This window comes from Salmonella sp. SA15303 (assembly GCF_029962125.1).
GTDB classification, from domain to species: domain Bacteria; phylum Pseudomonadota; class Gammaproteobacteria; order Enterobacterales; family Enterobacteriaceae; genus Salmonella; species Salmonella enterica.
Genome location: NZ_CP123924.1, coordinates 2,647,017 through 3,108,389, shown reverse-complemented (window position 1 = coordinate 3,108,389; position 461,373 = coordinate 2,647,017). Strand labels below are relative to the sequence as shown.

The window sequence follows — 461,373 nt, the reverse complement described above, 5'->3', positions numbered from 1 at the left end:
CAGCATAACGGCGACGCAGACGGTCAAAAAGCGTGCGACTTTTAGCGCCGAGGAGAGCCAGCCGTTAAGCCGCTTTTGTAATTCCGGGTAATTGCGCTGCGTATGGGGCGACAGGGTGATGGTTTTCGCTATCCAGCGGGTAAACATGCCGGAGATAAACGCCGCGATGCCAATAATCGCCAGACTGCGCACGGTCGCGCCCATCATAAACTTCAGACTATTGCCTGGGTCGAATAACGAGAAGAAAAACAGCACGATAAAGTAGGCGCTGGCCAGCCAGTGCCACACCAGCGCAAAGGCGCGGATAAACAGGCTAAAAAAGGCTAATGATCGTTCCGCCAGACTTAATAAATGTTGCGTAATCTCCGCTTTGTTTTTAAAGATCAGGTACAGCGCCCAGGTGGTGATGCAGAGCATGATCGCCACATTAGCCATCGCGCCAACCTGAACATTCACCTGGTTGGAAATAATCGGAACGGCAACAATTAGCCCGTAGCCAATCAAACTGCTAAGGGAACTCATACGGCGATTCCAGTAACGCGCTGTCGCATCCTGAATCGCGAATGGGCGTAATTCCGGTACATTAGGGCAAAAAATAAGCCGCAGAATCGCTTTAAAGAACTCTATCAGCGCGAAGGCATTCAGGAACAGGCTTTGCTGAAAAGCGATAGTTCGACTTCCCGCATGGAAATTATCACTGAGCATCTGACCGATAAATAAGGTGAGCGCCAGTAGCAGCAGGTCGATAATAAACGCGCCGGCGATCATCGCCGGGAGCTGTAACCAGTTGCTGCGTTCACGGTTTTTCTTGCGCGCCCACAGGCCCATTTTTCGATATAACGGCAGGGCGCAAAGCCGTATCACGCTATAAAAACCAAATACCGCGGCGGCCAGAAATAAAAAGTGGGTTAACGCGTTGGTGAAGGTTTGCGAGTTAAACGGTTTGTGCGGCGCATCGGTGATGTTGCGATAAAGCTGGGCGAAACGGGTAGCGAAAGCATCGCCGTACTGACGGGTAACGGTGGTGACGTTCTCCAGTACCGTTTTCTCATCTTTGGCCGCAGGAGGCGCAAGCGCTGGCGCCGGCTCGGTCGGCGGCGTGGTTGAGGCTTCGCGGAGTTGCGCTATCAATTCGTTACGTGAAGCCTCGTTCTCCAGTACGTCAGCCAGGGCCGCATAGGCCGCTTTTTTTTGTTCAGGACTGGGCTCTGGCGCTGCTTGCTGGCTGGTTGATGTCCCCGTGGTCACGCCGGGTATGGCGACCGCATGGGCAGGCGCGCCCAGTAGACAAAAAAGGATGAACAGGGTCCACCGCATGACTCCTCCAGTGAGAAAAGAGACGCAAAACACTAAGTATAGATGGCGCAGGGGAGGGAAAATGAAATGGGACTATTCCATGATGCCCTCCCTGCCGCAGGGCAGGAAGGGCGATATCTCAGGAGACGTGCTGTAAAAATTCCTGTAAACGTGGGCTTGGCGGGTTTTCGATCAACGCCTGCGGACTGCCATCTTCGGCAATACGGCCTTTATCGATAAAAATCAGCCGTGAGGCGACTTTTTCGGCAAAGCCGATTTCGTGAGTGACAATGACCATGGTCATGCCTTCTTCCGCCAGATCCTGCATGACTTTCAGCACTTCATGGCGCAGTTCAGGGTCCAGAGCGGAGGTTGGCTCGTCAAAGAGCATCATTTTCGGCTTCACTGCCAGCGCTCGGGCAATGGCGACGCGCTGTTGTTGACCGCCGGAAAGCTCGGAGGGGTAGTGGTGCGCCCGTTCCGCCAGTCCAACTTTCGCTAATAGTGCTTTCGCCTGTTTTTCCGCTTCTTCTTTCTTTACGCCGCGCACGCGCAGAGGACCGAACATCACGTTTTCGAGCGCGGTCAGATGCGGGAACAGATAAAACTGTTGAAACACCATGCCGGCTTCCTGGCGAATCAGCCGTTCGTCTACTTTAGGATCGTTGACTTTCAGACCATCGACAATCAGATCGCCGGAGGTGATCTCTTCCAGTTTATTGATACAGCGTAATAACGTGGATTTACCCGAACCGGAAGGGCCGATAATCACAACCACTTCGCCCTGACGGATGTTTAAATCAATGTTATGTAGCACTTGGGTGGGGCCAAAGTGCTTGGAGACGTTTTTAAATTCAATCACAGGATTTTCATCCTTCTTTCAAGACGACGCAAAATAAAGCTCAGCACCAGCGTAATGATCAAATAGAAGACGGCCACGGCGCTCCAGATTTCCAGGGCGCGAAAGTTACCGGCAATAATTTCCTGGCCCTGACGGGTCAGCTCGGCTACGCCGATAACAATAAACAACGAGGTGTCTTTGATGCTAATGATCCACTGGTTGCCCAGCGGCGGCAGCATACGGCGCAGAGCAAGCGGTAAAATAACATGGCGGATGGTTTCCCGGCGAGAAAGGCCCAGCGCCAGACCCGCTTCGCGAAAACCTTTGTGAATGGATAGTACTGCGCCGCGAGTAATTTCCGCGATATAAGCGCCGGAGTTAATCATAATTGTCACGACCGCTGCGCTGAACGGATCAATACGCAAATCATTAAATGCCATCGGCAGGGCAAAGTAGATAAACATGACCTGGACAACGATGGGCGTGCCGCGAATAATTTCAATGAAAACCAGGGCGATGTGGTTAGCGAACCAGCCGCCAAACGTACGGGCAAAACCTGCCGCCAGTCCAATAACCAGGCCGCCAGCCAGACCGAGGACCGAGATCCACAGGGTCATTTTAGCGCCCTCAAGCAAAAGCGGAATGGCGGGCCAGATGGCGCTCCAGTCAAACTGCATATGTCGTTCCTGTTACCGTGGTGTAAATAGTCAAATGCTCTATCCGGCGCGGAAATGGCGGAAAGTGTCTTATCCGTCACGGAAAGAGCTGTAGGCCCGGTGAGCGTCCTCACTACCGGGCCACAAGCCAACATCAGGTCGTTTTATTTAGGTTCTGTACCGAACCATTTTTTGTAGATTTCGTTATAGGTGCCATTCTCACGCAGCGTTTTCAGCGCGCCGTTGACTTTCTCGCGCAGTTCATCGCTGCCTTTCGGGAAGGCAACTCCGTATTGCTGTGCTTCCAGCGATTCACCTACCGCCTTGAACTGGCCGTTGCCTGCGGTTTTGATAAAGTACAGGATGTTCGGCGTATCGTGCAGAACGGCGTCTGCGCGGTTGGTGCCTAATTCCATGTACGCGTTATCAATGTTCGGGAACTGACGCAGGTCTTTGGTTTTGATATTCGCTTTCGCGTAATCCACCGACCCGGTTCCGCTCTTCACGGCAACGACTTTGCCATCGAGGTCTTTAACGCTTTTAATATCGTTATTGTTGGCTTTCACCATCACGAGCAGACCGCTTTTGTAATAGCCATCGGAAAAGTCGATCGCTTTTTTACGCTCGTCCGTAATCGTAATACCCGCCAGCGCCAGATCGATATTTTTGGTTTGTAATGCCGGAATAATGCCGCTGAAATCCATCGGTTTCAGGGTGTAGTCCAGCTTCAGTTCTTTCGCGATAGCGTCCCACAGATCAACATCAAAACCGACGTATTTGTCGCCCTGTTTAAATTCAAACGGAACGAACGCCGTATCGGTTGCCACCACGAGTTTCTTATCCGCAGCGTGCGAAGACACCGCAAAAGCCAGGGTAAGTGCAGCCAGTGAAACTTTTAATAGAGACTTCATAGCATTTCCTTTTCTATCCACGGGGCGATCCCCTGCGAGAACATGTAGCGTAATGAAAAAATCATGCCAATTATGTAACTCATTGTTTTAACAGAAGCGTCAATCATTCCTGTGCACAATAAGTCGGGCAAAACCAGTATGCCGCACCGTTTTGGGGCACTGATTTAGTGCATGAATAACAAAGTAGAGATACAGGGTCTATTTAGCGTAAAAATTGTTGTTAAAACAATCTTTAATTAACGATTGTGTGATGTAATTATTACAAATAATTCACTTTTATCGGAGGGGAGTACAAGACGTGTGCACTATTTAAGTGCAAAACCCCTGTGCCAGGCAGGGGTATAGGGATGACTTATATACCTGTGTACATCAAGTTGCAGGTGCGTTCGCTTCAGTGACCGACGGAAGTCAGGCTCCTGCGGATTCGCTGCGTTTGTACCTTCCTGCAACTCGAAGTATTCAGGGTAGAGATAGATTTATTCGATGTTGGATTCGATAAACCACAGGAATTTATCGAGGTCGCGTGATGCGGCGGTAAAGATATCGGCAGTGTCTTCATCTTTGGCTTCACCAATAGCTTTGCGAACATCATTAGCGACAACAGCGTAGCGATCGGCCAGTTCTTTTAAGTGATCCTGCACGTTATGGATGTCGAGCGGATAGCTTTTCAGTGGAGTTTTGCTGTTGATAACTTGCGTGGTGCCTAACGCCACACCGCCAAGCTGTACGGCACGCTCGGCCATAGTATCCAGATGATCGGTCAGTGCGGTACGGAAGCCATCCAGCATCTCATGAACGGCAATAAAGTTAGCACCGCGCATGTTCCAGTGGGCCTGTTTCGTGATCAGCGACAGGTCAATGAACTGGATCACCTGACGATTAAGCAACTCAACCGTCGCTTTTTTATCGCTCTCTGATACATCGTTACGGGTATAAAGCAGATTAGACGCTTTTGTTTTTACCAGTTTAGCGGTACTCATAATCTCATATCCTCTTGATGTTTGTGTCCCAGGTAATTAACGAAAATAAGTATAGCACCGGTTTTTAACTTTGCTTTTTTGAATTTACCTATCACTTTAATAGTACAGACAAGATTTAATATTTATTTTGATTAAAAATCAATTGGTTATACGAGTTTGCTGTTTGGTGGGTAATAATTCTCATTTTAATGTAAAAAATGAGAAAAATATGACAAAAAATGACGAAGTAATAGCGCAATAATAAAAGGTGAATAACGAGGTGATATTCTGCATGATTATGCACATCATGCAGAATAAGAAACTATTTTACGTCAACTTGTTTAATTTGCGGTTCGCGTCGAATCGTTAGGGTAGAACCCATTGAGGCGGCAATGATGGCGCACAGGGCCAGGATTTGTATGCCCGTAAGCGTTTCGCCCAGAAAAATCATCCCGGAAACGGCGGCCAGCGCGGGTTCCATGCTCATCAGCGTACCGAAGGTGCGGGTTGGCAGGCGCGTCAGCGCAATCATTTCCAGTGAATAAGGCAGCGCCGTAGAAAGCACAGCGACCGCTAACCCTAAGGGAAGAATCGACCAGTGCCATAGCGCGTCGCCAGCCTGAACTGCGCCAATCGGCACGAAAATGATGGCGGCAATCAGCGAGCCTACCGCCACCGTGGCCGGACCATGTTCCGCGCCTGCTCGCTGGCCGGTAAGAATATAGACAGCCCAACAGGCGCCAGCGCCGAGCGCCAACGCGGCCCCGGTAAGATCGACGTGAGACATATCTTGTCCTAATGGCAGCAGGAACCAGAGCCCAAGCACAGCCAGTACGACCCAAATAAAATCTACCGGCCGCCGGGATGAAAACAGCGCGACCGCCAGAGGACCAGTAAATTCCAGCGCGACCGCAATACCCAACGGCACCGTCTGAATCGACAGATAGAATAGATAGTTCATCCCGCCCAGCGACAGACCATAAAACAATAAAGGCAGCCGCTGCTCTTTGGCAAAACGCAAACGCCAGGGTTTGAAAAAGGCGATAAGGATAAGCGTTCCCAACGCCAGACGAAGCGCCGTTACGCCCGGCGCGCCGACAAGAGGAAATAACGATTTCGCCAGTGAAGCGCCACTCTGAATAGAGGACATGGCAATGAGCAAAACCAAAATGGGCAACCAGACTGGTAGTTTACGTGTTGACCCCGGCATCCTTTCTCCTGTCAAAAAATGTCAGTACGAGTAAAGGTGGCAGTGTAATGGAAATTCCCCGCGGCGGTTGAGGATTCGTTGAAAAAAAATTTCCAGGATTCCATAAAATGAACTTAAATTGATGGATAAATAGACTGTTAGTTTAGGAATAATCTGGATGAATGTATCGCGCCGCACGCGCATTATTGGTGCAATCAGCCGGAAAAGTGATGTTAATTGAATAAGATAGCGCGATATGGAAACGTTCTGTTACATGAAAGGCGCCCTTAGACACCGTGAATCGCAAAGAGTTTCCCATTAATTTTTGATATATTTAAAACTTAGGACTTACTTGAAGCACATTTGAGGTGGTTATGAAAAAAATTGCATGTCTTTCAGCACTGGCCGCTGTTCTGGCTTTTTCCGCAGGTACTGCAGTAGCTGCTACTTCTACCGTTACCGGTGGTTACGCTCAGAGCGACGCGCAGGGCGTAGCGAATAAAATGAGCGGTTTCAACCTGAAGTATCGTTACGAGCAGGACGACAACCCGCTGGGCGTAATCGGTTCCTTCACCTACACCGAAAAAGATCGTACTAACGGTGCGGGCGATTACAACAAAGGTCAGTACTACGGCATCACTGCCGGCCCGGCTTACCGTCTGAACGATTGGGCGAGCATCTACGGTGTAGTCGGTGTGGGTTACGGTAAATTCCAGACGACCGATTACCCAACCTACAAACATGACACCAGCGATTATGGCTTCTCCTATGGCGCTGGTCTGCAATTCAACCCGATGGAAAATGTTGCTCTGGACTTCTCTTACGAGCAGAGCCGTATTCGTAGCGTTGACGTTGGCACCTGGATTGCTGGCGTAGGTTACCGCTTCTAATCACGTCGGTGAAAATGAAAAATCCGCCTTTCGGGGCGGATTTTTTTTGCCTGAAACGTGCATTATTTTAGTGAAAAAATATCGCTGCCCAGATGGTTATAGTCCACTTTCTGTAATTTGAAATTGGTGATATAAACGGGCCCGGCTTTCTGTTCCGAAATAAATCGATAGCGATTTTTGATCTCTTTAGCGCTAATTCCTGTCCATTGCGAGAAAAAACTCAGGAAATCGTTCGCGGAACGGCGAGCTTTAATGATCCGATGCGCTTTACTGTCGCTGGATAGCACCATAAACGGCACCTGGAAGTTTTGCTGGAATTTGTCGTCATGCGCCAGGTACTGTACCGCTTTGCCGCGTTCTTTAAACGCCAGCCCGTGATCGGAGAAATAGACGAGCGAAAAACTGTCGCCGCTATGACGAAGCTGAGTATAGAGCTGACGGAGCAAATCGTCGGTTTGCGTCATGGTGTATAAATAACAAGACGTCTCTTTCGACTGGACAAACGTCGCGTATTTTCCCTGAGTACGGTCGCAGGCCTGGGGATGCGACCCCATTAAATGCAACACAATCAACTGCGGTTGCGTGCGTTCTGTCGCCAATACCTGCGCCGTCATGGTTAACAGCGCTTCGTCGCGAGTATTTTTATCCGCTTCAAAATCGCCGTTTTTCAGGAAATGCGCTTCATCGGCGCGTTTGGCGATACTGGCGATGGCCGTGTCGTATTCGCCGATTTGCCCCTGATTGGAAAACCACCATGTCTGAAAACCGGCGCGGTTAGCCAGCGTGACGAAATTATCCTGATACTGCGGTTTGTTATCCACCACGCGATTGAGCGTTAAACCGAGCGATTTTTGCGTTGAGCCGCTGGCGGCGATGTAATCCATAAAGAAGTCGCCATTCACATGGCTGGCGAAGGGGGTATTATCCCAGTGGCCGCCGAAAGCGCCCATGGCATCCCGTCGCGCGCTTTCACCAATCACCACGACATAGATGTGATATCTGGGTTTCACCGCAGTAACCGTCCAGCTATCTTTTATGCCGGATAGCTGCGCCATACGGTGCTGCTCTTCAATGACTTCGTTGTTATTGACGATAACGTCTTTGGCGAAGCGAAAAACCGGATAGCCGGTATCAATAACCTTAAAAACGCCGCCCCAGGCCAGATTTTGTACCGGCGCGACGAAAAATGCCGCGACGCTGATCAGCAGGCACAGGCTGTCGAGGCTATTCCAGCGCGGCCTGACCTCTTCTTTTCGGCGGCGAAGCGCAATAATACCCAGCGCAAAAATAAAAAGTCCGGTCAGGTAGCTATACCACGGGAAGATGGTCAGGATTTCGCTCGACTCTTCCATATTGGTGGAGTGCAGCGCCAGCAGCGTATTAAAGTTCGGCGCGCCGTAAGCCTGGCCAAAGGGAAAATAGCAAGCGGCTACCAGCGAACAGATGCCGAGCAGCGCTTTTTGTCCGCGGGGCAGGTAGCGCCAGAGCAACAGCAACAGGCAGGTAAACGCCGCGGTATAAAGCAGGCTAAAGGGGTAGCCGAGCGCGAGGTTAATCAGCAGCGACTGTAAAAAGTAGAGGCCCGCCCACGGGCTTACAGCCCGACGACGGGCGAGAAGTGAATCGATAAGGGTTGAATTCATATGCCACTATTGCAAAAACGCCATGTGCTAACCCTGGCGCGAAGGGTCATTACCTGCCTGATTATGCGTAAAAAAGGTATTGGGTTCGCAACGGCGAGTCGCAAAATATTCAGGGCTGCCAGAAGATAGAGCGTGCGGGTAAGAAGGTCAACCGCCGGAAAGAAAATGTTTTGCGAAGAGAATAGCAAAACCACAAAAAAACAGGGGAAATGGGCGCCATTTCCGTTGAGGATGCAAAATAAAGCGGCGTACCGCACCGCCGCGTTATTTCGTGGAAGGGTTATCCTGCTCCGGTTTGCCGTTGATCATATCGCACAACATAGAGAGCAGCATTAACCGGACTTTAAAGGGAGAGTGACTGAACACGCGTATACACCTCTTAAATTCGTTCATATAAACCTCCTGATGTTTCTATCCCATCGATCCGTGAGGGATGTCTGCATTACATACAGATATAGCACAGGCTATGTTTTATAGCTATTGCTAAAACGTTAATTTTTTGTGCCCGGACAACTCTGGTTTACAATGAGCGCTCTGTCAGCTGACGCGTTAACGCGTCACAGAAACGAGGAAGCAAAATGGGTCGTCGCGCAGGTACGCCAACAACAAAAAAAGTGACGCAATTGGTGAACGTAGAAGAACACGTTGAAGGATTTCGTCAGGTCAGAGAGGCGCATCGCCGTGAGTTGATAGACGACTACGTTGAGCTGATTTCCGATTTAATTATTGAGGTAGGGGAAGCGCGTCAGGTGGATATGGCGGCGCGGCTCGGCGTCTCCCAGCCGACTGTGGCCAAAATGCTTAAGCGCCTGGCATCGTTAGGATTTATTCAAATGATCCCCTGGCGCGGCGTTTTTCTGACGCCGGAAGGGGAGAAGCTGGCGCAGGAAAGCCGCGAGCGGCACCAAATTGTCGAAAATTTTTTACTGGTGTTAGGCGTAAGTCCGGAGATCGCGCGTCGTGATGCGGAAGGGATGGAACACCATGTCAGCCAGGAGACATTGGATGCCTTTTTGGCCTTCACGCAACAGCATGGAACATCTGCAGAATGAGTCTGGCCTTTTTACGGGCGCTGCGGCGTGACCGTTTTTTTCAGTTGTTGATCATTGTGGGGATGGCGTTAAGCCTGTTTGTTCCTTTTGCGCCCCGCGCCTGGCCTGGCGCGATTGACTGGCACACCATTATTACCCTCAGTGGGTTAATGTTGCTCACTAAAGGCGTTGAGCTGAGCGGCTATTTTGATGTGCTGGGACGCAAGATGACGCGCCGATTTCATACCGAGCGGCAACTGGCGATGTTCCTGGTGCTGGCTGCGGCGGCGCTGTCGACCTTTCTGACAAACGATGTCGCGCTGTTTATCGTTGTGCCGCTGACGATAACGTTAAAAAAACTGTGCGCGATTCCGGTCAACCGATTGATTATTTTTGAAGCGTTGGCGGTGAACGCCGGTTCGCTGCTGACGCCTATCGGTAATCCGCAAAATATTCTGTTGTGGGGACGCTCCGGCTTAACCTTTGCTGAATTTAGCGGGCAAATGGCGCCGCTTGCCGTCATGATGATGCTGACGTTACTGCTCCTGTGCTGGTTTTGTTTTCCGGGTAGGGCGTTACAGTATCATACCGGTACGCGTTCGCCGCAGTGGCAGCCCCGTCTGGTGTGGAGTTGCCTGGCATTATATGTCGTTTTTCTTACCGCGCTGGAGCTCAGGCAAGAGTTATGGGGACTGGTGTTGGTGGCGGCTGGGTTTATTGTGCTGGCGCGCAGGGTGATAGTCAGCGTGGACTGGACGCTGCTGCTGGTATTTATGGCGATGTTTATTGATGTCCATCTGCTAACGCAATTGCCGGCGTTGCAGGGCGTTTTCAACCAGGTTGGCGCACTGTCTCACCTGAGGCTTTGGCTAACCGCTATCGGCCTGTCGCAGGTTATCAGTAATGTGCCCAGTACCATTCTCCTGCTGAACTATGTACCAGCCTCGACGTTGCTGGCGTGGGCGGTGAATATCGGCGGGTTTGGTCTGCTGCCGGGGTCGCTGGCAAATCTTATTGCTTTACGGATGGCGAACGATCGCCGAATCTGGTGGCGATTTCATTTCTATTCGCTGCCGATGCTGGCATGGGCGGCGCTGGTGGGATATGGATTATTGCAACTGATGCCGTAAGAGAAGCCCGATAGTGTCTATCGGGCTTCGCAGGCAGAGTCTGTCAGTTCAGACGAACCGGCATCCCGGAACGATCCTGAACTGCCTGTTGTACGACGGTCTGATCAACGTCAGGCTCGTTGGTGACGGCCAGGATACTCTTATTAAGCGTGATCGGCACCGCTTCCTTACCTTCAAACTGCGCTTCCGTCGTTGACAGCGGGTTATGCACCTCAATGTAACGGCTACCGTCCGGCTCGGTGGTGGCTTTTACCGGTTCATCGATAAACTGCACGCGGGTACCGACCGGCACATTTTCAAACAGGAATTTGATATCGTCGTTGCGCAGACGTACGCAGCCGTGGCTCACGCGAAGCCCGATGCCGAAGTTGGCGTTGGTGCCGTGAATAGCATACAGGCGACCGATGTACAGCGCGTACAGGCCCATCGGGTTATCCGGGCCCGCAGGCACGACCGCAGGCAGCGGCTCGCCGGCGGCGCGATATTCAGCGTGCATTTTTGCCGTAGGCGTCCAGGTCGGACCGGCTTTTTTACGTTCAACTTTGGTCGTCCAGTTGATAGGCGTGTCTTTACCTAACTGACCGATCCCAATCGGCAGGACGATAACGGTGTTTGTGCCTTTCGGGTAGTAATAGAGGCGCATTTCCGCGCTATTGATGATAATGCCTTCGTGTACGGTATCCGGCAGGATCAGCTGCTGCGGAATATTCAGCACGGTACCGCCCTTCGGCAGGAAGGTATCCACGCCCGGGTTGGCTTCCAGCATGTTGGACAGCCCCATCTGATACTCCGCGGCAAAATACTCCAGCGGCTGGGTATTGCCCTCAGGAACGGTGATGACCTGATTTTGCCCAATTAAACGGCTACCATCGGTAGGCAGCGGGTAAGTGACTGCTGAGGCTGTTTTACAAAAACCAACTACAGCGAAAGCCGCCGCGAAAAGCGTTGTTAATTTCATATTCATGTTATGCGAGATTCTGTGCCAAGCAGGCTAGTAGGTTGAGAATTCTGTCATGTTGGGAGCGCATTATAGGTGCATTCCAGTAAACAGGGAATTCAGATGTGTACGAAATCACGTTTTTTTCCCTTACGGTTCAGTGTAGCCCTTTGTACAGGGCGCGATCTTATTTCAGACTTGTGGCATAATAAGCGGTTTGTCACATCTTTTTTCAGGATAAGCCTGTGTTAGTTTCCAGCAACGTTACCATGCAGTTCGGCAGTAAGCCGCTGTTCGAAAACATTTCCGTCAAATTTGGCGGCGGCAACCGTTACGGCCTGATCGGCGCCAACGGTAGCGGAAAGTCCACTTTTATGAAAATCCTCGGCGGCGACCTGGAGCCGACGCTGGGCAATGTTTCCCTCGATCCGAATGAGCGCATCGGTAAGCTGCGTCAGGACCAGTTCGCTTTTGAAACATTCACCGTACTTGATACTGTCATTATGGGGCATGGCGAACTGTGGGAGGTCAAGCAGGAGCGCGACCGTATCTACGCCTTGCCGGAAATGAGCGAAGAAGACGGCTATAAAGTCGCCGATCTGGAAGTAAAATACGGCGAGATGGACGGTTATTCCGCTGAGGCGCGCGCGGGCGAACTGCTGTTGGGGGTGGGCATCCCGCTGGAGCAGCATTACGGTCTGATGAGTGAAGTCGCGCCAGGCTGGAAATTACGTGTGCTGCTGGCGCAGGCGTTATTCTCTAATCCGGACATTCTGTTGCTCGACGAACCGACCAACAACCTGGATATTGATACTATCCGTTGGCTGGAGCAGGTGCTGAACGAGCGCGACAGCACGATGATCATCATTTCGCACGACCGTCACTTCCTGAACATGGTTTGTACGCATATGGCGGATCTGGATTACGGCGACTTGCGCGTCTATCCGGGTAACTATGATGAGTATATGACGGCGGCGACCCAGGCGCGTGAACGTCTGTTGGCCGATAATGCGAAGAAAAAAGCGCAAATTGCCGAGCTGCAATCTTTTGTTAGCCGTTTTAGCGCCAATGCCTCTAAATCGCGTCAGGCAACGTCGCGCGCGCGGCAGATTGATAAAATCAAGCTGGAAGAGGTGAAAGCCTCCAGCCGTCAGAACCCGTTCATCCGTTTTGAGCAGGATAAAAAACTGTTCCGTAACGCTCTGGAAGTGGAGGCGCTGACGAAAGGTTTTGATAACGGTCCGCTGTTTAAAAATGTCAATTTGCTGCTCGAAGTCGGGGAGAAGCTGGCGGTACTCGGCACCAATGGCGTGGGTAAATCTACGCTGCTGAAGACGCTGGTTGGCGATCTGGACGCCGATCACGGCACCGTTAAATGGTCGGAAAACGCGCGTATTGGTTACTACGCGCAGGACCACGAATATGAATTCGAAAATGACCTGACGGTGTTTGAATGGATGAGTCAGTGGAAGCAGGAAGGCGACGACGAGCAGGCAGTGCGCAGTATTCTGGGCCGCCTGTTATTTAGCCAGGATGATATCAAAAAGCCTGCGAAAGTCCTCTCCGGTGGCGAGAAGGGCCGTATGCTGTTCGGCAAACTGATGATGCAAAAGCCGAATATCCTGATCATGGACGAACCGACTAACCACCTGGATATGGAGTCGATCGAATCGCTGAATATGGCGCTGGAGCTGTATCAGGGCACGCTGATCTTTGTTTCGCACGACCGTGAGTTCGTCAGCTCGCTGGCAACCCGCGTCATTGAAATTACGCCGGAGCGCGTGGTGGACTTCAGCGGCAACTACGACGATTATTTGCGTAGTAAAGGGATCGAGTAAGTTATTGTCTGTAACCCCGATAGCGTCGGGGTTACAGAATGTTAACAAGGTAATTTTTATTTTTTCCGAATGCAATGTGAAAATTATATATACTCTTAGAGCCTATCCCATTAGGGCTATTTTACTTGCCATTTTGGACCTGGGCAGTGCTCGCCAAAACGCGTTAGCGTTTTGAACGCCGCTAGCGGCGGCCCGAAGGGCGAGCGTAGCGAGTCAAACCTCACGTACTACGTGTACGCTCCGGTTTTTGCGCGCTGTCCGTGTCCAAACTGGCTGCGCCAATAACGCCTGGTGGGATAGGCTCTTAATATTCTATTTTAAAATTAAATGAAAGAAGAGGATCTATCATAAAAATTGCGAATATATTTTGTGGTAAACATATTGTAATGTTATTTTCTTTATAAGAATTCAAGTGCTATTTTATATTCCTTTATTGTTCAACAAAAGGAATAAATATGAGCATTTTGGAACGCTTTTTTGGCCGTAAAGAAAAAAACTCATCTAATATACAAGGTGTTTTAGTAGCGAATGCTGAAATTGATAACCCACTAAGTTTAGTTGTTGTATTTGATACTCTCCCGGAAAATAATTCAAAAGAACTCACCCGCTTGTTGCGTAATTATCATTCCAGTATGAAACAGGCAACGTGTGAACTTGTCCCTGAACTGGATTTTTTTGGTTTAGCAGGATGGGGTAAGCATGTAATATCGATGGTTGGATTTAAAACGCCTTACCCTCAGGAATCAATCGAACAATGCGTCGCGCCAGCTCATTATCCCCAGGAAGTAAAAGAGCAAGTACGGGCAACCAGTGCAAATATTATTTTATATTATAAGGGGTATGATACTTCACCTTTAGAGCAATATGTTGCGTTGGCTGTGGTTGCAGGTGCATTAAGTAGCATGGGGGCTGTCGCTGTATTAAATGAATCGGCTCACACTTCATTACCTGCGGGGGTATTTAAGTCTCAGGAGTTGGGTAAGCATAGTCTGGAAATATTGCGTGAAGGTTTCCCGCTGACCTCTCTATTTTGTGGATTTGTGAAATATGAAGTTGAGGATATCGAAGGCGTATGGATGCGTACCTATGGTGCTGATTGCTTTGGGCTACCAGATTTCGCAGCACACGCACAAGGTCATCACGAAGGGCAAAAATATTCTGATATTTTCAATAATGTTCTGCGTTACCTGCTTGAAAGTGGAGCAGAAATGGCTGCCGGGCATACCATGCAAGTCGGTAAAACGACATTTATGAAACTGCGCGATCCCCTTGACGATGAATATTACTTACAGGGGCCTGGAACCACATTAGTGGTTGAACTGATTGAAGAAGATGAGTGTAATGCTCATTGAGAAATCGGGGCAATTGCCCCGACTCTCGTTAAAGTGTAAACGGCACTTTATTTTCCAGCACAGCCTGAATCACATTCAGTGCGCCTTCATGATTATTATTATCGGTAGCGTAACGGGCGATTTATTTAATGTTTTCTGCGGCATTGTCCATCGCAAAGGAATAACGCGCCATTTTAAGCATCTCTGCGTCATTGCCGCTGTCGCCAATGGCGACGACATTCTGTGGCGACAGATCCCAGCGTTTCAGTAACCGCGAAATACCGTTTGCTTTATGCAGGCCGGGAATAATCAGATCGATAAAGTCAAAACCACTTGTGGCGGGCTTCATAATGCCATCGAGCGTAACGTGTAGTTTGTCGATCACTAACGGGATTTGTTCATCCGGTAGGTTGAGTGAAAACTTGAACTGTACGTCATCAATCTCCTGATAATCTTTTACAGGTTTCAGGCGATGGTAGTGTTTTGCCATCAGGGTAACGAATGCTTCTGGCGCATTTTCGCTGACATATGCACTTTGCAGACCGCAGGCGACAAAATTAAGTTGCTTATCTTTCAGCAACTCGCCAATCACAATACGCGATTCATGCCGGGTCAGTTCGCCGTGGAACAGTTGCTTGCCATGTTCGTAAACCAGTGCGCCGTTTTCCGCGACAAAAGAGATCTCATCCTTTAGCTCAGGAAAGAACGAAATAAGCTGGTAATACTGATTACCGCTGGCGACAACGAACTCAATGCCGCGCTTTTTCAGTTCCTGAAATTACGCCGGAGCGCGTGGTGGACTTCAGCGGCAACTACGACGATTATTTGCGTAGTAAAGGGATTGAAAGCTAAACACTGACGCCCGGTGGCGCTGTGCTTACCGGGCCTACGTATCCTGGCGCGTAGGTTCGGTAAGACGGGTGCGCCCAGGCAAAGGGCACACCGCAGGTGAGCGGGAAGGGCGGTACGACCGTCAAACGTCCATACCTAATGCCCGCTTGCCGTGAATATTCAGATCGCGCAGCGTGAAACGCCCTTCCCAGGTGGTTTCATAGTCCTCGCGCGGGAAATCGCCCGGTGATGCGCCTGTCTCCAGCGCCGCTTTCACCTTACGCGCATAGGCCAGATTCTTCTCACACATTGGCGCGGCAGGAATGTACATCACATTGCCCCAGCCCTGCTGATTTTCGACGGGGGCGACGGAGTGGATGACATCGCAATGCCACCACACGGAATCCCCGGCTTCCAGCGGCGGAATGCTGGTTAACGCCGCCATCAGTAAAGGATGCCACTGTTCAGAAACCGGCAGCACCCTGCCCGGCGCGACGCCGCATAATTCATCTTCCGGGACATCATCCAGCAGCGGGCGCAGCAGAATATACGCCATCGCCTCCGGGATAGGGACGACATGAAGCAACCCCTGGCCGGGCAGCATATCGGAGAGCGCGGTCCAGCCCTGGAAGGTGCGAAATACCGAGCATTTGGTGGTATTATCCACCGTATACTCTTCAACTTCGGTACGGTGCGCCGCATTCCACGGATCGTACTGCTCGACGTTGCCGTTAAACACGCTGGCGAATACCTGCTGATAGGCTGGTAGCAGCCAGCGCTCCAGCGCGCCGGAGTCGGTATGCGCTCCCAGTCCTTTGGATGTGGTGCCCGGCGGGCGGCGACGGATGCGATCCGGGTAAATGATGCTGATATCCGGATTAAACCATCGCTTGCCGTCGCGCTCTACCTGCCATAGACGGTTGAGGAACGACTGCGCCAGCGCCATCTCTTCACTTTGGCGGGCCTGCATTTGCGCCTGCGACCAGTAGACAGGATAGATTTCAGGTCGGGAGGCGCTCAGCGTACCGAAAAAATTATCCCCCGGTCCTTTATACACCTCGTCAAAATGGTTCTTGTCCAGATAGTCGAGCATCGACTGGTCCCATGCCAGCGCCTGTTCGCGTGGAAAATGACCTTTAATCACCGCGCACCCGCGGCGCTTAACCTCGGCGCGGGTGGCATCGCTAATGTTGCCCATCGCCAGTTCGCTAAAAGGGATAATTGGCCATACCGGTTGTCCCTGCGCCTTCAGATCGTTAATTTCCGCCACCCGGGCTGCTATGGTGGCGCTCAAACGGTCGAACACCGCCTGTACGTCGCCGATTTGCGCGCGTAGCGCCTGCTTCATCTGACGAATGGCCGCTTTTGGGTCGGCGGGTAGCGTTTCGTGGGTAAAAGGAGTTGTCATATCAACCTCACCATCTTTCGTTCGAAAGTAAAATTAGTTACATCTGATACTTTAAGTTAAAATAAGGTTAATGCAAGTTTAAAATATTGCAGGAGCGCACAAAGAGGGAAGCGAGAGGAAAACGTAAGGTGGCCAGGACGCCTTAATGTCTTATGCGGCTATTCCTTTCGTTCAGCCACTTTTCATTCGAAATAAATTTGTGGTTCTGCTCACATTGTTATTAAAATGTTTCTGGTCGCAGTTACAGCCAGGAGCTTAAGTATGACCGTTAACGTTGTCGTTACAGATATGGACGGCACTTTTCTCGACGATGCCAAGCAGTACGATCGTGTACGCTTCATGGCGCAATACCAGGAACTGAAAAAACGTAATATCGAATTTGTGGTCGCCAGCGGTAATCAGTACTACCAGTTGATCTCCTTCTTCCCCGAGCTGAAAGACGAAATTTCCTTTGTCGCAGAAAATGGCGCGCTGGTGTATGAACATGGCAAGCAGTTGTTTCACGGGGAGCTAACCCGGCATGAATCGCGGATTGTGATTGGCGAACTGCTGAAGGATAAGCAGCTTAACTTCGTCGCCTGCGGTCTGAAAAGCGCTTATGTCAGCAAAAACGCTCCCGAGACTTTCGTGGCGCTGATGGCCAAACATTATCACCGCCTGCAGCCGGTAAACGATTATCACGACATTGACGATATCCTGTTTAAGTTCTCCCTGAATTTGCCCGATGAACAAATTCCGCTGGTTATCGACAAACTGCACGTATCTTTGGATGGCATCATGAAGCCCGTCACCAGTGGCTTCGGTTTTATCGACCTGATTATCCCGGGACTGCATAAAGCGAATGGCATCAGTCGTCTGTTAAAGCGCTGGAACAGGTCGCCACAGAATGTCGTCGCCATTGGCGACAGCGGTAATGATGCGGAAATGTTGAAAATGGCGCATTACTCTTTTGCCATGGGCAATGCCGCAGACAATATCAAAGCGCTTTCACGTTATCACACTGATGATAATAACCATCAAGGCGCGCTCAACGTCATTCAGGCCGTGCTTGACGGCACCGATCCCTTCTGATTAACAGGCCTGCGCAGGCCTGTTAAACGTAGCGCCATCAGGCAGTTCGGACATATTGCCGATGGCGCCTGGGCAAATTACAGCATATGTTCGGTACGGGCGATGATATCGTCCTGCGCATCCGGCGACAGCGCGGTGAAGAAGGCGGAGTAGCCTGCCACACGCACGACCAGATCGCGGTACTGGTCCGGATGTTTTTTCGCATCCAGCAGCGTTTCGCGTGACACGATGTTGTACTGGATATGCCAGCCTTTATGCACCTCAAAGAACGTCCGTAGCAGAACCATCAGTTTCTGTTTGTCGGATTCGTTTTCCAGCGTCGTTGGGTTCAGTTTCTGGTTGAGCAGCACGCCGCCGAGAATGGAACCGGTAGGTAATTTGCCTACGGAACCAATCACCGCCGTCGGGCCGAGATGATCCGTACCCGATGCAGGGCTTGCGCCTTCCGCCAGCGGTGTATGCGCTTTGCGACCATCCGGGGTAGCCATAGTCGCGGCGCCAAACGGCACGTTTGCTGAGATAGAGGACGTACCGGCGTAATAGTTGCCGCCGACAGGGCCACGACCGTAGCGCGGGTTATGATATTGCTTCAGCTCATCAATATAGGTCTGATAAGCGCGCGCCAGCAGGGTATCGACACTGTCATCGTCGTTACCGTACTTCGGCGCGCCGTTAATCAGACGCTGGCGCAGCTGCTCATGGGTCAGCCCGTCAAAGTCATCGGCCAGCGCGGCGGCAAGCTGCTGTTGACCGATAACGCCCTGTTCGAAGACCAGTTTTTTCACGGCGGCGAGGCTGTTGCCCAGGTTGGCGATACCGACCTGAAGACCGGATACCCAGTCATATTTAGCGCCGCCTTGCTTGATACTCTTCGCGCGTTCAATACAGTCGTCTACCAGCGCTGAGCACAGAATATCGTGGACGTTCTCTTCCAACATGGTGTCGACCACATACTCAATTTCGATCGATTTGCGCGTGTAGTAGCGAATTTGGGTATCCCAGGCGGCCATCACTTCGTCAAAATTGTTAAAGTTGCCTGCGGAGAGCGCCTTTTCCTGCGGCAGAAATACCTTGCCGCTGGTGGCGTCGCGACCGCCTTCCAGCGCCGCCAGCATGACGCGGGCGAAGTTAATAAAGCTCATGCCGGTGCAGCGATAACCCCATTTCCCGCCGACGGCGGTTTCGATACAGCCGATCGCCGCGTAATCGTAAGCGTCCTGTGGTTCGATCCCCAACTTGATAAATTCCGGGATGACGATTTCATCATTGTTAAACGCCGGCATCCCAAAGCCGCAGCGGATGACCTGGACGCAGGCGTCAAGGAAATCGTTACTCATTCCGGCGTGATAACGCACACTGAGGTTGGGCTGGGTAGAACGCAAACGTCCGCAGGACTCCAGAATGGCGTAAGACAGCGGATTCACTGCGTCCACTGGCTGACCGTTGATGAGATTCTGACCGCCAATGGTGACGTTTTGATACAGCGGGCTGCCCGCGGAAGCTTTAGAGTGCGAACCGGAGCGGATCTTGTTTACTTCCAGCAGTTTCAGCCAGCAGCTGTGCAGCAGTTCAATGGCGTGCTCAAGATCCAGCGTCTGGTTTAGTTCGACATCGCGACGATAATAGGGGTAAAGATACTGGTCCATACGACCAAATGACACCGAGTGACCGTTAGACTCAATTTGTAGAATCAGTTGGATGAAGTAGCACAATTGCAGTGCTTGCCAGAAGGTCTGCGGCGGTTGGTGGGCGATCACCTCGCAGTTTTCGGCGATGGTAAGTAGCTCTTTACGACGGCTTTCACGGGACTCTTCGCCCGCCATCTGGCGCGCCAGCGCGGCAAAGCGCGTGATGTGCTGGCTTACCGCGTCCAGCACAATATCAATCGCCTTCAGGAACTGCTCGCCATGCAGATCTTCCAGCACGGTCAGGTTGATGCGTGAGCGGCGCTCGGCGACTTTATCGCGCAGGCCATCAAGCCCTTTTTCCAGCAGCAGCGGGAAGTTCACCGCCAGGTGCGCATCGCCGGAAGTCATATTGCCTTCGGCTTTGATAATGCCAGTCGCCAGAAGCCCTTTTTGTTCATCGGTAAACATGCCGTAGCAGCGATCCTGGACGGTTTGACCGCGCCACCATGGACAGACGTCGTGCAGAATACGTTTGTTTTCTTCACTTACGGAAAAACCTGCGCCGGGCCGGTCTGCCAGGTCGTCGATCTCTTTTTCAATCCACGAGACGGTATATTCCGGGAAAATCGGCGCGGCGCGGACTTCACTTGCCTGGTTGCCGACGATCAGTTCATCGTGTTTTATCCAGATAGTGCGTTCCGCCAGGTGATGGGCCAGCGCCAGCGCGCGGCGTACCGGAATCGGTTTATCCAGATGCTGCTGATACATTTCGGTATAATGCTGCGCGCGTTCGGTACAGACCGGCGGTTTCACGATATGTACCAGCGCGGTTTTGTGCGCCTTAATGCGGTCACTGAGCGTGTCCAGTTTCAGTTGGGTCATGATAATTATCCTCGTAGGGTCGCGGTTAAACCTTTTTGGCAGGCGTACTTCTGGGCAAAATCAAGTAACGCCGGCGCATCCAGTGGTTTATCCGGGGCATGATAGGGCTGACTGAGTAAGTGGTATTTATTAATGCCCAGCGTGTGGTAGGGCAGAAAATGAATTTCCCCGACGTGCAGTTCGTCGGCGGCAAAGTCGGTAATGGCTTTAATGGCCTCCTCATCGGCATTAAATCCCTGAATCAGCGGGACGCGAATCACCATTTTTTTGCCCGCGGCGGCGAGTTTCCTGAGATTTTCCAACACCCGCGAGGCGCTGCCATCGGTCCACCGCTTAAACGGCCCGTCGGCGACATGCTTCAAATCAGCCAGAAACAGATCGATATAAGGCAGTGAGGGCGCAATGTATTTCCATGGAACATGCAGACAGGTCTCAACCGCTGTATGAATACCGGCGTCATGGCTGGCTTTAAACAGCTCTGCCGCCAGCTCCGGCTGCATAAACGGTTCGCCGCCGGAAAGTGTAAGACCGCCGCCGCTGCGATCGTAAAAAGGTTTATCGCGCAGTACCGTCGCCATGATCTCATCCACGCTTTTTATTTCGCCGCACACGGTTAACGCCTGTGTGGGGCAGCAATGCGCCAGGATGGAAAAATGGGCGTCGGTCAGTTTCTCGCGATGGATGAGCAGGCCGTTTAGCGCGCGCTCAATGACGTCCGGCGCGGCTTGCGCGCACAGGTCGCATCCTTCGAGACACAGCCGCGCGTCGTATAACAGATCCTGAGCGCGGGCGCGGCTTTCCGGGTTCTGGCACCAGCGACAGCCCAACGAACAGCCTTTGAGAAATACTACGGTACGGATACCGGGGCCATCGTGGGTAGAATAGCGCTGAATATTGAAGATCATAAACGGCCTCTCTTATTTCATATAAAGATTAAATTACTTTCGAATGAAAGTTATCTTGATGTGCGTCAACGAATGGAGAGGTTCTGACAAAGAGGCGTTAAATGAGGTACAACATCACGGTTTGAGGCTGTGATATGGCGTTTAAGATGATGCCGCGCTGCTTGAGCCGATCGTCAGTCGGAGCTTGGGTAAGCTGGCTTTTCGTCTGATGGCAGTAATTATCTGTTGATACAGCACGGCCATAAACCGTGCTTTGGTATGTTTATCCGTAAAGTGGCTACTGTCCGCAGACTTCACAGCCGGGGTTGCGCATTAACTTCATTTCGCGGAACTGACAGGTCATCGCATCGTACATGACGATTTTTCCGCTAGCGGGCTGACCGTAATGCGCCAGCAGCTTAATGGCCTCCATTGCCTGTAGCGAACCGATCACGCCAATCAGCGGCGCCATCACCCCTGCCTCTACGCAGGTCAGAGCGTTTTCGCCAAACAGACGGCTCAGGCAGCGGTAACAGGGTTCGTTTTCCCGATACGTAAAGACGGTAACTTGTCCTTCCATACGAATGGCCGCGCCGGAGATTAGCGGCACTTTCGCGGTATAGCACCCGGCGTTAAGTTGATTACGTACGCTAACGTTATCGGTACAGTCCAGCACCAGCGAATGCCCGGCAATCAGGCTGGTCATAGCGTCGTCGTCCAGCCGCGCGTTAACGGGCGTAATGGTAATATGTGGGTTGATACGCGCCAGCGCGTCGCGGGCGGACTCTACCTTCGGCTGCCCGACCGTGGCGTCGCTGTGCAAGGTTTGACGCTGGAGATTGGAAACGGAAACGGTATCAAAATCGAGTAGCGTCAGTTGCCCGACGCCAGCGCCAGCCAGATACTGCGTTGCCGCGCAGCCGAGCCCGCCCAGCCCGACCACTAATACCCGCGCATCTTTTAACGCTTCCTGCCCTTCAAAATCGAAGCCGCGCAGAATAATTTGTCGGTTATAGCGCAGCATCTCCTGGTCGCTAAGTTCCGCCATTACAGGCCTCCGAACAGAGCATTAAACGGCTCGACTTCCACCCATTCTCCCGGCTCAACATTGCCGCGTTCACGCTCCAGCACAATAAAGCAGTTGCCCAGACTAAACGAGCTGAAAATATGTGAACCCTGGTGTCCGGTGGTCGTGACCTCCAGTTCGCCGTTGGCGCTACGTTGCAGAATGCCGCGCTGGAAATCGAGACGCCCCGGCGTTTTCTTCAGGCGAGATGCTGTGCGTACACGCTGGCGCGGCGGCACTGCGCTTGCCGTGTTGCCGCCAAGCTTCGCCAGTAAGGGCTGAACCAGTTGATAAAACGTGAGCGCCGCAGAGACTGGATTCCCCGGCAGGCCACAGAACCAGCTATTACTGAGCTTGCCGAAGGCAAACGGTTTGCCTGGCTTGATAGCCAGCTTCCAGAAGGCGATTTCGCCCAGCTCCTCAAGGATGGTTTTGGTATAGTCCGCTTCACCAACCGAGACGCCGCCGGAGCTTATCACTACATCGGCCTGGCTGTCGGCGTCGATAAACGCGGCGCGAAGCTTACCGGGATCGTCAGGAATAATGCCTAAATTGATCACTTCGCAGCCAAGCTGTTGCAGCATCAAATGTATAGTTAGACGGTTAGTGTCATAAATTTGTCCCGCCTCCAGCGGCTGGCCCGGAAGCTGGAGCTCGTCGCCGGTCGAGAACAGCGCTACGCGCACTTTACGTACAACCTGCGCATCGGCAATTCCCAGCGACGCCAGCACTGGCAGTTCGGCAGTAGTCAGGCGCGTACCGGCCGGAAAGACCACCGCATCCTGGCGAATATCCTCGCCGCGGCGGCGGATGTTTTGTCCGCAACGAACATCGGCGGTAAAACGCACGCCGTCATCGGTTTGTTCCGTCTGCTCTTGCATGACTACCGCCTCGCAACCTGCCGGTACCGGGGCGCCGGTCATAATGCGAATGCAGGTTCCCGCAGGCCACTCTCCCTGGTAGGGCTGACCGGCAAATGCTTTGCCGGCGACGGGCAGCGGCTTATCGGCGGACAAATCCGCCACACGTACCGCATAACCATCCATAGCTGAATTATCAAAGCCGGGGACATCAAGGGGAGATACGATATCGGTCGCCAGGATGCGGCCAAAGCAGTTCACCAGCGGCAACGTTTCTACGGCGGTGAGAGGGGTAATACGTGAAAGCATCTGGGTCAGCGCCGTTTCAAGCGGCATCAATCCGGCGGAAAATTCCATGAACATACTCCTGCGAGGCAAAATCGAATCCGGCTATTATGTCAGAAAACAGTGGCGGGCAGTATGCTACCTCGGTCTTAGAGACGGCCTTGCGCCTTTACATACCTTACGCATCTTTCTATATTCAAAAATCGAATGAATAACTCACAACAATTCTGATAGTTATAGTAAAAGTTGTGTGCCACCGTAATGGACCCTAAAAATGAATAAAGCAGTGATTGCGATTCACGGCGGCGCAGGCGCGATTGCTCGCGCGCAAATGAGCCATGAGCAGGAGCTACGCTATATCCAGGCGTTGTCAGAGATTGTTGAAAGCGGGCAAAAGATGCTGGAAGCGGGTGACAGCGCGCTTGATGTAGTGACGGAAGCGGTGCGCCTGCTGGAAGCGTGTCCGCTCTTCAATGCGGGTATCGGCGCGGTCTATACCCGAGACGGGACTCATGAACTGGATGCCTGCGTGATGGACGGCAATACCCTGAAAGCCGGAGCCGTCGCGGGCGTGAGTCATGTTCGCCATCCTGTGCTCGCTGCCAGGCTGGTGATGGAGCGCAGCCCGCATGTACTCATGGTGGGGGAAGGGGCGGAAAACTTTGCCTTTTCACAGGGGATGGCGCGCGTTTCGCCGGATATCTTTTCCACCCCGGCGCGTTACGAGCAATTGCTGGCGGCGCGTGCGGCGGGTGAAATGGCGCTCGATCACAGCGGCGCGCCGCTGGACGAAACGAAAAAAATGGGTACAGTCGGCGCGGTGGCGCGGGATAAATTCGGCAATCTGGCGGCGGCAACGTCTACCGGCGGGATGACCAATAAATTGCCCGGGCGCGTCGGCGACAGCCCGCTGGTCGGCGCCGGGTGTTATGCCAACAACGCCAGCGTCGCCGTTTCCTGTACCGGAACGGGAGAGGTCTTTATTCGCACGCTCGCGGCTTACGATATCGCCGCATTGATGGAATATGGCGGACTCAGCCTTGCCGACGCCTGTGAGCGCGTGGTGATGGAAAAATTACCGGCGCTGGGCGGCAGCGGTGGATTAATCGCCGTTGATCACGAAGGTAATGTCGCGTTGCCGTTTAACAGCGAAGGGATGTATCGCGCCTGGGGATATGCCGGGGATACGCCGACCACAGGAATTTACCGGGAATAAGGAGCCGCAGGTGCCGCACAGCGATGAACTGGATAGCCGCGATGTTCTGTCCGTCAGTGGCCTGAATATCGCGTTTCACCACGAAGGGCAACAGGTAGACGCCGTGCGTAATGTGTCATTACGCCTGAAGCGTGGAGAGACTCTGGCGATTGTCGGCGAGTCGGGATCGGGAAAATCGGTGACGGCGCTGGCGTTAATGCGGCTGATTGAGCAGTCGGGCGCGAACGTGCGCTGCGGCGAAATGCTGTTGCGTCGGCGTAATCGTCAGGTGATTGAGCTGTCTGAGCAGAGTGACGCGCAGATGCGGCGTGTGCGCGGCGCGGATATCGCCATGATTTTCCAGGAGCCAATGACCTCGCTCAACCCGGTATTTACCGTTGGCGAGCAAATTGCCGAATCTATTCGTTTGCATCAGGGGGCCAGCCACGAAGAGGCGCTGGCGGAAGCGAAACGTATGCTCGATCAGGTACGGATCCCGGAGTCGCAGGCGATTTTATCGCGTTATCCGCATCAGCTTTCCGGCGGGATGCGCCAGCGAGTCATGATCGCGATGGCGCTATCCTGCCGTCCGGCGGTATTGATTGCCGATGAACCCACCACGGCGCTGGATGTCACTATCCAGGCGCAAATTCTGCAACTTATCAAAGTGTTGCAGCAAGAGATGTCGATGGGCGTGATTTTTATCACCCACGACATGGGCGTCGTGGCGGATATCGCCGATCGCGTGCTGGTGATGTATCAGGGCGAGGCCGTGGAAACCGGCAGCGTAGAGCAGATTTTCCATGCGCCGACGCATCCTTATACCCAAACGTTACTGGCCGCCGTCCCTCAGCTTGGCGCGATGCGAGGCCACTCGCTGCCACGCCGTTTCCCGTTGATTTCCGCTGACGAACCGGCCCTTTATGAATCGCAGATTGAGCAAGACACGGTGGTGGAAGGCGAACCTATTCTCCAGGTTCGGGGGCTGGTGACGCGATTCCCGCTGCGTAGCGGTCTCTTTAACCGCGTTACGCGTGAAGTTCATGCCGTTGAGAATATCAGTTTCGATCTCTGGCCCGGCGAAACGTTATCGCTGGTGGGCGAGTCCGGTAGCGGAAAATCGACGACCGGACGCGCGCTGCTGCGGTTGGTTGAATCCCGGCAGGGGGAGATTATCTTTAACGGCCAGCGCATTGACACGCTGTCTGCGGGTAAACTCCAGCCGTTGCGCCGCGATATTCAGTGTATTTTCCAGGACCCTTACGCCTCGCTCGACCCGCGCCAGACCGTGGGGTATTCCATTATGGAACCTTTACGGATTCATGGCCTGGGGCAGGGGGACGCTGCGGCAAAGCGCGTGGCCTGGTTGCTTGAGCGTGTCGGATTACGTCCTGAACATGCCTGGCGTTATCCGCACGAGTTTTCCGGCGGTCAACGTCAGCGCATCTGCATAGCTCGCGCGCTGGCATTGAATCCTAAAGTGATTATTGCCGATGAGGCGGTCTCCGCGCTGGATGTTTCCGTTCGCGGGCAGATCATTAATTTACTGCTCGATTTACAACGGGAAATGGGGATCGCCTACCTGTTTATTTCGCATGATATGGCGGTCGTGGAGCGAATTAGCCATCGCGTGGCGGTGATGTATCTTGGTCAAATTGTTGAGATGGGGCCGCGGCGCGCCGTTTTTGAAAATCCGCAGCATCCTTATACGCGTAAATTGATGGCGGCGGTGCCGGTTGCCGATCCCTCCAGACACCGGCCGCGGCGCGTTCTGCTATCAGATGATATACCCAGCAATATTCATAAACGTGGCGAAGAGACGCCCGCCGTTTCATTACAGTTGGTCGGGCCGGGACATTATGTTGCGCGGCCGCTGCAGGATAATGCGCTCTCGCGCTTATAACATTCAGACAGGCAGGGTTTCAGGAGAACAACATGACGCAATTTATTACGCATAAATGGCTGGCGGCGCTGGGACTGGCCTCATCCATTGCGGCTTTTCCGGCCCTGGCGGCCAAAGATGTGGTGGTGGCGGTAGGGTCTAATTTCACCACGCTCGATCCGTATGACGCCAACGATACACTCTCGCAGGCGGTGGCGAAGTCATTTTATCAGGGGCTGTTTGGCCTGGATAAAGACATGAAGGTAAAAAACGTCCTGGCGGAAGGCTATACCGTTTCTGATGACGGTCTGACCTACACCATTACCCTACGGCAGGGGGTGAAATTTCAGGACGGCGCGGATTTTAATGCGGCGGCGGTAAAAGCGAATCTCGATCGCGCCAGCAATCCGGATAACCACCTCAAGCGTTATAACCTGTATAAAAATATCGCAAAAACGGAGGTTGTCGATCCGGCAACGGTAAAAATTACCCTGAAACAGCCGTTCTCCGCTTTCATTAATATTCTGGCGCACCCGGCGACGGCGATGATCTCGCCGCAAGCGCTGGAAAAATATGGCAAGGATATTGGTTTTCATCCGGTCGGTACCGGTCCATACCAGCTTGAAACCTGGAATCAGACCGACTTTGTCAAAGTGAAAAAGTTCGCCGGTTACTGGCAGCAGGGCTTACCCAAGCTGGATTCTATTACCTGGCGTCCGGTTACTGACAACAATACCCGCGCGGCGATGCTGCAAACCGGCGAAGCGCAATTTGCTTTTCCTATCCCTTATGAGCAGGCCGCGTTACTGGCGAAAAATAAAAACCTCGAACTGGTCGCCAGCCCGTCCATTATGCAGCGTTATATCAGTATGAATGTGACGCAGAAGCCGTTTGATAATCCTAAGGTGCGTGAGGCGTTGAATTACGCTATCAATCGTCAGGCGCTGGTTAAAGTGGCGTTTGCCGGATACGCCACGCCGGCGACGGGCGTGGTGCCGCCGTCGATAGCCTATGCGCAAAGCTATCAGCCGTGGCCCTATGATCCGGCTAAAGCGCGCGAACTGTTGAAAGAGGCGGGGTATCCAGACGGTTTCAGTACCACGCTGTGGTCATCGCACAACCATAGCACCGCGCAAAAAGTGTTGCAGTTTACCCAACAGCAACTGGCGCAGATTGGCGTTAAAGCCCGGATAACCGCGATGGACGCCGGCCAGCGCGCCGCGGAAGTCGAGGGCAAAGGGCAAAAAGAGAGCGGCGTGCGAATGTTCTATACAGGCTGGTCGGCGTCGACGGGCGAAGCTGACTGGGCGTTATCGCCGCTCTTCGCATCACAAAACTGGCCGCCGACGCAGTTTAATACCGCTTTTTACAGCAACAAGCAGGTCGACAGCGATTTGGCGGCGGCCTTAAAGACCAACGATCCGCAGGAGAAAACACGATTGTACAAAGAGGCGCAGGATATTATCTGGAAAGAGTCGCCCTGGATACCGTTGGTGGTGGAGAAATTGGTTTCTGCGCACAGTAAAAATTTGACCGGTTTCTGGATTATGCCGGATACCGGTTTCAGCTTTGACGATGCGGATTTGAAGTAAGTAATGCGATGGGGCTGGATGGCGCGCGCGTTGTCCGCCATCCGGTAAAAGGTTCGTGTGATGCTTAACTATGTTCTCAAGCGCCTGCTGGGATTAATTCCTACGCTGTTGATTGTGGCAGTGCTGGTGTTTTTATTTGTTCATTTGTTGCCCGGCGACCCGGCGCGGCTGATAGCCGGACCGGAAGCCGACGCGCAGGTGATCGCGCTGGTTCGTCAGCAGCTGGGGCTTGATCAGCCGCTTCATGTCCAGTTTTGGCATTACATCACCCATGTTTTACAAGGCGATTTCGGGACGTCAATGGTTTCCCGCCGCCCGGTTTCTGAGGAGATCGCCAGCCGCTTTTTGCCGACGCTGTGGCTGACGATAACCAGTATGATATGGGCGGTGCTGTTTGGCATGGCGATCGGCATCGCCGCCGCCGTGTGGCGTAATCGCTGGCCTGACCGGTTAGGAATGACGCTTGCCGTGACCGGCATTTCTTTTCCGGCTTTTGCGCTGGGAATGTTGTTAATGCAGATTTTTTCCGTGGATCTGGGCTGGCTACCGACCGTGGGGGCGGATAGCTGGCAACATTATATTTTACCCTCCCTGACGCTTGGCGCGGCGGTGGCATCCGTCATGGCGCGTTTTACGCGCTCCTCGTTTGTCGATGTCCTGAGCGAGGATTACATGAGGACCGCGCGGGCGAAAGGCGTCAGTGAAACGTGGGTGGTGTTAAAACATGGCCTGCGCAATGCAATGATCCCGGTCGTCACCATGATGGGACTGCAATTTGGCTTTTTGCTTGGCGGCTCGATCGTCGTTGAAAAAGTGTTTAACTGGCCGGGGCTTGGGCGATTACTGGTCGACTCCGTCGACATGCGCGACTACCCCGTGATTCAGGCAGAAGTGCTGCTGTTTTCTCTGGAATTTATTCTTATCAACTTAGTGGTGGATGTTCTCTATGCCGCCATTAATCCGGCTATCAGGTATAAGTAAGGATGCGATTATTTAACTGGCGCCGTCAGGCGATTTTACATGCTATGCCGGTGGTAAAACCCGACCAGATACGCACGCCGTGGCGGGAGTTCTGGCGTCGTTTTCGCCGCCAGCATGTCGCGTTGGTCGCCGGGGGATTCGTACTGGCGTTAATTCTGGTGGCGATTTTTGCCCGTTGGCTGACGCCCTACGATGCGGAAAACTATTTTGACTACGATAGCCTGAACAATGGCCCCTCTTTGCAGCACTGGTTTGGCGTTGACTCGCTGGGAAGAGACATCTTTAGCCGGGTTCTCGTTGGGGCGCAGATCTCACTGGCGGCGGGCGTGTTCGCGGTATTTATCGGCGCGATAATCGGTACGGTGTTGGGATTGCTGGCGGGATATTATGAAGGCTGGTGGGATCGTTTTATTATGCGCATTTGCGATGTGCTGTTCGCCTTCCCCGGCATTTTGCTGGCGATTGCCGTTGTGGCGGTGTTAGGCAGCGGTATTGCTAATGTGATCGTTGCGGTGGCGATTTTCTCTATTCCGGCGTTTGCTCGTCTGGTGCGCGGAAATACCCTGGTCTTAAAACAGCAGACGTTTATTGAGTCTGCCCGCAGTATCGGCGCCAGCGACACGACGATTTTGTTTAGCCATATATTGCCGGGAACGGTCTCGTCAATTGTGGTTTTCTTTACGATGCGTATCGGTACGTCAATTATTTCCGCGGCAAGCCTGTCATTTCTCGGATTAGGCGCGCAGCCGCCAACGCCGGAGTGGGGAGCGATGCTCAATGAAGCGCGGGCGGATATGGTCATCGCGCCGCACGTAGCGCTCTTCCCGGCGGTGGCGATTTTCCTGACTGTGCTGGCGTTTAACCTGTTAGGCGACGGGTTGCGCGATGCGCTGGACCCGAAGATTAAGGGGTAAGCCAGCCCGGTGGCGTTGACGCCTGGCGGGCCTGGAACGGGCTCGTCAGGCGGGATAACACATCCGGCACCCGCGCCGGGGGAGGTGGCGTTAAACCCGACTGCCCCACAAATCATATTCGTCGGCGTTTTCCACTTTCACGCGCACGATATCGCCCGGCTTGACGTTGGTTTCGCCGTTCAAATAGACCGCGCCGTCAATTTCCGGCGCATCCGCCATGCTACGCCCGATAGCGCCTTCTTCGTCAACCTCATCAACGATCACCAGAATTTCGCGGCCCACTTTTTCCTGCAAGCGCTCAGCGGAGATTTGCTGTTGCAGTTGCATAAAGCGGTTCCAGCGCTCTTCTTTCACCTCTTCCGGCACCTGATCCGGCAGCTCATTCGCGCCTGCGCCTTCCACCGGGCTGTACTTGAAGCAGCCTACACGATCGAGGCGCGCCTCTTTCAGGAAGTCGAGCAGCATCTGGAAGTCTTCTTCCGTTTCGCCGGGGAAGCCGACAATAAAGGTGGAGCGTAGGGTCAGTTCCGGGCAGATTTCGCGCCACTGCTTAATGCGCGCCAGCTGGCGGTCAACGGAACCGGGACGTTTCATCAGTTTAAGAATCCGCGGGCTGGCATGTTGCAGCGGAATGTCCAGATAAGGCAGGATTTTGCCTTCCGCCATTAGCGGAATCACATCATCAACGTGTGGGTAGGGGTAGACGTAGTGCAGACGTGTCCAGACGCCCAGTTTTGATAACTGTTCGCACAGGCTCACCATACTGGTTTTCACCGGTTCGCCATTATGGAATCCGGTGCGGTGCTTCACATCTACGCCGTAGGCGGAGGTATCTTGCGAAATCACCAGAATCTCTTTGACCCCGGCATCAACCAGACGTTTCGCTTCGCTTAATACGTCGCCAATCGGGCGGCTGACCAGATCCCCGCGCATCGACGGGATGATGCAGAACGTGCAGCGGTGATTACAGCCTTCAGAAATTTTCAGATACGCATAATGGCGCGGCGTCAGTTTTACACCCTGTTCCGGTACGAGGCTTAAAAATGGATTGTGCTTCGGCTTCGGTACGTAATGATGTACGTGCTGCAGAACTTGCTCATAGCTATGCGGCCCGGTGATTTCCAGTACTTTCGGATGCACTTCGCGGATCTGATCTTCTTTTGCGCCCAGGCAGCCGGTGACGATTACCTTACCGTTTTCGTTCAGCGCTTCGCCAATGGCTTCCAGTGACTCTTGTACCGCGCTGTCAATAAAGCCACAGGTATTAACGATAACCATATCCGCATCGTCATAGCGTGGCACAACGTCATAGCCTTCGGTACGCAGCTCAGTCAGGATGCGTTCCGAATCAACGAGGTTTTTCGGACAGCCCAGGGAAACGAAGCCGATCTTTGGCTGGTGGGTTACATTACTCATAGCTTAAAAAGTGTTCATTTATTGGAATGGTCAGGGCAGGGATTCTACAGATATCCGAACAAAAATTGTATCGCAATCTCATCAGGAGCGGCGGCATCAACCGTTGTGGTTATCAGCAAAAGGTGAAAAAGGGCAATTCTAAGAAAATTCTTGATCTCTGACACCCCTTTGTCTAAAAAACGACCATACTATTAAGTTGAACCCTGGTAGAAAAGAGGAGGAAAAAAGGTATGGTCGTTGACAGACTGAGAACCGATCTTCTCAACAAGCTGATAAACGCGCGTATCGATCTTGCCGCTTATCTGCAATTGCGAAAAGCGAAGGGGTATATGTCAGTCAGCGAAAGTGACACTCTGCGTGACAATTTTTTTGAACTGAATCGCGAGCTCCACGATCACGCTTTACGGCAGGGACTGCATCTCGATCAGGAAGAGTGGAACGCGCTGCGCCGTGCCGAAGGCGCGCTTGCAGCCGCCGCCGTTTGTTTAATGAGCGGACACCATGATTGTCCGACCTTTATTGCCGTCAACGCAGATAAACTTGAAAACTGTCTGACAACTTTGACGCTGAGTATTCAGAGTCTGAAAGCACATTCACCGCTTACACAGGTCTGAACAAGGGGAGGCGACTCCTGAGGAATCCCCAGCAAACCAAGACAGGCATAGTGTTATGTGATCTAATTGATTGCGCTAACACTTTCAAGGAAATCATCACTATGCCTGCTCGTTCATTATGCCAAAAATCCTTTAAAAATATACTGGAGCCTTTGCACCTTTACCGCCGTCAATCTCTGATTGAGGCTACCAGTGTAGTGATTAACGGTGCATCTCTTACACTTATTCAGTATTGGGCGTGATTTGTCAGGAGTAGCATCGGTCAGGCACAAGATAAAACGTATCGATCGACTTCGGGGAAAGTCTCACTTGCAGAATGAAGTTTCAGATACTTTTTCAGCGTGTTACTAAAAAATCACGGAGGGAATGACCCGGGTTGTCATGCTCTCCTATATGCCAGCCTGTTTTCCGCCAAAGGTGACTAAATTCGGTTCACCAGACAATCGTTGATGTTCTTAGGGAACGGTATAGTCGAATTCACTCCTGAAACAGGTACGGAATGTCGGCCGTTTACTATTCTGAAACGTTATTTATATCAAATAATTAAATTTTATTTTTATCTTTGTTATTGTAACAATAAATTACATGTTTCTTTCTGTTATCAGCGAACCTGAACCAATTTTAATGGGGGGTTAGATAAAAGCTAATTCAGAAAATTATTTTTTTAAGATATATTGAATTATCAGATGCTCCATTCAAATGAGAGACGAGAATGCAAACGTTAGAACGGTTTTTTCTTTTCGTTACGGGGGACCAACCTGAACGATTTGAAAAAGCAAATAGCAGTTGTGCTGATAGCGTAATCCTTGATTTAGAAAATGCGGTGTCATCTGAGAAAAAAATAATTGCCAGAGAAAATGCTCTGAATTTCATGAGTAATGATGAAAAAGTACTGATTGCTGTACGTGCAAAAATTGTAATAACTTCACGCCTGGCTGGATCATATCCTTCTGTTGACGGTATCACAACTGAATTTATGAAAAACGAGTTGACAATACAAAATGCTATTCACTCCTGTAAAATGGGGTTCAGTGGCAAGGTATGTATTCACCCTCCACAAATTTCACATGTAAACAGAGCATTCAGCTATTTAAAACAAGAAATCGAGTGGGTTCCCCAGATTATGCGACTGGCTCAATATCCCCATGGAGCGTTCAGTCATGAAGGGCAAATGGTGGATAAACCGTTACTGGAAAAAGCAAAAAGGATTTTGGCTCATAGCATTTAGTAAATATATGAAGGAGTCACCAATGAAAGCTTTAGTTTGTGTAAAACAAGTTGTCGATCATAACGTTAGAATTAGAATAAAGCGAGATCATTCTGATGTTGATATTTCTGATTCAAAACTCAGTATCAATCCATTTGATGAAATTGCAGTTGAAGAAGCAGTACGTTTAAAAGAACGGGGATTAATCAGTGAGGTTGTTGTAGTGTCTATAGGAAACACAGGTGTAGGGGATGTATTGCGTACAGCACTGGCAGCAGGGGCAGACAGGGCAATACACATATTAACAAAAAACTCTCTTACACCACTAATTGTGGCCAAAACTATCACCGCTATTACCCGGAATGAAAAACCCGATATTATATTATTAGGCAAGCAAGCTATTGACGATGATTGTAATCAGGTAGGCCAAATGCTGGCAGCATTACTCGATCTTCCCCAAGCCACTAATGTTAGTGAAATTACTATTTCTGATAATTCATTAACTGCTGTTCGTGAGGTTGATGGAGGATTAGAAACGTTAAATTTATCCCTGCCTGCAGTACTCACTACAGATCTACGTCTGAATACACCGAGGAATATCAGCTTGCCGAATGTTATTAAAGCCAAAAAGAAACCTGTTAAGGAGATAGATTTCGATTCACTTGGTATTAACCCGTCATCCAGATTGACTATTATTAAAGTTGATGAGCCAGCAAGAAGGAAAGCAGGCATAATCGTTCCAGATATTAACACGCTGCTAGATAAATTAAAAAACGAAGAAAAAGTAATTTAAGGAGGAAAATATGGCTTCTTTAGTTATTGCTGAACATAACGGCAATACTCTTTTACCTTCAACACTCAGTACTATCACTGCGGCAAAAGCCATTAATAGTGATATAGATATACTTATGTTAGGATATGGTATAGAAAGTATTGCAGTTAAAGCCAGTCATATTCAGGGGATATCCACTGTATTTGTTGCTGACAGCCCACTATTCGAACACCTTCTGGCAGAGAATGTGGAAAAACAGATCAGCTATTTTTTGAATAGTGGGAAAAATCATTATCAGTCCATTCTTTTTCCTGCAAGCTCTTTTGGAAAAAACTGTGCGCCACGCTTAGCAGCAAAACTTGATGTATCTCAGATTAGTGATATTACGCGTGTCATTGATCAACATACCTTTGAACGTCCAATCTATGCGGGTAACGCTATTGCCACAGTACACAGTGATGATGAATATAAAGTGATAACTGTTCGTCCTACCTCATTTGCGGCTGCGGTTGCGGAAGATGAGGGAAAAGCCCCCATTGAATTTACAGAGGTTGTTCTTGGTTCAGATCAGGTAAAATTTATTAGCCAACATGTTAATAAAAGTAACCGTCCAGACTTACAATCCGCCAGAGTTGTAGTATCAGGTGGACGAGGAGTAGGAAGTGCACAGGCATTCAAAGAACTTGTTGATAACCTGGCAGATAAATTAGGCGCTGCCGTGGGGGCAAGCCGGGCTGCTGTAGATGCTGGTTATGCACCAAATGATTATCAGATTGGCCAGACCGGAAAAATCGTTGCGCCTCAACTTTATATTGCTCTGGGAATTTCTGGCGCCATACAACATCTTGCCGGGATGAAAGAGTCAGGCGTCATTGTCGCTATTAATAAGGATCCTGACGCTCCTATCTTTTCTATTGCGGATTATGGTTTGGTAGCTGATATTTTCAAAGCTGTACCTGAACTTATCGATAAATTATAAATCATATTTTTTCCTCCTTAAAGGTAACTTTTATGCAATATACTGATATTCAAATTTGGCAGCCTGGCATTCTGCGCAACACCGATTATCTTAACCCCGGTCCCGCTAAGCTGCTGGCCGCCACTCTGGATAAAGACATCAAAATCTTTAAAGAGGGGGGGCGTTCTGCCAGAATTATGGCACTGGCTCTATTTTCTTCCTGTCGACCGCCAGTCAGATCTATCTGCTGATGGTCATCCGATAAAAGGTCATTTTCTACCCCCTGTTGGCGCTGGTTTATTGAGGAAAAAATTATGAAAAGTATTGAAAAGGATAAATATCAGGATATTCGTGATGCGGTTCGTTCATTATGTAGTGAATTTGATGATAAATATCACCGTAAGATAGATGAAGCAAAAGCCTATCCTGAAGAGTTTGTTAATAAACTAACCAAAGCTGGTTGGCTGGCTGCGCTCATCCCGGAGGAATTTGGAGGGTCAGGGCTTGGTTTAACTGAAGCATCTATTATCATGGAAGAGATCAATAGATCGGGTGGAAACTCTGGAGCCTGCCATGGTCAGATGTATAACATGAATACGTTGTTACGTCATGGATCCGATAAACAGAAAGAATTCTGGCTGCCACGGATAGCTACTGGTGAATGGCGCCTGCAGTCGATGGGCGTCACAGAACCCACAGCAGGTACAGATACCACCAGAATTAAAACTACAGCTGTAAAAAGAGAAGACCGGTATGTGATAAACGGACAAAAAGTCTGGATTTCACGTGTTCAACATTCAGACTGGATGATTCTTCTGGTTCGAACTACTCCGCTTGCAAATGTAAAACGTAAATCCGAAGGGATGTCTATTTTCATGGTTGATATTAAAGAAGCTATGAAAAATGGAATGACAGTACGACCTATTCCCAATATGGTCAATCATGAAACCAACGAGCTCTTTTTTGACAACCTGGAAATTCCCGAAGAAAATCTTATTGGTGAAGAGGGTATGGGTTTTCATTACATACTTGATGGTTTAAATGCAGAGCGTACCTTGATTGCGGCAGAATGTATAGGCGATGGATATTGGTTTATGGATCGTGTTACCCGCTATACCTGCGAGCGTGAGGTTTTTGGTCGTCCCATTGGTCAGAACCAGGGGGTGCAGTTTCCTATTGCAGAAGCATTTATTGCAGTGGAAGCGGCTAATCTGATGCGTTTTAAAGCGTGCGAGCTTTTTGATCAGCATCTTGATTGTGGAGCACAGGCTAATATGGCGAAATACCTTGCTGCGAAAGCCAGCTGGGAAGCAGCCAATGCCTGCCTGCAATTTCATGGTGGATATGGTTTTGCCTGTGAGTATGATATCGAACGAAAGTTTAGAGAAACACGTTTATATCAGGTTGCTCCCATATCTACCAACCTGATCCTGAGCTATATCGCTGAGCATGTGCTGGAGATGCCACGTTCATTCTGATGTCAAATCAATTGGAAAAATATTATGAAACAGTTACCTCTGTCCGGAGTCATTATAGTCTCGATTGAACATGTCATTGCCACTCCCTTCTGTACCCGACAGTTGGCTGATTATTTCTCGCGGGTAACTATAATAGAATGCCAAGAAAACAGGGACTTTTCCTGCAATTATGATGAACGGCTTAAAAATGATTTGTGTATATTCTTTTTCATCTGAGGGAGAAAGCTAAATATAAATGTTATGGAATGCTTCATCATCATCGACATTTTTTTAATAGTTGATAACTGGCTATATAGTCTTATAGGCACCTTTTTCTAAGGTTGAACATTCCTATACCATTTCATCTGTTTTATCACTATGATATTTATTTCATTGGTTACAATATGAATGCAATTTTATTTACATAATATAGCTGTTCCTACGGTGCTGAAAAATTAAGGAGTTAATAATGAACGATACACTTTCTAATACCCAGCAATCACGTGAGACAATAGAATGTGATGTTCTTATTGTGGGAGCAGGACCCGCCGGATTATCTGCAGCTCTTAAACTTAAATTACAGGCAAATGACGCAGGAAAAGAACTGTCCATTATCGTCCTTGATAAAGGAGCTGAGCCTGGTTCTCATATTCTCAGTGGGGCAGTCATGGATCCCCGAGCGCTGAATGAACTAATTCCTGATTGGCAGGAAAGAGGCGCACCCATTAAACAGCCTGTTACTCAGGATAAATTACTGTTACTGACGAATGAAAAATGTATTAATTTGCCGGATGCATTGATTCCTGATAATTTTCGCAACCATGGAAACTTTATCGTAAGCCTCGGTAATCTCATTAAATGGCTCGCCGGTCAGGCAGAAACGTCAGGCGTGGATATTTATGCAGGCTTTTCGGCAACTGAGATACTGTATGATCAGGATACTAACATTATCGGTGTAGTAACTGGTGATATGGGACGTCATCGGGATGGCAGCAAGAAAGAGGGGTTCCAGAGTGGAATAGAAATTCTGGCAAAATATACAATTTTTGCCGAAGGGGCCCGCGGTAGTCTGGCTAAAGAACTGATCAAAAAATTTCATCTTGATACAGGCAAAGCACCCCAGAGTTTTAGCATAGGCATAAAAGAGTTGTGGGAGGTTCCATCAGACCAGTCCCATCCGGGGCTTGTAATTCACACCACAGGTTGGCCTCTGGATAAAGAGTCGTTCGGGGGTGGGTTTCTCTATCATCTTAATGATAATAAAATTGCACTAGGTTTGGTTGTGGGACTTGATTATTCAAATCCCTGGTTAAGCCCTTTTCAGGAAATGCAGCGCCTGAAAACACACCCTTCTATACGCAAATACATTGACCGGGGTAAGCGTATTGGTTATGGCGCAAGAGCAATCAACAACGGCGGGATTGCGTCTATGCCTGATCCCTGTTTACCTGGTGGTCTGCTGATTGGTTGTAATGCCGGTACGCTCAATGCAAGTAGAATCAAGGGCATCCATACAGCTATCAAAAGTGGTATGATAGCGGCTGACGCTATATTTAATGCTTTGCTGGACAACAGGAAAAACGACATACTGACAGAATATCAAACATTACTGCGACAGAGCTGGCTTTGGCAGGAACTGGAAAATGGTAGTAATTTCAAACCCTGGTTTAAAAAAGGGCGTGTGATAGGTTTTATCATGACTGGCATTGAGCATTGGCTGCTTCCCCGAATGGGTATAAAAAAAATCCCCTGGCGTGTAAAAAATAACCGACCGGACAATATCACTCTGCAACCGGCCAACAAAAGCCAGAAAAAACTGTACGACAAACCTGACGGTAAACTGACGTTTGATATTTTGTCATCCGTCTATCTCAGTAACACCTGGCATGATGACGACCAGCCAGTACATTTGAAAATCAGTGATCAGAATATCCCTATATCCATTAATCTGGATATTTATGGTGGCCCCGAAGAACGATATTGCCCTGCCGGAGTATATGAATTTTTACAGGATAGTGAAACACAAAACATGCGTCTGCAAATAAATTCACAGAACTGTATTCACTGTAAAGTTTGTGACATTAAAGATCCTAAACAAAATATAACCTGGACTACGCCTGAAGGTGGCAACGGACCAAATTATACAGGGATGTAACGCTATCACTCAGTCTGAGCTGTGAGCATAGTAACCAGTTTTTGTGTGAAACCGGGTAATTTGTCAAAGCTTCTGGCGCAGATTTGTAATTTTCTTAATGACCAAAATTCATCAAGATCAATAATCGAAAATTCATGCAACTGACGCAAACGGGATGCAGCAGAGTGAGGCATTATACCAATGCCCACTTTTGCTTCAACCATACGGCAAAATGTTTCAAAGTTGCCGACCTGTATTCTAATTTTCAGTTTAGATGGTACTAGTTCTGCCTTTTTTCGGATAAATTCAAACATTCCTGTCCCTTCAGGCAGGCTGATTTGTTCATATTGAATTAATTCATGAAAGGTCACGCTTTTTCTGTCAGCAAAGGGATGGTCTGTCGCGGTGATAAGCACTAGCCTATCAGTACGGAACGGCAGTATTTCAAGATTATCTGTTGTAATATTACCAGCAACAATTCCGAGATCAGTTTTCCCCTCAATAACAGAACGTACAATTTCCGGACTTGGATACTCCCTGAGATCAATATTCACATCGTTATATAGTGTAAGGAAATGGCTCAACAATGGGGGGAGATACTCTGCAATAGCAGTTATACTGGAAAATATTCTGACATGTCCTTTGATGCCTTTAACATGCTCCTGCATATCGCTACGTAACATTTCCATCTGATTCACAATAAGGCTGGCGTGGTGTTTAAATGTTTCACCAGCAGAGGATAACGTTATCCCCTTGCTACTACGATACAGCAATCTCAGATTGATACTCTGTTCAAGATTACGTATACGCACGCTACCAGATGCGGCAGACATGTAAGTTTTTTCCGCTCCACGTGTTAAGCTCCCTTCTTCACTGATAGCAAGGAATAATTTTAAATCTTTTATATCAAAGTGCATCGTTGTGGCTCATAATTAACGTATAATACAGTGTGCTGCTTTTTTATAGACTCAGTCAGACTGAGTATTTCGGCCTATCCGAATTCCTGTCACGTCGAGATAACTACAAAATGTAGGCTGACGGTGTCACCGCCCTACCATGATCCGGGGCGGATCTGGTAGGACGCTGGTGACCGCTGACAGGGGGTCAGGTCAGACATATTGTCGGAACCGTTGTAACGTAGATGCTAATACCTGCTCCCCGTGGTCATCAGGTTAACCCGTTTACAGCGGTTTTTTCAGCCCCGGCAGATTTATCATAAACTGATCACCGTAAATATGTGGAATCAGCCAAGTAAAGAACAGATTGGCAAACGCCACCACAAACAATGATACGCCTCCATAGGTCAATAAAGCGCATACAAGAATAATCATCGGCATGGCTTTGTTCTGGCCCACCATACAGGTCACAGCACTGACAATTGAGTAGTAAAAACCAGCAAATTCAATCAGCTTGCCAAATACTGCACCCAGCAGAAAGACAGGAAAATAAAGTTTTACAAAACCGATCAACTTATCCATAAATATATCACTGAAAACCGGGGCGACCGTCACTGGACGGGTGAACAGAACTGCGCCAAGTGCTACCAGCGGAGCAAAAAGGATCACACTGTAACCACGATAAGCGACCAGCATCAGTAATGAATACATTCATTGTCTTATCTCGCTTGCATGACTACCCATTTTATCCATGTTATGCAACAGCTTGTGTCATATTTTTCTGATCTCCATTTTAGATCAGACAGGCTATTACTCAGGGATTCCGGCGCGAAGAATGGAACATACTCTAAAAAGTACTTGGCGGATTCAAGTCGGTATCACTCCGTTAATAATCTTTATTCTCGACCCGCTGCATGTTGATTTTACGGTTAAACGCCGTTCTCTTATTCATCGCAGGAGTAAACCATCATGACATGCAGTGAAATCCCCAGAAAACGATCATGTATTCAATCGGTGATTATCGTTTCGAATACCGACTTTTATCGCAGGATTTATGATGGCTAAAGTCGATGTGAAATGCCCGTTTTGCGCGCAAACGGCATCCGTTAAAAAGTATGGTCCGGGGAGTGCAGGGCACCAGCATTACCGCTGTCAGGCATGTTGCCGCAGCTTTCAGGTCGACTATGAATACCGCGCCTGTCAGCCCGGCATGAAAGAGCAGGTTGTTGATCTTGCCATGTACAATGCCGGTATTCGTAATCCGCAGGGACTGGCAGTCAATCCCTGGAGCGGCGCGCTATGGCTGCATGAACACGGTCTGCGCGGTGGCGATGAAATTAACATACCGAAAAAAGGCAAAAATTATGGCTGGCCGCTGGCCACATGGGGCGTCAACTATAGTGGTCTGAAAGTGCCGGAAACCAAAGGTGAAATTGTCGAAGGAACGGAGCAGTCGGTTTACTACTGGAAGGATTCTCCGGCAATTAGCGGGATGGCCTTTATATCAGCGACGTTTTTGTGCCGTGACGGCATAAACTGTTTATCGGCGCGCTAAAAGATAAAGAGGTTATTGTGATGCGCGTCAATGGCAATACGGTGACGGAAGAAGACTGTATTTTTAGTGACAGAAAGCAACGTATCTACGATGTGCGTGTCGGACCTGACGGCTACTTATATGTGTTAACCGATGAGTCCGACGGGCAGTTACTCAAGGTAAGTCCTTCACTTGAGGCCGCGGCTACGCGTTAGGTGACTGGGATCATCACCACTTTGCGAAAAGCTGGGCGCTCGGTAAGCTGCTGATACCAGCGCTCCAGATTCGGGCGCGGCGTCCATTTCAGACCCACGTTCAGCAGGTTATAGACGAAAGGCGCAATAGCGATATCGCCGGTGCCAAAGTTATCCCCTGAGAACCACGGCTGGTGGGCCAGAGCGTCATCAAGAAGCGCAAACAGGCTATCACACTTTTCGATACCGGCTTCAATTGCCGCCTGGTCGCGTTTTTCCGGCGGGGTTCTGACCAGTCCCATCAGGATCACACGGTGCGCCGGGCTTAACGTTTGATTCGCCCAGTCCATCCATTTTTCGCCCTCCGCACGCCGCGCCGGATTATCAACCCATATCCGGTTCTGGCCGTATTGCGCCGCCAGATAGCGGACAATGGCATTGGATTCCCACAATAACAGGTCGGTTTCATCATCTTTAAGCAGCGGCACCAGCCCATTAGGATTCATCGCCAGATAGTCGGCATCCTGGTTAACGCCGAATTTTCCGCCTGCCAGAATTTGATCGTATGGCAGTTCCAGCTCTTCAAGCGTCCACAACACTTTTTTAACATTAGTCGAGTTGTTCCGGCCCCACAGCGTAATCATATTAACCCCTTCCGTTTTATCAGGATGATGACAGTAATCGGCCTACCGTGAGATAAACCTAACATTTACACAATGGTCTGTAAAAAAATCGTTATGAAGGAAGCGTAACGGGATGTTATTGCATAAACTTTAAAAACTTTACCAAGTTACGGTTTCTTTAACGTCGTGAGTGCGTTATTACTCACCGCACTTCTTACACGGTGGTGTGACGTGTGTTTTTGGAATGGATACTCGGGTGGTACTATGACGCAATACGCTTCTTCCCTTCGTAGCCTCGCGGCAGGTTCGGTTCTCTTATTCCTTTTCGCTTCGCCTGTAAAGGCAGAGGAACAAACGATCGCGCCGCCGGGCGTTGATGCGCGAGCCTGGATCTTAATGGATTACGCCAGCGGTAAAGTACTGGCGGAAGGCAACGCCGATGAGAAACTCGACCCTGCCAGTTTGACAAAAATTATGACCAGCTACGTGGTGGGCCAGGCGCTGAAGGCAGGGAAAATCAAGCTAACCGATATGGTAACGGTGGGCAAAGATGCCTGGGCGACGGGGAACCCGGCGCTACGTGGGTCGTCGGTGATGTTTCTGAAGCCAGGCGATCAGGTGTCGGTTGCGGATCTTAATAAAGGCATCATCATTCAGTCAGGTAATGATGCCTGTATCGCGCTTGCCGACTACGTCGCCGGAAGCCAGGAGTCCTTTATCGGCCTGATGAACGCCTATGCGAAACGACTGGGGTTAACCAATACAACCTTCCAGACGGTACACGGTCTTGATGCGCCAGGGCAGTTCAGTACCGCTCGCGATATGGCGCTGCTCGGCAAGGCCCTGATTCACGATGTGCCTGACGAATACGCCATTCATAAAGAGAAAGAATTTACTTTTAATAATATTCGTCAGCCAAACCGCAACCGCCTGTTGTGGAGTACCAATCTGCATGTCGACGGCATGAAAACGGGGACAACGGCTGGCGCTGGGTATAACCTTGTCGCCTCCGCCACTCAGGGCGATATGCGCCTGATCTCTGTCGTGCTGGGGGCGAAAACGGACCGTATTCGTTTTAATGAGTCAGAAAAACTGCTGACCTGGGGTTTCCGCTTCTTTGAAACGGTCACGCCGATTAAACCTGACGCGACATTCGTGACGCAGCGGGTCTGGTTTGGCGATAAGCGTGAGGTCAATTTGGGGGCGGGCGATGCGGGGTCTGTGACGATTCCGCGTGGGCAGCTTAAAAACCTGAAGGCCAGCTTTACGTTGAACGAACCACAGCTCACGGCGCCGTTGAAGAAAGGGCAGGTTGTCGGCACCATCGATTTCCAGCTTAACGGAAAATCCATTGAGCAACGCCCGTTAATGGTGATGGAAAACGTCGAGGAGGGGGGATTTTTCAGCCGGATGTGGGATTTTGTGCTGATGAAACTCCATCAGTGGTTTGGCAGTTGGTTCTCGTAAAATAACTCCGTTGCCGGGTGCGCGTCGCATCCGGCAAACCTGCGGTTAATACATCAGAGTAATTTGTTGCGCTTTAGCGTAGGCCACAAAGGCCTCATCGGGACGGCGGTCGCTGATAATCGTATCAAAGCGTGATAATTCCCCCATCCGCGCCGGACGTACCTTGCCGAATTTACTGTGATCCACCACCAGTACATGGCTCTGTGCCATTGTCATGGCCCAATGTTTTACCGGCAGCTCTTCCAGATTAAAGCAGGTAGCGCCTTTACTGGTATGAACGCCGGCGGCGGAATAAAACGCGATATCCGGACAAATATTGTTTAACGTTTCATGGAAATCAAGCGGTTTGAAAATGGCGTTGCTGGCGTGAAACTCCCCGCCGCTGAGGATAGCGCGGCAATGGGGTTTGTCCTGCAGCGCCAGAAAGGTATTAAGTGAATAGCACACCGCCGTAAAGGGAAGGTCATTATCAATGGCTTCAATGATCCACGGCGTGGTGGTGCCGCAGTCAATAAATACCGTCTGATGCGCTTGTACCAGGCCCGCAGCCAACTGAGCGGCTCGGCGTTTTTCTTCCACCAGACGAGATTTTTGATCGCTTAACAGATAATGACTGGCGCTGCGGGGCTCCAGTACGATATAGCCGCCCAGCAACACGACAGGCGCGCTTTTATGGTTCAGGTCGCGACGAATGGTCATTTCAGAGACGCCCAACAGGGTCGCGGCTTCTTTTAGATGAAGTTTATCGCTGCGTTTTAAGGCCTGCAGCAATTGACCAATACGCTCGTCGCGTCGCGTTTCCATAGTTCCCCTGGAGAGTTAAATAAGCGCTCCGCACCATACAGAGCGCTTAATATTACTCTTTTTTTCGCTGGTTAGTCACGTACCCAGCCTTTTCGAATGGGCAATGCGAAACAGAAACGGTAACAACGTTGCAGCGCCTGGTAGAGCGGCGCGCCGTACCATTGCCAGATCAGCTGTGCGCTCAGGCAGCCAAGCATCGCTACCAGCAGCGCGCCAATCATATCTAACGGCCAGTGTACGCCGAGATAGACGCGCGACCAGGCGATGGTCATGGCTATCGCCATCATCACGATGCCTGACCAGAGGCGGTGCCAGAACAAAAACGCCAGCGCAAAGGTAAAAATCACCGTACCGTGATCGCTGGGGAACGAGTCATCGGCGGCATGATGCAGGAAGTTATAGCCGATATGATCGACAAACGGACGGTCGTGCGGGAAAAGGTGTCCCATTGTCCAGGAGACCGCCAGACTGATAATCAGCGCGATGCCGATTTTAACGATCAGCTGGCGCTGGGCGCAGACCCGATCGCGGGGTCCCCACAGCCAGAGTACAACGGCTAAGAGCGGGACGATGTTGATGACATCTTTGGCGATAAAGATAGCGAGCGAAATTATCCACTGCGCGGAATCAGGCGTGGCGTTAATAAAATAAAACAGCGAGTTGTTAAGGTTTTCCAGCATAACATCCAGGCTCGGAGCAATGAAATCAAAAGGGATAGCCAGCTCATCCCCGTGCAAACTGAGCATAAATGCAGCGTAACAGGGAGGAAAAGCAGTATTGTCTTATTTGGCGGCAACATGAAGAGATTTAAGACAATGGCATAAAATAACGTTGATGATAACGGCGCAAACTTAAATTAACCTTAAAGTACGCAAGCGCTAAGCGGCTTTCTGTAAAAATGTGCGCTATTTCCCTTGCAGCCTCATAATTCGCTATCTCAGTTCCCCGACTTTCATTACACTCTGCGCGGTTTTTATTGGCGAAGAGATGGTATGCAGAATCGTTTACAATCAGGCGGCAGGCTGGGACGTCAGGCGCTGCTTTTTCCTCTCTGTCTGGTGCTGTACGAGTTTTCTACTTATATTGGCAACGACATGATCCAGCCGGGTATGCTGGCGGTGGTTGAGCAGTATCAGGCGGGCCTGGACTGGGTTCCGACGTCCATGACCGCTTATCTGGCGGGCGGTATGTTCTTACAGTGGCTGCTTGGCCCGTTGTCTGACCGGATTGGCCGTCGTCCCGTGATGCTGGCGGGCGTCGTGTGGTTTATTGTCACCTGCCTGGCGACGTTACTGGCGAAAAACATCGAACAATTTACCTTCCTGCGTTTTTTGCAAGGGATTAGCCTGTGTTTTATCGGCGCTGTAGGGTATGCCGCGATTCAGGAATCCTTTGAGGAAGCGGTGTGTATAAAAATTACCGCGCTGATGGCGAACGTGGCGTTAATCGCGCCGCTACTGGGACCACTGGTTGGGGCGGCATGGGTGCATGTTCTGCCGTGGGAGGGGATGTTTATTTTATTTGCCGCACTGGCCGCTATCGCCTTTTTCGGGCTACAGCGCGCAATGCCGGAGACCGCCACGCGGCGGGGCGAAACGCTGTCATTTAAGGCGCTGGGCCGGGATTATCGACTGGTGATAAAAAACCGGCGGTTCGTCGCAGGGGCGTTAGCGCTGGGATTTGTCAGCCTGCCGCTGTTGGCCTGGATTGCGCAGTCGCCGATTATCATCATTAGCGGCGAACAGCTCAGCAGCTATGAATATGGTCTGCTGCAGGTGCCCGTTTTTGGCGCGCTCATTGCCGGTAATCTGGTGTTGGCGCGTTTAACCTCCCGACGTACGGTTCGCTCGCTGATCGTGATGGGCGGCTGGCCTATCGTCGCGGGGCTGATCATCGCCGCGGCGGCGACGGTGGTTTCATCCCATGCTTATTTATGGATGACGGCGGGATTAAGCGTATACGCTTTTGGCATTGGGCTGGCGAATGCCGGACTGGTGCGTCTGACGCTCTTTTCCAGCGATATGAGTAAAGGAACGGTCTCGGCGGCGATGGGAATGCTACAAATGCTGATTTTTACCGTTGGCATTGAAGTCAGTAAACACGCCTGGTTAAGCGGCGGCAATGGGCTATTTAGCCTGTTTAATCTGGCAAACGGTATTCTTTGGCTACTGCTGATGCTGGTCTTCTTAAAAGATAAGCGGACGGGGAATTTGCAAACAGTCTGAGAGAGCGGCTACGCCTGATAAGCTTTCTGTTATCAGGCATAGAGAGGCATCCGCTAGACGTTGAACGGCGGCTCGTTGTTTAATACGCTGTCGATAATATCCAGCACGCCTTCCTGGTTGTTCGATCCGGCGCGGTATTTCGCCGCCGCCGCGACTGCTTCGCTGGCGTGCGACATGGCAAAACTAAACCCGGCCTGACGCAGCATCTCAATATCGTTGCCGCCGTCGCCGAATACCACCACTTCACTATCATGAATGCCCCAGCGCTGCTGTAACAGACGCAGGCCGTTGGCTTTATGCACGCCGGGAATAATTAAATCAATACTGCCATAGCCGGTATGAACGGGAACCATGATATCGCCAATGGCGTCGTGCAGCGCCGCCTGTACTTCCGGTATCCGTTCATCGGTAATATTAAGGCCGAATTTGAAAAAGACATCGTTGATATTATTAAAATTATCCACAAACTCCAGACGATGATAATACATTGCCGCAACGGCTTTTAACGCATCGTCGTAGCGTTTCAGCGTGTAGGCGCTGTTTTTTCCACAGGCGATGATCTCCACATCGGCGCGTGTGAGCAGGTGTTCGACAACCGCCTGGAAGTCGGCTTTTGTCAGCTCGCCGTTAAAAATATCCTCGCCTTCGCTGACCACCCAGCCGCCGTTTTCCGCGACAAAAGCGATTTCGTGCGCAATTTCCGGAAAGAACGAGATTAACTGGTAATACTGGTTGCCGCTGGCCACGACAAAGCGAATGCCTTGCCGCTTCATTTGTTGGTACTGCGCCATAAACCGGTCACGGTTATAGGTTTTTTGATCGCTCAGAAAAGTGCCGTCCATGTCGACGGCGATTAATTTGATACTCATGCGTTATGCTCCATCACCGGTTGCGGAGTCGATACAGGTTTGGCGACGGCCTTCGCCACCAGCGCCGCCAGAATAACCAGCGCCAGCACAACCATCATGGCGCTGCGTAATCCATAATGCTCTCCCAGATAGCCCAACAGCGGCGGCCCGACCAAAAACGCCAGATAGCCGGTCGTGGCGACAACGCTCACGCGCGTCGGCGCGTCGGGACCGGTATCGCTGGCGGCGGAAATGGTCAGCGGGAAGCCGAGCGAAGCGCCTAAGCCCCAAAGAATGACCGAGACGCCGGCGACCCAGTCGCTATCGACAAAAATAATCAGGCCAATGCCCAGCGCTCCCATCAACGCGCTGGCGCGAACAACCGTCACCCGGCTATAGCGGTCAATAAACCAGCCGCCGGTAAAGCGGCCAACGGTCATACCAAGCGTGAAACCGGCGTAGATCAGAGAGCCGGAGGTTGGGCTAAAACCGTGTCCGTCTACCATCAGTAGCGGTAGCCAGTCATTCGCAGATCCTTCGGCGAATGCCATTGCCAGCACCACCACGCCAATAAGCAAAAGCTGGATGTCCCGATAAAAAGGTAATCCTTTTGCCTGAAGGTGAGAATCTTCCGATGCGTTTTTACCCGTACCGTCAGGGATCGCCCGAATGGCGATGAAAATGGGCGCGATCGCCACGGCAGCCGCGAGGATGATATGGATGTTAGCCGGGACGCTTAATGCGGTTAACGCCATGCCGACACCAGCGCCCGCCAGCGTGCCGAAACTGTAGAAACCATGCATCATCGGCAGAACGGTTTTATTCAGCTCGCGTTCGACCGCCGCGCCTTCGACATTAATCGCCACTTCGGCGGCGCCAAAACTGGCGCCGAAAACGGCTAATCCAAGGGCAAAAATCAGCGGCGAGGCGCACCACAGCGCGACGCTAAGAATAACCATCCCGGTTACTGCACAGGTCATCGTCGTGCGAATAACCTTCCGGGTGCCAAATCGTTTCACCAGCCAGGCGGAACAAAGAATACCGCTCATTGAACCGATAGAAAGCCCGAATAAGACCGCCCCCATTTCCGCGGTAGAGACGGAAAGAATATCCCGAATAGCAGGCGTTCGGGTTGCCCAGGAGGCCATCAGCAGTCCGGGTAAAAAGAAGAACATAAACAGCGCCCAGGTACGGCGTTTTAAGGCGTTACGTGAGGAGAGGACGGTCATAGCGTCAGGCCAGAAAATAGAAGCGAGAGGTAAACATTAGCAAGCTTGTGTACATTTGTACATATCATCGTCATACTTCATTGTGCAGACAGTTTTTACTGTCTGTTTTTTCAGCGTAAGCGGCAGGCTACTATCGCCTGCATCCTGAATGAGATGTGGAACTCATCATGAAAGAAAATGCCGTAAGACGCGCCAATGATCCTAAGCGACGGGAAAAAATAATTCAGGCCACACTGGAAGCGGTAAAGACCTATGGCGTTCATGCCGTGACGCACCGGAAAATCGCCGCTATCGCTCAGGTGCCGCTTGGCTCGATGACCTACTATTTTGCCGGTATGGATGCGTTATTGAGTGAAGCTTTTACACTTTTCACCGAGAACATGTCGCGTCAATACCAGGACTTTTTTGCGCAGGTGACGGATGCGGAGGGGGCGTGCCAGGCGATAACGGAAATGATTTACGGCTCGCAGGTTACGACGCCGGATAATATGGCGTTAATGTATCAGTTATATGCCTATGCCAGCGATAAGCCGGCGTTAAAAATAGTCATGCAAAACTGGATGCAGCGTAGCCAGAATACGCTGGCGCAGTGGTTTGACGCACAGACCGCCCGAGCGCTGGATGCGTTTATCGAGGGGATGACGCTGCATTTTGTAACGGATCGAACGCCGCTGGCGCGTGAAGCGATTTTACAGATGGTAAAGCGAATCGCCGGAGTGTCAATGTCGTGTCACTCTGCGTTGGGCAACAAAAAACCCACCAACCTTGAACCGAAATGGCGGGGTTGATGGGCTCCACAAAATGGGGACATCAAAGAAAAGCAGTGGCAATAGGTATGACTGATGCTTTAACGAAAAGTTCGACCTATTGGCAAAATTTTTTCACTTAAAGGCAAACTTCAGTTTTATCCTAACCCCGGCCAGATGATGACAATAAGCGTCCCCGCCAGCGTTAGCAGAACGTTGGCGATGGCGTAAGTCCCCGCATAACCCAGCGCTGGAATATTACTGCGCGCCGTATCGCTAATGATTTCCATCGCCGGGGCGCAGGTACGCGCGCCCATCATGGCACCGAACAGCAGCGCCCGGTTCATGCGCAGCACATAAGCGCCAAACAAGAAGCAGATCACCACCGGTACCAGGCTGACGACAAGCCCGGCGATCAGCATTTGTCCGCCGACCGCGCCCAGACCGTTGCTGATACCGCTGCCGGCGCTTAAACCAACGCCTGCCATAAACACCATCAAGCCGAATTCTTTCACCATATTAAGCGCGCCCTGCGGAATATAACCAAAGGTAGGATGGTTAGCGCGCAGGAAACCGAGCATGATCCCGGCGAACAGCAATCCGGCCGCGTTGCCGATACCGAAACTAAAATTGCTGAACTGGAAGGTAATCATCCCGATCATTAACCCGATGATAAAAAAAGCGCAGAAGGCAAGCAGGTCCGTCACCTGACTATGAATCGAAATAAAACCAATGCGATCGGCGATGGTTTTTACGCGTCTGGCGTCGCCGCTCACCTGTAACACGTCGCCTTTATTCAGCACGACGTTATCGTCGATAGGCATTTCGATCTGGCTGCGGATGACGCGGTTAAGGAAGCAGCCATGATCGGTCAGCTTGAGCTGAGCGAGGCGGCGACCGACCGCATTGTGGTTTTTCACCACAATTTCTTCCGTCACGATGCGCATATCAAGCAGATCGCGATCAAATACTTCCTTACCATTACGGAAGCTGGGATCGAGCCTGGCGTGCGAGTCCGGATAGCCGACCAGCGCAATCTCATCGCCCATTTGCAGCACCGCATCGCCATCCGGGTTCGCCAGAATACCGTTACGGCGAATACGTTCGATATAGCAGCCTGTCTGGCGGTAAATACCCAGCTCGCGCAGGTTTTTACCGTCAGTCCAGGCCACCAGTTCCGGGCCAACCCGATAGGCGCGGATAACCGGCAAATAAACCTTGCGATTAGCATCGGTATCCAGACCGCGCTCGCGAGCAATTTGCTGGGCGCTGGTTTGCAAATCCTGATGCTGTAGTTTAGGCAAGTAGCGCGCGCCCACGATCAGACTGACCAACCCAATCAGATAGGTCAGGGCATAGCCCAGGCTCAGATTATCAAGAGCGGAGGAGAGTTGGGTGCTGGCGATGCCGGAATGTCGCAGGGTATCGCCTGCGCCAACCAGCACGGGCGTGGAGGTCATTGAGCCGGCCAGCATACCGGCCGTCAGGCCGATATCCCAGCCGAATAGCTTACCAAGGCCTAAGGCGATTAGCAGAGCGCTACCGACCATGACCAGGGCAAGCATCAGATAATTTTTACCGTCGCGAAAAAAAATCGAAAAAAAGTTGGGGCCAGCCTCGACGCCGACACAAAAAATAAACAGCATAAATCCCAGATTTAGCGCGTCGGTGTTAATACTGAAGTGTTGCTGCCCTAATAATAGAGAGACCACTAAAACGCCAATGGAATTACCAAGTTGGACTGAACCCAGACGTAACTTGCCAAGACACAGGCCAAGAGCCAGGACCACAAATAATAACAGGATGTAATTCCCATTTAACAAATCTGCGACGTTTATATTCACGGAGACTAACTTCTTGTTTACGAGTAAGCTGTTGAAAGAAATGGTAATTTACGCTACTGTTTTTATCATGAATTAAGGGTGCAATCGTATTGCATACAGCATCCAAATAAAAACAACACAACAATATATCCTGCTAGTTTAATCTTATTGCGTACTAACGGCTATAAGAATCGTGCAGGTGTGTTTTTGGCATGGAATGCCACATGACTTTATCTGACTGGATGCCTCACGGCGGAAAGCGTGTTCGATAGAGAGTGTCAGGAGGAACGATTGAAACATAAACACGGGTGGGCAAGCGTTGTCTGCTGCTTTGTACTCTTTATTGTGGTGTGTCTTTCATTAACTATGCATGTACAAGGCGCTTTTCGCGCGGCAGGGCATCCTGAGATTGGACTGTTATTTTTTACGTTGCCTGGTGCGGTGGCCAGCTTTTGTTCTCACCGGCGCGAGGTGATCCGACCGCTGATCGGGGCGATGCTGGCGGCGCCGTTTTGCCTGGTGTTAATGCGCGTGGTATTTATGCCTACCCGATCGTTTTGGCAAGAACTCGCGTGGTTATTTAGCGCCGTATTCTGGTGTGCGTTAGGCGCGCTCTGTTATTTGTTTATTAGCAGCCTGTTTAGCCACCGGCGAAAAAAACGCCGATAGCGCCCTCCGTCAGAGGGCGTTGCCAGAGCAATCAGGCGAAAAGATTCAGATTTTCTTTTGCCCATGCTTCAAAATCCGTACAGCCGCCGATATGTTTTTGATCGACAAAAATCTGCGGTACGGTTTCTACAGGTTTACCTACGGTTTTTTCCAAATCCGCTTTAGTAATGCCTTCAGCATGGATATCAATATAGCGGTAGTTGAAATCGTCGCGTTCTTTGCTCAGTTTTTCCGCCAACTCTTTTGCACGCACGCAATAAGGGCACCCTGGACGGCCAAAAATAACAGTAAACATATCTCTCCTCGAACATAAAGCCAGACGGCGAACAGGTGTTATCATGCCGCGATTTACGGCAGATGAAAAGCAGGTTACGCCTGTTCCTTTGATAACCCAGGGCTATATCTGTTAAGCACGCCGGACCAGAACGTTCTACACTGTGCGTCAGTTAACCGGGAGGCTTGATATGCGCACGATTGGCGTGTTACCCAAAAGCGTACTGATACTGGAATACCTCGGTATGATTTTGCTGGCGCTTGCTCTGCTATCGCTTAATCATTACCTTACGCTGCCCGCGCCGTTCAATACGCCGCTGGCTGGCGTATTGATGGTTTTCCTCGGCGTCGTGTTGATCCTCCCCGCCGCGGTGGCGATGATGTGGCGTATTGCGCAGTTACTGGCGCCGCAGTTGATGAAACGTCCACCCGACATTTCTTCCCGTTCAGATAGAGAAAAGCATAATGAGTCCGACCATTGAACTTCTTTGTGGCCATCGTTCTATTCGCCATTTCACCGATGAACCCGTGACTGACGCGCAGCGAGAGGCCATTATTGCCGCCGCGCGCAGCACGTCCAGTTCCAGTTTTTTACAGTGCAGCTCTATTATCCGTATTACCGATCGGGCGCTGCGTGAGGCGTTAGTGCCCCTGACGGGCGGGCAAAAGCATGTGGCGCAGGCCGCTGAGTTCTGGGTATTTTGCGCCGATTTTAATCGTCATTTGCAGATCTGTCCTGACGCGCAGCTGGGGCTTGCCGAACAACTGTTGCTCGGTGTCGTCGATACGGCGATGATGGGGCAAAACGCGCTGACGGCGGCGGAATCACTGGGGTTAGGCGGCGTGTATATCGGCGGCATCCGTAACAATATTGAGTCTGTTACCGAACTATTAAAATTGCCGAAGCATGTATTGCCGCTCTTTGGCCTGTGTTTGGGATGGCCTGCGGATAATCCGGATCTGAAACCGCGCCTGCCTGCCGAGCTTGTGGTTCATGAGAACCAGTATCAACCGCTTGATGAAAAGCTGCTGGCGCGCTATGACGAGCAGTTGGCTGAGTATTATCTGACCCGCGGCAGTAATACGCGACGCGATACCTGGAGCGATCATATCCGTCGCACCCTGATTAAAGAAAATCGCCCATTTATCCTTGAATATTTGCATAAACAGGGCTGGGCGACGCGCTAAAACCTGCGGGCCAGTGTATGATACGCGGGCTTTTCAGGGTTTTCAGCGAGGTGCAGGGTGAAAATTGCCATATTGTCCAGGGATGGAACGCTCTATTCTTGCAAACGTCTGCGCGAAGCGGCGATGCGGCGCGGCCATCTGGTCGAGATACTCGATCCTCTTTCCTGCTATATGAATATTAATCCGGCAGCGTCGTCGATCCATTACAAGGGGCGTCGTCTGCCCCATTTTGACGCCGTTATTCCCCGTATTGGTTCGGCCATTACCTTTTATGGTACCGCTGCGCTACGTCAGTTTGAGCTATTGGGTAGCTATCCGCTGAATGAATCCGTCGCCATTACCCGCGCGCGCGATAAGCTGCGATCGCTACAACTTCTGGCGCGCCAGGGGATCGATCTTCCCATTACCGGGATCGCCCATTCGCCGGATGATACCAGCGATCTTATTAAGATGGTTGGCGGGGCGCCGCTGGTCGTGAAGCTGGTAGAAGGCACGCAAGGGATCGGCGTGGTATTGGCGGAGACGCGTCAGGCTGCTGAAAGCGTTATTGATGCGTTTCGGGGGCTCAATGCCCATATCCTGGTTCAGGAATACATTGCCGAAGCTAAAGGATGCGATATTCGTTGTCTGGTCGTCGGCAATGAGGTTGTGGCGGCGATTGAGCGGTGCGCGAAAGCCGGTGATTTTCGCTCCAATCTTCATCGTGGCGGGGTGGCCAGCATCGCGACGATCACGCCCCGTGAACGGGATATCGCCATCAAAGCCGCACAGACGCTGGGGCTGGATGTGGCGGGTGTCGATATTTTACGCGCCGCGCGCGGGCCGCTGGTGATGGAGGTGAATGCCTCGCCGGGACTGGAAGGTATCGAAAAGACTACGGGCGTGGATATCGCGGGGCGAATGATTCAGTGGATAGAACGTCACGCTACGCCTGAATTTTGCCTTAAAATCGGCGGCTAATCGCAATCGTGGATTCCGCCGTAGTACGAAGCACGCTTTTTGCGTAAGCTGTGCCGGTAATTTTTTCATCGTCATCGTAAGAGGTAGCACTTTATTATGATATCACTGGTCGTTCCCACTCTGGATACGTTGCGTCAATGGCTCGACGACCTGGGCATGAATTTCTTCGAATGTGATACCTGCCAGGCGCTGCATTTGCCGCATATGCAGAATTTTGACGGCGTCTACGATGCTAAAATCGATTTGGTGGACAACACCGTTCTTTTTTCCGCGATGGCGGAGGTCAGGCCTTCCGCGTTGCTGCCGCTGGCGGCCGATCTCTCTGCTATTAACGCCAGTTCGTTGACGGTAAAAGCCTTTCTCGATATGCAGGATGATAATCTGCCAAAACTGGTTGTGTGCCAGTCTTTATCCGTTATGCAAGGCGTCACCTACGAACAGTTCGAATGGTTTGTTCGCCAAAGTGAAGAGCAGATTTCTATGGTGATCCTTGAGGCCGGGGCGCATCAGCTTCTGTTTAACGCGGAAGAAGACGCGCAAAAAACCAGCGCAGTTGACCATTTTCTTCACTAATCCCTTCCGATAATCAGGCAGTCGCTGCCAGCGCGGCTGCTGTTTACACTTTTTTATGCTGCTATTAACCTTTATTTAAAGAATTATTCACCTCCTTTCTGACCATTTCGCTTTATCACATAGACAAAACCTGCATAAAAAATTGATAAAAGGCGTTTTTTAATCTGGGCTATAGCCTCAAACCTTAGCTAAAGTTATTCTTGCGAAGCTTCTATAGCGAGCTTGATGGCAGGGAGGGCGACCTCTCTTCTTCATTTGTATCAAATGAAAAGGTATGCACATTTCAGGCATGTTTTAAACCACGCCTAATGGGTTCATTTGTTAACGGATTTCAGAAGGAAAGCGATGATGACCGCCTTAAAGAAAAAATGGCTATCGGGTCTGGTTGCGGGTGCTCTGATGGTCGTCTCTGTCGGCACGCTCGCTGCCGAACAAAAAACGCTGCACATTTATAACTGGTCAGATTATATCGCGCCGGACACGGTGGCGAACTTTGAAAAAGAGACCGGGATTAACGTTATCTATGATGTCTTTGACTCTAACGAAGTGCTGGAAGGCAAGTTAATGGCAGGCAGCACCGGGTTCGATCTGGTGGTGCCATCGGCCAGTTTTCTTGAGCGCCAGCTCACCGCGGGCGTTTTTCAGCCGCTGGATAAAAGCAAACTTCCCGGCTGGAAAAACCTCGATCCTGAACTGCTGAAACTGGTAGCGAAGCACGATCCTGACAACAAATACGCCATGCCCTATATGTGGGCCACGACGGGCATTGGCTATAACGTTGATAAAGTGAAAGCGGTGCTGGGGGATGATGCGCCAGTGAATAGCTGGGATTTAGTCCTCAAGCCGGAAAATCTGGAGAAGCTAAAAAGCTGCGGCGTCTCTTTCCTTGATGCGCCTGAAGAAATTTTTGCCACTGTGCTGAACTATCTGGGTAAAGATCCGAATAGCAGCAAAGCGGATGACTACACCGGCCCGGCAACCGATCTGTTGTTGAAGCTACGGCCAAACATTCGCTATTTCCACTCCTCGCAATACATTAACGATCTGGCTAATGGCGATACCTGTGTGGCCATCGGCTGGGCGGGCGATGTCTGGCAGGCCGCTAACCGAGCGAAAGAGGCGAAAAATGGCGTCAATATCTCTTTCTCGATCCCCAAAGAGGGGGCAATGGCGTTTTTTGATGTGTTTGCCATGCCGGCTGACGCCAAAAATAAAGACGAGGCCTACCAGTTCCTTAATTATCTGCTGCGCCCTGATGTGATTGCCCATATTTCCGATCACGTTTTCTACGCCAATGCGAATAAAGAGGCGACGGCGCTGGTCAGCCAGCAGGTGCGCGATAACCCGGGAATTTATCCGCCGGCGGATGTGCGGGCCAAGTTGTTTACCCTGAAAGTGCAGGAGCCGAAGATTGATCGCGTCCGCACCCGCGCATGGACGAAGGTGAAAAGCGGTAAGTAATTTATTAACGGTATGGCCTGATAAGCGTGCGCTATCGGGCATTCCACCGTTTGTATCGTTTGATTGTGTTATGCCGGAGAGCGCCTTGTGAATGATGTCCCCCACCGCCCGCAGGTGAAAACCCGTAAAGCGCTGACGCCGCTTCTGGAAATTCGCAACCTGACGAAGTCATTCGACGGGCAACATGCTGTCGATGATGTCAGTCTGACTATCTATAAAGGCGAGATTTTTGCCCTGCTGGGCGCGTCAGGTTGTGGAAAATCGACTCTGCTACGGATGCTGGCAGGTTTTGAACCGCCGAGCAGCGGGCAAATTATGCTCGACGGCGTCGATCTGGCGCATGTTCCGCCGTATCAGCGTCCGATTAATATGATGTTTCAGTCCTATGCGTTGTTTCCGCATATGACGGTAGAGCAGAACATCGCTTTTGGTCTGAAGCAGGACAAACTGCCGAAGGCGGAGATTACCAGCCGCGTCAATGAGATGCTGGGTCTGGTGCACATGCAGGAGTTTGCGAAACGTAAGCCGCATCAGCTTTCCGGCGGTCAGCGTCAGCGCGTGGCCCTGGCGCGCAGCCTGGCGAAACGTCCTAAGCTGCTCTTGTTGGATGAACCGATGGGCGCGCTGGATAAAAAATTACGCGACCGGATGCAGCTGGAAGTGGTGGATATCCTTGAGCGCGTCGGCGTGACCTGCGTCATGGTGACGCACGATCAGGAAGAAGCCATGACGATGGCGGGGCGCATTGCCATCATGAACCGTGGAAAATTTGTGCAAATTGGCGAACCGGAGGAGATTTACGAGCATCCGACGACCCGCTACAGCGCCGAATTTATCGGATCGGTAAATGTTTTTGAGGGCTTACTGAAAGCGCGTGAGGAGGACGGTCTGGTCATTGACGCGCCCGGTTTGGTTCATCCGTTAAAAGTCGATGCAGATGCCTCTGTCGTTGATAATGTGCCGGTATATGTGGCGCTACGTCCGGAAAAAATCATGCTGTGTGAGTCGCCGCCTGCCGATGGCTATAATTTCGCCGTCGGCGAAGTGGCGCATATTGCGTATCTCGGCGATCTGTCTATTTATCATGTGCGGCTAAAAAGCGGGCAGATGATCAGCGCTCAACTGCAGAATGCGCACCGTTACCGGAAAGGGTTACCGACCTGGGGCGATGAAGTGCGTTTGTGCTGGGAAGCGGATAGCTGCGTGGTCCTGACGGTATAAGGGGGAAACATGAGCACACTTGAACCTCCGGCACGCATCAGTAAACCTGGCGGCGCGGCGCTATGGTTGGCGCGAATGCAAATGAAACATGGGCGTAAGCTGGTTATTGCTTTGCCTTATATCTGGCTCATTCTGCTGTTTTTATTGCCGTTTCTTATCGTCTTTAAGATAAGCCTGGCGGAAATGGCGCGGGCGATCCCGCCGTATACCGATCTGCTGGAATGGGCTGACGGTCAGTTGTCGATTACGCTCAATCTCGGTAATTTTTTGCAACTGACCGACGATCCGCTTTATTTCGAAGCCTATCTGCAATCGTTACAAATTGCCGGTATTTCCACAATCTGCTGCCTGCTGCTGGGCTACCCGCTGGCGTGGGCGGTGGCGCACAGCAAGCCCTCCACGCGCAATATCCTGCTGCTGTTGGTGATTCTGCCCTCGTGGACGTCTTTTTTAATACGCGTCTATGCCTGGATGGGCATTTTGAAAAACAACGGTGCGCTGAACAATGTGTTGCTGTGGCTAGGGGTTATCGATCAGCCGCTGACGATCCTGCACACTAACCTGGCCGTCTATATCGGCATTGTTTATGCTTATCTGCCGTTTATGGTACTGCCCATTTATACCGCATTGACGCGCATTGATTATTCGCTGGTGGAAGCGTCGCTGGATCTCGGCGCCCGACCGCTGAAAACATTTTTTAGCATCATTGTCCCGCTCACCAAAGGCGGAATCATCGCCGGCTCGATGCTGGTTTTTATCCCGGCGGTGGGTGAGTTCGTGATCCCGGAACTGCTTGGCGGGCCGGACAGTATCATGATTGGTCGCGTCCTGTGGCAGGAGTTTTTCAATAACCGCGACTGGCCGGTTGCTTCTGCGGTCGCCATTATTATGTTGCTGCTGCTGATAGTACCGATCATGTGGTTCCATAAACATCAGCAAAAAAGTGTGGGGGAGCACGGATGAATAACTTACCGGTCGTTCGCTCGCCCTGGCGCATTCTGATTCTGGTGCTGGGGTTTACTTTTCTCTATGCGCCGATGTTAATGTTGGTGATTTACTCGTTTAACAGTTCGAAGCTGGTGACGGTGTGGGCGGGATGGTCGACGCGCTGGTATGGCGAGCTCTTTCGGGATACCGCCATGATGAGCGCAGTGGGACTAAGCCTGACAATTGCCGCCTGTGCGGCGACGATGGCGGTGGTGCTCGGTACCATTGCTGCGGTGGTGATGGTGCGATTTGGACGGTTTCGCGGCGCAAACGGCTTTGCGTTTATGATCACCGCGCCGCTGGTGATGCCGGATGTGATTACCGGGCTGTCGCTGCTGCTGCTGTTTGTCGCGCTCGGTCATGCTATCGGCTGGCCCTCCGATCGCGGGATGCTGACCATCTGGTTGGCGCACGTCACTTTCTGTACTGCCTACGTGGCAGTGGTGATCGCTTCGCGATTACGCGAACTGGATCGTTCGATTGAAGAGGCGGCGATGGATCTTGGCGCGGCGCCGTTAAAGGTCTTTTTTGTCATTACGTTACCGATGATCATGCCAGCGGTGATCTCGGGCTGGCTGTTGGCCTTTACGCTTTCCCTTGACGATCTGGTGATTGCCAGCTTCGTTTCCGGTCCCGGCGCCACCACGCTACCGATGCTGGTTTTCTCCAGCGTGCGCATGGGCGTGAACCCGGAAATCAACGCGCTGGCGACGTTAATCCTCGGCGTGGTAGGAATCGTCGGATTTATTGCCTGGTACCTGATGGCGCGAGCGGAAAAACAGCGGATTCGCGATATCCAGCGTGCAAGACGCGGCTGAAGCCACTAAAATCTTCCACTATGGTAATGCGTTGCCGCGCGGGTCGCGGCATCATTTTCAGGGAAGACATTCATTGGGATTTATAAAGCAATCAACCTCATCACATGCCCGTTTAAATGTGCCTACGCTGGTGCAGGTTGCGGCTATGGCGATTATTTTGATTCGCGGTCTCGATGTGCTGATGATTATGAATACCCTCGGCATACGCGGGATGGGCGAGTTTATTCATCGCAGCGTGCAGACGTGGAGCTTAACCCTGGTCTTTCTGGCCAGCTTAGTGCTGGTCTTTGTTGAAATTTATTGTGCGTTTTCGCTGGTGAAAGGCCGTAGCTGGGCGCGCTGGGTGTACCTGGCGACACAAATTATTGTGAGCGGATATCTGTGGGCGGCGTCGTTAGGCTACGGGTATCCTGAGTTGTTTAGCATCGCGGGAGAATCGAAGCGTGATATCCTGCATTCCCTGGTCATGCAAAAACTCCCCGATCTTTTAATTCTGTTTCTGCTGTTTATTCCCGCTCCCAGCCGTCGGTTCTTCCGGCTGCAATAATGTGTATAATCGTCGCCCCGGATAATATGAAGGTTTTTTGGTATGCAGTGCGCACTCTATGACGCGGGTCGCTGCCGTTCCTGTCAATGGATTACGCAGTCGGTTAACGAACAACTTTCCGCAAAAACAGCCGATTTACATCGTTTGCTCGCCGGGCTGCCTGTTGAACAGTGGTGCGCGCCGATTGGCGGCCCGGAACAGCATTTCCGCAACAAAGCGAAAATGGTCGTGAGCGGTAGTGTAGAAAAACCGCTCTTCGGGATGCTGCATCGCGACGGTACGCCGGTCGATCTTTGCGGCTGCCCGCTGTATCCCGCCTCCTTTGACCCCGTATTCAGCGCGCTAAAACCTTTTATTGCCCGGGCCGGACTCACGCCTTATAACGTGGCGCGAAAACGTGGCGAACTGAAATACCTGTTGCTGACGGAAAGTCAGTTCGATGGCGGCATGATGCTACGCTTCGTGTTGCGTTCAGAAACCAAACTTACGCAACTGCGCGCGGCGTTACCGTGGCTGCGTGCGCAACTGCCGCAGCTCAGAGTGATCACCGCAAATATCCAGCCGGTACATATGGCGATTATGGAAGGGGAGACGGAAATCTACCTGACGGATCAGCAGGCGCTGGCGGAACGTTTTAACGATGTGCCGCTGTGGATTCGTCCGCAAAGTTTCTTTCAGACCAACCCTACGGTCGCCAGCCGATTATATGCAACGGCGCGCGATTGGGTAGGGCAACTGCCGGTACGCCATATGTGGGATCTTTTTTGCGGAGTGGGCGGATTCGGCCTGCACTGCGCGACGCCGCAGATGCAATTAACCGGTATTGAGATCGCGCCGGAGGCGATTGCCTGCGCGAAGCAATCCGCTGCCGAGCTGGGATTGACCCGCCTTCATTTCCAGGCGTTGGATTCCACCCAATTCGCCACCGCACAAGGCGAAACGCCCGATCTGGTGTTGGTAAATCCTCCCCGCCGCGGCATTGGCAAGCCGTTGTGCGATTACCTTGCACAAATGGCGCCGCGTTTTATCATTTATTCGAGCTGTAACGCGCAGACGATGGCGCAGGATATTCGTCATCTGCCGAACTACCGTATTCAACGTGTTCAGCTTTTCGATATGTTCCCGCATACCGCGCATTATGAGGTTTTAGCGTTACTGCGCAGGTCAATATAATCTATTCACAATATTTATTTTTATCCCTTAACTATTTCATAAAAATAATAAATACAATCAATTGATTATTTAATTCAATTGGTTGTATTTATATATTACCCTATTTTTGCAAATCAAATCACAAATAATCACTTTAAATCTTTTAATGACTACTTTTGATTATTACAGTGCGTGTAAGGCAAAATTAGACAAGGTGGTTTATCGGGTAACTTTCAATAGCATCAGCGAAGCAATACGTAACGTCAGTAAAGGGGTCAATCATGACAACGAATAGGCACGCTTATGGAGGGCGTTCAGACGATGTTTGCCAAATTTATAGATGTTATTCAAACGTTTTTAACTGAACCGGCAATATTAATTGGGATATTAGTCGGTGTTGGCTATGCGCTGGATAAAAAGACGCCTATAAAAATTATCACCGGTATGATCAGCGCGATGGTCGGTTTGATGATGGTGTTATTTGGCGGCTTTCAATTTTCAGCCACTTTTAAACCGGTTGCAGAGGCAGTCAGCAAAGCTTATGGCGTGCATGGATACTTAATGGATTCATACGCCATGAAAGCCGCGACGCAAATAGCGCTGGGCGATAATTTCGGCTATGTAGGATACGTTTTTGTACTGGCGTTTTTTACTAACCTGTTATTAGTTTTATTTGGCCGTTATACCGGCGCAAAAGGTATATTTCTTACCGGTAATACCGGGGTCTCTCATTCACAGGCAGTACTGTGGTTAATCGTCTTCTGGCTGGGGTTCGGTTGGGTACAATCCATTGTAATTGCCGGGGTATTGACCGGGGTCTTTTGGGCGTTTTCAACTACGCTTATTGTTAAACCCATCGCCAAAGTGACCAATAACGCCGGTTTTACCATTGCGCATAACCAGATGCTGGGACTGTGGTTTTTCTCGAAATTCGCGCATAAATTCGGCGATCCGGAAAAGCATGACGCCGAAAACCTGAAACTTCCCGGTTGGTTAGCCATTTTTAACCACAACGTGACGGCAATCGCCATTGTGATGACACTCTTCGTTGGCGGTTTTCTATTGGCGACAGGGATCGATAACGTACAGTTAATGGCGAAAGGCAAACCCTGGTATATCTATATCATCAATCTGGGCCTGCAATTCTCTATGTATATGGTCATCTTGCTGCAGGGCGTGCGGATGATGGTTGGTGAAATTAACGGTTCGTTTAAAGGATGGCAGGATCGCTTTATTCCTAACGCTATACCGGCTGTGGATGTTGCTGCTTTATTACCTTTTTCGCCTAACGCGGCCACGCTGGGATTCGTCTTTTGTACTTTCGGCACGATTTTTTCCATGGGCATCCTGCTGCTCATCCATAGCCCTATTATGGTATTGCCTGGTTTTGTTCCGCTCTTCTTTTCCGGCGGTCCCATCGGCGTATTAGCCAACCGAATGGGGGGATATCGTTCCGTTATTATTTGTACTTTCCTGTTAGGGATTATTCAGACTTTCGGTACGGTATGGGCCATTCCTTTAACCGGGCTGGCAAAAGAAGGTGTGGGCTGGACGGGAATATTTGACTGGGCGACTCTGTGGCCTGCAATTTGTGAATTACTGAAATTTATTGCTTCAACGTTCCATCTTGGTCCTTATTCCATTTAATTGATTCGGTTTATATAAAGGATTTTATTATGAAAGATTCTGTAAATATTTTATTCGTATGCGGTTATGGTGTAGGCAGTAGCGTAATGTTACAGACTGTTGTTAAAAAAGCGTTAGCAAAATATGACTTCTCTTTTGATATGGAGCATACGGCAGCGGGAGAGGTCGGTGGATTTACCGACTGGGCAGATATTTATGCGATTTCGAAAAAATTGCTTGATGTTGTTAGCCTCGATCCTAAACACGGACAATATCTCATTCCCATTGAAAATATCATGGATGGCGAATCAATAGGTAAACAGATTTACGATGTGGTAGAGAAAAATTTTCCGCACCTGCTCAACAAATGAGGGTGAGTCATGAAAGCGATTATTCTGCTGTTTGACAGTCTGAATAAAAACTATTTGCCGCCCTATGGTGATTTGCTAACGAAAGCGCCTAACTTTCAACGCCTGGCGGCACATGCCGCCACCTTTGACAATAGTTATGTCGGCAGTATGCCCTGTATGCCAGCCCGTCGGGAACTGCACACCGGGCGCTATAATTTCCTGCATCGTGAGTGGGGCCCGCTGGAACCCTTTGATGATTCCATGCCGGAATTATTGAAAAAAGCGGGGATCTACACCCATCTTATCAGCGATCATCTGCATTACTGGGAAGACGGCGGCGGTAACTACCATAACCGCTATAGCTCCTGGGACGTAGTACGCGGTCAGGAGGGCGATCACTGGAAGGCGAGCGTTGGCGAGCCGCCCATTCCGGAAGTACTGCGCGTTCCACAAAAACAAACCGGAGGCGGCGTTTCCGGGCTATGGCGTCATGACTGGGCGAACCGCGAATACATCCAGCAGGAAGCCGATTTTCCCCAGACGAAAGTTTTTGACGCCGGGTGCGATTTTATCCATAAAAATCATGCCGAAGATAACTGGTTATTGCAGGTTGAGACGTTCGATCCGCATGAGCCGTTTTATACCACCGAGGAATATTTATCGCTCTATGACGATGAGTGGCAAGGCCCGCATTATGACTGGCCGCGCGGCAAAGTCAGTGAAAGCGAGGAGGCGATAGCGCATATTCGCTGTCGTTATCGGGCCCTGGTTTCCATGTGCGACCGCAATCTGGGACGTATCCTTGATCTGATGGATGAACACGATCTCTGGCGCGATACGATGCTGATTGTCGGTACCGATCACGGCTTCTTGCTGGGGGAGCACGGTTGGTGGGCTAAAAATCAAATGCCCTATTATAACGAGGTGGCGAATAACCCGCTGTTTATCTGGGACCCGCGCAGCGCGGTATGCGGAGCGCGACGGCAGTCGCTGGTGCAGATGATTGACTGGGCGCCAACGCTACTGGATTATTTTCAGCAACCTATTCCCGCAGATATGCAGGGCCAACCGCTGGCGAAAATCATTGCCAGTGATGAACCCGTCAGGGAAGGCGCGCTGTTTGGCGTGTTTAGCGGACATGTTAATGTTACCGACGGACGCTATGTTTATATGCGGGCCGCGCAGCCGGGGCGTGAGCATGACATTGCGAACTACACGTTAATGCCGATCAAGATGAATGCGCGTTATGACGTGGATGAACTGGGAAAATTATCTCTGGCGCCTCCGTTTAACTTTACTAAAGGGCTTCAGGTATTACGTATTCCGGCCAGGGAAAAATATAAAGGTGTGAATAGCTTTGGTCATCTCTTGTTTGATCTCAGAGACGATCCGCAGCAGCAACATCCTATTCATGATGAGGCCATCGAAGCAAGGATGATCAACTTACTTATCCGTTTGATGAAAGAAAATGATGCTCCGGCGGAGCAGTATCGCCGTCTGGGTCTGGATGTTGTCTAAAAACGTAACAATGTTGTAAGCCGGGTGCGCGTTAGCGTCACCCGGCAAGTATTAGTCCGAATCGCCTGTTGATGCAGGCGTTTGAGACTGATGACAAACTGTAGAATGCTCAATGGCGCTGCGCTTATCAGGCCAGGATAGTTTCCGATGGCGGCCCGTGGGCTGAATAAGGTATTTATACTGCCATTTCGCAACACGGTGGGCTAATCACATACGTCTTACTGCGGGAACCACTGATCGCTGATTTTCTGATAAGTGCCGTCCGCTTTAATGGCGGCCAGCGCATTATTCAGTTTTTCCAGCAACGCCTTATTGTCCGGGCGCACCGCGATGCCAAGTCCGGTACCGAAGTATTGCGGATCGGTCACTTTCTCTGTTGCCGGACCCAGTTGCGGATTCGTTTTCAGCCACTCATTGACCACTGCGGTATCGCCAAAGACACCGTCAATACGGCCATTTTTCAGGTCGATAATCGCATTCTGGTAGCTGTCGTAGGCCACGGTTTTGACCTCCGGATGTTTATCCTGGAGATATTTTTGATGCGTGGTGCCATTTTCCATACCGATACGCTTACCTTTTAGATCGGTAAAGGTTTTATAGGTGTCTTTTTTGGCAATCACCAGCGCGGAGTTCGCATAATAGGGATTGCTAAAGGCGACCTGCTTACTGCGCTCCGGGGTAATGTCCATTCCGGAAATGACGGCATCATATTTTCTGAATTTCAGCGCCGGGATAAGACTATCGAAAGCATGATTGGTAAAAGTACATTCTGCCTGCATTTGCTTGCATAATGCGGTTGCCAGATCGATATCGAAGCCCACAATTTTATTACTCGCATCCAGGGATTCAAACGGGGGATAGGTGGCGGAAACCCCGAAATTGATTTTTTCAGCGGCGATGCTGCCAGTGGCGAAAGAGGCGAGTAATGCAGCCAGAACTAACTTTTTCATGATGTCACTCCCGTAATCTTATGATTATGCGCCGTGTCTGCGGCATAGATTTACAATGCCATCAATTGAATTTGTATGCAATAAAAATGATTAAATATTTTAAAATGGATAAAAAAAGACGGACAGGTTAACCACTTGTCCGTCGGATTTATTCAATATTATGCATCGTAGGTTTGATAAGCGCAGCGCCATCTGACCATTGTCGAACGGCGGCGAGAATGCCTTATCCTGCCTGGTTAATTGCGCCGCTCAAACGCCAGAGCTTTACGCTCAATCAAACGCATCATCAGCGTCAATAGACCGTTGACGACCAGGTAAATTACGCCTGCCGCGCCAAATACCACCACATCGTAGGTACGACCATAGAGCAACTGACTGTACCCCATGACTTCCATCAAGGTGATGGTATAGGCCAGCGAGGTACTTTTGAAGACCAGTACCACCTCATTAGAATAGGAGGAGAGGGCGCGTTTAAACGCATAGGGCAACAAAATCGCCAGCGTATCTTTCTTACTCATCCCCAGCGCGCTACAGGACTGCCACTGACCTTCCGGAATCGCGCGAATCGCGCCATAAAATAGCTGCGTGGTGTAAGCGGCGCTGTTTAGCGACAACGCGATCAGTGCGCACAGCCACGGTTCAGACAGTAGATGCCAGAGTAGTGGATACTCTTGCAGCGTCGGGAATTGACCGGGTCCGTAGTAGATCAGGAAAATTTGCACCAACAACGGCGTACCGGTAAACAGCGTGATATAGCCGCGCACCAGCCACACCACGAACGGTGTTTTTAGCGTCAGGATGATGGTAAAAACTAACGCCAGCACCAAAGCGACGGCAATAGAAGCCACGGTCAGCGTCAGGCTGGTGTGTAGCCCTTTTAGCAGTTCAGGTAAATACTCAAGCATTAGTCCGGCCTCCGCTCAAAACGTGTCGCGCGCAGGTCTATGCGTTTGAGAATGTACTGACTGATCAGCGTAATGACCAGGTAAATAGCCGCCGCAATAATGTACCAGTTAAACGGTTCCTGGGTGCGTGTGGCAATACTTTTGGTCTGCAACATCAGATCGTTAACGCTGATAAGGCTGACCAGAGCCGTATCTTTTAGCAACACCAGCCACTGATTACCCAGCCCTGGCAGGGCGTGACGCCACATCTGCGGCATCACCAGACGGAAAAAAATCGCCGTCTTTGATAATCCCAGTGCCTGACCCGACTCCCACTGACCAGACGGAACGGCTTTCAGCGCGCCACGTAGCGTCTGCGACGCATAGGCCGCATACAGCAGGGACAACGCAATCACGCCGCACAGGAACGGACTGACGTCAAAGTTCTCAATCTCCATTTGCACCGGGATCTGCGTAAAGCCGAGATGGAGGGTAAACCCGTCAGACAGCATAAGCAGGAGTTGCGAGGAGCCGAAATAGATAAACAGCACCACCAGAATTTCCGGCAGGCCGCGCAAAATAGTGACCAGCGCGGAGCCTATCCAGGCAATCGGGCGCCATTTTACGGACTCCCAGACGGCAAAGAACATGGCTAACGCGAGGCCAATGATCAGCGCACAGACGGCAAGGCCGACGGTCATCCCGGCGGCGCTTGCTAAAGGAAAAAATTCGTTCATCAAAGATTACTTCTGGAACCATTTGTTATAGATGGTCTCGTAAGTCCCATCTTTCTTCACTTTTTCCAGCGCAGTATTGAATTTCTGCTGCAGCTCGGTGTTGCCCTGGCGTACCGCGATACCCAGGCCGGTGCCGAAATAATCTTTATCGGTGACTTTATCGCCGACCGGCGCCAGCTTAGGATTGGCTTTCAGCCATTCGGTCACGACCGCCGTGTCGCCGAAAACAGCGTCGATACGGCCATTTTGTAGATCCAGCTTCGCGTTCTGATAGCTGTCATACGGTACGGTGGTGATTTCCGGATGCTTATCCATGATGAATTTCTGGTGCGTCGTACCGTTCTGTACGCCGACTTTCTTGCCTTTCAGTTGATCAACGCTGGTGTATTTGCCCTGCTGACCCACGAACAGCGCGGAGTTGTCGTAATATGGCGTGGTAAACAGCACCTGCTTTTCACGTTCCGGCGTGATATCCATTCCCGCCATTACAGCGTCGAAGCGGCGGAATTTCAGGCTGGGGATCAGGCTGTCGAACGCCTGATTGGTAAAGGTACAGGAGGCGTCGATCTCTTTACATAGCGCGTTGGCCAGGTCGACGTCAAAGCCGACAATCTTGTTATTAGCATCCATCGATTCGAACGGCGGATAGGACGCTTCGGTCGCAAAACGAATGGTCTGGGCTGCTGTAGCGGAAAGGCTAAAGCCTGCAATTAGCGCGGCAATCAGAACTTTTTTCATTGTCATTGTCCCGAATCTTAGTGAGAGAGATAGTTTTTGAACGCTTCGGTCTGAGGGTGGGCAAAGCAACCCGCATCACCGTGCTCGACGATGTGACCATTTTCCATATAAATCACACGACTGGCGGTCTTACGCGCCACTTCGACTTCATGCGTAACGATCACCTGAGTAATGTTCGTTTCCGCCAGCTCATGAATAATGCTGACGATTTGAGCGGTAATTTCCGGGTCCAGCGCGGCGGTCGGTTCATCAAACAGCAGCACCTGCGGCTCCATCATCAGCGCGCGGGCAATCGCGACGCGCTGCTGCTGACCGCCGGAAAGATGCAACGGATAACGATCGCTATAGGGCTTCAGACGTAAACGCTCCAGCAGCTTTTCTGCGCGCGCCAGCGCCTGATCTTTTGTCAGACCCAGTACGCGGCAGGGCGCTTCAATCAGATTCTGCACAACGGTGAGATGCGGCCAAAGATTATATTGCTGAAAGACCATTCCGACATTTTGACGTAGCTCACGAATCGCCTTATCGGACGGCGTTTTCGTAAAGTCAAAATGGTTCCCGGCGATAGTCAGAGTGCCGGAGCGCGGCATCTCAAGCAGATTGAGTACACGCAGCAGCGAACTTTTACCCGCCCCGCTTGGGCCAAGCAACACCAGCGTTTCGCCTTCGGGGCAATCCAGCGTGATATCGAACAGCGCCTGATGCGCGCCGTAAAAGCAATTAATGCCGTTTAATTGAATACTCATTGACACTCGTATACAGGCAGTCTGATAGCTATTGAAGCCGCAGATAGTACCTTTCGCAGAATAGTTATGCAATATTTATGCGTTAAAAGTTAAATATATCCCACATTCTTTCCTAAACATAGCACAAAATAGCAGGAGGAATAGTAGGTAAGAAGAATTGTCGGCATCCCGGGCAGAATGCCAGACAATTTACGGGGTTATGGGTGCAAAAGCGGGGGAATACTGTCTGTTAACGGTTTTCTATCGACTGGCGCAGCGTACCGGCAGGGGCATGGACATCTCCGCCCAGATAGCGAACGTCGTCAATCACCCAGCATGAGCCTTCGTGAATCATAAGCACTTCATCCTGCCAGCTTTGATCGCCCTGTTTTAACGCTACCCGCAGAGGAATGTTGCGCGCATCTCGGTTCGGAATGGTTGATGCGCTGGCGACGTTGGCGCTATCCGGCAGCGTAGCGCGGCTGGAGAACAGATCGCCGCTCATCAACTGGCGGTGCTCCGTATCGCGGCTGGCGTCGGTTAACAATTTCGCCAGGTTATCACTCAAGTAGGGGCGAAGCGCGGCGATATCATTGCTGTGGTGTTGAATACGGTAGTCGTAAAATTGTTGAGCCACGCTGTCCGGGCCGCCTTCCACACACGCGCCGATACGCGGGCCATTATCTTTGTAGGCGGGAGTGACGGTCGTACAGGCGCTAAGCAGAAGCGCGCACGGGATGAGCAAAGAGAGTTTAGAATAGCGCATGATGATTTCCTTATAGGCGATCGAGCAAAAACCGATCTACGATAATCAATTATATCCTTTCAATGATAGCGTATCAGCTTGATAATGCGTTTGAGATCGTGTGCTTAGCTAACCCGGGAGATTCACTATGCAGTTTTCAACAACCCCAACGCTGGAAGGACAAAGCATCGTGGAGTATTGCGGTGTGGTAACGGGCGAAGCCATTTTAGGCGCCAATATTTTCCGCGATTTTTTCGCCGGCATTCGGGATATCGTCGGCGGACGTTCCGGCGCGTATGAGAAAGAGCTGCGTAAAGCGCGTGAAATCGCTTTTCAGGAACTTGGCGAGCAGGCTAAAGCGTTGGGTGCCGATGCGGTGGTAGGCATCGATATTGATTACGAAACTGTCGGCAAGGATGGCAGTATGCTAATGGTCAGCGTCAGCGGAACGGCGGTGAAAACGCGCCGATGAAAGCGCTACTGTGGCTGGTGGGTCTCGCGTTGCTGTTAACAGGCTGCGCGAGCGAAAAAGGAATTATCGATAAAGAGGGATATCAGCTTGATACCCGACATCGGGCGCAGGCGGCCTATCCGCGCATTAAAGTCCTGGTGATTCACTATACGGCGGAAAACTTTGACGTTTCGCTGGCGACGTTAACGGGTCGCAACGTCAGTTCGCATTACCTGATTCCCGCAACCCCGCCATTATATGGCGGTAAACCGCGCATCTGGCAACTGGTGCCGGAACAGGATCAGGCCTGGCATGCGGGCGTCAGTTTCTGGCGAGGCGCCACGCGTCTCAATGATACGTCTATTGGCATTGAGCTGGAAAATCGTGGTTGGCGAATGTCCGGCGGGGTGAAATCTTTCGCGCCGTTTGAATCCGCGCAAATTCAGGCATTGATTCCGTTAGCGAAGGATATTATCGCGCGCTATAACATCAAACCGCAGAATGTGGTGGCCCATGCGGATATCGCGCCGCAGCGTAAAGACGATCCCGGCCCGCGCTTCCCGTGGCGCGAGCTGGCGGCGCAGGGGATTGGCGCCTGGCCTGACGCCCAGCGTGTGGCGTTTTATCTGGCTGGACGCGCGCCGTATACGCCAGTCGATACCGCAACGGTGCTTGCGTTACTCTCGCGCTATGGCTATGAAGTCAAAGCCGATATGACGGCACGCGAGCAGCAGCGGGTGATTATGGCGTTCCAGATGCACTTCCGTCCGGCGCAATGGAACGGTATCGCAGATGCCGAAACGCAGGCGATTGCCGAAGCATTACTGGAGAAGTACGGCCAGGATTAACGCGGTAAATTTCCGTGATCGCGCAGCCAGGCGGCGGTGCGCTCAATGCCTTCGTCCAGCGTGACGATGGGCTGGTAGCCCAGCTCGTCCTGCGCGCGAGTCGTATCGAGCGTAAAATCAAAATTCAGTTTTGACACGCCGTAATGCGTTAGCGGGGGCTCTTTGGCGGATTTTTTGCCGAAGCGCTCCATACTGCGGGCGATCATATCCAGCATCGGGTAAGGCACAGAGCGAATGCGGCAGTCGATAGTCAGTTCATCAATTAACTTTTGTACGATGCTGCGTAAGGTACGGTTTTCGCCGTTAGTGATGTTATAAGCGCGGCCAGAAGGCAGATGATCGCAGCCCGGCTGGCTGGCCAGCCACATGGCGTGGATCGCATTTTCATAGTAGGTCATATCGACCAGCGCGCTGCCCCCGTGCGGTAATAAGACGCTACCGTAATGGTGCATCATATGCGCCAGACGTGGGATAAATACTTTATCGTGCGGGCCAAACAGGCTTTGCGGACGTAACACCGTAAAACGTGTTTGCGGATTGGCCTGCGCCAACAGATTAATCACCTCTTCGCCGGCGGCTTTACTGCGGGCGAACTCATTGGCAAACCGATGCGGGCGGAAATCTTCTTTGATATCACGGTGATGGTGGTAATCAAAATAGAGCGAGGGAGAGGAGATATGAATAAAATTGCGCACGCCCCAGGCGACCGCCCATTCTCCCAGACGGCGGGTGGCGCGAACATTCGCTAGATCGAAAGCCTGTTGGGTTCCCCAGGGCGAGGTAAAGCTGGAGCAGTGCCACAACGTGTCGATCCCGGCAAGCATCACTTTAGCCTGCGAGGAGACCAGTTCGGTTAAATCCGCATGGACGAATTCCGCGCCCATTTTTTCAAGCAGCTTGCCCATCGCTTCATTGCGACCCGTCGCTCTGACGCTGATGCCTTTATTGCGCAAAAATTCAACCGCGTTTCGACCTAAGCCGCTGGTGGCGCCGGTAACCAGTACCTTCATATCAATCCACTGTGTTTAATAAACCGTCGTGCGCATTCTTCCGTGAATTACGTCGGTATGCAATGGGAAACACGAAAGAATACAGCAACTTTTTCTCATTTTTCTGTGATTTGTTCTGCAAGTCGGGCAATACGCCTTGCCATTCCCCGGAAAATAAACAGGTGCGCCGGGATCATCAGTAGCCAGTAAATCAGGCCCGGCATTCCGTGTGGATGCCACCAGGCGCGCACGTCAATTTCGCGGTAGCGGCCTTTATCGTGCAGCGTGAAGCTAAGCCGCCCCAGACCCGGCGCTTTCATGCCAAACAAGAGCGTGAGCTGTTTTTCTGGTTCGACAATGATCACTTTCCAGCTATCTACCGTATCGCCAGGCTTGAGCAAGGTATGCGACGGGCGGCCTTTCGCCAGTTTATGCCCCACCAGACGGTCCATCGCGGCGCGCGTCTGCCACAAAATATTGCCGAAAAAATAGCCCTCTTTGCCACCCAGCCGATTTACGACCTGCCATAGCGCCGATAGGCTGGCCGGGGTCTGCGCGGTAAAGCCCGCCTGCTTTGGAAAATAGCCGTATTCGGGACGCCAGCGGGCGAAGGCCAGCGCGTCGTAGCCCCAGTCGCTGGAGTTCACCAGTTTTTCTTCTTCTTTCAGCGTGCGGCGAACGGCGTCATCAAAGGTGATAAGCGTTTGGGGGATCAACTTTTTTAACGCGGCGTCATCGGCCAGCAAATCGTGCCTTAATCCCTGGATTAACGCTTTTGCGGTAGTTGGCGGCACGGAGGTAATGACGTTTAAAAACCAGACCGAAATCCAGCGGGTCGGAAAAGGCACCGGGATCAGCGGACGCCGTTTACCGCTGACGGCCATAAAACGTTCAAACTGCTGCTGATAACTTAATACCTGCGGCCCGGCGGCTTCCAGAATACGATGCTCGCGAGCAGGGTGGTCCAGTAAGCCGACCAGGTAGTAGAGTAAATTTTCCAGAGCGATGGGCGTGGTGCGCGAACGCACCCAGCGCGGCGGCGTGAGTATTGGCAGGTTGTAAACCATGTCGCGCATGACTTCGAAGGCGGCGGAGCCTGCGCCGACGATGATCCCGGCGCGTAATTCCGTCACCGGTACGCCTGCGTCGCGCAGCGTGTCAGCCGTAAGCTGGCGGGCGCGCAGGTGATCGGATTGCTCATGCGCCGGTGCCTGCAGTGAACTGAGGAAAATAAGTTGTTTAACCGGCGTCTGGCGCAGCGCGTCGCGCACGTTGAGCGCCGCCTGACGCTCATGGGCGATAAAATCGCCGCCTTCGCCCATGCCGTGTACCAGATAGTAAACGGTATCAATGTCGCGAAGCAGCGCGGGTAAATTTTCCGGCCAGTGCAGATCGACCTTATGACAACTGACGTTGGCGAGGCGCTGTTTTTCCAGACGTTCGATGCGTCGCGCCGCCGCTCGCACCTGATGCCCTTGCTGACTTAGCGCAAAGACCAGGTGCTGGCCGATATAGCCGCTGGCGCCGAGAACCAGAATGCGTTGCGCCACGTTGCTCTCCTTAGCGGGCTAAAAAGGCGCGCCAGTGGGCGACGACGTCGGTAAGCTGTTCGCGAGAGACATCCAGATGCGTCACCAGACGCACAATCGGCGCGGCGTTAATCAGGATATTCCGTTCCCGCAAATAGTCGCCAAGCGCGGCGGCCTGTGCTTCGCCAACGCGAACAAACAGCATATTCGTTTCGTGGCGTATGACCTCCGCGCCCGCTTCCCGAAGCTGCTGCGCCAGCCAGGCGGCGTTATCATGATCCTCTTGCAGACGCGCCACGTTATGCTTCAGCGCATACAGTCCGGCCGCTGCCAGAATCCCGGCCTGACGCATTCCGCCGCCGACCATTTTACGCCAGCGCGTCGCGCGTTTAATGTAATCGCGGTTGCCGACCAGCAGTGAACCGACCGGCGTTCCGAGACCTTTTGACAGGCAGATGGTAAAAGAGTCGCAATACTGCGTAATCTCTTTTAACTCACAGCCGTAGGCAACCACCGCGTTAAAAATTCGGGCGCCGTCAACGTGCAGCGCCAGTCCACGTTCGCGGGTAAATGTCCAGGCGTCTTTCAGATACGCGCGCGGCAGCACTTTCCCGTTATGCGTATTTTCCAGACTGAGCAAGCGCGTGCGCGCGAAGTGGATGTCATCCGCTTTAATCTTCGCCGCCACGTTCTCCAGCGGCAGCGTACCGTCCGCGGCGGCGTCGATGGGCTGCGGCTGAATGCTGCCGAGCACCGCCGCGCCGCCAGCTTCATAGAGATAATTATGCGCGCCCTGACCGACGATATACTCTTCGCCGCGTTCACAATGGCTAAGCAGCGCGACCAGATTGGCCTGGGTGCCGGTGGGTAAAAAAAGCGCCGCTTCTTTACCGGAAAGGTCGGCGGCGTAGCGCTGAAGGGCGTTAACAGTAGGGTCATCGCCGTATACGTCGTCCCCGACCGGGGCGGTCATCATCGCCTCGAGCATGGCGCGGCCCGGTCGGGTAACGGTATCACTGCGTAAATCAATCATGGCACATCCCTGGATTTTAAAAGGTGATGTGCACTGTTTTACCTTAGCCAGTTCGTTTTCGCCAGTTCGATCACTTCATCGCCGCGGCCGCTAATAATGGCGCGTAGCATGTACAGGCTAAAGCCTTTCGCTTGTTCCAGTTTGATCTGCGGCGGGATCGCCAGCTCTTCTTTTGCCACGACCACGTCAACCAGTACCGGGCCGTCAATGGAAAACGCGCGCTGTAGCGCACCGTCCACGTCTGCGGCTTTTTCCACGCGAATACCGGTAATGCCGCAGGCTTCGGCGATACGCGCGAAATTGGTGTCGTGCAGTTCGGTACCGTCGGTAAGGTAGCCGCCGGCTTTCATTTCCATCGCCACAAAGCCCAGCACGCTGTTATTAAAGACGACGATTTTTATCGGCAGCTTCATCTGTACCACCGAGAGAAAATCGCCCATCAGCATACTGAAGCCGCCATCACCGCACATCGCGATAACCTGACGACCCGGCGCGGTAGCCTGAGCGCCGAGCGCCTGCGGCATAGCGTTGGCCATTGACCCGTGGTTAAACGAGCCCAGCAGGCGGCGCTTGCCGTTCATTTTTAGATAGCGGGCCGCCCAGACGGTCGGCGTGCCGACATCGCAGGTAAAAATAGCGTCGTCAGCGGCGAAATGACTAATTTGTTGCGCCAGATATTGTGGGTGGATGGCTTTATCGCTGAGTTTGGCTAAGTCATCAAGTCCCTTACGGGCGTCCCGATAGTGCTCCAGAGCTTTATCGAGGAATTTACGATTGCTTTTTTCTTCCACCAGCGGCAGCAGGGCGCGAAGCGTGGCTTTAATATCGCCCACCAGCGCCATGTCGACTTTGCTGTGCGCGCCAATACTGCCCGGGTTGATGTCAATCTGAATGATTTTGGCATCGCTCGGATAAAAGGCGCGATAGGGGAACTGGGTGCCGAGCAGGATCAGCGTATCGGCGTTCATCATGGTGTGGAAGCCAGAAGAGAAGCCAATCAGGCCGGTCATTCCCACATCATAAGGGTTATCGTACTCAACGTGCTCTTTGCCGCGCAGGGCATGAACGATTGGCGCTTTTAGTTTTGCCGCCAACGCGACCAACTCCTCATGCGCGCCCGCGCAGCCGCTACCGCACATCAATGCGATATTGCTGGAGTAGCGCAGCAGTTGCGCCAGTTTTTTCAGCTCTTCCTCCGCCGGCGTGACGACGGGGAGCGGGGCATGGTACCAATGGGTGACGGCGTTTTCAGGCGCGGGTTTCAGCGCCACGTCACCCGGCAGTACGACCACGGAGACGCCGCGATTTAACACCGCTTTGCGCATAGCGATGGCGAGTACCTGCGGGATCTGCTCCGGGCTGGAAACCAACTCGCAATAGTGGCTGCATTCACGGAACAACTCCTGCGGGTGGGTCTCCTGGAAATAACCGCTGCCGATTTCACTGGACGGAATATGGGCGGCGATCGCCAGAACAGGGACGTGGTTACGGTGGCAATCAAACAGGCCATTGATCAGGTGCAGGTTGCCCGGTCCACATGAACCGGCGCACACTGCCAGCTCGCCGGTAAGCTGCGCTTGTGCGCCGGCGGCGAAAGCGGCGACCTCTTCGTGGCGGGTTGGCATCCATTCAATGGTTCCCATACGATTAAGACTATCGCTCAGGCCGTTCAGGGAGTCGCCAGTGACGCCCCAGATTTGTTTTACGCCAGCCTGTTCCAGCGTTTTGGCGATAAAAGCAGCAACGGTTTGTTTCATGGTTCTCCATCTCCTTAAATGTGATAACGGTTACAAGTTTAGTTGAAGATGACGATGACGTTTTTCTTTGGCGGAGAGAGGGGCGAAAGGATGAAGCGAGTGGTAAATCGCCCGGTGGCGCTGACGCTTACCGGGCCTACGATGGAACGTTTACCGATTATGCGAGAACAAGATCGCCCTGCGGATGGCAGGAGCAGGCCAGTACGTAACCTTCGGCAATCTCCGCCTCGCTCAGCGTCATGGTGCTACTCACCGTATAGTCGCCGGAAACGACTTTGGTTTTACAGCAGCCGCAAACACCTGCCCGACAGGCAGCGGCAACCGGTACTTTATTACTCTCCAGCGCCTCCAACAGCGTCGTACCGATCGGGGCATAAAATTCCTGCGCTGGCTGTAGCTTGGTGAATTTCAGGCCGCTGGTTGCCGTTTCCGCCACCGGCGTGAAGAACTTCTCTTTAAAGAAGCGCGTTACGCCAAGCGCTTTCACTCCCTGTTCGACGAAATCCATATAGGGCGCCGGGCCGCAGGTCATCACGGTGCGCGATGCCAAATCCGGTACGCTCTGTAACAATTCCGTGGTCAGACGGCCCGCGATAAAACCTTCCGTGGCATGATTTTCCGCCACTAGCGTGACCGGATACTGTCGCCACTCGTCGGCAAAAATCACATCATCCGGCGAACGGACGTTAAAGATGACCTGCACGTCGGCCTGCGGGCGGTATTTCGCCAGCCAGCGACGCATCGACATGATTGGCGTTACGCCACAACCGGCGGCGAGCAGCAGAAACTTATCTTCTGTTTTATCGTCACAGGTAAAATCGCCCATTGCATCAGACAGCCAGATGTAATCGCCGCGCTTGATGTCATGGGTCAACCACTGCGAACCCGTGCCATCGTCAATCCGACGAACGGTCAGCGTAATATATTCACTGACGCCCGGCGTAGACGAAAGGGTGTAGGCGCGCAGCGTTTCCGCTGAATTGCGCACGCTCACCAGCGCATACTGCCCGGCGCGGTAAGGGTAGTAGTCATGGCATAATAGCGCAATTGTCCATACATCCGGCGTCTCCTGACGGATGTGATGCACCTGCATTCGCCAGGGACACTGTGAGGTTGGCATCGTCATCATTGACCTCCTTACGCGCTCAGCAATTGCTTCATGTCTTCTTCAACGGTGGTCACGGAACGCAGACCGAACTTCTCGTTGAGGATAGCCAGCAGATCCGGCGTGAAGAAGCCCGGCGCGGTCGGCCCGGTGACAATATTTTTCACGCCTAATGACAGCAGCGTCAGCAGAATCACGATCGCTTTCTGCTCAAACCAGGAGAGCACCAGCGATAGCGGCAGATCGTTGACGCCGCAGCCCAGTTTTTCCGCCAGCGTCACCGCCAGGATAATTGCGGAGTAAGCATCGTTACACTGACCGGCATCGACCAGACGCGGCAGCCCTTCGATGTCGCCGAACTCCAGTTTGTTGAAACGGTATTTACCGCACGCCAGGGTCAGGATCAGGCAGTCATCCGGCACGCTGGTGGCGAAATCGGTAAAGTAGTTACGCTCGCCGCGCGCGCCGTCACAGCCGCCGACTAGGAAGATGTGACGCAGTTTTTCACGGCTGACCAGATCGATGAGCGTATCGGCAGCGCCGAGCAGGGTCTGACGGCCAAAACCGACGGTGATGAGATGCGGAATTTCGCTATACGGGAAGCCCGCCATTTGCTGCGCCTGGGCAATGACCGGCCCGAAGTCATCGCCTTCAAGATGGCTAACGCCCGGCCAGCCGACGATGCTACGGGTCCAGATACGGTCGTCATAGCTGCCCACGGTCGGGTCGATAATGCAGTTAGAAGTCATCACGATTGGGCCAGGGAAGCGGGCGAATTCGACCTGCTGATTCTGCCAGCCGCTGCCGTAGTTACCGACCAGATGCTTGAATTTACGCAGTTCCGGATAGCCGTGTGCGGGCAGCATTTCACCGTGAGTGTAGACGTTAACGCCGGTGCCTTCGGTCTGCTCCAGCAGGTTGTAGAGATCTTTCAGATCGTGACCGGAGATCAGAATGCACTTGCCTTCAGTCGCTTTGACGTTGACCTGAGTCGGCGTAGGGTGACCGTATTTGGTGGTTTCACCGGCGTCCAGAATGCTCATCACTTTGAAGTTCATCTGGCCGATTTCCATTGCGCACTCCAGCAGCGCGTTCATGTCAGCAGGCCAGGTGCCCAGCCAGGCCATGATTTTGTGGTACTGCGCGTAAATGTCGTTGTCGTATTGACCGAGAACGTGCGCGTGCTCCATATACGCCGCCGCGCCTTTCAGACCGTACAGGCACAGCAGACGCAGGCCGAGGATGTTCTCGCCAATGGCGGCTTTGTCTTTATTCGGGGTAAATTCCGCCGCCTGACGTTGCAGGTCGCCCAGATCGTCGCTGACCAGTTGCAGATCGGCCATCGGATTGTCGCAATGCGCATTGGCATCCACGCTCAGGCACTGCGCTTTCAACGCTTCACGCAAGGCAATCGCTTCACGGGCGTAGCCGACGATACGCGGAGAGTCGAAGTTAACGTTGGTCAGCGTGGAGAAAAACGCGCGCGGCGCAAAGTTATCAACGTCGTGATTAATGATGCCATATTCACGGGCCTTCACCGCCCAGGCAGACAAACCTTGCAAAGCCGCAATCAGCAGATCCTGCAGATCGGACGTTTCAGCTGTTTTACCGCACATTCCCTGCGCGTAGGAGCAGCCGTTTCCGGCTGGTGTACGGATGGTTTGTTCACATTGCACACAAAACATGGTCACACCTTTTAAAGTTATATTTAATATACATGTTTAAGGTTATGCCTGTGAACAAAGGGATAAAAGGGATTTCTGCCATAATGTGCAGGGAGATTGATTTAGCGCAATTTTGGCGGCAGATGCCTACCGCCAAAGAGGTATCAGGCCGAGAAGAACGCCATTAAGAGGGGGACCAGCAGGCTGAGGATAAAGCCATGTACGATAGCCGCCGGAACAATCTCTACGCCGCCGGAGCGCTGTAATACCGGCAACGTAAAGTCCATTGAAGTCGCTCCGCACAGGCCCAACGCCGTTGAACGGCTGCGGCGAACCAGACCGGGAATAAGCATAATGGCTAAGAGCTCGCGGGCCAGATCGTTAAAAAATGCCGCGCTGCCGATAACCGGTCCAAACGACTCCGTCAGCAAAATACCGGAAAGAGAGTACCAGCCGAAACCTGACGCCATCGCCAGGGCGGTTTTTAGCGGTAAGTCCAGGATAAACGCATTAATCACGCCGCCCAGTAATGAGCTTGCCACGACAACGACCGCGACCATCATTCCCCGGCGGTTAAGCACAATTTGCTTTAAGGTCATGCCGCTATTTCGTAGCTGAATCCCCACCAGGAACAATAAAAAGATCAGCGTATATTCACTGGCTTCGGTGGCGTGCTGTAAAACAGAGAGTCCGCTCAGGCCGATGACAAACCCCAATACCACTACGCCGCACAGTTGCAGCGACTCCAGCGCCATGGCAATACGTGAAGGCAGTTTTTCCTGCTGATGATGGTGACGCCACGGGAGGATACGTTCCAGCCACAATAAGGCGGCGATATTACACAATAAAATAATCGTAATACTGACGGCGGAATAATGAAAAATCGCCACCAGATTACTGGCGAGGTTATCCAAAAACGCCAGGCTTATTCCCATAAAAAAGAGAATAAGGTACACGATCCAGCTCAGTAGCCGGTTAATAAGTTGTAATGCGGCTTTATGTCGCAGTGGAATGAGATAGCCCACAATCAGTGGAACCAGAATGATTAAAAGTCCTGAAAACATGAACAGCCGGGCCCTTTTTTATTGTTTGAATAGCGTACATGACACTACCGAATTCCAGACTATCAGTAAAGCGACACCGTCAGCCGTACATTTATCAGACATTTGCCCCAGGCAAAGGGGGGGAATATCACGCCAGGCGGACGCATTTGCCGTTATACTGCGGTGAATTTTATGGAGTGATGACGTTTTTCTGGAGGAAGCATGATTCTCGAACGCGTTGAAATAGTAGGATTTCGCGGTATCAACCGACTGTCGTTGATGCTGGAGCAAAACAACGTGCTGATTGGGGAAAACGCCTGGGGCAAATCCAGCCTGCTGGATGCGCTGACTCTGTTATTGTCGCCAGAACTCGATCTCTACCATTTTGTCCGTGAGGATTTCTGGTTTCCGCCTGGCGACATAAAAGGACGCGAGCATCACCTGCATATTATTCTGACTTTTCGCGAAACGCAGCCAGGGCGGCATCGGGTACGTCGTTATAGAGCGCTGGAAGCATGCTGGTCGCTTTGCGAGGATGATTTTCACCGTATTTTTTATCGGCTAGAGGGCGAATGCGGCGCCGATGGCAGCGTGATGACGCTGCGCAGTTTTCTCAATAGCGATGGGCAGCCATTACTGGTGGAAAATATTAACGATCAGGTGCGCCACCTGGTTCGTCTGATGCCAGTGCTACGTTTGCGCGATGCGCGCTTTATGCGACGTATTCGCAACGGTACGGTGCCCAATGTGCCGGATGTTGAAGTCACGGCCCGACAGCTGGATTTTCTGGCGCGTGAGCTGGCGACCCGGCCGCAAAATTTAACCGACGGGCAGATTCGTCAGGGACTGTCCGCGATGGTGCAACTGCTTGAACACTATTTCTCAGAGCAGGGCGCAGGACAGGCGCGTCACCGACTCATGCGCCGGCGTTCGCAAAATGAGCAGCGTAGCTGGCGCTATCTGGATATTATTAATCGGATGATCGACAAACCGGGCAGCCGGTCGCATCGGGTGATCCTGCTGGGGCTTTTCTCCACGCTGTTACAGGCGAAAGGGACGCTGCGGTTACATAAAGACGCACGACCATTACTGCTGGTGGAAGATCCGGAAACCCGTTTACATCCCATTATGCTTTCAGTCGCCTGGCAATTGCTCAATCTGTTACCGCTACAGCGGATAGCGACAACCAACTCAGGCGAACTGCTTTCGCTAACGCCGGTGGAACATGTCGTACGGCTGGTGCGCGAATCTTCCCGCGTCGCCGCCTGGCGTCTGGGCCCGGGCGGGTTAAGCGCGGAAGATGGACGGCGCATCGCCTTTCATATCCGCTTTAATCGCGCGTCGTCGCTGTTTGCGCGTTGCTGGCTACTGGTGGAAGGCGAGACGGAAACCTGGGTTATTAATGAGCTGGCGCGTCAGTGTGGACATCATTTTGATGCGGAGGGCATTAAAGTCATTGAGTTTGCTCAGTCTGGCCTGAAACCGCTGGTGAAGTTCGCCCGCCGTATGGGAATCGAGTGGCATGTCCTGGTGGATGGCGACGAAGCGGGGAAAAAATATGCCGCGACGGTCCGCAGTCTGCTTAATAACGATCGGGAAGAAGAACGCGAACATCTCACGGCGTTGCCTGCGCTGGATATGGAACATTTTATGTATCGTCAGGGCTTTGCCGATGTTTTTCACCGGGTTGCGCAACTTCCGCCTAATGTGCCGATGAATACCCGGAAAATTATCACTAAAGCTATCCACCGCTCGTCAAAGCCGGATTTGGCGATTGAAGTCGCGATGGAAGCCGGGCGGCGCGGAATTGACGCCGTGCCGCCGCTGTTCAGAAAGATGTTCTCGCGCGTGGTTTGGCTGGCGCGGGGCCGGGCGGATTAGCGTTTGAATGTGGCCGGAACCTGTTCGACGACGCTATCGAGTAATGCATAGCGGCGGCGATACTCGGCCCGTTTTTTACTGGCGATCTCCGCTTCGCTTTTTCGGGCGATCGCCAGCGGCAGCGTATAGTAATTCCCTTTAATTCTTTCACCGCCTAACGATTCCCAAAACGCGTCATAGTCGGCATGCATTTGCGTCTTTTTATCCATGTATCGCCAGCTACGATAAACGTGCGCATCGTTACTCACGGCTATAATCTTTTCTGCCTGAAAGACTTGCGCAAACTGACAGAGAGCCTCCATCACGATGCGTTTGGGAAAAAGACCATGGCAGGCTTTGGTCGCCTGCTGGATAATTTCGTGAGGGACGTCGTTTGCCGCGCCCTGTAATCCGCCGATAAATAGTGTGCGTTGTTGGTTAAAGCGACACAGGGTAAATGTGATCTCTGCCAGAATACGTAACTGTGCGTCGCGAACAACAATAGTGCTTTCACCTTCTTTATCCAGTGAGACCAGACTGACTAAATCAAGTTGAAACAACTCGCCGGTTTTAGTTTCAAATTTAGCAAGATTCAGGCCATACTGACTTAAATAGCTAACTTGTTGTTCCCGCGATAAAAGTTGGCGCATCTGTTGATAATGAAAACACAGCGCATCTAAGGCGAAATCGCGTTTAATATTTACAGCCATATAAGGACGATGTAGCCGAATAGGCAAACGCGGCTGACGAGCAAGTAACGTATTTAACTCCGGCCATTGGGTGAGATTGGTCAGTAATTGGCTGGTCGCACGCGGCATGACTAATGAGCGGATTAAAAACTTGCGACGAAAGCTGGCTTTACGCCAGAATTTTCCTGGCTGTAATTGCCCGCGCGTCAGACGAATAAATAATTGTAAAGGAGAGATGTAATCTGAAGTGTACCAGGTATTATCTGTAAGCTGTGTCATGATCGTAATCCGCGACATAAGATTGTCGAGATTGAACCACAGGAAACATTAACCAATCGTCAATACAGCCGGCGCTATCTTTATTGCGTCAGGTTTGTTTAGATACGGTTTACTTTCTGGTTAAAATTTTGCCGTCAGGGTTTCTATGCGTGCTAAGGGAAAGAAATTTAAAAAGCGTTATCTGGTCATTATTTTAATTCTTTTAGTGGGGGGGATGGCTGGCTGGCGAATGATAAATGCCCCGCTGCCAACTTATCAGACATTAATCGTGCGGCCAGGCGATCTTGAACAGAGTGTACTGGCGACTGGAAAACTGGACGCGTTGCGTAAAGTGGATGTCGGCGCGCAGGTGAGCGGCCAGTTGAAAACGCTGCTGGTCTCCATTGGCGATAACGTTAAAAAAGATCAGCTACTCGGCGTGATTGACCCAGATCAGGCGGAGAACCAGATAAAAGAGGTCGAGGCCACCCTGATGGAGCTGAACGCGGAGCGTCAGCAGGCAGCCGCTGAGTTAAAGCTGGCGCGGGTTACGCTGGCGCGCCAGCAGCAGTTAGCTAAGACTCAGGCGGTATCGCAACAGGATCTGGATACCGCGGCGACGGAGATGGCGGTTAAACAGGCGCGTATTGGCACCATAGATGCCCAGATCAAACGTAATCGGGCCTCGTTGGACACCGCGAAAACCAACCTGGAATATACCCGTATTGTCGCCCCCATGGCGGGGGAAGTGACGCAAATCACTACCCTGCAAGGACAAACGGTGATTGCAGCTCAGCAGGCGCCCAATATTCTGACGCTGGCGGATATGAGCACCATGCTGGTAAAAGCGCAGGTCTCGGAAGCGGACGTGATCCATCTTCGGGCGGGGCAGAAAGCATGGTTCACCATTGCAGGCGATCCGCAAACGCGCTATGAAGGCGTTTTAAAAGATATTCTGCCGACGCCGGAAAAGATCAACGACGCTATTTTTTATTACGCCCGGTTTGAAGTGCCGAATCCCAAAAGAATCTTGCGTCTTGATATGACCGCACAGGTTTATATTCAACTCATGGATGTCAAAAATGTGCTGATTATTCCTCTCGCCGCGCTTGGCGAACCGGTGGGCGGCAATCGTTATAAAGTGGCGCTGTTGCGTAACGGCGAAAAACGTGAGCGCGAAGTGGTCATTGGCGAGCGTAACGATACAGACGTGGAAGTGGTTAAAGGTCTGGAAGCGGGCGATGAGGTGATCATCGGCGAAAGCAGGCCAGGAGCGACGCCATGACGGCATTGCTTGAACTGTGCAATGTGAGTCGTAGCTACCCCTCCGGAGAAGAGCAGGTGGCGGTGTTGAAAGATATCTCCCTGCAAATCCACGCCGGGGAGATGGTGGCGATCGTCGGCGTTTCCGGTTCTGGAAAATCAACGCTGATGAATATCCTCGGGTGCCTGGATAAACCGACCAGCGGCACTTATCGGGTGGCGGGGCGGGACGTCTCGACGCTGGACCCGGACGCGCTGGCGCAGCTGCGGCGTGAGCATTTTGGCTTTATCTTTCAGCGCTACCATCTGTTGTCGCATTTAACGGCAGCGCAAAATGTTGAAATCCCCGCCGTCTACGCCGGCATTGAACGCAAAAAACGCCAGGCGCGCGCCAGAGAGTTGCTTTTGCGGCTGGGATTAAGCGATCGCGTCGATTACCCGCCTTCACAGCTTTCTGGCGGACAGCAGCAGCGTGTCAGTATTGCCCGCGCTCTGATGAACGGCGGACAGGTGATTCTGGCAGATGAGCCGACCGGCGCGCTGGATAGCCATTCCGGCGAAGAGGTGATGGCGATTTTGCGCCAACTGCGCGATCGCGGACATACGGTGATCATTGTGACGCACGATCCGCTGATTGCCGCCCAGGCGGAGCGGATTATTGAAATTCACGATGGCAAGATTGTCCATAATCCGCCCGCGCAGGAAAAGAAACGCGAACAGGGCGTTGACGCTGCCGTAGTTAATACGGCTCCCGGCTGGCGGCAATTTGCCAGCAGCTTTCGCGAAGCGCTGTCAATGGCGTGGTTAGCGATGGCCGCTAACAAAATGCGTACTTTACTGACCATGCTGGGAATTATTATCGGTATTGCGTCGGTGGTGTCGATTGTGGTGGTCGGCGACGCCGCAAAACAGATGGTACTGGCGGATATCCGCGCTATGGGCACTAACACGATTGATATTCATCCAGGCAAAGATTTTGGCGACGACAACCCGCAGTATCGACAGGCGCTGAAATATGACGATCTGGTGGCTATTCAGAAACAGCCGTGGGTTAACTCTGCGACGCCCAGCGTTTCAAAGAGCTTACGTCTTCGCTATGGCAATATTGATATTGCCGTAAATGCTAATGGCGTCAGTGGCGATTATTTTAACGTTTACGGCATGTCCTTTAGGGAGGGGAACACCTTCAATGCTGTACAGCAACAGGATCGCGCGCAGGTGGTGGTGCTGGATGCCAACACGCGACGCCAGCTATTTCCAAATAAAGCGAATGTCGTAGGGGAAGTGGTGCTGGCGGGTAATATGCCGGTTATTGTTATTGGCGTGGCGGAAGAGAAACCGTCCATGTACGGCAATAGCAATCTGTTGCAAGTTTGGTTGCCCTATAGCACGATGTCAGATCGCATAATGGGTCAGTCATGGCTTAACTCGATCACCGTTCGTGTGAAAGATGGCGTTGATAGCGATCAGGCTGAACAGCAGCTTACTCGCCTGCTCACCTTACGCCACGGTAAAAAAGACTTCTTCACCTGGAATATGGACAGCGTCCTGAAAACGGCTGAAAAAACCACCTATACTCTTCAGTTATTTCTGACGCTGGTGGCTGTCATTTCGCTGGTTGTCGGCGGCATCGGCGTTATGAATATTATGCTGGTTTCCGTCACCGAGCGAACGCGTGAAATCGGCATCCGTATGGCGGTAGGCGCGCGCGCCAGCGATGTGCTACAGCAGTTTCTTATTGAAGCGGTGCTGGTTTGCCTGGTTGGTGGAGCGCTGGGGATTAGCTTGTCGATGTTCATCGCATTTATGCTACAGCTTTTCCTGCCCGGCTGGGAGATCGGTTTTTCACTGACTGCGCTGGCGAGCGCGTTTTTATGTTCGACGTTTACCGGGATACTGTTTGGCTGGCTACCGGCGAGAAACGCGGCGCGACTGGACCCGGTGGATGCGCTGGCAAGGGAGTAATCTTGCTGACGTCATTTGTCGGCCTGATAAGATGCAACAGTGTCGCCACCAGGCACTGGCGTTAAATAAAAATGCCAGCCGATCGGGCTGGCATTTTGCCTCCTGGATGTACACAATGAGACAGAGGAGCTATGCAACGGCCTCTGCTTCGATGGGCACGATGACGCTGGCGTGATTGCCTTTTGGCCCCTGGTGGACATCAAACCGGACAGACTGTCCGGCTTTAAGCGTTCTGTAACCATCCATTTGAATGGTGGAATAATGGGCGAAAATATCCTCGCCGCCGCCTTCAGGGCAGATGAAACCAAACCCTTTGGCATTGTTGAACCACTTTACAGTACCCGTTTCCATGCTTCGACATCCTTCGTAAATCTTATATAAGTAAGATGGAATGAACCGGTGACGGAGTGGGGGCTGTTCAAAACCTCACCAACTCTCGACATTACAATTTAGAGAAATCAGGCGAGGCGTCAAGCATCAGGCAGGGGGGATCGGGTAAAAATGAATCAAAAATTTGAAGCAGTTAACGCTATTGCCGGGAATGTGACAGATGTCGCGGATGGTACTGATAGATGTTAGTTATCTATCAATTGAGGTAGATTGATTGTGTGCATAGACTCTGGTCAGCGGCAGATTTTCCTGCCGACAACTGTAACCGATAATGACGACTGACAATGGGTAAGACGAACGATTGGCTGGATTTTGACCAGTTGGTGGAAGATAGCGTGCGCGACGCGCTAAAACCGCCATCTATGTATAAAGTGATATTAGTCAATGATGACTACACTCCGATGGAGTTTGTTATTGACGTGTTACAAAAATTCTTTTCTTATGATGTAGAACGTGCAACGCAATTGATGCTTGCAGTTCACTATCAAGGCAAAGCCATCTGCGGCGTGTTTACCGCCGAGGTGGCGGAAACCAAAGTGGCGATGGTGAACAAGTATGCAAGGGAGAACGAGCATCCGTTGCTGTGTACGCTGGAAAAAGCCTGAATGCAGGTATAAAAATTGGGGGAGGTGCCTATGCTCAATCAAGAACTGGAACTCAGTTTAAACATGGCTTTCGCCAGAGCGCGCGAGCACCGTCATGAGTTTATGACCGTCGAGCATCTGTTGCTGGCGCTGCTCAGCAACCCATCGGCTCGCGAAGCGCTGGAAGCATGCTCCGTGGATCTGGTGGCGCTCCGTCAGGAACTCGAAGCCTTCATTGAACAAACCACACCCGTACTGCCTGCCAGTGAAGAAGAGCGTGATACGCAGCCGACGTTAAGTTTCCAGCGTGTCCTGCAACGTGCCGTCTTCCACGTTCAGTCTTCCGGGCGTAGTGAAGTGACTGGCGCGAATGTGCTGGTGGCTATCTTTAGCGAACAGGAATCACAGGCGGCTTATCTGCTGCGCAAGCATGAAGTGAGCCGTCTGGATATCGTGAACTTTATTTCTCACGGGACGCGAAAAGACGAACCGAGCCAATCTTCCGATCTCGGCAATCAGCCAACTGGCGACGAACAAGCTGGCGGGGAGGAACGTATGGAAAACTTCACGACGAATCTTAACCAACTTGCTCGCGTGGGCGGCATCGATCCGCTGATTGGTCGTGAAAAAGAACTGGAACGCGCGATCCAGGTCTTGTGTCGTCGCCGTAAAAATAACCCGTTGCTGGTAGGGGAATCCGGCGTCGGCAAAACGGCGATTGCCGAAGGGCTGGCCTGGCGTATCGTGCAGGGCGATGTGCCGGAAGTGATGGCCGATTGCACCATTTACTCGCTGGATATCGGTTCGCTGCTGGCGGGCACCAAATACCGCGGCGATTTTGAAAAACGGTTTAAGGCGTTGCTGAAACAGCTTGAGCAGGATACCAACAGCATCCTGTTTATCGATGAAATCCATACCATTATCGGCGCTGGCGCGGCGTCGGGCGGACAGGTGGATGCGGCAAATCTGATTAAACCGCTGCTTTCCAGCGGTAAGATCCGGGTGATCGGCTCAACGACCTATCAGGAATTCAGCAATATTTTTGAGAAAGACCGGGCATTAGCGCGCCGTTTCCAGAAAATTGATATTACCGAGCCTTCGGTGGAAGAGACGGTGCAAATTATCAACGGCTTGAAACCTAAGTACGAAGCGCACCACGACGTGCGTTATACCGCGAAAGCGGTGCGTGCGGCGGTCGAGCTGGCGGTAAAATATATCAATGACCGCCATCTGCCGGATAAAGCCATTGACGTGATTGACGAAGCGGGCGCTCGGGCGCGTCTGATGCCGGTGAGCAAACGTAAGAAAACGGTCAACGTGGCGGATATTGAGTCCGTAGTGGCGCGAATTGCGCGAATTCCTGAAAAGAGCGTCTCGCAGAGCGATCGCGATACGCTGAAGAACCTGGGCGATCGTCTGAAAATGCTGGTCTTCGGCCAGGATAACGCGATTGAGGCGCTGACCGAAGCTATTAAGATGAGTCGTGCGGGTCTGGGCCATGAGCATAAACCTGTCGGCTCATTCTTGTTCGCCGGGCCAACTGGCGTAGGGAAAACTGAAGTTACGGTACAGCTTTCAAAAGCGCTGGGTATTGAGCTGTTGCGCTTCGATATGTCTGAATATATGGAGCGTCATACGGTGAGCCGTTTGATCGGCGCACCTCCGGGATACGTCGGTTTCGACCAGGGCGGGCTGCTGACGGATGCGGTGATTAAGCATCCTCATGCGGTGCTGTTGCTGGATGAGATCGAAAAAGCGCACCCGGATGTCTTTAACCTGCTGCTGCAGGTGATGGATAACGGTACGCTGACCGATAACAACGGCCGCAAGGCGGATTTCCGCAACGTGGTGCTGGTGATGACCACCAACGCTGGCGTGCGAGAAACCGAACGTAAATCTATTGGTCTTATTCATCAGGACAACAGTACCGATGCGATGGGCGAGATCAAGAAAGTGTTTACGCCGGAGTTCCGTAACCGTCTCGACAACATTATTTGGTTCGATCATCTGTCTGGCGAGGTGATTCATCAGGTTGTCGATAAGTTTATCGTCGAGTTGCAGGCTCAGTTGGATCAGAAAGGCGTCTCTCTGGAAGTCAGTCAGGAAGCGCGCGACTGGCTGGCGGAAAAGGGCTATGACCGGGCGATGGGCGCACGACCAATGGCGCGTGTGATTCAGGATAACCTGAAAAAACCGCTGGCCAATGAGTTGTTGTTTGGATCGCTGGTTGACGGCGGACAGGTCACCGTCGCGCTGGATAAAGAGAAAAATGCGTTGACGTATGACTTCCAGAGTGCGCAAAAGCACAAGCCGGAAGCCGCGCACTAATCTTCGTTTCACTGTCGTACAAACCGGGCCTTAGCGCCCGGTTTTTTTACGCCGGATAATAGTTAGCCTGATAGCGTTGTGCTCGCGGTAGGCGGATAAGGCGCTTGTAAATTGCGTCATCATCCGGTAATCGACGGGTCAAATGCGAAAAAAAGTCCGTACTTTCGTACGAACTCTTTCTTGAATATGGCGGTGAGGGGGGATTGACTCGCTGCGCTCGCCCTTCGGGCAGTCTCCTCGCAGGCTCGTCGTTTGTCCAACTGGCTGCGCCGCTACTCAGCCCATCCCTGGGCCTCGCCCCTTCGGGGCCAGAGCAAGCTCTGTTCAAAAACGCTCCCGGCGTTTTTGTGTCGAACCCCGGTCGGGTGTTCTCATCCCCCCTGTAGGGTGGCTTTATTGACTAGTCCTGATATAGGTTGACAGTTTTTTGTCTGTAAAACGCCTGATGAACATCATCGGGCGTTTTGTATTTCAGGGCCAGGTGTGGCCGTTCATGGTTATAAATTGCCACGGACTCTTTTACTATTTCCCGCGCTTGCTCCAGGTCTGCAGGACGCGAGAGTAAAAACTCATTTTTCAGTATCCCGTTTATTCTCTCAGCCAGCGCATTCTGGTAGCAGTCGTAACCATCGGTCATTGAACAGGTTATTCCGTTTCGCTCATGAACTGACTGATAAAGTACCGAACAGTATTGCAGTCCTCTGTCAGAGTGATGTACCAGCGGACCTGTCGTTTTTCTCCGCCTCAGAGCCTGCCTGAACGCCTTTACCACATTTTCTGTCTGCAGGTTTTCCCCGACATGGTAACCCACGATTTTTCTGGAGCAGGCATCGGTGACCAGACTCAGACAGGCCGTGCCGCTGCGTAGTGGAAGGTAAGTAATATCGGCGACCCAGACCTGCTCTGGCTCAAGGGCGGTAACCTGTTCAGGGCCGGGTTTCAGCAGATTAGGATGCCGGTAAAAGCGATGATGGCTGTTGGTGGTTTTGTGATATGCCCGTTTCACGGGTACCAGGAGCCGGTATTCACCCAGCAGATTAAACAGACGGTCCCGTCCGATATTCAGCGTTTTATCGGCCTGCATGTTCAGCAGATAGTGCAGTTTACGCGTACCGATTCGCGGCTGGCGGCACCGGGTACGGGCAACAAAATCAAGAACCTGAGCATGATGCTCCTGCCGTTTATTACATCTTGTATTGTACTGGTACCACGCCTGTCTGCTGTGCCCCAGGAACTGACATGCACGCGTAACTGTTATTTTGGGGGCCTGACTTTGCGTGAGGACTTGCCGGGCCGCTTTTTTACAACACTTACCCCGTAATCATTTTTCAGGACGTTGATAACGGACTCAAAAAACTCAGCTTTCTGGTTTGCCAGCTCAAGCTGTTCTTCAAGTTCCCTGATTCTTTGCTCGGGTGTCAGCGGGATAGTTGTCTGAGCCACAGGCAGTTTCCTCTTCACCAGGTCAGGAAGTCCGGGTCTCCAGTCAAGCCGGCCATATTTACGCAGCCAGACAAGTACGGTGGAGCGCCCCTGAATGCCATATCGCTGCTGGGCCTGTTTATAGGTCATCTCGCCTTTTTCGACCTGCTCAACGACGGCTATTTTAAAGGATAGAGGATAATCGCGTTGGGTGCGTTTGAACTCAGTCATCATCACGTTCTCCGGATTTAAGTCTGGAACGTGTCAACGCTATTCAGGACGGGTCATATGTGAAAAAAAAGCCCGTACTTTCGTACGAGCTCTTTCTTGAATATGGCGGTGAGGGGGGGATTCGAACCCCCGATACGTTGCCGTATACACACTTTCCAGGCGTGCTCCTTCAGCCACTCGGACACCTCACCATATTGTATTGCTGCCTGACCACTTGGGGGGCAACGGGGCGCTACTATAGGGAGTTGCGCTAAAACGGTCAAGCAGAATTTACATATTCACTGTCGTTTGCTCATGCAATAGACATAATCCCCGCCCAAACTGGCGCGGGGAGGCAAATTAACGCTGTGAATCCAACATTTCGTTGTTTTTCACCACATCCTGCGCTTTGCTGTAGCTTTCTATCAGCAGTTGATAGGCCGGGAATACCTGAGTATAAACGTCGGCCCACGCGGCGGCGTCTTCACGGTTCCAGGTGCCTTGCAGCTCAGAGGCGACTGCGGCAGTATCCATCGGTACGACGCCAGCCTGTACGATACGCGCCAGGGTGATCTCCTGCGCCATCTTACTGTAGGTACCGGATGCGTCGATCACGGCAAATACCTTATAACCTTCCGCTACCGCGCTAATGGCCGGGAATGCCATGCACACGCTGGTAATCGTCCCGGCAATGATCAGCGTCTTACGACCCGTCGCTTTTACCGCCTTAACGAAATCTTCGTTATCCCAGGCGTTAATTTCACCTTTGCGCGCAATGTACTGCGCATGTGGCGCATTAGCGTGGATCTCCGGGATCAGAGGGCCGTTCGGACCTTGCGGTACGGATGCCGTGGTAATGACCGGCATTTTCGCTAACGTCGCCATCTTCGCCAACGCCGCGGCGCGAGCGCGTAATTCCGGCATTGGCATATCGCCTACGGTCTGGAAAAGACCGCTTTGATGATCGATTAAAAGCATCACGGAATCGTTAACATCAATTACCGGGCGCAAACCATTAAAATTAGCAGGACTTGACATCGTATTCTCCTTCATGTTTTCAGATTTGGCCAAAACGGCCGGAGTTGAAATCGCGAACTGCTTCTGCGATCTCTTGTTTCGTGTTCATAACAAATGGGCCGTAACCCACAATCGGTTCATTCAGTGGCTCGCCTGATAACAGCAATACGCTGGCGTCGCTGCTGGCCTCAAGGTGCAGCGTTTTCCCTTGCTGGCTCAACACCACCAGTTGCGCTTCGTTGACCGGCGTCGTGCCGTTCACCGTGATATTGCCTTTCAGTACCACCAGCGCGGTGCTCCATCCTTCCGGCTGTGCCAATGTAAGCTGGCGATTGCGTTGCAGGCGCATATCCCAGACATTGAGCGGCGAGAAAGTGTGCGCCGGGCCTTTTGTCTCTTCATAACGCCCTGCGATGACCCGCACGACTCCGGCGTTATCCGGCAACGTAACGGTCGGGATAACATCGTGGGTAATGCTTTGATAACCCGGGGTGGTCATTTTGTCCTTCATGGGAAGGTTAACCCACAACTGCACCATTTCCAGTTCGCCGCCCCGACGGGTAAACGCGTCGGAATGGAACTCTTCATGCAAAATGCCTGCGCCTGCGGTCATCCACTGAACGTCGCCCGGGCCGATAACGCCGCCGCGACCGGTAGAGTCCCGATGCTCGACTTCGCCACTATAAACAATCGTCACGGTCTCGAAACCGCGGTGTGGATGCTCCCCAACGCCGCGTTTTTCATTACCCGGCGTAAAGGTGTGCGGCCCGGCATAATCCAGCAGCAGGAAGGGACTCAACTGCTGCGCATGTGACTGATAAGAAAAGAGTGAACGAACCGGAAATCCATCGCCAACCCAGTGCGGGCGAGGTGCGGTATAGACGCCTGTAATCTGTTTCATGGTGTTCTCCTCAGTGGCGTTGTCTTGATGTGAATAAGCTTATATTCATGACAAAAGGTTCGGTAGTGGCTAAAATGGCTCATACCGTTCCATTAATAGGACAATGTAATGATAAAAACGGATCTCAATGATTTTGCGTGGTTTGTGCATGTGGTCGAAGAGGGTGGGTTTGCCGCGGCGGGGCGTGCGCTTGATGAACCAAAATCAAAACTGAGCCGGCGTATTGCGCAACTGGAGGAACGGCTGGGCGTGCGATTGATTCAGCGAACCACCCGGCAGTTTAACGTTACCGAAGTGGGGCAAACATTCTATGAGCACTGTAAAGCGATGCTGGTGGAAGCTCAGGCGGCGCAGGATGCCATTGCCGCATTGCAGGTAGAGCCTCGCGGTATCGTGAAGCTGACCTGCCCGGTGACGCTGCTGCATGTACACATCGGCCCAATGCTGGCGAAATTTATGGCGCGTTATCCTGATGTTTCGCTACAGCTTGAAGCAACCAATCGTCGGGTGGACGTCGTAGGGGAGGGGGTGGATGTGGCGATTCGCGTCAGGCCACGCCCGTTTGAGGATAGCGACCTGGTGATGCGCGTCCTGGCTGACAGAGGGCATCGCTTGTTTGCCAGCCCGGATCTTATCGCACGGATGGGAATCCCTTCCGCGCCGGCGGAGTTGAGCCATTGGCCTGGGCTAAGTCTTGCATCCGGCAAGCATATCCACCGCTGGGAACTTTACGGCCCGCAGGGCGCGCGTGCGGAAGTCCATTTTACCCCGCGTATGATTACCACCGACATGTTGGCGCTACGCGAGGCGGCGATGGCGGGCGTGGGGCTTGTGCAGCTACCTGTCTTAATGGTGAAAGAACAACTGGCCGCCGGTGAACTGGTCGCGGTGCTGGAAGAGTGGGAGCCCCGGCGGGAGGTTATTCATGCTGTGTTCCCATCCCGGCGAGGATTATTACCTTCCGTACGTGCGTTGGTCGATTTTTTGACGGAAGAGTATGCGCGAATGGTGGAAGAGTAACCTGCTCGTCATTCATCAACTTAATGGACGCAAAAAAGGCCGGTTAAACCGACCTTTTATCCAGCCGCCCTTCAGGGCGTGAGGAGACAATTAGCGACTACGGAAGACAATGCGGCCTTTGCTCAGGTCGTACGGGGTCAGCTCAACGGTCACTTTGTCGCCCGTCAGGATGCGGATGTAGTTCTTACGCATTTTACCGGAGATGTGTGCAGTAACCACGTGACCGTTTTCTAACTCTACGCGGAACATGGTATTAGGTAACGTTTCGAGAACGGTACCTTGCATTTCAATATTGTCTTCTTTGGCCATCTAATCCTCTGGGGTATCACTACCATAATTTGAACCGGCAAGATAATGCCGAACTTCTTTTGATAAGTAAAGATTTGTGCGTTTAAAACACAGCAAACCAGGTTTAGCACATGATTCCGCGACACACGACAACGCCGCGTTATACACCTTTTCCCTGATACTACCGCCTGATGTATCGACATAAGCGCAACATATAAGGGAACGGTGAAATAAACGATGGGCGTTACCTGACAACGGGCTGCGGGATAATGAGCTAAACCAATTCTGCGGCAGCAATTATAACACCCCAATAAAAAATGTGCCGAAAACATTCACTTCCGGGGCAAAAATAATGTCCGCGGCACCCAAAAACGGGAGGCCAGCGGCTGTTGGCGTAAGGCCGCGAGGTGATCGAGGTAGTCACGACGTGGAATTTCAATGGCGCCGAGCGAGGCGGTATGACTATTAAGTACCTGACAATCAATAAGTTTACCGCCGTGACGGGTAAATTCAGCGCAAAAAACCAGCAGTGCGGTTTTAGAGGCATTCTCCTGGCGGCTAAACATCGATTCGCCGCAAAACAGCGCCCCCTGCGAGACGCCATACATCCCGCCGACCAGTTCCCGATCGCGCCACACTTCAATGGAGTGCGCGTGGCCCAATTCATGTAATCGGCGATAGGCTTCCTCAATACCACGCGTTATCCAGGTGCCTTCGTCACGGTGATTGGCGCATCCATCAATGACCCGATCGAAAGCGTAATTGAGCGTCACGCGGTAAGGGGATGCGTTGTGAAAGCGCTTCATACTGCGACTGAGGTGAAACTTTTCAGGCCACAGCACGGCGCGAGGATCGGGCGACCACCACAGAATCGGGTCGCCCGGCGAAAACCACGGAAAAATCCCGTGCTGGTAGGCCATTAACAACCGGGCAGGGCTGAGATCGCCGCCCAGCGCCAGTAAACCGTTAGGCTCGCGTAAAGCGCCTTCCGGCGAAGGGAAGGCGATAGAATGTCGGGAAAGCTGAACCAGACGCATGACGGCGAAACTCCAGTACGCAAGTCGGATCGTTCAATAATAGCTTACAGACGTTGTTTAAACTGATAATAGCGCCCTTGTCCGGCTAACAATTCTGCATGAGTGCCTCGCTCAATGATGTGCCCGTCGTCCATTACGATGATTTGATCAAAACGGGCCAGGCCGCGCAAACGGTGAGTCACCATCAGGACGGTTTTCTCGCGCATCACATCGGCAAGTAATTCCAGCATTTCGCTCTCGGTGGTCGCATCCAGCCCCTCAGTAGGCTCATCCAACAGCATCAACGGGGCATCGTGCAACAGCGCGCGGGCGATGGCCAGACGACGAAGTTCGCCGCCGGATAGCAGACGACCGCCTTCGCCGAGCCAGCTATTAAGCCCACTATCTTCGAGCAGATTTTCGAGGCCGACGCGACGCAGCATGTCGGAAAGGGCTTCGTCGCTGGCATTGGGCGCCGCCAGTAATAAATTATCACGCAGCGTGGCGCTGAACAGGTGGACACGCTGCGGCACCACGCTGATAGTCCGGCGTAAGGCGGATTCGCTCAGCGAGGATAGCGGAAGATCGTTGAGCAGAATTTCGCCTTGTTGCGGGTCCCAGGCGCGGGTGAGTAGCTGCAACAGCGTTGATTTTCCGCAGCCGGTACGCCCCAGAATAGCGACATGCTCGCCAGGATTAGCCTGTAATGAGAGGGCATTGAGCGCATTAATCGGCTGGTCGGGATAACGAAACGAAACGTCCCGCAGGGTGAGTGTGACCTTTTCCGGCGCGGGAGTTTCTGCTTGCGGAAAGGTCACCTCCGGTTTTTGCTCCGTTAATTCAGTGATACGAAGCGCAGAGGCGATAACCTGCCCCAGATGCTGGAATGCGCCGGTAACGGGCGCAAGCGCCTCGAAAGCCGCCAGCGCGCAGAAGACAAACAGCGCGATGAGCGCGCCGGGCTGCGTATTGCCGCCAACGCCGCCGGAGGCCATCCACAACATTAACATCACCGCCAGCGCACCAATCAGCAGCATTAACGCCTGCGATAAGGCGGTGAGTTCAGACTGTCGGCGTTGGGCCTCATGCCATTGTAATTCGGTGGCTTCCATTTGCGCCCGATAGCGTTTGCTGGCGCCAAAAATGGTGAGTTCCGCCTGGCCCTGTAACCATGACGTGAGCTGCTGGCGATACTGACCGCGTAGATGCGTCAGATTTTGGCCGGTATTTTTGCCGGCGCGATAAAACACCGGCGGCATAATAAACAGCGTCAACAGCATAATGCCGCCCAGCGTGATCGCCAGCGTCACGTCGAGAACGCTAAGCCCCAGGGTGACAATCATAATCACTACAAAAGCGCCGACCAGCGGGGAGATGACGCGCAAATAGAGATGGTCCAGCGTGTCGACGTCGGCAACGATGCGGTTCAGCAGTTCACCTTGCTGATAACGCGCCAGACTCGCGGGGGAGAGTGGTAGAAGTTTGCTAAAGGTATAAATACGCAGATGTTGCAGTACGCGGAACGTGGCGTCATGACTTACCAGACGTTCAAAATAACGACCAGCGGTACGGGTAATGGCCGCGCCGCGCACGCCGGCTGCCGGGAGCATATAGTTAAAACTGTAAATTCCCGCGAAGCCTGCGATAGCGGACGCGGACAGGAACCAGCCGGAAAGCGTCAGCAGCCCGATACTGGCAAGCAGTGTCAGGATTGCCAGCGCAATTCCCAGCGTTAGCATCCATTTATGGCGTTTATAAAGCGTCAGATAAGGGAGTAGCGCGCGCATTTAAATATCCTCCTGACGGTGAGCCAATAACGTCGCAAAAGCGCCGTTGGCGGCGCTGAGTTCAGCATAACTGCCTTGTTCGACAATCGCGCCATCTTGCATAACCCAGATAGCGTCCCAGTCGGCGAGATCTTCCAACTGATGCGTCACCATTAATGTGGTCTGGCGTTTTGACGCCGCTTTTAACGCCTGCATGACGCGTTGCTCGCTGTGAGCGTCCAGGCTTGCCGCCGGTTCATCCAGCAGTAGCAGTTGACAGGGATTAAGTAGCGCACGGGCGACCGCTACACGCTGTGCCTGGCCGACGGAAAGTCTGCTGGCATGATTGCCGAGCGGGGTGTCTACTCCCTGCGGCAGCAGCGGTAAAAACTCGCTTACCCATGCGGCGTCAAGCGCGGCATAAAGTTCCTGCTCGCTGGCGTCCGGGCGCGCCAGTAATACATTTTCGCGTAGCGTCGCTGCAGGTAATTGCGGGTTTTGCCCAACCCAGGAGAGATGCTGGCGCCAGGATTCCGGCGAGAGATCGCGAAGCTCGACACCGTTAATACGCAAAGATCCCTGATAGGAGAGAAAACCGGATAATACATTCAACAGAGAGCTTTTACCGGAACCGCTGCGTCCTACCAGGACGGCGCGTTCTCCTGCCGCTAATGAGAAATTCAGCGGCCCGGCAAGCGTTTTGCCTTCTGGCGAGGTGATAATAAGATTGACTGCGTCAATGGTTACAGGTTCGTTTTCCGCCAGCTCAACTTCGCCGCGCGCCGGGTGGGCAAGGGGTGTTTCCAGAAACGTCTTCAGACTATCCGCCGCGCCAACCGCCTGCGCCTTAGCATGGTAAAACGTGCCGAGGTCGCGTAACGGCTGGAAAAACTCCGGCGCGAGGATCAAGGCGAGGAACCCGGCGGCGAGCGTCACGCCGGTACCGTAATGACCAAAGTTCAGTTCGCCCAGGTAAGAGAAGCCAAAATAAACGGCGACCAGCGCAATAGAAAGCGAGGTGAAAAATTCCAGCACGCCGGAAGATAAAAAGGCGAGGCGCAGTACTTCCATCGTGCGCTGACGAAAATCCTGCGATGCTGCGCGAATGCTTTCGGTTTCCGCTTCTCCACGACCGAAAATTCGCAGCGTTTCCATCCCGCGCAGACGGTCAAGAAAATGGCCGCTTAGCCGGGCAAGCGCCAGGAAATTGCGGCGGTTGGCGTCAGCCGCGCCCATCCCCACCATTGCCATAAATAGGGGAATGAGCGGGGCGGTGCCCAGCAGAATCAGCGCCGCCGCCCAATTTGACGGGAAAATCGCCGCCACGATTAAGAGCGGTACGCAAACGGCAAGCGCCATTTGCGGCAGATAGCGCGCATAATAGTCATGCATATCGTCAATCTGTTCCAATACCAGCGTCGCCCAGCTACCGGCGGGCTTGCCCTGAATCCAGGCTGGGCCGGCTTGCTGCAGACGATCCAACACCTGACGGCGGATCTCAAAGCGAATATGTTGTCCGGCATGAAAACCGACGCGCTCGCGCAACCACACCACCCAGGCGCGGAGGACAAAGACCAGTATCAGCAGGATAAAAGGGAGCAACAGCGCTTCCCGTGGAATGTTCTCCATGATCATATGTTGCAGGATACGCGCCATGATCCAGGCCTGAGCGACAATTAATACGCCACTCATGAACCCCAACAGGCGGGAAATATTCAACCACCGTTGGGAGATTACGCTTTGCTGTTTTAACCAGCGGGTCAGCTCTTTTTGACGGGTTTTATTCATTGCACGCTTAGCAGGTGAGTTATTGGAATTTCAGGCAGGGCAATGTTACAACGACGCAAAAATAAAGGCGACTTATAGTCGCCTTTTTTACTTTTGTTACTGATTTGTAAAAACTATTTGCTCGCGTCGGCCAGACCATCGAGATAGCGTTCAGCATCCAGCGCCGCCATACAGCCCGTACCTGCAGAGGTGATCGCCTGACGGTAAATATGATCCATGACGTCACCCGCCGCGAATACGCCAGGGATGCTGGTTTGTGTGGCGTTGCCATGGGTGCCGGACTGAACTTTGATATAACCATTTTCCAGCTCAAGCTGGCCTTCGAAGAGCGCCGTGTTTGGGCTATGACCGATGGCTACGAAAAGTCCGGCGATGTCCAGCGTCTCGATATTATCGCTCTGCTGCGTGTCGCGAAGACGCAGACCGGTGACGCCCATCTGATCGCCGGTCACTTCTTCCAGCGTCCGGTTGGTGTGCAGAATGATATTGCCATTTTCGACTTTATCCATCAGGCGCTTAATGAGGATTTTTTCAGCGCGGAAACCGTCACGGCGATGGATAAGGTGCACTTCCGAAGCGATGTTGGACAGATAAAGCGCTTCTTCAACCGCGGTGTTGCCGCCGCCGATCACCGCTACTTTCTGATTGCGGTAGAAGAAACCGTCGCAGGTTGCGCAGGCGGAAACGCCGCGCCCTTTAAAGGCTTCTTCCGATGGCAGCCCCAGATAGCGCGCGGAAGCGCCGGTCGCAATGATCAACGCATCACAAGTGTACTCTGCGCTGTCACCTGTCAGACGGAACGGACGATTTTGCAGATCCACGTTGTTGATGTGATCAAAAATTATCTCGGTTTCAAATTTTGCCGCATGTTCATGCATGCGTTCCATCAGCAGCGGGCCGGTCAAATCGTTTGGATCGCCGGGCCAGTTTTCCACTTCCGTCGTGGTAGTCAGTTGACCGCCTTTTTCCATACCGGTAATAAGTACCGGCTGTAAATTTGCGCGCGCGGCATACACCGCCGCGGTATATCCCGCCGGTCCTGAGCCCAGAATAAGCAGCTTACTGTGTTTGGTCGTGCCCATGAGATCCCCATAGTTGTTGGCAGACAATGAGCAGAATTGTAGGGAATTTACAGACGTAAAAAAAGAGCATAACGATTTTGTTAACAATATGTGTAATAGCATGAACCGATGAACGGCCGCGACAGCGACGTTATCATCACAAACTTTAATTAAAATCGGTAACTTATAAGGTGACGAAATGACAGTTTACCGCCCTCTCTAATGAATAACTGGCATGTTGTACTAAAAATCGATGTTTTGCTTTGACAATCACCTGCTGTTTTGCGAAAACATTCGAGGAAGAAAAAACTGTGTTATGTATGTGCTGCATAATCATGCATGTAAATACCATGTTTACCGGGCTAGTGAAATCTACGCATGGCGTGGACAGACGCCATTCGTGATGTCGATAGCTGCCGCGAGGCAACGGTCTTCTCACCATAGACCAGGCATTGCGCGCCGTTAATCCCTCTGGGTTTCGGTCTATCGTGATGGGCAGCGACTCTGAACAGTGATGTGAGTAGAGTCAGGCAGGAGTAGGGAAGGAATACAGAGAGACAATAATAATGGTAGATAGCAAGAAGCGCCCTGGCAAAGATCTCGACCGTATCGATCGTAACATTCTTAATGAACTGCAAAAGGATGGGCGTATTTCCAACGTCGAGCTTTCTAAACGAGTAGGACTTTCGCCGACACCTTGCCTTGAGCGTGTGCGTCGGCTGGAGCGACAGGGGTTTATCCAGGGCTATACGGCGCTGTTGAACCCGCATTATCTGGATGCGTCACTTCTGGTATTCGTTGAGATTACCTTAAATCGCGGCGCGCCGGATGTGTTTGAACAGTTTAATGCCGCCGTGCAAAAGCTTGAAGAGATTCAGGAGTGTCATTTGGTTTCCGGCGATTTCGACTACCTGTTGAAAACCCGTGTACCGGATATGTCAGCGTATCGAAAACTATTGGGAGAGACGTTGCTGCGCTTGCCAGGTGTGAACGACACCCGAACTTACGTAGTGATGGAAGAGGTAAAACAGAGTAATCGTCTGGTTATTAAGACACGCTAACACGGAACAGGTGCAAAATCGCTGTAGTTTGATTACACTCCTGTTAATCCATACAGCAACAGTGCCGGGGCAACCCGGTGCTGTTGTCCGTTTTAGCATCGGGCGGGAAAAGCCTGGAACCTGGAGAGCCTTTTTTGAGCCAGGAATATACTGAAGACAAAGACGTCACATTGACGAAGTTAAGCAGCGGGCGCCGACTTTTGGAAGCGTTGTTGATACTTATTGCCCTTTTTGCCGTCTGGTTGATGGCGGCCTTGTTGAGCTTTAACCCTTCGGACCCCAGTTGGTCGCAAACCGCCTGGCATGAACCCATCCATAATTTAGGCGGCGCGCCGGGCGCGTGGCTGGCCGATACACTGTTCTTTATTTTTGGCGTAATGGCCTACACCATCCCTGTCATTATTGTCGGCGGGTGTTGGTTTGCGTGGCGTCATCAGTCTACGGATGATTACATCGACTATTTTGCTGTGTCGCTACGCCTTATCGGCGTGCTGGCGCTGATTCTCACTTCCTGCGGTCTGGCGGCCATTAATGCCGACGATATCTGGTATTTCGCCTCCGGCGGCGTAATTGGCAGCCTGTTAAGCACCACGCTGCAGCCGTTGTTGCATAGTAGCGGCGGAACGATAATGCTTCTCTGTATTTGGGCTGCCGGGCTGACGCTCTTTACCGGCTGGTCCTGGGTCAGTATCGCCGAAAAATTAGGCGGCTGGCTGCTTAATATACTGACCTTCGCCAGCAACCGTACCCGGCGTGATGATACGTGGGTTGACGACGAAGAGTATGATGACGAATACGATGAAGAAACCGACGGCGTGCAGCGTGAATCTCGCCGGGCGCGTATTTTGCGCGGCGCGTTGGCGCGTCGTAAGCGACTGGCTGAAAAATTCAGCAATCCACGGGGCCGTCAGACCGATGCCGCGCTCTTTTCCGGCAAACGGATGGATGATGACGAGGACATTCAGTATAGCGCGCGCGGCGTCGCTGCCGATCCCGACGACGTTCTGTTTTCGGGCAACCGTGCGACGCAGCCGGAATATGATGAATATGATCCGCTGTTAAACGGCCATTCTGTCACCGAACCGGTCGCCGCCGCTGCGGCTGCAACTGCCGTCACCCAGACGTGGGCAGCGTCCGCCGATCCCATAATGCAAACGCCGCCCATGCCTGGGGCTGAGCCGGTTGTCGCGCAACCGACCGTGGAGTGGCAGCCCGTACCGGGGCCGCAAACCGGCGAACCGGTTATCGCGCCTGCGCCGGAGGGGTATCAGCCGCATCCGCAATATGCTCAACCGCAGGAGGCGCAAAGTGCGCCGTGGCAGCAACCTGTGCCTGTCGCTTCCGCGCCGCAATACGCCGCGACGCCAGCGACCGCAGCAGAATATGACTCTCTTGCGCCGCAGGAAACACAGCCGCAATGGCAGCCGGAGCCGACCCATCAGCCGACGCCGGTTTATCAGCCGGAGCCGATAGCGGCTGAACCTTCTCACATGCCGCCGCCGGTTATCGAACAGCCGGTTGCCACCGAGCCTGAACCTGACACAGAAGAGACCAGACCTGCCCGTCCTCCGCTTTACTATTTTGAAGAGGTGGAAGAGAAACGCGCCCGTGAGCGCGAACAACTGGCGGCATGGTATCAACCGATTCCGGAGCCGGTAAAAGAGAACGTGCCGGTCAAACCTACGGTATCTGTCGCGCCGTCCATACCGCCAGTGGAAGCGGTAGCCGCCGCCGCGTCGCTTGACGCAGGTATTAAGAGTGGCGCCCTGGCAGCAGGCGCCGCGGCCGCTGCGCCTGCATTTAGTCTGGCTACCGGCGGCGCGCCGCGTCCGCAGGTGAAAGAGGGGATTGGTCCGCAACTGCCGCGTCCGAACCGCGTTCGCGTGCCGACCCGACGGGAACTGGCATCGTACGGTATTAAGCTGCCGTCACAGAGGATTGCAGAAGAAAAAGCCCGCGAGGCGGAGCGCAATCAGTACGAGACGGGCGCGCAGCTAACCGATGAAGAAATAGATGCAATGCATCAGGACGAGTTAGCCCGTCAGTTTGCGCAGTCGCAGCAGCATCGTTATGGTGAGACGTATCAGCATGATACGCAACAGGCAGAAGATGACGATACCGCTGCGGAAGCTGAATTAGCCCGCCAGTTTGCCGCTTCGCAACAGCAGCGCTATTCCGGCGAGCAACCCGCTGGCGCGCAGCCGTTCTCACTGGACGATCTGGATTTCTCGCCAATGAAAGTATTGGTTGATGAAGGTCCGCACGAACCGCTGTTCACGCCGGGTGTCATGCCCGAGTCAACGCCTGTTCAGCAACCGGTAGCGCCGCAGCCTCAGCCACAGTACCAGCAGCCGCAACAGCCGGTAGCGCCGCAACCGCAGTATCAGCAGCCGCAGCAGCCGGTAGCGCCGCAGCCGCAGTATCAGCAGCCGCAACAGCCGGTAGCGCCTCAGCCGCAGTATCAGCAGCCGCAACAGCCGGTAGCGCCGCAGCCGCAGTATCAGCAGCCGCAACAGCCGGTAGCGCCGCAGCCGCAGTATCAGCAGCCGCAGCAGCCGGTAGCGCCGCAGCCACAGTATCAGCAGCCGCAGCAGCCGGTAGCGCCGCAGCCACAGTATCAGCAGCCGCAACAGCCGACAGCGCCGCAAGACAGCTTGATCCACCCGCTGTTGATGCGTAACGGCGACAGCCGTCCATTACAGCGTCCGACGACGCCGCTGCCTTCGTTAGATCTTCTGACACCGCCGCCGAGCGAAGTTGAACCGGTAGATACCTTTGCGCTGGAACAAATGGCGCGTCTGGTTGAAGCGCGTCTGGCGGATTTCCGCATTAAAGCTGATGTGGTGAACTATTCGCCAGGCCCGGTCATTACTCGTTTTGAACTGAATCTGGCCCCGGGCGTTAAAGCAGCGCGTATCTCCAACCTTTCCCGGGATCTGGCGCGCTCATTGTCAACGGTAGCCGTACGCGTTGTGGAAGTCATTCCAGGCAAACCTTACGTAGGGTTGGAATTGCCGAACAAGAAACGGCAAACCGTTTATCTGCGCGAAGTGTTGGATAACGCCAAATTCCGCGAGAATCCGTCGCCGCTTACCGTGGTGTTAGGTAAGGATATCGCGGGCGATCCGGTAGTGGCGGATCTGGCGAAAATGCCTCACCTGCTGGTGGCCGGTACGACCGGTTCCGGTAAGTCGGTCGGGGTTAACGCCATGATCCTCAGTATGCTGTATAAAGCGCAGCCGGAAGACGTTCGCTTTATCATGATCGACCCGAAAATGTTAGAACTCTCGGTCTATGAAGGTATACCGCATCTGCTGACGGAAGTTGTTACCGACATGAAAGACGCGGCTAACGCGTTACGCTGGAGCGTCAATGAGATGGAGCGTCGCTATAAGCTGATGTCCGCGCTCGGCGTGCGTAATCTGGCTGGTTATAACGAGAAAATCGCCGAAGCGGCCCGCATGGGACGTCCGATTCCGGACCCGTACTGGAAGCCGGGCGACAGTATGGATGTTCAGCATCCGGTTCTGGAAAAACTGCCGTATATCGTGGTACTGGTTGATGAATTTGCCGACCTGATGATGACCGTTGGTAAAAAAGTTGAAGAGCTGATCGCGCGTCTGGCGCAGAAAGCGCGCGCCGCGGGGATTCACCTGGTACTGGCGACGCAGCGTCCGTCGGTCGATGTGATTACTGGTTTAATTAAAGCCAACATTCCAACCCGTATCGCTTTTACCGTATCCAGCAAGATCGACTCCCGCACCATTCTTGATCAGGGTGGCGCTGAGTCGCTGCTAGGTATGGGGGACATGCTCTACTCCGGACCAAACTCCACCATGCCGGTACGTGTCCATGGGGCGTTTGTGCGTGACCAGGAAGTCCATGCGGTGGTTCAGGACTGGAAAGCGCGCGGTCGTCCGCAATATGTGGATGGCATTACCTCCGACAGCGAAAGCGAAGGTGGCGGTGGCGGTTTTGACGGCGGCGAAGAATTAGATGCGCTATTCGATCAGGCCGTTAATTTCGTCACTCAGAAGCGAAAAGCGTCCATTTCCGGCGTTCAGCGTCAGTTCCGCATCGGCTATAACCGTGCGGCGCGTATTATCGAACAGATGGAAGCGCAGGGTATTGTCAGCGCTCAGGGGCATAACGGTAATCGTGAAGTGCTGGCTCCGCCGCCTTTTGAGTAAACCTGTAAGCCGGATGGCGCTGTGCAGGCTGCCATCCGGCAACAAAATTCAGTATTTTCTTCTTTCCTCATGCTGATTTTTGGCCTGGAATAGAAAGCAAAAGGAGCTCCTGGTCGGGAGTGTCGAAACCTGAGGAATAATGATGAAAAAAATGGCAATCGCCTGTGCATTACTTTCAAGCGTTGTAGCCAGCAGCGTATGGGCTGACGCCGCCAGCTCTCTGAAAAGCCGTCTGGATAAAGTGAGCAGCTTTCATGCCACCTTTACTCAAAAAGTCACCGATGGCAGCGGTGCCGCGGTGCAGGAGGGACAGGGTGATTTATGGGTTAAGCGGCCAAATCTATTCAACTGGCATATGACGCAACCTGACGAGAGTATTCTGGTTTCTGACGGCAAAACGTTATGGTTCTATAACCCGTTTGTAGAACAGGCTACCGCCACGTGGTTGAAAGATGCCACTGGAAATACACCGTTTATGCTGATTGCCCGCAACCAGGCCAGCGACTGGCAGCAGTATAATATTAAGCAGGACGGCGATAATTTTGTGCTGACGCCGAAAGCCAGCAACGGCAATCTGAAACAGTTCACCATCAATGTGGGACGCGACGGGACTATCCACCAGTTTAGCGCCGTAGAACAAGACGATCAGCGTAGCGCCTATCAGCTAAAATCCCAGCAAAACGGCGCGGTTGATCCGTCAAAATTTACGTTTACTCCGCCGCAAGGGGTAACGATAGACGACCAACGTAAGTAGAGGCGATGAGTGAGCAATCTGTCGCTCGATTTTTCTGATAATACGTTTCAACCGCTGGCCGCGCGAATGCGGCCGGAAAATTTAGCGCAGTATATCGGCCAGCAGCATTTGCTGGCCGCAGGTAAGCCGTTGCCTCGCGCTATTGAGGCCGGGCATCTGCACTCCATGATTTTATGGGGGCCGCCAGGGACGGGGAAAACCACGCTCGCTGAAGTGATCGCCCGCTACGCCAGCGCCGATGTCGAGCGTATTTCCGCCGTCACTTCTGGGGTAAAAGAGATTCGCGAAGCTATCGAGCGCGCCCGCCAGAATCGTAATGCCGGTCGCCGTACCATCCTGTTTGTCGATGAAGTGCATCGCTTTAACAAAAGCCAGCAGGACGCCTTTTTACCGCATATCGAAGATGGCACTATCACCTTTATCGGCGCGACCACGGAAAATCCCTCTTTTGAGCTGAACTCAGCGCTCTTGTCGCGAGCGCGGGTCTATCTGCTGAAATCGTTGACCACTGACGATATTGAGCAAGTACTGGACCAGGCGATGCAGGACAAAACGCGTGGTTACGGCGATCAGGATATCGTGTTACCGGATGAGACACGGCGAGCGATTGCTGAGCTGGTCAATGGCGACGCGCGGCGCGCCTTAAATACGCTGGAAATGATGGCTGATATGGCGGAGGCGGATGACAGCGGCAAACGCGTTTTATTGCCCGCCTTGTTGACCGAGATCGCCGGCGAGCGCAGCGCGCGTTTTGATAACAAAGGCGATCGCTTCTACGATCTTATTTCCGCCTTACATAAATCAGTGCGCGGCAGCGCGCCGGATGCCGCCCTCTATTGGTATGCCCGTATCATTACTGCGGGAGGCGATCCGCTGTACGTGGCGCGTCGCTGCCTGGCGATTGCCTCGGAAGATGTGGGTAATGCCGATCCGCGCGCGATGCAGGTCGCCATTGCCGCGTGGGATTGTTTCACCCGCGTTGGCCCGGCTGAAGGCGAAAGGGCGATCGCGCAGGCTATCGTTTATCTCGCCTGCGCACCGAAGAGCAACGCCGTCTATACCGCCTTTAAGGCTGCGCTGGCCGACGCGCGCGAACGTCCTGATTATGACGTTCCTGTCCATCTGCGTAATGCGCCAACCAAACTGATGAAAGAGATGGGCTATGGCCAGGAGTACCGCTATGCCCACGATGAGCCCAATGCCTATGCTGCGGGTGAAGTGTACTTCCCGCCGGAAATCGCGCAAACGCGCTATTATCATCCGACAAATCGTGGTCTGGAAGGCAAGATTGGCGAAAAGCTCGCCTGGCTGGCTGAACAGGATCAAAATAGCCCCACAAAACGCTACCGCTAGTGTAAACGTTGCGGTAAGGTTATCTCTAAATATGATGCTCCAGGTATCATGGCGTTGATGATGAATCTCGTTATGCCTGATAGCACGTTGCTTATGAGGTCCGCGGGTATAGCGCAATGGATGCGTTGTTGCTGTCGTCGGTCTGGTAAGGCGAAAACGTCGCTATTACGTAAACGCGGTTTACGTTCATCAATACAATCAGAGGCGATCATCAATTGATCGCGTTTCCTTTTATTATTCGATAAGCACAGGATAAGCATGCTCGATCCCAATCTGCTGCGTAATGAGCCAGACGCAGTCGCTGAAAAACTGGCACGCCGGGGCTTTAAGCTGGATGTAGATAAGCTGCGCGCTCTTGAAGAGCGTCGTAAAGTTTTGCAGGTCAACACGGAAAACCTGCAGGCGGAGCGTAATTCTCGATCGAAATCCATCGGCCAGGCGAAAGCGCGCGGGGAAGATATCGAGCCTTTACGCCTGGAAGTGAATAAACTGGGCGAAGAGCTGGATGCGGCGAAAGCCGAGCTGGATACCTTGCTGGCGGAGATCCGCGATATCGCACTGACCATCCCAAACCTGCCTGCGGATGAAGTGCCGGTAGGTAAAGATGAAAACGACAACGTTGAAGTCAGCCGCTGGGGTACCCCGCGTGAGTTTGATTTTGAAATCCGCGATCACGTCACCTTAGGGGAAATGCACTCCGGCCTCGACTTTGCCGCCGCGGTTAAGCTGACCGGCTCCCGTTTTGTGGTGATGAAAGGACAGATTGCGCGTATGCATCGCGCATTGTCGCAGTTCATGTTGGATCTGCATACGGAACAGCACGGCTATAGCGAAAACTACGTGCCGTATCTGGTTAACCACGACACGCTGTATGGCACCGGTCAATTGCCGAAATTCGCAGGCGACTTGTTCCATACCCGTCCGCTGGAAGAAGAAGCAGACAGCAGCAACTATGCTTTGATCCCGACGGCGGAGGTTCCGCTGACCAATCTGGTACGCGATGAAATCATCGACGAAGATCAGCTGCCGATTAAAATGACGGCGCATACGCCTTGTTTCCGTTCTGAAGCAGGTTCTTATGGTCGTGATACCCGTGGCCTGATTCGTATGCATCAGTTTGACAAAGTTGAGATGGTGCAGATCGTTCGCCCGGAAGATTCTATGGCTGCGTTGGAAGAGATGACCGGCCACGCGGAAAAAGTGCTCCAGCTACTGGGACTGCCGTACCGTAAAATCATTCTGTGCACTGGCGATATGGGCTTCGGCGCCTGCAAAACCTATGACCTCGAAGTCTGGGTTCCGGCGCAGAATACCTACCGCGAGATCTCTTCCTGCTCTAACGTCTGGGACTTCCAGGCGCGTCGTATGCAGGCACGTTGTCGCAGCAAGTCCGACAAAAAGACCCGTCTGGTCCATACCCTGAATGGTTCTGGTCTGGCGGTAGGTCGTACCCTGGTGGCTGTGATGGAAAACTATCAGCAGGCTGATGGCCGCATTGAAGTGCCGGAAGTATTACGTCCGTACATGAACGGACTGGAATATATCGGCTAATCCTCGCTTTCTCCTCTTCTAAAAAGCGCCTTCGGGCGCTTTTTTTATGCCAGTTTGATACCGGACAATAATCCCTACCCTATTAGGGGTAATACTGATTTCGAATGAAGGTCAGTTTTTAACACTATTTTTCTACTTTTTCGATATATATCAGACTTTATAGCGATGCTATCGCTATATAAAATTCTATACATCGTTTTATTGTTTTTTTATTGTGAGCAGCAGAGTGAGCCCTTATGAAAACTAAGATCCCTGATGCCGTGCTGGCAGCCGAGGTGAGCCGTCGTGGTTTAGTCAAAACCACCGCGATAGGCGGCCTGGCGATGGCCAGTAGCGCATTTACCCTGCCATTTACCCGCATCGCTAACGCCGCAGAGGCAATAAGCCCGGCGAAAACCGGCGAGAAAGTCGTCTGGAGCGCCTGTACGGTAAACTGTGGCAGCCGTTGTCCGCTACGTATGCATGTTGTGGATGGCGAAATCAAATATGTAGAAACGGATAATACCGGAAACGATGATTACGATGGCCTGCACCAGGTTCGCGCCTGCCTGCGCGGTCGTTCTATGCGCCGTCGCGTCTATAACCCGGATCGGCTCAAGTATCCGATGAAGCGCGTCGGCGCGCGCGGCGAAGGTAAATTTGAGCGTATTAGCTGGGACGAAGCCTACGATATCATTGCCACCAATATGCAGCGTCTTATCAAAGAGTATGGCAACGAGTCCATTTATCTGAACTATGGCACGGGAACGCTGGGCGGCACTTTGACACGTTCATGGCCGCCAGGAAAAACGCTGGTCGCTCGTCTGATGAACTGCTGCGGCGGTTATCTTAATCACTACGGTGATTACTCTTCCGCGCAAATCGCAGCGGGTCTGAACTACACCTATGGCGGCTGGGCGGATGGCAATAGTCCGTCCGACATTGAAAACAGTAAGCTGGTGGTATTGTTTGGCAATAACCCTGGCGAAACCCGCATGAGCGGGGGCGGTGTAACGTATTATCTTGAACAGGCGCGGCAGAAATCAAACGCGCGGATGATCATTATCGACCCTCGTTACACCGACACTGGCGCTGGTCGCGAAGATGAGTGGATTCCGATTCGTCCAGGTACCGATGCGGCGCTGGTCAATGGTCTGGCATATGTCTTAATCACCGAGAACATGGTCGATCAGCCGTTCCTGGATAAATATTGCGTTGGTTATGACGAAAAAACCTTGCCTGCCAGCGCGCCGAAAAACGGTCACTACAAAGCCTATATTCTGGGCCAGGGTAAAGACGGTATCGCGAAGACGCCGGAGTGGGCGGCGCAAATTACCGGTATCCCGGCGGATCGCATTATTAAGCTGGCGCGAGAAATCGGCAGCGCTAAACCCGCCTATATTTGCCAGGGATGGGGACCACAACGTCATGCTAATGGAGAAATCGCCACGCGCGCCATCTCGATGCTGGCGATCCTGACGGGTAATGTTGGGATTAACGGAGGTAATAGCGGCGCGCGCGAAGGGTCTTATGCCCTGCCATTTGAACGTATGCCCACGTTAGAAAACCCGGTTGAAACCAGCATCTCCATGTTTATGTGGACCGATGCCATTGAACGCGGCCCGGAAATGACGGCGCTGCGTGATGGCGTGCGGGGGAAAGATAAGCTGGACGTGCCGATCAAAATGATCTGGAACTATGCTGGCAACTGTTTGATTAACCAGCACTCTGAGATTAACCGCACCCACGAAATCCTGCAGGATGACAAGAAATGCGAAATGATCGTCGTTATCGACTGTCATATGACCTCGTCGGCAAAATACGCCGATATTCTGTTGCCTGATTGCACTGCTTCTGAGCAGATGGACTTTGCGCTGGATGCCTCCTGCGGGAACATGTCTTACGTTATCTTCACTGACCAGGCGATTAAACCGCGCTTCGAGTGTAAGACGATTTATGAGATGACCAGCGAACTGGCGAAACGTCTTGGCGTGGAACAACAGTTTACCGAAGGACGGACGCAAGAAGAGTGGATGCGTCATCTGTACGAACAGTCGCGTAAATCCATTCCGAATCTGCCCACCTTTGAGGAGTTCCGTAAGCAAGGCATCTTCAAACAGCGTGACCCCGAAGGCCACCATGTCGCCTATAAAGACTTCCGCGAAGATCCGCAAGCGAATCCACTTACAACGCCATCGGGCAAGATTGAAATCTATTCACAGGCGTTGGCGGATATCGCCGCCACCTGGGAGCTGCCGGAAGGCGACGTGATCGATCCATTACCGATCTACACGCCAGGTTTTGAAAACTATAACGATCCGCTAACGGATAAATTCCCGCTGCAGTTGACGGGTTTCCACTATAAAGCGCGTGTGCATTCCACTTATGGCAACGTAGACGTACTGAAAGCCGCCTGTCGCCAGGAAATGTGGATTAACCCAATGGATGCGCAGAAACGCGGTATCAACAATGGCGACAAAGTCCGCATCTTCAACGATCGCGGCGAAGTACATATCGAGGCTAAAGTGACGCCGCGCATGATGCCGGGCGTGGTCGCCCTGGGAGAAGGCGCATGGTATGACCCGGATGCAAAACGCGTGGATCAGGGCGGATGTATTAACGTACTGACGACCCAACGTCCTTCTCCGCTGGCGAAGGGGAACCCGTCACATACGAACCTCGTTCAGGTTGAAAAGGCGTAAGGAGTAACCGATGACAACCCAGTATGGATTTTTTATTGATTCCAGCCGTTGCACCGGTTGCAAAACCTGCGAACTGGCCTGCAAGGACTACAAAGATTTGACCCCGGATGTCAGCTTCCGCCGCATTTATGAGTATGCGGGCGGCGACTGGCAGGAAGATAACGGCGTCTGGCACCAGAACGTCTTTGCCTACTATCTCTCCATCTCCTGTAACCACTGCGAAGACCCGGCCTGCACCAAAGTCTGCCCGAGCGGCGCGATGCACAAGCGCGATGACGGTTTTGTGGTGGTGAACGAAGAGGTCTGTATCGGTTGCCGCTACTGCCACATGGCCTGCCCGTACGGCGCGCCGCAGTACAACGCGGCCAAAGGTCATATGACCAAGTGCGATGGCTGTTATGACCGGGTGGCGGAAGGTAAGAAACCGATTTGCGTCGAATCCTGCCCGCTGCGGGCGCTGGACTTTGGTCCTATCGATGAACTGCGCAAAAAACACGGTGAGCTGGCTGCCGTCGCGCCGTTGCCGCGCGCGCATTTCACGAAGCCGAATATTGTGATTAAACCCAACGCCAACAGCCGCCCGACCGGGGACACCACCGGTTATCTGGCCAATCCGAAGGAGGTATAAGATGGGAAGTGGATGGCATGAATGGCCGTTGATGATCTTCACGGTCTTTGGTCAGTGCGTGGCCGGTGGTTTTATTGTTCTGGCTCTGGCGCTGATGAAGGGCGACCTGCGCGCGGAAACGCAGCAGCGGGTGATCGCCTGTATGTTTGGTCTGTGGGTGCTGATGGGGATTGGCTTTATCGCCTCGATGCTGCATCTGGGCTCGCCGATGCGCGCGTTTAACTCGCTTAACCGCGTGGGTGCTTCCGCACTGAGCAATGAAATTGCCAGCGGCTCGGTGTTTTTTGCGGTCGGCGGGATCGGCTGGCTGCTGGCGGTACTGAAAAAGCTGCCGCCGGCACTGCGCACACTCTGGCTGATTATCACGATGGTACTGGGCGTCGTCTTCGTCTGGATGATGGTACGCGTCTATAACAGCATCGATACAGTACCGACCTGGTATAGCGTCTGGACGCCGCTGGGCTTCTTCCTGACGCTCTTTATGGGTGGCCCGCTACTGGGTTATCTGCTGCTGCGCATCGCGGGCGTGAACGGTTGGGCGATGCGTTTGTTGCCTGCGGTTTCGGTGCTGGCGCTGGTGGTTATTGCCATTATGGTGGCCATGCAGGGCGCGGAACTGGCGACGATTCACAGTTCCATTCAGCAGGCGTCTGCTCTGGTGCCGGATTATGGTTCGCTGATGGCCTGGCGTATGGTGCTGCTTGCGGCGGCGTTGTGCTGCTGGATTGTGCCACAGTTAAAAGGGTATCAACCTGCGGTACCGTTGCTCTCTGTCGCCTTCATTCTGATGCTGGCGGGGGAATTGATTGGCCGCGGCGTATTCTATGGGCTGCATATGACCGTGGGCATGGCGGTAGCCAGTTAACGCGTTGACGCGCATTCGGCCTGCAGAACGTGCAGGCCGAATTCGCCTTTAGCCGCCATCAATCTAAGGAATATAACCGGGGCGGAGAAGGCGCATATAAATCCATAGAGAAGAAAACGAAGCTAAAGGAACCATGAAATTTTTCGACTGAACAAAACGCCGATTTTGCGGGTTAGATTAATAAAAACAAGAGGATGAATTTTTAGCCTTTCAATATATTCACGCGCAGAATAAGTAAATCAAATCGATAGTCTCAAAACTTGCGGATCGCCCATGCGGAGCCGATTGACAATGTTTTTGGCGATGGCATGATGCGCATGAAATTTGAACTTCCTCACGGTTTTTATTCATGTCCACCTATACCCGTCCCGTCATGCTTTTGCTGTGCGGGCTACTTTTGTTGACTCTGGCCATTGCGGTACTGAATACGCTTGTGCCGCTGTGGCTTGCTCAGGCAAACCTTCCGACCTGGCAGGTGGGGATGGTCAGCTCGTCTTATTTTACCGGCAATCTGGTCGGGACGTTATTTACCGGGTATTTAATTAAACGCATTGGGTTTAACCGTAGCTATTATCTTGCCTCGCTGATCTTCGCCGCGGGTTGTGTCGGATTGGGGGTGATGGTGGGGTTCTGGAGCTGGATGAGCTGGCGTTTTATTGCCGGTATCGGCTGCGCCATGATTTGGGTGGTTGTCGAGAGCGCGTTGATGTGCAGCGGAACCTCGCATAATCGCGGGCGCCTGCTGGCTGCCTATATGATGGTCTATTATATGGGGACCTTCCTTGGACAATTATTGGTCAGTAAAGTATCTGGTGAATTGCTGCACGTTCTTCCCTGGGTGACCGGAATGATTCTGGCGGGAATTCTGCCGCTACTCTTTACCCGAATTGTAAATCAGCAAACGCAGGCACGTCATTCCTCTTCTATTAGCGCCATGCTGAAGCTACGCCAGGCGCGTCTTGGCGTGAATGGTTGTATTATTTCCGGCATTGTTCTTGGTTCATTATATGGCCTGATGCCGTTATATCTGAAGCATCAGGGGATGGCTAACGCCAGCATCGGTTTCTGGATGGCGGTGCTGGTGAGTGCCGGTATTTTGGGGCAATGGCCAATGGGACGTCTGGCGGACAAATTTGGTCGCTTGCTGGTGTTACGCGTACAGGTATTCGTTGTCATACTCGGCAGTATTGCCATGTTAACCCAGGCGGCGATGGCGCCAGCTCTGTTTATTCTGGGGGCGGCGGGTTTTACGCTTTATCCCGTTGCAATGGCCTGGGCCTGTGAAAAAGTCGAACACCACCAGCTTGTGGCAATGAACCAGGCGCTGTTGTTAAGTTATACGGTAGGGAGCCTGTTGGGGCCGTCTTTTGCTGCGATGTTAATGCAGAATTATTCAGATAATCTGCTGTTTATTATGATCGCCAGCGTATCGTTTATTTATCTGCTGATGCTGTTACGTAACGCCGGCCAGACGCCTAATCCTGTCGCCCACATCTGACTGTTCTCTGAATCGTATGCAGGACGTGAGTCTTGCATACTCTTTGTTTATGTTTTACGTGAAATAATTGACCTGCATAATTTTCTTGCTTTACTGAAAAATAAAATGTGCCGAAGGTTATAATTTTGCGCTCCTCTATTTTCTCTCTTCGTCTTTACCGCGCATAATTCCCCGCTTCATTTATAGTAATAGCATTGTGTTCACGAAGGATCGCGTTATGCCGAATGTGCAGGAAAAACAGTTGCGATGGTACAACATCGCCTTGATGTCGTTTATTACCGTTTGGGGATTCGGCAATGTTGTCAATAACTATGCTAACCAGGGGTTAGTGGTTGTCTTCTCCTGGGTGTTTATTTTTGCGCTCTATTTTATTCCTTATGCCTTAATCGTGGGGCAACTGGGCTCAACCTTCAAAGAGGGAAAAGGGGGCGTCAGTACCTGGATTAAGCATACGATGGGGCCGGGGTTGGCTTACCTTGCGGCATGGACTTATTGGGTCGTGCATATTCCCTACCTGGCGCAAAAGCCGCAGGCGATACTCATTGCATTGGGATGGGCTTTAAAAGGCGACGGCTCGTTGATAAAAGAATATACCGTCGTTGCCTTGCAGGGGCTGACGCTGGCATTGTTTGTTTTCTTTATGTGGGTTGCTTCCCGGGGGATGAAATCGCTAAAGGTTGTTGGGTCTGTGGCCGGAATTGCCATGTTTATCATGTCAATTTTATATGTTGTGATGGCAGTGACCGCGCCAGCAATTACAAACGTTGAAATTGCGACCACTAACATCACCTGGCAGTCATTTATTCCTCATATCGATTTTACCTATATCACCACCATCTCTATGTTGGTCTTTGCGGTTGGTGGGGCAGAGAAGATCTCGCCTTATGTCAACCAGACGCGGAATCCAGGAAAAGAATTTCCGAAGGGGATGCTCTTTTTAGCCGTCATGGTTGCGGTCTGCGCTATCCTCGGTTCGTTGGCGATGGGAATGATGTTTGATTCCCGGCATATACCTGACGATTTAATGACCAATGGGCAATATTATGCATTCCAGAAATTGGGTGAGTATTACCATATGGGTAATTCATTAATGGTTATTTATGCCATTGCCAATACTCTGGGGCAAATCGCCGCGCTGGTGTTTTCTATTGATGCGCCACTGAAAGTTTTACTGGGTGATGCAGACACTAAATATATCCCGCAGCGCTTATGTCGTACTAACGCTTCAGGTACGCCTGTTAACGGTTATTTGCTGACATTAGTGTTGGTCGCTATCTTGATTATGTTGCCAACGCTTGGCATCGGCGATATGAACAACCTGTACAAATGGCTGCTTAATCTCAATTCAGTCGTTATGCCGCTGCGCTATCTGTGGGTATTTGTCGCCTTTATTGCCGTCATTCGACTGGCGCAAAAGTACAAACCCGAATATGTGTTTATTCGCAACCGGGCGTTGGCGTTAACTGTGGGAATATGGTGTTTTGCCTTCACCGCGTTTGCCTGCCTTACCGGTATTTTCCCCAAAATGGAGGCGTTCACGCCGGAGTGGACATTCCAGCTGACGTTGAACATCGTGACGCCTTTTGTCCTGGTCGGGTTGGGATTAATTTTCCCACTGCTGGCGCGTAGAAACACATAACGACGCTCTTTTCCACGGCGCTCCTGTCAGGCGAGCGCCTTTTAAGGTTACAGGTGCCTGGGTTCCAGGCGGAGACCACGGTATTAACAGGCGCCGGGGGCAGCAATAGTTGTCAGACCTTCAACCCAGCAGCAGATAAGCGACTCTGTATTTAATACCTGGTTAGCGCAATATTGTTAACCATGCCTGTCTGATGGCGGGGTCGGGTATTTTAGCGGTAAGAGCGTTATCCAGACAGCAAAACGGCTACCGTCATGGGTAGCCGTTTAAAAGCGGGTAAGATAGCAGGCGATTAATACATCACTTTATGACCATACTGCTCAAGAATACCCTTTACACGCTCCATGGTCTCTTTTTTAGGCGGCTTCACGCCATCCAGTTTATATTCTTCGCCCATTGCCACCCATTTATGTTTGCCCAGCTCATGATAGGGCAACAGTTCGATTTTTTCGACATTACCCATATCGCGGGTAAACTCGCCCAGGCGATGCGCGGAATCATCGTCGTCAGACCAGCCGGGAACGACAACGTAACGGATCCAGACCTTCACATTTTTCTTTGATAAATACTGCGCGAATTCCAGCGTCCGGTGATTAGAGACACCGACCAGATTCTGGTGGATCTCATCATTCATCTGCTTGAGATCGAGCATCACCAGATCGGTAACGTCCAACAGTTCATCAATCACCGGGTCATAACGGCGCACAAAGCCGTTGGTGTCGAGACAGGTGTGGATACCTTCTTTTTTACAGGCGCGAAACCAGTCGCGTACAAATTCTGCCTGCAAAATGGCCTCGCCGCCGGATGCCGTCACGCCGCCGCCAGAAGCATTCATAAAATGCCGATAGGTCACCACCTCTTTCATTAAGTCTTCAACGGTGATTTCTTTACCGCCATGCGTATCCCATGTGTCGCGGTTATGGCAATACAGGCAGCGCATCAGGCAGCCTTGAAAAAAGGTAATAAAGCGGATGCCTGGGCCATCAACGGTGCCACAGGACTCAAAGGAGTGAATGCGACCAATAACCGGCTTTTTATCAGCAGTTACTGCAACACTTTCATTTGTAATACAATTGGTTAAGTTACTCATATCGCTTCGGCTAGCTCTAAATAACATGGGGTTTATGGACACATTCCGGGCATGTTGAGCACCCTGGTAAGGGGGTTGCATCCTGTAAAAAAGCGGTACTGCGAGCGTAAATTTTGGACTACAGAATGTGTGGCTGTTCCAGAATGTGCTGCAATGGAGCTATTTTACCTCTATTCAGTATAAAATATACGGCAAATCTATGCTGCATAACTCGCACCGCCAGAAATTCTGGCTCATTCATCAGCTCGTAACGCCTCAACCGCAATACATACTGCAAGTGTATCATCCATAGCGCCCTGGTTTTACTGTTTATGATCCGCCTCTTTTTTCGAATGGTTGGCGCCGTTTTGTTGTGGTCAGAACGAAAATAATTCTCAACATAATTCAGATGTGTCCAAAGAACGTTATGCGCTGTCCAGCGCCTGGCGTCGCATTCAACGCGCAATCAGGTGTAAATCTGATGTCATTTCTAAACCCAGGCTGATTCAATCTCTTAAATAGAGTGTGGTTTTAATCAAAAAATGAGAGCAACGGATTGGATCTTGCTTTCGCGGTAAATAATCAAGGGAGTTATTATGCCAGTTACGTTAAGTTTTGGTAATCGTCATAACTATGAAATTAATCATTCACGGCTAGCCCGTTTGATGAGTCCTGATAAAGAAGAAGCGCTATACATGGGGGTATGGGATAGATTTAAGGACTGCTTCAGAACACACAAAAAACAAGAGGTGCTGGAGGTATTATATACACTCATCCATGGATGTGAACGTGAAAATCAAGCTGAACTTAATGTTGATATAACCGGCATGGAGAAGATACATGCCTTTACACAATTAAAAGAATATGCTAATCCATCTCAACAAGACCGCTTTGTTATGCGTTTTGATATGAATCAGACACAAGTTTTATTTGAGATTGATGGCAAGGTTATTGATAAATGTAATTTGCATCGTCTCCTCAATGTTTCAGAAAACTGTATTTTTAAAGTGATGGAAGAAGATGAAGAAGAGTTGTTTCTTAAAATATGTATTAAGTATGGAGAAAAAATTTCTCGCTATCCAGAATTATTAGAAGGATTTGCTAATAAACTTAAAGATGCAGTTAATGAGGATGATGACGTTAAGGATGAAGTTTATAAGCTTATGCGATCTGGAGAAGATCGAAAAATGGAATGTGTTGAATGGAATGGTACTCTTACTGAAGAGGAGAAGAATAAACTACGCTGTCTTCAAATGGGGTCTTTTAATATTACTACCCAATTTTTTAAAATAGGTTACTGGGAATTAGAGGGGGAAGTCCTGTTTGATATGGTTCATCCAACACTTAGCTATCTGCTACAAGCATATAAACCGTCATTGTCATCTGATTTAATAGAAACTAACACCATGCTGTTTTCTGATGTATTAAATAAGGATTATGATGATTATCAAAATAATAAAAGAGAAATTGATGCTATTCTAAGAAGAATATATAGATCACATAATAACACTTTATTTATAAGTGAAAAGTCGAGTTGTCGCAATATGCTTATATAAAAAGTCATTAAAAAGGCCCCACTGATATGGAGCCTTTTTTGTACGCTTTTTATGGCGTAATTTCAGTCAAACCCATTACATGGTCTGCGTGAAGGTACGAGTAATAACGTCCTGCTGCTGTTCTTTCGTCAGGGAGTTAAAACGTACTGCGTAACCAGATACACGGATGGTCAGCTGCGGATATTTTTCCGGATGTTCCATCGCGTCCAGCAGCATTTCACGGTTCATGACGTTGACGTTCAGGTGCTGACCGCCTTCGATGGACGCTTCGTGGTGGAAGTAACCATCCATCAGACCTGCCAGGTTAGTCTTACGAACTTCGTCGTCTTTACCCAGTGCGTTCGGAACGATAGAGAAGGTATAAGAAATACCATCTTTCGCGTAAGCAAATGGCAGTTTAGCAACGGAGGTCAGAGAAGCGACAGCGCCTTTCTGGTCACGACCGTGCATCGGGTTAGCACCTGGTCCGAACGGCGCGCCAGCGCGACGACCATCCGGGGTGTTACCGGTTTTCTTACCATACACAACGTTAGAAGTAATGGTCAGAACAGACTGTGTCGGGATAGCGCCACGGTAGGTGGTCAGTTTCTGAATTTTCTTCATGAAACGTTCTACCAGGTCAACCGCCATGTCATCTACACGAGCGTCGTTGTTACCAAACTGCGGGTATTCGCCTTCGATTTCGAAGTCGATAGCCAGACCATCTTCGTCACGAATCGGTTTAACTTTCGCATATTTGATGGCAGACAGGGAGTCAGCAGCAACGGACAGACCTGCGATACCACACGCCATGGTGCGGATAACGTCACGGTCGTGCAGCGCCATCAGAGAGGCTTCGTAGCTGTACTTGTCGTGCATGTAGTGGATAACGTTCAGCGCGGTGACATACTGTTTAGCCAGCCAGTCCATGAAGTGATCCATGCGGTCCATCACTTCGTCGAAGTTCAGAACATCGCCTTTGATCGGTTCGGATTTCGGACCAACCTGCATTTTCAGTTTTTCATCAACGCCGCCGTTGATAGCGTACAGCATGGTTTTCGCCAGGTTTGCACGCGCGCCGAAGAACTGCATTTGTTTACCAACGATCATCGGGCTTACGCAGCATGCGATAGCGTAGTCATCGTTGTTGAAGTCCGGACGCATCAGGTCATCGTTCTCGTACTGCAGAGAAGAAGTGTCGATGGAGACTTTAGCGGCGAATTTCTTGAAGTTCAGCGGCAGTTTTTCAGACCACAGAACGGTGATGTTCGGCTCCGGAGACGGCCCCATGGTGTACAGGGTGTTCAGGAAACGGAAGCTGTTTTTGGTGACCAGAGTACGGCCATCAACGCCCATACCGCCGATAGATTCGGTTGCCCAAATCGGGTCGCCGGAGAACAGTTCATCATATTCAGGAGTACGCAGGAAGCGAACCATACGCAGTTTCATGACCAGGTGGTCAATCATTTCCTGTGCGTCTTGCTCGGTGATTTTGCCTGCTTTCAGGTCACGTTCGATGTACGCATCCAGGAAGGTGGATACACGACCGAAGGACATTGCTGCGCCGTTCTGAGATTTAACCGCAGCCAGGTAACCGAAGTAAGTCCACTGGATTGCTTCCTGAGCGTTAGTCGCCGGACCAGAGATATCGCAGCCGTATTTAGCTGCCATTTCTTTGATCTGACCCAGAGCGCGGTGCTGTTCAGCGATTTCTTCACGCAGACGGATAGTCGCTTCCAGATTTACGCCGTTTTCCAGATCGGATTGCAGAGACGTAAACTGTGCGAATTTGTCTTTCATCAGGTAGTCGATACCGTACAGCGCTACGCGACGGTAGTCACCGATGATACGGCCACGGCCATACGCATCCGGCAGACCGGTCAGAACGCCGGATTTACGGCAACGCAGGATGTCCGGAGTATAAACGTCGAACACGCCCTGGTTGTGAGTCTTACGGTATTCGGTGAAGATTTTTTTGATCATTGGGTCCAGCTCGCGATTGTACGCTTTGCAGGAACCTTCAACCATTTTGATGCCGCCGAACGGGATAATCGCACGCTTCAGCGGAGCTTCAGTCTGCAGACCAACAATTTTCTCAAGCGCTTTGTTGATGTAGCCAGCGTCGTGAGAAGTGATGGTGGAAGCAACGGAGGTGTCAAAGTCAACAGGCGCGTGAGTGCGGTTTTCCTGTTTAACGCCTTCCATTACGCTGTCCCACAGCTTGGTGGTCGCGTCAGTAGCGCCAGCCAGGAAGGACTCGTCACCCTCATACGGAGTGTAGTTTTTCTGAATGAAGTCACGGACGTTTACTTCATTCTGCCAGTCACCTTTGGTAAAACCTTCCCAGGCTGTGGCTAACTTTTCATTAAGCTCGGACATGTAACACCTACCTTCTTAAGTGGATTTTTTATTTACTGCGTGTAATGGGCATCAACAGATTAATGATGCTCGTTACCACGCAGGTAAATGACCCAGTATGTCAACCCGACCAACAAACCGCCGCCGATAATATTACCGATCGTGACCGGAATCAGGTTATCAGTGATGAAGCTCATCACGGTCAGGTGAGAAAAACTTTCCGGAGACGAACCAACCGCGGTCCAAAACTCCGGTGTAGCAAAATCGCGTATTACAATACCCATAGGAATCATAAACATGTTTGCGATACTGTGCTCAAAACCGCTGGCGACAAACATGGCGACGGGCAGTACCATGATGAACGCTTTGTCCATCAGGCTACGACCTGAGTAGCTCATCCACACGGCCAGACAAACCATCAGGTTCGCCAGAATACCGAGGCAGACAGCTTCAATAAAAGTGTGGTGCATTTTGTGGTCGGCGGTTTGCAGGACGTTAAGTCCCCATTGACCGTTGGCAGTCATATACTCGCCGGAAAGCCACATCAGTAACACGAAAAGCAGAGCGCCAATCAGGTTACCAAAATAGACGTTTAACCAGTTTTTAGCCAGTTGCCCCCAGGTGATGCGACCGCTAGCTTTAGCTACAACGATCAGAACAGTAGAGGTGAAGAGATCAGCGCCGCAAATAACACAGAGAATCAGTCCCAAAGAGAAACAGATACCCCCGATAAGTTTCGCCATGCCATAAGGCATCGCGCCAGTACCGGTTGTCGCAGTAATATAAAAAACAAAGGCAATTGAAATGAATACGCCGGCGGTAATCGCCAGATAGAAAGTCTTAAGCGGATGTTTCGTTGCTTTATAGACGCCTGCTTCTTCAGCCACTTTGGCCATTGCTGCAGGGAGTAAAAGGTCAAAAGGGTTGTCAGCTTTCACACTAACTCTCTCTTTATTAAGTCGGCGACGAGATACTAACAAAGCATTATAGATGAGAATTTGATATAGATCATATCTCGCCTGGCTTATAGGCCCGTAAGTCGCATGGCTTTTATGCAATTACGGTGTAACTTTTTGATTATCCTAATAAAAATAAATTTTAAAAATTATAAATAGAGTTGAATTTTTTCCTGACTCCTCCTGCTGCACGGTTAATTAATATGGAGTAATCAACAAATAAAGTAACATCACTATGTCAATTAATTTAATATCAACAACCAATATTTAACCTTGTTATTACATTTTTCGCCGTTTAGCGAAAATAAATAAAACGGGGCCGCAAAGGCGCCCCGTAATATAACGCAGCCGAGAGGGTAAACCTACCCTAAGTCACTCATATGGCCTTATTTTGACCAGTATGCCGCTTTCGCGCGCTGTAATTTATCATACGCTTTTAACAAGGACTGATGCGCCGGGAACGCTTGTAGATCGTGGTCGACAGCCGGTAGTCCATAAAAAGCCGCTTCACCGCTAAGCGCGGCGCTGGCGGCCTCTACAGCCTCTGCGCCATACATTTTTATAAAAGCATTGAGATATTGCAGTGGCTGACGCGCATCTTCTTGCGACAGGAGCAGCAGAGTTTGCAGGCAACGGTAATAGTTTGCGCGTGTCGGACTAAAGACCGACGAATTGAACTCCATCGTCCATTCTGTCCAGATTAGCGCCTGCTCCAAATCGCCGCCCGCTAACGCTAACATTGCTTTTAATTCGCCGACGCGCAGTGTATACCAACCATTGTCCGCTCCGGTCGCCAGACCCAACAGTTCACGCACGCGGGTGAAATCGTCAAAACCTTCTTCATCCAATTGTTCAATCAGATTGAGATAATCTTCTTTATTCCAGGCGCTACCGGGCAGCGAAAGCAGAGTCTCACGAAGATGGCTACCCATATTGTTGTTGGCCAGCCACAGATCTTCGGCAGGATAAATATCAGACATTCCCGGTACGATAATACGACAGGCGTATACGCCGAGATGCTCGTAATCGGCAATGTAAACTTCTTTATCTTCAGCAGCAAAGATGGCCATCAGCGTGGCGAATTCTTCTTCGGTAGTGCCGGAAAAACTCCAGTCCGTGAACGGATAATCGGCGTCCTGTTTGAACAGATCCCAGGAAATCAGGCCGCTAGAGTCGATGAAGTGGGTCTCCAGATTAGTGTGCTCCGCGACTTCTTCATCATCGAACGTTGGTGGCGTGAAGACATCAAGATCTTTCAGACCGCGTCCCTGGAGTAGCTCGGTCACTGTACGCTCCAGCGCAACGCCAAAGTCAGGATGGGCGCCAAAAGAAGCAAAGCAGGTACCGTTAGCCGGGTTGAACAGCACGACGCAGATAACCGGATACTTACCGCCCAGCGAGCCGTCATAGGCGAAAATCGGGAAACCCTCGGCTTCCAGCGTGGCGATTGACTCCATTACCGCCGGATAACGCGCCATCACCTCTGCGGGAATCTCCGGCAGACTGATACTTTCCGCAATGATGCGATTTTTCACATAACGCTCGAAGACTTCCGACAGTCCCTGAACGCGGGCTTCATTACGCGTATTGCCGGCGGACATTCCGTTAGAGACGTACAGGTTGCCGATGATATTCATCGGAATATACACGGTCTGGTTATCGGACTGACGGGTAAATGGCAGGCCGCAGACGCCGCGAGCTTCATTGCCGGACTGAAGATCAATTAACTGGCTTCCGGTGAGTTCATTTTCCGGATCGTAAAACGCGCGCAGACGGGCATCAAGCAAGCCTTCCGGTACGTCGTCATTTTCAGTCAGCGGGAACCACTTTTCGTTCGGGTAATGCACGAATGGCCCATTGGCGACCGTTTCGCCAAGCCAGAAATCAGCAAAGAAGTAGTTGGTTGACAGACGCTCGAAGTATTCGCCCAGCGCCGAGGCCAGCGCCGCTTTTTTGGTCGCGCCTTTTCCGTTGGTAAAGCATAACGCGCACTCTTTATCGCGAATATGCACTGACCAGACGTTTGGCACCGGGTTCAGCCAGGAGGCCTCTTCGATGTGAAAGCCGAGGTCGAGTAACTTTTGCTGGAAGCGGGCGATGGAGTCTTCCAGCGCGGCGTCTTTGCCGGGAATAAATGTTTGCGTCATGAAAATCACTTTTGTCGTACGGAAAGCGCGCAATGATACGGGTTTTATGTGACGGGCGCTATCTCGCCGGGACATCGGCGGAAATAAAAGTATTGGCTATGCTTTTACACTGGCATTCACAGGAAGAGCATAAAAAATGAAAGCATTTGATTTGCAACGAATGGCGCTGGATAACGTGCCGGTAGCGTTTTTGGGGGAAGTGGCGCTGCGTAGCTTTTACACCTTTGTTCTGGTGTTTCTTTTCTTAAAGGTGACAGGACGACGCGGCGTACGGCAAATGTCGCTTTTTGAAGTGCTGATCATTTTGACATTGGGGTCGGCGGCAGGCGACGTCGCGTTTTATGATGACGTTCCGATGCTCCCTGTTCTGGTGGTATTCATCACCCTGGCGCTGCTCTATCGCCTGGTTATGTGGCTGATGGCGCATAGTGAAAAGTTGGAAGATCTGCTGGAAGGCAAGTCGGTGGTCATTGTTGAAGACGGCGAACTGGCGTGGGAAAAACTGCAGCGCTCGAACATGACGGAGTTTGAGTTTTTTATGGAGCTTCGCTTGAATGGCGTTGAGCAACTGGGGCAGGTCAGACTGGCCATCCTGGAGACAAACGGACAAATCAGCGTCTATTTCTTTGAAAATAAAGACGTTAAGCCGGGGTTAAGCATTCTTCCTGAGCACTGTACGCCACGCTTTATCGTGGCGCCGGAGGCTGGCGACTATGCCTGCGTACGTTGCAGTGAAGTGATACGCATGAACGCCGGGGAAAAGCAATTATGTCCGCGCTGCGCAAATCCAGAATGGACGAAGGCAAGCCGGGCTAAACGCGTTGTTTAACAGCGAAAATATCGGATTTATACGGTTAATCCGGAAGATTCTGTTGTGTGACGCATGCCGCATTTTCTCCTCGCATTGTTTTACCCATTGCGGCGCGTGTCACTGAATGATAAAACCGATATTCACATGAATAACGTTTGCCTGATGTCTGTCAGGCAGGAAACAATGCAGCGTGGTGAGGGGAAATGGCTCAGGTCTTTAATTTTAGTTCAGGTCCGGCGATGCTACCGGCGGAAGTACTTAAACTGGCGCAACAGGAACTGTGTGACTGGCACGGTCTTGGTACGTCGGTAATGGAAATTAGCCATCGAGGCAAAGAGTTTATCCAGGTCGCTGAAGAGGCGGAGCAGGATTTTCGCGATCTCCTTAATATCCCCTCCAACTATAAAGTTTTATTTTGTCACGGCGGCGGTCGCGGGCAGTTTGCTGGCGTGCCGCTCAATCTGCTGGGCGATAAAACCACGGCGGATTATGTCGATGCCGGTTACTGGGCGGCGAGCGCCATCAAAGAAGCCAAAAAATACTGTGCGCCGCAGATTATCGACGCCAAAATCACCGTGGACGGCAAACGTGCCGTAAAACCGATGCGCGAGTGGCAGCTTTCCGATAATGCCGCTTATTTGCACTATTGCCCGAATGAGACCATTGACGGCATCGCCATCGATGAAACGCCGGATTTTGGCCCGGAGGTGGTCGTCACGGCGGACTTTTCTTCTACCATCCTGTCTGCGCCGCTGGACGTCTCTCGCTATGGCGTAATTTATGCTGGCGCGCAGAAGAATATCGGTCCGGCAGGACTGACGCTGGTTATCGTCCGGGAGGATCTGTTAGGCAAGGCGCATGAGAGCTGCCCGTCCATCCTCGACTACACCGTCCTGAATGATAACGACTCGATGTTTAATACGCCGCCGACTTTCGCCTGGTATCTTTCCGGTCTGGTGTTCAAATGGTTGAAAGCGCAGGGCGGCGTGGCGGCGATGCACAAAATCAATCAGCAAAAAGCGGAGTTGCTGTACGGTGTGATTGATAACAGCGATTTCTACCGTAACGATGTCGCACAGGCCAACCGTTCGCGGATGAATGTTCCGTTCCAGTTAGCGGACAATACGCTGGACAAGGTCTTTCTGGAAGAGTCTTTCGCCGCCGGTCTGCACGCCTTAAAAGGGCACCGTGTTGTTGGCGGTATGCGCGCCTCTATCTATAACGCCATGCCGATTGAAGGGGTAAAAGCGCTGACCGATTTCATGATCGATTTTGAGCGTCGCCACGGCTAATACGTTTCTTTTTTCATCCCCACGGCCAGTCTGTGGGGTTTTTATTTCTGTTTTTTGAGAGTTGAGTTTCATGGAATCCCTGACGTTACAACCCATCGCGCGGGTCGATGGCGCCATTAATTTACCTGGCTCCAAAAGTGTTTCAAACCGTGCTTTGCTCCTGGCGGCTTTAGCTTGTGGTAAAACCGCTCTGACGAATCTGCTGGATAGCGATGACGTCCGCCATATGCTCAATGCCCTGAGCGCGTTGGGGATCAATTACACCCTTTCTGCCGATCGCACCCGCTGTGATATCACGGGTAATGGCGGCGCATTACGTGCGCCAGGCGCTCTGGAACTGTTTCTCGGTAATGCCGGAACCGCGATGCGTCCGTTAGCGGCAGCGCTATGTCTGGGGCAAAATGAGATAGTGTTAACCGGCGAACCGCGTATGAAAGAGCGTCCGATAGGCCATCTGGTCGATTCGCTGCGTCAGGGCGGGGCGAATATTGATTACCTGGAGCAGGAAAACTATCCGCCCCTGCGTCTGCGCGGCGGTTTTACCGGCGGCGACATTGAGGTTGATGGTAGCGTTTCCAGCCAGTTCCTGACCGCTCTGCTGATGACGGCGCCGCTGGCCCCTAAAGACACAATTATTCGCGTTAAAGGCGAACTGGTATCAAAACCTTACATCGATATCACGCTAAATTTAATGAAAACCTTTGGCGTGGAGATAGCGAACCACCACTACCAACAATTTGTCGTGAAGGGAGGTCAACAGTATCACTCTCCAGGTCGCTATCTGGTCGAGGGCGATGCCTCGTCAGCGTCCTATTTTCTCGCCGCTGGGGCGATAAAAGGCGGCACGGTAAAAGTGACCGGAATTGGCCGCAAAAGTATGCAGGGCGATATTCGTTTTGCCGATGTGCTGGAGAAAATGGGCGCGACCATTACCTGGGGCGATGATTTTATTGCCTGCACGCGCGGTGAATTGCACGCCATAGATATGGATATGAACCATATTCCGGATGCGGCGATGACGATTGCCACCACGGCGCTGTTTGCGAAAGGAACCACGACGTTGCGCAATATTTATAACTGGCGAGTGAAAGAAACCGATCGCCTGTTCGCGATGGCGACCGAGCTACGTAAAGTGGGCGCTGAAGTCGAAGAAGGGCACGACTATATTCGTATCACGCCGCCGGCGAAGCTCCAACACGCGGATATTGGCACGTACAACGACCACCGTATGGCGATGTGCTTCTCACTGGTCGCACTGTCCGATACGCCAGTTACGATCCTGGACCCTAAATGTACCGCAAAAACGTTCCCTGATTATTTCGAACAACTGGCGCGAATGAGTACGCCTGCCTAAGTCTTCTGTTGCGCCAGTCGACGGGCTGGCGCGCCGAGTCCGTATTCGCACTATTTTTATAATTATGACTAATGCTAATTTGTTGATGATTTAACACATTGATTTATGTGTTTTTTATAATAGTTATCAACGGAAGATTAGTATGAAAAATAAATCATTACTACTGGCGGTGGCGATTTCCGCCACGCTACTGGCAGGATGTAAAAATGGCGTGAATGGCAATTTAATCGCCAGTTCAGGCATGTCAACCTACAAAGCCGCCACACTGTCCGATGCGGATGTTAAGGCATTATCTAATAATGCCTGTAAACAAATGGACAGCGAGAATCAACTGGCAGGTTCGAAAAGCAAATACACCAAACGTCTGAGCAAAATCGCCAAAGCGCTGGGTAACAACATTGACGGTACGCCGGTTAGCTATAAAGTCTATATGACCAGCGATATCAACGCATGGGCGATGGCGAACGGTTGCGTTCGCGTATACTCCGGCCTGATGGATCTGATGACCGATAATGAAATTGAAGGCGTACTGGGCCATGAACTGGGCCATGTCTCTTTAGGGCACTCTCGCAAGGCAATGCAGACCGCTTATGCCACGCTGGCGGCTCGCGATGCGATTTCCGCCACCAGCGGCGTCGCAGCGCAGCTTTCCCAGTCTCAATTGGGCGATCTGGCGGAAGGCGTCATCAATTCGGCGTTTTCTCGCAGTCAGGAGTCGGATGCGGATGACTTCTCTTACGATCTGCTGAAAAAACGCGGGATTAACACCCAGGGCTTAGTCACGGCATTCGATAAATTCGCCACAATGGACGCAGGTCATGCAAAATCATTGATGGACTCCCACCCGGCTTCAGCCGATCGCGCGCAGCATATGCGCGACAGAATTGCCGAAGATAAAAAGTAAATCATTGTCATCTTTCGGGCTGGTTTCTCGCCGGCCCGCTATAATTGCGCAATTATTCCGCATCTGATTACAGACAAAACTGGTTTTTGCACGCAACGTTAACGGTCGCGAGCGTTGGCGCGTATAATGCGCGGCGTTTACGTTAACGGTACGCCTGTTTAAGGAGATAAAGATGACGGCAATTGCCCCGGTAATAACCATTGATGGCCCAAGCGGTGCAGGTAAAGGCACCTTGTGCAAAGCAATGGCGGAAGCATTGCAATGGCATCTGCTGGATTCCGGCGCGATATACCGCGTACTGGCGCTGGCGGCATTGCATCACCATGTCGATCTCGCCTCTGAAGATGCGCTGGTGCCGCTGGCGTCCCATCTGGACGTGCGTTTCGTCTCAACGGACGGCAACCTGGAAGTTATCCTGGAAGGCGAGGACGTTAGCGGCGAAATCCGTACGCAGGAAGTCGCGAACGCGGCATCCCAGGTGGCGGCATTCCCACGCGTGCGTGAAGCGCTTCTTCGCCGCCAACGCGCATTCCGCGAAGCGCCTGGTTTAATCGCCGATGGACGCGATATGGGGACCGTGGTCTTCCCGGATGCGCCGGTAAAAATTTTCCTTGACGCCTCCTCGGAGGAACGTGCGCATCGACGTATGCTACAGTTGCAGGAGAATGGCTTTAGTGTTAACTTTGAACGCCTTTTGGCCGAGATCAAGGAACGCGACGATCGCGATCGTCATCGTGCCGTTGCGCCGTTAGTTCCTGCTGCTGATGCATTAGTTTTGGATTCTACCCGATTAAGCATTGAGCAAGTGATTGAAAAAGCGTTACAATATGCGCGCCAAAAATTGGCTCTCGCTTAAATGCGACCGAATTTGTAGTACCCCCGTTGCAAAGGATTGACAGCGGGTATGTTAAACAACCCCATCCGGCACGGAGCCAGGTGGACGTTAAATATGAAACCTGAAGATTAAACATGACTGAATCTTTTGCTCAACTCTTTGAAGAATCCTTAAAAGAAATCGAAACCCGCCCGGGTTCCATCGTTCGTGGTGTTGTTGTTGCTATCGACAAAGACGTAGTACTGGTTGACGCCGGTCTGAAATCTGAGTCTGCCATTCCGGCTGAGCAGTTCAAAAACGCCCAGGGCGAACTGGAAATCCAGGTTGGTGACGAAGTTGACGTTGCTCTGGATGCAGTAGAAGACGGCTTCGGTGAAACTCTGCTCTCTCGTGAGAAAGCTAAACGTCACGAAGCATGGATCACGCTGGAAAAAGCTTACGAAGATGCTGAAACTGTTACCGGTGTTATCAACGGCAAAGTTAAGGGTGGCTTCACTGTTGAGCTGAACGGTATTCGCGCGTTCCTGCCAGGTTCTCTGGTAGACGTTCGTCCGGTGCGTGATACTCTGCACCTGGAAGGCAAAGAGCTTGAATTCAAAGTAATCAAGCTGGACCAGAAACGTAACAACGTTGTGGTTTCTCGTCGTGCCGTTATCGAATCCGAAAACAGCGCAGAACGCGATCAGCTGCTGGAAAACCTGCAGGAAGGCATGGAAGTTAAAGGTATCGTTAAGAACCTCACTGACTACGGTGCATTCGTTGATCTGGGCGGCGTTGACGGCCTGCTGCACATCACTGATATGGCCTGGAAACGCGTTAAGCATCCGAGCGAAATCGTGAACGTTGGCGACGAAATCAATGTGAAAGTGCTGAAATTCGACCGCGAGCGTACCCGTGTATCCCTGGGCCTGAAACAGCTGGGCGAAGATCCGTGGGTTGCTATCGCTAAACGTTATCCGGAAGGTACCAAACTGACCGGTCGCGTGACCAACCTGACCGATTACGGCTGCTTCGTTGAAATCGAAGAAGGCGTTGAAGGCCTGGTTCACGTTTCCGAAATGGACTGGACCAACAAAAACATCCACCCGTCCAAAGTGGTTAACGTTGGCGACGTAGTGGAAGTGATGGTTCTGGATATCGACGAAGAACGTCGTCGTATCTCCCTGGGTCTGAAGCAGTGCAAATCTAACCCGTGGCAGCAGTTCGCAGAAACCCACAACAAGGGCGACCGCGTTGAAGGTAAAATCAAGTCTATCACTGACTTCGGTATCTTCATCGGCCTGGACGGCGGCATCGACGGCCTGGTTCACCTGTCTGACATCTCCTGGAACGTTGCAGGCGAAGAAGCAGTTCGTGAATACAAAAAAGGCGACGAAATCGCTGCAGTTGTTCTGCAGGTTGACGCAGAACGTGAACGTATCTCCCTGGGCGTTAAACAGCTCGCAGAAGATCCGTTCAACAACTGGGTTGCTCTGAACAAGAAAGGCGCTATCGTAACCGGTAAAGTCACTGCAGTTGACGCTAAAGGCGCAACCGTAGAACTGGCCGACGGCGTTGAAGGTTACCTGCGTGCTTCTGAAGCATCCCGTGACCGCGTTGAAGATGCGACTCTGGTTCTGAGCGTTGGCGACGACGTTGAAGCTAAATTCACCGGCGTTGATCGTAAAAACCGCGCAATCAGCCTGTCTGTTCGTGCGAAAGACGAAGCTGACGAGAAAGATGCCATCGCAACTGTTAACAAACAGGAAGATGCAAACTTCTCTAACAACGCAATGGCTGAAGCATTCAAAGCAGCTAAAGGCGAGTAATCCTCTGAAACTTCGGGTCTTTTAGTCCGAAGTATAACGAGATTACTTGACAGATTGCAGGTTTCGGCCTGTAATCAAGCACTAAGGGCGGCTACGGCCGCCCTTAATCAATCTCACGGCTGCAGCCAATTTGCCTTTAAGGAACCGGAGGAATCATGACCAAGTCAGAATTGATTGAAAGACTTGCAACCCAGCAATCTCACATTCCCGCTAAGGCGGTTGAAGACGCGGTAAAAGAGATGCTGGAGCATATGGCCTCGACTCTTGCGCAGGGCGAGCGTATTGAAATCCGCGGTTTCGGCAGTTTTTCTTTGCATTACCGCGCGCCTCGTACCGGACGTAACCCCAAGACCGGCGATAAAGTGGAACTGGAAGGAAAATACGTTCCTCACTTTAAACCGGGTAAAGAACTGCGCGATCGCGCCAATATTTACGGTTAAGTTTTAACGCAAAACTTGAACCCGAAAAAAGCACCGTCAGGGTGCTTTTTTCATTTATACGCCGTCAGGCGCAAACGCTATTCGACCGAAAACTGGAAAACGTTTCGCATTTTTTGCTGCGTCTTACATTTATCAGGTAAAAAACCTGGAATCCGCGCCGTATAGCACAAAATCCCCTCCAGACAATGGCGTCCTGAACCTGCACACTTTCCCGCACAGGGAGGTGTCTATGAAGATAACGACGGTCAGCGTATGCGTAGTATGCGGCATACTTCCACTCATGATATTGCCAGTATTACCTGATACGTGGATTCTCGCGGTGCTGTTTTGTCTGGCATGTTTGCTTTGCCTCATACCCCATCACTATGCGCGCTACGCGGCATTAACTTTGCTCTTTTTCATGTGGGGGATATTTGCCGCCAGGCAGGCCATCTGGGCGGGAAACGTCCTGCCCGCCGCGACGCAGGAGGCGACAGTCGTCATTACTGCCACCGATCATATGACCACTCATTATGGGCGAATCACCCATTTGCGCGGAAAGCCGCTCTTTCCTGCTGTAGGGATTGTCCTGCATGGCCAGTACTTACCCACGGAAGTGTGTGCCGGGCAACAGTGGGCGATGACGCTGAAGGTCAGAGCGGTACACGGACAGCTTAACGAAGGCGGTTTTGATAGCCAGCGTTACGCGCTAGCGCAGCACCAACCGTTGACCGGGCGTTTCCTACAGGCTAAAGCGATTAACCCTGAGTGTAGCTTGCGTGGGCGCTATCTTGCTTCGCTTCGCGCTACGCTTGCGCCTTATCCGTGGCAGCAGGTTATTCTGGCGTTGGGAATGGGGGAGCGGGGAGCGGTGTCGCAGGAGGTGAAGGCCGTTATGCGCGATACGGGGACTGCCCATTTGATGGCGATTTCCGGCCTGCATATCGCTTTTGCTGCGTTATTGGCTGCCGGATTAATCCGTGGCGGACAATTCTTTTTGCCGGTCAGATGGATTCGTTGGCAGACGCCATTGCTGGGCGGCATTCTTTGCGCGATATGTTATGCCTGGCTTACCGGCTTACAACCGCCTGCGCTGCGCACGGTGGCGGCGCTGAGCGTCTGGGGAGGATTAAAATTAAGCGGACGACAGTGGAGCGGCTGGCAAGTCTGGTGCTGCTGTCTGGCCGCGATTATTTTCGCCGATCCTGTGGCGGTTATATCACAAAGTCTTTGGCTGTCAGCATTTGCGGTTGCCGGCCTGTTATTCTGGTATCAGTGGTTTCCTGCGCCAAACGGAAATTTTCCACGAGGCTTACGCTGGTTGCTTAACCTGCTTCACCTACAGGCAGGCATTACACTTCTGCTTTTGCCTCTCCAGGTGGCGCTTTTTCATGGCATAAGCGTTACCGCAATGCTGGCGAATCTTTTTGCCGTACCCTGGGTCACATTTGTGACGGTTCCACTCATCCTGGCGGGAATGATTCTGCATTTAATCGGGCCGTTTTTTCTTGAAGAGTGGGTATGGTACCTGACCGATCGCGCGTTAGCCGCGCTATTTTACCTGTTGAATGCTTTACCGCAGGGCTGGGTCAATATTGATAACCGTTGGCAGTGGCTGACGCTTTTACCCTGGTTAACGCTTATCGCGTGGCGATTAAACGTCTGGCGTACCTGGCCGGCGGTTTGTTTATGCGGGTTATTGTTGATGAGCTGGCCACTCTGGCGGCCGATAAACGCCAGCGGATGGCAGGTGCATATGCTGGATGTCGGTCAGGGGCTGGCGATAGCGATCGTCAGGGGCGATAAAGTAATACTCTACGATACCGGTCGGGCATGGCCGGAGGGCGACAGCGGGCAACAGGTTATTATTCCCTGGTTGCGCTGGCATAATCTGACGCCGGAGGGCGTTATTTTGAGTCATGAGCATCTGGATCATCGGGGCGGGCTGCGTTCGCTACAGCAGGTCTGGCCGTCAATGTGGATTCGCAGCCCGTTAGGCTGGCAGGGACATTTGCCCTGTTTTCGTGGCGAGCAGTGGCAATGGCAGGGGCTAACGTTTCAGGCGCACTGGCCGTTACGCGAAAGTGCCGATCGAGGAAATAACCGTTCTTGTGTGGTCAAAGTGGATGACGGTGTACATAGCATCCTGCTCACGGGCGATATCGAAGCGGGCGCTGAACAAAAAATGCTAAGTCGTTACTGGCGACATCTTGCGGCGACGTTTATCCAGGTGCCGCATCATGGTAGTAATACGTCGTCGTCGCTACCATTTATTCAGCGCGTACATGGTGAAGCGGCGCTGGCGTCCGCATCGCGCTATAACGCATGGCGGCTGCCGTCCCGCAAGGTAAAACAGCGCTACCGACAGCAGGCGTATCAGTGGTTTGATACACCCCACCAGGGGCAAATTTCGCTGCGGTTTTCTCCGCAGGGCTGGCGCATACAAGGCTTACGGGATCAAATTTTACCTCGCTGGTATCATCAGTGGTTTGGCGTGTCCGAGGATAACGGGTAGAATATGCGGCTATTTCAACAAATGCTGGTTTTTTGAATGCATAACGATAAAGATCTCTCTACGTGGCAGACCTTCCGCCGACTGTGGCCAACCATAGCGCCTTTTAAAGCAGGTCTGATCGTGGCGGGCATAGCGTTAATTCTCAACGCAGCCAGCGATACCTTCATGCTATCGCTCCTCAAGCCATTACTGGATGATGGTTTCGGTAAAACGGATCGCTCAGTGTTGCTGTGGATGCCGCTGGTGGTTATTGGGCTGATGATATTACGAGGCATCACTAGCTATATCTCCAGCTACTGTATTTCATGGGTGTCAGGCAAGGTGGTAATGACCATGCGCCGTCGCCTGTTTGGCCATATGATGGGAATGCCCGTCGCCTTCTTTGATAAACAGTCTACCGGTACGCTGCTGTCGCGTATTACATACGATTCAGAACAGGTTGCCTCTTCTTCATCTGGCGCGCTGATTACCGTGGTGCGTGAAGGGGCATCGATCATCGGATTGTTTATCATGATGTTCTATTACAGCTGGCAGTTGTCGATCATCCTGGTTGTTTTAGCGCCGATTGTGTCGATTGCGATTCGCGTTGTCTCAAAGCGGTTCCGCAGCATCAGTAAAAATATGCAGAACACGATGGGACAAGTGACTACCAGCGCTGAACAAATGCTGAAAGGACACAAAGAGGTACTGATTTTTGGCGGTCAGGAAGTCGAAACTAAACGCTTTGATAAAGTCAGCAATAAGATGCGACTGCAAGGCATGAAAATGGTCTCTGCCTCGTCAATTTCCGATCCTATCATTCAGCTCATTGCCTCGCTGGCGCTGGCGTTTGTCCTCTATGCTGCGAGCTTCCCAAGCGTAATGGATAGCCTGACGGCAGGGACCATCACCGTGGTGTTCTCCTCCATGATCGCGCTGATGCGTCCATTAAAATCGCTGACAAACGTTAACGCGCAGTTCCAGCGTGGGATGGCGGCTTGTCAAACGTTGTTTGCGATTCTGGATAGCGAACAGGAGAAAGATGAAGGTAAACGTGTCATTGACCGCGCGACCGGCGATCTCGAATTCCGCAATGTGACGTTTACTTACCCGGGCCGTGAAGTGCCGGCATTGCGTAACATCAATTTGAAAATTCCTGCCGGGAAAACCGTGGCGCTGGTGGGGCGTTCCGGATCGGGTAAATCAACTATCGCCAGTCTGATCACCCGTTTCTACGATATTGATGAAGGGCACATCCTGATGGATGGTCACGATCTACGCGAATACACTCTGGCCTCTCTACGTAATCAGGTGGCGCTGGTTTCGCAAAACGTGCATCTGTTTAACGACACGGTCGCCAATAACATTGCTTATGCCCGGACGGAAGAATACAGCCGCGAGCAGATTGAAGAGGCGGCGCGCATGGCCTATGCCATGGACTTTATCAATAAGATGGATAATGGCCTGGATACCATCATCGGCGAAAACGGCGTACTGCTTTCCGGCGGTCAGCGCCAGCGTATCGCGATCGCCCGCGCCTTACTGCGCGACAGCCCGATTCTGATCCTTGATGAAGCTACGTCCGCGCTGGATACCGAATCTGAACGTGCGATTCAGGCAGCGTTGGATGAGCTGCAGAAAAACCGTACCTCTCTGGTGATTGCGCACCGTCTCTCCACCATCGAACAGGCGGATGAGATCGTTGTAGTCGAAGACGGTATTATCGTTGAGCGCGGCACTCATAGCGAGCTGCTGGCGCAACACGGCGTTTACGCCCAGCTACATAAGATGCAATTTGGCCAATGATTGCGCGTATCTGGTCGGGTGAATCCCCGCTATGGCGGTTACTGCTGCCGCTCTCCTGGCTGTATGGCCTGGTGAGCGGGGCGATTCGTCTGAGCTATAAGCTTGGTTTTAAACGCGCCTGGCGAGCGCCGGTACCGGTGGTTGTGGTAGGGAATCTTACGGCTGGCGGTAACGGTAAAACCCCCGTAGTCATTTGGCTGGTGGAAAAGCTGCAACAGCGTGGCGTGCGCGTGGGGGTCGTTTCCCGCGGCTACGGCGGGAAAGCTGCCGCTTATCCGCTGCTCCTGACGCCGGAGACGACAACCGCAGAAGCGGGAGATGAACCGGTATTGATTTATCAACGGACCGGCGCGCCTGTCGCGGTAGCGCCTGAACGCGCCGCGGCGGTGAAAGCGATTCTGGCAGCGCATAATGTGCAGATTATTATCACCGACGATGGGTTGCAGCATTACCGACTCGCGCGAGATATTGAAATTGTGGTGATTGACGGCGTGCGCCGTTTTGGCAACGGCTGGTGGCTTCCTGCCGGTCCTATGCGCGAACGCGCCAGTCGCCTGAAAACCGTAGACGCCGCTATCGTGAATGGCGGCGTCGCCCGGGCGGGCGAAATCCCCATGCAGCTAGCGCCTGGACTGGCGGTGAACTTACGTACGGGAGCGCGTTGCGATGTGGCGCAACTGAGCAATATTGTGGCGATGGCGGGCATCGGTCATCCGCCGCGCTTTTTCGCCACGCTGGAAGCCTGTGGCGCGCATCCGCAAAAGTGCGTCCCGCTGGCCGATCATCAAACGCTCGCCCCTGCTGACGTTCAGGCGTTGGTCGGTGAAGGGCAGACCCTGGTAATGACGGAAAAAGACGCGGTGAAATGCCGTGCTTTTGCCGAAGATAACTGGTGGTTCTTACCGGTTGATGCGCGTTTGTCCGGTGAGCAGCCTGATAAGTTGCTTCAACATATCACCTCGCTGGTTCGCTAGCGTCCCCCAATGCAGCGGCAGTGATGAATTTATGGAGTCATGAATGTCATTGCCGTACCTTTCTCTTTCCCAGGCCCGTTGTCTTCACCTTGCTGCGCAGGGGCTATTGAAAAAGCCGCGCCGTAACGCGCTGCCTGGCGATGTTCTTGCCGCCATCTCACGCATGGCGTTGCTGCAAATTGATACCATCAATGTTGTCGCACGTAGCCCCTATCTGGTGCTGTTTAGCCGTCTCGGCTCGTACCCGCAGGCCTGGCTGGATGAGGCGCTGCGACGCGGCGAGTTAATGGAATACTGGGCGCATGAGGCCTGTTTCTTACCACGCCGTGACTTTAAACTTATCCGCCATCGTATGCTGTCGCCGGAAAAGATGGGCTGGAAATATCACGCGGCATGGATGCATGAGCACGCGGAAGAAATAGAACAGCTGGTGCGGCATATTCAGGAGCACGGTCCGGTGCGTTCTGCCGATTTTGAACATGCGCAGAAAGGTGCCAGCGGCTGGTGGGAATGGAAACCACATAAACGCCACCTTGAGGGTTTATTTACCGCCGGAAAAGTCATGGTTGTTGAGCGGCGTAATTTTCAACGTGTATATGATTTAACGCCCCGTGTGATGCCGCACTGGGATGATGAACGCGATGGACTGTCACAGTCGCAGGCGGAAAACCTGATGCTGGATAATAGCGCGCGCAGTCTGGGGATTTTCCGTGAACAGTGGCTGGCGGATTACTACCGCCTGAAACGTCCTGACCTGAAGGGATGGCGGGAGAGCCGGGCGGAACAGCAGCAGATTATTCCGGTCGAGGTGGAAACGTTGGGGCGGATGTGGCTTCATGCCGATCTTCTTTCGCAGCTGGAACCGGCGCTGAATAACGCCTTAAAGGCGACCCATAGCGCAGTACTGTCGCCTTTCGATCCTGTGGTATGGGATCGCAAGCGGGCAACGCAGCTTTTCGGATTTAACTATCGGCTGGAATGTTATACGCCTGCGGCGAAGCGCCAGTACGGTTATTTTGTGCTGCCGCTATTATACCTGGGCCGTTTAGTCGGGCGAATGGATGCCAAAATGCACCGTAAAACGGGGGTGCTTGAGGTTATCTCGCTGTATCTGGAGGACGATATTCGCCCTGGCGTTAGTCTGCAAAAAGGAATCTGGCAGGCGATTAGCGCGTTTGCTGCCTGGCAACGGGCATCGCGCGTGACGCTGGGACAATGTCCGCCAGGCCTGTTTAGCACCATGCGTCATGGCTGGGAAATAGACCCTGCACCCTAACCGATTATGTTAATATTGAAGGATTCACAATCCGGTCCATCTGGAGGAACTATGGATCATCGTCTGCTTGAAATCATCGCCTGCCCGGTATGTAACGGCAAACTCTGGTATAACCAGGAACAGCAAGAATTAATTTGCAAACTGGACAATCTCGCTTTCCCGTTACGCGACGGCATTCCTGTATTGCTGGAAAATGAAGCTCGCGCCCTGACATCTGATGAGAGTAAATCATGAGTTTCGTCGTCATCATTCCGGCCCGTTTTTCATCTACCCGACTGCCAGGCAAACCATTAGTGGATATTAATGGTAAGCCCATGATTGTTCATGTCCTGGAGCGGGCGCGCGAATCTGGCGCGGAACGCATTATTGTCGCGACCGATCATGAAGACGTGGCTCGTGCGGTAGAAGCGGCTGGCGGCGAAGTGTGCATGACGCGCGCCGATCACCAGTCCGGCACCGAACGGTTGGCGGAAGTGGTAGAGAAGTGCGGATTCAGCGACGATACCGTTATTGTGAACGTTCAGGGCGATGAGCCGATGATCCCGGCGGTTATTATTCGCCAGGTCGCGGAAAATCTGGCACAGCGCCAGGTTGGCATGGCGACGCTGGCGGTGCCGATTCACAGCGCCGAAGAAGCGTTTAACCCGAATGCGGTAAAAGTCGTGCTGGATGCTGAAGGCTATGCGCTCTACTTTTCCCGAGCGACGATTCCCTGGGATCGCGACCGCTTTGCAAAAAGTCTGGAAACGGTAGGGGATACTTGCCTGCGTCACCTGGGCATTTATGGCTATCGCGCGGGTTTTATCCGCCGTTACGTGAGCTGGCAACCCAGCCCGCTGGAACATATTGAAATGCTGGAGCAACTCCGTGTGCTGTGGTACGGCGAAAAAATTCATGTCGCCGTCGCCAAAGCGGTGCCCGGTACGGGCGTAGACACCGCCGACGACCTGGAGCGCGTACGCGCTGAAATGCGTTAACATGATCCTGTTCATGATCGTCTTAGACGGTCATGAACAGCGCGGTATGGTAGCGCAAAGATGAATACTCACGTCTGCTCATCAGTGGCGGCTTTCTCGTACCGTTACGATTTTCCTCATTTTTCTTTTCTTCCCTTGATCTGATACGGGTGACATCTGTCCATACGACGCTCATTATTAAAGCAGTAGCACTAATGGGGGTAATCTGGAATGGAACAGTTGCGGGCCGAACTCAGTCATTTGTTGGGTGAAAAACTTAGCCGTATAGAGTGCGTGAATGAGAAAGCGGATTCCGCATTGTGGTCATTATATGACAGCCAGGGAATTCCGATGCCGCTGATGGCACGAAGTTTTACCACTCCCGGCGTTGCGCAGCAACTGGCATGGAAAACCTCAATGCTGGCGCGTAGCGGTACGGTGAGGATGCCGGTAATCTATGGCGTATTGACGCATGAAGAGCATCCTGGTCCGGATGTGCTGTTGCTGGAACGGCTGCGCGGTGTGCCGGTCGAGGCGCCGGCGCGCACTCCGGAACGCTGGGAACAGCTAAAAGATCAGATTGTCGAAGGATTGTTAGCCTGGCATCGGCAGGATAGCCGCGGTTGCGTTGGCGCCGTAGACCATACTCAGGAGAATATCTGGCCTTCCTGGTATCGTCAGCGGGTGGAGGTGCTGTGGACGACGCTAAATCAGTTCAGCAATACCGGCCTGACGATGCAGGACAGACGCATTCTGTTTCGTACCAGAGAATGTCTTCCTTCGTTATTTGAAGGGTTTAACGATAACTGCGTACTGGTGCATGGCAACTTCTGCCTGCGCAGTATGCTTAAAGACGCCCGTAGCGATCAGCTTCTGGCGATGGTCGGCCCCGGGCTGATGCTGTGGGCGCCGAGAGAGTTCGAACTGTTTCGCCTGATGGATAATCCATTGGCGGAGGGATTGCTTTGGCATTATCTGCAACGCGCGCCAGTGGCGGAGTCCTTCATCTGGCGGCGTTGGCTCTATGTGCTGTGGGACGAGGTTGCGCAATTGGTCAATACCGGACGTTTTAACCGTACCAATTTTGATCTGGCGGCGAAATCATTACTCCCCTGGCTTGCCTGATATGCCTTTCAGCCATTGCCAAAGTCGCCCTAATGTTTCATACCCAGCGCGATCGCTGTGCATCAGCCAGACCGGGGACGGAATTGCCCGCTCCCAGGGATTGAGCGGCGAATCGATCGCCAACTGATTCGCCGGCGCGGGAAGCGGATTCAGCCCGGCATGCTGAAAGAAAATCATCGCACGCGGCAAATGCGAGGCGGAGGTTACCAACAGGAAAGGGGCGTCGCCGATGGCCTGCTTAACGGCGGCGGCTTCTTCTTCCGTATCTTTTGGTTTATCCAGCGTAATAATATCGCTACGCGGTACGCCCAGCGACTGCGCCACCCGCGCACCGACCTCCGCCGTGCTTACCGTATTGGTTTTTGCTACGCCGCCGGTAAAAATCAGCCTGGCTCCCGGATTCGCGCGCCACAGCCGAATGCCTTCCGCCAGCCGCGGCAAGCTGTTGTTAATTAAATTAGAGCTCGGCGCCCACTGCGGGTTCCAGGTATAGCCGCCGCCGAGAACCACAATATATTCCACCTTTTGCGGACCCTGCCAGGTAGGGTAGCGGTTTTCTATCGGACGCAGCAGATGGTCAGAGACGGGTTGCAGGCTTAATAGCAATAGCGCCAGCCAACCTACGCTGATAAATACTTTTCCGGTCTTCTGAAAGCGGCTAAACCAGAGCAGCGCCAGGCCGACGCCAATGATTAGCAACATCAGCGGAAGCGGCAATAACATACCGCCAATCACTTTCTTTAGCGTAAAAAGCATCCTTTTTGGTTCCTTTTTTAACCATATAGCGGAGGATTAACGGTGATATTACACCAGACAGGTTCATTCTGGCCGCGGCTGTGACAAAATAGCGGTTTTATCAGATAACGCCTGAGCCAGCCTGTGGAGAGTCCGATGCAGGATCGCAATTTTGATGACATTGCTGAAAAGTTTTCCCGTAACATTTACGGCACGACCAAAGGACAACTGCGGCAAGCCATTCTGTGGCAAGACCTGGATCGCGTGCTGGAGGAGATTGGCGGGCGGAAACTGCGGGTGCTGGATGCCGGCGGCGGCGAAGGGCAAACGGCGATTAAGATGGCGGAACGCGGCCATCAGGTGACGTTATGCGATCTGTCTGGCGAAATGATCGCCCGCGCGCGGCAGGCGGCCGAGGCAAAAGGTGTGAGCAAAGACATGCATTTTATACAATGCCCGGCTCAGGACGTCGCTTCGCATTTGGAAAGCCCGGTTGATCTGATATTGTTTCATGCTGTGCTGGAGTGGGTAGCCGATCCTGTCGGCGTATTAGAAACGCTCTGGTCAGTATTGCGCCCTGGCGGCGCGCTGTCGTTGATGTTCTATAACGCTAACGGTTTGCTGATGCACAATATGGTGGCGGGTAATTTTGACTACGTGCAGGCGGGGATGCCTAAACGCAAGAAGCGCACGCTGTCGCCTGACTACCCGCGCGACCCCGCGCAGGTGTACCAGTGGCTGGAGGCGATTGGCTGGCAGATTACCGGTAAAACCGGCGTGCGTGTGTTTCATGATTATCTGCGTGAAAAACACCAGCAGCGTGACTGTTATGAGACCCTGGTCGAACTGGAAACGCGTTATTGCCGCCAGGAGCCGTATATTAGCCTTGGGCGCTACATTCATGTCACCGCGATTAAAAGCCCGGCGCTAGCCGCAGATGCAAGGATAACCTATGAGTGAATTTTCCCAGACAGTCCCCGAACTGGTTGCCTGGGCCAGAAAAAACGACTTTTCCATCTCGCTGCCGGTAGACAGACTTTCCTTTCTGCTGGCGGTCGCCACGTTGAACGGCGAACGCCTTGACGGCGAGATGAGTGAAGGCGAGCTGGTGGATGCATTCCGCCATGTGAGTGATGCGTTTGAGCAAACCAGCGAAACCATCGGCGTGCGCGCGAACAACGCGATTAACGATATGGTGCGTCAACGTCTGCTGAACCGCTTTACCAGCGAGCAGGCGGAAGGCAATGCGATTTACCGATTAACCCCGCTCGGGATTGGCATCACCGATTACTACATTCGTCAACGCGAATTCTCTACGCTGCGTCTTTCTATGCAGTTGTCGATTGTGGCCGGCGAATTGAAGCGCGCGGCGGATGCGGCAGCGGAGGGTGGCGATGAGTTCCACTGGCATCGCAATGTTTACGCGCCATTGAAATATTCGGTGGCGGAGATTTTCGACAGTATCGATCTCACCCAGCGCATCATGGATGAACAGCAGCAGCAGGTGAAAGACGATATCGCACAACTGCTGAATAAAGACTGGCGGGCGGCGATTTCCAGCTGTGAACTGCTGCTTTCCGAAACGTCCGGTACGCTGCGCGAGTTGCAGGATACGCTGGAGGCGGCGGGCGATAAGCTGCAGGCTAACCTGCTGCGCATTCAGGATGCCACGATGACGCACGACGATCTGCATTTTGTCGACAGGCTGGTGTTTGACTTACAAAGTAAACTCGACCGCATTATCAGTTGGGGTCAGCAGTCTATTGATTTATGGATCGGCTACGATCGTCACGTGCATAAATTTATCCGTACCGCGATCGATATGGATAAAAACCGTGTCTTCGCCCAGCGGTTGCGCCAGTCCGTGCAGACTTATTTTGACGATCCCTGGGCGCTAACCTACGCGAATGCCGATCGTCTGCTGGATATGCGCGATGAAGAGATGGCGTTGCGTGACGATGAAGTCACCGGGGAGTTGCCGCCGGATCTGGAATATGAAGAGTTTAACGAGATCCGCGAGCAGTTAGCGGCCATCATTGAAGAACAGCTGGCTATCTACAAAACCAGACAAACGCCACTGGATCTTGGGCTGGTGGTGCGCGAGTATCTGGCGCAATACCCGCGCGCGCGTCATTTCGACGTGGCGCGTATTGTTATCGATCAAGCGGTACGTCTTGGCGTAGCGCAAGCAGATTTCACCGGACTGCCAGCCAAATGGCAGCCGATTAATGATTACGGAGCCAAGGTACAGGCGCATGTCATTGACAAATATTGAACAAGTGATGCCGGTTAAGCTGGCGCAGGCGCTGGCGAATCCGTTATTTCCGGCGCTGGATAGCGCATTACGTTCGGGCCGCCACATCGGGCTGGACGAACTGGATAATCATGCCTTTCTGATGGATTTTCAGGAATACCTGGAAGAGTTTTACGCGCGTTATAACGTGGAGTTGATTCGCGCGCCGGAGGGGTTCTTCTACCTGCGTCCGCGTTCTACCACGCTTATTCCGCGCTCGGTGTTATCCGAACTGGATATGATGGTCGGTAAAATTCTCTGCTACCTCTATCTTAGCCCGGAGCGTCTGGCCAACGAAGGGATCTTTACTCAGCAGGAGTTGTACGACGAGCTGCTTACCCTTGCGGACGAAGCCAAACTGCTAAAGCTGGTGAATAACCGCTCGACGGGATCTGACGTTGATCGTCAGAAACTGCAGGAAAAGGTGCGTTCTTCTTTAAACCGCCTGCGTCGTTTGGGCATGGTATGGTTTATGGGCCACGACAGCAGCAAATTCCGCATTACCGAATCGGTCTTCCGCTTTGGCGCGGATGTCCGTGCCGGCGACGATCCTCGCGAGGCGCAGCGTCGTCTCATCCGCGACGGGGAAGCGATGCCCATTGAAAACCATCTGCAACTTAATGATGAGACCGAAGAGAGTCAGCCGGACAGTGGAGAGGAAGAATAATGATTGAACGCGGTAAATTTCGCTCGCTAACGCTGATTAACTGGAACGGTTTTTTTGCCCGCACTTTTGACCTGGATGAACTGGTCACGACGTTATCCGGGGGCAACGGCGCCGGGAAATCCACGACGATGGCGGCGTTCGTCACGGCGCTGATCCCGGATCTCACATTACTGCACTTTCGTAACACCACGGAAGCCGGCGCCACCAGCGGTTCGCGCGATAAAGGTCTGCACGGTAAGCTGAAGGCGGGTGTCTGTTACTCCATGCTCGACACCATTAATTCCCGTCATCAGCGGGTGGTGGTCGGCGTGCGTCTGCAGCAGGTCGCTGGGCGCGATCGCAAAGTGGACATCAAACCGTTCGCTATTCAGGGGCTGCCGATGTCGGTACAGCCGACACAACTGGTGACGGAGACATTAAACGAACGTCAGGCGCGCGTACTGTCGCTTGCTGAGCTGAAAGACAAGCTTGACGAGATGGAAGGCGTGCAGTTTAAGCAGTTTAACTCCATCACCGATTATCATTCGCTGATGTTTGACTTAGGGATTATCGCCCGTCGTCTGCGCTCCGCTTCCGATCGTAGTAAATTCTATCGTTTGATAGAGGCCTCGCTGTACGGCGGGATCTCCAGCGCCATTACCCGATCGCTACGCGATTATTTATTGCCGGAAAACAGCGGCGTGCGCAAGGCATTCCAGGATATGGAAGCGGCGCTGCGCGAGAACCGACTCACGCTGGAAGCGATTCGTGTTACCCAATCCGATCGCGATCTGTTTAAGCATTTGATCAGCGAAGCCACCGATTATGTGGCGGCAGATTATATGCGCCACGCCAATGAGCGTCGGGTTCACCTTGATCAGGCGTTGGCGTTTCGACGCGAACTGTACACATCGCGCAAGCAGCTGGCGGCGGAGCAGTACAAGCACGTCGATATGGCCCGTGAGTTGGGCGAACATAACGGTGCCGAAGGTTCTCTTGAGGCGGATTACCAGGCGGCGAGCGATCACCTGAATCTGGTGCAAACCGCGCTGCGTCAGCAGGAAAAAATTGAACGCTATGAAGCGGATCTTGAAGAGCTGCAGATTCGACTCGAAGAGCAAAACGAAGTGGTGGCGGAAGCCGCCGAAATGCAGGACGAAAATGAAGCGCGTGCCGAAGCCGCCGAGCTGGAAGTCGATGAACTCAAAAGCCAGCTTGCGGATTACCAGCAGGCGCTGGATGTACAGCAAACGCGCGCGATTCAGTATAACCAGGCGATATCAGCGCTTTCCCGCGCTAAAGAACTTTGCCATCTACCGGATCTAACGCCGGAAAGCGCCGCCGAATGGCTGGATACTTTCCAGGCAAAAGAACAGGAAGCTACGGAAAAACTGCTGTCGTTGGAACAAAAAATGAGCGTGGCGCAAACCGCGCACAGTCAGTTTGAGCAGGCTTATCAGCTGGTAGCGGCGATCAACGGCCCGCTGGCGCGTAGCGAAGCCTGGGACGTGGCGCGCGAGCTGTTACGGGACGGCGTGAACCAGCGTCATCTGGCGGAACAGGTACAGCCGCTGCGGATGCGCCTGAGCGAACTGGAACAGCGGCTGCGCGAGCAGCAAGAGGCGGAACGTCTGCTGGCGGAGTTCTGTAAGCGACAGGGCAAAAATTTTGATATTGACGAACTGGAAGCGCTGCATCAGGAGCTGGAAGCCCGCATCGCGTCCTTGTCTGATAGCGTGTCGTCAGCCAGCGAACAGCGTATGGCCTTGCGTCAGGAACAGGAACAGCTTCAGTCGCGTATTCAACATCTGATGCGGCGTGCGCCCGTCTGGCTGGCGGCGCAGAATAGCCTGAACCAGCTTAGCGAACAGTGCGGCGAGGAGTTTACGTCCAGCCAGGAAGTGACCGAATACCTGCAACAGCTGCTGGAGCGTGAGCGCGAAGCCATTGTCGAACGCGACGAAGTGGGCGCGCGTAAAAATGCGGTTGATGAAGAGATCGAACGTTTAAGCCAGCCGGGCGGCGCGGAAGATCAGCGTTTGAATGCGCTGGCGGAGCGTTTTGGCGGGGTACTGCTGTCGGAAATCTACGATGATGTCAGTCTTGAAGATGCGCCGTACTTTTCCGCACTGTATGGCCCGTCGCGCCATGCGATCGTCGTACCGGATTTATCGCAAATAGCCGAACAGCTTGAAGGTCTGACCGACTGCCCGGAAGATCTGTACTTGATCGAAGGCGATCCGCAGTCTTTTGATGACAGCGTATTCAGCGTTGACGAGCTGGAAAAGGCGGTGGTCGTGAAAATTGCCGACCGTCAGTGGCGTTATTCGCGTTTCCCGTCGCTGCCTATTTTTGGCCGCGCGGCGCGTGAGAACCGTATTGAGAGTCTCCATGCGGAACGGGAAGTGCTTTCCGAGCGCTTTGCCACGCTCTCGTTTGACGTGCAGAAAACCCAGCGTTTGCACCAGGCGTTCAGCCGTTTTATCGGCAGCCACCTTTCCGTTGCCTTTGAGGATGATCCGGAAGCGGAAATTCGCCGACTGAACGGGCGTCGCGTCGAGCTGGAACGCGCGTTGGCGACGCATGAAAGCGACAACCAGCAGCAGCGCCTTCAGTTTGAGCAGGCGAAAGAGGGCGTTTCCGCGCTTAACCGTTTGCTGCCGCGGCTGAATTTATTGGCCGATGAAACGCTGGCCGATCGGGTCGATGAAATTCAGGAACGGTTGGATGAGGCGCAGGAAGCGGCGCGATTTGTGCAGCAATATGGCAACCAGTTAGCCAAACTGGAGCCGGTGGTTTCCGTTCTGCAAAGCGATCCGGAACAGTTTGAGCAGTTAAAAGAAGACTATGCCTGGTCGCAGCAAATGCAGCGTGACGCGCGCCAGCAGGCTTTTGCGCTGGCTGAAGTCGTCGAACGTCGGGCGCATTTCAGCTATTCCGACTCGGCGGAAATGCTGAGCGGCAACAGCGATCTCAATGAAAAGCTGCGCCAGCGGCTGGAGCAGGCGGAAGCCGAGCGTACCCGCGCCCGCGAAGCGCTGCGCAGCCATGCCGCGCAGTTAAGTCAGTACAGCCAGGTCCTGGCCTCGCTAAAAAGCTCTTACGACACGAAAAAAGAGCTGCTTAACGATTTGCAGCGCGAATTACAGGATATTGGCGTTCGCGCCGACAGCGGGGCGGAAGAGCGCGCCCGCCAGCGTCGCGATGAACTGCACGCTCAGTTGAGCAATAACCGTTCGCGTCGCAATCAGCTTGAGAAAGCGCTCACCTTCTGCGAAGCGGAGATGGAGAACCTGACCCGTAAGCTGCGCAAGCTGGAGCGCGATTATCATGAAATGCGCGAGCAGGTCGTGACCGCGAAAGCCGGCTGGTGCGCAGTCATGCGGATGGTGAAAGACAATGGCGTGGAGCGCCGTCTGCACCGTCGTGAGTTGGCTTATCTGTCGGCGGATGAACTGCGCTCCATGTCGGATAAGGCGTTGGGCGCGCTGCGCCTCGCCGTTGCGGATAACGAACATCTGCGCGACGTATTGCGTCTGTCGGAAGATCCGAAACGCCCGGAACGTAAAATCCAGTTCTTTGTGGCCGTTTACCAGCATCTGCGCGAACGTATTCGTCAGGATATTATTCGTACCGACGATCCGGTTGAAGCCATTGAACAAATGGAGATTGAGCTGAGCCGTCTGACGGAAGAGCTGACATCGCGTGAGCAAAAGCTGGCGATCAGTTCCCGCAGCGTGGCAAACATTATCCGCAAGACAATCCAGCGTGAGCAGAACCGTATCCGTATGCTGAACCAGGGTTTGCAAAGCGTCTCGTTTGGCCAGGTGAATAGCGTGCGGTTAAACGTCAACGTGCGTGAAACGCATGCCACCTTGCTGGATGTGCTTTCAGAACAGCAGGAGCAGCATCAGGATCTGTTTAACAGCAATCGTCTGACCTTCTCCGAAGCGCTGGCGAAACTGTACCAGCGCCTGAATCCGCAGATCGATATGGGGCAACGCACGCCGCAGACCATCGGCGAGGAGCTGCTGGACTACCGTAACTATCTGGAAATGGAAGTTGAAGTTAACCGTGGGTCCGACGGCTGGCTGCGTGCGGAATCCGGCGCGCTATCAACGGGGGAAGCTATCGGGACCGGGATGTCAATTCTGGTGATGGTGGTGCAAAGCTGGGAAGACGAAGCGCGCAGACTGCGCGGGAAAGATATTTCGCCATGTCGCCTGCTGTTCCTCGATGAAGCGGCGCGTCTGGATGCGCGCTCTATCGCCACGCTGTTTGAACTATGCGAACGTTTGCAGATGCAGCTCATCATCGCCGCGCCGGAAAACATCAGTCCGGAGAAGGGCACGACCTATAAACTGGTGCGTAAAGTGTTTCAGAATACTGAGCATGTTCATGTTGTCGGGCTGCGTGGCTTTGCGCCGCAGCTTCCGGAAACGCTTCCCGGTACGCAAACGGAAGATACGCCTTCAGAAGCGAGTTAAATACGGCAGAAACGATGACGTGCCTGATGGCGCCTCGTTTATCAGGCAAGGCCGGATAAGTCGGTTACGCCGCCATCCGGCACAACAAGTTCTGCTTTATCATTAGCCTGGGGCGGCGAAAGCCGCCTTTTTCTTTATCTGAAAAATCTCTCCGGGTAGTGCATTTTCTTTAAACTTCTTTACATTAGGTTAGGCAAAAACGTAACGAACTTTATATACTGGAGTTAAGCCTGACGAGTGAGCAGGCTGACTCGTCATACTAAACAAAAGCATTGGTTGCGGTTGACCCGCGCTGCGGGCAGCACAGTCATGCGGAGTATGATAACGAAAACAGGGGGCAAGGGATGTTGCTTAACAAGATGTGTGGTCGTTGTCTGTCGGCAATCAGTTTATGCCTGGCCGTAACATTCGCTCCACTGTTCAATGCGCAGGCCGATGAGCCTGAAATGATACCTGGCGATAGCGCCGTTGCCGCGCCGGATCTGGCTGGGCCGCAGAAGCAATCAGCCGCGACGGCGATTATGGCCGGGATTCAGCCGCTGCCGGAGGGCGTTTCAGCCGAGAAAGTCCGGGCTGATTTACAGTCGCAGCTTCCTTCCGGCTATACGCCGGTCTATATGAGCCAGCTGACATTGCTGTATGCCGCGCGCGACATGAAGCCCATGTGGGATAATCGCGATGCGGTGAAAGTCTTCCAGCAACAGTTGGCGGAGGTGGCGATTGCCGGATTCCAGCCGCAGTTTACCGCCTGGGTGGCATTGTTGACCGATCCCGCCGTAAACGGTATGGCGCGCGATGTTGTGTTGTCAGACGCCATGATGGGCTATCTCCATTTCATTGCGAATATCCCCGTCAAAGGCCAGCGCTGGTTATATAGCAACAAACCTTACGCATTGACGACGCCGCCAGTCTCGGTGATTAACCAGTGGCAAATCGCGCTGGAAGAGGGCCAGTTGCCGATGTTTGTCGCCAGCCTGGCGCCGCAGCACCCACAGTATGCGCCCATGCATGATGCGCTGCTGAAGCTGGTGGCGGACTCTCGCCCGTGGCCGCAGTTGACCAATACCGCGACGCTGCGCCCGGGACAATGGAGTAACGATGTGCCTGCGCTGCGCGAAATATTACAGCGTACGGGGATGCTGGATGGCGGTCCAAAGATAGCCTTACCCGGCGATAACACTGCTGATAGCGCCGTCGTCAGCCCCTCCGCCGTGGTCGACGAAACATCGGTGGCGCACGACGAACCAACGGCCCGCCGTAGTAAGCCGGCTCCGGCGGTACGCGCCGCCTACGATAATGAACTGGTCGAGGCGGTAAAGCGTTTTCAGGCATGGCAAGGGCTGGGGGCGGATGGCGTTATTGGCCCGGCGACGCGTAACTGGCTTAATATGACCCCCGCGCAACGCGCAGGCGTACTGGCACTGAATATCCAACGTTTACGCCTGCTGCCAGCGGAACTCTCTACCGGTATTATGGTAAACATTCCCGCTTATTCGCTGGTCTACTATCAGAATGGCAACCAGGTGCTGGCTTCGAGGGTGATCGTCGGGCGTCCCGATCGTAAAACGCCGATGATGAGCAGCGCGCTGAATAATGTGGTGGTGAACCCGCCGTGGAACGTTCCGCCCACGCTTGCGCGTAAAGACATTTTACCGAAGGTGTGGAATGACCCAGGCTATCTGGAGCGCCATGGCTACACCGTGATGCGCGGCTGGAACAGCAAAGAAGCGATCGATCCGTGGCAGGTTGACTGGGCCACCATTACGCCATCGAATCTTCCGTTCCGTTTCCAGCAGGCGCCAGGCGCGCACAATTCGCTGGGGCGTTATAAATTTAATATGCCGAGCTCAGATGCGATCTATCTGCACGATACGCCTAACCATACTCTCTTTCAGCGTGACGCCAGGGCGTTAAGTTCCGGCTGCGTGCGGGTCAATAAGGCCTCTGAACTGGCGAATATGCTCTTGCAGGATGCTGGCTGGAACGATGCGCGGATCTCAGGCGCCCTGAAGCAAGGCGACACGCGGTATGTCAATATCCGGCAGAACATTCCAGTAAATCTTTACTATCTGACCGCGTTTGTCGGCGCAGATGGACGTATGCAATATCGTACAGATATTTACAATTACGATCTCACAGCGCGATCCAGCGCACAAATTGTGCCAAAGGTTGAACAATTAATCAGGTAAATGAAGAAGTTCTGGTAAATATGTTGTCCTAATGTTTGGCTTCAACGGGGCGTTTCGCTGTAGACCCCCGTTGTGGCTGGGGGAGGGCCATCTTGACGCGGGCTTTATCGGAAGTTAAGGTGCCTTTCGTGCGCCAGAAGTGCATATACAACAACCTTTAAGTCGACCGGGCCGTTCAGAAGTCTGTGCCAGCCGGTATCATGTCTGCTTAAAGGTAGAAGTGTATTAACGATAACATTGACCTGTAGACCTGATTATCATGGACAAATTTGACGCTAATCGCCGCAAGCTGCTGGCGCTTGGTGGTGTCGCTCTCGGCGCCGCCATCCTGCCCGCGCCAGCGTTTGCCACACTCTCGACCCCACGCCCGCGCATTTTGACGTTAAACAATCTCCATACCGGAGAGTCAATCAAGGCGGAGTTTTTCGATGGAAGAGCCTACATTCAGGATGAATTAGCAAAGTTAAACCATTTTTTCCGTGACTATCGCGCGAATAAAGTCCGATCAATCGATCCCCGCCTGTTTGACCAACTTTACCGACTTCAGGGGCTGTTAGGGACGCGTAAACCTGTGCAGCTCATCTCAGGCTACCGTTCTCTTGATACCAATAATGAATTACGCGCCCGTAGCAGCGGCGTAGCGAAAAAAAGCTACCATACAAAAGGGCAGGCGATGGATTTTCATATTGAAGGCGTGGCGCTGAGCAATATTCGCAAAGCGGCGTTATCTATGCGCGCAGGTGGTGTAGGATATTACCCACGTAGTAACTTTGTGCATATTGATACCGGGCCGGCGCGGCACTGGTAATCAGCGAGGCTTAATCAAAGGAGCAGTATGAACTATCGTATTATTCCGGTCACCGCGTTCTCCCAGAACTGTTCATTAATCTGGTGCGAACAAACCCGGCTGGCGGCGCTGGTCGATCCGGGCGGCGACGCGGAAAAAATTAAACAGGAAGTGGACGCCAGCGGCGTGACGTTGATGCAAATTTTACTCACGCATGGGCATCTCGATCATGTCGGCGCGGCGAGTGAACTGGCGCAGCATTACGGCGTTCCTGTTATCGGTCCGGAAAAAGAAGATGAGTTCTGGCTGCAAGGACTGCCGGCGCAAAGTCGCATGTTTGGTCTGGATGAGTGTCAGCCGCTGACGCCTGATCGCTGGCTGAACGACGGCGATCGCGTCAGCGTAGGGAATGTGACGTTACAGGTGTTACATTGTCCGGGACACACGCCGGGACACGTGGTTTTCTTTGATGAACAGTCGCAACTGCTGATCTCCGGCGATGTGATTTTCAAAGGTGGCGTCGGGCGCAGCGATTTTCCTCGCGGCGATCACACCCAGTTGATTGACGCCATTAAGCGTAAATTATTGCCGCTTGGCGATGATGTGACCTTTATTCCTGGCCACGGCCCGCTCTCTACGCTCGGGTACGAGCGTCTGCATAATCCCTTCTTGCAAGATGAGATGCCGGTCTGGTAAGCAGAATGAAAAAGCCTGCACATTGCAGGCTTTTTTATCGGTCACGCCAGTCGGCAGCTTTTTACAGTACCGCGACAATGGCTTCGCACAGCGGCGCCATATTATCCGGGGTCATGCCCGCCACGTTCACGCGACCAGAAGCCACGGCATAAACGCCGAACTCTTCACGCAGACGCAGCACCTGATCTTTGGTCAGACCGCTGAATGAGAACATCCCGTTCTGCTTGATAATAAAGCTGAAGTCACGGTTCGCGCCTTTTTCCTGCAAGGTATTCACGAACAGTTGACGCATACGCTGAATACGCTGGCGCATGTCCGTCAGTTCCTGTTCCCAGATAGCGCGCAGGGCGTCATTACTCAGGATAGTCGCGACGATGGACGCGCCGTGCGCTGGCGGGTTGGAGTAGTTAGCGCGAATGGCGGATTTCATCTGGCTAAAAGCGCGATCCACGGTTTCCGCATCGGCGGCAACGAGGGTGCAGGCGCCGACGCGCTCATTATATAAGCCGAAGTTTTTGGAGTAGGAGCTGGCGACAATAAGCTCTTTATGCAGCGCGGCAAAGGCGCGCAGACCTTCCGCATCTTCTTCCAGGCCGCGGGCAAAGCCCTGGTAAGCGAAATCGAATAGCGGCAGCCACCCTTTTTCAACGGAAAGCTCAGCCAGAACCTGCCACTGTTCCAGAGTAGGGTCAATGCCGGTTGGGTTATGACAGCAACCGTGGAACAGAACCACATCGCCGGCCTGTGCTTCGCTCAGGCTGGCTTGTAGCGCTTCAAAATCCAGCGTGTGATTTTCCGCATCGTAGTAAGCGTACTCCCGAACTTCCAGGCCGGCAGCGTTAAACACGCTTTTGTGGTTCGGCCAGCTGGGGTTGCTCACCCACACCCGTTTTACCGGAGTATTTTTTGCCAAAAAGTCGGCGGCAATGCGTAACGCGCCGGTACCGCCCGGCGTTTGCGCCGTGCGTGCGCGCTTATCGTTAATCAGCGCGCTGCCTTTGCCGAACAGCAGTTCCTGAGTGCAGCGAGCAAATTCCGGAATCCCGTCAATGCCGAGATAGTTTTTCGTCGTTTCATTTTCCAGTAAATACTGCTCGGCTTTTTTAACGCTGGTGAGCACCGGTGTTTTGCCGGTTTCATCTTTATATACGCCAATGCCAAGGTTAATTTTCCCTGGACGGTCATCGGCGCGAAACAGATCGGCCAGGCCCAAAATCGGGTCGGCAGGAGCGGCGGTTATGTTCTCAAACATGACGAGGTTCCATTATAGTTACAGAAGGGAAATCCGCTATCAGGTTAACGGCAGATTTACAAAATGCCAACCGTTAGCGCTAAAAAGCCCGCCTGTTTTTGAAAGACGCACATTTTCTCTAAGAGAGATAAAAAAACAGGACCGAAGTCCTGTTTTTGAGGCATAAAACAAAGGGGTCTGCTGATCAGAACTGGTAAGTAATACCGACAGCCGCCTGATCGTCGGTGCCAACGTAGCTGGAGCTGTAGTCGTTTTCGTCCAGCAGGTTGAAACGGTAGTCAACCCATACGTTCATGTTTTTGTTGAAGTAGTAAGTCGCGCCCGCCTGAATATATTTCGCCAGATCGGCCGAGCCGCCGGCGCCGTTCAACTGCTTACCTTTACTCTGCACATACGAGATTGCCGGACGCAGGCCGAAGTCAAACTGGTACTGAGCGACCACTTCCAGGTTCTGCGTTTTGTTTGCCATTTCCACGGTATCGGTAACCGTATTTTCAACAATGCTCATATTGCGGGTTTCAGCATATACGGCAGCCAGGTAGACGTTGTTTGCATCATATTTCGCGCCAACGGCCCACGATTCTGCGCGATCGCCATTACCATCGCGATCCTGCTGATCGTTAGTACGCTTGCTGTTGCTGTACGCTGCGGTGACGCCAAAGCCGTCGAACTCATATGCCATGGTGTAACCTACGCCATCGCCATTCTGAGAGTTAATGCTGTGGTTGTCCTGATTTTTACCCTGATACTGGATACCGAAAGAGAGACCGTCCACCAGACCAAAGAAGTCAGAGTTACGGTAGGTCAACAAACCGCCAGCACGGCTGGTCATGTAGTTATCAGTATAGGCGCCGCCCCAGGTTTCGCCGGAGAAGTAGGGGGCCATATCGGTATAGGATTCAACATCATAAACGATACCGTAGTTACGACCATAATCGATTGAACCCACTTCCGCGTATTTCAAACCCGCGAAAGCCAGACGGACCAGATTCGAGTTCTGCTGTTCGCCTTCAGCGCGGTCTGCTTTAGTACGGTATTCCCACTGACCGAAACCGGTCAGATCGGTGTTAATCTGCGTTTCCCCTTTAAAACCAATCTGGGCATAAGTCTGGTCGGCATTTTTACTATCGCCGGTCGTTGTCCATACGTGACGACCCACGGCTTTACCGTACAGATCCAGCTTATTACCATCTTTATTATAAATTTCTGCTGCGTTTGCGGTTGCAGCAGCCAGCAGGGCAGGGATCACCGCTGCCAGGATTTTGCGCTTCATCATTATTTATTACCCTCATTGGTTTTTTTATATGACACCTGCCACTGCCGTCAATAAATTCCGTCAATAAAACTTTACAGAAATATTGATGAGAGTTTGGTGTCTTTATGTGTCTGACAGGCATCTTTCCATTCAAACTAACGTTTCGCTACCGTGAAAGTGCTACAAAGATAAAGATTTGGTTTCAAAAGGAAATAATATGTAAACAAATGTTATTTTTACGGAACTTTGTGAACAACGTCAAACTTCCCCTGAGTTATCGTTTTGATTTGATCGTTTTTCTTTTATATCCATGATTTTATTGAATTTATTTGTTCGCGACACCGTTGTGCCTGAAAAAGCAGCTGACGAGCTATTTCATAAAAATAGCCATTTAGAAGTCTGGATGTCTGAAATTGTGGTGAAAAATTGTGCTATTAGAGCAGAAAAATCTAATCCGCAATAAAATTAAGGATTAATTTTTATGTGTAAATATTTTCGTGAAATATACAGTAACAAGATGTGGTAATTCAGAGGGTTGTAATTAATTTTATTTACTTATTGATAATAAAACTGACATTCAGGCGAAAAAAAAGGCCAGCATAGCTGGCCTTGAGTGTGACGTAAAAATCAGAAGCTGGCGTTGCGTGGGGTCCGTGGGAACGGAATAACATCGCGCACGTTTTGCACACCAGTGACGTAAGCGATAAGGCGTTCAAAGCCCAGGCCAAAGCCGGAATGCGGTACAGTACCGTAGCGACGCAAGTCGCGATACCACCAGTAATCCTCTTTATTCAGCCCCATTTCGGCCATACGGGCATCCAGCACATCCAGACGCTCTTCACGCTGGGAACCACCGATGATTTCGCCGATTCCCGGCGCCAGCACATCCATGGCCGCCACGGTTTTGCCATCTTCGTTAAGGCGCATGTAAAACGCTTTAATTTCTTTCGGATAGTTTTTCACCACTACCGGCGCTTTGAAATGCTCTTCCGCCAGATAACGTTCGTGTTCGGAAGAGAGGTCGACGCCCCAGAACACCGGGTTTTCAAATGTCTTACCACAGCGTTCCAGAATGGCGACCGCATCGGTGTAATCCACCTGAGCGAAGTCGGTAGAGACAAAACGCTCCAGACGAGCGATAGCGTCTTTATCCACGCGTTCGGCAAAGAACTTCATGTCATCCGCACGCTCTTCCAGAACCGCGTTGAAGACATATTTCAGCATGGCTTCCGCCAGACGGGCGTTGTCTTCCAGATCGGCGAATGCCACTTCCGGCTCCAGCATCCAGAACTCCGCCAGGTGGCGGCTGGTGTTGGAATTTTCCGCGCGGAAGGTCGGCCCAAAAGTATAGATTTTGGACAGCGCGCAGGCATAGGTTTCACCGTTGAGCTGGCCGGAGACGGTCAGGAATGATTCTTTGCCAAAAAAGTCTTTGTCAAAATCTACTCTGCCCTGGTCGTTACGCGGCAGGTTTTCCAGATCCAACGTTGAGACGCGGAACATTTCGCCAGCGCCTTCGGTATCGGAAGCGGTAATCAGCGGGGTAGAGACCCAAAAGAAACCCTGCTCATCGAAGAAGCGATGCAGCGCCTGCGCCAGAGTATGGCGGACGCGCGCTACCGCGCCAATCAGGTTGGTGCGCGGGCGCAGATGCGCGACTTCACGCAGATACTCAATGCTATGGCGTTTTGCCGCCATCGGGTAGGTATCCGGATCTTCCACCCAGCCTGCGACTTCTACTTTCGTGGCCTGGATTTCGAAACTTTGCCCCTGTCCCGGCGACGCGACAACCTTACCTGTTACTACCACGGAGCAGCCTGTCGTCAGGTGTAATACTTCTTCATTATAATTGGGCAGAGAATTATTAATGACAGCCTGTACAGGATCAAAGCAGGAGCCGTCATAAACGGCGAGGAAGGAGATGCCAGCTTTTGAATCTCGGCGGGTACGCACCCATCCGCGCACGGTGACTTCTTGGTCAACGGCTACGCGGCCCTGGAGTACGTCGGCTACAGGCACAACGCTCATAATATTCTCTCTAGTTAATAGTCGGAAAAAATAAACACTTGTCCACCCGAAATGGGGGTATTCCTATGTTACCTGGCATCTGCAATCAGACAAGCAGAAATCGCATCTGGAAGCAGGTTTTCAGAAAGAAACCTGTAAAAAGTTCGCACCTGCTCGCGAACCATTGAGAATTTAGGCTGGTTTTGCAAGCTTTGCGCACGTTACTCGATCAGGACGCGCATCTCTTGCTTGGCGTTTTGCATCACGACAATCGTTTTAAAAGACTTTATATTGCCTGAGGAAAAGAAAAGCTCACGGGTAAGCGCTTCATATTCCGCCATGTCACGAACATTGAGCACCAGTAAAAAGTCGAAATCGCCCGTTACGTAGTAGACCTGCTGCACCTGCGGGCAACTGACAAACCGTTGACGAGCCTCTTCCAGTAAATTGAATCGCTCGTTTTCGATCACCACCTGCACCACAATCGTGACCGGGCGTCCCACTTTGCCAGCATCAATAAGGCTGACATTGCCTTTAATTATGCCCGCCTCCTCCAGTGCCGCGATACGACGATTCACTGCCGAAGGTGAAAGATTGACCTGTTCGGCGATTTCCCGCTGAGAAAGACGATTATCGCGCTGCAATAATGTCAGAATGTTTTTATCCCAGGCGTCAAGCTTCATATCGCAAATAACCTCTTTAATGTGATGACTATCACTGTGCGCAATTTTGCCGCGTCCAGGCCGTTAAAAAAAGGTGAAAATTGCACGACGATGGGCATTTTCGCGCCATTTAACAGCAATAAGCATAGTACTATCATAATCAGCGGAATAAAGAAAAGGACGTAATAGATATTGTGCGACTCTTTTATCAGTACGTTTATTAAAGTGAGGATAACCACTACTACAGCCACAAAACGCGAGTTCTTTGCTTGTTTCTACTCAATAATTGACAAAAATATATTATTTCAATAAATAAACTTTAACAAAAGGTATCATTATGCATGAGCTTATTAAATATCAGTTTAATACACGTCGGAAAAAATATGGTACAGGAGCGGCCTTAAGTTTGCTTAACGGAAATGTTGGGCATGAGGTGTTAGCATTTCATAAAAAATTACCCAATTATGCCGTCACGCCGTTACATAATCTGGCGCATCTAAGCCAGCGGCTTGGACTAGGGTCCATCCATATTAAAGATGAGTCCTGGCGTTTTGGCCTGAATGCTTTTAAAGGTCTGGGCGGCTCTTATGCTGTAGGAAAATATCTCGCTGATAAATTGCAATGTGATATTAACTCGTTAAGTTTTGCTGCCCTTAATACTCCTGAGATTAAAGAAAAAATTAAAGATTGTGTTTTTGTTACCGCGACGGATGGCAATCATGGCCGTGGTGTGGCGTGGGCGGCAGAGCAATTAGGTCTAAAAGCCGTCGTTTATATGCCTAAAGGATCATCGTTAATCCGGGCAGAGAATATTCGCCATCATGGAGCTGAATGCACCATCACCGATCTGAACTACGATGATGCAGTGCGACTGGCCCATAGAATGGCGCAAACAAAAGGCTGGGTGCTTTTGCAGGATACAGCCTGGACAGGGTATGAAGAGATCCCAACATGGATTATGCAAGGCTATATGACACTAGCGGTTGAAGCTTATGAGCAGCTCGCAGAAACAAACAGTCCGTTGCCAACCCATCTTATTTTACAAGCGGGGGTGGGATCGTTTGCTGGCAGTGTTATGGGTTATTTTGTTGAAAAAATGCAGGAAAATATCCCTAATATTATTGTGGTTGAGCCGCATCAGGCCAACTGTCTTTATCAATCCGCAGTTATGGATGATGGTCAACCTCACTGCGTCACTGGCGATATGGCGACGATAATGGCCGGGCTTGCGTGTGGGGAGCCGAATATTATCAGTTGGCCTATTATTCGGGACAACACCAGTTGTTTTATTTCCGCTGATGACTGTCTGGCGGCTAAGGGTATGCGTATTTCTGCCGCGCCGCGTCCAGGTACGGATACGCCTTTTATTTCCGGCGAGTCCGGAGCTATTGGCGTAGGGTTACTTTATGAGTTGATGAACAATATGCATTATCAGGATCTTGCTAATCGCTTACAGCTTGATGCCAGTGCTCATGTTCTGCTTATTAGCACCGAAGGCGATACGTCCCCAGATATTTATGAAGATATAGTCTGGAACGGACGCAGTGCTTAAACATTACGACTAAAAAATTAGATAATAAAGGTAGCATGTAAAAATGCGTTTTTTATACGCATAATAAACCTAATGCAGGAAGCAAGACTTTATAACAATATACCATTAAAACGGCATTTAGTGAGTAAGGGATGCTCCTACCCGCTGACTTTCCAGTTTAGTGTTGTTGGCAAAATTCAGGATTACGCTGAACTGGAAAGATTATTTCTGAGACTGAACGAATTAATTTAAATCCGAGGTCATTATGTTAGAGCAACTTTCACAACTCTTTGAATTTCTATGGGGTGGCCCATTATTTTTGTGTGTCATCGGCATTGGTTTTTATTTTACAGTACGCCTCAATTTTTTCCAGATTATTAATTTAAAAGACATTTACCGTAATACAATTGGTACACTTGCCGGAAAAAATAAACAAAACACTACTGGCGAGGTAGCGTCTAAAAAATCCTTAAAATCAATAGAGGTGGCTGCCACTGTGCTATCCGGCTCATTAGGCGCGGGAACGATCGCAGGTGTTGCTGCGGCTATTGCGGTTGGCGGGCCTGGAGCAATTTTCTGGATGTGGATCATTGCGGTCGTGGGTATGATGACCAAAATGGTTGAAGTGACGCTGGCGGTGAAATACCGAAGTAAAGGTGAGAATGGCGAATATTATGGCGGCCCAATGCATTATATTAAGAAAGGGCTCAATAAAAAATGGCATCCCCTGGCAGGATTATATGCGTTTGCATTAATGATTCTGGTTATTACGGATGCCTGTTTTGTGCAAACTAATACGATGGCGGCGGTCATTCACTATACGTTTGACATCCCAACAAGCGTCATCGGAGGATTTATTGTCATCGTAGGCGCGTTGGTTATTTTAAAAGGACTCTCCAGTCTTGGTAAATTCTGTACGATTGCACTTCCACCGATCACCATTGCCTATTTCATTGGTGCCGCTGGTGTAGTGGTATTGAATATCGAGGCTATCCCACAGGTTATAAAAAGTATTTTCTATTATGCCTTTGCCCCTGCGCCAGCAGCCGGTGGCTTTGTCGGGTCAACCATCATGATGGCCATCAGTAAAGGAGCCAGTCGCGGAATATTCACTAACGAAGCCGGCATGGGTACCTCGGCCACAGTACATGCTACTGCCAACGTGGATTATGCTTTCCGTCAGGGAATGTGGGGGGCAGTGGAAGTATTTTTTGTCTCAATGATTACCTGTAACTTTACCGCATTTGCTGTACTTGCTTCTGGTATGTGGACAGACGCCAGTTATCAAGGTATTCAGATTATCTTTGCCGCCTTAAAAGAAACATGGCATCCGATTATTGTTCAGGTTCTCTGTCTCGGTGTGGCGTTGATTCTGTTTACTTCTTATCTTGGTTCATATATTAAATTTCGCACTTCGATAAACTATATCTTTGGCGATAAGCTAGAACGCATCATTAAATGGCTATATTTTTTGCCGCCACTGATTGCCGTTAATATGGAAATCCCGGTAATCTGGTTAATGGCTGATATTGCTGTCGGTTTTCTGGTTATCCCCAACGTAATTGCTCTGTTCTTGCTGCGTAAAGAATTTATTAGCGAATTCAATTTATTCAGAACGCGTACACAGCGGGACACTAATTCTGAAAAAACAACGCAAATTACGCACGTAAATATGTCGAAGAGTGAAGGGAAAGAGGAGTAACCATCGCGGCCAGAACAGGTAAGATGGTCAGAAGAGTAACAAAGCGCCCACTTTCCGGGCGCTTCGCACAGGCATGGTTAACTTGCTTTACGCACCTGCGGGAGATCGAACGCTTTACGCAGCGCGCGCACAAACGCTTTATCATGACAGATCGTTTTACCGGGGCTGTCGGAAAGTTTAGCCACCGGCTTTCCGTTACATTCCACGAGCTTAATCACGATATTGAGCGGTTTTACCTGAGGGATATCGCAGGTCAGGCGGGTACCGATGCCGAAGCTTAACTGCACGCGAGAGGCGAAATGGCGATAGAGCTCGACCGCCTTTGGCAGATCAAGGTTATCTGAAAAGACCAGCGTTTTTGTCAGCGGATCAATCCCCAGCTTTTCATAATGGGCAATCGCCTTTTCGCCCCATGCGACAGGGTCTCCTGAGTCGTGGCGTAACCCCTGATAACGGCTGGCGAATTCAATGCCGAAATCGCGTAAAAACGCATCCATTGTAATGCAATCTGTCAAGGCGATACCAAGCTGGTCCGGATATTCGTTAAGCCAGGCGGCCAACGCGGCACGCTGGCTGGTCGCCAGGTCCGGACTGATTTGTTGATGCGCCTGGAACCATTCGTGCGCCTGAGTGCCCATCGGCGTCAGCGCCAGGCGACGCGCGAGATCATAGTTGCTGGTGCCGACGAACCATGACTCCTGCTGGAGACGTTTAACTATCGCCTGCTGCACTTCACGAGAGAAACGGCGGCGGGTGCCGAAGTCCATCAGGTGGAAGCGGGACATATCGAGATTGGCGGTTAACGCAGTGAAATCAACCAGCTTACTTTCCAGCGCGTCGAGCGCCTGATCAACACCCGCGTTTGGCGAGCGGTAGTGATGAACCAGCTCACTGATCACGGCCAGCAGCGGCACTTCCCACATAATGACTTCACGCCACGGGCCGGTTAAGCGAATATTCAGCTTGCCGTTATCGTTGGTGACACAGACTTGAGCTGGGTTATAGCGAAACTCGCGTAACCAGTTCAGATAATCCGGTTTAAAAAAGGGCAGGCCGGAGAGCCACTGGAACTCGTCCTCCAGGAGGCGCAGGTGCTGCATCGCGTCCACCTGCTCGCGAATAGCATCGGCATAAATACCCAGCAGGTCGTCGCCACGGCAACGAAACTCAGCCGCTACCTGCACATCATAGTAGTGGTGAAAAACGGCTTGCTGCATATGCAACTTATAAGCATCTGTATCCAGCAACGAGTGCAGAACAGGAGAAGCGAATTGTGTCATAGGTGCGCTGTTGCGTCCTCTCACGGGAGCGTTTAGTACAATAAACAACTAAGAAAACCGCTGGAGTATACCTTGTTTAGCGATTTATTGAACCCCGATCACACCATAAGCTGTCTTTAGGGTCGAGCGCATTTCGTGCCCCATGTTATAAAAATGTAGCGATGCGACTGCTAACCCCTTGAATTTAAGGATTTCTACTGCGCTGCTACCATGCTTTGGGGCAGTGATGGGGCATAGCGGAAAAGTGCCTGGTTGAGCAGAGAAACCTGTTCTGCGCTCTTCTCTGACATCCACTTTCCATACACCTTGTAAACCATCTGTGCATCGGTATGCCCCATCTGCGTTGCTATAAAGTTTGGGTTAGCACCAGCTGATAATGACCAGCATGCATAGGTATGTCGTGACTGATACGCGTTACGGTAACGAATGCCGGCACGCTTGATTATCGGGGCCCAAATTTTATTAATGGAATTAACCGCGTAGTGATATCCTGTGCGAGGTCCACGTTTGACGCATTGAGGGCTGAATACGAACGTGCAGGGCTGAATGACAGATTGTCCATATTCCCGCAACTTCACTTCAACCTCAAACTGCCGGCCAAGGCGTGTCAACTGGGCCTGATTCCTCAGGGCATCAATAGCTGGTTGAATGAGATATATCACCCTGTCAGTACCTGCGTCGGTTTTTGGCAGGGTGAACTCATCCGTCTGGGTAAGGTTGCGCTTCACAATGATCGTCCCGGCATGCAGATCGATATCTTCCCAGGCCAGACCGCACAACTCCCCATGCCTCATTCCGGTATAGACTGCCAGTGACCAGAGATTTCTCATCTGCTGGTGTCCGCATGCCTGGATAAACCTGATGAACTCGTCTGTCGTGAGTGGATCTGGTTCCCCTTTCGCTTTCTTGAGACGGTTAATTCCGCTAAACGGGTTTTCCTTTGCATAGCCGTTATCTGTTCCAAACTGGAAGATCTCGGCCATCAGCATCATGTAATTATTCACTGTGGACGATTTCCGGCCTTTAACCTGAGTCCGGTGATCCTTCTTCATTACCTGAAAGCCCGTCAGCAACTCCTTCCTGACATACAGCAAATCCTCAGTAGTCACCGCAGAAACCATTTTGTTTTCGCCGATGAGTGGAAGCATGTTTTTTATGATAGATTCGTACCTACTCATGGTATTAGAGCTGATCTCCATTCTCTTCAGCTCGGACCATCTTTCGGTAAGCTCCAGCACAGTAATTTCCTTTCTATCCTGACCGAACCGGGCAAGGTTCGGTGAGTTTGGGAATTTTTCCACATAGTTAAAATTCCCCATCCTTATCGCAAAACAAACCGAAGAACGCAGTTCGCCAGCTATCTTGCGATTTTTTGCAGTGTCAGGGATACCAAGGTTTTCCCTGACACGTTTACCTTTATACAGAAACCAGATGCGGAGCGAACCGCCGTGGTTTTCGACGCCTGTCGGGTATGATGCATTAGCCATTAATCCCTCCTGACGTCCAGGAGCATTGACGAGTGTACAGCTTTTCATGTTGTCTTCGCACCTGGTTGATTTTTTTTCTGCGCCTCGATCCACTGATCAACGGCTTCTCTGTTGTATATGCATTCGCTCGAAGGCTTCGGATTTCCGTCTGGTGAAATGTGCAGGTACTCGCGGCCCAGCATCCAGGATTCTTTTCTGGCGCGGGTAATGGTTCCGGGCTTAAGCCCGGTAACCGCAATCAGAACTTTTTCGCTAACCCACTTGTTTGGCGTCAGTTGGATAATGTTGCTCATCGTTTTCTCCAGTGGCCCCGCAGCGGGCCATCGCTAATATTCAGTTTGCCTGTGCTGGCAGATTTCTAAGTTTCCGGACGCCGATCATTGCGGTGGCTACGTAGCTGGTGGCCCGGTTAACTACTTCAACAGGCACCTTTACGCCATCCACTACAACGGTGTAATTGGTAACGTGCTTTTGTCTGCCGTAATCGCCGAACTTTTCATGATGCGCCGCCAGTGCAACATCACATGCGCGACGGCCCAATGGCGATTGCTTACTGCGATTTATAAGGCGCATAAAACCTCCTCAGGCGGGAGGGCGTAACCCCTCCCGATGCAATTAGCCGATGTATTCCGGTTTCATATCGTCCAGGGTGACGCGGTACTTATCGTGCAGTTCGTCGCCAAGATGGCGTTTAGCAGCGCCAAGCGTGCTTTCAGCTTTAGCAAACATCTCTGCGGCTTCCGGTTCGCCAGGGTTTGGAATTGAGTTGATCACTGCCTCGACTTTGTTCTGTGCATCGACCTGGTAATAGCGCTTCACTGCTTTGTTTTTTAATTCGGTGAACAGCGCAGTACCCAGCAACGCTTTCTGTGATTCGATATCCGCACGGATTGCTTTTGCCTGATCAACGGAACTTGCTGTATCAATGCGTTCGCGAAGATCGTCGGCAACAGCATCAACGTTAGCTGCCGACTCCTGCGCGCTGGTCCTGGTGCTAACCTCGCTGGTGATTTCCTGTACGCTCATGCGCTGGACTGGAGCAGGGTTAATCTCGCGTTCTTCTCGTTGCTCAACCTCATCAGGGCTGTACACGCCGAGGATCACTTCCGGGCAGTACAGGCGAGCCCAATATTTAACGCCCAGATAGGCAATTTGCTGTTTAGGGTTTGAAACCCATAGCGGAGAATTGCGGGTAACAACGCCGGAGAGGTAAAGAGGTTCTCCCCAGGTGATTTCAGATTCACCTCGCAGAATGGCACCAACCTGAACGAACAGGCCGATCTCGTCCTCATCTGTCCAGCCACGAACGCGCTCAGTGACGGTGTACTTCCCATTTTTACCGTTTTTATCGCGTGTGATTTCCTGTGTCCTGGTGCAGCGCTCCCAGTCACCCCCATAGCGGTAATGAAAACGGCCATGAATGGCACTGGAGCTTGCGATTACTGCGTTGACCAGTTGTGCCTCGTAACCAAGAACACCGTTAACCAGGTGTGTTTTCTGAGCCACAGCGTAAGGGTTCATGCCCCATTGCATAGCCTGCATGACGATAGCCATACAGTCGGCTGGTTTCCCTGCAAGGTGTGCCGGTACCGTCACCTGTGAGTCTGCCATCAGGTTAGCGAAAGCTGTTAACTGACCCAGTGCCTGAACGTTAAAAATTGCGTTACTGGCAGAAATGGTGTTTGGTGCCTGCTGCTCAGTGGTAACAATATTTGTGTTTTCCATGATTTTCCCCTTATGCCTGTACGCGCAACGCTTCAAGGCGGCGCACATCAAAATCGTTCAGTTCGTCGGTGTAGTCTTCTGTGATAGGCGCTGACCATTCACCAGTGTCGAAGCCGTTTGCTATCTCTCGCATTGTTTTGCGGTATTCCAGCATGCCAAGTTCCAGCAACTCGGTAGACGCCTCAATGATGGCGACCCAGTGGTAGTTCTCGTCTTTGTTGACGAAAATCCAGAAAAACTGGTCCAGCGCCGCAGTTTCGCAGTACATGGCCGCGCTCAGGTGATAGTCCCGATCGATGATTTCCCGGTGCAACTTCGCACGCAGGCCTTCCTGCTTGATGTTCCACATGCTGATAGTTTTCAGGTCGGCGCCAATGCGCAGGCCGCCCATATCGAGCTCAAGGTCAGGGCGTACCCGAACTTCCAACCCGGTTTCCTCATCAATCCCAAAATAGCTAACCTCGACAGCGCGGCTTGGGTGAGTCAGCAATTTGCCGGCGGTCGGGTGCTCCAGCAGGGCTTTCTGAATGTTCAGCGCGGTGCTGAGCTGTTGGCGGGTGACCAGCACTTTCCCTTCGGTGTTCTCCCGCCACGCATCCAGCAATTCGTCGGCGAATACCACTGCCGGGTTGACTGATTTCACGGCCTGAATCAGATCGGCCTTCGTGCCAGAGACTTTCAACGGCGACGATTTTTGCGCTTCCTGAGCGACCAGGTCAGGGTTGATTATTGCCAGTTGCTCCAGCAGCGCGTCACGGCTGCCGCTGGTTTTAACCGGCGCGGGCAGGGTGACGTTGTACTCTTTGATGCAGGCTTTCATCGCCGTGGCTGTATGTTTGGTGCCGTTTTCAATGCGCTGGAATTCTTCGGGAAGCTGCTCATACGATGCATAGGTTTCATCTACCGAAGCTCCAAGCGGCATCTGCGACGGCAGGGTGGCGTTGTACTCTTCCAGCAGCGCTTTGATATCGTCAGCACTCAGCAGCGCTGGCAGGCTGGCGTTGTGCGCGTCGATGAACTCGCGCAGGGTGGCGGTGGTGGTGAAAGCACCCTCAGGGATCTCCGGCTCTACGCTGAACTCCGCTTCGAGGTTTTCCGGCTGTAGAGCCAGAGCATGTACCAGGTTGCCCATATCAAGCACTGGAGAGCGCTCTTTGACGATAGTTTTCTCTACGTGACGCGCGTTAAAGTACATCAGCGACACGCGAGCATCTTTCACCTGAGTTGAGCTGATCCCATTGGCGGCGTGGTAAACTTCGTTTGGTACACCTTCATAGCGGCCCGGCTCGAAGTATTCCGGCCAGGCTGCTTCTGGCTCTTCTTGTTGCGATTCCGGTACGTTTTGTTGCGCCTCAGCCTGATTCTGGTTCTCTACGGTAACTGCTTCTTTACCAGTACCCAGATCGTCTTCGCCTGCCTGCACCGCATCACCAGCCTGTTTTTCATCACTGTCAGCTTTTTGAACCTGCACATTGCTGGTGGTCTCCGGATTCGTTTCTGTGCCATGAGTTGATGAGTTCTGCATTAAAGCGGACACGTCGAAAATACCGTTGCCAACATTTTTAACCAGTTCAGGTTCGGTGGTCGGCTGGCTTGTCCCGGTTTTCACCCATTTTGGGTCGTTCGGGTCGCTGATGCCTTCCACATATTCACCGCGCGCGGCGGCAAGCTGTCGGTTGGCTTCTTCTACCGCGTCTTTTTCCGGAGTGTGTCGGGCAGCCGTGAGAGCTTCCTCGGTGGGGTTCTCGTGATCAGTCTCCGTTAAGTTGGCGTTGATATACCCCTGAAGGCGTCCGGGGTAGTGATAAAACTCAGGGTGTGCGCTTCGGATCAGCGCGAAAATAGCGGCGCGGGAATAATCCAGGATACCGGGCGTTGCGCGAAGTGCTGCGGACCATTCTTTGAACGGACTTTCCTTTTTCTTTACGATTTCTTTTGCGCGACGGTAAACGCTGCCAGGTAGCTCATAGATATTAAAGTCCATAGGCAAAGTGGCCATTGCAATCTCTACGTCCAGAGTATCGAGAGTGTGTTCGTAATCAGGGTTACGGTCAGTCTTATTGCCACCGCCAGCGTTGGCGCCGCTTTCAGTGCGTTGAATAGCCGATACACGGTTGCCTTTCGCCCACTCCTTAACGAGCAAACCGCGATCGATATGCTCCGTCTCGAACCATGTTTTAAGGAACTGGATAACAGTCGCCAGTTCAGGAGTTTTTCCATCGACAGGGAATACTTTTTTAACGGCATTCACTATTTTGTGAATGTCATGTTCAATGGCTTTCTTGAACGCTTCAACATTCTCGGCGGCAAGCAGCAGGTTCTGGACATATGAATTATCGGTGTCCATTTCGAGACGCAGAATTTCTTTTTTCTGGGAGGCGTCGACGTGATAAAGATACTCACCTTCACCTATGTACTGAGCAAGAACGCGGTGACGGAGAGGCATAGTTGCGACAACAGTCAGCTCGGGGGCTGGGGCTGTTGCCTGGGCAGGGCTGTTGCTTTCGTTACCAAAATTTTCGGTGTGGTCTTCCAGCACTTCGCCTGTTTCGGTATCAACACCATCGACGATATGCTGGCGCGCCGCGGCGGCGGCTTCAGATGATGGCAGGGTGACGCCGGGGATTTGCGTCCAGGTCATATTGTCTTTAGCGAGTTGATAGTAATCGCAGAAAGTGAGGCTCAGTTCGCCTTCCGGCGGCAGCTCGTTAACGACAGGGAAATTAGTAGCGACAGCTTTGAAATAATCTTTCAGCTTCGCACCGGATTTAATCAGAAGATAATCCAGTGTTGCATTTGCCGCTTCAAAATCATCACTGCACCAGAGTACAGCGTCTTTCTGGCCTGATGATTTCTTTGCTTTGCGGACTAAAAATACAGGATTAGTTCCACTCATTGTTTTGTCCTCAATTCGTGTAGAATGGAGGTGCCTTAACAGCACCCCGATATATCTGGTTGTTAGGTCCGGTTCGCTTTGGTCGGTTGGACCGGACAGGGCACGCCCGCTTCGGTGGGCGTTTTCTTAATGGATGGTCTGATAAAATTTTTCTGAGTAATCAAGCTTGTAACTTCGGTAATTACCAAACCCTGCTTGTTCTCCATCACTTACCTTGACTGTGAGCAGCGAAATGGCTTTTACAGCACAATGAGGACTGTCGAACTTTCCGAGTACATATCCACCGTCGAGATTTTCGCAATTGAATAAAGCAATGCTCTTATTAACTGCTTTCAGGTTCATTTCGATTTTTACGATTTCCATAATTTCTCCAGTCTTAAATTCAGGGTGTATGAAGCCACGCCAAATTAATGGCGAATTTTTCATTTCATATTTCGGATCTACTATTTAACTTTCGTGCGCCATCTGGTCGTATTCAGCACACTGCCTGGAACAATATTCCTTTTCTTTGCTCGCCAGTTGCGAGCCGTTGCGATAGAGAAGTGTGTTTTTTACTTCTTTGCCTTCATCAATGGATTTGCGGCAGTAACCGCATTGTTTAAGCATCCGGATCTCCTTTCTGCGCCAGCAGGTAGCAGAGGCGGCGGATTAAAACCTCAATCCGGTTGAGCGGGACAGCCTGCTGTCGAGCTGGTCTACGTGCGAAATCAATCATTCTCACCCTCGTTTGCCTTATCGCCGGCCAGCGGAACGTTTTACACCTGACAACGATGCGCTTGTTGTCGATGAAACTAACGATAAAACCAAAGGTTCGATTTGTAAAGCAAAAAGTGCAACTAAAAGTTCTATTTTGGAGCATAAAAATAGCACCTAAAGAGGTGCTACCTGTATGGATGAGTTCTTTGGTTCTATTTTTTGAGGTCGTTAATTAGATCAAAAACGTTGTTCTTCAGCAGATCCATCTCTTGGAGGACTGCTTTTGTATGGAGGATAACACGCAGTTTCTCTGCTTCCGGGAGTTGATTGAAAAGAGAAAGCAATGTTTCTTCTTTTTCATCAAGGACTCTGGGTTTAGGTTCAGCCCTTTCGCCTTCACTTTCATCCCCTGGCTCCATGAAGAACCAATATTCAGGCCTTCCGGTCACCGCCGATAACCTTTTCAAGCGCTCTCCGCTGGCTACAGACGTGCCAGAGGCCCACTTTCTCACAGATGTGTGAGAAAGCATTACGCGCCGTGAGAGGTCAGCCATAGACCAGCCGTTCTCATCCAGAACTTGCTGGATACGCTTGGCGAAAATGGGATGAAGATTTTTGTTCATATTCACATTTTACAACCTTCAGTTTCTTTATTCATTGGAACTATTAGATTGATTTTTGTTGGAACCTAAAGTTTTACGTGATAATCTCCAGCTACCAACTCGTAGAACTGGAGAGCCAAATGGACAACCAATTAAAAATCAAAATCAGTAACCACATGACTCAAATGAGCATCGGCGAACATTTTGGTATCTCGTCTCAAGCTGTAGGCAAGTGGCTGAGAAAAGGAGTAATTCCTCCCCGTCGCATCCTGCCGTTATGTGAAATTCTTGAATGGAAAGTCACTCCTCACGAGATTGACCCAGCAGCATACCCAAACCCAACCGATGGCTTACCAAGCCAAGAGGCATCAGCCAAATAACCATAGAGGATATTTACCCATGGAGAACGCAATTGCACGAAAGTTAGACCCACCAGAAATCAACCCGATTGAGATAGAGAGCGTCCTGCTCAACCGGCTTGCATCAGTAGGGCAGAAATCATACGCCGAGCATATGGGCATCAGCGAGTCGACAGTCAGCAGGCGTAAAGCTGAGGGATATTTCTGCAACATGGCGAAAGAGCTGGCTTTTCTTGGGATTCAGGCCGCGCCACCGGAAGCGGTACTGGTATCCAGAAACTATCTCACAGCAGTAGAGATTCTCGCTGATGCCGGGCTAAAGGCTGAACGAGCCAGGCCGGATGCGCTGGGGTGGGACTGAAAATGGCAGCAACTAAAAAGGCGAAAGCCGCGGTGAGGGGGCACCAACGGCTTTCTGGTGCAAAAACGGTAGGTAATTGCGGAGATGAGTATGTCAAATACCGCTGAAATATACAAATTCCCTGCGCCGATACCGACGCAACAGGAGTGCCGTATGGCTGATCTGGAAAATGGCTATTTACGTTTAGCTAATCAGATCCAGGACGCCTTGTGTATCGTTGAACTATCGGGGCGTGAGTTCCGTGTTTTGAATGCGATTATCCGGCTGACTTATGGCTGGTCGAAAAAATCAGATCGTATTGCCAACAGCCTCATTGCAGATAAGACAACACTGAAGGTAAAGCATGTATCCGAAGCGGTGCTGAGTCTTGCCTATCGTAACATCATTATCCTGCGCCGTATTGGTCAAACAAGATACATAGGGATTAATACAAACCTGGATAAATGGGCTTATTCCAAGCCACATTGCTCAAAATGTCCGGTGTCTTTTCCTGATGATGAAATTGCCACATGGATTATTTCTGTACCTGAAACCAGGGATAGTTATCCCCGAAAAGGGGGAAGGGCATCCCCGAAAACGGGGATAGTTATCCCTGAAAACAGGGATAGCGTTTTACCCCATTCAGCCATCCCTGAAAACGGGGATAGTTATCCCCGAAAAGAGGGAAGGGCATCCCCGAAAACAGGGAACACCAAAGACATTATTCCAAAGACAAATATAAAAGATCTAACCCCCTTTAATCCCCCTAAGGGAAAAGTGAAGTTTGATCCGTTGAGTATTCCTGTTCCCGAATGGCTGAATGCTGCGTCGTGGAACGAATGGGTCACATACCGCCAGCAATCCGGAAAGCCCATAAAAACCGAACTGACGGTAACAAAAGCTTTCAGGCTTCTGAAGGAGTGCCTGGATGAAGGCCACGATCCGGTAAACGTCATCAACACAAGCATTGCCAACGGCTACCAGGGACTATTCAAACCGAAGTTCGCTCTCAACGACCGAAGAGCTGGCAGAGATGTGAACCACATTTCTGCGCCAGACAAAACCATTCCTACCGGATTCAGGGGGTAACGATGAAAAACGTAATCGGTACTGGCAGTGCGCTTGATCGCCTGAAAAGAATTATCCCAGCCAGTGTGCAGCCGAAATTCTCGACTGCTGATGAGTGGCGGGCATGGCAGGAAGCCGAAGGGCGTAAACGCAGTGAAGAGCTTGACAGGATGAATCAGAAATCCCGCACCGAGAAGATTTTCGGGCGATCTGGCATTCAGGATCTCCATCGTAGCTGTACGTTTGCTAACTACGAAGTAAGCGGGGAGGGGCAGCGAAAAGCGTACACGATGGCAAAAAGTTATGCCCAGAACTTCGGTAGTGGATTTGCGAGCTTTGTGTTCAGCGGTGGTCCGGGAACCGGGAAAAACCATCTTGCGGCGGCAATCGGAAATCATCTGCTGGCCGGCGGTCATAGCGTTCTGGTGGTAACTATTCCTGACCTGATGCTCAGGGTTCGTGAGTGCTACGACGGTGGGCAATCAGAAGCGTCCCTGCTTGATGACCTTTGTAAAGTTGACCTGCTGGTACTGGATGAAGTCGGTATTCAGCGCGGAAGCAGTGGTGAGAAGGTCATTCTCAATCAGGTTATCGATCGCCGTCTCTCATCGATGCGACCTGTTGGCGTTCTGACGAATCTTAACCACGAGGGGCTGTTGGATTCACTGGGCGCGAGGGTTATCGATCGCCTCCAGATGGACGGAGGGATGTGGGTGAATTTTGACTGGGAAAGCTACCGGAAAAACGTTAGCCACCTCCGGATTGTGAAATAAGGGGTTAAAAATGGCCCGACCTAAAACACAAAGCGAACGGATGATTATTCTTGAGCGGATTATCGGTCTGGTGAAAGAGCAGGGGCGCATCACGACGAACGACGTCGTTGCGATTTTTGGCGTGCACCGAACCACGGCGGAGAAATATCTGCGTATCGCGCTGGAGCGAGGCGGCTTCATTCGTCATGGCCGCTGCGGCATTTTCCGAGACCAGCGTGCGGTGATTGATTATGACCTCAGGCGATACAGCAGTAGTCAGGTAACGGGATTTTCAGCGCTGCCGGTGCTGGAGAAAAGCCCGGTAATGCAGGTTTATGGAGCATCCAAAATGAGCATCAACAAGGGGGGAGCCCAATGAGCAACATCGACAAACGGGCGCTTCGTGAAGTGGCTGAGAGGGCTACGCCGGGGAATTGGCGCCGCACCTCATCACTGTTCAATGGCATCACGGTAACGCCATTTTCTCTTTGCGGTGAAGAAGTGACGTTGGCCCATACTGTTGAGAAACGTGACGCGGAATTTATTGCCGCCGCTAACCCCGCCACCGTGCTGGCGCTGCTTGACGTGCTCTATGAGTTTGGAGAGGATGAGGTGGCCATCTCTGAATACGTCACAAATCTTGAAGATGCTTTGCGAGTTGCGGCAGCACCTCAGCAGGAGGAATGATAGCTGGTTAAATCCACAGCAGAAAGCAAAAGCATTATTAGGTACAATCACACTAACTTTTTGTTGTTAATTATTTGATGAATTACGAGGATAAGCTCATGTATCAGCGAATGATTTTTGAAGAAGGAAAAGAGCCAAGGTTGTATTCAAGCCAACATGACTCCAAGTTTATCCCAATAAGTAATAACAATGGAAAAGTTCAAAAGGTTCCTGTTATGGAGTTCAAGGATACCAGAGGAGATGTTTTTTATGCTTACAACTATGCTTATTCTGGTAAAAAACCATCAAATGACGAAATCTATAAGGCTATTGATGAGCTAAAGCCAATCGGTGAAAAATTCGAAATGTCTAAGACTATAAGCGATTAGATAAATCTGTTTTCAACATTGCAGCAAAATCACAGGAAGATCGAGACAAAGTTAGCATGGCGATATATGGAAATGTCGGAGCAGAACACCAAGAAGTAAGCGTAATTTGAATGAATGTGAACCCGCCGAGTACGGGTTTTCTTTTATCTGAACCCGCTGCGGCGGGTTTTTTGCCTAAAATGTGATATGAAACAACACACTAGCCTTTGCAAAAAGTGCTATTCACCCCTTGAATATTCTTTCTAACAGGTATACTGTGTTTATATACAGTTATTGAATGTAGAGGGAATTATGAGAATTGAACTTGTTATCAGCCGGGCAAAACAGCTTCCGGAAGGTGCCGTTCCTGCGCTTGAAAAAGAATTAATTACCCGTCTCCAGAATCAGTATGAAAACTGCAACTTAACCATCCGTCGAGGCAGTCAGGATGGTCTGAGTATCGTCGGTGCTGCTGATGGCGATAAAAAACGTATACAGAGCATTCTGCAGGAAACGTGGGAAAGCGCTGACGACTGGTTTTATTAACATTGCGCTTAATGCTGGCGCGCATTTTTCAGAATATCGCAATTTGCGTATCCCTTTGATGCTGCTGCCGACAATTTTTAACCGCGTCCGTGTGTCGCTCAGGGGGGTTACGTGGCAGAGGGAGTCCTATCAGATCTTGCTGATAATTTGCGGGTGACTATAACTGATGCTAAGGGAATAGAACTTTTGTCTTTTAGACTTGCATCAGGTGATCGCTATATCCTATCAACCCAAAACGGTTCTGTAACAAACCGAAAGCTATCAAGAGATGATTTGTACTGGTCTAAGGATACCATTATGGAAGTTGTCAGAGAGATGGGCTCTAATAATTGACTTAACAATAAGCACGCAATCATAATTATCGCACTGGCCTGAACAACCAGTAACCTGACAATTATGCGCCACGGAGAATACCATGGCGCACGAATTACAACTCATCAAGCAGTCATCTGGAATTCTGATCCCCGCTACGCCGGAGACCAGCGAAATTCTGCAGTCAAAAATTAAACTCGGTGCCGTGCTGGTGGCTGAGTTCCGTCAGGTTAGGAATCCTGCATTCCATCGCCGCTTTTTCGCGTTGCTTAATCTTGGGTTTGAATACTGGGAACCCACCGGCGGCACCATTTCTGCCAATGAACGCAAACTGGTAAACGGTTATGCAAAGTTTCTCGCTGCATATGGCGGGAATGAGAGCGCATTACTGGATGCGGCTGAACAGTATCTGGAACAGATTGCAAACCGCCGGGTAACAAACGGAATTAGCCTCTGTAAATCTTTCGATGCATACCGCGCATGGGTGACGGTTGAGGCTGGCCACTATGACGCCATCCAGTTACCGGACGGCACCCTTCGCAAACATCCCCGCAGCATCGCTTTTTCCAGCATGGATGAGGTCGAATTTCAGCAGTTGTATAAATCCGCGCTTGATGTGCTCTGGCGGTGGATTTTATCACGTACATTTCGTACTCAGCGCGAGGCGGAGAACGCCGCCGCCCAGCTAATGAGCTTTGCGGGGTGATGGCGATGAAATACTCCTGGTTCCATCATCACGACTGCACAACCGAGCAGGCCGACACGCTGATATCGGATTATCAGAAGCGGGGCGTAAGGACAGAAAAGAGCCTGAACCCTGACTTCATTACCTGGACTGTCAGCGCGAAATTACCTGAATATGCACACCGGGTGCGGACGCCAAAATCCTTACGCCAAAAGGTCTGGGGGTGAACATGGCTAAATTACCGCGCCGTAAGTGCGCAAACAAAGAATGCCGCCAGTGGTTTCACCCGATACGCGAGGGGCAGATCGTTTGCTCGTACCAGTGCGCCAGCGCCGTCGGCAAAGAACAGACCAGAAAAGCTCGCGAAGCCGCGCAACGTAAGGCGCAATCCCTTCAGCGCGCCGCTGAGAAAAAAGAACGCGCCGCCTGGCGCCAGCGGAAAGCCGCGGTTAAGCCGCTGAAACACTGGATTGACTTGACGCAGCGCGCCGTAAATGACATTTGCCGCGAAACCGAACTGGCAGAAGGACTCGGTTGCATCTCCTGTGGAACGAAGACGGCATTCGCATGGCATGCAGGCCATTACAGGAGTACGGCCGCCGCCGGGCATCTGCGCTTCACTCGCTTCAACATCCATCTTCAGTGTGATGTCTACAACGTCTACAAATCAGGGAACATCGAAGCATATCGTGCCGCGCTGGTTGAGCGTTACGGGGAGGCGGCGGTGCTGGCACTCGAGAACAATAACACCCCGCACCGCTGGACGGTCGAGGAGCTGAAGGAAATCAGGCTCGCGGCACTGGCGGATCTGCGTGCGCTAAAAAAGCTGGAGGCCGCATGAAACCAGAACTGATCGAGATACTCCGCATGCGCTGGTTGCGTCTCCGAATTTATCGATACCGGGGATCTTTTCCTGTGGCATATCGCATTCTTCGTAATTACGTCCGCATTGAAGCAAAACGGGAGCATCGAAATGAATCTTGAGTCCTTACCGAAATATTTTTCACCTAAATCCATGATGCCCGGCGCAGTACCATGCGGAATAATGTCTGATACGCTGACTATTACTGACGTAATGGCATCTCTCGGGCTACTTACTGCAAAAGCCGCAGTGGGTATTGAATTGTATCTGGCAAAAGCCGGGGTTTTATCTTCTGAAAATATCATCGCCTACATCAGGCAATTAGCAGAGCAGCGTGCAGAACGGCATGGGGCATTACGGAAAATGGAAAAGGGTAAGCGCTCAAAATTTCTCGACACTATGGCGCGTTATGTATTTCGCGATTATTCCCTCAGTGCGGCCAGCTTGGTGACGTGCAGTAGCTGTCATGGTGCTAAATTAATTGATGCTGAGGTTTTCACGAACAAGGTTACTTACCCGGATGGTAAGCCACCAAAATGGGTAAAAGATACGAAAGGTATTTCTCCGTCCGACTGGGAGGTGTGGAAATCAGTTCGTGAGCAGGTGCGCGTAGTGTGTAAGGCGTGTGATGGCAAAGGCCATGTGAAAAATGAATGTCGTTGCCGGGGACGCGGAGAAATTCTCGATAAGAAAAAATCTGAGTTGCAGGGCGTGCCGGTTTATAAAAAATGCCCAAGATGCAAGGGAAGAGGCTACCCACGTCTCAAAGATACCGAGATTTTTAAAGCACTAGGAGTAACGGAAATGGTATGGCGGTACAACTATAAACTGTTTTTCGATCGGCTGGTGGAGCATTGCCATATTGAGGAATCGTATGCAGAAAAGGTTCTGGGAAACGTGACTCGATGACCAAAATAATTTAGCTATTGCAAAATTAACGGAAAATGGCTAATCTGATTCCAACGATGGGTTATTATGCCTGTGACGTTACAAGAATTAAGAACCTCGCCTCGGCGGGGTTTTTGTTTTTTTTGGTGGTATATTCCCTTGGTGTCAAATCACAGGGGGGGCGATATGGGGTTCTATTACGTTTTTCAATACAAGCCGAAAGGGATGTCGTCGGGTAAGCATTTAAATGTTTCCGAGGAGTTTTCGGACCGGAATGAGGCAAAGAGAGCGAAGTCCAGGCACATGATTAATGATCCAGATTGTGTCTTCTCGGGAATCGTGCAGGCTGATTCGCCGGCAGCGGTACTTCAAGAAGTACAGGCTGAATCTCTTAATAGGCTTTAACGGATTTAACTTGGCAGTATCCACATTACCAATTTCATTAGGTCGCTTCGGCGGCCTTTTTCTTTTTCAGGCACCGGGCATCATCCGCTACGTGCTTGGTTGATAAATCCAGCCCGTGAAGCCTGCCCCTTTCATCACACACTGCGCCATCCGAGCTATCGGAGGTGAGGCTTATGAAAATGCACAACGATCCCCATTCAATGGACTCACAATCTATTTTTGCTGGCTCACAATTACTGCCAATGGAAAAAACTTCTCATTTGGCTCTGAGCGTCGGATTTCGCTCTCACTTAGCGTGAGTCCACGTCCGATTTCAGTTGCAGTTATTGTGAGCCAAAATTTGCGCTGATTGCGAGTCTGACTTTTTTCGATTGTGAGTCGTTACAGATAGCCGCCGGGCCAGACACCACAACGGTACCAGGTGGCGTTATGTGCTAGAAACCGAAATTCTTGAACATCTCATTACTACTCATATCGTTGGCTGGCGCACGGTTCATCGACTCCATCTGCTTAATCAACCCTATGCTAGCACCAACAGGCCCCCCGACGCTGAAACCGACGCTGCTGGAGCGGGTTTTGCTGGTGCTACTGCTGTGGGTTTGACTACGGGTGTTACAGTTGCTTTGGTGTGTCCGTGTGAGACCATTTTCGTTGAGCTGGCTATCTTCACTTTGGGTGCAGTTTCCCTGTGACTGGCTGTGACTGTCTCCTGTGGTGTGGTTGCGGCTATCCGTGTGCCACTCGCTATAGCCTCCCGCCGGCGCAATGATTCCGACCGATGTACCGTGGGTGGCATAGGGAGGCATGACCATGCCACTACAGCCACCGAGCAGTAACGCGGTGCCGACGATAAAAATGAACTTACCCAGAGCGGTGTTTTTCATTAGTTCCTACCTATTTCTTCTCGTTGGTTATTTCTATGCCCTGCCTTGGCAGGGCTCGCTATTATTCATTCTTCAACTGTGAGATCAAGTTATTTTAATTAAATCGGTATTATTCTTAATTGTGTTCTTTATGAATAAATATCCTCCGGCTATGCCGGAGGATATTTATTATTTCCTCTCATAACTGAGAGGCCCCACACAACCAGAGGGGGATGAATGTCCGAATCGATTTCTGGTACTGGGTTAGCAGGTGGCATCCTGACAGGAGCCAGTGTCTATGGACTGCTGACCTGTATTAGCTCAGACCTGAACTGGTTACTGTGTTGTAGCATCGTGGGATTTTGCATTTTTTGATGAGTGTCAATTACTAAATTCGTAGGCGATTCTTGGTGGTGATGTGTGACCCATCTCTTTTAAAATGATATTGGTATACTCGACTACCGGGCCTCTTGGATTACTGTCTTCTTTGTCCTGAAGGTGAGTCAACGCGTGTACAACTTCATGAATAAATGAGCGTGTTGTATCAAATTGTTGTGGGCCATCATTACTTTCATAGTACTCTGGTATTGAATCATCGTCTGTATCATCCAGGTTGAGGGCAATCACTTTTCTGCCTTCTGAACTCTCCAGGTCCTCATCAGTTACGGTAGTACCAAAGTTTTCTCCGGCTCCCAGCAACCAGCGTTGTTCTACATCATGCAATTCCTGGTCGTAGGCATAATTCATCAGTCTGCGGAATGTCCCGCTTTGAGTGTATGCATCTTCAAGTATGCGTGATAGCACCTCACGGCATTCATCATAGGTATCATCATCAATTTCGATATCAGGATCCATTCCTCCTGGTCCAGAGATAAGGTATTCAGCAAGACACATTGGTTCCAGCCTGGCTTTATCATCGGTAGCAAGACCATCATGTTGGAGGCGTAATTGCGAAGGATTATCTTGGTGTTCTGGAAGGTCTGGAAATACCTTGCTGTCATGAGGATGGGATAATCCATATGTTGACATCATATTATTGATAAATATTGGTTTAATTCCCGTTGGCATGATGAGTTACACATCCTTTTTATTACATGGAATTAACATTCTATAAATAGCATGTTTTTGTCAAACAGAATTCACTCAGCACGCAATCAATTAAACTAAAAGCTAAATTTGCAGTATTTGTGCCTCACCTCCATTAAAATTGTACTCTGCGTGATTTTACTTTCAGATTCTGCAACCACAGGCAATCCTGTTTTACAAGATATTAAACCCTGCAACCCAACCATTTCACTCACTCTAGTTACCATCCGAAATCATCGGAGGTGAGGCTTATGAAAATGAATGACAAGACTCCTGAATTCTGGGCTGCGGTTTTGACCGGACTCAAAAATGCGTGGCCCCAGATACTTGGGGCGTTAATGGCCGGACTCATTGCCTACGGCCGACTGATATACGACGGCGCCACCCGTAAAAATAAATGGCTTGAGGGCGTCCTGTGTGGCGCTCTTTCCTTATGTGTCACCAGTGCGCTTGATGTGGTAGGCCTGCCGGTTTCCATTTCGCCTTTCGTTGGCGGAATTATTGGCTTTGTCGGTGTGGACAAGCTGCGCGAAATCGCAATTAGCGCACTCAAAAAACGTGCAGGGGTTAATGATGAGAATCAGTGAAAAAGGCATTACCCTAATCAAAGAGTTTGAAGGTTGTAGCCTGACAGCTTATCCGGACCCGGGAACGGGGGGAGATCCCTGGACGATTGGTTATGGCTGGACCCACTCTGTTGACGGTAAGCCAGTTAAGCCCGGAATGATGATTGACGAGGCTACTGCCGAGCGCTTGCTTAACACTGGTTTAGTCGGTTATGAAAATGATGTGTCCAGACTGGTTAAGGTCAAGTTGACGCAAGGCCAGTTTGATGCGCTGGTGTCGTTCGCGTACAACCTCGGCGCCCGGACATTATCCTCATCAACTCTGCTGCGGAAGCTAAACTCTGGTGATTACGCTGGCGCCGCTGATGAGTTCCTGCGCTGGAATAAGGCTGGTGGCAAAGTACTGAACGGGCTTACCCGTCGGCGTGAGGCGGAGCGTGCTCTGTTCCTGTCATGATGTTCAACTGGAAAACGATGTTTGTTGGCCTGTTGCTTGTCTCGCTAATTGTTGCCGGTCGGCTGGCAAATCACTACCGAAATAACGCCATCACCTACAAAGAGCAGCGCGATACCGTTACTCATAGGCTGACGCTGGCGAACGCGACAATTACCGACATGACTAAGCGCCAGCGTGACGTTGCCGCCCTCGATGAAAAATACACGAAGGAATTAGCCGATGCGAAAGCTGAGAATGATGCTTTGCGCGATGATGTTGCCGCTGGCCGCCGTCGCCTGTACGTCAACGCAACATGCCCCGCAGTGCCGACAGGTAAATCCACCTCCACCGCCCGCATGGATAATGCAGCCAGCCCCAGACTGGCAGACTCCGCTCAACGGGATTATTTCGCCCTCAAAGAGCGAGTGAAGACGATGCAAAAGCAACTGGAAGGGGCGCAGGCGTACATTCGCACCCAATGCCACGGTAATGCAGGAAAAACTAGTAACCAATGGTGACTGTATTAAAAAGGTACTCCCGGGCAGGGGGCGCCACGGGTGGCTTCGGGCTCGCGGGAATCGGCTGATTTTTGATTTTTTAGTCTCTGTCAGCACTGAAAAATAACCTTAAAAATCAATACATTTACTGTTTTCAGTGTCGAAGTGGTACGTTTTTTGTTCGACACTGAACGCCATTTTCACCGTATACAGGAAAAGAGCACGACTGTGGATCAGGAAATTAAAAGCCTCGAATTAAACATCACACAGCTTTCGGCCATCACTGGTGCACACCGACAGACCATCGCCAGCAGGCTGAAGGGCGTAAAAACCTCAGGTGGGAACGGTAGTAACCTGAAAATCTACCGGCTGGTGGATATTCTGACCGCCATGATGACGATGCCGGCTGTTACCGGGGAGAATGACCCCAATAAGATGAAACCCTCAGATCGACGGGCATGGTTTCAGTCGGAAATGACGCGTATTGAGCTGGAAAAGGAGATGAGAACTCTGATCCCGGCCAGCGAGGTGCTGAGCGTTTATGCTGTCATGGCAAAAACGGTCGTCAAGACACTGGAGATACTGCCGGACTTACTGGAAAGGGATGCGGCATTGCCGCCTGATGCGCTGGAAATGACGCAAAAAATTATTGATCAACTCAGGGAAGATCTGGCCAGCATGACATACCAGGCCTGCGCGGATGCTATAAACGGAGATGATGATGACAACGGTGACGAAGGGCAAGAGGAAGAGCAGGAATAGTTTAGCCTCTGCCGTTGTTGCCGGATGTGATATCTCATCGATGTTCAGGCCGCCGCGCAGGATGAAAATATCGGATGCGGTCAGAAAATATATGCGCGTACCACGCGATGCGGGAAATTCTGTGGCATGGGAATCCACCCTGACCCCCTATGTGGTGGAAGCCATGAACTGCCTGTCATCACGCAGCTACGATGCCGTGGTATTTGTCGCCCCGGCAAGAACCGGTAAGACGCTGGGGCTGATTGACGGCTGGATTTCCTACAATATTGTCTGCGATCCGTCTGACATGCTGGTGGTTCAGATGACTCAGGACAAGGCGCAGGAGCACTCAAAGCGGCGTCTGGCAAAGATGTTTCGCCACAGTCCGGCGATAGCAAGAAGACTCAGCCCTCACCGTAACGATAATAATGTGCATGATAAAACGTTTCGTGATGGCTCGTTTCTGAAAATTGGCTGGCCATCAATCAATGTTTTTTCGTCTTCGGATTTTAAATGTGTGGCGCTGACTGACTACGATCGGTTCCCCGAAGATGTTGATGGTGAGGGGGATGCATTCTCGCTGGCGTCGAAGCGTACCACAACGTTTATGTCGCTGGGTATGACACTGGTGGAGAGCTCGCCGGGGCGGGAAATTACCGATACCAGATGGAAACCGTCATCACCGCACGAAGCACCGCCGACCACAGGAATACTTTCCCTGTACAACCGTGGCGATCGTCGTCGCTGGTACTGGCCGTGTCCGCATTGTGGCGAATATTGTCAGCCATCAATGGCGAATATGACCGGCTATCGCCATATTGCCGACCCTATGGAGGCCAGTGAAGCAGCGCGGATTCAGTGCCCACACTGCCATAAGTTGACTGAACCACAGCAGAAGCGTGAGCTGAATAATCGTGGCGTCTGGTTGCGGGAAGGTCAGCACATTGACCGCGACGGCAATATTACCGGCGAAGCCCGCCGCTCACGTATCGCCAGTTTCTGGATGGAGGGACCGGCGGCGGCTTATCAGACCTGGGCGCAACTGGTTTACAAGCTGCTGACCGCCGAAGAGGAATACGAACGAACCGGCAGCGAGGAAACCCTGAAAGCCGTCATCAATACGGACTGGGGATTACCCTATCAGTCCCGTCGCTCGCTGGAGGCACGCAGCGGTGACGCGCTGATGGCACGCGCTGAGGACGTATCAAAACGTACCGTTCCTGACGGGGTGCGTTTTATTGTGGCAACCGTTGACGTACAGGGCGGTAAAAAGCGGCGCTTTGTGGTCCAGGTAGTGGGCTATGGCGCATATGGTGAACGCTGGATCATTGACCGCTACAACATCCGTTATTCCCTGAGAGTGAATGAGGATGGCGAAAGCCAGCCTGTCAATCCGGCTGCAAGACCGGAAGACTGGGATTTGCTGAGAACGGATGTGCTGGAAAAGACGTATCCGCTGGCGGCAGATCCTGAACAGTTTATGCCGGTACTGGCAATGGCGGTGGACTCAGGTGGTGAAGACGGTGTTACCGATAATGCCTACGCGTTCTGGCGAAGGTGTAAGCGAAAAGGCGTTGCCGGGCGCGTTTATCTGTTCAAGGGAGACAGTACCCGACGCGAGAAGCTGATCACCAAAACCTATCCCGATAACACCGAACGCTCAGAACGTCGGGCAAAAGCCAGGGGGGATGTGCCGTTGTATCTGTTACAGACCAATGCCCTGAAAGACAGGGTAGCTGCCGCACTGGAGCGTGAGGAGCCGGGGGCGAATTACATTCATTTTCCTGACTGGCTGGGGCCGTGGTTCTACGAGGAACTGACCTATGAAGAGCGCAGCGCAGACGGAAAGTGGAAAAAACCGGGACGCGGTAATAACGAGGCGCTCGATCTGATGTGTTACGCCCACGCGCTGGCTATTCTCCGTGGCTATGAGCGAATCAACTGGGAAAAACCACCAGGATGGGCTCGCTTACCGGAAAAAGACGCCGCAAAAACCACGCAGCCTGTTGAGGTTCGCCAGCAGGAGCAACACGAAGGAGGAGAGAAAGCCGTGAAAGCCAGGAAGAAAAAAATTTTACCCGCCTGGGGCGGTGGTTCCGGAGGAGGGTGGTTATGACCAGGGCAGGGCTACAGGAGTTGTACAACGCCTATCTGGAGGCCGAGCTTGCTGTACTGAAAGGCAAGTCCATCATGCTTAACGGTCAGTCAATGACAATGGAAAGCCTGGAGGAAATCAGGAAGGGGCGCCGCGAGATTGAAGACAGGTTACAGCGGTTAAATAATCCGCGACGGCTTTTCACCCGGGCGAGGTTGTCATGAATTTTATCGATAAAGCTATCAGCATGATGTCGCCGGGATGGGCTGTATCAAGACTCCGATCGCGGGCAGTAATAAAAGCTTACGAGGCTGCAATACCCACCCGGACACATAAAATTAAGCGTGAAAACCGCAACGCCAATCAACTAAACCAGATTGCCGGAAAGTCCCTGCGGGAGCAGGCCCGCTGGTTCGATAACAATCACGATCTGGTGGTGGGGGCGCTCGATAAGATGGAAGAGCGCGTTATCGGGGCTAAGGGGATCATCGTTGAGCCACAACCACTGACGGTGGCCGGAACGCTGAATAACGCGCTGGCGGAACAAATCCACGCCAGATGGGCAGAGTGGTCCGTGTCGCCGGACGTGACCGGACAATATACGCGCCCGGTACTGGAGCGCCTTTTGTTACGCACATGGTTGCGGGACGGGGAGGTGTTCTCCCAGATGGTGGCGGGAAAAATGCCGGGGCTTGAGCCGGTGGCGGGCGTACCGTTCTGGCTTGAGGCGATGGAACCGGATTATGTCCCGATGGAACAGACGGACAGTACAAATAATCTGATTCAGGGGATCTATTTTAACGACTGGCAAAGGCCAAAAAGTTACATCGTCTGTAAATCCTGGCCGGGATTTGCCACCGCTATGGTGGCCACCAAGCTTATCGATGCAGAAAATATGCTGCATCTTAAATTCACCCGTCGCCTGAATCAGGCGCGGGGCGTCACGCTGCTGGCGCCGGTTATTATCCGGCTGCTGGATCTGAAGGAGTATGAGGACAGTGAAAGGCTGGCCGCGCGTATTTCGGCGGCTTTTGCCATGTTTATCCGGCGCAGTGACGCAATGGTACAGGATGGTGACGCGCCAGATTATGCGGATAAAGACCGCGATCTGGATATTGAACCCGGCACCATTCTGAAAGACCTGTTGCCGGGAGAGGATATCGGCACCATCAAATCTGACAGGCCAAATGCCAACCTGGAGTCTTTCCGTATGGGGCAACTGCGAGCGGTTGCCGCAGGTGTACGCGGAAGTTTTTCTTCTATTGCCAGAAACTACGACGGCACCTACAGCGCCCAGCGTCAGGAGCTGGTGGAGGCTCAGGAGGGATACGCCATTCTACAGGATAATTTTATTGCTGCCGTCAGTCGCCCGGTTTACCGGCGATGGCTGGCGACGGCGATTACGGCGGGTGTGATAGATGTGCCGACGGACACGGACATGGGGACCCTGTTTAATGCCGTGTATTCCGGTCCGGTTATGCCGTGGATAGATCCGCTGAAAGAGGCGAATGCCTGGCGGGTGCTGATACGCGGCGGGGCGGCAACAGAGAGTGACTGGGTGCGTGCCCGTGGCGGCGCACCTGCTGAAGTGAAACGCCGCCGTAAGGCGGAAATTGACGAAAACCGTAAGCTGGGACTGGTATTTGATACTGACCCGGCACATGACCCGGGGGAACAGGATAATGCCGGAAGTGAAGACAACAGTGGCGGCGATAAAAATGCCGCCGGTGATGACCACAGGGAACGAACGCGGGGAGGGAAGCAGTAATAGCTGGTATTCCATCAGGGCTGCAGTCAATAACACGGCGGAGGTCCGCATTTATGACGAGATTGGTGGATGGGGAATTTCGGCTCGCTGGTTTGCAGAAGAACTGGCTGCACTGGGACAGATTAACCGGATAAATCTGCATATTCATTCACCTGGCGGAGCAGTACTGGACGGAATAGCCATTTATAACCTGCTGAAAAATCATCCGGCGCAAAAAACGGTGTATATCGATGGAATGGCCTGCTCAATGGCATCCGCTATTGCGATGGTAGGTAATCCCATCATTATGCCGGAAAACGCCATGATGATGATTCATAAGCCGCGCGGAGTGGCGGGGGGTGAGGCGGAGGATATCCGGGAATATGCTGACCTGCTTGACAAGATCGAAAGCGTCATTATCCCCATCTATACCGAAAAAACTGGAAAAACGCCTGAAGATATTGCTGCCATGCTGGCAAAGGAGACCTGGATGAGCGGCGCGGAGTGCGTCAGTGAAGGGTTTGCCGACAAACTGATACAGCCTGTAAAAGCAATGGCCTGTATTCATTCAAAACGTGTTGAGGAGTTTGAGCATATGCCACAGAGCATTAAAGGTATGATTATCGCCCCGCAGGGCAATGCAGGCGCGCAACCGCAGCCACAGGCAAAAGCCCCTGAGTCACAGATTCAGTCGCAGGCTCAGTCGCCGGCTGTAGATGAAAATGCCATTCGCGCACGCCTGCAGGAAGAACAGCGTAACCGTATCACCGGCATTCAGAATGTGTTTTCACTTTCCGGCGATCGTTATGCCTCGCTGATGGCAGAGTGCATTGCTGATGTGGATTGCTCTCTGGAAATGGCGAAGGACAGACTGTTGGCCGAGATGGCGAAAGGTATTACGCCGACTAACCAGCTGAATGGTCCGCAGAATCGCGCAGAGTTTCATGCCGGGATGTATACCGGAAACGGTAATATTACCGGCGACGCCGTTCGCGTTGCCGTGATGGCCCGCGCAGGCTATGAAGAAGCGCAGAAGGATAACCCGTACAACTGTATGACCCTGCGTGAACTGGCGCGAATTTCGCTGGTGGCGAGGGGTACAGGCGTGTCCAGCATGAATCCCATGCAGATGATCGGCATGGCATTTACGCACAGCACCTCCGATTTCGGTAACATTCTGCTGGATGTTGCAAACAAGTCCATTCTGCAGGGCTGGCAGGAAGCGCCGGAAACCTTCGATGCCTGGACCAAAAAAGGACAGTTGTCTGATTTCAGGATTGCGCACCGTGTGGGTATGGGGGGATTCAGTTCACTGCGTCAGGTTCGTGAAGGAGCGGAATACAAATACGTCACCACAGGGGATAAACAGGCGACCATTGCGCTCGCCACCTATGGGGAGCTGTTCAGCATTACCCGCCAGGCCATCATCAATGATGATATGAATATGCTGACGGATGTCCCGATGAAGCTGGGACGTGCGGCAAAAGCCACCATTGCCGATCTGGTTTATGACGTTCTCATCAGTAACCAGAAACTGTCCAGTGATAATGTGGCGCTGTTTGACAAGACGAAACACGCAAACGTCCTTGAAAAAGCCGTTATGGATGTGGCGTCCCTGGATAAAGCGCGCCAGCTAATGCGGATGCAGAAAGAGGGCGATCGCCACCTCAATATCCGTCCGGCATTTGTACTGGTGCCGACGGCGCTGGAGTCTGTGTCAAATCAGGTGATTAAATCTGTCAGTGTCAAGGGGGCGGATATTAACGCCGGGATCATTAACCCGGTGAAAGATTTCGCCACGGTGATCGCGGAGCCTCGTCTTGATGACGCCAGTCAGTCCACTTTCTATCTTACTGCAGTAAAAGGCAGCGATACCGTTGAGGTGGCTTACCTTAACGGCGTGGATGAGCCGTATATCGACCAGCAGGAAGGATTCACGGTGGATGGCGTAACCACGAAAGTTCGTATTGATGCGGGCGTTGCGCCGGTGGATTATCGCGGTATGGTGAAATGCACCGTATAACCCACTAAAAGCAGACATTAAGCGATACGGCCCTGACGGGCTTTTTTTATACCTGAAATCCGGCACGGCGTGCCGGAAAGGAGAATAACCGTGGCTAAGAATTACGTGGAAGACGGCAAAACGATTGAAATTGTGGCGACCACGTCACTAAAGAGCGGAGATCTGGTACAGGTCGGCGATATGTTCGCTGTGGCTGTTACCGATATTGCCGCCGGGAGCGCCGGAACCGGCATCGCAGAAGGGGTATTCAGCATACCAAAACTGACAACAGAGGATATTGCCGTCGGGAAAAAAGTGTATCTGAAGGATAACGTGGTTCAGACGGATGCAACCGGCAGCCTGCCGTATGTCGGGGTGGTATGGGCGCCAGCGGCAAACGGTGATGAAACCGTTCCGGTAAAAATTAATGGCTGACCTTTTTGACGGGATGAAAAGGCGCATGGATGCACTTATCGCAGAACGCTTCGGCATGAAGGTCAACATCAACGGGACTGACTGCATAGTGGTGGAGTCTGATTTTCTGGCTGAACTGGGGCCTGTTGAAGGAAACGGAAAAAACGTAGTGGTGTTTTCAGGCAACGTTATCCCGCGCCGGGGAGACAGGGTGGTACTGCGGGGCAGTGAGTTTACCGTGACCCGTATCCGGCGTTTTAACGGTAAGCCACAACTGACTCTGGAGGAGAACAATGGAGGTAAAGGGGCTTAAAGAGGCCATTTCAGTACTTAAAGAAATTGATCGTGGATATGTGACCCGGGCAAAAATTCGGGCCATTAACCGGGTGGCAAAACGGGTGGTCAGCGTGTCAGTTCGCAGTGCTGCTGCTTTGGTGGTGGCCGGAGACAACCGACGGCAGGGTATTCCCGTCAGAACGGTAAGACGTCGCGCCAGAGTCAGGCTGGCCAGAGCGGACAAGCCTTTTGCCAACATTTATGTGAACTGTGATCCGCTGACTGCCATCAGGTTACTGAGTTCGCCACCATCAACCCCGATGAGGGGGAGAAAAGGTAAGCCGCTACGTATAGGAAAATACCGTTTTGACCGGGGGTTTATTGCGCAGGCTCCGAACGGATGGTGGCAGGTATTTGAGCGTTCCGGTGCCGGAAGATACCCACTTAATGTGGTGAAAATCCCGGTTGCTGATGCATTGCGCCATGCGTTCAACACGCAGGTTGTTTTACAGATGAAAACGGAGATGCCCAAAGAGCTGAAGCATGAAATCAGTTATGAACTGAGGAGATTCACTAAAAAATGACCCGACACAGTGCAGTACGGCAGGCCATTATTGCCGCATTAAAAAAGACCGATGATGGCTCCACCACGTTTTTTGACGGTCGTCCGGTCGTGGTGGAGGAGGATGAGTTACCTGCGGTGGCGGTGTACCTGAGTGATGCTCAGTATACCGGTACTGAGGTGGACGGTGATATCTGGAGCGCGGTGCTACATGTGGAAGTATTTCTGAAAGCCACTGCACCGGACAGCGCCCTGGATGAACAGATGGAGAACAGGGTGTATCCGGCACTGGGGAGCGTGGCGGGACTGGGTGACATCATCCGGACAATGTCGGCGCAGGGGTATAACTATCAGCGAGACGATGAAATGGCGATGTGGGGGTCAGCCGATCTGAGTTACGACATCACCTATTCCATGTAGAGGAAAAGAGAATGACAGACACGACAATTCCTAATCCACTTGCGCCGGTAAAAGGCGCAAATACCACATTCTGGATGTACAACAGCGAGGGTGATCCGTTCGCCAGCCCGCTAAGTGATAATAACTGGCTGAGGCTGGCAAACGTAAAAGACCTGCAGCCGGGAGAACTGACGGCAGATGCAGAAGATAATAACTATCTTGATGACGAGAACGCTGACTGGAAAAGTACCACACAGGGACAGAAGTCTGCCGGGGATACTTCTGTGACGCTGGCGTGGAAGCCAGGTGAGGACGTACAGAAAAAGCTTATTCAACTGTTCACGACCGGGCAGAAGCGCGGATTCCGGATCAAGTATCCGAACGGCACTGTTGATGTGTTCAGAGGCTGGGTGAGCTCGCTGGGGAAAACGGTGCAGAGTAAGGATGAGATCGCCCGTACAGTAAAAATTACCAGTGTGGGCCGTCCGTACATGGCTGAAGAGGATGCACCGGAAGTGGTTAGTGTTACCGGACTGACAGTGGAACCGACAAATGCCACCGTGAAGGTCGGCGCCACAACAGCGGTTACGTTCACGGTGAAACCGGATAACGTGACAGATAAATCACTGCGTATCGCAACGTCAGATCCGACTACAGCCACCGTCACGCAGGCGGAAAATATTGCCACTGTAAAAGGTGTTAAGGCAGGTACAGTGAAAATTATTGGCATGACAACAGACGGTAATTTTACCGCTATTGCGGATATTACTGTTCAGGCATAACCCACCTCTCGTCCTGTTTTGGGGCATTTTTTTCAGGAATAAATCATGTTTTTAAAGAAAGAGACGTTTACCCGGGGGGATGCGTCGGTGGCATTGTTCGAGTTATCCGGCCTGCAACGTATTGAGTACCTGGAGTTCATCCAGAAACGTACTGCGAAATATGACACGGATATGGATGGTGCGACGGAAGCGGATAAGCGCGTGGCTTATATGCAAATGGCACTGGAAATTAATGCCTGGCTGGTATCCCGCTCGCTTCTGAATGGTGATTCTTCTCAGGATGCAGACACGCTTTATCAGTCAGTACAGGCGAAGTGGTCGTATGAGGCGCTGGACGCAGGCGCAGAAAGTGTTCTGATGCTCAGCGGGCTGTCTGCGGATAAGAAAGATAACGCCAGTGATTCAGGTAATGAATCAGAGGACATGACGCCGGAAAAGTCCTGAATAATGAGCTTCATTTTGTCCGGCAACTGGCCCGGGAGTTCCGGCGGCCTGACTGGCGCCGGATGCTGGACGAAATGAGTTCAACTGAACTTAGTGAGTGGGCTGATTTCTTTCGGGAAAACAGTTTCAGTGATGCCCTGCTGGATGCGGAGTTTTCCACGCTGAAAGCGCAGGTGTTCATGCTGGTGACGGGGAAAGAAATCGATGCAGCGGACTTCAGTTTGCTGACATTACCCGGAGCGGTACAGAGCATGACGGAGCAGGATCTGCTTGAAGTGGCAGTCGGTATTCCGGGAGGAGTGAGATTTGAGCCAGAAAGTCGGTGATATCGTCATCAACATGGATGTTGATACAGCTAAAGTTGCCGCCGGTCTTCAGACTGCCAGTAACGGGCTGGGGAAGCTGGTGGACAGCAGTGATCTCGTTGAAAAACGCATCAAGCGATGTATGGAGTCCAGCGCCAGAAGTGTGGCGGCATCGGCAAAAAGTATCAGTGCCGCTATGGCGCAATCACAGGTTGCCACACGCACACAGAGTGACGCTATGGCACAACTGGCGCGTGAGGCGAACGAGGCCAGAGAAAGGGCTGTCGACCTGAATCAGAAGTTAAGGGCGGAAGCTGCGCAGGCAGCGGCGGTTGCACAGGCTCAGGATGCAGCCGCAGCGGCATTTTACCGTCAGATTGACAGTGTAAAACAGTTAAGCGGTGGTCTGCAGGAGTTACAGCGTATCCAGGCGCAGGTACGACAGGCGAAAGGACGCGGAGATATTTCACAGGGCGATTATCTGGCGCTGGTGTCTGAAGCTGCTGCAAAGACACGCGAACTTACCGATGCGGAGGCGCTGGCCACGCAGAAAAAAGCACAGTTTATACGTCGACTGAAAGAGCAGACGGCGGTACAGGGCCTCTCCCGTACTGAGTTGCTGCGGGTGAAGGCGGCTGAACTGGGGGTTAGCAGTGCCGCCGATGTCTATATCCGCAAACTGGATACCGCAACAAAATCCACTCATGCACTGGGACTGAAATCAGCAATGGCGCGCCGCGAGATAGGCGTACTGATTGGTGAACTGGCACGGGGAAATTTTGGCGCCCTTCGCGGTTCCGGTATCACGCTGGCCAACCGGGCCGGGTGGATTGAGCAACTGATGTCGCCGAAGGGCATGATGCTCGGCGGGCTGGTTGGCGGTGTGGCTGCGGCGGTTTACGGACTGGGTAAGGCGTACTATGAGGGGGCGAAAGAAAGTGAGGAGTTCAATAAACAGCTTATTCTGACCGGGAGTTATGCCGGAAAAACCACAGGCCAGCTTAATGCGATGGCGAAGTCGCTCGCCGGAAATGGCGTCACGCAGCACGATGCTGCAGGCGTGCTGGCACAGGTGGTCGGTAGCGGAGCGTTTACCGGGCAGGCAGTGGCAATGGTATCCCGTACCGCGACCAGAATGCAGGAAAACGTGGGACAATCAGTGGATGAAACCATCCGCCAGTTTAAACGCCTGCGGGATGATCCGGTGAATGCGGCGAAAGAACTGGACAGGACACTGCATTTTCTGACAGCCACCCAGCTTGAACAAATCAGGGTACTGGGCGAGCAGGGAAGAGTGGCTGATGCCGCGAAAATTGCCATGTCTGCGTATTCGGAAGAAATGAATAAGCGGATGGGGGACGTACACGACAATCTGGGCTGGATTGAAAGAGCATGGAATGCTGTCGGTGATGCGGCGAAGTGGGCATGGGATCGGATGCTGGATATCGGGCGGGAAGACACGCTCGATGAAAAGATCGCGACACTGCAGGAAAAAATCGCGCGCGGCAGAAAAACGCCCTGGACGGTGTCTTCCTCCCAGACTGAATACGATCAGCAGCAGCTGAACGAACTTCAGGAACAGAAACGCCAGAAGGACCTGCTGGATGCGAAGGCGCAGGCAGAGCGTAATTATCAGGAAACGCAGAAACGTCGGAACGAGCAGAACGCCGCGCTGAACCGGGATAATGAAACTGAATCCCTGCGGCATCAACGGGAGGTGGCGCGCATTACCGCCATGCAGTATGCCGATGCTGCGGTACGCAATGCTGCGCTGGAGCGTGAAAACGAACGCCATAAAAAAGCAATGGCACGGCAGAAGGAAAAGCCAAAGGCTTACCACAACGACGAGGCCGGGCGACTGCTTTTGCAGTACAGCCAGCAACAGGCGCAGACTGAAGGGCTGATTGCCGCCGCGAAGCTTTCCACGACCGAAAAAATGACGGAAGCGCATAAGCAGCTTTTGTCATTTCAGCAGCGCATCGCTGATTTGTCCGGTAAAAAACTGACGGCGGATGAACAAAGCGTACTGGCACATAAGGATGAAATAGCGCTTGCGCTACAGAAGCTGGATATCTCACAACAGGATTTGCAACACCAGAATGCCTTTAATGAACTGAAGAAAAAGACGCTCACATTAACCAGCCAGCTCGCTGACGAAGAATCCCGCGTCAGGCAGCAGCACGCACTGGCGCTGGCCACAATGGGTATGGGCGATCAGCAACGTGGCCGGTACGAAGAGCATCTGAAAATTCAACAGCACTACCAGGAACAACTGGAGCAGCTTAAGCGCGACAGCAAGGCAAAAGGGACATACGGTTCTGACGAATACCGTCAGGCGGAGCAGGAACTTCAGGCCAGTCTCGATCGCCGACTGGCTGAGTGGGCGGATTATAACGCGAAAGTGGATGCTGCGCAGGGAGACTGGACGCAGGGCGCGTCGCGGGCGCTGGATAACTTTCTGGCGCAGGGGGGCAACGTGGCAGGCATGACGGAGAACGTTTTCACAAACGCATTTAACGGCATGGCGGACAGTATCGCGAATTTTTCCGTGACCGGAAAGGGCAGTTTCCGGAGCCTGACGGTCTCCATCCTGGCTGACCTGGCAAAAATGGAGGCACGTATTGCGGCTTCTAAACTGTTGGGTTCAGTACTGGGTATGTTCGGCTTTGGCGCATCAGCAGGCGGAAGTACACCATCCGGGGCATACAGTTCAGCGGCGCTGTCGGTCATTCCAAATGCGGACGGCGGCGTGTACCGCTCAGCAGGACTCAGTCAGTACAGCGGCAGTATTGTTAACAGACCGACGTTCTTTGCATTTGCCAGAGGGGCGGCAGTAATGGGAGAGGCCGGTCCGGAGGCTATACTGCCGCTTCGTCGCGGTACTGACGGTAAGCTGGGGGTTGTGGCAGCAGGTTCCGGAGGGATGGCGATGTTTGCACCGCAGTATCATATTGCAATCAGCAACACGGGGCCGGAACTGACGCCGCAGGCGCTGAAGGCGGTTTATGATCTGGGTAAAAAGGCGGCGGCTGATTTCGTGCAGCAGCAGGGGCGTGACGGCGGCAGGCTGAGCGGGGCATATCGATGATGAAAACCTTTCACTGGAAAGTTGACCCGGACATGGGGGTGGATTCGGAACCACAGGTGTCGGTGGTGAGGTTCGGTGATGGCTACGAGCAGCGGCGTGCATCCGGGATCAATAATGACCTGAAAAAATACAGTGTGACTATCCGCGTTGACCGGGAGGATGGTCCGGCACTGGAGGGCTTTTTGTCACAGCATAACGGTGTGAAGGCGTTTTTGTGGACTCCGCCTTACGGATACCGGCAGATTAAGGTTGTCTGCCGGAAATGGAGTGTGAAAGCGGGATTGCTGAAAACAACATTCACCGCGACATTTGAGCAGGTTATTTCTTAGTATTTTTGATCGAAACGATCGATAAATATGATTGAACTTTCTAACCTGCTGCTGTTTCACTGAGCCCGCACAGTCAATAATCAAAAAAAGGAAATGTTATGGAAAAGATTGCCGTGGCGGTTTTAGTTGGTCTGGCGTTAGGTAGCATCGGCGTGGCTAACGCAGCAGGGTATAAAAATACCGTTTCAATTGGATATGCCTACACAGATTTAAGCGGCTGGCTTTCCGGTAATGCGAACGGTGCCAACATCAAATATAACTGGGAAGATCTGGACAGTGGATTCGGGGCGATGGGTTCAGTTACATACACCTCGGCTGATGTTAATAACTATGGGTATAAGGTAGGTGATGCTGATTATACCTCCCTTCTTGTTGGTCCTTCATACCGTTTTAACGACTATCTGAATGCTTACGTGATGATTGGTGCAGCAAACGGACATATTAAGGATAACTGGGGAAATTCTGACAATAAAACCGCCTTTGCTTATGGGGCAGGTATTCAGCTTAACCCGGTTGAAAATATTGCCGTTAATGCGTCTTATGAGCATACAAGTTTTTCCACTGATGCTGACAGTGACGTCAAAGCTGGAACCTGGGTGCTTGGCGTAGGTTACAGCTTCTGACCTTTAACATCGATACAGATTTAATGCCCTCCAGTGAGAGGGCTTTTTTATGGGTAAAACGAAATTATGACGATATGGCTATGTTGCTGTTATTTCTCAATGACACCACAGGCAAAACGTGCACCGCCACCACCCAGTGGAGCAGGTTTATCGGAGTAATTGTCACCGCCTTTATGGATCATCAATGAGTGACCTTTCAGTTCTGACAGTGATTTAAGGCGTGGTGCCAGTAACGGATACGTGGCTGTACCATCTGCATTGACAACCAGTCCAGGCAGATCCCCCAAATGCCCTTTGTCATTATATGGGCCAAGATGTTTCCCGGTTTTTTCGGGGTCAAGATGTCCTCCGGCCATGAGCGCCGGAACCTCTTTACCGTCTTTCATTCCCGGCATACAACTTGGGTTTGTGTGGACATGGAAGCCGTGAATTCCTGGCGTAAGACCATTTAGGTGAGGAGTGAAAAGCAGACCGTAAGGTGTCTCTGAAACTGTGATTTCACCTATGTTTTCTCCTGTTCCGCTGGACAGGGCATCGTTCATCTTTACAGTCAGGGTATTCTCTGCCATTGCTGAACAACTGATGAGCGCACCAGCTACCAGCGACAATATTGTGTATTTCATTAGTTACCTCGTTTTTTGGTTGTATCGTAAATACCATTAATAAAAGAAGGAATATTTTTGCAAGATAAATAATAAAGGATCTCTCATATATGCAGGATATACCACAGGAAACCCTGAGCGAGACCACCAAAGCGGAGCAGTCCGCGAAGGTGGATTTGTGGGAATTTGATTTAACCGCGATTGGCGGTGAGCGCTTTTTCTTCTGTAACGAACCGAACGAAAAAGGCGAGCCGTTAACCTGGCAGGGGAGGCAGTACGAACCGTACCCGATACAGGTACAGGATTTTGAGATGAACGGGAAAGGCGCATCTCCCCGCCCGAACCTCGTTGTTGCCAATCTCTTTGGTCTGGTCACGGGGATGGCGGAGGATTTGCAAAGTCTCGTCGGCGCGTCAGTGGTAAGGCATCAGGTTTACAGCAAGTTTCTTGATGCGGTGAATTTCAGTAACGGCAATCCGGGCGCTGACCCGGAGCAGGAGGCGGTAGCGCGCTATAACGTGGAGCAGTTGTCAGAACTGGATTCATCAACTGCTACCATTATTCTGGCATCACCGGCAGAAACCGACGGTTCTGTGGTGCCGGGGCGTACCATGCTAGCGGACTCCTGTCCGTGGGATTACCGGGATGAAAACTGCGGATACGACGGCCCGCCCGTGGCCGATGAGTTCGATAAGCCCACCTCAGACCCGAAAAAGGATAAATGCAGCCACTGCATGAAAGGCTGTGAAATGCGTAACAATCTGGTGAATGCCGGATTTTTCGCTTCCATCAACAAACTGTCTTAACAGGTTCCCATGATTAACGATGACATTCTGGCACATGCCCGACAGTGTGCGCCTGCGGAATCGTGCGGTTATGTGGTCAGAACGGCACAGGGAGAGCGGTATTTTCCGTGTGAAAATCTGTCTGCTGAACCCACGATGTATTTTCGTATATCCCCGGAGGATTACCTGAATGCCCGGAACCGCGGCGACATCGTGGCGCTGGTACACAGCCATCCTGACGGTAAGCCCTGTCTCAGCAGTGCGGATCGTACCCTCCAGATACAAAGCGGGCTGGACTGGTGGCTGGTCCGTGATAACAGGATACATAAATTCCGCTGCGTGCCACACCTGACCGGGCGGCAGTTTGAGCATGGCGTGACGGACTGCTACACGCTGTTTCGTGATGCCTACCATCTGGCCGGGATTGATATGCCGGATTTCGATAGGGAAGATGACTGGTGGAGTCAGGGTAAAAGCCTCTATCTGGATCACCTGGAGGCGGCGGGATTTTACCGGGTGAATCCGGAGGATGCGCAGCCCGGCGACGTGCTGATTTGCTGTTTTGGTTCACCGACGCCCAATCATGCGGCGATTTACTGCGGCAACGGTGAACTGTTGCACCATATTCCGGAGCAGTTGAGTAAACGAGAGGGGTATAACGACAAATGGCAACGACGGACACACTCAATATGGCGGCACCGGCAATGGTGCGAATCTGCCTTTACGGGGATTTACAACGATTTGGAAAGCGCATCAGCCTCAGCATAAAGACAGCGGCGGAAGGCATACATGCGCTGGCGATACAACTCCCCGGATTCCGGCAGCGAATGAATGAGGGCTGGTATCAGGTCCGGATTGCCGGGAGCGATATGGCGCCGGATACCCTTACTGCCAGACTGAACGAATCGTTACCGCCGGGGGCAGTGGTTCATATTGTACCGCGTATGGCGGGAGCGAAAAACGGTATCTGGCAGGTGGTAGCCGGGGCAGCGCTGATTGGCGCGTCATTTATTCCCGGTCTGAATGCTGTAGCGGCGGCAGTATTGTTTTCCGCAGGAACCAGTATGGCGCTGGGTGGTGTGGCGCAGATGCTGACACCTGTACCCAAAACACCAACGGTGGGTCAGACAGATAACGGGAAACAGAACACGTACTTTTCTTCCCAGGAAAATATGGTGGCCCAGGGGAACCCGGTGCCGGTGTTGTACGGTGAAATGAAAATCGGGTCACGGGTGATATCGCAGATGATGAGTACACGGGATGAGAGCACGTCGGGAAAAGTTGTGGTGATCGGCTCCCCGTTACAGGCAAACACCACGTCGCGGCAGGACGGCGGGATTACCAGACCGTCTGTCGTCATCCGGCAGTGATAATCATGACAACATGAGCTGATACACATGACCGCCATTACGGCGGTTTTGTTATTTATGGAGCCAGGAGAATGAGCAAAGGTGGAGGGAAGGGGCATACACCACGTGAGGCGAAGGACGATCTGAAGTCTACACAACAACTGAGCGTGATTGATGCCCTCAGTGAGGGACCGATAGTCGGCCCGGTGAACGGTCTGCAGAGCGTGCTGATTAATAACACGCCGGTGGTGGACGCGGACGGTAACAGTAATATTCACGGCGTGACCGTGGTATATCAGGTGGGGGAGACACCACAGGCACCGCTGGAAGGTTTTGAGGCTTCCGGCGCGGAAACGGTGCTGGGTGTGGAAGTGAAACACGATAATCCCGTTACCCGTACTGTTGTCTCAGAGAATGTCGACCGGCTACGCTTCACCTTTGGTGTACAGATGCTGCAGGAGACCACGGACAAGGGGGACCGTAACCCGTCCTCCGTGAATCTGCTGATACAGTTTCAGCGTAGCGGGATCTGGAACACAGAATTTGATATCACTATTAACGGCAAGATCACAACACAATATCTGGCATCGGTAGTGGCTGATAATTTACCGCCGCGCCCGTTCAGTGTCCGCATGGTCAGGGTGACACCGGACAGCACCACCGACAGGCTTCAGAACAAAACGCTGTGGTCGTCGTATACGGAAATCATCGATATCCGGCAGGGTTATCCTGGCACAGCGGTTGCCGGTCTGCTGGTGGATGCGGAACAGTTCGGCAGCCAGCAGGTCACGCGTAACTACCACCTGCGCGGACGTATTTTTCAGGTCCCCTCAAACTATGACCCGGATACCCGCACATATACCGGCCTGTGGGACGGGGCGTTTAAACCGGCGTACACGAATAACCCGGCGTGGTGCACGATGGATAAACTGACCCACCCCCGTTACGGGCTGGGCAGGCGTATCGGGGGGGCGGATGTGGATAAATGGGCGCTGTACGCCATCGCGCAGTACTGCGATCAACCGGTGCCGGACGGATTTGGCGGCACGGAACCCCGCATGACGCTTAATGCGTATATTACCACCCAGCGTAAGGCGTATGACGTTCTGGCGGATTTCTGCTCGGTGATGCGTTGTATGCCGGTATGGAATGGCCGCAAAATGACCTTCATCCAGGACCGCCCCTCCGATAAAGCATGGACCTACACCAACGGTAACGTGGTGGGCGGGCGCTTTAAATACAGCTTCAGTGCCCTGAAAGACCGCCATAACGCGATAGAAGTGAGATACACCGATCCGCTGAATGGCTGGCAAACCTCCACGGAGCTGGTGGAAGACCATGCCTCACAGGCCCGTTATGGACGCAATCTGCTGAAAATGGACGCGTTCGGCTGTACCTCACGTGGACAGGCGCACCGGACGGGGTTGTGGGTGATGATGACGGAGCTGCTGGAAACGCAGACCGTGGATTTTTCTGTCGGTGCGGAAGGTCTGCGTCATACACCGGGCGATATTATTGAGGTCTGCGACAACGATTACGCCGGGGCGTCGGTCGGTGGGCGTATCACTGACCTGGATATTTCCACCCGCACGCTGACGCTTGACCGGGAAATAACACTACCGGAAAGCGGCGCCACCACGCTGAATATTGTCGGGCCTGACGGTAAGCCGTTCAGTACGGAGATTCAGTCGCAGCCCGCACCGGATCGGGTGGTAACGAAAGTCCTGCCGGAAACCGTGCAGCCATACAGTATTTGGGGGCTGAAACTGCCCTCCCTGAAGCGCCGCCTTTTCCGTTGCGTGCGTATTAAGGAGAATGACGACGGCACATACGCCATCACTGCCTTGCAGCACGTTCCGGAAAAAGAGTCCATCGTGGACAACGGGGCGCACTTTGACCCGTTACCGGGGACCACCAACAGCATTATTCCGCCCGCTGTGCAGCATCTGACAGTCAGCACGGATAACGACAGTACCCTGTATCAGGCCAAAGCGAAGTGGGGCACGCCGCGGGTGGTAAAAGATGTGCGTTTTGTGGTGAGGCTGACCACAGGCAGTGGGAACGAGGGCGATCCGGTTCGTCTGGTGACAACGGCGACGACCAGCGAAACGGAGTACGCCTTCCACGAACTGCCACTGGGTGACTACACGCTGACAGTCAGGGCAATAAACGGTTACGGGCAGCAGGGTGAACCGGCGTCCGTGGCATTCAGTATTCAGGCACCGGGAGCGCCATCCACGATTGAGATGACGCCGGGTTATTTTCAGATAACGGTGACGCCGCACCAGACTGTCTACGATGCCAGTGTGCAGTATGAGTTCTGGTACTCCGCCACGCAACTGGCGACTGCCGCCGATATTCAGTCAAAAGCACAGTATCTGGGCGTCGGGTCATTCTGGATAAAGGATGGACTGAAACCACTGCATGATGCCTGGTTTTACGTGCGCAGTGTAAATCTGGCTGGAAAATCAGTATTTGCGGAGGCATCCGGACGTCCGGGGGATGACGCGAAAGGGTATCTGGATTTTTTTAAGGGACTGATTACGGAGACGTATCTTGGTACGGAGTTGCTGAAAAAAATTGACCTGACGGAGGATAACGCCAGCAAACTGCAGCAGTTTTCGAAGGAGTGGAAGGACGCTAACGATAAATGGAACGCCATGTGGGGCGTCAAAATAGAGCAGACCAAAGACGGCAAATATTATGTGGCCGGACTTGGTCTGAGCATGGAAGACACGCCTGACGGGAAGATAAGCCAGTTCCTGGTGGCGGCGGATCGCATTGCTTATATTAACCCGGCAAACGGAAACGAGACGCCCGGATTCGTTATGCAGGGCGACCAGATAATCATGAACGAGGTATTCCTGAAATACCTGAGCGCGCCGACCATTACCAGTGGCGGGAATCCTCCGGCATTTTCCCTGACGCCGGATGGAAAGCTGACTGCGAAAAATGCGGATATCAGCGGCCATATCAACGCTGTATCTGGCTCGTTTACGGGAGAAATCAATGCCACCTCCGGTAAGTTTTCTGGCGTGATAGAAGCAAGAGAGTTTGTCGGTGATATCTGCGGCTCAAAAGTCATGCAGGGCGTGAGCATCAGGGCGACGAACGACGAACGCAGCACCTCAACACGGTATACCGACAGCGCCACCTATCAGATTGGGAAAACCATCACGGTGATGGCTAACTGTGAGCGTAATGGTGGCTCCGGTGCCATCACCGTCACGATAAATATTAACGGCCAGGTGAAAACGGCGGAGGTTATGCCGTATACCGCAGGTATTCCGGCCATGTATCAGACCGTCGTCTTTTCGGTCTACACCACTTCACCTGTCGTGGATATCAGCGTCTCTCTGAGGGTTCGTGGGCAGTACACCACGTCTGCTTCCGTCTGGCCGCTGGTGATGGTTTCCCGGTCGGGGAACAACTTCACAAACTGACCGGATTTCCGGTCCCTTTCGTTTAACAAGGAACAGATATGACTATGTCGCGCTTAATTTCGCTGGCGGCAGGGGTTTCCCTGTCCGTTTTATTCTCCACTGCTGCCGTTGCCGATAACGGAAGAGGAAGCGGCAACAGCAATATTGAAAACCAGACCCGGATTTATACCGGCACCGACCGTGGGCAGAAACAGCACCGCGAGGCAAAGGGAAAAAAAATCACGCGGAGCGTCCAGTGTTCTCTGCCGGCATATTTACGTGACCCGGATAATCAGTGCTGAGATGTGAATGAATCTGAAGCCTGCCTGCGGGCGGGCTTTTTTATGGAGGTAATATGCCAGTACTTATTTCCGGCGTACTGAAAGATGGTACGGGAACGCCGGTACAGAACTGCACCATTCAGCTGAAGGCCTGCCGGACCAGTACGACGGTGGTCGTGAATACGGTGGCATCGGAAAATCCGGATGACGCCGGGCGCTACAGCATGGATGTGGAGCAGGGGCAGTACACTGTCACGCTCCTGGTGGAAGGGTATCCCCCGTCACATGCCGGAGTTATTACGGTTTACGATGATTCAAAGCCGGGCACCCTGAATGATTTTCTGGGGGCCATGACGGAAGACGACGTCCGCCCGGAGGCGCTGCGGCGTTTTGAGGCGATGGTGGAAGAAGTTGCCCGCCAGGCATCGGAGGCATCGCGGAATGCCACCGCCGCAGGGCAGGCATCTGAACAGGCGCAGACATCAGCAGGTCAGGCATCGGAAAGCGCCACGGCAGCAGTGAATGCAGCCGGAGCGGCAGAAGCATCAGCCACACAGGCAGCCTCATCCGCAGCATCTGCGGAGAGCAGCGCAGGTACGGCGACCACAAAAGCCGGGGAGGCATCAGCCAGCGCGGCGTCGGCTGACACAGCCAGAACGGCAGCAGCCGCATCGGCAGCCGCAGCGAAAACATCTGAAGCGAATGCAGATGCCTCCCGTACTGCCGCCGGAGATTCAGCTGCTGCCGCAGCCGCCAGCGCGACGGCGGCGCAGACATCAGCAGAGCGCGCCGGAGCATCCGAAACCGCCGCGAAGACGTCAGAAACGCAGGCGGCTTCCAGTGCCGGTGATGCAGGTGCGTCAGCCACTGCGGCGGCAGCGTCGGAAAAGGCGGCAGCCGCATCGGCAGCCGCAGCGAAAACATCTGAGACAAATGCAGCAACGTCAGCAAGTACAGCAGCGGCCAGCACAACAGCCGCCTCGTCATCAGCATCGGAGGCATCCACTCACGCCGCCGCATCTGATACCAGCGCATCACTGGCGGCGCAAAGCAGTACTGCTGCCGGAGCAGCAGCCACCAGAGCAGAAGATGCCGCAAAACGGGCAGAAGATATCGCGGACGTGATTTCCCTGGAAGATGCCAGCCTGACGAAAAAAGGTATCGTTAAGTTAAGCAGCGCCACGGACAGTGACAGCGAAGCGCTGGCAGCCACGCCAAAGGCGGTCCATGCTGTCATGGACGAGGTACAGACCAAAGCGCCGCTGGACAGTCCGGTATTCACTGGAACGCCGACCACACCGACGCCGCCAGATGACGCTAAGGGACTTCAGACTGCAAACGCTGAGTTTGTTCGTAAACTGATTGCTGCACTGGTCGGTTCCGTACCTGAGTCGCTGGATACGCTGCAGGAACTGGCGGACGCGCTGGGTAACGATCCGAACTTTGCCACCACTGTACTGAATAAACTGGCGGGCAAGCAGCCGCTGGACGATACACTGACGGCGCTGTCAGGAAAAAGCATTGAAGGTCTTATCGAATACGTTGGTTTACGGGAAACGATAAATCACGCCGCCGATGCGTTACAAAAATCACAGAACGGCGGCGATATTCCGGACAAAAAACAATTTGCGAGAACTATCAGCGCGGTAACGTCGACTACCATTACACTTGGTGAATCGGGATGGTTCAAAATTGCCACTGTTTTCATGCCGCAGTCCACATCTACTGCGGTGATTAAATTGTATGGCGGGTCGGGGTTTAACGTTGGTTCATTTGAGCAATCAACTATCAGTGAACTGGTGCTGCGCGCCGGTAATGGTTCGCCTGTCGGAATTACTGCCACATTATGGAAACGCTCACCTAACGGTGTTCTTGAGTGCGCCTGGATTAACACATCAGGCGACAATTACGACATTTATGTCAGGATCAACCAGTATGCGTATTGGTTAATTGCACAGTACGATTATACCGGTAATGCAAATGTCACACTATATAACGCTCCTGAATATTCAGAAACAAAACCTGCCAACGCTACGAACGGTCAGACATATACGCTGTATAACAGCATGATGAAACCCACAGCCGGTGACGTTGAGGCACTGTCAGTTAATGGAGGACGGCTAAACGGTGCGTTAGGCATTGGTACTGATAATGTGCTAGGTGGAAGCTCAATTGTATTTGGCGATAACGATACCGGGTTTAAACAGAATGGCGACGGGATACTGGATACGTTTGCGAATAGCCAGCACACCGTTCGTGTCGCTCCCGGTGAAATGCAGGTTCTGGGGGCCATTCGCGCAGGCAATGCCAAACGAATGACCATGACTAGCTCAAATAACTCCGTGCTGAATGCTCAATTTAATTTGTGGGGTGACGGAAATCGACCAACAGTTATTGAGCTGGATGACGACCAGGGATGGCATTTATACAGCCAGCGTAATACCGATGGCAGTATTCAGTTTGTTGTTAATGGACAAGTTATTCCGGATAATTACGGAAATTTCGACGCCCGTTATTTAACATCAGTAAACGTATATACAAAAGGCGAATCAGATAATCGTTATGTCCAGAATATCCAGCGTGGCGCCCCAGTATGGCCGGGCAAAGTAGATGAATATGGACCTGCAGAAGCGCCTGCTGGTTGCTTTTTAACACAAGCCAGACATGACCCAACAACAGCATACGGTGTGACATTTGCGTATCGACCGTTGCAAATGTGGGTGGGTAATGGCTGGCGTACAATTAATGGATGATTAAGGAAACTATAATGGAATTAAAAAACGTAACCAGATACACTCCTGATGACCCGGATTATGATAACAACTTTCTGTATTTTCGTAGTGAAGATGGTCAGGATTTTTATGAGTCGCTGAGTAAATTCACGAAAAAATATAAGTTGTGTATTGACTCCGAAAATATAATCCGTTCCGTATCAGAAGATGTCTCTCGTCTTTATCCGGCTGGTTTTTCAGTTGTTGAGGTTAACAAGTTACCTGCAGGATTTAATATCTATGGCGACTGGAAATATTCGAACGGCGCTGTTGTCGCTGTTCCCGTTGATTATCATGCAAAAGCCGAAACCACACGTCAGAAGCTACTTACCGATGCTAACAGCACCATTGTCGACTGGCGAACCGAACTGGCGTTGGGGGATATCAGCGACGATGATAGGGCAAGCCTGACTAAATGGATGGTCTATATCAGGGCGCTGAAAATGCTGGATTTGAGCGATGTGAAAGATGAGGCCACCTTCACAGCAATCAGGTGGCCTGCATTACCACAGTAATAACTACTGGCTGGCTGGTTTCTCAGGAGGCATGGGCCTGTAAGCCAGTAATATTATGTTGTGAAAAATCAGGCTGACGTTAATGAAACTCGCCAGCCTGAAGTAATATTCAGTTCAGTAGGAACTGATGAAACTTAATGGCCAGATATACCATCAGTCCTGATATGGTTGTTATAGTTTTATGTAAAAAATTAACAACCACAAATCTGGCACCAATCCGGTGGCTTCAGAATATCTGGTGGCCACTTGTCACACCATGGCGGGCGAATAAATGGGGCAGGTATTGGCGGCCAGCCACTGGAAGAGTGTTTTGTATTATCTGGTGGTGGTTTTGAATCACTGGCAGCCATCGCCGATGCCGAAAAGGCTGTAGCCGACAACACCAGAAGTAATGGGAAAAATATACGATGTCTCATAATATCACCCGTGAATAATCAGATTATCCTTACTATTGACTTCCTTCATTTCCAGCATAGCTCACACTTCATCATCATTGAATAAACAATTAAGTTTATTGAGCGTAAATTTACTTAAAGAGAAAATAATAATCCTTAATATTTTTTGCAATATTTCGACTCATACCAGAATGAATGCGTGCAGATGACCTAAAAAATGATGAGCAGGAATATCGATAGCCAGTAAATCACTCCTGTGGTAATGAAGGCCACCTGATTGCTGTGAAGGTGTCCTCGTCTGAAATACCTGCTAAGTCCAGCGATTTAAGAACATTGATATAATTTATCCACAGAATCAAAGCTGCTTTATTTTCATCACTGATAATTCCCAACGTTAATTCTGTGCGCCAGTCCTTAATGGCATTATCTGCATCGTTAAGTAATTTCTGCCGGGTGACTTCTGCCCGCCAAAATTGAACGCCCGGGCGCTGATGCCAGATGATCTGGTAATCGTAGAAAGCGCCCCTGAAAAAATCGACACTTTAGCTGTAAAATGACAGTCCCGCCATCCGGTCATCATAACGGATTTTTCTTCTGCACCTTCTGAAGCCCGCCATGTCAGGACGGCCATGAATCCGCCGATAACCTTATTGTGAAATTAAGACCAGGAAGAGATGATGTCTGCCGGACAGATACTATATGTAAATTTATAAAGGTTTTTTGTTATGCCCTTTCATATTGGAAGCGGATGTCTTCCCGCCACCATCAGTAATCGCCGCATTTATCGTATTGCCTGGTCTGATACCCCCCCTGAAATGAGTTCCTGGGAAAAAATGAAGGAATTTTTTTGCTCAACGCACCAGACTGAAGCGCTGGAGTGCATCTGGACGATTTGTCACCCGCCGGCCGGAACGACGCGGGAGGATGTGGTCAGCAGATTTGAACTGCTCAGGACGCTCGCGTATGCCGGATGGGAGGAAAGCATTCATTCCGGCCAGCACGGGGAAAATTACTTCTGTATTCTGGATGAAGACAGTCAGGAGATATTGTCAGTCACCCTTGATGATGCCGGGAACTATACCGTAAATTGCCAGGGGTACAGTGAAACACATCACTTAACCATGGCAACAGAACCGGGAGTGGAACGCACAGATATAACTTACAACCTAACCAGTGATATTGATGCTGCGGCCTATCTGGAGGAATTGAAACAGAATCCAATTATAAACAATAAAATAATGAATCCGGTAGGGCAGTGTGAGTCATTAATGACTCCTGTAAGCAATTTTATGAATGAAAAAGGGTTCGATAATATTCGTTATCGAGGTATATTTATCTGGGATAAACCAACAGATGAAATACCAACAAATCATTTTGCAGTGGTTGGAAATAAAGAAGGAAAAGACTATGTGTTTGATGTTTCAGCCCATCAGTTTGAAAATAGAGGTATGAGTAATCTGAATGGCCCATTAATTCTTTCAGCAGATGAATGGGTGTGTAAATATAGAATGGCAACAAGAAGGAAACTTATTTATTATACTGATTTTAGTAATTCAAGTATAGCAGCTAATGCCTATGAAGCATTACCACGAGAATTAGAATCAGAATCTATGGCAGGGAAAGTTTTTGTTACATCACCGAGATGGTTTAATACCTTTAAAAAGCAAAAATATTCCTTAATAGGTAAAATGTAAGCGCACCGTGGAGGACGTCTGTCAGAACCCTGTCAATCCGGCGATGATAGTGTCCACTTAAATTTTGATGGACACTATCACAGATGACAGAGTCCACAGCCCGGCGCAAACACGGCTGTCGGTCAGGAAAGAGAAAAGCCAGTCGCTGTACGACTGGATACAGGCGCAGTTGAAAACGTTGTCGGTGCATGCGGAGATGGCGAAGGAGTTCGGTTACATGCTGAAGCAGTGTGATGCGTTGAGCGTGTCCTCTGCAGCGACGGTCGGGTGGAGATCGACAACAACATCTGTGAAAACGCCTTACGGTGCGTGGCGCTGGGCCGACGTAACTATCTGTTCTTCGGCTCAGACAGGAGCGGCGAGGCAGCGGCGATCATCTATAGCCTGCTGGGTACGTGCAAACTAAACGACGTGGAGTCCGAGGCATGGTTACGCGACGTGCTGTGGAAAATCAGCGACTGGTCATCGAACCGGGTGCACGAACTGCTGCCCTGGAACCTCGAAACCGTAAAATAATCCTTACGCTACGTCCGAAACGGGACGCTTACTGAGTTATGAGGGTGAGGTGGTTTTCTTGATGAGCATCTGAACGCCGGTTTGTGGGATAGGGCAGGTGGGACGGATTCGGGACAGTCATCCGTTTTTAACTATTGGCATGGATTGGTATCTTTTCGCATCATGGGACGTGTGAGCGCAGGTATGACGCGGTATGTTATTGACTTAGAATGTGGTTCCAGGAACTGGCGCATCCATACCCGAGCAGTTTCCGGTGTCAGTGCCAGCGGGCGACGATCGTGAATGTCTACCAGACCTTTATCAGCTGCGGAGGTAACAATCAGAAATCCCTCTGCTTCATCACCGCGCTCAAACGGCGTACTGCCAATGGCAGCCATGAATATCGGCTTCCCGTCCTTTCTGTGAATGAAATACGGCTGTTTTTTGTCGCCTTCCTTCTTCCACTCGAACCATCTATCGGCAAAACAGATAGCCCGGCCATGCTGCCATAGTGGCTTAAACATTCTGCTGGAGGCCGCTGTCGCGACACGGGCGTTAATAAGTGGAGCTTTATCCCACCATCCGGGAGCGTAACCCCAAATCACCGGGTCGAGATGTAATTGCTCGTCGCGTTCGCTCAATAGCAGGACTTTAGTCCCGGGCGCCACGTTATACCGGCCTATAGGCTGAGGGTCATAAGCAATATTACGATCGGCTTCGTCGGCCAGATATGCCAGATATTCTTCACGGGTCTGTGCTTGTGCAAAGCGTCCACACATATGAAACCTCCAGTCGTCAGGCTGAAAGTATAGGGCAGGGGGAAAATGTGGCGCGCTCCGGTAATGATTTACAGGGAATTTATACAGTAATTCGAAATGAAAATTTGTGTATTGATGAATTCCGAAACTGAGCAGTGAGCAAACTGATGAATCAATCGCAAATTGCGTCGAATCTCGACGGCTTTATTCCCCAGTTTCACCCCATAGCTTCCCCGTAGGAAATTGAGCCATAAAAAAAACAGCCCTGACAGGCTGGTTTTTAAGGGGAATTTTGGTCGGCACGAGAGGATTTGAACCTCCGACCCCCGACACCCCATGTTGGCGGTAGCCTGAATAATTATCTTGGTAAAGGTTAACTATCATAAAATGGTACACCAGTCTTTCCAGGAGGAGGAGTGTAAAGGTTTTGGCTCATAAACACCGTCATAGTAAAGACCACAAATACTGCAATCTTCATTTTTATATTTATCATTGAATGCTAAGGTAAGCTTGTCATAGACATCAATATTTGATTGCCATTCAGGTGAGGTATTCATTGAATCATAAATTAATACTTTTTTCACTTCACTATCATAGCCTACAATGCACTCTGCATGTAGACATTCCGAGCCAAGTGAAGGCCTGATCAACATCAGTGGTCCATGGTTTTGTAATTCGTAAGAAATAAAACTCTCAAAGTCATCTTCTACAGTACTATTGAAAACTTCTGCCTGTAAAGCTTCTTTAATGTTTGTAAAAAGAGAGGATTCAGGTATTTTTTGCACATTCATTTCTTTTAATAAATTCTCACATTCTATTATATCAATACCCTCTAATATATTATTAAACGCTTGATTATCAGAAGTGATGTCATCTAATGCACTATAATTATTGCCATCTCTGGATTTGATAACATTTAATGAGCAAACCCAGCAATTATTGTAGAGGGTGTTGCCTGTGGTATCAAACTGGCTTTGAAAGTTACGATGGTGAATAATCTGACCCTGAGGAGTTGCTGTATTACTTCTGTAAACGCTGCCTAAACTATTTTGAATGTGTCTTAACATAATATACTCGCCGAATAGTAATTTTGTTAATGTAATTATATACTACAGTGTGGATATTAATACAATTCTTTTGTTGTTAATTATTATTTATGAAATTAATTGAAAGTGAATAAGTTAGAGGTGTTTGTTGGCCTTAAAATTACATTTGTTGAGGGGGCTTATATGATATGTTTTTATTGTATTGTCGCATTTTTCTTAAGCTGAATCCGGATTTTGGGGAGGTGGCTAAATGTAAATGACGTGGTTTAAGATAAATCTATTTTTAATAAGCTATCTGTTCAAATTTTCGCGATCGCTTTTGTTGGTATCACTATTCAAGCAGTTTGCCTGCATCGGCTTCACCCTCACTTCGGCATCAGGGAAAATCTGGTGCACCTGCTTCGTCAGTTCGGCCAGAATGATCTCGCTGGCCCCTTCGAGTCCTTCAACATTACGCTTGTCATAAACCAGTTCTACGAACATACGTGTTTCGCTAATAACTGTTTGTATATACAGTGTGCGCCGGGAGACCGGTAAAGATCAAGGGGTGAAAGTCCCCGACCATTGAAGGACCAGCAATCCACAGGGTCCCCGAGTCATGCGTTGTATACCGTGAGGTATGGGGCGAAGCGTTGACAGGGGTGTTGACAGGCCAGCCATTGAGCCACGAAATGTATATTAAATTCCCGGGTGCCGACGTTGTACTGTTTACGGAAGGCAACATCATAGGGTGCGTTACTGCGAGTGCCATATGGACCCGGCGGGGTCTGAGACCCTGGCATGTCAATACGATCTTTACGCGGGAACCGGGAGATCTCCCCTCTGACCATCTGCCAGTGCCGGAGATGGCCCGCACCGGGAAGGCGAGGAGCCGAAGCCGGTGATGTACGGAGAGGAGAAGTCGGACTCGCTCATAGTAGCTGCGAATCTGGCGAACAATCCGCAAGGAGCGGAGTCAGTGGAGCGAAGGAGCGGGGCCAAGGGAAACGCGGAACAGCCACACATGCGCCGGACGCAGAGCCGGGAAAGTATGTCACAGAGGCTGTCACGCGTGCGGGAAGCTGCGAAGCAGCGGAAGAAAGAACGGTTTACCGCATTGTTCCACCTCCTGACAGCAGAGGCACTGGAGAACGCATTCCTCTCCCTGAGCAGGAAAGCGGCTGCCGGAGTTGATGGTGTCAGGTGGAAGGACTACGCCGAAAACCTGAAGGTCAACATAGCAGATCTGCACCGGAGGCTTCATCAGGGTAGTTACAGGGCTCAGCCCGGCAGGCGGCACTACATCCCGAAAGCGGATGGAAAACAGCGCCCGCTCGGCATCGCCTCACTGGAGGACAAAATCGTCCAGTATGCGCTGGTTAAGATCCTGAATGCAGTCTACGAAAATGACTTTATGGGGTTTTCATACGGGTTCAGACCCGGGCGAAGCCAGCACAATGCGCTGGACGCACTGGCCACAGGGCTGGTTCGGACCAATGTAAACTGGGTACTGGATGCCGATATTAGTCAGTTCTTCGACAAGGTAAGCCATGAATGGCTAATCAGGTTCATAGAACACAGAATCGGCGACCAGAGGGTAATCAGGCTCATACGAAAGTGGCTCACAGCCGGGACCTCAGAGGAAGGAGAATGGCGGGCATCGGAGGAAGGCACCCCACAGGGTGCGGTTATCTCGCCGCTGCTGGCAAACATCTACCTCCACTATGTCTTCGATCTGTGGGCGCATCAGTGGCGACGCCGCCATGCCACAGGCAATGTGGTCATGGTCAGATACGCAGATGACATAGTCATCGGGTTCGACAAGCGAATCGACGCTCAATGCTTTCGTATAGCCATGCAGCGCAGACTGAAGGAGTTCGGACTCACGGTACATCCGAAGAAAACCCGACTGATGGAGTTCGGCCGCTTCGCAGCCGAAAACCGCGCCAGCAGGGGAAAAGGTAAACCAGAAACGTTCAACTTCCTCGGGTTCACGCATATCAGTGGGAAAGACCGTAGTGGCAGGTTCATGCTGATACGAAAGACACGCCGGGACAGGATGACGGCGACACTGAAAGCGATCAAGGACGGACTACGAAAGCGCTGGCATTACTCAATCCCCGAACAGGGAAAATGGCTCAGGAGAGTGGTTCAGGGATACCTGAACTACCACTCAGTCCCGGGCAACTATCCCATGATGCGGAAGTTCAGGATATACGTAACAGACCTCTGGCGACGGGCGCTGAGGCGCAGGAGCCAGCAGGATGATACGACATGGACGAAAGCAAACAGACTGGCAGCCGTATGGCTGCCGAAGGTTCGGGTTCTGCATCCATGGCCTGTGGAGCGGTTCACCGCCAGACACCCAAGGCAGGAGCCCGGTGCGTGAATAGCGCACGCCGGGATCTGTGCGGGGGGTACCCGGTAACGGGTATCCCTACCGCGACATTTTTGCTTTGGCGGTTTTGTCTGTCAAGGCATGAACCACTTGTTTTTAAATTTTGGGGAACATACTGCGGGCGTGTTTGTTATCGATTTTCCCTGCAGGGCTGATGGGGTCTGGCGTTGACTAAAATTATGTGTGGGGCATGGATGGGGCAAAAGTGGTCTGTGAAGTTCGTTAAAGTTCGTTAATCAAGCTTCATCTCGATCTCGCTCATCCCTTGTTTAAAGCGCTCCTGGACGATCTTTATCGATTTTAAAAACTATGAGTACATATTATAAAAATGTAGCAAATAGGCCGTTTGTGCCTGAAAAGATGAACATTCTGCGTAGCGCGATTTGCGCAACAGGAATAGACTGGAGTCGACACTCTACACAAAGATGCGAAAGGTTTTTTATGACACAACAGCCACAAGCCAAATACCGCCATGACTATCGCGCGCCGGATTACCAGATTACTGATATTGACTTGACCTTTGACCTCGATGCCGAAAAAACCGTGGTCACCGCAATAAGCCAGGCTGTTCGTCATGGCGCGCCTGATGCGCCTCTTCGCCTTGATGGGGAAGATTTAACGCTGGTATCTATCCACGTCAACGATGCGCCGTGGACAGCATATAAAGAAGAAGAGGGCGCGCTTGTCATCAGCGACCTGCCAGAGCGTTTTACGTTACGCATTGTCAACGAGATAAGTCCGGCGGCGAATACGGCGCTGGAAGGATTGTACCAGTCAGGCGATGCGCTCTGTACCCAGTGTGAAGCGGAGGGCTTCCGCCATATTACCTGGTATCTTGACCGCCCGGACGTACTGGCGCGATTTACCACCAAAATTATTGCCGATAAAAGCAAATATCCGTTCCTGCTCTCCAATGGCAACCGTGTTGCACAGGGCGAGCTGGAGAATGGCCGTCACTGGGTTCAGTGGCAAGATCCGTTCCCGAAACCGTGTTATCTGTTTGCGCTGGTGGCCGGTGATTTTGACGTGCTGCGCGATACCTTTACCACCCGCTCCGGGCGTGAAGTCGCATTAGAACTGTACGTTGACCGTGGCAATCTGGATCGTGCGCCGTGGGCAATGACCTCGCTGAAAAATTCCATGAAATGGGATGAAGCGCGTTTTGGGCTCGAATATGACCTCGACATCTATATGATTGTCGCGGTGGATTTCTTTAATATGGGCGCGATGGAGAATAAAGGTCTCAATATCTTTAACTCCAAATACGTGCTGGCGCGAACCGATACCGCGACGGATAAAGATTATCTCGATATTGAGCGCGTGATAGGCCATGAGTATTTCCACAACTGGACCGGCAACCGCGTCACCTGCCGCGACTGGTTCCAGTTGAGCCTGAAAGAGGGGCTAACCGTGTTCCGCGATCAGGAGTTTAGCTCTGATTTGGGGTCACGCGCGGTGAACCGCATCAGTAACGTGCGTACCATGCGCGGTTTACAATTCGCGGAAGACGCCAGCCCGATGGCGCATCCTATCCGCCCGGATAAAGTAATCGAAATGAATAACTTCTACACCCTCACCGTTTATGAAAAGGGCGCGGAAGTCATTCGCATGATCCACACGTTGCTGGGTGAGGAAAATTTCCAGAAGGGGATGCAGCTTTATTTTGAGCGCCATGACGGCAGCGCCGCGACGTGTGATGACTTCGTACAGGCGATGGAAGATGCTTCTAATGTCGATTTGTCCCATTTCCGCCGCTGGTACAGTCAGTCCGGCACGCCGATTGTAACGGTAAAAGATGATTATAATCCGGAAACCGAGCAGTACACGTTGACCATCAGCCAGCGCACTCCGGCGACGGCGGATCAGGCGGAGAAGCAGCCGCTGCATATTCCATTCGCCATCGAACTGTACGATAACGAAGGCAACGTCATTCCGTTGCAAAAAGGCGGTCACCCGGTCAACGCCGTGCTGAACGTCACGCAGGCGGAGCAGACATTTACCTTCGATAATGTTTACTTCCAGCCTGTTCCGGCCTTGCTGTGCGAGTTTTCAGCGCCGGTGAAGCTGGAATATAAATGGAGCGATCAGCAGTTGACGTTCCTGATGCGCCATGCGCGCAATGATTTCTCCCGTTGGGATGCGGCGCAAAGCCTGCTGGCCACATACATTAAACTGAATGTGGCGCGTCATCAGCAGGGGCAACCGCTATCGCTTCCGGTGCATGTCGCTGATGCGTTCCGCGCAGTACTGTTGGATGAGAAAATCGATCCGGCGTTGGCCGCAGAAATTTTAACGCTGCCTTCGGCCAATGAAATTGCGGAGCTGTTTGAGGTCATTGACCCGATCGCCATTGCGCAAGTTCGTGAAGCGCTAACGCGTACGCTGGCGGCAGAACTGGCGGATGAGTTCCTGGCTATCTATAACGCCAATCATCTGGATGAGTATCGTGTTGATCACGGCGATATCGGTAAGCGCACGCTGCGCAATGCTTGCCTGCGCTTCCTGGCGTTTGGCGAGACGGAGCTGGCTAATACGCTGGTCAGCAAACAGTATCGCGACGCCAATAATATGACCGATGCGCTGGCGGCCCTGTCTGCTGCTGTGGCGGCGCAGTTGCCGTGCCGCGATACGCTGATGCAGGAGTATGACGATAAGTGGCATCAGGACGGCCTGGTGATGGATAAATGGTTTATCCTGCAATCCACAAGCCCGGCGGAAAATGTACTGGAAACCGTACGCGGCCTGCTCAAACACCGTTCTTTCAGTATGAGCAACCCGAACCGCATCCGTTCATTAATTGGCGCGTTTGCTGGCAGCAACCCGGCGGCGTTCCATGCGCAAGACGGTAGCGGATACCAGTTCCTGGTCGAGATGCTGACCGATCTGAATAGCCGTAACCCGCAGGTAGCATCTCGCCTCATTGAACCGCTGATTCGTCTGAAACGTTATGATGATAAGCGTCAGGAGAAAATGCGTGCGGCGCTGGAGCAGTTAAAAGGACTGGAGAATCTTTCCGGCGATCTGTACGAGAAGATAACTAAAGCGTTAGCCTGACAGTATCCGTTATAAAGAGGTAAGACATGCCCGGTAAGCGTTAGCGCTGCCGGGCATTTTTTTGCCGGACGATGACGCTTCCTGGCGAAACGTGAAGTGAGAATGAAGGAAAACGATTGCTATTTATTGCCGTAGGTCAATTCCCTTTTGCCTTGTTATCGCCCATAATACGCCCCCGGTTTGCACACCGGGAATCCAGGAGAGTTCATGTACTATCCCTTCGTTCGTAAAGCCCTTTTCCAGCTCGATCCAGAGCGCGCTCATGAATTTACATTTCAACAATTACGCCGCATTACAGGTACGCCGCTGGAAGCGCTGGTGCGCCAGAAAGTACCGACAAAGCCGGTTACCTGCATGGGACTTACCTTTAAAAATCCACTGGGGCTGGCTGCCGGTCTGGATAAAGACGGGGAGTGCATCGACGCGTTAGGCGCGATGGGGTTTGGCTCCCTGGAAATCGGCACCGTGACGCCGCGCCCACAGCCGGGTAACGATAAGCCGCGTCTTTTTCGTCTGGTGGATGCTGAAGGTCTGATCAATCGGATGGGCTTTAATAATCTGGGCGTCGATAACCTGGTCGAGAATGTTAAAAAAGCCCATTTTGATGGTATTCTGGGAATTAACATCGGTAAAAATAAAGATACGCCTGTCGAAAATGGCAAAGATGACTACCTGATTTGTATGGAAAAAGTCTATGCTTATGCGGGTTATATCGCCATTAATATTTCTTCGCCGAATACGCCAGGGCTACGTACGCTCCAGTATGGCGATGCGCTGGACGATCTGTTAACTGCCATTAAAAATAAGCAAAACGATCTTCAGGCGATCCACCATAAATATGTGCCGGTGGCAGTAAAGATCGCGCCGGATCTTTGTGAAGAAGAATTGATCCAGGTTGCCGATAGCCTGCTTCGTCATAATATTGATGGGGTGATTGCGACAAATACCACCCTCGATCGTTCTCTGGTACAAGGAATGAAAAATTGCCAGCAAACGGGGGGATTAAGTGGCCGGCCATTACAATTAAAAAGCACAGAAATTATTCGCCGTTTATCCCAGGAGTTAAAGGGACAATTGCCTATTATCGGCGTCGGCGGCATTGACTCAGTTATCGCCGCGCGCGAGAAGATAGCGGCAGGAGCTACGCTGGTACAAATTTATTCCGGCTTTATTTTTAAAGGCCCGCCATTGATTAAAGAAATCGTAACGCACATCTAAACTTTACCCTTTATCAGACAACCAGGGCTTTATTTCCGGCGCTGGTTGTTTTATATTTCTCCACTGTTGCTTATTTAGACATTTTAGGCTTTTATTATTGGGGTAATAAACGAAGCGGCAAAAGGACAATGCTGTTACGAGTTGCTTAAAAGCGGGAGAGAGGTAATGCGAATTAAACCTGACGATAACTGGCGCTGGTATTATGATGAAGAGCACGATCGTATGATGCTCGATCTCGCCAATGGTATGCTTTTTCGCTCGCGCTTCTCTCGTAAAATGCTTACGCCGGACGCGTTTTGCCCGACCGGTTTTTGTGTGGATGATGCCGCGCTCTATTTTTCCTTTGAAGAAAAATGCCGGGATTTCGAATTAACCAAAGAGCAACGCGCGGAGCTGGTATTGAATGCGCTGGTGGCGATTCGCTATCTCAAACCGCAGATGCCGAAAAGCTGGCATTTTGTAGCGCATGGCGAAATGTGGACCCCGGGAACGGGCGATGCCGCAAGCGTCTGGTTAAGCGATACGGCGGAACAGGTTAATTTGCTGGTCGTTGAGCCGGGAGAAAATGCCGCGTTGTGTCTGCTGGCACAGCCGGGCGTGGTGATAGCAGGCCGAACCATGCAGCTTGGCGATGCGATTAAAATTATGAACGACAGGCTGAAACCGCAGGTTCACTGTCACAGTTTCAGCCTTGAACAAGCGGTTTAATTTTCCAGTCGTAACGCGGTCTTAGGCACGCAGCTACAGCTCAGAATCGTACCATCGTCACCCATAGCCGATTTTTTCAGCGGACTTACTTCGCCTTCCAGCAAACGTATCCGGCAGCAACCACAGATACCAGCCCGGCAAGAATACGGAATACGAATCCCCTGATTCTCCAACTGTTCCAGTAGTACCTGTTGATTATTCCCGCAGAAGGTTTGCCCCTGCCAGTCGATGGTTACACTCGCGTCCGGGTGTTTCTCTGGCGTAACGCTGTTGTCGACCGTTGTGGCGCCATAAGCTTTTGCCGGGGCTGTCGCCAGAATCTCCACCTCATCGCCGACGCGAATGACGCCGCTATTGCGGGCAATCAGATTCTGACCGAAATCCACATCGCCATTGTCCAGGGCGGTACGAAAAGCTTGCAGTGTCGCCAGCGGTTCTCCGGAAGGATGTTTTTGCCCCTTTTCAGGGCTGACGGTCGTAAAAATACAGCGGCTACAGGGCTTCACGACGTCAAAAATCACATCGCCAATGCGAAGCACTTTCCAGCTATCTTCCTCCCAGGCCGCTACGCCGGAAACCACTAAGTTTGGGCGAAATTGTTCCATTTGTACGCCTGCCGGACAACGCTGTTGCAGATCGCGCAGCGAGGCTTCGTTGGTCAATAAATACGGGTAGCCATCGGCAAATCCCAGCGGCACCGCGTTATGTCGTTTGACCCGGCGTGTCAACTGCGGCCCAACCCAGCGCAACTGGACATCGCGGGAGAAAAAGCCGCTCAACCATTGATTAATCGCCGTCGGGGCGACGCGAGCGGTAAAATGGTTTCCCCAGACCTCGGTCGGCGCATCCTGCGGGGTGAAATCCGTAAAGCGAACCAGCGCGCTACTGCCGTCTGGCGCGGTCAAATGAAGGCCGTCGTGTAAGGGAGAGGGGGTAAAACGTACCATTTGTGGAAACTGGCGGGCGGTAATAAATGTGCCGTCAGGCTCGGTCACCATGAAGATGCGATCAAAAGCCAGGCCGCTGATATCTGCCAGCGCATGAGTCAGGCCAATGCCGCGCATGGATTTGACCGGATGAATAAAGAGCCGTGATAACGTCGCCACCGTACAGTCCCTCAAATGAAAATAAGCCTTCAACTTTATGACATGGGCGTGAGATTAGCTATAATGCGCAACAATTTTCTTAGCGTAAAAGTGACAATATGAATTCTCTGTTTGCCAGTACGGCCCGCGGGCTGGAAGAGCTGTTAAAAACTGAACTGGAAAAACTGGGCGCCGTAGGGTGTCAGGTTGTTCAGGGTGGGGTCCATTTTCAGGGCGACACGCGGCTTATTTACCAGAGCCTGATGTGGAGCCGCCTGGCCTCGCGTATTATCCTGCCGATGGGTGAGTGCAAGGTCTACAGCGATCTCGATCTTTACCTCGGCGTTCAGGCGATAAACTGGACAGAGATTTTTAATCCTGGCGCGACGTTTGCGGTGCATTTCAGCGGCCTGAACGACACCATCCGTAATAGTCAGTATGGCGCGATGAAAGTTAAAGACGCGATTGTCGATGCGTTTACGCGGAAAAATCTTCCGCGTCCAAATGTGGACCGCGAATCGCCGGACCTCCGTATTAACGTCTGGCTGAATAAAGAAACTGCCAGCATTGCGCTGGATCTCAGTGGTGATGGCCTGCACCTGCGCGGTTATCGCGATCGCACCGGGCTGGCGCCAATTAAAGAGACGCTGGCGGCAGCGATTGTTATGCGTTCCGGCTGGCAACCAGGTACGCCGCTGCTCGACCCTATGTGTGGTTCGGGGACACTGTTGATTGAGGCCGCGATGTGGGCGACCGATCGCGCGCCGGGCCTGCACCGTGGTCACTGGGGATTTAGCGGCTGGGCACAGCATGACGAAACTATCTGGCAGGAAGTGAAAGCCGAAGCGCAGACCCGGGCGCGTAAGGGGCTGGCGGAGTATTCCTCTCATTTCTACGGTTCCGACAGCGATGCGCGCGTCATTGAGCGGGCGCGCAGCAACGCCCGTCGCGCCGGTATCGGCGAGCTTATCACCTTTGAAGTGAAAGATGTGGCGCAACTGAGTAATCCATTGCCGAAAGGCCCGTATGGTACGGTGATCAGTAACCCGCCTTACGGCGAACGTCTGGACAGCGAACCGGCGCTGATTGCGTTGCACAGCCTGCTGGGCCGTACCATGAAAAATCAGTTTGGCGGCTGGAACCTGTCGCTGTTCAGCGCTTCGCCCGATCTGCTGGGCAGCCTGCAATTACGTGCCGACAAACAGTTTAAAGCCAAGAATGGCCCGCTGGACTGCGTGCAGAAAAACTATCATATTGCGGAAACCACGGCGGACAGTAAACCGGCGACGGTGGCGGAAGATTACGCTAATCGCCTGCGTAAAAATCTTAAAAAGCTGGAGAAATGGGCGCGCCAGGAAGGGATTGAATGCTATCGCTTGTATGATGCCGACCTGCCGGAATATAACGTGGCGGTAGACCGTTACGGCGACTGGGCGGTGATTCAGGAATATGCGCCGCCGAAAACGGTGGATGCGCAAAAAGCGCGGCAACGTCTGTTCGATATTATTGCGGCAACCTTGTCAGTGCTCGGTATTCCGCCGAATAAACTGGTGTTAAAAACCCGTGAACGGCAAAAAGGAAAAAACCAGTATCAGAAAATGAGCGAGAAGGGCGAGTTCCTTGAGGTCAGCGAATATAATGCGCGCTTATGGGTAAATCTGACGGATTATCTCGACACCGGTCTGTTCCTCGATCACCGTATTGCCCGCAGAATGCTGGGAGAAATGAGCAAAGGCAAAGATTTCCTGAATCTCTTTTCTTATACCGGCAGCGCCAGCGTACATGCGGGTCTGGGCGGCGCGCGCAGCACCACAACGGTGGATATGTCCCGCACCTATCTGGAGTGGGCCGAACGTAATTTGCGTCTGAACGGACTGAGCGGCCGCGCGCATCGCCTGATTCAGGCCGACTGCCTGGGCTGGCTGCGCGAGGCGAATGAACAGTTCGATTTGATCTTTATCGATCCGCCGACGTTCTCTAACTCAAAACGTATGGAAGAGTCGTTTGATGTTCAGCGCGATCATGTCGCGTTAATGAAAGATTTAAAACGCCTGCTGCGTAAAGGCGGCACCATCATGTTCTCAAATAATAAGCGCGGATTCCGTATGGATCTGGAAGGGCTGGCGGAACTGGGGCTTACCGCACAAGAAATTACGCAAAAAACGCTCTCCCCGGATTTTGCCCGTAACCGTCAGATTCATAACTGCTGGCTGATCCGCGCCGCCTGAAAGGAAAAGTAAATGTCATTAATCAGTATGCATGGCGCATGGCTGTCGTTCAGCGACGCGCCGCTTCTCGATAACGCAGAGTTGCATATCGAAGATAACGAACGCGTCTGTCTGGTGGGGCGTAACGGCGCCGGGAAATCCACCTTGATGAAGATCCTCAACCGCGAACAGGGTCTGGACGATGGGCGTATTATTTATGAGCAGGATCTGATCGTCGCGCGTCTGCAACAGGACCCGCCCCGTAATATTGCGGGCAGCGTCTATGACTTTGTCGCCGAAGGTATCGAAGAACAAGCGGAATACCTCAAGCGCTATCATGAGATTTCCCGTCTGGTGATGACCGATCCCAGCGAGAAAAACCTCAATGAAATGGCGCGCGTACAGGAACAGCTCGATCATCATAATCTGTGGCAGCTGGAAAACCGTATTAATGAAGTGCTGGCGCAGCTTGGACTCGATCCTAACGCCGCGCTGTCGTCGCTCTCCGGCGGCTGGCTGCGTAAAGCCGCGCTGGGTCGGGCGCTGGTCAGCAATCCGCGCGTATTGTTACTGGATGAACCGACTAACCATCTGGATATCGAAACTATCGACTGGCTGGAAGGGTTTCTGAAAACCTTTAACGGAACGATTATTTTTATCTCTCACGATCGTTCGTTTATTCGCAATATGGCAACCCGCATTGTCGATCTCGATCGTGGCAAACTGGTCACCTATCCGGGAAATTACGATCAATACCTGCTGGAGAAAGAAGAAGCGCTGCGCGTAGAAGAATTACAAAACGCGGAATTTGATCGCAAACTGGCGCAGGAAGAAGTCTGGATTCGCCAGGGTATCAAGGCGCGCCGCACCCGTAATGAAGGGCGCGTGCGGGCGTTAAAAGCGATGCGTCGTGAACGCAGCGAGCGCCGGGAAGTGATGGGCACGGCGAAGATGCAGGTCGAAGAGGCGACGCGCTCCGGTAAAATCGTTTTTGAGATGGAAAACGTCGATTACCAGGTAGAAGGAAAACAACTGGTAAAAGATTTCTCCGCTCAGGTACAGCGCGGCGACAAGATTGCGTTAATTGGCCCGAACGGCTGCGGTAAAACCACGCTACTGAAACTGATGCTGGGACAGCTTCAGGCTGACAGCGGGCGCATCCACGTAGGAACGAAGCTGGAAGTCGCCTACTTCGATCAGCATCGCGCCGAACTGGATCCGGAAAAAACCGTGATGGATAACCTTGCGGAAGGCAAGCAAGAGGTGATGGTAAACGGTAAGCCGCGCCATGTACTGGGCTATTTGCAGGACTTCCTGTTTCACCCCAAACGGGCGATGACACCCGTCCGTGCGCTTTCCGGCGGCGAACGTAACCGTCTGCTGCTGGCACGACTGTTCCTCAAGCCGAGCAATCTTTTAATTCTCGATGAACCAACGAACGATCTTGACGTCGAAACGCTGGAACTATTAGAAGAATTAATTGATGGCTATCAGGGCACGGTACTACTGGTCAGCCACGATCGGCAATTTGTCGATAATACCGTGACGGAATGCTGGATTTTCGAGGGCGGCGGCAAAATCGGACGTTATATCGGCGGCTACCATGATGCGCGTGCGCAGCAAGAGCAGCATCTGGCGACGAAACAGCCGATGGCGAAAAAAAATGAGGAAGTTATTGCCCCTAAAGCAGAAATTGTAAAACGTGGCAGTAGCAAACTAAGCTATAAACTGCAGCGCGAGCTGGAGCAGTTACCCGGTCAGCTTGAAGACCTGGAAGCGAAGCTGGAAGCGCTACAGGCGCAGGTTGCGGATGCGGCCTTTTTTAGCCAACCCCATGAGCAAACGCAAAAAGTTCTGGCCGATTTAAGTCAGGCGGAGCAAGAACTTGAGCAAGCCTTCGAACGTTGGGAGTATCTTGAAGGCCTGAAAAACGGGGCATAACGAAAGGAGCGCCTATGTGTGAACATCACCATGCTGCGAAGCACATATTGTGCCCGCAATGTGACATGCTGGTGGCTTTACCCCGCCTCTCGCATGGGCAAAAAGCAGCATGTCCACGATGCGGCGCAACGTTAACGACCGAGTGGGACGCGCCCCGGCAGCGTCCTACCGCCTATGCGTTAGCGGCACTATTTATGTTGCTGCTTTCTAACCTTTTTCCCTTCGTGAATATGAATGTCGCGGGCGTCACCAGCGAAGTCACGCTTCTGGAAATCCCCGGCGTCATGTTTTCTGAAGATTACGCCAGCCTCGGCACGTTCTTTTTATTATTTGTCCAACTGGTGCCGGCATTTTGCCTGGTGACCATTCTATTACTTGTCAACCGCGCCAGTCTGCCGTTGTCGGTAAAAAAAACGCTGGCAAGGATCTTTTTCCTCCTCAAATCGTGGGGAATGGCAGAAATATTTCTCGCCGGGGTGTTGGTCAGTTTTGTTAAGCTGATGGCTTACGGCGATATCGGCATCGGCAGCAGCTTTATTCCCTGGTGCTTATTTTGTCTCGTTCAACTGCGGGCGTTCCAGTGTGTCGATCGCCGCTGGTTGTGGGATGATATCGCCCCGCAGCCTGCACTGGCGCAGCCGTTAACGCCGGGGATTACCGGTATCCGGCAGTCTTTGCGTTCTTGCGCCTGCTGTACGGCGATCCTGCCTGCGGAGAGTCTCGTCTGTCCGCGTTGCCATACGAAAGGCTATGTCCGGCGTAAAAACAGTTTGCAGTGGACGCTGGCGTTATTATTTACCTCGATCATGCTTTATCTGCCCGCCAATATTTTGCCGATTATGATTACCGACTTACTGGGCTCGAAAATGCCGTCGACCATTCTGGCTGGCGTGATTTTGCTGTGGAGCGAGGGGTCTTATCCGGTGGCGGCGGTTATCTTTCTCGCCAGTATTATGGTGCCGACGCTAAAAATGATCGCCATTGCCTGGCTTTGTTGGGATGCGAAAGGCCACGGTAAGCGCGACAGTGAACGGATGCATTTTATTTATGAAGTAGTGGAGTTTGTGGGGCGCTGGTCAATGATTGATGTCTTTGTCATTGCCGTACTCTCTGCGCTGGTGCGTATGGGAGGGTTAATGAATATTTATCCTGCGATGGGTGCGTTGATGTTTGCTTTAGTCGTCATAATGACAATGTTTTCTGCGATGACCTTTGATCCGCGTCTGTCGTGGGATCGTGAGTACGAACCAGGCCATGAGGAGTCCTGATAGCATGGAACCTAAAAAAGGGGAAGCCAAAGTACAAAAGGTGAAAAATTGGTCGCCTGTCTGGATATTCCCGATTGTTACTGCGCTTATCGGAGCCTGGATTCTGTTTTATCACTACAGCCACCAGGGACCGGAAGTTACCTTAATCACCACCAATGCGGAAGGCATTGAAGGCGGAAAAACGACGATCAAAAGTCGCAGCGTGGATGTCGGCGTGGTTGAAAGCGCGACGCTGACTGACGATCTGACCCACGTACAAATCAAAGCGCGGCTCCATTCCGGTATGGAAAAGTTGCTGCATAAAGACTCGGTATTTTGGGTGGTAAAACCGCAGGTGGGGCGTGAAGGCATCAGCGGGCTTGGGACGCTGCTATCAGGCGCGTATATTGAACTACAACCAGGAAGTAAGGGCAGTCAGCCGGAAAGCTATCAGCTTCTTGACTCACCGCCGTTGGCGCCGCCCGATGCCAAAGGTATTCGTGTGATTCTGGACAGCAAAAAGGCCGGTCAGCTCAGTCCTGGCGATCCCGTTCTGTTCCGGGGTTATCGGGTAGGATCCGTTGAAACCAGCTCTTTCGATCCGCAAAAACGGACAATGAGTTATCAGTTGTTCATTAAGGCGCCAAACGATCGATTGGTCACCAGTAATGTCCGATTCTGGAAAGATAGCGGTATCGCTGTGGATCTGACATCGGCGGGAATGCGCGTGGAAATGGGATCGTTGACGACGTTGTTTGGCGGCGGCGTGAGTTTTGATGTGCCGGAAGGACTTGAGCAGGGGCAACCCGTCGCCGAAAAAACGGCGTTTAATCTCTACGACGATCAAAAAAGTATTCAGGATTCGCTGTACACCGATCATATCGATTACCTGATGTTCTTTAAAGATTCGGTGCGCGGATTACAACCCGGCGCGCCGCTGGAGTTCCGCGGTATTCGTCTGGGGACGGTAAGCAAAGTGCCTTTCTTTGCGTCTAAAATGCGCCAGGTATTTAACGACGATTACCGTATTCCTGTGCTGGTGCGCATTGAACCGGAGCGTCTGAAAGCGCAATTGGGAGAAAATGCGGATGTTGGCGCGCATTTGACGGAACTGCTTAAGCGCGGTTTACGCGCTTCGCTTAAAACCGGTAACCTGGTGACCGGGGCGCTGTATGTCGATCTGGACTTTTATCCTAAGGAGCCGCCGATTACGGGGCTACGCGAATTTGATGGTTATGAAATTATTCCCACCGTCAGCAGCGGTCTGGCGCAAATTCAACAGCGACTGGTGGAAACGTTGGATAAGATCAACAACCTGCCGTTGAATCCGATGATTGAACAAGCGACCAATACGCTGTCTGAAAGCCAGCGTACTATGCGTCGGCTGCAAACCACGCTGGATAATATGAACAAGATTACCTCCAGTCAGTCGATGCAGCAGCTTCCGGCGGATATGCAAACGACGTTACGCGAACTTAACCGCAGTATGCAAGGCTTCCAGCCTGGATCGGCGGCGTATAACAAAATGGTGGCGGATATGCAGCGTCTCGATCAGGTGCTTCGTGAGTTACAACCGGTGTTGAAAACTCTGAACGAGAAGAGCAACGCGCTGGTATTTGAAGCGAAGGATAAAAAAGATCCTGAGCCTAAGAGGGCGAAACAATGAAAAAATGGCTAGTCGTGATAATGGCGTTCTGGCTGGCGTCATGTAGCTCCGGCGGAGAGAATAAAAGCTATTATCAGCTCCCGATAGCGCAAAGCGGTGTGCAAAGCACCGCAAGCCAGGGCAACCGTCTCTTATGGGTAGAGCAGGTTTCCGTACCTGACTATCTGGCAGGTAACGGCGTGGTGTATCAAACCAGTGATGTTCAGTATGTGATTGCCAATAACAATCTGTGGGCCAGCCCGCTGGACCAGCAATTACGTAACACGCTGGTGGCGAATCTTAGCGCCCGGCTTCCTGGCTGGGTCGTCGCTTCCCAGCCGTTGGGAACCACCCAGGATACGTTAAACGTTACCGTAACCGGATTCCATGGACGCTACGATGGTAAGGTTATCGTCAGCGGGGAGTGGTTATTAAACCACAATGGACAGCTGATTAAGCGGCCTTTCCATATCGAAGCCAGTCAGCAGAAAGATGGCTATGATGAGATGGTCAAAGTACTGGCAAGCGCATGGAGTCAGGAAGCAGCCGCTATCGCAGATGAGATAAAGCGCCTTCCCTGAGATAAAAGTAATGTAAATTTAACCGCTTCAGGTCGTGCGCCTGAGGCGGTTTTTTTATTTTTGACGCCGGAAAAATAGTTGTTATGGCTCACATTTTTTGTACAAATGATTTACCGTATAGCTCACAAATATGACATTGGTGTGAATTTTGCGCATTGACGGGCGATCCATTTAGAGGTATTCGTGTAGTGTGATTGCACATTTTGTAATCACTGTTTTCTTTTCCACCAGATACAAATATGAGGGAAACGAGGCATGAAGAGACAAAAACGAGATCGCCTGGAACGGGCACATCAACGTGGATATCAGGCCGGCATCGCCGGACGATCAAAAGAAATGTGTCCCTATCAGACGCTGAATCAACGGTCATACTGGTTGGGAGGTTGGCGACAAGCCATGGAGGACAGGGCGGTAATGGCCTGATTCTGTCTCTTTAGAAAAAGAAACCTCCGCAGTGCGGAGGTTTCGCCTTTATGGGCTTTGCAAGCATGATACCGATAGCGCGGAATATCAATTCAACACTTAGAACGCGGAAGTATCCTGGAACAAACCGACTTTCAAATCGTGTGCGGTATAGATCAGACGACCATCCACCAGAACCTCACCGTCCGCCAGGCCCATGATCAGGCGACGGTTTACGATACGTTTGAAATGAATACGATAGGTGACTTTCCTGGCTGTCGGCAGAACCTGGCCGGTAAATTTCACTTCGCCCACGCCCAGAGCGCGGCCTTTGCCTTCGCCGCCCAACCAGCCCAGGTAGAATCCCACCAATTGCCACATAGCATCCAGACCCAGACAACCGGGCATCACCGGATCGCCGATAAAGTGGCATCCGAAGAACCATAGATCCGGATTGATATCCAGCTCGGCTTCGACATAGCCTTTGTCGAAATTGCCGCCCGTTTCGGTCATCTTAACGACGCGGTCCATCATCAGCATGTTCGGTGCAGGGAGTTGCGGCCCTTTAGCGCCAAACAGTTCACCACGACCAGAGGCAAGAAGGTCTTCTTTTGTATAGGATTCGCGTTTATCTACCATGTTTTATGTAAACCTTATTTTATTGAAGCACGCAGGATAGCTAACACGTGTACGCTGAACAAGTCCGATCAGTTCGGAATAAAAGCGTTCAGCCAACGTAATGGCCACGGGAAACGATGACGGCCTTCCTGTTGCGTCGCCTGCGCGATACGCTCCTGGATAGTCTGCATCAACGTCGTTTGACCTTCGCCATCCCACACCAGATTTAACAGTAGCGGTAAGGCGTCGGTCACGTCGTCTACCGCCCAGATAGTGAACTTCTCTTCTTTAACCGCTTGCAGCAGTTCAGATTTAAGACTGAGATGGCGGACATTGGCGGCAGGGATAATCACGCCCTGTTTACCGTTTAATTCCCGCTGCTCGCAGATGGCGAAGAAACCTTCAATTTTTTCGTTTAGCCCGCCCACCGGTTGCGCGCGACCAAACTGATCGACCGAGCCGGTAATCGCAATATTTTGATTCACTGGCACATTGGCCAGTGCGCTGATGAGCGCACATAATTCCGCCATTGAGGCGCTATCGCCATCCACTTCGCTGTAGGACTGCTCAAAGGTTAACGAGGCAGAGAAGGGAATTTGTTGCTCCAGCTGCAACTCCGACATCAGGAAGGCCTGCATAATCATCATTCCCTTAGCGTGGATATTTCCGCCAAGTTCGGCCTTGCGCTCAATATCATTAAATTCGCCATCGCCGATATGCACAACACAGCTAATTCGCGACGGTTCGCCAAAGGCGCGAGGATGCCCGGGAAACTCAATGACGGAAAGCGCATTGATTTGTCCAACGCGTTCGCCTTCGGTTTCAATCAGGATCTGCTCTTGCAGAATCTCATCCTGCATCCGTTCCGCCAGAAAGCCTTCTCGCCATTCGCGTCGGGCAAGCATCAGACTGAGCGCTTCTGCGCCGCAGGTATCGCCTTCGCATAAAGGCGATGCCTCCTTAAACTGGCGGGCTATCCACAGTGGGCAAAGAGGCAGCGTATCCTGTTCGCCGGTATAGCGCACAGCCTCGCGTATCAGAACGGGCCAGGCATCCGGTGCCGGGGGCGGCAAATTATCGCGTAAAGCGATACGCGTCACCCATTGACACCACAGGGTCATAGCTTCTGCGTCCGCTATCTGTAAATTGTCTTCAAATTCACTGTAGATAGCCTGTTCCGCGAGCTCCGGTTCCATCTCCTGAAAATCAGCCAGTGATTCACGTTCGCCAACCAGAATCACCTTCAGTTTGAGCGGCATTGATGGCACGGAGACCGGTAATGGACGCGACTCGTCAAAGGCCACCCAGTCAAAACGCTCGCGGCTAACGATGGCTTTCAGACGCATCCATAGTAACGGCTGCGCCAGAAGGGTTCGTAAGGAAATAATCAGCACGCCGCCGTTTGCCTGATGAACCAGTCCCGGCTGCAGGGTAATGTCGCCGTTATACTGCCGCAGGCAACCAAAGAGCTGTTCGGCTTCGACCCAGTCCGCGCTGACGACTTGTGTGACGGTGGCAAAGTTGTCTTGCGCATTCTGCGCGGCGCGGTAATGAACAGTATGCCCGGAAACGTCATAATGTCCGCCGGTTAATTGTCCGGCATCGGTTTGCAGAGCGCGGACGGCATCTGAAAGTAAAGTGAGATACTCTTGCTCTTCAGGCGCTTTAGTCAGCATAAAAGAGGATGATGCCCACGGCTGTATAAGTTGCTCAAGCGCAAATTGCAGTCGTGGCTGAGTATCACTGAGTAAGGTGTCGTTTTCGTCAGTCGCGTGTGGCTGTGCAAATATCTCCTGATAGCTTTCGCTATCCGGAACCAGATCACGCCATGCAAGTTTCGTAATGGTCAAAGTTGAGGTTTTTTAGTCTGTTGTAAAAGGGGGGATTATAGCCTAACCCGTCACGCTGCACACGCGGAAAGCGAATGCAAAGTAATATGAAGACGTGTAACCATTCACAGGTTCGAGATTCTTTTCTTCAGATGGCTAAAAAACTGATATTCTGATAACAGTTACACGGTAACATTGGGATCACAATGAAATATCAACAACTTGAAAATCTTGAAAGCGGTTGGAAATGGAAATATCTGGTGAAAAAGCACCGCGAAGGGGAGCTGATCACCCGCTACGTGGAAGCCAGTGCTGCCCAGGAAGCCGTCAATTTGTTGTTGGCCCTCGAAAATGAACCGGTGCGGGTAAATGTCTGGATAGACAGGCATATGAATCCTGCCTTGCTTAATCGGATGAAACAAACCATTCGGGCAAGACGCAAACGACACTTCAATGCGGAACATCAGCATACGCGCAAAAAATCTATCGATTTAGAGTTTATGGTCTGGCAGCGTCTGGCGGGCCTTGCGCAGCGACGCGGTAAAACATTATCCGAAACGATTGTGCAACTGATAGAAGACGCGGAGCATAAAGAGAAATATGCCACGCAAATGACCACGTTAAAGCAGGATTTACAGGCGTTATTAGGCAAGAAGTAACGCTGAAAGGCGTTGTCATCCAGACCAGAGCAAAAAACCCCGCGACGCGGGGTTTTTTATCAGACGGAAACTTAAGCCTGCGGCTGAGTTACCACGTCTTTAACGCCTTTAACTTCGATCTCTACGCGACGATCCGGAGCCAGGCAATCGATCAGGGCAGCGCGAGGTTTCACGTTGTCACAGGTGTTGCCGGTAACCGGGTTAGATTCGCCCATACCACGTGCGGAGATTTTGTCAGACGGAATACCTTTGGAGATCAGGTAATCAACAACAGACTGAGCACGTTTCTCGGACAGACCCTGGTTGTAAGCGTCAGAACCGATACGGTCAGTGAAGCCCAGAACGACAACGGAACCGTCTTTCGGATCCAGGTTGCTCAGCTGGCTGTACAGCTGATCCAGAGCCTGCTGGCCTTCCGGCTTCAGGGTAGATTTGTTGAAGTTGAACAGTACGTCAGACTTCAGAGTGAAGTGCTTGGTCTGTACTTCCGGAGCCGGAGCTGGTGCCGGAGCTACTACCGGAGCAGCTTCTTGCTGGCCGAAACGGTAGGAAACACCTACGCTCAGCAGGCCGTTGTCCGGACGGGTGCCGATGGTGTTGGCATCACCGATGTTGTTAGTCCACTGGTATTCCAGACGGGTTGCGATTTCAGGGGTGATAGCATACTCGATACCGCCCGCGAATACCGGGGAAACGCCGGTGTCGTGGTCTTTAGTAGACGGGCCGCCAGGGACGTTAGACTTGGTGTCTGCACGCCATACCATACCACCCAGACGGGTATAAACGTCCAGATCGTCAGTGATTGGATAACCCAGTTTAGCGGTCAACTGAACGCCCTGAGCTTTATAAGCGCCATTGATGTTGTCGCCTTTGTACGGCATACGGCCTAACCAGTCGTAGCCCATTTCAAAGCCAACATACGGGTTAACCTGGTAACCACCAAAAGCACCTGCGCCCAGTTGGTTTTCATGAGTCGGGCCATCATTGTGAATGAAGCCGGTGTCATGGTACTGAGACCAGCCCAGTTTAGCACCAGCGTACCAGGTGTTATCTTTCGGAGCGGCCTGCGCTACGGTAGCGAAACCAGCCAGTGCCACTGCAATCGCGATAGCTGTCTTTTTCATTTTTTGCGCCTCGTTATCATCCAAAATACGCCATGAATATCTCCAACGAGATAACACGGTTAAATCCTTCACCGGGGGATCTGCTCAATAGTTACTCTACCGATATCTACGGCTTATGCTGAGCACCCCTGGCGATGTAAAGTCTACAACGTAGTTGGAAACTTACAAGTGTGAACTCCGTCAGACATGTGAAAAAAACATGACGGATATACACATCATTTAACAGTTTCAGATGATAAATCGTACAGCAAAAATTGCGGAAACCGCTTCTGACAAGCGTTCTCGCAAAAAAAACGTTAGCACTCAAAGGAGATACGTTCGCGTAAAAAAAAGTCCAGGATAAATCCTAATTTTACTTAATGATACAAATTAGAGTGAATTTTTAGCCCGGAATGCTGTCTCCTGGGTAAAGCGTGCGCACGTACAGGGCGCATGATAAACCCTACCGCATTACCTACCTTCGCTGCTTCAACCAGGCTGGCATGTTCTTCTTCTGTCAGTTCTTCAGTCATCCAACCAATTACCACGCTGTAATTTCCTGTACGCAAAGCGCGGATCATCGACTCCAGCGTATGACGAGGCGCAAGCTGGCTAATTTGCATCACTTTCGTTAATGGCAAACCTGAAGACTGTACCCATTCACGGCTGAGCTTTTGCTGCGGCGTGAGCCAGAGCTGCCATCGTGATTGTTGGCCTAACTGACGGAGTAAAGGCAAAAGCAGGAGTTGCGCCATCATGGGCTGGTCTTCGTGGTAGACAACTTCACTGACCAGTCCTGCCGCGGCATTTTCCGTAGCGGTGCGCGCAGCGTTGTGGGTAGTGGTAGGAAATGACGAAGAACGATTTGCATAACCTGAAGTGTACATAATCAATCCAGCCCTGTGAGTTACTGTATATTCATACAGTACCCCTGTGGCGATGAAAGATCAACTCTATTTTCGGAAACTGTCTCGCAATTTTTATTCTTAGTGGCGTCAAAAATAAAAATCATCTTGCTCGCGGAGTATAAGTTGCCTATTTTCGTCATTAACGGATCCGTTACTGCAAATTATTCTTTTACTTTATGATTTAAAAGGAATTTTATGAGAGCACTCTCTTATGACAGGATCTATAAATCGCAAGAATATTTGGCCTCTTTGGGGACGATCCAGTATCGATCTTTATTCGGTAGCTATAGTCTGACCGTGGAGGATACCGTCTTTGCGATGGTGGCTAATGGCGAGCTTTATCTCCGCGCCTGTGAAGAAAGCGTACCCTACTGTGTGAAGCATCCTCCCGCCTGGCTCATGTTTATGAAATGTGGACGTCCCGTTATGCTCAACTATTACCGGGTGGATGAAAGCCTGTGGCGCGATCAGCAGCAGCTGGTGCGTTTATCGAAGTATTCTCTTGACGCGGCAATGAAGGAAAAACACAGCCGTATTTTACAGCACAGACTCAAAGATCTCCCCAATATGACCTTCCATCTGGAAACATTGCTCAATGAGTCAGGGATAAAGGACGAAAATATGTTACGCATACTGGGCGCGAAAATGTGCTGGCTAAGGTTGCGACAAAGCAATCCCTTGCTGACGGTGAAAGTTTTGTATGCCCTGGAAGGCGCAATTGTCGGCGTACATGAAGCGGCGCTCCCGGCGAGTCGTCGCCAGGAGCTTGCCGACTGGGCTCATTCGCTTACGGCTGGGTAATTAATGTAGAAATCGGCGGTGAAATTTGCCGTTGCAAGCGTCCAATCTCGGGCAGTAAGGCAATGAGCAAACCAATTTGTTGAACAACCAGAGGTTCTTTGCTGTCCGGACGTGTTTCCAGTGACTGAACTCGCTGCTTTAAACCCTCCAGCGCCTGGTGTACGCGCTGTTCGTCTTCAGGTTGATGATGAAGCGCATCATCAACGTAGCAGACCGCGTCATCCAGAAGCCCCAACACGTCCGGATTACTGAGCTTTTCGCGGTGCGCGCCGAGGGCGGAGATATAGCTGGTAAAAGTGTGATTGAGGCAAAGCAGCCTGAACGCCGCCTCCCGGGTTTCAGCCGTGACGTCGGGTTCGCTCGACATATTAGAAACCACGGATGCCAGTTCTGCATCGCGGTTGTGCGCGTCGCGTCTGGCAATGCGATAGGCCAGGCGGTTATCCCGTCCCTGGTGATATTGCTCAAGGATCGCATCAAGGTAGCGGCAATTAGCATCGGTGGCGCGCTGGAGTACCCGGGGAAGGTTGCGAAAGCGCCAGTCCGGCCAAATAAAGCTGACCGCAGCCCAGGCGATAGCGCAGCCAATTAACGTGTCGACGACGCGCGGTAACGCTACCTCGAAGCCTTCGCCCAGGAGGTTAAAGCAGAGTAATACCAGCAGGGTGATGAACATCGTCGCATGGGCATACTGCACATTACGGAATGCGAAGAAAAGCACGCCGGTAATCACCAGCAGAACTAACTGTCCTTCAAGCGAAGGAACAAACCATAAAATCGGCAGGCCGATAGCAACGCCTACCAACGTGCCGATAATCCTGAGCGCAAGGCGATGGCGGGTCGCGTTATAGTTAGGCTGGCAAACGAACAGGCTGGTGAGCAATATCCAGTACCCGTGGCGCATCCCGGTAATTTGGATGAGAGCATAACCGATGCACAATACCAGCGACATGCGTACCGCATGGCGAAAGAGAGCGGACTCCGGGGTAAAATTACGGCTCAGACGCAGCCAGATGTCGCTAAACCCGTGCAGGCTATCATCAGCCAACTGGTTTTCTGACTCATTGCGCGGCATTGCCTGGGCCTGCTCCGACTCGATCGTCGCTAGTTGCGCATCAATAGCGCGTAGGTTGGTTAATAAGAATCCAAGCGTATTCAGCAGCTCTAAAGAAGCGCCGCTGGCGCGCATACGTTCAAGCGCGGCGTCAATGTGGGTAAAGACGCGTTCAAAGCGCGGATCATGCTGGTACGGCGTACGCAGTAAGATACAGCGCGCCAGCTGCGTACAGGCCTGCGCCTGCATCGACATCAGACGCTGAAAGCGGAACATGACGTCGCTATGGCGAAAATAATCGCGCAGCGTCTGGTATTGAATATGCGAAGAACTGGCGCGTTCATGAATATCCTGCGCCACAAAATAGTAATGGAGGGTGCGGCGCGTACCGCGTTGACCGCGATCGCCGCGCAGGCGAGTCAACAACGACACTTTCGTTTGGTTCAGCGTCGCCATTAACTGCCCGTTCGCTAACGCTAAATCATAGAGCGGCGCCTGGCTTTCATCTTCAATATCAGGATCAAACAGACGTGATTTCAGTTCCAGATAGTGCGCTAACTGTTCGTAACTGCGTGCCAGATTATCCTGCAACGGACGGATCGGAAATAGCAGATGCCCGGTTAGCGTCAGTAGGTTATACCATACTGCGCCTGCCAGCAGGAGCAGTGGTTGCTGATACCAGTGATCGTATAAAGAGGTACCCAGCATCGTATAGATGGCAATGAGTAACGCGCCGAACGCGATGGTGGCATAGCGTTGCCCCAGTCCTCCCAACAGAATAAACCCGCTGGTGGATAACGTTAAGCCCAACGCAAATAGCCACGGCCAGGGAAAGAGCAGCTCCACAGAAGCCGACGCGATAAAAAAGCAAATTAAGGTAATGATTAAATTACGCAAGCGTCCGGCAAGGCGATCGTCGAGATCGGTTAGCGCCGCGGCAACCATACCGAGCGTGAGCGGGATGGTAAGTTTGACGTCGCCCAGCCACCAGGGCAGGGCGGTGGTGCCGCACAGAGCGATAAAAATGCGGATGTAATACAGCCAGGTACTGTTCCAGGTATAACGGCGAATCAACGGACTTAACATAAAGGCTATTTGTCCCGATCATTCAAAACGGCGGCGCGCGTTAGCTTCTCGCGCGGCGCGAGCGGTTTCTACAGAGACGACGCGGCGACCGACAGGCCAAAGCGCAATCGCGGCAATTTTAAAGTTCGCAATACCGACAGGTATCCCGATGATAGTGACACACTGCGCGATACCGGAGGCAATGTGCATCAGGCATAGCCACCAGCCGAAAAAAAGTAACCAGAAAATATTCAGCAAGGTACCGCCAGTATTCATTAATACGCTTTTTGCCGCCGGATTAAGTTCGTCAACGTGAATGGCTTCATTACCGTAAGGGAACAGGGACAGTTTGGTTATCTCCCAGCAGGAGCGGGTCAACGGCAGGGTAAAAATAAGCACAATACTGACCAGCGTCGCCAGCAGCCAGGCCAGCGTAGTGGCAAAGCCGCCCAGTACAAAGTTTAAAATATTCAGAACGGTACGCATAAACCCTCAGTTCATTCCGGTTTTCTATCACTGCGGGCAATTGTAACGTTTTTTTAGACTGGAGCACGTTTTCTCTGGCGGTTACACTGATAAGCACATCTTTACGTCTGGATTCGCTGAGTCATGGAACTGAAAGCAACTTCTCTTGGAAAACGTCTGGCGCAACACCCGTATGATCGTGCCGAGATCCTCAACGCTGGGGTGAAAGTGTCTGGCGACAGGCATGAATATCTTATTCCATTCAATCAGTTATTGGCGATTCACTGTAAGCGTGGGCTGGTATGGGGCGAGCTGGAGTTTGTCCTGCCGGAGGATAAAGTCGTGCGTTTGCACGGTACCGAGTGGTCGGAAACCCAGCAATTCCATCGCTATCTGGACGCGCACTGGCGTCGCTGGAGCCAGGAGATGAGTGATGTCGCCGCGCAGGCATTACAGGAGCAATGGGCGCGTATTAGTGAGCGAACGGGCGGAAACCAATGGCTTACCCGTGAACGCGTTCGGGGGCTGGAACACGAAATTCGCCAGACGTTTGCCGCCTTGCCGCTGCCGGTCTCACGTCTGGAGGAGTTTGCTCACTGTCGCGAGATATGGCGTAAGTGTCTGGCATGGTTACAGGATAGCGAGGGTAGTCGGCAGCAGCATAATCAGGCGTATGCTGATGCCATGCTGGAAGCGCATGCCGACTTTTTTACGCAGATAGAATCCTCTCCGCTTAATCCTTCCCAGGCCAGGGCGGTGGTTAACGGCGAATCATCGTTACTGGTACTGGCGGGCGCGGGAAGCGGTAAGACCTCGGTGCTGGTGGCGCGCGCGGGTTGGCTGTTGGCGCGCGGACAAGCCGATGCGGGGCAAATTCTTTTACTGGCGTTTGGTCGCAAGGCGGCAGAAGAGATGGATGAGCGTATCCGCGAGCGCTTACATACGGAAGAGATTACTGCCCGTACGTTCCATTCGCTGGCGCTGTATATTATTCAGCAAGGCAGTAAAAAAGCGCCGGTTGTCAGTAAGCTGGAAAGTGACGCCACCGCGCGGCATCAGCTATTTCTGCGCACCTGGCGTCAGCAGTGTAGCGAGAAAAAAGCGCAGGCCAAAGGCTGGCGTCAGTGGCTGGAAGAGGAGATGCAGTGGGTAGTGCCGGAAGGTAATTTCTGGGACGATGAGACATTGCAGCGGCGTCTGGCCCCTCGCCTGGATCGTTGGGTCAGTTTGATGCGTATGCACGGCGGCGCGCAGGCAGAAATGATCGCTGGCGCGCCAGAGGAGTGCCGCGAGCTGTTTGGCAAACGCATTAAGCTGATGGCGCCGCTGCTAAAGGCCTGGAAAAGCGCGTTGAAAGCGGAAAATGCCGTTGATTTCTCCGGGCTGATCCATCAGGCAATGGTGATCCTCGAAAAAGGGCGTTTTATCAGCCCGTGGAAGCATATTCTGGTCGATGAATTTCAGGATATTTCCCCGCAGCGGGCGGCGCTGTTAGAGGCGCTGCGCAAGCAGAATAGCCAGACTACGCTGTTTGCCGTTGGCGATGACTGGCAGGCGATTTACCGTTTTAGCGGGGCGCAGCTCTCCTTAACGACGGCGTTTCATCAGACGTTCGGCGAGGGCGAGCATTGCCACCTGGACACCACGTACCGCTTTAACAGTCGGATTGGCGATATTGCCAATCGCTTTGTACAGCAGAATCCGCACCAGCTTAAAAAACCGTTAAATAGTCTGACCCCAGGCGATAAAAAAGCGGTGACGTTATTGGATGAAAGCCAGTTGGACGCGTTACTGGATAAATTATCCGGCTATGCGAAGGAAGATGAACGTATCCTGGTGCTGGCGCGCTATCACCATCTGAAACCCGCGAGTCTACAAAAAGCGGCGACTCGCTGGCCGAAGTTACAGATAGACTTCATGACTATCCATGCCAGCAAAGGCCAACAGGCCGATTACGTGATTCTTGTCGGATTGCAGGAGGGTAACGACGGTTTCCCCGCCCCGGCGCGAGAATCCATTATGGAAAGTGCGCTTCTTCCTCAGGTTGAGGATTTTCCGGACGCTGAAGAGCGGCGTTTGTTATATGTGGCGTTGACGCGCGCGCGTGCGCGGGTCTGGCTGCTTTTTAATAAAGATAATCCCTCGCGCTTTGTGGAGGCGCTTAAACAGCTGGATGTGCCGGTGGCGAGGAAGCCCTAAAGCGCGGGCGGTACAGCATCCCGCCCGCGTAGCGTTTATTTCAGGCGCTCGGCCAGATAACGCGCATAATCCGGAATAAGAATATCTACAGCGTCATTAAAATGCGGGGACTGGATGATAAAGTCCGCCGTTGAGACGTTAGTGGCGACAGGGATATTCCATACGGTGGCCAGACGCAGTAGCGCTTTGACATCGGGGTCGTGCGGTACCGCGTTAAGCGGGTCCCAGAAGAAAATCAACACGTCGATTTTCCCTTCTGAAATGAGTGCGCCAACCTGCTGGTCGCCGCCCATCGGGCCGCTCAGCATCGCATTAACGTCCATACCGGTTGCGCGCTGGATCAGATTCCCCGTGGTGCCGGTTGCATAAAGAACGTGTTTTTCCAGCAACGGCTGATGGCGTTCCACCCAGTTCATTAACATCTGTTTGCAGTGGTCGTGAGCAACCAACGCGATATGTTTGCGCGTCGGCAAGGTGCGAGTCGTCAGTTCCATAATTCGATTCCGTAGTTAACCTGTCTACAGATTACTGGAAGCGCTTGATGCTGCAAGAGAAAGAGAAAAAAATTGCGCGCTGGGACAACTCATATCAAGAGGGCGGCTGTTTTTCCGCCCATTGCAGAAAATGATGGCGTGTCTGCGGGTCGGCCAGTCGGAACCAATATTTCAGCCGCTGTTCTGTCAGAGTTTGTGATTGCGGCGGTACGGTATCAAGCTCTGAGACGTCGGAAAGTAATGTGCTGTCGTCTGCCATCATCGTGGCGAACTGAGGAAGCGAGGCGCGTTTCGCCGATTTATTATAACGCTCGGTCTCTATTTCATAATCGACCACTTTAGCCGTAGAAGTAATGGCCAGAATATCGAGTTTTACCGGAATGGGCATGGCGTCGCCGTCCAAAAGCGCCAGACGCGGCGCCGCGTTAAAATGCGAGGCTTCGCGCTCGTTTTCCAGCCGCGGGAGCTGGAAATTGACCTGACTTATCAGTTGGGTATCGAAACTTATCACCAGCGGCGGAGAAATATAAAGCCGCTCTTCATTACCGGGCAGGCGGATGGTTTTTTCCACCCGGAAAACGAGTTGATGCGGCCCGTTTTCCAGTTCAATGCTCTCTGCGCCGCGTAATAAAGAGCTGGACACCTTTTTGCCGTCCAGCACCAGCAGATCAACCTCATTAGACAAACGGAGCGTTGTGGCAAAAACAGTCACCGGCAAACAGAGAGCAAGGAAGGTGGCTAGCGCGCCGGTTTTCATAAGGTTCTCCTGTCCAAAGGCCGTCTGGCTAATAATGTATCGAAATTTTTCTTAGATCATGTTTACTAACATATAGACATATTTTGGCGTTTTGCTCTCATACATCGGTATGGGATGAATGGTTGCTATGTCAGGTTTGTCGTACACTTTGCAAAACAGCCAGGAGAAAGATGATGAAAGAGACCGATATTGCTGATGTTTTGACGTCCACTCGCACTATCGCGCTGGTAGGTGCGAGCGATAAACCCGATCGTCCAAGTTATCGGGTAATGAAATACCTGCTTGAACAGGGCTACCATGTGATTCCGGTTGCGCCAAAAGTCGCGGGTAAGACATTGCTGGGGCAACAGGGGTATGCCACGCTGGCGGACATTCCCGAAAAAGTCGATATGGTGGATGTTTTTCGCAACTCTGAAGCTGCATGGGGCGTCGCGCAGGAAGCTATCGCCATCGGCGCAAAAACGCTATGGCTACAGCTTGGCGTGATCAACGAACAGGCGGCGGTGCTGGCGCGGGATGCAGGCATGACCGTGGTGATGGATCGCTGCCCGGCGATTGAGATCCCTCGCCTGGGGCTGGCGAAATAAAAGTTTAAATGGCCGGATATCGCTTTCCGGCCTTTTAAATACAATCAGTTACGTAGTCGCGGCGCCTGAAGCTGCTTGCGAATGGTACGCGCCAGTTCATCCATCGATGGCTGTTCTGGATGCTCGTCCCGCATTTCGCTTCGCAACTGGGCCTCGGCCAGATAAGTATGCACTGGCTGACCATCATCATCTTCCATTACCACGTGGTACCACGGAGCGGCGCGAAGTTCGTCGTTAACCGCCAGTTCATCAGGCGACGGCTCATCAAGCGAATATTCCGGGTCGATATCGACGACCACTCCGAGGTAACCTAACAGGGAATGGCGGACCTGTTGGCCGATACCGAATTTGCTGGCTATCATAGTCACCTCCCGGGAAATAGATACCCTTTATATGAGGATACTATTCCACTTTTCAAGTTACATGACGCGACAGGCAAACCCTTTCAGATACAGCCCTTCCGGGTAGGTGGCGATCACCGGGTGATCGGCGGCCTGACGGAACTGCTCTATAAATTGTACATCACGACCGGCATCTATTGCGGCATCGGCAATGATTTTCTGAAATAAATCGCTGGTCATCAGTCCGGAGCAAGAGAATGTCAGCAGTATGCCGCCCGGATTGAGCAGTTGAATCGCTAACATGTTAATGTCTTTATAGCCCCGGCAGGCGCCCATTAACTGGCTTTTATTTTCAACGAATTTGGGCGGGTCCATGATGATGACGTCGAATTTTTCGCCGTGTTCACGGTAAGCGCGCAGCAACTTAAACACGTCGTCGCGCACGAATTCGGCTTTGCTCAAGTCCAGTTGGTTCAGTTCAACGTTTTGCCTGGCGATATCCAGCGCATCCTGTGAGGTATCCACGCTGACAACCTGGCGACAACCGCCCATTAACGCCGACACGGCAAAACCGCCGGTATAAGAGAAGCAGTTCAGTACCCGCTGATTTTCCACGTAGCGGCGCGTCGCCAGACGACTGTCGCGCTGATCAAGATAATAACCGGTTTTGTGGCCGCCCTGGATATCGACCAGCAATTTCATACCGTGTTCTTCAATTGGCAAAAGCGCAGGCGGCAGTTCGCCAGTGACCGGACCTTGCGTCAGCGCCATCCCTTCTTTTTTCCGCACGGCGACGTCGCTGCGATCGTAAATAGCGCAATCCGGATAGCATGTTTGCAGCGCGCTAATTAATGCGGCGCGTTGATATTCGGCCCCGGCGCTGAGCAGTTGCAGCACCAAAAAATGACCAAAACGATCGATAGTGACGCCAGGCAGGCCATCGGACTCACCGGCGATCAGACGATAGCTATCCAGGCCGTCTTTTTTCGCCAGCCAGTCGCGCCACTGCTGCGCCTGGCGCAGGCGGCGGGTGAAAAACGCAATATCAATGGATTCTGCTTTATCAAATGTCCAGACGCGCGCGCGGATCTGGGAGGCTGGTGACCAGGCGCCGCGTGCTAACCACTTTCCCTGATGGTCGACGATATCGATAGTTTCACCGAGGTTGGCTTTGCCTTCCAGACGGGATACGGCGCCGGAAAAGACCCATGGGTGGCGGCGGAGTAAAGATTTTTCTCGCCCTTTGCTGAGGACTAAACGGGGATATTGCGGAAATGTAGATTCAGTCATGCGGAGTAACCTCTCACAAACAGTGACGCGAGCCGGATGATAGTTCCAGCCTGGGACCGTGAAAACGAAATGGCGCGTAGGGTAGCACAGATGAGAGGGGCAATCACCAGCGTATGGCGGTGAGCGTTTCTGCACAAAATAGAATCGTAAAGGCACAGTTTCTTCAGCGGACGCTTTTTATAGTGTTATTTCTTTACACGAAGAAGGAAATACAATGAAAACAGTCTTCTCTTTGACCGCAGCCGCAATGATGGCATTGAGTGGCGGCGTATCTGCCGCGTCGGCGTTTAGCCTCAGTAGCGCGGATATTCCGGCGGATTTTCGTTTAACGCAACAGCACGTCTTTAAAGGATTTGGTTGTAGCGGAGAAAATATTTCGCCGCAGCTGAGCTGGCGCAATCCGCCTGCCGGAACCAAAAGCTACGCTATTACCGTCTTCGATCCTGATGCGCCCACCGGAAGCGGCTGGTGGCACTGGACGATGGTGAATATTCCTGCGCAGATTCACGACCTGCCGACGGGGGCTGATAAAAAAACGTTACCCGCCGGAGTGGTGCAGGGACGTAATGATTTCGGTTATGCTGGCTTTGGCGGCGCCTGTCCGCCGCCGAGCGATAAGCCTCATCGCTATCAGTTTACTGTGTGGGCGCTGAATACGGCAACACTGCCGCTCGACAGTGAGTCAAGTGGCGCGTTGGTAGGGTTTATGCTGAACGCGCATGTGATTGCGAAAGCAAAATTCACGGCCACATACGGAAGATAAAACAGAGGACGGCACGGTGCAGGAGATGCATATTCGACATCAGGATCTTACGACGGCAGAGGTGCGTTCCAGTCATCTGCACCGTTTGCATCGTGTTACGCTTTTTTCCGCCGCTATCTGCCATATTACGCAGGGCAGTAAAGTCATCATTCAGGATGATAGCCGCCTTGTCGCCGGGCCTGGCGAGTTGATTATTATCCCGGCGAACACGCCGCTGGAGATTATTAATCAGCCTGCGCAGAACGGTTTTCGCTCCGACCTGTTATTACTTTCACCGGAGATTATTGCTCGCTTTAAAACGATGTACGTTCAGGATTATCCACCGGCAAACCTGACATCGCTGTGTACCCCGATGAGCCGTAGCCTGACATTTATGTGGGAGAACGTGTTGGATGCTGTGCGCCAGGGGTTGCCCGTTGGGCTACAGGAACATCAGGCGATGGGGTTACTGTTAGCGCTTTTACATGATGGCGCGGCGGGACCACTGCTTATTGAACGGCGTTACACCCTCACGGAGCAGGTGCGGCAACTGATTATGCTCTCGCCTGCTAAGCTATGGACAGCCCAGGAGATAGCCCGCCGTCTTGCTATGGGAACATCGACGTTGCGTCGGCGTTTGCAGCGTGAATCGCAGAGTTATCGACAAATTGTTGAAGAGGTGCGCATGTCCTGCGCACTTTCTCAACTGCAATCGACGACGCTGCCAATCGGCGAAATAGCGCTACGGTGCGGCTACCTGTCGGGGTCGCGATTTACGGCCAGATTCCGCCAGCATTATGGGTGTCTGCCCAGTCAGGTACGTTAAGTATGTCCTGTATGAGCCTCCACCGTTGATTATGAAAGGAGAACCATCATGTCGAACGTCTGCATTATCGCCTGGGTTTATGGTCGCGTTCAGGGAGTCGGGTTTCGCTATACCACGCAGCATGAGGCGCAGCGGCTGGGGTTAACCGGCTATGCGAAGAATATGGATGACGGAAGCGTAGAAGTGGTGGCCTGTGGCGACGCGGCGCAGGTGGAAAAACTCATCAAGTGGCTGAAAGAGGGCGGGCCGCGCTCTGCTCGTGTGGACAAAATCCTCACTGAACCGCACAGCCCTCGCGAGACGTTAACAGGCTTTAGTATTCGGTATTAAATACATTTTACCGGCTTGGGCAGACCGGCGATTTTGGTCGCTTGCTTTGCCGGGCCTTTCGGGAACAGACGATACAGATAGCGGCTATTGCCTTTTTCTTCGCCGAACTTATTCGCCATCGCTTTTACCAGCATTCGGATGGCGGGAGAGGTATTAAACTCCAGGTAAAATTCGCGCACGAAGCGCACGACTTCCCAGTGTTCCGCAGAGAGCTCAATGCCTTCATTGGCGGCGATAGCGACTGCCAGCGCTTCACTCCACTGCGTCGTCTCTTTCAGATAGCCTTCGCTATCAGTACTGATTTCTTTACCTTCAAAGATCAACATAACGTTTCACTGCGTAATCAACACGGACGGCAGTGTAGCAAAAAATAAAGCCCTGCATAAGCAGGGCTGGAAGAGGGGAATGTCGATTAGTCGCGGCTGGCGAAGCCCAGAATGCTGAGCAGGCTGACAAAGATGTTGTACAGCGAAACGTACAGACTGACGGTCGCACGAATATAGTTGGTTTCACCGCCGTGAATGATGTTACTGGTTTCATACAGGATAGCGCCCGAGGAAATCAGGATAAACACCGCGCTAATCGCCAGGTGCAATGCAGGCAGTTGCAGGAAAATATTCGCCACCATACCAATCAGCACGACGACGATCCCGGCCATTAACATACCGCCCAGGAAAGACATATCCTTACGGGTGGTCAGAACGTAAGCGGAGCAGCAGAAAAATACTAACGCGGTTCCACCCAGCGCCAGGCCAATGACATCGCCCATGCCTGCTGACAGATAGGCGTTAAGAATCGGGCCCAGGATATAGCCGAGGAAGCCGGTAAACGCAAAAGCAGACAGGATACCGACCGGCTTATTGGCGGTTTTATAGGTCAGGAACATCAGCCCATACATACCGACCAGCGTCAGAATCAGGCCGGGGGAGGGCAGCATCAGTACCGTACTGGCTGTCGCGGTAATTGCGGATAAAGCCAGCGTCAGGCTCAACAGAAAATAGGTGTTGCGCAGTACTTTGTGCGTACTCAGTAGCGAGCTACGATCACGCGATGATGTAATGATACGATCCATTAGTCACTCTCTTATGACAGATGTAATTAATAAAGGAGAATAATAAAAACAGTCACTGTCACCCAGTGGTTTTACCCATCTTTACGCATTCGTTTACGTTTAGTTTCCTTAAGAGATTTCAGGTGATTACCGTCGTTAAAACGGTCTGCTCATGCCTGGCGCTACGCCATAAAACAGGCGGCAGCGCCAACCACGCGTTACCGATAAAAAAATCGCTAATCACAGCGGTGAAACAGTGGAGGCGATCAATACGTATTCAGCCAGTTTTGTGTTGAAGAAATGGTCAATGTGCCGCTATTTCAGGCAATTAACGAAATTTTGCCTGTTTTTCACGCAAACGAACACATTCGGTCTTTACATGGCGCACCGGGATGTTTATAGTGCGCCTCATTCCGGAAGTGTGGCCGAGCGGTTGAAGGCACCGGTCTTGAAAACCGGCGACCCGAAAGGGTTCCAGAGTTCGAATCTCTGCGCTTCCGCCAGATTAAACAAGGGGTTACCGAAAGGTAGCCCCTTTGTTTTTTTAGGCGCTATAGAATATAGTTAGAAAATACTGTTAGAATATTTCCCGAAAAAACGGACTACGCGAGTCTTTAGTTTCTTTTCGTTTCCCGATGTGTCTATTTATTGAAGATGTAGACCATTCTGGGAGGTGAAGGATGCCCCATCTCTTTCAGAATAATGTTGGTATATTCGACAACAGGGCCTCTTGGATGATTTTCTTCTTTATCCTGAAGATGGGTCAGGGCATGTACAACTTCATGAATAAATGAACGTTTTGTGTCAAAAAGTTGTCTTCCTTCGTTACTTTCATAATGTTCGGTATATGAATCATCAGAATCGTCCAGATTGAGACAAATAACTTTCCTGCCTTCTGAAAGTTTGAAGTGTTCCTGAGCCACGGTAGTTTCAAAGGCTTCGCCTGCCCCCAGTAGCCAGCGCTGCTCCACATCATGTAGTTCTTTTTCATATGCGTAATTCATCAGTCTGCGGAATGTTTCGCTTTGGGTATACGCATTTTGAAGTACGGAGGATAGTTCATCGTAGCATTCGTCATAAGTGTCGTCATCAATTTCTGTATCAGGGTCTATTCCACCCGCGCCTGAGATAAGGTACTCCACCACACACTCTGGCTCCAGACGGAATTCACTGTTTATGGCAAGGCTGTCATGAGCAAGGCGTAGCCGTGAGGGGTTTGGTGCATGTTCGGGAATATCGGGGAAAACAGGTGTATCTGCGGTATTTAATCTATATGTGGATACTCCGCTTTGAGGTATTAATCTGTAGGTGACCGGAAGCATAACTTCTTATTTCCTGACTACAATTATGAATTATTTAAATTAAACAATAATAGTGTTTTTAGTTAATGTGCCACATACAGGTAACGCTATGATTCAGACAAAGCCAACAAGTAATACGCTGAAAATGTTATTTATAATGAAACTTAGGGGCGGGGTTTATTTAATAAAACAAGGGGGCCTCTGTTTGAATACTTCTTGTTTATAAAATCCCTTTATCTCGACTAAAATATCGGATGGGGGAAAAGAGTTCTATCATTGTAATCCGGGAGTGGAGTAGGGGTATGTTGACTACCTGTCAGATCGGCTCCTGTTAATGCTTTCGCTAAAGTTAGAGCTATCTTATCTAATTTCGCACCATTTAGTTTGGTGTCAGTTAAGTCTGAGCCGAATAGAATTGCAGCGGTTAAGTTTACACCGGACATGTTAGCGCAAGTCAGGTCTGCGTGAGTCAGGTTTGCTTTAGTCATGTTTGAACCCATTAGATTTACAGCGTGTAGATTTGCACAACACAAATTTGCACCGACTAAATTTACATTAGATAGAGTTGTTTCACGGAAATCTGCATTAGAAGCATCTATTTTTGACAAATCTTCCCCCTGGAAATCTTTATGAGCCAGGTTTACTCCGCGCAGGTTCAGAAAACCATCCTCGGTTATAAGTGAATCAGGCTGTTGTATATTATGTTTACTCATCAGTTTTAACATTCGACATACATTCCAAAATCTCTCACTATCAACTTTATCCGTTACAGTTTTTCCATTTTTGTTCACTTCAATAATGACCATGGGATCCGTATTTTCGGATGCTGCTCCACATGACAGACATATAGTACACCCGTTGACATCCTCCAGAAATATTTTATTACCATCGAAGAAAGCATTTTTATTTACATATAATAATGATGTGGTCAGTTTTCCAATTACCTCCCGAAACCATCTTTCATTGCTTCTTCTTACTCCACCACAGGTAAAAAAATTGACAAACCATTCCAGTATACCGCGTGGTGAAGTTGCACTTTTCATTGCTTCTTTCGTACCGGTACCGGCCGCATGCAAATATCTTAATATATTTTCTGGGGACGCGTTAGTTATTGGCATTTTGATTCCTTCTTATGGAAGTGAGCCGACTCCTTATAGGTGTGAGTCAAGTCACATTTATACAAGGAATAATAAAAAAAGATATAAGGTGATTTTTGTATTTAGAGCTTTGGTTGAGTATGAGTAGGTGTCTGGCATCTGACAAGAGGCGATGATATCTGCCATAACGGTGAAGCAGAAGTAATATCACCCGTGAATAATAAGATTATCCTTGCTATTGACTTCCTTCATTTCCAGCATAGCTTACGCTTCATCATCATTGAATAAACAATTAAGTTTGTTGAGCGAAAATTTACTTAAAGAAAAAATAATAAGCACCAATATTTTTTGCAGTATTTCAACTTATACCAGAATAAATGCGCGTAGATGGCGTAAAAACCTGATGAGCAGGAATACTTACACACTAAAAATGCTCCCGCAAACAGAGCAAAATGAGAGAGATGAACGTTTGCCCCTTACATTTCCACCAAAGATTCTGGTCTTGTCTCTTGTAAAGGGCATACGTATCGCGTTTTATCTCATTAAGAAAGTATGTTGACGTATTAAATTATGCATAATGCTCTTTCAATTGCTTCACGTTTGAAATGAATAATTCAAAACCAGTGAGCGCCTCTTCTTCGGTACTGGTTTGCGGCAAGCGATAAAGCGCCACTAAAGCAGTATTGTCTGCGTCAGCGCCGATAGTGACGGCGCTGGTGTAGTTCAGACGTAAAAAATGCTGCAAAGTCAGGATGTCGTCAGGCAATGGCATAAAGGGACAGCACATTTCCAGTGTATGATCGGATTCATTAAAATAAACCTGTATCCCATCATCAATGATAAGCAGTGGCTCATCTTCTGGCGCATCCAGGCCTAACGCGTCATATAAACGATTTAATAGACTTTCCATATAGTTACCTCAAGACTCAAGATGTGATTAATGAAGAAATGCCTTTTACTGACTGCCAAATATTTTCATCCCCAACTCGTTTTTGATAGGAAAGATTGAGCACCTCTGGCGATAAATTTTTCATTACTTTGTTTCCCGCCCCGCCCGTATTTTGTTTCTGAATCTCCAGGTTACCGCTATTCAGTAATACTTTTTGGAAAATTTTCTGTCCACCGCTATCCGGAAGACTACCAGGCGCACTTAACATATGGGTCTGATGTAAGGAAATGATCTCTCGCTTGATTTCTGAATCCATCATCCCTGTACGATCTTTGCCGCTTTTACAATTCCAGGCGGGTACCGCGTCAATTTCATGGGCTAACATGGCAAGGCGTTGTGCGAGTTTATAGGGTTCGCCGCCATCTTTATGATGTTGGTTATTTTTCCATATATCCTTAATCTGGCGCGCTAATGTATTGACGACCTCATAATTATCCGGGTATTGCGCCAGCCATTCGCCAACCCAGCCACCTGGTCTGGCTTCAGGGCGTAAATCATTGCCTAATAACTGATGTAGCGCCTCGGCATTATAGCTATCCGATGCCTTAAGGCCAAAGCCGAGCTTGAGCGCCAGCTCATTAACACCCACATTAAATGCGGCGACGTCCGGTTTTATTTTTACCGTCTGTAGATCGCCATCTTTATTGCGGATTTTTAAATGAATCATTTTTCCCGGCTGGGTCAACGATTGCCATGCGCGCATTTGGTCCTCGACCATCGTTCCCTCTTTGCCGAAAATATTCGACGCGGTGAGTAACCCGACGGATACCAGTTTCAGGCTTACCGCCTCGCCCGCTAAGGCTTTGTTAAGCAACTCAGGTTTACTAAAAAGTGCCGCAGTTAATACTTCTTTGGCTTTGTTTTCAGCGCCGACGTGACGCAGAAGCGGATCTTTTTCATGATAGGGGGAAAGCACGCCATGACGTATCCCGCAAAAAAGCGTTTTATCTTTACCGTCCTCATGCACACTCACCGTGGACATCCACAAATTATTGGCGTGATGAATATTCTTGGTATCCCAACTGCATACGCCCTTTCCCTCATAAGCACTGGGAAAGATATCTTTTGCGCCGATTTTCATCTCTGCTGCAGGGAGCTGCGTGTTGGTATAGTGATGCCCGTTATGCGTGAGTGTATTTTTTATGGTTTGCCAGGGCTGGTTATTAAGCTGCTTGACCTGAGCATCTCTAAACGCTACTGCCGCAAAGCGATGAGCTTCTTTTGCAGGTAAGCCATCCTGCTGCTGAGTGCGTGCTGCAATAAGTTCGATAAGATTTTTCTTCAATGCTTTTGCCGCGGCTTCTTCTTGTTTTGTTGCTGGCCGGTCCGCTTTAACTTTGGCTAACTCCATTTGGTTTGCCATTGACGTTAGAACCGGGTCTTGTTTACCCAGAACGGTTGCCGCGACGGTAAGAAGATCGCGCTGTAAGTTATAGAGGTTATGCAGCGAGTGGTTAGACGCCTTCTGATGCTGTAGATAATTCCCCCATGTCGCGCCGGGTTCTCGCAGGACAATAATTTCCGGGCGAGCGTCGGGCGCTTTAGCCGGCGCTTTGCCCTGGCCTGAGAGAATCTGCATTCCGTTGTATAAGGTTTTTTGTAGGCTTTTAAAAGCCTCCTGGGTTTTTAGTGAAGCTGAGTGATAGAAGCTCTGTATTTGCATAGCGTTTTTAATATTCCTGAATAGGGGAGTGGGAACATTCAACAGGGTTAACAACCCTTTAAAAGGATGTGACTTTTATGCACCAGGAACTTTAAAAAAATGTCCTTTTTAATGAGGAAACGCTTCTGATCAGGCGGGGAGGCATCCTGACGTCCATACGTAGTGGCGATCATGGGGGAGATCGGTACATCAAATGTTCATAAAATCTACAAACTTCACAATTTATGGCACAACTTTTATTGAAAACCCACCTTCTTGACTCAGATCAAATTCACCGATTTACTCCTGCGTAAAGTAACGGCGTTACATCAAATGTTATACAGGTGTGTGTATGCCAGCAAAGCCCCGGACAAGTAAGACCGTGACGAAGAATATTCGTTTTTCCTATTCCATGCTTGAACAGATAGAATTCGCGTTGAAATCTGAAAAGACGCGGAATTTTTCAGCATGGGTAAAAGAGGCCTGTCGGGAAAAGTTATGTAACACGGGACATAAGCTGTAGTTATCGTCTTATGTAAGAGGGGGCGGCCATTTTGAAAAGAACAACGTGCTTATATACCTCCTGGGTTTTTGCCGCTTTTGTCTCTCTGCTGATATTTGCCTGGAGTGTCATAAACTATCCTCTCTATGAATCCATAATAATTATTGTCTTTTATATCTGGCTAATTCTGGTACCGCTTTATCTTATTGTGTATGAGTGGCTAATAGATTGTCATTAAATTTATGGCTGCGTACTTGAAAAGTGATATTTCATATCTGTACGGTAAGTCATTGTCGTAATAATATTATTGGTCAGGCGACGGGCGAGCGTCTGCGCATTTTGCATCGTTTTATCTTCAAAATTTTGCAGTAAGCGTTGCGCTTCTTTCGGATGCGACGCATATAATCTCAGATAGCTCTGCTCCATCTTATACTGCTGCTTAGCTGTTTGCTGTTCAAATGTTTTCCAGGCGTGTTGCACATCTGGCGCAAACGCATTGTAGTCCTGCATAACCAGCGTTTGCAGCGTGCGGAATGTCCAGTAGGTAGAGTCGTTGCTCGCCCGATCGGTTCCTTTATCATCTCCGGGTTGATAATGACGCATCCCCTGATAATAGGGGAGATAGACGCTAAGAGATGGCATTCCATAGGCGATGTATTCTACGTTGCCGATAGCCTGCGGTAATTTCGGTCTGACCTGTAAAATATGTGACTCCTGGGTACGAAAAACGGATATAGGTCGCCATGGTTCTTGTGGATTATGACTGGCATAAGGGTCGTGCGACGTTCCCTGATAGTGATTGCGTAGCGCGTTTTTTACTGCCGCCACGCTGATCTTCGTTATTGGCGTTAAAAAAACAGGAAATGTTTCCCCTTCGCTAACGACCGTATCCAGATGCGGATTAAACTGGTGTTGTAGCGTCCAGACGCGCGGATAATTATAGGTGGTATCGTTTTTGTTATCCTGCGAATAGGCTTGATGAAAGTCGAATTCGCCGCGGGCCGGATCATATAATCCCTGCTTTTTCGCAAAGCTTACTAACGTTGGTGACGCCATATAATTCGCGTTATCATTCGGATCGTAATGGCGTAAACGTCCCTGATTGGCGGAAACGAAATAGCTATCTGCCGGAAGTCGTACTGCCAGCCATTGATGACCGCTTCCCGTCTCCAGATACCATATCTCTTTGCTATCAATAAACGCGACGCCGAAACCTTCGCCCGCGCCTTTTTGTTCAATAATATCTCCCAGTAATTTGGCGCCCTGACGCGCCGATTGCGCCACTGGCAGGATCACGGACTCAATGGCGTCTTCCGTGATTCCCGTTTTTGTCACGTAAGGATCGGCAGCCAGCGCCGCTCTGCCGTTATAAATGGTTTCCGTTGCGCTCATTCCGACGCCCGCCGAATTGAAACCGGCTTCACCCATGGCGTTATCGTTAGTATCAAAGTCATGAATCGCCGTATAGCGCATCGCTGTCTCCGGAAGCGGCCAGCTAAAATTGTTCCGATGTGCTTTATACTCGCCTTGTTGATGAAACGCGATGGGATGAATAACCTTATGCTTGGCGTTATTTGCCGAGCCATCTTCGTTGCGCGCGATAATGAAGGAGCCGTCAGCCGAAGCCTGATTGCCTACCAAAAGGGTAGTACAGGCGATGACTTTACCCATACCCAGCAGCGTAACGGCGAATGCAAGATACTTTTTCATAAAGGTTCCCACTGAATAACGCATTATGGGATGAATTGACCCTGGATTGGAAACCGAGAAAGTGATCGAGCCAGCAATATTCTTTGCCGGCATCCTTTATTTTCTCTTTATTGAGGTTGTATTGATAACCACAGCCCTGTGGCAGGGAAGGGGAACAGAACCTGTCCTGACCTTAGCTATCACCACTATCAGGCAGACGAACCGAAAAGATATTATGTTCATCGGCATAGCGGTAAGATGCCGAGCCACCGTGTAATAGAGCAATCGCGTTAACTAACGATAACCCCAGGCCGAAACCGGCAGTGTGGCGGGCATTATCTCCTCGCCAAAAACGCCGGAAAAGCTTATCCGCATCGGCGGGGTGGCTGCCTGGATTAGCGACCCGAATTTCTGCAACGTTATCATCATAAGCGCTTTCAATACGTATCACGGCGTTTTCATCAGAATAACGGATGGCATTCGTCAGCAGGTTTGAGAGCACTCTTTGTAATAATATTTCGTCAGCCCATACCGTTCCCTGACATTGATTTATAAAACAGATGCGCTTCTCCTCGGCAAGGGGGCTAAGATAATCCAGCATATTTTCGACCAGCGCATTGAGCGAAACAGGCTGTTTTTTTACCGCTATATTCTGGTGCTCCGCGCGTGCCAGAAAGAGAATATTTTCTGTCAGTCGCGACAGTCCCTCCAGCTCTTCAATATTATCGACAAGGGCTTGTTGATACTCTTCGGCGCTGCGTTCCTGACTCAGCATCACCTGATTCTTCCCCAGTAAAATATTAACCGGCGTGCGCAGCTCATGCGCCAGATCGTCGGCAAATTGGTTCAGGCGTTCAAAATCGTCGGAAAGCTTCTGGCGCATGGTATTTAGCGCTTGTCCAAGCGGCCTGAGCTCAACGGGTAACGCCTGTTCCGCCAACGGCTGGCGAAGTGTGCCGCTATCTGTCGCCGCGGTGAGTCGGCTGAGCGACGTAATGGCCCGCAGCCCGTTTCTGATGACTAATGGACTGAGCGCCGAACAGACGAGGATCGCGATAAGGCTCATCAGCAAACTGTTGCGGCGATATTGCGCCAGCATTTGCCGCCTTTCCGTCGCCAGCCTGGCAATAGTAAGGGTCAGCGGGTCATCGCCGCTTCTGGCGCTTACGCGTACCGCGGTCAGTTCCGTGCCTTGTACCGCCTGGCGAAATAAGGTTTCGCGGGTGATGTTTTTAGTCAGCGGAATCTCGTTAAAGCGTTGGTCGGGGATGCCGCTATGATTAATCGCAACATTGTGGCCTGTTGCTGAATGGATCAATAAGATGTCCTGCTTCGTATCCACCATCCGATTGAAATAGAGCGGCAGATTTTCCGGCCTGGCGCCATCCAGTAACAGTTGCTGCATTTGCGCCGCCCGATTTATTAGCGTCATATCATCCCGATACGTTAATTCTTTGCTCAGCGCGTTATAGAGCGTCCAGCTAATGCCGGTACAGGCGAGGATAAGGATGGCGATAAAAGAAATTGTCAGGCGCAGCGTCATTGATAACTTAACCATTCTGCGACGTTTCCGCCTGTAATCGATAACCCATCCCCCGGACGGTCATAATGAGCTTCTTTTCAAATGGATCGTCTACTTTGGCGCGCAGCCGACGAATCGCGACATCAACGGTGTTGGTTTCACTATCAAAGTTAATTCCCCAAACTTCGCTGGCGATCGCGGTTCGGGGCACGATTTCTCCTGCCCGGGACGCCAGTAACCAGAGGAGCAGGAATTCTTTGCGGGTCAGGGAAATCGGTTTGCCATTTCGTGACACTGATTGCTTTGTGGCATCCATGTCCAGACCATTGATCGTCAGTCGAGTAAAGGCAGGGACATGCTGTCTGAGTTGAGCTCTCACCCGGGCCAGCAGTTCGGCGAAGGAAAAAGGCTTAACAAGGTAATCATTAGCGCCCGCCTCAAGACCTTTGACGCGATCCTCAACCGAGTCGCGCGCCGTCAGGCAAATAACAGGGGACTGATGCGCAGTGCGTAACGCGCGTAAAACCTGCCATCCATCAAGCCCCGGCAGCATAATATCAAGAATAATCAATGAATAATGTTCCTGAAGGGCCAGGTGTAATCCGTCTCGTCCATCACAGGCATAATCAACCACATAGCCTGCTTCCGTGAGTCCCTGACGTACCCACTCAATGGTTTTCTGGTTATCTTCAATCAATAAAATCTTCATCAACGCAGTATGCCATAGGCTTGTTAGCGAATCCGTAAATCTCCAACAAGATGACATAATTGTCATGTCCGTGTAAGGTTAATCCTGGACGCGCCAGATATATTTTCCTGCATCAATACCGTAAAGGAGTGAAGCATGAAACGATATATACTGGCTACCGTGATAGCATCTCTTGTTGCAGCCCCGGCAATGGCGCTGGCCGCTGGCAACAATATTCTCAGCGTACATATTCTCGATCAGCAAACAGGTAAACCGGCGCCCGGCGTGGAGGTGGTACTGGAGCAGAAAAAGGATAACGGATGGACGCAATTAAACACCGGGCATACCGACCAGGATGGACGTATTAAAGCACTGTGGCCCGAAAAAGCTGCCGCGCCGGGGGATTATCGCGTTATTTTTAAAACCGGCCAGTATTTTGAAAGTAAAAAACTGGATACGTTTTTCCCGGAGATTCCCGTCGAGTTTCATATCAGCAAAACGAATGAACACTATCATGTGCCGCTGTTATTAAGTCAGTATGGTTATTCAACCTATCGCGGGAGCTAATTTAGAGCCTATCCCATTAGGGTTATTTTACTTGCCATTTTGGTCCTGGGCAGTGCTCGCCAAAACGCGTTAGCGTTTTGAACGCCGCTTGCGGCGGCCCGAAGGGCGAGCGTAGCGAGTCAAACCTCACGTACTACGTGTACGCTCCGGTTTTTGCGCGCTGTCCGTGTCCAAACTGGCTGCGCCAATAACGCCTGGTGGGATAGGCTCTTAGATTGTATTAATCGCCGCGATTTATGGCGAGCAAACATCGCGGCGGGAATAAAAATCTTCAGCGTATCGACTCTTCTCCCACAAGCGGTGGTTATCCCGCTTGTGGGCATGAGTGACGGTTAAACAGGCGCTTCCATCTCAAGTCTGACCGGATGAAAACGGCGTTTGAAATAAATCAGGCCATGCCCATCCTGGCTAAGAATAATATTTTTGATCGCCACCAGATACACCAGATGCGTGCCAATGGTTTGTACCTCGCTGATCTCGCCTTCAAGACCGGCCAGCGCGCCGTTAAGTACCGGCTGGCCCAGCGGCCCGTTTTGCCAACATGGCTGGTGAAAACGCTCTTCCATCGCCATCCCCGTCATACCGGCAAAGTGGCGCGCCATCAGCTCCTGCTCATGGTTAAGTACATTAATGCACAGCCTGCCGTTACCCTGAAAAACGGGGTTCATGGCGCTATTGGCATTAATACATACCATTACGGAGGGCGGCGTATCGGTGACGGAACAGACCGCTGTTGCGGTGATACCGCAGCGTCCGGCGTGACCCGCCGTGGTTACGATGTTGACCGCTGCCGCCAGACTTGCCATCGCATCGCGAAAACGCAGACGTTGTTCATCTACTTGCATGAGAACCTCCTGCCGCGTTATTTCAGCAGCTTATCCAGTTGATTGATGTCGTCGTTATTGTGCAAATGCGAAACCGTCCAGCCATTCTGATCGTATTCGGAGAGGCAGCGATCAACCATTGCCATCATCTTATCCATATTGCCGGAGCTCTGGGCCTGACGCAGGCACTGCAGACGAATTTCATCCTGGCTGCCCGAGTAGTTAATCTCGTACAGCTCATGGCGACCGCCAAACTCGCTGCCGATGGCATCCCACATCAATTTAAGAATTTTGATACGTTCAACATGGTCCATTCCGTTAGAGCCGCGTACGTATTTCGCCAGGTACTGGTCGATTTGCGGATTATTCAGATCGCGGGCGCTGGAAGGCAGGTAAATCAGGCCGCTGGTAACGTTACGTTCAATAATATTTTTAATTTTCGCGTAGGCCATTGGGGCCATCACACGATAGGTTTGCAGCGCGGCGTGGTCCGGTAGCCAGGCGCCGTTTACCCACGGGGTTGCTTCGGAACACATAGAATCGCTCAATGCCCAGAACATATTGCGCCAGGCCACGACTTCGCCGAGATCGGCCTGCACGCCCCGGAACTCTACGGTACCCGTACATTCGAGCGATTTTTTCAGCAGCGCGGTAATGAAATCAAGTTTAACCGCCAGACGAACACAGGCTTGCAGTGGATACATACGGGCAAAGCCGCCTTCCATCGTCCAGCGACGGCAACGATCGAAATCACGGTAAATTAATACGTTTTCCCACGGGATCAGCACCTTGTCCATCACCAGAATGGCATCGTTTTCATCAAAGCGGCTGGAGAGTGGATAATCAAACGGCGAGCCCGTCGCGCCCGCGACCATTTCATACGAGGCGCGCGAAATAAGTTTTACGCCTTCGGCATCCATTGGCGCGACAAACATCAGAGCAAAATCCGGGTTTTCGCCCATCACCTGGGCTGAGCCGAAACCAATCATGTTGTAGTGAGTCAGGGCGGAGTTAGTGGCGACGACTTTCGCCCCGCTGACAATAATCCCGGCGTCCGTCTCTTTCTCCAGCTTGATATAGACGTCTTTCACTTCGTCGGCAGGTTTGTGGCGATCAATGGGCGGGTTGACGATAGCATGGTTAAAGTACAGGCCGGTCTCCTGAATACGGGTGTACCAGTTACGGGCGTTCTGCTCAAACTGGCCGTAGAAGGCTGGGTTAGCGCCCAGAGCGCAGCCAAAGGCGGCTTTGTAATCCGGTGTGCGTCCCATCCAGCCGTAACTCAGGCGTGACCACTCGGCGATAGCATCACGCTGTTGGCGCAGATCGTCTGCGCTTTTCGCCACGCGGAAAAATTTATGCGTATAACCGCCGCTGCCGGTATCGGTATTCCAGCATAGGGTATCTTGCATCGACGGTTTATGTAATGCGTCATACAGTTGTGCGACAGAGGCTGCGGCATTGCGGAATGCCGGATGTGTCGTAACATCTTTAACGCGTTCGCCGTAAATATAAATTTCCCGCCCGTCCTGCAGGCTTTTTAAATACTCTTCGCCCGTTAACGGACGCTTGTTATCAGTACGAAAATCTTCAGGTTTCATTGCGGCCTCTTCCTCGTTAATCGGAATGTTTTGTTAATAATATGTTTCTTATTTGTTGTTCAATTGAATAGGCAGAAGCGTAAACTGTGAAGAGACTTTCAGGACAACGGCGGGTACTTTTCAGATGAACGTCGAAGAAGAAGAGTAAAATGCGATCGCCGTCAACGTTGTAAGCGGGAGGGGATTCCCGTGTCGGCGGCGTGGGAAGGTAAGAATACTATGCTTCCGCTTCGCTATCAGGATGCTGGCGTCCCAGAGCAATAAGATCGTCCAGCAGCAGCATCAATTGCTGTGTTTTTTCGGGCGTGAAATCGGCCTCAATTTTTCGATAAGCCTCTTCTACCTGGCTTCGGGCACGGGCGTACAACGTTTGTCCCTGCTCCGTCAACATGACATATAACTTACGCTGATCGTTAACCGGCTTGAGTCGCAACACCAGTCCGTCTCGCTCCATGCGCGTCAATATTCCGGTCAGACTTGGACGCAAAATGCAGGTACGAAAGGCCAGCTCGTGAAAATCCATAGAGGGGCTATCGGCCAGGATTCGCACAATGCGCCATTGCTGGTCGGTCAGATTGTGGCTTTTAACGATGGGGCGGAAATAGGTCATTGCCGCTTCGCGCGCCTGAAGCAATGCGATGGTTAATGAATCATGCATAAGCGTTTCTCTTTTGCAGAATTATTAATACCTGAATAATCGTGTTTACCGATGTGAGCTATGACATCTGTTTTATGTCCAAAGTTTAACAGAAACAAGGGGCTTTATTTAACTATTTGATATGTATGTGTTTAATAATAAATTTGTGAAAATATTGTTAATCACATCACAAATACTTTACTTCAGCTTGCTAAATGTACAGCGAAAGCATAAATCTAATCATTAATATATTAATGAAATCACAGCCCGTTAAATCGGCCTGAGGAGTTTATGTATGAAGGGTACTGTTTTCGCCGTTGCGTTAAACCATCGCAGCCAGCTTGATGCCTGGCGAGAGGCTTTCTCTCAGCCTCCCTATAATGCGCCGCCTAAAACCGCAGTGTGGTTCATCAAGCCGCGTAATACGGTGATTCGTCACGGCGAACCCATTCCTTATCCGCAGGGAGAAAAGGTACTGAGCGGCGCGACAGTGGCGCTCATTGTGGGGAAAACCGCCAGCCGGATACGCCCTGAAGCGGCGGCGGACTATATCGCCGGGTATGCGCTGGCTAACGAGGTCAGCCTGCCGGAAGAGAGCTTTTATCGCCCGGCGATTAAAGCGAAATGTCGCGATGGCTTTTGCCCGCTGGGTGAAATGGCGCCGCTGAGTGATGTGGATAACCTCACCATTATCACGGAAATCAACGGACGAGAAGCGGACCACTGGAATACTGCCGATTTACAGCGTAGCGCCGCACAACTGCTTAGCGCGTTAAGTGAGTTCGCTACGCTTAACCCTGGCGATGCGATCTTACTCGGTACGCCGCAGAATCGCGTTGCGCTGCGTCCCGGCGATCGGGTGCGTATTCTGGCGAAAGGTTTACCCGCTCTGGAAAATCCGGTTGTCGCAGAAGATGAATTCGCCCGCCACCAGACTTTTACGTGGCCGCTGTCAGCGACGGGTACGTTATTTGCGTTGGGGTTGAACTACGCCGATCACGCCAGCGAGCTGGCATTTACGCCGCCGAAAGAGCCGCTGGTATTTATCAAAGCGCCAAACACCTTTACCGAACATCACCAAACGTCGGTGCGCCCGAACAACGTCGAATATATGCACTACGAAGCCGAGCTGGTCGTAGTGATTGGCAAAACGGCGCGTAAGGTGAGCGAAGCCGAAGCCATGGAGTATGTGGCCGGTTACACCGTCTGTAACGACTACGCGATCCGCGACTATCTGGAAAACTACTACCGTCCGAATCTGCGGGTAAAAAGCCGCGACGGCCTGACGCCGATAGGCCCGTGGATTGTGGATAAAGAGGCGGTTTCTGATCCGCACAACCTGACGTTACGCACCTTTGTCAACGGTGAGCTGCGGCAGGAAGGGACGACCGCCGATCTGATCTTCAGCATCCCGTTCCTGATTTCTTATCTGAGCGAATTTATGACGTTGCAACCGGGCGACATGATTGCCACCGGTACGCCGAAAGGGCTGTCCGATGTGGTGCCGGGGGATGAAGTTGTCGTGGAAGTAGAAGGCGTGGGCCGCCTGGTTAACCGAATCGTCAGTGAGGAGAGCGCAAAATGAAGAAAATAAATCATTGGATTAACGGCAAAAATGTTGCAGGTAACGACTACTTCCAGACCACTAACCCGGCGACCGGTGACGTGCTGGCGGAAGTGGCCTCCGGCGGTGAAGCAGAGGTGAACCAAGCTGTCGCGGCGGCAAAAGAGGCGTTCCCGAAATGGGCCAACCTGCCGATGAAAGAGCGCGCGCGCCTGATGCGCCGCCTTGGCGACCTGATTGACCAGCATGTGCCGGAAATCGCGGCGATGGAAACCGCCGACACCGGCCTGCCTATTCACCAGACTAAAAACGTGCTGATCCCGCGCGCCTCGCATAACTTCGAATTCTTCGCCGAAGTGTGCCAGCAGATGAACGGCAAGACCTATCCTGTTGACGATAAAATGCTCAATTATACGCTGGTGCAGCCCGTCGGCGTCTGCGCGCTGGTGTCGCCGTGGAACGTGCCGTTTATGACCGCGACCTGGAAAGTCGCGCCGTGCCTGGCGCTGGGCAACACCGCGGTGCTCAAAATGTCCGAGCTGTCGCCGCTGACTGCCGACAGGCTGGGCGAGCTGGCGCTGGAGGCAGGAATTCCGGCAGGCGTGCTGAACGTGGTGCAGGGCTATGGCGCGACGGCGGGCGATGCGCTGGTACGCCACCATGACGTGCGTGCGGTGTCGTTTACCGGCGGTACCGCCACCGGTCGCAATATCATGAAAAATGCCGGGCTGAAAAAATACTCGATGGAGCTGGGCGGCAAATCGCCGGTGCTGATTTTTGAAGATGCCGACATTGAGCGCGCGCTGGACGCCGCGCTGTTCACCATCTTCTCGATCAACGGCGAACGCTGCACCGCCGGGTCGCGCATCTTTATCCAGCAGAGCATTTACCCTGAGTTCGTGAAGCGCTTTGCCGAACGCGCGAATCGCCTGCGTGTCGGCGATCCGACCGACCCGAACACCCAGGTCGGCGCGCTGATTAGCCAACAGCACTGGGAAAAAGTCTCCGGTTATATTCGCCTCGGCATTGAAGAGGGCGCAACGCTGCTGGCGGGCGGTGCGGAAAAACCCACTGACCTGCCTGCGCATCTGAAAGGCGGTAACTTCCTGCGCCCAACCGTGCTGGCCGATGTCGACAACCGTATGCGCGTCGCGCAGGAAGAGATCTTTGGGCCAGTCGCCTGTCTGCTGCCATTCAAAGACGAAGCGGAAGGGTTACGTTTGGCGAACGACGTGGAATACGGTCTGGCCTCTTATATCTGGACCCAGGACGTGAGCAAAGTGTTGCGCCTGGCGCGTGGGATTGAAGCCGGCATGGTCTTCGTCAACACCCAGAACGTCCGCGACCTGCGCCAGCCGTTCGGCGGCGTGAAAGCCTCCGGTACCGGGCGCGAAGGCGGCGAATATAGCTTCGAAGTGTTTGCGGAAATGAAAAACGTCTGCATCTCAATGGGCGACCATCCTATCCCAAAATGGGGAGTTTGATATGGGCAAGTTAGCGTTAGCAGCAAAAATTACCCACGTGCCGTCGATGTATCTTTCTGAACTGCCGGGAAAAAATCACGGTTGTCGTCAGGCAGCCATTGATGGGCATATTGAAATTGGCAAGCGTTGCCGCGAAATGGGCGTTGACACCATTATCGTATTCGACACCCACTGGCTGGTGAATAGCGCTTACCACATTAATTGTGCCGACCATTTCCAGGGCGTCTATACCAGCAACGAATTGCCACACTTTATTCGCGACATGACCTATGACTATGACGGCAATCCGGAGCTCGGCCACCTGATTGCCGACGAGGCAGTCAAACTGGGCGTGCGCGCTAAAGCGCATAACATCCCGAGCCTGAAGCTGGAGTATGGCACGCTGGTACCGATGCGCTACATGAACAGCGACAAGCACTTCAAAGTGGTCTCCATCTCGGCGTTCTGCACTGTGCATGATTTTGCCGACAGCCGCAGACTGGGCGAAGCCATTCTCAAGGCGATTGAGAAATATGACGGTACCGTAGCGGTATTCGCCAGTGGTTCTCTGTCGCACCGTTTTATTGACGACCAACGGGCGGAAGAAGGGATGAACAGCTACACCCGCGAGTTCGATCATCAAATGGATGAGCGCGTGGTCAAGCTGTGGCGCGAAGGCAAATTCAAGGAGTTTTGCACCATGTTGCCGGAGTACGCCGACTACTGCTACGGCGAAGGCAACATGCACGACACGGTCATGCTACTGGGAATGCTGGGGTGGGACAAATACGACGGCAAGGTGGAGTTCATCACCGACCTGTTCGCCAGCTCCGGTACCGGCCAGGTAAACGCTGTTTTCCCGCTGCCTGCGTAAGGGGTGTTTATGCCGCACTTTATTGCTGAATGTACTGAAAATATTCGCGAGCAGGCTGATTTACCCGGCCTGTTCAGCAAGGTAAACGAGGCGCTGGCCGCCAGCGGGATTTTCCCCATCGGCGGTATCCGCAGTCGCGCCCACTGGCTGGATACCTGGCAGATGGCTGACGGTAAGCATGATTACGCGTTTGTGCATATGACGCTGAAAATCGGCGCCGGGCGCAGCCTGGAGAGCCGTCAGGAAGTTGGCGAAATGCTGTTTGGGCTGATTAAAGCCCACTTCGCCGACCTGATGGAGAACCGCTATCTGGCGCTGTCGTTTGAGATTGCCGAGCTACATCCGACGCTCAATTACAAACAAAACAACGTACACGCGTTATTTAAATAGCACACTCTTTCGCCCGGTGGCGCTGCGCTTACCGGGCCTACAAAAAAACGATGCACGAAGCAATACCGAACCGTAGGCCGGGTAAGACGCACCCGCGTCGCCACCCGGCACAGCAGCACCGAATGACGTAACAGGAAACACTATGCTCGATAAACAGACCCATACCCTGATCGCCCAGCGACTTAATCAGGCTGAAAAACAGCGCGAACAGATTCGCGCAGTGTCGCTGGATTATCCCAACATCACTATTGAAGATGCCTATGCCGTACAGCGTGAATGGGTCAATATCAAGATTGCCGAAGGGCGCACGCTCAAAGGCCACAAAATCGGCCTGACCTCAAAAGCGATGCAGGCCAGCTCGCAAATCAGCGAACCGGATTACGGCGCGCTGCTTGACGATATGTTCTTCCATGACGGCGGCGATATCCCCACCGACCGTTTTATCGTCCCGCGTATTGAAGTGGAGCTGGCGTTCGTGCTGGCGAAACCGCTGCGCGGCCCTCACTGCACGCTGTTCGACGTCTACAACGCCACGGATTATGTGATTCCGGCGCTGGAACTGATTGACGCCCGCAGCCACAACATCGACCCGGAAACCCAGCGTCCGCGCAAAGTGTTCGACACCATTTCCGACAACGCCGCCAACGCCGGGGTGATCCTCGGTGGTCGTCCCATCAAACCAGACGAGCTGGATCTGCGCTGGATCTCCGCGCTGCTCTATCGCAACGGCGTGATCGAAGAAACCGGCGTCGCCGCAGGCGTGCTGAATCATCCGGCCAACGGCGTGGCGTGGCTGGCGAACAAGCTTGCCCCCTACGATGTCCAGCTTGAAGCCGGGCAGATCATCCTCGGCGGCTCGTTCACCCGCCCGGTGCCGGCGCGCAAGGGCGACACCTTCCATGTCGATTACGGCAACATGGGCGCGATCAGTTGCCGGTTTGTGTAAGGAAAAAACGATGAAAAATGCTTTCAAAGACGCGTTAAAAGCGGGGCGTCCGCAAATCGGTTTGTGGCTGGGGCTTGCCAACAGTTACAGCGCTGAACTGTTAGCGGGCGCCGGCTTCGACTGGCTACTGATCGACGGTGAACACGCGCCAAACAACGTGCAGACGGTGTTGACCCAGTTGCAGGCGATTGCGCCTTATCCCAGCCAGCCGGTGGTGCGTCCGTCATGGAACGATCCGGTACAGATTAAGCAACTGCTCGACGTCGGCGCGCAAACGCTGCTGATACCGATGGTGCAGAATGCCGATGAAGCGCGAAACGCCGTGGCGGCTACGCGTTATCCGCCTGCCGGTATTCGCGGCGTGGGCAGCGCGCTGGCGCGGGCATCGCGCTGGAACCGCATTCCGGAGTATCTCCACCTGGCCAACGACGCCATGTGCGTACTGGTGCAGATTGAAACGCGTGAGGCGATGAGCAATCTGGCGTCAATTCTCGACGTGGATGGCATTGACGGCGTGTTTATTGGTCCGGCGGACCTCAGCGCCGATATGGGCTTTGCCGGCAATCCGCAGCACCCGGAAGTGCAGGCGGCGATTGAGAACGCCATCGTGCAGATACGCGCGGCGGGGAAAGCGCCGGGGATTCTGATGGCCAATGAAGCACTGGCGAAACGTTATCTGGAACTGGGGGCGCTATTTGTCGCCGTCGGCGTTGACACTACGCTGCTGGCGCGCGGAGCGGAGGCGCTGGCGGCGCGCTTTGGCGTAGAAAAAAAACTGTCCGGTGCGTCCGGCGTCTATTAAGCCTGGCCCCGTAAGCGCAGCGCTACCGGGCAACCGTAGTACCCTACAAAATTCCCATCAGAGGAAAAAAAATGAGCGACACATCATCTGCACTTCCGGAAAGCCCCGAGTCTGTCAGTTCGCACAACGCGCTCAGCACGGGTCAACAAACCGTCATAAATAAACTGTTCCGCCGACTGATCGTATTTTTATTCGTGTTGTTTATCTTCTCGTTTTTAGACCGTATCAACATCGGTTTTGCCGGGTTGACGATGGGGCAGGATCTGGGGTTAAGCGCCACCATGTTTGGTCTTGCCACGACGCTGTTTTACGCTACCTACGTCATTTTCGGCATTCCCAGCAACGTGATGTTGAGCATCGTCGGCGCCCGCCACTGGATTGCGACCATTATGGTGCTATGGGGCATTGCATCTACCGCCACGATGTTCGCGGTGGGACCGAAAAGCCTGTATGTGCTGCGAATGCTGGTGGGCATTACCGAAGCGGGCTTTTTGCCAGGAATATTGCTCTATTTAACCTACTGGTTCCCGGCATTTTTCCGCGCCCGCGCCAACGCATTATTTATGATTGCCATGCCGGCCACTACCGCGTTGGGGTCGATTGTCTCCGGCTATATTTTATCGCTGGACGGCATATTCAATCTGCATGGATGGCAGTGGTTATTCCTGTTGGAAGGATTTCCGTCAGTTTTGTTAGGCATTATGGTCTGGTTTTACCTGGATGATACCCCGGCAAAAGCCAAATGGCTGACGGCAGAGGATAAAAAATGTTTGCAGGAGATGATGGATAGTGACCGCCTGACGCTGGTTCAGCCGGAGGGGGCCATCAGCCATAACGCCATGCAGCAGCGTAGTCTGTGGCGCGAAGTATTCACGCCAATTGTACTGATGTATACGCTGGCCTATTTTTGCCTTACCAATACGCTTAGCGCCATTAGTATCTGGACGCCGCAAATCCTGAAAAGTTTTAATGAAGGCAGCAGCAATATCACCATCGGCCTGCTGGCGGCGATCCCGCAGATTTGTACTATTCTGGGCATGATTTACTGGAGCCGCCATTCGGACAAACATCAGGAGCGTAAACATCACACGGCGTTGCCGTTCCTGTTTGCCGCCGCGGGCTGGCTGCTGGCGTCGGCGACCGACCATAACCTGATCCAGCTCCTGGGGATCGTGATGGCATCCACGGGTTCCTTTAGCGCGATGGCGATCTTCTGGACCACGCCGGATCAGTCGATCAGTTTACGCGCCAGGGCGATAGGCATTGCGGTCATCAATGCCACCGGCAATATTGGCTCCGCGCTCAGCCCGTTTATGATTGGCTGGCTAAAAGATATCACCGGTAGCTTCAATAGCGGACTCTGGTTTGTCGCTTCTCTGTTAGTCGTCGGCGCCGCCATTATCTGGCTTATTCCCATGAAAGCATCGCGTCCGCGCGCCACCCCTTGAGGAGAAACTATGTGCCAACGTGCGATCGCCAATATTGATATCAGCAAAGAGTATGACGAAAGCATGGGCAGTAACGATGTGCATTATCAGTCGTTTGCTCGTATGGCGGATTTCTTTGGTCGTGATATGCAGGCGCATCGCCACGACCAGTTTTTTCAAATGCACTTTCTTGATACCGGGCAGATTGAGCTACAGCTCGACGATCATCGCTATTCGGTGCAGGCGCCGCTATTTGTGCTTACGCCGCCCTCGGTGCCGCATGCTTTTATTACCGAATCGGATAGCGATGGCCATGTTCTGACGGTACGCGAAGAGCTGGTTTGGCCGCTGCTGGAAGTGCTTTATCCCGGCACCAGAGAGGCCTTTGGCCTGCCGGGAATCTGCCTGTCGCTGGCGGATAAACCCAACGAGCTGGCGGCGCTCAAACATTACTGGCAGCTAATTGAGCGGGAGTCCACGGAACAACTGGCTGGCTGCGAACATACCCTGGTGCTACTGGCGCAGGCGGTATTTACCTTGCTGTTGCGTAATGCGAAGCTGGACGATCACGCCGCAACCGGGATGCGCGGTGAACTGAAACTTTTTCAGCGCTTTACCCTGTTAATTGACAACCACTTCCATCAGCACTGGACGGTGCCCGATTATGCCTGCGAGCTGCATATTACCGAATCTCGTTTGACCGATATTTGCCGACGTTTTGCTAATCGCCCGCCTAAACGCCTGATTTTTGATCGGCAATTACGCGAGGCGAAACGACTGCTGCTTTTTTCCGACAATGCTGTCAACGAGATCGCCTGGCAATTAGGTTTTAAAGATCCGGCTTATTTTGCCCGTTTCTTTAATCGCCTTGCTGGCTGTTCTCCTTCGCAGTTTCGCCAACGTGAAGTTCCCTCTTTTCTCAACTAAGAAGAGTAAAAACATGATGAAAAAAAGCGTCGCTATGCTGGCGGTGTGTATGCTGGCGCAAAGCCACCTTGCCATTGCTGCCGGTACTCCTGCGCCTCAAGAGATCAACATTGTTTTACTGGGCACCAAAGGCGGGCCTTCTTTGCTCAATACAGCCAGACTACCGCAAGCGACGGCGCTTACTATCGGCGATAAAATATGGCTGATAGATGCCGGCTACGGCGCCAGTCTGCAACTGGTGAAAAATGGCATTCCACTGCGCAACATCAATACTATTTTGCTCACCCATCTGCACAGCGACCACATACTGGATTATCCTTCCTTGCTGATGAATGCCTGGGCGAGTGGTCTGAAAGACCATACCATACAGGTTTATGGCCCGCCGGGAACCCAGGCGATGACGAAGGCTAGCTGGAAGGTCTTTGACAGGGATATCACGCTACGCATGGAAGAAGAGGGGAAACCCGATCCGCGCAACCTGGTTAAGGCGACCGATATTGGCCAGGGCGTCATCTATAAAGATGAACTGGTCACAATAAGCGCGCTGAAAGTGCCTCATTCCCCTTTCCCGGACGGTGAAGCGTTTGCTTACCGTTTTGATACCCAGGGTAAGCGAATCGTCTTCTCTGGCGATACGTCCTGGTTTCCGCCGCTTGCAACGTTTGCCCAGGGGGCGGATATCCTGGTACATGAGGCGGTACATGTCCCCTCGGTAGCAAAACTGGCTAATAGTATTGGCAACGGAAAAACGCTGGCTGAAGCGATTGCGTCGCATCACACCACGATTGAAGATGTCGGTAAGATTGCTCGCGAGTCCCACGTGAAAAAACTGGTGTTAAGTCATCTGGTGCCTGCGACGGTTGCGGATGACGTCTGGCAACAGGAAGCCATGAAAAATTACCCGGGCCCTGTCATTGTCGGTCATGACAATATGACGATAAGCGTACCGTAGGTATCAGAGCAGGGATAAACCCACGGGCTGACATGATGTCAGCCCGTTATGCTTTTGGCGATCAGCATGACGCGCAGAGCTTTTGTCTAAAACATTATTTTTTCTAAACACTACTTGCTGATTTTTATGCACAATAAAGGTAAGATGATTGCTCTGGTGAAATATCACTAAATAAGAATGTCACGGATGGAATTTATACAGTGTTAAAAGCAATGCGTTTCTTTGTCTGCCGGCCATCAGTAATATCCTCTGTACCGGCTCCTCGTTGCCAAAGTGAAGGTTAGATTAAACGAATCAAAAAATATCCGAACTGTACAATTTTTATATCAAACATATTTAACTGCAAAATACTGCAAACGTGCGCGAATACACTTAATCAGTAGTATGGCTAATGCATACTTTATTTCCTAAACTTTCTTATTATCTATTTGAATATTTCTGGTTAAACCAAATGGACAAACGGATACCAGACACTCGAAAGGATAACTGCAGGCTTCTGGTTTAGGATTGCAGTTACCAGGACAATGGCTATTTTCTTTAAGCGATTTCCATAGAACAGGATTAAACCTGGTAACGTTGTAAACAGTAACGGGATAAAGTTTATCGTTTATTAAGACCCCCTTATTAAAGGGGATGATAATGCTACCTGGAGGCATGTAAACATCTGCCTGATACCATAAGGTCAATCTAAGATTTTTTAGGCTATGTATGCATGAGAACGACACTCCGGTAGAGGGACTTATAACTGTATCAACGACCTTCCATTCCATTACAGAAACCTTTTAAGTGAAATAGTCAATGGTGTAAATTACATTTTCCGCAAGCCTATTCAGGATAGATGAAAATCTGAGAAACATAACTCGTTGAAAACGATCGTTTTTTATTGACCACTCTATTTATATTGATTTTTTAATAAGTTATTTATTTTATGCTCTTATTTTGTTTACATTCTATTACATTTTTGTATTTTAGGCGTGGTGTAAATATTGGGCGGTAGTGGATGTTATAACGCTCAATTATTAAACTGTAAGTGACTGTTGTATTTCTTATTTATAAATATCGCAACCTGTAAGCGCAGCGGTACATTTTACCCGGCATTGACAGGGAGAAGGTACGTATCAACCAGAGAGTACAAAACAGTGAAAGAATATATTCTTCAGGCAATAAATGATCGCTAACGTGTAAAAATAACCGACGTATCTAAAAAATGTGAACGTGTGGCTGGTCTTTATTTAAACGATGATCTTCGCAATGGCGCATTAATGGCTGACATTGGCGGTTCGTTGATCGGGTTGTGCGCGGTGAAAGGCTATATTTCTTCCGTTGAGGGAAGTATGTCAGAGGCATTCTGGTATTATACCGGGTGCATGTAAATCCGGGGTGGGCAGAAAGCCCACCCTCGGTTTATTGCCTTTATCGTGGATTAGGGATGCGAGATAAAGCGAGAAAGGCGTTGCAGCAGTAACCGGTTTTCTTCGCGCAGCCGTGAATTCTCTTCCAGCAGCGTTAACGCGACCGCGATCCCAGGCCAGTCGAGCGCCAGCTCCTCGCGTAAGCGTAGCGCGCGTTGTACCACGCTCGCTGCGCGATCGTCGAATTGCCAGTCGGCGTTATCGTCTTCGTAAGGCTCAATTACGCCAAGTCCGACGATTTCGTTTAGCTCCTCTTCCGTCACGCCGGTGTGCAAACAAAATTCGGTGATGGTAAAGGTGACAGTGATGTTAGCCATTATGCTTTCCCCCATTGCTGGCGTGGGTCAAAGGACGACTGCGCGTCCGCCAGTTGTTGCCACAGGGCAGCTGTTTTCTCGTCAGGTTTCGGCGGCATAACGATTTTGATGATGGCATAGAGATCGCCAGTGTGCTTTTTACTGGCTAATCCTTTTCCTTTGATACGCAGCCGCTGACCTGCCTGGCTGCCGGGGGGAATGGTCAGCAAAATACGCTCTTTAAGCGTTGGCACAGACACCTTAGCGCCGAGCGCCGCCTCCCATGGGGCAAGCGGAAGGACGACTTCCAGATCCTGATTGACGATATCAAAGAGCGGATGCGGGGCAATATGGATAACGAGCCATAAATCGCCATTAGGTCCGCCGTTTTCCCCCGGCGTGCCCTGGCCTTTCAGTCTGATTCGTTGCCCGTTGCTGACGCCAGCCGGAATTTTCACATTCAATGTCTTGGGAATTTCCCGCTCCACCAGGCCGAACGCGTTATAAACGGGGACGGAATAGCTAATCGTACGCTGGTGCTCTTCCAGCGTTTCTTCCAGGAATACCGCCACTTCAATTTCGATATCATGACCGCGTGCGGCGTGGCGGTGATGCGAATGGCGACCGTGCTGACCAAAAATAGACGAGAAAATATCATCAAAATCTTCAGCGTTATACGGCTGGCCTTCGTGTTGCTGGAACTGGCGATTAAATTGTGGATCGTTACGGTGTTGCCATAACTGGTCATACTCGGCGCGCCGTTGCTCATCACTCAGCACTTCCCATGCTTCAGCAACCTCTTTGAAACGGGCTTCGGCATCGGGTTCTTTGCTGACATCTGGATGGTACTTGCGGGCCAGTCGGCGATAGGCGGTCTTAATCGTCTTGAGATCGTCCGTCGGTTTCACGCCCATAATGGCGTAATAATCCTTAAGTTCCATAGCATCATCTCGCTAAATCAATACATACAGAAGGGACCCCAAAAGGTTTCTCCACTAAGTGTAGGGTAAACCTGAAAAGTGCGTATGAAAACACCAGTTATATCATTAGTAAGAATAAATTACGTTGTTCGACTATCAGAAGGTTGCGCAGCGCGCCGACATAACTTTACAGGGGAAAGGTTGCCAAAACCGCGCCAGTGGCTAAGATAACTCGCGTTAAACAGTGAGGGCGCAATGGCGAAACAACAACGGATGGGCTGGTGGTTTCTTTGCCTTGCATGTGTCGTGGTAATGGTTTGTACCGCGCAACGCATGGCGGGCCTGCACGCCTTGCAGATGCAGGCGACGGCCTCTGCTGCGGTGGTCAGCGCTCCCTCCTCGACAGATGACGGCTCGCCGGTCACCCCCTGCGAATTAAGCGCCAAGTCGCTGCTGGCGGCGCCTCCGGTACTCTTTGAAGGCGCTATCCTTGCGCTTTGTCTACTGCTTTCCTTACTGGCGCCTGTCCGGGTCATGCGCCTGCCGTTTTCGCCTCCACGGGCTATTTCGCCGCCCACATTACGGGTACATCTACGATTTTGTGTCTTCCGTGAATGACAGACCGGTTATTGCTAACGGTTAATTACTCATTCACGGAGAAAAAATATGATGATTTTGTTCAGGCGGATACTGTTCTGCCTGTTATGGCTTTGGCTGCCCGTCTCCTGGGCGGCGGAAAGCGGCTGGCTGCGTTCGCCCGATAACGACCATGCCAGCATACGGCTACGTGCCGATACGTCCGCTAACGGTGAGACCCGGCTGTTGCTGGATGTCAAACTGGAAAACGGCTGGAAAACCTACTGGCGCGCGCCGGGGGAAGGGGGCGTGGCACCCTCTATCGCCTGGAAAGGCGACATGCCTGAGGTAAGCTGGTTCTGGCCAACCCCCTCGCGCTTTGATGTGGCGAATATCACCACCCAGGGATATCACGACGAGGTGACCTTTCCGATGATCGTGCGCGGTACGCTGCCGGCGACCTTGCGCGGTGTGTTGACGTTATCAACCTGCAGCAATGTTTGTCTGTTGACCGATTACCCCTTTTCCGTGACGCCTACTGTGCAGAATGCCGATTTTGCCCATGACTATGCGCGGGCGATGGGTAAAATTCCGCTCCGCAGTGGACTAACGGACTCGCTTGACGTCGGCTATCGCCCGGGAGAACTGGTGGTCACTGCTACGCGAGCGGCGGGCTGGTCATCGCCCGGGCTCTATCTTGACACCGTAGATGACGTCGATTTTGCGAAGCCTCGTCTGCGCGTAGAGGGCGACAGGTTACAGGCGACGGTGCCGGTGACGGACAGTTGGGGCGAAAAGGCGCCCGATTTGCGCAACAAATCGCTGACCCTCGTGTTAGCCGATGGCGCTATCGCCCAGGAGAGCACGCAAACCATTGGCACTGCGCCAGCGCAAACGCCGGACAATGCGGCGCTACCTTTCTGGCAAGTTGTAATGATGGCGCTGATCGGCGGACTGATTCTTAATTTAATGCCCTGCGTACTGCCGGTTCTGGGCATGAAGCTTGGCTCTATTTTATTGGTAGAGGAAAAAAGCCGCTCTCACATCAGGCGACAATTTTTGGCTTCGGTCGCCGGTATCATTGCGTCATTTATGGCGCTGGCGGCGTTTATGACCCTCCTTCGCCTGTCAAACCATGCGCTGGCCTGGGGAGTCCAGTTCCAGAATGTATGGTTTATTGGTTTTATGGCGCTGGTGATGTTGTTGTTTAGCGCCAGCCTGTTCGGGCTTTTTGAGTTCAGGCTTCCCTCATCTATGACCACGAAACTGGCCACTTACGGCGGTAACGGTATGTCGGGACATTTCTGGCAGGGGGCATTCGCCACGCTGCTGGCGACGCCTTGTAGCGCGCCGTTTCTGGGCACGGCGGTCGCCGTGGCGCTCACGGCGTCGCTGCCGACGCTGTGGGGGCTGTTCCTTGCGCTTGGCCTGGGGATGAGCGCGCCGTGGCTACTGGTCGCGATACGACCAGGGCTTGCGCTACGTTTACCGCGCCCCGGGCGTTGGATGAATGTCCTGCGCAGGATCCTCGGTCTGATGATGCTGGGGTCGGCTATCTGGCTGGCGACGTTACTCCTGCCGCATTTCGGCTTCACTGCGTCAAAGAGCGCGCAAGACACGGTTCAGTGGCAACCGTTGAGTGAACAGGCAATCCAGTCGGCGCTGGCGCAGCATAAGCGGGTATTTGTCGATGTCACTGCGGACTGGTGTATTACCTGTAAAGTGAATAAATACAACGTCCTGCAAAAAGAGGATGTGCAGGCCGCCTTGCAACAGCCGGATGTTGTGGCGCTGCGGGGAGACTGGACGCTGCCGTCCGATGCCATTACAGATTTTCTGAAAACGCGCGGCCAGGTCGCCGTGCCGTTTAATCAGGTATATGGCCCCGGCTTGCCGGAAGGGGAGGCACTGCCCACTTTGCTGACCCGCGATGCGGTATTACAAACGTTGAAAAAAGCGAAAGGAATAACCCAATGAAATACATGATTGTTTTACTGCTGGCGCTGTTTTCGACGCTGAGCATCGCGCAAGAAACCGCTCCTTTTACGCCGGATCAGGAAAAGCAGATTGAAAATCTGATCCATGCGGCGTTGTTTAACGATCCTGCCAGCCCGCGGATAGGCGCTAAACACCCTAAGCTGACGCTGGTGAACTTTACGGATTACAACTGCCCGTACTGCAAACAGCTCGATCCGATGCTGGAAAAGATTGTGCAGAAATATCCTGACGTTGCGGTCATTATTAAACCGCTGCCATTTAAAGGAGAGAGTTCCGTTCTGGCGGCGCGTATTGCGCTGACCACCTGGCGCGAGCATCCGCAACAGTTCCTCGCGCTACATGAAAAACTCATGCAAAAGCGCGGTTACCATACGGATGACAGTATTAAACAGGCCCAGCAGAAAGCAGGGGCTACGCCAGTGACGCTGGATGAAAAAAGCATGGAAACGATACGCACTAATTTGCAGTTGGCAAGGCTGGTCGGCGTGCAAGGAACGCCAGCGACGATCATTGGCGACGAGCTGATTCCGGGCGCAGTGCCCTGGGATACGCTGGAAGCGGTGGTGAAAGAAAAACTGGCGTCTGCCAATGGCGGGTAAACTGCGGCGTTGGCTGCGTGAAGCCGCGGTTTTTCTGGCGCTCCTCATCGCGATAATGGTGGTCATGGACGTCTGGCGCGCGCCGCAGGCGCCTCCGGCGTTTGCCACGACACCATTACGTACGCTGACGGGAGAGTCGACAACTCTGGCGACATTGAGCGAAGAACGCCCCGTACTGCTCTATTTTTGGGCCAGCTGGTGCGGGGTATGCCGCTTTACTACGCCTGCGGTCGCTCGCCTGGCGGCGGAAGGGGAAAACGTCATGACCGTTGCGCTCCGCTCCGGCGATGACGCTGAGGTTGCCCGCTGGCTGGCGCGCAAGGGCGTTGACTTCCCGGTCGTCAATGATGCTAACGGCGCCTTATCCGCTGGCTGGGAAATCAGCGTGACGCCAACGCTGGTGGTGGTTTCACAAGGTCGGGTTGTGTTCACCACCAGCGGCTGGACCAGCTACTGGGGCATGAAGCTTCGGCTATGGTGGGCAAAAACGTTCTGAATATGCGCCGGGGTTTCCCGGCGCTAACGCGTTTACTGTAAGAAAAACCCCCGTTTTGCGAAATCGTTCCCGGAAAAATGATCCATTTCTGTCACACTCAGAACGATTTGATAACAACAAGAGGTCATAGGGATGAAAAAATCATTACTCGCTGTTGCTGTGGCAGGGGCTGTTTTGTTGTCATCCGCCGTACAGGCGCAGACAACGCCGGAGGGTTATCAATTACAACAGGTGCTGATGATGAGCCGCCATAATCTGCGGGCGCCGCTGGCGAATAATGGCAGCGTACTGGCGCAGTCGACGCCGAACGCCTGGCCGGCGTGGGACGTTCCCGGCGGGCAACTGACGACGAAAGGCGGCGTGCTGGAAGTCTATATGGGACACTACACACGTGAATGGCTGGTCGCGCAGGGGCTGATACCGTCGGGAGAATGTCCGGCGCCCGACACGGTATATGCCTATGCGAATAGTTTGCAGCGCACCGTCGCCACCGCGCAATTTTTCATTACCGGCGCTTTCCCCGGCTGTGATATTCCTGTTCATCATCAGGAAAAAATGGGCACTATGGACCCTACCTTCAATCCGGTAATTACCGATGATTCTGCCGCGTTCCGGCAACAAGCCGTACAGGCGATGGAAAAGGCGCGTAGTCAGCTACATCTTGATGAGAGTTATAAACTGCTTGAGCAGATAACGCATTATCAGGACTCGCCGTCCTGCAAAGAGAAGCATCAGTGTTCGCTAATCGACGCGAAAGATACCTTCAGCGCGAACTATCAGCAAGAGCCTGGCGTGCAGGGGCCGCTTAAAGTAGGGAACTCGCTGGTGGATGCGTTTACCCTGCAATATTACGAAGGGTTTCCGATGGATCAGGTCGCCTGGGGCGGGATCCACACCGATCGGCAGTGGAAGGTGCTGTCAAAACTGAAAAACGGCTATCAGGACAGCCTGTTTACCTCACCCACGGTGGCGCGCAATGTCGCTGCGCCGCTGGTGAAATATATCGATAAGGTGCTGGTTGCCGATCGCGTTAGCGCGCCGAAGGTTACCGTGCTGGTGGGGCATGATTCCAATATCGCGTCGCTGCTGACGGCGCTGGATTTTAAACCCTATCAGCTCCATGACCAGTATGAGAGAACGCCGATTGGCGGTCAGCTTGTCTTCCAACGCTGGCATGACGGCAACGCTAACCGGGATTTGATGAAAATCGAGTATGTCTACCAGAGCGCCCGGCAGTTACGCAATGCGGAAGCGTTAACGCTCAAATCGCCCGCGCAAAGGGTAACCCTGGAACTGAAAGGATGTCCGGTGGATGCGAACGGCTTCTGTCCGCTGGATAAGTTCGATAACGTCATGAACACTGCTGCAAAATAGCCATATGCCCCCGCGCAGGCGGGGGCGTTTGTGTTATACGTTTTTACGTTCGATGATTTGTTCGCCCCAGAAGAGCGAGTCTTTGTCCGTTTTCTCAAAGGCTTTGATCAGCACCTCATCGCTACCTTCTTCCCATATTTTTTCTGCCAGTTTCTCGTCATAGTGAGCGACTTCAAAAATGGCTTCGGCAATTTCCGGCGACGTATTACGCAGGCTTGCCCATTCGCCGACGCGGTGCGCTTTTGCTTCTTGAGTTGGCATTCGAATCCTCCTGTTGAAGATTAGCCGTTGAGTTTGACTGCCAGACCGGCGACGTATTCCCCCTGATAGCGAGCGATAGAGAGTTCCTCCTGGCTTGGTTGACGTGAACCGTCGCCTCCAGCGATAGTCGTTGCGCCGTAAGGCGTGCCGCCGCGAACCTGGGAGACGTCAAAGAGTTCCTGTGCGGCATAGCCTATCGGGACGATCACCATCCCATGATGGGCAAGCGTAGTCCAGGTCGAGGTGATGGTCTGCTCCTGGCCGCCGCCCGTTCCGGTAGAACTGAACACGCTGCCGAGCTTGCCGTATAGCGAGCCGGATGCCCACAGTCCACCGGTTTGATCCAGGAAGGTACGCATCTGGCCTGACATATTGCCAAACCGGGTTGGCGTACCAAAAATAATGGCATCGTAATCCGCCAGCTCCTGTGGGGTGGCAACCGGTGCGTTTTGCGTTTTACCGCCAGCTTTTGCGAAGATTTCAGGCGGCATTGTTTCTGGCACACGCTTTATAATGACCTCTGCGCCGTCGACTTTCTTTGCCCCTTCCGCCACCGCGTGCGCCATGGTTTCAATGTGTCCGTACATGGAATAATAGAGCACCAGAATCTTTGCCATTTGTACTACTCCTCAGATTAATCAGGTGTGTAGCGATTCGCTACGTCTATTTAAAGATATGCTCTCCTGTGAAGAGTGCAAATTTCAGCGCCATTTCTTTGATTTATAACAATAATTAATTTGGCGACCTTTGTTGCAAAATGATACATTTTTAAGCGCTTTGATTTTCACAAATATAAGAATAACTTATTTATTTCTTATGGTTATTATTCTGCGTATTCGGCTTCCAATGTTGCAGAATATTTCGGTAAGCGGCCTACCACGACGTTTTTCACTATGCTTAATGTTACGCGGCGTTACTGATGATATCGTTCATACGCTGCGCGAGGAGATACTCCTCATTACCTATGCAATATGATGTCTAATCTATGACGGAGGTCAGTAATGGCAAACCATCGTGGCGGTTCCGGTAATTTTGCGGAAGACCGCGAAAGAGCATCAGAAGCAGGTCGTAAAGGTGGTCAGCACAGCGGGGGCAATTTTAAGAATGACCCGCAGCGTGCATCCGAAGCAGGCAAAAAAGGGGGCAAAAGCAGTAACCGTAATAGCTAGCCTGCGTCACAACAGCAAGACGCTGAGCGTTTCGCGCTAAAAAGTGTCATGCGCCACCGCCGCCGGATTTCCGGCGGTTTTTTTGTTTATAAGCCGGATTTGGTATGCTTGCGTCCTGACAAAAAGGAGAGGGCGCATGTCGCAACGCACAGAGAAAAAAATCGGGAAACGCTCGCAGGCCACCGGTGCAAAACGGCAGCTTATCTTAACCGCCGCGCTTGCTGTTTTTTCCCAGTATGGCATTCATGGCGCGCGTCTTGAGCAGGTCGCCGAGCGGGCAGGCGTCTCCAAAACCAATCTGCTTTATTATTATCCCTCGAAAGAGGCGCTGTATGTCGCGGTAATGCGACAGATTCTGGATGTCTGGCTGGCGCCGCTCAAGGCGTTTCGCGCAGAATTTTCCCCTCTGGAGGCCATCAAAGAGTATATCCGTCTCAAGCTGGAAGTTTCGCGTGATTATCCGCAGGCGTCGCGGCTCTTCTGCATGGAGATGCTGGCGGGCGCGCCGCTCTTAATGGAGGAACTGACCGGCGATCTAAAAGCGTTGATAGATGAAAAATCCGCGCTGATTGCCGGATGGGTGCACAGCGGGAAACTGGCGCCCATTTCTCCGCACCATTTGATCTTCATGATTTGGGCCGCCACGCAACATTACGCCGATTTTGCCCCTCAGGTTGAGGCGGTAACCGGCGCGACGCTTCGCGATGAAGCCTTTTTTAACCAAACGGTCGAAAGCGTTCAGCGCATTATTATTGAAGGGATTCGCGTGCGTTAACCGGCTGGCGGCAGTGGGCAGCTCAAATCCCCCTCTTCACATTGCAGCAGCGAGGCTAAAAACGCTTCGCGTTCGTTCGTTTTATCGGTCAGGCACTGGCTGGCGATCATGGGTTGCACGCTGCCGCCCTCCGTACCTGAGCGAATCAGCGCGCAATCGGCGTCGCGCAGGGCAATCCATGCCACCTGTGCTTTTTGTAACAGCTCGCGCTGCGGCGGTTGCGCACGCTTAAGCGCGCTTTGATAGGTTTCGTTCAGCTTTTTATCTGCCGCCTGGTATTGCGCGGCGGCGCAGCGATTCATTTCCAGCTGCGTACTGGCGCTGGCACACTCATCGGCCAACGCCTGACTGCTGATCAACAACGCCGCGCAGGTAAGGAAAATTCGTTTCATACGGTCCTCTGACGCGAGTAAAAAGGCTCCATTGACGGAGCCTTAATTAACCACAGTATTAGCCAATTGTCATCAGGCTGGCATTACCGCCAGCGGCGGCAGTGTTTACGCTCAGCGAACGTTCAATATAGAGCCGTTCCAGCAGTATATTGCTTTCGCCGCGGGCGAACCCCTGTACCGACACTATCGCGCCTTCGCGGGCGGCGACGGCTTCGCACACGGTTCGCAGCTTGTCGGAGTCGCCGTGGAAAATCACCGCGTCAAACGGCTGCGCCATCAGCGTTTCCGCTTTCGCAAACTGGACACGCGCCGCGACGGCGGCGGGGAGACGTTTCGCCAGATCGCGGTGGAAGGCGTCGTCTGACCATAGCGCCTGACTGCCGACGGCGAGAACGGCGGCAAGCTGCGTCAACGCGTCCTGTTCATCATCAGCCAGGCATAATACCCGTTCACGCGGCAACAACGTCCAGGTATTGCGCTCGCCGGTCGGCCCCGGTAGCAGGCGCTGCGTGCCGGCCTGGGCCAGATCGGCGAATTGTCGGCAGAGCGTCTGTAGCGCCGGGCGATCCGCCGCCCATTGTGTCAGGGCGGTCAACGGCGCGAGTAGCGTGGTTTTAAGCTGCGCATCCACCGGGTAACGCGCATCCTGACGAGTCAGCGTCGTATTGAGCGCATTGGGCGGGCGGTGTGCCAGCAGGCGGTAGAGATAGAGCGGTCCTCCCGCTTTTGGCCCGGTGCCGGACAGGCCTTCGCCGCCAAACGGCTGGACGCCGACGACCGCGCCCACCATATTACGGTTAACGTACAGGTTGCCGACATGGGCGGAACCGGTGACTTGCGCAATGGTTTCATCAATACGGGTATGTACGCCCAGCGTTAGCCCGTAGCCGGAAGCGTTAATCTGTTCGATAAGCTCCGCCAGTTGGTTACGGTTATAACGCACGACGTGCAGCACGGGCCCGAAGACCTCTTTTTCCAGTTCTGCGAAGTTTTCCAGCTCAATAAGCGTGGGCATAACAAACGTACCGGTCTGCCATTCCTGCGCATCATCGCTGTTTTCACGTGCGGCCTGGAAAACCGGGCGGCCTTTGGCGCGCATCGTCTGGATGTGACGTTCAATGTTGGCTTTGGCCTCGCTATCGATCACCGGCCCGATATCGGTCGTCAGACGGCCTGGATTCCCCATCCGACACTCCGCCATCGCGCCGCGTAACATTTTCAGCGTATGTTCGGCGATATCGTCCTGCAAACACAGCACGCGGAGCGCGGAACAGCGTTGTCCGGCGCTGTCGAAAGCGGAAGCCAGCACATCCACGACCACCTGCTCGGTGAGCGCGGAAGAGTCGACAATCATAGCGTTCATACCGCCGGTTTCCGCAATCAACGGAATAGGGCGGCCCTGGGCGTCAAGACGCGTGGCGATGTTGCGCTGCAACAACGTCGCGACCTCCGTGGAGCCGGTAAACATCACGCCGCGTACACGCGCATCGGCGGTAAGCTGGGCGCCGACGGTTTCTCCCCGTCCCGGCAACAGTTGCACGACGCCCGGCGGTACGCCCGCTTCCAGCAAAATGGCAATGCCCTGGGCGGCAATCAGCGATGTCTGCTCTGCCGGTTTCGCCAGAACGCTGTTACCTGCCGCCAGCGCGGCGGCGATTTGGCCGGTGAAAATGGCCAGCGGGAAGTTCCACGGACTGATGCAGACTACCGGCCCTAACGGGCGATGCGTTTCGTTATCGAAATCGTCACGCACTTGACCGGCATAATAATGGAGGAAGTCTACCGCTTCGCGCACTTCGGCAATGGCGTTGCTGAACGTTTTCCCCGCTTCACGCACCAACAGGCCAATCAACTGCTGCATTTGGTCTTCCATTAATACCGCCGCCCGCTGCAAAATAGCGGCGCGTTCTTGCGGCGGCGTCGCAAACCAAACCGGCGCCTGATTGACCGCGTTTTGCAATGCCTGTTCAACCTCGCTTTCTGTCGCTTCGCGTCCCCAGCCAACAATATCTTTCGGTTCCGCCGGGTTGATAACCGGCGTCATCTCACCGTCGGCCACCGGTTGTTCCAGCACAGGTTTGGCCTGCCATTTCTGCATGGCGTTGCTTAACAGGGCAGAAGAAAGCGAGGCGAGGCGATGTTCATTCGCTAAATCAAGTCCGGCGGAGTTTATCCGACCTTCGCCGTACAGATCGCGCGGCAGCGGAATTTTCGGATGCGGTATGCCAGCCTGACCTTCCTGCTGCGCCAGTTTTTCCACGGCCTCGACCGGGTCCGCCACCAGTTCATCGAGCGGTAGGGTGGCATCGGCGATACGGTTGACAAAAGAGGTGTTGGCGCCGTTTTCCAGCAGGCGTCGTACCAGATAGGCCAGCAGGGTTTCGTGTGTTCCCACCGGCGCGTAAATACGGCAGGGACGGTTAAGTTTTCCGTCCGCCACTTTACCGGTGACCTGTTCATACAGCGGTTCGCCCATGCCGTGCAGGCACTGGAATTCGTACTGACCCGGATAGTAATTTTGCCCGGCCAGATGATAAATCGCCGCCAGTGTGTGAGCGTTATGGGTCGCGAACTGCGGGTAGATCAGATTAGGGACGGCGAGCAGTTTTTTCGCGCAGGCCAGATAAGAGACATCGGTATACACTTTGCGGGTATAAACCGGATAGCCCTCCAGCCCTTCCATTTGCGCGCGTTTGATCTCGCTATCCCAGTAGGCGCCTTTCACCAGACGAATCATCAGCCGACGGCGGCTACGGGAGGCCAGATCGACTAAATAATCAATGACCAGCGGGCAGCGTTTCTGGTAAGCCTGAATCACAAAGCCAATGCCGTTCCAGCCCGCCAGTTCGGGTTCGAAGCAGAGTTTTTCCAGCAGATCGAGCGAGATCTCCAGACGATCCGCCTCTTCGGCGTCGATATTGAGACCAATGTCGTACTGGCGCGCCAGCAGCGTCAGGGATTTCAGGCGCGGATAAAGCTCCTCCATTACCCGATCGTATTGCGCGCGACTATAGCGTGGATGCAGGGCGGACAGCTTAATCGAGATGCCTGGCCCTTCGTAAATACCGCGACCGTTAGACGCTTTGCCGATGGCATGAATCGCTTGCTGGTAAGAAACCATATAGGCCTGCGCATCGGCGGCGGTTAACGCGGCTTCGCCCAGCATATCGTAAGAATAGCGGAACCCTTTCTCTTCCAGTTTTCGGGCATTCGCCAGCGCCTGAGCAATGGTTTCGCCAGTCACGAACTGCTCGCCCATTAAACGCATCGCCATGTCGACGCCTTTGCGGATTAACGGCTCGCCGCTCTTGCCGATAATGCGGTTCAGCGAGCGCGATAGATTGGCTTCGTTATGCGTTGAGACCAGTCGGCCGGTAAAGAGCAGCCCCCAGGTGGCGGCGTTTACAAACAGCGACGGGCTACGGCCAATATGCGACTGCCAGTTGCCATTACTGATTTTGTCGCGAATTAACGCATCGCGCGTAGCTTTGTCGGGAATACGCAGCAGCGCTTCCGCCAGACACATCAGCGCTACGCCTTCTTGCGAAGAGAGGGAAAACTCCTGCAACAGGCCTTGCACCATACCCGCGCGACCGCTGGCGGATTTTTGATTGCGCAATTTCTCCGCCAGTTGATACGCCAGTTTATGCGCCTGCTCAGCGACAGGCGGCGACAGGCGCGCCTGTTCCATTAGCATTGACACCGCATCGGTTTCCGGGCGGCGCCAGGCGGCGGTGATGGCGGCGCGAGAGACGGATTGGGGAAGAATTTGTTCGGCAAACTCCAGAAAGGGCTGATGCGGCTCATCCTGCGGCGCGACCGGCTCCTCGCTTTCATTTGCCGCGCCGACAAACAGCGCAGGTAGCTCCGGTAGCGTATCGCTATTTTCCAGCTTGTCCAGATAGCTAAAGATTGCCTGTTTTATTAACCAGTGCGGCGTGCGATCGATACGCGACGCGGCCATTTTGATCCGTTCGCGCGTGGCGTCGTCCAGCTTAACCCCCATCGTGGTGGTTCCCATACCCTCTACTCCTGTTATTCGCTCTATCTGCTAACCAATAGTTAGCGGAAAATATCCACCATGTTGCAACTTTGTGCAACCGCGTTAAATGTGACCTGCGTTGCAAGCTTAAAAATGAATGAATTGTTAAAAAAAGATAAGGGAGTGTCTGACGAGAAAACCATCTGGATTTATTTTCTCTGCGGTAGTTAACACTTTTAAAAGGTGCAACCGCAAAAAATGTGAGAGAGTGCAACCTGGAGAAAAATAGTATCCCTCTGCAATCAAATTTGATGTAAATGGTGTGTTAAATCGATTGTGAATAACCACCGCTTCCGGCAGGATACGGTCGCCCTGGTAAACATAACACCCTTGCCACGTTCCGGCAGGGTACAAAACGGCACGCTACGGTAGTGCCAATAAATAAATTTGGAGAACCTTGATGGCTATTAGCACACCGATGTTGGTGACATTCTGTGTCTATATTTTTGGCATGATATTGATTGGGTTTATCGCCTGGCGCTCAACCAAAAACTTTGATGACTATATTCTTGGCGGTCGCAGTCTGGGGCCGTTTGTTACGGCTTTATCAGCCGGCGCGTCGGATATGAGCGGCTGGCTGTTAATGGGGCTGCCTGGCGCTATCTTTCTGTCGGGGATCTCTGAAAGCTGGATCGCCATTGGCCTGACGTTAGGCGCATGGATTAACTGGAAGCTGGTGGCCGGGCGCCTGCGCGTGCATACCGAATTTAACAATAACGCGCTCACGCTGCCGGACTATTTTACCGGTCGGTTTGAGGATAAGAGCCGAGTCCTGCGTATTATTTCCGCGCTGGTCATTCTGTTGTTTTTCACTATCTATTGCGCGTCAGGTATTGTCGCTGGGGCACGACTGTTCGAAAGCACCTTCGGTATGAGCTATGAAACCGCACTGTGGGCGGGGGCCGCGGCAACCATTATTTATACCTTTATCGGCGGGTTCCTTGCCGTTAGCTGGACGGATACCGTTCAGGCCAGCCTGATGATTTTTGCGTTAATCCTGACGCCGGTGATGGTTATTGTTGGCGTAGGCGGTTTCAGCGAGTCGCTGGAGGTGATCAAGCAAAAGAGCATCGAGAATGTCGACATGCTCAAGGGGCTGAATTTTGTCGCTATTATTTCCCTGATGGGCTGGGGACTGGGTTACTTCGGTCAGCCGCATATCCTGGCGCGCTTTATGGCGGCGGACTCCCATCACAGCATTGTTCATGCGCGTCGTATCAGTATGACCTGGATGATTCTGTGTCTGGCGGGCGCGGTGGCGGTGGGCTTCTTTGGCATTGCGTACTTTAACAATAACCCCGCGCTGGCCGGGGCGGTGAACCAAAACTCAGAACGCGTATTTATTGAACTGGCGCAGATCCTGTTTAACCCGTGGATTGCCGGTGTTCTGCTGTCTGCTATCCTGGCGGCGGTGATGTCGACGTTGAGCTGTCAGTTGCTGGTATGCTCCAGCGCGATTACAGAAGATTTATATAAGGCTTTTCTGCGTAAAAGCGCCAGCCAGCAAGAGCTGGTATGGGTAGGGCGAGTGATGGTGCTGGTGGTAGCGCTGATCGCCATTGCGCTGGCGGCGAATCCCGATAACCGTGTGCTGGGGCTGGTGAGCTACGCCTGGGCTGGATTCGGCGCGGCATTTGGACCTGTTGTCCTGTTTTCTGTGATGTGGTCGCGTATGACACGTAACGGCGCGCTGGCGGGAATGATTATTGGCGCGGTGACGGTTATCGTCTGGAAACAATATGGCTGGCTGGATCTGTATGAGATTATCCCTGGCTTCATTTTCGGCAGTCTGGGGATCGTAATCTTTAGCCTGCTTGGCAAAGCGCCGACAGCAGCGATGCAGGAACGCTTTGCAAAAGCGGACGCGCATTATCATTCCGCGCCGCCGTCGAAGCTACAGGCGGAATAACCGACATGTCCGATAGCATTATTGCCATCGGACATATTTTACCAGGCGGCGTTATACGCCCGCCTGGTCCTCTGATAAGTCCCGGACCGATTGACTGAAGATGTTCAGGTAAATGAGGACGCACTCTCAAACTATTTTTAGCCCTTGAGCGCCGTTAACGCGGGCGTAATACATCTCGAGTAATCACTAACTAGCCATATATGAAATCGCCTGTTAATGGTACCAATAGCCTTGACGCAATAGAGTAATGACAAAAATTAAAACAAGTCAGCGTTACTGGCGTAAGTATGCCGCATAAAATTTTGCATAAATAATGCCGTTTTAGCGATGGGAGAGAGGACACGTTAATTATTCCATTTTAACCTTATATATGTTCAATATTCAATGGGTTATGGATGTTTTCAGCATTAATACCCGCAGTAGCTAATGATTATCTTTTTTAGTCTCCTGCCGATGAAATAATCGTGTAATCTTTCTGTAAGAGACTGACAATGACGCAATAATGTTTGGTTAATGCTTGGTGAATATATTGTTGCATTATTGATGTTTTGTGTTGTACTTAGTAGTAATAGCGGTAGTTCCCCGGCAGTGATGGTCACTCACTATGGAGATCGCGAATGGTAATGTCCGCACCAGGACACATTGTTTACAGTAGTTACAACACCCTGTACGGACATTCTCTCTCCGGTGGTGGTCTTGTCATCTTAAAAGCTCTCATCATTTCCCTTACTGACCATACCCATGACGTCATATGTGGTGCGCGTAGCCGTGTGTGGCGTCGTTTCAAAAAGCAAGCTAAGGCTTACAAGGAAGCCAACCCTCAGATGTGTGTGCGCATAATCGCGTTCAAGAGAACGCGGGTGATGTATACCTACAACTCAAGGTGCTATCCATGGGAAGACAAAAAGCAGTGATCAAAGCTCGTCGTGAAGCAAAGCGTGTGTTGAGACGAGATTCGCGTAGTCATAAGCAACGTGAAGAAGAATCGGTCACGTCACTGGTACAGATGGGCGGAGTAGAAGCCATTGGCATGGCGCGCGATAGTCGCGATACCTCTCCTGTTAAGGCGCGAAATGAAGCACAGGCGCATTATCTGAACGCTATCGACAGTAAACAGCTTATTTTTGCGACCGGCGAAGCCGGCTGCGGGAAAACATGGATCAGTGCGGCAAAGGCGGCAGAAGCATTGATTCATAAGGACGTCGAGAGGATCATTGTGACGCGTCCGGTATTGCAAGCTGATGAAGACCTTGGTTTTTTGCCCGGTGATATCGCTGAAAAATTCGCGCCTTATTTTCGTCCCGTCTACGATGTCCTGCTTAAACGGTTGGGCGCGTCCTTTATGCAATATTGTTTGCGCCCGGAAATCGGTAAGGTAGAAATTGCCCCGTTCGCCTATATGCGTGGGCGTACTTTTGAAAATGCGGTCGTGATCCTCGATGAGGCGCAAAATGTGACTGCGGCGCAAATGAAAATGTTTTTGACGCGATTAGGCGAAAATGTCACGGTCATTGTCAATGGCGATATTACGCAATGCGACCTGCCGCGCGGCGTGCGTTCCGGGTTGAGCGATGCGTTGGAACGCTTTGAAGAAGATGAAATGGTAGGGATTGTGCATTTCAACAAAGACGACTGCGTGCGCTCGGCGCTTTGTCAGCGAACGCTTCACGCATACAGCTAATATAGCATTGACTTTCAGAGCCCGGGAAACCGGGCTTTGTTATCTATAAAGCATCCAGCAGACTCATGGACAAAAAAGGAAAATGACGCCTGTACGTGAAGGGAATTATTTTGTCATGTCCAGGGCATTCATTGTCCGTAATTTGCTTTCTCGGGCCTGTTCCGGCGAGGACTGTACAAGAAGGGTATAGAGCAGGTCAAAGACGAAAAGCTGCGCGGCTTTCGTACCGATCGAGTCACCCTGCAACATTCCTTGCCGATTACCATTGATCAGGCAAAAATCGGCCTCTTCACATAATGGAGAACCCAGATTATGGGTAATGGCGACTGTGGTGGCGCCAGCCTGTCGGGCCAATCGGAGTGAATGCACTGTTTCTGGCGATGTGCCCGAGTGACTGACACCCATCGCGACATCGCCTGCTTTTAATAGCGTAGCCTGCATGTACATAAAATGGTTATTGCTTACCGCATCGCCCCGTAAACCAATACGCATTAGCTTGTGTTTCATATCCAGCGCCGTGATCCCCGATGAGCCCACACCAAAGATATAAACTGAGTGACAGTGACGTAGGGCATCCACGACACCGAGAACCTGTTGCATATCAAGCAGATTTAGCGTTTCAGATAATACATTACTAATGGTGTTCTGCAATTTTAAACCAATGGCGTGGGCATCGTCGGATTCGCTAACTTCGGCATCCAGTAGAGGACTACTGTCATCAGACTCGGTAGTGGCAAGTTCAATGGCCAGGTCCATTTTAAAATCCTGAAAACCTTTATAGCCCAGGGTGCGACAAAAGCGAATAACCGTGGCTTCTCCGGCCTGTGTTTCGCGCGACAAATCGGCAATAGATGACTGTGTCACCTGTCTGGGGAAGGCTAAAATATATTGCGCAATACGCTGGGAGGCACGTGTCAGGCTTTTTTGCATAGCACCCAGAGTATCAAGGATTTTTCCGGGTTTAAGACGTGGGGGTTGAGGCTCCATATAGTTCCTGCTCTTGAGGGCTGATTGCGGCACAAAGCCTGCAATATCGAACAGAGCAGAGCCTATCAAGTCTGCGGCATGAAAAAAAGCGCGATGTAAGTAAAGGAGGGGGAATATTTACATCGCGTTGCCAACTTATGACAGAACATCACTGGAGAGTAATCTGTTGCTCTTACGGTGTTTATAGCGCGCCATTTGACGGATGGTTTATACCTGGCCCGGTATTGTCGCCCCGCGCGTTGGCGTCACCGTATGCTGTGTCGGTATAGCGTGGTATCATGAAATCATAATGTCACCTTTGGTTCAGGTTTTTCATCCAGCGTCAATGGCGGTGCCGGGGCAAATAACGGGGCGAAAATAACGCCGCTGATCACCACGCTTAGCGAGCCAATGACCCCATAAAAGAAGAAGTTAAGGTCAGTGGCATAGCGTGCGCCCAGCACGGTAATGACGCTGATAATAATTCCTAAAACCGCACTCCCGGCATTTGCTCGTTTAAAGAAAATGCCCAGCATGAACAGACCGGTCATTGGCCCTCCCATCAGACCTATCAGACTATTAAATGCATCCCAGATTTCTGATTCATCGGCCATGACCAGCCATACCGAGGCCGCGCTACTTATCAAGCCCGCGACCAGAATAACTAACTTAGCTATTTTCATACGGTTTTCTGGCGTTCTTTTTTTATGACTCAAACGCTGATAGATATCGGAATTAAAACAACTGGAAATGCTGTTTAAGCTGCTGGAGATACTGGACTGCGCAGCAGCGAAAATAGCGGCGATTATCAACCCTGCAATGCCGACTGGCATTTCGGTGACCACGAATAAGGGCAAAATGCCGCCAGTGTTGAATCCCGCCGGTAATAATTGTGGATGTTGCTGATAATAGACAAACAATGCCGAGCCGATAGCAAAAAAGAAAACAGGGATCACAGCAACCAGTTTGGCATTTGTAAGTAATGTTTTCTTCGTTTCCTCTATGGAGTCAGTCACGATATAGCGTTGGACCACATCCTGACTGGCAGTAAATTGCTGAATATTGGCAAACAGAAAACCAATCATCAATACAGGTACTGTGCTTTCCGTCCAGCTCCAGTGGAACTGCGTAGCCGGAAAGAATTTATCCGCCTGCTGCGTCACCGTAAAAATTTCATCAATGCCGCCCTGGACTTTGAGACATATCACTATAAAAATCAGTATCGCGCTGCCAGAAAGTAAGAGGCCTTGAATAACATCAGTCCATATTACTCCTTCAATTCCACCCATCCAGGTATAAATGATACACATCACGCTAATCAACAGTACCAAAATCACCGGGTCTATAGCGATGAAGGGGCGCAAGGCCAGCACGGTGAGGAAAGTGATAATGGCGATACGTCCAATATGAAACAACATAAATGACATGCTGGCGAACAGACGGCAGCGCACATCGAACCGTGCTTCGAGATATTCATAGGCTGATGTGACTTTCAATTTCCGAAAAAACGGAATATAGAAATAAAAAACCAGCGGTAAAATTGCGATAGCCAGATACTGACCAATGATAAACGTCCAGTCGGAAGTAAACGCTTTGGCAGGAATTGACATAAATGTAATTGAGCTTAACGTAGTAGCAAATACACTGACCCCAGCCGCCCAACCAGGAACCCGGCCACCACCGCGAAAATAATCGTCTGCTGTTTTTTGCCGTCTGGAAAAATAGACACCGACTAACATCATGGCCAGGAGGTAGCCAAATAATACAAGATAATTAACGATGCCGAAAGAATGTGTAATCATAGTTCTTTCCTGCTTATGGTTTTGAGTAGAGTTGCGGTCATCGTCTGTGTATTTTTATCTTCCCATCATTCAGACGATACGATATTCAGATCAAGTAATAGTTTTTGTTAATCTCAATGACGGTAATCATGAGATGTAAAAGGCAGAGCATTTATGCTCCACCAATGGTGATGCCCAGACGTATGTCCTGCCGGATACCTGAAATAGCAGATATCCGATATTGCGTTCAAACAGGCTTCAGGCCTGGGTCTCGTATTTGCCGATAGCATTATTAACGTCGGATTATTCTCTGAGGCATAAATATCAATAGTAAGCGTGTTCATTTTCTTTTCCTGTTCAGCGTTTTACTGCGTGACTGAACCACTGACAGATATGCTCAATACGGGTGATAGCGGAACCAACGGTAACTGCCCAGGCACCATGCTCAATAGCATTGGCCGCCAGTGCAGGCGTGTTATAGCGCCCCTCGGCAATAACACGACAACCTGCATGGCTCAGTTGTGTCACCATTGCCAAATCTGGCTCAACCGGCGTGATGGGGCCGGTATAGCCAGACAGTGTTGTACCAATGAATTCGATTCCTTTCTGATGGCAACTTATGCCTTCATTCACGGTTGAACAGTCTGCCATCGCCAGTAATCCATGCAGGCGAATACGTGTCAGTAAACTATCAATATCAACCGGGCGAGAGCGGAATGAGGCATCAAAAGCGATAATATCGGCACCTGCCTGCGCCAGGGCGTCAACATCCTGTAAATATGGAGTGATACGGACTGGCGACCCTGTAAGGTCACGTTTAATTATCCCAATAATAGGAACAGAAAGATGGGGACGAACAGTCCGCAGATTCTCAATGCCTTCAATGCGCACAGCGACCGCACCCGCCGAAGCCGCTGCCTGTGCCATTGCAGCCACAATTTCAGGTTTATCCATAGGGCTGCCTGGTACCGGTTGGCATGAGACAATCAGCCCACCGTTTTCGTGTACACTTTGTTCCAGCCTGGCTAATAGTGACATCCAGTTCCGCCTTATATATTTGAAGTTTTGCTCCGTTTTATGTTATGTCTTGGAGTGTTGCTACATCAAGCAAAAAGATAGAAAAATGTGAACACAGTCATAAGGTATGTTTGTTATTCAATTACTGCGCCAGCGGATTTGAGGCTATAACCTGAAGCTACAAGACAAATACAATTCATTCTGACGGCAGCATGCTGTATTTTATTAACTGCTTCCGGCATAAAGATAAAATGCTCAGAAGGAGCTTATACGCCACGGGATAGCCAGTATGAAATGCATCACATAATTCTTGTTGTATTTATTCAGAATGCTATCACTAATGAGTTTGGCCATAACAGATCACCCATAATCACTTCTAACATCACCATGGGGTGCTTTTACCTCGCACATGATAACTCCATGTAATTATTTTTAGCGCTTGGTCACATTTTGTCATTGTCATTGTTGAAATTGTGCACCATAAGATCACTAATGATGAAGCTTTACTCCAATTGTATTTCTTCGCATGGGGATGCAGATGAAAAATTTTAAGAAAATGATGACGCTAATGGCGCTATGTTTCTCAGTTGCTATCACCACATCAGGATATGCAACGACGCTTCCTGATATACCAGAACCACTGAAAAATGGTACTGGCGCTATTGATAATAATGGCGTGATTTATGTCGGCTTAGGTACCGCAGGGACATCCTGGTATAAAATTGATCTTAAAAAGCAACATAAAGACTGGGAGCGTATAAAGTCGTTTCCTGGTGGAGCTCGTGAGCAATCCGTGTCGGTATTTTTAAATGATGAGCTTTATGTTTTTGGTGGCGTAGGGAAAAAAAACAGTGAATCACCGTTGCAGGTTTATAGCGATGTGTACAAATACTCACCGGTGAAAAATACATGGCAAAAAGTTGACACTATATCTCCAGTTGGATTAACAGGGCATACGGGAGTAAAATTAAATGAAACGATGGTACTTATTACCGGAGGGGTTAATGAGCATATCTTTGATAAGTATTTTATTGATATAGCGGCTGCGGCTGCGGATGAAAGTGAAAAAAATAAAGTCATCTATAATTATTTTAATAAACCTGCCAAAGATTATTTTTTTAATAAAATCGTATTTATCTACAATGCTAAAGAGAACACATGGAAGAATGCCGGTGAGCTGCCAGGCGCGGGGACGGCAGGATCGTCATCGGTAATGGGAAATAATTTCCTGATGCTGATTAATGGTGAGCTCAAACCGGGTTTACGTACCGATGTGATTTACCGCGCCATGTGGGATAACGATAAGCTAACATGGTTGAAGAACAGCCAGTTACCGCCATCGCCTGGAGAACAACAGCAGGAAGGGTTGGCCGGAGCATTTTCGGGCTATAGTCACGGTGTCCTGCTTGTCGGTGGTGGCGCGAATTTTCCGGGAGCAAAACAAAATTATACTAATGGAAAGTTTTATTCCCACGAAGGGATAAATAAAAAATGGCGAGATGAAGTCTATGGTTTGATTAATGGTCATTGGCAATATATGGGTAAAATGAAACAACCTCTCGGCTATGGTGTATCAGTAAGTTATGGTGATGAAGTTTTCCTTATTGGTGGTGAAAATGCTAAAGGGAAACCTGTTTCGTCTGTAACCTCCTTTACCATGCGTGATGGTAATTTATTAATAAAATAATTTTTTAAATACAAAAATAAAGTTAATTGATGAGCGGAGTATTTTATGAAAATCAACAAATATCTTCTGGGTATGGTTTCGTTTATAGCATTTTCATCATATCTACAAGCGGCAACCCTTGATTATCGGCATGAATATGCTGATAGAACCAGAATTAATAAAGACCGTATTGCTATAATTGAAAAGCTTCCTAACGGCATTGGTTTTTATGTCGATGCCAGCGTTAAATCGGGAGGAGTAGATGGTGAGCAGGATAAGCATTTAAGCGATCTCGTCGCAAACGCTATAGAACTGGGCGTAAGTTATAATTATAAAGTTACGGACAATTTTGTTTTGCAGCCTGGATTTATATTTGAAAGCGGTCCAGACACTTCAATTTATAAGCCTTATTTAAGGGGGCAATATAATTTTGATTCTGGTGTTTATATGGCTGGTCGTTACCGTTATGACTATGCAAGGAAGACAGCTAACTATAGTGATGATGAGAAAACGAATAGATTTGATACTTATATAGGTTATGTTTTTGATGAGTTGAAATTAGAATATAACTTTACCTGGATGGATAGCGATCAAATTAAATTTGATAACAAAAAAACAAACTATGAACATAATGTGGCTTTAGCCTGGAAACTGAATAAGTCATTTACACCATACGTTGAGGTCGGAAATGTAGCGGTGAGAAATAATACCGATGAGAGACAGACCCGTTATCGCGTTGGATTACAATACCACTTTTGAGAAAGGTTAAAGAGTTACTGTACTAATCTTTGCTTAGTATTCATATCGATAATCTTATAGCCCGTAGCTACGTTACAGAACGTTAGACTTTGTCTTGAGTATTCACGTCCTTAACGTAGCTACGAACAAGGATGATAAACAATGAATATACGCCTTACATAGCTACGATCTCAGGCGGTTGTCGGAAAGTGCCGATTGATAGTGTCTTATTCGGCAATTGATATGACTTAAAAATTAATTCCGTAAGCATTTCAGACGGTAACAGCAAATAAGGGTTTTATTGTGATAGCAAAATTCTTCCCGTGGTATAGCGAGATAACTCGTCCACAAAAAAATGCTTTATTTTCAGCATGGCTGGGTTACGTTTTTGACGGCTTCGACTTTATGCTGATTTTCTACATTATGTATCTGATCAAGGCTGACTTAGGATTGACAGATATGGAGGGCGCATTCCTTGCCACAGCGGCCTTTATTGGGCGACCATTTGGCGGGGCGCTATTTGGTCTGCTGGCAGACAAATTTGGCCGTAAGCCGTTGATGATGTGGTCGATAGTTGCCTATTCTGTAGGTACAGGGTTAAGTGGCCTGGCTTCCGGTGTAATTATGCTGACGCTTAGTCGCTTCATTGTCGGTATGGGGATGGCGGGGGAGTATGCTTGCGCTTCTACTTATGCCGTGGAAAGTTGGCCAAAGCATTTAAAATCTAAAGCGAGCGCATTTCTGGTTTCAGGTTTCGGTATTGGTAACATCATAGCAGCCTATTTTATGCCGTCATTTGCCGAAGCGTATGGTTGGCGTGCTGCTTTTTTTGTCGGTTTGCTACCCGTTCTTTTAGTAATCTACATCCGGGCCAGGGCTCCTGAATCTAAAGAGTGGGAAGAAGCTAAACTCAGTGGTCCCGGAAAGCATTCACAAAGTGCCTGGTCAGTTTTCTCTTTGTCAATGAAAGGGCTATTTAATCGAGCTCAATTTCCACTGACATTATGTGTATTTATTGTCCTGTTCTCTATTTTCGGCGCAAACTGGCCGATCTTTGGTCTACTGCCTACATATTTGACGGGAGAGGGCTTTGATACGGGCGTGGTCTCTAATTTAATGACGGCGGCGGCATTCGGCACTGTATTGGGAAATATCGTTTGGGGTCTGTGCGCAGATAGAATTGGTTTGAAGAAAACGTTCAGCATTGGTCTTCTCATGTCCTTTTTATTCATTTTCCCGTTATTCAGAATTCCGCAAGATAATTATTTACTGCTGGGCGCATGTTTATTCGGTTTAATGGCGACTAACGTAGGTGTTGGCGGGTTGGTTCCCAAATTTCTCTACGACTACTTTCCTCTTGAGGTTCGTGGTTTGGGTACCGGGCTGATTTATAATCTTGCTGCGACATCAGGCACATTCAATTCAATGGCGGCGACCTGGCTTGGAATAACAATGGGGCTAGGCGCTGCGCTAACGTTCATTGTTGCTTTCTGGACCGCAACAATTCTACTCATTATTGGCCTATCCATTCCGGATAGACTAAAAGCACGTCGTGAAAGTTTTCAATCAACAAAAGAATTTTAATAGAGGATAAATGATGACGAAATACGGTGTTGTAGGTACAGGTTATTTTGGCGCTGAACTGGCGCGATTTATGTCTAAGGTTGAAGGGGCGAAAATCACTGCGATTTACGATCCGGTAAATGCGGCTCCGATAGCGAAAGAGTTGAACTGTGTCGCCACTGCAACGATGGAGGCGCTTTGTTCCCATCCTGATGTGGATTGCGTAATTATTGCTTCACCAAATTACTTACATAAAGCGCCAGTCATTGCGGCGGCTAAAGCGGGTAAACACGTGTTTTGTGAAAAACCTATCGCCTTAAATTACCAGGATTGTAAGGATATGGTTGATGCCTGCAAAGAAGCTGGTGTTACCTTTATGGCGGGTCACGTTATGAACTTTTTTCACGGGGTTCGCCACGCTAAAGCGCTCATCAAAGCTGGTGAAATTGGTGAAGTTACACAAGTTCACACTAAACGTAATGGTTTTGAAGACGTGCAGGATGAGATCTCATGGAAGAAGATTCGCGCAAAGTCAGGTGGGCATCTGTATCATCACATTCACGAGCTAGATTGTACACTGTTCATCATGGATGAAACCCCATCCCTGGTTTCAATGGCGGCGGGGAATGTTGCGCACAAAGGTGAAAAATTTGGTGATGAAGATGATGTTGTCCTAATCACCCTTGAGTTTGAAAGCGGTCGTTTCGCGACACTTCAGTGGGGATCATCGTTCCACTACCCTGAGCACTATGTATTAATTGAGGGCACGACAGGTGCAATTCTCATTGATATGCAAAACACGGCTGGTTATCTAATAAAAGCGGGCAAAAAAACACACTTTCTTGTGCATGAAAGCCAGGCGGAGGATGATGATCGTCGCAACGGTAACATATCCAGCGAGATGGATGGCGCAATCGCTTATGGTAAACCCGGTAAACGTACGCCGATGTGGCTCTCATCAATTATGAAACTGGAGATGCAGTACTTGCATGATGTGATAAACGGTCTGGAGCCAGGCGAGGAGTTTGCTAAATTGCTAACGGGAGAAGCGGCGACAAATTCCATTGCTACCGCTGATGCTGCGACGCTTTCCTCAAACGAGGGGCGCAAAGTAAAACTCACTGAAATTCTTGGCTAAAATTGAAAGCCGGATGGTGGTGTTATTGGCCGGTGGCGCTGCGCTTATGTAGACCGGATAAGGCGCCCGTGAACTGTGCCGCCATCCGGCAATGGACGGGGCACATATAAGCAAAAAGCCCGTACTTCTGTACAGGCTCTCAACTTAAATATGGCGGTGAGGGGGGGATTGACTCGCTGCGCTCGCCCTTCGGGCAGTCTCCTCGCAAGCTCGTCGTCTGTCCAACTGGCTGCGCCAGTTGTCGAACCCCGGTCGGTGGTTCTCATCCCCCCTTGGTTTGGGGGATACATATAAGCAAAAAGCCCTTACTTCTGTACAGGCTCTCAACTTGAATATGGCGGTGAGGGGGGGATTGACTCGCTGCGCTCGCCCTTCGGGCAGTCTCCTCGCAAGCTCGTCGTCTGTCCAACTGGCTGCGCCAGTTGTCGAACCCCGGTCGGTGGTTCTCATCCCCCCTTAGTTTGGGGGATACATATAAGCAAAAAGCCCGTACTTCTGTACAGGCTCTCAACTTGAATATGGCGGTGAGGGGGGGATTCGAACCCCCGATACGTTGCCGTATACACACTTTCCAGGCGTGCTCCTTCAGCCACTCGGACACCTCACCAAATTGTCGCTCCAGCATTACTGGAACGGGCGCTAATGTAGGGAAATATCCATTCTACGTCAATCAACTTTTTTCAAAAAAAAGCGCGTTTATACAAACTTCCACCAATCTGTGGTTTTAATAAGCGAAAACTGCTTTTTTTGCCCGCGCCGGGAAATTTGCTATGCTGCACATCCCGTTGAAAACGCTGATAACAGGCGCAATCACATTCCGCACAATACTGCTCAGGAGATAACATGGAGATAATTTTTTATCACCCGACATTTAACGCCGCCTGGTGGGTAAATGCGCTGGAGAAGGCTCTCCCACATGCGCGCGTTCGTGAATGGAAGGTCGGTGATAACAACCCCGCAGACTATGCGCTTGTATGGCAGCCCCCGGTTGAAATGCTGGCCGGAAGACGCTTAAAAGCCGTCTTTGTGCTGGGCGCGGGGGTGGATGCAATTCTGAGTAAATTAAATGCGCATCCGGAAATGCTGGACGCCTCCATTCCTCTATTCCGTCTGGAAGATACCGGAATGGGCCTGCAAATGCAGGAGTATGCCGTCAGCCAGGTATTACACTGGTTCCGTCGTTTCGATGATTATCAGGCGCTGAAAAATCAGGCGCTATGGAAACCGTTGCCGGAATATACCCGCGAAGAGTTTAGCGTCGGTATCATGGGCGCAGGGGTACTGGGCGCAAAAGTGGCAGAAAGTCTACAGGCGTGGGGGTTCCCGTTACGTTGCTGGAGTCGTAGCCGCAAATCCTGGCCTGGCGTGGAAAGTTATGTAGGGCGTGAAGAGCTGCGCGCTTTCCTGAACCAGACGCGGGTGCTGATTAATCTGCTGCCGAATACGGCCCAAACGGTAGGAATTATTAATAGCGAATTGTTGGATCAATTGCCGGATGGCGCTTACGTGCTGAATCTCGCGCGCGGCGTTCATGTTCAGGAGGCGGATCTGCTGGCTGCGCTTGATAGCGGTAAGCTAAAAGGCGCGATGTTGGATGTCTTTAGCCAGGAACCGTTACCGCAGGAAAGTCCATTATGGCGCCATCCGCGAGTCGCCATGACGCCGCACATTGCGGCAGTCACCCGTCCGGCGGAAGCCATCGATTATATTAGCCGCACCATTACCCAGCTGGAGAAGGGAGAGCCGGTGACGGGGCAGGTGGATCGGGCGAGAGGATATTGATATCAACCCGGCGCGGGCCGGGTTTCGCTAAAAAACGCTGGCGATACCTGCTATCCTTGTCGGAAATGACTACAGGAGAGAGCAATGTATCCCGTTGACCTGCATATGCATACCGTCGCCAGCACTCATGCCTACAGTACTCTGAGCGATTATATCGCGGAAGCCAAACGCAAAGGCATTAAACTTTTTGCGATTACCGATCATGGTCCGGACATGGAAGATGCGCCGCATCACTGGCATTTTATTAACATGCGCATCTGGCCGCGTCTGGTTGACGGCGTGGGGATACTGCGTGGCATTGAGGCGAATATCAAGAATATTAACGGTGAAATTGATTGTTCCGGAAAGATGTTCGACTCGCTGGATCTGATTATCGCAGGCTTTCATGAGCCCGTTTTTGCGCCGCATGATAAAGAAACCAATACTCAGGCGATGATCGCGACCATCGCCAGCGGCAAGGTGCATATAATTAGTCACCCCGGAAATCCAAAGTATCCAGTGGAGGTTAAAGCCATCGCGCAGGCGGCGGCGAAACACCATGTAGCGCTGGAAATCAACAACTCTTCTTTTCTGCATTCGCGTAAAGGAAGCGAAGATAATTGCCGCGCGGTCGCTGCCGCCGTACGCGATGCGGGAGGCTGGGTAGCATTAGGCTCTGATTCCCATACGGCCTTTACGCTTGGCGATTTCACCGAATGCCGGAAAATTCTGGATGCGGTGAATTTTCCGGAAGATCGAATCCTGAACGTCTCGCCGCAGCGCTTACTGGCCTTTCTCGAATCACGCGGTATGGCGCCTGTACCGGAATTTGCCGAACTTTAATCGTTATTTACGGGAAGATATCAATGAATGAGTTTTCAATCCTGTGCCGTGTGCTGGGATCGTTGTTTTACCGCCAACCGCAAGATCCTTTACTGGTTCCGCTGTTTACGTTAATCCGTGAAGGTAAACTGGCGGCAAACTGGCCGCTGGAGCAGGATGACATGCTGGCGCGTTTACAGAAAAGCTGCGATATCACGCAGATTTCCACTGATTACAATGCGTTATTTGTTGGGGAAGAGTGCGCGGTAGCGCCATACCGCAGTGCGTGGGTCGAAGGCGCGGAAGAGTCTGAGGTGCGCGCTTTTTTAACGTCGCGAGGGATGCCGCTGGCCGATACGCCTGCCGATCACATTGGCACTTTATTGCTCGCGGCCTCCTGGCTGGAAGATCAGTCTGCCGAAGATGAAAGTGAAGCGCTGGAAACCTTATTTGCCGATTATCTGCTTCCCTGGTGCAATACCTTCCTCGGTAAAGTTGAAGCCCATGCCGTTACGCCATTCTGGCGCACTCTGGCGCCGCTAACGCGTGATGCGATAGGGGCCATGTGGGATGAACTTCAGGAAGAAGATGAAGAATAATGTGATGTAAATCACCCTTAACTGCAACGGGTTTTACATCATTGCATAAAATGTGTGCGTGATCTCATTAATGTGCCGCTTTTCTGTTATGATGCGCGCCATGAACATACTTCTTTCTATTGCTATCACGACGGGCATCCTTTCTGGAATATGGGGATGGGTGGCTGTCTCCCTGGGGTTACTAAGCTGGGCCGGTTTTTTAGGCTGTACGGCTTATTTCGCCTGTCCGCAGGGCGGCTTTAAGGGATTGTTGATTTCCGCCTGTACGCTGTTAAGCGGTATGGTGTGGGCGCTGGTCATTATTCACGGTAGCGCGTTGGCGCCGCATCTGGAAATTGTCAGTTACGTGTTGACGGGGATCGTGGCATTCCTGATGTGTATCCAGGCAAAGCAGCTATTGCTTTCTTTTGTTCCGGGAACATTTATCGGCGCCTGCGCGACATTTGCAGGGCAGGGTGACTGGCGGTTGGTATTACCGTCGCTGGCGCTGGGGCTAATCTTTGGCTATGCCATGAAAAATAGTGGGCTATGGCTGGCATCACGCCGCGAGCAACATTCAGCGAATACGGCGGTCACAAAATAAAAAAGCGTGGGGTTCTTCCCCACGCTTTGTCGTATTCATCAGGATTCTGGCGGTACTGACAGCTCACGGTATTTCACCAGAATATCATTTTGCCTGTCCGCTTTATTCTGCAAATCCCACAGTCCGCGATCGATACCATCATTAATGAGGAAGATAACGCCGGTTTCAATGGCTGACATCAGACACAGCATCACCGGTTCGTTCGAGGTATAGCCGATTTCGCCTTCCAGTAAGCGCTGGTAATCAATAAAACGGAACACGCCTGCCTGTACTTCATAGGAAAGGATCGTTTTACTGGTGTTCACCGAGGAAAGGATCTCGCCCGTACTGACGTTAACCACGCGCAGGTTGACAGCAATCTGATCCAGCTGATACTGCGTATCGGCGCCAATACCGAAATATCTTGCGCCGACCCCGCCGGATTTGACGTTACTTTCATAACCAATAATAGAACCTTCCACCATAATATTTGCCGCCGTCAGCGACTGAAGCGGGATACGGTTATTCATCGCCACGGTGCCGTTTTCCTGGGCTGCGCGAATAATTTTCCGTTCATTCAAAAGATTCTGTAAGCCTTGTCGTTCCAGCGGGATAAACCAGCGCGAATCTTTCAGCGCAGTGACCAACATAGCGGTGGCGCTCTGCGGCACAGCCGTAGAAAAGTTACTTGCCGGGTAAGGTTTAAATTGGCCCGTTTCATCCTGAATGTTATATACCGAAACAAAGATCTTACCGGTGGGAGCAGGTAAGTGCGTCAAATCTTTGTAACTTTGTGCGCGGGGCATTAATGTCGGTTTCGCAGCTTGTTTCGGCGGGGCAGTTAAGCATCCGCTCAACAATAAAACGGCAACCAAAATAAGTAAGCGCGGCATGATTTATATCCTTTAGTGACTGTAGCTTAAAAATCGGTTGACTGAGTTTGTAAACCTGACACTTCGATGGTCGAGGTTCTTCCCGTTTTTCTGTCCGTGACGTTGAGCTGGAGCTGTCCGTCGCGATTAGCGATATCGATAATAAAATCGTTGGTCACCATACGTCCTGGTTTCCCGGTATTAATATTGGTCAACAAGCCGCCCAGAATTTGCGATTGAATAGCCTGCGTAAAGTTATCCAACGCTGAGGGGGTTTCGATACCAAAATCGTTATCATAAGCGGGGTCTTTATATGAATTTTGCGCCTGGGCGCTATTCAATAAAAAGGAACCGTTATTGGGGTTTCCACCAAAGTTAGGATTACGGAACTGGAACGTCATATTTCCAGCCCAGGTTAATGGCGAAAAAAGCATGAGCAGCACTACTGCATGTTTAACACGCATGACAGCCTCCGGATAAAAATCATGTTTTAGAATTCATCACGCGCTAAATCACTCGTACTTAATAGCGTTTGATCTATTTGTCGGCGATTTAATGCTTCCTCTGTTTGCGCTAATGCGAAGACGACGGTTTTCTCGAAGTCTCTTTTCATTGGAAATAAAAAGGTCTGGAAAATAACGTCCTGATTTACCGTTATGGTGATCCAGCTTCCCCAACGCGCACTGGGTCTTTCATTAATGGTCAGATTGCCGGTGTATTCGCTTTCCCATTTGTCGCTGAATGCACGATAGAATTCATGTCCTATCGAAGAGACGGTATGGTCGGTTAACAATCCGGGAACCTCGACTTCAACTTCATTGGCATGCAGGTTTCCGGTAGCGAACAGTAACTCTGCTGCTACAATCCAGGTCAGATAGCGTTTCATGGCCTTACCGCCTGAGATTATCGTTTGCCCATGAAACTGCCTGGGTGCGATTTTTGACAGCTATCTTTTTGAAAAGATTATAAAGATGTGTCTTAACCGTATTCTCGCTGATAAATAGCGACCTCGCGATTTCATTATTAGAGGCACCAATACGTAACTTATTGAGGATCTCTTTTTCGCGATGAGTGAGTAATGCGGACTCGGTGCTGTTGTAGCGGTAATTTCCTGAGTGCGTAATCAGGTAACTGGCTAATTTTTGTGAAAAATAGCATTCGCCACGCAGAATACCCTGTAATCCGCTGACCACGTGTTCCTGGTCTTCAGTAGCGTAAAACACGCCGTTAATATGAGGCCAGTTTTCAATTTCACGGTAGGGATAATCGTCAGGGGTATTTAACAATAATGTTTTTATATTATTGTTTTTGCGGCTTAAATTATCCTGCCAATAGTGGATAAGCTTCTTATCCGCTTCCATCATATCCATTAAAACAATGCAACCGGCCGAGATATCTTCCAGAGAACGTTGAATATTATGCAGTTTTCCGGTTATGGCCAGCGATTGCTTTAAATGTTGCAATAATGCCGTAGCTTGCAGAGATGGCTTTGTGATCAACAATAGTGTGTGACCATGACTACTATGGACTTCATTAAACATGATGAAACTCCACTTTTTTTAATCGCACATCTGACAGCTGCCCCCATAAAATAAAGGCACCAGAAGTACTGACAGATGTTGCACTGCTGTGGGTTGAAATAGCCCATTATCCAGAAAGAGAAAAATATTTACGAAAATACTTTTAACTGTTTTCAATCTAGCCATTACAAATCTTAAAGCAAGTGTTAAACTTGTAACCAAATGTAAAAATATATATTAAAATGTTGTTTTTGGGTTTTTTTGAAGTTTAGATTTGATAGTAAAGTTGTACATTTCGCTGTTATTGCATAGATTTAAAAAATCATACAAATTATAATAATTCATTGATTTTTAATCATTTTAATTATTATATGTTATGTTTTGATTTTATTTTTTCTTAAAATTTGAGACGTGGCATTAACCTGGACAGCACAAAGACAAAAAAAACGAAGTGTGTCACGTCTTGTGCGTATTGCCCCACATGGGAAGCATAAGAACATCCCCATGGCGGCATAACACACACCAACACTTCATTTTTTAGGTGCGCGATACACTATCTTCTGTGGCCAAAAATCAATTATAAAAAATCACATGGCTATCGTTTTATTAGCACTTTGGTATGAGCTTAAATAACAAAATACCACGCGTGGGTGAGTTATTAAAAATGTTTCCACGGACATACTCTTCATCGTAACGACGCGTTAACAAAAAACGCATGTCGCTAACAAGGTAATAGATAATTTTCGCTATGTACGACCAGGTCCAGGGTGACAGCATGAAAAACAAATTGTTATTTATGATGTTGACAATACTGGGTGCGCCTGGGATTGCAACCGCGACAAATTATGATCTGGCTCGTTCAGAGTATAATTTTGCGGTAAATGAATTAAGCAAGTCTTCATTTAATCAGGCGGCCATTATTGGTCAAGTCGGCACGGATAATAGTGCCAGAGTACGCCAGGAAGGATCAAAACTATTGTCCGTTATTTCACAAGAAGGAGGAAATAATCGGGCGAAAGTCGACCAGGCAGGGAATTATAACTTTGCGTATATTGAGCAAACGGGCAATGCCAACGATGCCAGTATATCGCAAAGCGCTTACGGTAATAGTGCGGCTATTATCCAGAAAGGTTCTGGAAATAAGGCCAATATTACCCAGTACGGTACGCAGAAAACAGCAGTTGTAGTGCAGAAACAGTCGCATATGGCTATTCGCGTCACCCAACGCTAATACCGTTACGACTTTTAAATCAATCCGATGGGGGTTTTACCATGAAACTTTTAAAAGTGGCAGCATTCGCAGCAATCGTAGTTTCTGGCAGTGCTCTGGCTGGCGTCGTTCCACAATGGGGCGGCGGCGGTAATCATAACGGCGGCGGCAATAGTTCCGGCCCGGATTCCACGTTGAGCATTTATCAGTACGGTTCCGCTAACGCTGCGCTTGCTCTGCAAAGCGATGCCCGTAAATCTGAAACGACCATTACCCAGAGCGGTTATGGTAACGGCGCCGATGTAGGCCAGGGTGCGGATAACAGTACTATTGAACTGACTCAGAATGGTTTCAGAAACAATGCCACCATCGACCAGTGGAACGCTAAAAACTCCGATATTACTGTCGGTCAATACGGCGGTAATAACGCCGCGCTGGTTAATCAGACCGCATCTGATTCCAGCGTAATGGTGCGTCAGGTTGGTTTTGGCAACAACGCCACGGCTAACCAGTATTAATTTAGCGTCTGCGCTAATAAAAAAACAGGGCATAAGCCCTGTTTTTTTTCGGGAGGAAATTATGCATACTTTATTGCTCCTTGCCGCACTTTCAAATCAGATTACGTTTACCACGACTCAGCAAGGCGATATTTACACGGTGATCCCTCAGGTCACATTAAACGAACCCTGCGTCTGTCAGGTGCAAATTCTCTCTGTGCGCGACGGCGTCGGGGGACAAAGCCATACACAGCAAAAACAAACGCTATCTTTACCTGCTAATCAACCGATTGAGTTGTCTCGTCTTAGTGTAAATATATCTTCAGAGGACTCGGTTAAAATTATTGTTACTGTTTCGGACGGACAATCACTGCATTTATCACAACAATGGCCGCCTTCTGCACAGTAGTTTTTGATGGTGGCGGAAATGGATTGGCTGACCTGGGTATAAAGAGGCGATAAAAGCGTCTCATCGTCTCGGCATGTCGCTATAAGGTAACGCCGAACCCTCGAGGATGACTAATCATTGAGGAGTTAACATGTCCGTAATCAAGAAAAATATCCCTGCCATAGGCCTGTGTATCTGCGCTTTTTTTATCCATTCTGCGGTAGGGCAACAAACGGTACAGGGCGGCGTTATCCATTTTCGCGGCGCGATTGTTGAGCCACTGTGCGATATTTCTACTCACGCCGAAAATATTGATTTAACCTGCCTACGCGAAGGTAAAAAGCAAATGCACCGGATTGACCTTCGGCAGGCATCTGGATTACCGCAGGATATTCAGTCCATTGCGACGGTACGGCTGCATTATCTCGATGCGCAAAAAAGCCTGGCGGTGATGAATATTGAGTACCGTTAACGGCGGTGTCATAGATATAAAAAGAGCGACTCTGTTGAAAGCCCTGCTGTACACTTTGCAGATAAGGTGAGACAAAGGGGGGGGGGGTTATGACATCACGTCTTCAGGTCATACAGGGTGATATCACTCAACTTAGCGTCGATGCGATTGTGAATGCCGCTAACGCATCATTAATGGGCGGCGGTGGCGTAGACGGCGCGATTCATCGCGCGGCGGGGCCGGCATTGCTGGACGCCTGTAAACTCATCCGTCAGCAACAGGGCGAATGTCAGACGGGACATGCGGTTATCACGCCTGCTGGCAAGCTTTCGGCAAAGGCGGTTATTCACACAGTGGGGCCCGTCTGGCGAGGCGGCGAACACCAGGAAGCTGAGCTACTCGAAGAGGCATACCGGAATTGTTTGCTGCTTGCCGAGGCGAATCACTTTCGTTCCATCGCTTTTCCGGCAATCAGTACCGGCGTTTATGGCTATCCACGCGCCCAGGCCGCTGAAGTCGCCGTCAGGACGGTTTCAGATTTTATTACCCGTTACGCTCTGCCTGAACAGGTATACTTTGTCTGTTATGATGAAGAAACTGCCCGGCTTTACGCAAGATTACTTACTCAGCAAGGCGACGACCCTGCCTGATAAAACACGCCTGGAGCGTGCCGTTGAACCGCTATGCGCGCGCCATCCCGGAGAGTGCGGCATTCTCGCGCTGGATAACAGTCTGGACGCTTTTGCCGCCCGCTACCGCCTGACCGAAATGGCGGCGCGGACGCTGGATGTGCAGTATTATATTTGGGAAGACGATATGTCCGGGCGGCTGCTCTTTTCGGTACTGCTGTCGGCGGCGAAGCGCGGCGTTCATGTTCGTCTGCTGCTGGATGATAACAATACGCCTGGTCTGGATGATACGTTGCGCTTGCTGGATAGCCATCCTAATATCGAAGTTCGTCTGTTTAATCCTTTCTCTTTTCGTACGCTACGCGCGCTGGGATATTTGACGGATTTTGCGCGGCTGAATCGGCGGATGCACAATAAAAGTTACACTGCCGACGGCGTAGTGACGCTGGTCGGTGGGCGCAACATCGGCGATGCCTATTTCGGCGCTGGCGAGGAGCCGCTATTTTCCGATCTGGACGTGATGGCCATTGGCCCGGTGGTCAATGATGTCGCCAATGATTTTGAACGTTACTGGCGCTGTAGTTCAGTGTCGACATTGCAGCAAGTATTATCCCTTTCTGAGCAGGAACTGACGCAGCGTATCGAACTTCCCGAATCCTGGTATAACGATGAGATCACCCGCCGTTATCTGCATAAGCTGGAAACCAGCCAGTTTATGGCGGATCTCGATCGCGGAACGTTGCCGCTGATTTGGGCAAAAACACGCTTGCTTAGCGATGACCCTTCTAAAGGCGAGGGGAAGGCGCAGCGCCATTCGCTTCTTCCGCAGCGATTATTTGACGTGATGGGGTCGCCGACGGAGCGTATCGACATTATTTCCGCTTACTTTGTCCCTACGCGCGCAGGCGTGGCGCAGTTGCTTAATCTGGTCAGGAAAGGCGTGAAGATCGCCATCTTAACTAACTCTCTGGCGGCCAACGATGTGGCGGTCGTTCACGCAGGGTACGCGCGCTGGCGCAAGAAATTACTGCGCTATGGCGTGGAGCTCTACGAACTGAAACCGACCCGCGAACATGAAACCGCCGTACATGATCGCGGACTCACCGGGAACTCAGGTTCCAGCTTACATGCTAAAACGTTCAGTATTGATGGTAGTAAGGTGTTTATCGGGTCGCTTAATTTTGATCCCCGTTCAACGCTTTTAAATACCGAAATGGGCTTTGTCATTGAAAGTGAAACGCTGGCGACGCTTATCCATAAGCGTTTTACACAGAGCCAACGCGATGCGGCCTGGCAACTGCGGCTGGATCGCTGGGGACGAATTAACTGGATCGATCGTCAGCAAGAAGAGGAAAAGGTGTTAAAGAAAGAACCCGCTACGCGTTTCTGGCAACGAGTTCTGGTACGGTTGGCGGCAATTTTACCTGTGGAATGGTTGCTGTGAACCCACGCGCGGAAAACTACCCGATCGTGGCGCGACTTTCTCGTTTTACCGGCGGTTTACCTGAAAAGAGAAATTTCAGGAGCGGGATGCGTAAATGAATTTCATACAGAATTAACGCAATACCCATAACAAATATCAGCCCGCACAAGAACCCGATCAGGTTGGAGGAGATATGCGGCGTAATATACGCGCCAAAGAAAAGCGTTAAGGGATGATGCACCAGATAGATAAACAGCGAAGCATTCACGAAATAGGTGACACGCGCGGACTGAAAGTTTAACAAGCGATGCCCCAGTGAAAATACCACGTTCACCATCCATAGCCCCATTACCATCGTAATCACGGATTCGGTTTCGTACATCCAGGCGTCGCCGCTCCCATAACGTTGATTCAGCAGATACGCGATAAAAGCAACGGCAGCGCCTAAAGTGCATCCGCGTGAGGGCGTGGTGAAGCGCGCTTTCAGATCGGGGTGAATGAAGGCCAACGCGCCGAGAATAAAAAACGGCACATAAAATAGCGTTTGCATCACAATAAAATTGAACATGCCGTCACTGAGGATTGCCGGATATACGATGAATATAATGCGCCTGATAGCAGCGTAAGCCACCCCCAGCAGGAAAAAAATAAGCGAAAGTTTGGCCAGCGAAATAGCGGCGGGACGAGGCTTGCTTGTTTCCTGCCTTTTTTGGAACCAGGTAAAAATCCCGATGCTGACGGTGGTTAATATCACCAGCACCAGTAAAAACCACAGATGTGAAATGAGTTCCCACGCTAACGTATTATATTTTTCATAGGCAGAGAGTGTAGGCCAGTTCTCTGTTTTCTCTTTGACATATTGCAACAGGATAAATTGCGGCAAGGTAAGCAAAGGGATTGCGGTAAGCATGGGAATACCCACACGTTCTACCCGTACTTTCCACCAGTGTTTTAATGGATAACGTAAAAATAACATGTACGAAAAATAACCAGAAATAACAAAAAACACCTGCATACGAAAAGCGTGGATAAAATCGTTAAACAGGGTTAGCCACCACGATGGCGCGGCGCTATTGACATGCCAACTGTGAGTGGAATAGATCAACGAGATATGAAAGGGAATCCCTAACAACATCAGCCATGCGCGGATAGAGTCAAGAAAATATTCACGCGGCGCGGGTACAGAGCTCATATAAGGTCACGTATTCTCAGATTTTTCACCTTATCCATAAGGCGAATTATAGTTACATTCGGTAGCAACCCTACACCAACTCCGACAACCTGTCTCCAGGATAAGCACGCAAAGTGAAAACAGGCGCGGGAGGTGCTTAATCCATGAGCCAGCGCGCTGAACAAAGCCTGGATTCAGTTGTCGTAATGCCTGATTATCCATTAAAATGGATCGGATCGATATAAGCACACAAAGGGGGAAGTGCTTACTTATTATGAAACATAAACGACAAATGATGAAAATGCGTTGGTTGGGCGCAGCTATTATGTTAACGCTCTACGCATCATCGAGCTGGGCGTTCAGCATTGATGACGTGGCAAAACAAGCTCAATCTTTAGCCGGGAAAGGCTATGAGGCGCCTAAAAGCAACTTGCCCTCCGTTTTCCGCGACATGAAATATGCGGATTATCAGCAGATCCAGTTTAACAGCGATAAAGCCTACTGGAACAACTTAAAGACCCCTTTTAAGCTCGAATTTTACCATCAGGGGATGTACTTCGATACGCCGGTCAAGATTAACGAAGTGACGGCGACGACGGTCAAAAGAATCAAATACAGCCCGGATTACTTCAATTTTGGCAATGTTCAGCACGATAAAGACACGGTAAAAGATTTAGGCTTCGCCGGGTTCAAAGTCCTGTACCCCATTAACAGTAAAGATAAGAACGACGAAATCGTCAGTATGCTTGGCGCCAGCTATTTCCGCGTTATCGGCGCAGGCCAGGTATATGGCTTATCTGCGCGCGGCCTGGCGATTGATACCGCCTTACCATCTGGTGAAGAGTTTCCCCGCTTTCGCGAGTTCTGGATTGAGCGTCCAAAACCCACCGATAAGCGTTTGACCGTCTATGCATTACTCGATTCTCCGCGCGCGACCGGCGCTTACCGTTTTGTGATCATTCCTGGCCGCGATACCGTGGTGGACGTGCAGTCAAAAGTCTATCTGCGCGATAAAGTGGGCAAGCTGGGCGTTGCGCCATTAACCAGTATGTTCCTGTTTGGGCCAAACCAGCCGTCGCCGACGACCAACTATCGTCCGGAACTGCATGACTCGAACGGCTTATCCATTCATGCGGGTAATGGCGAGTGGATTTGGCGTCCGCTGAACAATCCAAAACACCTCGCTGTGAGCAGCTATGCAATGGAAAACCCTCAGGGATTCGGCCTGTTGCAGCGTGGTCGCGAGTTCTCGCGCTTTGAAGATTTAGACGATCGCTACGACCTGCGTCCAAGCGCCTGGATTACCCCGAAAGGCGACTGGGGCAAAGGTAAGGTTGAACTGGTTGAAATTCCGACCAATGATGAAACCAACGATAACATCGTCGCTTACTGGACTCCGGATCAACTGCCGGAACCGGGTAAAGAGATGAACTTCAAGTACACTCTGACCTTCAGCCGCGATGAAGATAAACTTCATGCGCCGGATAATGCCTGGGTGCTGCAAACACGCCGCTCAACGGGCGACGTTAAACAGTCAAATCTGATTCGCCAGCCCGACGGCACTATTGCCTTTGTGGTGGATTTCGTTGGCGCCGACATGAAAAAACTGCCGCCGGATACGCCCGTCGCTGCGCAAACCAGCATTGGCGATAACGGTGAAATCGTTGACAGTAATGTACGCTATAACCCAGTCACTAAAGGCTGGCGTTTAATGCTGCGCGTGAAAGTCAAAGACGCGAAGAAAACCACGGAAATGCGTGCCGCATTGGTGAATGCCGATCAGACGCTAAGTGAAACCTGGAGCTACCAGTTACCTGCCAATGAATAAAACAACTGAGTATATTGACGCATTGCTGCTTTCTGAACGTGAGAAAGCGGCATTGCCGAAAACTGACATCCGCGCCGTGCATCAGGCGCTGGATGCCGAGCATCGGACTTACTCGCGAGAAGACGATTCACCGCAGGGTTCCGTAAAAGCCCGCCTTGAACACGCCTGGCCGGATTCATTGGCGAAGGGGCAGTTAATTAAAGATGATGAAGGGCGCGATCAGTTGCAGGCTATGCCAAAAGCGACGCGCTCTTCGATGTTTCCCGATCCCTGGCGAACCAACCCGGTTGGCCGTTTCTGGGATCGTCTGCGTGGGCGGGATGTAACGCCGCGCTATGTTTCTCGTCTGACAAAAGAAGAGCAGGCGAGCGAGCAAAAATGGCGTACCGTCGGCACTATACGCCGCTATATTTTGTTAATTTTGACTCTGGCGCAAACCGTCGTCGCGACCTGGTATATGAAGACCATTCTGCCTTATCAGGGATGGGCGCTCATCAATCCTATGGATATGGTGGGGCAGGATATTTGGGTCTCCTTTATGCAGCTCCTGCCCTACATGCTGCAAACCGGTATCCTGATTTTGTTTGCCGTGCTGTTCTGCTGGGTGTCAGCCGGATTCTGGACGGCGCTGATGGGCTTCCTGCAACTGCTTATCGGGCGCGATAAGTACAGCATCTCCGCGTCTACGGTTGGCGATGAGCCCCTCAATCCGGAACACCGGACGGCGCTGATCATGCCTATCTGTAATGAAGACGTTAGTCGCGTTTTCGCCGGTCTGCGCGCGACCTGGGAGTCCGTTAAAGCCACAGGCAACGCCGCGCATTTCGACGTCTATATCCTTAGCGACAGTTATAACCCGGATATCTGCGTGGCGGAGCAAAAGGCGTGGATGGAGCTTATCGCGGAAGTGCAGGGCGAAGGCCAAATTTTTTACCGTCGCCGCCGCCGCCGTATGAAACGCAAAAGCGGCAATATTGACGATTTTTGCCGCCGCTGGGGCAATCAGTACAGCTATATGGTGGTGCTGGACGCGGACTCAGTGATGAGCGGCGAGTGTCTGAGCGGCTTGGTGCGCCTGATGGAAGCGAATCCAAACGCCGGGATTATCCAGTCTTCGCCGAAAGCGTCGGGGATGGATACTCTGTATGCCCGCTGCCAACAGTTCGCGACCCGCGTCTATGGGCCGCTGTTTACCGCCGGGCTGCACTTCTGGCAGTTGGGGGAGTCGCACTACTGGGGGCACAATGCCATTATCCGCGTGAAGCCGTTTATCGAGCACTGCGCTCTGGCGCCGCTGCCGGGAGAAGGTTCGTTCGCCGGATCGATTCTTTCCCACGACTTTGTGGAGGCGGCGCTAATGCGTCGGGCAGGGTGGGGCGTCTGGATTGCCTACGATCTCCCCGGCTCCTATGAAGAGCTGCCGCCAAACCTGCTGGATGAGCTTAAACGCGACCGCCGCTGGTGTCACGGCAACCTGATGAACTTTCGTCTGTTCCTGGTGAAAGGAATGCACCCGGTGCATCGCGCCGTGTTCCTGACGGGGGTAATGTCATATCTGTCCGCGCCGTTATGGTTTATGTTCCTCGCGCTTTCTACCGCGCTGCAGGTCGTTCATGCGTTAACAGAGCCGCAATATTTCCTTCAGCCGCGCCAGCTTTTTCCGGTCTGGCCGCAGTGGCGTCCGGAACTGGCAATCGCGCTGTTTGCATCAACGATGGTGCTGCTGTTCCTGCCGAAGCTGCTCAGTATTATGCTGATCTGGTGTAAAGGCACCAAAGAGTATGGCGGTTTCTGGCGCGTTACGCTGTCGCTGTTGCTGGAAGTGCTGTTCTCCGTATTGCTGGCGCCGGTGCGTATGCTGTTTCATACCGTGTTTGTGGTCAGCGCGTTTCTCGGCTGGGAAGTGGTCTGGAACTCACCGCAACGCGACGATGATTCTACGCCGTGGGGAGAAGCCTTTATGCGTCACGGCTCTCAACTGCTGCTGGGGCTGGTCTGGGCGGTGGGTATGGCGTGGCTGGATTTACGCTTTCTGTTCTGGCTGGCGCCGATTGTCTTTTCGCTGATTCTGTCGCCATTTGTTTCGGTGATCTCCAGTCGTTCAACGGTAGGATTACGCACCAAACGCTGGAAGCTGTTCCTGATCCCGGAAGAGTATTCGCCGCCTCAGGTGTTGGTCGATACCGATAAATATCTGGAGATGAATCGCCGCCGTATTCTGGACGATGGCTTTATGCATGCGGTATTTAACCCGTCGCTTAATGCGCTGGCGACCGCGATGGCCACTGCGCGTCACCGCGCCAGTAAGGTACTGGAAATAGCCCGCGATCGTCATGTGGAGCAGGCGCTAAACGAAACGCCGGAGAAACTGAACCGCGATCGGCGTCTGGTTTTGCTCAGCGATCCGGTGACGATGGCGCGTTTACACTATCGGGTCTGGAATGCGCCAGAGAGATACTCTTCCTGGGTAAACCATTATCAGTCTCTCGTCCTGAATCCGCAGGCGTTGCAGGGACGAACATCGTCAGCGAGATAAGGTCTTCAGGTCTGGAGTGAGGTGAAAAATACCGGCGTGATGCCGGTATTTTTATAGTGAAATGAGGTATCAGGTGCGTATATTCGCGGTGAGCATAATGGTGATTACCCTGAGCGGCTGCGGCAGTATTATCAGCAGAACGATCCCCGGACAAGGACACGGCAACCAGTATTACCCTGGCGTGCAGTGGGATATGCGTGATTCCGCATGGCGCTATATCACTATCCTCGATCTGCCCTTCTCACTGATCTTCGATACACTGCTACTGCCGCTCGATATTCACCACGGGCCTTATGAGTAATTAACGCTCATCCCATTCGTCTGCCGCAGTACGGCCTTCCTCGGTATCAAGCGGGGGTTCAAGCTGGAATTCCCCTTCATCCCATTCATGCAAAGTATTCTCTTCCTGCCACTCCTGGCGGATCTCTATCTCATCATAATCGCCGTCAAACACGCTCTGCGCGGCTTCACCACTCAGCATCGGCAGACATTCGCCATCTTCACCTTCATCGGCGAAAAATTCGACCTGCCACATGATGTCCCCATCCTGCAGTACATATTTCTGAACGTTGAACTGCTGCACATTCGCTTCGTCTTGTTCGAGGCCTGGATGGTCAGCCAGAAATTCTTCCCGGGCTGCATCGATAGCTTCTTCCAGCGTGGCATACATGGTCATCAGTGTCTCCCTTTGATTTGATGAGGTATTTAGGGAAAGAATAGCTGATTCTGTAATATTGCAAGTATGAAAGCGCAAAAATTATTCTATTGCCAGTCTGCGCCGTCGTAAGCTGTTCCATGAATAGATAGCATTGAACAACACCACGCCTGCCGTGACGCAGAATACGGCGCGGAAGCCATAGCTCGCGGAAATTGCGGCGCCCATGAGAGGGCCGGTGACGTTGCCGATATCGCGGAAAGATTGGTTGTAACTGAATATGCGCCCGGCTATCTGGTTGGTAGAGTTGTAAACCAGCAGAGTTTGAACGGCTGGCAGCAGCGCGCCATCCGCCGCGCCAAGCAGAAACCGCAATAGCGCGAGCTGCCACGGCGTTTGCACAAAAGACATTGGAATCAGCAGCAGTACGGAAATAATCAGCGCGACGATAAGAATCTTTTCCGGGCCAATTCTGTCGCCAAGCTTGCCGAGCCGGGGGGCGCTAAGTAATGCCGCCACGCCGGGAACGGACGCTATCATCCCGCTAATGAACGCAATATTACTGACATCTCCCGCCAGTTCGCGCACATAGAGCGTCAGGATGGGCGCAATAGACCCCGTCGCCACCTGAATAATCAGCGTGGTGACAAACAGGCTTAATACCAGGCGGGGATTTTTTAACGAGGCGACCACTTCCCGAACGTGAAGCATCTCTTTTTTGCTCACCGGCAGGAAATTCTCGCGAATGAAAAAGAAGGTGAGCAGAAAACAGATAAACAAAACGCTGGCGGTAATAAAAAAGACCGGACGAAGGCCGTAATGGTCGGCGAGCAGACCGCCCGCAAGTGGGCCAAGCAGAGCGCCGCTGACGCCGCCAGTAGAGAGCGTCCCTAACGCCCAGCCGCTTTTGTGGCGCGGCACCTGAGTGGCGATGAGCGCATTGGCGTTGGGAATAAATCCGCCCAGCAGGCCTAATAACGCGCGGAGGATCAGAAATTGCCAGATATTTTGCGCCATGCCCATTAACAGCATCACAATGGCCATGCCGAGAGCGGAACGCAACAGCATGATCTTACGCCCTTTACGATCCGCCAGACCGCCCCAAAAAGGGGACGCGATAGCTGAAAAGAGGAACGTAATACTAAAGACCAGCCCGGACCACATGTTGAGCGCGCTATGGCCTGTTACGCCGAGTTGCTCAACGTAGAGAGGGAGAAAAGGCATGACCAGGCTGAATGCCGCGCCGGTTAAAAAACAGCCCAGCCAGGTAACGGTTAGATTGCGTTTCCAGTTTATGGGGACATCAGAGGGTGACATAGCGTTCCACAGTATGATGCGCGGTTTGCGCTATCATCAATTTAATTATGAGCGTACTAATTATAATTATGCGCCGACCTTACCAGCCTCGCAATGTGGGGAGCTTTTAAAGCTAAAAGAGGGGAAAAATTGCAGCCTGACGGCTGCAATCCTGTCAATAGCGCGACGGTACGCCTTCAGGGCGAGTTTTAAAGCGGCGATGCAGCCACATATACTGCTCTGGCGCCATCATAATGCACTGCTCAACAATCTTATTCATCCATGCGGCAGTCGCTTCTGCGCTCTCCAGCGGAGGCGAATATTCCGCAGGAAGAATGATCAGTTCGTAGCCTTTCCCATCGGGTTTACGGCGAGGCACGAAGGGGATAATACAGGCTTTAGACATGCGCGCGAGCATCCAGGTACCGGAGGTCGTGGCAGCCTGGTCGACAGCGAATAATGGTACAAAAACGCTGGCGCGCGGGCCATAATCGTGATCCGGCGCATACCAGATCAATTCGCCGCTTTTCAATGCCTTAACCATGCCTTTCAGATCTTTGCGATCCAACATTGATTTATTGGAGCGTAAGCGTCCCCAGGTCTGTAACCAGTCGAGCAACGGATTATCATTCGGGCGATAAACTCCGATACCCGGGTTATGCATACCAAACATGCGGGCGCCAAACTCAAGGGTAAGGAAATGTATTCCTACCAGAATGAACCCCAGTCCCTGCGCCTTAACTTCACGGATATGCTCCAGACCGCTCGCTTCCATCCAGCGGTTCACTCGCCGATCGGGCCAGAACCAGGCCATGCCGGTTTCCATCACGCCCATACCGACGGATTCAAAGTTTTTGACCACCATGGTGTGGCGTTCCTGCGCGCTCATTTCCGGAAAGCATAATTCAAGGTTGCGATAGGCGATTTTTGCGCGGCGTTTCATTACGCGTCGCGCCAGGTGGCCCAATGCGCAACCCAATTTATAGATGACCGGGTAGGGGAGTTGCACGACCAACCAAAGCGCGCCTATACCCAACCAGGTTAACCAATAGCGCGGGTGCAGTAAGGCCACGGAGAACTTAGGCAACTTCGTCATTTCTATCCTGTCTTTCAACGAACAATTCCCCGTATTCTCGCATCTTTTTGCGTTGAGCAAAAATATGTAGCAGGAGAGTGGCGATTAAATCGACAATTGTTGTTAATTATTTAGTGTAAAGCAGGAAATGTAGCGCAAAATGTGTGGATGTAAATTGGCGAGACTTGCCTTATCATGCCTGCCCACTTTATTTTTTGCTGATTGCAGGATACGTACACCATGCCAGTGTTACACAACCGCATCTCTAATGACGAGCTGAAAGCCAAAATGCTGGCGGAAAGCGAGCCGCGTACGACAATTTCTTTTTATAAATATTTCACTATCGCCTCTCCGCAACAGACGCGGGACGCGTTGTATCAGGTGTTTACGGCGTTGGACGTTTTTGGTCGCGTTTACCTGGCGCATGAAGGCATCAATGCGCAAATCAGCGTGCCGCAAAGCAAGCTCGAGACGTTTCGTCAACAGCTTTATACGTTCGACCCCGCGCTGGACGGGGTGCGTTTAAATATCGCGCTGGAGGATGACGGAAAGTCATTTTGGGTGCTGCGTATGAAAGTTCGCGACCGTATCGTTGCTGACGGTATTGACGATCCGACTTTTGACGCCAGTAATGTCGGCGATTATCTGAAGGCGGCAGATGTGAATGCGATGCTGGACGATCCTGACGCGGTCTTTATTGATATGCGCAACCACTATGAGTATGAAGTCGGCCATTTCGAAAATGCTCTGGAAATCCCGGCGGATACGTTTCGTGAACAGTTGCCAAAAGCGGTTGAAATGCTGCGGGAACATGCAGATAAAAAGATAGTGATGTACTGTACCGGCGGTATTCGTTGTGAGAAAGCCAGCGCCTGGATGAAACACAACGGTTTCAATAAAGTCTGGCATATTGAGGGTGGCATCATTGAGTACGCCCGTCGCGCGCGCGCGCAGGGGCTTCCCGTTCGCTTTATCGGCAAAAACTTTGTATTTGATGAGCGAATGGGCGAACGAATCTCGGATGAGGTTATCGCGCATTGCCATCAGTGCGGCGCGTCCTGCGATAGCCATACCAACTGCAAAAATGACGGTTGCCATCTGCTGTTTATCCAGTGTCCGCAGTGCGCCAGTAAATTTAACGGCTGCTGTAGTGAACAATGCTGTGAAGAGTTGGCCTTGCCGGAGGAAGAACAGCGCCGACGTCGCGCGGGTCGCGAGAACGGCAACAAAATTTTTAATAAATCGCGTGGTCGGCTTAATAGCAAACTGAGCATTCCCGATCCGGCTGAGTAATATTTTGCCGGATAGCGGCGTAAAGGCCGCTATCCGGCATTTCGCCAGGCGTTACTTCTGCTGAACGCCTTCTACTGAGATGATAAGCTCAACCTCTTGTGAGGCCGGGCCGAGATCGGTAGTTATATTGAAATCCTTCAGCTTAATTTTTCCTTCGGCCTCAAAGCCCGCGCGCTTACCGCCCCACGGATCGTCGCCCTGGCCCATCAGCTTCGCTTCCAGCGTCACCGGTTTAGTCACGCCATTGAGCGTCAGATTGCCGGTAATATCCAGTTCATCGCCCTCTTTTTTCACGCTGGTAGAGGTGAAGGTTGCCTGCGGGAATTTCGCAACATTAAGAAATTCCGCGCTACGCAGGTGTTTGTCACGTTCGGCATGGTTAGTGTCGACGCTATTGGTGTTAATGGTCACGTTCACTTTGTCTGCCGACGGATTTTTTTCGTCAAAAGTGAACGTGCCGTCGAAATCTTTAAAGGTGCCGTATAGCCAGCTGTAGCCCAGATGCTGAATGCGGAAATTGACGAACGCATGTTGGCCTTCTTTATCAATTTTATACTCCGCCGCCACGGCGGAACCGGTCGTGAATAACAAGGATGCGAGGGTGAATCCCAGCAGGTTTTTTTTCATTTTTGAGCTCCATAGTCAGATGACGACATTCCTGTCATACGTTTCAGAGTGTCGTCTTTATCGATGAAATGGTGTTTTAGCGCCATAACCCCATGCGAGAGCGAGATAATGACCAGCGACCAGGCAAACCACAGATGCAGTGTTCCGGCGATGTCAGCCTGCGCGCCCGCGTCCGTAAGCGTGGCCGGAATCTCAAACCAGCCAAAGACGCTAATCGGTTTACCGTCGGCGGTGGAAATCAGGTAGCCGCTAATGATTATCGCAAAGAGCAGGAGATAAAGGAGGAGATGACCTGCGGCGGCGCCAATGCGCGTTAAACGGGAATAGCTGGTCAACGCAACGGGCGGCGGCGAATAAAGCCGCCAGATAATACGCACGATCAGCGCCATCATCAGTAATATGCCAATACTTTTATGTATTTCCGGCGCCTGGTGATACCAGCCGTCGTAATAACTGAGCGTGACCATCCATAAGCCCAACGCAAACATGCCATAGACCACCAGGGCGGTCAGCCAGTGGAGCGCGGCGGAAACCACGCCATAACGCTGTGGAGTATTTTTAAATTGCATAAACACACCAATGAATATTTCACGAGAGAATGAAAATGGCGTGGAAAAGCGCCGAATGCAACTTATAAATAAGAATTTGAATGATATTTATTTTTATTTCAATAATTTTGATGTTGTTTGCGGTTCAGCTTCAGAAGTTTCGAGATATTTCCCCCTGATAACCGCGCAACGGCAAGAACTGGCATTATTGCCGTGCTTCAACGTTATGAAATAAAAAGTGAGGAATTTTCAGGAAGTGTCAGTTAACGTCAATGAAAAGCAATCAGAAGAAAAGGAGATAAACAATATCCATCACCGCCAGCAGCGACCAAAGAATAACGTAAAGCATGAAATGTTCGCGAATATTATTCATCAGAAAATGAAAGAGACGACGCATAGCTTACCTTAATAAACAGCCCCTTTACGGGGCCGACAAATTATTGGCTAAAACGGGAAAGCCGGAACGGCGTCAGATCAAAGGAGGGCGTTTTTCCCAACGCAAAATCCGCAGCGATTTCTCCTAACACCGGGGCGAATTTAAAACCATGTCCGCTGAGTCCAGTGATGACAAGCGTGTTCTCATGGCCAGGCAGCGTATCGATAATAAAATCCTCGTCCGGCGAATTATCATAGGTACATGCCGCCCCATGTAAACAACCGCCGATACCCGGCAGTACGTTACGCAGGAAAGGAAATGCTTCCGCGCCATCGCTGGCAACGGCGGCAAAGGGCTTGCGCTCTTCCGGAGCTTGTATTAGCTGTCCGCCATTGTGTTTGCCGATTTTTAACTCGTCGTTCTCCGCCGGGAAGCCGTAATATTGATCGCCGTTGGGCATTTCGCCGGTAAAGGCCGGAAAGCGGTTTTTAGTGCTGTAACGCCCATCCGCCTTAAACCAGGCAAAAACTTTACGTACGGGCTGAACGGGCAGCTCCGGTACCAGCGCTTTGACCCAGGTGCCCGCGCTAATCAGCGCCTTGCTGGCGTGGTAGCAGCCTTCACTCGTCTCTATCGTCACACCGTTATCATCATGGTGAATATGGCTTACCGGGCTGTTAAATAGCTGTGCGCAGCCTGCCTCTCGGGCCAGACGAAGCCATGTGGTAATGGCTAATTCGCTGCGCAGGAAACCGGAGTCAGCTTCAAACAGCCCGATATAATTATCGGGCACGCGAATTTCCGGCCAGCGCGTCATGAGGGCCGTCGCGTCCAGGCGCTCGACGTTCAATTGCCACTGTTGCGCGCTTCGTGCGACGTTGGCTAAGAAAGCGGAATCGGCCGGGCCGAGGTTGACGACGCCGGAGCGGACAAAAATAGGCTCTTCATTGTGTGTGGAGAGTTCATCCCAAAGCGTCTGGGCGCGAAGCACCAGCGGGACATATTTTTCGCCTTCACCATAAGCGTGGCGGATAAGACGGGTATCGCCGTGGTGGCTGCCCTGTTGATGAGGCGGCATATGCGCATCGGTCATCAGGACCTTTAGCCCGGCGCGGGTGGCGTAATAACCAGCGGCGGCGCCAACCGAACCGCTGCCGATAATAATAAGGTCGTATTTCATCAGCTTCTCTCTGCTATCGCGATGATTTCAGGGTAAATAACTGCGCTGAGATATACAAGCCAGAAATAAGTGAGGCACCTTACGGTGCCTGAGAGAGGGGGAGCGCGTCACGCTAATGGCGACGATACTCGTTTTCCTGGTAATCGCCTGATTCTATTTTGGCGATGCCGGCTTCTAATATTGAAATAAATTGCCTGGCTACATCTGTTGTTAACCAGAGCGTTTGACCAACTTCAGTCCCTTCCGGTTCCGGACGATTTGGGGTCTGGTAGTGTAAACGCAGCATCAGCGCATCATAGCTATCGACGGTGCTGATGTCCCATCCTACAAGCGGATGGGTCTGAATGACTTCATTATTCTTTTCCATCATGCCCCCCTGGTACGTGTTATAAGACAACGGTTCTCGAGGTTCAATGCGTGTTTTTCTTCTGAAGCAACTTCAGTATACCAATTAATAAGGCTATTCACTGCGTTTTTAAAGAGACCGGAGGATAAATTTCTCTTTTTAAGAATTATATGAACAATAAAGCGGCAGTTCATTCATATTTTTTTAGGATGTTGTGCAATTATTTTGAGGGTCAGGTGAAATATTCATCAGTTGCGCAAATAAAAAAGCCGGGGCGACCCGGCAAACATACATCACTGCATATCATTTTTTATTCATTGATGAACCAGTCATCAGCGCTCTCCCAGGTCTCCTGGAGAATCTCGCTAATGCGTTCTTTGTCCTCTTTTGATGCGCCAATGACGGACAAGTTGTTGGCGGTAGCGTAACGCACGGTGACGTTACCCAAATTCTCCGGAAAATGATGGCTAATACGGCGGGAGAGTTCGCCCGCCAGCGCATCAATCGCACCGGCAGGCAGAGGTGACGTTTTGGCTATAGTGACTTCAATACGCATAATGGCCCCCTGTTGAATATACTGGATATATATACAGTTAAATCCAGTATATAGCAACAGGTAAGCGCATTTTTTATTTTTTTACTGACCAGCGTACTGTTTCACCCGCTAAAAAAGGCACCAGAGAATCATCAGCCAGCGCGATATTTCCCGGTATCTGTTGTTCATCGCGAACCAGTTCCACCCACCCCGTATTCATCGGCAGGCCATAGAATTGCGGGCCATTCAGTGAACAGAACGCTTCAAAGTGCGCCAGCGCGTTCATTTCCTCAAACACGGCGGCATAACTGCCAAGGGCGGAGGGGGCGTTGAAACAACCGGCGCAGCCGCAACTGGTCTCTTTACGATGACGTGAATGCGGCGCTGAATCCGTCCCCAGGAAGGCGCGCGTAAAACCACTGGCAACCAGTTCGCGTAACGCCTGCTGGTGAATATTGCGTTTCAGAATCGGCAGACAGTACAGGTGAGGACGAATGCCGCCGACCAGCATATCATTACGGTTAAACATTAAATGTTGAGGCGTAATGGTAGCCGCCAGGTAGTCGTTGCCGTCACGTACATACTGCGCGGCATCTTTGGTCGTGATGTGCTCAAAGACCACTTTAAGCGCGGTCAGACGCTGGCGTAGCGGTTCCATTACGGTGTCGATAAAACGCGCTTCACGATCGAATATATCAACATCCGCATGGGTCACCTCCCCGTGGACCAGCAATGGTATTCCGAGTTTTTCCATCCGCTCCAGTACCGGCATGATAGCGTCGACTGACGTTACGCCATGACTGGAGTTAGTGGTGGCATTGGCCGGGTAAAGCTTAGCCGCAGTAAATACGCCTTCATGGAAACCACGCTCCAGTTCATCGGCATCGAGCGAATCCGTTAAATAGCAGGTCATTAACGGCGTGAAATCATGCCCGGCGGGCACCGCATCGAGAATACGCTGGCGGTAGGCGATCGCTGCATCAACGGTCGTGATGGGGGACGCCAGGTTCGGCATCACGATAGCGCGACCATAAATTTCGCTGGTATAGGGTACGACCGTTTTTAACATGTCGCCATCGCGAAGGTGAACGTGCCAGTCGTCCGGGCGGCGGATCTTTAAAACCTGGGATGGTGCAGTCATTAATAAGCTCCGGCTGAGGAATAGTCTTTTTGCCGGAAACAAAGGATAAGCGGAAACGTTTTCGTTTGCACGTAAAAAAAAGGGCGCGAGCGCGCCCTCCGAAATCAATTGGTGAAAGGAATAACGATTTCACCAGGTTTAACTTCAATGCCTTTCGCGAGTTTCTTTGCTAACGCTTCGCCTTTACTGCTGTCCTCACGCAACACGTAAGCGGGCCGCTGGTTAAAGTAGCTACGTAAAGACTGATTTAAATAAGGCAGGAGCGTTTGTAGCACCGATTGCATTTTCTCCGGCGTCACGGTGGCGTCTACTACTTCCATCTCCTGAAGATAGATGGCGCCTTTTTCTTTATCAAAGACCGGCAGGGCTTTTAGCTTGAGTTTCATCGTCGCTTTTTGACTGCCAAACAGGGAATTCATATCCAGCCTGGCATCGCCAGTAAGGGTGACTTTATTAGGTTCTTCCCGACCAATCTGGCTGACAAGGTTAGTCAATACGATATGCGCGTCGGCAATGCCGGGCAGACCAATATCTTTTGAGAAATTATTCCGTTTTTCAAGCGCTTGATTGATTTCTTGTTCGCTAATGGTGTATTGCGTAAGTTGATTACAACCCACTAACAGGCCGCTAACTACCAGCGCAGCGGCAAAAAAAAACTTTTTCATGGCGTTCCTTAGCATGTTGCCTGTGCCCTAATCTTGACACAAAGCAGCATGTCGCGCCAGCGGACATGGTGCCACTAGAAAAAGCTGAAAAAGGCGGCAAGAAAGGGTTGCCGCCTGGCGGGAGTTAGATAGCCATTGAGGAGAGTAAATTAATTTGCGTCTGCTTTGCCATATTATCGCGATAGTCCGCGACTTTTGTCGGCCAGTGGATACCGGCGACCAGCGTCAGATTACGCAGAAGCGGAAACAGATGAATATCATCTTCCGATAATTCGCCGTTAACGGCGTTAGGCTGTACGATGAGTTTATCCAGCAAACGTAAATCATCGCCGATCTTTTTAATCAGTCCTGCAGAGTGCGCAAGATGGTTGTCAAAACTGCCAGATGAGGCTTCTTTTTTGCGGATAAAATACTGACGCGCCGCAGGGGTAGAAAATTCATCGAAAGCGGATTTTGCAAATCGCGGCAGCAGTAGCTGATTAACGTAACCGTTAACTTTGCGCAACCACTCTTCAATGGCTGGATTGCGTTTCCCGGTTAACAGCGGTTTGCCGTCGAGGTTGTCGACATAATGTACAATATCCATACTTTCAGGAAGGTAGCGACTATCATCTTTTTGCAGGATGGGCACCATCTTTTGACCAATCATCCGGGTGGGCGTCGCCTCGTCGTCATTTTGTAACACGTTAAGTTCAACGGGGATGTTCTTCAGGCCGAAAATCATGCGGGCTTTAACGCAGAAAGGGCAATGATCGTAAATATAAAGCTTCACGTTTCTCCTCCATTTGACTGTCGGTATCTGACCAGTATGGAGGAGATAGCGACAGGTATCAAATCAGGCGCCGGGTTCCAGCATCCGGCGCGGCGTGCGTTTATGACTAAATTGCCAGCCTAAAGCCAAAAAGGTGATAAAGCCGATAATACCGAGCATCATCCACGGTAGTTCAGGCTGCGCAAGCGCTTTCCCCATATCAAACAACCAGCCGCCGCCGATATAACCAATCGCGCCGCCAATGGCTAATCCCAGACGGCTAAAGCCCATATAGCTTCCCCGCGCCCTCGCGTCTGCGAGCGACGCGCTGAGCGTTTCGCGCGCCGGTTCGGCGATAACCGAGCCGATGTAGAAAGCGCAAATAAGCGTAAAAAGCTGCTGTAAATTGCCCACCATCCCGATGGGGAGCATGCTCAGCGACATGACGAGCAAACCGGCCATCAGCCGATGCTCCAGCCGAAAACGCTTTTCGCTCCAGCGGGCAATCGGGTAGAGCAACGTCAGCGAGAGACACGCCTCAATAGCGTACATCCATTTCACGGCAGCAGGCGAACCGGCGATATCGTTTACCATAATCGGCAGCATTAACATGACCTGTACCGCCAGCATATAGTAGCCCGCCAGCGTCAGCACGTAGGTTACAAACCTTTTATCGCTCATGACGCGGCGCATTCCTTCACGCACCGGCGTTCTGACCGTTGATAGCTTCCAGGCCGGAAGCAGCCATGCGTTGAAAAGGGCGCATAATATGAACAAAATAGCGCCCGTCGCGCAGACCAGGCGAAAATCGTATTGTAGCAACCAGCTTCCCAGCAGCGCGCCAATCACCGCACCCGCGCTGTCCTGCATCATCAACAGAGAGAAGAAGCGGCCCCGTTGCTCCGGACGAATTAATTTGACCACCAGCGCTGAACGCGGCGGGTCGAAAAGCGTACCGCCGAGACCGGAAAGAAAGCAGGAAAACCACAAGAGCCAGGGCTCATGCGCGATACCCATGGTGGCAAAGCCTGCGGCGCGCATCAGCATACCGGTGACAATCATCGGTTTCGCGCCAAAGCGATCGGCGATGGCGCCGCCAAAAATGCCCAGACCTTGTTGAATAAACTGGCGCAGGCCGAGCGCGATCCCTACCATTACGGCAGCCCACCCCATTTGATCGACAAAGCGAATAGAGATGAGCGGGAAGACGACGAAAAAACCCAGCACCACCAACATGTTATCGATGAGAAGAAAATATTTACCCAGGTTCCTCGCCTGCGAGACGCGCGACATTTCCCCTCCCGGGAAATAAAAGATGAGCGTCTTCTATTCTGCGGCGGCGTTTCGTTTTTTCCTACCGTTAGCGGGACAATATTTTTTTATCAAAAGTCCTTTTTAATCGAGAGTTTTCATCAAAATGTGGCAGCAATTCAAAAAATGACGATTTGCGCTTTTCACAGAGCCTGGTTGCGCAGGTATAGTAATGTTACTGGCGTGCTGAAGACGTTACAGGAAGGAGTAGGTATAGAATGTTTGGCTATCGTAGTAACGTGCCAAAAGTGCGCTTAACCACCGATCGTCTGGTGGTACGTTTAGTGCATGAGCGTGATGCCTGGCGTCTGGCCGATTATTACGCGGAAAATCGTCATTTTTTAAAACCCTGGGAACCGGTCCGTGATGAAAGTCATTGTTATCCTTCAGGATGGCAGGCGCGTCTGGGAATGATCGGTGAATTTCACAAACAGGGCTCCGCCTTCTATTTCGCGCTACTTGATCCGGAAGAAAAAGAAATTATCGGCGTGGCGAATTTTTCCAATGTGGTGCGCGGTTCTTTTCATGCCTGTTATCTGGGCTATTCCATTGCGCAGAAGTGGCAGGGGCAAGGGCTGATGTTTGAAGCCTTAACCGCTGCGATTCGCTATATGCAGCGCACTCAGCATATCCACCGTATCATGGCGAACTATATGCCGCACAACAAACGTAGCGGCGCGTTGCTGGCGCGGCTTGGCTTTGAAAAAGAAGGCTATGCGAAAGATTACCTGTTGATTGATGGACAATGGCGCGACCATGTCCTGACGGCGTTAACCACGCCGTTATGGACGCCGGGGCGTTGAGCGGCTTACGGAATGAGAGGCAAAGGGAGAAAACGATGAAATATGAATTAACCGCCACTGAAGCGCGAGTGATTGGCTGTCTGCTGGAAAAGCAGGTGACAACGCCGGAACAGTATCCGCTTTCCGTCAACGGCGTGGTGACAGCCTGTAATCAGAAAACCAACCGTGAACCGGTGATGAACCTGACGGAACAAGAGGTACAAGAACAGCTCGATAACCTGGTGAAACGCCACTTTTTGCGTACGGTCAGCGGGTTTGGCAACCGCGTCACCAAATATGAACAGCGTTTCTGTAATTCCGAATTTGGCGATCTGAAACTTAGCGCGGCGGAAGTGGCGCTCGTCACTACGCTGCTGCTGCGTGGCGCGCAAACGCCCGGCGAGTTGCGTAGCCGGGCGTCGCGGATGCATGAATTCAGCGATATGGCGGAAGTTGAATCCACGCTGGAACGGCTTGCCAGTCGTGAGGACGGCCCGTATGTCGTCCGTCTGGCGCGTGAACCGGGTAAGCGCGAAAGCCGCTATATGCACCTTTTTTGCGGCGACGTCGATGAACTGTCTCTCCAGACGTCTGCGCCGGAAAGTGCGTCGGGCGATCTTCAGTCGCGCGTCGAAGCGCTGGAAAGCGAAGTGGCGGAGTTAAAGCAGCGGCTGGATTCTTTGTTAGCTCACCTGGGAGAGTAATGTGAGAACATTACGGATTGGCATTGTCGGGTTAGGCGGTATTGCGCAGAAGGCCTGGCTGCCGGTATTAACCAACACCGCCGGATGGACGTTACAGGGCGCCTGGTCTCCTTCGCGGGATAAAGCCTTACGTATTTGCGAAAGCTGGCGCATACCGTATGTGGATTCGCTGGCGAATTTAGCGTCCGGCTGCGATGCGGTCTTTGTCCACTCCAGTACCGCAAGCCATTATGCCGTGGTCAGCGAACTTCTCAATGCCGGCGTCCATGTCTGCGTGGATAAACCGCTGGCGGAAAATCTACGTGATGCCGAACGGCTGGTGGCGCTGGCGGCGCAAAAAAAATTGACGCTGATGGTTGGCTTTAATCGCCGTTTCGCGCCGCTGTACCGCGAACTGAAGACGCGCCTCGGCACTGCGGCGTCACTACGTATGGATAAACATCGTACCGATAGCGTCGGGCCGCACGACTTACGTTTTACTTTGCTCGATGACTATCTGCATGTCGTGGATACCGCTCTGTGGCTGGCGGGCGGCGAGGCGCGCCTTGCCAGCGGCACGTTGCTCACCAGCGAGTCCGGCGAAATGTGCTATGCGGAACATCATTTTTCCGCCGACAAACTACAAATTACCACCAGTATGCACCGGCGCGCCGGAAGTCAGCGTGAATCGGTCCAGGCCGTCACCGACGGCGGGCTATATGACGTGACGGATATGCGTGAATGGCGCGAAGAGCGCGGGCAGGGTATTCTCATCAAACCCATTCCTAGTTGGCAAACGACGCTTGAACAGCGTGGTTTTGTCGGATGCGCGCGGCATTTCATTGACTGCGTACAAAATCAGACGGTTCCGGAAACGGCGGGGGAGCAGGCGATTTTGGCCCAGCGCGTCGTGGAGGCGCTGTGGCGGGACGCCATCAGCGAATAACCCTCTGTAACATCTGGCGGTAGTAATTCATCGTAATCCAGGTACTATACCCTCAATAATTCGAGTTGCAGAAAAGCTAACGCACATGCAGCTCGAAGTATGGCGGGTATATATGCCCACTCTACACAATACCTCTTTTCACAGTGAATAATGGCAAACCGTGGGGAGTCTGTAAGGCCTGATAAGACGTTTTAACGTCGCCGTCAGGCGCGGTGATACAGCCGGATACGGCAGAAGTTGCGTTATCCGGTCGATGGATCAGCCATGCAGGAGTTTTACGCCAGGGTCTGGAATACAAAAGAAATGAATTTATTGAAATCGCTGGCTGCCGTCAGCTCGATGACTATGTTTTCACGCGTGTTGGGCTTTGCCCGTGATGCGATTGTCGCCAGAATTTTTGGCGCAGGGATGGCGACCGACGCCTTTTTTGTGGCGTTTAAACTCCCTAATTTACTACGCCGGATCTTTGCCGAAGGCGCTTTTTCTCAGGCCTTTGTGCCTATCCTGGCGGAATATAAGAGCAAGCAGGGTGAAGAAGCGACGCGGATCTTTGTCGCTTACGTTTCCGGCCTGTTGACGCTGGCATTGGCCGTCGTGACGGTGGCCGGTATGCTGGCCGCCCCGTGGGTGATTATGGTAACCGCGCCGGGTTTTGCCGATACTGCGGATAAATTCGCGCTGACGACGCAACTGCTGCGGATTACATTTCCCTATATTCTGCTGATCTCGCTGGCTTCACTGGTTGGCGCCATTCTCAACACCTGGAATCGCTTCTCTATTCCCGCTTTTGCGCCGACATTTCTTAATATCAGCATGATCGGTTTTGCATTATTCGCCGCGCCATACTTTAATCCGCCGGTGCTGGCGTTAGCCTGGGCAGTCACCGTTGGCGGCGTGCTGCAACTGGTGTATCAACTTCCGTATTTGAAAAAGATCGGTATGCTGGTGCTGCCGCGCATTAACTTTCGCGACACCGGGGCGATGCGGGTGGTCAAACAGATGGGGCCGGCGATTTTGGGCGTTTCCGTCAGTCAGATCTCCCTTATCATCAATACCATTTTCGCCTCGTTTCTGGCCTCCGGCTCGGTCTCATGGATGTACTATGCCGATCGGTTGATGGAGTTCCCGTCCGGCGTGCTGGGCGTGGCGTTGGGGACCATCTTGTTGCCGTCATTGTCGAAAAGCTTTGCCAGCGGCAATCATGATGAGTACTGCCGCCTGATGGACTGGGGGCTGCGTTTGTGCTTTTTACTGGCGTTGCCGAGCGCGGTAGCGTTAGGCATTCTGGCGAAGCCGCTGACGGTCTCGCTGTTTCAGTACGGTAAATTCACCGCCTTTGATGCGGCGATGACGCAGCGGGCGTTAATCGCCTATTCGGTGGGGCTGATTGGCTTGATCGTCGTAAAAGTGCTGGCTCCGGGCTTCTATTCTCGCCAGGATATTAAAACGCCGGTGAAAATCGCCATAGTGACGTTAATCATGACGCAGTTAATGAACCTGGCGTTTATTGGACCGCTGAAACACGCCGGGCTGTCGCTCTCTATTGGTTTGGCGGCATGTCTCAATGCGTCGCTGCTGTACTGGCAACTGCGCAAACAGAATATCTTTACGCCACAACCGGGCTGGATGTGGTTCCTGATGCGTCTGATCATTTCCGTACTGGTGATGGCCGCCGTATTGTTCGGCGTGTTGCATATTATGCCGGAGTGGTCGCAAGGGTCGATGCTATGGCGTTTGCTGCGTTTGATGGCGGTAGTGATCGCGGGTATCGCGGCCTATTTCGCCGCGCTTGCCGTGCTGGGCTTTAAAGTGAAAGAGTTTGTTCGCCGGACGGCGTAAATTCAGTGCCTGATAGCGCTGTGCTATCAGGCCTACAAGGCATTCAGGCCGGAAAGGCGCAACGTCGCCATCCGGCAATGATTAGATAGAAATTTTTTTACCGCCGCGGTGAGAGACGGAAGTCTGACCGTCAGCCCCGTACAAGGTCGGCTCCTGGTGAGGTTTCAGCACCTCCAGCGCCTGTTGATTACGCTCGATTTGCCCTTCCAGCAGCCAGCCGTTGTGCTGGTTGAGGTCGCGAAGATGCTGCGTTTTTTCGGTAATCGCCTGCCAGCGCTCTGCAATGTCATCGTTTGCGCTACGCTGCGCATTCTGCTCCAGACGGCGCTGTTGTTCCAGATAATCCAGCGTCGCCAGCAACGAGCTTTTTTCTTCTGTAATACGCTGTAGCTGGCTGCCGTTAATCTGGCCTACGGAAAGCTGTTGTTGCTCGGCGTCCATCACCGTCTTCAGGTCATTCAGGACGGTGGTCATCTGGTCAAGTATTTCTGACAAACGAGTCATACGCTTATTTACTCTGTAAGTAGCTCTGCGCCTCGCGAATGAGCGAGTCTGCTATTTTTCCCGTATCCATTTTTAACTCACCGTTACGGATAGCCGTTTTTAATGCTTCGACGCGTTCCATATTAATGTCGCTGACGCCTGGCTGCATGAGCTTCGCTTGCGCGTCGCTTAACGTTACGCTGGCGCTCGTCGCGGCGGACGTTTTTTCCTGACGCGTTTTTTGTACCGGCGTGTCGCTGGTTTCGCGCGTCTGGACAGTGCTAACGGGTTTCAAAGGTGAGGTACGGTCAATGCTCATTTATTTATCCTCATCGAGGGTTACGTTGTAGCGGCCAGCTACCATCATGGTTGAATATCTCATCGGCAGCCGCGACAAAATCTTTACACAATTATAGGTTAATAAGAATATTCCCATCAGAATCGACGGTTCCACTCACGATTTGACCCGATGTCATGCGCACGCGCGCATTTTGCGCGACGGCAGCATTATTCATCGCCTGACCTTCCGCATTGACGCTGAACCCCTCGCCATTGGCGATGACCTGTACTCGTTGCCCCGCTTTGACGCGCCAGGCCTGACGTATCATCGTAAGCTGTACCGGCTGCCCGGGAGCGAGATCGCGCAAACTGACGGCATCCTGAATCTGACGGATATCCAGTACCGTCCGCGGCGGTAACTGATCCAGCCTGCCACGTTTTAGCGTGACGTTGGCCGGCGTCAATTTTCCGCCGCGCGCGATGGGCGCGGCAACGGCGACATAATTGCCGGTCGCTTGCACATTCACCTGCAAATAACGTTTTTCATTGGCGCAGCGCGCCACCACATTGACGTTGCCCCACAGCTTCGCGCTGCCCGTCATGCTGAAGGCTGGCTGTTCGCAGCTCGGTAGCAGATTGGGCGATGAACGGAGCGTGACAACCACCTCGTCGCTGAAGCCAGCCAGACGCTGGGAAAACCACGTGGTCAGCTGGGCGTTGATGTCCTGCGCCATTGTCAGGGGGCTGAACAGCAAAGCCGCCACGGCGAATCCTCGTTTTAACGTTTGCATGGTACTTCCCCCTGGTTGATGTCATGACAGGATTCTACCCGTGTGAAGCAAGCATCAACGCAATAAATAGCGACGCATTTTGCGTTTATTCCGGCGATAACGCGCGCGTGAAGGCATTTAAGCTGTCGGCTGAATTTTGCCATTTGCGGAGGAGATATGCTCGACAGGCTCGATGCCGCCTTACGATTTCAGCAGGAAGCGCTAAATCTGCGCGCGCAACGTCAGGAAATATTAGCGGCGAATATCGCCAATGCCGATACGCCGGGGTATCAGGCGCGCGATATTGATTTTGCCAGTGAGTTAAAAAAGGTGATGGTGCGTGGACGGGAAGAAACCGGCGGCGTCGCGTTAACGTTGACTTCCTCTCACCATATTCCCGCCCAGGCGGTCTCTTCTCCCGCAGTGGATCTGCTTTATCGCGTACCCGATCAGCCTTCTTTGGATGGTAATACCGTAGATATGGACAGGGAACGTACGCAGTTTGCGGATAACAGTCTCAAATATCAGATGGGGCTTACCGTTCTGGGTAGCCAACTCAAAGGCATGATGAATGTGCTACAGGGAGGAAACTAATTCGTGGCGCTGTTAAACATTTTTGATATTGCCGGATCGGCGCTTGCCGCACAGTCCAAACGGTTGAACGTTGCGGCCAGTAACCTGGCGAATGCGGATAGCGTCACCGGCCCGGACGGACAGCCTTATCGCGCCAAACAGGTGGTTTTTCAGGTGGACGCCGCGCCGGGTCAAGCCACTGGCGGGGTAAAGGTCGCCAGCGTGATTGAAAGTCAGGCACCGGAAAAGCTGGTTTATGAGCCAGGCAATCCGCTGGCGGACGCTAATGGTTACGTCAAAATGCCCAACGTCGATGTGGTCGGCGAAATGGTCAACACGATGTCAGCCTCGCGCAGCTATCAGGCAAATATCGAAGTCCTGAATACCGTAAAAAGCATGATGCTTAAAACGCTGACATTAGGCCAGTAAAGGAGGCGCGTATGTCTATTGCCGTAAATATGAATGACCCGACCAACACGGGCGTCAAAACGACGACCGGCAGCGGATCGATGACCGGAAGCAACGCTGCCGATCTGCAAAGCAGTTTCCTGACCTTACTGGTCGCGCAATTGAAGAACCAGGACCCGACTAACCCATTACAAAATAATGAGTTAACGACACAGTTGGCGCAAATCAGTACCGTGAGCGGCATTGAAAAACTGAATACGACGCTGGGGGCTATTTCCGGGCAAATCGATAATAGTCAGTCCCTACAGGCGACCACGCTGATTGGACATGGCGTTATGGTGCCTGGCACCACAATTCTGGCGGGTAAAGGCGCGGAAGAAGGGGCCGTGACGTCCACGACGCCGTTTGGCGTGGAATTGCAACAGCCTGCGGACAAAGTGACGGCAACCATTACCGATAAAGATGGCCGGGTGGTACGGACGCTGGAGATCGGTGAGTTGCGAGCCGGGGTACACACCTTTACCTGGGATGGTAAGCAAACGGACGGAACAACGGTACCGAATGGTTCTTACAACATTGCGATTACCGCCAGCAATGGCGGGACGCAACTGGTGGCGCAGCCGCTGCAATTCGCTCTGGTACAGGGCGTGACGAAGGGCAGTAACGGCAACCTGTTGGATCTGGGTACCTACGGCACCACCACACTCGACGAAGTTCGGCAAATAATCTAAGCCCTTACACTTATCAGGAGTCAGTCATGTCTTTTTCTCAAGCGGTTAGCGGCCTGAACGCTGCGGCCACCAACCTTGATGTTATCGGTAATAACATCGCCAACTCCGCCACCTATGGCTTTAAGTCCGGTACGGCATCATTTGCCGATATGTTCGCCGGTTCCAAAGTGGGGCTGGGCGTAAAAGTGGCGGGGATTACCCAGGATTTTACCGACGGTACGACAACGAACACCGGGCGCGGGCTGGATGTCGCGATTAGCCAGAACGGTTTTTTCCGCCTGGTAGACAGCAACGGTTCCGTGTTCTATAGCCGCAACGGCCAGTTCAAACTGGACGAGAACCGTAACCTGGTCAATATGCAGGGGATGCAGTTGACCGGCTATCCGGCCACCGGTACGCCGCCGACCATTCAGCAGGGGGCGAATCCTGCGCCGATCACCATTCCGAACACGCTGATGGCGGCGAAATCGACCACCACCGCGTCAATGCAGATCAACCTGAACTCAACGGACCCTGTACCGTCTAAAACGCCCTTTAGCGTGAGTGATGCGGATTCGTATAACAAAAAAGGCACCGTCACCGTTTATGACAGCCAGGGTAATGCCCATGACATGAACGTCTATTTTGTGAAAACCAAAGATAATGAATGGGCCGTGTACACCCATGACAGCAGCGATCCTGCAGCCACTGCGCCAACAACGGCGTCCACTACGCTGAAATTCAATGAAAACGGGATTCTGGAGTCTGGCGGTACGGTGAACATCACCACCGGTACGATTAATGGCGCGACAGCGGCCACCTTCTCCCTCAGCTTCCTTAACTCCATGCAGCAGAACACCGGGGCTAATAACATCGTCGCCACCAATCAAAACGGCTATAAGCCGGGCGACCTGGTGAGCTACCAGATTAACAACGACGGCACCGTGGTTGGCAACTACTCCAACGAGCAGGAGCAGGTGCTGGGGCAGATTGTGCTGGCTAACTTCGCCAACAACGAAGGTCTGGCATCCCAGGGCGATAACGTCTGGGCGGCGACGCAGGCTTCCGGGGTTGCGCTGCTGGGGACTGCCGGTTCCGGCAACTTCGGTAAGCTGACGAACGGCGCGCTGGAAGCCTCTAACGTGGATTTGAGTAAAGAGCTGGTGAATATGATCGTCGCGCAGCGTAACTACCAGTCGAATGCGCAGACCATCAAAACCCAGGACCAGATCCTCAATACGCTGGTTAACCTGCGCTAAGCGCCTGACGGGATAGCTTAATGGATCACGCAATTTATACCGCCATGGGGGCGGCCAGCCAGACGCTTAACCAGCAGGCGGTAACGGCCAGCAACCTGGCTAATGCCTCAACGCCGGGCTTTCGCGCGCAGCTTAACGCGCTACGCGCGGTGCCCGTTGATGGCCTCTCTTTAGCAACGCGCACGCTGGTTACGGCGTCGACGCCGGGGGCGGATATGACCCCGGGTCAGTTGGACTACACCTCCCGTCCGCTGGATGTCGCGTTACAGCAGGACGGCTGGCTGGTAGTGCAAGCGGCGGATGGCGCTGAAGGATATACCCGTAACGGGAATATCCAGGTGGGTCCGACCGGGCAGTTAACCATTCAGGGACATCCGGTTATCGGCGAAGGCGGCCCGATTACCGTTCCTGAAGGGTCGGAAATCACCATTGCGGCAGACGGCACGATCTCCGCGCTCAATCCCGGCGACCCGCCAAACACGGTGGCGCCCGTTGGGCGACTGAAGCTGGTCAAAGCGGAAGGCAATGAGGTGCAGCGGAGCGATGACGGTTTATTCCGCCTTACCGCCGAGGCACAGGCTGAACGCGGGGCGGTACTGGCCGCCGACCCGTCAATTCGCATTATGTCGGGCGTGCTGGAGGGCAGTAACGTCAAGCCGGTTGAAGCCATGACCGACATGATCGCCAACGCACGTCGTTTTGAAATGCAGATGAAGGTTATCACCAGCGTAGATGAGAACGAAGGGCGAGCTAACCAACTGCTGTCGATGAGTTAATACAGGACATTTTATGATCAGTTCATTATGGATCGCCAAAACCGGTCTGGACGCGCAGCAAACCAATATGGATGTGATTGCCAATAACCTGGCAAACGTCAGCACCAATGGTTTTAAGCGTCAGCGCGCGGTATTTGAAGATCTGTTGTATCAGACCATCCGCCAGCCGGGCGCGCAGTCGTCCGAGCAGACGACGCTGCCTTCAGGGCTGCAAATCGGTACCGGCGTGCGTCCGGTCGCCACGGAGCGTCTGCACAGTCAGGGGAACCTGTCGCAGACCAACAACAGTAAAGATGTGGCGATTAAAGGGCAGGGCTTTTTCCAGGTCATGCTGCCGGACGGTACGTCTGCTTATACCCGCGACGGCTCTTTCCAGGTGGATCAGAATGGTCAACTGGTGACGGCGGGCGGTTTTCAGGTGCAGCCGGCAATCACCATTCCGGCCAACGCGTTAAGCATCACGATTGGCCGCGACGGCGTGGTCAGCGTTACCCAGCAGGGGCAGGCCGCGCCGGTTCAGGTCGGGCAGCTTAACCTGACCACCTTTATGAACGACACCGGGCTGGAAAGCATTGGCGAGAACCTCTATATCGAAACGCAATCGTCCGGCGCGCCGAACGAAAGCACGCCGGGGCTCAACGGCGCGGGGTTGTTGTATCAAGGGTATGTCGAAACGTCGAACGTTAACGTGGCGGAAGAGCTGGTGAACATGATTCAGGTTCAACGCGCCTATGAAATTAACAGTAAAGCAGTATCGACGACCGATCAGATGCTGCAGAAACTGACGCAACTCTAAGGGGCCGCCGGTGGGGGATACGCCACCGGCTCCCTGATTTTGAAGATGAAGGTAATGCAAAAATACGCGCTTCACGCTTACCCAGTTATGGCCCTGATGGTCGCGACGCTGACAGGATGCGCCTGGATACCCGCTAAACCGCTTGTGCAGGGGGCGACCACGGCGCAGCCGATACCTGGCCCGGTACCGGTGGCGAATGGCTCCATATTTCAGTCTGCGCAGCCGATTAATTATGGCTATCAGCCGCTTTTTGAAGATCGTCGACCGCGTAATATCGGCGATACGCTCACGATTGTGTTACAGGAAAACGTCAGCGCCAGTAAAAGCTCGTCGGCAAATGCCAGCCGCGACGGCAAAACCAGTTTTGGTTTTGATACGGTACCGCGTTATCTGCAGGGATTATTCGGTAATTCCCGCGCGGATATGGAGGCCTCCGGCGGCAACTCTTTTAACGGCAAAGGCGGCGCGAATGCCAGCAATACCTTTAGCGGCACGCTGACCGTGACCGTCGATCAGGTTCTGGCCAATGGCAATTTACACGTCGTGGGGGAAAAACAGATCGCGATTAATCAGGGAACGGAATTCATCCGCTTCTCCGGCGTGGTAAATCCACGCACCATCAGCGGCAGCAACTCTGTTCCCTCGACACAGGTGGCGGATGCGCGGATTGAATATGTCGGGAACGGCTATATTAACGAAGCGCAAAATATGGGCTGGCTGCAACGTTTCTTCCTTAATTTGTCGCCGATGTAAGCGAGGTGTATGTGTTTAAAGCTCTTGCAGGAATCGTTCTGGCACTGGTTGCCACTCTGGCGCACGCCGAGCGTATCCGGGATCTGACCAGTGTCCAGGGAGTACGGGAAAACTCGCTGATCGGCTACGGGCTGGTGGTCGGGTTGGACGGTACGGGCGACCAGACGACCCAGACGCCATTTACCACTCAGACGCTGAATAACATGCTGTCACAACTGGGGATTACGGTCCCCACCGGCACCAATATGCAGTTGAAAAACGTGGCGGCGGTGATGGTGACGGCGTCGTATCCGCCTTTTGCGCGACAGGGACAAACGATCGATGTCGTTGTTTCCTCAATGGGGAACGCTAAAAGTCTGCGTGGCGGGACGTTATTAATGACGCCGTTAAAAGGGGTGGACAGCCAGGTGTATGCTTTGGCGCAGGGCAATATTCTGGTCGGTGGCGCGGGCGCTTCCGCAGGCGGCAGTAGCGTGCAGGTTAACCAGCTTAATGGCGGGCGCATCACTAACGGCGCGATTATCGAACGCGAGTTGCCGACTCAGTTCGGCGCTGGCAACACCATTAATCTGCAATTGAACGACGAAGATTTTACGATGGCGCAGCAAATTACCGACGCCATCAACCGCGCGCGCGGTTACGGCAGCGCCACTGCGCTTGATGCGCGAACGGTACAGGTACGCGTGCCCAGCGGCAACAGCTCGCAGGTGCGTTTTCTGGCGGACATTCAAAATATGGAAGTCAACGTGACGCCGCAGGATGCAAAAGTCGTGATCAACTCGCGTACCGGTTCGGTGGTCATGAATCGGGAAGTCACGCTGGATAGCTGCGCTGTGGCGCAGGGCAATTTGTCAGTGACAGTCAATCGCCAGCTCAACGTCAACCAGCCGAATACGCCATTTGGCGGCGGGCAGACCGTGGTGACGCCACAGACTCAGATAGATTTGCGTCAGAGCGGCGGATCGCTACAGAGCGTGCGTTCCAGCGCCAATCTGAACAGCGTAGTGCGTGCGCTGAATGCGCTTGGCGCGACGCCGATGGATCTGATGTCGATTTTGCAGTCCATGCAGAGCGCGGGCTGTCTACGCGCCAAACTGGAAATCATCTGATGATCGGAGACGGTAAATTGCTGGCCAGCGCGGCCTGGGATGCGCAATCTCTGAACGAACTGAAAGCGAAAGCGGGCCAGGACCCGGCGGCGAATATCCGTCCTGTGGCCCGTCAGGTGGAAGGGATGTTTGTGCAGATGATGCTGAAAAGTATGCGCGAGGCTTTACCCAAAGATGGTTTATTCAGCAGCGATCAGACGCGTCTGTATACCAGCATGTATGACCAGCAGATCGCCCAGCAGATGACCGCCGGTAAGGGATTGGGGCTGGCGGATATGATGGTTAAACAGATGACCAGCGGGCAGACGATGCCTGCGGATGACGCGCCGCAAGTACCGCTTAAATTCTCCCTGGAGACGGTAAACAGCTATCAAAATCAGGCGCTGACCCAACTGGTGCGCAAAGCCATACCGAAAACGCCGGACAGCAGCGATGCGCCGCTCTCCGGCGACAGTAAAGACTTTCTGGCCCGGCTTTCGCTCCCTGCGAGGCTGGCCAGCGAACAAAGCGGGGTGCCGCATCATCTGATTCTGGCGCAGGCGGCACTGGAGTCCGGCTGGGGGCAGCGGCAAATCCTGCGGGAGAATGGCGAACCCAGCTATAACGTATTTGGCGTGAAAGCGACCGCCAGTTGGAAAGGGCCGGTGACGGAGATCACCACCACTGAATACGAAAATGGCGAAGCGAAAAAAGTGAAAGCGAAATTCCGCGTCTATAGCTCGTATCTGGAGGCATTATCGGATTATGTCGCGCTGTTAACGCGTAACCCACGCTACGCTGCCGTGACCACTGCCGCCACGGCAGAGCAGGGCGCAGTGGCTCTGCAAAACGCCGGATACGCCACTGACCCGAATTACGCGCGTAAATTGACCAGCATGATTCAGCAGTTGAAAGCGATGAGTGAAAAGGTCAGCAAAACCTACAGCGCGAATCTCGACAATCTCTTTTAAATTGCTCAAGTCCACGTAGTCGCTGCCGATAACAACGAGTATTGAAGGATTAAAAGGAACCATCATGTCCAGCTTGATTAATCACGCCATGAGCGGACTTAACGCCGCGCAGGCCGCGTTAAATACGGTCAGTAATAACATCAACAATTATAACGTTGCGGGTTATACCCGGCAGACAACTATTCTGGCGCAGGCAAACAGTACGTTAGGGGCTGGCGGCTGGATAGGTAATGGCGTTTACGTTTCAGGCGTACAGCGCGAATATGATGCGTTTATCACTAATCAGCTACGCGGCGCGCAAAACCAGAGCAGCGGCTTAACCACGCGCTATGAACAAATGTCGAAAATCGACAACCTGCTGGCCGATAAATCCAGCTCACTGTCTGGTTCGTTGCAGAGTTTTTTTACCAGCCTGCAAACGTTAGTCAGTAACGCGGAAGATCCTGCGGCGCGTCAGGCGCTGATTGGTAAAGCGGAAGGGCTGGTAAACCAGTTCAAAACCACCGATCAGTATCTGCGCGATCAGGATAAACAGGTCAATATCGCGATTGGCTCCAGCGTGGCGCAAATCAACAATTACGCGAAGCAGATAGCTAACCTGAACGATCAAATCTCCCGTATGACGGGCGTAGGCGCGGGCGCATCGCCGAACGACCTGCTCGATCAGCGTGATCAGTTGGTCAGCGAGCTTAACAAGATCGTTGGCGTCGAGGTGAGTGTACAGGACGGCGGCACCTATAACCTGACGATGGCCAATGGCTATACGCTGGTGCAGGGGTCGACGGCGCGTCAGTTGGCGGCGGTTCCCTCCAGCGCCGACCCGACGCGAACGACTGTCGCTTATGTCGATGAGGCCGCCGGTAACATCGAAATTCCGGAAAAGTTGCTGAACACCGGTTCGCTCGGCGGGCTACTGACGTTCCGTTCTCAGGATCTGGATCAGACTCGTAATACGCTGGGCCAGTTGGCGTTGGCGTTTGCCGATGCGTTTAACGCGCAGCATACCAAAGGTTATGACGCCGACGGCAATAAAGGGAAAGACTTCTTTAGCATTGGCTCGCCGGTGGTATATAGCAACAGTAATAATGCCGATAAAACGGTATCGCTAACCGCTAAGGTGGTCGACAGCACGAAGGTTCAGGCGACGGATTATAAGATTGTTTTTGACGGTACAGACTGGCAGGTTACTCGCACTGCGGATAACACCACCTTCACGGCGACAAAAGATGCTGACGGAAAACTGGAGATTGACGGTCTGAAAGTGACGGTAGGGACCGGCGCACAGAAAAATGACAGTTTTCTTCTCAAGCCGGTCAGCAATGCTATCGTCGACATGAACGTTAAAGTGACAAATGAAGCCGAGATTGCGATGGCGTCTGAGTCAAAACTCGATCCTGACGTGGATACCGGCGACAGCGATAACCGCAATGGTCAGGCATTGCTGGACTTACAAAACAGCAATGTAGTGGGCGGCAACAAAACTTTTAACGATGCTTACGCCACGTTGGTCAGCGATGTGGGTAACAAAACGTCAACGCTGAAAACCAGCAGCACCACGCAGGCGAATGTGGTTAAACAGCTTTATAAACAGCAACAGTCGGTTTCCGGCGTTAACCTCGACGAAGAGTACGGCAATTTGCAGCGTTATCAGCAGTATTATCTGGCGAATGCGCAAGTATTGCAGACCGCGAATGCGCTGTTTGATGCGTTATTGAATATTCGCTAAAGGAGAAGGATGACATGCGTATCAGTACCCAGATGATGTACGAACAAAATATGAGCGGCATCACTAATTCTCAGGCCGAATGGATGAAGCTGGGCGAGCAGATGTCTACCGGTAAGCGCGTTACCAACCCATCTGACGATCCGATCGCCGCGTCGCAGGCGGTAGTACTCTCTCAGGCGCAGGCGCAGAATAGCCAGTACGCCCTGGCGCGTACGTTTGCCACCCAAAAAGTGTCGCTGGAAGAAAGCGTACTCAGTCAGGTGACGACGGCGATTCAAACCGCGCAGGAAAAAATCGTCTATGCCGGAAACGGCACGTTAAGCGACGATGACCGCGCGTCGCTGGCGACGGATTTACAGGGCATCCGCGATCAGCTGATGAACCTGGCAAACAGCACTGACGGCAATGGTCGCTATATCTTTGCCGGGTATAAAACGGAAGCGGCGCCATTCGACCAGGCGACAGGTGGTTATCATGGCGGCGAGAAAAGTGTTACCCAGCAGGTGGATTCCGCTCGCACGATGGTAATTGGCCATACGGGTGCGCAAATTTTTAATAGCATCACCAGCAATGCGGTGCCGGAACCGGATGGCTCGGACTCCGAAAAGAATCTGTTTGTCATGCTCGATACGGCAATTGCCGCACTCAAGACCCCGGTGGAAGGCAATAACGTGGAAAAAGAAAAAGCCGCTGCCGCCATTGATAAAACCAATCGCGGCTTAAAAAATTCGCTTAATAACGTCCTGACCGTTCGTGCGGAACTGGGAACGCAACTGAGCGAACTCAGTACGCTGGATTCACTGGGAAGCGACCGTGCGCTGGGACAGAAGCTACAGATGAGCAACCTGGTAGATGTGGACTGGAACTCGGTCATCTCCTCCTACGTCATGCAACAGGCGGCATTACAGGCGTCCTATAAAACGTTTACCGACATGCAGGGAATGTCGCTTTTCCAGTTGAACCGGTAACACCTCTTTTTGAAACATATCACGAAACTGGATATGTTTTGTCTGCCCGCGCCATCCACCCCGGCGCGGGCATTTTTTTAGTCGTCATTGAGTTAGTGGTCATATTGTCGCGCCCGTAGCGACGCCATCCGTACGTATTATCCCGCCCGATCTCATAAACGCCTGGAGTGACTAAAAGACGCCATGGGGTGAGGCATTGCCCTGTAAGGGGCATAAAAAAGCCGACCTGGCGGTCGGCTTTGTATCAGCATTTACATCATTCTACCGGCTGTGGGCGTGTCGCCGGGGCGCTGGCGTGACGTGTGGCGCTGTGTCCGCCTGCCGCGCCTTTACCTTCAAAGTGGAAGGAAGGCCGCTGCCAGTCGCTATGGTGCGGGGTTTCCGGCACATATTCCGGCGCTGGCGCACGCGTCATCGGCGCGCTGGCGTGATTATGATCGTCAACGCAGACAACGTCCTGCGACTTTTCCACCACCTGGGCCGGTGCGATAACGGTTTCTTCTGCCGTGTGCTCCACAACAGCCGCTTCCGCTTTTGTCTCTTCTTCTGGCTCGACAACGACAACATCAGCTACGTTTTCAGCCACCGTAATGGACGCGTCGGCGGTTTCTGCTACCGGTTCGGCGTCAGCAATAACCTCTTGCGCCACCGGCGTATCGCTTTCGGCAATCAGTTGCGGCTGTTCATCAACTGGCGCGGCAATCACTTCCGGATGCGTTGTCTCGACCTCGACGACTTCCGGCGCCTGTGGTTCGGCGACGGTCTGCGGCTCAACGGCAACGTTTTCTACTGCCTGTACCGACGCTTGTGGTTCGAGCGCTGCGGTCGCAGCGATAACCTGCTGTTCAGCGACAACCGGTTGTGGCAGCGCCAGATCTGCTTCACGCTGCTCGTCAACAACCTGCGTTTCCTGAGGACGGACAATCGGGTAGCGGATCCAGACTTTACCGGACGCCATTTCTGGCGACGCGCAGGCGACGGTTAACGGCATTGGCGATTGTGTCGGGTAGCGCTCGTCACGATAGCGACGGCGACGCTGACCGCTTACGCGCAGGTGGCGCGGAGAACGGCGGGAGCGACGCGGCATACCGGTATTATCGCGAGGTTCTACGCTATCATCCTGCTCTGGCGCGATATCGGCGACGACAGGTAAATCAACTTTCGCCAGCTCGGTACGCGGCGCTGGAACGGGCTGTTCAACGTTTTCAACCGGGCGCGGTTCGTCGACGACGACCGGCGTGTCAACCGTTTCAACCACTGCGCTGTTGGTAAAGCGGACTTTCTGATTAAGCTGGCGCTGCTTGCGGCGCGGCTGAACCTGCTGAACGCGTTCTTCCTGCTCGGTCTCCTGGACAGGTTGTTCTTCGCGGTTAAGCGCTTTTACTTCCTGCTGCGCCTGGCGCTTGTCATCATTGCGGCGGCGGCTGCGTTCGCGACGCGGCGTCTGTTGCTGTTCATCGCCGGTTTTCACTTTTTCCGCCGTTTCCTGCTGGCGGGTATCGCGCGCTTCCGCATTTTGCTGCTGCGTCTGGCGACGGTTACGACGATTATCGTCGCGGCTCTCGCCGCCGTCACGTCCGGCACGGTTATCACGGGTGTCGCGGCGTTCGTTACGATCGCGACGGTTGTTCTGCCGTGGCTTGCGACGATCCTGCTGACGCTCCGCTTTTTCTTCCGCTTTCGGCGCGGCTGTTTCGACGGTTTTCGTTTCTTCACCGCTGAACAGTTGTTTCAGCGCGTTAAGGAAGCGGCTAAACAGACCCGGCTGGGCAGGCTGCGCGGCGGCAACATTATCCTTTTTCGCCGTGGCGACGCTAACCGCCGGTTCGACAGGCGTCGGCGCCGGAGGCACATCTGGCATAGCGAATGTCGCCAGCGCAGGCTGCTCCGGGCGTTTACGCTCGGCGTACTCTTCTTCAGAAGGCAGCGCCATCGCTTCTTCGTGCAGCTTCGGCAGCATGTAGCTCAGGGTCGGCGTTTCTTCCCCTTTGCGTACGCGCAGCACGGAATAGTGCGGCGTTTCCATCTGATCGTTCGGGACGATGACACAGCGGACGCCATCCTGACGCGTCTCAATAGCGTTCACTGCCGTCCGTTTTTCGTTAAGCAGATAAGAGGCGATCGGCACCGGAACAATGGCATGGACTTCCTGCGTATTCTCTTTCAGCGCTTCTTCTTCAATCAGGCGCAGAATGGACAGCGACAGAGATTCGTTATCGCGCACGGTGCCGGTACCGCTACAGCGCGGACACACGTGATGGCTGGATTCGCCCAGAGACGGGCTCAGGCGCTGACGCGACATTTCGAGCAGGCCGAAGCGGGAAATATGGCTAATCTGAATACGCGCCCGGTCCTGACGCACCGCTTCACGCAGACGGTTTTCTACCGCGCGCTGGTGACGTACCGGCGTCATATCGATAAAGTCGATAACGATCAGGCCGCCCAGGTCGCGCAGACGCAACTGGCGGGCAATCTCATCGGCCGCTTCCAGGTTGGTATTAAACGCCGTTTCTTCGATATCGCCGCCGCGAGTCGCGCGGGCGGAGTTGATATCGATGGCGGTTAACGCTTCGGTACTGTCAATGACGATGGAGCCGCCGGAGGGCAGGCGCACTTCACGCTGGAACGCTGACTCGATCTGCGATTCGATCTGGTAATGGCTGAACAACGGGATTTCACCGGTGTACAGCTTAATTTTGCTGCTAAAATCCGGGCGGCCCAACGCGGCGATATGCTGACGCGCCATTTCCATCACTTTTGGATTGTCGATCAGGATTTCACCGATATCCTGACGCAGATAGTCGCGAAACGCGCGTACGATGACGTTGCTTTCCTGATGGATCAGGAACGGCGCGGGACGGCTTTCAGCGGCTTTCTGAATGGCCTCCCAGTGTTTCAGGCGGAAGCTTAAATCCCACTGCAACGCTTCGGCGGATTTACCCACGCCCGCGGTACGCACGATAAGCCCCATCCCTTCAGGAAGTTCCAGGCTGGCCAACGCTTCTTTTAACTCGGTACGATCGTCGCCTTCAATGCGACGGGAAATACCACCCGCGCGCGGGTTATTCGGCATCAGTACCAGGTAGCTGCCCGCCAGACTGATAAAGGTGGTTAACGCCGCGCCTTTGTTGCCGCGCTCTTCTTTATCGATTTGAACAATGACTTCCTGGCCTTCGCGTAACACGTCTTTAATGTTCGGGCGACCATGAGCGCTGTAGTTAGCGGGGAAATATTCGCGGGCAATTTCTTTTAACGGGAGGAAACCGTGGCGTTCTGCGCCGTAATCAACAAAAGCCGCTTCCAGGCTCGGTTCAATACGGGTAATTTTGCCTTTATAGATGTTCGCTTTTTTCTGCTCGTGTCCGGGGCTTTCTATATCCAGATCGTACAGACGCTGCCCATCTACAAGGGCGACGCGCAACTCTTCCTGCTGAGTCGCGTTGATTAACATTCTTTTCATCGTAACTTACTCATTATTCTTACGTTGACGACTAAGCTGCGGGCATGGTGACGCCTTACCGGGCATGAACCGATGGCCTCGTGACTATTTCGCGTCGCCAACCTCACGGTTATCGTCAGCTCAAAGAGGCGCAGAGTGTCGGTTGCCTGTATTTCATACGGAAACACAGCGCAATTATCAGGGAAGCAGCCTGGGCATTACTCTCCAGAGAAGATCCTATCTACCGGTAAGGACTGCAACCCGCAGCCCGCTAACTGTCTGAAAAATCAATACGTCTTACGCCATTGCTGCGTTGATGATCGGTCAGACAAAATGGGTTATTCCGCTAAACTTTTTGTTTTAACAAGTTTCGGTGCGGAAACCGCATCATTATTCCACTGCTAACCTTGTTATAGCAAGATGACTTTTACCATTTATCACCCGCTTACTCACAGTTTTTTCACCAGCGTGAGCCAATCGCTTTAATAACCAGCAAAACCGCAGTGAAAAATGTTCATCCACTGGCGTAGACGTCTCTATAAGCATAGAAAAATGTGTGGCGCGAATCTCACAGGCTATTTAGAATCGCCCCCCATGAAAACAGAAACGCCATCCGTAAAAATTGTTGCTATCGCCGCTGACGAAGCGGGGCAACGCATTGATAACTTTTTGCGCACCCAACTGAAAGGGGTACCAAAAAGTATGATTTATCGCATCTTGCGTAAAGGCGAGGTGCGGGTGAACAAAAAACGCATTAAACCGGAATACAAACTGGAAGCGGGCGATGAAGTCCGCATTCCGCCGGTTCGCGTTGCTGAACGCGAAGAAGAGGCCGTGTCGCCGCATTTGCAAAAAGTGGCGGCGTTGGCGGACGTCATTTTGTATGAAGACGACCATATTCTGGTGCTGAATAAGCCTTCCGGCACCGCCGTACACGGCGGGAGCGGGTTAAGTTTTGGCGTCATCGAAGGGCTGCGGGCGTTGCGTCCGGAAGCGCGATTCCTGGAACTGGTGCATCGTCTTGACCGCGATACCTCCGGCGTGCTGTTGGTGGCGAAAAAACGCTCCGCGCTGCGTTCGCTGCATGAGCAACTGCGCGAAAAGGGAATGCAGAAAGATTATCTGGCGCTGGTGCGCGGCCAGTGGCAATCGCACGTTAAAACCGTACAGGCGCCATTATTAAAGAACATTCTGCAAAGTGGCGAACGCATTGTTCGCGTGAGCCAGGAAGGCAAACCGTCAGAAACGCGCTTCAAGGTGGAAGAGCGCTATGCCTTCGCCACGCTGGTGCGCTGTAGCCCGGTCACGGGCCGTACGCATCAGATTCGCGTACATACCCAATATGCCGGTCACCCTATTGCGTTCGACGATCGCTACGGCGACCGTGAGTTTGATCAACAGCTTACCGAAGCGGGAACCGGTCTTAAACGTCTCTTTCTGCACGCCGCGGCGCTGAAGTTCACGCATCCGGGAACGGGCGAAGTCATGCGCATTGAAGCGCCAATGGATAACGCCCTGAAGCGCTGTCTGCAGGTGCTGCGTAACGCAAAATAGTTCCTCTTTCGGGCAGGTTATCTGCCCGAATCTCACTTTTCTCATAATATTTTTGTTTTGCTGTATCCGACGCATTTTTACCGTTGTGCACTGTTTATTCTTGCGATCCGGATTTCGGCGCGTTTAAGGACGAACAGATGGCCAATACTAGCTGGATGCGCTCATTTACTCAGCGTTGGGGAAAATACGTTATCGTGCCGCTCGTGATCGCGATGCTGACCGGTTGCGAAGGGAAGGGCGATAGTTCACGACGGGCTTTCGTTGAGTATTTGAATACGCAAATCATTACGTCTCCCGTGGTGGGCGTCTGTGAGTTGACGCCAGCCCAACGTCAGGCTTTTGGTCATTACGCCGATGACTACGATGTACTATTAACTGCCTACGGGCAAATCTTTGCTGTGGTGTATGAGACCGGCCAGGAGGATAAGATCACCGGTGTTATTCAGTCTGAGCGTGATAATCTGGTTTTCCTGAACGAGCTACGTGTGGCTCGTGACGTAAACAATCGATTTATCCTTCGGTTGAAAAATGTGAGTAGTGAAAACAGAAAAAAATATTCTGCTTTAAAGCTCCCCGCTGATGTGAAGCCTGTCTTTGACGCTGCGTGGAATAAAACCGTAACACCGCTGGATGAGACGATGACTCGCTATTATTTTCTGCGCGGAAAGCGGCTCGACCAACTGGTCGCAATGGGCGAGTTTCTGCAAAAACAGGGAAATAAAGTCCGCTTTGAAACGAATGGAAAAGCGGTTTTTGCCGACCTGGCAGCAAAAGAACACTTTCAGGATCAACAATTTAATTTTTTCATTACGCAGAATGATATAAACCATCTTACTCAGCAGATGGTTGAATTTATAAATAGTCAACAAGATGCGGCTGATGCTGGCGGCGTTAATTAAAGGAATGTGTCGTGAGGTGAAGCAATGTTCGGGGGAGGGCGTAAACTCATCGCGAGATGGAATTTAACGAGTCGCAAAGGGAAGGTTTCAGGACAGTAAACGTCCTGAGAGTTGTTCGCGAGAATAAGTTTGTAAGCCGCTTTTGACGCCGTAGAGCGCGTCAGGCGAGTATTGAGAACATGTGTTTTTACAAAACTGAACTGAGATGGGGAATTCATTAACGCGCACGTACACCGCTGTTGATACCCTATGGGATAAAACGCACCGTACATCGGTTCGTAATACCAATGCTTTTTTTCTGGTCGGTGAATGGATTGACCAGGAAACGGGCCCGCACGAAGAGAGTGAAGATCGGCAGGCGCTAAATTGTTCACAACAAGCGCTTTCCAGTTGGTTAGAACTGGAAGCGGTCGAAACTGCTCCCCAATAAACGGGAGATAACTACCAACACGTGCAGAAACGGCTTTTAGCGGTATTTGAAAAGCCTACAGAGTAGGCCGTTTATTGCTGTAGCGGGTTGAAGCCCTCCCGTCGCAGCATCTGGCACAGGGCAATAAGCGGCAAGCCGATCAGCGTGTTCGGATCACGACCCTCCAGGCGCTCAAATAATGCAATGCCTAAACCTTCGCTTTTAAAACTTCCCGCGCAGTGCAGCGGATGCTCTTTACGGACATAGTCGTCTATTTCCGCTTCGCTTAAATGGCGAAAATGAACGTCAAAAGGCTCCACTTCGGTTTGTAAGTGCCCGGAGTCGGAGTTATACAGTGCCAGTCCGGTATAAAACGTCACAATATTTCCGCTGGCTTTGGCTAATTGCTGACGCGCTTTTTCTTCCGTCAGCGGTTTGCCGGTGATTTCGCCGTCCAGAACACAAATTTGGTCGGAGCCAATAATCAAATGATTCGGGAAACGCGCGGCGAGCGATTGCGCCTTCGCCTGCGCCAGCCGCAGCACCAACTGACGCGGCGCTTCGCCCGGCATGGGGGTTTCATCAACATCCGGCGCGGCGCATTCGAAAGGAATCGTCAGCTTTTCCAGCAGCGCGCGACGCCAGGGAGAGGTAGACGCAAGGATGAGACGGGGCATATTTTTTCCCTCAGATATAGCGTAATGATGAGAGCCATCTTAAACTATGCTCTTCGGTCTTCAAGCCTGTCATACTGACTCGTCTTGAGCGAAAATAAGTCTGTAACCCGCAATGTGTGCGAATTATTGGCAAAAGGCAACCGCAGGCTGCCTTTTTCTTTGACTATATGACGTTACGAAGTTAATATGCGCGCCCTATGCAAAAGGTAAAATTACCCCTGACTCTTGATCCGGTTCGTACCGCTCAAAAACGCCTTGATTACCAGGGTATCTATACCCCCGATCAGGTTGAGCGCGTTGCCGAATCTGTAGTCAGTGTGGACAGTGATGTGGAATGCTCCATGTCGTTCGCTATCGATAACCAGCGTCTCGCCGTTTTAACCGGCGATGCGGTCGTTACGGTGTCGCTCGAATGCCAGCGTTGCGGGAAACCGTTTACCCATCAGGTTCACACAACGTATTGTTTTAGCCCTGTCCGTTCCGACGAGCAGGCTGAAGCACTGCCGGAAGCGTATGAGCCGATTGAGGTAAACGAATTCGGCGAAATCGATCTGCTGGCGACGGTTGAAGATGAAATCATCCTCGCCTTGCCGGTAGTTCCGGTGCATGATTCTGAACACTGTGAAGTGTCCGAGGCGGACATGGTCTTTGGCGAACTGCCTGATGAAGCGCAAAAGCCAAACCCATTTGCCGTATTAGCCAGCTTAAAGCGTAAGTAATAGGTCTTCCCCGCGGACGCAGGGATAAACCGTAATTGAGGAGTAAGGTCCATGGCCGTACAACAGAATAAACCAACCCGTTCCAAACGTGGCATGCGTCGTTCCCATGACGCTCTGACCGCAGTCACCAGCCTGTCTGTAGACAAAACTTCTGGTGAAAAACACCTGCGTCACCACATCACTGCCGACGGTTACTACCGCGGCCGTAAGGTCATCGCTAAGTAATCGCGCGATACTCGATGCCTTTTGCATCACAGGCGTGCCTGTGGTGTAAAAGCCGAAGAGTACAAGCGTGATAAAGCTTAGTGAGGATTTCTCCGCGTAAGCGGAGAACACCGAACCAGGCAGCGACGATACCTTGACACGTCTAACCCTGGCGTTAGATGTCATGGGGGGCGATTTTGGTCCTTCCGTGACGGTGCCTGCAGCATTGCAGGCACTGAACGCTAATTCGCAGCTCACTCTTCTTTTAGTCGGGAATCCCGATATTATCACGCCATTACTTGCCAAAGCTGACTTTGAACAACGTTCGCGTCTGCAGATTATCCCTGCACAGTCAGTTATTGCCAGTGATGCCCGGCCTTCGCAGGCGATCCGCGCCAGTCGTGGGACATCCATGCGTGTGGCCCTGGAGCTTGTGAAAGAAGGCCGAGCCGAAGCTTGCGTTAGCGCCGGTAATACCGGGGCGCTGATGGGGCTGGCGAAATTATTGCTCAAGCCTCTTGAGGGGATTGAGCGTCCGGCGTTGGTGACGGTATTACCGCACCAGCAAAAGGGCAAAACGGTAGTGCTTGATTTGGGTGCCAACGTCGACTGTGACAGTACCATGCTGGTGCAGTTTGCCGTGATGGGCGCCGTTTTGGCGGAAGAGGTCGTCGGGATCAAAAATCCCCGCGTGGCGCTACTCAATATCGGGGAAGAAGAAACCAAAGGCCTCGACAGTATTCGCGAAGCCTCTTTAATGTTAAAAACAGTCCCAACCATCAATTACATCGGCTACCTTGAGGCGAATGAGTTACTGACGGGAAAAACCGATGTACTGGTGTGTGACGGCTTTACAGGCAATGTCACACTTAAAACGATGGAGGGGGTTGTCAGAATGTTCCTTTCACTGCTGAAATCACAGGGCGAGGGGAAAAAACGGTCGTGGTGGCTGCTGTTATTAAAACGTTGGTTACAAAAAAGCCTGACGAGGCGATTCAGTCACCTCAACCCCGACCAGTATAATGGCGCCTGTCTGTTAGGATTGCGCGGCACGGTGATAAAAAGTCATGGTGCGGCCAATCAGCGAGCATTTGCAGTCGCGATTGAACAGGCAGTGCAGGCGGTGCAGCGACAAGTTCCTCAGCGAATTGCCGCTCGCCTGGAATCTGTATACCCAGCCGGATTTGAACCGCTGGACGATGGCAAAGGCGTAAACCTGCGGGCGCACAGATAATATCGTTGTCTCCCCGGCGCCGCCAGCGTGCCAGACGTTTACAGGTAACGGTATATAACCGAAAAGTGACTGAGCGTACATGTATACGAAGATTATTGGTACTGGCAGCTATCTGCCCGAACAAGTGCGGACTAACGCCGATCTGGAAAAAATGGTTGAGACCTCTGACGAGTGGATTGTCACTCGTACAGGTATTCGTAAACGCCATATCGCCGCGCCGAATGAAACTGTCGCGACGATGGGCTTTACCGCTGCGAATCGCGCGATTGAGATGGCGGGGATCGATAAAGACCAAATTGGCTTGATTGTGGTGGCTACCACATCAGCAACGCATGCATTTCCAAGCGCGGCATGTCAGATTCAAAGTATGCTCGGTATTAAAGGTTGCCCGGCGTTTGATGTCGCGGCAGCGTGCGCAGGTTTCACCTACGCGTTAAGCATCGCCGACCAGTACGTTAAATCCGGCGCGGTTAAACACGCGCTGGTGGTCGGTTCCGATGTATTAGCCCGCACTTGCGATCCTGGCGATCGCGGTACGATCATTATTTTCGGCGATGGCGCAGGCGCGGCCGTACTGAGCGCTTCTGAAGAACCGGGTATTATCTCCACTCATCTTCATGCCGATGGCCGTTACGGTGAATTACTGACCCTGCCGAATGCCGATCGCGTAAATCCGGATAACCCGATTTACCTGACAATGGCGGGCAATGAAGTCTTTAAAGTGGCGGTCACTGAACTGGCGCATATTGTCGATGAGACGCTGGCGGCTAATAACCTGGATCGCTCAGAACTCGATTGGCTGGTGCCGCATCAGGCTAACCTGCGTATCATTAGCGCGACAGCGAAAAAACTCGGCATGTCGATGGACAATGTCGTCGTCACGCTGGACAGGCACGGCAATACCTCCGCGGCTTCTGTGCCGTGCGCGCTGGATGAAGCCGTGCGTGACGGGCGAATTAAAGCCGGTCAGCTGGTATTGCTTGAAGCCTTCGGGGGTGGATTCACCTGGGGCTCCGCGCTGATTCGTTTCTAGTATAAGGATTTAAACATGACGCAATTTGCATTTGTGTTCCCCGGTCAGGGTTCTCAGAGCGTTGGGATGTTGGCCGAGATGGCGGCAAATTACCCTATCGTAGAAGAAACGTTTGCTGAAGCTTCTGCGGCTCTGGGATATGATCTGTGGGCGCTCACCCAGCAAGGTCCAGCGGAAGAACTGAATAAAACCTGGCAGACGCAGCCGGCGTTATTAACCGCTTCCGTCGCGCTTTGGCGCGTTTGGCAGCAGCAGGGCGGTAAAATGCCTGCGTTAATGGCAGGTCACAGCCTGGGCGAATATTCCGCGCTGGTTTGCGCTGGCGTCATCAACTTTGCTGATGCCGTTCGTCTGGTGGAAATGCGCGGTAAATTCATGCAGGAAGCGGTTCCGGAAGGCACTGGCGGCATGTCTGCGATCATCGGGCTGGATGATGCCTCTATTGCTAAAGCCTGTGAAGAATCTGCCGAAGGGCAGGTTGTTTCGCCGGTTAACTTTAACTCGCCGGGACAGGTGGTTATCGCCGGGCATAAAGAGGCGGTAGAACGTGCGGGCGCAGCCTGTAAAGCCGCTGGCGCGAAACGCGCGCTGCCGCTGCCGGTGAGCGTACCGTCGCACTGCGCGCTGATGAAACCAGCGGCAGATAAGCTGGCGGTTGAATTAGCCAAAATTACCTTTAGCGCGCCAACGGTGCCGGTAGTGAACAACGTTGACGTGAAATGTGAAACCGATGCCGCCGCTATCCGCGATGCGCTGGTTCGCCAGTTGTACAATCCGGTACAGTGGACGAAGAGCGTGGAATTTATCGCGGCGCAGGGCGTTGAACATCTTTATGAAGTGGGTCCAGGTAAAGTCCTCACTGGTCTGACGAAACGTATTGTCGACACCCTGACAGCGTCGGCGCTGAACGAGCCGGCGGCGCTGTCTGCGGCACTTACGCAATAAAAGAGGAAAACCATGAGCTTTGAAGGAAAGATTGCGCTGGTGACTGGTGCAAGCCGTGGCATAGGCCGCGCAATTGCAGAGACTCTCGTTGCCCGCGGCGCGAAAGTTATCGGGACTGCGACCAGTGAAAATGGTGCGAAGAACATTAGCGACTATTTAGGTGCTAACGGGAAAGGTTTGATGTTGAATGTGACCGATCCTGCATCTATTGAATCTGTTCTGGAAAATATTCGCGCAGAATTTGGTGAAGTGGATATCCTGGTTAATAATGCCGGTATCACTCGTGATAATCTGTTGATGCGAATGAAAGATGATGAGTGGAACGATATTATCGAAACCAACTTATCATCCGTTTTCCGCCTGTCAAAAGCGGTAATGCGCGCTATGATGAAAAAGCGTTGTGGTCGCATTATCACTATTGGTTCTGTGGTTGGTACCATGGGAAATGCAGGTCAGGCAAACTACGCTGCGGCGAAAGCGGGCCTGATCGGTTTCAGTAAATCACTGGCGCGTGAAGTTGCGTCCCGTGGTATTACTGTCAATGTTGTGGCTCCGGGTTTTATTGAAACGGACATGACGCGTGCGCTGTCTGACGATCAGCGTGCGGGTATCCTGGCGCAGGTGCCTGCGGGTCGCCTCGGCGGCGCTCAGGAAATCGCCAGTGCGGTTGCATTTTTAGCCTCTGACGAAGCGAGTTACATCACTGGTGAGACTCTGCACGTCAACGGCGGAATGTACATGGTTTAATCACGATTGAAAAATATTTGCGTTATTAGGGCGAAAGGCCGCAAAATAACGTAAAATCGTGGTAAGACCTGCCGGGATTTAGTTGCAAATTTTTCAACATTTTATACACTACGAAAACCATCGCGAAAGCGAGTTTTGATAGGAAATTTAAGAGTATGAGCACTATCGAAGAACGCGTTAAGAAAATTATCGGCGAACAGCTGGGCGTTAAGCAGGAAGAAGTAACCAACAATGCTTCTTTCGTTGAAGACCTGGGCGCAGATTCTCTTGACACCGTTGAGCTGGTAATGGCTCTGGAAGAAGAGTTTGATACTGAGATTCCGGACGAAGAAGCTGAGAAAATCACCACCGTTCAGGCTGCCATTGATTACATCAACGGCCACCAGGCGTAAGTGAACATCTCCAGGCGGTCGTTCGACCGCCTGAGTTTTATCTTTTTGTCCCACTAGAATCATTTTCCCTCCCTGGAGGACAACCGTGTCTAAGCGTCGTGTAGTTGTGACCGGACTGGGCATGTTGTCTCCTGTCGGCAATACCGTAGAGTCTACCTGGAAAGCTCTCCTTGCCGGTCAGAGTGGCATCAGCCTGATCGACCATTTCGATACTAGCGCCTATGCAACGAAATTTGCTGGCTTAGTAAAGGATTTTAACTGTGATGACATTATCTCGCGCAAAGAACAGCGCAAGATGGATGCCTTCATTCAATATGGAATTGTCGCTGGCGTACAGGCCATGCAGGATTCTGGCCTTGAAGTGACGGAAGAGAACGCAAGCCGTATTGGCGCCGCTATCGGCTCCGGTATCGGTGGTCTCGGTCTGATCGAAGAAAACCACAGTTCGCTGGTAAAAGGCGGACCGCGTAAGATTAGCCCGTTCTTTGTCCCGTCGACGATTGTTAACATGGTAGCAGGCCATCTGACTATCATGTATGGCCTGCGTGGGCCAAGCATCTCTATTGCGACTGCCTGTACTTCAGGCGTGCATAACATCGGCCATGCCGCGCGTATCATCGCCTATGGCGATGCGGACGCGATGGTGGCAGGTGGCGCAGAAAAAGCCAGTACGCCGCTGGGTGTAGGTGGTTTTGGCGCAGCGCGCGCGCTGTCGACCCGCAACGATAACCCACAGGCGGCGAGCCGTCCGTGGGATAAAGAACGCGATGGTTTTGTACTGGGCGACGGTGCCGGTATGTTGGTGCTTGAAGAGTACGAACATGCAAAAGCGCGTGGTGCGAAAATCTATGCCGAAATCGTCGGCTTTGGTATGAGCAGCGATGCTTACCATATGACGTCGCCGCCGGAAAATGGCGCAGGCGCTGCGCTGGCGATGGTTAACGCGTTGCGTGATGCCGCGATTGAGCCTGCTCAGATTGGCTACGTCAACGCGCACGGCACGTCGACGCCTGCCGGCGACAAAGCTGAGACGCAGGCGGTTAAGTCAGTCTTTGGCGATGCTGCAAGCCGAGTGATGGTGAGCTCGACCAAATCGATGACCGGCCATCTGTTGGGCGCCGCAGGCGCAGTAGAGTCTATTTTCTCTATTCTGGCGCTGCGCGATCAGGCCATTCCGCCAACCATTAATCTGGATAACCCGGATGAAGGTTGCGATCTGGACTTCGTGCCGCATGAAGCGCGCCAGGTCAGCGATCTGGAGTACGCTCTGTGCAACTCCTTTGGTTTTGGCGGAACTAACGGTTCCTTGATCTTTAAAAAGATCTAAGTTAAGCCAGAGACAGACATTAATAAAAAGGTCCGCTTGTCGGGCCTTTTTTATCAGGCATATCACCTCTTGTTCTGCGTTATTCATCCTGCCACACTAACAGGCGACGGATAAGGAGCCACTATGTTTTTAATTAATGGCCATGCGCAGGATCAACTTGCTGTAAGCGACCGGGCGACGCAGTTCGGCGATGGCAGTTTTACGACCGCACGTATTGTTGATGGCAACATTTGCCATCTGGAAGCGCATCTTCAGCGCTTGCAGGTTGCCTGTGAAAAATTACGGATCGCTTTTAGCCATTGGTCGACCCTTCGGCAAGAGATGACAATGTTGGCCACAGGGCATGATTCAGGCGTGTTGAAAGTGATCATTAGCCGTGGTAGCGGCGGCCGGGGATACAGCGCCATGAATTGTCAGGCAGCTACCCGAATCCTCTCCGTTTCTGCTTATCCCGCTTATTATTCTCAGTGGCGTAAGCAAGGCATCACTCTTACCCTTAGTCCCATACCGCTTGGGCGCAATCCTTATCTTGCCGGATTAAAACATCTGAACCGCCTCGAACAGGTGTTGATTCGCTCTCATCTTGAGCAGACGGACGCCGATGAGGCGCTGGTTCTTGACAGCGAGGGATGGGTTACGGAATGCTGTGCGGCTAATTTGTTCTGGCGTACAGGCGACATTGTTTTTACGCCGCGTCTGGATCAGGCCGGGGTGAACGGCATTATGCGACAATTTTGTTTACGCCAACTGGCGCAATCTCCTTTCCAGGTTCTTGAAGTACAGGCGAGAGAGGAGGCAGTCAGGCAGGCGGATGAGATTATCATCTGCAACGCGCTAATGCCGATTATTCCCATACGCGCCTATCACGGGACGTCGTATTCTTCGCGAACACTGTTTCAATTTTTAGCCCCATTTTGTGAGCATCCGAATTAGTTATGAAAAAATTGTCAGGCGTTTTCCTTCTGCTGTTGGTTGTGCTGGGTATTGCCGTGGGCGTGGGGATGTGGAAAGTTCGCCATCTGGCGAACAGCACGTTACTTATTAAAGACGAGACTATCTTTACGCTCAAGGCGGGAACGGGGCGGCTGGCGCTTGGTGACCAGCTTTATGATGAAAAAATCATTAATCGCCCCCGGGTATTTCAGTGGCTGCTGCGCGTGGAGCCTGAGTTATCACACTTTAAAGCGGGAACTTACCGTTTTACGACGGGGATGACCGTACGGGAGATGCTTGAGTTGCTGGAGAGCGGCAAAGAAGCGCAATTCCCGTTGCGGTTTGTGGAAGGGATGCGCCTTAGCGACTACCTGAAACAGCTACGAGAGGCGCCGTATATTCGCCATACATTGCCGGATGATGACTACGCCACTGTCGCTCAGGCATTAAAGCTTGCGCACCCGGAATGGGTAGAAGGGTGGTTCTGGCCTGATACCTGGATGTATACCGCCAACACCAGCGATGTCGCTATTCTCAAGCGAGCGCATCAAAAGATGGTGAAAGCTGTCGATACTGTCTGGAAAGGTCGGGCCGAGGGGCTGCCTTATAAAGATCAGAACCAACTGGTGACAATGGCCTCGATTATTGAAAAAGAGACGGCTGTCGCCAGCGAACGCGATCAGGTGGCCTCAGTCTTTATTAATCGCCTGAGAATCGGTATGCGCCTTCAGACCGATCCCACCGTGATTTACGGGATGGGGACGAGTTATAATGGTAACTTGTCGCGTGCGGATCTGGAAAAGCCGACGGCTTATAACACGTATACCATAACCGGGCTGCCGCCAGGACCGATTGCATCGCCCAGCGAAGCGTCATTGCAGGCGGCGGCGCATCCGGCGAAAACGCCGTATCTCTATTTTGTGGCCGACGGTAAAGGCGGTCACACATTTAACACCAATCTTGCCAGCCATAATCGGTCAGTGCAGGAGTACCTGAAAGTGCTTAAGGAAAAAAATGGGCAGTAATTATATCGTCATCGAGGGCCTGGAAGGCGCCGGAAAAACCACTGCGCGCGACGTGGTGGTGGAGACCCTTGAGCAACTGGGTATTCGTAATATGATTTTTACCCGTGAGCCGGGCGGTACGCAGCTTGCCGAAAAACTAAGAAGTCTGGTGCTGGATATTCGATCGGTAGGCGACGAAGTGATTACCGATAAAGCGGAAGTGCTGATGTTTTATGCCGCTCGCGTACAGCTCGTCGAAACGGTAATCAAACCCGCGCTGGCGCAAGGCGTATGGGTGATCGGCGATCGCCACGATCTCTCGACCCAGGCGTATCAGGGGGGAGGGCGCGGCATTGATCAAACCATGCTGGCGACACTACGCGATGCCGTGCTGGGCGATTTTCGTCCTGACCTGACGCTGTATCTGGATGTCACGCCGGAAGTCGGGCTAAAACGCGCCAGAGCGCGCGGCGATTTGGATCGCATTGAGCAGGAATCTTTTGATTTCTTTAACCGGACTCGCGCGCGCTATCTGGAACTGGCGGCGCAAGACTCGCGTATCCGCACCATTGACGCGACCCAGCCGCTGGATGCCGTCATGCGCGACATTCGCGCCACGGTGACGAAGTGGGTGCAGGAGCAAGCGGCATGAAATGGTATCCATGGTTACGGCCCGCCTATGAAAAACTGGTAGAAAGTTACCAGGCGGGACGTGGGCACCATGCGCTACTGATTCAGGCCTTACCTGGCATGGGCGACGAGGCGCTGTGCTATGCGCTGAGCCGTTATCTGTTATGCCAGCAGCCTGAGGGCCACAAAAGCTGTGGGCATTGCCGTGGCTGTCAGCTTATGCAGGCTGGCACGCATCCGGACTATTACACGCTGACGCCGGATAAAGGCAAAAGCAGCCTCGGCGTAGATGCGGTACGCGAGGTCAGCGAGAAATTGTACGAGCACTCCCGTCTGGGCGGCGCGAAGGTGGTGTGGATTGCGGATGCGGCGCTATTAACCGACGCCGCCGCCAATGCGTTGCTCAAAACGCTGGAAGAGCCGCCGGAGCAAACCTGGTTTTTCCTTGCCAGCCCGGAGCCTGCTCGTCTGTTGGCGACATTACGCAGCCGCTGCCGGCTGCATCATCTGGCGCCGCCGTCCGAATCGTATGCGATGTCATGGCTGTCGCGAGAAGTGACGGCGTCACAAGAAGCATTGCTCACGGCGCTACGTCTGAATGCGGGGTCGCCCGGCGCCGCGCTGGCGCTGTTGCAGTCTGAACGCTGGGCGCAGCGTGAGGCGCTGTGTCAGGCGTTAATGGACAGTTTGCATACGGGCGACTGGTATGCGGTATTAACGGCGCTCAATCATGAGCAAGCCCCGGCGCGCCTGCACTGGCTGGCGACGCTGCTGGTAGACGCGCTGAAACGTCAGCACGGCGCGTCGTACCTGACAAACGTTGATGCGGACGCGGTTGTTGCCGCGCTGGCGGGGCCGCTATCCCCGGCGCGTATTCAGGCAATCCTGAACGATGTTTGCCATTGTCGTGATCAATTACTTCATGTGACCGGATTAAACCGCGAACTGGTATTAACCGATCTCATTCTCCGCATCGAGCATTACCTGCAACCAGGCACCTTGTTGCCTGTTCCTCATCTTTGAGAGAGACATTATGTTTTTAGTCGACTCACACTGCCATCTTGATGGTCTGGATTATCAATCTTTGCATAAGGACGTGGACGATGTGCTGGCGAAAGCCGCCGCGCGCGATGTGAAGTTCTGTTTAGCGGTGGCGACGACGCTGCCGGGGTATCGCCATATGCGCAAGCTGGTGGGCAAGCGCGATAATGTGGTCTTTTCCTGCGGCGTGCATCCGTTAAATCAGGATGAAGCATATGACGTAGAAGAACTGCGCCTCCTTGCTGCAGAAGACGATGTGGTGGCGATGGGCGAGACCGGGCTTGATTACTTTTACACGCCTGAGACCAAAATCCGCCAGCAGGCGTCTTTTATTCATCATATCCAGATTGGCCGCGAATTGCATAAACCGGTGATTGTCCATACTCGCGACGCGCGTGCCGATACGCTGGCTATCCTGCGCGAAGAAAAAGTGACGGATTGCGGCGGCGTACTACACTGTTTTACAGAAGACAGAGAAACGGCCGGCAAATTGTTGGATCTGGGGTTTTATATCTCTTTTTCCGGCATCGTAACGTTCCGTAACGCTGAACAGTTGCGTGATGCGGCGCGCTATGTGCCGCTGGATCGATTATTAGTCGAGACCGATTCTCCTTATCTGGCACCGGTGCCGCATCGCGGTAAAGAGAACCAGCCTGCGATGGTACGCGACGTCGCAGAATATATGGCGGTATTGAAAGGGGTTGCCGTTGAAGAACTGGCGCAGATCACCACCGATAACTTTGCTCGCCTGTTCCATATTGACGCGTCTCGCCTGTCATCAATCCGTTAAACGAGTTTTTTTAAAGCTCGTAATTAATAAACAAAACGCGTAAAGTTCACCGCCACAAAAGGGGCGGTGAGCGAGCTTATGGAAACATTCGGAAACTCATTTTGGCAGAATGTGATACTTTTTAGGCTATCTGGCGCTGAAACGTGATAGCCGTCAAACAAAATCAGACGTATTTATTTTACTCTGTGTAATAAATAAAAGGGCACTTAGATGTCCTGTCCACGGCGGGGTTCTCCCCCCTCGCCAATGCGTGAGAACGTAGAAAAGCACAAATACTCAGGAGCACTCTCAATTATGTTTAAGAATGCATTTGCTAACCTGCAAAAGGTCGGTAAATCGCTGATGCTGCCGGTATCCGTACTCCCTATCGCAGGTATCCTGCTGGGTGTCGGTTCCGCTAACTTCAGCTGGCTGCCAGCCGTTGTATCGCACGTTATGGCAGAAGCGGGCGGATCTGTTTTTGCCAATATGCCGCTGATTTTCGCTATCGGCGTGGCGTTGGGCTTCACCAACAACGACGGCGTTTCGGCTCTGGCGGCGGTAGTCGCGTATGGCATCATGGTGAAAACCATGGCTGTGGTTGCGCCGCTGGTTCTGCATTTACCTGCTGAAGAGATCGCCGCTAAACACCTTGCTGATACGGGTGTTCTCGGGGGGATTATCTCCGGTGCAATCGCAGCGTATATGTTTAACCGCTTCTACCGTATCAAACTGCCTGAGTATCTGGGCTTCTTTGCGGGCAAACGCTTCGTGCCGATCATTTCGGGTCTGGCCGCTATTTTTACCGGTGTGGTGCTGTCTTTCGTATGGCCGCCAATCGGTACGGCTATCCAGGCGTTCTCGCAGTGGGCGGCTTATCAGAACCCGGTTGTCGCGTTTGGTATTTACGGTTTTATCGAGCGTTGCCTGGTGCCGTTTGGTCTGCATCATATCTGGAACGTTCCTTTCCAGATGCAGATCGGCGAATATACCAACGCAGCGGGTCAGGTATTCCACGGCGACATTCCGCGCTATATGGCGGGCGACCCGACGGCAGGTATGTTGTCTGGCGGCTTCCTGTTCAAAATGTACGGTCTGCCGGCTGCGGCCATTGCTATCTGGCACTCTGCTAAACCGGAAAACCGCGCAAAAGTGGGCGGTATCATGATTTCCGCCGCGCTGACCTCGTTTTTGACGGGTATTACCGAGCCTATCGAGTTCTCCTTCATGTTCGTGGCGCCGATCCTGTACATTATTCACGCGATTCTGGCAGGTCTGGCATTCCCGATCTGTATCCTGCTGGGGATGCGTGACGGTACGTCGTTCTCCCACGGTCTGATCGACTTTATCGTGCTGTCCGGTAACAGCAGCAAATTGTGGCTGTTCCCGATTGTTGGCGCCGGTTATGCGATTGTGTACTACACCGTGTTCCGCGTGCTGATCAAAGCGTTGGATCTGAAAACGCCGGGTCGTGAAGACACTACTGATGACGCAAAAGCGGGGGCGACCAGCGAAATGGCGCCGGCTTTGGTTGCGGCGTTTGGCGGTAAAGAGAACATCACTAACCTGGATGCCTGTATCACGCGTCTGCGCGTGAGCGTAGCCGATGTAGCGAAAGTGGATCAGGCTGGCCTGAAGAAACTGGGCGCGGCAGGCGTTGTCGTCGCGGGTTCCGGCGTTCAGGCTATTTTCGGTACGAAATCCGATAACCTGAAAACGGAAATGGATGAGTACATCCGTAACAGCTAAGCAGTAATGATGTTGGGGAGAATTAAGGCAGCCATTCGGCTGCCTTTTTTAATGGCGCTTTACATGCCGCTCTCCGACAGTCTGTCAGAACTGATAATTGGCGGTGAGGCTGACGTTACGCGGTGCGCCGTAAACAATGGAACCATCAATATTGGTGTCGTAGGTTTTATCAAACAGGTTGTTGATGTTTCCCTGTACGGAGAAATTTTTCGTCACCTGATAGCGGGTAAACAGATCGACCAGCGCATAGCTGCCCTGTTCGGCGCGGAAAGTGCCGTACGGCGTCGTGGTATCTTTGTAAACCCGATTCTGCCAGTTCACGCCGCCGCCGACCGTCAGCTCCGGTATCGCCGGCAGACGATAGCGGGTGAATAACTTCACGCTGGTGCGCGGAAGATTAGGGTTCACGGCGTTACCTTCATTGTCCTCGGCAACATACCGGGTAGCCCCGAAAGTCATCTGCCAGTTATCGGTAATTGCGCCGTTCACTTCAAATTCGACGCCTTTGCTCACCGTTCCGTCAGTAGACTTCCAGGCAAACTCCCCATTACTGCCAGGGATGGGAATAGTGGTTGCCTGAGCGACGTTATTCTGCTCAATGCGGAACACGGACAACGTGGTGGTGAGGCGACTGTTCATCCAGTCGGACTTCAGACCCGCTTCATAGTTATTACCGGTAATCGGAGCCAGATATTGACCCGCTTTGTCGCGTTTATTCTGCGGCTGAAAGATAGAGGTATAACTGGCATAAGCGGACCAGTTGTCGTTGATATCATAAATCAGCCCGGCATACGGCGTGGTATGGTTTTTCTCCATGCTGTAGGTCAGTGTATCAACACGCCAGTTGGTATAACGAGCGCCGAGAATCAGATGCAGCGGGTCGGCCAGCGAAATGCGCGTAGCGGCATACAGCGATTTCATATGCGTGGTATCGTCCTGCGCCAGATTTTGTGGCGCCCAGTGGGTTTGGGGGAAATTACCGTTAAAGGCGCTGAAGTTGCCAATGTCGTCCGGAAAGACGTTCGCCCAGGCGCTAAAATAGCGGTTATTCTGTTTACTATAACTGCCGCCAAACATCATATTGTGCTGACGGCCAAACAGCTCATAAGCGCCATCGGCAAAGAGATCTATGGCATCTACTTTGCGCTTGCCGCTGTTCCAGCCCGTACCGCCGACCACGGGGTAGCTTGCGCCATAAGGACTCACCAGCGTACCTGTCTCTTTATCGACTAACGCATCGATATACATCATTTTACTGTCGAATTTGACCTCAGTATGGGTCGCATTCAGGGTCGCCTGCCAGCTTTCGGCAAAACGCTGTTTAAGCGTGACGAAGAATTTATTTATCTCTTTGTTGTTATAAGCCCAGTCCGGGGCGGTACTACGCGCGCGGTCATAGCTATTTTTGCTGCCATCGGTGTTCCAGCGCGGCAGACCGCCCCAGGTTGGGCTGTTGACATCAATTTTTTGATATTCATAACCGGCTGAAAGGTTGGTGGTTGTACCCAGATCGGCATCGACAATTCCGGAAAAGAACGCTTTCTCACTGTTATAGCGGTCCAGCCAGGAATCATTATTCTGATAACCCGCCACGATGCGCCCACGGACATTACCGTCTGCGGTGAGCGGACTTTGCAGATCCATGACGTAACGCTGCTTATTCCAGCTACCGTATTCTGTGGAGACGTTACCTTTGAACTCCCGACTGGTGGCGTGTTTACGGATCATATTAATTGAGGCAGAAGGATTACCGGTCCCGGTCATCAGCCCATTCGCGCCGCGAACCACCTCCACGCGCTCATACAGCGCGGTATCCGTTAGCGCATCGCCCAGATTCCAGCGGGACTCAAAATACGTTGGAATACCGTCAACCATATAGTTGTCAATTTCAAACCCGCGCGAGTAATAGCTGATGCGATCGGAGTCAGCCTGACTTCCGCTGATCCCCAGCGTATTGGTCATCACCTCGCCCAGGGTTTGCAACTGCTGGTCTTCCATACGCTGCTGGCTGACAATACTGACCGACTGCGGGATATCGCGCTGAGTCATCGGCATTTTGGTGCCCGCTGCGGTCGTTTTCATGCTGTAATCCTGTTCTTCACGGTTTACGGCGTCAGCGGTCGTCTCGCCTTCGACAATAACGGTATCCTCAGCCGCGAAGGCGGCAGGCATAAATGCCATCGCCATACCCATAGCTAACAGCGACGGTGCGGCGGTGGACGGAAGGTGTTTGTCCCGGCGGTATTGAATGAAAGACATCTGAAAATCCTTGCTTGTTATTGGGGTAAGTTCAGGACGTATGACGTTGAACCTTTTCATTCTTTGCTAGTTAATGCGCATAAAAATGCAAATGAGAAATATACGCATTTGTATTAAATGTGTAAAACGGTATAACCAGGGAAACTAGAAATATTTTTTAAGCGTACAAAGGCGTCATGGCTGGGGGATATGGCGGTAAGTCCAGCATGTAGTCATTTTTCGCTTAATAAATCGTGGGTTAAAGTTGAAAGAGCGTCGGTAACTCGCTCATACTCTATACTCGCAGTATGGCTCGGCGTAGCATGTGCGCTGCAAGGGCTATTATGAAAAAGGAAAACGTCGTGGCAGAAGAAACTATATTCAGCAAAATTATTCGTCGTGAAATCCCTTCGGATATCGTTTATCAGGATGAGCTGGTCACCGCCTTTCGTGATATTTCACCGCAGGCGCCGACGCATATCTTGATTATTCCCAATATCCTGATCCCAACCGTCAATGACGTGACGGCGGAACATGAACAGGCGTTAGGTCGGATGATCACCGTGGCGGCGAAAATCGCCGAACAGGAAGGCATTGCCGAAGATGGGTATCGTTTAATCATGAATACCAACCGTCATGGGGGCCAGGAGGTTTATCATATCCATATGCACCTACTGGGCGGCCGCCCGCTAGGCCCGATGCTGGCGCATAAAGGCTTGTAAGTATGATCAAAGGATGCATCGCGGTTTCTCTGGGCTTGCTGCTGCTTACCGGCTGCCGGTCACACCCTGAAATTCCGGTAAGCGACGCGCAGTCGCTGGTGATGGAGTCCACGGTTCTGGCGGCGGGCGTCACCGCAGAGCCGCCTGAACTGACGGCGTCTGATATCCAGCCATCAGCCTCTTCCCGCGTCTATAACGAAAGGCAAGAGCCCATAACCGTTCATTATCGGTTTTACTGGTATGACGCGCGGGGGCTGGAGATGCATCCGCTGGAGGCGCCGCGTAGCGTAACCATACCCGCGCGTTCGTCGGTAACGCTATTTGGCAGCGCCAATTATCTGGGGGCGCATAAGGTCAGGCTTTATCTTTATTTGTGAGGAGTGAATTTTGATGACAAAAATGCATCGCTACGCTGCCATTGCTGCGCTGGCGATATTTCTCTCCGGGTGTATGGCGCAACGTCAACCTGCGCCAGTTGAAGAGGTAAAACCAGCGCCAGAACAACCCGCGCAGCCGCCGCAGCCTCCTGTTGTGCCGTCTGTGCCAACGATTCCACAGCAACCGGGGCCGATCGAACATGAAGATCAAACGGGCCAGCCAGCGCCTAAGGTGCGCCACTATGACTGGAACGGCGCGATGCAACCGCTGGTCAGCAAAATGTTGCAGGCTGATGGCGTGACGGCCGGAAGCGTATTGCTTGTTGACAGCGTGAATAACCGGACGAATGGGTCGTTAAATGCGAACGAGGCAACGGAAACGTTACGTAATGCGCTGGCGAACAACGGTAAATTTACGCTGGTGTCCGTACAGCAACTCTCGATGGCAAAACAGCAGTTAGGATTGTCTCCGCAGGATAGTCTGGGAACGCGCAGTAAAGCTATTGGCATTGCGCGCAATGTCGGGGCGCAATATGTACTTTACTCCAGCGCATCCGGTAACGTTAACGCGCCTGCATTACAGATGCAGTTAATGCTGGTGCAAACTGGCGAGATAATCTGGTCAGGTAAAGGTGCGGTCCAACAACAATAATCCCTTAACGCGCGACGAGATCCTGTCGCGCTATTTTCCCCAGTATCGTCCCGCCGTCGCCACATCGCAGGGGCTAAGCGGCGGGAGCTGTATTATTGCCCACGATACTCACCGTGTCGTGCTGCGCCGTCATCACGACCCTGACGCTCCACCAGCCCATTTTTTACGTCATTACCGCGCCTTATCCCAATTGCCGGCCAGTCTTGCGCCGCGAGCGCTTTTTTATACTCCAGGCTGGATGGCGGTAGAATATCTGCATGGTGTGGTAAATTCCGCTCTGCCAGATGCCGACGAACTGGCGGCCTTACTGTATCATTTGCATCAACAGCCGCGTTTTGGCTGGCGTATCGCGCTATCGCCACTATTGGCGCAGTACTGGTCGTGTTGCGATCCGGCAAGGCGTACGCCGTTTTGGTTGCGGCGGCTCAAACAGTTGCAAAAAAACGGTGAACCTCGCCCGCTTCGGCTCGCGCCTTTGCATATGGATGTCCATGGCGACAATATAGTATTAACGTCCGCCGGGTTGAGACTGATTGACTGGGAGTATGCCGGCGACGGCGATATTGCGTTGGAGCTGGCGGCAGTATGGGTTGAGGATGAACGCCAGCACCGACAACTGGCAGACGCTTATGCCGCGCGCGCGCGAATCGACGCCCGGCAGCTATGGCGACAGATACGATTATGGCACCCCTGGGTCATTATGCTAAAAGCAGGGTGGTTCGAATACCGCTGGCGACAAACCGGCGAGCAACAATTTATCAGGCTGGCCGATGAAACCTGGCGCCAGCTACGTATGAAAGGATAAGGAGAGCAGTGTGGGCCCAGTAATGTTGAATGTCGAAGGATGTGAGCTGGATGCGGAGGAGCGCGAGATACTGGCGCATCCGCTGGTTGGCGGGCTTATTCTGTTCACGCGTAATTACCATGACCCGGAACAGTTGCGCGAATTAGTGCGCCAGATTCGGGCGGCATCGCGTAACCATCTGGTGGTGGCCGTCGATCAGGAAGGCGGGCGCGTACAGCGTTTCCGTGAAGGGTTTACCCGCCTGCCCGCGGCGCAATCTTTTTTTGCGCTGCATGGGCTGGAAGAGGGGGGGCGACTGGCGCAGGAGGCAGGGTGGCTGATGGCCAGCGAAATGATCGCGATGGATATTGATATCAGTTTTGCGCCAGTGCTGGATGTCGGGCATATCAGCGCGGCAATTGGCGAGCGTTCTTATCATGCCGATCCAGCAAAAGCGTTGGCAATGGCAACGCGCTTTATTGACGGCATGCATGACGCCGGGATGAAAACGACCGGTAAGCATTTCCCCGGCCACGGCGCGGTCACGGCGGACTCCCACAAAGAGACGCCGTGCGATCCACGTCCTGAAACGGACATCCGTGGCAAAGATATGTCGGTGTTCCGCACGCTGATTAGCGAGAATAAACTGGATGCGATTATGCCTGCCCACGTGATCTACCGCGCTATCGATCCGCGTCCGGCAAGCGGTTCGCCGTACTGGCTGAAAACGGTGCTGCGTCAGGAGTTAGGCTTTGATGGCGTCATTTTCTCCGACGATCTGTCGATGGAGGGCGCGGCGATTATGGGCAGCTATGCTGAGCGCGCTCAGGCGTCGCTGGATGCGGGTTGCGATATGATTCTGGTCTGCAATAATCGTAAAGGCGCAGTCAGCGTGCTGGATAATCTGTCGCCGATCAAAGCAGAACGTGTTACACGTTTGTATCATAAAGGTTCATTTTCACGCCGGGAGCTCATGGACTCAGCACGCTGGAAAACAGCCAGCGCCCAGCTCAACCAGTTACATGAACGCTGGCAGGAAGAAAAAGCAGGTCATTAACTCGAGTTTTCGTGAGGGTGCCAGATGATTATTTATTTACACGGTTTTGATTCAAATAGTCCGGGCAACCATGAAAAAGTGTTGCAATTACAGTTTATCGACCCGGATGTTCGGCTGGTAAGCTACAGTACGCGGCATCCTAAGCACGATATGCAGCATCTGCTGAAAGAAGTGGACAAAATGTTGCAGTTGAATGTGGACGAGCGCCCTTTAATCTGTGGCGTGGGGCTGGGCGGTTACTGGGCGGAGCGGATTGGCTTTTTGTGCGATATCCGTCAGGTGGTTTTTAACCCGAACCTGTTCCCCTATGAAAACATGGAGGGGAAAATCGATCGCCCGGAAGAATATGCGGACATCGCTACAAAGTGCGTGACCAACTTTCGCGAAAAAAATCGCGATCGTTGTCTGGTGATCCTCTCGCGTCATGACGAAGCGCTGGACAGCCAACGCTCAGCGCAAGCGCTTCACCCGTTTTATGAAATTGTGTGGGATGAGGAACAGACTCACAAATTCAAAAATATTTCGCCGCATTTGCAACGTATCAAAGCGTTTAAAACGCTGGGATAACGCCATCCGGCAATATGGCGTTATCAGTGACCGGATAACCAGCCTTGCGGCTGGTTTTTTTATGCTCAATTCTCGCAAACTGTCTATCTTTTCAGCATGAAAACTTGATGCACATCAATTTTGGTATGACCAATGCACCGTTCATGCTATTCTCATATCAGAAGCTTATTCTCATTAACGTAACTTGTTGTTAATTAAAGGCTATGCTAATAACTTTTAATTAACAATTGGTTAATAAATTTAAGGGGGTCACGTTGACTACACCATTAAAAAAGATCGTGATTGTCGGCGGCGGCGCTGGCGGGCTGGAAATGGCGACGCAGTTAGGCCATAAACTGGGGCGCAAGAAAAAAGCGAAAATCACGCTGGTAGACAGAAATCACAGCCATCTGTGGAAACCATTGCTGCACGAAGTGGCGACTGGCTCTCTGGACGAAGGCGTGGATGCGCTGAGCTATCTGGCTCATGCGCGTAATCATGGTTTCCAGTTCCAGCTGGGGTCGGTGATGGATATCGATCGCGAAGCGAAAACCATCACCATTGCCGAGTTGCGTGATGAAAAGGGCGAACTGCTGGTGCCGGAGCGCAAAATCGCGTATGACACGCTGGTGATGGCGCTGGGCAGCACCTCTAATGATTTCAACACGCCGGGCGTGAAAGAGCACTGTATCTTCCTCGATAACCCGCATCAGGCGCGCCGTTTTCACCAGGAGATGCTGAACCTGTTCCTCAAGTATTCGGCTAATCTGGGCGCGAACGGTAAGGTCAATATCGCCATCGTTGGCGGCGGTGCGACGGGGGTTGAGCTGTCGGCTGAACTGCATAATGCGGTAAAACAGCTGCATAGCTATGGTTATAAGGGGCTGACCAACGACGCGCTGAACGTGACGTTGGTTGAGGCTGGCGAGCGTATTCTGCCTGCGTTGCCGCCGCGTATCTCCAGCGCCGCGCATAATGAACTGACCAAACTGGGCGTTCGCGTGCTGACGCAAACTATGGTCACCAGCGCCGACGAAGGCGGTCTGCATACGAAAGAAGGTGAATATATTCAGGCCGATCTGATGGTGTGGGCGGCGGGTATCAAAGCGCCAGATTTTATGAAAGAGATTGGTGGTCTGGAAACGAACCGCATTAACCAACTGGTGGTGGAACCGACGCTGCAAACCACGCGCGATCCTGATATTTATGCGATTGGCGACTGCGCTTCCTGCGCACGTCCGGAGGGAGGTTTTGTGCCGCCTCGCGCTCAGGCGGCGCATCAGATGGCTACCTGCGCGATGAATAACATTCTGGCGCAGATGAATGGCAAACCGCTGAAAGCTTACCAGTATAAAGATCATGGATCGCTGGTCTCTCTGTCCAACTTCTCTACCGTGGGTAGTCTGATGGGGAACCTGACCCGCGGTTCAATGATGATTGAAGGACGTATCGCCCGCTTCGTGTATATCTCGCTATACCGTATGCACCAGATAGCGCTGCATGGATACTTTAAAACCGGCCTGATGATGCTGGTGGGCAGTATTAACCGCGTCATTCGTCCGCGCCTGAAACTGCATTAATTTCTCTGCGTCTCACCGGCTGCTCGCGCCGGTGAGCGCTTCTCCATCACTCGCTTCGGAGTTGTCCGAATCCTTCAGCTTTACCGCCTCATCCCGCATTTTTCATCCTCATTCCGATTGGCTTTGTTCGCATACTGGTTGCAAAATTGTTACCAATAGCAACGAAGGAGGAACTCCCGTGAATAAATCAATGTTGGCGGGTATAGGGATTGGCGTAGCGGCTGCGCTGGGTGTGGCGGCAGTGGCCAGTCTCAACGTATTTGATCGTGGTCCGCAATATGCGCAGGTGATATCGGCTAAACCGATTAAAGAGACGGTAAAAACGCCGCGTCAGGAGTGCCGTAATGTCACGGTCACGCATCGCAGACCGGTTCAGGACGAAAACCGTATTGCCGGCTCGGTGCTTGGCGCAGTAGCAGGCGGCGTGATTGGACATCAATTTGGCGGCGGTCGTGGTAAAGATGTGGCGACGGTCGTCGGGGCGCTGGGCGGCGGTTATGCTGGCAATCAAATCCAGGGATCAATGCAAGAAAGTGATACTTACACTACCACGCAGCAACGCTGTAAGACGGTGTATGACAAATCTGAAAAGATGCTTGGCTACGACGTGACCTACAAAATTGGCGATCAGCAGGGCAAAATCCGCATGGATAAAGACCCCGGAACGCAAATTCCCCTCGACGGCAATGGCCAACTGGTTCTGAATAACAAAGCATAAAAAAGCTGTACTCTGCAAGTTAGCCCCTCATTCGCTCAGGCTGAGGGGCTTTTTTTTATCCGAAGCCGCGTCGTTCAGGACTTGATCAGTTCAGGCCAGATGCGCAGAGTCGTACGCGTAATTTGCATCAGTTGTTCGAAGGTGGCACCTTCACGGGCGCTGATCGACATTCCCTGTAAAATACAGTTTATATATTCTGCGAGCGCCTGCGGGTTACAGTGCGCCGGAATTTCACCGCGCTCCTGACGTTGGCGCAGAAAGTGGATGAGCGTCTGTTCCTGCATGGCGTGGCGTGATTTTACCGTGCGGGCGATATCGCGCGAGGAGGCGGCCAGGGTGGCGGACGTATTAATCATAAAGCAGCCAGCCGGCGTGTCTGTACTGGTAAAGCAGGCGGCAATTTCTGTGAAGTAATCTTCCAGCGCCGATTCTACGCTTTTCTCTTCACAAAAGAGCTGGGCTTCGTGTTTTGAGGCAAAGCGAGTGATGTAGCGATCCAGGACAGCGCGAAATAATCCTTCTTTGTTAGTGAATTCCGCATAGAGAGTAGGCGCTTTCGCCCCGGTAGCCTCTACGAGATCGGCAAGCGAAGTTGCTTCATAGCCGTGCTGCCAGAAGAGAGTCATGGCCTTATCAAGCGCGGCTTCCCTGTCGAACACTTTTGGTCGGCCACGGCTTTTCTTCGCGCAACTCGTGGTATCCGTTGTCATGATGCCGTTGTACCTGTTTAAAGAGCGGTCTCTCTATTATAAAAACAAACCACTTCTGGCTCCAGAGTATTCATTAGAAAAATAAATCAATTCTATTCACATGAAAATAACATCTTTATAAATTATATAACGATCATTATAAAAAGAGGTTGACGTGTGATGTAGATCACATCTATGATTAACTTATCGATCGTTAAGTTAATGCTTACGACACCCATTCATCTGCTAAAGGTCATCACTATGAAAAACGTAAAAACCCTCATCGCTGCTGCCGTACTGAGTTCGCTCTCATTCGCCAGCTTCGCCGCCGTTGAAGTTCAGGCAACGCCAGAAGGTCAACAGAAGTTCGGCACCATTTCCGCGAATGGCGGCACGAATCTGGGCTCGCTGGAAGATCAGCTGGCGCAAAAAGCGCAGGAGATGGGGGCGAAGTCTTTCCGTATTACCTCTGTTACCGGCCCGAATACCCTCCACGGTACGGCGGTAATCTATAAGTAAGCATTAACCCTCATTAATGCCGCTGCGATTGCCACAATAAAAAGAAAAAGCCTCGCGATGCATCGCGAGGCTTTTTTGTCGGTCAGCTATTCACGCTTACAGCGACTGCGGTTTCGCCTCTGCTTGACGGGTTACATCCACCGGCATTCCGGAACGCACTTCCATAACATGTTCCATCACCGCAGCATCGGTCTGCGGCGCGTCCTTAAAGGCCTGCATCGGGCCATTCAGCACAATCGGCAACACCTGCGGATCGTCGCCTATATTTTTAGACAGCGGCTGATGAACTTCCACCAGTCGCACGCCGCCTGGCTCCACCGAGGCTTTAATCGGCGTATTGATAATATTCACTTTGGTTCCCGGCGTGACCTGACGGAACAATGTCTCTATATCACCGTCGCGCAGACGGATACAGCCGGAACTGACGCGCATACCAATGCCAAAATCGGCATTCGTGCCATGTAACAGATAGACGCCGCCGTAGGCCGCTAAACGAATCGCGTGATGTCCCATTGGGTTATCGGGACCGGCAGGCACCACGGCGGGGAGATCGATACCTTGCGCTTTATAACGGGCGCGAATATTGGCGGTCGGCGTCCAGGTTGGATTGGCGCGTTTATCCGAAATGGTCGTCACCATCGTTGGCGTCAGGGTATCGCCGCCCAGTTGGCCAATCCCGATAGGGTAGACCGTGACCGTATTTTTCCCCGGTTGATAATAGTAAAGCCGTAATTCCGCGAGGTTAATGACGATACCTTCACGTGGCGCGTCCGGTAGCAGCGTTTGCAGCGGAATCGTTAGCACGCTGCCTGCGCGTGGCACATAAGGATCAATGCCGGGGTTGGCCTGTAACAGGGCTAAAAAGCCCACGTTATATTTTTTGGCGATCGCCTCCAGCGAGCCGCCGTCGTCTTCAACGACATGGAATTTATTTTCTCCCACCAGTCGACTGCCGGGGGGCGGAAGAGGCCACGTATTCGCCTGCGCGGGAAGGGCAAGCATGATGGTCGCGGTAAGCGCAAGCAACGCCCACCAGCGAGAGAGTCGCGTATTGTTGAACATTATAATAAACCCATGATTATTATGTGGTTATTTTTATAAAAGAGGAAATAAGAATTATGGCGGTTGGCTGTGTCTGGAACTGCAGGGAAGTGCAAAGAATTTGTAAAGATTAGGCCGGACGCAGAGTAATGACGCCCGGCCTGACGCTTATGCAATAGCGTTTTCTTCCAGTTGCTGCATAAACTGGCGTACCCAGTCTATACGCGTTTTACGTTCGCTTAAATCCTGAATAAACTTGAGGCGCGTCGGGCCATCCAGACGGAAATGCTGCGGCTGTTTTTGCAGCAACCCGATAAGCCAGGCGGGGTCAACGTGGTTTTTCTCGGCGAACTCAATCGTTCCGCCTTTCTCGTTACCCTCCAGTTTTCGGATGCCGAGCTTTTGCGCCTGTTGGCGCAGGCGGGCGATATCCAGCAGATTACGCGCCGGATCGGGCAGCAGGCCGAAGCGGTCGATCAATTCCACTTTGATCTCCTCCAGCTCGTTTTCGTTCTTCGCGCTGGCAATGCGTTTATAGAATGACAGCCGGGTATTAACATCCGGAATAAAATCATCCGGCAGTAACGACGGCATTCGCAGCTCGACTTCCGTTTGCTGACTGGTGAGATCTTCCAGCGAGGGTTCGCGGCCTGCTTTCAGCGCATCAACGGCGTTTTCCAGCAATTCCATGTAGAGTGAGAAGCCGATGGTTTCCATTGAGCCGCTTTGCTCTTCGCCAAGCAGTTCGCCCGCGCCGCGGATCTCCAGATCGTGGGTCGCCAGCGCAAACCCGGCGCCTAAATCCTCCAGCGACGCAATCGCCTCCAGCCGTTTTTGCGCATCGGTGGTCATGGCCTTAGGATGTGGCGTCAACAGCCAGGCGTAGGCCTGGTGGTGCGAGCGCCCAACGCGGCCACGCAGCTGGTGCAACTGCGCGAGGCCGAAATGATCCGCGCGTTCAATGATGATCGTGTTAGCGGTGGGAATGTCGATCCCCGTTTCGATAATGGTAGTACACACCAGCACGTTAAAACGTTGATGGTGGAAATCGTTCATGACCCGTTCCAGCTCACGTTCGCGCATCTGCCCGTGGCCTATAGCGATTCGCGCTTCCGGCACCAGTTCCGCCAGCCGCTCTGCGGCTTTCTGAATATTTTCGACGTCATTGTACAAATAGTAAACCTGACCGCCGCGCAGGATTTCACGCAGAATCGCTTCCCTTACCACCAGGCTATCATACTCGCGGACAAAGGTTTTTACCGCCAGACGACGGGCAGGGGGGGTGGCGATAATGGAGAGATCGCGCATACCGCTCATCGCCATATTCAGCGTCCGCGGGATCGGCGTCGCCGTGAGCGTCAGAATATCGACATCGGCGCGCATCGCCTTAATTCGCTCTTTGTGGCGCACGCCGAAACGATGCTCTTCATCGACAATCAGCAGGCCGAGGTCGCGCAGCTTCACATCGCTTTGTAGCAGTTTATGCGTACCGATCAGAATATCGATCTTACCCTCGGCGGCTTCCGCCAGGATTTGTGTCTGCTCTTTGGCGCTGCGAAAGCGGGACAGCATCTCAATGCGTACCGGCCAGTTGGCGAAACGGTCGCGGAAGTTGTCATAGTGTTGCTGCGCCAGCAGCGTAGTCGGCACCAGTACCGCTACTTGTTTATGGTTTTCCACTGCCAGGAACGCGGCGCGCATCGCCACTTCGGTTTTGCCGAAGCCGACGTCGCCGCACACCAGCCTGTCCATCGCCAGCGGTTGGCACATATCGCTCAATACGGCGTTAATCGCCTGTGCCTGATCGGGCGTCGTTTCAAACGGGAAGCTGTCGCAGAATAACTGATACTGCTCACGATCATGCTTAAAGGCAAAACCCTCTTTTGCCGCCCGTTGCGCATAAATATCCAACAGTTCCGCTGCGACATCGCGCACTTTTTCCGCCGCTTTCTGCCGGGCGCGCGACCAGGCGTCGCCGCCCAGTTTATGCAGAGGCGCACTTTCTTCCGCGCCGCCGGCATAGCGGCTAATCAGATGCAATGAGGAGACCGGCACATACAGTTTGGCGTCATTGGCGTAGGTGAGCATCAGATACTCACCCTTGATGCCGCCAGCCTCCAGAGTGGTCATGCCGGCATAGCGTCCGACGCCGTGCTCCAGATGCACTACCGGCTGACCGACGTGGAGCTCCGCCAGGTTACGAATCAACGTATCCGGGTTGATCGTGCGGCGGGAATCCAGGCGGCGACGCGCCACCCGCTCACCCAAAAGATCGCTTTCACAAATCAGCGCCAGATTGCGTTGGGTGTCGATAAAGCCATGTTCTGCGGCGCCAATCATCAGATAGCGTCCCGCATCCTGCGCCTCGTCCAGGCGTAATATCCGCTTCGGCGCGATTTTTATGCGAGCCAGGAGCTCTCCCAGAGCTTCGCGGCGTCCTTCGCTTTCCACAGAAAAAATCACCGGACCGCTGAAAGATTCGAGGAACTTACGCAGCGCGTCCAGCGGCGCTTTCTGCTGCGCCTGGATAGCCAAATCCGGTAATTTCTGGAAACCGAGATTGGTATTGGCGGCTTTTTCCGGCAGATGGTCGGTTTTAAGCTGGAGGCGAGGCCAGCGTTTAAGCTCGGAAAAGAGCTCATCCACCCGTAGCCAGAGGGCTTCCGGCGGCAAAAGCGGGCGCATAGGATCGACGCCACGATTTTCAAAACGCGCCAGCGTATCGGCCTGAAAGCGTTCGGCGCTGGTTTCCAGCGAGCCGGTATTCACCACCAGAGTATTGGCGGGGAAATAGCTAAATAATGGCGGTAACGGTTCGCTGAAAAAGAGCGGCTGCCAGTATTCGATCCCGGCGGGCAGAGTGCCTTTGCTGACCTGCTGATAGATGTGCTCGGCGTCGCGTTTTACCTCAAAGGTATCGCGCCACTGGCTACGGAAAAGCTCAATAGCGGCTTTGTCGGTAGGAAATTCGTGCGCGGGCAACAAATTGATGGCCTCGACCTCCTCCAGCGTACGCTGGGTATCCGCGTCAAACAGACGCAGGCTGTCGATTTCATCATCAAAAAAGTCGAGGCGATAAGGCTGTTCGCTGCCCATCGGAAAGAGATCCAACAGCGCGCCGCGCGTCGCGTATTCGCCATGCTCCATCACCTGATCGACATGCCGATAACCGGCGCTGTCAAGCTGCGCGCGCAGAGCGTCGCGGGACAGCCGCTGGCCTTTTTTCATCACCAGCGCATGACCATGCAGATAGCTATGCGGACAAACGCGCTGCATCAGGGTGTTTACCGGTACAATCAAGACGCCGCGCTGCATCGACGGCAACTGGTAGAGCGTGGACAGGCGCGAAGAGATAATTTCCTGATGCGGGGAGAAGCTGTCATACGGTAGCGTTTCCCAGTCCGCCAGGTTCATCACCATCTGATCGGTAAACTGGCGGATTTCATCATGCAATCGCAGAGCATTTTGCATGTCAGGCGCTATGAGTACCACCGGACCGGCATGGCGTTCGGCTATCTCCGCCACCAGCGTAGCGCAGGCGGCACCGGTAAGTTCGCCCAACTGGCGCTGATCGCCCGCTTTTGTCGGCAGCGTGTAACGTTGTTTTTCAGGCATAACGGTTGTCAGTATCTCTTTTTGTTTTACGCCGCACTCTACGCGTCACCCTTCAGGCTGCTTCATGGTTGGCTGCACGCCGGGACAGCATGAAGGACTCAGGTATTCAGGGGCATATGACTGATAAGCAATGTTCTTTATTATCCGCGATCGTTGTTTATTAGCAAATTGAATCCGCCGCATAACGCGCCGAACAGGTAAAGTATGAACATGTAAGTGACTTGATTTGTCGGCCTTTTTCAGAATAACGCTGACGAACTCTTACGGTTCAGACATTTACGCATTCCGCTTTCGCTTATATACTCGGGACTTTGCTAACAGCAACCAGACGGATTACATGTATCAACCTGTCGCTCTATTCATTGGCCTGCGTTACATGCGCGGGCGTGCAGCAGATCGCTTCGGTCGCTTCGTTTCCTGGCTTTCCACTATCGGCATTACCCTGGGGGTGATGGCGCTGGTCACGGTATTGTCGGTGATGAACGGTTTTGAGCGCGAACTGCAAAATAACATTCTTGGTTTGATGCCTCAGGCCATCCTCTCTGCTGAACATGGTTCTCTTAACCCGAATCAGATGCCGGAAAAAGCGGTGAATCTGCAAGGCGTTAACCGTATTGCGCCGCTGACGACGGGCGATGTCGTACTGCAAAGCGCGCGTAGCGTTGCGGTTGGCGTGATGTTAGGTATCGATCCGGCGCAAAAAGATCCATTAACGCCGTATCTGGTCAATGTGAAGCAAAGCGAATTACAGCCGGGTAAGTATAATGTCATCCTCGGCGAGCAGCTCGCCGGACAGTTAGGGGTCAACCGCGGCGATCAGATTCGGCTAATGGTGCCATCTGCCAGCCAGTTTACGCCAATGGGACGCCTGCCCAGCCAGCGTCTGTTTACGGTGATTGGCACATTTGCCGCCAATAGCGAGGTCGATGGCTATGAAATGCTGGTCAATATTCAGGACGCGTCGCGTTTAATGCGCTATCCGGCAGGCAATATTACCGGCTGGCGTCTGTGGCTGGATGAACCGCTGCAAGTCGATACCCTCAGCCAACAGACGCTGCCGCAAGGCACGAAGTGGCAGGACTGGCGCGAACGCAAAGGCGAGTTGTTCCAGGCTGTGCGCATGGAAAAGAACATGATGGGATTGTTGCTGAGCCTCATCGTGGCGGTCGCGGCTTTTAACATTATTACTTCGTTGGGCCTGATGGTTATGGAGAAGCAGGGTGAAGTGGCGATTTTACAAACTCAAGGGCTGACGCCGCGACAAATTATGATGGTCTTTATGGTGCAGGGCGCCAGCGCCGGGATTATCGGCGCGCTGTTGGGCGCCGCGCTGGGCGCATTGCTTGCCAGCCAACTGAATAACCTGATGCCGATCATCGGCGCGTTTCTGGATGGCGCTGCGTTGCCCGTGGCGATAGAGCCGTTACAGGTGATCGTTATCGCGCTGGTGGCAATGGCCATCGCGCTGCTTTCTACGCTTTATCCTTCCTGGCGCGCTGCCGCCACTCAACCCGCTGAGGCTTTACGTTATGAATAAGATCCTGTTGCAATGCGACAACCTGTGCAAACGCTATCAGGAAGGCACCGTACAAACCGACGTGTTGCACGATGTCAGCTTCAGTATCGGCGAAGGCGAAATGATGGCGATCGTCGGCAGTTCCGGTTCGGGTAAAAGTACGTTGCTGCATCTGTTAGGCGGGCTGGATACGCCCACCTCCGGCGATGTGATTTTTAGCGGCCAGCCGATGAGCAAACTCTCTTCTGCGGCAAAAGCGGAATTACGTAACCAGAAACTGGGGTTTATCTATCAGTTTCATCATCTCCTGCCGGATTTTACGGCGCTGGAAAACGTGGCGATGCCATTATTGATTGGCAAAAAGAAACCGGCGGAGATTGACGCTCGGGCGCGAGAAATGCTGCACGCCGTAGGGCTGGAGCATCGCGCAACCCATCGACCTTCGGAACTTTCCGGCGGTGAGCGCCAGCGTGTCGCGATAGCGCGCGCGTTGGTGAATAACCCGCGTCTGGTGCTGGCGGATGAGCCGACCGGTAATCTCGATGCGCGTAATGCCGACAGTATTTTTGAGCTTCTGGGCGAGTTAAATCGTCTGCAGGGAACCGCGTTTCTGGTGGTGACTCACGATTTGCAACTGGCGAAACGTATGAGCCGCCAGCTTGAGATGCGCGATGGCCGCCTGACGGCGGAACTGAGCCTGATGGGGGCTGAGTAATGGCGTCGCCTTTATCATTGTTAATTGGCTTGCGTTTCAGCCGTGGACGGCGGCGCGGCGGTATGGTTTCGCTCATTTCCGTCATTTCTACCATCGGTATCGCGCTGGGCGTGGCGGTGTTGATTGTCGGTTTAAGCGCGATGAACGGTTTCGAACGCGAGTTGAATAACCGTATTCTGGCGGTGGTTCCGCACGGGGAGATTGAAGCGGTCAATCAGCCGTGGACCAACTGGCGTGAAGCGCTGGCAAAAGTGCAGAAGGTGCCAGGCATTGCCGCCGCCGCGCCGTATATCAATTTTACCGGCCTGGTAGAGAGCGGGGCCAATTTGCGCGCCATTCAGGTTAAAGGCGTCGACCCTAAGCAAGAGCAGCAGCTTAGCGCGTTACCGTCATTTGTGCAAAATCACGCCTGGGATCATTTCAAAGCGGGCGAGCAGCAGATCATTATCGGTAAAGGCGTCGCCGATGCGCTGAACGTGAAACAGGGCGACTGGGTGTCCATCATGATCCCCAATGCGAATGCCGACCATAAGCTGCTCCAGCCCAAACGCGTGCGTTTGCATGTCATCGGGATTCTGCAACTGAGCGGCCAGCTCGATCACAGCTTCGCCATGATCCCGCTTGAGGATGCGCAGCAGTATCTGGATATGGGGTCCAGCGTTTCCGGTATCGCGCTTAAAGTCCACGACGTGTTTAATGCGAACAAACTGGTGCGTGACGCGGGTGAAGTGACTAACAGCTATGTCTACATTAAGAGCTGGATCGGCACCTACGGCTATATGTATCGCGATATCCAGATGATTCGCGCCATTATGTATCTGGCGATGATTCTGGTGATCGGCGTGGCCTGTTTTAATATCGTTTCCACCTTAGTGATGGCGGTAAAAGACAAAAGCGGCGACATTGCGGTATTAAGAACGCTGGGGGCGAAAGATGGTTTGATTCGTGCCATTTTCGTCTGGTACGGGCTACTGGCGGGCTTGCTGGGCAGCTTGATTGGCGTGGCGATCGGCGTTGTCGTTTCGCTTCAGCTTACCGCCATTATTAATGGGATTGAAAAGGCGATCGGGCATCAGTTTTTGTCCGGCGATATCTATTTTATCGACTTCCTGCCATCCGAATTACATTGGCTGGACGTTGTTTACGTACTGGTCACAGCGTTGTTGTTAAGCTTACTGGCGAGCTGGTATCCGGCGCGGCGGGCGAGCAACATTGACCCTGCGCGAGTATTGAGCGGCCAGTAATCGCGGAATATAAAAACAAGGAGCGGTGATGTATTACGGGTTTGACATTGGCGGAACAAAGATTGCGTTAGGCGTATTTGACTCAACGCGGCGGCTGCAGTGGGAAAAACGGGTTCCCACGCCCCATACCAGCTATAGCGCCTTTTTAGACGCCGTATGCGAACTGGTCGAGGAAGCCGACCAGCGATTTGGCGTAAAAGGGTCGGTAGGGATTGGCATACCCGGTATGCCGGAAACCGAAGACGGCACGCTGTACGCCGCGAATGTCCCGGCAGCCAGCGGTAAGCCGTTGCGCGCCGATCTCAGCGCCCGACTGGATCGCGATGTGCGTCTGGACAATGACGCTAACTGTTTTGCCTTGTCCGAAGCCTGGGATGATGAATTCACGCAATATCCTTTGGTTATGGGGCTTATCCTCGGCACCGGCGTCGGCGGTGGCCTGGTGCTAAACGGGAAGCCGATTACCGGTCAGAGCTATATCACCGGCGAGTTTGGTCATATGCGTTTGCCGGTTGACGCGCTAACGTTGATGGGGTTTGATTTTCCTCTCCGCCGTTGTGGATGCGGTCAGATGGGCTGCATTGAGAATTATCTGTCCGGGCGCGGGTTTGCGTGGCTATATCAGCATTATTATGATCAATCGCTGCAGGCGCCGGAGATTATCGCGTTGTGGGAGCAGGGCGATGAGCAGGCGCACGCGCATGTTGAGCGCTATCTGGATTTACTGGCGGTTTGTCTGGGGAATATACTGACGATTGTCGATCCCGATTTATTGGTGATCGGCGGCGGACTATCGAACTTTACGGCAATAACAACGCAACTGGCGGAAAGACTGCCGCGCCATCTCCTCCCTGTTGCCCGCGCGCCGCGCATTGAGCGTGCGCGGCATGGGGATGCAGGTGGGATGCGCGGTGCTGCTTTTTTACATCTTACCGACTAATCAAAAAAAGAGGTTGTTATGCAGTCGCGTCGGTTTCATCGATTAAGCCGCTTTCGTAAAAATAAACGTCTGTTGCGTGAACGTCTGCGCCAGCGGATCTTTTTCAGAGACAGAGTGGTGCCGGAAATGATGGAAAACCCAAGAGTATTAGTCCTTACAGGTGCAGGAATTTCTGCAGAGTCTGGTATTCGTACGTTTCGCGCGGCGGATGGCCTTTGGGAAGAGCATCGGGTTGAAGACGTGGCAACGCCGGAAGGATTCGCCCGTAATCCGGGGCTGGTGCAGACATTTTATAATGCCCGCCGTCAGCAGCTTCAACAGCCGGAAATACAACCCAATGCGGCGCATCTGGCGTTAGCGAAGCTTGAAGAAGCGCTTGGCGATCGCTTTTTGCTGGTGACGCAAAACATCGACAATTTGCATGAACGCGCGGGCAATCGCAACATCATTCATATGCATGGCGAGCTGTTGAAGGTGCGCTGTTCGCAAAGCGGCCAGATTCTGGAATGGAACGGCGATGTGATGCCGGAAGATAAATGTCACTGCTGTCAGTTCCCGGCGCCGCTACGTCCGCACGTGGTGTGGTTTGGCGAGATGCCGCTTGGCATGGATGAAATTTATATGGCGCTGTCGATGGCGGATATTTTTATCGCCATTGGCACGTCCGGTCATGTCTATCCGGCTGCGGGTTTTGTGCATGAAGCAAAACTGCACGGCGCACATACGGTGGAACTGAATCTTGAGCCAAGCCAAGTCGGCAGCGAGTTTGAAGAGAAGCACTACGGCCCGGCAAGCCAGGTTGTGCCGGAATTTGTTGATAAATTCCTGAAAGGGCTGTAGTGCTGTTTGCCCGGTAACGCCTTATCCGGCCTACATTTCACGTTACGTTCATCTGTAGGCCCGACAGGCGCTTTGGCTGAATTAGCGTCCTGCTTTTAGCTTCTGATAATACTCTTCATAAATGGCGCTGGCGTCGCCGACATCGTTTTGCCACTCGCCTTTGCTGATGGTTTGCGCATCCGGATAGAGCGACTTATCATTGGCGACCTCCGGGCTTAACAGCTTACGCGCCGCCAGGTTGGGGGTAGGGTAGCCGATGGTTTCTGCCACCTCTTTCGCGACGTCAGGACGCAGCAGGAAGTTGATTAGCTTCAGCGCGCCCTCTTTATTTTTCGCGTTTGCCGGAATAGCCAGGCTATCCATCCAGAAAATACCGCCTTCTTTCGGCCAGACGACCTCCAGCGGCGTGCCAGCCTGACGAGCAACGAAGGCCGAACCGTTCCACACCATCCCCAGATTGACTTCCCCTTCCATATACGGATTCGCCGGATTATCGGAGTTGAAGGCCGCTACGTTCGGCATCAGTTTTTTCAACTCTTCATATGCCGCTTCGATCTCTTTCGGATCGGTAGTGTTACCGGAATAACCTAGCTTGCGCAGCGCCATCTGGAAGACTTCTCGCGCATCGTCGGTTAAAAGCAGGCTGTTTTTATATTCCGGTTTCCACAAGTCAGCCCAGCTGGTAATGGTTTTTGGATCGATAGCATCGCTGTTCACGCCAATCGCCGTTGCGCCCCAGATATACGGAACAGAATAATCGTTGTTGGGGTCAAACGGTTTGTTGAGCATTTCCGGATCGAGGTTGTGGAAATTGGTTAATTTCGACTTATCGATCTTCTGGATCATGCCTTCTTTGCGCATTTTGTCGACATAGTATGTAGAAGGAACAACCAGGTCATACGCGCCATCTTTATAGGTTTTGAGTTTGGCATACATGGTTTCGTTCGACTCGTAGGTCGAATAAATCACCTTAATGCCAGTCTCTTTAGTGAACTGTTCCAGCAGGCCCGGCGGCACATACTCAGTCCAGTTATAGAAATAGAGCGTGTCGTTGTCGGAGGCATGAGCGGCACTCATACCCAGCGCCAGGGCGCCCGCCGCGAGCAGGTGGCGTGACCATTTTTTCATTTAACGTCCCCTGAATTACGGGCCTTATCGGCCCTTGGTTTTATCACGAGCAATAAGCTGGCTGGCAATGACCATTACCAGAGACAGCACCAATAAAACGGTCGCCAGCGCGTTCACTTCTGGTGAAACGCCGACTTTTACCATGGAATAAATCTTTAAGGGTAAAATTTCATAGCCCGGCCCGGTGACAAACGACGAGACCACTACATCGTCCATCGACAACGTAAAGCTCAGCAACCAGCCCGCCGCCACCGCCGGCATCGCCAGCGGCAGAATGATTTTGCGTAAAATCGTTACCTCACTGGCCCCCAGGTCTTTTGCGGCTTCCAGCATTCTGACATCAAAGCCTTTCAGGCGCGAATAGACCGTGACGACCACAAACGGCAGGCTAAAGGTGATGTGCGAGAACAGCAACGACCAAAAGCCCAGTTGAATGCCGAGTAACATAAACAGCACCAGCAGGGAGATCGCCATCACGATATCCGGCGACATCATTACTACAAACAGCATCCCGCTGACGAATGGCTTCCCGCGAAAGCGGTAGCGATAAAGCGCCACCGCGGTTAACGAGCCAATCAACGTGGCGAAGGTCGCTGAAAAAATCGCCATCGTCAGTGAATGTTGAGCGGCCTGCAACAGACTGTCGTTATTGACTAGGAGTTCGTACCATTTAGTGGTAAAGCCCTGCCAGTTAATGCCGAACCGCGAACTGTTGAAGGAGTTCACGATCAGAATAATGATGGGAATATACAGATACGCATAGATGGCAGTCATGAAACCGCCACGGAGCAGCCGACCGATCATTCAAGTTCCACCTTCTTATTCAGAGGATGGGGTGCTTTTAGAGTATTGAAAATGATCAATTTTTTCTCTTCTCCAAAATCTCTCCAAAACGTCTCGCGGTTATCAGCAGCCAGGAAGAAGCAAGCTGCCGCTTGAAGCCGCGAATTTTACAACAAATTGCCAGACGAGCGGGAAAAAAAGGCCATTTAAATGACTATTCTCATCCGATCCGGTCATATGCGGCATTATTGTGCCTGGCAAGAGGTTACTCAGTAGGCAAACAGGAAGTACGTGAGTAAACCCTGAACGTGACGTCTGAGAAAGCGTCGTCTGATTTTATAAAAAACAACATAAACAGCCGCTTTGTTGTTCTGAGCGAACGTGTAGCGTGGTTAACTGTGCTTCCGCCATTTTTTGTATAGCCTGGGGGTCTATTCTAAAAATGGCGTGAAAAACATGATCAGAGATGGCTTCGACTATCTCAGCTAACATACTTTGGCTGGTGCTGGGATCCGTTACGAGGAACGCCTGAAACGTCTTATCCGCTAGTAAAACCTCTTTTACCATTTTTTCAATAGGTATGTGGGTATGCGGTGGTGGTATTTCAAGCTGTTTTAATCCACACATCGCCATTGTTTCTAAAAATGCGTTTTGCTGAGTACTTTCGGATATATTCGCATGGTGTAAAATGCGCGTTGTCTTTTCAATCCCAGACTGAATTTTCGCTGCCAGGTAGGTTGCCTTTTCTTGCGCTTTCCACCCATCTAAATGTCCTTTTCTCAATTCAGTATATAAATACCCCTCTATGTTGTCTAATGGAACCGATAATATCGGCGCGCCAGCAGGATTGAGACATAATGTCGAAGGGAGGGGGTAGTCTACGATTTCGCTATATCTTCTCTTAATCATGGCCGTCATTTGTGGATGCGATTTTAAAATATCCGGGCGATCTTTCATTAAAAAATAAAGATTCCCCATGACTTCACAGCTAAAGGTATCGGTATTTTGAGTGATACGTAACAATTCGTTCTCTTCGTTTTGATCCATGATGCGAAGAATAATGGTGGCATCATTTTCATGAGGATTATGAACCTGAAATCTATCTCTTTGCGATGCGCAGGCTAACTCTTTCAACTCAAAAAAAATCTCTGTAAGCCGCTCTCGTGTGGGGGCGCGTTCGGCAAACAACATCTCATGTAGACAACGGTCCGCTTTTGCTTTGCCAGTAGAAAAAAAGAAGTCTTTAATTTTTTCCCATAAAACTTTCCACCATGCTTCTTTCGTATTCCTTGGGGAGTTGGTAAGGATTTCACTTTTTAAAAAACCATTCCCTATAGTAATCGGCATATTAATCTCACTTATACTGGAGTAAAAATGACTACATAATTGATTAAATCGACCCTTTTTATCTCAACTGTGGGCGCATCGGATGTAATATAATTTTTAAAAGAGACTGGCAATCAGTATAAAACCTGAGAGCTTCGCGTATAAACGCATTACTGTCTGTGATAGCGTCGCTACAGGTAAAAATAAAAGAAGGACTACCGCGGATGATGTTGTAGATTTGCAATACTGGCGGCAACTTCTTTCATGCGTTTTTTATGCCGAAGGCATGAAGTTTACCCTTGAATAAACTTCATGCCTGGATGCGTGTGGATTTGTTAGCGTTGCGCAATTAATCGCTTATATCACTCACCTTCTTATTCAATAAGCGGGAAGCCCGCCAGTAAATCAACAGCATGAGTCCCATCACAATGGTCAGCGTAATGCTGGTAGCCGCGCCAAACGGCCAATCGCGAATATTCAGGAACTGTACCTTAATGACGTTACCAATCAGCAGGTTTTTCGCGCCACCCATTAAATCGGAGACGTAGAACAGGCCCATTGCCGGTAGCATCACGAGCAGGCAACCGGCGACAATGCCCGGCATGGTTAATGGAATAATGATGCGGATGAACGTTTGCATTTTACTGGCGCCGAGATCGCGTGCGGCCTCCAGTAGTGGTTTGTCGAGCTTCTCAATGCTGGAGTAGAGCGGCATGACCATAAATGGCAGCAAAATGTAAACCAGGCCGATAATAACGGCGCTCGGGGTGAACATGATGCGAATCGGTGTATCAATCACGCCCAGCCACAGCAGGAATTCATTGAGATAACCTTTAGTGCTCAGGAATATTTTCAGCCCATAGATGCGGATCAGTGAGTTGGTCCAGAAAGGAACAATCAGCAAAAACAGCAATAACGGACGTATCTTTTCCGGTAACTTCGCCAGAAACCAGGCAAAAGGATAGCCCAGCACCAGGCAGGAGAGGGTGGCGATCAGCGCCATATTCAGAGAGTGCAGGAGCACTTCAAAATAGAGCGGATCGAGCAGGCGCGCGTAGTTATCCAGCGTAAAGACCATCTTGACGAAACTGGCGTCGTCACGGGTCAGAAAGCTGGTGCCAATGATCATCAGGTTGGGCAGAAAAACAAATAACACAAGCCAACCGACGATAGTGACAATCACTACATTCTGGAATTTACTTGTGTTCTTCATCAGCCAGTACGACCTCCCAGCTTTCTACCCAACTAATGGCCATTTTTTGGTCAAGTGAATGGTCGAAGTCAGGATCGTCTTCGTTGAAGAATTCGCTGACCATCACCATTTTGCCATTTTCCAGTTCAACCACCGACTCCAGCGTCATACCTTTATAATTGCGCTCGCGCACGTAGCCGATAAGCCCTTCGATGTGGTTATCATCGTTGATCTCTTCGACGCGTAGATCTTCCGGTCGCAGCAGGACGTTCAGTTTTTGGCCTGGTTCGACAGCGAAATTGACGTATATATTGCACTCCCGACCTTCTACGCTGGCGCGGACGCGCTGTTCATCAAGCCGTTCAATGACGGTTGCGTCAAAGCGGTTAATTTCGCCGATAAAACCGGCGACAAACAGGTTTTTTGGCTCTTCATAGATTTCACGCGGCGTGCCGTCTTGCTCAATCACGCCATTACGCATTACCACGATACGATCGGACATGGTGAGCGCTTCTTCCTGATCGTGAGTGACAAAAACAAACGTGATACCGAGTTTACGCTGTAATGCTTTAAGCTCGTTCTGCATTTGTTTGCGCAATTTATAGTCCAGCGCGGAAAGCGATTCATCCAGTAATAACAGGCGAGGTTTATTCACCACCGCGCGAGCGATAGCCACACGCTGCTGCTGTCCGCCGGAAAGCTGGTGCGGTTTACGTTGTGCAAACTCTTCAAGCTGCACCATACGCAGCGCATCGGTCACGCGAGGCGCTATCTCGGCGGCTGGCGTTTTTTGCATCCGTAAGCCAAACGCGACATTTTCAAACACCGTCATATGCGGAAATAAAGCGTAGCTTTGAAATACGGTATTTACATAACGATTTTCGGCGGGAACGTGGGTGATATCCTGGTTATCCAACATGATATGCCCGGCATCAACGGTTTCCAGGCCGGCAATCAGGCGAAGAACGGTTGTTTTACCGCAGCCGGAAGGGCCAAGCAGCGTGAGGAATTCGCCATTGTTAATGGTCAAATCCAGTTGCGAAATGACCTCTTTGCCATCGAAACTTTTGCTAATTCCCGACAAAAGCACCAGCGGTGAAAGCGAACGCGGTTGATTATTCAATTTCTTACTCTGTCCCATGTAAACGCAACGGATGGCTGACCGCTGCGGGGTTTGTGGTTAACCACCTTAATCACTCTTAATGAGGGCGGTCATTCTACGGCAAACCACTGTGATCGCCAATCCTTGTTGCGAATTACTGACTTAGCTTTATAGTCAGAAAGCGTGTCAAAGTGAAATATTCTTGTTTGCAGGGATAAAAGTGACCTGACGCAATATTTGTCTTTTCTTGCTTATTAATAATGTTGTCACGAAAAGTGAGGGTGACTGCATGGATAAACTACTTGAGCGTTTTTTACACTACGTATCGCTGGATACCCAATCAAAGTCGGGTGTTCGGCAGGTTCCCAGCACTGAGGGGCAGTGGAAGTTACTACGTTTGCTCAAACAGCAGCTCGAAGAGATGGGGCTGGTTAACATTACATTAAGTGAAAAAGGGACGTTGATGGCGACGCTCCCGGCCAATGTTGAGGGGGATATTCCCGCCATTGGTTTTATCTCCCATGTGGATACCTCTCCGGATTTCAGCGGTAAAAACGTTAACCCGCAGATTGTCGAGAATTATCGCGGCGGCGATATAGCATTAGGGATTGGCGATGAGGTGTTGTCACCCGTGATGTTCCCGGTACTGCATCAATTACTGGGACAGACGCTGATTACTACCGATGGTAAGACATTGCTGGGCGCGGACGATAAAGCCGGCGTTGCGGAGATCATGACCGCGCTGGCGGTGCTGAAAGGTAATCCTATTCCCCACGGCGACATTAAAGTGGCGTTTACGCCTGACGAAGAGGTAGGGAAAGGCGCGAAGCACTTCGATGTTGAGGCCTTTGGCGCGCAGTGGGCATATACGGTCGACGGCGGCGGCGTGGGAGAACTGGAGTTTGAAAACTTCAATGCCGCCTCGGTGAATATCAAAATCGTCGGCAATAACGTGCATCCCGGTACGGCAAAAGGCGTGATGGTCAATGCGCTGTCGTTGGCGGCGAGGATTCACGCGGAAGTGCCGGCGGATGAAGCGCCTGAAACCACCGAAGGTTACGAAGGGTTTTATCATCTGGCCAGCATGAAAGGCACCGTTGACCGGGCCGAAATGCACTACATCATTCGCGATTTCGACCGTAAGCAGTTTGAAGCGCGTAAACGCAAAATGATGGAGATTGCCAAAAAAGTCGGTAAGGGGCTGCATCCGGACTGCTATATCGAACTGGTGATTGAAGACAGTTATTACAATATGCGCGAAAAAGTAGTTGAACATCCGCATATTCTCGATATCGCCCAGCAGGCCATGCGCGACTGTCATATTACGCCGGAGATGAAACCGATTCGCGGCGGTACAGACGGGGCGCAACTGTCGTTTATGGGTCTGCCATGTCCTAATCTCTTTACCGGCGGATATAACTATCATGGTAAACATGAGTTTGTGACGCTGGAGGGGATGGAAAAAGCGGTACAGGTGATTGTGCGTATCGCGGAGCTGACGGCTAAGCGCGGGCAGTAGCGAATGTTACGCATTGTGGTGAAGCGTTTTATTATTTATGGCGGGATATTTTCCGCCATAAATTTTTCTGCCTGGAGCGCCGAATATACGCCTTCCTGGTCCCAGCGCCAGCAACAATCTGCAGCATGTTTTATGACTGGCGATGAAACCTGCATGACGTTTATTGATGATGCGGTGAGGCTGGCCTCGCAGCAATATGGCAAACGCTCAATACAGCTTGTTCGTAGCCTGCTATTACAAAGCGATATTTATCAATGGCTGGGTAAACCGGAGTTAACGCCGCAAATGCTGCTGCGAGCGCGGGCAATAATGAAAACATTTCCGGCGGACACTTATCCGGGCGATCGGGCCGATATGTTTGAACACCTGGCGGCCTTTAATGTTTACAGTGACGATCGTTATATAGAGTATTCACCGACAGAGCAGTGGCGATACGAGATCAAGGTTGATTACCGTCAGCAGATAGCCTGGCAAGAGCAGGCATTAACGTGGCGTCTTAAAGACAAAAAGGCATCGACGGAAGCATTGGTTTATACCTTAAACAGGATGCGCGACGCTTATTCTGATGCGCTGGAAGAGCGGGATGTCGAATGTGATAGTGCGCGTAAAGCCTATTATTTGGCGAAGATAGACGCAACGGAGCGGCAGTGGCTGAGCGTTATTTTACGAGATAAAACCTGGGATAATCGTGAGCGCGTCGCCTCTTTTTTGCAGCAGAAAGCGGATATTGCTTATAATGCAGGGCATATTAGCGAGGCGATTAATGCGCTAAGTCAGGCGCTAAAAATTGAGCAAACGCTTTATGGCGCCGAATTCGGCGAAATGACGGTTGACAGCAATAATCTTGCTGGCTTTTATGCACAGGGCCATCATTATAAGGAAGCGAAAGATCTCTACCTTAAACTTATCGCGTATTACCAGAGCCGTTTAACGCCAATGGCGACGGTAATATCACGATTACGCTTTTATTTGCCCGAAAACATCGACCTGGACAGTACCTCCCTCTATCTCCCATTGCTGGCAGAATATAAACGTCGGCAGTCCGACGTATCAATGGTGTTGTATGGTATTTCGCTGCTTTATCAGAGTAATCAAGAACTTGAACAAGCAAAAGACTTTGCGGAACGCGCCTTTACGCTTGATGCCGTAGCTTATCCAGCAAAGATGCAGTATGAACGATTACAGCAACTGGCTAATATTGCCGAAGGTCTTGGAGATAACGTACTGGCGCGGCGCTATCGGCAAATGTCATTTCGCCATCGAATGGCCCACTCGATTTATCCGGGCGATCCGCAATATAACGATGTCGCCAAACCTGGCGGCGATCGTTGTGGATAGTTTGCGTCAGCCCGGCGGTCGCCGGGCATTGCGATGTTCTTATCCTTCGAAGAACCAGTACCCGCTATTCACCAGCGCCGCCAGCATCGCGAGGAAGGACGGGTCTTCCAGCGCATCGCCGAAGTTTTCAGCGGTCAGTGCAATATGACTGGCGAGCGCCTCCAGAGCGGGGCGATGCGGAGAGTCTATTTTTTCGCCATTCGCATAGACCTCATCGCCGATACGCAATACGCGAAGCCCGCCGAGACGTACTAATACCTCGCCTTGCTTTAAGGCATCGTAAATTTCATCAGGCTGATACGGCGGCTCCGGCGGCGCAATATCCAGTTCGTGGCGTGACTGAGAGAGAAACTCGCCAAGCCACTGTTGGAAATGCGCGGGTTGATTGATCAAATCGAGCATCATATTACGCAGTTTATCCATCTCCTGCGGCAGGATATCCGCCGGATGCTTGCGGGACGGCATATCCGGATCGCTGTAGTATGTATTGCCCAACTCCCGTTGCAGGACGTAATCGGCAAAACCGCTGATCAGCTCACGGCTATTGGGCGCGCGAAAACCGACCGAATAGTTCATGGCGTTTTCCAGCGCATAGCCTTCATGCGGGAATCCTGGCGGAATATACAGAATGTCGCCCGGCTCCAGCTCTTCATCAATAATGGCCTCGAACGGTTCGACTTGTAACAGGTCGGGATGTGGGCAGTGCTGACGCATTTGCAGCTTTTCGCCCACGCGCCAGCGACGGCGACCGGTTCCCTGGATAATAAACACATCATACTGATCCAGATGCGGGCCAACGCCGCCGCCGGGAACGGAAAAGGAGATCATCAGATCGTCGATACGCCAGTCCGGCAGAGCGCGGAACGGGCGCATCAACGCGGCGGTGGGTTCGTGCCAGTGGTTTACCGCCTGTACCAGCAGCGACCAGTTGCTCTCACCCAGATGATCGTAGCTTTCGAAAGGACCATGGCTGACCTGCCATTTGCCATCCTGATGGCTAACGAGTCGGCTGTCGATTTCGCTTTCCATCGCCAGCCCCGCCAGCTCATCCGGCGAGAGCGGATCGATAAAGTTGCTAAACCCACGTTTTAAGACCACCGGGCGTTTTTGCCAGTGGCGTTCAAGAAAGTCGGGCCAGTTAAGAGTTAATTGGTATTCCATGTTAAGTATCCGCAGGCTGGTATCTGACACCGATTATAACGGATGCTTAACGAGATGCGTGGAAGAACGCACAGAAATGTTTATTCCTCTTTCTGTGTGGGATGCTGTCGGCCAAAAACGACCTCCATACGGGCGCCACCGAGCAGACTGTCGCTGGCAATGATCTGCCCGGCGTATTGTTCCGTAATCTCGCGCGCGACAGCCAGCCCCACGCCTTGTCCTGGTCGTAGGGTATCGGCGCGCTGACCGCGATCAAACACCAGGGAACGTTTGCTGTGGGGAATGCCTGGGCCGTCATCTTCGACGAAAATATGCAAATGATCGTCGGTCTGGCGAGCCGAAATCTCGACAAACTCCAGACAATATTTACAAGCGTTGTCCAGTACGTTGCCCATCACTTCGACAAAGTCGTTTTGCTCGCCGACAAAACTGATTTCTGGTGAAATATCCATACTGATATTCACCCCTTTACGCTGATAAACTTTATTTAGCGCAGAAATCAGGTTATCTAACAACGGCGCGACGGGATGCAGTTCGCGGCTTAACAACACGCCGCTACCGCGCATACTGGCGCGATGCAGATAATAGCCGATCTGCTGGGAAATCCGGCTGATCTGTTCCAGCATCACCGGTTCAGCTTTGCTGACGCTCATCTTTTCGTTGCGTAAAGAGCGTAACGTACTCTGCAAAACCGCGAGCGGCGTTTTTAAACTGTGCGTCAGGTCGGTCAGGGTCGTGCGGTATTTGTTATAACGTTCACGCTCGCTTTTGAGCAGTTGATTAAGGTTGCGCACAAGGCTGGTCAGCTCACGCGTCGTCTCCGGATTGAGCATTTCGCGGTGATGATCTTCAAGCTCGCGGACTTCCCGCGCCAGCGCCTCGATAGGGCGTAAGCTCCACCAGGCGGCGATCCACAGTAAAGGAATGACTAACAGTAAATTGGCGGCCAGCACGTATACGAACCAGCTCCACACCATATAGGAGCGTTTTAGTTCTATCGGAATGGTATCGACCACCACGATGGTTAACTGCGGCATCCGCGCCGTGGCAGGATAAATATTTACCGCTACCGAGTGGGTCATCTCGGCATCATCGTCATCTTCACGTACTTCTTTGAGTTTTTCCTGCGCGGAATGGTCTTCGCTCAACAGCGTGCTGGTGGCGTCTACGTTGGTTTCAATTTCATGGAAGCCGTTCGTTTTTAACCATTCCGGTTGAATGCTTTTAATCAGCCAGGGAATGTTGCGCTGCGTCCATAATAATTTGCCCGTTTCATCGTAAATCAGCGTCATGGTCGGGCTTTGCATGTCCAGATTTTCAGGCAGCTCAACGCTGATTTTATTATTTTCCCATTTGGCGAGGGTATAAAACAGGTTGCTTTCGCCGCGCAGCAAACGAAAGGTGGTTTTATCAAAACTTACGCTATAGCCGACCAGCGCCACTATGCCATATGCCAAAGAAAGCACCAGCACGACGCCGGCTGTCGCCAGCAAAAAACGAACCCGCAGCGACAGCGGCAGAAAATGGCGAGCAAATTTATTCATTAGCGCAATTCAAAAAGATATCCTTGTCCGCGTACGGTGGTAATGACATCGTGCGGATACTGGGCCTGTATTTTTTTCCGCAGACGCCCCATGAGAACATCAATGGTATGACTTTCCCGCAGTTCCGCATCCGGATACAGCTGAAGCATCAGCGAATCTTTGCTGACCACTTTACCGTTGTTACGGATAAGCGTTTCCATAATGGTGTATTCGAACGCCGTGAGTTTGATGACCTCTTCATTGACGGATAATTCCCGGCGTGAGAGATCCACCTGGAACGGCGGGATGTTGATCACCTGGGAGGCCAGACCGCTATTACGGCGCATTAACGCCTGCATACGCGCCATTACCTCTTCGATGTGGAATGGCTTCGTCACGTAGTCATCGGCCCCGGAGCTGAGAACCTCGACTTTATCCTGCCAGCCTTCGCGCGCGGTTAACACCAGAACCGGCAGTGAAACATCACTGCTGCGCCAGCGGCGTATTAAGGAAAGGCCGTCTTCATCCGGCAGACCTAAATCGACAATAGCGATATCCGGAAGGTGTTCATTAAGGTAGTAATCAGCTTCCCTGGCATCTTCTGCGGCATCGACCTGGTGACCTGAATCCTGGAGCTGAACCTTCAGGTGGTGGCGTAATAATGCATTATCCTCTACAACCAGTACGCGCATCATCTCTTCTCCCTTGTGTTAACAATAAGAACAGTCTAGCGTTGATTATGGTGCTTTGGGGATAAACAGTTAATAAACCAGACAAATAGTCACCCTCTTTCTGAAGAAAAGAGGGTGAGGCAGGCATTATTTAAGTTCGTCGACCAGAGTCACAGCGCGACCGATATAATTTGCCGGCGTCATGGCTTTAAGGCGCGTTTTTTCTGCTTCCGGCAGGGCCAGACTATCAATAAACTGTTTCATTCCTTCGGCATCAACACGCTTGCCACGGGTCAACTCTTTCAGTTTTTCATATGGTTTTTCAATACCATAGCGGCGCATGACGGTCTGGATCGGTTCGGCTAATACTTCCCAGTTGTGATCCAGTTCGTCAAGCAGATGATCGCGGTTTACTTCCAGCTTGCTGACGCCCTTCAGGGTGGACTGATAAGCGATAAGCGCATAGCCGATGCCGACACCCAGGTTACGCAGGACGGTTGAGTCGGTCAGATCGCGCTGCCAGCGGGAAACCGGCAGTTTGTTTGCCAGATGGTGCAACACTGCGTTAGACAGACCGAGGTTGCCTTCTGAGTTTTCAAAGTCAATGGGGTTAACTTTATGCGGCATGGTAGAAGAACCGATCTCCCCGGCGATGGTTTTCTGTTTGAAATGGTTCAACGCAATATAGCCCCAGACATCGCGATCGAAATCGATCAGGATGGTGTTAAAGCGCGCGATACAGTCAAACAGTTCCGCAATATAATCATGTGGTTCAATCTGGGTGGTGTAAGGGTTCCACTGGATGCCCAGCGAGGTGACGAACTCTTCGCTGAACTGATGCCAGTCAACTTCCGGATAGGCGGCGATATGCGCGTTATAGTTGCCTACGGCGCCGTTGATTTTACCGAGGATCTCCACCTGGTTGAGCTGGCGGAACTGACGCTCCATCCGATACGCCACGTTCGCCATCTCTTTACCCAGAGTGGAAGGTGTTGCCGGCTGGCCGTGGGTGCGGGAGAGTAGAGGAATATCGCGATACTGCGTGGCGAGATCTTTAACCGCGTTAATCACCTGACGCCAGTAAGGCAGGATCACTTCATCGCGCGCGGTTTTGAGCATTAACGCGTGCGACAGGTTGTTAATGTCCTCAGAAGTGCAGGCAAAGTGGATAAATTCGGAAACGTCATGTAGCGCCGGGATCGCGGCGACTTTTTCTTTCAGGAAATACTCAACTGCCTTCACATCATGGTTAGTCGTACGCTCAATGGTTTTAATGCGCGCGGCATCTTCTTCATTGAAGTTTGCCACAAGCGTATCCAGGTAACCGTTTGCGTCGGCAGCAAAAGCAGGAACTTCCTTGATCGCTGCGTGCGCGGCTAATTTCTGCAGCCAACGTACTTCGACTTGTACACGAAATTTCAGCAAACCGTATTCGCTAAAAATTCCGCGCAGCGCGCTGACTTTATCGCCGTAGCGTCCATCGACAGGGGAAACGGCGGTCAGTGAGGATAATTCCATAGATCATAACTCCGGGGTTAAATGAGCAAGAATTTGTTTTGCCTGAGTCGTCAGGCGATGACGAGAAAACATAAGCTGTAGGCGACCACCGCCTACCTGATGCCAGAGCACGGCTGCACGGATGCCTGCCAGTAGCGAGGCGCGGACTTTGGCCTGCACCTGCGGACTTTGCAGAACGGCCGGGGAGCCCGTCACCTGAATGCGCGGGCCCAATGGGCTAATCACATCCACGTAGATGCCCGCCATGGCGCTCATTAACGTGTCTGACTGTAAATCAAAATGATCAAGCTGGCGCTGCAGGCCGTTAATGCGATCGCCTAACGTATTCAATGCGCCTTTGGCGGATGACAGCTTGCGCTCCAGCACCATCAGGCTAAGCGTATAACGCGTCAGTTCGGCGTTAAGTCCTTGTCGGCTGCTGGCATTCAGCACGCCGAGCAGTGTTTCCAGACCAAGACGCAGGTTGGCTTCGCTGCCGCCGAACACGCCCAGAGTAGAACTGGGATTCATATCAATGACACTGTTGAGTGAAACGTGCAACGCGTCGGCATCACAGTGTCCCTGGTGCGCCAGTTGTTGCACCAGGCGTGCCGACTGGCAAATGCCAGACAGCGCGAGGGTGATGTCATAATAATTCTTTGCCACAATCACTGCTTCCTTGTATCAAATAAAATACACTTCATCTTTTAAGCCGCTTTGAGGCGACTTGAATGGTGTTGTGTATTGAATAATCAGACCGTCAGCGGCAGTCGCTGCTCGATAATGCCGCCGCCCAGGCAGACTTCGCCGCTGTAAAAGACAGCGGACTGGCCCGGCGTAACGGCGGCAACCGGCTCGTCAAAAATGACCTCGATACGATCGTCATTCAGCGCGTTAATCGTGCACGGAATATCGGTCTGGCGGTAGCGGGTTTTTACCGTACAGCGCAGGGTGCCGGTGAACGGTTCGCGATCGACCCAATGTAGCTGCTGGGCGATGAGGCCTACCGACATCAGGCGTGGGTGCTCATGCCCCTGGGCGACAATTAACACATTGTTTTCAACGTCTTTATCCACCACATACCAGGGGTCTTCGCTACCGTCTTTGGTGCCGCCGATTCCCAGCCCTTTACGCTGACCGAGCGTATGATACATCAGACCCTGATGCTCGCCGATTTCATCGCCGTCAACGGTAATGATTTTCCCCGGCTGCGCAGGCAGATAGCGCCCTAAAAAGTCGCGGAATTTGCGCTCGCCGATAAAGCAGATACCGGTAGAATCTTTTTTCTTTGCGGTTACCAGCCCCAGATCTTCGGCGATTTTACGCACCTGCGGTTTTTCCAGCTCGCCAACCGGGAACAGACTTTGCGCAATCTGCTCATGGCCAAGCGTATAGAGGAAGTAGCTCTGATCTTTGTTACCGTCGAGCCCGCGCAACAACCGGCTTTTGCCGTTTACATCCGCGCGACGGACGTAGTGACCGGTGGCGATATAGTCGGCGCCTAAATCTTCTGCGGCAAATTCAAGGAAGGCTTTAAATTTGATCTCTTTATTGCACAGAATATCCGGATTCGGCGTACGGCCCGCTTTGTACTCTTCAAGGAACAGTTCAAAGACGTTATCCCAATATTCTGCGGCAAAATTAACGGTATGCAGTTCAATGCCAAGCTTGTCGCACACGGCCTGCGCGTCAGCCAGATCGGCTGCCGCGGTACAGTATTCCTCACCATCGTCCTCTTCCCAGTTCTTCATGAACAGGCCTTCTACCTGATAACCCTGTTGTTGCAACAGCCAGGCGGAAACGGAGGAATCGACACCGCCGGACATGCCGACGATCACTTTTTTTGGGCTTTCTGACATTGGAATACTCGCGACATTGAACTTCAAGGCGGCGTATTCTATCACGCAGCCCTTTACTTGACACCCTCTGTAAACGGCCAGTTAAATTCGCCCACTATAGATAAGGGGTAACGTTGTCCCGTTTGATAACTGCGAACGCTTTCAGCCACCAGCGGAGAACGTAAATTCGGCGCGTTCAGAATCTCGTCGGCGCTCACCCAACGGCAGCAATCGATGTCATTGTCATGGGGGTCGGTCGCGCAAATATGATCAAGCTTGATAGCGAATAAAAAGCGCAGGAACGGGGTTTTATCCGGCGCAATCCACTGATGCATACGGATAAAATACTGTGGTTGCGCCGTGATGCCAGTCTCTTCCCACAGTTCACGCGCGGCGGCCTGCGCCAGCGTTTCATCTGCCTCCAGGTGTCCGGCAGGTTGATTCCATAACGATTTACCGTTGATGGTCTCTTCTACCACCAGAAATTTATCTTCGGCATGTACGATGCAGGCAACGGTCACGTGCGGCTTGAACATAGGCATCCTTATTAAAGCGGTTTATCAATGTGGTCATAGATCACGTCAAGCTGTTTCAGACGCTCGTTATAAGCTTTTGTCAGGCAGGTGACGTCGGCCTTGCACTGCTGACGCTGTTTAAGCCAGCTCTGCTGGGCGTCCTGCAGGGCGCCGCGACTGCCCATCGCGAACAACCCTTTCAGAAACTGATATTTGGTGTGCATTTCCACGTCTTTATCATTCAGCGTCAGGTGCGCGCAGATAGCCTTTTCATCCGCAGCCTGCGCTTTCTGGCAGTCGAAGCTGGCCGCATTAACGGATAACGGTGTTAATAAAGCAAAAGCAATGAGAAGCCGTTTCATCTGTCTTTCTCCTGTGCGATCTCGCGCCACTGTCCATTATCGAGGCCGTTGAGCGTGTAGTCGCCCATGCTGTAACGAATTAATCGTAGAGTGGGATGACCGACATGCGCTGTCATGCGTCTTACCTGGCGGTTGCGGCCTTCATATAAGGTGACTTTTAGCCAACTGGTGGGAATATTCTTCCGTTCGCGAATCGGCGGGGTGCGCGGCCACAGCCAGTCAGGCTCCGCGACAATCTCAATACCGGCGGGCAGGGTAGGGCCATCGTTGAGCGTGACGCCAGTACGAAGCGCCTGCAGCGCTGCATTATCCGGTATACCTTCTACCTGAACATAGTAAATCTTGCCGGTGCGTTTGCCCGGTTGCGTGAGGCGCGCCTGCAGCGCGCCGTCATTAGTCAGCACCAAAAGCCCTTCGCTGTCGCGGTCCAGGCGGCCTGCGGCATAAACGCCTTGCACAGGAATAAAATCTTTTAACGTGCGGCGACCTGCTTCATCCGTGAACTGCGGCAACACATCGTAAGGTTTATTGAACAAAACCACGCGTTTTGGCTGGTTTTCTTTCCGTGATTTAGATGCTTGTCGTGAGCTGAATCGCTTAACGTAGTGATTTCTAAAAGAAGTTTTTTGCATGGTGTTTTCAGAACTTATTAATTGCCGCATTATAGCGCAATAATGAGTGTCTTTCATGGCGGCAAACAATAGGGTAGTATTGACATGCTCATTACAAAACATTAACAAAAAATTGCTCTAACGCAGTCGTGCAGCAGGACGCCATTGCACATGCAGCGCGATGACAGACGAGCAAACCAGAAGCGCTCGAAGGAGAGGTGAATGGAAAGCAAAGTAGTTGTTCCGGTGGAAGGTAAGAAGATCACCCTGCAAAACGGCAAACTCAACGTTCCTGAGAATCCGATTATCCCGTTTATTGAAGGCGATGGTATCGGTGTTGATGTCACTCCAGCCATGCTTAAAGTAGTCGATGCCGCCGTCGAGAAAGCCTATAAAGGCGAGCGTAAAATTTCCTGGATGGAAATTTACACCGGAGAAAAATCCACACAGGTTTACGGCCAGGATGTCTGGCTTCCCGCTGAAACCCTTGATTTAATTCGTGACTACCGCGTAGCGATTAAAGGTCCATTGACCACGCCGGTTGGCGGCGGTATCCGCTCTCTGAACGTTGCCCTGCGTCAGGAGCTTGACCTGTACGTTTGTCTGCGTCCCGTTCGTTACTATCAGGGCACGCCAAGTCCGGTGAAACATCCGGAGCTGACCGATATGGTCATCTTCCGTGAAAACTCTGAAGACATCTACGCCGGAATTGAATGGAAAGCTGACTCTGCAGACGCTGAGAAAGTGATCAAGTTCCTGCGCGAAGAGATGGGCGTGAAGAAAATTCGCTTCCCGGAGCACTGCGGTATCGGTATCAAACCGTGTTCTGAAGAAGGCACTAAACGTCTGGTTCGCGCGGCGATTGAATACGCTATTACCAACGATCGCGATTCCGTCACGCTGGTACATAAAGGCAATATCATGAAGTTCACCGAAGGCGCGTTTAAAGACTGGGGCTACCAGTTGGCGCGCGACGAGTTCGGCGGTGAGCTTATTGACGGCGGTCCGTGGCTGAAAATTAAGAACCCGAACACGGGTAAAGAGATCGTGGTTAAAGACGTTATCGCCGATGCGTTCCTGCAACAAATCCTGTTGCGTCCGGCGGAATACGACGTTATCGCCTGTATGAACCTGAACGGTGACTATATTTCCGATGCCCTGGCGGCTCAGGTTGGCGGTATCGGTATTGCACCGGGTGCGAATATCGGCGACGAATGCGCGTTGTTTGAAGCGACTCACGGGACTGCGCCGAAATATGCGGGCCAGGATAAAGTCAACCCAGGCTCCATTATTCTGTCTGCGGAGATGATGCTGCGCCACATGCAGTGGTTCGAAGCCGCAGACCTGATTGTTAAAGGTATGGAAGGCGCGATTGCCGCGAAGACCGTGACCTATGACTTTGAACGCCTGATGGAAGGCGCTAAGCTGCTGAAATGTAGTGAGTTTGGTGACGCGATTATCGCGAATATGTAATAACGATAATTGTTAAAAACAAAAACGGGGACTTAACGTCCCCGTTTTTATTATTAGTATTCGAACGGTTATCAAAACTTTATCAAAACTCCCTCAATTCAGACCGCAATAGTAGTTCATCCTTTACCCCGATCGTCATGATAACCTGAGACCCCCCTGAAAGCTGATAGTTACCGATTTTGATTGTAGTGGTTTTCTTAATAATGTGTGATTTGGCTATTTTTTGAAAGTGCCTTACCAGATTTATTGTTATTATCAGGAGAATTTTTTAATAAAAAGTGATGGTTTATTGACTACAATAGTGGGTAGGTTAAGTATTTTATAAAATTATTAGCATGCTTTATTTGCTCTTCTACAAGGCTGCTAAGAAGTGTTGAAATATCAGCCTGATAAAGAATACGTCAGCGAAAGTGAATGCTATATTAGTCATAAAAATTCAGGAGACATATGCTCAAACCTATCTGCCATAGTGGAAGTATAAAGGTTCCGGAATATCTGGAAACAGATAAGGAAAAAAATGCCGGACGTACTCCACTGTCTTCAGACATTCAGCAAGTTAGAAATGTTGTTGAAGATGTTCCGCTATTTCCAGAAAGCAGAACGGCGAGAGGTTCTGTAAGCGCAGCGTACAGGCTTTCTTTTGACGAAGTGTTTTGCGGTCTCAGCAATGAAGAGCGTAAAAAGGTGTATGGTCGCCTTTTTGGAAAACAAGTACTTGCGCATATTCATTCCAGGTGTCAGCGCGACGCTGACATAATAAGAGAAAAAGCGCTCAGGCGGATAAGCCGTGAGTGTGGTGCCGAAATAGATTGCGCTCTCTTACTAAATAAGATGGTGGATATTTTACAAAATGCCCGGCTGACAATAAATTTTAATGCAGCAAAAATTGACTTTGTCTCTCTCTTAAAAAATAAAGAATATCTGAACTCTTATGCATTAGGTTGCAGACCGGGAGATTTACCTGCTTATAATGTCGGGCGTGATTCAGTTGAAACTAAAGCATTTGAACTGGAGAAGCTTGCAGATTCACCTTATGCCCCATATGGTCAGACAGGCGGTTTTTCCGTAGCATATACTCCCAACAGTAGAACTTTTAGCCCTACAAGCAGACCAATTTATGCTGCACTGGACTTTCTGAACGGTGAAAATGGAGGTGCCAGCGCCTATGGGAAATCATTTTTTGAATTAAATGATAATGTAAAAACAAACTGTACATTCTCACCTTTTGATATCTACGGCCACAGATTTGGCCTGGATACGAGTAAATTATCTACATTTTGGCATATGGAGAACCTGATTGCATCCTGTCAAAATGATTTTTTTGGTTATAATTGCTTTAAGAGTTTGGTTAAAATGGCTAAGGACGAAAAATTTTTAGCTCATTCTAATTATGGTAAAGGCTATGAAGGGAATTATATAGAGGCTCATATTCATGGTGATGTATGTTTATTCAGAGATATAAAACACGTTTATTTGTCTTTGCAAGAAAACTCTTACTCGAAAAGTCAACTATATGATTATGCAAAACAAATAAACCAGGCGCTTAATAGAGACTGCATAATATTATATTGACAAGCTTATTATCAGTCTCTTTAAAAGAGCTTTAAATGATCATGAGCGCATACTTCTTGAGGTAGGCAGTAACTGCTTTTATATTTATTATCTCAGGACCGTTCTGGCAGATACCTGTGTGGCACTTTAGTGTGGTCTGGCAAAATAGAGGAATATGGACCAGCAGAAGCGCCTGCTGGCTGCTTTTCACTTAAAATGCTGGACTTCACCGGTGCTTCAGATGAAGCGACCTTCACAGTCATCAAGTGGCCTGTATTACCACAGGAGTGATTTACTGGCTATCGATATTCCTGCTCATATCAATGACAGTATTTCGCTCTTTCCCGTACATTGCTCTCCCGACCAGCTCACGGTCCAGTACATGACAGTCCTTTTCCACTTCGCTACGCCTAATTTTTTTTAGTTGCTCTGTTTTATTGCGCTGAATTTGTACCTCAAAACAATAATTTTAAATACTTATTTGAATATTTTTTTTATGATTTTTTCAAGAAATGAGTAAAAAAAATGAAGAATGATATAAATAATTAATGCAATAAAAAATGATATCACACCAATTGATGGTCCTGTTTTGTATACGAATAACATGCATAAAAATATAGCAAATAGATCAAGGGAAATATCCGCGATGAAATCAGTAATTATTTTGAAAAAATTCTTCATATTACCTCTTTAAAATATCTATTTTATTCATCATTTTTAGGTCGGGCAGTGCTCGAAATTCTTACGTACAACGTATACGCTCCGGTTTCTGCGCGCTGCCCGGCTTCACACTGGCTCCAACAAGTACGCCCGCTGGAATAGATTCCTGGCGTCACATAACTTCACCTGGTTATCCACAAAAGACTCAATAAATAAACATCTTGAGTACGAAAAATTACAGTGTCAGAGAATGAAATAGCGATTCGCTGTCTTCAAGCAGTGCCTTAGTACCTGGCACGCGCTCTTTCGCGCTATAATTTTTATCAATGTTTGTATCGCCTGCTATTTTTTAAATGTCTGCTGTATTTCGTTCATCTTTCCAGCTGCTTTTTTACGCTGACTTTCAATGTCTTTTCTCGATTGTTCAACAAGTTGCTGTGCTTTTTCGGCTTCTTTTTTTGGGGCGAAAGGTTCTTTGATCTCATATCCGGCAATAGAACCATCCTTATTTAAGGTCATTACCGCACGTGCTGTATTTTTAGCAGTGATGGTAATGTCATAGACGAATTCGCCATTATGAGCTATCTCTGCTCGTACAACGATATCGCTATCTTCCGTAACGGAAATGATGCCACTGGCGTTAGCGCGTTTAATTGTTTCCTGAATACGCTCTGGTATAATGCTGAAATTGATCGAGTCGAATTTGAATAAAGCCTCTTTTAGTGCTTCTTGTTTTTGCTCCTCTGTTATAGTGCCAAAGATGGTTAAATTGACAGGCGAAGGTCCCCCCCAGTAGCCGTTGTTAAATTTAAACACCTCTACTTTAGCAGGGGTGTTAACGCTTTGTCGAATGAATGAATACCCGCCCTTGAAGAAACGGACTTCAATAATCGCAAGATTGGCTCCACCTTTTGCGTTGATATTGGCAATAGCTTTTTGCATTTCGGCTTTGTCGTAAAAGAACATTGATTGCTGGTGCTCTTTTTGCTGGATTTTTTGCATGTATTTCTCTTGATTTTTTTCAGCTTCCGCCATGGCATCTTTATCGTTATCACAGGCGCTAATTAGAGTTGCCGCGATGAAGGTAATCGGAAGTAAGAGATTTTTATATGTAACATGTATTTTATTCATGTGAAGTATTTCCCTTTTTATATAAAATAGATAGTCTTGACTGGTCGAGACTATCCTGGAAACATAGTAATAATGCGTGTGCATATCTGCAGTAAGTTTTAGTTATGCTGGTTTTATTTCGGATTTTTACCTGTTACTTTTTGTTCGTAAATAGGTATTTTACGTATTGATGATAAGTTTAGAACCTATCCCAGTAGGCGTAATCGTTAAAGCCAGTTTGGCGAATAAAAGAGTCTAATGGGATAGGCTCTTAATAAACAACAAAACCAAACGTACTTTCAGATTTCAGGCTGGAATGCGCACAGCTGATTGTTGATAAGGGCTACTCATACCGACAGGCCAGTGAAGCGATGAATGTCGGTTCCACATACCGGTCTGAGGTATCAACAACAACATGTTCTGAGTGGTAGCGTTTGCGTTATATCGTCACAGACAGCGCCTCAGGGCGCTGTTTTCGATCGGACATGTCGCTTTCGCAGGAGGGGACGTTATTCGGCGACCAGCCACATATCAGCCTCTTCAAACATCTCTTCCAGCATACGGTGCAGCCGTTCTTTCTCGGTTTTTGTACAGTCACTGTTTAATGCGTTCGCCTGCATTGGCTTAACTTTCACTTGCGCATCGGGAAAAAGTTGATGTACGCGTTTTGTGAGTTCATTGAGGATGATTTCGCGTGCGCCTGGCAAACCTTCAACATTTCGCTTGTCATAAACGAGTTCGACGAACATCGCCATTTCCTTTTTACTGGTTGGATGACCAGTATTTAAGCTGGGTATATAACTGGTGTCAAGGTTTAGCCGCCGTTTTGTCATCCTGACGTTGCGGACGTAAAGTAAATTGATCGCACGTGGAAGTAAAGGTCGCTAACCTGTTGTCGTGTCAAGAGGTTAGCGGCACTCTCTTCACAGCGGTGTCCTGCTACCTGATGGTAAATTCCAGGGCGCGACTAAAATCGCAATCGGCCAACACAACAGGGTCGCCTTTTCTGACAATAATGCTATTTGTGCCCAGGCATTTTCGGCTCTGTTTCCCCTTAATTTTGTTATCATCAGTGAGCCAGCGCTGGTTATCATTACCCGTGCATGAATAAAGAATGATTGGTGTGCCTTCTTTTGTACCTTGTCCTGCGGCATCCAGACATTTCTCACCCTGCGTGATTCTGTCTCGGTGAAATGAGAAAAGCTGAGATTGCACATGCTTACACTCCCGCAGCGTCAAACGATTCTGTTGATCTGGGCCTGCATCAAGGCACAGACCATCAGTTGTCCGAATTTGTTCCGCGTCATTTATGTAATAACCACCGGAATTAATCTGGTTTTGTGTAATGACCGGGAACGACAAATTAATACTATAAGGTGTGGGTAAGCCGTTCGTCGTACATCCACATAAAATAGAGGAGAGGCAGAGAACCAGTGTGGTTTTTCCTGAAAGCAAAGTCATTCAATTATTACCCTAAAAATAAATAGCGTTACAACTATATTGGCGATTTATACCCACTGAATATGACGTAGCATTGAGCGGCAATAGAGATAATTCCGATAGAATCACATAAATACTTCGGTTAAATGCGCGCAGCCAGCCACTCCTGTGACGATGGGTATATAGCGTTAAATACTTTTGCAATATTAGATGCTATCACAGTGAAAAACGGCTGTACATTTCTTCACGTTAAACAAAGTGAGAAGGGGGGGCACCCGATATATGATAAAAGAGGTCACAGGAGTCATTAGCAAAATAAATCTTTTAGATTTTCGCCACTGAAAACATTCTGCAGCCTTTCAGGCAAAGCCTCATAGCAGGCTGCGGAGGTAGACGTACTCGCTAAATTTTTCTGAAAAAATGCCGGGTGACGAATTATGAAAGATAAACGTTGGCGGCGGTAGGTCCGCGGAGGCCATTAATACGACAAAACTCAACGCGTATACCGGGGATAAGCGCTTCTGTTTCGTGTTGGCGACATGCTGAAATGTGGACCTGAACATCTTTGCGTCCATCGGAGGGGGTGATGAGACCTTTACCGCTCTTACAATCAAAGGTTTTGACAATTCCTGTCATTTTACGAGACAAACAAATTCCTTAATGGGGATAACGAGGCGCACTATACACGTCAGGAAAAATAATGCCAGCTATATTTGATGGCAATCAAGATTTCCGGGTGGCTAAAAGTAGTCGTTCGGCACCATTGTAGATAAATAACATTATGTTCTGGAGAAAGTATTCCCTTTCCTGGCGTCATTGACTGGTGCGGACATCATGGGTTTTGTCGTCGGGCAGGACGGTGAACTAATCTGCCTGGCTTGCTTTTTATCAGTATTTGTAGGTGGTTGCGGGGTTTTACTACCAAAATCGTAGATAAAAATATCCCATGATGCCTGTTGTAAACCAGAACAATGGCCTGAACTGGCCAAAACATGGAATGAAAAAATAAGTAATGACCAAAGCATAAAAGCATGATGTTTCATAGCACCTCCTGTTATATATAATGACTTGTGAAGTTCATCTCCTGAATTATGGAACGTCATTGACATTTTTTATTCAACGAAGAGTTAACCACTCTTAATAATAATGGGTTTTATAGCGAAATAGACTTTTTTATCGCGTGTTCAATATTTGCGTTAGTTATTATTTTTTTGGAATGTAAATTCTCTCTAAACACAGGTGATATTTATGTTGGAATTGTGGTGTTGATTCTATTCTTATAATATAACAAGAAATGTTGTAACTGATAGATATATTAAAAGATTAAATCGGAGCGGGAATAAAGCGTGCTAAGCATCATCGTGAATATGATTACAGCGCCTGCGATGGCATATAACCGTATTGCGGATGGAGCGTCACGTGAGGACTGTGAAGCACAATGCGATATGTTCTGATTATATGGCGAGTTTGCTTAATGACATGTTTTTAGCCGAACGGTGTCAAGTTTCTTAATGTGGTTGTGAGATTTTCTCTTTAAATATCAAAATGTTGCATGGGTGATTTGTTGTTCTATAGTGGCTAAACACTTTATGGTTTCTGTTAAATATATATGCGTGAGAAAAATTAGCATTCAAATCTATAAAAGTTAGATGACATTGTAGAACCGGTTACCTAAATGAGCGATAGAGTGCTTCGGTAGTAAAAATATCTTTCAGGAAGTAAACACATCAGGAGCGATAGCGGTGAATTATTCGTGGTTTTGTCGATTCGGCATAGTGGCGATAACTGAATGCCGGATCGGTACTGCAGGTGTTTAAACACACCGTAAATAATAAGTAGTATTAAGGAGTTGTTATGAAAAATATTATTTTATCCACTTTAGTTATTACTACAAGCGTTTTGGTTGTAAATGTTGCACAGGCCGATACTAACGCCTTTTCCGTGGGGTATGCACAAAGTAAAGTTCAGGATTTCAAAAATATCCGAGGGGTAAATGTGAAATACCGTTATGAGGATGACTCTCCGGTAAGTTTTATTTCCTCGCTAAGTTACTTATATGGAGACAGACAGGCTTCCGGGTCTGTTGAGCCTGAAGGTATTCATTACCATGACAAGTTTGAGGTGAAGTACGGTTCTTTAATGGTTGGGCCAGCCTATCGATTGTCTGACAATTTTTCGTTATACGCGCTGGCGGGTGTCGGCACGGTAAAGGCGACATTTAAAGAACATTCCACTCAGGATGGCGATTCTTTTTCTAACAAAATTTCCTCAAGGAAAACGGGATTTGCCTGGGGCGCGGGTGTACAGATGAATCCGCTGGAGAATATCGTCGTCGATGTTGGGTATGAAGGAAGCAACATCTCCTCTACAAAAATAAACGGCTTCAACGTCGGGGTTGGATACCGTTTCTGAAAAGCATAAGCTATGCGGAAGGTTCGCCTTCCGCACCGCCAGTCAATAAAACAGGGCTTCTTTACCAGTGACACGTACCTGCCTGTCTTTTCTCTCTTCGTCATACTCTCTTCGTCATAGTGACGCTGTACATAACATCTCACTAGCATAAGCACAGATAAAGGATTGTGGTAAGCAATCAAGGTTGCTCAGGTAGGTGATAAGCAGGAAGGAAAATCTGGTGTAAATAACGCCAGATCTCACAAGATTCACTCTGAAAAATTTTCCTGGAATTAATCACAATGTCATCAAGATTTTGTGACCGCCTTCGCATATTGTACCTGCCGCTGAACGACTACTGAAAAGTAGCAAGGTATGTATTTTATCCAGGAGAGCACCTTTTTTGCGCCTGGCAGAAGTCCCCAGCCGCCACTAGCTCAGCTGGATAGAGCATCAACCTCCTAAGTTGATGGTGCGAGGTTCGAGGCCTCGGTGGCGGTCCAATGTGGTTATCGTATAATGTTATTACCTCAGTGTCAGGCTGATGATGTGGGTTCGACTCCCACTGACCACTTCAGTTTTGAATAAGTATTGTCTCGCAACCCTGTTACAGAATAATTTCATTTATTACGTGACAAGATAGTCATTTATAAAAAATGCACAAAAATGTTATTGTCTTTTATTACTTGTGAGTTGTAGATTTTTCTTATGCGGTGAATCCCCCTTTGCGGCGGGGCGTCCAGTCAAATAGTTAATGTTCCTCGCGAACCATATTGACTGTGGTATGGTTCACCGGGAGGCACCCGGCACCGCAATTTTTTATAAAATGAAATTCACACCCTATGGTTCAGAGCGGTGTCTTTTTACATCAGGTGGGCAAGCATAATGCAGGTTAACTTGAAAGATACGATCAATAGCAGAAACCAGTGATTTCGTTTATGGCCTGGGGATTTAACCGCGCCAGAGCGTATGCAAGACCCTGGCGCGGTTGGCCGGTGATCGTTCAATAGTGCGAATATGAATGGTTACCAGCCGCTGCGAATTCTACCTGGGTCACTTAATAAAGCAAAACATTTAAACGCTCAACAACGACAATTCAGACAGTTCGAACTTTTCTTTAAAAATAGGATTAACCATGCTTAAAAGTGGTTACTAATTAGCCATTATACTACGGTAGTGATTCACATATTCTTTAACGTTACGTTACAGGAAGGTTGAAGTGGAAATGCCTGATGAGTCTTCAGGCATTTCTTAAGGTTAGTTAGCTAAGGAACAGTTACTGAGAACAGGTTTATCATCACCTTCCACCAGTTCAGCCGTTTTGCCTTTGGTATAAAGTTTATAAGTATAATTTTTGTCTATGGCTTCGTAATTTGCTCCGGAGGCCATTTTCATTAACCGCATCGGGATCATCTCGTTTACCTGACTGATAATCGCATAGGCGTTTCCAGCCTCGGTGTTGACGTAAATCACCTCCATAACCTGGTTATCATTACAGGTGTATATAGATTTAGAAATCTCCTGCGAAGCTGCTATAGAGGTGGTACTGGCGCTAAGCGCAGCGAGAAAGAGGGTAAATGGGATCAATTTACGTTTCATCATTAGTATCCTTTGTGCATAAAATTGTCGTTAATTCCCTGAAGAACGGGAGATAAAGCGGCATCAATACGATGAATGCTGTAGTATTCCTGTTTACTGACGAAAAGTGCGCCAGAAAAGCGTATTATAATTTATCCATCACTGACATATGTGATGAGTAGACAAATCTTAAAATCATAAACTATAGGCTGCAAATCATTATGGTGCGATAGAAAATGATTGTCACCACTGCTCAATACTATGGCATAAAAACCGAAGAAAACGGTACTGTTCACTGTCTCGTTTCATACGGTATCTGTCAGTGAAACTATTTCTTCAAATGATGGTCTTTTTATTATCGATCAGATAATGGCATCAACAGGGGTTATTCAGGAGTATATGTGAAAAAGTGGCTTATAGGAGGGATATTGATCGCAAGTTTTCTGACCGGTTGTCTGATGTGGCACAACATTGATAAATGGTTTAATAAAGATATCGAATTTTTCTACGTCGGAGACGATAGCTAAAATTCCAGTCAGTTGGCAACGGGTGTCATATCTTCAGGTATGGCGCCCGGAGCCGCCGGGCGCAAATTGTAGGTGTATAAAAGTCATTTCATTAAAATTTTAGCGACAACATGGACAGTCACTACCGCGTGCTAACGGCCCTCTGAAGTCACAAGATGAATAAGCCAGTTTTTTGTTTCAGCGGTGACTGAAACATATTTTGTTCCTGGTGGTCTTACCGCCAGTTGCTGAAAAAGACAACGATAATGTAACTGTTGCAGAGACTGACGAATACGACGACCGTGAATTTTATTTTTGGCGACCATATTTCCTCCCAAAAGGCCGCCCGAAGGCGGCGCTGGGTTTGATAATGGAGAAGGGCGTTGGTCACTGCCATAACCAACCTGTATACATTAATGCAATTGATAATCATTATCAATTTGGCTGGTGGAGAAAAATTGTAAAGATGAAGGGACAGCGGAAATGGCAATGAACGGGATGAGACTTTCGTTAACCACTTAAATTCGTGACTAAAAAAAGGCTTTTATAGACTTGAAAATGTTTTTCCCGTCCCTATGTAGTCAGTGGACAAGCAATGCTTGCCTTGATGTTGAACTTTTGAATAGTGATTCAGGAGGTTAATGATGGCACTCAGAACCTTGTCAGCACTTCCCGTGTTTGCTGATTCTCTTTTCTCTGACCGTTTCAACCGTATTGATAGACTTTTCAGTCAATTAACAGGAGATACGCCAGTCGCTGCGACGCCAGCTTACGATCTGCAAAAGCGCGATGCGAATAACTATCTGCTTACCGTGAGCGTTCCTGGCTGGAAAGAGGAAGAGCTTGAAATTGAAACGGTTGGCGGCAACCTGAATATTACGGGTAAACACACTGAAGAGACGGTAGAGGATCAGACGCACTGGATTTATCGTGGTATTCGTAAGGCGGATTTCCAGTTGAGTTTTTCTTTGCCTGAACATGCTAAGGTGAATAATGCGAAACTGGAACAGGGCCTCTTGTTGGTCGAGATTTACCAGGAGATCCCTGAAAGCGAGAAACCGAAAAAAATTGCCATAGAAAGCAAACCAAAGGCGATTGAACACAAATCATAATCGCGTTAATGGAGGCCCGTTTAGACGGGCCTTCATTGTCTGTAGCGAAAAGTATCCCGTCATGCTTGTAGGCACAGATCGCTAAATATTATAGCCCTGACCTCTATATTATCCCGTGCCACTGACCTCGTCGCCATTGGACGGCGGTAAGTTGGAATTATCCGCGAGGTCAGTCCAATTTTTGTCCACTCTCGACATTCTGCCTGTTATGGGCGCGATATCTGAACATAAATTCGTATAGCGGTTCATCGTTTTCACCGCGTTGATGCTATTTCTGCTAACACTACTTTCATACGTAAAAAAGCTGATGCTTTTTACCTTATTTAATCGAGGCAGGTATGAAATTAGCGCTCGTCAATCGGCAGGTCATTTTACCGGAAAGCGGAACCGAGTCCTTCCAGTGCCATGCCTCTACGCTTGTTCGCTTACCGTGCGGTACGCTCGTGGCCGCATGGTTCGCGGGGTTGCGCGAAGGAAGCGAAGATACAGCCATCTGGCTATCTCGCTATGAACATAATATCTGGACAACACCGCAGCGAGTGGCGGCACGCGAGGGGGAAGCGCACTGGAATCCGGTGTTATTTTACCCGTCGGATAAATTGTGGTTATTTTATAAAGTAGGCAGCGACGTACACGTGTGGAAAACCTGGTTTATCACCTCCAGCGATCGAGGATTTACCTGGAGTACGCCAGCTCCGTTGGTTAACGATGATATTTTGCCGCGCGGTCCCGTAAAAAATAAACTCCTGCTGGCATCAAATGGCGCCTGGATTGCGCCAGGGTCGATTGAAAGTCCTGAACGGTGGAGGGCATTTGTGGATCGATCCTCTGACGAAGGAAAACACTGGAGTATCTCTTTTGTACCGCTGGAGCCTGATAACGCTATTTCCGGGACAAACGTAGCGTTGTGGGATGGTATAAAAAAGGGGAGGTTGTGGGAATGTTGTCTGGAAAACCTCCTGCGCTGGGATGGCGTTATTCAGCCTACGCTGTGGGAGTCTTCTCCGGGGCATATCCATATGTTGTTACGAAGCACACGCGGGGCAATTTTTCGCAGTGATTCAATCGACTATGGCGCTACCTGGTCTGTTGCCCGCGCGACATCTTTACCGAATAATAATAGTGGTATCGATCTGGTTAGTATGCAGGACGGTACGCTGATTCTTGCGTTAAATCCGGTCAACGGCAACTGGGGAAAGCGCTATCCGCTTTCACTGATTGCTTCCCAGGATAATGGCGAATCATGGCTACCGCTACTGGACCTGGAAAGTGACCACGGTGAGTATTCTTATCCCGCTATTATTAGCGAGGGCGGCATCGTACATATCACCTACACGTGGAACCGGAAAAATATCGTATATTGTCGATTACAAACGGTATAAGGCGCTATCAGTCGAAACCGATAGCGCTGGAATAATAATGCCTTGCCCGGCGTGCTCTCTCACGCCGGGATGGCCGAAATAGTCATGATTTACCGGGTAACATCCTTGAAAATGTATCGTCTTTTTGTATGTAATGGTGAAACAACGCCGCTGCTGCATGCATGGCAATCAGGAAATAGCCGATATTGGCCAGCATTTCATGAATACGCTTTATATCCGATTTTAGGGTGCTATCTGGCGTCAAAAATACCGGTACAGTAAAACCAAAAAAGCTCCAGCTTTTCCCGCCTGACGCCATCATCGCGACGCCCAGCAGCGGTAAGGCGAGAAAAGTGAGATAAAGCGCGATATGCATTAATTTAGCGGCTACGTGCTGCCAGTGAGGAGGGGGAGGCGTAATGACCGGATCCGGGTATTTGTGTTTAAGATATAACCGTAAAAACATCAGCGCCCAGACCAGAACGCCCATATCATAGTGCGTGTCTTTCATAAACAGGTAAACGCTGGAGCCTTTTGGCGCCCACCCCCGTAACTCAATAGCAGCATATGCGATGCCTGTCAGGAGCAGTGTTAACCAGTGAAGCGTTATTTGCAGTCTTGAGAAATGTGCCATTATTATTATCCTTTATTAACAACTGCTTGTAGAGTATGCGTAAAATCTTAACAGAACCTTAAAGCGGGGGCTGAGTCGCAAGGAACAGACAGAGATAGCGGCACGTAAAATGGGATAAAAAGCCGGCGGCATCGCCGGCTTACTGTTGTTATTGTCCTCTTACGACAACACAGGTTTTACCATAAAACGGATATGAGCCTGTAGTTTCATAATCAACACTCGACACTAAAGAAATATCGCCCGCTTTTTTCGCTGAATCAATAGATGCGTCGCCGGTATTTACAATACCCAATACCGTTTGCGCACACGCTTTACCGGTTTTGGTTGCCGGGAGACTCGTGGCAGTAATTGGCCCTTTAACATCCGTATATAAGCCAATCCCTGTCGGTGATGGTCCTGTAGCACACCCCGTTAAAAGAGAACCAATAAAGATAATTGAAAAAATGTGTTTTTTATTTGTCATGGGATTAGTCCATTATAAATTAATAGAAAACTTACCGTCCGAAAATGTCCGGACAGTCATTTAAAAAGTGGTGTATATTAAATATGCGATATTACTCTTTGCACCCTCCTGTTGATGTCGTACCTGACGGACAAATATCCGTTGAAGCCGGATATATTCCCCATGCCGTGTTTTTATAACTTGTGCATCCTGTCAGCAATGAGAACAGTACGGCTAAAAAAATCATCACGAGCCCTGGCGGCGTTAACATTTTTCGGTTGGACTCCATAGCATGTCATTTCATCGGGTTGCCATATGACTGGCGTTCTGCTGGTAAGTTTCATTAACGCCCGGTTCGTTTAATATTGGTTTAGGTTTAAAGCCAGGAGGCGCTAATTACGATACCTTCTTACGTTTCAGTACTGACTAATAATGTTGAGAAAATGAACAGCGTCGGGTGGGAAGACGCAATACAGAATAGAAGGGAAATAAGAGAATAAGATGGCGTTAATTAACCCGGTATTCCTGGCGTCATTTCCCTTGCGTTTTATCCCCGTCAAAAACGGCCTTTAGCTCACGTTGGCGCTCCCGACGTTTGTGCGTATGATGTTTTTAAAAGATCGTCATACTTTCTGTTCTGCGTCAATTTTTTCATTACAAATGCTCGCCATAATGCCGTCCTCAGGAGGTCTCCCGACGTTTATGCTGCGCCGGGAGAAACAAAAACAACGCATAATCTGGGACAAATTGATGATTAAAGGCAAACTGGCGCTCGTGACGTGCGCGCTGACTCTGGTATTCACTTCGTCGCTTTTCGCCGCGTCGGACACGGCAGACGGTCGTACCCTGAAGCTGGCCATTGGCCCTGAGCCAACGGAAGGCTTTGATCCTATGCTGGGCTGGAGCCACGGCAGCTACTTATTGCTTCATGCGCCGTTGCTTAAGCAAAACGCCGACATGAGTTGGGGTAATTTACTGACGGAAAAAGTGGATACCAGCCCCGACGGTAAAATCTGGACGCTAACCTTAAAGCCCGGGCTGAAATTCTCCGATGGCTCGCCATTAACTGCCGAAGATGTCGTTTTTACATACAATAAAGCGGCGAAGAGCGGCGGTAAAATTGACATGGGCAATTTTAGCCATGCGCGAGCGCTGGACGCACGCCGAATTGAGATGACGCTGAGCCATCCGCAGAGCACCTTTGTGAATGTACTCGGGTCGTTAGGGATTGTTCCGGCCAGCCGTTATGATGAAAAAACGTTCGCCCGCGAACCGATAGGCGCCGGTCCGTACCGACTGGTCAGCTTTCAGCCGGGTCAGCAACTGATCGTTGAAGCTAATCCCTGGTATGCGGGTAAAAAGAATGACTTTAACCGGCTGGTTTTTGTCTTTCTGGATGAAGATAATGCTTATGCCGCCGCGCGCAGCGGACAGTTGGGACTGGTGCGCATTGCCCCTTCTATGGCGGTGGCCCCGCAGCAGGATAATCTTAAACTCTGGGTACGCGATAGCGTTGAAAACCGGGGCATTGTCTTCCCGATGGTGCCAGCCGGTAAAAAGGATGCTAACGATTATCCTGTCGGCAACGATGTGACCGCTGATGTCGCTATCAGACGCGCAATTAACTATGCCATTAATCGTAAGCAACTGGCGGAACAGGTGATGGAAGGCCATGCGATACCCGCCTATAGCGCGGTGCAGGGATTACCGTGGCAAAATCCTTCAGTGATATTCAGCGATGGCGATATTGCAAAAGCGCGCGCCATCCTGGAAGAGGCTGGCTGGAAAATAAACAGTGCGGGCGTGCGTGAAAAAGCAGGTAAAGAAGCGCGTCTGACCTTATGGTATGCCAGTGGCGACAGCACCCGACGGGATCTGGCCGAGGCGGTGCGCGCCATGTTGCAGCCTTTAGGCATTGTCGTCTCGTTGCAATCGGGAAGCTGGGAAACTGTAGAGCGCCATATGCACGCTAACCCTACGCTGTTTGGCTGGGGAAGTCTGGACCCGATGGAACTCTTCCATCACTACAGCGGGAAAGCCGCTGGTGTGGAATATTATAACCCGGGCTATTACAGCAACCCTGCGGTAGAAGCACATCTGAAACAGGCTATAGATGCGCCTGACTGGCAAAAGGCGATTCCTTTCTGGCAGCAGGTTGAGTGGGATGGAAAGCAGGGCGCGGGCGTCCAGGGCGATGCGGCATGGGCATGGCTGCTTAATATTCAGCATACCTATCTGGCCAACCCCTGTATTGATCTGGGAAAAGGCGCGCCAGAAATCCACGGTAGCTGGTCGGTGTTAAACAATCTTGATGACTGGACCTGGACCTGTCGGTGATGAAATTGTTCTTCAGTCATTTTTTGCGGCTGATTATTCTGTTGGTGCTGGTGGCTGCCGGCACCTTCATTTTGCTTAGCTTTTCGCCCGTTGATCCTATCCGTGCTTATATTGGCAACGATCTGCTCCATGTTCCGCCAGAACAATATGCGCGGATTGCGGCGCGCTGGGGGCTTGACCAGCCGCTGTGGGAGCGTTTCGGTCACTGGTTTTGGCGTCTGCTCCAGGGCGACATGGGGTATTCCATGCTGTTCAACATGCCTGTCGCCAGTGTGATCCGGGAACGTTTTGCGACGTCATTCGCGCTGCTGGCAGGCGCCTGGCTATTGTCTGGTGTGCTGGGCGTGACATTGGGTTTTCTGGCCGGACGTTTTCTCCACCGTTGGCCGGATAAGATGATTTGCCGTATCAGCTACTTATTGTCATCGTTGCCCACTTTCTGGATAGCCATGTTGTTGCTGGCGCTGTTTGCCGTCCGCTGGCCGGTATTACCTGTTTGTTGCGCCTGGGACCCCGGAAATAATGCAGGAACAGCTCTTTTATCGGAACGTTTACGCCATCTTGTGTTGCCGGTATGTGCGTTAAGTCTGTTGGGCATGGGGCAAATTGCGCTGCATACGCGAGAAAAAATAGCCAGTGTAATGAAGAGCGAATTTATTCGTTTTGCGCGCGCTCAGGGGGATAAAGGATGGTCGCTGTTACGTCACCAGGTGTTACGTCATGCGATTACCCCAGCACTCTGTTTACAGTTTGCTTCTCTGGGCGAACTGATGGGGGGAGCGTTACTGGCAGAAAAAGTCTTTGCGTATCCGGGGCTGGGACAGGCCACTATCGATGCCGGCCTGCGTGGCGATGTCCCGCTACTCATGGGGATCGTTTTATTCTGTACACTATTAGTGTTTGCCGGAAATACGATTTCAGCCTGGCTTGTGGTGGTGCTTAATCGATCGCTGGAGCGTCCCGATGCTCTATAATCCTGCCCCGACGTTGTTTCGTCTGCTCCTCTCCGTTACCTGTCTGCTGTTTATTGCCGGATACGGTTATGCCACGTTGAGCCAGCCGCCAGAGGTTAATCTGCTTGCCCGGCATCTGTCGCCTGATATCCAGCACTGGTTTGGCACCGATAATCTGGGGCGTGATGTATGGCTTCGTTGCTTTCAGGGGGCCTTCACCAGTTTACAAATTGGCGTTGGCGCCGCGCTGTGCAGCGGCGTTATCGCGTTAGTGATGGCGGCAGTGGCGCGCATTCATCCCCGGCTGGACCTCCTGGTGCGGCTGATAACCGATGCTATGCTCGCCATGCCGCATTTACTTTTGCTGATCCTTATCTGTTTTACGCTCGGCGGCGGTAAAAGCGGCGTCATTGCGGCCGTGGCGTTAACGCACTGGCCCCGTCTGGCGCTGATTCTGCGCGCCGACGCGGAGCGGGTAGCGCAGAGTGACTACCTGACATTGACCTATCGTCTGGGGCATGGACACCTTTATTGCTGGCGATATCACTATTTTCCGGCGCTATTGCCGCAATGGTTGACGGGAACGTTATTGATGTTTCCTCATGCGGTATTGCACAGCGCGGCGTTAAGTTTTCTGGGGTTTGGGCTGGCGCCGCATGAGCCTTCGCTGGGGCTGTTGCTGGCGGATGCGTTACGGTTTATTAGCCATGGAAACTGGTGGCTGGTGCTATTTCCCGGCCTAATGTTATTCACGCTGGTGATGCTCTTCGATCAGTTTGCGCGCGCCATTCAGCGGCTGTGGCTAAGGAGTGACGTATGCTGAGTTTACAACAGGTTACGCTGGAAAGCGCGCGTTATCGCTGGTATGGCGCGAGACGCTGGTCGCCGTTATTACAGAATGTCTCTTTTGATATCGCGCCCGGCGAAATGGTGGCATTGGTTGGCGGCAGCGGGGAGGGCAAAAGTCTGCTGCTGCAATGCCTGCTCGATCTGCTGCCGGAAAATTTACGCTTTCGGGGGGAGATTACGCTTGATGGCAACCGGCTGGACAGACATACCATCAGGCAGCTTAGGGGCAATACGTTTAGCTACGTGCCGCAGGGGGTACAGGCGCTTAATCCCATGCTGAATATCAGAAAACATTTGAACAGAGCATGTCATCTGACCGGACGCGCCTGGGATGAGACGCAAATGGTACAGCTATTACAGCAAAGCGATCTTGAACCGACAGTCCTGGAACGCTTTCCCCGCCAGCTCTCCGGTGGGATGGCTAAACGAATTCTGGCGTGCCACGCCTCGCTTAGCCAGGCACGTTATATCCTCGCGGATGAGATCACCGCCTGGCTTGATACCGCACTGGCAAACCAGTTGCTCGAGCACTTGCGAGGCCTCTGCGAGCGGGGATGCGGCGTGCTGTGGGTGACTCATGACCTGCTGCTGGCGGCGCGGTATGCCGATCGCATTGTGGCGCTGCATCAGGGTTATATCACGGACAATATCCGCTGCGAGCAGTTACAGCCGGAAGAGATGAGTGAACCGTTAAAACGGCAATGGCAAGCATTGCCTGAACTAAACCCGTTATTTATGCCGACCGGAGAGGGAATAGAATGCTGAGCTGCCGCGACCTCGTTATTCGTCAGGGCGGGAAAGTCTTATGGCAGAACCTGACGTTTACGATTTCTGCCGGTGAACGGGTAGGAATTCATGCGCCAAGCGGAACGGGGAAAACAACGTTGGGGCGCGTCCTGGCCGGATGGCAAAAGCCGACGGCGGGCGACGTTCTGCTGGACGGCAGCCCGTTACCCCTGCATCAGTATTGTCCGGTACAGCTTGTCCCCCAGCATCCTGAACTGACGTTTAATCCCTGGCGAAGCGCCGGAGACGCTGTACGTGATGCCTGGCAGCCTGACCCGGAAACGATGAGGCGTTTGCATGTGCAGCCCGAGTGGCTGACGCGTCGGCCAATGCAGCTCTCAGGCGGGGAGTTGGCGCGTATTGCGATACTGCGCGCGCTTGACCCACGAACGCGTTTTCTGATTGCCGACGAAATGACGGCGCAACTCGATCCGTCTATTCAAAAAGCGATATGGGTATACGTGCTTGAGGTGTGCCGCAGCCGTTCATTAGGGATGTTGGTGATTAGTCATCAGTCTGCGCTACTTGATCAAGTCTGTACCCGCCATTTACAGGTGGAATAGCCGCAAGTCGTTTCTCCGCATTGCCGTGTCGCCGTTAACGCACCGGGAACCCATGGGTTCCCGGTATTGTCGGCAGAGATTTTACTGCATGACGCGTTTATCTGCGTTTTTTGCATCAGCGGTATTACTGTAGTCCCTGGTCTCTTCAACCTGTACAGGGGCTCTGACAACCAGACTAGGCAGCGCCAGTTCGATATCATTCTCAATGAGTTTTTCAATAATACGGATATTTATCTCTTGCTGAATATCCATGTATTTATTGTAATCCGCGGTATTGACGATATGCACCACCTCATAGGTCAGCCGATCCTGACCAAAGGCCAGTAGATGGGCGCGGTCGAATTGTGTTTCGCCGACATCGGTAATAATCTTTTTCACCATATCGCCGATGAGGCGTAACTTTTCCGGCGGTGTCGCAGTGGCGACGCCAAAAGTAAACACGATACGACGCGTTTGCATCCGCTTATAGTTGTGTATGGTTTGCTGCAACAACTGCGCGTTCGCACAAACGATCTGTTCGCCGCTGAGGCTACGGATGCGAGTGGTTTTCAAACCGATATGTTCAATCGTACCGGCTACATCATTAAAGACGACGAAATCGCCGATCTCGAAGGGCTTATCGAAACCAATCGATAGCGAAGCGAAGACATCGCTCAGAACGGTTTGTACCGCCAGGGCAATAGCAATACCGCCCACGCCGAGGCTTGCTACCAGTGCGGTAATATCTACGCCGACGTTCGCCAGGATGGAGAGCAGCATCATAGACCAGACGAGCACGCGCAAAATCATACCAAGAATGACTAACGTCACCGGGTTTTTATTGGAGCCTGGGGCATACAGTAAATGACGCATCCATGACTGTACGCCCTGATCAAGCCAAATCGCCATTTGAATCGCAACCACTAAAAACCAGGCGTGAGAGAGGGTAGAGAATAACCGGTCAGGCAGGGCGACAAAGCGCAGGCTAAAGAGAAATGCGGCAAAAAAGATTAGCATCTTACTGGTCTTTTTCAGCATCTCGAAAACAATAGGACGCAGCCGCCCATGAGCATCATCCTTTTTATCCGGGCGTTGTAGCGCTTTATAGACCACATTAAGTAGCCAGTTGATGAGCCAGTAAGTAATGAGGGTGACGAAAAAAACGACCGCCAGATTGATCCAGAACGTCGTTGACATCAGCATCGCAACGATATTTAGTCGTGCTAAATACTCCATTTTACCTCCGATGAAAAGCAGATGAACATTACAGTATAGACGTCACATCACGGAGGCCGATTTCCGGCTTTACTATTGCTGTTTTATTCAGCACTTTTGTTCAAAAAGTATGAAAAAGAGGGGTAGCCGTTTGGCTATCCCGGCGTTTCTGTGCAGACTTATCTACTCCTCTTAATAAAATAAGGAGTCATTTATGCAACAAGAACATCGTGAGTGTATTGAGCAGTGTTATGAATGCGCGGCGGCGTGTGATATCTGCGCCTCTTCTTGTCTGCGTGAAGATAACGTCGAAATGATGAAGCACTGCATCCAGTTAGATATGCAATGTGCGGCCATTTGTCGCCTGGCGGCGCAATTTATGGCGTTGGAAAGCGAGTACTCACAAAAATTATGCCGCCTGTGCGCGGATATCTGCAAAGCCTGTGCCGAAGAGTGTGCAAGGCACGATCACGACCATTGCCAGAATTGCGCGCGGGCATGCAGCCAATGCGCAGACGCCTGCCTTAAAATGGCCGCGTAATTTTTCTTCCGCCATTAGCTCAACCGGATAGAGCATAGAGCTTCTACCTCTAAGGTTCGGGGTTCAATTCCTCGATGGCGGACCAGTTGATATCAAAAAAGGCCACCTGCGCGGTGGCCGCTGAGTTTCTGTTGAAATAAATGCAATGTTATAATATAACAATCATCTTTCTAAGAAAGATGAGGGTAACGTTTTGGTGATTCATTTAAAAAAACTGACAATGCTTCTGGGAATGCTGTTGGTAAATAGTCCTGCCTTCGCGCATGGTCATCATGCTCATGGCGCGCCGATGACGGAGGTTGAGCAAAAAGCGGCAGCGGGCGTGTTTGATGACGCTAATGTACGCGATCGCGCGCTCACCGACTGGGATGGTATGTGGCAATCCGTCTATCCTTATCTGGTCAGCGGCGAGCTGGACCCTGTCTTCAGGCAAAAGGCGAAGAAAGACCCGGAGAAAACGTTTGAGGATATTAAAGCGTATTATCGCAAAGGATACGTGACGAATGTTGAGACGATCGGCATTGAAAATGGCGTTATAGAATTCCATCGCGACAATAACGTTGCATCCTGTAAATACAATTATGCCGGCTATAAAATTCTGACTTACGCATCGGGTAAAAAAGGGGTGCGCTACCTGTTCGAATGTAAAGATGCGAATAGCAAAGCGCCTAAATATGTTCAGTTTAGCGATCATATCATTGCCCCGCGCAAATCGGCGCACTTCCATATCTTTATGGGAAATACCTCGCAGCAGGCATTGTTGCAAGAGATGGAAAACTGGCCTACCTATTATCCTTATCAGTTAAAGGCGAATGAGGTCGTTGACGAAATGCTACATCATTAAGTCTGATTGCAATGTTAAAAGCTCGCTATGAATAGCGAGCTTTTTTTCTGCCGTTATGCCATATTTCTGGCAATCAATATAAAAAATACCTGCGCCCCCGGAGCGATGATGACGCTGTCCATACCGCCCTCGATTCAATGCCAAACGGAAGCGGCATGTCGCCTGATTACTCGTGTCACAGGCGATACGTTGCGTGCTATTCATTTATATGGTTCCGCTGTCGCGGGCGGTCTGAAGCCAAACAGCGACATTGATCTGCTGGTGACAATATGCCAGCCGCTGACGGAGGCCCAACGCGCAACGCTGATGCAGGAATTGCTGGCGCTTTCATCGCCGCCGGGGGCGTCGGCAGAAAAACGCGCTCTGGAGGTCACTGTCGTGCTTTATTCGCAGCTGGTTCCCTGGTGTTTTCCACCTTCCAGGGAAATGCAATTTGGCGAGTGGCTAAGAGAGGACATTTGTCAGGGGATTTATGAACCAGCGCAGCAGGACTGGGACATGGTGTTACTGATAACCCAAATTCTGGAAACCAGTATACCGCTAAAGGGAGAACGCGCGGAACGGCTGTTCACGCCAGCCCCTGCGGCGCAGTTGCTGAAGGCCTTGCGTTATCCCCTCGACCTTTGGCAATCCACGGCAGATGTGCAGGGAGATGAGTATCATATCGTTTTAACCCTGGCGCGTATCTGGTATACCCTTTCTACCGGGAGATTTACCTCTAAGGATGCGGCGGCTGACTGGCTGTTACCTCAGTTGCCAGAAGATTATGCTGCCACGTTGCGTGCGGCGCAGCGTGAATATTTAGGTCTGGAGCAACAGGACTGGCATATTTTGCTGCCTGCGGTCGTACGCTTTGTGGATTTTGCCAAAGCGCACATCCCCACGCAGTTCACATAAGATGCCCCAGGACGTCTGTCAGGTTGCGCAAACGGCGTTCCTCAACTACTACTTAATAGGTTCTCATCGCTGAAGTAAGCAGATGATCTTATGCGGGCCATCGAATGGATATTCCCACATGGCTCTCGTTTTGTTGAGGTGGATATGACTGGTTCCGCATCATCTGTTTTAAAGACAGATACAAGACTATTGAGCGAAAACCTGTTTCTTAATTATGGTCTGGAGTCCTTATTTAAGGACGTCGCAATAATAGCTGGCAACGTAAATTATATTATTTTTGATATCGACGATTACTACACCGTACAGCAGTATATTACTTCCACATTTAAAACGGTACTCATTGGAATTGTTACCCATAATGAATATAACTTTATTGATGAACATCATGTCATATATCGAATAAAGGTCGATGCCTCTATTGCTGAGTGGCGCGAATTACTGATTTTGGCCGCTGCTGGTCAATTTTTTCCCAGGTCAGAGAAAGTCAGATTAACGGCGAATGAAAGAAATGTTTTGGCGATGCTTGTTAAAGGAATGGATATCCGACAAATAAGCTGTGAGCTGAATGTACATTTAAAAACTATTTACTCAGTACGCTACCATGTTCTGACTAAATTAGGTTGTAGAACAGTTCTGGATTATCAAATACTGTCCGTTTCTAAAGCCTTTACGCACTGGCTTACAATAAATAATGTTGATAATGTAATTTCCCGTGTAAATAGTAAGGTCATTGCTTAATAATGATTTGCTTCTGATGGCGTTTAGGTTCACTATGCTTTCTTACATCATCATGAGGCCAGACAGGCATGGCTACTTTTAGTATTAGCGCAATGGCGGCGCAGTGTGGTGTCACAACAGCAAATATCAGGTCCTGGGAACGCTATGGCCTGCTTCAACCTACCAAAGATGAAGCTGGCAATCGTTTTTATTGCATAGAAGATGCTATCAGAATACAGCATATTATCGACGCGTTAAGCAAAGGCTTTTCATTAAAAGAGATTAAACCTGCCCTCTATGGTGAAGAAACGCATTGCCGCTCGGGATGGTTATTCTACCAGGAAGAGATTTTAGCGCAGTGTAGAAAATTCGAACCCGCCAAATTGCGAAAATTACTCTGGCGTTATGGTCGGGAAATTCCGCCGTGTATCGTCATTGAGTCAATACTGCGTCCTTTACGGCTGTGGTTGTCCGCAGGCGATGATGATGCACGCCGATTTGAAAAGGCATTACTGGATACTGCGATTATTGAATACGCCACGTTCCAGCTAAGTAGCGTACGAAAGGCGCCAGCAGGCACAATGCTTATTGCTGCGTTTTCGCTGAACGACCCCATTGAGCTATGGCTGGAAACGATTAAATATTGTAGTGAAGGTATGCGAGTTGAAGTCATCCCCTGGCAGGCGCCGATGCCCGATCTTTTATCAACGTCTTTCGAGCATATTGTTCTGTGGCATGATGAGACATTAACTCCCGCGCAGGAAAATCTTATTCAGGCTTTAAAAGAATCGGGTAAATTTAGTCTTCATGTGAAAAATGGCTCAGGCTTAACATTACTGCCAGCCGTATATCGGCAGCATGAGATGCCAGAAAGCATGCAGCATGTTGCACCGCAAATCCATGCAAACGGCTACGAAAAATCAGGCACCGCACGTTGAGGCATCTGCATTATTAACGAACAGGGGAGGAGTAAACCCCTCCCTTGTTTATACTCTTCATACTTCAAGTTGCTTATGTGTTGGCTACGGATTACTCGGCCCATCCATGGGCCTCGCCCTGACGGGCCGTCGCACGCGACGTTCAAATCTGCTCCCGGCAGATTTGTCGTTCACCCCAGTCATATAGTTATCTATGCTTCTGGGGACTCACTCCCTTGCCGCCTTTAAGCAACTCGAATTATTTTGGGTATATATTAGATGTCGTCAGGTGTCTGAAACAAAACGGCTTCTAAGGCATTACGGTAAATATCAAGCTGCACTACGTCTTTTTCTGTTTCCAGTTTTTCAATAAGTTTGGCGATGATATCCTTATTTGAGACATGCTGCTGCGATTGCAATAGTTCGTAAGTAATTTCCTGAATAGCTCGCTGTTCACATAACATATGTGCAGAAAAAGGATTGCCAGTACTATTTTGTTCGTTGACTAGTGTAATGGTAGTCATATTTCACCATATTCGATGTAAATTGAAGCCGATCTCCCTGAGCGGGGGAGAGAAATTAGTGACCTATTAAAGTTAGACCTATATCATAAAACTGTAATAAAAAATCATAAAAACGTGATGCGCATCACATTTGTGTGATTTGTTGTATATTTTATACACTTTAAATGAAGATTCCGCAGAATCAACGGCCTGTTCTTTTTTCTCACTCCAGTTTAAACGAATAAGCATTAATACCCATCTGTAATAATTACTTAATGTTATCTTAATAAAGGTAAATTACTGTCAGGCCTCCGTAAAAGGAGGTTGATTAATGATTCGTCATATCGCCATTTTTCTTTGTTCTTTATTGATGTGCAGCACCACTTTTGCCGATTCGGTAACGTCGGTATCGCTTGGCGCGCTCTTAACCGCGCTCAATGAACGCATGTTATTAATGAAAGATGTGGCTGCTTATAAAATGAAGCACCATCTGCCGATAGAGGATTTCACACGTGAACAAAATGTTTTTGCCGAGGCTGAAGAAGAAGCGAAAAATAACGGTCTGGACCCGCATTCGATAACCCCTTTTATTCGTTCGCTAATGGATGCCAGTAAAGCGATACAGTACCGCTATTTAGCGCAGTGGCGAACCGGCTCAGAACCCTCCTTTCCGATACAAACCTTGTCGGTCACCCGGCAACGTATTCGACAACTTGATAATCAAATGTTGATCATTATCAGCCAGCGCTTGATGGTCGGCGCTTTCAGCCACGACGATATGGTGTGGCTGAGAGCGCAGTTTAATGCGCCGAATCTGAATGAGAGCGATATCAGTAATGTGTTGGCAGCCTTATCTTTGGTGCGACGCGCGCGTTAACTCCACATGAGGAGAGGTGGGCCAATACCTGGTGATTGCCTGCGGAGGTAGCGATAAAAGAACGCTTTTAGGTGATTTGGATATAAGCGTGGCGGAATAGCGGCTGGAGAGACGTGGTTTCGCTTCCCATCTTCCGGTGCATTCGTTAGCATACTGTTTCGCAGCTAAGCGTAAATGTTTTCAGGAAGAGGTTAATGTGTTCGCGGAGTATGGTGTTCTGAATTATTGGACGTACCTGGTTGGGGCGATTTTTATCGTTCTGGTACCGGGGCCGAATACGCTTTTTGTGCTTAAAAACAGCGTGGGACGCGGGGTTAAAGGAGGATATCTTGCCGCATGCGGCGTGTTTATCGGCGATGCGATATTAATGTTTCTGGCGTATGCGGGCGTGGCGACGCTGATCAAAACAACGCCGGTTCTGTTTAACATTGTTCGCTATCTCGGCGCGTTTTATCTGCTCTACCTTGGCGCAAAAATCCTTTACGCCACGCTGACCTCAAAAGGGCGTGCGGCGACGGAAACGGTAGTTCCTTTTGGCGCTATTTTTAAGCGTGCTTTAATTCTTAGCCTGACGAATCCTAAAGCCATACTTTTTTATGTTTCCTTTTTTGTGCAATTTATTGACGTTACTGCGCCGCATACTGGGGTGTCATTTTTTATTTTGGCCACCACCCTTGAAATCGTCAGTTTTTGCTATCTGAGCTTTTTAATTCTTTCTGGCGCTTTTGTAACCCACTATATTGGTACCAAAAAGAAACTGGCAAAAGTGGGCAATTCTTTGATTGGCCTTCTTTTCGTCGGATTTGCCGCCCGGCTGGCAACGCTCCAGTCTTAACCACCTGGACCCGTCGTCAACGGCGGGTCATTGCTCTCCTTTCGGTTTTATTGCGTGGAAAACAGCAAAATAGTAACCAATAAATGGTATTTAAAATACTGTTTTTGGAGCGTAACCTTTTTACGACAGCGATGAGATTATCGCTGAGTAACCTGCGTGAAGAGGGAAGCAAATGCGGCAAATTCCACAAAATCATATTCATACACGTTCCACGCCATTCTGGAACAAAGAGACGGCGCCTGCCGGAATTTTCGAACGCCACCTTGATAAGGGAACGCGACCCGGCGTTTATCCTCGTCTCTCGGTGATGCAGGGGGCGGTCAAATATCTCGGATACGCTGATGAACATTGCTCTGAGCCGGAAGAGATCATGGTGATCAATGCCGGCGAGTTTGGCGTGTTTCCTCCGGAAAAGTGGCACAATATTGAGGTCATGACGGATGATACCTATTTTAACATCGACTTTTTTGTCGCGCCGGAAGTACTGATGGAAGGGGCGACCTCACGAAAAGTCATTCATGCCGGGAGAGAATAATAATGGGAAAAGCTACTTATACCGTCACGGTCACGAATAATAGCAACGGCGTCTCTGTGGACTATGAAACGGAAGCACCGATGACGTTGCTGGTACCTGAAGTTGCAGCAGAAGTTGTGAAGGATTTGGTCAATACCGTGCGTTCCTACGATACCGAAAACGAACACGACGTTTGCGGTTGGTAAGGATCTTGTAGTATCTATTTGATATAAAGTGATTTTTTAAATCAGAAGCCGCATCGCGCGTCGCCAGCGTGATGCGGTTTTTGCGTATTGAAAAGCGCTGTTTATTTACATCAGACATGGGTTGAAAAGAAACATTAAGAAAACATTAAGAATATCGCATTGTTTGCTAATGAGAGCGTATTCATAAAACTTATGATTGGGTATTAAAAACCAGAAGAGTCTTATAATCATGAAACTCGATACCCGATTAACTTCGTCAGCACTTACTCTTGCGCTTGCCGCTGTGGTCATCCCGTTTACGGCGGACTGGCAATTGCCTTTGCTTAACGGCGTGGTGGTCCGATGGATTGAAAACGGACAAGCGTTATGGTTACTGTTTGGGGCGCTATTTACCGCCTGGTATATACGGCCACTTTCCCGTCCCGAAGGGGCAAAGCAGTTTTGGCTATGGGCTGTTGTCTGGTGGGTGGTGCTATTGGGTAGAAGCACCAGTTGGGGGCGTGACTATTTCCCTGACGAGCCGCGTATGCTGTTCAGAACGATTTCAGTGATATTAATTGCTGCGTTAGTCTTGCCAGTCCTGTTTTCTGCCGGGCTACGTAAGGAGATTGTTCGTCGCCTACGGGACGTTCCTCTGCCATTGTGGCTGTTTGCCGTGACGACATGTTCATATCTGATTTCCGACACTGTCGAGCATCATCGGTGGTTGTCGCCGATATTCCTGCATAACGCTCGTTACACGGATTTGATTGAAGAGCTTTATGAAGTGCCATTTATGATCGGTTTGTTTATGGTGACCGTGGGGTTTATGCAGCAGGACAAGCAGGATGAATGTACGGCGCTGGAGATGACCCCGTATCACGCAAAATAGCGCGGCTGAAAAAAGACCATGAATTCGACATGGGATAGATAGCGGTTAGCAAAAAAAGCCCGCACTCGGTGAGGCGGGCAAATAATACTGGAAGCAATGTGAGCAATGTCGTACCGAACAGGTGGGTTATAAACTCAACCACTCGGTATTGATAAAGATAATCGTTATCATTAATGATTGCAACCCTGATATTTATGCGCTTTTATCCACGACGCTAAAAGGTGATGGACATCACAAACTTCACTTTCCTGACGATGTGCTATTCTTTTTAACGGCAAATAAACCGCTAACGTTAAGACATAAGTGAGGAAAAAATGGGCATTCTTTCATGGATTATTTTTGGACTTATTGCGGGTATTTTGGCTAAGTGGATCATGCCAGGTAAAGATGGCGGCGGATTCTTTATGACGATCATTCTGGGGATCGTTGGTGCGGTAGTCGGAGGATGGATCAGTACGTTCTTTGGCTTTGGCAAAGTGGATGGTTTCAACTTCGGCAGCTTTGCAGTCGCGGTGATCGGCGCGATTGTCGTGCTGTTAATCTACAGAAAAATCAAAAGCTAAACGCAGAACTTTCAGAGATAATAAAGGCTACGACAGGTAGCCTTTATTATTCAAAATGAATTTACCACCAGCCCAGTTCGGTACCCGCCACCGCAATTAGCGCGATGCCCATCAACACCATCGTTGTTTTCCTCATGGTTATGCTCCCGGCGCGGCGTAACCGCCAATAAAAAACCATGCCAAAAATAATATTGCCGTAATGAAAATGACGACAGGGAAGAGGATACCCACTCTCATGCTATTACCTTCACTGTTCAGGGGGCGCCAGAATAGCAGGGTTTTCTCAGCGACAAAAGGTTGGTTGCTTTGTGACAGGGCGTGGCTATTGCTGACTTAACCCGGGATAAACACCCACTAAAGCGCTGACAGAAAGTATGGAAATAGCGTACCCGCCAGGTTATCCTGGACAAAATATCGCTTTAAGGAGTCGTTATGAAATTTACGTGGATTGCGTTGCCAGGCGTATTGCTGCTGAGCGCTTGTTCATCGTCGCAACCCAACGCCCCCAGGCCGCCGCGTATTGGGATGCCTAATCCGGCAGCCGTCTACTGTGAGCAACAGGGCGGTACGCTGATGCCGGTGCAGACCCCACAAGGCGTGCGTTCCGATTGCAAATTGCCCAATGGCGAAATCATTGATGAGTGGACATTATGGCGCAGAGAGCACCCTGATACGAAAAAGTGACAACCTGCGGTCCGACGGGATATGATTAAGAACAATCTGATAATGAGTTTCATGCGGCGCAAGAAAATATGTTTCAGTTAAAGCCGGGCGCGTTGGCAATAGTTATTGGCGCTAAAACACCCGCCGGACGGCAGAATATTGGTAAATCGGTTGAGCTATTTTGCCTGTGCCAACCCGGAGATGAATTCATTAATCCAGTAAATGGACACGTCACCTTACTGCCGAAAGAAGCGCCTCGGGCGCTGTGGCTGGTTACGGGCGACGTAGCCTCCGCCGATGGCCAGCACGGTTTTGCCTGGGTGCGGGCAGAACATTTGATGCCGTTGTCCCCGGACAGACAACCAGGCCAGGCGGCGGCACGACAATCACAGCTCTCGTAGCCACTCTGCCAGCACAATGGCATGGTTCTGGCGAGTATCTTTAGCGGCGTATAGCAACGTTAGCGGCTGGTGTCGGGCAATATCCGCCAGACGTTTGCCTTCTTGATGCTGTTGCGCAAGTTCTGCCCGGTATTGCTGCGCGAAGTGGTTAAAATCAATCAGTTCGCTATGAAAGGCTTTGCGCAATTCGGTGGAGGGCGTAATGGCCTTATTCCATTCATCATAGACCAGCGCTGCTTTTTTAATGCCTCGCGGCCATAGCCTGTCAACCAATACCCGATAACCATCGTCTTTTTCCGCCGGGAAATAGACGCGCTTACACTGGATTCGCATTTTTCCCTCCTGTGATGGTGTCGCTTACGGTACTTTTGTCGGATAGCGGTAATGATTTTAATGGATCAGGCCTGATAAACGAAGCGTCATCAGGCATTCAAGTGGGTATCAGGTTTATTTATGACGCTATCTCTCGATCGCGTCCGGCGTAGAGGCCGAAAATCGCCATGATGATAGCCAGAACCGTCACGCCTGACAGCGGTAGATACCAGCTACCGCTGGCATCATGAAGTTTTCCCATGACGGGCGGCCCACATGCCGCCAGTAAATACCCGACCGACTGCGCCATGCCGGAAAGCGCCGCCGCCTGATGCGCCGAACTGGCGCGCAGGCCGATAAACGTCAGGCCGAGGATCATCGTCGCGCCTGAACCGAAGCCGAACAGTAGCGTCCAGATGATCGCCTGGCCCGGCACAAACCAAAGCCCCGCCGCGCCCACTGCGCACAATAGTGAGACCAGCGCGGCAATCCAGCGTTGATCGTTAAAGCGATGCAAAATAAGCGGAATAGCTAACCCAGGCGCCGCGGTCGCCAGTTGCAGCAGGCCATGTAGCGATCCTGCCTGTGCTTCGCTGTAACCGTGGCTGATGAGTATTGTTGGTAACCAGCCGATAATCACATAATAAATCAGTGAGTTAAGTCCCAGAAACAACGTAACTTGCCAGGCTAAAGGCGAACGCCAGATACCGCGTTCATGTAATGCCCGGGAGCTACTCAGGTTAGCTGAGCGGGTAGTGCGCCACTGCGGCAACCAGATAAGAAACGCCAACAGCGGAAACAGCATCAGCATTAACAGCGCGCCGCGCCAGCCAAAACCGTGCAACGCCAGCGGAACCACCAGCGCGGACCCCAACGCGGCGGCGGCGCCCATCGTCAATGAATACGCGCCCGTCAGCCTGGCGACATGTTGTGAAAAATCGCGCTTAATCAATCCTGGTAGCAGCACATTACCCAGCGCTATCCCGCACCCAATAATGGCAGTTCCGGCAAACAACAATGCAGCGGAGGGCAGGGAGCGGAGAGCAATACCCGCGCAAATCAGCAGCATTGCGGCAAACAGACTGCGTTCCATCCCAAACCGGCGGGCAATACCGGCCGCCAGCGGCGAAACCAGTGCAAACGCCAGAAGCGGCAAGGTTGTTAGCAGGCCCGTCTGGGCGGTGGAAAGACCGTAATCCGAACGGATTGTCTCCAGCAACGGCGCAGCGCCGGTAAATGTTACGCGCAGCGTAGTGGCTATCATCAAAATACCGGCAATCAGTAAAGCGCCCTGTTTGCCGCGTGGTGAAAGGGCTGTCGTCATCGTTTTCTCATCTCGTCAGGCGAGGCGATACCTTAACAGTTTTTACTGTTTGGATGAATCAAGCTAAAATGACAATTTATCGCTAAAATCGGACAATATAATGATTGGTCTGAGACTGGACGGTTACGATCCCGACCTTCACCACGATGCCGCTGTGGCCTTTTGTATTCGCGCCAGGGATGATGAACTGTTTAGCCCTCGCCATCAGCATCGCAAGGGACAGTTGATTCTCGCTCTGCACGGCGCGATTACCTGCGAGGTGGAAAATGCGATGTGGATGGTTCCGCCCCAGTATGCCGTCTGGCTCCCCGGCTCGCTGCCGCACAGTAATCATGTGACCGCAGGGGCGGAGCTGTGCTTTTTATTTATTGAACCTGCGGCGGTCGTCATGCCGGAGCGTTGCTGCACGCTGAAAATTTCGCCGTTATGCCGGGAGTTGATTTTGTCGCTGGCGCGCAGAACCGATCCCGAAAGAGCGCAAATGCCAACGCAGCGCCTTATTCAGGTGTTGTTTGATGAACTGCCGCAGCAGCCGCAGGAACAATTGCAATTACCGGTATCGGGGCATCCGAAAATCCGCCAAATGGTTGAGACAATGGCGCAGGAGCCCGCGCGATGGAATACATTAGGGCAGTGGGCCAGCGTATTCGCGATGAGCGAGCGTAACCTTGCCCGGCTGGTCGTCAAAGAGACGGGACTAAGCTTTCGTCGCTGGCGTCATCAGTTGCAATTAATCCTGGCGCTACAAGCGCTGATCGCGGGACGTAATGTACAGCAGACGGCGCAAATGCTGGGTTATGATTCCACCACGGCATTCATTACCATGTTTAAAAAAGGCCTGGGGCAGACGCCAGGCCAGTATCTGACGGGCGAGTTACTGCTTCCCCACAATTAAAGAGACCAGCCCCGCCGCAATCAGTGGGCCGACCGGCACGCCGCGAAACAGCGCGACGCCAAGTACCGTACCGACCAGCAGCCCGGCGACGAGCTGCGGTTGGTTTCCCATCAGCGTAATGCCGCGACCGCCCAGCCAGGAGACGAAAACGCCGACGGCAATCGCGACCAGCGATTTCCAGTTCACAAAAGAGTGGATCAATGTGGAGGGCGGTAGGGTTCCGCTGGCGATGGGAGCCATTACGCCGATGGTCAGAATGATAATCCCGACGGTGAGTCCCTGTTTTTCAATCCAGGGAAAAAAGGTATTCAACGGGGTTACGCGGACAATAATCAGCACCAGAATTGAGACGGCGACAGTGGTGTTGTGGCTGATAAATCCCAGAGCTGCCAGTCCGAGCAGGATCAGCAGAGTGACATCAAACATTATGGTTTCCTTGCCAAAAAGTAAGCCTGACTACTTTACGCCCAAACGGCAAAGCGCACAGGCCTTTTTAACGATTGATGCGGATTTCAGGCAACTGCCTGAAAGACAATCTCTACGTGAAAAACGGCGTTGTCATTAAATTGCCATCAACGCCGCGTATTGCTAACAGGTGAACCGTCATTGTTGTCTTCCTGAGGATACAATTATGTACGATCCACCGTTTCTTGAAGCGCTGATGATTACGGCGTCGTTTTTCGCCATTTTTATCATTATCGTTGTGTCGGTATTGCTCCTTGAAGGGGGAGGGGACTAAGCCGTTGGCGATGACTGAAAGCGGCGGAAGACTGCCAGTTCTGGTCGGGCGATGCGCAGATAGTCCTGTGTATTCATAATGACTGATTTTTCCAGCAGGCCGGCATTAAAGGCAATTTCATCGAAACGCTCAAACAGGAGCGGATCGGCGACCAGTTTCAGATTGGGGTGAAAACTGAAAGGCGGGATCGCGCCAAAAACGCAGCCGGTCAGCATATCGACTTCCGCCGGGCTGGCAAGGGAAGCGCGTAAGCCGCCCAGATGTGAAGCAAGCTGAGAGAGGTCGGCTTGCTGATCGGCCGCCAGAATAGCAAGAACGTGCTGGTTGACGCCGTTGCCTTTGACTTTACAGACCAGCGCTTTTGCGCCCTGGCCCAGCGCAGTACCACGTATTTCAGATACCGCTTCGCATTTCCCTACCGCTTCATGGTTCACCACACGATAGCGCGCGTTCTCCTGGGTTAATAAAGCCACTAAACGTTGGTGTGTAGCGACACCCTTCGCGACTTCAGTCATTTCGGCCATTTCTCACTCCTGGTGCAATATGAACATTTACTGCGAAGCACTATGATGAACGATGTTGTTTTTGTTGTTTGTTCAGATAGAGCTGCGCATCGGAAGCCTGGTAGGCATCATTAATCGTATCATTGGGCTGCATATTATAAATCCCGGCAGAAAAATGGACTGTCTTATCCGGTGCGATAATTTGCAGGTTACGAATAATACGCTCCGGCAGATGGATAGCCAAATCCGCCGCGTAATCAACAAGAATAATACAGAACTCATCGCCGCCGAGGCGAATGGCGTAATCGCTTTTACGAATCGATGTTTTAATCGCTTTCGCCAACAGGGTTATAATTCGGTCGCCTTCCTGGTGCCCCTGGGTATCGTTGATCAGTTTTAACCTATCGCAATCAATAGCGACAAATGTCACCGGCGTCCCGGTATTGACCAGGCGTTGCAGTCGCTGTTCCAGCACCGGTGTTAATATTTTACGGTTGTAAAGCCCGGTCATGGCATCGCTAATATTTTCGCGTGTGACGTTGCGATAAAGCCGAAAGTGCATCCGTACCATATTAAGCAGGAGCGCCGTTGCCAGTAAGTAAAAGGCCAGCGCTTTCCAGGACGAGACAAGGAAATAGGTTAAATCAAGGGACAACGAAACGCGCAGCCCACCAGGGATATCATGGCTATAATTCACATATTGAAACAGATTATTTTTGCTTTGATTAATAATAATTTCTTTTCCGGAGTCCATATCCTTTAGTGTTACGTTAAGATAACGCCAAACCAGCGGACGGTCCTGGGTATAAAAAATATTTTTTAAATTATCCTGGTTAACATCCACCATCACGATGCCTTTTAACGATCCCGCCAGATAGACTGGCGTTAAAAAACTCATGACGTTTTCCTGAGTAATATCATCCATGTAGATACTTGAAATAACCGTACGGCCGGTAAAAAGTTTATCTATATCTTTTCTGTTAATACCCATTGTGCCTTTTTGTAAAAAAGTCCAACGATGCATGGCGAAGCGCCGTGAGTTGATTAAATCATAGAAATAGACATAATGTTTATTTAAATCAACGTAATAACGGAATTTAAGCTCCAGTGTGCCCAGCCCGTGACTATGGTCGTCCTGCGAACGGTTGATGCTTACCGCCTGATCAAATGCAGGCAGTAAAAGGGCGTCATCAAGATTATCGGTACACTGTGTAGCGGCGGTTTGCAGAGTACCATGTAGCGCCGGATAATTATGCCGGGTCAGGTTGACACCGTGCGTACCGTTAATAGCTTCAAAGGCGTCGCAAAACGCGCGGTGTTTTTCTGCGGTGACGGGGTCTCCCGGCGCTTCAAAAGTTCGCATCAAATGTGCGGCGATGCTCTGATTCTGGTACTTATCGTACAAAAACGACGAATCGGCTCTCTCCATGATATAACGCATATAGGCATTCATTGCCCTGTCGCTGGCAATAAGTTCGTAAATCAGGAAGGACGATGTCAAAACGATGACGCTTGCCGAGATAAAGTGCCTGAGCGCTTTATGATGCAAATTCATGATGAACTACAGCCCTGAAAGTCGGATGCGTTAGTTTACCATAGCGATGAGAATTCCTCTAATAGACTGTTTAAAAATAAAACGTGTTGATGTTATGGAATAAAAATCATTCTCGATTTAATAAATTCAATAATATATGGTGTTGATATTTTCAGTCGTGACTATTGTCGCAAAAAGTAAATTGTTAATTAACGGCATCGATTTAACACTAACGAAAATAAAATAGCCTTTATTATTACGCGAAAGGAGTGTGAAGTGGTAAGGATAATAATGTACTTCCGTTCGGAGGCACTATGAAACGATTTAAAGAAATGGCAACAATTTTTCTTTTTGCATTGCTGGCTGCGGGGTTCACGTCGTCTGCTATGGCAGCGTCGGGTAGTGATAGTCCGTGGGATTTTGATTTTTCGGGTCCATGGCTTTTTTGCAAACTACAACCCCCTGATTCTCTGCAATTACCGCCACCTCCTGGTGAGTATTGCTGGCATTAATAAATCCATAGTATTTCAGTGATAAGTCGGCGCATGTAAGGTTAATCCAGTCAGGAGATATACAGGTTTACGGCTATTATAGTGGTAGTATGTATAATTGCCTTGTTAGTGATAAATCAGCCCGTGACTCATTACGGGCTGATTTATGGTTATGCACTTTGATTGGCGCTCTGTTTCTGAAACAATTCGCGGAATACCGGATAAATATCCTCCTGATCGCGAATATGCTGCATGGCGAAGTTATCGAACGTCGCCTGCAGATGTTCATACTCGCGCCATAAGGTCTGGTGGGCGCGGCGGGTAATCTCGATATAGCTGTAATAGCGCACTACCGGCAGCAGCTTTTTCGCCAGAATCTCATGACACAGCGGTGAATCGTCGGCCCAGTTATCACCGTCTGACGCTTGCGCCGCATAGATGTTCCACTGACCGGGGTCGTAGCGCTCTTTAACCACTTCGTCCATGAGTTTAAGCGCGCTGGAGACAATCGTCCCGCCGGTCTCTTGCGAATAAAAGAACTCATGTTCGTCCACTTCCTTCGCCTGGGTATGGTGGCGGATATAAACCACTTCGACGTTCTTATACGTTCGGCTCAAAAACAGATAGAGCAGAATGTAAAAACGCTTGGCCATATCTTTGGTTGCCTGGTCCATCGAACCCGAGACGTCCATCAGACAGAACATCACCGCCTGGCTGGAGGGCTCAGGCCGTTTTTCATAATTTTTATAGCGTAAATCAAAGGTGTCGATAAACGGCACTCGCTCGATTTTAGCCCGTAGTTCGGCAATCTCCCGACGTAACCGCTCCTCTTCAAGCAGTTGCGCTGGTTCGCTGTGGCTGATGGTCTCCAGTTCCGTTTCCAGCGCGTGCAGTTCGCGGCGTTTTCCTGCCGTCATTGCTGTACGGCGCGCCAGAGAGTTTTGTAGCGAACGTACCACGCTGATATTGGCCGGTACGCCGTTTGAGGTGAAACCGGCGCGGTGAGTTTTATACTCGTTAAGCTGGCGATGCTGGTTTTTCTTCAGATTAGGCAGCGCTAAATCTTCAAAGAGCAGATCCAGATACTCATCTTTTGAAATCTGAAAAACAAACTCATCCTGGCCTTCGCCGTCCTGGCTGGCCTGACCTTGACCGCTGCCGGAACCGCCGCCGCCACCGCCTTGCGGACGCTCAATGCGATCATTCTGGATAAAGTGATCGTTACCCGGATGGACGCGATGGCGCAGACCGCCGCGCCCCTGATGAAACATCGGTTCGCTAATATCATCGGTTGGAATAGAGACGGACTCTCCGCTGTCGACATCGGTCACAGAGCGTTTATTAATCGCTTCGGAAATCGACTGCTTAATTTGTGCTTTATAACGACGCAAAAAGCGCTGGCGATTCACCGTGCTTTTATTTTTGCCGTTAAGACGTCGGTCTATGAACCAGGTCATATGCCCCCCGTACTGCCAACTGAGCGCCTGTTCTGTCAGTGCCGGATAGCGCTAACGCTTAGCCAGTCTACAGAACATTACTTTGTAGGCCCGGTAAGCGCAAGCGCCACCGGGCATTAACATCACGACGATTTACGCACGCGCAGGTACCACTCGCACAGCAAACGAACCTGTTTACGGGTATACCCTTTTTCCATCATCCGATCGACAAAGTCGTCATGCTTTTTCTGCTCGTCAGTCGACGTTTTGGCGTTAAAAGAAATGACCGGCAACAGCTCTTCAGTATTGGAGAACATTTTTTTCTCAATCACCGTGCGCAGCTTCTCGTAACTGGTCCAGTTTGGATTACGGCCGCTATTGTTGGCTCTGGCGCGCAGGACAAAGTTTACTATCTCATTACGGAAATCTTTCGGGTTACTGATACCCGCTGGTTTTTCAATTTTTTCCAGTTCGGCGTTCAGCGACTCGCGATCGAACAGTTGACCGGTATCCGGGTCGCGATACTCCTGATCCTGAATCCAGAAATCCGCATAAGTCACGTAACGATCAAAAATGTTCTGCCCGTACTCAGAGTAAGATTCGAGATAGGCCGTCTGGATCTCCTTGCCGATAAATTCGGCGTATTTCGGGATCAGGTAGCCTTTCAGGAACTCCAGATAACGCTCAGCCTGCTCCTGCGGGAACTGCTCGCGCTCGATTTGTTGTTCCAGAACGTAGAACAGATGTACCGGGTTTGCCGCCACTTCCGCATGGTCGAAGTTGAATACGCGGGAGAGGATCTTAAAGGCGAATCGGGTGGAGAGACCGTTCATCCCTTCATCCACGCCCGCATAGTCGCGATACTCCTGGTACGATTTGGCTTTAGGGTCGGTATCTTTCAGGCTTTCACCGTCATAAACGCGCATTTTCGAGTAAATACTGGAATTTTCCGGCTCTTTCAGGCGGGAAAGAATCGAGAAACGCGAAAGCGTTTCCAACGTGCCCGGCGCGCAGGGCGCATGAGCCAGCTCGCTATGATTAAGCAGTTTCTCGTAGATTTTGATCTCTTCGGAGATTCGCAGGCAATAAGGCACCTTCACAATATAGACACGGTCGAGGAACGCTTCGTTATTTTTATTGTTACGGAAAGTCACCCATTCAGATTCGTTTGAGTGGGCAAGTATGATGCCATTAAAGGGCAGGGCGGAAATACCTTCCGTACCATTGTAGTTACCTTCCTGGGTTGCGGTCAGCAAGGGGTGCAGCACCTTAATAGGCGCTTTAAACATCTCGACGAACTCCATGATCCCCTGGTTAGCGCGGCACAGCGCGCCAGAGTAACCATACGCATCCGGATCGTTCTGGGCGTGATGTTCGAGTTTACGAATATCCACCTTGCCGACCAGCGCCGAAATATCCTGGTTGTTTTCATCGCCGGGTTCCGTTTTGGCGATGGCAATCTGCTCCAGAATGGAGGGCCAGACTTTCACCACGCGGAATTTAGTAATATCGCCACCAAACTCATGCAGGCGTTTGGCCGCCCACGGGGACATAATCGTACCGAGATAGCGGCGCGGAATACCGTACTCTTTTTCCAGAATCTGCGCGTCTTCCTGCGGATTAAACAGGCATAACGGATGATCGTTGACCGGACTACGCTCGCCGTTGGCGCTTAAAACATAAATTGGCACGCGCTGCATTAGCGATTTCAGCCGTTCAGCGAGCGATGATTTGCCCCCCCCCACAGGTCCCAGCAAATAGAGAATTTGCTTCTTCTCTTCCAGCCCTTGCGCCGCATGTTTTAGATAAGAGACAATCTGTTCAATCGCGTCTTCCATGCCGTAAAACTCTTCAAACGCAGGATAGCGAGCAATAACCCGGTTGGAGAAGAGTCGGGAAAGTCGGGGTTCCTGGGCAGTGTCGACCATATTAGGCTCGCCGATAGCCATTAATAGCCGCTCTGCCGCGTTGGCATAAGCACTGCGATCTTGCCGACAAATGGTAAGAAAATCCTGCAGTGTGAACTCTTCGTCCTTGGCAGCTTCGTAACGCTGGCGATAGTGATCGAATATATTCATGATATGCCATCCTTTCGTTTTTTCGCACATGTTAAGAGCCGTTCATATGAATAGTAGAGGCTCCCGGAAGAGGTAGACTGAACGCCGTCTCTGCTAAGGAAAAAAAAAGCAACTCTCATGCCATTTTATTGGTCAGAAGATTAACGTGTCCGGTGATACACCTTCTTAACATTAAGCGTAGATGGCATTTGCAAAACTTGCCTGTACGCGTCAGTGGATTTCGATGACATATCAATAACTCATCAGGTAGAAAAGGCTGGTGGATATCAGAAAAAGCGTTCCCGGTCACATAACGATCATCAGCCGATCATCTGAAAATAATCGGTTGTGGTGATATTAAACGGTTACATTGTGTAAAATAGTTGGGCTTACAGGTATTGGCGGTTACACTTTTGCCGCAGAACATTTGAATAAGGAATTATGGATTGTGACCAAACTTAAACTTCTGGCTCTTGGCGTGTTTATTGCAACATCCGCCAGCGTCGCGCACGCTGAAAGCAACCTGACGTTGGGCGCAGGCGTTGGTGTGGTTGAACACCCTTATAAAGATTACGATAGCGATGTTTATCCGATACCGGTCATCGCTTATGAAAGCGAAAACTTCTGGTTCCGTGGTCTGGGCGGCGGGTACTACTTGTGGAATGACAATGCCGATAAGTTGTCAATCATGGCATACTGGTCCCCGATGTACTTCAAACCGGGCGACAGCGATGACCATCAGTTGCGTCGTCTGGACAGGCGTAAAAGTACTATGATGGCGGGCGTTTCTTACGCGCATCACACCCAATATGGATTCCTGCGTACCTCACTGGCAGGGGATACGTTGGATAACAGTAACGGTATTGTCTGGGATCTGGCCTGGCTGTATCGGTATACCAATGGCGGGCTGACCTTAACGCCAGGTATCGGGGTTGAATGGAATAGCGAGAACCAGAACGATTACTATTACGGCGTATCACGTAAAGAATCTTCGCGTAGCGGCCTGCGCGGCTATAACCCGAACGATAGCTGGAACCCGTATCTTGAACTTAGCGCTAACTATAATTTCGCCGGTAACTGGAGCGTATATGGTACTGCGCGCTACACCCGCCTGTCGGATGAAATTACCGACAGCCCGATGGTGGATAAATCCTGGACCGGTATCCTTTCTACTGGCGTGACCTATAGATTCTGATTGATTGAATTTGCCGGAAAAACCACGACAAAGCCTGCGTTATGCGGGCTTTGTGCTGTCTGAAACGCGAACATGACGGCTTGCATAAATGCGCTGTTGACCGGGTATGGCGCAGCCTTATGTGATTTATACTTTGTTACATCAATTTAAAAAACTAGCCTTTTATATGAAAAATCCAGGTGATTACAACTGCGCTAACAATTAGCGTAATAATTGTTGCAATGCTGGCTGATATCGCCCTGTCACGTCCCGCTTATGCTATACCCATTCTTCACAGCGAGTAAGACGAATGAGCATAGTATTCAATACCGTAGCCAAGCCCAGCGGCAGTCTGTGTAACTTATCCTGCAAGTACTGTTTCTATCTTGATAAACCCCGGGGGCAGCGCGTCATGTCTGACGATGTGCTGGAGACGTATATCCGCCGGGTAATTGATGATACGCCATCCTCAGAGGTCTCGTTTTGCTGGCAGGGGGGAGAGCCGACGCTATGCGGTCTTTCTTTTTACCAAAAAGTGGTGCGCTTGCAGCAACGCTATGCCAACGGCAAAACTATCTACAACAGTCTGCAAACCAATGGCGTATTAATCAATGAAGAGTGGGCGGCTTTCTTTGCGCAGCACCAGTTCCTGATTGGTATATCGATTGATGGGCCGCAAGTCGTTCATGATAATTACCGGAAAACGCCGTCAGGGCGGGCGTCTTTTTCCCGAGTCGTTAATGCTATCCGCCTTCTGCAGGCAAATGATGTCGAGTTCAACACGCTCACTGTCGTGAATGATGCGTCATGCTGTCATGGCAACGCTATTTATCATTTTTTGACGCAGGAACTGGAAAGTAAACACCTGCAATTTATTCCCATTGTTGAGCCGCTCGCGCAAAAAGCGCAGCGTTCTTTGACGTTATCTGACAATGAGGATTCGCCTTCGCTGATGCCCTTTTCCGTCACGCCTGAAGGGTGGGGCGCCTTTATGTGCGATGTTTTTGATCAATGGATACGTCACGATGTCGGACGCATATTCGTACAGCTTTTTGATAACTTACTTGGCGTCTGGATGGGGGAGCCCGCCACGCTTTGTACGATGCAGTCGACCTGCGGACAAAGTTTGCTGGTGGAGCAGAATGGCGACGTGTTTAGCTGCGACCATTTTGTTTTTCCCGCCTATAAACTGGGCAATCTGCAGCAACACTCTTTAGAAGAAATGGCGGCCTCTCCTTTTCAGCAGCAGTTTGGCGCGGCTAAAGCAAACCTTTCCTCACGCTGCCAGAACTGTACGTGGCGCTTTGCCTGTCACGGCGGTTGTCCGAAACATCGAATTTGTATGGACGGCGGCGAACGGCAAAATTATCTCTGTAAAGGATATCTGGAGTTCTTTCAACATGTGACGCCCTATATGAATGTGATGCGTCAATTATTACTGAATCAGCGACCCGCCGCGCATATTACCCGCATCGTCGACATGATTGCGGATGACGTTCGTCAGTGACAAGAAAATCGCCCCCTTGCGCGGTATGATGCCGGACATTACCGTAGGGTCTAAGAGTCCTGTATTGTTTTACCGTCGAGTGACATTGAAAAGGAAATGAAATCAGTGAAAAACGTAACGTTTTGCGGGCAGGTGACGCTTCCTGCCATCGGACAGGGAACATGGTATATGGGCGAGCGCGCGGATCAACGTCAGCGCGAGGTTTCGGCGTTGCGCGCGGGGCTGGATTTGGGGTTACGCCTTATTGATACAGCGGAAATGTATGCCGACGGCGGGGCGGAAAAGGTCGTGGGCGAGGCGTTAGCAGGGCGACGCGATGAGGCATTTCTGGTGTCAAAAGTGTACCCGTGGAACGCTGGCGGCCAGAAGATAGTTGCCGCCTGTGAAGAAAGCCTGCGTCGTCTGAAAACAGATTATCTCGATCTCTATCTATTGCACTGGGCCGGAAGCTTTTCATTCGAAGAGACCGTTGAAGGTATGGAGCGGCTAATCGCGCAGGGGAAAATTCGCCGTTGGGGAGTCTCTAATCTTGATTATGACGATATGCAGGCGCTGTGGCGCATCCCTGGGGGACAGCAATGCGCGACAAATCAGGTGCTCTATCATCTGGCGTCACGTGGTATTGAGTATGATTTATTGCCGTGGTGTCAACAACAGCGAATGCCAGTGATGGCCTATAGCCCGCTGGCGCAGGCTGGCCGGTTACGTAGCGGTTTACTGAATCATCCGGTGGTGAATGAAATTGCGCAAGCGCATAACGCTACGGCGGCGCAAATCTTACTGACGTGGGTGATTGCGCATCCGGGCGTGATGGCGATCCCGAAAGCCGGAAGTACAGAACACGTGAAGCAAAATGCGGCGGCGCTTGAGATCGCCTTGTCAGCAAACGAACTTGCCTTACTGGACAACGCCTGGCCTGCGCCAAAAGGGAAAACCGCGTTGGATATGGTGTGACGCCGGATAAAATGTGTAAGCGCCGCCATCCGGCAGGTCATGCCTGATGGCGGCTGACGCCTTTCAGATCCTATAGTAACGCCGTTATCCATTCACTTTTAGCGTTTAGCGACGCAGATAGTCTGCGCCAGACGAGAGGGTTTTTCTTCTGTGGCTTGTTGCGGCGCAGTAGCGTAAACCGTTTCAACGCAGACAAACGTTTTATAGCCGTCATCCGGCATGTCGCCCATGCTGACGGACAACGCCGGGCCAGGGTTCCAGCCTACGACGTTAAGGTGATGGTGGTGGACCACATCAATCGTGCGGTTTAATGTCGCATCGTGGATCACGCTACATGCTTCAGGATTGAGGTAAACGCGATCGGTACGGTCCGGAAAGGTTTGTATACCGTCGGTCAGGACACCTTCTTTAGCGTCGTTAACTTTATCAATAAACCGATCGCCGAGTCCGCTGACCTTAACGTTGGCGATGTCGCCAACGTTAAAATAGCTGTGGAGCGCGGATGTGGTTGCAAATTCGCCATGCGCTTCCAGTTCAATTTCACAGGTTTTACCCACTTTAAAACGTGCCAGCAGCGTGAAATCGTGCGGCCAGTATTTCCGGGTGGCCTCACTGCTTTGCAGCTCAAATGTCAGCATTACGCCATTATCATCTTCATTATGCGCTTTTAGCGCCCACGGAAGATTACGCGCAAAGCCGTGTGACGGCAGACCCTGTTGAGCCGCAGGTCCAAACCAGGGCCAGCAGATCGGTACACCGCCGCGTAGCGCCACGCCGGTTTTGAAAGGCGTATTATTACTGAGCCACAATACCTCTTCCTCGCCAACGGGTTTCCAGGAGAGAAGGTGCGCGCCCTGTAATGCAAAAGAGGCTTTAACCTGCGGATGGTCAACGACGATCAGATCCAGGTCATCAAGCTGACGACGGGAAAGGACAGGGGTAAGCTGTTCGATAACCGGGAGGGCAAAAATTTTATTAATCATTACGCAATCCTCTTAACCCTAAATAATTCGAGTTGCATGACAAGGCGCTTGTGCCTTGACCAGTGCTTGCGCTGGCCCGTAGAGGCGAGGCCGCAGGCCGAGTAACGCGGCAAGTGAACGACAAATTCATCGGGAACGAATTTGAACAACCGTAGGTAATCTCCGGCCAGGGACATGGACATCCCTGATTCATCCCGATAAGTTCGACTTCCGTCAGTGATTCGGGTGAGAAAGCATAGCCAACACACCTGCAACTTGAAGTATGACGGGTATATCTTTAAGCAAAAAAAAGAGCGACCTGAGTCGCTCTTACCAATGACTGTGTCATCTCAACTTATTTGGAGATGTGAGCAATCAGGTCCAGTACTTTGTTGGAGTAACCGGTTTCGTTATCGTACCAGGAGACCAGTTTCACGAAGTTGTCGTTCAGCGCGATGCCTGCTTTAGCATCGAACACGGAAGTGCATACTTCACCGTTGAAATCGGTAGATACAACGTCGTCTTCGGTGTAACCCAGCACGCCTTTCATTTCGCCTTCGGCAGCAGCTTTAACAGCAGCTTTGATCTGCTCGTAGGTAGCCGCTTTTTCCAGACGAACGGTCAGGTCAACAACGGATACGTTCGGAGTAGGAACGCGGAACGCCATACCAGTCAGTTTGCCATTCAGTTCCGGCAGTACTTTACCTACCGCTTTAGCAGCGCCAGTAGAGGACGGGATGATGTTCTGAGATGCGCCGCGGCCGCCGCGCCAGTCTTTGTGAGACGGGCCGTCAACGGTTTTCTGGGTTGCGGTAGTCGCGTGAACAGTAGTCATCAGACCTTCGATGATGCCGAAGTTGTCGTTGATAACTTTAGCCAGCGGCGCCAGGCAGTTGGTGGTGCAGGAAGCGTTGGAAACGATGTCCTGGCCTTCGTATTTGTCAAAGTTAGCGCCTTTAACAAACATTGGGGTGTTGTCTTTAGACGGACCCGTCAGAACCACTTTTTTCGCGCCAGCGGTGATGTGTTTACGCGCGGTTTCGTCAGTCAGGAAGATACCGGTAGCTTCAGCCACTACGTCAACACCAACTTCGTCCCATTTCAGGTTAGCCGGATCGCGTTCAGCGGTAACACGGATTTTTTTACCGTTAACGATCAGATGACCGTCTTTCACTTCAACAGTACCGTCGAAACGGCCGTGAGTGGAGTCATATTTCAGCATGTATGCCATGTACTCTGCGTCTAACAGGTCGTTGATTGCAACGATCTCGATGTCAGAACGTTTCTGAGCAGCACGGAAAACAATGCGACCGATACGGCCAAAACCGTTGATACCTACTTTGATAGTCATATATTCCACCAGCTATTTGTTAGTGAATAAAAGGTTGCCTGTAAAATTACAAAAACCTTACGCAGCGTCAAGCGGAATCGTGTCAATCATTGCGACAAATCAATCCTCTGCACAACCTTTGCGCGGCTGATTCGCCTCACTCTTCCTTTCGGCTTGAAACCACATGGGGGCGCCGCCCCGAATTTTAAAGGGCAACCGAGATAATAATGTGACATCAGTCACGATTCGTGAGCCGCCATTTCGCAATGATCAAGTTTAGAACAAAAGTTGGTACTGAGGTGTTAATGTTTTGTTAGAATCGGTCAGGCAATGTGAGCACGTTTAAAGTGAGATGTGAGCAAATGGCTAACCAACCTTCAGCAGAAGAACTCAAGAAAAAATTGTCCGAAATGCAATTCTACGTGACGCAGGATCGTGGCACAGAACCGCCATTTACCGGACGCCTGCTACATAATAAACGCGATGGGGTTTATCACTGCCTGGTCTGTGATACGCCGCTTTTTCACTCCCACACCAAATACGATTCAGGCTGCGGCTGGCCTAGCTTTTACCAGCCTGTCAGCGAAGAGGCGATTCGTTACATAGACGATTTTTCTCATGGAATGCAGCGTGTCGAAATTCGTTGCGGTAACTGCGATGCGCATCTCGGACACGTTTTCCCGGACGGGCCGCAGCCAACCGGTGAGCGCTATTGCGTTAACTCGGCCTCGCTGGCCTTTTCTGACGAGAAAAACGGCGATCAACTGAAAGGCTGAAAAAACGATTCAGCAAATTATTCCACAGGAGCGGACACATCATGAATCTTGATGAGATCATTAACAGCATGACGCCGGAAGTGTATCAACGTTTATCCACCGCCGTTGAGCTGGGTAAATGGCCGGATGGCGTGGCGTTGACGCCGGAACAGAAAGAAAACAGCCTGCAACTGGTGATGCTATGGCAGGCGCGGCACAATACCGAAGCGCAACATATGACGATCGATACTCACGGTCAGATGGTGATGAAAAGCAAGCAGCAGCTCAAAGCGGATTTCGGTATTACGTCAAAGCCGATTGCGACATTGAAAATGCAGTAACGGCAGCCGGATAAGAGGTAGCCGCCATCCGGCGGTTTCATTGCCAATGCGTTGTGCTTACCGGGCCTGCTCATTGCTGTCAGGCACAGGCCCGCCATATTTTTACCCATTAACGCTTAATGTCCAGCGAGTCCGCCAACTGTTTCGCTAACTGATTATTGTCATCGGTGCCTTATTCCCAGAACATTGCGCCAGCCAGCCCGCGCTTTTTAATCTGTTTTGTTAGAAGCGCTCTCCAGCCTGCGTTGAGCTTTGCCTGGTAGCGACGCTGACGTGACGTATCCGGCCCAAAGATCTATGCAATGGTCTCACCGTTGCGTGATGTATTGACCGGATACGATACCTGCTCCGCTACCTGGCGACAGCCTGGCCCTGCGTCTCTTCCCAGTCTGCCAGCGTATACAGCGTCGCGCCTGCCGACGCCATCTCCATAAACGCGTGCGCGCTATCCTGCGGGTGAATATTCACGCCGCGACAGCCATCGGTGATAACGTTAACGGCATAGCCCAACTCTAGCGCATCCAGCACCGTAAATTTTACGCAGTAATCGGTCGCCAACCCCATCACGATAAGCTCGGTAACGTCATGCTCGCGAAGCCAGGTATCAAGGGTAGTTTTCTGCCGATGTTCGTTGTCAAAAAACGCACTGTAGCTATCAATCAGCGGGTTTTCACCCTTATAGATGCAGGCGTCAATCGCATGTTGGTTAAGCAGGGGATGTAACGCCGCGCCGTCGGTATGTTGAACGCAGTGATCCGGCCAGAGCGTTTGCGGCAGCCCGTCCAGCTTTCCCTGACTATAGGGTTCCGCCTGATGCTGGCTGGCGAAGCTGCCATGCTGCGCGGGATGCCAGTCCTGGCTGGCCAGCACCGGAATCTGCCGGGGCTGGCACCAGTCAATAAGAGCGTTGGCGATGTCGATGGTGCTGTCGCCTTCCGCTACAGCCAGCGCGCCGCCGGCGCAAAAATCATTTTGCAAGTCGACCAGTAATAAGGCCCGGTTTGTCATTATCTTCTCCTTGTCGTCGGGATTTTTTAATCATCCGGCGTCAATTCACCACGCAAGTTTTGCGCCATCGCGCTACGAATCGCCTGAGTGTCCAGACCCTGGCTTAACAAATAATGCAGTTTGGTTAAGGTGGCTTCGACGGTCATATCGGCACCGCCAATCACGCCAGCGTGCGCCAGCGCATTACCGGTAGCGTACCCGCCCATATTGACTCGCCCTGACATGCATTGCGTCAGGTTAACCACCACGATGCCGCGCGAACTGGCCTCTTTCAGCTCCTGTAAAAACGCTTTATTTTGCGGCGCGTTGCCTACGCCATAAGAGCGCAGAATCAGCGCTTTTACCGGCTGACGCAGAAAGTTACGTACTACCTCGGCGGAAATCCCCGGATAAATCGTCACTACGCCTATCGGCTGCGGCGTAATAGGGTGAACGATTAATTCACCAGAACCGTAGGGCGCGGGAGGCGTATTTAAACGGCGAATGTGAATTCCTGCTTCCAGCAAGGGCGGCAGATTGGGAGAGGCAAAAGCGTCAAACCCATCCGCATGGGCTTTGGTCGTGCGATTACCGCGGAACAGACGATTATTAAAAAACAGCGTTACTTCATTAATAGGGTAGTTGGCGGCGACATAAAGCGCATTCAGCAAATTAATTTGCCCGTCGGAGCGCAGCTCAGCCAGCGGAATTTGTGACCCTGTCACAATGACCGGTTTACCCAGATTTTCCAGCATGAAAGAGAGCGCCGATGCGGTAAACGCCATCGTGTCGGTGCCGTGCAGAATAACAAAACCGTCATACTCATCGTAGTGCGCTTTGATATCTGCAGCGATATGCTGCCAGTCTTCCGGCGTCATATCTGATGAATCCATCAGCGGGGCATATTCATGGATGGTAAAATCCGGCATCTCCGGGCGGTGGAATTCCGGCATCAGCGCCAGCTGGCGCTGAAGGTGCCCGGACACCGGGATATACCCTTTATCTGAGCGCTGCATACCGATAGTACCGCCGGTATAGGCAACGTAAATTGATTTCTTTTGCATGATAATGTTCAGTCGTGTCGCGAAGGACGTATTAATGATTATCGGATGGCGGCTATGAGCAGACGCCGCCATCCGGTATGGCTATTGATGAAGCATTAGCGAACGTTCGCGCAAGTCAAACAGAACGCATAACGGTTTTGCGGATCGTTAAATGCCGCCAGTTTATCCCCCTCGGCCTTCACCGTGTTGGCGGCGGAAACGAGCGGCGCCGGGAGCATCGCCTGAATGGTCTCCGGCAGCATGGCGCGTACTGATCCGGTCATACTGTCCATGACCATATCAAGGACCGTCGGTTCGTCCTGATAGTAATCAAGATGCCACTGTTTCAGTTTCGCCAGCTCCGCCGCTTTGGCGACGGCGTCGTCAAAGTCGCCGAGACTGTCCACCAGACCATTGGCTTTCGCGTCTTCTCCGGTCCAGACATGGCCTTGTGCGATTTTATCAATTTGCTCCGGCGTACGCTTACGCGCGTCTGCCACCAGCGTGATAAAGCGTTTGTAGCCGTACTCAATACTGAGTTGCATCATCTGCTGCACTTCCGGTGACAGCGCTTTGGTCATCGAAATATCCGCCAGCGGCGAGGTGGAAACGCCGTCGCTGTGTACGCCAATCGACGACAGGCTGTTTTCTACCGTATTGATGACGCCGAAGATGCCAATTGAACCCGTCAGCGTGCTGGGGCTGGCCACGATATAGTTTGCCGGCGTAGAGATCCAGTAACCGCCGGAGGCCGCCATACCGCCCATTGAGACCACCACCGGTTTGCCAGCCGCTCTTGCCGCCGCCAGTTCGGCGCGGATAACTTCGGAGGCGTTGACGCTACCGCCTGGGCTATTGACGCGCAGCACAATCGCTTTCACTTTAGGATCAAGGCGTGCGTCGCGGATCTGCGATGCCGTAGTGTCGCCGCCGACATTCCCTGGCGTTTCTTCGCCATCCATAATCGCGCCATTGGCGAAAATAACCGCAATAGTACCGCCGGTATCCGCAGGCGTTTTCAGCGAATAATCGTAATAGCTGATCGCGCGATAGTTATTTTCGGTTTTGCTCCAGCCAAACTGCTTCGTCAGCGCTTTTTCAACATCTGCGCTGGAGGCGAGGGCGTCCACCAGTTTATGGTCGAGCGCATATTTGGCGGTGTCGCCGCCCACGCTGGTTAACCCGTCGATAATAGCCTGCGCGCCGGGGAAGAGTTGTTGCGGCGAAATCTGGCGATTGGCGGAAACGGTATGCAGGTAGTTCTGCCACAGTTCGCCTATCCAGCGGCTGTCGGCCTCGCGGGCGGCGGGCGACATATCGTCGCGGATAAACGGCTCGACGGCGGATTTATAGGTGCCGACCCGGAAAACGTGGGTAGAGACTTTCAGTTTATCCAGCAGCGTTTTGTAGTACAGGCCATTCGTAGCGAAGCCGTGAAGATCTACCTGACCCTGTGGGGAAAGCCAAATTTTATTAGCGAAACTGGCGAGATAATACTGACCCTGGCTGTAGTTTTCACCCACGGCGAAAACCGGTTTGCCGCTGTCGCGGAATTCGCGCAGCGCTTTACCGATATAGCGCATTGATGGCTGATCGGCGCCGGTGAAGTTTTTCAGATCCAGAACGATACCCGTGATATTACGGTCATCTTTCGCCTGACGAATAGCGTTGACGATGTCAAACAGGGAGTTTTCCTGCAGACGGTCGGAGCTGGCGCCAAATAACTGGCGACCCAGCGCGCCCAGACGATGATTGGTGGAGGGTTTATCCACAATGACGCCGGAAATATCCAGCAGCAGAGCGCCGCGCGCGGTTTGCTCACTGTTGCTGCCGTTACCGATCTGCATCCAGATCCCAACGCCCACCAGGACCAGAAAAATAAAGAACAGGTTGAGTACCATTTCACGGACGAAGTTCAACACTCGCCACGTCCATTTAAAAAATCCGGCAATAAATCGCCACAGGGTTCGCATGTATTCTCCCTATCTGAGTAACAACGCTTGTACCTTGGTGAGGATAAAGCATTAAGATGTGGCTATCGTAATGACCCATCAGGCAGTTGTCAGCAGGAATCACTGCCTGCGCTGTAACAAAATCCGCTCCCGTGTTAATTTTGTGAATAAATATCATTGCTGGAGTTAATCAAATGGATGCACTAGAACTGCTGGTCAACCGTCGTAGCGCCTCTCGTCTCGCAGAACCGGCGCCTGTCGGAGAGCAATTACAGAACATTCTGCGGGCGGGAATGCGTGTTCCCGATCATAAATCTCTACAGCCGTGGCGTTTTTTTGTGATTGAAGGAGAGGGGCGCGACCGCTTCAGCGCCGTACTTGAACAAGGCGCTGTCGCTGCCGGGGGGGATGAGAAAGCGATCGAAAAAGCGCGTAATGCGCCGTTTCGCGCACCGCTGATTATTACCGTGGTGGCGAAATGCGAAGAAAACCATAAGGTTCCGGTGTGGGAACAGGAGATGTCTGCCGGATGCGCGGTGATGGCGATGCAAATGGCGGCGATTGCGCAAGGGTTTAATGGTATCTGGCGTAGCGGCGCATTAACGGAGAGCGCTATTGTGCGGGAAGCCTTTGAGTGCCGCCCGCAGGATAAAATTGTTGGTTTTCTCTATCTCGGCACGCCGCAGCTCAAAGCGTCAACGACGATCAGTACCCCCGACCCCACGCCGTTTGTGCGTTATTTCTGACGCTGAGGGATAAAACTGTCTGGATTCTGAGCAAAGGCGCGGTAATTCAGACAGTGATACTTACCACATCAGGGAATGAGCGCTACCATAGCGCGAATGCAATGACAGGAGATGTCCATGAGCGAGCAAGCCATTCGTTTAACGCAATACAGCCACGGCGCTGGTTGCGGTTGTAAAATTTCCCCTAAAGTGCTGGAGACTATCCTGCATAGCGAGCAGGCGAAGTTCGTCGACCCGAACCTGCTGGTGGGTAATGAAACCCGCGATGATGCGGCGGTTTACGATCTGGGTAATGGCACCAGTATTATCAGCACCACCGACTTCTTTATGCCGATAGTCGACAACCCGTTTGATTTTGGCCGCATTGCGGCAACAAACGCCATCAGCGATATTTTTGCGATGGGCGGCAAACCGATTATGGCGATCGCGATCCTTGGCTGGCCGATTAATACCCTGTCGCCCGATATTGCGCGTGAAGTGACCGAGGGGGGGCGTTTTGCCTGCCGTCAGGCCGGTATCGCGCTGGCGGGCGGACACTCTATTGACGCCCCGGAGCCGATCTTTGGTCTCGCGGTCACAGGCGTAGTGCCGACCGAACGGGTGAAGAAAAACAGTACCGCGCAGGCGGGATGCAAACTCTTTCTGACCAAACCGTTGGGGATTGGCGTGTTGACCACCGCCGAGAAAAAATCGCTGCTTAAACCTGAACATCAGGGGCTGGCGACGGAAGTCATGTGTCGGATGAACGTTGCTGGCGCGGCGTTTGCCAATATCGACGGCGTAAAAGCTATGACTGACGTTACCGGTTTTGGCCTGCTGGGGCACCTGAGCGAGATGTGCCAGGGCGCAGGCGTGCAGGCGCTGCTTTGCTATCAGGACATCCCTAAACTGCCGGGCGTGGAAGAGTATATTGCTCTGGGCGCCGTACCGGGCGGCACAGAGCGCAACTTCGCCAGCTATGGTCATCTGATGGGCGACATGTCGCGTGAAGTTCGTAGCCTGCTGTGCGATCCGCAAACGTCAGGCGGTCTGCTGTTGGCGGTAACGCCGGACGCCGAAGACGATGTTAAAGCCACCGCGGCGGAATTTGGTATCGATCTGACCGCGATTGGCGAACTGGTCGAGGCCCGCGGCGGTCGCGCTATGGTTGAGATTCGTTAACCTGATGCGGTTGTTTATTGCCGAAAAACCGAGTCTGGGGCGCGCCATTGCGGATGTGCTGCCAAAACCGCACCGTAAAGGCGATGGTTTTATTGAGTGCGGAAACGGGCAGGTCGTCACCTGGTGTATTGGTCATTTGCTGGAACAGGCGCAGCCGGATGCGTATGACAGCCGTTATGCGCGCTGGAATCTGGCTGACCTGCCTATCGTGCCGGAAAAATGGCAGCTTCAGCCTCGTCCTTCCGTCACCAAACAGCTCAATGTGATTAAGCGCTTTTTGCATCAAGCCGGTGAAATTATTCACGCCGGCGACCCGGATCGCGAAGGGCAGCTTCTGGTTGATGAAGTGCTGGATTATCTCCAGCTTCCTGCCGAAAAGCGCCAGCAGGTGCGGCGTTGTCTGATAAACGACCTTAACCCGCAGGCGGTCGAGCGTGCTATTGACAGGCTGCGGGCGAACAGCGACTTCGTGCCGCTGTGCGTATCCGCGCTGGCGCGAGCGCGAGCGGACTGGCTGTATGGCATTAATATGACCCGCGCTTACACGATCCTGGGCCGGAATGCCGGCTATCAGGGCGTGTTATCCGTGGGACGCGTGCAGACGCCGGTACTGGGGCTGGTGGTGCGGCGAGACGAAGAGATTGAGAACTTCGTCGCCAAAGACTTCTTTGAAGTGAAGGCGCACATCGTTACGCCTGCCGACGAGCGTTTTACCGCTATCTGGCAGCCGAGCGAGGCGTGCGAACCTTATCAGGATGAAGAGGGGCGCTTGCTTCATCGTCCGCTGGCGGAGCATGTAGTGAACCGAATCAACGGTCAGCCCGCGCTGGTAACCAGTTATAATGATAAACGGGAATCAGAATCCGCGCCGCTGCCGTTTTCGCTCTCGACGCTACAGATTGAAGCCGCCAAACGCTTTGGCCTGAGCGCGCAAAACGTGCTTGATATTTGTCAGAAGCTATATGAAACCCACAAACTGATTACCTATCCGCGTTCCGACTGCCGTTATCTGCCGGAAGAACACTTTGCCGGACGGCAGGCGGTCATGAACGCGATTAGCGTCCACGCCCCGGATTTACTGCCGCAGCCTGTGGTTAATCCTGATACGCGCAATCGCTGCTGGGATGACAAAAAAGTGGATGCGCACCACGCGATTATCCCGACGGCGCGCAGTTCTTCTGTCCATTTGACGGAAAACGAAGCGAAAGTGTACACCCTGATTGCGCGTCAGTATCTGATGCAGTTCTGCCCGGACGCGGTGTTTCGTAAATGCGTTATTGAACTGGAAATCGCCAAAGGGAAATTTGTCGCCAAAGCGCGTTTTCTGGCGGAAGCCGGTTGGCGGACGTTACTGGGCAGTAAAGAGCGCGACGAGGAAAACGACGGTACGCCGCTGCCGGTTGTCGCCAAAGGTGATGAGTTGCTGTGTGAAAAGGGGGAAGTGGTCGAACGCCAAACCCAGCCGCCGCGTCATTTCACTGATGCGACATTGCTTTCCGCGATGACCGGAATTGCCCGCTTCGTGCAGGATAAAGATCTGAAAAAGATCCTGCGCGCGACCGATGGGCTGGGGACGGAAGCCACGCGCGCCGGGATTATCGAGCTGCTGTTCAAACGTAGCTTTCTGACCAAAAAAGGTCGCTACATTCATTCTACCGATGCTGGCAAAGCGTTAATACATTCGCTGCCGGAGATGGCGGCCCGTCCAGATATGACCGCGCACTGGGAATCTGTTTTGACGCAAATCAGCGAAAAGCAGTGCCGTTACCAGGATTTCATGCAACCGCTGGTCGGCACGTTATATCAGCTGATCGAGCAGGCTAAGCGCACGCCGGTGAAGCGCTTCAGAGGGATAGTCGCGCCAGGCGGTGGAGACAAGAAAAAGAGCGCGCCGCGTAAGCGAGCGGGCAAAAAAAGCCCGCCTGCTGCGGAGACAGGCCGTCAGACCGAATAAGCGTAAAGCTATCTGGCCTGACGACGGGATTAAATGACGCCCTGCGCCAGCATGGCGTCGGCGACTTTCACGAAACCGGCGATGTTGGCGCCCTGAACGTAGTTGGTATGCTTATTGTCGCCGCCGTATTCGACACAGGCGTGGTGGATATCCAGCATAATGTGATGCAGACGGGCGTCCACTTTCTCGGCTTTCCAGCTCAACCGCGCGGCGTTCTGCGCCATTTCCAGCCCCGATGTCGCCACGCCGCCCGCGTTGGCGGCTTTACCCGGCGCAAACAGTACGCCCGCTTCAAGGAAGAGATCGGTCGCTTCAATCGTGGTTGGCATATTTGCCCCTTCCGCCACGGCTTTTACGCCATTGGCAATCAGTACGCGCGCGGCGTCAACGTCCAGTTCGTTCTGCGTCGCGCATGGCAGGGCGATATCCACCGGTACGCTCCAGGGCTGCTGGCCTTCCAGATAGGTTAAGCCAAACTCACGGGCGTAGTCAGCGACGCGACCGTCACGGCTGGCTTTAATTTCACACAGACGCGCCAGCTTCTCTGGCGTGAAGCCACTTTCATCGACCACCGTCCCGCTCGAATCCGACGCGGTAACCACGCGCGCGCCAAAGGCCATCGCTTTCTCAATGGCGTATTGCGCTACGTTGCCGGAGCCGGACACGGCGACGCGCATCCCTTCGAAACCGAGACCATGACGTTTAAGCATCGCTTCGGTAAAGTAGACCAGGCCATAGCCCGTCGCCTCCGGGCGAATCAGGCTGCCGCCGAAGGAAAGCCCTTTGCCGGTGAAGACGCAGGAGCTGTTATTGGAAAGCTTGCGCATCATTCCCGCCATAAAGCCCACTTCGCGCCCGCCCACGCCGATATCCCCGGCAGGCACGTCGGTATCCGGCCCTAAATGGCGATACAGTTCAGTCATCAGCGCCTGGCAGAAACGCATCACTTCGCCTTCGCTTTTCCCTTTCGGATCGAAATCGCTGCCGCCTTTACCGCCGCCCATCGGCAACGTGGTGAGGGCATTTTTAAAGGTTTGCTCAAAGCCGAGGAACTTAAGGATGGAAAGGTTTACCGAAGGATGGAAGCGCATACCGCCTTTATAGGGGCCGATAGCAGAGTTGAACTGCACGCGCCAGGCGCGATTTACCTGCACCTGGTTTTTGTCGTCCAGCCACACTACGCGAAACTGGATTACGCGCTCTGGTTCAACCAAACGTTCCAGTAAAGACATGTGGCGGTAACGGGGGTTTTGTTCAAGAAACGGCCACAGGGTGGTCATGACTTCACGGACGGCTTGCGCGAACTCGGTTTGATGCGGGTCGCGCTTTTGTACATGGTTGAGGAACGATTCCAGAGAACATGTCTGATCCATAGATATAAAAACCTCTTATATATTAATGTGGTTGTATTTGCGTTTTATCAGAATATGTATTTGCAGTTTTCGACTATACCATCAGCAATGTGACGGTAAGCAAGAAAAAAATGACGCTGCTAAGTAAATTCATAACGGGGCGAGGGTCATAACTAAAAGCGATGACAAAAGAGGATTAAAGTTTTCACGGCGGCTTACCGTTATACTGAGAATATACTTAGAAAAATAAGGAAATCCTATGCGCCGAAGCCTCGTGGTCGCCGTGATGGCGATAATGCCAATGGTCGGGCTGGCAAACCAGAACAGTCGTCCTGATATTCAGGTGAATGTCCCGCCGGAAGTTTTCAGCACGCGCGGTCAGTCGTCCCAGCCCTGCATTCAGTGCTGCGTTTACCAGGATCAGAATTACTCCGAAGGCGCGGTAATAAAAGTGGAAGGCGTCTTGCTCCAGTGCCAGCGTGACGAAAAAACCATCAGCACGAATCCGTTAGTCTGGCGTCGCGTAAAGCTATAAACGCCTGCAATAGCGGAATATCCGCCGGGGCGAGGGGGTACTCCAGCGCCTCTTCCGGCGTACACCAGGCTAATGCCTGATGTTCCAGCGCACGTATCAGACCGTTAAACGCAGGCACATGCCAGGCGTGCAAATGAATTCGTCGGCCAGACACGTCGCGTTGATGGCTGGCGATATAGACGCCGGGCGTGGCGTCAATCCCTAACTCTTCGCGTAGCTCGCGGATAAGCGCCTGCGGCTGGGTTTCGCCGGGTTCGACTTTACCGCCGGCAAACTCCCATAAACCGGCTTGATCCGCATGAGCTGGGCGCTGGGCCAGCAGAATTTTGCCGTCGCATTCAATGATGGCGGCAACAACATCGAGTTTTTTTATCATTGTCGTTAAGGTCGTTATTCCTGCCGGGAAGCGTCGCGCTATCCCGGCCTTACGGTTAATCAGAAAGCGGAATCAAACACGAAACGTCGCCCAGACCGGCGCATGGTCGGAGGGTTTTTCCATACTGCGAATGTCGTAGTCTATACCGGTTTCTGCGCAACGTTCCGCCAGCGGAGCGCTTGCCAGCAAGAGGTCGATACGCAGCCCGCGATTATCCACGAAACCTTTCGAGCGGTAATCAAACCACGAAAATTTATCCATCGTTTGCGGATTCGCCTGACGGAACGTGTCCACTAATCCCCACTTCAGTAACCGTGACATCCATTCACGCTCCTCCGGCAGGAAGGAGCATTTACCGGTACGCAGCCAGCGTTTGCGGTTTTCTTCGCCGATGCCAATATCCAGATCGGTCGGGCTGATATTCATGTCGCCCATAATTAATACCGGATTATCGCACTTGAGTTCCGTTTCAAGATAGTTTTGCAAGTTCTGATAAAACTGCGCTTTCGCGGGGAACTTCAACGGATGATCCCGGCTTTCCCCCTGCGGGAAATAGCCGTTAATGACGATGATATTACCCAGCGGCGAGGGGATTTCCGCCATGATAATGCGGCGTTGCGCCTCTTCGCCATCATCCGGGAAACCGCGTCTGACGGAAATGGGCGTGGCTTTTGTTAGCAGCGCGACGCCGTAATGGCCCTTTTGTCCATGATAGAAAACGTTATAGCCCAGCTTCGCGACCTCTTCGAGCGGGAACATTTCGTCGTGGACTTTTGTCTCCTGTAGACCGATCACATCGGGCTGGTGTTTTTCGACAATCGCTTCAAGCTGATGGGGACGGGCGCGCAGGCCGTTGATATTAAAAGAGACAAATTTCATAGTCACTGCCACTTTGCAAGGTGAATCGTGTTGGGATGGTAACAGAAATTTTACCGGGTGACTGCCACTCATCGTCAGATTCGGCCAATGGAAGCGTATGGTGTTTTCTATAGCGCGAAAATGGCACGGTTTGCGTGCAGATGCGCCAGAACGGGGCGGTAATTTCCAGTAAATTTCGTATAAGATCACAATTCCAGAATTATATTTGGCAACTGAATAATATTTCGCTTTTTCCTCTTTTTAGCCACCGATTATGCGGAAATATTCACTTTTCATGCAGTAAAAGTGAATATCGCTACGCTGTAACCCATTGATTTACCGTTTATCACCTCTGTTTATGCAATGTTAACGCTGGCTGGCACGAATGCTGCAATCTACATTTACAGCGCAAACACTCATATTAATTAACATATAAATAACTTTATTTTTACCAAAAGAGGTCGCTATGTCTCTGTCAGTTACGCGCGAAAACTTTGATGAATGGATGGTGCCGGTATACGTTCCCGCGCCTTTTATTCCTGTACGCGGAGAAGGCTCACGCCTGTGGGATCAGCAGGGGAAAGAGTATATTGATTTTGCTGGTGGGATCGCGGTCAACGCCTTGGGACATGCGCATCCGGCGCTGCGCGAGGCGTTAAATGAACAGGCGAATCGCTTCTGGCATATCGGGAACGGTTACACCAATGAACCGGCGCTGCGACTGGCGAAAAAACTGATCGACGCGACCTTCGCCGAACGCGTTTTCTTTTGTAATTCAGGCGCTGAAGCAAATGAAGCTGCATTAAAACTGGCGCGCAAATATGCCCACGATCGTGTCGGCAACCATAAAAGCGGCATTGTGGCCTTTAAAAACGCGTTCCATGGCCGCACGCTCTTTACCGTCAGCGCTGGCGGTCAACCCACCTATTCACAGGACTTTGCGCCGCTGCCGCCGGATATTCGTCATGCAGCCTATAACGATCTGAACTCCGCCAGCGCGCTCATTGATGACAATACCTGCGCCGTGATCGTAGAACCGGTGCAGGGCGAGGGCGGCGTGATCCCCGCCACGAAAGCTTTTTTGCAGGGGCTGCGTGAATTGTGCGACCGGCATCAGGCGTTACTGATTTTTGATGAGGTGCAGACGGGCGTCGGACGTACCGGCGAACTGTATGCATATATGCATTATGGCGTTACGCCCGATATCCTGACGACCGCTAAAGCGTTGGGCGGCGGCTTCCCGATCGGCGCGATGCTGACCACGCAAGACTATGCCAGCGTCATGACGCCAGGCACGCATGGCACCACCTACGGCGGTAATCCGCTGGCGACGGCAGTTGCCGGAAAAGTACTGGATATCATCAATACGCCGGAGATGCAAAACGGCGTCAGACAGCGCCACGATGCGTTTATTGAACGTCTAAATACCCTTAATGTGCGTTTTGGCATGTTCAGTGAAATTCGCGGGCTGGGGCTACTGCTTGGCTGTGTGCTACAGACGGAGTTTGCCGGAAAAGCCAAACTCATCGCCCAGGAAGCGGCAAAAGCAGGCGTGATGGTGCTCATTGCCGGTGGCGACGTGGTGCGTTTTGCGCCAGCGTTAAATGTGAGCGACGAGGAGATAGCCACCGGGCTTGATCGTTTTGCCCTGGCGTGCGAACGCCTTCAGACGGGAGGCGTACCATGCGGGTGATTCGTCCTGTCGAACATGCGGATATCGCCGCGCTGATGCAGCTTGCAGGCAAAACGGGCGGCGGCTTAACCTCGCTACCGGCAAATGAAGCGACGCTGGCGGCCCGCATTGAACGCGCGCTAAAAACCTGGTCCGGCGAGCTGCCAAAAGGCGAACAAGGGTATGTATTCGTTCTCGAGGACAGTGAAACGGGTGAGGTCGGCGGGATCTGCGCCATTGAGGTCGCGGTCGGCCTTAATGACCCCTGGTATAACTATCGTGTCGGTACGCTGGTTCATGCCTCCAAAGAGCTGAATGTATATAACGCGTTGCCAACATTATTCCTGAGTAATGATCACACTGGCAGCAGTGAGCTTTGCACGCTGTTTCTCGATCCCGAATGGCGTAAAGAGGGTAACGGCTACCTGTTGTCAAAATCGCGCTTTATGTTTATGGCCGCGTTTCGCGATAAATTCAATGAGAAAGTGGTGGCGGAAATGCGCGGCGTCATTGACGAGCACGGTTATTCTCCCTTCTGGCAAAGTCTCGGCAAACGCTTTTTTTCTATGGATTTCAGCCGGGCGGATTTTTTATGCGGTACCGGGCAAAAAGCGTTTATCGCCGAGCTGATGCCCAAACATCCTATTTATACCCACTTCTTATCTGAAGAGGCACAGGCCGTGATTGGCGAAGTCCACCCGCAAACGGCGCCAGCCCGCGCGGTGCTGGAAAAGGAAGGCTTTCGCTATCGCCACTATATCGACATCTTCGACGGTGGGCCGACGCTGGAGTGTGATATTGACCGGGTGCGGGCTATTCGTAAAAGCCGACTGGTTGAAGTCGCGGAAGGGCAACCCGCGCCTGGCGACTATCCGGCATGTCTGGTCGCCAATGAAAACTATCACCACTTTCGGGCCGCGCTGGTGCGTGCCGATCCGCAGACTTCACGACTTGTACTTACCGCAGCGCAGTTGGATGCACTGAAATGTCGCGCGGGCGACCACGTTCGGCTGGTACGCCTTTGTGCTGAGGAGAAAACCGTATGACGCTATGGATAAACGGCGACTGGATAACCGGTCAGGGCGAACGCCGCCGCAAAACGAACCCGGTGAGCGCGGAGATACTTTGGCAGGGGAATGACGCTAATGCGGCACAGGTCGCCGAGGCCTGTCAGGCGGCGCGCGCGGCGTTTCCTCGCTGGGCCAGACAGCCTTTTGCCGCACGACAGGCTATCGTAGAGAAATTTGCCGCCCTGCTGGAGGCACATAAAGCCGAGCTCACGGAGGTCATCGCACGTGAAACCGGTAAACCGCGCTGGGAGGCGGCGACGGAAGTGACGGCGATGATCAATAAGATTGCCATCTCGATTAAGGCTTACCACGCCAGAACAGGCGCACAAAAAAGCGAACTTGTCGATGGCGCCGCGACGTTGCGCCATCGTCCTCACGGTGTGCTGGCGGTATTCGGCCCTTATAACTTTCCCGGCCATTTACCGAATGGCCATATTGTGCCCGCGTTGCTGGCAGGCAATACGCTGATCTTCAAACCTAGCGAGCTAACGCCATGGACCGGGGAAACGGTAATAAAACTCTGGGAACGGGCGGGGCTACCGGCAGGCGTTCTTAATCTGGTGCAGGGCGGCCGGGAGACCGGACAAGCGCTGAGTTCGCTCGACGATCTCGACGGACTGCTGTTTACCGGCAGCGCCAGTACCGGATATCAGCTTCATCGCCAGCTATCCGGCCAGCCGGAAAAAATCCTGGCCCTTGAAATGGGCGGAAACAACCCGCTCATTATTGAGGATGCGGCAAATATAGATGCGGCGGTACATCTGACGCTGCAATCGGCGTTTATTACCGCCGGACAGCGCTGTACCTGCGCGCGACGCCTTCTGGTAAAACAGGGTGCGCAGGGAGATGCATTTCTGGCGCGGCTGGTTGACGTCGCCGGACGTCTGCAGCCCGGCAGATGGGACGACGATCCGCAGCCGTTTATCGGCGGACTGATTTCAGCGCAGGCGGCACAGCATGTGATGGAGGCCTGGCGTCAACGAGAGGCATTAGGCGGTCGCACGCTACTGGCGCCGCGGAAGGTCAAAGAGGGAACCTCTCTGCTGACGCCTGGCATCATTGAGCTGACGGGCGTCGCGGATGTGCCGGATGAAGAGGTGTTTGGTCCGCTGCTGAACGTCTGGCGTTATGCGCATTTCGATGAGGCGATTCGTCTGGCGAATAATACCCGTTTTGGTCTGTCGTGTGGGCTGGTGTCGACGGATCGCGCGCAGTTCGAACAGCTCTTGCTGGAGGCGCGGGCAGGGATCGTTAACTGGAATAAACCGCTCACCGGGGCAGCGAGTACTGCGCCGTTTGGTGGTGTCGGCGCGTCTGGTAACCATCGGCCCAGCGCCTGGTATGCCGCCGATTATTGCGCCTGGCCGATGGCCAGTCTGGAATCTCCCGAACTAACGTTGCCTGCGACATTAAGCCCCGGCCTCGACTTTTCTCGCAGGGAGGCGGTATGACGGCGCATGAAGTTAATTTTGACGGGCTGGTGGGGCTTACGCACCATTATGCCGGGCTATCCTTCGGCAATGAGGCATCGACCCGCCACCGTTTTCAGGTGTCGAATCCTCGTCTGGCGGTAAAACAGGGGCTGCTAAAGATGAAAGCTCTGGCGGATGCCGGCTTTCCCCAGGCGGTGATCCCGCCGCATGAGCGACCTTTTATTCCGGCGTTGCGTCAGCTCGGCTTCACGGGTAGCGATGAGCAGATTCTGGATAAGGTTGCGCGTCAGGCGCCACGCTGGCTTTCCAGCGTGAGTTCCGCGTCGCCAATGTGGGTTGCGAATGCGGCGACGGTTTGCCCATCGGCAGACGCGCTGGACGGGAAAGTTCACCTGACGGTGGCGAATTTAAACAATAAATTTCATCGCGCTCTTGAGGCGCCTGTTACCGAAGCGCTGCTACGCGCCATATTTCGCGATGAAAGCCAGTTTTCAGTGCATAGCGCGTTACCGCAGGTCGCATTATTGGGAGATGAAGGCGCGGCGAATCATAACCGTCTTGGCGGCGAGTATGGTTCGGCAGGCGTGCAGCTTTTTGTCTATGGGCGCGAAGAGGAGAATGAAATACGACCCGCTCGTTATCCGGCGCGCCAGAGCCGCGAAGCCAGCGAGGCCGTGGCGCGTCTTAATCAGGTGAATCCGCAACAGGTTATCTTCGCTCAGCAGAACCCGGAGGTCATCGATCAAGGCGTATTCCATAATGATGTCATCGCCGTTTCGAATCGACAGGTATTGTTTTGTCACGAAGCGGCGTTTGCCCGGCAGAAAGTGCTCATTAATCAGTTGCGTACGCGCGTTGACGGTTTTATGGCGATAGAGGTGCCCGCCGGCGAGGTTTCTGTATCAGATGCTGTGGCGACCTACCTGTTTAATAGTCAGTTGCTAAGCCGTAACGACGGCTCAATGCTGTTAGTGTTGCCGCGGGAATGTCAGGACCATGTCGGCGTCTGGCGCTATCTGAATAAGCTGGTGGCGGAGGATAACCCCATCAGCGCGATGCAGGTGTTTGATTTGCGAGAAAGTATGGCCAACGGCGGCGGCCCGGCCTGTCTGCGATTACGCGTGGTGTTAACAGAAGAAGAACGAAGGGCGGTGAATCCAGCGGTAATGATGAATGACGCTCTGTTTACGGCCCTTAACGCGTGGGCGGATCGTTATTATCGCGATCGCCTGACCGCTGCCGATCTGGCCGATCCGTTATTATTGCGAGAAGGCCGGGAGGCGCTGGATGTGTTAACGCGTCTGCTGGATTTGGGGTCGGTTTATCCTTTCCAGCAAACGGGGGCGGCTGATGGATAACTTTCTGGCGTTGACGCTAAGCGGCACGACACCGCGGGTGACGCAGGGGAAGGGCGCGGGTTTTCGCTGGCGCTGGTTAGGCCATGGTCTGCTTGAACTCACGCCCGATGCGCCGGTCGACCGCGCGTTAATTCTTTCTGCGGGGATACACGGTAATGAAACCGCGCCGGTCGAGATGCTGGATAAGCTGCTGTCGGCGCTGTATTCAGGCAGCTTGACGTTAACGTGGCGAGTGCTGGTGGTACTCGGCAATCCGCAGGCGCTGGCGGCGGGAATACGCTATTGTCACAGCGATATGAACCGTATGTTTGGCGGGCGTTGGCAGTCCTTTGCCGAAAGCGATGAAACGCGGCGGGCGCGTGAGCTGGAGCTAAGTCTGGAGACCTTCTTTTCATCTGGCCAGGCGCGGGTACGCTGGCATCTGGATCTGCATACCGCCATTCGTGGCTCGCATCATTTGCGTTTTGGCGTATTGCCGCAGCGCGACCGCCCGTGGGAGACAGATTTTCTGGCGTGGCTGGGCGCGGCAGGACTAGAGGCGTTGGTATTTCATCAGGCGCCCGGCGGTACGTTTACGCACTTTAGCTCTGAACATTTCGGCGCGCTTTCCTGTACGCTGGAGTTGGGAAAGGCGTTGCCGTTTAGGCAAAACGATCTGACGCAGTTCAACGTAACCTCGCAGGCGTTGTCGGCGTTGCTGAGCGGTGTCGAAACGTCAACCTCGTTTTCGCCGCCGCTACGCTATCGGGTGGTGTCGCAAATCACGCGTCACAGCGACAAGTTCGCGCTTTATATGGATGCGCAAACGCTGAATTTTACTGCCTTTGCGAAGGGAACGTTGCTGGCCGAGGAGGGGGATAAGCGCGTGACGGTGACGCATGACGTTGAATATGTTCTCTTTCCTAATCCCTCTGTCGCCTGCGGATTGCGGGCTGGATTAATGCTGGAAAGACTGCCCTGATAAATGTCCCTGTAAGCTCACGTTAGGATTACAGGGATGATTTGGGACACAGTTTCATGCTATTACGGATTATTCCTGGAGAATTGCTTTATTAATAAGCGTTGCTGCGTTATAGTTCTGCATAATTTCTGCTATATCATGCTGTTGTATATTTCTCTTTCAACTCTGCGCAATTTATTCTTTTTTTCTTCACAATTGGCGAAAAAGTGTTTTTTATACTTTCATTGTTTTACCGTTGTTATGACTAATTGACGCTAAGACGGTTAAAGTTAATCACGACAACACGGCGCTGTTTTAAATATGCCGTAAAAATAACTGAAAGGAAGGATAGAAATATGCGTAAACTGACTGCTCTATTTGTTGCCTCTACCCTGGCGATGGGTGCTGCGAATCTCGCTCATGCCGCTGAGACTACCACCGCCGCGCCAGCGGATGCGAAGCCAATGATGCAGCATAAAGGTAAATTTGGCCCACATCACGATATGATGTTTAAAAACCTGAACCTGACGGACGCACAGAAGCAACAAATTCGCGACATTATGAAAGCGCAGCGCGAGCAAATGAAACGTCCGCTGCTGGAAGAGCGTCGCGCCATGCATGATATTATCGCCAGCGATACCTTCGATAAAGCCAAAGCCGAAGCGCAAATTACGAAAATGGAAGCGCAGCGCAAGGCCAATATGCTGGCGCATATGGAAACCCAGAATAAAATTTATAACGTTCTGACGCCGGAGCAGAAAAAGCAATATAACGCTAATTTTGAGAAGCGTCTGACGGAACGCCCGGCGCAAGAAGGTAAAATGCCTGCTGCGGCAGAATAACTTTCCGCATAATTTAAGACCGCCGGTCTTGTCGACAACACAATCGTTGAGGTGGACAGGATCGGCGGTTTTCTTTATGACTGGCGACAGTCGGTGTGCAGTTCAATGATCTCATATTGACCTGACATTAACGGTTTACAGAGAATCTTATAGCCGTCCTGATCAAAACCCGCAGGTGTGCGCACCAGGGTGGCGGCCTCATCCAGCGAGGGTACCGCCCCCAGCCATAACCAATTGTTGATAATGTGGAACTGGGTCATTTGTGGGCGGCTCTCTTTTAACGCGATAGCGCCTTTCCAGGGCCAGCAAACCACACGTAACCGTTCCAGCGAGGCCTGCAGACGAAGAAAATGCGCCTGCGGGGTTTCTTGCCCACAACACGCGCCAGCGCAGCGCTTCAGAGCGAAACGAAAACAGGCGCGCCCACGGCTTACCGGTTCAAGCCCCAGCAGGCCATAACACAATTTTTGTTCATCGGCGAGGTTCTGTAAGCTTTGCAGCGCCGCCCGACGGTTGGCGAAGAGGCCAAACAGGTTTGGCTCATGGGAAAAATCGACGCTGCGGGCGGAAACGACCTCAATCTTTTGTTCGCTCAACTGGAGAGAGCAAAGCTGGCGATTACGCCGTAACCGCTTGTTAAACAGCGGCTGTTGTTCTTTGATCAGCCGCGCCTCCAGCAGCAACGCGCCCATTTCCCCAGCGGTGCAGATCCAGCTTATCCGCCGCGCCTGTCGCAGCATAGTGGCCTCGTCAGGCGTTCGCAGATGTGAAAGCACCCGGCTGCGAATATTCACGCTTTTACCGATATAAAGCGGCAGCGTATCGCTTTCGCTATGAAATATATAGACGCCCGGTAAGGCTGGCGCTTCGCTGAGGAAAGGACGTAAATGTTCTGGATATTCGTAAATGGCCGCCGCTTCAAACTCAAGGCGGGGGGCTGATTGACGCCGTACCACAGTGATCTCCGTTAACTGGTTATTCATCCAGTATAACAGCGGATGGGTGATTAAAAAAGAGGCTGGGAAGAGAGGAGGCCGGATAGACGAGCGATATCCGGCACAACAGTAGAAGTACGCTTACCTTTTCCAAAAGTCGTCGAATACCGTAATCGGTAAACAGCGCTTATGTTCAGTTTTTACATACCAGCCTTCGATAGTTTTAGCGATGGCGGGGTCCAGCGTTTTGCCTTCCAGGTAATCGTCAATATTGTCATACGTTACGCCCAGCGCGGCTTCATCAGGCAGTGAAGGGCGGTCGTCTTCCAAATCGGCGGTGGGGACTTTTTTATACAGATGCTCAGGACAGCCCAGCGCTGCGAGAAGCTGTTTGCCCTGGCGTTTGTTAAGGCGATGAAGCGGGTTAATATCGGTACCGCCGTCGCCATATTTGGTGAAGAACCCGGTTATCGCTTCCGCCGCATGGTCGGTGCCCACCACGACGCCGTGAGTCATACCGGCGATGCTATATTGCGCTTTCATTCGCTCACGCGCTTTTTCATTGCCGCGAACAAAATCGCTCAGCTCAATTCCCGCTTCGCGCAGCGCCTGTTCGCTGGCGAGGACGGCGCCTTTAATATTGACGGTGAGTACTCTGTCCGGCTGAATAAAAGCAATGGCGTCCTGGCAATCCTGTTCATCAGCCTGTACGCCATAAGGCAGACGAACGGCGATAAACTGCAGCGCATTATCACCGGTCTCTTCTCGCAATTCGGCGATAGCCATCTGGCTGAGTTTCCCGGCCAGCGTCGAATCCTGCCCGCCGCTGATGCCTAACACCAGCGATTTCAAAAAGGGATAGGTTTTCAGGTACGCTTTAAGAAAATCCACGCTGCGGCGAATTTCTTCTTCAGGGTTGATATGCGGTTTCGCGCCAAGCGCCTGGATTATCTCTTGCTGCAGAGTCATTTAACCCCCTTCGACATTAAAAAAATGAATCTTTACCCTGTTAAAGCTAACCCTTCGCCGCTGAAACAACAAGGTTTGGCGGGCTAAGCGGTGTTTAAAACAACATGTCGCTGCGTTAGAGAATTTTCCGAAAGACTTTTTGTGGCGAGGCGCGGCTTGAAAAATGTTCTGATGTATTCCAGGCTTACATAACACGCTGATAAACAAGAGGACGGAAAATGAACAAGAACGTAGCAGGAATTTTAAGCGCAGCGGCGGTAATGACTATGCTGGCAGGTTGTACGGCGTATGATCGTACAAAAGACCAATTTGTTGAGCCTGTCGTTAAAGATGTTAAAAAAGGAATGAGCAGGGCGCAAGTTGCGCAGATTGCGGGCAAACCGTCATCTGAAGTGAGTATGATTCATGCGCGCGGTACCTGTCAGACCTACATCCTGGGTCAACGTGATGGTAAAGCGGAAACCTACTTTGTTGCGCTGGATGATACCGGGCACGTGATTAACTCCGGCTACCAGACCTGTGCGGAGTACGACACTGACCCACAGGCGCCGAAGCAGTAACAACTGTACATTGCCTGAACATTCAAGGAAACCGGCCTGCGAGCCGGTTTTTTTGTGCCTGCCATAACCTTATTTATTATCGCGAATTATTTGCCCGAAATGTGAGGGGGGTCATAACGCCAGGTCAATGAGAGACAATTTAGTGGGTCAAGGAAATACCATCCGGTGGTCCGATCCCGTATACTCATTTCAGCCACCTAAAAAAGTAAATCCGGTTACGCAAGTCGCCCAGAGTATGGATGCAGGTTGAGGCTTGCGGCGTATCTGGTTGACAGATAATCGCACATGAGGAAGGTTTTTATGGAAAAGAAACACATTTATCTGTTTTGTTCTGCGGGCATGTCAACATCGTTACTGGTATCAAAAATGCGCGCTCAGGCTGAAAAATATGAAGTGCCGGTGATTATTGAAGCATTCCCTGAAACCCTGGCCGGTGAAAAAGGCCCGGCAGCGGACGTCGTGTTATTAGGCCCGCAAATTGCTTATATGCTCCCCGAAATTCAGCGTTTATTACCTGGTAAACCGGTAGAAGTCATTGATTCAATGTTGTACGGCAAGGTAGATGGCTTAGGCGTGCTTAAAGCTGCGGTAGCGGCAATTAAAAAAGCCGCCGCGAATTAATTATTTTTTAATTTTTCCCGTCAAAGAGTTATTTCATACACTAACCGCAATATTTTATTGCGGTATTTAAGGGTATTTTTCTATGAGTAACGTTATTGCTTCACTTGAAAAGGTACTCCTTCCTTTTGCTGTAAAAATAGGAAAGCAGCCACACGTTAATGCAATCAAGAACGGCTTTATTCGTTTAATGCCATTAACCCTTGCGGGGGCGATGTTTGTATTAATTAATAACGTTTTCCTGAGCTTTGGGGAGGGGTCGTTTTTTTATTCCATGGGCATTCGGCTTGATGCCTCAACCATTGAAACACTTAATGGATTGAAAGGCATCGGCGGGAACGTCTATAACGGCACATTGGGCATTATGTCGCTCATGGCGCCATTTTTTATCGGCATGGCGCTGGCGGAAGAGCGCAAGGTTGATGCGCTGGCCGCCGGATTGCTTTCCGTGGCGGCATTTATGACCGTAACGCCGTATAGTGTCGGCGAGGCCTATGCCGTAGGCGCTAACTGGCTGGGTGGTGCAAATATTATCTCCGGTATTATTATTGGCCTGGTGGTCGCGGAGATGTTTACATTTATTGTCCGGCGCAACTGGGTGATTAAGCTACCGGACAGCGTACCGGCTTCGGTGTCTCGTTCATTCTCAGCATTAATTCCCGGCTTTATTATTCTCTCTATTATGGGGATTATTTCCTGGGCGCTGTCTAATTACGGTTCTAACTTCCATCAGATTATTATGGACACTATCTCTACGCCGCTGGCATCGCTGGGTAGCGTGGTAGGGTGGGCATATGTCATTTTTGTACCGCTGCTGTGGTTCTTTGGTATTCATGGTTCGCTGGCGCTGACCGCGCTGGACAGCGGCATCATGACGCCCTGGGCGCTGGAAAACATCTCTATTTACCAGCAGTATGGCTCCGTCGATGCGGCGCTGGAAGCCGGTAAAACGTTCCATATCTGGGCGAAACCGATGCTGGATTCTTATATCTTCCTCGGTGGTAGCGGCGCAACGCTGGGTCTGATCATCGCTATCTTCCTGGCATCCCGTCGCGCGGACTATCGCCAGGTGGCAAAACTGGCGCTGCCGTCAGGTATCTTCCAGATTAACGAACCCATCCTGTTTGGCCTGCCGATTATTATGAACCCGGTGATGTTTATCCCCTTCATTCTGGTTCAGCCGATTCTGGCGGCGATTACGCTGGTGGCTTACTATTTGGGTATTATTCCGCCGATTACCAATATTGCGCCGTGGACCATGCCAACCGGGTTGGGGGCGTTCTTTAACACCAACGGCAGTGTCGCCGCGTTGCTGGTTGCGCTATTTAACCTGGCGGTCGCTACCCTGATTTATCTCCCCTTCGTGGTGGTGGCTAACAAAGCGCAGAACGCCATCGAGCAGGAAGAAAGCGAAGAAGATATCGCTAACGCACTGAAATTCTAAACTCCGCGCCGGCATGGGATGCCATGCCGGGCTGAATCAGAGGAAAGACTATGTTTGATCTTGAAAATGTTGTAGATAACCAGACCGCGGCTGAGGAACTCGAAGAAGTCGTTATGGGGCTTATCATCAATTCTGGTCAGGCGCGCAGCCTGGCATATGGCGCGCTCAGAAAAGCGAAAGAAGGCGATTTTGAGGCGGCGAAAGCGATGATGGACCAGTCGCGCATAGCGCTCAATGAAGCGCATCTTGTGCAGACAAAACTCATCGAAGGCGATCAGGGCGAAGGCAAAATGAAAGTCAGTCTGGTCCTGGTTCACGCTCAGGATCATTTGATGACATCAATGCTGGCTCGTGAACTGATCGCCGAGTTGATTGAGCTCCATGAGAAACTGAAATAACAGGGGGCGGATGATGCAGCTACAGGTTAACGCAACGGAAATCAAAACGGTTTATGAGCAGCAGCTCTTCAATGGCAAAAATTTCCATGTGTTTATCTATAACAAGACGGAAAGCGTCACCGGGCTGCATCAGCACGACTACTATGAATTTACCCTGGTATTAACCGGACGTTATTACCAGGAGATTAACGGGAAGCGTGTGCTGCTGGAACGTGGAGATTTTGTTTTTATCCCGGTGGGGTCGAATCACCAAAGTTTCTATGAGTTTGGCGCAACGCGTATTCTGAACGTAGGAATTAGTAAACGTTTTTTTGAACAGCATTATCTTCCGTTACTGCCGTTTTGTTTTGTGGCATCGCAGGTATACAGGGCGAATAGCACTTTCCTTACCTATATTGAAACGGTGATTGCGTCGTTGAATTTTCGCGGCAATGGGCTCGACGAATTTATCGAAGTGGTGACATTTTATATTATAAACCGCTTACGTCATTACCGCGAAGAGCAGGTTTATGATGATATTCCACAATGGCTGAAAGCAACCGTGGAGATAATGCATGATAAAACGCAGTTTGGCGAACATGCGCTGGAAAATATGGTGCGCCTGTCGGCAAAATCCCAGGAGTATCTGACGCGCGCCACCCGACGTTATTACAGCAAAACGCCGATGCAAATCATTAATGAGATTCGCATTAATTTTGCCAAGAAACAGTTGGAAATGACCAACTATTCGGTTACGGATATTGCTTATGAAGCCGGGTATAGCAGTCCAAGTCTGTTTATTAAAACGTTTAAGAAGATGACCTCATTTACGCCGAATAGTTATCGGAAGCGATTGACGGAAATTAATGAGTAACGGTTTGCATTGCTCGATTAATTACATTTCACGCTTGCCCCAATAGCGCGGGGAACGTCACGCTATTTCTTACGAGCGGGCATAGCGTAATACATATCAGTGTTATACACTGAAGGGAGATATTATGAGCCAGAAATTAAAAGTCGTCACTATTGGTGGCGGGAGCAGCTACACCCCTGAATTACTTGAAGGCTTTATTAAGCGCTACCATGAATTACCTGTCACCGAATTATGGCTGGTTGACGTTGAAGACGGGAAAGAGAAGCTGGGCATTATTTATGATCTCTGCCAGCGAATGATTGATAAAGCAGGCGTTCCGCTAAAATTGTATAAAACGCTGGATCGCCGGGAAGCGCTGAAAGGCGCTAATTTTGTCACTACCCAGCTACGCGTTGGTCAACTCAAAGCCCGTGAGCTGGACGAGCGTATCCCGCTTAGCCACGGCTATCTGGGGCAAGAAACCAACGGCGCTGGCGGTTTATTTAAAGGGTTGCGTACCATTCCGGTTATTTTTGACATCATTAAGGATGTTGAAGAATTATGTCCGAATGCGTGGGTCATTAACTTTACTAACCCGGCGGGGATGGTGACGGAAGCGGTTTATCGTCATACCAACTTTAAAAAATTCATCGGCGTATGTAATATTCCTGTCGGCATGAAAATGTTTATTCATGACGTGCTGGCGCTGAATGAGAATGACGATCTTTCCATTGACCTGTTTGGT

453 protein-coding genes, 5 tRNA genes, 2 other RNA genes and 9 pseudogenes (2 of these 469 running past the window's edge) are annotated in these 461,373 nt (G+C 51.5%); 283 read left to right on the top strand and 186 right to left on the bottom strand.

Translation table 11 applies throughout. The features are described from left to right. The 6 genes from ybiO to rhtA all read right to left on the bottom strand — a co-directional run. Positions 1-1,317, bottom strand: partial view of a mechanosensitive channel protein gene (gene ybiO, locus QEN31_RS15325; RefSeq protein WP_058653247.1) — the 5' portion only. The gene continues 906 nt to the left of window position 1, outside the view; the window shows 1,317 of its 2,223 coding nt (coding positions 1-1,317); the start codon lies at positions 1,315-1,317; the stop codon falls past the left edge of the window. A 118-nt stretch (positions 1,318-1,435) separates the two neighbouring features. Continuing rightward, the gene (gene glnQ, locus QEN31_RS15320; protein WP_000569093.1) at positions 1,436-2,158 is read right to left on the bottom strand and encodes a glutamine ABC transporter ATP-binding protein GlnQ; all 723 of its coding nucleotides are present in this window, start codon (positions 2,156-2,158) and stop codon (positions 1,436-1,438) included. Continuing rightward, positions 2,155-2,814 (bottom strand): glutamine ABC transporter permease GlnP, encoded by a 660-nt coding sequence (glnP, locus tag QEN31_RS15315; protein WP_001159076.1) that lies wholly within the window; start codon positions 2,812-2,814, stop codon positions 2,155-2,157. Before glnP ends, glnQ begins: the two co-directional genes overlap by 4 nt. Before the next feature lie 143 nt (positions 2,815-2,957). Continuing rightward, positions 2,958-3,704, bottom strand: coding sequence for a glutamine ABC transporter substrate-binding protein GlnH (gene glnH, locus QEN31_RS15310; protein ID WP_000838671.1), 747 nt, complete (start codon positions 3,702-3,704; stop codon positions 2,958-2,960). Between the two features lie 476 nt (positions 3,705-4,180). Further along, positions 4,181-4,684 carry a DNA starvation/stationary phase protection protein Dps gene (dps, locus tag QEN31_RS15305; protein WP_000100805.1) on the bottom strand — a complete coding sequence of 168 codons (504 nt, stop codon included), beginning with the start codon at positions 4,682-4,684 and terminating at the stop codon, positions 4,181-4,183. Positions 4,685-4,985: 301 nt separating this feature from the next. Then, positions 4,986-5,873 carry a threonine/homoserine exporter RhtA gene (gene rhtA / locus QEN31_RS15300; protein ID WP_001119554.1) on the bottom strand — a complete coding sequence of 296 codons (888 nt, stop codon included), beginning with the start codon at positions 5,871-5,873 and terminating at the stop codon, positions 4,986-4,988. Between the two features lie 353 nt (positions 5,874-6,226). On the opposite strand from rhtA, the gene ompX reads away from it, so the two are divergent. Beyond that, positions 6,227-6,742, top strand: a complete 516-nt coding sequence (gene ompX, locus QEN31_RS15295; RefSeq protein ID WP_000716763.1) for an outer membrane protein OmpX — start codon at positions 6,227-6,229, stop codon at positions 6,740-6,742. A gap of 62 nt (positions 6,743-6,804) precedes the next feature. On the opposite strand, the gene QEN31_RS15290 is transcribed toward ompX, so the two are convergent. Next, positions 6,805-8,385: a phosphoethanolamine transferase gene (locus QEN31_RS15290; RefSeq protein ID WP_001089329.1), complete on the bottom strand. Its 1,581-nt coding sequence runs from the start codon at positions 8,383-8,385 to the stop codon at positions 6,805-6,807. Positions 8,386-8,649: 264 nt separating this feature from the next. Next, the gene (gene mntS, locus QEN31_RS15285) at positions 8,650-8,778 is read right to left on the bottom strand and encodes a manganase accumulation protein MntS (protein WP_001001755.1); all 129 of its coding nucleotides are present in this window, start codon (positions 8,776-8,778) and stop codon (positions 8,650-8,652) included. Between the two features lie 185 nt (positions 8,779-8,963). Between mntS and mntR the strand changes: the two genes are divergently transcribed. Both mntR and QEN31_RS15275 read left to right on the top strand, forming a co-directional pair. Beyond that, a complete protein-coding gene (mntR, locus tag QEN31_RS15280) occupies positions 8,964-9,437 on the top strand; it encodes a manganese-binding transcriptional regulator MntR (RefSeq protein ID WP_000533542.1) in 474 nt (157 codons plus the stop codon). Continuing rightward, positions 9,434-10,546, top strand: coding sequence for an anion transporter (locus QEN31_RS15275; protein WP_000050087.1), 1,113 nt, complete (start codon positions 9,434-9,436; stop codon positions 10,544-10,546). The genes mntR and QEN31_RS15275 overlap by 4 nt, the downstream gene beginning before the upstream one ends. Before the next feature lie 43 nt (positions 10,547-10,589). On the opposite strand, the gene ldtB is transcribed toward QEN31_RS15275, so the two are convergent. Continuing rightward, a complete protein-coding gene (gene ldtB, locus QEN31_RS15270; RefSeq protein WP_001056404.1) occupies positions 10,590-11,510 on the bottom strand; it encodes a L,D-transpeptidase in 921 nt (306 codons plus the stop codon). Positions 11,511-11,728: 218 nt separating this feature from the next. On the opposite strand from ldtB, the gene QEN31_RS15265 reads away from it, so the two are divergent. Both QEN31_RS15265 and QEN31_RS15260 read left to right on the top strand, forming a co-directional pair. Beyond that, complete coding sequence (locus QEN31_RS15265; RefSeq protein WP_000961479.1) at positions 11,729-13,321, top strand: ABC-F family ATPase; 1,593 nt, start codon at positions 11,729-11,731, stop codon at positions 13,319-13,321. A 608-nt stretch (positions 13,322-13,929) separates the two neighbouring features. Continuing rightward, entirely contained in the window at positions 13,930-14,673 is a 744-nt protein-coding gene (locus QEN31_RS15260; protein ID WP_024137505.1) for a DUF4261 domain-containing protein, read from the top strand. A gap of 28 nt (positions 14,674-14,701) precedes the next feature. Here QEN31_RS15260 and QEN31_RS15255 read toward each other — a convergent pair. Continuing rightward, positions 14,702-15,430: pseudogene (locus QEN31_RS15255) on the bottom strand (Cof-type HAD-IIB family hydrolase); the annotation flags it as partial. Here QEN31_RS15255 and QEN31_RS25440 point away from each other — a divergent pair. Continuing rightward, positions 15,421-15,504, top strand: a pseudogene (locus QEN31_RS25440) (hypothetical protein); the annotation flags it as partial. The pseudogenes QEN31_RS15255 and QEN31_RS25440 sit on opposite strands and share 10 nt — an antisense overlap. Before the next feature lie 121 nt (positions 15,505-15,625). On the opposite strand, the gene QEN31_RS15250 reads toward QEN31_RS25440, so the two are convergent. Further along, positions 15,626-16,891 (bottom strand): DUF1479 domain-containing protein, encoded by a 1,266-nt coding sequence (locus QEN31_RS15250; protein ID WP_000210961.1) that lies wholly within the window; start codon positions 16,889-16,891, stop codon positions 15,626-15,628. A 261-nt stretch (positions 16,892-17,152) separates the two neighbouring features. Here QEN31_RS15250 and QEN31_RS15245 point away from each other — a divergent pair, with 261 nt between their 5' ends. Beyond that, on the top strand, positions 17,153-17,962 hold the full coding sequence (locus tag QEN31_RS15245) for a Cof-type HAD-IIB family hydrolase (RefSeq protein WP_000217910.1): 810 nt from the start codon (positions 17,153-17,155) through the stop codon (positions 17,960-17,962). A 77-nt stretch (positions 17,963-18,039) separates the two neighbouring features. Here the strand turns inward: QEN31_RS15245 and QEN31_RS15240 are convergent, their stop codons facing one another. From QEN31_RS15240 to moeA, 4 genes are all read right to left on the bottom strand, one after another. Next, on the bottom strand, positions 18,040-20,472 hold the full coding sequence (locus tag QEN31_RS15240; RefSeq protein WP_064239891.1) for a glycyl radical protein: 2,433 nt from the start codon (positions 20,470-20,472) through the stop codon (positions 18,040-18,042). Between the two features lie 5 nt (positions 20,473-20,477). Next, positions 20,478-21,377, bottom strand: a complete 900-nt coding sequence (locus QEN31_RS15235) for a glycyl-radical enzyme activating protein (protein ID WP_052944356.1) — start codon at positions 21,375-21,377, stop codon at positions 20,478-20,480. A 277-nt stretch (positions 21,378-21,654) separates the two neighbouring features. Next, the gene (gene moeB / locus QEN31_RS15230; RefSeq protein ID WP_000829280.1) at positions 21,655-22,404 is read right to left on the bottom strand and encodes a molybdopterin-synthase adenylyltransferase MoeB; all 750 of its coding nucleotides are present in this window, start codon (positions 22,402-22,404) and stop codon (positions 21,655-21,657) included. Further along, positions 22,404-23,639 (bottom strand): molybdopterin molybdotransferase MoeA, encoded by a 1,236-nt coding sequence (gene moeA / locus QEN31_RS15225; protein WP_000395790.1) that lies wholly within the window; start codon positions 23,637-23,639, stop codon positions 22,404-22,406. Before moeA ends, moeB begins: the two co-directional genes overlap by 1 nt. Before the next feature lie 202 nt (positions 23,640-23,841). Between moeA and iaaA the strand changes: the two genes are divergently transcribed. The 5 genes from iaaA to gsiD are packed head-to-tail and all read left to right on the top strand — an operon-like array spanning position 23,842 to position 30,131. Continuing rightward, complete coding sequence (iaaA, locus tag QEN31_RS15220) at positions 23,842-24,783, top strand: beta-aspartyl-peptidase (RefSeq protein ID WP_001030503.1); 942 nt, start codon at positions 23,842-23,844, stop codon at positions 24,781-24,783. A 10-nt stretch (positions 24,784-24,793) separates the two neighbouring features. After that, positions 24,794-26,665 (top strand): glutathione ABC transporter ATP-binding protein GsiA, encoded by a 1,872-nt coding sequence (gene gsiA, locus QEN31_RS15215; protein ID WP_001120598.1) that lies wholly within the window; start codon positions 24,794-24,796, stop codon positions 26,663-26,665. Positions 26,666-26,697: 32 nt separating this feature from the next. Then, positions 26,698-28,236 (top strand): glutathione ABC transporter substrate-binding protein GsiB, encoded by a 1,539-nt coding sequence (gene gsiB / locus QEN31_RS15210; protein WP_000191434.1) that lies wholly within the window; start codon positions 26,698-26,700, stop codon positions 28,234-28,236. 60 nt (positions 28,237-28,296) lie between these two features. Continuing rightward, positions 28,297-29,217, top strand: coding sequence for a glutathione ABC transporter permease GsiC (gene gsiC, locus QEN31_RS15205; protein ID WP_000936064.1), 921 nt, complete (start codon positions 28,297-28,299; stop codon positions 29,215-29,217). Positions 29,218-29,219: 2 nt separating this feature from the next. Beyond that, positions 29,220-30,131 (top strand): glutathione ABC transporter permease GsiD, encoded by a 912-nt coding sequence (gene gsiD / locus QEN31_RS15200; RefSeq protein ID WP_001236024.1) that lies wholly within the window; start codon positions 29,220-29,222, stop codon positions 30,129-30,131. 90 nt (positions 30,132-30,221) lie between these two features. On the opposite strand, the gene rimO is transcribed toward gsiD, so the two are convergent. Next, positions 30,222-31,547: a 30S ribosomal protein S12 methylthiotransferase RimO gene (gene rimO, locus QEN31_RS15195; protein WP_000073317.1), complete on the bottom strand. Its 1,326-nt coding sequence runs from the start codon at positions 31,545-31,547 to the stop codon at positions 30,222-30,224. Positions 31,548-31,777: 230 nt separating this feature from the next. Here rimO and bssR point away from each other — a divergent pair, with 230 nt between their 5' ends. The 8 genes and pseudogenes from bssR to QEN31_RS15155 all read left to right on the top strand — a co-directional run bounded on the left by bssR (position 31,778) and on the right by QEN31_RS15155 (position 38,710). Then, entirely contained in the window at positions 31,778-32,161 is a 384-nt protein-coding gene (bssR, locus tag QEN31_RS15190; protein ID WP_000259651.1) for a biofilm formation regulator BssR, read from the top strand. Positions 32,162-32,262: 101 nt separating this feature from the next. Continuing rightward, positions 32,263-32,548: pseudogene (locus QEN31_RS15185) on the top strand (IS4-like element ISEc60 family transposase); the annotation flags it as partial. A 325-nt stretch (positions 32,549-32,873) separates the two neighbouring features. Continuing rightward, positions 32,874-33,389: an STM0854 family CoA ester lyase gene (locus QEN31_RS15180; protein ID WP_001521476.1), complete on the top strand. Its 516-nt coding sequence runs from the start codon at positions 32,874-32,876 to the stop codon at positions 33,387-33,389. A gap of 22 nt (positions 33,390-33,411) precedes the next feature. Next, positions 33,412-34,161, top strand: coding sequence for an electron transfer flavoprotein subunit beta/FixA family protein (locus tag QEN31_RS15175; protein ID WP_001521753.1), 750 nt, complete (start codon positions 33,412-33,414; stop codon positions 34,159-34,161). Between the two features lie 10 nt (positions 34,162-34,171). Further along, a complete protein-coding gene (locus tag QEN31_RS15170) occupies positions 34,172-35,119 on the top strand; it encodes an electron transfer flavoprotein subunit alpha/FixB family protein (protein WP_000157776.1) in 948 nt (315 codons plus the stop codon). A gap of 32 nt (positions 35,120-35,151) precedes the next feature. Further along, positions 35,152-35,349 carry a hypothetical protein gene (locus QEN31_RS15165; protein WP_001200424.1) on the top strand — a complete coding sequence of 66 codons (198 nt, stop codon included), beginning with the start codon at positions 35,152-35,154 and terminating at the stop codon, positions 35,347-35,349. A gap of 63 nt (positions 35,350-35,412) precedes the next feature. Further along, positions 35,413-36,576 (top strand): acyl-CoA dehydrogenase family protein, encoded by a 1,164-nt coding sequence (locus QEN31_RS15160; protein WP_000835387.1) that lies wholly within the window; start codon positions 35,413-35,415, stop codon positions 36,574-36,576. A gap of 448 nt (positions 36,577-37,024) precedes the next feature. Then, on the top strand, positions 37,025-38,710 hold the full coding sequence (locus QEN31_RS15155) for an electron transfer flavoprotein-ubiquinone oxidoreductase (RefSeq protein ID WP_001000306.1): 1,686 nt from the start codon (positions 37,025-37,027) through the stop codon (positions 38,708-38,710). A gap of 5 nt (positions 38,711-38,715) precedes the next feature. Here QEN31_RS15155 and QEN31_RS15150 read toward each other — a convergent pair whose 3' ends face one another. Next, the gene (locus QEN31_RS15150) at positions 38,716-39,606 is read right to left on the bottom strand and encodes a LysR family transcriptional regulator (RefSeq protein ID WP_000545335.1); all 891 of its coding nucleotides are present in this window, start codon (positions 39,604-39,606) and stop codon (positions 38,716-38,718) included. A gap of 264 nt (positions 39,607-39,870) precedes the next feature. Next, entirely contained in the window at positions 39,871-40,296 is a 426-nt protein-coding gene (locus QEN31_RS15145; RefSeq protein ID WP_000287110.1) for a GntP family permease, read from the bottom strand. A 346-nt stretch (positions 40,297-40,642) separates the two neighbouring features. Between QEN31_RS15145 and QEN31_RS15140 the strand changes: the two are divergent. The 3 genes and pseudogenes from QEN31_RS15140 to QEN31_RS25430 form a co-directional block, all read left to right on the top strand. After that, a pseudogene (locus QEN31_RS15140) lies at positions 40,643-40,846 on the top strand (IS1 family transposase); the annotation flags it as partial. Further along, the gene (locus QEN31_RS25435; protein ID WP_371063905.1) at positions 40,823-41,140 is read left to right on the top strand and encodes a PQQ-dependent sugar dehydrogenase; all 318 of its coding nucleotides are present in this window, start codon (positions 40,823-40,825) and stop codon (positions 41,138-41,140) included. The pseudogene QEN31_RS15140 and the gene QEN31_RS25435, both read left to right, overlap by 24 nt. 20 nt (positions 41,141-41,160) lie before the next feature. Further along, the gene (locus tag QEN31_RS25430; RefSeq protein WP_020437980.1) at positions 41,161-41,334 is read left to right on the top strand and encodes a PQQ-dependent sugar dehydrogenase; all 174 of its coding nucleotides are present in this window, start codon (positions 41,161-41,163) and stop codon (positions 41,332-41,334) included. On the opposite strand, the gene QEN31_RS15130 is transcribed toward QEN31_RS25430, so the two are convergent. Then, the gene (locus QEN31_RS15130) at positions 41,331-41,957 is read right to left on the bottom strand and encodes a glutathione S-transferase family protein (RefSeq protein ID WP_023137802.1); all 627 of its coding nucleotides are present in this window, start codon (positions 41,955-41,957) and stop codon (positions 41,331-41,333) included. The genes QEN31_RS25430 and QEN31_RS15130 overlap by 4 nt on opposite strands. Before the next feature lie 243 nt (positions 41,958-42,200). Here QEN31_RS15130 and dacC point away from each other — a divergent pair, with 243 nt between their 5' ends. Continuing rightward, complete coding sequence (dacC, locus tag QEN31_RS15125) at positions 42,201-43,403, top strand: serine-type D-Ala-D-Ala carboxypeptidase (protein ID WP_000195712.1); 1,203 nt, start codon at positions 42,201-42,203, stop codon at positions 43,401-43,403. A gap of 45 nt (positions 43,404-43,448) precedes the next feature. On the opposite strand, the gene deoR is transcribed toward dacC, so the two are convergent. Then, positions 43,449-44,207 (bottom strand): DNA-binding transcriptional repressor DeoR, encoded by a 759-nt coding sequence (gene deoR / locus QEN31_RS15120; RefSeq protein WP_000450106.1) that lies wholly within the window; start codon positions 44,205-44,207, stop codon positions 43,449-43,451. Between the two features lie 71 nt (positions 44,208-44,278). After that, positions 44,279-44,887, bottom strand: coding sequence for an undecaprenyl-diphosphate phosphatase (gene ybjG, locus QEN31_RS15115; RefSeq protein WP_001520197.1), 609 nt, complete (start codon positions 44,885-44,887; stop codon positions 44,279-44,281). A gap of 312 nt (positions 44,888-45,199) precedes the next feature. Between ybjG and QEN31_RS15110 the strand changes: the two genes are divergently transcribed. Continuing rightward, complete coding sequence (locus QEN31_RS15110) at positions 45,200-46,432, top strand: MFS transporter (protein ID WP_001181284.1); 1,233 nt, start codon at positions 45,200-45,202, stop codon at positions 46,430-46,432. 53 nt (positions 46,433-46,485) lie between these two features. Here the strand turns inward: QEN31_RS15110 and QEN31_RS15105 are convergent, their stop codons facing one another. After that, positions 46,486-47,301 carry a Cof-type HAD-IIB family hydrolase gene (locus tag QEN31_RS15105; RefSeq protein ID WP_000023547.1) on the bottom strand — a complete coding sequence of 272 codons (816 nt, stop codon included), beginning with the start codon at positions 47,299-47,301 and terminating at the stop codon, positions 46,486-46,488. Beyond that, complete coding sequence (locus QEN31_RS15100; RefSeq protein ID WP_099949687.1) at positions 47,298-48,509, bottom strand: MFS transporter; 1,212 nt, start codon at positions 48,507-48,509, stop codon at positions 47,298-47,300. The genes QEN31_RS15105 and QEN31_RS15100 overlap by 4 nt, the downstream gene beginning before the upstream one ends. A gap of 167 nt (positions 48,510-48,676) precedes the next feature. On the opposite strand from QEN31_RS15100, the gene QEN31_RS15095 reads away from it, so the two are divergent. Then, complete coding sequence (locus QEN31_RS15095; RefSeq protein WP_000661875.1) at positions 48,677-49,297, top strand: TetR/AcrR family transcriptional regulator; 621 nt, start codon at positions 48,677-48,679, stop codon at positions 49,295-49,297. A 116-nt stretch (positions 49,298-49,413) separates the two neighbouring features. On the opposite strand, the gene QEN31_RS15090 is transcribed toward QEN31_RS15095, so the two are convergent. After that, positions 49,414-51,099: an aspartate:alanine antiporter gene (locus QEN31_RS15090; RefSeq protein ID WP_099949686.1), complete on the bottom strand. Its 1,686-nt coding sequence runs from the start codon at positions 51,097-51,099 to the stop codon at positions 49,414-49,416. Positions 51,100-51,369: 270 nt separating this feature from the next. Here QEN31_RS15090 and QEN31_RS15085 point away from each other — a divergent pair, with 270 nt between their 5' ends. Next, the gene (locus tag QEN31_RS15085) at positions 51,370-51,747 is read left to right on the top strand and encodes an inner membrane protein YbjM (RefSeq protein WP_000680850.1); all 378 of its coding nucleotides are present in this window, start codon (positions 51,370-51,372) and stop codon (positions 51,745-51,747) included. 31 nt (positions 51,748-51,778) lie between these two features. On the opposite strand, the gene QEN31_RS15080 is transcribed toward QEN31_RS15085, so the two are convergent. Continuing rightward, positions 51,779-52,042: a GrxA family glutaredoxin gene (locus QEN31_RS15080; RefSeq protein ID WP_000495513.1), complete on the bottom strand. Its 264-nt coding sequence runs from the start codon at positions 52,040-52,042 to the stop codon at positions 51,779-51,781. A gap of 169 nt (positions 52,043-52,211) precedes the next feature. On the opposite strand from QEN31_RS15080, the gene QEN31_RS15075 reads away from it, so the two are divergent. From QEN31_RS15075 to QEN31_RS15015, 13 genes are all read left to right on the top strand, one after another. Beyond that, positions 52,212-52,502 carry a YbjC family protein gene (locus QEN31_RS15075; RefSeq protein ID WP_001259137.1) on the top strand — a complete coding sequence of 97 codons (291 nt, stop codon included), beginning with the start codon at positions 52,212-52,214 and terminating at the stop codon, positions 52,500-52,502. Further along, positions 52,486-53,208, top strand: a complete 723-nt coding sequence (gene nfsA, locus QEN31_RS15070; RefSeq protein ID WP_000075300.1) for a nitroreductase NfsA — start codon at positions 52,486-52,488, stop codon at positions 53,206-53,208. The genes QEN31_RS15075 and nfsA overlap by 17 nt, the downstream gene beginning before the upstream one ends. 57 nt (positions 53,209-53,265) lie before the next feature. Further along, positions 53,266-54,168, top strand: coding sequence for a 30S ribosomal protein S6--L-glutamate ligase (gene rimK / locus QEN31_RS15065; RefSeq protein WP_000684361.1), 903 nt, complete (start codon positions 53,266-53,268; stop codon positions 54,166-54,168). A 96-nt stretch (positions 54,169-54,264) separates the two neighbouring features. After that, entirely contained in the window at positions 54,265-54,741 is a 477-nt protein-coding gene (locus QEN31_RS15060; RefSeq protein WP_000624814.1) for a YbjN domain-containing protein, read from the top strand. 348 nt (positions 54,742-55,089) lie between these two features. Next, positions 55,090-56,202, top strand: a complete 1,113-nt coding sequence (gene potF / locus QEN31_RS15055; protein WP_000125769.1) for a spermidine/putrescine ABC transporter substrate-binding protein PotF — start codon at positions 55,090-55,092, stop codon at positions 56,200-56,202. Between the two features lie 87 nt (positions 56,203-56,289). Beyond that, the gene (gene potG / locus QEN31_RS15050) at positions 56,290-57,423 is read left to right on the top strand and encodes a putrescine ABC transporter ATP-binding subunit PotG (RefSeq protein ID WP_001000698.1); all 1,134 of its coding nucleotides are present in this window, start codon (positions 56,290-56,292) and stop codon (positions 57,421-57,423) included. A gap of 9 nt (positions 57,424-57,432) precedes the next feature. Next, complete coding sequence (gene potH / locus QEN31_RS15045) at positions 57,433-58,386, top strand: putrescine ABC transporter permease PotH (RefSeq protein ID WP_000105452.1); 954 nt, start codon at positions 57,433-57,435, stop codon at positions 58,384-58,386. Continuing rightward, positions 58,383-59,228, top strand: coding sequence for a putrescine ABC transporter permease PotI (gene potI, locus QEN31_RS15040; RefSeq protein WP_001061629.1), 846 nt, complete (start codon positions 58,383-58,385; stop codon positions 59,226-59,228). The genes potH and potI overlap by 4 nt, the downstream gene beginning before the upstream one ends. A 73-nt stretch (positions 59,229-59,301) precedes the next feature. Next, positions 59,302-59,775, top strand: a complete 474-nt coding sequence (locus tag QEN31_RS15035) for a YbjO family protein (RefSeq protein WP_000505788.1) — start codon at positions 59,302-59,304, stop codon at positions 59,773-59,775. A gap of 42 nt (positions 59,776-59,817) precedes the next feature. Further along, the gene (gene rlmC, locus QEN31_RS15030; protein ID WP_001149781.1) at positions 59,818-60,948 is read left to right on the top strand and encodes a 23S rRNA (uracil(747)-C(5))-methyltransferase RlmC; all 1,131 of its coding nucleotides are present in this window, start codon (positions 59,818-59,820) and stop codon (positions 60,946-60,948) included. A gap of 282 nt (positions 60,949-61,230) precedes the next feature. Further along, a complete protein-coding gene (locus tag QEN31_RS15025; protein WP_000399323.1) occupies positions 61,231-62,574 on the top strand; it encodes a PTS sugar transporter subunit IIC in 1,344 nt (447 codons plus the stop codon). 29 nt (positions 62,575-62,603) lie between these two features. Next, complete coding sequence (locus QEN31_RS15020) at positions 62,604-62,924, top strand: PTS sugar transporter subunit IIB (RefSeq protein ID WP_000655399.1); 321 nt, start codon at positions 62,604-62,606, stop codon at positions 62,922-62,924. 9 nt (positions 62,925-62,933) lie between these two features. Further along, positions 62,934-64,421: a sulfatase gene (locus QEN31_RS15015; protein ID WP_000644017.1), complete on the top strand. Its 1,488-nt coding sequence runs from the start codon at positions 62,934-62,936 to the stop codon at positions 64,419-64,421. A 218-nt stretch (positions 64,422-64,639) separates the two neighbouring features. On the opposite strand, the gene artJ is transcribed toward QEN31_RS15015, so the two are convergent. The 6 genes from artJ to QEN31_RS14985 form a co-directional block, all read right to left on the bottom strand. After that, entirely contained in the window at positions 64,640-65,371 is a 732-nt protein-coding gene (gene artJ, locus QEN31_RS15010) for an arginine ABC transporter substrate-binding protein ArtJ (protein WP_000737538.1), read from the bottom strand. A 236-nt stretch (positions 65,372-65,607) separates the two neighbouring features. Next, a complete protein-coding gene (gene artM, locus QEN31_RS15005) occupies positions 65,608-66,276 on the bottom strand; it encodes an arginine ABC transporter permease ArtM (RefSeq protein ID WP_000895397.1) in 669 nt (222 codons plus the stop codon). Then, positions 66,276-66,992 (bottom strand): arginine ABC transporter permease ArtQ, encoded by a 717-nt coding sequence (gene artQ, locus QEN31_RS15000; RefSeq protein WP_024158139.1) that lies wholly within the window; start codon positions 66,990-66,992, stop codon positions 66,276-66,278. Before artQ ends, artM begins: the two co-directional genes overlap by 1 nt. 6 nt (positions 66,993-66,998) lie before the next feature. Continuing rightward, on the bottom strand, positions 66,999-67,730 hold the full coding sequence (artI, locus tag QEN31_RS14995; protein ID WP_000756586.1) for an arginine ABC transporter substrate-binding protein ArtI: 732 nt from the start codon (positions 67,728-67,730) through the stop codon (positions 66,999-67,001). Positions 67,731-67,747: 17 nt separating this feature from the next. Next, positions 67,748-68,476, bottom strand: coding sequence for an arginine ABC transporter ATP-binding protein ArtP (gene artP, locus QEN31_RS14990; RefSeq protein WP_000027186.1), 729 nt, complete (start codon positions 68,474-68,476; stop codon positions 67,748-67,750). 229 nt (positions 68,477-68,705) lie between these two features. Further along, complete coding sequence (locus QEN31_RS14985; protein WP_001270724.1) at positions 68,706-69,221, bottom strand: lipoprotein; 516 nt, start codon at positions 69,219-69,221, stop codon at positions 68,706-68,708. Positions 69,222-69,348: 127 nt separating this feature from the next. Between QEN31_RS14985 and QEN31_RS14980 the strand changes: the two genes are divergently transcribed. Further along, positions 69,349-69,672: a heavy metal-binding domain-containing protein gene (locus QEN31_RS14980; RefSeq protein WP_001160725.1), complete on the top strand. Its 324-nt coding sequence runs from the start codon at positions 69,349-69,351 to the stop codon at positions 69,670-69,672. Continuing rightward, complete coding sequence (locus QEN31_RS14975) at positions 69,669-70,499, top strand: N-acetylmuramoyl-L-alanine amidase (RefSeq protein WP_000645852.1); 831 nt, start codon at positions 69,669-69,671, stop codon at positions 70,497-70,499. Before QEN31_RS14980 ends, QEN31_RS14975 begins: the two co-directional genes overlap by 4 nt. Here the strand turns inward: QEN31_RS14975 and QEN31_RS14970 are convergent. The 7 genes from QEN31_RS14970 to QEN31_RS14940 all read right to left on the bottom strand — a co-directional run bounded on the left by QEN31_RS14970 (position 70,496) and on the right by QEN31_RS14940 (position 79,640). Beyond that, entirely contained in the window at positions 70,496-71,509 is a 1,014-nt protein-coding gene (locus QEN31_RS14970) for an NAD-dependent epimerase/dehydratase family protein (protein WP_000866904.1), read from the bottom strand. The genes QEN31_RS14975 and QEN31_RS14970 overlap by 4 nt on opposite strands. A gap of 95 nt (positions 71,510-71,604) precedes the next feature. Next, the gene (locus QEN31_RS14965) at positions 71,605-73,038 is read right to left on the bottom strand and encodes an SDR family oxidoreductase (protein WP_000069000.1); all 1,434 of its coding nucleotides are present in this window, start codon (positions 73,036-73,038) and stop codon (positions 71,605-71,607) included. A gap of 10 nt (positions 73,039-73,048) precedes the next feature. After that, positions 73,049-74,050 carry a low-specificity L-threonine aldolase gene (gene ltaE, locus QEN31_RS14960; RefSeq protein WP_000566344.1) on the bottom strand — a complete coding sequence of 334 codons (1,002 nt, stop codon included), beginning with the start codon at positions 74,048-74,050 and terminating at the stop codon, positions 73,049-73,051. Positions 74,051-74,088: 38 nt separating this feature from the next. Then, positions 74,089-75,807, bottom strand: a complete 1,719-nt coding sequence (poxB, locus tag QEN31_RS14955; protein ID WP_000815313.1) for a ubiquinone-dependent pyruvate dehydrogenase — start codon at positions 75,805-75,807, stop codon at positions 74,089-74,091. A gap of 157 nt (positions 75,808-75,964) precedes the next feature. Next, positions 75,965-76,933: an NADH oxidoreductase gene (gene hcr, locus QEN31_RS14950; RefSeq protein WP_001669316.1), complete on the bottom strand. Its 969-nt coding sequence runs from the start codon at positions 76,931-76,933 to the stop codon at positions 75,965-75,967. Between the two features lie 11 nt (positions 76,934-76,944). Continuing rightward, entirely contained in the window at positions 76,945-78,597 is a 1,653-nt protein-coding gene (gene hcp, locus QEN31_RS14945; RefSeq protein ID WP_000458776.1) for a hydroxylamine reductase, read from the bottom strand. Positions 78,598-78,740: 143 nt separating this feature from the next. Continuing rightward, positions 78,741-79,640: a lysine exporter LysO family protein gene (locus QEN31_RS14940; protein WP_000491118.1), complete on the bottom strand. Its 900-nt coding sequence runs from the start codon at positions 79,638-79,640 to the stop codon at positions 78,741-78,743. A 201-nt stretch (positions 79,641-79,841) separates the two neighbouring features. On the opposite strand from QEN31_RS14940, the gene QEN31_RS14935 reads away from it, so the two are divergent. Further along, complete coding sequence (locus tag QEN31_RS14935; RefSeq protein ID WP_000599761.1) at positions 79,842-81,500, top strand: ATP-dependent endonuclease; 1,659 nt, start codon at positions 79,842-79,844, stop codon at positions 81,498-81,500. Here the strand turns inward: QEN31_RS14935 and QEN31_RS14930 are convergent. Beyond that, the gene (locus QEN31_RS14930) at positions 81,497-82,447 is read right to left on the bottom strand and encodes a VirK/YbjX family protein (RefSeq protein ID WP_001519667.1); all 951 of its coding nucleotides are present in this window, start codon (positions 82,445-82,447) and stop codon (positions 81,497-81,499) included. The genes QEN31_RS14935 and QEN31_RS14930 overlap by 4 nt on opposite strands. Positions 82,448-82,592: 145 nt before the next feature. Between QEN31_RS14930 and macA the strand changes: the two genes are divergently transcribed. Further along, on the top strand, positions 82,593-83,711 hold the full coding sequence (gene macA / locus QEN31_RS14925) for a macrolide transporter subunit MacA (protein ID WP_001201751.1): 1,119 nt from the start codon (positions 82,593-82,595) through the stop codon (positions 83,709-83,711). Next, positions 83,708-85,654 carry a macrolide ABC transporter ATP-binding protein/permease MacB gene (macB, locus tag QEN31_RS14920; RefSeq protein ID WP_000125877.1) on the top strand — a complete coding sequence of 649 codons (1,947 nt, stop codon included), beginning with the start codon at positions 83,708-83,710 and terminating at the stop codon, positions 85,652-85,654. Before macA ends, macB begins: the two co-directional genes overlap by 4 nt. 129 nt (positions 85,655-85,783) lie before the next feature. Here the strand turns inward: macB and cspD are convergent, their stop codons facing one another. Further along, a complete protein-coding gene (gene cspD, locus QEN31_RS14915; RefSeq protein WP_000447499.1) occupies positions 85,784-86,005 on the bottom strand; it encodes a cold shock-like protein CspD in 222 nt (73 codons plus the stop codon). 150 nt (positions 86,006-86,155) lie between these two features. Here cspD and QEN31_RS14910 point away from each other — a divergent pair, with 150 nt between their 5' ends. The 3 genes from QEN31_RS14910 to clpA all read left to right on the top strand — a co-directional run bounded on the left by QEN31_RS14910 (position 86,156) and on the right by clpA (position 88,956). Then, complete coding sequence (locus QEN31_RS14910; RefSeq protein ID WP_212742690.1) at positions 86,156-86,233, top strand: hypothetical protein; 78 nt, start codon at positions 86,156-86,158, stop codon at positions 86,231-86,233. A gap of 95 nt (positions 86,234-86,328) precedes the next feature. Continuing rightward, entirely contained in the window at positions 86,329-86,649 is a 321-nt protein-coding gene (clpS, locus tag QEN31_RS14905) for an ATP-dependent Clp protease adapter ClpS (protein WP_000520789.1), read from the top strand. A 30-nt stretch (positions 86,650-86,679) separates the two neighbouring features. Further along, on the top strand, positions 86,680-88,956 hold the full coding sequence (clpA, locus tag QEN31_RS14900) for an ATP-dependent Clp protease ATP-binding subunit ClpA (RefSeq protein ID WP_000934063.1): 2,277 nt from the start codon (positions 86,680-86,682) through the stop codon (positions 88,954-88,956). A 400-nt stretch (positions 88,957-89,356) separates the two neighbouring features. Here the strand turns inward: clpA and QEN31_RS14895 are convergent. The 4 genes from QEN31_RS14895 to QEN31_RS14880 form a co-directional block, all read right to left on the bottom strand. Next, positions 89,357-90,612, bottom strand: a protein-coding gene (locus QEN31_RS14895) for an IS3-like element ISSen1 family transposase (protein WP_085983316.1) whose coding sequence is annotated in 2 segments (ribosomal slippage) — positions 89,357-90,261 and positions 90,261-90,612 — 1,257 coding nt in all. Because the reading frame shifts where the segments join, the coding sequence is not laid out codon by codon here. 100 nt (positions 90,613-90,712) lie between these two features. Then, positions 90,713-90,800 (bottom strand) — tRNA-Ser (locus QEN31_RS14890). A gap of 148 nt (positions 90,801-90,948) precedes the next feature. Next, positions 90,949-91,626 (bottom strand): hydrolase, encoded by a 678-nt coding sequence (locus tag QEN31_RS14885; RefSeq protein WP_000097893.1) that lies wholly within the window; start codon positions 91,624-91,626, stop codon positions 90,949-90,951. Between the two features lie 19 nt (positions 91,627-91,645). Further along, positions 91,646-92,506: a pirin family protein gene (locus QEN31_RS14880; RefSeq protein WP_000809973.1), complete on the bottom strand. Its 861-nt coding sequence runs from the start codon at positions 92,504-92,506 to the stop codon at positions 91,646-91,648. Positions 92,507-92,614: 108 nt separating this feature from the next. On the opposite strand from QEN31_RS14880, the gene QEN31_RS14875 reads away from it, so the two are divergent. Beyond that, positions 92,615-93,526, top strand: a complete 912-nt coding sequence (locus QEN31_RS14875) for a LysR family transcriptional regulator (protein ID WP_000597928.1) — start codon at positions 92,615-92,617, stop codon at positions 93,524-93,526. 90 nt (positions 93,527-93,616) lie between these two features. On the opposite strand, the gene infA is transcribed toward QEN31_RS14875, so the two are convergent. From infA to trxB, 5 genes are all read right to left on the bottom strand, one after another. Further along, positions 93,617-93,835, bottom strand: a complete 219-nt coding sequence (gene infA / locus QEN31_RS14870; protein WP_001040187.1) for a translation initiation factor IF-1 — start codon at positions 93,833-93,835, stop codon at positions 93,617-93,619. 311 nt (positions 93,836-94,146) lie between these two features. Continuing rightward, positions 94,147-94,851 (bottom strand): leucyl/phenylalanyl-tRNA--protein transferase, encoded by a 705-nt coding sequence (gene aat / locus QEN31_RS14860; protein ID WP_001241650.1) that lies wholly within the window; start codon positions 94,849-94,851, stop codon positions 94,147-94,149. Positions 94,852-94,895: 44 nt separating this feature from the next. Next, positions 94,896-96,617 (bottom strand): heme ABC transporter ATP-binding protein/permease CydC, encoded by a 1,722-nt coding sequence (gene cydC / locus QEN31_RS14855; RefSeq protein WP_001202267.1) that lies wholly within the window; start codon positions 96,615-96,617, stop codon positions 94,896-94,898. Continuing rightward, a complete protein-coding gene (gene cydD, locus QEN31_RS14850) occupies positions 96,618-98,384 on the bottom strand; it encodes a heme ABC transporter permease/ATP-binding protein CydD (RefSeq protein WP_001044541.1) in 1,767 nt (588 codons plus the stop codon). It lies immediately after the preceding gene. 113 nt (positions 98,385-98,497) lie between these two features. After that, complete coding sequence (trxB, locus tag QEN31_RS14845) at positions 98,498-99,466, bottom strand: thioredoxin-disulfide reductase (protein WP_000537407.1); 969 nt, start codon at positions 99,464-99,466, stop codon at positions 98,498-98,500. A gap of 545 nt (positions 99,467-100,011) precedes the next feature. Between trxB and lrp the strand changes: the two genes are divergently transcribed. The 10 genes from lrp to QEN31_RS14795 all read left to right on the top strand — a co-directional run bounded on the left by lrp (position 100,012) and on the right by QEN31_RS14795 (position 115,665). Then, entirely contained in the window at positions 100,012-100,506 is a 495-nt protein-coding gene (gene lrp / locus QEN31_RS14840; RefSeq protein WP_000228469.1) for a leucine-responsive transcriptional regulator Lrp, read from the top strand. A 134-nt stretch (positions 100,507-100,640) separates the two neighbouring features. Continuing rightward, positions 100,641-104,696 (top strand): DNA translocase FtsK, encoded by a 4,056-nt coding sequence (gene ftsK / locus QEN31_RS14835; protein ID WP_001542260.1) that lies wholly within the window; start codon positions 100,641-100,643, stop codon positions 104,694-104,696. A 142-nt stretch (positions 104,697-104,838) separates the two neighbouring features. Further along, positions 104,839-105,450: an outer membrane lipoprotein chaperone LolA gene (lolA, locus tag QEN31_RS14830; protein ID WP_001519746.1), complete on the top strand. Its 612-nt coding sequence runs from the start codon at positions 104,839-104,841 to the stop codon at positions 105,448-105,450. 9 nt (positions 105,451-105,459) lie between these two features. Then, the gene (gene rarA, locus QEN31_RS14825) at positions 105,460-106,803 is read left to right on the top strand and encodes a replication-associated recombination protein RarA (RefSeq protein WP_000067785.1); all 1,344 of its coding nucleotides are present in this window, start codon (positions 105,460-105,462) and stop codon (positions 106,801-106,803) included. 258 nt (positions 106,804-107,061) lie between these two features. Further along, entirely contained in the window at positions 107,062-108,354 is a 1,293-nt protein-coding gene (gene serS, locus QEN31_RS14820) for a serine--tRNA ligase (protein WP_000886697.1), read from the top strand. A 236-nt stretch (positions 108,355-108,590) separates the two neighbouring features. Beyond that, on the top strand, positions 108,591-111,035 hold the full coding sequence (gene dmsA / locus QEN31_RS14815; RefSeq protein ID WP_000850250.1) for a dimethylsulfoxide reductase subunit A: 2,445 nt from the start codon (positions 108,591-108,593) through the stop codon (positions 111,033-111,035). 10 nt (positions 111,036-111,045) lie between these two features. Then, positions 111,046-111,663 carry a dimethylsulfoxide reductase iron-sulfur subunit DmsB gene (dmsB, locus tag QEN31_RS14810; RefSeq protein WP_000213069.1) on the top strand — a complete coding sequence of 206 codons (618 nt, stop codon included), beginning with the start codon at positions 111,046-111,048 and terminating at the stop codon, positions 111,661-111,663. A gap of 1 nt (position 111,664) precedes the next feature. Beyond that, the gene (locus tag QEN31_RS14805; RefSeq protein ID WP_000534681.1) at positions 111,665-112,528 is read left to right on the top strand and encodes a dimethyl sulfoxide reductase anchor subunit family protein; all 864 of its coding nucleotides are present in this window, start codon (positions 111,665-111,667) and stop codon (positions 112,526-112,528) included. A gap of 349 nt (positions 112,529-112,877) precedes the next feature. Further along, positions 112,878-114,026, top strand: a complete 1,149-nt coding sequence (locus QEN31_RS14800) for an MFS transporter (RefSeq protein ID WP_000109271.1) — start codon at positions 112,878-112,880, stop codon at positions 114,024-114,026. A gap of 217 nt (positions 114,027-114,243) precedes the next feature. Further along, a complete protein-coding gene (locus QEN31_RS14795; RefSeq protein ID WP_001134268.1) occupies positions 114,244-115,665 on the top strand; it encodes an APC family permease in 1,422 nt (473 codons plus the stop codon). Positions 115,666-115,957: 292 nt separating this feature from the next. Here the strand turns inward: QEN31_RS14795 and pflA are convergent, their stop codons facing one another. After that, on the bottom strand, positions 115,958-116,755 hold the full coding sequence (gene pflA, locus QEN31_RS14790) for a pyruvate formate lyase 1-activating protein (protein WP_000067973.1): 798 nt from the start codon (positions 116,753-116,755) through the stop codon (positions 115,958-115,960). 118 nt (positions 116,756-116,873) lie between these two features. Beyond that, entirely contained in the window at positions 116,874-117,200 is a 327-nt protein-coding gene (locus QEN31_RS14785) for a hypothetical protein (RefSeq protein ID WP_010989001.1), read from the bottom strand. A gap of 130 nt (positions 117,201-117,330) precedes the next feature. On the opposite strand from QEN31_RS14785, the gene sopD2 reads away from it, so the two are divergent. Then, positions 117,331-118,290, top strand: a complete 960-nt coding sequence (gene sopD2, locus QEN31_RS14780; protein ID WP_001145561.1) for an SPI-2 type III secretion system effector SopD2 — start codon at positions 117,331-117,333, stop codon at positions 118,288-118,290. Between the two features lie 75 nt (positions 118,291-118,365). Here the strand turns inward: sopD2 and pflB are convergent, their stop codons facing one another. The 3 genes from pflB to ycaO form a co-directional block, all read right to left on the bottom strand. Next, on the bottom strand, positions 118,366-120,648 hold the full coding sequence (gene pflB, locus QEN31_RS14775; RefSeq protein ID WP_001292799.1) for a formate C-acetyltransferase: 2,283 nt from the start codon (positions 120,646-120,648) through the stop codon (positions 118,366-118,368). 59 nt (positions 120,649-120,707) lie between these two features. Beyond that, on the bottom strand, positions 120,708-121,565 hold the full coding sequence (gene focA / locus QEN31_RS14770) for a formate transporter FocA (RefSeq protein WP_000642539.1): 858 nt from the start codon (positions 121,563-121,565) through the stop codon (positions 120,708-120,710). A 404-nt stretch (positions 121,566-121,969) separates the two neighbouring features. Continuing rightward, positions 121,970-123,730 (bottom strand): 30S ribosomal protein S12 methylthiotransferase accessory factor YcaO, encoded by a 1,761-nt coding sequence (gene ycaO, locus QEN31_RS14765; RefSeq protein WP_000194823.1) that lies wholly within the window; start codon positions 123,728-123,730, stop codon positions 121,970-121,972. A gap of 136 nt (positions 123,731-123,866) precedes the next feature. Here ycaO and QEN31_RS14760 point away from each other — a divergent pair, with 136 nt between their 5' ends. The 14 genes from QEN31_RS14760 (at position 123,867) to QEN31_RS14695 (ending at position 139,784) form a co-directional block, all read left to right on the top strand. Then, the gene (locus QEN31_RS14760; protein WP_000642866.1) at positions 123,867-124,559 is read left to right on the top strand and encodes a DUF421 domain-containing protein; all 693 of its coding nucleotides are present in this window, start codon (positions 123,867-123,869) and stop codon (positions 124,557-124,559) included. A gap of 185 nt (positions 124,560-124,744) precedes the next feature. Beyond that, positions 124,745-125,833: a 3-phosphoserine/phosphohydroxythreonine transaminase gene (gene serC / locus QEN31_RS14755; RefSeq protein WP_000079584.1), complete on the top strand. Its 1,089-nt coding sequence runs from the start codon at positions 124,745-124,747 to the stop codon at positions 125,831-125,833. 70 nt (positions 125,834-125,903) lie between these two features. Then, positions 125,904-127,187, top strand: a complete 1,284-nt coding sequence (aroA, locus tag QEN31_RS14750; protein ID WP_000445178.1) for a 3-phosphoshikimate 1-carboxyvinyltransferase — start codon at positions 125,904-125,906, stop codon at positions 127,185-127,187. A gap of 142 nt (positions 127,188-127,329) precedes the next feature. After that, on the top strand, positions 127,330-128,091 hold the full coding sequence (locus tag QEN31_RS14745; protein WP_000792312.1) for a M48 family metallopeptidase: 762 nt from the start codon (positions 127,330-127,332) through the stop codon (positions 128,089-128,091). A gap of 172 nt (positions 128,092-128,263) precedes the next feature. Beyond that, the gene (gene cmk / locus QEN31_RS14740; RefSeq protein ID WP_000125006.1) at positions 128,264-128,947 is read left to right on the top strand and encodes a (d)CMP kinase; all 684 of its coding nucleotides are present in this window, start codon (positions 128,264-128,266) and stop codon (positions 128,945-128,947) included. Positions 128,948-129,060: 113 nt separating this feature from the next. Next, positions 129,061-130,734 carry a 30S ribosomal protein S1 gene (gene rpsA / locus QEN31_RS14735; protein ID WP_000140324.1) on the top strand — a complete coding sequence of 558 codons (1,674 nt, stop codon included), beginning with the start codon at positions 129,061-129,063 and terminating at the stop codon, positions 130,732-130,734. 155 nt (positions 130,735-130,889) lie between these two features. Next, positions 130,890-131,174 (top strand): integration host factor subunit beta, encoded by a 285-nt coding sequence (ihfB, locus tag QEN31_RS14730; RefSeq protein WP_000167332.1) that lies wholly within the window; start codon positions 130,890-130,892, stop codon positions 131,172-131,174. A gap of 229 nt (positions 131,175-131,403) precedes the next feature. Further along, complete coding sequence (locus QEN31_RS14725; RefSeq protein WP_099949685.1) at positions 131,404-133,668, top strand: ComEC family protein; 2,265 nt, start codon at positions 131,404-131,406, stop codon at positions 133,666-133,668. 36 nt (positions 133,669-133,704) lie between these two features. Then, positions 133,705-135,453, top strand: coding sequence for a lipid A ABC transporter ATP-binding protein/permease MsbA (gene msbA / locus QEN31_RS14720; protein ID WP_000551246.1), 1,749 nt, complete (start codon positions 133,705-133,707; stop codon positions 135,451-135,453). After that, positions 135,450-136,427 (top strand): tetraacyldisaccharide 4'-kinase, encoded by a 978-nt coding sequence (gene lpxK / locus QEN31_RS14715; protein ID WP_000561681.1) that lies wholly within the window; start codon positions 135,450-135,452, stop codon positions 136,425-136,427. The genes msbA and lpxK overlap by 4 nt, the downstream gene beginning before the upstream one ends. Positions 136,428-136,470: 43 nt before the next feature. Continuing rightward, a complete protein-coding gene (locus tag QEN31_RS14710; RefSeq protein ID WP_000056911.1) occupies positions 136,471-137,703 on the top strand; it encodes a winged helix-turn-helix domain-containing protein in 1,233 nt (410 codons plus the stop codon). A gap of 51 nt (positions 137,704-137,754) precedes the next feature. After that, positions 137,755-137,937, top strand: coding sequence for a protein YcaR (gene ycaR / locus QEN31_RS14705; RefSeq protein WP_000350061.1), 183 nt, complete (start codon positions 137,755-137,757; stop codon positions 137,935-137,937). Then, the gene (kdsB, locus tag QEN31_RS14700) at positions 137,934-138,680 is read left to right on the top strand and encodes a 3-deoxy-manno-octulosonate cytidylyltransferase (protein WP_000011576.1); all 747 of its coding nucleotides are present in this window, start codon (positions 137,934-137,936) and stop codon (positions 138,678-138,680) included. The genes ycaR and kdsB overlap by 4 nt, the downstream gene beginning before the upstream one ends. A 210-nt stretch (positions 138,681-138,890) precedes the next feature. Then, positions 138,891-139,784 carry a YcbJ family phosphotransferase gene (locus tag QEN31_RS14695; RefSeq protein WP_000436889.1) on the top strand — a complete coding sequence of 298 codons (894 nt, stop codon included), beginning with the start codon at positions 138,891-138,893 and terminating at the stop codon, positions 139,782-139,784. Here the strand turns inward: QEN31_RS14695 and elyC are convergent. After that, positions 139,764-140,540, bottom strand: a complete 777-nt coding sequence (elyC, locus tag QEN31_RS14690) for an envelope biogenesis factor ElyC (protein WP_000899554.1) — start codon at positions 140,538-140,540, stop codon at positions 139,764-139,766. The genes QEN31_RS14695 and elyC overlap by 21 nt on opposite strands. 135 nt (positions 140,541-140,675) lie before the next feature. Between elyC and cmoM the strand changes: the two genes are divergently transcribed. From cmoM to QEN31_RS14655, 7 genes are all read left to right on the top strand, one after another. After that, complete coding sequence (gene cmoM, locus QEN31_RS14685) at positions 140,676-141,479, top strand: tRNA uridine 5-oxyacetic acid(34) methyltransferase CmoM (protein WP_001154025.1); 804 nt, start codon at positions 140,676-140,678, stop codon at positions 141,477-141,479. Further along, entirely contained in the window at positions 141,472-142,794 is a 1,323-nt protein-coding gene (gene mukF, locus QEN31_RS14680; RefSeq protein ID WP_001288828.1) for a chromosome partition protein MukF, read from the top strand. Before cmoM ends, mukF begins: the two co-directional genes overlap by 8 nt. Further along, positions 142,775-143,479 (top strand): chromosome partition protein MukE, encoded by a 705-nt coding sequence (gene mukE / locus QEN31_RS14675; RefSeq protein WP_000060025.1) that lies wholly within the window; start codon positions 142,775-142,777, stop codon positions 143,477-143,479. The genes mukF and mukE overlap by 20 nt, the downstream gene beginning before the upstream one ends. Then, a complete protein-coding gene (gene mukB, locus QEN31_RS14670) occupies positions 143,479-147,945 on the top strand; it encodes a chromosome partition protein MukB (RefSeq protein WP_000572753.1) in 4,467 nt (1,488 codons plus the stop codon). Before mukE ends, mukB begins: the two co-directional genes overlap by 1 nt. A 344-nt stretch (positions 147,946-148,289) precedes the next feature. Further along, positions 148,290-150,134 (top strand): L,D-transpeptidase, encoded by a 1,845-nt coding sequence (gene ldtD / locus QEN31_RS14665; RefSeq protein ID WP_064239937.1) that lies wholly within the window; start codon positions 148,290-148,292, stop codon positions 150,132-150,134. A 259-nt stretch (positions 150,135-150,393) separates the two neighbouring features. Beyond that, positions 150,394-150,942 (top strand): YcbK family protein, encoded by a 549-nt coding sequence (locus QEN31_RS14660; RefSeq protein WP_000357052.1) that lies wholly within the window; start codon positions 150,394-150,396, stop codon positions 150,940-150,942. 27 nt (positions 150,943-150,969) lie between these two features. Then, positions 150,970-151,617 (top strand): MBL fold metallo-hydrolase, encoded by a 648-nt coding sequence (locus tag QEN31_RS14655; protein WP_001109471.1) that lies wholly within the window; start codon positions 150,970-150,972, stop codon positions 151,615-151,617. A 61-nt stretch (positions 151,618-151,678) separates the two neighbouring features. Here QEN31_RS14655 and aspC read toward each other — a convergent pair whose 3' ends face one another. The 4 genes from aspC to QEN31_RS14635 form a co-directional block, all read right to left on the bottom strand. Then, entirely contained in the window at positions 151,679-152,869 is a 1,191-nt protein-coding gene (gene aspC / locus QEN31_RS14650) for an aspartate transaminase (RefSeq protein ID WP_000462653.1), read from the bottom strand. A gap of 184 nt (positions 152,870-153,053) precedes the next feature. Then, on the bottom strand, positions 153,054-154,145 hold the full coding sequence (gene ompF / locus QEN31_RS14645) for a porin OmpF (protein ID WP_000977713.1): 1,092 nt from the start codon (positions 154,143-154,145) through the stop codon (positions 153,054-153,056). Positions 154,146-154,751: 606 nt separating this feature from the next. Continuing rightward, a complete protein-coding gene (asnS, locus tag QEN31_RS14640; RefSeq protein WP_000117870.1) occupies positions 154,752-156,152 on the bottom strand; it encodes an asparagine--tRNA ligase in 1,401 nt (466 codons plus the stop codon). A 200-nt stretch (positions 156,153-156,352) separates the two neighbouring features. Further along, on the bottom strand, positions 156,353-156,814 hold the full coding sequence (locus QEN31_RS14635; RefSeq protein ID WP_000762342.1) for an Lrp/AsnC family transcriptional regulator: 462 nt from the start codon (positions 156,812-156,814) through the stop codon (positions 156,353-156,355). Between the two features lie 316 nt (positions 156,815-157,130). On the opposite strand from QEN31_RS14635, the gene dpaL reads away from it, so the two are divergent. Both dpaL and QEN31_RS14625 read left to right on the top strand, forming a co-directional pair. Next, positions 157,131-158,345, top strand: a complete 1,215-nt coding sequence (dpaL, locus tag QEN31_RS14630; protein ID WP_000544849.1) for a diaminopropionate ammonia-lyase — start codon at positions 157,131-157,133, stop codon at positions 158,343-158,345. Between the two features lie 244 nt (positions 158,346-158,589). Next, positions 158,590-160,026: an alanine/glycine:cation symporter family protein gene (locus QEN31_RS14625; RefSeq protein WP_000893207.1), complete on the top strand. Its 1,437-nt coding sequence runs from the start codon at positions 158,590-158,592 to the stop codon at positions 160,024-160,026. A gap of 77 nt (positions 160,027-160,103) precedes the next feature. Here the strand turns inward: QEN31_RS14625 and pncB are convergent, their stop codons facing one another. The 10 genes from pncB to QEN31_RS14575 all read right to left on the bottom strand — a co-directional run bounded on the left by pncB (position 160,104) and on the right by QEN31_RS14575 (position 168,733). Further along, complete coding sequence (gene pncB / locus QEN31_RS14620; protein WP_000191399.1) at positions 160,104-161,306, bottom strand: nicotinate phosphoribosyltransferase; 1,203 nt, start codon at positions 161,304-161,306, stop codon at positions 160,104-160,106. Between the two features lie 194 nt (positions 161,307-161,500). After that, positions 161,501-162,793: a FimB-specific integrase Int gene (gene int, locus QEN31_RS14615; protein ID WP_001262306.1), complete on the bottom strand. Its 1,293-nt coding sequence runs from the start codon at positions 162,791-162,793 to the stop codon at positions 161,501-161,503. Positions 162,794-162,837: 44 nt separating this feature from the next. After that, positions 162,838-163,086 (bottom strand): excisionase Xis, encoded by a 249-nt coding sequence (gene xis, locus QEN31_RS14610; protein WP_000065276.1) that lies wholly within the window; start codon positions 163,084-163,086, stop codon positions 162,838-162,840. Positions 163,087-163,126: 40 nt separating this feature from the next. After that, entirely contained in the window at positions 163,127-163,366 is a 240-nt protein-coding gene (locus QEN31_RS14605) for a DUF4060 family protein (RefSeq protein ID WP_001237031.1), read from the bottom strand. A 42-nt stretch (positions 163,367-163,408) separates the two neighbouring features. Next, the gene (locus tag QEN31_RS14600; protein WP_001539618.1) at positions 163,409-164,566 is read right to left on the bottom strand and encodes a RecT family recombinase; all 1,158 of its coding nucleotides are present in this window, start codon (positions 164,564-164,566) and stop codon (positions 163,409-163,411) included. After that, complete coding sequence (locus QEN31_RS14595; protein ID WP_000017133.1) at positions 164,529-167,414, bottom strand: RecE family exodeoxyribonuclease; 2,886 nt, start codon at positions 167,412-167,414, stop codon at positions 164,529-164,531. The genes QEN31_RS14600 and QEN31_RS14595 overlap by 38 nt, the downstream gene beginning before the upstream one ends. A gap of 126 nt (positions 167,415-167,540) precedes the next feature. After that, positions 167,541-167,840, bottom strand: a complete 300-nt coding sequence (locus QEN31_RS14590) for a hypothetical protein (RefSeq protein WP_001668146.1) — start codon at positions 167,838-167,840, stop codon at positions 167,541-167,543. Positions 167,841-167,861: 21 nt separating this feature from the next. Beyond that, positions 167,862-168,020 carry a YdaE family protein gene (locus QEN31_RS14585; RefSeq protein WP_000917564.1) on the bottom strand — a complete coding sequence of 53 codons (159 nt, stop codon included), beginning with the start codon at positions 168,018-168,020 and terminating at the stop codon, positions 167,862-167,864. Further along, entirely contained in the window at positions 168,013-168,273 is a 261-nt protein-coding gene (locus QEN31_RS14580; RefSeq protein ID WP_014344008.1) for a hypothetical protein, read from the bottom strand. The genes QEN31_RS14585 and QEN31_RS14580 overlap by 8 nt, the downstream gene beginning before the upstream one ends. A gap of 49 nt (positions 168,274-168,322) precedes the next feature. After that, on the bottom strand, positions 168,323-168,733 hold the full coding sequence (locus QEN31_RS14575) for a helix-turn-helix domain-containing protein (protein ID WP_001038966.1): 411 nt from the start codon (positions 168,731-168,733) through the stop codon (positions 168,323-168,325). 119 nt (positions 168,734-168,852) lie between these two features. Between QEN31_RS14575 and QEN31_RS14570 the strand changes: the two genes are divergently transcribed. The 16 genes from QEN31_RS14570 to QEN31_RS14495 all read left to right on the top strand — a co-directional run bounded on the left by QEN31_RS14570 (position 168,853) and on the right by QEN31_RS14495 (position 176,262). Then, positions 168,853-169,092, top strand: coding sequence for a helix-turn-helix domain-containing protein (locus QEN31_RS14570; protein ID WP_000370145.1), 240 nt, complete (start codon positions 168,853-168,855; stop codon positions 169,090-169,092). Then, complete coding sequence (locus tag QEN31_RS14565) at positions 169,058-169,432, top strand: CII family transcriptional regulator (protein ID WP_001574095.1); 375 nt, start codon at positions 169,058-169,060, stop codon at positions 169,430-169,432. Before QEN31_RS14570 ends, QEN31_RS14565 begins: the two co-directional genes overlap by 35 nt. Before the next feature lie 84 nt (positions 169,433-169,516). Beyond that, the gene (locus QEN31_RS14560) at positions 169,517-170,500 is read left to right on the top strand and encodes a replication protein (RefSeq protein WP_000062941.1); all 984 of its coding nucleotides are present in this window, start codon (positions 169,517-169,519) and stop codon (positions 170,498-170,500) included. A gap of 2 nt (positions 170,501-170,502) precedes the next feature. Next, a complete protein-coding gene (locus tag QEN31_RS14555) occupies positions 170,503-171,252 on the top strand; it encodes an ATP-binding protein (RefSeq protein WP_000800010.1) in 750 nt (249 codons plus the stop codon). A gap of 10 nt (positions 171,253-171,262) precedes the next feature. Then, positions 171,263-171,610, top strand: a complete 348-nt coding sequence (locus tag QEN31_RS14550; RefSeq protein ID WP_000113629.1) for a DUF977 family protein — start codon at positions 171,263-171,265, stop codon at positions 171,608-171,610. Beyond that, positions 171,607-171,918 carry an ead/Ea22-like family protein gene (locus QEN31_RS14545; RefSeq protein WP_000065108.1) on the top strand — a complete coding sequence of 104 codons (312 nt, stop codon included), beginning with the start codon at positions 171,607-171,609 and terminating at the stop codon, positions 171,916-171,918. Before QEN31_RS14550 ends, QEN31_RS14545 begins: the two co-directional genes overlap by 4 nt. Before the next feature lie 77 nt (positions 171,919-171,995). Then, entirely contained in the window at positions 171,996-172,286 is a 291-nt protein-coding gene (locus tag QEN31_RS14540; protein WP_014343823.1) for a hypothetical protein, read from the top strand. 291 nt (positions 172,287-172,577) lie between these two features. Beyond that, positions 172,578-172,811: a DinI family protein gene (locus QEN31_RS14535; protein WP_001217665.1), complete on the top strand. Its 234-nt coding sequence runs from the start codon at positions 172,578-172,580 to the stop codon at positions 172,809-172,811. A 111-nt stretch (positions 172,812-172,922) separates the two neighbouring features. After that, positions 172,923-173,144 carry a hypothetical protein gene (locus QEN31_RS14530; protein WP_000807548.1) on the top strand — a complete coding sequence of 74 codons (222 nt, stop codon included), beginning with the start codon at positions 172,923-172,925 and terminating at the stop codon, positions 173,142-173,144. 82 nt (positions 173,145-173,226) lie between these two features. Next, positions 173,227-173,829 (top strand): DUF1367 family protein, encoded by a 603-nt coding sequence (locus QEN31_RS14525; RefSeq protein WP_000929805.1) that lies wholly within the window; start codon positions 173,227-173,229, stop codon positions 173,827-173,829. Next, positions 173,829-174,035 (top strand): hypothetical protein, encoded by a 207-nt coding sequence (locus QEN31_RS14520; RefSeq protein WP_001241019.1) that lies wholly within the window; start codon positions 173,829-173,831, stop codon positions 174,033-174,035. Before QEN31_RS14525 ends, QEN31_RS14520 begins: the two co-directional genes overlap by 1 nt. Before the next feature lie 2 nt (positions 174,036-174,037). Further along, positions 174,038-174,649 carry a recombination protein NinG gene (locus QEN31_RS14515; protein ID WP_001096552.1) on the top strand — a complete coding sequence of 204 codons (612 nt, stop codon included), beginning with the start codon at positions 174,038-174,040 and terminating at the stop codon, positions 174,647-174,649. Further along, positions 174,646-174,792, top strand: coding sequence for a YlcG family protein (locus tag QEN31_RS14510; RefSeq protein WP_001617856.1), 147 nt, complete (start codon positions 174,646-174,648; stop codon positions 174,790-174,792). The genes QEN31_RS14515 and QEN31_RS14510 overlap by 4 nt, the downstream gene beginning before the upstream one ends. After that, positions 174,782-175,579: an antitermination protein Q gene (locus QEN31_RS14505; protein WP_099949684.1), complete on the top strand. Its 798-nt coding sequence runs from the start codon at positions 174,782-174,784 to the stop codon at positions 175,577-175,579. The genes QEN31_RS14510 and QEN31_RS14505 overlap by 11 nt, the downstream gene beginning before the upstream one ends. Positions 175,580-175,645: 66 nt before the next feature. Next, positions 175,646-175,963 carry a hypothetical protein gene (locus QEN31_RS14500; protein WP_010989004.1) on the top strand — a complete coding sequence of 106 codons (318 nt, stop codon included), beginning with the start codon at positions 175,646-175,648 and terminating at the stop codon, positions 175,961-175,963. Between the two features lie 173 nt (positions 175,964-176,136). Then, on the top strand, positions 176,137-176,262 hold the full coding sequence (locus tag QEN31_RS14495; protein ID WP_001534733.1) for a hypothetical protein: 126 nt from the start codon (positions 176,137-176,139) through the stop codon (positions 176,260-176,262). Between the two features lie 135 nt (positions 176,263-176,397). Here QEN31_RS14495 and QEN31_RS14490 read toward each other — a convergent pair whose 3' ends face one another. Both QEN31_RS14490 and gtgA read right to left on the bottom strand, forming a co-directional pair. After that, positions 176,398-176,847 carry a hypothetical protein gene (locus QEN31_RS14490; RefSeq protein WP_000798705.1) on the bottom strand — a complete coding sequence of 150 codons (450 nt, stop codon included), beginning with the start codon at positions 176,845-176,847 and terminating at the stop codon, positions 176,398-176,400. A gap of 360 nt (positions 176,848-177,207) precedes the next feature. After that, complete coding sequence (gene gtgA / locus QEN31_RS14485) at positions 177,208-177,894, bottom strand: type III secretion system effector protease GtgA (protein WP_001141973.1); 687 nt, start codon at positions 177,892-177,894, stop codon at positions 177,208-177,210. 275 nt (positions 177,895-178,169) lie between these two features. Between gtgA and QEN31_RS14480 the strand changes: the two genes are divergently transcribed. The 18 genes from QEN31_RS14480 (at position 178,170) to QEN31_RS14395 (ending at position 193,218) form a co-directional block, all read left to right on the top strand. After that, positions 178,170-178,499, top strand: coding sequence for a phage holin, lambda family (locus tag QEN31_RS14480; RefSeq protein ID WP_001574216.1), 330 nt, complete (start codon positions 178,170-178,172; stop codon positions 178,497-178,499). After that, complete coding sequence (locus QEN31_RS14475) at positions 178,483-178,935, top strand: lysozyme (RefSeq protein WP_014343824.1); 453 nt, start codon at positions 178,483-178,485, stop codon at positions 178,933-178,935. The genes QEN31_RS14480 and QEN31_RS14475 overlap by 17 nt, the downstream gene beginning before the upstream one ends. Positions 178,936-178,952: 17 nt before the next feature. After that, positions 178,953-179,432 carry a lysis protein gene (locus tag QEN31_RS14470; protein ID WP_001541990.1) on the top strand — a complete coding sequence of 160 codons (480 nt, stop codon included), beginning with the start codon at positions 178,953-178,955 and terminating at the stop codon, positions 179,430-179,432. A gap of 207 nt (positions 179,433-179,639) precedes the next feature. Then, positions 179,640-180,173, top strand: coding sequence for a DUF1441 family protein (locus QEN31_RS14465; protein ID WP_000371784.1), 534 nt, complete (start codon positions 179,640-179,642; stop codon positions 180,171-180,173). Continuing rightward, positions 180,130-182,268 carry a phage terminase large subunit family protein gene (locus tag QEN31_RS14460; protein ID WP_077951212.1) on the top strand — a complete coding sequence of 713 codons (2,139 nt, stop codon included), beginning with the start codon at positions 180,130-180,132 and terminating at the stop codon, positions 182,266-182,268. The genes QEN31_RS14465 and QEN31_RS14460 overlap by 44 nt, the downstream gene beginning before the upstream one ends. Beyond that, on the top strand, positions 182,265-182,471 hold the full coding sequence (locus QEN31_RS14455) for a hypothetical protein (protein ID WP_000196190.1): 207 nt from the start codon (positions 182,265-182,267) through the stop codon (positions 182,469-182,471). The genes QEN31_RS14460 and QEN31_RS14455 overlap by 4 nt, the downstream gene beginning before the upstream one ends. Then, positions 182,468-184,015, top strand: coding sequence for a phage portal protein (locus QEN31_RS14450; protein WP_001009204.1), 1,548 nt, complete (start codon positions 182,468-182,470; stop codon positions 184,013-184,015). Before QEN31_RS14455 ends, QEN31_RS14450 begins: the two co-directional genes overlap by 4 nt. Then, positions 183,939-186,017 carry a ClpP-like prohead protease/major capsid protein fusion protein gene (locus tag QEN31_RS14445; RefSeq protein ID WP_077951213.1) on the top strand — a complete coding sequence of 693 codons (2,079 nt, stop codon included), beginning with the start codon at positions 183,939-183,941 and terminating at the stop codon, positions 186,015-186,017. Before QEN31_RS14450 ends, QEN31_RS14445 begins: the two co-directional genes overlap by 77 nt. 90 nt (positions 186,018-186,107) lie before the next feature. Continuing rightward, a complete protein-coding gene (locus tag QEN31_RS14440) occupies positions 186,108-186,431 on the top strand; it encodes a DUF2190 family protein (RefSeq protein ID WP_001107908.1) in 324 nt (107 codons plus the stop codon). After that, on the top strand, positions 186,424-186,723 hold the full coding sequence (locus QEN31_RS14435; RefSeq protein WP_000774239.1) for an ATP-binding protein: 300 nt from the start codon (positions 186,424-186,426) through the stop codon (positions 186,721-186,723). Before QEN31_RS14440 ends, QEN31_RS14435 begins: the two co-directional genes overlap by 8 nt. Beyond that, a complete protein-coding gene (locus QEN31_RS14430) occupies positions 186,704-187,270 on the top strand; it encodes a phage tail protein (RefSeq protein ID WP_000453192.1) in 567 nt (188 codons plus the stop codon). The genes QEN31_RS14435 and QEN31_RS14430 overlap by 20 nt, the downstream gene beginning before the upstream one ends. Continuing rightward, positions 187,267-187,668, top strand: a complete 402-nt coding sequence (locus tag QEN31_RS14425; RefSeq protein ID WP_000196703.1) for a phage minor tail U family protein — start codon at positions 187,267-187,269, stop codon at positions 187,666-187,668. Before QEN31_RS14430 ends, QEN31_RS14425 begins: the two co-directional genes overlap by 4 nt. A gap of 11 nt (positions 187,669-187,679) precedes the next feature. Beyond that, the gene (locus tag QEN31_RS14420; RefSeq protein ID WP_000132756.1) at positions 187,680-188,429 is read left to right on the top strand and encodes a phage tail protein; all 750 of its coding nucleotides are present in this window, start codon (positions 187,680-187,682) and stop codon (positions 188,427-188,429) included. Between the two features lie 45 nt (positions 188,430-188,474). Next, positions 188,475-188,873 carry a phage tail assembly chaperone G gene (gene gpG / locus QEN31_RS14415; RefSeq protein WP_000478858.1) on the top strand — a complete coding sequence of 133 codons (399 nt, stop codon included), beginning with the start codon at positions 188,475-188,477 and terminating at the stop codon, positions 188,871-188,873. Continuing rightward, positions 188,870-189,199 (top strand): phage tail assembly protein T, encoded by a 330-nt coding sequence (locus tag QEN31_RS14410; RefSeq protein WP_010989009.1) that lies wholly within the window; start codon positions 188,870-188,872, stop codon positions 189,197-189,199. Before gpG ends, QEN31_RS14410 begins: the two co-directional genes overlap by 4 nt. 79 nt (positions 189,200-189,278) lie before the next feature. Continuing rightward, positions 189,279-192,266 (top strand): phage tail tape measure protein, encoded by a 2,988-nt coding sequence (locus QEN31_RS14405; RefSeq protein ID WP_065305406.1) that lies wholly within the window; start codon positions 189,279-189,281, stop codon positions 192,264-192,266. Beyond that, positions 192,263-192,595 carry a phage tail protein gene (locus QEN31_RS14400; RefSeq protein ID WP_000978295.1) on the top strand — a complete coding sequence of 111 codons (333 nt, stop codon included), beginning with the start codon at positions 192,263-192,265 and terminating at the stop codon, positions 192,593-192,595. Before QEN31_RS14405 ends, QEN31_RS14400 begins: the two co-directional genes overlap by 4 nt. Before the next feature lie 98 nt (positions 192,596-192,693). Then, positions 192,694-193,218, top strand: coding sequence for an Ail/Lom family outer membrane beta-barrel protein (locus QEN31_RS14395; protein ID WP_000410972.1), 525 nt, complete (start codon positions 192,694-192,696; stop codon positions 193,216-193,218). An 89-nt stretch (positions 193,219-193,307) separates the two neighbouring features. Here the strand turns inward: QEN31_RS14395 and sodC1 are convergent, their stop codons facing one another. Continuing rightward, positions 193,308-193,841: a superoxide dismutase [Cu-Zn] SodC1 gene (sodC1, locus tag QEN31_RS14390; protein WP_000877926.1), complete on the bottom strand. Its 534-nt coding sequence runs from the start codon at positions 193,839-193,841 to the stop codon at positions 193,308-193,310. Positions 193,842-193,930: 89 nt separating this feature from the next. On the opposite strand from sodC1, the gene QEN31_RS14385 reads away from it, so the two are divergent. The 8 genes and pseudogenes from QEN31_RS14385 to QEN31_RS14350 all read left to right on the top strand — a co-directional run bounded on the left by QEN31_RS14385 (position 193,931) and on the right by QEN31_RS14350 (position 202,943). Further along, the gene (locus QEN31_RS14385; RefSeq protein WP_001152416.1) at positions 193,931-194,626 is read left to right on the top strand and encodes a phage minor tail protein L; all 696 of its coding nucleotides are present in this window, start codon (positions 193,931-193,933) and stop codon (positions 194,624-194,626) included. A 9-nt stretch (positions 194,627-194,635) separates the two neighbouring features. Then, positions 194,636-195,373: a C40 family peptidase gene (locus tag QEN31_RS14380; RefSeq protein WP_000606356.1), complete on the top strand. Its 738-nt coding sequence runs from the start codon at positions 194,636-194,638 to the stop codon at positions 195,371-195,373. Further along, positions 195,271-195,975: a tail assembly protein gene (locus QEN31_RS14375; protein ID WP_020867839.1), complete on the top strand. Its 705-nt coding sequence runs from the start codon at positions 195,271-195,273 to the stop codon at positions 195,973-195,975. The genes QEN31_RS14380 and QEN31_RS14375 overlap by 103 nt, the downstream gene beginning before the upstream one ends. Before the next feature lie 71 nt (positions 195,976-196,046). After that, a pseudogene (locus QEN31_RS14370) lies at positions 196,047-198,495 on the top strand (host specificity protein J). Positions 198,496-198,614: 119 nt separating this feature from the next. Further along, positions 198,615-199,397 (top strand): phage tail tip fiber protein, encoded by a 783-nt coding sequence (locus tag QEN31_RS14365; protein WP_234369202.1) that lies wholly within the window; start codon positions 198,615-198,617, stop codon positions 199,395-199,397. Positions 199,398-199,435: 38 nt separating this feature from the next. Continuing rightward, a complete protein-coding gene (locus QEN31_RS14360; RefSeq protein ID WP_024792761.1) occupies positions 199,436-199,678 on the top strand; it encodes a hypothetical protein in 243 nt (80 codons plus the stop codon). A gap of 53 nt (positions 199,679-199,731) precedes the next feature. Further along, positions 199,732-202,410, top strand: coding sequence for a prophage tail fiber N-terminal domain-containing protein (locus tag QEN31_RS14355; RefSeq protein WP_099949683.1), 2,679 nt, complete (start codon positions 199,732-199,734; stop codon positions 202,408-202,410). Positions 202,411-202,424: 14 nt separating this feature from the next. Beyond that, positions 202,425-202,943, top strand: coding sequence for a tail fiber assembly protein (locus tag QEN31_RS14350; RefSeq protein WP_000421115.1), 519 nt, complete (start codon positions 202,425-202,427; stop codon positions 202,941-202,943). Positions 202,944-203,134: 191 nt separating this feature from the next. Here QEN31_RS14350 and QEN31_RS25425 read toward each other — a convergent pair whose 3' ends face one another. Then, the gene (locus QEN31_RS25425; RefSeq protein WP_367281494.1) at positions 203,135-203,293 is read right to left on the bottom strand and encodes a hypothetical protein; all 159 of its coding nucleotides are present in this window, start codon (positions 203,291-203,293) and stop codon (positions 203,135-203,137) included. A gap of 101 nt (positions 203,294-203,394) precedes the next feature. On the opposite strand from QEN31_RS25425, the pseudogene QEN31_RS14340 reads away from it, so the two are divergent. Further along, a pseudogene (locus QEN31_RS14340) lies at positions 203,395-203,544 on the top strand (hypothetical protein); the annotation flags it as partial. Between the two features lie 42 nt (positions 203,545-203,586). Here the strand turns inward: QEN31_RS14340 and QEN31_RS14335 are convergent. Beyond that, positions 203,587-203,805: pseudogene (locus QEN31_RS14335) on the bottom strand (tail fiber assembly protein); the annotation flags it as partial. Positions 203,806-204,063: 258 nt separating this feature from the next. Here QEN31_RS14335 and sseI point away from each other — a divergent pair. Together sseI and QEN31_RS14325 are read left to right on the top strand one after the other, a co-directional pair. Beyond that, entirely contained in the window at positions 204,064-205,032 is a 969-nt protein-coding gene (gene sseI, locus QEN31_RS14330) for an SPI-2 type III secretion system effector SseI (protein WP_064239856.1), read from the top strand. A 97-nt stretch (positions 205,033-205,129) separates the two neighbouring features. Continuing rightward, positions 205,130-205,548 (top strand): annotated as a pseudogene (locus tag QEN31_RS14325) (IS66 family transposase); the annotation flags it as partial. A gap of 131 nt (positions 205,549-205,679) precedes the next feature. Here the strand turns inward: QEN31_RS14325 and QEN31_RS14320 are convergent. The 4 genes and pseudogenes from QEN31_RS14320 to QEN31_RS14305 all read right to left on the bottom strand — a co-directional run bounded on the left by QEN31_RS14320 (position 205,680) and on the right by QEN31_RS14305 (position 207,814). After that, on the bottom strand, positions 205,680-206,306 hold the full coding sequence (locus QEN31_RS14320; RefSeq protein ID WP_000334547.1) for an SOS response-associated peptidase: 627 nt from the start codon (positions 206,304-206,306) through the stop codon (positions 205,680-205,682). Positions 206,307-206,374: 68 nt separating this feature from the next. Beyond that, a pseudogene (locus tag QEN31_RS14315) lies at positions 206,375-206,681 on the bottom strand (hypothetical protein). Next, a complete protein-coding gene (gene gtgE / locus QEN31_RS14310; protein WP_023233086.1) occupies positions 206,666-207,352 on the bottom strand; it encodes a virulence effector protease GtgE in 687 nt (228 codons plus the stop codon). The pseudogene QEN31_RS14315 and the gene gtgE overlap by 16 nt, the downstream one beginning before the upstream one ends. 270 nt (positions 207,353-207,622) lie before the next feature. Beyond that, positions 207,623-207,814: a DinI-like family protein gene (locus QEN31_RS14305; RefSeq protein WP_000497441.1), complete on the bottom strand. Its 192-nt coding sequence runs from the start codon at positions 207,812-207,814 to the stop codon at positions 207,623-207,625. A gap of 397 nt (positions 207,815-208,211) precedes the next feature. On the opposite strand from QEN31_RS14305, the gene ltrA reads away from it, so the two are divergent. The 4 genes from ltrA (at position 208,212) to zapC (ending at position 214,688) form a co-directional block, all read left to right on the top strand. Then, positions 208,212-209,699: a group II intron reverse transcriptase/maturase gene (gene ltrA, locus QEN31_RS14300; RefSeq protein WP_023332914.1), complete on the top strand. Its 1,488-nt coding sequence runs from the start codon at positions 208,212-208,214 to the stop codon at positions 209,697-209,699. A 450-nt stretch (positions 209,700-210,149) separates the two neighbouring features. Next, positions 210,150-212,762: an aminopeptidase N gene (gene pepN, locus QEN31_RS14295; protein WP_000193784.1), complete on the top strand. Its 2,613-nt coding sequence runs from the start codon at positions 210,150-210,152 to the stop codon at positions 212,760-212,762. A 207-nt stretch (positions 212,763-212,969) separates the two neighbouring features. Next, a complete protein-coding gene (gene pyrD, locus QEN31_RS14290) occupies positions 212,970-213,980 on the top strand; it encodes a quinone-dependent dihydroorotate dehydrogenase (protein WP_000291723.1) in 1,011 nt (336 codons plus the stop codon). 165 nt (positions 213,981-214,145) lie between these two features. Beyond that, the gene (gene zapC, locus QEN31_RS14285) at positions 214,146-214,688 is read left to right on the top strand and encodes a cell division protein ZapC (RefSeq protein ID WP_001220671.1); all 543 of its coding nucleotides are present in this window, start codon (positions 214,146-214,148) and stop codon (positions 214,686-214,688) included. Here zapC and QEN31_RS14280 read toward each other — a convergent pair. Beyond that, positions 214,685-215,794 (bottom strand): YcbX family protein, encoded by a 1,110-nt coding sequence (locus tag QEN31_RS14280; RefSeq protein WP_000224069.1) that lies wholly within the window; start codon positions 215,792-215,794, stop codon positions 214,685-214,687. The two genes, zapC and QEN31_RS14280, sit on opposite strands and share 4 nt — an antisense overlap. 98 nt (positions 215,795-215,892) lie before the next feature. On the opposite strand from QEN31_RS14280, the gene rlmKL reads away from it, so the two are divergent. From rlmKL to rmf, 6 genes are all read left to right on the top strand, one after another. Beyond that, positions 215,893-218,001, top strand: coding sequence for a bifunctional 23S rRNA (guanine(2069)-N(7))-methyltransferase RlmK/23S rRNA (guanine(2445)-N(2))-methyltransferase RlmL (gene rlmKL / locus QEN31_RS14275; protein WP_001086485.1), 2,109 nt, complete (start codon positions 215,893-215,895; stop codon positions 217,999-218,001). 12 nt (positions 218,002-218,013) lie between these two features. Then, positions 218,014-219,921, top strand: a complete 1,908-nt coding sequence (locus QEN31_RS14270; RefSeq protein WP_000053044.1) for an ABC transporter ATP-binding protein — start codon at positions 218,014-218,016, stop codon at positions 219,919-219,921. 14 nt (positions 219,922-219,935) lie between these two features. Then, the gene (gene pqiA / locus QEN31_RS14265) at positions 219,936-221,189 is read left to right on the top strand and encodes a membrane integrity-associated transporter subunit PqiA (RefSeq protein WP_000333152.1); all 1,254 of its coding nucleotides are present in this window, start codon (positions 219,936-219,938) and stop codon (positions 221,187-221,189) included. A 4-nt stretch (positions 221,190-221,193) separates the two neighbouring features. After that, positions 221,194-222,834: an intermembrane transport protein PqiB gene (gene pqiB, locus QEN31_RS14260; protein ID WP_000433414.1), complete on the top strand. Its 1,641-nt coding sequence runs from the start codon at positions 221,194-221,196 to the stop codon at positions 222,832-222,834. After that, on the top strand, positions 222,831-223,394 hold the full coding sequence (pqiC, locus tag QEN31_RS14255; protein WP_000759136.1) for a membrane integrity-associated transporter subunit PqiC: 564 nt from the start codon (positions 222,831-222,833) through the stop codon (positions 223,392-223,394). The genes pqiB and pqiC overlap by 4 nt, the downstream gene beginning before the upstream one ends. A 255-nt stretch (positions 223,395-223,649) precedes the next feature. Further along, positions 223,650-223,817, top strand: a complete 168-nt coding sequence (gene rmf / locus QEN31_RS14250; protein WP_001537784.1) for a ribosome modulation factor — start codon at positions 223,650-223,652, stop codon at positions 223,815-223,817. Positions 223,818-223,916: 99 nt separating this feature from the next. On the opposite strand, the gene fabA is transcribed toward rmf, so the two are convergent. Continuing rightward, entirely contained in the window at positions 223,917-224,435 is a 519-nt protein-coding gene (fabA, locus tag QEN31_RS14245; RefSeq protein ID WP_000227928.1) for a bifunctional 3-hydroxydecanoyl-ACP dehydratase/trans-2-decenoyl-ACP isomerase, read from the bottom strand. A 68-nt stretch (positions 224,436-224,503) separates the two neighbouring features. Beyond that, positions 224,504-226,264 carry an AAA family ATPase gene (locus QEN31_RS14240; protein ID WP_000156454.1) on the bottom strand — a complete coding sequence of 587 codons (1,761 nt, stop codon included), beginning with the start codon at positions 226,262-226,264 and terminating at the stop codon, positions 224,504-224,506. A gap of 185 nt (positions 226,265-226,449) precedes the next feature. Between QEN31_RS14240 and matP the strand changes: the two genes are divergently transcribed. Then, positions 226,450-226,902 (top strand): macrodomain Ter protein MatP, encoded by a 453-nt coding sequence (matP, locus tag QEN31_RS14235; RefSeq protein WP_000877172.1) that lies wholly within the window; start codon positions 226,450-226,452, stop codon positions 226,900-226,902. Between the two features lie 71 nt (positions 226,903-226,973). Here the strand turns inward: matP and ompA are convergent, their stop codons facing one another. Both ompA and sulA read right to left on the bottom strand, forming a co-directional pair. After that, positions 226,974-228,026, bottom strand: a complete 1,053-nt coding sequence (gene ompA, locus QEN31_RS14230; RefSeq protein ID WP_001674965.1) for a porin OmpA — start codon at positions 228,024-228,026, stop codon at positions 226,974-226,976. A 356-nt stretch (positions 228,027-228,382) separates the two neighbouring features. Further along, positions 228,383-228,892: an SOS-induced cell division inhibitor SulA gene (gene sulA / locus QEN31_RS14225; RefSeq protein WP_000288732.1), complete on the bottom strand. Its 510-nt coding sequence runs from the start codon at positions 228,890-228,892 to the stop codon at positions 228,383-228,385. Positions 228,893-229,108: 216 nt separating this feature from the next. Between sulA and QEN31_RS14220 the strand changes: the two genes are divergently transcribed. Beyond that, a complete protein-coding gene (locus tag QEN31_RS14220; protein WP_001202375.1) occupies positions 229,109-229,714 on the top strand; it encodes a TfoX/Sxy family DNA transformation protein in 606 nt (201 codons plus the stop codon). On the opposite strand, the gene yccS is transcribed toward QEN31_RS14220, so the two are convergent. Together yccS and QEN31_RS14210 are read right to left on the bottom strand one after the other, a co-directional pair. After that, positions 229,701-231,854: a YccS family putative transporter gene (gene yccS, locus QEN31_RS14215; RefSeq protein ID WP_000950880.1), complete on the bottom strand. Its 2,154-nt coding sequence runs from the start codon at positions 231,852-231,854 to the stop codon at positions 229,701-229,703. The two genes, QEN31_RS14220 and yccS, sit on opposite strands and share 14 nt — an antisense overlap. 18 nt (positions 231,855-231,872) lie before the next feature. After that, on the bottom strand, positions 231,873-232,319 hold the full coding sequence (locus QEN31_RS14210) for a YccF domain-containing protein (RefSeq protein WP_001261222.1): 447 nt from the start codon (positions 232,317-232,319) through the stop codon (positions 231,873-231,875). A gap of 123 nt (positions 232,320-232,442) precedes the next feature. On the opposite strand from QEN31_RS14210, the gene helD reads away from it, so the two are divergent. Beyond that, on the top strand, positions 232,443-234,497 hold the full coding sequence (helD, locus tag QEN31_RS14205; RefSeq protein ID WP_000420505.1) for a DNA helicase IV: 2,055 nt from the start codon (positions 232,443-232,445) through the stop codon (positions 234,495-234,497). 35 nt (positions 234,498-234,532) lie between these two features. On the opposite strand, the gene mgsA is transcribed toward helD, so the two are convergent. Next, the gene (mgsA, locus tag QEN31_RS14200; protein WP_000424187.1) at positions 234,533-234,991 is read right to left on the bottom strand and encodes a methylglyoxal synthase; all 459 of its coding nucleotides are present in this window, start codon (positions 234,989-234,991) and stop codon (positions 234,533-234,535) included. 94 nt (positions 234,992-235,085) lie between these two features. After that, on the bottom strand, positions 235,086-235,748 hold the full coding sequence (locus tag QEN31_RS14195; protein ID WP_000847719.1) for a DUF2057 family protein: 663 nt from the start codon (positions 235,746-235,748) through the stop codon (positions 235,086-235,088). 173 nt (positions 235,749-235,921) lie between these two features. On the opposite strand from QEN31_RS14195, the gene QEN31_RS14190 reads away from it, so the two are divergent. After that, the gene (locus QEN31_RS14190; protein WP_001537782.1) at positions 235,922-236,335 is read left to right on the top strand and encodes a CoA-binding protein; all 414 of its coding nucleotides are present in this window, start codon (positions 235,922-235,924) and stop codon (positions 236,333-236,335) included. A gap of 44 nt (positions 236,336-236,379) precedes the next feature. On the opposite strand, the gene hspQ is transcribed toward QEN31_RS14190, so the two are convergent. Next, positions 236,380-236,697 (bottom strand): heat shock protein HspQ, encoded by a 318-nt coding sequence (hspQ, locus tag QEN31_RS14185; protein ID WP_000561983.1) that lies wholly within the window; start codon positions 236,695-236,697, stop codon positions 236,380-236,382. A 57-nt stretch (positions 236,698-236,754) separates the two neighbouring features. After that, the gene (rlmI, locus tag QEN31_RS14180) at positions 236,755-237,966 is read right to left on the bottom strand and encodes a 23S rRNA (cytosine(1962)-C(5))-methyltransferase RlmI (protein ID WP_000140480.1); all 1,212 of its coding nucleotides are present in this window, start codon (positions 237,964-237,966) and stop codon (positions 236,755-236,757) included. 214 nt (positions 237,967-238,180) lie between these two features. Here rlmI and QEN31_RS14175 point away from each other — a divergent pair, with 214 nt between their 5' ends. From QEN31_RS14175 to yccX, 3 genes are read left to right on the top strand one after another with little or no spacing between them, the layout of a single operon-like run. Further along, the gene (locus QEN31_RS14175) at positions 238,181-238,729 is read left to right on the top strand and encodes a YbhB/YbcL family Raf kinase inhibitor-like protein (RefSeq protein ID WP_000859419.1); all 549 of its coding nucleotides are present in this window, start codon (positions 238,181-238,183) and stop codon (positions 238,727-238,729) included. A gap of 25 nt (positions 238,730-238,754) precedes the next feature. Continuing rightward, on the top strand, positions 238,755-239,534 hold the full coding sequence (locus tag QEN31_RS14170) for a helix-turn-helix transcriptional regulator (protein ID WP_000548082.1): 780 nt from the start codon (positions 238,755-238,757) through the stop codon (positions 239,532-239,534). 48 nt (positions 239,535-239,582) lie between these two features. After that, a complete protein-coding gene (gene yccX / locus QEN31_RS14165; protein ID WP_000072884.1) occupies positions 239,583-239,864 on the top strand; it encodes an acylphosphatase in 282 nt (93 codons plus the stop codon). Here the strand turns inward: yccX and tusE are convergent. Continuing rightward, positions 239,861-240,190: a sulfurtransferase TusE gene (tusE, locus tag QEN31_RS14160; RefSeq protein ID WP_000904446.1), complete on the bottom strand. Its 330-nt coding sequence runs from the start codon at positions 240,188-240,190 to the stop codon at positions 239,861-239,863. The two genes, yccX and tusE, sit on opposite strands and share 4 nt — an antisense overlap. A gap of 86 nt (positions 240,191-240,276) precedes the next feature. Then, positions 240,277-240,936, bottom strand: a complete 660-nt coding sequence (yccA, locus tag QEN31_RS14155; protein WP_000374050.1) for an FtsH protease modulator YccA — start codon at positions 240,934-240,936, stop codon at positions 240,277-240,279. Positions 240,937-241,330: 394 nt separating this feature from the next. On the opposite strand from yccA, the gene QEN31_RS14150 reads away from it, so the two are divergent. Further along, positions 241,331-241,418 (top strand) — tRNA-Ser (locus tag QEN31_RS14150). A gap of 138 nt (positions 241,419-241,556) precedes the next feature. Here the strand turns inward: QEN31_RS14150 and pipA are convergent. Together pipA and pipB are read right to left on the bottom strand one after the other, a co-directional pair. After that, entirely contained in the window at positions 241,557-242,237 is a 681-nt protein-coding gene (gene pipA, locus QEN31_RS14145; protein WP_000938191.1) for a type III secretion system effector protease PipA, read from the bottom strand. A 221-nt stretch (positions 242,238-242,458) separates the two neighbouring features. Beyond that, positions 242,459-243,334 (bottom strand): SPI-2 type III secretion system effector PipB, encoded by an 876-nt coding sequence (pipB, locus tag QEN31_RS14140; protein ID WP_001123045.1) that lies wholly within the window; start codon positions 243,332-243,334, stop codon positions 242,459-242,461. Between the two features lie 217 nt (positions 243,335-243,551). Here pipB and QEN31_RS14135 point away from each other — a divergent pair, with 217 nt between their 5' ends. Then, a complete protein-coding gene (locus tag QEN31_RS14135; RefSeq protein ID WP_010989012.1) occupies positions 243,552-243,872 on the top strand; it encodes a membrane protein in 321 nt (106 codons plus the stop codon). 9 nt (positions 243,873-243,881) lie between these two features. Here QEN31_RS14135 and sigE read toward each other — a convergent pair whose 3' ends face one another. Together sigE and sopB are read right to left on the bottom strand one after the other, a co-directional pair. Then, positions 243,882-244,223, bottom strand: coding sequence for a type III secretion system chaperone SigE (gene sigE / locus QEN31_RS14130; protein WP_000444724.1), 342 nt, complete (start codon positions 244,221-244,223; stop codon positions 243,882-243,884). A 16-nt stretch (positions 244,224-244,239) separates the two neighbouring features. Further along, positions 244,240-245,925 (bottom strand): SPI-1 type III secretion system effector inositol phosphate phosphatase SopB, encoded by a 1,686-nt coding sequence (gene sopB, locus QEN31_RS14125; RefSeq protein WP_001166946.1) that lies wholly within the window; start codon positions 245,923-245,925, stop codon positions 244,240-244,242. Positions 245,926-246,256: 331 nt separating this feature from the next. On the opposite strand from sopB, the gene QEN31_RS14120 reads away from it, so the two are divergent. Next, positions 246,257-246,427, top strand: a complete 171-nt coding sequence (locus QEN31_RS14120) for a YlcI/YnfO family protein (protein ID WP_001111006.1) — start codon at positions 246,257-246,259, stop codon at positions 246,425-246,427. On the opposite strand, the gene QEN31_RS14115 is transcribed toward QEN31_RS14120, so the two are convergent. The 4 genes from QEN31_RS14115 to hprR form a co-directional block, all read right to left on the bottom strand. Beyond that, positions 246,428-246,538, bottom strand: coding sequence for a hypothetical protein (locus QEN31_RS14115; protein ID WP_000174813.1), 111 nt, complete (start codon positions 246,536-246,538; stop codon positions 246,428-246,430). It lies immediately after the preceding gene. Between the two features lie 108 nt (positions 246,539-246,646). After that, complete coding sequence (locus QEN31_RS14110) at positions 246,647-248,116, bottom strand: C69 family dipeptidase (protein WP_000760228.1); 1,470 nt, start codon at positions 248,114-248,116, stop codon at positions 246,647-246,649. Positions 248,117-248,288: 172 nt separating this feature from the next. Further along, on the bottom strand, positions 248,289-249,653 hold the full coding sequence (locus QEN31_RS14105; protein ID WP_000240046.1) for a heavy metal sensor histidine kinase: 1,365 nt from the start codon (positions 249,651-249,653) through the stop codon (positions 248,289-248,291). Next, complete coding sequence (hprR, locus tag QEN31_RS14100) at positions 249,646-250,326, bottom strand: response regulator transcription factor HprR (RefSeq protein WP_000698205.1); 681 nt, start codon at positions 250,324-250,326, stop codon at positions 249,646-249,648. The genes QEN31_RS14105 and hprR overlap by 8 nt, the downstream gene beginning before the upstream one ends. Positions 250,327-250,461: 135 nt before the next feature. Here hprR and hiuH point away from each other — a divergent pair, with 135 nt between their 5' ends. Further along, entirely contained in the window at positions 250,462-250,872 is a 411-nt protein-coding gene (hiuH, locus tag QEN31_RS14095) for a hydroxyisourate hydrolase (RefSeq protein WP_000833188.1), read from the top strand. A gap of 332 nt (positions 250,873-251,204) precedes the next feature. Here the strand turns inward: hiuH and QEN31_RS14090 are convergent, their stop codons facing one another. The 3 genes from QEN31_RS14090 to hpaR all read right to left on the bottom strand — a co-directional run bounded on the left by QEN31_RS14090 (position 251,205) and on the right by hpaR (position 253,955). After that, the gene (locus tag QEN31_RS14090) at positions 251,205-251,717 is read right to left on the bottom strand and encodes a 4-hydroxyphenylacetate 3-monooxygenase reductase subunit (protein WP_001195556.1); all 513 of its coding nucleotides are present in this window, start codon (positions 251,715-251,717) and stop codon (positions 251,205-251,207) included. 17 nt (positions 251,718-251,734) lie between these two features. Continuing rightward, complete coding sequence (hpaB, locus tag QEN31_RS14085) at positions 251,735-253,297, bottom strand: 4-hydroxyphenylacetate 3-monooxygenase, oxygenase component (protein WP_000801496.1); 1,563 nt, start codon at positions 253,295-253,297, stop codon at positions 251,735-251,737. A gap of 217 nt (positions 253,298-253,514) precedes the next feature. Next, on the bottom strand, positions 253,515-253,955 hold the full coding sequence (gene hpaR / locus QEN31_RS14080) for a homoprotocatechuate degradation operon regulator HpaR (RefSeq protein ID WP_000543922.1): 441 nt from the start codon (positions 253,953-253,955) through the stop codon (positions 253,515-253,517). 274 nt (positions 253,956-254,229) lie between these two features. Here hpaR and hpaG point away from each other — a divergent pair, with 274 nt between their 5' ends. The 9 genes from hpaG to QEN31_RS14035 all read left to right on the top strand — a co-directional run bounded on the left by hpaG (position 254,230) and on the right by QEN31_RS14035 (position 263,279). Next, positions 254,230-255,519: a 4-hydroxyphenylacetate degradation bifunctional isomerase/decarboxylase gene (gene hpaG / locus QEN31_RS14075; RefSeq protein ID WP_000679216.1), complete on the top strand. Its 1,290-nt coding sequence runs from the start codon at positions 254,230-254,232 to the stop codon at positions 255,517-255,519. Beyond that, complete coding sequence (gene hpaE / locus QEN31_RS14070; RefSeq protein ID WP_000723524.1) at positions 255,516-256,982, top strand: 5-carboxymethyl-2-hydroxymuconate semialdehyde dehydrogenase; 1,467 nt, start codon at positions 255,516-255,518, stop codon at positions 256,980-256,982. Before hpaG ends, hpaE begins: the two co-directional genes overlap by 4 nt. 1 nt (position 256,983) lies before the next feature. After that, positions 256,984-257,835 carry a 3,4-dihydroxyphenylacetate 2,3-dioxygenase gene (hpaD, locus tag QEN31_RS14065; RefSeq protein ID WP_000516978.1) on the top strand — a complete coding sequence of 284 codons (852 nt, stop codon included), beginning with the start codon at positions 256,984-256,986 and terminating at the stop codon, positions 257,833-257,835. A 9-nt stretch (positions 257,836-257,844) separates the two neighbouring features. Next, positions 257,845-258,225 carry a 5-carboxymethyl-2-hydroxymuconate Delta-isomerase gene (locus QEN31_RS14060; protein WP_001119849.1) on the top strand — a complete coding sequence of 127 codons (381 nt, stop codon included), beginning with the start codon at positions 257,845-257,847 and terminating at the stop codon, positions 258,223-258,225. A gap of 142 nt (positions 258,226-258,367) precedes the next feature. Further along, positions 258,368-259,171, top strand: coding sequence for a 2-oxo-hept-4-ene-1,7-dioate hydratase (gene hpaH / locus QEN31_RS14055; RefSeq protein WP_000884795.1), 804 nt, complete (start codon positions 258,368-258,370; stop codon positions 259,169-259,171). Positions 259,172-259,181: 10 nt separating this feature from the next. Continuing rightward, positions 259,182-259,973 (top strand): 4-hydroxy-2-oxoheptanedioate aldolase, encoded by a 792-nt coding sequence (hpaI, locus tag QEN31_RS14050; protein WP_000785072.1) that lies wholly within the window; start codon positions 259,182-259,184, stop codon positions 259,971-259,973. A 71-nt stretch (positions 259,974-260,044) separates the two neighbouring features. Continuing rightward, the gene (gene hpaX, locus QEN31_RS14045; RefSeq protein ID WP_001285800.1) at positions 260,045-261,421 is read left to right on the top strand and encodes a 4-hydroxyphenylacetate permease; all 1,377 of its coding nucleotides are present in this window, start codon (positions 260,045-260,047) and stop codon (positions 261,419-261,421) included. Between the two features lie 9 nt (positions 261,422-261,430). Beyond that, positions 261,431-262,327, top strand: coding sequence for a 4-hydroxyphenylacetate catabolism regulatory protein HpaA (gene hpaA / locus QEN31_RS14040; protein ID WP_000336602.1), 897 nt, complete (start codon positions 261,431-261,433; stop codon positions 262,325-262,327). 13 nt (positions 262,328-262,340) lie between these two features. Then, entirely contained in the window at positions 262,341-263,279 is a 939-nt protein-coding gene (locus QEN31_RS14035) for an MBL fold metallo-hydrolase (RefSeq protein ID WP_000976562.1), read from the top strand. A gap of 407 nt (positions 263,280-263,686) precedes the next feature. On the opposite strand, the gene QEN31_RS14030 is transcribed toward QEN31_RS14035, so the two are convergent. From QEN31_RS14030 to cbpA, 3 genes are all read right to left on the bottom strand, one after another. Next, a complete protein-coding gene (locus QEN31_RS14030; protein ID WP_001537781.1) occupies positions 263,687-264,049 on the bottom strand; it encodes an anti-adapter protein IraM in 363 nt (120 codons plus the stop codon). Between the two features lie 653 nt (positions 264,050-264,702). Further along, the gene (gene cbpM, locus QEN31_RS14025) at positions 264,703-265,008 is read right to left on the bottom strand and encodes a chaperone modulator CbpM (RefSeq protein ID WP_001284251.1); all 306 of its coding nucleotides are present in this window, start codon (positions 265,006-265,008) and stop codon (positions 264,703-264,705) included. Next, a complete protein-coding gene (gene cbpA, locus QEN31_RS14020) occupies positions 265,008-265,928 on the bottom strand; it encodes a curved DNA-binding protein (RefSeq protein WP_000420603.1) in 921 nt (306 codons plus the stop codon). Before cbpA ends, cbpM begins: the two co-directional genes overlap by 1 nt. Before the next feature lie 234 nt (positions 265,929-266,162). On the opposite strand from cbpA, the gene QEN31_RS14015 reads away from it, so the two are divergent. From QEN31_RS14015 to agp, 5 genes are all read left to right on the top strand, one after another. Further along, positions 266,163-266,525: a copper resistance protein gene (locus tag QEN31_RS14015; RefSeq protein WP_001118902.1), complete on the top strand. Its 363-nt coding sequence runs from the start codon at positions 266,163-266,165 to the stop codon at positions 266,523-266,525. Positions 266,526-266,573: 48 nt separating this feature from the next. After that, entirely contained in the window at positions 266,574-268,460 is a 1,887-nt protein-coding gene (locus QEN31_RS14010; protein WP_000972957.1) for a protein-disulfide reductase DsbD family protein, read from the top strand. After that, positions 268,457-269,080: a DsbA family protein gene (locus QEN31_RS14005; protein WP_000876691.1), complete on the top strand. Its 624-nt coding sequence runs from the start codon at positions 268,457-268,459 to the stop codon at positions 269,078-269,080. The genes QEN31_RS14010 and QEN31_RS14005 overlap by 4 nt, the downstream gene beginning before the upstream one ends. Continuing rightward, positions 269,070-269,576, top strand: a complete 507-nt coding sequence (locus QEN31_RS14000) for a protein disulfide oxidoreductase (protein ID WP_000907530.1) — start codon at positions 269,070-269,072, stop codon at positions 269,574-269,576. The genes QEN31_RS14005 and QEN31_RS14000 overlap by 11 nt, the downstream gene beginning before the upstream one ends. A 132-nt stretch (positions 269,577-269,708) precedes the next feature. Then, positions 269,709-270,950: a bifunctional glucose-1-phosphatase/inositol phosphatase gene (agp, locus tag QEN31_RS13995; RefSeq protein ID WP_000749201.1), complete on the top strand. Its 1,242-nt coding sequence runs from the start codon at positions 269,709-269,711 to the stop codon at positions 270,948-270,950. A gap of 33 nt (positions 270,951-270,983) precedes the next feature. On the opposite strand, the gene QEN31_RS13990 is transcribed toward agp, so the two are convergent. Next, positions 270,984-271,211, bottom strand: a complete 228-nt coding sequence (locus QEN31_RS13990) for a YccJ family protein (protein ID WP_001143125.1) — start codon at positions 271,209-271,211, stop codon at positions 270,984-270,986. Between the two features lie 20 nt (positions 271,212-271,231). After that, entirely contained in the window at positions 271,232-271,828 is a 597-nt protein-coding gene (wrbA, locus tag QEN31_RS13985) for an NAD(P)H:quinone oxidoreductase (RefSeq protein WP_001062899.1), read from the bottom strand. Positions 271,829-272,212: 384 nt separating this feature from the next. Between wrbA and QEN31_RS13980 the strand changes: the two genes are divergently transcribed. Further along, entirely contained in the window at positions 272,213-272,380 is a 168-nt protein-coding gene (locus QEN31_RS13980) for a general stress protein (protein ID WP_001273663.1), read from the top strand. Between the two features lie 136 nt (positions 272,381-272,516). Next, entirely contained in the window at positions 272,517-273,155 is a 639-nt protein-coding gene (rutR, locus tag QEN31_RS13975) for an HTH-type transcriptional regulator RutR (RefSeq protein WP_000083126.1), read from the top strand. Here rutR and QEN31_RS13970 read toward each other — a convergent pair. Then, on the bottom strand, positions 273,152-273,547 hold the full coding sequence (locus QEN31_RS13970) for a lysozyme inhibitor LprI family protein (protein WP_000821066.1): 396 nt from the start codon (positions 273,545-273,547) through the stop codon (positions 273,152-273,154). The two genes, rutR and QEN31_RS13970, sit on opposite strands and share 4 nt — an antisense overlap. Positions 273,548-273,605: 58 nt before the next feature. Then, complete coding sequence (gene putA / locus QEN31_RS13965) at positions 273,606-277,568, bottom strand: trifunctional transcriptional regulator/proline dehydrogenase/L-glutamate gamma-semialdehyde dehydrogenase (RefSeq protein WP_000537528.1); 3,963 nt, start codon at positions 277,566-277,568, stop codon at positions 273,606-273,608. A 421-nt stretch (positions 277,569-277,989) separates the two neighbouring features. Here putA and putP point away from each other — a divergent pair, with 421 nt between their 5' ends. Continuing rightward, the gene (gene putP / locus QEN31_RS13960; RefSeq protein ID WP_001018467.1) at positions 277,990-279,498 is read left to right on the top strand and encodes a sodium/proline symporter PutP; all 1,509 of its coding nucleotides are present in this window, start codon (positions 277,990-277,992) and stop codon (positions 279,496-279,498) included. A gap of 892 nt (positions 279,499-280,390) precedes the next feature. Further along, entirely contained in the window at positions 280,391-281,179 is a 789-nt protein-coding gene (gene phoH / locus QEN31_RS13955; RefSeq protein WP_000533527.1) for a phosphate starvation-inducible protein PhoH, read from the top strand. 105 nt (positions 281,180-281,284) lie between these two features. On the opposite strand, the gene QEN31_RS13950 is transcribed toward phoH, so the two are convergent. From QEN31_RS13950 to QEN31_RS13940, 3 genes are all read right to left on the bottom strand, one after another. Further along, a complete protein-coding gene (locus QEN31_RS13950) occupies positions 281,285-282,166 on the bottom strand; it encodes a MurR/RpiR family transcriptional regulator (RefSeq protein WP_000433674.1) in 882 nt (293 codons plus the stop codon). 284 nt (positions 282,167-282,450) lie between these two features. After that, complete coding sequence (locus QEN31_RS13945; RefSeq protein ID WP_000628082.1) at positions 282,451-283,947, bottom strand: sodium:solute symporter; 1,497 nt, start codon at positions 283,945-283,947, stop codon at positions 282,451-282,453. Positions 283,948-284,283: 336 nt separating this feature from the next. Further along, positions 284,284-284,964 (bottom strand): N-acetylmannosamine-6-phosphate 2-epimerase, encoded by a 681-nt coding sequence (locus QEN31_RS13940; RefSeq protein WP_000054243.1) that lies wholly within the window; start codon positions 284,962-284,964, stop codon positions 284,284-284,286. A gap of 505 nt (positions 284,965-285,469) precedes the next feature. On the opposite strand from QEN31_RS13940, the gene QEN31_RS13935 reads away from it, so the two are divergent. The 4 genes from QEN31_RS13935 to QEN31_RS13920 all read left to right on the top strand — a co-directional run bounded on the left by QEN31_RS13935 (position 285,470) and on the right by QEN31_RS13920 (position 290,048). Beyond that, complete coding sequence (locus tag QEN31_RS13935) at positions 285,470-286,630, top strand: N-acetylneuraminate epimerase (RefSeq protein ID WP_000525751.1); 1,161 nt, start codon at positions 285,470-285,472, stop codon at positions 286,628-286,630. 45 nt (positions 286,631-286,675) lie between these two features. Beyond that, positions 286,676-287,368 (top strand): oligogalacturonate-specific porin KdgM family protein, encoded by a 693-nt coding sequence (locus QEN31_RS13930; RefSeq protein WP_000700610.1) that lies wholly within the window; start codon positions 286,676-286,678, stop codon positions 287,366-287,368. Positions 287,369-287,650: 282 nt separating this feature from the next. Next, a complete protein-coding gene (locus QEN31_RS13925; protein ID WP_000560761.1) occupies positions 287,651-288,931 on the top strand; it encodes an MFS transporter in 1,281 nt (426 codons plus the stop codon). 10 nt (positions 288,932-288,941) lie between these two features. Beyond that, positions 288,942-290,048: a Gfo/Idh/MocA family protein gene (locus QEN31_RS13920; protein ID WP_099949682.1), complete on the top strand. Its 1,107-nt coding sequence runs from the start codon at positions 288,942-288,944 to the stop codon at positions 290,046-290,048. Between the two features lie 151 nt (positions 290,049-290,199). Here the strand turns inward: QEN31_RS13920 and QEN31_RS13915 are convergent. The 3 genes from QEN31_RS13915 to QEN31_RS13905 all read right to left on the bottom strand — a co-directional run bounded on the left by QEN31_RS13915 (position 290,200) and on the right by QEN31_RS13905 (position 290,655). After that, positions 290,200-290,335, bottom strand: a non-coding RNA gene (locus QEN31_RS13915) — RtT sRNA. Positions 290,336-290,383: 48 nt separating this feature from the next. After that, positions 290,384-290,519: non-coding RNA, RtT sRNA (locus tag QEN31_RS13910), on the bottom strand. A 48-nt stretch (positions 290,520-290,567) separates the two neighbouring features. Beyond that, a tRNA-Ser gene (locus tag QEN31_RS13905) sits at positions 290,568-290,655 on the bottom strand. Positions 290,656-290,891: 236 nt separating this feature from the next. On the opposite strand from QEN31_RS13905, the gene ghrA reads away from it, so the two are divergent. The 4 genes from ghrA (at position 290,892) to QEN31_RS13885 (ending at position 293,813) form a co-directional block, all read left to right on the top strand. Next, complete coding sequence (ghrA, locus tag QEN31_RS13900) at positions 290,892-291,830, top strand: glyoxylate/hydroxypyruvate reductase GhrA (protein WP_000402556.1); 939 nt, start codon at positions 290,892-290,894, stop codon at positions 291,828-291,830. A gap of 84 nt (positions 291,831-291,914) precedes the next feature. After that, complete coding sequence (locus tag QEN31_RS13895) at positions 291,915-292,652, top strand: phosphatase (protein WP_000283643.1); 738 nt, start codon at positions 291,915-291,917, stop codon at positions 292,650-292,652. Between the two features lie 23 nt (positions 292,653-292,675). Further along, on the top strand, positions 292,676-293,230 hold the full coding sequence (locus QEN31_RS13890; RefSeq protein WP_001001883.1) for a TorD/DmsD family molecular chaperone: 555 nt from the start codon (positions 292,676-292,678) through the stop codon (positions 293,228-293,230). A 100-nt stretch (positions 293,231-293,330) separates the two neighbouring features. Continuing rightward, positions 293,331-293,813, top strand: coding sequence for a DUF1097 domain-containing protein (locus QEN31_RS13885; protein ID WP_001546652.1), 483 nt, complete (start codon positions 293,331-293,333; stop codon positions 293,811-293,813). 38 nt (positions 293,814-293,851) lie between these two features. Here the strand turns inward: QEN31_RS13885 and csgG are convergent, their stop codons facing one another. The 4 genes from csgG to csgD are packed head-to-tail and all read right to left on the bottom strand — an operon-like array spanning position 293,852 to position 296,205. Continuing rightward, positions 293,852-294,685 carry a curli production assembly/transport protein CsgG gene (gene csgG / locus QEN31_RS13880; RefSeq protein ID WP_001137620.1) on the bottom strand — a complete coding sequence of 278 codons (834 nt, stop codon included), beginning with the start codon at positions 294,683-294,685 and terminating at the stop codon, positions 293,852-293,854. Positions 294,686-294,711: 26 nt separating this feature from the next. Beyond that, on the bottom strand, positions 294,712-295,128 hold the full coding sequence (gene csgF, locus QEN31_RS13875; protein WP_001264073.1) for a curli production assembly/transport protein CsgF: 417 nt from the start codon (positions 295,126-295,128) through the stop codon (positions 294,712-294,714). 26 nt (positions 295,129-295,154) lie between these two features. After that, the gene (csgE, locus tag QEN31_RS13870; protein ID WP_000833307.1) at positions 295,155-295,550 is read right to left on the bottom strand and encodes a curli production assembly/transport protein CsgE; all 396 of its coding nucleotides are present in this window, start codon (positions 295,548-295,550) and stop codon (positions 295,155-295,157) included. 4 nt (positions 295,551-295,554) lie between these two features. Continuing rightward, the gene (gene csgD, locus QEN31_RS13865) at positions 295,555-296,205 is read right to left on the bottom strand and encodes a biofilm master transcriptional regulator CsgD (RefSeq protein WP_000481517.1); all 651 of its coding nucleotides are present in this window, start codon (positions 296,203-296,205) and stop codon (positions 295,555-295,557) included. Positions 296,206-296,959: 754 nt separating this feature from the next. Here csgD and csgB point away from each other — a divergent pair. The 6 genes from csgB (at position 296,960) to QEN31_RS13835 (ending at position 300,803) form a co-directional block, all read left to right on the top strand. After that, the gene (gene csgB, locus QEN31_RS13860; RefSeq protein ID WP_000791655.1) at positions 296,960-297,415 is read left to right on the top strand and encodes a curli minor subunit CsgB; all 456 of its coding nucleotides are present in this window, start codon (positions 296,960-296,962) and stop codon (positions 297,413-297,415) included. 41 nt (positions 297,416-297,456) lie between these two features. After that, entirely contained in the window at positions 297,457-297,912 is a 456-nt protein-coding gene (gene csgA / locus QEN31_RS13855; protein WP_000771416.1) for a curli major subunit CsgA, read from the top strand. A gap of 61 nt (positions 297,913-297,973) precedes the next feature. Continuing rightward, positions 297,974-298,300, top strand: coding sequence for a curli assembly chaperone CsgC (csgC, locus tag QEN31_RS13850; RefSeq protein ID WP_000557256.1), 327 nt, complete (start codon positions 297,974-297,976; stop codon positions 298,298-298,300). 130 nt (positions 298,301-298,430) lie between these two features. Then, positions 298,431-298,751, top strand: a complete 321-nt coding sequence (locus QEN31_RS13845) for a type 1 fimbrial protein (protein ID WP_000111254.1) — start codon at positions 298,431-298,433, stop codon at positions 298,749-298,751. Positions 298,752-298,840: 89 nt separating this feature from the next. Further along, a complete protein-coding gene (gene ymdB / locus QEN31_RS13840) occupies positions 298,841-299,380 on the top strand; it encodes an O-acetyl-ADP-ribose deacetylase (RefSeq protein WP_000203944.1) in 540 nt (179 codons plus the stop codon). Continuing rightward, positions 299,316-300,803 carry a phospholipase D family protein gene (locus tag QEN31_RS13835; protein ID WP_000976323.1) on the top strand — a complete coding sequence of 496 codons (1,488 nt, stop codon included), beginning with the start codon at positions 299,316-299,318 and terminating at the stop codon, positions 300,801-300,803. The genes ymdB and QEN31_RS13835 overlap by 65 nt, the downstream gene beginning before the upstream one ends. Before the next feature lie 16 nt (positions 300,804-300,819). On the opposite strand, the gene mdoC is transcribed toward QEN31_RS13835, so the two are convergent. Further along, the gene (gene mdoC, locus QEN31_RS13830; RefSeq protein WP_000100055.1) at positions 300,820-301,974 is read right to left on the bottom strand and encodes a glucans biosynthesis protein MdoC; all 1,155 of its coding nucleotides are present in this window, start codon (positions 301,972-301,974) and stop codon (positions 300,820-300,822) included. A gap of 271 nt (positions 301,975-302,245) precedes the next feature. Here mdoC and mdoG point away from each other — a divergent pair, with 271 nt between their 5' ends. The 3 genes from mdoG to QEN31_RS13815 all read left to right on the top strand — a co-directional run bounded on the left by mdoG (position 302,246) and on the right by QEN31_RS13815 (position 306,618). After that, entirely contained in the window at positions 302,246-303,781 is a 1,536-nt protein-coding gene (mdoG, locus tag QEN31_RS13825) for a glucans biosynthesis protein MdoG (protein WP_001562609.1), read from the top strand. Continuing rightward, on the top strand, positions 303,774-306,317 hold the full coding sequence (gene mdoH, locus QEN31_RS13820; RefSeq protein WP_001044610.1) for a glucans biosynthesis glucosyltransferase MdoH: 2,544 nt from the start codon (positions 303,774-303,776) through the stop codon (positions 306,315-306,317). Before mdoG ends, mdoH begins: the two co-directional genes overlap by 8 nt. Positions 306,318-306,390: 73 nt before the next feature. After that, entirely contained in the window at positions 306,391-306,618 is a 228-nt protein-coding gene (locus QEN31_RS13815) for a YceK/YidQ family lipoprotein (protein WP_001217832.1), read from the top strand. On the opposite strand, the gene QEN31_RS13810 is transcribed toward QEN31_RS13815, so the two are convergent. The 3 genes from QEN31_RS13810 to QEN31_RS13800 form a co-directional block, all read right to left on the bottom strand. Continuing rightward, positions 306,619-306,993 carry a MysB family protein gene (locus tag QEN31_RS13810; RefSeq protein ID WP_000180050.1) on the bottom strand — a complete coding sequence of 125 codons (375 nt, stop codon included), beginning with the start codon at positions 306,991-306,993 and terminating at the stop codon, positions 306,619-306,621. Between the two features lie 81 nt (positions 306,994-307,074). Next, a complete protein-coding gene (gene mdtG / locus QEN31_RS13805) occupies positions 307,075-308,289 on the bottom strand; it encodes a multidrug efflux MFS transporter MdtG (protein WP_000075048.1) in 1,215 nt (404 codons plus the stop codon). Positions 308,290-308,443: 154 nt separating this feature from the next. Beyond that, the gene (locus tag QEN31_RS13800; protein ID WP_000163973.1) at positions 308,444-309,364 is read right to left on the bottom strand and encodes a Kdo(2)-lipid IV(A) acyltransferase; all 921 of its coding nucleotides are present in this window, start codon (positions 309,362-309,364) and stop codon (positions 308,444-308,446) included. Between the two features lie 219 nt (positions 309,365-309,583). Between QEN31_RS13800 and trhO the strand changes: the two genes are divergently transcribed. Further along, positions 309,584-310,636, top strand: a complete 1,053-nt coding sequence (trhO, locus tag QEN31_RS13795; RefSeq protein ID WP_001144632.1) for an oxygen-dependent tRNA uridine(34) hydroxylase TrhO — start codon at positions 309,584-309,586, stop codon at positions 310,634-310,636. 51 nt (positions 310,637-310,687) lie between these two features. Here trhO and QEN31_RS13790 read toward each other — a convergent pair whose 3' ends face one another. From QEN31_RS13790 to mdtH, 10 genes are all read right to left on the bottom strand, one after another. Next, a complete protein-coding gene (locus tag QEN31_RS13790) occupies positions 310,688-311,263 on the bottom strand; it encodes a YceI family protein (protein WP_000739886.1) in 576 nt (191 codons plus the stop codon). Continuing rightward, entirely contained in the window at positions 311,260-311,832 is a 573-nt protein-coding gene (locus QEN31_RS13785) for a cytochrome b (RefSeq protein WP_001159786.1), read from the bottom strand. Before QEN31_RS13785 ends, QEN31_RS13790 begins: the two co-directional genes overlap by 4 nt. Positions 311,833-312,094: 262 nt before the next feature. Next, the gene (locus QEN31_RS13780; RefSeq protein ID WP_001253282.1) at positions 312,095-312,208 is read right to left on the bottom strand and encodes a YceO family protein; all 114 of its coding nucleotides are present in this window, start codon (positions 312,206-312,208) and stop codon (positions 312,095-312,097) included. Between the two features lie 40 nt (positions 312,209-312,248). After that, on the bottom strand, positions 312,249-313,367 hold the full coding sequence (solA, locus tag QEN31_RS13775; protein WP_000872773.1) for an N-methyl-L-tryptophan oxidase: 1,119 nt from the start codon (positions 313,365-313,367) through the stop codon (positions 312,249-312,251). Between the two features lie 112 nt (positions 313,368-313,479). Beyond that, positions 313,480-313,734, bottom strand: coding sequence for a biofilm formation regulator BssS (gene bssS, locus QEN31_RS13770; protein WP_000414441.1), 255 nt, complete (start codon positions 313,732-313,734; stop codon positions 313,480-313,482). Between the two features lie 289 nt (positions 313,735-314,023). Beyond that, positions 314,024-314,269: a DNA damage-inducible protein I gene (gene dinI / locus QEN31_RS13765; RefSeq protein ID WP_001217763.1), complete on the bottom strand. Its 246-nt coding sequence runs from the start codon at positions 314,267-314,269 to the stop codon at positions 314,024-314,026. 73 nt (positions 314,270-314,342) lie between these two features. Further along, positions 314,343-315,389, bottom strand: a complete 1,047-nt coding sequence (gene pyrC / locus QEN31_RS13760) for a dihydroorotase (RefSeq protein ID WP_000126580.1) — start codon at positions 315,387-315,389, stop codon at positions 314,343-314,345. A gap of 104 nt (positions 315,390-315,493) precedes the next feature. Then, a complete protein-coding gene (locus tag QEN31_RS13755) occupies positions 315,494-316,054 on the bottom strand; it encodes a lipoprotein (protein WP_000713057.1) in 561 nt (186 codons plus the stop codon). Positions 316,055-316,178: 124 nt separating this feature from the next. Then, positions 316,179-316,826 carry a glutaredoxin 2 gene (grxB, locus tag QEN31_RS13750; RefSeq protein WP_000780893.1) on the bottom strand — a complete coding sequence of 216 codons (648 nt, stop codon included), beginning with the start codon at positions 316,824-316,826 and terminating at the stop codon, positions 316,179-316,181. A gap of 63 nt (positions 316,827-316,889) precedes the next feature. After that, positions 316,890-318,098 carry a multidrug efflux MFS transporter MdtH gene (gene mdtH, locus QEN31_RS13745; RefSeq protein ID WP_000092178.1) on the bottom strand — a complete coding sequence of 403 codons (1,209 nt, stop codon included), beginning with the start codon at positions 318,096-318,098 and terminating at the stop codon, positions 316,890-316,892. A gap of 236 nt (positions 318,099-318,334) precedes the next feature. Between mdtH and rimJ the strand changes: the two genes are divergently transcribed. The 4 genes from rimJ (at position 318,335) to murJ (ending at position 322,366) form a co-directional block, all read left to right on the top strand. Further along, the gene (rimJ, locus tag QEN31_RS13740; RefSeq protein ID WP_000468204.1) at positions 318,335-318,919 is read left to right on the top strand and encodes a ribosomal protein S5-alanine N-acetyltransferase; all 585 of its coding nucleotides are present in this window, start codon (positions 318,335-318,337) and stop codon (positions 318,917-318,919) included. 35 nt (positions 318,920-318,954) lie between these two features. Further along, positions 318,955-319,602: a YceH family protein gene (locus QEN31_RS13735; protein WP_000873047.1), complete on the top strand. Its 648-nt coding sequence runs from the start codon at positions 318,955-318,957 to the stop codon at positions 319,600-319,602. 1 nt (position 319,603) lies between these two features. Next, on the top strand, positions 319,604-320,527 hold the full coding sequence (locus QEN31_RS13730) for a Gfo/Idh/MocA family protein (RefSeq protein ID WP_001259729.1): 924 nt from the start codon (positions 319,604-319,606) through the stop codon (positions 320,525-320,527). A 303-nt stretch (positions 320,528-320,830) separates the two neighbouring features. Then, on the top strand, positions 320,831-322,366 hold the full coding sequence (gene murJ, locus QEN31_RS13725; protein ID WP_001537775.1) for a murein biosynthesis integral membrane protein MurJ: 1,536 nt from the start codon (positions 320,831-320,833) through the stop codon (positions 322,364-322,366). 81 nt (positions 322,367-322,447) lie between these two features. Here the strand turns inward: murJ and flgN are convergent, their stop codons facing one another. The 3 genes from flgN to flgA all read right to left on the bottom strand — a co-directional run bounded on the left by flgN (position 322,448) and on the right by flgA (position 323,919). Next, positions 322,448-322,870 carry a flagella biosynthesis chaperone FlgN gene (gene flgN, locus QEN31_RS13720; RefSeq protein WP_000197547.1) on the bottom strand — a complete coding sequence of 141 codons (423 nt, stop codon included), beginning with the start codon at positions 322,868-322,870 and terminating at the stop codon, positions 322,448-322,450. Positions 322,871-322,874: 4 nt separating this feature from the next. After that, on the bottom strand, positions 322,875-323,168 hold the full coding sequence (gene flgM, locus QEN31_RS13715) for a flagellar biosynthesis anti-sigma factor FlgM (protein WP_000020893.1): 294 nt from the start codon (positions 323,166-323,168) through the stop codon (positions 322,875-322,877). A 91-nt stretch (positions 323,169-323,259) separates the two neighbouring features. Further along, positions 323,260-323,919 carry a flagellar basal body P-ring formation chaperone FlgA gene (gene flgA, locus QEN31_RS13710; protein WP_001194082.1) on the bottom strand — a complete coding sequence of 220 codons (660 nt, stop codon included), beginning with the start codon at positions 323,917-323,919 and terminating at the stop codon, positions 323,260-323,262. A gap of 156 nt (positions 323,920-324,075) precedes the next feature. On the opposite strand from flgA, the gene flgB reads away from it, so the two are divergent. From flgB to flgL, 11 genes are all read left to right on the top strand, one after another. Further along, positions 324,076-324,492, top strand: coding sequence for a flagellar basal body rod protein FlgB (gene flgB / locus QEN31_RS13705; RefSeq protein WP_000887043.1), 417 nt, complete (start codon positions 324,076-324,078; stop codon positions 324,490-324,492). Between the two features lie 3 nt (positions 324,493-324,495). Beyond that, complete coding sequence (flgC, locus tag QEN31_RS13700) at positions 324,496-324,900, top strand: flagellar basal body rod protein FlgC (protein WP_001196448.1); 405 nt, start codon at positions 324,496-324,498, stop codon at positions 324,898-324,900. An 11-nt stretch (positions 324,901-324,911) separates the two neighbouring features. Then, on the top strand, positions 324,912-325,610 hold the full coding sequence (gene flgD / locus QEN31_RS13695; RefSeq protein WP_000020450.1) for a flagellar hook assembly protein FlgD: 699 nt from the start codon (positions 324,912-324,914) through the stop codon (positions 325,608-325,610). Between the two features lie 26 nt (positions 325,611-325,636). After that, positions 325,637-326,848, top strand: coding sequence for a flagellar hook protein FlgE (gene flgE / locus QEN31_RS13690; protein WP_000010567.1), 1,212 nt, complete (start codon positions 325,637-325,639; stop codon positions 326,846-326,848). A gap of 20 nt (positions 326,849-326,868) precedes the next feature. Then, complete coding sequence (locus QEN31_RS13685; protein WP_000349278.1) at positions 326,869-327,624, top strand: flagellar basal body rod protein FlgF; 756 nt, start codon at positions 326,869-326,871, stop codon at positions 327,622-327,624. A 13-nt stretch (positions 327,625-327,637) separates the two neighbouring features. Further along, positions 327,638-328,420 carry a flagellar basal-body rod protein FlgG gene (flgG, locus tag QEN31_RS13680; protein ID WP_000625851.1) on the top strand — a complete coding sequence of 261 codons (783 nt, stop codon included), beginning with the start codon at positions 327,638-327,640 and terminating at the stop codon, positions 328,418-328,420. Between the two features lie 54 nt (positions 328,421-328,474). After that, positions 328,475-329,173 (top strand): flagellar basal body L-ring protein FlgH, encoded by a 699-nt coding sequence (flgH, locus tag QEN31_RS13675; RefSeq protein ID WP_001174897.1) that lies wholly within the window; start codon positions 328,475-328,477, stop codon positions 329,171-329,173. An 11-nt stretch (positions 329,174-329,184) separates the two neighbouring features. Then, on the top strand, positions 329,185-330,282 hold the full coding sequence (locus tag QEN31_RS13670) for a flagellar basal body P-ring protein FlgI (protein WP_001518955.1): 1,098 nt from the start codon (positions 329,185-329,187) through the stop codon (positions 330,280-330,282). Beyond that, on the top strand, positions 330,282-331,232 hold the full coding sequence (gene flgJ / locus QEN31_RS13665; protein ID WP_000578692.1) for a flagellar assembly peptidoglycan hydrolase FlgJ: 951 nt from the start codon (positions 330,282-330,284) through the stop codon (positions 331,230-331,232). The genes QEN31_RS13670 and flgJ overlap by 1 nt, the downstream gene beginning before the upstream one ends. A 64-nt stretch (positions 331,233-331,296) precedes the next feature. Next, a complete protein-coding gene (flgK, locus tag QEN31_RS13660) occupies positions 331,297-332,958 on the top strand; it encodes a flagellar hook-associated protein FlgK (RefSeq protein WP_000096425.1) in 1,662 nt (553 codons plus the stop codon). A 14-nt stretch (positions 332,959-332,972) separates the two neighbouring features. Further along, positions 332,973-333,926, top strand: coding sequence for a flagellar hook-associated protein FlgL (gene flgL / locus QEN31_RS13655; RefSeq protein ID WP_001223033.1), 954 nt, complete (start codon positions 332,973-332,975; stop codon positions 333,924-333,926). Between the two features lie 256 nt (positions 333,927-334,182). Here the strand turns inward: flgL and rne are convergent, their stop codons facing one another. Next, positions 334,183-337,386, bottom strand: a complete 3,204-nt coding sequence (rne, locus tag QEN31_RS13650; protein WP_000827470.1) for a ribonuclease E — start codon at positions 337,384-337,386, stop codon at positions 334,183-334,185. 573 nt (positions 337,387-337,959) lie between these two features. Between rne and rluC the strand changes: the two genes are divergently transcribed. The 3 genes from rluC to QEN31_RS13635 all read left to right on the top strand — a co-directional run bounded on the left by rluC (position 337,960) and on the right by QEN31_RS13635 (position 340,248). Further along, the gene (rluC, locus tag QEN31_RS13645) at positions 337,960-338,919 is read left to right on the top strand and encodes a 23S rRNA pseudouridine(955/2504/2580) synthase RluC (protein WP_000846319.1); all 960 of its coding nucleotides are present in this window, start codon (positions 337,960-337,962) and stop codon (positions 338,917-338,919) included. Between the two features lie 155 nt (positions 338,920-339,074). Then, a complete protein-coding gene (locus QEN31_RS13640; RefSeq protein WP_010989014.1) occupies positions 339,075-339,818 on the top strand; it encodes a DUF3053 domain-containing protein in 744 nt (247 codons plus the stop codon). A 205-nt stretch (positions 339,819-340,023) separates the two neighbouring features. Continuing rightward, positions 340,024-340,248: a hypothetical protein gene (locus QEN31_RS13635; RefSeq protein WP_000528430.1), complete on the top strand. Its 225-nt coding sequence runs from the start codon at positions 340,024-340,026 to the stop codon at positions 340,246-340,248. 71 nt (positions 340,249-340,319) lie between these two features. Here the strand turns inward: QEN31_RS13635 and QEN31_RS13630 are convergent, their stop codons facing one another. Continuing rightward, positions 340,320-340,904: a Maf family protein gene (locus QEN31_RS13630; protein ID WP_099949681.1), complete on the bottom strand. Its 585-nt coding sequence runs from the start codon at positions 340,902-340,904 to the stop codon at positions 340,320-340,322. Between the two features lie 197 nt (positions 340,905-341,101). Here QEN31_RS13630 and yceD point away from each other — a divergent pair, with 197 nt between their 5' ends. From yceD to ptsG, 14 genes are all read left to right on the top strand, one after another. Continuing rightward, complete coding sequence (gene yceD, locus QEN31_RS13625; RefSeq protein ID WP_001174492.1) at positions 341,102-341,623, top strand: 23S rRNA accumulation protein YceD; 522 nt, start codon at positions 341,102-341,104, stop codon at positions 341,621-341,623. 51 nt (positions 341,624-341,674) lie between these two features. Beyond that, on the top strand, positions 341,675-341,848 hold the full coding sequence (gene rpmF, locus QEN31_RS13620) for a 50S ribosomal protein L32 (RefSeq protein WP_000290727.1): 174 nt from the start codon (positions 341,675-341,677) through the stop codon (positions 341,846-341,848). A 133-nt stretch (positions 341,849-341,981) separates the two neighbouring features. Continuing rightward, positions 341,982-343,061, top strand: coding sequence for a phosphate acyltransferase PlsX (plsX, locus tag QEN31_RS13615; RefSeq protein ID WP_001518286.1), 1,080 nt, complete (start codon positions 341,982-341,984; stop codon positions 343,059-343,061). Between the two features lie 79 nt (positions 343,062-343,140). Beyond that, complete coding sequence (fabH, locus tag QEN31_RS13610) at positions 343,141-344,094, top strand: beta-ketoacyl-ACP synthase III (protein ID WP_000288154.1); 954 nt, start codon at positions 343,141-343,143, stop codon at positions 344,092-344,094. A gap of 15 nt (positions 344,095-344,109) precedes the next feature. Then, the gene (gene fabD, locus QEN31_RS13605; protein ID WP_000191343.1) at positions 344,110-345,039 is read left to right on the top strand and encodes an ACP S-malonyltransferase; all 930 of its coding nucleotides are present in this window, start codon (positions 344,110-344,112) and stop codon (positions 345,037-345,039) included. Positions 345,040-345,051: 12 nt separating this feature from the next. Then, a complete protein-coding gene (gene fabG / locus QEN31_RS13600) occupies positions 345,052-345,786 on the top strand; it encodes a 3-oxoacyl-ACP reductase FabG (RefSeq protein WP_000007236.1) in 735 nt (244 codons plus the stop codon). Between the two features lie 155 nt (positions 345,787-345,941). Next, positions 345,942-346,178 (top strand): acyl carrier protein, encoded by a 237-nt coding sequence (gene acpP, locus QEN31_RS13595; RefSeq protein WP_000103754.1) that lies wholly within the window; start codon positions 345,942-345,944, stop codon positions 346,176-346,178. Positions 346,179-346,263: 85 nt separating this feature from the next. Beyond that, positions 346,264-347,505, top strand: coding sequence for a beta-ketoacyl-ACP synthase II (gene fabF / locus QEN31_RS13590; RefSeq protein WP_000044664.1), 1,242 nt, complete (start codon positions 346,264-346,266; stop codon positions 347,503-347,505). Positions 347,506-347,628: 123 nt separating this feature from the next. Then, positions 347,629-348,438 (top strand): aminodeoxychorismate lyase, encoded by an 810-nt coding sequence (gene pabC, locus QEN31_RS13585; RefSeq protein WP_000478660.1) that lies wholly within the window; start codon positions 347,629-347,631, stop codon positions 348,436-348,438. Positions 348,439-348,440: 2 nt separating this feature from the next. Then, positions 348,441-349,463: a cell division protein YceG gene (gene yceG, locus QEN31_RS13580; RefSeq protein WP_000736475.1), complete on the top strand. Its 1,023-nt coding sequence runs from the start codon at positions 348,441-348,443 to the stop codon at positions 349,461-349,463. Then, on the top strand, positions 349,453-350,094 hold the full coding sequence (tmk, locus tag QEN31_RS13575) for a dTMP kinase (protein WP_000535399.1): 642 nt from the start codon (positions 349,453-349,455) through the stop codon (positions 350,092-350,094). Before yceG ends, tmk begins: the two co-directional genes overlap by 11 nt. Continuing rightward, positions 350,091-351,095: a DNA polymerase III subunit delta' gene (gene holB / locus QEN31_RS13570; protein ID WP_000872453.1), complete on the top strand. Its 1,005-nt coding sequence runs from the start codon at positions 350,091-350,093 to the stop codon at positions 351,093-351,095. The genes tmk and holB overlap by 4 nt, the downstream gene beginning before the upstream one ends. 10 nt (positions 351,096-351,105) lie before the next feature. Further along, entirely contained in the window at positions 351,106-351,903 is a 798-nt protein-coding gene (locus QEN31_RS13565; protein ID WP_000480277.1) for a metal-dependent hydrolase, read from the top strand. Positions 351,904-352,197: 294 nt separating this feature from the next. After that, on the top strand, positions 352,198-353,631 hold the full coding sequence (gene ptsG / locus QEN31_RS13560; RefSeq protein ID WP_000475705.1) for a PTS glucose transporter subunit IIBC: 1,434 nt from the start codon (positions 352,198-352,200) through the stop codon (positions 353,629-353,631). A gap of 84 nt (positions 353,632-353,715) precedes the next feature. Here ptsG and fhuE read toward each other — a convergent pair whose 3' ends face one another. After that, entirely contained in the window at positions 353,716-355,890 is a 2,175-nt protein-coding gene (fhuE, locus tag QEN31_RS13555) for a ferric-rhodotorulic acid/ferric-coprogen receptor FhuE (RefSeq protein ID WP_000008410.1), read from the bottom strand. Positions 355,891-356,231: 341 nt separating this feature from the next. Between fhuE and hinT the strand changes: the two genes are divergently transcribed. From hinT to QEN31_RS13515, 8 genes are all read left to right on the top strand, one after another. Continuing rightward, the gene (hinT, locus tag QEN31_RS13550; protein WP_001532068.1) at positions 356,232-356,591 is read left to right on the top strand and encodes a purine nucleoside phosphoramidase; all 360 of its coding nucleotides are present in this window, start codon (positions 356,232-356,234) and stop codon (positions 356,589-356,591) included. 2 nt (positions 356,592-356,593) lie between these two features. After that, positions 356,594-356,968, top strand: coding sequence for a YcfL family protein (locus QEN31_RS13545; protein ID WP_000589563.1), 375 nt, complete (start codon positions 356,594-356,596; stop codon positions 356,966-356,968). Positions 356,969-356,981: 13 nt separating this feature from the next. After that, positions 356,982-357,620 (top strand): penicillin-binding protein activator LpoB, encoded by a 639-nt coding sequence (gene lpoB, locus QEN31_RS13540; RefSeq protein ID WP_000164359.1) that lies wholly within the window; start codon positions 356,982-356,984, stop codon positions 357,618-357,620. Next, positions 357,601-358,425 (top strand): thiamine kinase, encoded by an 825-nt coding sequence (gene thiK, locus QEN31_RS13535; RefSeq protein WP_001257342.1) that lies wholly within the window; start codon positions 357,601-357,603, stop codon positions 358,423-358,425. Before lpoB ends, thiK begins: the two co-directional genes overlap by 20 nt. A gap of 10 nt (positions 358,426-358,435) precedes the next feature. Then, a complete protein-coding gene (gene nagZ / locus QEN31_RS13530) occupies positions 358,436-359,461 on the top strand; it encodes a beta-N-acetylhexosaminidase (RefSeq protein ID WP_000529340.1) in 1,026 nt (341 codons plus the stop codon). Between the two features lie 24 nt (positions 359,462-359,485). Continuing rightward, positions 359,486-360,028 carry an alpha/beta hydrolase YcfP gene (ycfP, locus tag QEN31_RS13525; RefSeq protein WP_000587943.1) on the top strand — a complete coding sequence of 181 codons (543 nt, stop codon included), beginning with the start codon at positions 359,486-359,488 and terminating at the stop codon, positions 360,026-360,028. Positions 360,029-360,282: 254 nt separating this feature from the next. Further along, entirely contained in the window at positions 360,283-361,587 is a 1,305-nt protein-coding gene (gene ndh / locus QEN31_RS13520) for an NADH-quinone dehydrogenase (protein ID WP_000211053.1), read from the top strand. Between the two features lie 178 nt (positions 361,588-361,765). Beyond that, complete coding sequence (locus tag QEN31_RS13515; protein WP_001043449.1) at positions 361,766-362,305, top strand: glycine zipper 2TM domain-containing protein; 540 nt, start codon at positions 361,766-361,768, stop codon at positions 362,303-362,305. 74 nt (positions 362,306-362,379) lie between these two features. On the opposite strand, the gene comR is transcribed toward QEN31_RS13515, so the two are convergent. Further along, positions 362,380-363,015, bottom strand: coding sequence for a TetR family copper-responsive transcriptional repressor ComR (gene comR, locus QEN31_RS13510; protein WP_064239860.1), 636 nt, complete (start codon positions 363,013-363,015; stop codon positions 362,380-362,382). Positions 363,016-363,255: 240 nt separating this feature from the next. On the opposite strand from comR, the gene bhsA reads away from it, so the two are divergent. Then, on the top strand, positions 363,256-363,513 hold the full coding sequence (bhsA, locus tag QEN31_RS13505; protein ID WP_000800159.1) for a multiple stress resistance protein BhsA: 258 nt from the start codon (positions 363,256-363,258) through the stop codon (positions 363,511-363,513). A gap of 96 nt (positions 363,514-363,609) precedes the next feature. Here the strand turns inward: bhsA and ldtC are convergent, their stop codons facing one another. Together ldtC and mfd are read right to left on the bottom strand one after the other, a co-directional pair. After that, positions 363,610-364,575 carry a L,D-transpeptidase LdtC gene (gene ldtC, locus QEN31_RS13500; RefSeq protein WP_000482967.1) on the bottom strand — a complete coding sequence of 322 codons (966 nt, stop codon included), beginning with the start codon at positions 364,573-364,575 and terminating at the stop codon, positions 363,610-363,612. 147 nt (positions 364,576-364,722) lie between these two features. Further along, positions 364,723-368,169 carry a transcription-repair coupling factor gene (gene mfd / locus QEN31_RS13495; protein ID WP_001114323.1) on the bottom strand — a complete coding sequence of 1,149 codons (3,447 nt, stop codon included), beginning with the start codon at positions 368,167-368,169 and terminating at the stop codon, positions 364,723-364,725. A gap of 337 nt (positions 368,170-368,506) precedes the next feature. Between mfd and lolC the strand changes: the two genes are divergently transcribed. Genes lolC through cobB form a run of 5 tightly spaced genes read left to right on the top strand, consistent with a single transcriptional unit; the run spans position 368,507 to position 373,424 of the window. After that, entirely contained in the window at positions 368,507-369,706 is a 1,200-nt protein-coding gene (gene lolC, locus QEN31_RS13490; protein ID WP_001518787.1) for a lipoprotein-releasing ABC transporter permease subunit LolC, read from the top strand. Continuing rightward, positions 369,699-370,400, top strand: a complete 702-nt coding sequence (gene lolD, locus QEN31_RS13485; protein ID WP_001033714.1) for a lipoprotein-releasing ABC transporter ATP-binding protein LolD — start codon at positions 369,699-369,701, stop codon at positions 370,398-370,400. The genes lolC and lolD overlap by 8 nt, the downstream gene beginning before the upstream one ends. After that, positions 370,400-371,644, top strand: coding sequence for a lipoprotein-releasing ABC transporter permease subunit LolE (lolE, locus tag QEN31_RS13480; protein WP_000168091.1), 1,245 nt, complete (start codon positions 370,400-370,402; stop codon positions 371,642-371,644). The genes lolD and lolE overlap by 1 nt, the downstream gene beginning before the upstream one ends. A 28-nt stretch (positions 371,645-371,672) precedes the next feature. Continuing rightward, the gene (gene nagK / locus QEN31_RS13475; RefSeq protein WP_000291338.1) at positions 371,673-372,584 is read left to right on the top strand and encodes an N-acetylglucosamine kinase; all 912 of its coding nucleotides are present in this window, start codon (positions 371,673-371,675) and stop codon (positions 372,582-372,584) included. An 18-nt stretch (positions 372,585-372,602) separates the two neighbouring features. Beyond that, entirely contained in the window at positions 372,603-373,424 is an 822-nt protein-coding gene (gene cobB, locus QEN31_RS13470; protein WP_001191856.1) for a Sir2 family NAD+-dependent deacetylase, read from the top strand. Between the two features lie 81 nt (positions 373,425-373,505). On the opposite strand, the gene potD is transcribed toward cobB, so the two are convergent. The 5 genes from potD to potA form a co-directional block, all read right to left on the bottom strand. Further along, on the bottom strand, positions 373,506-374,552 hold the full coding sequence (potD, locus tag QEN31_RS13465) for a spermidine/putrescine ABC transporter substrate-binding protein PotD (protein WP_000759329.1): 1,047 nt from the start codon (positions 374,550-374,552) through the stop codon (positions 373,506-373,508). A gap of 24 nt (positions 374,553-374,576) precedes the next feature. Beyond that, entirely contained in the window at positions 374,577-375,356 is a 780-nt protein-coding gene (gene potC / locus QEN31_RS13460) for a spermidine/putrescine ABC transporter permease PotC (protein WP_000580299.1), read from the bottom strand. A 315-nt stretch (positions 375,357-375,671) separates the two neighbouring features. Continuing rightward, positions 375,672-376,682, bottom strand: coding sequence for an SPI-2 type III secretion system effector SifA (sifA, locus tag QEN31_RS13455; protein ID WP_099949679.1), 1,011 nt, complete (start codon positions 376,680-376,682; stop codon positions 375,672-375,674). Between the two features lie 328 nt (positions 376,683-377,010). Continuing rightward, positions 377,011-377,874: a spermidine/putrescine ABC transporter permease PotB gene (gene potB, locus QEN31_RS13450; protein WP_000799391.1), complete on the bottom strand. Its 864-nt coding sequence runs from the start codon at positions 377,872-377,874 to the stop codon at positions 377,011-377,013. Continuing rightward, positions 377,858-378,994: a spermidine/putrescine ABC transporter ATP-binding protein PotA gene (gene potA / locus QEN31_RS13445; protein ID WP_000531607.1), complete on the bottom strand. Its 1,137-nt coding sequence runs from the start codon at positions 378,992-378,994 to the stop codon at positions 377,858-377,860. The genes potB and potA overlap by 17 nt, the downstream gene beginning before the upstream one ends. A 250-nt stretch (positions 378,995-379,244) precedes the next feature. On the opposite strand from potA, the gene pepT reads away from it, so the two are divergent. Both pepT and QEN31_RS13435 read left to right on the top strand, forming a co-directional pair. After that, entirely contained in the window at positions 379,245-380,474 is a 1,230-nt protein-coding gene (pepT, locus tag QEN31_RS13440) for a peptidase T (RefSeq protein ID WP_000359410.1), read from the top strand. 3 nt (positions 380,475-380,477) lie between these two features. Continuing rightward, positions 380,478-381,812: a hypothetical protein gene (locus QEN31_RS13435; protein WP_000944537.1), complete on the top strand. Its 1,335-nt coding sequence runs from the start codon at positions 380,478-380,480 to the stop codon at positions 381,810-381,812. A 39-nt stretch (positions 381,813-381,851) separates the two neighbouring features. Here the strand turns inward: QEN31_RS13435 and QEN31_RS13430 are convergent, their stop codons facing one another. From QEN31_RS13430 to rluE, 9 genes are all read right to left on the bottom strand, one after another. Further along, positions 381,852-382,973 carry a ribosomal protein uL16 3-hydroxylase gene (locus QEN31_RS13430; protein WP_000456516.1) on the bottom strand — a complete coding sequence of 374 codons (1,122 nt, stop codon included), beginning with the start codon at positions 382,971-382,973 and terminating at the stop codon, positions 381,852-381,854. An 80-nt stretch (positions 382,974-383,053) separates the two neighbouring features. Next, positions 383,054-384,517, bottom strand: coding sequence for a two-component system sensor histidine kinase PhoQ (gene phoQ, locus QEN31_RS13425; protein WP_001031687.1), 1,464 nt, complete (start codon positions 384,515-384,517; stop codon positions 383,054-383,056). Then, positions 384,517-385,188: a two-component system response regulator PhoP gene (gene phoP / locus QEN31_RS13420; RefSeq protein ID WP_001537766.1), complete on the bottom strand. Its 672-nt coding sequence runs from the start codon at positions 385,186-385,188 to the stop codon at positions 384,517-384,519. Before phoP ends, phoQ begins: the two co-directional genes overlap by 1 nt. A 126-nt stretch (positions 385,189-385,314) precedes the next feature. Next, positions 385,315-386,685 (bottom strand): adenylosuccinate lyase, encoded by a 1,371-nt coding sequence (gene purB / locus QEN31_RS13415; RefSeq protein ID WP_000423763.1) that lies wholly within the window; start codon positions 386,683-386,685, stop codon positions 385,315-385,317. 3 nt (positions 386,686-386,688) lie between these two features. Then, positions 386,689-387,330 carry a high frequency lysogenization protein HflD gene (gene hflD / locus QEN31_RS13410; RefSeq protein WP_001519653.1) on the bottom strand — a complete coding sequence of 214 codons (642 nt, stop codon included), beginning with the start codon at positions 387,328-387,330 and terminating at the stop codon, positions 386,689-386,691. Positions 387,331-387,416: 86 nt separating this feature from the next. Further along, complete coding sequence (gene mnmA / locus QEN31_RS13405) at positions 387,417-388,523, bottom strand: tRNA 2-thiouridine(34) synthase MnmA (RefSeq protein WP_000004541.1); 1,107 nt, start codon at positions 388,521-388,523, stop codon at positions 387,417-387,419. A gap of 53 nt (positions 388,524-388,576) precedes the next feature. After that, positions 388,577-389,038: an NUDIX hydrolase gene (locus QEN31_RS13400; RefSeq protein ID WP_000476067.1), complete on the bottom strand. Its 462-nt coding sequence runs from the start codon at positions 389,036-389,038 to the stop codon at positions 388,577-388,579. A gap of 11 nt (positions 389,039-389,049) precedes the next feature. Then, positions 389,050-389,379, bottom strand: coding sequence for a lysozyme inhibitor LprI family protein (locus QEN31_RS13395; protein WP_000825957.1), 330 nt, complete (start codon positions 389,377-389,379; stop codon positions 389,050-389,052). Further along, on the bottom strand, positions 389,376-390,041 hold the full coding sequence (rluE, locus tag QEN31_RS13390) for a 23S rRNA pseudouridine(2457) synthase RluE (protein ID WP_001249412.1): 666 nt from the start codon (positions 390,039-390,041) through the stop codon (positions 389,376-389,378). Before rluE ends, QEN31_RS13395 begins: the two co-directional genes overlap by 4 nt. A gap of 171 nt (positions 390,042-390,212) precedes the next feature. Here rluE and icd point away from each other — a divergent pair, with 171 nt between their 5' ends. Beyond that, positions 390,213-391,463 (top strand): NADP-dependent isocitrate dehydrogenase, encoded by a 1,251-nt coding sequence (gene icd, locus QEN31_RS13385; protein WP_000444508.1) that lies wholly within the window; start codon positions 390,213-390,215, stop codon positions 391,461-391,463. 447 nt (positions 391,464-391,910) lie between these two features. Beyond that, a complete protein-coding gene (gene sopF / locus QEN31_RS13380) occupies positions 391,911-393,035 on the top strand; it encodes a type III secretion system effector SopF (protein ID WP_000917255.1) in 1,125 nt (374 codons plus the stop codon). Between the two features lie 456 nt (positions 393,036-393,491). Here sopF and QEN31_RS13375 read toward each other — a convergent pair whose 3' ends face one another. From QEN31_RS13375 to pagD, 6 genes are all read right to left on the bottom strand, one after another. Continuing rightward, positions 393,492-393,695, bottom strand: a complete 204-nt coding sequence (locus QEN31_RS13375; RefSeq protein WP_000787622.1) for a hypothetical protein — start codon at positions 393,693-393,695, stop codon at positions 393,492-393,494. A 321-nt stretch (positions 393,696-394,016) separates the two neighbouring features. Next, on the bottom strand, positions 394,017-394,805 hold the full coding sequence (gene envF / locus QEN31_RS13370) for a putative envelope lipoprotein EnvF (RefSeq protein WP_001033407.1): 789 nt from the start codon (positions 394,803-394,805) through the stop codon (positions 394,017-394,019). A gap of 488 nt (positions 394,806-395,293) precedes the next feature. After that, positions 395,294-395,533: a virulence protein MsgA gene (msgA, locus tag QEN31_RS13365; RefSeq protein WP_000497451.1), complete on the bottom strand. Its 240-nt coding sequence runs from the start codon at positions 395,531-395,533 to the stop codon at positions 395,294-395,296. A 190-nt stretch (positions 395,534-395,723) separates the two neighbouring features. Then, positions 395,724-396,245, bottom strand: coding sequence for an RICIN domain-containing protein (locus QEN31_RS13360; RefSeq protein WP_001520581.1), 522 nt, complete (start codon positions 396,243-396,245; stop codon positions 395,724-395,726). 414 nt (positions 396,246-396,659) lie between these two features. Further along, complete coding sequence (gene cspF, locus QEN31_RS13355) at positions 396,660-396,872, bottom strand: cold shock-like protein CspF (protein WP_001537306.1); 213 nt, start codon at positions 396,870-396,872, stop codon at positions 396,660-396,662. 131 nt (positions 396,873-397,003) lie between these two features. Then, positions 397,004-397,267 (bottom strand): virulence protein PagD, encoded by a 264-nt coding sequence (gene pagD / locus QEN31_RS13350; protein ID WP_001535993.1) that lies wholly within the window; start codon positions 397,265-397,267, stop codon positions 397,004-397,006. An 811-nt stretch (positions 397,268-398,078) separates the two neighbouring features. On the opposite strand from pagD, the gene pagC reads away from it, so the two are divergent. Both pagC and QEN31_RS13340 read left to right on the top strand, forming a co-directional pair. Continuing rightward, positions 398,079-398,636, top strand: coding sequence for a virulence membrane protein PagC (pagC, locus tag QEN31_RS13345; protein ID WP_000789471.1), 558 nt, complete (start codon positions 398,079-398,081; stop codon positions 398,634-398,636). Positions 398,637-399,041: 405 nt separating this feature from the next. Then, a tRNA-Arg gene (locus tag QEN31_RS13340) sits at positions 399,042-399,118 on the top strand. A gap of 754 nt (positions 399,119-399,872) precedes the next feature. Here QEN31_RS13340 and QEN31_RS13335 read toward each other — a convergent pair. After that, positions 399,873-400,217: a c-type lysozyme inhibitor gene (locus tag QEN31_RS13335; RefSeq protein ID WP_000977725.1), complete on the bottom strand. Its 345-nt coding sequence runs from the start codon at positions 400,215-400,217 to the stop codon at positions 399,873-399,875. Between the two features lie 702 nt (positions 400,218-400,919). Here QEN31_RS13335 and QEN31_RS13330 point away from each other — a divergent pair. The 3 genes from QEN31_RS13330 to QEN31_RS13320 all read left to right on the top strand — a co-directional run bounded on the left by QEN31_RS13330 (position 400,920) and on the right by QEN31_RS13320 (position 403,193). Then, complete coding sequence (locus QEN31_RS13330) at positions 400,920-401,192, top strand: hypothetical protein (protein WP_000480529.1); 273 nt, start codon at positions 400,920-400,922, stop codon at positions 401,190-401,192. Between the two features lie 151 nt (positions 401,193-401,343). Beyond that, complete coding sequence (locus QEN31_RS13325; protein WP_001218118.1) at positions 401,344-401,811, top strand: Hsp20 family protein; 468 nt, start codon at positions 401,344-401,346, stop codon at positions 401,809-401,811. 338 nt (positions 401,812-402,149) lie between these two features. After that, positions 402,150-403,193 carry a sialidase family protein gene (locus tag QEN31_RS13320; RefSeq protein WP_000761746.1) on the top strand — a complete coding sequence of 348 codons (1,044 nt, stop codon included), beginning with the start codon at positions 402,150-402,152 and terminating at the stop codon, positions 403,191-403,193. A gap of 82 nt (positions 403,194-403,275) precedes the next feature. Here QEN31_RS13320 and QEN31_RS13315 read toward each other — a convergent pair whose 3' ends face one another. Beyond that, complete coding sequence (locus QEN31_RS13315; RefSeq protein ID WP_000929982.1) at positions 403,276-403,806, bottom strand: cytochrome b; 531 nt, start codon at positions 403,804-403,806, stop codon at positions 403,276-403,278. 148 nt (positions 403,807-403,954) lie between these two features. Then, the gene (locus QEN31_RS13310; RefSeq protein ID WP_000182479.1) at positions 403,955-404,269 is read right to left on the bottom strand and encodes a TRL-like family protein; all 315 of its coding nucleotides are present in this window, start codon (positions 404,267-404,269) and stop codon (positions 403,955-403,957) included. 681 nt (positions 404,270-404,950) lie between these two features. On the opposite strand from QEN31_RS13310, the gene QEN31_RS13305 reads away from it, so the two are divergent. Genes QEN31_RS13305 through QEN31_RS13285 form a run of 5 tightly spaced genes read left to right on the top strand, consistent with a single transcriptional unit; the run spans position 404,951 to position 409,736 of the window. Further along, positions 404,951-406,585: an ABC transporter substrate-binding protein gene (locus QEN31_RS13305; RefSeq protein WP_000946082.1), complete on the top strand. Its 1,635-nt coding sequence runs from the start codon at positions 404,951-404,953 to the stop codon at positions 406,583-406,585. After that, positions 406,585-407,559 carry an ABC transporter permease gene (locus QEN31_RS13300; RefSeq protein WP_001520270.1) on the top strand — a complete coding sequence of 325 codons (975 nt, stop codon included), beginning with the start codon at positions 406,585-406,587 and terminating at the stop codon, positions 407,557-407,559. The genes QEN31_RS13305 and QEN31_RS13300 overlap by 1 nt, the downstream gene beginning before the upstream one ends. Beyond that, positions 407,549-408,361 (top strand): ABC transporter permease, encoded by an 813-nt coding sequence (locus QEN31_RS13295; RefSeq protein ID WP_000966645.1) that lies wholly within the window; start codon positions 407,549-407,551, stop codon positions 408,359-408,361. Before QEN31_RS13300 ends, QEN31_RS13295 begins: the two co-directional genes overlap by 11 nt. Continuing rightward, positions 408,355-409,152: an ATP-binding cassette domain-containing protein gene (locus QEN31_RS13290; RefSeq protein WP_000950207.1), complete on the top strand. Its 798-nt coding sequence runs from the start codon at positions 408,355-408,357 to the stop codon at positions 409,150-409,152. The genes QEN31_RS13295 and QEN31_RS13290 overlap by 7 nt, the downstream gene beginning before the upstream one ends. Beyond that, on the top strand, positions 409,146-409,736 hold the full coding sequence (locus QEN31_RS13285; RefSeq protein ID WP_000947460.1) for an ATP-binding cassette domain-containing protein: 591 nt from the start codon (positions 409,146-409,148) through the stop codon (positions 409,734-409,736). Before QEN31_RS13290 ends, QEN31_RS13285 begins: the two co-directional genes overlap by 7 nt. 81 nt (positions 409,737-409,817) lie before the next feature. Here the strand turns inward: QEN31_RS13285 and QEN31_RS13280 are convergent, their stop codons facing one another. Continuing rightward, on the bottom strand, positions 409,818-410,951 hold the full coding sequence (locus QEN31_RS13280) for a mechanosensitive ion channel family protein (RefSeq protein ID WP_000456065.1): 1,134 nt from the start codon (positions 410,949-410,951) through the stop codon (positions 409,818-409,820). Between the two features lie 193 nt (positions 410,952-411,144). Between QEN31_RS13280 and QEN31_RS13275 the strand changes: the two genes are divergently transcribed. The 6 genes from QEN31_RS13275 to QEN31_RS13250 all read left to right on the top strand — a co-directional run bounded on the left by QEN31_RS13275 (position 411,145) and on the right by QEN31_RS13250 (position 414,867). Further along, a complete protein-coding gene (locus tag QEN31_RS13275) occupies positions 411,145-411,471 on the top strand; it encodes a four-helix bundle copper-binding protein (protein WP_001183699.1) in 327 nt (108 codons plus the stop codon). An 8-nt stretch (positions 411,472-411,479) separates the two neighbouring features. Then, positions 411,480-411,556: transfer RNA gene (locus QEN31_RS13270), tRNA-Arg, on the top strand. Positions 411,557-411,667: 111 nt separating this feature from the next. Continuing rightward, positions 411,668-412,315, top strand: a complete 648-nt coding sequence (gene zinT / locus QEN31_RS13265) for a metal-binding protein ZinT (RefSeq protein WP_001574476.1) — start codon at positions 411,668-411,670, stop codon at positions 412,313-412,315. A 108-nt stretch (positions 412,316-412,423) separates the two neighbouring features. Further along, complete coding sequence (gene aadA, locus QEN31_RS13260) at positions 412,424-413,212, top strand: cryptic aminoglycoside nucleotidyltransferase ANT(3'')/ANT(9) (protein ID WP_000175803.1); 789 nt, start codon at positions 412,424-412,426, stop codon at positions 413,210-413,212. A 144-nt stretch (positions 413,213-413,356) separates the two neighbouring features. Then, positions 413,357-413,950 carry a helix-turn-helix domain-containing protein gene (locus QEN31_RS13255; RefSeq protein ID WP_001738208.1) on the top strand — a complete coding sequence of 198 codons (594 nt, stop codon included), beginning with the start codon at positions 413,357-413,359 and terminating at the stop codon, positions 413,948-413,950. A gap of 68 nt (positions 413,951-414,018) precedes the next feature. Next, entirely contained in the window at positions 414,019-414,867 is an 849-nt protein-coding gene (locus QEN31_RS13250; RefSeq protein ID WP_000190263.1) for a MerR family transcriptional regulator, read from the top strand. A gap of 254 nt (positions 414,868-415,121) precedes the next feature. On the opposite strand, the gene QEN31_RS13245 is transcribed toward QEN31_RS13250, so the two are convergent. Together QEN31_RS13245 and QEN31_RS13240 are read right to left on the bottom strand one after the other, a co-directional pair. Next, positions 415,122-415,370 carry a biofilm/acid-resistance regulator YmgB/AriR gene (locus QEN31_RS13245; protein WP_000208086.1) on the bottom strand — a complete coding sequence of 83 codons (249 nt, stop codon included), beginning with the start codon at positions 415,368-415,370 and terminating at the stop codon, positions 415,122-415,124. A gap of 78 nt (positions 415,371-415,448) precedes the next feature. Beyond that, entirely contained in the window at positions 415,449-415,598 is a 150-nt protein-coding gene (locus tag QEN31_RS13240) for a hypothetical protein (protein WP_000908464.1), read from the bottom strand. An 82-nt stretch (positions 415,599-415,680) separates the two neighbouring features. On the opposite strand from QEN31_RS13240, the gene QEN31_RS13235 reads away from it, so the two are divergent. The 6 genes from QEN31_RS13235 to QEN31_RS13210 all read left to right on the top strand — a co-directional run bounded on the left by QEN31_RS13235 (position 415,681) and on the right by QEN31_RS13210 (position 419,215). Beyond that, positions 415,681-416,226: a chorismate mutase gene (locus QEN31_RS13235; protein WP_000617985.1), complete on the top strand. Its 546-nt coding sequence runs from the start codon at positions 415,681-415,683 to the stop codon at positions 416,224-416,226. Positions 416,227-416,422: 196 nt separating this feature from the next. Beyond that, positions 416,423-417,061, top strand: coding sequence for a leucine efflux protein LeuE (gene leuE, locus QEN31_RS13230; RefSeq protein WP_000457190.1), 639 nt, complete (start codon positions 416,423-416,425; stop codon positions 417,059-417,061). A 172-nt stretch (positions 417,062-417,233) separates the two neighbouring features. Beyond that, positions 417,234-417,596, top strand: coding sequence for a DUF1971 domain-containing protein YeaR (gene yeaR, locus QEN31_RS13225; RefSeq protein WP_001248993.1), 363 nt, complete (start codon positions 417,234-417,236; stop codon positions 417,594-417,596). A 2-nt stretch (positions 417,597-417,598) separates the two neighbouring features. Next, positions 417,599-417,781 (top strand): DUF1869 domain-containing protein, encoded by a 183-nt coding sequence (locus QEN31_RS13220; RefSeq protein WP_000513733.1) that lies wholly within the window; start codon positions 417,599-417,601, stop codon positions 417,779-417,781. Between the two features lie 229 nt (positions 417,782-418,010). Further along, positions 418,011-418,652, top strand: a complete 642-nt coding sequence (locus tag QEN31_RS13215; protein ID WP_000762776.1) for a hypothetical protein — start codon at positions 418,011-418,013, stop codon at positions 418,650-418,652. 314 nt (positions 418,653-418,966) lie between these two features. Further along, positions 418,967-419,215, top strand: a complete 249-nt coding sequence (locus tag QEN31_RS13210; RefSeq protein ID WP_000512149.1) for a GlsB/YeaQ/YmgE family stress response membrane protein — start codon at positions 418,967-418,969, stop codon at positions 419,213-419,215. A 138-nt stretch (positions 419,216-419,353) separates the two neighbouring features. On the opposite strand, the gene QEN31_RS13205 is transcribed toward QEN31_RS13210, so the two are convergent. After that, a complete protein-coding gene (locus tag QEN31_RS13205) occupies positions 419,354-419,452 on the bottom strand; it encodes a YoaK family small membrane protein (protein WP_001589065.1) in 99 nt (32 codons plus the stop codon). Positions 419,453-419,647: 195 nt separating this feature from the next. Here QEN31_RS13205 and QEN31_RS13200 point away from each other — a divergent pair, with 195 nt between their 5' ends. Together QEN31_RS13200 and QEN31_RS13195 are read left to right on the top strand one after the other, a co-directional pair. Continuing rightward, on the top strand, positions 419,648-419,899 hold the full coding sequence (locus tag QEN31_RS13200) for a putative hemolysin (RefSeq protein ID WP_000673492.1): 252 nt from the start codon (positions 419,648-419,650) through the stop codon (positions 419,897-419,899). Between the two features lie 68 nt (positions 419,900-419,967). Continuing rightward, positions 419,968-420,279: a hypothetical protein gene (locus QEN31_RS13195; RefSeq protein ID WP_000487126.1), complete on the top strand. Its 312-nt coding sequence runs from the start codon at positions 419,968-419,970 to the stop codon at positions 420,277-420,279. Here the strand turns inward: QEN31_RS13195 and QEN31_RS13190 are convergent. Both QEN31_RS13190 and QEN31_RS13185 read right to left on the bottom strand, forming a co-directional pair. Beyond that, a complete protein-coding gene (locus QEN31_RS13190; protein WP_001222527.1) occupies positions 420,265-420,612 on the bottom strand; it encodes a DUF488 domain-containing protein in 348 nt (115 codons plus the stop codon). The two genes, QEN31_RS13195 and QEN31_RS13190, sit on opposite strands and share 15 nt — an antisense overlap. A gap of 118 nt (positions 420,613-420,730) precedes the next feature. Beyond that, positions 420,731-421,915, bottom strand: a complete 1,185-nt coding sequence (locus QEN31_RS13185) for a CynX/NimT family MFS transporter (RefSeq protein WP_000205341.1) — start codon at positions 421,913-421,915, stop codon at positions 420,731-420,733. A gap of 100 nt (positions 421,916-422,015) precedes the next feature. On the opposite strand from QEN31_RS13185, the gene QEN31_RS13180 reads away from it, so the two are divergent. Further along, the gene (locus QEN31_RS13180; RefSeq protein ID WP_000579793.1) at positions 422,016-422,810 is read left to right on the top strand and encodes an AraC family transcriptional regulator; all 795 of its coding nucleotides are present in this window, start codon (positions 422,016-422,018) and stop codon (positions 422,808-422,810) included. On the opposite strand, the gene QEN31_RS13175 is transcribed toward QEN31_RS13180, so the two are convergent. Next, on the bottom strand, positions 422,790-423,236 hold the full coding sequence (locus QEN31_RS13175; RefSeq protein ID WP_000460698.1) for a DUF441 domain-containing protein: 447 nt from the start codon (positions 423,234-423,236) through the stop codon (positions 422,790-422,792). The two genes, QEN31_RS13180 and QEN31_RS13175, sit on opposite strands and share 21 nt — an antisense overlap. Before the next feature lie 205 nt (positions 423,237-423,441). Between QEN31_RS13175 and yoaI the strand changes: the two genes are divergently transcribed. After that, the gene (gene yoaI / locus QEN31_RS13170) at positions 423,442-423,549 is read left to right on the top strand and encodes a small membrane protein YoaI (RefSeq protein ID WP_000272241.1); all 108 of its coding nucleotides are present in this window, start codon (positions 423,442-423,444) and stop codon (positions 423,547-423,549) included. On the opposite strand, the gene QEN31_RS13165 is transcribed toward yoaI, so the two are convergent. Both QEN31_RS13165 and dgcJ read right to left on the bottom strand, forming a co-directional pair. Further along, on the bottom strand, positions 423,546-424,064 hold the full coding sequence (locus QEN31_RS13165; protein ID WP_010989016.1) for a YbaK/prolyl-tRNA synthetase associated domain-containing protein: 519 nt from the start codon (positions 424,062-424,064) through the stop codon (positions 423,546-423,548). The two genes, yoaI and QEN31_RS13165, sit on opposite strands and share 4 nt — an antisense overlap. 49 nt (positions 424,065-424,113) lie before the next feature. Then, positions 424,114-425,607 (bottom strand): diguanylate cyclase DgcJ, encoded by a 1,494-nt coding sequence (gene dgcJ, locus QEN31_RS13160; RefSeq protein WP_001048646.1) that lies wholly within the window; start codon positions 425,605-425,607, stop codon positions 424,114-424,116. A gap of 293 nt (positions 425,608-425,900) precedes the next feature. Here dgcJ and QEN31_RS13155 point away from each other — a divergent pair, with 293 nt between their 5' ends. Next, on the top strand, positions 425,901-426,098 hold the full coding sequence (locus QEN31_RS13155) for a hypothetical protein (RefSeq protein ID WP_012218875.1): 198 nt from the start codon (positions 425,901-425,903) through the stop codon (positions 426,096-426,098). Positions 426,099-426,247: 149 nt separating this feature from the next. Here the strand turns inward: QEN31_RS13155 and QEN31_RS13150 are convergent, their stop codons facing one another. Together QEN31_RS13150 and yeaG are read right to left on the bottom strand one after the other, a co-directional pair. Next, positions 426,248-427,534 (bottom strand): YeaH/YhbH family protein, encoded by a 1,287-nt coding sequence (locus tag QEN31_RS13150; protein WP_000219714.1) that lies wholly within the window; start codon positions 427,532-427,534, stop codon positions 426,248-426,250. A 122-nt stretch (positions 427,535-427,656) separates the two neighbouring features. After that, on the bottom strand, positions 427,657-429,591 hold the full coding sequence (gene yeaG, locus QEN31_RS13145; protein ID WP_001518010.1) for a protein kinase YeaG: 1,935 nt from the start codon (positions 429,589-429,591) through the stop codon (positions 427,657-427,659). Positions 429,592-430,018: 427 nt separating this feature from the next. Here yeaG and QEN31_RS13140 point away from each other — a divergent pair, with 427 nt between their 5' ends. The 3 genes from QEN31_RS13140 to QEN31_RS13130 all read left to right on the top strand — a co-directional run bounded on the left by QEN31_RS13140 (position 430,019) and on the right by QEN31_RS13130 (position 433,205). Further along, positions 430,019-430,765: a MipA/OmpV family protein gene (locus tag QEN31_RS13140; RefSeq protein ID WP_000163762.1), complete on the top strand. Its 747-nt coding sequence runs from the start codon at positions 430,019-430,021 to the stop codon at positions 430,763-430,765. A gap of 289 nt (positions 430,766-431,054) precedes the next feature. Next, the gene (locus tag QEN31_RS13135; protein WP_000029246.1) at positions 431,055-432,251 is read left to right on the top strand and encodes an anaerobic sulfatase maturase; all 1,197 of its coding nucleotides are present in this window, start codon (positions 431,055-431,057) and stop codon (positions 432,249-432,251) included. Positions 432,252-432,347: 96 nt separating this feature from the next. Further along, positions 432,348-433,205 carry an aldo/keto reductase gene (locus QEN31_RS13130; protein WP_000843751.1) on the top strand — a complete coding sequence of 286 codons (858 nt, stop codon included), beginning with the start codon at positions 432,348-432,350 and terminating at the stop codon, positions 433,203-433,205. 98 nt (positions 433,206-433,303) lie between these two features. On the opposite strand, the gene QEN31_RS13125 is transcribed toward QEN31_RS13130, so the two are convergent. Both QEN31_RS13125 and gapA read right to left on the bottom strand, forming a co-directional pair. Then, positions 433,304-434,188: a D-hexose-6-phosphate mutarotase gene (locus tag QEN31_RS13125; RefSeq protein ID WP_000608662.1), complete on the bottom strand. Its 885-nt coding sequence runs from the start codon at positions 434,186-434,188 to the stop codon at positions 433,304-433,306. 334 nt (positions 434,189-434,522) lie between these two features. Then, positions 434,523-435,518, bottom strand: a complete 996-nt coding sequence (gapA, locus tag QEN31_RS13120; protein ID WP_000153505.1) for a glyceraldehyde-3-phosphate dehydrogenase — start codon at positions 435,516-435,518, stop codon at positions 434,523-434,525. A 341-nt stretch (positions 435,519-435,859) separates the two neighbouring features. Between gapA and msrB the strand changes: the two genes are divergently transcribed. After that, positions 435,860-436,273: a peptide-methionine (R)-S-oxide reductase MsrB gene (msrB, locus tag QEN31_RS13115; RefSeq protein WP_001519539.1), complete on the top strand. Its 414-nt coding sequence runs from the start codon at positions 435,860-435,862 to the stop codon at positions 436,271-436,273. Positions 436,274-436,314: 41 nt separating this feature from the next. Then, a complete protein-coding gene (locus QEN31_RS13110; protein ID WP_001046864.1) occupies positions 436,315-436,593 on the top strand; it encodes a YeaC family protein in 279 nt (92 codons plus the stop codon). A gap of 351 nt (positions 436,594-436,944) precedes the next feature. On the opposite strand, the gene pncA is transcribed toward QEN31_RS13110, so the two are convergent. The 3 genes from pncA to sppA all read right to left on the bottom strand — a co-directional run bounded on the left by pncA (position 436,945) and on the right by sppA (position 440,596). After that, positions 436,945-437,601, bottom strand: a complete 657-nt coding sequence (gene pncA / locus QEN31_RS13105) for a bifunctional nicotinamidase/pyrazinamidase (protein ID WP_000184708.1) — start codon at positions 437,599-437,601, stop codon at positions 436,945-436,947. Between the two features lie 26 nt (positions 437,602-437,627). Next, positions 437,628-438,644, bottom strand: a complete 1,017-nt coding sequence (ansA, locus tag QEN31_RS13100; RefSeq protein WP_001170134.1) for an asparaginase — start codon at positions 438,642-438,644, stop codon at positions 437,628-437,630. A 95-nt stretch (positions 438,645-438,739) separates the two neighbouring features. Beyond that, positions 438,740-440,596, bottom strand: a complete 1,857-nt coding sequence (sppA, locus tag QEN31_RS13095; protein ID WP_001259876.1) for a signal peptide peptidase SppA — start codon at positions 440,594-440,596, stop codon at positions 438,740-438,742. Positions 440,597-440,769: 173 nt separating this feature from the next. Here sppA and QEN31_RS13090 point away from each other — a divergent pair, with 173 nt between their 5' ends. The 3 genes from QEN31_RS13090 (at position 440,770) to topB (ending at position 444,436) form a co-directional block, all read left to right on the top strand. Beyond that, entirely contained in the window at positions 440,770-441,321 is a 552-nt protein-coding gene (locus QEN31_RS13090; RefSeq protein WP_000339313.1) for an NAD(P)H nitroreductase, read from the top strand. Positions 441,322-441,438: 117 nt separating this feature from the next. Beyond that, positions 441,439-442,482, top strand: coding sequence for a selenide, water dikinase SelD (selD, locus tag QEN31_RS13085; protein WP_001294900.1), 1,044 nt, complete (start codon positions 441,439-441,441; stop codon positions 442,480-442,482). Positions 442,483-442,486: 4 nt separating this feature from the next. After that, the gene (topB, locus tag QEN31_RS13080; protein ID WP_001235865.1) at positions 442,487-444,436 is read left to right on the top strand and encodes a DNA topoisomerase III; all 1,950 of its coding nucleotides are present in this window, start codon (positions 442,487-442,489) and stop codon (positions 444,434-444,436) included. Between the two features lie 29 nt (positions 444,437-444,465). On the opposite strand, the gene gdhA is transcribed toward topB, so the two are convergent. After that, entirely contained in the window at positions 444,466-445,809 is a 1,344-nt protein-coding gene (gene gdhA, locus QEN31_RS13075; protein WP_000372869.1) for an NADP-specific glutamate dehydrogenase, read from the bottom strand. Between the two features lie 238 nt (positions 445,810-446,047). Here gdhA and QEN31_RS13070 point away from each other — a divergent pair, with 238 nt between their 5' ends. Further along, positions 446,048-446,323 carry a YnjH family protein gene (locus QEN31_RS13070; RefSeq protein ID WP_001254681.1) on the top strand — a complete coding sequence of 92 codons (276 nt, stop codon included), beginning with the start codon at positions 446,048-446,050 and terminating at the stop codon, positions 446,321-446,323. Here the strand turns inward: QEN31_RS13070 and QEN31_RS13065 are convergent. Together QEN31_RS13065 and xthA are read right to left on the bottom strand one after the other, a co-directional pair. Continuing rightward, positions 446,283-446,699 carry a pyrimidine (deoxy)nucleoside triphosphate diphosphatase gene (locus QEN31_RS13065; RefSeq protein WP_000592132.1) on the bottom strand — a complete coding sequence of 139 codons (417 nt, stop codon included), beginning with the start codon at positions 446,697-446,699 and terminating at the stop codon, positions 446,283-446,285. The genes QEN31_RS13070 and QEN31_RS13065 overlap by 41 nt on opposite strands. Positions 446,700-446,771: 72 nt before the next feature. Then, entirely contained in the window at positions 446,772-447,578 is an 807-nt protein-coding gene (xthA, locus tag QEN31_RS13060) for an exodeoxyribonuclease III (RefSeq protein ID WP_320225815.1), read from the bottom strand. Positions 447,579-448,023: 445 nt separating this feature from the next. Between xthA and astC the strand changes: the two genes are divergently transcribed. From astC to spy, 6 genes are all read left to right on the top strand, one after another. Continuing rightward, complete coding sequence (gene astC, locus QEN31_RS13055; RefSeq protein WP_000059493.1) at positions 448,024-449,250, top strand: succinylornithine/acetylornithine transaminase; 1,227 nt, start codon at positions 448,024-448,026, stop codon at positions 449,248-449,250. Beyond that, a complete protein-coding gene (astA, locus tag QEN31_RS13050; protein ID WP_001263889.1) occupies positions 449,241-450,275 on the top strand; it encodes an arginine N-succinyltransferase in 1,035 nt (344 codons plus the stop codon). Before astC ends, astA begins: the two co-directional genes overlap by 10 nt. After that, a complete protein-coding gene (gene astD, locus QEN31_RS13045) occupies positions 450,272-451,750 on the top strand; it encodes a succinylglutamate-semialdehyde dehydrogenase (protein ID WP_000177268.1) in 1,479 nt (492 codons plus the stop codon). The genes astA and astD overlap by 4 nt, the downstream gene beginning before the upstream one ends. Next, entirely contained in the window at positions 451,747-453,090 is a 1,344-nt protein-coding gene (gene astB / locus QEN31_RS13040) for an N-succinylarginine dihydrolase (protein WP_000123952.1), read from the top strand. Before astD ends, astB begins: the two co-directional genes overlap by 4 nt. Next, the gene (gene astE / locus QEN31_RS13035; protein ID WP_000368454.1) at positions 453,083-454,051 is read left to right on the top strand and encodes a succinylglutamate desuccinylase; all 969 of its coding nucleotides are present in this window, start codon (positions 453,083-453,085) and stop codon (positions 454,049-454,051) included. The genes astB and astE overlap by 8 nt, the downstream gene beginning before the upstream one ends. 335 nt (positions 454,052-454,386) lie before the next feature. After that, entirely contained in the window at positions 454,387-454,872 is a 486-nt protein-coding gene (spy, locus tag QEN31_RS13030) for an ATP-independent periplasmic protein-refolding chaperone Spy (RefSeq protein ID WP_001228998.1), read from the top strand. A 74-nt stretch (positions 454,873-454,946) separates the two neighbouring features. Here spy and cho read toward each other — a convergent pair whose 3' ends face one another. Then, on the bottom strand, positions 454,947-455,828 hold the full coding sequence (cho, locus tag QEN31_RS13025; protein WP_001526281.1) for an excinuclease Cho: 882 nt from the start codon (positions 455,826-455,828) through the stop codon (positions 454,947-454,949). A 120-nt stretch (positions 455,829-455,948) separates the two neighbouring features. Then, a complete protein-coding gene (nadE, locus tag QEN31_RS13020; RefSeq protein ID WP_099949678.1) occupies positions 455,949-456,776 on the bottom strand; it encodes an ammonia-dependent NAD(+) synthetase in 828 nt (275 codons plus the stop codon). Between the two features lie 218 nt (positions 456,777-456,994). Here nadE and osmE point away from each other — a divergent pair, with 218 nt between their 5' ends. The 6 genes from osmE to QEN31_RS12990 form a co-directional block, all read left to right on the top strand. After that, complete coding sequence (gene osmE, locus QEN31_RS13015; RefSeq protein ID WP_001039301.1) at positions 456,995-457,336, top strand: osmotically-inducible lipoprotein OsmE; 342 nt, start codon at positions 456,995-456,997, stop codon at positions 457,334-457,336. A gap of 300 nt (positions 457,337-457,636) precedes the next feature. After that, positions 457,637-457,957 carry a PTS N,N'-diacetylchitobiose transporter subunit IIB gene (gene chbB, locus QEN31_RS13010; RefSeq protein ID WP_000412161.1) on the top strand — a complete coding sequence of 107 codons (321 nt, stop codon included), beginning with the start codon at positions 457,637-457,639 and terminating at the stop codon, positions 457,955-457,957. Between the two features lie 82 nt (positions 457,958-458,039). Beyond that, entirely contained in the window at positions 458,040-459,398 is a 1,359-nt protein-coding gene (gene chbC, locus QEN31_RS13005; RefSeq protein ID WP_000073064.1) for a PTS N,N'-diacetylchitobiose transporter subunit IIC, read from the top strand. 50 nt (positions 459,399-459,448) lie between these two features. After that, positions 459,449-459,796: a PTS N,N'-diacetylchitobiose transporter subunit IIA gene (gene chbA, locus QEN31_RS13000; RefSeq protein ID WP_000459883.1), complete on the top strand. Its 348-nt coding sequence runs from the start codon at positions 459,449-459,451 to the stop codon at positions 459,794-459,796. A 10-nt stretch (positions 459,797-459,806) separates the two neighbouring features. After that, on the top strand, positions 459,807-460,649 hold the full coding sequence (gene chbR / locus QEN31_RS12995; protein ID WP_000983393.1) for a transcriptional regulator ChbR: 843 nt from the start codon (positions 459,807-459,809) through the stop codon (positions 460,647-460,649). A gap of 124 nt (positions 460,650-460,773) precedes the next feature. Continuing rightward, positions 460,774-461,373: the 5' end (the start) of a 6-phospho-beta-glucosidase gene (locus QEN31_RS12990; protein WP_000078785.1), read on the top strand. The gene runs 756 nt beyond the window's last position; 600 of the gene's 1,356 nt are visible here — the first part of the coding sequence; the start codon lies at positions 460,774-460,776; its stop codon lies beyond the right edge, outside the window.

Bases quoted from the DNA above. Each gene is read 5' to 3' on its own strand.
- kdsB (WP_000011576.1), top strand. From the start codon at position 137,934: ATGAGTTTCGTCGTCATCATTCCGGCCCGTTTTTCATCTACCCGACTG.
- moeA (WP_000395790.1), bottom strand. From the start codon at position 23,639: ATGGAATTTTCCGCCGGATTGATGCCGCTTGAAACGGCGCTGACCCAG.
- QEN31_RS15175 (WP_001521753.1), top strand. From the start codon at position 33,412: ATGAAAGCTTTAGTTTGTGTAAAACAAGTTGTCGATCATAACGTTAGA.
- ptsG (WP_000475705.1), top strand. From the start codon at position 352,198: ATGTTTAAGAATGCATTTGCTAACCTGCAAAAGGTCGGTAAATCGCTG.
- QEN31_RS13135 (WP_000029246.1), top strand. From the start codon at position 431,055: ATGAGCATAGTATTCAATACCGTAGCCAAGCCCAGCGGCAGTCTGTGT.
- QEN31_RS13950 (WP_000433674.1), bottom strand. From the start codon at position 282,166: ATGGAGCCTCAACCCCCACGTCTTAAACCCGGAAAAATCCTTGATACT.
- potD (WP_000759329.1), bottom strand. From the start codon at position 374,552: ATGAAAAAATGGTCACGCCACCTGCTCGCGGCGGGCGCCCTGGCGCTG.
- lrp (WP_000228469.1), top strand. From the start codon at position 100,012: ATGGTAGATAGCAAGAAGCGCCCTGGCAAAGATCTCGACCGTATCGAT.
- QEN31_RS15165 (WP_001200424.1), top strand. From the start codon at position 35,152: ATGCAATATACTGATATTCAAATTTGGCAGCCTGGCATTCTGCGCAAC.
- ompA (WP_001674965.1), bottom strand. From the start codon at position 228,026: ATGAAAAAGACAGCTATCGCGATTGCAGTGGCACTGGCTGGTTTCGCT.
- pncB (WP_000191399.1), bottom strand. From the start codon at position 161,306: ATGACACAATTCGCTTCTCCTGTTCTGCACTCGTTGCTGGATACAGAT.
- QEN31_RS13305 (WP_000946082.1), top strand. From the start codon at position 404,951: ATGCTGCGCCGGGAGAAACAAAAACAACGCATAATCTGGGACAAATTG.
- QEN31_RS14940 (WP_000491118.1), bottom strand. From the start codon at position 79,640: ATGTTTTCAGGACTTTTAATCATTCTGGTTCCACTGATTGTGGGCTAT.
- mdoC (WP_000100055.1), bottom strand. From the start codon at position 301,974: ATGAGCTCTGTACCCGCGCCGCGTGAATATTTTCTTGACTCTATCCGC.
- QEN31_RS15095 (WP_000661875.1), top strand. From the start codon at position 48,677: ATGAAAGAAAATGCCGTAAGACGCGCCAATGATCCTAAGCGACGGGAA.
- QEN31_RS13275 (WP_001183699.1), top strand. From the start codon at position 411,145: ATGCAACAAGAACATCGTGAGTGTATTGAGCAGTGTTATGAATGCGCG.
- pabC (WP_000478660.1), top strand. From the start codon at position 347,629: ATGTTTTTAATTAATGGCCATGCGCAGGATCAACTTGCTGTAAGCGAC.
- gtgA (WP_001141973.1), bottom strand. From the start codon at position 177,894: ATGCCAACGGGAATTAAACCAATATTTATCAATAATATGATGTCAACA.
- QEN31_RS13545 (WP_000589563.1), top strand. From the start codon at position 356,594: ATGATCAAAGGATGCATCGCGGTTTCTCTGGGCTTGCTGCTGCTTACC.
- mdtH (WP_000092178.1), bottom strand. From the start codon at position 318,098: ATGTCGCGCGTCTCGCAGGCGAGGAACCTGGGTAAATATTTTCTTCTC.
- QEN31_RS15170 (WP_000157776.1), top strand. From the start codon at position 34,172: ATGGCTTCTTTAGTTATTGCTGAACATAACGGCAATACTCTTTTACCT.
- flgN (WP_000197547.1), bottom strand. From the start codon at position 322,870: ATGACTCGTTTGTCAGAAATACTTGACCAGATGACCACCGTCCTGAAT.
- cydC (WP_001202267.1), bottom strand. From the start codon at position 96,617: ATGCGCGCGCTACTCCCTTATCTGACGCTTTATAAACGCCATAAATGG.
- potF (WP_000125769.1), top strand. From the start codon at position 55,090: ATGACCGCCTTAAAGAAAAAATGGCTATCGGGTCTGGTTGCGGGTGCT.
- QEN31_RS14210 (WP_001261222.1), bottom strand. From the start codon at position 232,319: ATGCGTACCGTTCTGAATATTTTAAACTTTGTACTGGGCGGCTTTGCC.
- QEN31_RS13210 (WP_000512149.1), top strand. From the start codon at position 418,967: ATGGGCATTCTTTCATGGATTATTTTTGGACTTATTGCGGGTATTTTG.
- ghrA (WP_000402556.1), top strand. From the start codon at position 290,892: ATGGAGATAATTTTTTATCACCCGACATTTAACGCCGCCTGGTGGGTA.
- rutR (WP_000083126.1), top strand. From the start codon at position 272,517: ATGTCGCAACGCACAGAGAAAAAAATCGGGAAACGCTCGCAGGCCACC.
- lolE (WP_000168091.1), top strand. From the start codon at position 370,400: ATGGCGTCGCCTTTATCATTGTTAATTGGCTTGCGTTTCAGCCGTGGA.
- hpaE (WP_000723524.1), top strand. From the start codon at position 255,516: ATGAAGAAAATAAATCATTGGATTAACGGCAAAAATGTTGCAGGTAAC.
- QEN31_RS14505 (WP_099949684.1), top strand. From the start codon at position 174,782: ATGAATCTTGAGTCCTTACCGAAATATTTTTCACCTAAATCCATGATG.
- sigE (WP_000444724.1), bottom strand. From the start codon at position 244,223: ATGGAAAGTCTATTAAATCGTTTATATGACGCGTTAGGCCTGGATGCG.
- QEN31_RS14320 (WP_000334547.1), bottom strand. From the start codon at position 206,306: ATGTGTGGACGCTTTGCACAAGCACAGACCCGTGAAGAATATCTGGCA.
- pyrD (WP_000291723.1), top strand. From the start codon at position 212,970: ATGTACTATCCCTTCGTTCGTAAAGCCCTTTTCCAGCTCGATCCAGAG.
- QEN31_RS13130 (WP_000843751.1), top strand. From the start codon at position 432,348: ATGAAATCAGTGAAAAACGTAACGTTTTGCGGGCAGGTGACGCTTCCT.
- gsiB (WP_000191434.1), top strand. From the start codon at position 26,698: ATGACGCAATTTATTACGCATAAATGGCTGGCGGCGCTGGGACTGGCC.
- ompF (WP_000977713.1), bottom strand. From the start codon at position 154,145: ATGATGAAGCGCAAAATCCTGGCAGCGGTGATCCCTGCCCTGCTGGCT.
- rluE (WP_001249412.1), bottom strand. From the start codon at position 390,041: ATGCGGCAATTAATAAGTTCTGAAAACACCATGCAAAAAACTTCTTTT.
- ihfB (WP_000167332.1), top strand. From the start codon at position 130,890: ATGACCAAGTCAGAATTGATTGAAAGACTTGCAACCCAGCAATCTCAC.
- QEN31_RS13935 (WP_000525751.1), top strand. From the start codon at position 285,470: ATGGGGATGCAGATGAAAAATTTTAAGAAAATGATGACGCTAATGGCG.
- glnH (WP_000838671.1), bottom strand. From the start codon at position 3,704: ATGAAGTCTCTATTAAAAGTTTCACTGGCTGCACTTACCCTGGCTTTT.
- purB (WP_000423763.1), bottom strand. From the start codon at position 386,685: ATGGAATTATCCTCACTGACCGCCGTTTCCCCTGTCGATGGACGCTAC.
- astE (WP_000368454.1), top strand. From the start codon at position 453,083: ATGGATAACTTTCTGGCGTTGACGCTAAGCGGCACGACACCGCGGGTG.
- QEN31_RS15150 (WP_000545335.1), bottom strand. From the start codon at position 39,606: ATGCACTTTGATATAAAAGATTTAAAATTATTCCTTGCTATCAGTGAA.
- QEN31_RS15060 (WP_000624814.1), top strand. From the start codon at position 54,265: ATGATATCACTGGTCGTTCCCACTCTGGATACGTTGCGTCAATGGCTC.
- rluC (WP_000846319.1), top strand. From the start codon at position 337,960: ATGAAAACAGAAACGCCATCCGTAAAAATTGTTGCTATCGCCGCTGAC.
- QEN31_RS13185 (WP_000205341.1), bottom strand. From the start codon at position 421,915: ATGACGACAGCCCTTTCACCACGCGGCAAACAGGGCGCTTTACTGATT.
- QEN31_RS14380 (WP_000606356.1), top strand. From the start codon at position 194,636: ATGATTAACGATGACATTCTGGCACATGCCCGACAGTGTGCGCCTGCG.
- solA (WP_000872773.1), bottom strand. From the start codon at position 313,367: ATGAAATACGACCTTATTATTATCGGCAGCGGTTCGGTTGGCGCCGCC.
- QEN31_RS14005 (WP_000876691.1), top strand. From the start codon at position 268,457: ATGAAATACATGATTGTTTTACTGCTGGCGCTGTTTTCGACGCTGAGC.
- QEN31_RS14035 (WP_000976562.1), top strand. From the start codon at position 262,341: ATGATGAAAAAAAGCGTCGCTATGCTGGCGGTGTGTATGCTGGCGCAA.
- QEN31_RS14875 (WP_000597928.1), top strand. From the start codon at position 92,615: ATGATAAAAACGGATCTCAATGATTTTGCGTGGTTTGTGCATGTGGTC.
- astD (WP_000177268.1), top strand. From the start codon at position 450,272: ATGACGCTATGGATAAACGGCGACTGGATAACCGGTCAGGGCGAACGC.
- cbpM (WP_001284251.1), bottom strand. From the start codon at position 265,008: ATGGCTAACATCACTGTCACCTTTACCATCACCGAATTTTGTTTGCAC.
- rlmI (WP_000140480.1), bottom strand. From the start codon at position 237,966: ATGACTGAATCTACATTTCCGCAATATCCCCGTTTAGTCCTCAGCAAA.
- chbA (WP_000459883.1), top strand. From the start codon at position 459,449: ATGTTTGATCTTGAAAATGTTGTAGATAACCAGACCGCGGCTGAGGAA.
- QEN31_RS14375 (WP_020867839.1), top strand. From the start codon at position 195,271: ATGGCAACGACGGACACACTCAATATGGCGGCACCGGCAATGGTGCGA.
- QEN31_RS14515 (WP_001096552.1), top strand. From the start codon at position 174,038: ATGGCTAAATTACCGCGCCGTAAGTGCGCAAACAAAGAATGCCGCCAG.
- rne (WP_000827470.1), bottom strand. From the start codon at position 337,386: ATGAAAAGAATGTTAATCAACGCGACTCAGCAGGAAGAGTTGCGCGTC.
- QEN31_RS13300 (WP_001520270.1), top strand. From the start codon at position 406,585: ATGAAATTGTTCTTCAGTCATTTTTTGCGGCTGATTATTCTGTTGGTG.
- lolD (WP_001033714.1), top strand. From the start codon at position 369,699: ATGAATAAGATCCTGTTGCAATGCGACAACCTGTGCAAACGCTATCAG.
- QEN31_RS14970 (WP_000866904.1), bottom strand. From the start codon at position 71,509: ATGAAGGTACTGGTTACCGGCGCCACCAGCGGCTTAGGTCGAAACGCG.
- mukF (WP_001288828.1), top strand. From the start codon at position 141,472: ATGAGTGAATTTTCCCAGACAGTCCCCGAACTGGTTGCCTGGGCCAGA.
- rimO (WP_000073317.1), bottom strand. From the start codon at position 31,547: ATGAGTAATGTAACCCACCAGCCAAAGATCGGCTTCGTTTCCCTGGGC.
- tusE (WP_000904446.1), bottom strand. From the start codon at position 240,190: ATGTTGATCTTTGAAGGTAAAGAAATCAGTACTGATAGCGAAGGCTAT.
- holB (WP_000872453.1), top strand. From the start codon at position 350,091: ATGAAATGGTATCCATGGTTACGGCCCGCCTATGAAAAACTGGTAGAA.
- mntS (WP_001001755.1), bottom strand. From the start codon at position 8,778: ATGAACGAATTTAAGAGGTGTATACGCGTGTTCAGTCACTCTCCCTTT.
- topB (WP_001235865.1), top strand. From the start codon at position 442,487: ATGCGGTTGTTTATTGCCGAAAAACCGAGTCTGGGGCGCGCCATTGCG.
- QEN31_RS13315 (WP_000929982.1), bottom strand. From the start codon at position 403,806: ATGGCACATTTCTCAAGACTGCAAATAACGCTTCACTGGTTAACACTG.
- chbR (WP_000983393.1), top strand. From the start codon at position 459,807: ATGATGCAGCTACAGGTTAACGCAACGGAAATCAAAACGGTTTATGAG.
- QEN31_RS14500 (WP_010989004.1), top strand. From the start codon at position 175,646: ATGCCTGTGACGTTACAAGAATTAAGAACCTCGCCTCGGCGGGGTTTT.
- QEN31_RS13990 (WP_001143125.1), bottom strand. From the start codon at position 271,211: ATGCCAACTCAAGAAGCAAAAGCGCACCGCGTCGGCGAATGGGCAAGC.
- artI (WP_000756586.1), bottom strand. From the start codon at position 67,730: ATGAAAAAAGTTCTGATTGCCGCGCTAATTGCAGGCTTTAGCCTTTCC.
- QEN31_RS14220 (WP_001202375.1), top strand. From the start codon at position 229,109: ATGAGAGCACTCTCTTATGACAGGATCTATAAATCGCAAGAATATTTG.
- QEN31_RS14120 (WP_001111006.1), top strand. From the start codon at position 246,257: ATGCCAGCAAAGCCCCGGACAAGTAAGACCGTGACGAAGAATATTCGT.
- aroA (WP_000445178.1), top strand. From the start codon at position 125,904: ATGGAATCCCTGACGTTACAACCCATCGCGCGGGTCGATGGCGCCATT.
- ycaR (WP_000350061.1), top strand. From the start codon at position 137,755: ATGGATCATCGTCTGCTTGAAATCATCGCCTGCCCGGTATGTAACGGC.
- acpP (WP_000103754.1), top strand. From the start codon at position 345,942: ATGAGCACTATCGAAGAACGCGTTAAGAAAATTATCGGCGAACAGCTG.
- fabH (WP_000288154.1), top strand. From the start codon at position 343,141: ATGTATACGAAGATTATTGGTACTGGCAGCTATCTGCCCGAACAAGTG.
- yeaR (WP_001248993.1), top strand. From the start codon at position 417,234: ATGCGGCAAATTCCACAAAATCATATTCATACACGTTCCACGCCATTC.
- QEN31_RS13155 (WP_012218875.1), top strand. From the start codon at position 425,901: ATGAAACGATTTAAAGAAATGGCAACAATTTTTCTTTTTGCATTGCTG.
- phoQ (WP_001031687.1), bottom strand. From the start codon at position 384,517: ATGAATAAATTTGCTCGCCATTTTCTGCCGCTGTCGCTGCGGGTTCGT.
- phoH (WP_000533527.1), top strand. From the start codon at position 280,391: ATGGGAAGACAAAAAGCAGTGATCAAAGCTCGTCGTGAAGCAAAGCGT.
- QEN31_RS14520 (WP_001241019.1), top strand. From the start codon at position 173,829: ATGGCGATGAAATACTCCTGGTTCCATCATCACGACTGCACAACCGAG.
- chbC (WP_000073064.1), top strand. From the start codon at position 458,040: ATGAGTAACGTTATTGCTTCACTTGAAAAGGTACTCCTTCCTTTTGCT.
- ldtD (WP_064239937.1), top strand. From the start codon at position 148,290: ATGTTGCTTAACAAGATGTGTGGTCGTTGTCTGTCGGCAATCAGTTTA.
- QEN31_RS15020 (WP_000655399.1), top strand. From the start codon at position 62,604: ATGAAAGATTCTGTAAATATTTTATTCGTATGCGGTTATGGTGTAGGC.
- csgE (WP_000833307.1), bottom strand. From the start codon at position 295,550: ATGAAACGCTATCTGACCTGGATTGTAGCAGCAGAGTTACTGTTCGCT.
- flgB (WP_000887043.1), top strand. From the start codon at position 324,076: ATGCTCGACAGGCTCGATGCCGCCTTACGATTTCAGCAGGAAGCGCTA.
- sopB (WP_001166946.1), bottom strand. From the start codon at position 245,925: ATGCAAATACAGAGCTTCTATCACTCAGCTTCACTAAAAACCCAGGAG.
- rpsA (WP_000140324.1), top strand. From the start codon at position 129,061: ATGACTGAATCTTTTGCTCAACTCTTTGAAGAATCCTTAAAAGAAATC.
- aadA (WP_000175803.1), top strand. From the start codon at position 412,424: ATGACGCTGTCCATACCGCCCTCGATTCAATGCCAAACGGAAGCGGCA.
- QEN31_RS14800 (WP_000109271.1), top strand. From the start codon at position 112,878: ATGTCCACCTATACCCGTCCCGTCATGCTTTTGCTGTGCGGGCTACTT.
- QEN31_RS14660 (WP_000357052.1), top strand. From the start codon at position 150,394: ATGGACAAATTTGACGCTAATCGCCGCAAGCTGCTGGCGCTTGGTGGT.
- flgK (WP_000096425.1), top strand. From the start codon at position 331,297: ATGTCCAGCTTGATTAATCACGCCATGAGCGGACTTAACGCCGCGCAG.
- QEN31_RS15235 (WP_052944356.1), bottom strand. From the start codon at position 21,377: ATGATCTTCAATATTCAGCGCTATTCTACCCACGATGGCCCCGGTATC.
- icd (WP_000444508.1), top strand. From the start codon at position 390,213: ATGGAAAGCAAAGTAGTTGTTCCGGTGGAAGGTAAGAAGATCACCCTG.
- tmk (WP_000535399.1), top strand. From the start codon at position 349,453: ATGGGCAGTAATTATATCGTCATCGAGGGCCTGGAAGGCGCCGGAAAA.
- putP (WP_001018467.1), top strand. From the start codon at position 277,990: ATGGCTATTAGCACACCGATGTTGGTGACATTCTGTGTCTATATTTTT.
- astA (WP_001263889.1), top strand. From the start codon at position 449,241: ATGCGGGTGATTCGTCCTGTCGAACATGCGGATATCGCCGCGCTGATG.
- QEN31_RS13785 (WP_001159786.1), bottom strand. From the start codon at position 311,832: ATGCAATTTAAAAATACTCCACAGCGTTATGGCGTGGTTTCCGCCGCG.
- mdoH (WP_001044610.1), top strand. From the start codon at position 303,774: ATGAATAAAACAACTGAGTATATTGACGCATTGCTGCTTTCTGAACGT.
- QEN31_RS13295 (WP_000966645.1), top strand. From the start codon at position 407,549: ATGCTCTATAATCCTGCCCCGACGTTGTTTCGTCTGCTCCTCTCCGTT.
- cydD (WP_001044541.1), bottom strand. From the start codon at position 98,384: ATGAATAAAACCCGTCAAAAAGAGCTGACCCGCTGGTTAAAACAGCAA.
- QEN31_RS15110 (WP_001181284.1), top strand. From the start codon at position 45,200: ATGCAGAATCGTTTACAATCAGGCGGCAGGCTGGGACGTCAGGCGCTG.
- murJ (WP_001537775.1), top strand. From the start codon at position 320,831: ATGAATTTATTGAAATCGCTGGCTGCCGTCAGCTCGATGACTATGTTT.
- matP (WP_000877172.1), top strand. From the start codon at position 226,450: ATGAAATATCAACAACTTGAAAATCTTGAAAGCGGTTGGAAATGGAAA.
- QEN31_RS14600 (WP_001539618.1), bottom strand. From the start codon at position 164,566: ATGTGCGCCGCCTTGAAGCGTTGCGCGTACAGGCATAAGGGGAAAATC.
- bssS (WP_000414441.1), bottom strand. From the start codon at position 313,734: ATGGAAAAGAATAATGAAGTCATTCAGACCCATCCGCTTGTAGGATGG.
- flgM (WP_000020893.1), bottom strand. From the start codon at position 323,168: ATGAGCATTGACCGTACCTCACCTTTGAAACCCGTTAGCACTGTCCAG.
- QEN31_RS14985 (WP_001270724.1), bottom strand. From the start codon at position 69,221: ATGCGCTATTCTAAACTCTCTTTGCTCATCCCGTGCGCGCTTCTGCTT.
- potH (WP_000105452.1), top strand. From the start codon at position 57,433: ATGAGCACACTTGAACCTCCGGCACGCATCAGTAAACCTGGCGGCGCG.
- QEN31_RS14355 (WP_099949683.1), top strand. From the start codon at position 199,732: ATGCCAGTACTTATTTCCGGCGTACTGAAAGATGGTACGGGAACGCCG.
- QEN31_RS14880 (WP_000809973.1), bottom strand. From the start codon at position 92,506: ATGAAACAGATTACAGGCGTCTATACCGCACCTCGCCCGCACTGGGTT.
- QEN31_RS14425 (WP_000196703.1), top strand. From the start codon at position 187,267: ATGACCCGACACAGTGCAGTACGGCAGGCCATTATTGCCGCATTAAAA.
- csgF (WP_001264073.1), bottom strand. From the start codon at position 295,128: ATGCGTGTTAAACATGCAGTAGTGCTGCTCATGCTTTTTTCGCCATTA.
- QEN31_RS14430 (WP_000453192.1), top strand. From the start codon at position 186,704: ATGGAGGTAAAGGGGCTTAAAGAGGCCATTTCAGTACTTAAAGAAATT.
- potA (WP_000531607.1), bottom strand. From the start codon at position 378,994: ATGGGACAGAGTAAGAAATTGAATAATCAACCGCGTTCGCTTTCACCG.
- int (WP_001262306.1), bottom strand. From the start codon at position 162,793: ATGGCTAATGCATCATACCCGACAGGCGTCGAAAACCACGGCGGTTCG.
- hpaX (WP_001285800.1), top strand. From the start codon at position 260,045: ATGAGCGACACATCATCTGCACTTCCGGAAAGCCCCGAGTCTGTCAGT.
- QEN31_RS13165 (WP_010989016.1), bottom strand. From the start codon at position 424,064: ATGACTGAAGTCGCGAAGGGTGTCGCTACACACCAACGTTTAGTGGCT.
- QEN31_RS13735 (WP_000873047.1), top strand. From the start codon at position 318,955: ATGAAATATGAATTAACCGCCACTGAAGCGCGAGTGATTGGCTGTCTG.
- cobB (WP_001191856.1), top strand. From the start codon at position 372,603: ATGCAGTCGCGTCGGTTTCATCGATTAAGCCGCTTTCGTAAAAATAAA.
- rmf (WP_001537784.1), top strand. From the start codon at position 223,650: ATGAAGAGACAAAAACGAGATCGCCTGGAACGGGCACATCAACGTGGA.
- fhuE (WP_000008410.1), bottom strand. From the start codon at position 355,890: ATGTCTTTCATTCAATACCGCCGGGACAAACACCTTCCGTCCACCGCC.
- hspQ (WP_000561983.1), bottom strand. From the start codon at position 236,697: ATGATAGCCAGCAAATTCGGTATCGGCCAACAGGTCCGCCATTCCCTG.
- ycfP (WP_000587943.1), top strand. From the start codon at position 359,486: ATGATTATTTATTTACACGGTTTTGATTCAAATAGTCCGGGCAACCAT.
- QEN31_RS14655 (WP_001109471.1), top strand. From the start codon at position 150,970: ATGAACTATCGTATTATTCCGGTCACCGCGTTCTCCCAGAACTGTTCA.
- bssR (WP_000259651.1), top strand. From the start codon at position 31,778: ATGGTCGTTGACAGACTGAGAACCGATCTTCTCAACAAGCTGATAAAC.
- mukB (WP_000572753.1), top strand. From the start codon at position 143,479: ATGATTGAACGCGGTAAATTTCGCTCGCTAACGCTGATTAACTGGAAC.
- ldtC (WP_000482967.1), bottom strand. From the start codon at position 364,575: ATGTTCAACAATACGCGACTCTCTCGCTGGTGGGCGTTGCTTGCGCTT.
- QEN31_RS13845 (WP_000111254.1), top strand. From the start codon at position 298,431: ATGTCCGTAATCAAGAAAAATATCCCTGCCATAGGCCTGTGTATCTGC.
- QEN31_RS14585 (WP_000917564.1), bottom strand. From the start codon at position 168,020: ATGCTTAAACAATGCGGTTACTGCCGCAAATCCATTGATGAAGGCAAA.
- gsiC (WP_000936064.1), top strand. From the start codon at position 28,297: ATGCTTAACTATGTTCTCAAGCGCCTGCTGGGATTAATTCCTACGCTG.
- mdtG (WP_000075048.1), bottom strand. From the start codon at position 308,289: ATGTCACCCTCTGATGTCCCCATAAACTGGAAACGCAATCTAACCGTT.
- dmsA (WP_000850250.1), top strand. From the start codon at position 108,591: ATGAAAACTAAGATCCCTGATGCCGTGCTGGCAGCCGAGGTGAGCCGT.
- QEN31_RS15105 (WP_000023547.1), bottom strand. From the start codon at position 47,301: ATGAGTATCAAATTAATCGCCGTCGACATGGACGGCACTTTTCTGAGC.
- pepN (WP_000193784.1), top strand. From the start codon at position 210,150: ATGACACAACAGCCACAAGCCAAATACCGCCATGACTATCGCGCGCCG.
- QEN31_RS13375 (WP_000787622.1), bottom strand. From the start codon at position 393,695: ATGAAGAATTTTTTCAAAATAATTACTGATTTCATCGCGGATATTTCC.
- potC (WP_000580299.1), bottom strand. From the start codon at position 375,356: ATGATCGGTCGGCTGCTCCGTGGCGGTTTCATGACTGCCATCTATGCG.
- hcr (WP_001669316.1), bottom strand. From the start codon at position 76,933: ATGACGATGCCAACCTCACAGTGTCCCTGGCGAATGCAGGTGCATCAC.
- sodC1 (WP_000877926.1), bottom strand. From the start codon at position 193,841: ATGAAATACACAATATTGTCGCTGGTAGCTGGTGCGCTCATCAGTTGT.
- QEN31_RS14490 (WP_000798705.1), bottom strand. From the start codon at position 176,847: ATGAAAAACACCGCTCTGGGTAAGTTCATTTTTATCGTCGGCACCGCG.
- QEN31_RS14635 (WP_000762342.1), bottom strand. From the start codon at position 156,814: ATGAAGCTTGACGCCTGGGATAAAAACATTCTGACATTATTGCAGCGC.
- rlmC (WP_001149781.1), top strand. From the start codon at position 59,818: ATGCAGTGCGCACTCTATGACGCGGGTCGCTGCCGTTCCTGTCAATGG.
- QEN31_RS15025 (WP_000399323.1), top strand. From the start codon at position 61,231: ATGGAGGGCGTTCAGACGATGTTTGCCAAATTTATAGATGTTATTCAA.
- QEN31_RS25435 (WP_371063905.1), top strand. From the start codon at position 40,823: ATGTACAATGCCGGTATTCGTAATCCGCAGGGACTGGCAGTCAATCCC.
- yeaG (WP_001518010.1), bottom strand. From the start codon at position 429,591: ATGAATATATTCGATCACTATCGCCAGCGTTACGAAGCTGCCAAGGAC.
- QEN31_RS13885 (WP_001546652.1), top strand. From the start codon at position 293,331: ATGAACATACTTCTTTCTATTGCTATCACGACGGGCATCCTTTCTGGA.
- macB (WP_000125877.1), top strand. From the start codon at position 83,708: ATGACGGCATTGCTTGAACTGTGCAATGTGAGTCGTAGCTACCCCTCC.
- QEN31_RS13940 (WP_000054243.1), bottom strand. From the start codon at position 284,964: ATGTCACTATTAGCCAGGCTGGAACAAAGTGTACACGAAAACGGTGGG.
- cmk (WP_000125006.1), top strand. From the start codon at position 128,264: ATGACGGCAATTGCCCCGGTAATAACCATTGATGGCCCAAGCGGTGCA.
- osmE (WP_001039301.1), top strand. From the start codon at position 456,995: ATGAACAAGAACGTAGCAGGAATTTTAAGCGCAGCGGCGGTAATGACT.
- QEN31_RS13980 (WP_001273663.1), top strand. From the start codon at position 272,213: ATGGCAAACCATCGTGGCGGTTCCGGTAATTTTGCGGAAGACCGCGAA.
- QEN31_RS14400 (WP_000978295.1), top strand. From the start codon at position 192,263: ATGATGAAAACCTTTCACTGGAAAGTTGACCCGGACATGGGGGTGGAT.
- sulA (WP_000288732.1), bottom strand. From the start codon at position 228,892: ATGTACACTTCAGGTTATGCAAATCGTTCTTCGTCATTTCCTACCACT.
- aat (WP_001241650.1), bottom strand. From the start codon at position 94,851: ATGCGTCTGGTTCAGCTTTCCCGACATTCTATCGCCTTCCCTTCGCCG.
- hpaB (WP_000801496.1), bottom strand. From the start codon at position 253,297: ATGAAACCTGAAGATTTTCGTACTGATAACAAGCGTCCGTTAACGGGC.
- QEN31_RS14605 (WP_001237031.1), bottom strand. From the start codon at position 163,366: ATGCGCCTTATAAATCGCAGTAAGCAATCGCCATTGGGCCGTCGCGCA.
- flgH (WP_001174897.1), top strand. From the start codon at position 328,475: ATGCAAAAATACGCGCTTCACGCTTACCCAGTTATGGCCCTGATGGTC.
- QEN31_RS14090 (WP_001195556.1), bottom strand. From the start codon at position 251,717: ATGCAAGTAGATGAACAACGTCTGCGTTTTCGCGATGCGATGGCAAGT.
- QEN31_RS14015 (WP_001118902.1), top strand. From the start codon at position 266,163: ATGGCGAAACAACAACGGATGGGCTGGTGGTTTCTTTGCCTTGCATGT.
- QEN31_RS13310 (WP_000182479.1), bottom strand. From the start codon at position 404,269: ATGACAAATAAAAAACACATTTTTTCAATTATCTTTATTGGTTCTCTT.
- dpaL (WP_000544849.1), top strand. From the start codon at position 157,131: ATGCATGAGCTTATTAAATATCAGTTTAATACACGTCGGAAAAAATAT.
- QEN31_RS13200 (WP_000673492.1), top strand. From the start codon at position 419,648: ATGAAATTTACGTGGATTGCGTTGCCAGGCGTATTGCTGCTGAGCGCT.
- agp (WP_000749201.1), top strand. From the start codon at position 269,709: ATGAAAAAATCATTACTCGCTGTTGCTGTGGCAGGGGCTGTTTTGTTG.
- selD (WP_001294900.1), top strand. From the start codon at position 441,439: ATGAGCGAGCAAGCCATTCGTTTAACGCAATACAGCCACGGCGCTGGT.
- asnS (WP_000117870.1), bottom strand. From the start codon at position 156,152: ATGAGCGTTGTGCCTGTAGCCGACGTACTCCAGGGCCGCGTAGCCGTT.
- dgcJ (WP_001048646.1), bottom strand. From the start codon at position 425,607: ATGAATTTGCATCATAAAGCGCTCAGGCACTTTATCTCGGCAAGCGTC.
- QEN31_RS15180 (WP_001521476.1), top strand. From the start codon at position 32,874: ATGCAAACGTTAGAACGGTTTTTTCTTTTCGTTACGGGGGACCAACCT.
- spy (WP_001228998.1), top strand. From the start codon at position 454,387: ATGCGTAAACTGACTGCTCTATTTGTTGCCTCTACCCTGGCGATGGGT.
- sopF (WP_000917255.1), top strand. From the start codon at position 391,911: ATGCTCAAACCTATCTGCCATAGTGGAAGTATAAAGGTTCCGGAATAT.
- elyC (WP_000899554.1), bottom strand. From the start codon at position 140,540: ATGCTTTTTACGCTAAAGAAAGTGATTGGCGGTATGTTATTGCCGCTT.
- QEN31_RS14395 (WP_000410972.1), top strand. From the start codon at position 192,694: ATGGAAAAGATTGCCGTGGCGGTTTTAGTTGGTCTGGCGTTAGGTAGC.
- QEN31_RS15250 (WP_000210961.1), bottom strand. From the start codon at position 16,891: ATGACAACTCCTTTTACCCACGAAACGCTACCCGCCGACCCAAAAGCG.
- flgE (WP_000010567.1), top strand. From the start codon at position 325,637: ATGTCTTTTTCTCAAGCGGTTAGCGGCCTGAACGCTGCGGCCACCAAC.
- msbA (WP_000551246.1), top strand. From the start codon at position 133,705: ATGCATAACGATAAAGATCTCTCTACGTGGCAGACCTTCCGCCGACTG.
- clpS (WP_000520789.1), top strand. From the start codon at position 86,329: ATGGGTAAGACGAACGATTGGCTGGATTTTGACCAGTTGGTGGAAGAT.
- QEN31_RS13400 (WP_000476067.1), bottom strand. From the start codon at position 389,038: ATGTTCAAGCCGCACGTGACCGTTGCCTGCATCGTACATGCCGAAGAT.
- pagD (WP_001535993.1), bottom strand. From the start codon at position 397,267: ATGAAACATCATGCTTTTATGCTTTGGTCATTACTTATTTTTTCATTC.
- csgC (WP_000557256.1), top strand. From the start codon at position 297,974: ATGCATACTTTATTGCTCCTTGCCGCACTTTCAAATCAGATTACGTTT.
- QEN31_RS13090 (WP_000339313.1), top strand. From the start codon at position 440,770: ATGGATGCACTAGAACTGCTGGTCAACCGTCGTAGCGCCTCTCGTCTC.
- gapA (WP_000153505.1), bottom strand. From the start codon at position 435,518: ATGACTATCAAAGTAGGTATCAACGGTTTTGGCCGTATCGGTCGCATT.
- QEN31_RS15245 (WP_000217910.1), top strand. From the start codon at position 17,153: ATGACCGTTAACGTTGTCGTTACAGATATGGACGGCACTTTTCTCGAC.
- QEN31_RS13110 (WP_001046864.1), top strand. From the start codon at position 436,315: ATGAATCTTGATGAGATCATTAACAGCATGACGCCGGAAGTGTATCAA.
- QEN31_RS14975 (WP_000645852.1), top strand. From the start codon at position 69,669: ATGAAAGCGCTACTGTGGCTGGTGGGTCTCGCGTTGCTGTTAACAGGC.
- nagK (WP_000291338.1), top strand. From the start codon at position 371,673: ATGTATTACGGGTTTGACATTGGCGGAACAAAGATTGCGTTAGGCGTA.
- QEN31_RS13150 (WP_000219714.1), bottom strand. From the start codon at position 427,534: ATGACCTGGTTCATAGACCGACGTCTTAACGGCAAAAATAAAAGCACG.
- potB (WP_000799391.1), bottom strand. From the start codon at position 377,874: ATGAAGAACACAAGTAAATTCCAGAATGTAGTGATTGTCACTATCGTC.
- hpaG (WP_000679216.1), top strand. From the start codon at position 254,230: ATGAAGGGTACTGTTTTCGCCGTTGCGTTAAACCATCGCAGCCAGCTT.
- QEN31_RS14030 (WP_001537781.1), bottom strand. From the start codon at position 264,049: ATGGAATGGAAGGTCGTTGATACAGTTATAAGTCCCTCTACCGGAGTG.
- QEN31_RS13125 (WP_000608662.1), bottom strand. From the start codon at position 434,188: ATGATTAATAAAATTTTTGCCCTCCCGGTTATCGAACAGCTTACCCCT.
- sopD2 (WP_001145561.1), top strand. From the start codon at position 117,331: ATGCCAGTTACGTTAAGTTTTGGTAATCGTCATAACTATGAAATTAAT.
- QEN31_RS13800 (WP_000163973.1), bottom strand. From the start codon at position 309,364: ATGACGAAGTTGCCTAAGTTCTCCGTGGCCTTACTGCACCCGCGCTAT.
- rpmF (WP_000290727.1), top strand. From the start codon at position 341,675: ATGGCCGTACAACAGAATAAACCAACCCGTTCCAAACGTGGCATGCGT.
- QEN31_RS13240 (WP_000908464.1), bottom strand. From the start codon at position 415,598: ATGCTTATTCGTTTAAACTGGAGTGAGAAAAAAGAACAGGCCGTTGAT.
- helD (WP_000420505.1), top strand. From the start codon at position 232,443: ATGGAACTGAAAGCAACTTCTCTTGGAAAACGTCTGGCGCAACACCCG.
- lolA (WP_001519746.1), top strand. From the start codon at position 104,839: ATGAAAAAAATGGCAATCGCCTGTGCATTACTTTCAAGCGTTGTAGCC.
- QEN31_RS14570 (WP_000370145.1), top strand. From the start codon at position 168,853: ATGGACAACCAATTAAAAATCAAAATCAGTAACCACATGACTCAAATG.
- flgJ (WP_000578692.1), top strand. From the start codon at position 330,282: ATGATCGGAGACGGTAAATTGCTGGCCAGCGCGGCCTGGGATGCGCAA.
- QEN31_RS14550 (WP_000113629.1), top strand. From the start codon at position 171,263: ATGGCCCGACCTAAAACACAAAGCGAACGGATGATTATTCTTGAGCGG.
- dps (WP_000100805.1), bottom strand. From the start codon at position 4,684: ATGAGTACCGCTAAACTGGTAAAAACAAAAGCGTCTAATCTGCTTTAT.
- hprR (WP_000698205.1), bottom strand. From the start codon at position 250,326: ATGAAGATTTTATTGATTGAAGATAACCAGAAAACCATTGAGTGGGTA.
- artM (WP_000895397.1), bottom strand. From the start codon at position 66,276: ATGCTTGAGTATTTACCTGAACTGCTAAAAGGGCTACACACCAGCCTG.
- QEN31_RS13360 (WP_001520581.1), bottom strand. From the start codon at position 396,245: ATGACTTTGCTTTCAGGAAAAACCACACTGGTTCTCTGCCTCTCCTCT.
- QEN31_RS14555 (WP_000800010.1), top strand. From the start codon at position 170,503: ATGAAAAACGTAATCGGTACTGGCAGTGCGCTTGATCGCCTGAAAAGA.
- QEN31_RS14475 (WP_014343824.1), top strand. From the start codon at position 178,483: ATGATGAGAATCAGTGAAAAAGGCATTACCCTAATCAAAGAGTTTGAA.
- dinI (WP_001217763.1), bottom strand. From the start codon at position 314,269: ATGCGTATTGAAGTCACTATAGCCAAAACGTCACCTCTGCCTGCCGGT.
- csgA (WP_000771416.1), top strand. From the start codon at position 297,457: ATGAAACTTTTAAAAGTGGCAGCATTCGCAGCAATCGTAGTTTCTGGC.
- msrB (WP_001519539.1), top strand. From the start codon at position 435,860: ATGGCTAACCAACCTTCAGCAGAAGAACTCAAGAAAAAATTGTCCGAA.
- QEN31_RS14190 (WP_001537782.1), top strand. From the start codon at position 235,922: ATGAAAGAGACCGATATTGCTGATGTTTTGACGTCCACTCGCACTATC.
- chbB (WP_000412161.1), top strand. From the start codon at position 457,637: ATGGAAAAGAAACACATTTATCTGTTTTGTTCTGCGGGCATGTCAACA.
- QEN31_RS13640 (WP_010989014.1), top strand. From the start codon at position 339,075: ATGCGCTCATTTACTCAGCGTTGGGGAAAATACGTTATCGTGCCGCTC.
- mukE (WP_000060025.1), top strand. From the start codon at position 142,775: ATGTCATTGACAAATATTGAACAAGTGATGCCGGTTAAGCTGGCGCAG.
- serC (WP_000079584.1), top strand. From the start codon at position 124,745: ATGGCTCAGGTCTTTAATTTTAGTTCAGGTCCGGCGATGCTACCGGCG.
- gsiD (WP_001236024.1), top strand. From the start codon at position 29,220: ATGCGATTATTTAACTGGCGCCGTCAGGCGATTTTACATGCTATGCCG.
- cbpA (WP_000420603.1), bottom strand. From the start codon at position 265,928: ATGGAACTTAAGGATTATTACGCCATTATGGGCGTGAAACCGACGGAC.
- poxB (WP_000815313.1), bottom strand. From the start codon at position 75,807: ATGAAACAAACCGTTGCTGCTTTTATCGCCAAAACGCTGGAACAGGCT.
- deoR (WP_000450106.1), bottom strand. From the start codon at position 44,207: ATGGAAACGCGACGCGACGAGCGTATTGGTCAATTGCTGCAGGCCTTA.
- QEN31_RS14435 (WP_000774239.1), top strand. From the start codon at position 186,424: ATGGCTGACCTTTTTGACGGGATGAAAAGGCGCATGGATGCACTTATC.
- csgD (WP_000481517.1), bottom strand. From the start codon at position 296,205: ATGTTTAATGAAGTCCATAGTAGTCATGGTCACACACTATTGTTGATC.
- QEN31_RS14060 (WP_001119849.1), top strand. From the start codon at position 257,845: ATGCCGCACTTTATTGCTGAATGTACTGAAAATATTCGCGAGCAGGCT.
- QEN31_RS14930 (WP_001519667.1), bottom strand. From the start codon at position 82,447: ATGACACAGCTTACAGATAATACCTGGTACACTTCAGATTACATCTCT.
- QEN31_RS13250 (WP_000190263.1), top strand. From the start codon at position 414,019: ATGGCTACTTTTAGTATTAGCGCAATGGCGGCGCAGTGTGGTGTCACA.
- QEN31_RS13565 (WP_000480277.1), top strand. From the start codon at position 351,106: ATGTTTTTAGTCGACTCACACTGCCATCTTGATGGTCTGGATTATCAA.
- rlmKL (WP_001086485.1), top strand. From the start codon at position 215,893: ATGAATTCTCTGTTTGCCAGTACGGCCCGCGGGCTGGAAGAGCTGTTA.
- QEN31_RS13790 (WP_000739886.1), bottom strand. From the start codon at position 311,263: ATGAAAAAAAACCTGCTGGGATTCACCCTCGCATCCTTGTTATTCACG.
- flgA (WP_001194082.1), bottom strand. From the start codon at position 323,919: ATGCAAACGTTAAAACGAGGATTCGCCGTGGCGGCTTTGCTGTTCAGC.
- QEN31_RS14195 (WP_000847719.1), bottom strand. From the start codon at position 235,748: ATGAAAACCGGCGCGCTAGCCACCTTCCTTGCTCTCTGTTTGCCGGTG.
- mnmA (WP_000004541.1), bottom strand. From the start codon at position 388,523: ATGTCAGAAAGCCCAAAAAAAGTGATCGTCGGCATGTCCGGCGGTGTC.
- QEN31_RS14590 (WP_001668146.1), bottom strand. From the start codon at position 167,840: ATGAAAAATTCGCCATTAATTTGGCGTGGCTTCATACACCCTGAATTT.
- QEN31_RS13255 (WP_001738208.1), top strand. From the start codon at position 413,357: ATGACTGGTTCCGCATCATCTGTTTTAAAGACAGATACAAGACTATTG.
- QEN31_RS14105 (WP_000240046.1), bottom strand. From the start codon at position 249,653: ATGGTTAAGTTATCAATGACGCTGCGCCTGACAATTTCTTTTATCGCC.
- QEN31_RS14760 (WP_000642866.1), top strand. From the start codon at position 123,867: ATGAAAGCATTTGATTTGCAACGAATGGCGCTGGATAACGTGCCGGTA.
- mdoG (WP_001562609.1), top strand. From the start codon at position 302,246: ATGATGAAAATGCGTTGGTTGGGCGCAGCTATTATGTTAACGCTCTAC.
- QEN31_RS14450 (WP_001009204.1), top strand. From the start codon at position 182,468: ATGAATTTTATCGATAAAGCTATCAGCATGATGTCGCCGGGATGGGCT.
- ltaE (WP_000566344.1), bottom strand. From the start codon at position 74,050: ATGATTGATTTACGCAGTGATACCGTTACCCGACCGGGCCGCGCCATG.
- QEN31_RS14510 (WP_001617856.1), top strand. From the start codon at position 174,646: ATGAAACCAGAACTGATCGAGATACTCCGCATGCGCTGGTTGCGTCTC.
- QEN31_RS13235 (WP_000617985.1), top strand. From the start codon at position 415,681: ATGATTCGTCATATCGCCATTTTTCTTTGTTCTTTATTGATGTGCAGC.
- QEN31_RS14110 (WP_000760228.1), bottom strand. From the start codon at position 248,116: ATGAAAAAGTATCTTGCATTCGCCGTTACGCTGCTGGGTATGGGTAAA.
- envF (WP_001033407.1), bottom strand. From the start codon at position 394,805: ATGAATAAAATACATGTTACATATAAAAATCTCTTACTTCCGATTACC.
- QEN31_RS13280 (WP_000456065.1), bottom strand. From the start codon at position 410,951: ATGGAGTATTTAGCACGACTAAATATCGTTGCGATGCTGATGTCAACG.
- QEN31_RS15275 (WP_000050087.1), top strand. From the start codon at position 9,434: ATGAGTCTGGCCTTTTTACGGGCGCTGCGGCGTGACCGTTTTTTTCAG.
- astC (WP_000059493.1), top strand. From the start codon at position 448,024: ATGTCTCTGTCAGTTACGCGCGAAAACTTTGATGAATGGATGGTGCCG.
- potI (WP_001061629.1), top strand. From the start codon at position 58,383: ATGAATAACTTACCGGTCGTTCGCTCGCCCTGGCGCATTCTGATTCTG.
- pipB (WP_001123045.1), bottom strand. From the start codon at position 243,334: ATGCCAATAACTAACGCGTCCCCAGAAAATATATTAAGATATTTGCAT.
- pyrC (WP_000126580.1), bottom strand. From the start codon at position 315,389: ATGACTGCACCATCCCAGGTTTTAAAGATCCGCCGCCCGGACGACTGG.
- artQ (WP_024158139.1), bottom strand. From the start codon at position 66,992: ATGAACGAATTTTTTCCTTTAGCAAGCGCCGCCGGGATGACCGTCGGC.
- hpaD (WP_000516978.1), top strand. From the start codon at position 256,984: ATGGGCAAGTTAGCGTTAGCAGCAAAAATTACCCACGTGCCGTCGATG.
- pflA (WP_000067973.1), bottom strand. From the start codon at position 116,755: ATGAGTAACTTAACCAATTGTATTACAAATGAAAGTGTTGCAGTAACT.
- QEN31_RS13895 (WP_000283643.1), top strand. From the start codon at position 291,915: ATGTATCCCGTTGACCTGCATATGCATACCGTCGCCAGCACTCATGCC.
- QEN31_RS14470 (WP_001541990.1), top strand. From the start codon at position 178,953: ATGTTTGTTGGCCTGTTGCTTGTCTCGCTAATTGTTGCCGGTCGGCTG.
- QEN31_RS14545 (WP_000065108.1), top strand. From the start codon at position 171,607: ATGAGCAACATCGACAAACGGGCGCTTCGTGAAGTGGCTGAGAGGGCT.
- QEN31_RS14595 (WP_000017133.1), bottom strand. From the start codon at position 167,414: ATGAGTGGAACTAATCCTGTATTTTTAGTCCGCAAAGCAAAGAAATCA.
- sseI (WP_064239856.1), top strand. From the start codon at position 204,064: ATGCCCTTTCATATTGGAAGCGGATGTCTTCCCGCCACCATCAGTAAT.
- comR (WP_064239860.1), bottom strand. From the start codon at position 363,015: ATGACAACGGATACCACGAGTTGCGCGAAGAAAAGCCGTGGCCGACCA.
- pqiB (WP_000433414.1), top strand. From the start codon at position 221,194: ATGGAACCTAAAAAAGGGGAAGCCAAAGTACAAAAGGTGAAAAATTGG.
- clpA (WP_000934063.1), top strand. From the start codon at position 86,680: ATGCTCAATCAAGAACTGGAACTCAGTTTAAACATGGCTTTCGCCAGA.
- serS (WP_000886697.1), top strand. From the start codon at position 107,062: ATGCTCGATCCCAATCTGCTGCGTAATGAGCCAGACGCAGTCGCTGAA.
- astB (WP_000123952.1), top strand. From the start codon at position 451,747: ATGACGGCGCATGAAGTTAATTTTGACGGGCTGGTGGGGCTTACGCAC.
- QEN31_RS13215 (WP_000762776.1), top strand. From the start codon at position 418,011: ATGAAACTCGATACCCGATTAACTTCGTCAGCACTTACTCTTGCGCTT.
- QEN31_RS13065 (WP_000592132.1), bottom strand. From the start codon at position 446,699: ATGATAAAAAAACTCGATGTTGTTGCCGCCATCATTGAATGCGACGGC.
- QEN31_RS15290 (WP_001089329.1), bottom strand. From the start codon at position 8,385: ATGAATTCAACCCTTATCGATTCACTTCTCGCCCGTCGTCGGGCTGTA.
- pagC (WP_000789471.1), top strand. From the start codon at position 398,079: ATGAAAAATATTATTTTATCCACTTTAGTTATTACTACAAGCGTTTTG.
- QEN31_RS15155 (WP_001000306.1), top strand. From the start codon at position 37,025: ATGAACGATACACTTTCTAATACCCAGCAATCACGTGAGACAATAGAA.
- fabD (WP_000191343.1), top strand. From the start codon at position 344,110: ATGACGCAATTTGCATTTGTGTTCCCCGGTCAGGGTTCTCAGAGCGTT.
- QEN31_RS14170 (WP_000548082.1), top strand. From the start codon at position 238,755: ATGCATATTCGACATCAGGATCTTACGACGGCAGAGGTGCGTTCCAGT.
- QEN31_RS13635 (WP_000528430.1), top strand. From the start codon at position 340,024: ATGGGGAATTCATTAACGCGCACGTACACCGCTGTTGATACCCTATGG.
- hpaA (WP_000336602.1), top strand. From the start codon at position 261,431: ATGTGCCAACGTGCGATCGCCAATATTGATATCAGCAAAGAGTATGAC.
- zapC (WP_001220671.1), top strand. From the start codon at position 214,146: ATGCGAATTAAACCTGACGATAACTGGCGCTGGTATTATGATGAAGAG.
- QEN31_RS15075 (WP_001259137.1), top strand. From the start codon at position 52,212: ATGCGCACGATTGGCGTGTTACCCAAAAGCGTACTGATACTGGAATAC.
- fabA (WP_000227928.1), bottom strand. From the start codon at position 224,435: ATGGTAGATAAACGCGAATCCTATACAAAAGAAGACCTTCTTGCCTCT.
- QEN31_RS14385 (WP_001152416.1), top strand. From the start codon at position 193,931: ATGCAGGATATACCACAGGAAACCCTGAGCGAGACCACCAAAGCGGAG.
- ldtB (WP_001056404.1), bottom strand. From the start codon at position 11,510: ATGAATATGAAATTAACAACGCTTTTCGCGGCGGCTTTCGCTGTAGTT.
- sifA (WP_099949679.1), bottom strand. From the start codon at position 376,682: ATGCCGATTACTATAGGGAATGGTTTTTTAAAAAGTGAAATCCTTACC.
- aspC (WP_000462653.1), bottom strand. From the start codon at position 152,869: ATGTTTGAGAACATAACCGCCGCTCCTGCCGACCCGATTTTGGGCCTG.
- QEN31_RS13190 (WP_001222527.1), bottom strand. From the start codon at position 420,612: ATGCGAATCCAGTGTAAGCGCGTCTATTTCCCGGCGGAAAAAGACGAT.
- QEN31_RS15145 (WP_000287110.1), bottom strand. From the start codon at position 40,296: ATGTATTCATTACTGATGCTGGTCGCTTATCGTGGTTACAGTGTGATC.
- QEN31_RS13835 (WP_000976323.1), top strand. From the start codon at position 299,316: ATGATGAAGAAACTGCCCGGCTTTACGCAAGATTACTTACTCAGCAAG.
- hcp (WP_000458776.1), bottom strand. From the start codon at position 78,597: ATGTTTTGTGTGCAATGTGAACAAACCATCCGTACACCAGCCGGAAAC.
- QEN31_RS13335 (WP_000977725.1), bottom strand. From the start codon at position 400,217: ATGATGAAACGTAAATTGATCCCATTTACCCTCTTTCTCGCTGCGCTT.
- mgsA (WP_000424187.1), bottom strand. From the start codon at position 234,991: ATGGAACTGACGACTCGCACCTTGCCGACGCGCAAACATATCGCGTTG.
- yccA (WP_000374050.1), bottom strand. From the start codon at position 240,936: ATGGATCGTATCATTACATCATCGCGTGATCGTAGCTCGCTACTGAGT.
- QEN31_RS14980 (WP_001160725.1), top strand. From the start codon at position 69,349: ATGCAGTTTTCAACAACCCCAACGCTGGAAGGACAAAGCATCGTGGAG.
- QEN31_RS14695 (WP_000436889.1), top strand. From the start codon at position 138,891: ATGGAACAGTTGCGGGCCGAACTCAGTCATTTGTTGGGTGAAAAACTT.
- QEN31_RS14725 (WP_099949685.1), top strand. From the start codon at position 131,404: ATGAAGATAACGACGGTCAGCGTATGCGTAGTATGCGGCATACTTCCA.
- QEN31_RS15160 (WP_000835387.1), top strand. From the start codon at position 35,413: ATGAAAAGTATTGAAAAGGATAAATATCAGGATATTCGTGATGCGGTT.
- QEN31_RS14745 (WP_000792312.1), top strand. From the start codon at position 127,330: ATGAAAAATAAATCATTACTACTGGCGGTGGCGATTTCCGCCACGCTA.
- trxB (WP_000537407.1), bottom strand. From the start codon at position 99,466: ATGGGCACGACCAAACACAGTAAGCTGCTTATTCTGGGCTCAGGACCG.
- sppA (WP_001259876.1), bottom strand. From the start codon at position 440,596: ATGCGAACCCTGTGGCGATTTATTGCCGGATTTTTTAAATGGACGTGG.
- QEN31_RS13205 (WP_001589065.1), bottom strand. From the start codon at position 419,452: ATGAGAGTGGGTATCCTCTTCCCTGTCGTCATTTTCATTACGGCAATA.
- QEN31_RS14455 (WP_000196190.1), top strand. From the start codon at position 182,265: ATGACCAGGGCAGGGCTACAGGAGTTGTACAACGCCTATCTGGAGGCC.
- QEN31_RS14565 (WP_001574095.1), top strand. From the start codon at position 169,058: ATGGCTTACCAAGCCAAGAGGCATCAGCCAAATAACCATAGAGGATAT.
- msgA (WP_000497451.1), bottom strand. From the start codon at position 395,533: ATGTTCGTCGAACTCGTTTATGACAAGCGAAATGTTGAAGGTTTGCCA.
- fabG (WP_000007236.1), top strand. From the start codon at position 345,052: ATGAGCTTTGAAGGAAAGATTGCGCTGGTGACTGGTGCAAGCCGTGGC.
- QEN31_RS14575 (WP_001038966.1), bottom strand. From the start codon at position 168,733: ATGAACAAAAATCTTCATCCCATTTTCGCCAAGCGTATCCAGCAAGTT.
- QEN31_RS25425 (WP_367281494.1), bottom strand. From the start codon at position 203,293: ATGGCTGCCAGTGATTCAAAACCACCACCAGATAATACAAAACACTCT.
- QEN31_RS13245 (WP_000208086.1), bottom strand. From the start codon at position 415,370: ATGACTACCATTACACTAGTCAACGAACAAAATAGTACTGGCAATCCT.
- yoaI (WP_000272241.1), top strand. From the start codon at position 423,442: ATGTACGATCCACCGTTTCTTGAAGCGCTGATGATTACGGCGTCGTTT.
- iaaA (WP_001030503.1), top strand. From the start codon at position 23,842: ATGAATAAAGCAGTGATTGCGATTCACGGCGGCGCAGGCGCGATTGCT.
- QEN31_RS13810 (WP_000180050.1), bottom strand. From the start codon at position 306,993: ATGACCATGTATGCCACGCTGGAAGAAGCTATCGATGCAGCCCGGGAA.
- lolC (WP_001518787.1), top strand. From the start codon at position 368,507: ATGTATCAACCTGTCGCTCTATTCATTGGCCTGCGTTACATGCGCGGG.
- QEN31_RS15240 (WP_064239891.1), bottom strand. From the start codon at position 20,472: ATGACCCAACTGAAACTGGACACGCTCAGTGACCGCATTAAGGCGCAC.
- QEN31_RS14365 (WP_234369202.1), top strand. From the start codon at position 198,615: ATGTGGGGCGTCAAAATAGAGCAGACCAAAGACGGCAAATATTATGTG.
- QEN31_RS13945 (WP_000628082.1), bottom strand. From the start codon at position 283,947: ATGATTACACATTCTTTCGGCATCGTTAATTATCTTGTATTATTTGGC.
- yceG (WP_000736475.1), top strand. From the start codon at position 348,441: ATGAAAAAATTGTCAGGCGTTTTCCTTCTGCTGTTGGTTGTGCTGGGT.
- cspD (WP_000447499.1), bottom strand. From the start codon at position 86,005: ATGGAAACGGGTACTGTAAAGTGGTTCAACAATGCCAAAGGGTTTGGT.
- dacC (WP_000195712.1), top strand. From the start codon at position 42,201: ATGACGCAATACGCTTCTTCCCTTCGTAGCCTCGCGGCAGGTTCGGTT.
- pqiA (WP_000333152.1), top strand. From the start codon at position 219,936: ATGTGTGAACATCACCATGCTGCGAAGCACATATTGTGCCCGCAATGT.
- QEN31_RS14885 (WP_000097893.1), bottom strand. From the start codon at position 91,626: ATGTCAAGTCCTGCTAATTTTAATGGTTTGCGCCCGGTAATTGATGTT.
- QEN31_RS14360 (WP_024792761.1), top strand. From the start codon at position 199,436: ATGACTATGTCGCGCTTAATTTCGCTGGCGGCAGGGGTTTCCCTGTCC.
- QEN31_RS14535 (WP_001217665.1), top strand. From the start codon at position 172,578: ATGAGAATTGAACTTGTTATCAGCCGGGCAAAACAGCTTCCGGAAGGT.
- yceD (WP_001174492.1), top strand. From the start codon at position 341,102: ATGCAAAAGGTAAAATTACCCCTGACTCTTGATCCGGTTCGTACCGCT.
- pipA (WP_000938191.1), bottom strand. From the start codon at position 242,237: ATGCTTCCGGTCACCTACAGATTAATACCTCAAAGCGGAGTATCCACA.
- lpxK (WP_000561681.1), top strand. From the start codon at position 135,450: ATGATTGCGCGTATCTGGTCGGGTGAATCCCCGCTATGGCGGTTACTG.
- pncA (WP_000184708.1), bottom strand. From the start codon at position 437,601: ATGACAAACCGGGCCTTATTACTGGTCGACTTGCAAAATGATTTTTGC.
- bhsA (WP_000800159.1), top strand. From the start codon at position 363,256: ATGAAAAACGTAAAAACCCTCATCGCTGCTGCCGTACTGAGTTCGCTC.
- QEN31_RS14525 (WP_000929805.1), top strand. From the start codon at position 173,227: ATGGCGCACGAATTACAACTCATCAAGCAGTCATCTGGAATTCTGATC.
- artJ (WP_000737538.1), bottom strand. From the start codon at position 65,371: ATGAAAAAGTTAGTTCTGGCTGCATTACTCGCCTCTTTCGCCACTGGC.
- QEN31_RS13780 (WP_001253282.1), bottom strand. From the start codon at position 312,208: ATGCGTCGTCTCTTTCATTTTCTGATGAATAATATTCGCGAACATTTC.
- nadE (WP_099949678.1), bottom strand. From the start codon at position 456,776: ATGACTCTGCAGCAAGAGATAATCCAGGCGCTTGGCGCGAAACCGCAT.
- QEN31_RS13220 (WP_000513733.1), top strand. From the start codon at position 417,599: ATGGGAAAAGCTACTTATACCGTCACGGTCACGAATAATAGCAACGGC.
- QEN31_RS13195 (WP_000487126.1), top strand. From the start codon at position 419,968: ATGTTTCAGTTAAAGCCGGGCGCGTTGGCAATAGTTATTGGCGCTAAA.
- rhtA (WP_001119554.1), bottom strand. From the start codon at position 5,873: ATGCCGGGGTCAACACGTAAACTACCAGTCTGGTTGCCCATTTTGGTT.
- nfsA (WP_000075300.1), top strand. From the start codon at position 52,486: ATGAGTCCGACCATTGAACTTCTTTGTGGCCATCGTTCTATTCGCCAT.
- QEN31_RS13285 (WP_000947460.1), top strand. From the start codon at position 409,146: ATGCTGAGCTGCCGCGACCTCGTTATTCGTCAGGGCGGGAAAGTCTTA.
- pepT (WP_000359410.1), top strand. From the start codon at position 379,245: ATGGATAAACTACTTGAGCGTTTTTTACACTACGTATCGCTGGATACC.
- QEN31_RS13930 (WP_000700610.1), top strand. From the start codon at position 286,676: ATGAAAATCAACAAATATCTTCTGGGTATGGTTTCGTTTATAGCATTT.
- infA (WP_001040187.1), bottom strand. From the start codon at position 93,835: ATGGCCAAAGAAGACAATATTGAAATGCAAGGTACCGTTCTCGAAACG.
- mfd (WP_001114323.1), bottom strand. From the start codon at position 368,169: ATGCCTGAAAAACAACGTTACACGCTGCCGACAAAAGCGGGCGATCAG.
- macA (WP_001201751.1), top strand. From the start codon at position 82,593: ATGCGTGCTAAGGGAAAGAAATTTAAAAAGCGTTATCTGGTCATTATT.
- csgB (WP_000791655.1), top strand. From the start codon at position 296,960: ATGAAAAACAAATTGTTATTTATGATGTTGACAATACTGGGTGCGCCT.
- QEN31_RS14305 (WP_000497441.1), bottom strand. From the start codon at position 207,814: ATGTTCGTAGAACTGGTTTATGACAAGCGTAATGTTGAAGGACTCGAA.
- pqiC (WP_000759136.1), top strand. From the start codon at position 222,831: ATGAAAAAATGGCTAGTCGTGATAATGGCGTTCTGGCTGGCGTCATGT.
- pflB (WP_001292799.1), bottom strand. From the start codon at position 120,648: ATGTCCGAGCTTAATGAAAAGTTAGCCACAGCCTGGGAAGGTTTTACC.
- hpaH (WP_000884795.1), top strand. From the start codon at position 258,368: ATGCTCGATAAACAGACCCATACCCTGATCGCCCAGCGACTTAATCAG.
- ycaO (WP_000194823.1), bottom strand. From the start codon at position 123,730: ATGACGCAAACATTTATTCCCGGCAAAGACGCCGCGCTGGAAGACTCC.
- dmsB (WP_000213069.1), top strand. From the start codon at position 111,046: ATGACAACCCAGTATGGATTTTTTATTGATTCCAGCCGTTGCACCGGT.
- QEN31_RS14910 (WP_212742690.1), top strand. From the start codon at position 86,156: ATGAATCAAAAATTTGAAGCAGTTAACGCTATTGCCGGGAATGTGACA.
- xthA (WP_320225815.1), bottom strand. From the start codon at position 447,578: ATGAAATTTGTCTCTTTTAATATCAACGGCCTGCGCGCCCGTCCCCAT.
- cmoM (WP_001154025.1), top strand. From the start codon at position 140,676: ATGCAGGATCGCAATTTTGATGACATTGCTGAAAAGTTTTCCCGTAAC.
- QEN31_RS13920 (WP_099949682.1), top strand. From the start codon at position 288,942: ATGATGACGAAATACGGTGTTGTAGGTACAGGTTATTTTGGCGCTGAA.
- QEN31_RS14625 (WP_000893207.1), top strand. From the start codon at position 158,590: ATGTTAGAGCAACTTTCACAACTCTTTGAATTTCTATGGGGTGGCCCA.
- putA (WP_000537528.1), bottom strand. From the start codon at position 277,568: ATGGGAACCACCACGATGGGGGTTAAGCTGGACGACGCCACGCGCGAA.
- glnP (WP_001159076.1), bottom strand. From the start codon at position 2,814: ATGCAGTTTGACTGGAGCGCCATCTGGCCCGCCATTCCGCTTTTGCTT.
- moeB (WP_000829280.1), bottom strand. From the start codon at position 22,404: ATGGCGGAACTTAGCGACCAGGAGATGCTGCGCTATAACCGACAAATT.
- gpG (WP_000478858.1), top strand. From the start codon at position 188,475: ATGTTTTTAAAGAAAGAGACGTTTACCCGGGGGGATGCGTCGGTGGCA.
- flgG (WP_000625851.1), top strand. From the start codon at position 327,638: ATGATCAGTTCATTATGGATCGCCAAAACCGGTCTGGACGCGCAGCAA.
- hpaI (WP_000785072.1), top strand. From the start codon at position 259,182: ATGAAAAATGCTTTCAAAGACGCGTTAAAAGCGGGGCGTCCGCAAATC.
- QEN31_RS13755 (WP_000713057.1), bottom strand. From the start codon at position 316,054: ATGAAAAAGTTTTTTTTTGCCGCTGCGCTGGTAGTTAGCGGCCTGTTA.
- QEN31_RS14495 (WP_001534733.1), top strand. From the start codon at position 176,137: ATGAAAATGCACAACGATCCCCATTCAATGGACTCACAATCTATTTTT.
- QEN31_RS14795 (WP_001134268.1), top strand. From the start codon at position 114,244: ATGCCGAATGTGCAGGAAAAACAGTTGCGATGGTACAACATCGCCTTG.
- QEN31_RS13175 (WP_000460698.1), bottom strand. From the start codon at position 423,236: ATGTTTGATGTCACTCTGCTGATCCTGCTCGGACTGGCAGCTCTGGGA.
- QEN31_RS15130 (WP_023137802.1), bottom strand. From the start codon at position 41,957: ATGATTACGCTGTGGGGCCGGAACAACTCGACTAATGTTAAAAAAGTG.
- QEN31_RS13290 (WP_000950207.1), top strand. From the start codon at position 408,355: ATGCTGAGTTTACAACAGGTTACGCTGGAAAGCGCGCGTTATCGCTGG.
- gdhA (WP_000372869.1), bottom strand. From the start codon at position 445,809: ATGGATCAGACATGTTCTCTGGAATCGTTCCTCAACCATGTACAAAAG.
- trhO (WP_001144632.1), top strand. From the start codon at position 309,584: ATGCCAGTGTTACACAACCGCATCTCTAATGACGAGCTGAAAGCCAAA.
- QEN31_RS14175 (WP_000859419.1), top strand. From the start codon at position 238,181: ATGAAAACAGTCTTCTCTTTGACCGCAGCCGCAATGATGGCATTGAGT.
- QEN31_RS25430 (WP_020437980.1), top strand. From the start codon at position 41,161: ATGCGCGTCAATGGCAATACGGTGACGGAAGAAGACTGTATTTTTAGT.
- QEN31_RS13435 (WP_000944537.1), top strand. From the start codon at position 380,478: ATGTTACGCATTGTGGTGAAGCGTTTTATTATTTATGGCGGGATATTT.
- QEN31_RS14010 (WP_000972957.1), top strand. From the start codon at position 266,574: ATGATGATTTTGTTCAGGCGGATACTGTTCTGCCTGTTATGGCTTTGG.
- QEN31_RS14805 (WP_000534681.1), top strand. From the start codon at position 111,665: ATGGGAAGTGGATGGCATGAATGGCCGTTGATGATCTTCACGGTCTTT.
- QEN31_RS14420 (WP_000132756.1), top strand. From the start codon at position 187,680: ATGACAGACACGACAATTCCTAATCCACTTGCGCCGGTAAAAGGCGCA.
- flgD (WP_000020450.1), top strand. From the start codon at position 324,912: ATGTCTATTGCCGTAAATATGAATGACCCGACCAACACGGGCGTCAAA.
- QEN31_RS14935 (WP_000599761.1), top strand. From the start codon at position 79,842: ATGATTCTCGAACGCGTTGAAATAGTAGGATTTCGCGGTATCAACCGA.
- QEN31_RS14460 (WP_077951212.1), top strand. From the start codon at position 180,130: ATGATGACAACGGTGACGAAGGGCAAGAGGAAGAGCAGGAATAGTTTA.
- ymdB (WP_000203944.1), top strand. From the start codon at position 298,841: ATGACATCACGTCTTCAGGTCATACAGGGTGATATCACTCAACTTAGC.
- mntR (WP_000533542.1), top strand. From the start codon at position 8,964: ATGGGTCGTCGCGCAGGTACGCCAACAACAAAAAAAGTGACGCAATTG.
- QEN31_RS13630 (WP_099949681.1), bottom strand. From the start codon at position 340,904: ATGCCCCGTCTCATCCTTGCGTCTACCTCTCCCTGGCGTCGCGCGCTG.
- QEN31_RS15015 (WP_000644017.1), top strand. From the start codon at position 62,934: ATGAAAGCGATTATTCTGCTGTTTGACAGTCTGAATAAAAACTATTTG.
- QEN31_RS14710 (WP_000056911.1), top strand. From the start codon at position 136,471: ATGTCATTGCCGTACCTTTCTCTTTCCCAGGCCCGTTGTCTTCACCTT.
- xis (WP_000065276.1), bottom strand. From the start codon at position 163,086: ATGAGCAACATTATCCAACTGACGCCAAACAAGTGGGTTAGCGAAAAA.
- QEN31_RS14350 (WP_000421115.1), top strand. From the start codon at position 202,425: ATGGAATTAAAAAACGTAACCAGATACACTCCTGATGACCCGGATTAT.
- QEN31_RS13395 (WP_000825957.1), bottom strand. From the start codon at position 389,379: ATGAAACGGCTTCTCATTGCTTTTGCTTTATTAACACCGTTATCCGTT.
- QEN31_RS14270 (WP_000053044.1), top strand. From the start codon at position 218,014: ATGTCATTAATCAGTATGCATGGCGCATGGCTGTCGTTCAGCGACGCG.
- QEN31_RS13320 (WP_000761746.1), top strand. From the start codon at position 402,150: ATGAAATTAGCGCTCGTCAATCGGCAGGTCATTTTACCGGAAAGCGGA.
- flgL (WP_001223033.1), top strand. From the start codon at position 332,973: ATGCGTATCAGTACCCAGATGATGTACGAACAAAATATGAGCGGCATC.
- QEN31_RS15080 (WP_000495513.1), bottom strand. From the start codon at position 52,042: ATGTTTACTGTTATTTTTGGCCGTCCAGGGTGCCCTTATTGCGTGCGT.
- QEN31_RS13890 (WP_001001883.1), top strand. From the start codon at position 292,676: ATGAATGAGTTTTCAATCCTGTGCCGTGTGCTGGGATCGTTGTTTTAC.
- QEN31_RS14000 (WP_000907530.1), top strand. From the start codon at position 269,070: ATGGCGGGTAAACTGCGGCGTTGGCTGCGTGAAGCCGCGGTTTTTCTG.
- yccX (WP_000072884.1), top strand. From the start codon at position 239,583: ATGTCGAACGTCTGCATTATCGCCTGGGTTTATGGTCGCGTTCAGGGA.
- QEN31_RS13070 (WP_001254681.1), top strand. From the start codon at position 446,048: ATGCGCCGAAGCCTCGTGGTCGCCGTGATGGCGATAATGCCAATGGTC.
- yccS (WP_000950880.1), bottom strand. From the start codon at position 231,854: ATGTTAAGTCCGTTGATTCGCCGTTATACCTGGAACAGTACCTGGCTG.
- wrbA (WP_001062899.1), bottom strand. From the start codon at position 271,828: ATGGCAAAGATTCTGGTGCTCTATTATTCCATGTACGGACACATTGAA.
- QEN31_RS14115 (WP_000174813.1), bottom strand. From the start codon at position 246,538: ATGACACTCCAGGCAAATATCAGCAGAGAGACAAAAGCGGCAAAAACC.
- QEN31_RS14560 (WP_000062941.1), top strand. From the start codon at position 169,517: ATGAGTATGTCAAATACCGCTGAAATATACAAATTCCCTGCGCCGATA.
- QEN31_RS14540 (WP_014343823.1), top strand. From the start codon at position 171,996: ATGAATTACGAGGATAAGCTCATGTATCAGCGAATGATTTTTGAAGAA.
- ybjG (WP_001520197.1), bottom strand. From the start codon at position 44,887: ATGCTGGAAAACCTTAACAACTCGCTGTTTTATTTTATTAACGCCACG.
- lpoB (WP_000164359.1), top strand. From the start codon at position 356,982: ATGACAAAAATGCATCGCTACGCTGCCATTGCTGCGCTGGCGATATTT.
- phoP (WP_001537766.1), bottom strand. From the start codon at position 385,188: ATGCGCGTACTGGTTGTAGAGGATAATGCATTATTACGCCACCACCTG.
- hpaR (WP_000543922.1), bottom strand. From the start codon at position 253,955: ATGCATGATTCATTAACCATCGCATTGCTTCAGGCGCGCGAAGCGGCA.
- csgG (WP_001137620.1), bottom strand. From the start codon at position 294,685: ATGCCGCGCTTACTTATTTTGGTTGCCGTTTTATTGTTGAGCGGATGC.
- QEN31_RS13430 (WP_000456516.1), bottom strand. From the start codon at position 382,973: ATGGAATACCAATTAACTCTTAACTGGCCCGACTTTCTTGAACGCCAC.
- QEN31_RS13180 (WP_000579793.1), top strand. From the start codon at position 422,016: ATGATTGGTCTGAGACTGGACGGTTACGATCCCGACCTTCACCACGAT.
- QEN31_RS13685 (WP_000349278.1), top strand. From the start codon at position 326,869: ATGGATCACGCAATTTATACCGCCATGGGGGCGGCCAGCCAGACGCTT.
- QEN31_RS13325 (WP_001218118.1), top strand. From the start codon at position 401,344: ATGGCACTCAGAACCTTGTCAGCACTTCCCGTGTTTGCTGATTCTCTT.
- rimJ (WP_000468204.1), top strand. From the start codon at position 318,335: ATGTTTGGCTATCGTAGTAACGTGCCAAAAGTGCGCTTAACCACCGAT.
- ompX (WP_000716763.1), top strand. From the start codon at position 6,227: ATGAAAAAAATTGCATGTCTTTCAGCACTGGCCGCTGTTCTGGCTTTT.
- artP (WP_000027186.1), bottom strand. From the start codon at position 68,476: ATGAGTATTCAATTAAACGGCATTAATTGCTTTTACGGCGCGCATCAG.
- QEN31_RS14480 (WP_001574216.1), top strand. From the start codon at position 178,170: ATGAATGACAAGACTCCTGAATTCTGGGCTGCGGTTTTGACCGGACTC.
- ansA (WP_001170134.1), bottom strand. From the start codon at position 438,644: ATGCAAAAGAAATCAATTTACGTTGCCTATACCGGCGGTACTATCGGT.
- QEN31_RS14580 (WP_014344008.1), bottom strand. From the start codon at position 168,273: ATGCTCCAAAATAGAACTTTTAGTTGCACTTTTTGCTTTACAAATCGA.
- QEN31_RS13970 (WP_000821066.1), bottom strand. From the start codon at position 273,547: ATGAAACGAATTTTCCTTACCTGCGCGGCGTTGTTGATCAGCAGTCAG.
- QEN31_RS15100 (WP_099949687.1), bottom strand. From the start codon at position 48,509: ATGACCGTCCTCTCCTCACGTAACGCCTTAAAACGCCGTACCTGGGCG.
- gtgE (WP_023233086.1), bottom strand. From the start codon at position 207,352: ATGTTAAGACACATTCAAAATAGTTTAGGCAGCGTTTACAGAAGTAAT.
- hiuH (WP_000833188.1), top strand. From the start codon at position 250,462: ATGAAACGATATATACTGGCTACCGTGATAGCATCTCTTGTTGCAGCC.